Genomic DNA, 461373 nt, shown 5'->3' on the forward strand with positions numbered 1-461373 from the left:
GGTTGAGCACCGAAGGTATCTTTTTCTGTATAAGCAACCAGATAGGCAGCTGCAGCAACTTCATATTGCTCCATGCCAGGTTGATCACTGACATTTCGCACCTGAGCCAGCAGAAGCTTGATGTCCTCTCCAATCTCTGCTACTTCACCTACCTTCATGGGAAGGGTAAAATACTTGGGTTGCAGAGATTTCGGATCAGGTAAACTGGAAGCATATACGTAAATATCTCTGTCCCAAAAGATTTTTCTACTTGGGTGAGATATGATGCTTTGCATTTCTTCATTGATCTCAGCTTCTGGCCAGAGTTTGAAGGTACTGCTTGTGTCTGGTTCACGATTTTCATCCAGTGGCTTAAATTCTACGCCATACTGGGTTCTGTTATTGATTAGACCTGAATTGAAGGCCTTTAGGTTCTTGTTTAAGGTCTCCTCTACCAGGGCAAGGTCTATTACTCCTTGCATCAAAGGATCATTATTAGAAGCCTCCGTAGGATCTGAAGCGGGATGTATTACTCCATTCTCATCTCTTTTTAGGAAAGGATTTCTGGGTTGTACAGTTGCAAACCTTTCGCCCGTAGCATCATCAAAGCGCAATTTGAAATAGCCCTGCATCTCCTCTATGATCTGTAGATCAGAAACCGGAGCTATAGCTTCTTTCTTTCCTGTATAGGTAACATTGTAGCCCAGAATAGAAGTCTCCATAAATTTGGGAAGCAAAACATTGTCTCGCTTTTCATCCTCACTCATCGGTGCACCCGTAAGATCAGCTACCCGTAGATTTTTAGAAATCACAGAGTCATAACCGGAAGAAAATAGCATGCCCAGCAACATCAAGGCGAAACCTATGTGTACGATGGTTCCTCCCATGATCTTAAGGCCTTTTCTGTTTTTCCTGACGAGAGATAAGAGGATATCCAGATTAGCAAATAGGCCAAAGAGGGCTGTATATAGCATGAGTTCGTCTGCAATAGAAAAGAAGCCATATTTGATATAGCCCATCATCTTCCCAAAGAATCCCGTTCCGGTAACGGCTGGATCCTTATAAGCAGCGAATATTTTATCATAAGCAAATTCCCAGCTTCCGCTCTGACTTCTTGCAAACCAGATAGCGAGTATAACGGCACTACCTGTCAGAACCGCAATCAGAAAGGGCCTGAAAATAGCATCTGCGATGCTTTTCTTTCGACCAATTTTCCACCAAAGAAACTGACCCAATCCGGAGAAAACGCCAAACATAATCGCAAACCAAATGGTCCACTTATAGTAGAATAGCTGCACATTTGGAGGAGGCGCTATGTCGGTGCCGAAAATGGAATTGAATACCGGTATGGAAGTGGCAAGTGTTACCAGCAAGCCGGAGAAGGCGAATACCAGCACACCCATAAAGAGCATGAATTCTGCGGACCATACTTTGCTTTCATCTTCCCTTTGCGGAATCTTTTTCCAACGATAGGCCATCATAGCAGCAACAAAGCCAACATAGGCAAACATCAGGACCAGAAGTTGTCCGGAAAGGCCCAGATCGGTAAAGGTATGGACAGAAGTTTCTCCCAAAATACCACTACGTGTCAGGAAAGTCGAATATAAGACCAGCAGGAAAGTTCCGATGATCATCATCATGGTCAGCTTGAGATAAGCCTTTGACTTGCGATAGATGAGCATGGTATGAAGACCCGCTACCCCGCACAACCAGGGAACCAGGGATGAGTTTTCGACCGGATCCCAGTTCCAGTATCCACCAAAGTTGAGGGTTTCGTATGCCCAGTAGCCTCCCATGATGATACCAACTCCAAGGATCATCACTGCAAAAGTTGTCCAGGGCATAGCAGGCTTGATCCACTCATTGTATTTCCCTTTGATCAAACCAGCCATCACGTAGGCAAAAGGCACTACCGTTGAGGCAAAACCCAGGAAGAGGGTAGGAGGGTGAATAACCATCCAGTAATTCTGAAGCAGTGGATTGAGGCCATTACCATTGCTGGGGACGAAATCAGGACGCGTCAAATATATCTCTGCATCAGGGAAAGTTTCTTTGAGCAGGATAAAGGGACTTGAACCCAGCTTTATCCCGAAGAAATAAGCGCCCAACAACATAGAAACCAGAATCACTTCAACTGAAGCTATAATGGCAATCACAGAATTTCTCCATTCATTTTTCTTCCTCAGCAGGATTCCTCCCAAAATCGAATGCCAGAAGCACCATAGCAGGAAACTTCCCTCTTGTCCTTCCCAGAAACAGGAGATCATATAATAGACGGGAAGTTCATTGGAGGAATGCGACCACACATAGTGATATTCGTATCGGTGGTCATAAATGAGATAGAAAAGGGTGACTATGATGCCGACTATACTAAAGATATGCAGGGCAAAAGAGCCTACGCCCATGCGTTCCCAACTTGCTTTCTCCAATGCCAGTTGTCGGCGCTCCGCCATAAAAAAGCTGATCATGGACACCAATGCACTGGCAAACGCCATACTGGTGAACATTTCTCCAAGCTTACCTGCTGTAAAAAAATCCATAAAAAATCTTTGGCTAAGTAAAGTAGACGTATAATATCTACTTAATCAAAACGACTGTCATCCCGTCTAAAGGGAAGGGGGCGCTAATTCTCCTCATTTTGAGAAGGAGTGAAGTAAGCCCCTTCGACTGCGCTCAGGCTAACAGTACTCATTTTCTTAGAAACAATTCTGCCCAACAGCTTATGCTTGTTTATCGCTAAAAGCAATTCGGCCATTTCAAAGCAGAATCGATAAATTTGCTTAGAGATTCTTCTCTCCGGCAGTAATGTCCGTTTGTTCAAATTTAGAAGGACATTTCATGATGATCTTTTCCGCTACGAAATCCTCATTTTTATATCCTCCTACTACGACTACTTTTTCCGCCTGCTCAAAATTCTGAGGTTTGGGATCCTGGTAGTAGACCAATTCTATATTATCGGTCGTATCCTGCATATAAAATTGGAACATATCCGTGTTGGGATCATAAGAGGTTTGATCTCTGTTCACCCAGGAACCCACTACATGCACAGTCTCATTTGAGGCTTTTGCCGTAGGGAAATCTGAATAGGTACTCGCATTGCTGGAAAGGTTCACTCCCAGAGCGGTAATGAAAATAGCAAGTACGACCAGAATGACGATGGAACTTGTTTTCATAACTTAATTCTTTTCTAGTTCGTCCAGTTGTGCTTCCAATTCTTTTACTTTCTTTCCTGTGAAGTAAAGATAAGCAATTACGCCTCCGAAAATGGTGAGTAAAATCACCAGAAGGGAATTTACTTTATCGCTGACCATCAGCCATTCCTGCTGAATCTCGGTCTGAAGTAAAAAATTGAATATGAATGAAGTATTAAACATTATTTTGATTCTTTTGATAGGAACGTTCGGCCAGTATTTCTTCTATTCTCATGCTTAGGCTGCCTGTTCTATGGCGGAGGTTATACAACCAAATTCCCAGGCAAATGAAACCGATAAGTCCCGGATATAGAATAAGTCTTATTTCAGTAGTTATTCCTCCCTTGAATATAAATGACCCTTTTCCTGCAGTAGGATGCAATCCTTCCAGTACTCTGGGTACTACAAAGAATAAAGGAATCAAAGTGGAGGCGGCAAAAATATTATAAACAGCAGAAACTTTTGCTCTGGACTCATCTTCAGAAAAGGAAGAACGAAGCAAAAAATATGCGGCATAGATCAAGAGGGAAACCAGGGCACAAACCTGTATAGGATCCCATCCCCACCAGGCTGCGAATTCATTTCCGGGGATATTTTCATTCCAGGTTACGCGGGACCAAACGATGCCCGTAAGCAATCCCAGAATATTGAAAAAAACACCCACGCGGGCAGCTTCTTTTGCTTTTATATCCAGATAAAGAGGATTGAGATTCGTTTCGGCATCCGGATCAAGGGCCCGCAATAATCGAACGCTATGCCAGACAGATATACCCATCATGACCAGCATGGCAAACCACATGGGGACATGATAGAAAATAGCCCTTGAGCTTTGGCCCCAGATGGGATTGTAGGGCATTTCAACCAGCATACCGTATATGATCGCATACAATAACAAGCCTATTGCCAGGAACTTATAGCTATTTTTTATTATGGGGTTATTTTTCATACTGAGAAGTGGCAAATTTGCCGCTTTTGTTCTGTTTTATTGAATTAACAAAGGTAGCCATTTTTCTGTTTAGGTTGACTTTGTTTGAGCTTTCTTTTTAGTTGGTTTTTGGTCTTGTTTTCCATCTTTTTCTAAAAAAGATGGAGTCAAAAATCGCAGCGCCAAGAACCAGCCGCACTCGCCGCCCCATTTCCCGATTGGCGCTGCCGAGCCTGCGGACCAAGGAAGTAGTGGGATGGGTAGGTTCAGAATTCTAATCAACTCTAACACCCTAACACCCTAACACGCCAACACTTCCTCTCTATGTGCGCCGGGGCCCCGCTGCTGCATAGGGTGCGGGGGCCGGACTGTGTGTTGGCTTTGCAGCAGCTTGATTTTTGCTTCTTTTCATTTAAGGAAAAGAAGAAGAGATTAAAAGTTCAACTAAGGAAAAAGAAGAAGAACAAAAACAAAAATCATACAGCCTAAACCTAAGCTCGCAAAAGAACATATTAATCTCTCCAAACAAAAGGGAAGAGAATAACAGACAATACCCACAGCACCACACTCATTCCCCCAATCATAATCAATTGATCATAGCTATTTTCAATGAGCAGGCCTCCTTCTTTCCCCTCTACCGCATATCGACTCAATCTGATAAGTATGAGCAAAACGGGTACCAGCAAGGGAAAGCTGAGAACGGCTAAAAGCGTTGCTCGATTTTCTGCTTTGGCTGCTATAGCTGTAACCAGGGTGAGATTGGCGGATAAAGTCGCACATCCCAGGAGGACTATACTGAGCATCAAGGGCCAGTCCGCGATCTTTATTCCACTCAAAAATCCATAAGAATACAGACAGATCAGAGCAACCAGGCATAGCAGGATCATATTATAGACGAGCTTGGCTATGATAATCGCTGCAGGATTGGCAAGTGTATATTGATAAAGCAATTGACCCTGCCTTTCTCCCATGAAACTTTTGGCCACTGCATTGATGGCCACAAAGAGTATAATGATCCAGTAGACGATGTTCCAGGTCAAAGGATTTAGATTTCCTTTGAAGGCCAGAGAAATGACGACTACCATGCAAAGAACATAGAGCAAGAGACCATTGAAAGCATACTTTTGCTTCCATTCTATGAGCAATTCCTTGCGGATAAGATTCCTGATTTCTTGCAGCACGGGACAAAGCTAAGAAAAATCCCTAAGGCTAGCCTACCAATTGTTAAGTCAAAGCTGCCGATTATTCATTTAGCGAGGTTTTTCATCTCAAAATGCCTGAGTTTGGGGTATAACATAGATGTAAAAAGAATCTTATCCTGTTCCCGAGAGGATCTTTAAGCTTGTGTGTGGTCCCAGTGGGGACAGGGTTCTTTTTTATCCTACGGCATAATGCTAATTTTAAACACAATGAAAACTCCTGGAATAATTTTGATATTTCTGTTCGCCCTTCCCCTAGGGGCTTATTCTCAGGCGCTTCCTAATCTTGCTGAATTAAGATTGGGAGATAGTTTTGAGGTCGAAGTATTGATTGAAAATAAAAAGGAGCAACTGGGGAAGGGTATAGATATTTTATATACCCGAACTGAAAAAGAGATTTTCTATTATTTCTTGATGCTTGAAAAGGTCGAGGCTGGTAGTTATCATTTCAGTAGTCAAATCAGAAGATTTCGATCCCGATATGATCTGGTATACACCTCAGAGCGGGACAAAAAAAGGGACGAACACAGAAGTTTTGATTCAGATTTTGATATACCGGGATACCCAGATCGAAAAGAGCTCGATTTTTTAAATCAGTCTTTCACGCTAATCGTTACTCCAGAGAAATTTACCCACCGAATAGTCTTTAAGGAAGAAAATAGAGCTGGGAGAAGCTATGTTTCCACTGTACTCAATCCCATGGGAATCCCTAATCATGTAAATGCCTTATTCTTTGTCAACAGCCAACCGGTCAACGATGGAAATATTTCAGCTAGAATCATTCCTCCAAAGACTTTCCGGAAAGTTTACCTCTCAGGGCAGATTTCACAGCCCCTAAGTCAGAAGCTTCATTTTTCCGCTAATCAGGGCTTTGGAGCGCCGGCTAAACTTTCAGCTTTTGATAAAGAAGTTATGCTGAATGATGAGGGAAAATTTACCGTAGAATACGAGATCAATGAGGCGAGATTTATATACCTGTTTCATTTTGATCAGGAGAATAAAGGCTTTGGGAATGATAAACAAGTTTCCTTTCCAATATATATAGAGCCTGGGGATGAAGTAGAACTTTTCCTGAATACTGTTCAACCGGATAGTCTGTCCTTTAAGGGGCAAAATTCAGCCAAGTACAGGAGCTTTCACCAATTCGCAATGGCATTTTTGGGTACAAATGCGGATTCCTGGCAAAGAATTGTTCCGTTTACCTCTCCGAATTACCGCTTCGATAATATGGGAAGGATAAAAAGCTCTCCCATAGACCTGAATTATGAAACCAGGCGCTACAATGAAATCCTGAGATATCTTGAGGGAGAAAAATCGGCAATGGGAGAATCTTTGTACCAAAGATTAAAAGCAGAAACGGTGTTTTCTTTCGCCAGAAAAAAATTGGCTTCAAAAAACGGCTCTCTACCGGGATTAGAGCTTGATGATCTAAATATCGAAGGCTTAAGTCTTTCGGGAGAAAGGGATCATCACCTCGATAAGTTTGGGCTTGATTTGGCATCTGTGATCAGCTCTCAATCTTATTCAGATTTCTTGAAAGATCATTTATACGCCAATATGCAATTGTTGCATAGCAAAGACATTGTCCAACTTCCAGGAAGGATGCAGTCCTATCACTTTGTACGCTTTGCCTATCGGGACTTCGCTTTGCTTAGTTTAATGAAAAAGATCATTCTGGATGACCTAAAGGTCTATGAAAACTCCCTGGGCTTTTCCTTAAATTCTACCCATACCAATAAGCCTGAACTGGCCTTGATTATACAGGATTTTTTATCCATTTGTAATTATCAACCCTATGTGGATGAGGTGAAAAATGAACTAGGCCGAATTGAAGGATTGCAAAAAGGCAATGAAGCTCCAGATATGCATCTTGACAAGGATAAAAGGCTTTCAGATTATTTGGGAGAAAAAATCATCTTGATATTATTCCGGAAAATGGAGGATCCTGCGATTCAGGAATTTAAAGCTTTACAAAAGCAATATCCAGAATTGAAGTTCATCTTTGTAAATACCAATCCTTTTAAGAAGAAGTTTGAAGACGAAAGGAAGGACAAGGCTTTTCCGACTGAGCTTTATCATTCCCCTGGCTATGGTTATAGTGAGGAAAGGCCCTACCTATACTCGGGATTTAGGAATTTTGTGCACTATATGATTGATCAAGATGGGAAACTCTGGGGATCTGCCTCTTCTATTGTCAATTTTGATGTATTTGAACATGAAATAGGTGCTTTAGACCTTTATCAGCCCAATGGCTTAATTCAATTCTACGAAAGACGAAAAAAGACTCTTATCCAGGCATTCTGGTGGATATCTGGAATTTTCAACTTATACCTGATCTATTTTTTGTTTTACCTTAGGCCCAAACGAAAAAGAGAGATCATGCATAGAGAACGGATCGAAACGGAACTAAGAGCCATTCGATCTCAGATGAATCCCCATTTTCTTTTCAATTCACTCAGCTCTGTCCAAAACCTCATCAATCAGGCAGATCCCGAACGTGCCAATTATTATTTGAGTCGTTTTTCTCAATTGGTTCGGAAAGTACTCAATCATTCTGAGCAGGCCATGGTTCCTTTGGCAGATGAATTGAAAGTGGTGGATCTCTATTGCGAACTGGAAGCCCTACGGTTCAAGTTTGAATACCAAATTGAGACCGATCCCTCGATAGATGTCCAATTGACAGAAGTGCCGAGTATGTTGATCCAGCCTTATGTGGAAAATGCGGTGCGCCATGGAATCGCGATGCAGGGAGGATCCGGAATGATCCGCATTCTTGTGAAAGAGGAAGCTGGATTTATACGAGTTGAAATTGAGGACAATGGAATGGGTATACGCAAGCATATGCAGGAAGTGGCTGGAAAAAAAGAGAAATCTGGTTTTGGTTTACGTTTGTCGGAGGAAAGGATTGAAAAGATCAATGAGCGATATAAATTGAATATCGTAGTAGCCATCTATGACCGGAGAGATGATGCTGAGGTCAGTCATGGAACCCGAGTTGTTATAAAAATCCCTCAAGAAGTATGAGTGCGAGCATTCGATCCATTTTAATAGATGATGAGGCTGGAAATCGTGCCAATCTACGCAGCCTGCTTGAATCTTACTGCCCTCAGGTGGAGGTCATCGGAGAAGCTGATTCTGCCATTGCTGCCATGGATCTCATTCATCAGCTCAAACCTCAACTCATATTTCTGGATATAGAAATGCCCAATGGCAATGGTTTCGATCTCCTCAATAAACTGGATCGCATCGATTTTGAAGTCATATTTGTTACTGCATTTGACCAATATGCCCTCAAAGCCATCAAATTCTGTGCATTGGATTATATCCTGAAGCCCATCGATATCCTCGACCTGAAAGCAGCCGTTCAAAAGGCGGAAACTCGCCTCCTTGAGCATGAACATTCAGAAGCCTGGCAGGTTTTTCAGGAAAACCAGAAAAGCCAAAGTAATCCCAAGATTGCCTTACCTACAGGCAATCAGGTAGACTATGTTCCCATAGCCGAAATCATTCGATGCAGAGGAGAAGGGAATTACACCCATTTCTATATAAAAAATGGGAAGAACCTCATGGTTTCCAAAACCCTCAAAGAATTTGAGGATCTACTCAAAGAGCATCGCTTTCTCCGTGTCCATCAATCTCACCTGATCAATGTCCGATATGTGAAAAGCTATATCAAAAGTGAAGGAGGCTTTTTGAAAATGGAAGATCAATCGGAGATTCCGATATCGAGGCAGAGGAAGGAGTATGTCTTAGGGAAGCTGAAATGAGAGGTGTTCAAGTATTCTGGTATTCTCGTGTTCACGTTTCAACAATTTGAGACCAGAACACAAGAACACCTGAACACAAGAAAACTTGCAGTTAATTATTCTTCCCCCAAAAATGGATACTTATAATCCTTGGCAGGAACGAATGTTTCTTTGATCGTACGAGGAGATACCCAGCGAAGCAAGTTCATATAAGAACCGGCTTTATCATTGGTTCCAGAGGCACGGCCCCCACCGAAAGGCTGCTGTCCTACGACTGCGCCAGTCGGCTTGTCATTGATATAGAAGTTCCCGGCAGTATGTTGAAGCCTGCGGGCAGTTCTGTCAATGGCAATGCGATCTTGCGCAAATATGGCTCCGGTCAGGGCATAAGGACTGGTGGAGTCCAGGATGTCCAGGGTAGCTTCGAAATCAGCATCTTCATACTTATATACCGTAACTACCGGTCCGAAAATCTCCTCACACATGGTCAGGAATTTGGGTTCTTTAGCCAGTACAACTGTAGGTTGGATGAAGTATCCCTTGGATTTGTCATAGCCTCCTCCAATGACGACTTCAGCATCTGGAGAAGCTTTTACCTGATCGATGTATCCGGAGATTTTGTCAAAAGCTCTTTCATCGATAACCGCATTGATGAAGTTGCGGAAATCTTTGGGGTCCCCCATTTTGAAGCTGGACACTTCGGTTTCTACCTTATTGATAATTTGATCATATAAGGAAGCTGGGATATACACACGGGAAGCGGCAGAACATTTTTGTCCCTGGAATTCGAAAGCTCCACGAGAAATGGCAGTAGCAGCTGCTTCTGCATCCGCACTGGGATGGATCATGATATAATCCTTTCCACCGGTTTCTCCTACGATGCGAGGATAGCTTTTATAGGTAGCGATATTCGCACCAATGGTTTTCCAAAGATGCTGAAATACACCTGTGGAACCGGTAAAATGCAGACCTGCAAATTCAGGATGATTGAAAACAACCTCTCCAGCTTCCGGGCCATCGGTGTAGACAAGGTTGATCACTCCATCGGGCAATCCTGCTTCGCGAAACAATTGCATCAGCATGTCGGCAGAATAGATTTGGCTGTCAGCAGGCTTCCAGACACACACATTACCCATCAAAGCAGCAGCTGCGGGGAGGTTGGCGGCAATGGAAGTAAAGTTGAAAGGCGTAATACAGAATACAAAGCCTTCGAGGGCACGGTATTCAAGTCTGTTCCACATGCCAGGATTAGATCCGGGCTGATCAGCATAGATTTGCTGCATGTAGGCCACATTGAAACGGAAAAAATCCGCTAATTCGGCTACAGCATCAATTTCTGCCTGGTAGATATTTTTAGACTGCGCCAACATCGTGGCAGCATTCATTTTCGCTCTGAAAGGGCCACTGAGAAGGTCGGCAGCTTTGAGAAAAACAGAAGCTCTGTGTTCCCAACTGGTATTTTCCCAGTCCTTTTTCGCAGCCAAGGCAGCATCTATGGCTTGCTTTACATGGCTGGCATTTCCTCTCGAATAATGCCCGATAACTTTTTGATGATCATGAGGCGGGCTCAAAGGATGCTTATCATCCGTTCTGACCTCTTTACCTCCGATAAACATAGGGATATCTCTAACCTGTCCGGAAAGTTCTGCCAGGACTTTTTTAACCTCGGCTTTCTCAGGACTGCCTGGAGCATAGCTCAAAACGGGCTCATTCTTGGGAAGGGGGACGTTGAAAAATGCTTTTTGCATGTATTTGGTTTGTAGTCTATTTGAAGAAGTATAGGCTTGTTTCAGCCTGCAAATATACAGGGAAATTTGGGGAAAAACATGTCTTCCCGAAGACTACTTAAACACAGTAGGAATTGAAGCTTATTTAGTTCGAGCTAGCCTGAATCCCAGACCTTCTCCTACATAATCGGCTAAAAAGCCCCTTCTATAAGAGACCCTCGAAGTGGGGGTGCCACTAAAAAATCCTCCCCCTTTGATTACTACTGAACTGCTATCCGGATGTACCCAGACTGAGCCATCTGATGGCGCTCCTTTAAAAGAATAGTGAAAATTATCCTGACAATATTCAAAAACATTGCCGGTCATGTCATACAGCCCAAAACTGTTTGGATTAAATTTCCCCACAGGCGCCAGGCGAGAATAACCATCTTTGTAGCCATTAAAAAAATGCTGATCGGCAAATAGTTTCTCTGTATCTGTTCCGGAAACATTTCCACCATTTTTTCCTTTGGGACCCAGGGATCCCCAACTAAATAAAGTGTGTCTCCTCCCGTTGCCTGCAGCGTATTCCCACTCTGCCTCAGTAGGTAATCGATATTGATAGATTGAGTTTCTATTAAGAAGGGTGATAAATAACTGGACCTCTTCCCAGCTTATATTATCAATCGGGCAGGATAGACAATCCGCAGAAGTTTGGGGAGAGACCTCCATCACTCGCGTCCATAATGCTCGCGTTACCTCATATTTCCCTAAATAAAAATCGGGAACTTCTACCCGATGAGCCGGCAATTCAGCATGATAATAGGGAGTTGAACTGCCCATCATAAAACTACCTCCTTTGATAAAGGCCATTTCTAAGCCTAAAGGATCTGAATAAGAGAGTTCTGCCTCCGGGAGCTTATCGTCCAGGAAAAATGAATGAAACAGGAAATGAATTCCAATCAATAATAGGTGGATGAATTGTGTCAGCATGGAATTATTATAGGAATATTAGCCTCCCGGTCCGGTGATTTTTTGCTCTTCAGTTTTCTTTTTGTCTCGCTTCTCTTTCTTCTTCCTTTCGATTAGGTAAATCTTGAAATCATCGAAAAAATTACCAGGATTTCTTCTGACTTCTCTTAAAAGCGCGTTTACATTTTCGGTGGTGGCCGTAAGGCTATCGTAGAGTTGAGTATCATTGAGTAGCATCCCCAGGGTTCCTGAAGTTGTGTCCAGTTTGGCGATCATGTTTTCGACATGAGCAACTGCAGAACTGGCATCTGTCATCAGGTCCTTTACTTCGCTGGAAGCTGTTACCAGTGAATCTGTGGTACGGGTTACATTCGCGATGATGTTGTTGATATTGTCATTGTTATCTTCAACATTTCCGACAATACTTACCGCATCTCTTGCCACCCGATTGATCTCTTTCGCCAGGCTATCAACTTCATCTGTAATGCTGGTCAGGTTTTCAGAGGTTTCGCGTATGTTGCTGAGGGTGGCTCGTAATGTTGTCTGGCTACTTTTGTCGTCCAGCAATGCTTGCGTCTGAGCTACAATCTCATTGAGTTTTACGGAGAGTTTAGCAACTTCCACCAGAATCTCTGCACCCTGAGAGGTAACCAAATCTTCTGCTTCCGCAAAAATTCCTTTATCCAGAGTTCCTTTGATCAATTGACCATCCTGTACCAGTTCGCTGGTAGGTGCCAAAGAGTCCGGCACCCAGATTTTGATTGCCTTGGAGCCCAATAAGTCAGAACTATAGATCATGGCTTCTGAATTTGCAGGGATTTCAAAATCCTTGTCAAACTCCAGTTTTGCGGTAGCCATACCTGCCTTGACATTGAGATCAAGGGCCGTAATTCTGCCTACCTGAAAACCATTGATGGTTATGGGATTCCCTCTGCTCAAGCCTTCAACATTGGCGTATTTTGCATATAGGGTAAGAGGTGCTCCAAAGTATTTGGATCCGGAAATATACTGCAGGCCAAAAATAACCATGGCCAATGCTCCAACGACAAATATTCCGACCTTAGCCTCGTTACTGAGATTCATAAGCGTTTGCTTGTCTAAACAGGCGCTAAAAATACAGAAAATTATCGAGAAGCAAGGTCTGATAATGATCCGGATTATATCACGCGCTATTCGATGTTAGCTTAACATTCAATTCCGTGGACATAGACCTAAAATTCCAAAAGATCATTGGCCACCTCCTTTAAACGTTCTTTTGGCAAATATTGTATTTCCAGCTGTGGATGAAAAGGAACAGGGGTGTCCAAAGAGGCTACTCTTTTTACCGGACCGTCCAAATGCTCAAAGCAATTTTCGGAAATGCTGGCAGCAATTTCTCCTCCAAATCCACCGGTATAGCTGGCTTCGTACAATACGATGCACTTGCCGGTTTTACGGACGGAAACAAATACAGTTTCCTGATCCCAGGGGATCAATGAGCGAAGATCGACGATTTCGATGGAATCTTCGGAAGCTGCGCTGAACTCTTTGGCCCAGTGAACCCCCATACCATAAGTAATGATGCTTAAGTCTTCACCTTCTTCAACTACAGCAGCTTTTCCTATGGGAGTATGGAAGTATCCTTCCGGCACTTCCTCATTTTGGGAGCGATAGAGAAATTTATGTTCGAAATAGATAACAGGATTGGGTTCGTCTATGGCTGCTAGCAGGAGGCCTTTGGCATCCGTTGGATTGCTGGGATATAGTACTTTCAATCCGGGAACCTGTGTAAACCAGGCTTCATTTGTTTGAGAATGAAAAGGTCCGGCTCCTACACCTCCGCCGGCAGGCATACGAATCACAACATCAGCTGCATGTCCCCAACGGTAATGATTTTTGGCGAGGTTATTTACGATTTGATTAAAGGCACAAGAAACAAAGTCAGCAAACTGCATTTCGACTACACTCTTCTTCCCTTCAATAGACAAACCTAAACCGATGCCTACGATGGCGGATTCACAAATGGGCGTATTGCGTACCCGATGTTTTCCAAAGTGATCGATAAATCCATCTGTTATTTTAAATACCCCTCCATAATCCGCAATATCTTGTCCCATGATGACCATTTCATCATGTTTTTCCATGCCAAGTTTGAGGGCATTGCTGATCGCATCCACAAACCTCATTTCCCGACTGTTAGAAGGGTCGGGAGCTATCCAGTCTATTTTGGCAGGAGCAAATATTTCTTTGGTTTCTTTTTCGAGTTGTATGCTGATATTGCTTTCCTCCATCGCTACCTGCACAGTTTGATTGATCTCCTGCTTGATTTCCTTTTGGATTTCAACTATCTGTGCACCATCTAATACTTCTTGTGTGAGGAGAAAGTCCGCAAAATTGCTGACTGGATCCCGTTTTGCCCAGGCATCCATCATACTTTGGGGAACATATTTGGTACCCGAAGCTTCTTCATGCCCTCTCATGCGAAAGGTTTTGCATTCCAGAATCACAGGTTTTCTGTCTTCTCGCATTTCCTGGGCGATTTTGCGAACGGTGGAATAGACTTCCAGAACATTATTGCCATCAATGGTATATCCTTTTATACCATAGCCTTCTGCTCTTTGTGCCAGTCTTTCACATTTATATTGCTCCCAGGTAGGAGTAGAAAGGCCGTAGCCATTATTTTCGATTACAAAAATCACCGGCAAATCCCAGACAGAAGCGACATTGATAGCTTCGTGAAAATCCCCTTCACTGGTTCCTCCATCTCCTGAGAAAGCAACAGCAATTTGATTCTGTCTATTGAGGTTACTCGCCAATGCCAATCCATCTGCCACAGGAAGCATGGCTCCCAGATGAGAGATCATGCCGATTACTCTATGCTCTAAAGAAGCAAAATGGAAAGAGCGATCTCTGCCTTGTGTAAAGCCGGAAGCTTTTCCCAGCCATTGTCCCAGAAGTCGCTTTAAGGGAATTTTGCGGGTAGTAAAGACACCCAGATTTCTATGTAAAGGAAGAATATAATCTGAACTCTGAAGAGCCTTTGTCAAGCCTACTGCGATTCCTTCCTGTCCAATCCCGGAAAACCATTTGCTAATTTTTCCCTGTCTGAGAAGGATTAACATCTTTTCCTCTACCAAACGAGGATAAAGCAGGTCCCTGTACAGGTCCAGCAGTTGGGTGTTGGTAAGGTCTCCGCGCTGGAAATTCATGGGCTTATCGATATGGGTATTATTCTCATTGGCAAGGGTAGAATCCGGGGATTGAGTTTGCTCCATTTTCAGATGATCAACATTGAGTAAGGGAATGTAACCAAGAAACATTCCAGAATTCCCATTTACTAAAGTTTAGCAAATTAGCGAAAAATAAGCTGGAGAAAGCAAATTTTGCATTATTTGAGCTTTCCTTGTGCTTTGAGCAACATAAGCTTATAAATGGCTGCTACGGTTAGAGAATCAGTGATTTTTCCTGCTTCTACCTCTCCATACACATAGTCCAGACTCATTTTTTCTACGCGGATGTCCTCATCTTCTTCTGGATTAGCTTCCCCCTCCTTCAGTCCCTGCGCCAGATAAACTATGCCCCATTCATCAGTCACTGAATTTGAGATATGCATTTCCAGCAATTTTTCATAGCGATCTGCCCGAAGTCCGGTTTCTTCCTGTAATTCTCTTTTTGCGGTGTCCAGGGGATTCTCGTCCCAAAGTCCGCCTCCTTCGGGAATTTCCCAGCTGTAGATGTCAAGGGGATAGCGATATTGCCCCACCATCCAAATATATCCATCCTCATAAGGAACTACTCCTACAGCCTGATTCTTAAAATGTATCGTTCCATAAATCCCCGGTTTTCCTGAAGGATTGAGTACCTGATCTTCCTGAACTTTTATCCAGGGGTTGTCATAAATGATTTTGCTGGAAAGCGTTTTCCAGGGATTTTTCATAAAGGCTATACGTTAATGGGATGAAAGGGAGCGAGGAAATTACACATAGGCTTCCAGCAATTGCAGGAGATACTGGTCTTTGTGGGAACCGCTTTCTTTGAATCTTCTAAAAGCGATATCTAATGGGCTTTGGTCCTCATCATCTTTGTAAAGGGGATCAGCGTTATAATCCAGCAGAAGCCGGGCCATTTCCGGGCGACTGTTTGCTACTGCGAAATGAAGAGGGTTTCTACTTTGATAAAGGCCGGGTGCGGGTAGATTGGCATCGGCTCCTTTTTCCAATAAATAGGTGAGCAATTCCATATGACCATTATAAACGGCCCAATGCAAGGCACCTAATCCTCCTCCTTCCGGACGGAGGTTGATATCAACTCCTCTGCGGATCAGTTCGTCTATAACTTCAACAGTGCCGTAATAACTGACCAGATGAATGGCCGAACATCCACGGGCATCTCCACTTTTGACTTTGGCATCTACCTGCCCTCCTTGCTGAATCAATTTTATGCTCAATTCCTTCATGCCTTGATCACAGGCGACCAATAAGGGAGTCCAGCCTTGTTCCTGATCCACATGATTGGGATTTGCACCTTGCTTAATTAGCCATTCGGCCACTTCTTCATGGCTCTTATTTAGAGCAAGCATCAAAGGAGTCCAGGTACGAGTAGAAGAAGTGGAGTCAATTTTTGCTCCATACTCCAATAAGAGGTTAGCTACCTCTCTTCTACCGATCATACAAGCAACTTGCATGGGGGTATTTCCAAAATCATCTTCCTCCTCTACATTCGCTCCTGATCTGAGGAGTAAACGCAGGGAATCAATGAGTCCTTCATGTACAGCAAGGTGCAGCAAGGTATGTCCGTACGGATCCCGTGCGTCGGGGTCTCCGCCAGCTTCGAGGTAACGAACGAGCATTTCATAATCTCCGTTGGTTAAACCTTCAAATACCTCCAATAGTGATCTTTCCTGCATGTTTTTGCTTACAAAAGATATGGGAAGATATAAGAGTTGCTGACATTGTGCAAAAGAATCGAGGACTTTTCAGGCCAGATTATTACACAGGCAATTTTAGTATTTATTATTTACGAATATTACTGTGATAATGATGGTTTTTTATGAAAAATAATTCCTCTATCTCCTAATTCTTATCGTCTAAGCGACGAAATGCAAGATTTATGCCTGCTCCCATTTAGGTCTATGTTAAGCTTGTATTAAAACTTTCTGAAAATTCAGCCGAATTTTTTTCATATCTATTTTGCAGAAAAAGAAAATGACGTACATTTGTGCCGGAGGAATGGCAGAGTGGTCGAATGCGGTGGTCTTGAAAACCATTGTACCGCAAGGTACCGGGGGTTCGAATCCCTCTTCCTCCGCAAGGATACAAAAGTCCGAAATCGCAAGATTTCGGACTTTTTTCATTCGGTCCATCGAGCAAAATTTATTTAGGCGAGATGGGTCGAATGCAAAAGCATGAGCGAAGCGAGGGTCTTTCAAAGCTTTGTGTTGAAACTCCCCCTTGCGAATCCGCTTAACGAATCCTCATTCCGTGTTTGAAAAACGAGGATTTAAGCGGGAAAATTGTTGTTTGATTATTGATGGGATATCTGGAAAATTGTAGTTTTGCCTGGAATTTACCCATGATTTAATATTCTCTCTCCTAACTCAAACAGAAGCGGCACATGAACAGAAACATACACTATGGATGTGGGCTATCAGCGCCTGAAAGCTGGGAAAATTATGATGTCTCTCCTTCCCTTCGGCTAAAAAGTATTCCCATACTTGGCAGCCTGGTAAAAGTCGAATGGCAGCCTAATGTAAAGTATGGTAATATCATAAAGGGCATAGCCCCTGATAACTCCGCAGCTTTCGCCTATTGTTCCCATGTATTGGAGCACCTATCCTTAAATGATTGCAGAAAGGCAATTAAGAATACTTATATGATGCTGGGAGAAGCTGGAGTATTCCGATTGGTGGTTCCGGATCTGAAAAGATTGACAGAATTGTATTTAGAATCCGGAGATAGCGTCGCCTTTATTAAAGATACCTTGCTCGGCACAGAAAACCGAATGAGGGGCTTTAAGGGGGTTATTCATCATTTACTTTCCAACAGAAATCACTTGTGGATGTGGGATTATGAAAGCCTGGCAAAAGAGTTGGAATCGGTAGGATTTAAAGAAGTTAGAAGGGCGAGCTTCAATGATTCCAGCCATGAAATATTCAAAGAAGTCGAAGAGGCTTCAAGATTTGAAAATGCGCTTGCCATAGAGGCCATCAAATGATTTCCTGATTTATCCGTTTTCCAATCCGACTGTCAAGTATAAATTTTCCTGGAGCTTCCCTCCATTCCATAAGACCCTTGTCTATTTTTTGTTGAGTTCCGATGAGCAAAAGCTAAGCTGTTAAAGGCTATCTTAATGGGAGATGCATGTCTGAGGCTTGTTCTTGGAAGCTGGCATCGATGCTTTTGACTCTACTTACTCTTCAAGCTATATTTTTTCATGTCTGCGAGTAAAACTATCCTAACTACTATTGCTGTACTCTGCCTGTTTTTTTTGTTGGGGGTAGGGCAAGATTCCAAAGCAGCTAAAGATAGCAGGTCTTCAAAATCTCCCAATGTGATCCTGGTACTGACGGATGATCAGGGTATAGGAGATTTATCTGCTCATGGTAATCCCTGGTTGAAAAATTGGGAGATCACAAACCTGGGGACCTTTACGTGGAGGAAAATATAGCCTCTTTGAAGCCGGTACCCGCGTCCCATTTATCAGCTATTGGAAAGGCAAAATTGAAGCGGGCATCTTTGATGCCATGATTTCTCAATTGGATTTGTTCTTTTCGATTGCTGCTTTAGTGGGTAGTGAAAAAAGAACAGATGATAGCCAGGAATTATTGAAGGTATTGATGGGGGAAAGTAAAGAAGGCAGGGAAGAATTAATCCTGGAAGCCACTAGACGTACGGCTTACCGAAAAGGAAACTGGGCCTACATTCCCCCTTATGCCGGTCCTGCCATAAATAAATTTGTGAACATAGAACTGGGTAACTCCCAGGAGGAGCAGTTGTACGATCTTTCCCAGGATATCGGCCAGCAGAACAATCTCGCGAAAAGTCATCCCGAGAAATTGCAGGAGATGAAAGCCGGATTTGAAAAAATCAGAGGTAAAGGTTTTGGCGAAACCGAGCAATTGGAGTTGAAGTAAGTATTGTCCGACATACGTATTTAGGATAAAAGCAGGCCTTGTTTGAGAGATAAATCCGTATCCCTGATTTTATCCTTATCAAGCAATGCTTTCTCCTTAATATACTTTCTTCCCATCATATAAGCTTTGGGAGAATTGACGGCATCTACCGCTAACAATTGATCGCCTTTGAAATACCATAGGGAAAATTGATGCTCGCCTTCTTTTCGCATGATGGCTTCATCATAGCCATTGAGAAGGCCCGCGGTTTGAAATTTTAACTCATACTGATCAGACCAAAACCAGGGAACTTCTTCATAGGGGCTAGGATTGCCGCAGATTGTCTGAGCTGCGGTCCGTGCCTGAGCAACGGCATTGGGCACGGACTCAATTCTCACATAGCTTTGGTAGATGGGATTAAAGTGGAAACTGTTGTCTCCGATCGCATAGATATCAGGAACCGAAGTCTCCATGTATTCATTCACCTTGATTCCATGCTCAATCTCAATTCCTGCTTCTCTTGCCAATTCAGTATGAACCCTTATTCCTGTCCCAAGAATAATGAAATCTGCTTCGTAATTGCTTCCGTCGGTGCAGGAGATGATGTTTTTTCCTGATTGGGATTCTATATGGGAAACCCCTTTGGAACAAAAGATTTCTACCCCTTTTTCTGTATGGTAATTCTCATAGAAGGCAGAAATTTCCGGGGAACTCACACGAGCCAGGAGCCTTTGCTCTCTTTCCAGCAAAACGACCTCCAGTCCCATTTTTCGTAAAGATGCCGCAACTTCCAGCCCGATAAAACCCCCTCCGATGATGAGCACTTTAGGAGAAACTGCGGATTGAACCCTATTTCTGATATGCTTTACATCAGCCGCCGATCGAAGCACAAAGCAATTATTCGCCTCCGACAGTCCAGAGATTGGAGGTACCATAGCTGCTGCGCCTGTCGCCAATACCAATTTGTCGTAGCGGTATGTTTCTCCCTCCTCACAATGAACCTCTTTTTGGTCCGTATCAATTTTTATGATTTTTTTCCCAAGCTTCAAGTCGATTTGGCTTTTTGAGTAGCTATCTTTGGGCTTGAGAAAGTTGAGCTGCAATTCCTCCTCTACCAAACAGGATTTGGATAAAGGTGGACGATGATAGGGCAATTCCTTTGCTGCTTCAAAGAGCAGAATCTCACCTTCCCATCCTTCCCTTCTTAACTGAAACGCACAATTTACTCCTGCATGGCTAGCACCGATAATTATGCAAGAGGAATCTTTGGATAGATTTTCCGACATGGCTTTTATTTAGCTAGTTCTGATGAAATCTGACTTTCAATGCATGAAAGCCTACTTTTCGCTCAAATTCCCCCCACTCTTCAATATTATCTGTATGATCGAGGATCTCAATCGAAGAAAGCCTTTCCACCAAAACATCCAACAAAGCTAGTAAAATCTGTCTGGTATGTGTAGCTCCCAGGCATCTGTGATGACTGTATCCGAAAGCTAAATGTGGATTTTTCTTCCTGTCCAAAATCACTTCATTCGGATTTTCAAAAATGCTTTCATCCCGATTAGCAGAGGCCCAGCATAAAGAAATTCTACTATCATACTTTATGGCGTGCTCACATACTTCCGTTTCTTCTGTTACCACCCTGCCCATATGCGTCAGGGGAGCAAAATATCGAACCAATTCTTCTACTGCACGTCTTTTGATCTCAGGTTCTTCCTTTATTCTTGTTAAAGCTTCCGGATGCTCAGCAAAATAGGCAATGGTATTCGTAATGGCATTGATTACGGTATCCCGACCGCCTGCGAAGGTGAGGATCATGACTCCTTTGATCTCTTCTTTGGTCAATTTTCTGCCTTGAAATTCTGCAGCAAGGAGGAGGGAATATATATCATCCGTGGGATTTTCCTCTGCTTTGGCAACGGCCTCATCCAGGTAGTCATAAAGAAGATTGGCTTTTGATCCATCCAGCGGATCATCTTCACTCCTAAACACATGGGTTCCCCAGGATATCCAATGTTCGGCTTCTTCATAGGGACAATTCAATAAAAGGGTCAAAGCCCGTGATTGTATGGGGAGAGAAAAATCGTATATAATCTCCACCGAATCCTTCCCCTTCAGTTCGTCGAAACTTTGTCTAATGATTTCCCTGAGCCTTTTTTGATAATCTTCCTGTACGGGTCTTCGAAACCACTGTTCCACCAGGGCCCGATATTCTTTATGAAGCGGAGGATCAACCTCAAAAGGAATCTGTCGTGTATCCCGGATATACACCTCTGAAGGGACGACTATTCTGCCGGGTTTGGCAGCTGACTTAAAGGTTTGCCAATTCATCGCGCATTTCCGTACATCCTCATGCCTGAGGATCATGTTTACCGGATCGTTTTGGTCATCCATTTCCCCAATGCCTTTTTCCTGACGGGCTTGTTTAAAGGGATCTGGGAATTCACTCTTTTTCATCTGGGTATTTTTTATCGATTTCGATCTTTAGGAATGGGGGAGCAGTTGAGATCAAAAAAGCTGAGACTTTCCCATTCAAAAGGAGCATGGGATAGTTCTATGGTACGAAAGCAGCTCATCGCCTTTTTAATCAAAAACGACTACACCTTTAGCATTTTTCCCTTGCAGCAGATCTTCAAATCCCTGTGCCAGTTCCTCCAATTTATATTCTCTGCTGATCATTTCGTCGAGTTTCAAATCTCCTTTTTTATACAAGTTCATCAGTTTGGGGAAATCAATCTGTGGACGGCATTTTCCATATAAGGGATTGATATAAATTTTGTCCCATTCAAAAAGATTCATATCAATGGTCAGGTCTTCTTCTATCCCACTTACCTGAACAGCCGTCCCCGCATTTCTTATCATCTTCAGCGGAGCTGCTCCCAGTGCAGGAATGGCAGTACACTCAAAAGAATAATCTGCCCCTCTTCCTCCAAACATAGCTTTCACCTGATTGGCGACCTGATCTAAACCTGCATCTTCTTTATCAGCCAGGATTAACTCCGTGGCACCAAATTGCTTTGCCAGTTCCAGTTTATTGGGATTTATATCGACAGCGACGATAGAAGAAGCTCCCGAAATTTCAGCTGCCTGTATAACATTTAATCCTACTCCACCGCAACCCAAAACCACTACCGAACTACCCGCACTTACTTTAGCCGAATTCACCACAGAACCATATCCTGTCATTACCCCACAACTCACAATGCTTGCTGCAGAAAAATTCAATTTATCTTGCTCAATTTTTACTACTGCAGAAGATTTCACTAAAGCATATTCACTAAGGGTACCCAGGTTGAAAGATCTTTCAATTGCTTCCCCTTTCCACTTTGATCCTTCGAGATGTGCATGTCCGGGCGTAAATCCATTTCCTCCTGCCACAACCGGAGAATTGTTTTCGCAGATATGTTGATTGCCTTCCTGACATTGAAAACAAGTCATGCAGGGAGTTGCCCAATTCAGAATGACTTTATCTCCTTTGCTTAAGCCTCTGACATTAGCCCCGACTTCTGCTATCACTCCGGCTCCTTCATGTCCCATGATGATGGGTTTTCCCCAGGAAAGAGAATCATAATCGGTATGGCAGAGTCCGGCGGCTTTCATTTTAACGAGCACTTCATCCTCAGCTGGAGGAGCCAGAATAATGGTGTCAATCAAAAAATCACCGGAGCCTGTTGCAATGGCACTTTTGGCGGAAACATTCATGGATATCAATTATTGAGTAGTACAGCTTTCCTTCAAAGAAATTTAAAATTCGAAAGAATTTCTTCTAGGATTTAACCCAATTAGTTCAATATTTTAACATAGTTTCAGGATTTATCTCTTATTTGTATGTTAAATTATTGACTAAGTGAAAGCTGTATTCGAAAAAGTGCCCGAAGATCCGGCTAGCGAGATAACTGCCTTTTTACATGATGAAGTAGATTTTGGGGCTCCCTGGCATTTTCATCCCGAATGTGAACTTACCTATATACTGGAAGGCGAAGGATTGAGATATGTTGGGAATCACATTGCTCCTTTTGCCGCAGGGGAATTGGTTTTGCTGAGAGGTAATTTGCCGCATTGTTGGAAGAATATACAGAAAGCAGGAAGGTCTAAATCTTTGGTCATACAGTGGGAAGAAAGCCTTATTCCTTCGATCATTGATCTCCACAAGATTATGAAATGTCTGGATCAAGCCTCACAGGGCTTGATTTTCTCTCCTTCCATCACCGAGTCTGCATTAGTCCATATAAAAGCCTTGATCCTGGAGGGAGATAATCATTTTATCAAACTTCTTGAGATTCTTCATCTCTTGTCGAAAGATGAAGAGGCAAAGCAATTGAGCAGGGTAGATTATGGAAAGAAAATGTCTCTGGAATCCCAGGACAGAATGGGCTTGATTTTTAACTTTATTTCGGAAAATTTTGGGCGAAAAATCAGCTTGAAAGAAATCACCCATTTATGCCACTTGAGTGAACCCTCATTTTCTCGATTCTTTAGCAGCAATTTTCAGAAGCCCTTTTCCTCCTATCTGAATGAATACCGAATCAGTCAGGCGAGCCGAATGCTGATCGAATCTCATGATCCTATTGCACAAATTGCCTTTAGTTGCGGATACGAAAGTTTATCCCTTTTCTATACCCAATTTCGCAAATACAAAGCTCTTTCTCCCCGAAAGTATCGAAAAGCCTATAAGTTGGATTTCTCTTAAGTTACGTTCTATGCTTCCTTTTACTTTTCCAGATAAGGATTCAGCTTTTCCCAATTGAACTCAACACCTGTTCCAGGAATATCAGGCGCGACAGCTCTACAATTTTCCACTACTAAGGGTCTATGGGTATATTCATCAATAGGGAAACTGTGAACTTCCAGCCAGCCAGCATTTGATTGAGCAGATACCAGGCTTACATGAAGTTCCTGCATGCCATGAGAGCAAACGGGTATATTGTATTTCCGAGAAAGCTCCGCAGCTTGAAGCCAGCCTGTAATTCCACCACAGTTAGAGGCATCGGGCTGGATAAAAGAAAGTTTGGCTTCTTCGAAGGCATATCCAAACTCATGAATGGTATGTAGATTCTCTCCCATAGCCAAAGGCATTCCTGTTGCATCGACTATTTGAGCAAAACCCTTATAATCGTCCGGGATAGTAGGCTCCTCAAACCAGTAGATATTATATGGCCTGAATGCTTTTGCAGCTTCAATGGCCTCTGCTACTGACATAGAGTAGTTGGCATCAACCATAAAAGTAATTTCTGGCCCAATCAATTCCCGAACAGCAGCAATGCGTTCAATATCTTCCTCTAACTTATCTCTTCCTATTTTAATCTTGACCGCATTAAAGCCTTTATCCAAATAGGCCTGAATATTGGAAAGCAGCTTTTCCAGGGGAAAGAGTAGATCTATTCCCCCACAATAGGCTTTGCAACTATTATCGCTTCCACCTGCCATTTTCCAAAGGGGAAGGCCTTCGTGTTTAGCTCGTATATCCCAGAGTGCTATATCTATGGTCGAAGTAGCAAAAGACAGAATTCCCCCACGACCCACATAGTGCATATGCCATTCCAGGGCCTCATAGATTTCTTCTACTTTTGAGCCGTCTTTTCCTATCAAAAAAGGCGCAATATCATGCTCGATCATGGATTTGATCGCATGGCCTCCTCTTCCTCCCGTATAAGTATAACCTATTCCTTCGCTCCCATCTTTCAAGGCTATTGTAGTAGTTACCAATTCAAAATGGGTATGTTCTCCATGCTTGGCATCCGTCAATACCTCTGCGAGTGGAACATTAAACAATCGACAATCCACCGAAGATATGCGTGTATCCATCTTTAGCTAAATTTTACGTAAAAGCTTTTCTTCTCCAGGTATTGCTCGAAGCCGTACTTCCCATCTTCTCCACCGGTTCCACTCAATTTCAATCCATTATGGAATCCCTGATGTTGTTCTCCATGCCCGCGGTTGATATACACCTCTCCGAATTCCAATTCATCCGTAAACTTATAGAGAAATTCAGCCCTTTTACGCAGCGGTAATTTTCGCCAGCTTTTCTGTGAATTTTTTGAAGCTGTCAGGGCTTTCTCAGCTTCTGCTTTGGTTCCTTCCTGTACTTTGCCAATGATTTCTTCAGTGCTGGGATTAAGAATATCATCCAATTTGCCCGAATCGGAGGCTATCCATTGCCCATTGATGTATTGCAAATATGTTGGTATGCTCGTCATCTTATTTTGGTCTAAATTATCTGCCCATCCAGCCTCCGTCGACTAGTACAATCGAGCCATTCATATAATTGGAAGCAGCTGAAGCTAAGAATACGGTAGGTCCTTTGAAGTCATCGGGATCTCCCCATCTGCCTGCAGGAATTCTTGCCAGAATGGAATTGGCTCTTTCAGGATTATTCCTCAAAGCTTCTGTATTATCGGTTGCGATATATCCGGGAGCTATGGCGTTTACATTAATTCCATGCGGTGCCCATTCGTTGGCAAAGGCCATAGTCATTTGCCCTATGGCTCCTTTACTCGCAGCATAACCCGGCACAGTAATTCCTCCCTGAAAGGTCAGTAACGAAGCGGTGAAAATGATTTTACCTGATTTTCGAGCCACCATGTCTTTCCCAAATTCTCGGGTCAGGATGAATTGTGCACTCTGATTGACCTCTACTACTTTGTCCCAATAGTCATCAGGATGGTCCACAGCAGGCATACGAAGAATGGTACCTGCATTATTTACCAAAATATCAATTTCAAAGCCATCAGATTTTACCTTAGTGATAAAGCGATACAGGGCTTCCCGATCAGAAAAATCACATTGGTAGGCTTTGAAACTTCGCCCTTTGGCCAGGACTTCTTTTTCTACAGCACTGCCTGAAGGTTCCAGAGATGCAGAGACTCCAACAATATCTGCTCCTGCCTCTGCCAGACCTATGGCCATAGCTTTTCCTATCCCTCTTTTACAGCCAGTGACCAAAGCTGTCTTTCCATCTAGTTTGAATTGGTTTAAAATGCTCATGTTATTTGGGGCTTACTTCGATTAAATATTTCATGCCCGCCGGGTTTCTGTCGATTTCTTCAAAAACGGATTGAATATCTGTAAGCGGACTTATTTGGGTAATTAATGTATCAAATGGGATGGCTCCGGAAGCCGCAATTTGGATAGCTTCTTCATAGTCTTCCTCTTCATACAAACGCGCACCCAACATCTCAATTTCGGACCAGAAGAATTTGAATAAATCAACTTTCCGTGGGCCTCCTCCATGAATAGCAACCATTACAATTCGGGATCGGACATTGACAAGCTCTGTCATGCTCGCCACCGCAGCCTCAGAACCCGAAACCTCAAAAGCACAATCTATCATAGCTGCATTTGTCAGTTCGCTGATTCTTTCTACCAGATTTTCTTCACCAGGATTAAGGACTGTAAATCCCAACTCTCTCAGCATTTGGATTCGCGTCGCATTTACTTCTGAAATGATGACATTTGCCCCTTTTTCCTGTAGCACATAGGCAATCAGGGTCCCGATAGGTCCTCCTCCCATCACCAGGCAATTTTCGCCAACTTTAACCCGACCGACCTTTACATCATGGCAAGCAACTGATAGTGGCTCAATAAAAGCTCCATGTTTTAAGGAAAGTTGCTCGGGAAGTTTGTGCAAGGTGTAAGCAGGCAAGGTCCAGCTTTGTTGAAAAGCACCGGCACTGTCAATTCCAATAAATTTGAGGTTCTTACCTACATGTTTGTGCCCTTTGTCAAAGGGATGAGGATCTCCAAACCTCAGCGGACGAATAGCTACCCGGTCTCCTACCTTGACATTTTCGACTCCTTCCCCAATTTCCGCAACCACGGCAGAAGCTTCATGTCCTACGATTTGTGGAGGACCAATTCTTTGATCCATGACTCCATGAAATATGTGCACATCTGTCCCACATACCCCACAATAGGCAACTTCCAATCTTACTTCTCCCGCTGCGGGTTTTTTGATTGTACTTTCGCCTAGCTCAAACTTTCCTTTAGAAGAATAAAAGGCTGCTTGCATATGATATATCGATTAATGCTTATAAAGTTTCTTTCTTAAGACTCGGATTTCGATGCCTCCCCTTTAGCCACATGGGTAGTCACCCTATGGCAGTGAAAGCGGCGGATATACTGATAATCATCTGTCATATACTGCTGAGTTATTCCCAAGGCAAGATTGGCGATGGGATTATCTCCTCCTTCCAAGCTACGATTTAATCCGATAGCGTGAGGGGCTTCTTTTATCACGGATTGAATTTCAAAGTTGATTCCATCCGCGGCCCATTGGAGGGTGTTTTTTTCTGGTCCATCCGTAGTAATCAGAGAAACCACTCCTCCCTTGTAGTACAAGTAAAACCTCACATTATGAAACAGAATCGAGGGGTGGTGTCTATTGGGATTATCGCAATCTCCTTTCAAGTCAAATACCTCAAGCTCATAAAACCATTCATTCCCATTCCTCGGCCAGGCCAATGCTCTTTTTGATACGGCACTAAGAAAGTTTGCATGGGTTATCCCCAATCTATCTAAATCTTGATCTGTGAAGGAATTCATAGGAGTTGTTTCGAATTTGAGATCGGACTAAGACATTGCTAAGATTAGGCTTTTTGAATTAAGATGATATTTATTCCACTCAATAATAACTGAACAATCTGGATTTATTCACTTGAACAAAAATCGATCATTGAATTTTGTTGATTTTAACTTTTATGTCAAGTTTAATTGTTTGGCTTCCTCCCATTTTTTCACTTTCCCTTAGCACAATTCACCTCTGGGAAACTAAGTCTAGCACTTATTATACTTGCTAAAGCCATATCATTATGAAATCTACGCTGCGTGTAATTTTAGGTCTGTCTTCTTTCACACGCTTCTTATTCTTTTCATGTGAATCCTCACAGGATATGAACTTGGGTACCAGGTGGACCAAGGATCCCATATGGGATAAGCAAAAACAGGAACTTCTCCTGGATTTTGAAGGAGAGGCTATGCCCGAAATTCTGGAAAATTCCCGTAGCACTTCTGAATTAGTAGAAAGAAAGGGAGTAAATCAGGGAAGGAAGGCCTTAATAGCCACTTTTCAAGGAGATGAGAACGCTCCTTTTGTGCTTGTTAAGCCGGAGAGTCCTATAGATGCAAGTGGGTTTGACAATTTTAGTCTGGTATTCGATCTTACCAATATCACCCCCGAAAAATCTGCGCAATTGTATATAAGGCTTGCTATTGAGCAGGGGCATAATATTAGAAGAGCGGCGGTCATCCCTCAAGGACAGACCAAACCCATGTTCTTCAAACTATCATGGAAATATGTGAACATGGAAACGGCTTTGCGCGATGACCCTCAGCCCTGAAATTCCTCCTCTGTGCAGATGAAAATCCAGGGCCTCAAGAATCCCATTGATTTTTCAAAAATAGCCTCCCTCAACTTTCATATGGAGCATATTTTAGTAAATCGGGAAATCATAATTGATCATGTGCGTCTGGTAGAAAGTATTCCCTTTGATGATGAGTACCTGCTAGGAATTATTGATCAGTATGGACAGCATGCTAAAAAGGAGCCAATAGGGCCCGTGCAAAATCCAATAAGGAGTTTTCATCCAAACAATTATTGGCGGTATTGAAGGTAGCTCCATTTACTTCCAGGTATAAGGAATACTGACCTTTAATTGCATACATGATAACCATATCCAGGAATCCGTTTTCCATGTGTATGTTGGCGAAAGCTTCATCCCCGATATCATTGTATTCAACAAAGTCCGGGTCTGGGCGAGCCATGTCCAACTCACGATCGTATTCCTCTTTAGCATTATCAACACTAAAGTTGTTATAGATGCGGATCGAAATGCGGTCATCGAAGGTATAGCTGCTATTCTGGTCTGCATTGCAGATGTCAAAGAGCAGGTTATTGAAATCAAAATGACTGGTAGTCAAGCCACAAAAATCTGAAAAGGCAACTTCGGCCCAGTAATCAGCGCAATTGAGGCTATCGTCGGGACTTCCTATGGGAGATTCTTCACAGGAAGTGAACAGGATCAAAAGGGAGGTCAAAAGATAAAGATGATGTTTCATGACATATGATTTTGATCAGTGTATCATCAATCTATCTTTATAAGGTACATCTCGCCGAACTTTGTCAGGGAATGGCTGTTTTTTGTCAGGGAAATATCTCTGAAGGCCTTATTTCCCCAATATCTCCTCACTCACACGAACTCCTGTAGTAATGGCTCCATTCATGGTAGCAGTAAGGGTATGCTCCCCGGCAAAATGAACCACGCCCTCTTTCCTGGCTGCATAGGCCTGGAAATTCCTCGCCTGACCAACTCCCATAAAAGAATAACTCGCCTTCACCCAGGGATCCTCATTCCAGTATTTGATGGCAGCTCCTTCCCAGTATTTTCCCGCTCCGGGCCAGGCTTTTTCTACTTCCGCTAAAGCTGTTTTTTGTCGATCTGATTTGGACAAACTACCCAGCTTTTTCGCATCATCACCAGAGGTAAAGGACATCAGTATTCCTCTTGGACCGGCTTGATCAATAGACATATCGTAAACTCTTCTCAAAGCTGTATCCGTAAATACCCTTTGCCCAATACTTCCTTCCCTATTCCAAAAACGTTCTTTGAATTGCATGGCAACTTTCATCACCTGTCCGTAAGCCAACTCACGAATACATTTCATTTTTTCCTCTGAAAACAAAGGCTCAATTTCCAACTCCCGCAAAATAGAGAAGGGGAGAGCTATGACCAGTTTATTTGCTTTGAGGGATTGCAGTTGACCGTTTTCTTCAAACCAGACTTCGGCTCCTTCTTTTGAGTGAGAGATTTTTCTGACGGGCCGCCGATACATGATTTTTCCCGCTAGGGCTTTGGCGAAAGCTTTGGGCAGTTGGTCATTTCCTCCAAATATTCTCCCTTCATCTACTTCTTCATTAAAAAGACTTGCACTCGCATGTTGTTTGAGCAGGCTGAGGGCAGACATTTGATCCGTTCGGGCGGTTTCTTCAGTAGCATTCAGGTAGGTGAAAAGGTCGATGATATCTTGAGGTGTTCCTTGCTGGATCAGCATTTCCGTAATAGACAGATTATCGAACTTCAATATTTCAGGTGGAAGCTTTGCAGGGTCTTTTATTTTGTCCAAAAGGGCGGAAAGGTATTTCTTTTCCTGTCCAAACAAAGCACCGCCTACAGCTCCTTCATAGGGTAAACGCTCTTTGTTTTTCTGAAAGCTATCCATGCGGAAACGGCGATTTCTCACAAAAATCCCATCATACAACTTGGCCGTCATGATCTTTAGCCCAAAATCTTTACAATATTTTCTGGCAAAAGCATCATGACCATCTACATATTCAGCCCCCATTTCTGCATACAATCCATCTGCAAAAGGATCGCGATAGGTTCTCACTCGACCTCCGGGCCGGGACCGTGCTTCCAAAACCCTGACATCATATCCTTCCTTATCCAATTCATAAGCTGCTGCCAATCCTGCCAAACCCGCTCCCAAAACCAGAACGGTTTTCTCACTTCTTTCTTCAAGTGATGTGAAACTGTTTTGAGGGAAGGCTGAGGCTGCTCCTGCGTATAAAATTCCAGAACTGGCAGTTTTGATAAACTCGCGTCGAGGGAGAGAAAATTTTGATGACATATGGATAGATGCTGTAGTAGTAGGAAATGTTTTCTTGAAAAGGAAGATAGACAAATTATGGAGAAGGCCTGTGGCTATGTGAATCAATTTGGGATTAGGTGCTTATGCTTTTTTTGAGTAAAATCATCAGAAAGATGTTTGCCGGATGAAATTTGTAAGTCCCCTCCAGGAAGAAATTTTGATTGCTCAGGTTACTCCTGCAGAAACCTTCTGTTTTGAGCAGGAGCTGGAAGGGAGTATGACGGTCCTTTGGAACACCGGCCCGGATGCACGATTTATCCTCGACAATAAACCGATCGAAATCGAAAAGGATTGCATCAGTTTCTTTACCGAATTCCACAAAGTCAGGAACATAGAATTTAGCCAACTTAATATCATTCAGTTCAATCGGGCCTTCTATTGTGTAGAGTCCCAGGACCATGAAACCGGCTGCAGAGGCATTCTCTTTTACAGTCCCGCCACAGTTCCCAAATTGATCATACCGGAAGAAAGGAGAAAGCAATTTTATGCCCTTTGGGATACCATGCTATTTGAAATGGAGGAGCAGGATGAACTAAAGCTGGATATGCTTCAAAATTTACTCAAGCGCTTTCTCATTCTTTCTTTAAGGGTCTATCGGGCGCAAAGTCACGACTTGCCTGCTGATGATTCCAGCCTTTCTATTGTTCGGGAATTCAATTACCTGGCCTCTATCCATTTTCGGCAATTGAGTCAGGTGAAAGACTATGCGGAAATGCTAAATAAATCTCCTAAAACCCTTTCCAATATCTTCAAGAAGTTCACAGATAAGACTCCCCTTCAGATCATCAATGAATTTCGGTTGCGGGAAGCCAAGCATTTGCTTCGCTATACCGACAAACATATACAGGAAATCTCCGATGAACTCAATTTCAAGGATATCCAGGCCTTTAGCAATTTCTTCAAAAAGAGAGAAAATCAGGCTCCCACACTCTATCGTGCCAGCCTTACTCACTAAATCCTTCTAAATCGGGAATAATTTGCAAACAAGCGGGAAAAATGGATGAATAAATCATCTGCTTTAGGGTTTACCTTTAAGAACAGGTAAACAAGCAATATTATGACAGATCAACATATTAAATACGGAATCGAAGCTTCTCAGGCTCCCGAACTTGCCAAGGATATTGCGTGGATTGATGGGGAGGGAAAAGAACGGCAAGCTCTTCAACTTTCGGATTATAAAGGAAAGTTCAAAGTCCTCTATGGATTTCAGGCATGGTGTCCCGGATGCCATAGTCGAGGCCTACCTGCATTGAAGGAAATGGTAGATGCTTTGCAGGACAATGAGCAGGTAGAATTCTTTGCTATCCAGACGGTTTTTGAAGGAGAAGATGTCAACACCCAGGATAAACTGGCCGATATTCAGGAGAAGTACGATTTGAAGATTCCCTTTGGACATGATGTAGGAAATGCGGAAACCGGCAATCGATCCAGCACCATGTACAATTATCGTTCGGGAGGCACGCCCTGGTTTGTGTTTATTGACCAGCAGGATACAGTAGTTTTTAATGACTTCCACCTCAATGTGGAGAAGGCGATTGAGTATTTGAAAGAGGTGAAATAAATGTAGGTAGGGACAGATGATAATCTGCCCCTACCAGAAATCAAATAAGATTTGAATCATATGCTAAATCAAGTAAAAAGCGATATTACCCACGATACATCCCGAAACAGATTTGTCTTGAATCTGGGCGAGGACGAAGCCTTTATTACGTATAATATGCAGGGCGATACCCTTTATCTTCTGCATTCGGAGGTGCCAGCTCATCTTCGGGGTGGAGGAATTGGAAAACAATTGGTGGATAAAACTTTTATGTATATCCAGGAGCATCAGCTCAAAGCTGTGGCACTTTGTTCTTATATTCAATTGATCCGGGACAGAAATCCTGCCTGGCGAAACCTGATAGGATAAATGAAATTCGATATTCAAGATACTTTTAATAAAGAACTCCCTGCCGATCCAAATCGCAATAATACGAGAAGGCAGGTAAAGGAGGCTTCTTATTCTTTTGTGACTCCCCGAATTCCCGGAGAAGCAAAACTCCTGCATGTTTCTCAGGAGATGGCCAGGGAATTAGGATTAAGTCAGGAAGACATCGATTCAGAGGAGTTTCGAGATATTTTTAGCGGGGCGAAAGTCCTGGAAGGAACAGATCCTTATGCCATGTGTTATGGAGGGCATCAGTTTGGAAATTGGGCAGGGCAATTGGGAGATGGAAGAGCCATCAATTTGATGGAGGTTGTAGTCAACGACAAAAGATGGGCCTTGCAATTGAAAGGTGCTGGCGAAACCCCCTATTCCCGAACAGCAGATGGTTTGGCTGTTCTCAGGTCCTCAATTCGGGAACATTTGGCGAGCGAGGCCATGCATCATTTGGGAGTACCCACTACTCGTTCTCTTTCTTTGAGTTTGTCGGGCGACCAGGTGCTGAGAGATATGCTCTATGATGGAAATGCCGCCTATGAGAAAGGAGCTGTCGTTTGTAGACTTGCGCCTTCGTTCATTCGCTTTGGGAATTTCCAAATCTTCGCCAGTCGCAATGATCATGAAAATTTGAGGAAATTGACCGATTATACCATCCGTCATTTCTTTCCGGAAATAACTTCCACAGGAGCAGAAGCCTATGTGGAATTTTTCAATGCGGTACTGGATAGGACGATGGAGGTGATTGTTCACTGGCAAAGGGTGGGTTTTGTCCACGGAGTCATGAATACCGATAATATGTCCATTCTGGGTTTGAGTATCGACTATGGACCTTACGGCTTTTTGGATAATTATGACCATGACTGGACTCCCAACACAACTGATGCCCAGGGACGGAGGTATCGCTTTGTCAATCAGCCAGGAATAGCCCAGTGGAATCTCTATCAACTCGCCAATGCTTTATTTCCCTTGATTGGGGATCCTCAGCCATTGGAAGCCGCTTTAAAGCGCTATGCAGATGAGTATGCAGATAAATACCTAAGCATGATGCGGAGCAAGCTGGGTTTGCATGTAGAGCTCCAGGACGATATTTCATTAATAGAATCTCTGGAAAAAGCACTGGAATTGACGGAAACGGATATGACGATCTTTTTCCGTTTACTGGGAAAGATTGCCAAGAGCGATACAGCAACACAAGCCATAGAGAAAATCCTGCAAGCTTTTTACAAGCAGGAAGAACTGGAAGGCGAAATCCTGACTAGCTGGGAGACATGGTTTGAATTGTATCTAGAGAGGCTACAAAAAGAAGAGCTTTCGGAGGAAACTCGAAGAGAGAGCATGAATCAAGTCAATCCCAAATACATTCTCCGGAACTATATGGCGCAACTAGCCATAGATGCTGCAAATGATGGGGACTATTCGGTGATCGAGGAATTGTATCAGCTATTGAGAAATCCCTATGCCGAGCAGCCCGAATACCAGAAATGGTTCATCAAAAGACCCGATTGGGCAAGGCATAAAGTGGGCTGTTCGATGCTGTCTTGCAGCTCATGATGGCCCAGCTGTCTTGAGCGGGACAGCAAGCTAAGGAAAGGGCAAATAATTTGAGGGGTACATAATTAGCAAATACATGAAGATTTACGATCTCATTGTGATCGGCGCCGGTTCTGGAGGACTGGTCGCCGCTACCACTGCGCATAGAAAAGGCCTGAAAACTGCCTTGATTGAAAAGAATAAGATTGGAGGAGAATGCACGCATTATGGTTGTGTGCCGAGTAAAGCTTTGATCAATGCGGCGAAGGCTTATCACAGCCTCACACACATGTCCGCACTGGGAATAGAAACTGCTCCTTCAGCCATTGATTTTGGCCAAATCATGGATAAGGTGGATGAAATTGTACAGGGGATTTATGCACATGAAACTCCTGATATTTTTCAGGATATGGGAATAGATACCTATGTTCATACAAGTGGTGCCAAATTCCTCGACCCAAACAGCATTTCCATAGGAGAGGAGGTCTTGCAGGCCAAACATTTCATTATCTGCACAGGTTCAGGGCCACGCATAGCTGAGATTGCTGGAATCGAGAAGGTCCGGATTTTACACAATGAAAACTTCTGGGAGCTGAGAGAGCATCCCGGCAAAATCGTTTTTATCGGGGGAGGAGTAATTTCGGTTGAATTGGGGCAGGCATTGGCCCGCTTAGGATGTGAAGTAACTATTGTAGAAAGGAATCCCAGAGTATTGAAAGTTACGGATCCGGAAATCGGAGAATACCTTTCGAAGAAATTGGAAGCAGAAGGAGTGGAACTGATCCTGAATGCAAATATCCAGGAATTTAGGGAGTCAAATACGCTGCTATATGAGCAAAGGGGGAAACTAGAATCCCTACAGGCAAATTATTTCTTTTTGGCAACAGGCAGAATTCCACATGTAGAGGGCCTGGATTTGGAGAAAGCGGGAGTTGAATATTCCCCTCGCGGCATAAATACCAATGAATACCTGCATACTTCGAATCCCCATATTTATGCATGTGGAGATGTAAGTACCCTCTTTAAGTTTACCCATACAGCCTCCCATCAAGCCAATATTTGTGTCAGCAATATTTTGGAAGCAGAATCGACTCAGAATGATCTGAGCATTTTACCCTGGGCAATCTTCACTGAACCCGAAATAGGACATATAGGATTGAGTGAGAGAGAAGCTGAAATGAAATATGGCAAAGAAAATATTCAGGTATTCAAAGTGGAGGCGAAAATAGATCGATTCATTACGGATAGGAAAACAGGGGGTATGCTAAAGGTGATCTTTGATAAAAAGGATCAGGTCTTGGGAGCAGAAGGAATAGGGGCACATGCAGGAGAATGGATTCAATTGCTCACTTTGGTAATCAAAAACAAGATTTCTGCAGCACAAATGGCAGATACCATATTTGCTTATCCCAGCTATTCGGAAATTGTGAAAAAGCTGTTTAGTCGATATTTAAGGACCAAAGTGCATGCAAGTTCTGCCTAAGATCTCGGCAATTATTGTAGCCCTGAATGAGGAAGAATTGATCCGACAGATAATAAATGAGCTGAGACAACAGGATTATGAAGGAGAGCTTGAAATAATCCTGGCAGATGGAGGAAGTGAAGATAAAACGCTTGCTTTGGCTCAAAAAGAAGGAATCAAAGTTCTCCTTTCGCCTACAAAAGGAAGGGCCTGGCAAATGAATGCGGCAGCGGAAATAGCAAGTGGCGATATCCTTTTCTTTGTACATGCAGATATGCGTTTTCGTGAGAATACCTTATCAGCTTTAGCTAGGAGTATTGCCAAAGGATATGCAGGAGGAGGCTTTGCCAATGAATTTGACACGCACAATGGCCGAATCAAGCAATTAGGTCATTACTTGAATTTTAGGTTTGTAGATAAAAGAGAACAATCAGATAAGGGAATCTTTTATGGTGATAATGGGATTTTTGTATTGACACATGCTTTCAAAAAATTGGAGGGCTTCAGGGAAATTCCCATTATGGAGGATTATGATTTCTCAAGAAGATTGAGAAATGAGTTCAGGACGATAAAAATAAAAAGCCCTCGAATTATTGTTTCTTCCCGAAGACATCTGAAAGCTGGATTTTTACGAACCCGAATTCAATGGATCTTGATTCGAATCTTATTTAAATGGGGCATTTCTCCCCACTTTTTAAGCAAATGCTATAAAAACATCCGATAATCGTAGAGCTATGGACAAAAACAAAAAAGAAGAACTGGCGGCTTTATTTATGCAAGCCGGTAAAGCTCATCATCATGCATATATAGAAACAGATGGAGATGATCCTGAATGGCCCCTTTGGTATTCGGAGCATTTGAAGGAGTCCTTACCTGCCTTACTGGGAGTGGAAATGACCCGCAGTCGGATCATTTATGAACTTATGCATTTGGATGATACGGCAGATACAAGCAAGGAACACTGGACAGAGGTGTATGCCGAAACCCTCCTGGCAAAATATTCCGCTTGAGTCTCCTGGAATTCTTTTAAAACCTAAACATGGAATGGATTAAACATGCCTTTCTGCTGATAGCTGAAGTCATAGATCTTATAGGTATTGCTATTTTGATAGTGGGCTTTGGGAAGTTATTGATTAAATATGTCCGACTGGAATTTTCCAGTCACATTTTTAAACTACCACTGCTTGGACTTCAGAAGATTCGCTGCGAATTGGGGATCTATATACTGCTGGCCCTGGATTTTCTGATCTCTTCTGATATCATCCGGACCATCTTGGATATTTCTAGTGAACAACTCATAGCCCTGACAGCTATGGTGGTATTGAGAACGGGAATTGGATATTTTTTAGGGAATGAGATCGCACAGATACATGAAGAAGCTTAATATAAAGCGTGCCTTATGATTTTGCTTGGCTAGATTTTTTAGATTCTCTCTCAAAGTTTCAGGGGAAAGATTATATTGCTCTTTCTCCCAATTCTATTATTACTAAGCTACAAGAAGAGAGTATCCATGAAGAATCTCGATAGAAGAAATTTCCTCAAAAAGACCTCCATGTCCGGGGCCGCATTAGCGATAGGATCAATGCTTTCTGCCGCTACCGAAGCCTATCCCGAAAGAGAAAGTGGAGCCCAATACATGGGCGGTTTTTCCGCTCCAAAATTACCAACTATCCGTACTGCTTTTATTGGTGTTGGGGCTCGCGGTCCCAGCCATTTGCGCTTCCTTTCTCAGTTAGAAGGCGTAGAGATTGTTGCCATTTCTGATCTATATGAAGATAAAGTTCAGAAGCAGGTGGAGTTCTGTAAGAAAGTAGGTAAAGGGAAAAGACATCAAAATGTAGCGACCTATTTTGGGAGTGAGGATAAATGGAAGCAGATGTTGGATGAAGTAAAGCCCGATGCTGTGTTTATTTGCACCAATTGGTTCAATCATGCACCCATGGCCATAGAAGCTATGGAAAAAGGGGCACATGCATTTGTGGAGGTTCCGATAGCGGTAACGCTGGATGAAATGTGGGACATTGTGATTACTTCCGAGCGTACCCAAAAGCATTGTATGATGATGGAAAATGTCAACTATGACAGAGATGAGTTGATGTTTTTGAATATGTGCCGCCAGGGTGTAATCGGCGAACTATTGCATGCCGAAGCTTCCTATATCCACGAATTGCGTGGGCAGATGTATGAGGTAGAACGAGGGACCGGTTCCTGGCGAACCCATCATTATGCCAATAGAAATGGAAACCTTTATCCCACGCATGGATTAGGGCCAGTCGCGCAATACATGAACCTGGGGCGGGGAGATGATAATTTTAAAAGCATCGTTTCCTTTTCAACTCCTGCTTTTGGAAGGCAGGACTTTGCCAAGAAGAATTTCCCTCCAGACCATAAGTGGAATAAGCTTGACTTTAAAGGAGGAGACATGAATACCTCTATCATCAAAAGTATGATGGGAAGGACGGTGATGGTTCAGTGGGATGAAACCAGTCCAAGGCCTTATTCTCGTTTAAACCTCGTTCAGGGAACAAAAGGAACCCTGGCAGGATTTCCTACCCGGGTTGCCATAGAAGGGGGAGTCGAGGGAGCTACCGATAGCCACCACCAATGGGTACAGGGCGAAAAGCTCCAATTGCTGTATGAGAAATATGATCACCCCTTATATAAAAGGCTGAATCAGGCGACCAAAGATAGTGGGCATGGAGGCATGGATGGAATGATGGCTTATCGTATCGTCGAATGCTTACGAGAAGGTTTGCCTCTGGATCAAAATGTCTATGAGGGTTGTTTCTGGAGTGCCGTTGGTCCTTTGAGTGAACATTCTGTTGCTCAGGGTGGGGCTGTCCAGGCCTTTCCGGACTTCACCCGGGGAAATTGGAAAGAGACTGAAGCTTTAGGAATTATCAGTTAGTATAGAGAAATAGCTGAGACCAGGAGTAGTTTAACTGAAAATACCAGGCTGTAGGCTTTTAGCCTTCATTTTATTTAATTTCGAATCATCCTTCGTCAAGGTATCAGAGGAGTGCTTCACTATTTGTGATACACTATGCTTTCCTGTATATTATGGAAGCATAAACAATTAACAAGCCCCTGATACACAATGAGATGGATTAGTCGTGTTGTAATTTGCTTTTTGCTCTTTCTTCCACATTCCCTACTCGCTCAGCAGAATTTTACATCCGTAGCTAGCTGGCTTAAGGCCCTGGAAAAGGAAAGTAATGAAACCCGATATGGGCTGGTTTATGCCCTTACTGAAGTTCGTGGAAACAAAGTTAAAGCTGCAAAGAAGCTCTACCAGGCGCTCGAGCATTCTGATCCATTTGTTCGGAGATATGCAGCTCTTGCTTTGGGGGAGCATCAACTAGATCCCGAAAATGCCATTCCTCGTTTATGTGATTTGCTAAAAGATGAGGAGCTGGAGGTTCAGCATTATGCCCGAATTTCTCTTACGAAATATGGAAAGCCTGCTATTCCTTTTTTAGTTGAAGTCCTTGAAACAGCTGGCCCTCCTTTCCACATAGAAAATGCTCTGGATGATTTGACGTCAGATGTTAGGCATTCTCTTCCGGCAACTCATGCGACTATGGCTCTTTTGGATATAAAGGAAGGAGTTTTCGATCAAATGCTCCTACAATTAAAGAGGGAAAATGATTATGTAAAGCTGCTTTCGGATTCCTTGAGGAAAATTTTGTATCCAACCTTAAGTCCCTATTATGCTCATCCAGAAAGCTGGATAAAACTCCCACCAGACAGCAGTCATTCTTCCTCCCTTTTGCCCTATAAAAAAGCCTTTCTCTCTATAAAGAATGGAGACAAGGATGAAAAATATATAAGAGAATTGGAGAAGGGCCTTCAATCTTCGCAACTCGACATCGCCAAATATAGCCTCCAATTGTTATGGAATCTATTGGATCCTCAGGCAGATAGTATTATCGCCAGCAATCTAATTAGAAGAGAATTCGCTATTTCCCCCTACCTACTCGAAATACTCATCGACAGATATGACAAATACGGAGAGCCCTATCCCCCGCAAGATGAAGAATATGACTTTATCGGTGGAAAAAGCTGGAAGGAAGCCGAAAGCTTTGCCTTGAAAGATCGTATGAGACTGTCTCCTGTCTTTTTCTATTCTCTAAAAGAATTAGAAGAGGAAGCTGAGCCAAAGACCCGCCTTCAAATATCTCAGCTATTTAAAAAGTACTTTCCGCAGGAACAACACACTTACGATTACCTTTTGGCAAGTTTTTATCAGGAGTCAAACATCAAAAGAAAATGCGAGTATGTGAGCCTGATTTCTCGACTGGCTAATTTGAATAAGCTCAAACTTGATTGGCCTGCCTTGATTGAGCCCATATTGAAAGACGAAAATTTAAGAAAAAGCGATTGGGAAAAGCTCAATTTAGGCTCCGCCAGTATTTCTAATCCCGAGCTCTATTCATATCTCGAAGTTTATATGACCAGGGGAAGCAAACGAGAGCGCTTTTTAGTAAGCCAGACTCTGAGAAATAATCCTGCAAGGGACTCTTCTCAATTGGATAGTTTATTTATTGCCTTACAAAAAGAAAGTGATCCGGATATCTTGCTTGCTTACCTAAGTTCTGTTGAATCTAAAAGGAACCATCTTGACTTTGACAAGGCCTGGTTTGAACTATTTGAAAAACTCAGCCAAAACGAGCATGAAAGCGTTCGGAGAAAGACCTTTTACCTCTTGTACCAAAGATTCAGGTCTCAAGAAGGAGTCTCAGAACTTCTCCTGTCTGTCTATAATGACAAGTCCTTTAACATTCGGTATCAAGCCATTTATTGGCTTAACTCAATTATTCCGGATAAGGAAGAAAGGCTCGCTTTTATCCTACAACAAATTCTCAAGGAAGAAGATCCAAGACTTCAAAACAGATGGATACACAGCCGCCCCAAAGGACTTCAGCCTTTCGCTTTACTACAGCCCCGATTTTATGATCATTTCAAAAAGACACTTTCTGCAAAGGATTCGACCCTAAGAGCCAATTCTGTTGCAAACTGCCTCTCGGCTCATCCTGGAGGAGAAAAATTACAGCCGGAACTTTTGGGCTTTATACAGGATGATGCCTTTACGGTCAGATTAACACTTGTAAGTAATCTATTAACCTACTCCAAAGGAAAAGAACTCCGCTTTCAGAATCGAATTGATTTTGAGGATCCGAGCCTGGAAGAAGCTCTGCTGAACCTTATTCCTAATGAAAGAAAGAGCAGTATCCGAAAAGTAGGGATTGGGCTTCTGGCTGAAACAGGCGTTTGCAAGCATGTCAATTTTTTTCAGACGCAACTGCAAAAAGAAATCAGATGGGATATGGAGAGGAGAAAATCTGATACATATCAATCTCCTCGCCCTGAGGAAGCAGTTATACCAGTTTTGCTTGAAGCTCTGGCAAAATGTCAAAGAGATCCTTTAGCAGGAATTGAAGAAGAAGTACGGCTTCATTATCAGGAAAGTGCATACATTACTCAGGCTCAATACAACCTAAGAGGCATGAGTTTAGAAAGCCTTAAAGCAGCTCTCAGCTTTTCCCAGAAAAGTAAAGAAAGGGTCCTCACAAGGCTACCACAGTTATTAGCTGATGATTTAGAAATTCCCTCTGATACCTTCCTCCTGGAATTGACTCAATTTATCTTAAGTCAGCCCAATTCAACTTCCCCTTCAGAAGAGTCAGGATGGGGGCGACACTTTCTCCCATACTTTAAACAGCATATCTCTGATCAGTACGATGATTGGAAAAAACTTTTCGATACGAGCCAGAATCTGAACCTTAAATCTAATCTCATACCCATTTTGCTGCTTAGGTTTGATCGGTGGGAAGAGGAATTGGAAAGCTTATTTCTGGGTTTGCTCGAAGAGCCCGATCCAAAGGTGAAAAGAGAGGCAATTTATCAATTAACAAAGTGGCTAGAGAACAAAACGGAATTGGGTGAAACAGCTTCCTCAGATGCATTAAAAGCCAGATATTTCTCCCTTTTAGAAGAACCTGACTTTACAGAAAAAAGAGAAATTCTCGATATTCTTCATCTGAAAGGAGAGATTGCTGAGCTGGGTAAAGAACGGACCTTAAAGCTATTTGAAGACGAAGCCCTCTTTTTCAAAGATCAGCTCATAGTGAGAACTTTCGATCTATATGGAAGGGATAGTAGTTACTGGTTTATCCTGCTTTCTTTGCTGGGAAGTGAAGATGATCGGGTATTTTATGAAGCGAGAATCCATCTCAAAAGAGTGTTAGATAATAATCCTCATGCGGCCAAAAGCCTGATGAAAGCTGCATTGAGCATGGAAGAGAATGCCTCTCTGGAGTTTGTGAAACTTTTGTTGGAATCAGAGCCAAAGGATCAAGAACTGCTAGCATTACTGATGCCTTTATTACACAAAAATTATTTCGAAACTGATTTCCAGGAATCAATTGCGCAGCTAAAGAAGAAGTTTATCCTGCACCTTCATGAAGATCCTAGCTTTGAGGTTAAATCTGGAAATTCATCCTTTCTGGATGGGAATGATAAGTCTCCTCAGCTTCCCTGGCCTCCTCCGGCCTACACCAAAAGAAGTATGCTTCCATCCCATCTTTTGGGAAGTGATTCAGATACACTAGGAACTATCCTGAAGAATTTGACGGCTATTCTATATGAATCCGGATACCGGGAAAGACGAATTTATAGAACCAAGCAAGGATTTGCAGTATTGACTCAGCTAGAGCGGATACATGAGGATGTTCGACCCTGGGATGGCATCGATCGATGGACGCAGAAGGAACTTCCTCCATTGGATATTGGTGACTACCTAAGCAGGCTTTTCATGGGGAGTACGGGCCACTATCGGGTTTTACTATTTATTGTTACGGAGCTTGAAGATATTCATGGACCTGCAGGGCCGGAAGTTAATGCAAAGCAAATGTCATCCCTGATGAGTGGAGGAAGTCAGACCTTGTCAAAGTCTTATAGATCTCAGGTCTTTAAAGATATGTCAGTCCATTGTCTGATCTACCAATTTGAAAAAAGAAATGGCGGCGAAACTTTACTTATCCGTCAATCTCCCTTCGTAGTAGAGGACCATCTTCAAAAGGCTGGATTTATGGATAAACTCAATCAATTTGCCCGCAAAAGAGAATGAGCAAGGAAAGCACACAAATAAAAGCTGCAGATACCTACATGCTCCGCCTCTGGAAACTATGGGGAGCGGGCATGGGATTTTTACTTGTGCTCATCCTTTTTATGACCATAAGTGGAGCCGGACCTTTTGAGGGAAAGATCAGCTTGACCTGGATGATGACAGGTATTTTGGCTCTGCCGCTTCTCGGCTTGTTTTTCGGGCAAAAACTGTTGGCTGATGGCCGATTTACCTTCAATGAACAGGTCTTTAAGATAAGTTATATAGGTTCGTTGCTCTATATCGTACTTTGTTTGATTGTCTATCTGGGGACTCCATTTTTCAGTACGATGGGACAAATTCCTCCTATACAAGTGATTCAAAATGCCCTTTTAGGACTCCTGCCTTTACAATCCTTGATCTGGTTTTCATTTTGGTTGCTTTTCTATAAAAAGCGAGAGCTCCTCATTAATCAAAAAATTCTCTTTCTCAGTGCAAATCCCAAACAAACGGATCAGCTGCGCATAGGGGAGGAGGTACGAAAAATTAGTACTGGATTGAAGCAGGCCAAATACCGCGAGCAATTTGAGCTCAAACAGGAATGGGCGGTCACGGTAGATACTTTGCAGCAATCTTTATTGGACGAAAAACCGGAATTCGTACACTTTTCAGGGCATGGAGGCAGTCTCGATCAGCAATTGTCCGGAGGATTTCGCTCCCTGGATTTTGGGGATGAAGGAGCTCCTGAAGATGAATCCGGACTTGCCTTAGAGGAAGAGAATGGGAAACTAAAATTTGTAAAAACCCAGGCCCTTAGCAATCTCTTTAAACTATTTTCCGGCGAAGTGAAATGCGTCCTGCTCAATGCATGTTATTCGGAGGTTCAGGCAGAAGCCATCGTTGAACATATTCCTTATGTCATTGGTATGAAAAGTTCGATACCGGATTCTGCTGCTATTGCCTTTTCTGTAGGATTCTATAAAGCCCTGGGAGCAGGTGAATCTATTCCTTTTGCTTTTGACATGGGAAAGAATAGCATACAATTGCAAGACTTAAACGGAGCCGATTTGCCGGTTTTGCTTGAGAAAAATCCTGCCTCAAAATAGACAAATCGTTCTGCCATCCGGGCAAAACGATTTGAATGTGTAAGCGAGAGTTTGCTAGTCTTTCAAAATAAGCTCGATGGCCTTTTCCAGAAGCTCATCCCTGCCTTCTCTGACTCCTTTAATTGTAGGCTTTACTTCTACATCAGGAACGATACCGATCCGTTGAGTTTCAGTCCCATCCGGATAGTAAACCCCGATGCCGGAGATCATGGTACTCATGCCTCCAGGCAGGTTAATATTGGAAACATTACCGTCCGCTGCTGCTGTAGTGCTTCCCACAATGGTGGCATTAGGGGATGCGCGAAAAGCCATGGAGGTATACTCGGCCTGACTCTGACTGATTTCGTTTAGCAGCACTATGACTTTTCCTTTGAAATGCTTTTTACTTGGAGAAATTTTCAGATCCGTACCGAAGCTAAATTCGCCGGGCTTGTTGATGTTGCCGCTTGTAAATTTGACAAAAGGAGCAGATTTCTCCAGGAAATAGCTGCCCAATTTAAAGGGAACAAAAGTGCTGGGATAATTTCGAATATCAATGACGATTCCTTTGCAATCGATGAACTGCTTCTTGATTTCAGGGATGTCTTCATCTTTGATAATTCCGAGCGTGACATATCCGATATTATTATTCAGCATTTTGTAGGATTTCTCTCCTTTCCCCCGAAAGACCATCTGCAGACTCAAATCCTTGCCTTCATAGGTCGGCAGCTTTAGGGTAGTTTCCTTGGAATCACGCAGGTACGTAATTTCTATTTCTTCCTCATTAGAACGCAAAATATCGCGAGCAATATCTCTCAAGCGGGTAGGCTCATTGGAAGCAGGGAAATACTTCCGCATTTCTTCCACCTTTTCTTCTACCTTTTTTCCATTTACCTGTGTAATGATATCTCCCGGCTTAAGTTCGGTCTCTGATGCAAAGTCTGAGTTAAAGAAATCCGCGATCACCAATTTCCCTTCTATGAAACGGGTATAAAGCGGCGCATAACGTTCCCCTTTCCATTCGCGAATCTTATCAGAACCTCCCCAAAGGTTGGCATGTGTATCTTGTATGTCCCCAATGATCTGAACCATAGCGAATTCGTATTCCAATTCGTCCTCGGCCTCTAAAAATGCTGGCAAATAGGCTTTGAGTTGAGGACCCCAGTCTTTATCCATCAAGTGCTTATATGGGAAGAAATAGTGAATAGCATTCCAATACCGAAAAAGCGCCAATAAGCGAAATCCCTGATCAGGATAGGGCATGTCCGCATAGCCATCTTCGTGTCTGAATTGCGGATTTCCGACGCCGGGGGACATGCCGATGTAATAATGATTGCCCTGGTGCCTGTTTTGGAGGATGAATAATAGCTGTTCTTTGAGTTTTGGATTCATCTGGCCGTCCTTTAGCCAGGCATGATCGGCTTGTAGAAAGGCGTCTTCATCGTATTCTTTGCACCTTGCGCAGCTTTGTACTTCTCCCAAACTCTCAATCCATGCAAGCATGAGCACCTCTCTTGCTTCTCTTTGGTCTGCATCGAGGTATTTGGGTAAAAATCGGAAGAGTTCGAAATCCCAATTATAATCTCCCCTGCCAATGGCAGGGTGATGGTATTTCAGGAACCCCCATACTTTCCCCAAAAACTCCAGATCTGTCAAAAGCGCTTTGTCCAGCTTTTCAATGCTTATACCTGAGCCACTACTGAAAGCTGTATCTTTTTCGGCTGCAGACAAACTCTTTTCCGGTGCATCCTCCAGTTTTTTTCCATCGATTCTAATCTCCAGATCGTCCAGCCATACTTTTCCCTTCCCGACCAATAAAGCACCAAAGACAATTTGCCTGGTTTCCTCCTCATCGTATTTCAACTCTATCTCATATTCCTTCCAATCGGTAGTTCCCGTTACGCCTCTGTTGTTCATATTATCAAAAGCCACACGGGGATCCAGCCTCAACCAAAGTCCTGCATAGCCTTCGCTTACATTTTCCGTTTTCAGGAAGCCGGTCAGTTTAATCTTCTTCCCTTTAAATTTTGCCGGAACCGTATAGGCAAATGCTTGAAATCCGATATCATCATTTTTGTTCTCGATGGATGCTGAATACTTTCCTCCATGAAAAACCTCACTGTCGATGGCATTTTCATAGGAGCCATTTCCGAAATTATTCCATTTCAGGGCTTTGCCGTCTTTTACGTTTTCGAAATCCAGGTTATCCTGGGCAAAAATAGAAGTGCTAAAAAAGAGGATGAGTAGTAGGATTGAGGTTCTCATGTGATCGTGTTTTAGGTGAAAATGAGATGGGTGCTAATCTTAGGGCTTTCAAGTTAGGGATAAAGAAGACAAGATACTGCTTTTGCCTATTTGCGAAACATTCTTTCTCCATGAATATATACCACAACAATTGCCTTTTTCGTTCCGAATTAAAGTGCTAAGTTTCGACTCTTAGAAACAAACACAGAAGACGGAAATTACACCCTTGTACATGCGGCTGATCTTTCTCGCCAGGCACTTGCTCTTCTCCCCACGCTTCTTACTCCTAATTTTTGCTTTGGGATTCTTTTCTCAGAGTCAGGCACAAGTGGAGGTGAATGTAAAGCTGGCGCCTGGAAATACTTCTTTGCAGCAATTTTTTCGAAGCGATAAAGGCAATCAAAATCTTGCCAAATCCCTTCCGATTGCTTTGCAGCAAAATTATCCTTTTCTCCAAAATATCAGATCAGCACAAAGCCTCCAATCCTCTGTCGCCAAAAACTTGCAGGGAAATGCAGAAGTAGCTCGACTTTTTACCCTCGAATTTGATGGAAACAGTAGCCTAATCTCTCAACTGCAAGCCAGTGGCGCTTTTGAATTTGTGGAGGAAAACAGGACCATGCAATTGGATTTTGTGCCGGAAGAGATCATACCTACAGATGATTCCCTCAGCGTACAGTGGTACCACCCCTATATAAAATCATTTGCTGCCTGGGAATACACCAAAGGCAGTCCCAACATAAAAATCGGAGTCATTGATACCGGCCTGGATTACGAACATCCGGAATTCGTAGGCAAATACCTTGTCAATAGCCTGGAGGATGCAAATGGAAATGGGACATTTGAGCCCTGGTCTGTGAGTGAAACGAGAGATGGAAAGACCGGAGACTTCGATGGCCTTGACAATGATAATAATGGCTTTGTGGATGATGTGTCTGGCTATGATTTTACCGATCAGCCTCGCAATCCGGTAGGAGGCGATTACCTCTTTCCCGATCCCAATCCCACAGATGACAACAATCACGGAACCATGGTTTCCGGGGTCATCTTCGCCAGGCATGACAATACCTATGGAGGCGCAGGTCTGGCTCCGGATTGTAAACTTCTTCCCATACGTGCATTTGGGCCGACCGGAGCGGGAGAAGATGATGATATCGCACGATCTATTATTTATGCTGCTGATCAGGGTGTGCAAATCCTCAACTTCAGCTTTGGAGATATTTATCCTTCGCTGATGGTGCATGAAGCCATCAAATACGCCTACAGCAAAGGCATTGTTATGGTGAGTTCGGCAGGAAATGCCAGAGGGGACGATTTGCATTATCCCTCCGGTTTCAATGAGGTAATATCCGTTTCTGCTTCTACGGCTGATTTGGAAAGTGGAAGAGAATTTCTTTTTCCCCTGAGTAGCTATGGGGTTACAGTAGACATGACCGCACCAGGAGCCGGAATTTTTGTGCCTGTACCCCTCGATTCTACCAAAAGTATAGACGAGGCTTTTACCCGTACGCAAGGAACCAGCTTTTCAGCGCCAATGGTGGCTGCTGCGGTTGCCTTGCTTTTTGCCAAGGACGGGATAAGAAGCCCTCAGCAGATCCGGGGCATTCTGGCATCTTCTTCAGACGATCTTTCCGATCCGGGATGGGATCATTTTACCGGTGCGGGGAGGTTGAATCTGCTGCGTGCCTTACAAGTGGTAGGCGCTTCTCATGTAGAATTACTTTCGCCCGAAAATGACAGAGGAAGCGATCAGGATGTGGTGCATATTATTGGGACCGTACTGGATCCTGAATTCGAACGCTATCATGTGGAATATCAGGAGGGGACAGAAGATCAGAATCCCTGGGTATCGATTCTGGCAGATCAGATATATCAGACCGATCAGGATACCCTGGCGAGCTGGGATTTGACAGATTTGCCGGAAGGAGAATATACGCTTCGACTTAGGGTCGAAAAATCAAATGGATTCACCAATGAGGATCGCATCCGCTTTATCCGGGATAAAAGTGCCCCTGAAATTGAAATTAAGAGGGCTTCACAGGCCTGGGACAATGATGAAAGGAAAGCTTTGGTTCTCTTTCGCAGTTCTGATCAGGGCTTCCATACCCTCAATTATCGGCTTCAGGGAACGACTGTATACAAACAGGAAACCTTCGACCGAACTACCCGAAACGGAGATTTTTTATTAGGCAATAATGTCCTGACTCCCGGGACCTATGAATTTTTCATCGAGAGTCGTAACCTGGCCGGACTTAGTGGCCAAAGCGAAATGGGAACTTTTACTTTTCAGCCGGAATTCATCAAACAATCCGGCTTCAATGAGCTGGATTATAAATTGCCCAATGGACGCTTTCTCCCGAAAACCTATGATACCGACAATGACCAGCTCAAAGAAGTGGTCATGAATGTGTATGACGAAAGACTTTCCTTTGGGAAGTTGAAAATCTTTGAGTTTACCGGCAATGAATTCGTAGAAAAAGACTCTCTAAGTGATTTTCGGCGGATTCTGATCCCCAAAGGCCTGGAGGATACAGATGGAGATGGCTTATGGGAACTCTTGTGCTCGGTCAATGATTCGACCTATTTATTGGAGCAGGTTTCAGAGGGTGGAAGGTTTGAAACCCAGATGTGGTCCAATGAAGGCCAGCGGAAATTCTCGGCCAATTTTGGTGATACAGATGGGGACGGAAAGCTGGATATCCTCATGCGAAATGCTAAGGATTTCTTTGTATTCAAAGGGGTAGTCGGCAATTTCAATGAAGTAGCTACTCTGGAAAACATTACCCAGGATTTTGAGGGACCTGGATTTACGCAGGCATTGGTAGAGGATTTTGATAAGGATGGAAATACCGAAATACTGTTCGGCGACAATGATGCAGACTTTCTAATCTATGAGCATACGGGAGGGGATAATTATGTGAATGTCCTGGCAGATACCAGTTTGATTGCCAATGAAAATTCTGAAGTATATTTTGAAAAAGGCGATTTTGATAATGATGGTATCGTCGAATTCTTTGTTGGCATCCATACCTCCGATCTCGAAAACATCGACAAGGAATTTGATACCCCGCATTGGGTGCTACGCATCTTCAAAGCCACTGCGAATAATCAATATGATGTGGTTTGGGAGGATGTGATTTACGATATAGATTCCAAGACTTACAATGCACTTACTGTAGGGAATTTGGATACCGACCCTGAATTGGAAATCGTTTTTTCCACTTTCCCCAAAACCTACATCATGGATATCGTAGGAGGGGAGTATAAAATGGATGCCTTCATTTTTGGATCGGTAGGGACCCACCACATCATTGGAGATTTCAATGGAAATGGAATCAATGAATTGGGTATTGGCATTTCGGATTCGACCTTTTTCTTCGAAAAGGATTACCTCTATACAGGACCTGCACCGGTTTTCTCTTTGCAAGGAGAAGTGCTGGGGCCAGATCGAGTTCAGCTCAATTGGCAGGCAGTTCCCGGAGCCAATGCCTATGAATTATGGCGGGTTCCCAATTGGCCTAATAGTTCGGTGGCATCTGTTTTTAGCCCCATCAATACAAATGCAGTTCTGGATCAAAACCTCGATGCGGATGTGCCGGTACTATATGTCCTCCGAAGTATAGGGGCTACAGATACGAGTGGATTTGGTCGGGCCATTCTGTTGACTCCACATGAAAGACCTTTGGTAGATAGTCTGGCGGCTATTGGGGAAAATCAAGTGGCCATTTATTTTTCGCAGCCGGTTACAGATCGAAATGAAGATAAATCCAAATTTCTCCTTAATGGAGACATTGCCCCCATATCGATCACTCATTCCGGCGACAAGGCCAATCGCATCATATTGGGTTTTCGGGATGAATTCAATGAGGGTTTGAATACATTCACTATAGACTCTACCTTTAAAGATCGGGGACAGGCGCGTCTTCAAGGCAATCGAAACCTGAGCTTCCGCTACGAACGGAAAGTTGAGAAAAGCCTCTTTCTCAGCAATTGGGAATCTACCGGAGATAAAACCGCCCTTTTGACCTTTAATCTACCTCCAACAGAAGCATCTGCTCTGGATAGCAGCAATTATCGCATAGAACCTGTAGGAAGTATACAGTCAGTAGAGTGGGGGAATGAGGAGCGAACAGCTGTACTCGTAACCATCTCCGAAGCACGATTTGGAGCCCTGGGATATCCCATCTCTTTGGTGGTCTCTGATATTTGTACAGCCGAAGGCATTTGCAGCAATGAGGAAGGCAATACGGCTACCTTTTCCAGCAATAAGGAAGACCTATCCGAAGTTTTTGTCTACCCCAATCCCGCCCGAAATCATGAGTTTTTTGAAGGTGTCCGTTTCGCCAATCTTACCCAACAGGCCTATATCGAGATCTATACCGTCTCCGGTCGCTTTGTCAATAAACTGGAAGAAACCGATGGAGATGGCGGTATAGAATGGGACCTCCGGGACAAGGGCAAGCAAAGAATCAAGCCGGGCGTTTATGTCTATCGCGTATATACCGAGATTGATGGAGTAGAAGATTTTGTGGGGAAATTGTCGGTTGTGGAGTAAGACGTATTAGGGTGTTTGGGTGTTAGCGTATGCTTACTGAAAACTACTCTAACACCCTAACACCCTAACACCCTAAAACTCTAGAACGCTAACACATTCCCATGTTACATTTTTCTTGAACAAGTATACAAAGACTTGAAGGGCGGAAATTCTTCGCTCCATATTCTCAAGTCAAATATCAAGAATGATGAAACCTATTCAGTTAAGTATTACAATTCTCCTTTCAAGCTTATTCTTCTTTTCCTCTTTTTCTGCCAAAGCTCAGGTAGATCCTTCTGCCTATGCCAATGGATTTATGGCAGAACTGCTTATGGAAGGACCCAATAAAGTCGTAGATATCAGACCTGCACCCAGTGGGATTTTTAATGATACGATCCTGCTAAAGAAGCATTTTATTGTCGCGATGCAGATACGTGGGGAGGCGGTAATGATGAAGCCCGTTGGAAGAAAAGGGCCAAAACGTCTAATTTTTGGAAAAGGGGTGATGATTTCAAAGAAATCTTTGCGCATTCCTCCAAAATTCTGGAAATATTCACAGCCTACTTTCAAACTCAAAGCGGGTCCGGCAATTTATATGCCTCGGGTAAAGGGATATAAGGTTTTGCCAGCTGGATGAGCCAGAGATATATAAAAGAAAAGCCCGGATCTGCATTCAGACCCGGGCTTTTTGTATAAAGTCTTTGCTTAAAGATTGTCCAAAACTGCAACTACATTACGTACAGCTGCTTCAGATTGCTTCAAGAGTTCTTTTTCGGCTTCATTGAGATCAAGTTCGATGATCTTCTCGATTCCTTTTCTTCCCAGGACAACGGGTACACCCAGATAGAGATCATTTACTCCATACTCACCTGTGAGGTAAGAACAAACCGGGAAGATTCTTTTGGAGTCCTTCATGATGGCTTCTACCATTTGAGCAGCAGCAGCACCAGGAGCATACCAACCAGAAGTTCCGAGCAGTTTAACGATCTCTCCTCCTCCTTTTTTGGTTCTTTCGATGATCGCATTGATTCTTTCTTCAGAAACCAATTCAGTAACAGGGATACCAGCTACCGTAGTGTAGCGAGGTAGTGGAACCATGGTATCACCATGCCCACCCATGAGTACTGCCTGAATATCTTTAGGAGAAACGTTCAATTCCAGGGCGAGGAAAGAACGGTAACGAGCCGTATCAAGTACACCTGCCATACCCATCACACGATGAGAGGGGAAGTTGGCAGTCAGATAAGCCTGATATGTCATCACATCCAAAGGATTGGAAACAACGATGATGATACAATCAGGAGAATGCTTGATTACGTTTTCAGTAACTGTTTTTACAATTCCGGCATTGGTTGCAATCAGGTCATCGCGGCTCATACCGGGACGACGAGGGATACCAGAAGTGATCACGACTACATCAGAACCGGCTGTTTTGCTGTAATCATTGGTTGAGCCCGTAATGCGGGTATCGAAATAATTTACAGGAGAAGTCTCCCATTGGTCGAGGGCTTTACCTTCGGCAAAGTTCTCTTTGATGTCCAGCATGACAACTTCGTTGCATACTTCGGCTCTTGCGACGCATTCCGCGCAGGTTGCTCCTACGTTTCCAGCACCGACGACAGTAACTTTTGACATGAGATTATTGTTTTTCTGAGGATATCTAATGTTGAAATTTGGCCCGCAAGCTACAACATATCAGGGACATAGACCAATTACGCAGCAGCATTTTGCTTTGCAAAAAAGTTACAAGTTTGCCCAATTCCCTACATGGAGCAGATCGGAGCAAAATGTGTAGTCTCTTTTATACAATTCAGGCATGGGATTTGTGTAAGAATTGGGACAGCTATTGGGGAAACTATGCGCTTTCTGATTAATAATTTAACCTGAATCAGAATATTCTTACCCTCAATTTCGTTCTTTAGTCTAAGTGTAGTTTTCTAATAGAAAGCTTTTATTTAGATTTATTTATCGTCATACCCAAGATACATAGATGAGAATGAGGTATTTAATTCAATATATTCCTGTAATTGTTTTGCTCTTTTGCCTCCCTGCCTTAGCCACTGGTCAAATCTCTAAAGAAGAGAAAAAGTTTTGGGCCGAAAAGGCAAAGATGTACAAAAAGAACCCTATTGCCTTAAAAGCGGAGTTCGACAATTACCAGGAGCAGATCAAGGATCTGAAGAAAAGAAACAAAGAAATGCAAACCCAGATCTCCGATGGTGGAGGTTCTGAACTGGTTGACAGCCTTCGTTGGGCCCTGATCCAAATGGAAGGAGAAATGCAATCTTTGCGTAAAAGAAATGAGCAACTGCTCGCTGAGTACAAATCGCAGAAGACTGTGATCAGCGAAGGCATCACTACCGGTCTTGTCTATCGGGTTCAAATCGGAGCCTATGTTTTCCATGAGATGAAAGCGGCACCGGTAGATGGCAATGACTTTGTAGCGGAAAGAGCTGATGGATTCAACAAATACATGATCGGTATGTTCCGTACCTATGATGAGTGTAATGAATTCAAAGGTGAATTGGTAACCCTCGGGATAGAAAATCCCTGGATTGTGCCCTATATAGACGGAGTACGTGTTACCATCGACGAAGCCAATACCTACCTTCGCGAGCAAGGCTCAACAGCCAACTTTATGAATAACTGATCCGAATAGGATAAATCATATATAGGTTCGCGGTTTCATTAATTTGAAACCGCGATTTTTTTCGTTGGACAAGGAGTGGAATTTGCGTATATTTAAGTAAGGCTACAGAAAATACCCAGAAATTTGTATTCAAACTACAAAAAGCCCGATAGGGTAGCGTTTGAATCATTTGTAAAAAGAAAGCGATACATTATCTAATTATTTAGTACGTTAAGTTTTTCACTCATGCCATTCATTAAACTCGATAGCAATTTCCAGGGAGTAAGCCTGGGAGCTTGGAGGATTGAGGAGGACGAAATGTTCTTTCTTGAGCGGGTGAAGCTGTACGAAAATGAATGGAAACGTTTATCTGGGATTTCCCATGCTGAGAAGCGCCTTGAATGGCTCTCCAGCCGCTTGTGCATGAAGGAATTGTTGAAAATCGCGAACGATCAACGAATCGAATCCCTCAACAATCACTATGGCAAGCCCTATCTTTCCAATGATAAACACCACATTAGCTACAGCCACTCTTCCAAATATGCAGCTGCAATTGCATCCCTTGACTCTGAAGTAGGTATTGATATAGAGTACAGAAAGCGTAAAAAGCCCAGAAACTTACGTACACGTTTCCTTTTTATGAATGAGGCAGAATTGTCCTTTTACGAGGAGAATTCCAGTATGGAGCTTTTTTTGCTTATCTGGAGTACCAAGGAGACCATTTATAAGATGCACGGGCAAGGGGTTGCTTTTAAAGACAACATATTCCTCGATTTTGGCGATTTTTCCCAAAAAGATAACGGAATCCTACCAGTCATCGTAAAAAAGGACAACTGGACCAAAAGCTATGAGATTAGCTACGACATATATGATGAGTTTATCCTTACTTATACTCGCGAACGCCTGTACGAAGGAGTTCAGCCATGAGATAAGTTATTTAAACGGGGAAGAACTGAAAGAATTGGTAGAGGAATCGGATAAACCATATGTTTTGTTGAATTTCTACAATACCGCATGTAGACCCTGCGTTAAAGAGATTCCGGATTTGGCTCAATTGCTCAATCATCCTCACAAGCATCTGAATGTACATTTTGTCGCCTTAGATGAGGAAAATGATGCAAAGAAAGAATTGAAGCATTTCTGGCAACAATTGGCAATAGAAACCCCCATATATTGTGTAAACAACGAATCATTAAATCAGTTTTTACAAGAACACAGGCTTTCTTCCACAACAAGTACGCCCCCAATGAGCCTGATTCTGTCCCGCGACGGACGTCTTATCGAACGTATTAGTACAGTGACGGACGCCAAAGAAGTCAGTCTAATAATACATAAGGACGAAAGTTTCGGGAACTAATGTTCAACCAAACCATTTTTTTATGACTAAACTTGTTTATACTACCTTTCTGGCATTTTTGCTTAGCACAGTGCTGCTTTCAGTACCTGCGCTTGCTCAGAAGGTAGACTCCGTAACCGAGTTTGCGCTTACGGATGGAGAAAAGGTAGTCAAGCTCTCTGATTTTAGTAATCAGAAACTGGTCGCTGTTGTGTTTACCAGCTCTCATTGTAGCTGGGCCAAAAAATACGAGGAGCGCCTCAAAGAACTCCACAATAGCTATGCTGATAAGGGGCTGGCCATCATTGCTGTAAACAGCAATAATGCTGCAATGAACGAAATGGACGATCCCAGTGTGATGCGGACCGTTACCGTTTTCCCTTTTCCTTATTTGAAAGATGAGGATCAGTCCGTAGCAAAGATGTTTCAGGCGAAAAAGAACCCTGAGGTATTTCTGCTCAGACCTGTCGGATCGGGTTTTAAGGTTGTATATAGCGGGAAAATCGACGACAATCCCCTTGACGCCAAACTCGTAAAGCAGAACTTTCTAAATGACGCCATTGATAGTTTGCTACAAGGATCAAGTCCTGCGGTCAAGCACAGCCCGGCTAGTGGCTGCCTGATCAAGAGCATGGATGCGACTCCCAGCAGATAGATCATCTGACATATAAGCTCTTTTGAGCAACATTATACTGCGCCTGCAAAGATTCTTTGCAGGCGCTTTAGCTTTAGCACCACCCGCTTTGTCCTCCCGGGGCTAGATTTTAGAAGGGCTCCTGCGCGCCGAGGGACCTTGGATTAAAGCGTACTCAAAATACATGATCTCTCAGCCCACAAGCCAGCTCACAGTCAAACTTCGAGATGACGCAACTTTTAAGAAACAATACCCTTGTCATCCTGGAATCTATCAGATATCCGGGATCTCTAGCTAAGGATGAACAAGCAAGAGATCCCGGCTCTAGTATGTAGGCCGGGATGACAACTCCTCTAAATTATTCTCTGTCATCTCGAAGCTTGGATGAGAATAGGTTCCTGTGCGCTCAGGGACCTTTTACTTCGAAGAGTGAAAAAGAATCCACGGTCTCTCAGCCCTCCAAGTTATCCGCAAACCAAACTTCCCGCTAGCATAGCTTTATTACTCAATCATGAATTTTCCCCTGATTTGGCGTTTTGACTATCTTTTTATGTAATTTCAATCCGTGAAACCCACTAATTTTGAAAACAATTACACACGAATAAAATGAAAGTAACAATCTCAAGGCTGTTGATGGCAGCTTTACTCGTATTTTTCTATGCATGTGGTGGTAGCGACTCAGATAGTCACACACATGAAGATGGAACTACTCACGAAAACCATGCAGAAGGACATGATGAGGCAGGAGAAGAAGGAAAAGGCGAAGCCGGAGAAGAAGGAATGAGCGAGAGTAGGGCCATGGTAAAAGGGGATATCAAAGTTACTCCTTTGAGTGGTTCTCCTGATTTTCCCAAAGCCAAACTGAGCCTCAAAGGAAAGGTAGAAGCTGGAGATGATGGAACTCATACCTTCAATTTCGATGTTAAAGACTATGATCTGGGAGCGCAAACACAAAAGCCAGCTCCTTTAGCCAATTCTGGTAAAGGGCAGCATATCCATTTCATCGTTGACAATGGACCTTATTCTGCTCACTATGATCCCATGGTAACTACTGAGAAACTTCAGCAGCCCGGCAATCATGTAGTATTGGCTTTTCTTTCCCGCTCGTATCATGAGAGTGTGAAGAATAAAAAATCTTTTGTAGTAACTCAGGTTCAGACAGGAGATACAGAGGCGGCAGAAGCTGACCTTTCAGCTATGCACATGTTCTACAGCCGTCCTAAAGGAACGTATAAAGGAGAAGATACCAAGCAGCTTCTTTTGGACTTCTTCCTGCTAAACGTAGATGAAGGCCTCTCAGAAGAAGGCTATAAGGTGCATACCTTTATCAATGGAGAAGAATTCCTGCTTACTTCCTGGGAGCCATATATAATCGAAGGCTTGCCTATGGGAGAAGTTGAGATCAAAATGACCCTGGTTGATGGAAAGGGAGACATGGTTCCCGGACCTTTCAATACCGTTACCAGAAAAGTAACTCTGGCACCAGCTGATCCTTCGTAAACACGAAACATTTTATATAATCAACCGGATTTGTACCTTTGGTGCAAATCCGGATTTTTTATGTACAAATCTCTGCTGCGACCGATCTTTTTCTCTCTGGATGCTGAAAAAGCCCACCACCTTACTTTTAGCCTCTTAAAATTCTCTTTATCGCTTCCATTGGTTCGAGACCTTTTTCGAATCAATACCGAACTCAGTCTCAAAAGTCTGGAAGTCAAACAATTTGGCCTGACTTTTAAAAATCCGGTAGGATTGGCGGCGGGTTTTGATAAAGATGCCTATATCGGCGATAAATGGAAGTATATGGGCTTTGGCTTTGTAGAGTTTGGCACCGTTACCCCCAGATCCCAGGCGGGTAATCCCAAACCTCGCCTCTTTCGCTTGCTGAGGGATCGTGCGGTCATCAATCGTATGGGCTTCAATAATGCAGGAGCTGATGCCATGCTGAAAAAGCTCAAAAGGATGAAGAAAGGTGACATGGTCGTTGGTATGAACATTGGCAAAAACAAGGATACCCCCAATGAAAAAGCGGTCGATGATTATGTATACTGCTTCGAATTGCTCTTTGATTATGTGGACTACTTTGTTGTGAATGTGAGTTCGCCCAATACCCCCGGATTGAGAAGTTTGCAGGAGAAAGAACCCCTGACCCAGTTATTGCTGAGGCTTCAGGATCTTAACCAGAAAAAAGAGAGTCCCAAGCCTTTACTCCTGAAGATTGCTCCAGACCTCACAGAATCGCAATTGGACGATATCGTAGAAGTTGCAGAAAAGGCTCAGTTATCGGGTCTGATTGCCACCAATACTACTATATCACGAGCAGATCTTGACACTCCAGAGGCTGAGGTAGAGGCGCTGGGAGCCGGAGGTTTGAGTGGATTGCCCTTGACGCATACTTCCTGGGAGATCATGAATTATATCCACAAAAAGACGGATGGAAAATTGCCTCTGATCGGAGTGGGAGGAATTATGGAGCCTTTGGATGCTAAAATGCGCATGCAGGGCGGGGCTTCTTTGGTGCAGGTGTATAGTGGCTATGTATATGAAGGGCCTGGCTTTGTCAAGCGGATTTTAAAGGCGCTGGCATTTCCGAAGTAGGTTCCCTCCTGAAACTGGCGAAAGGAAGTATCTTTAATTCTCTCCTGGACTCGGCAGCACAAATGCTACTTCCTTACTTTGAGAAAGTATGGAGTGCCTGCAAGCCAAAGAATAGCTTTGCAGGCTGCTTTTTTTTTTCGATCTTGAGTAAGACCTGAAACGCAATACCTTCCTTGAAAAAAAACATCATTTATTTTCGTGTAAACGGCACCTGCTTGAGTTTCGGGTTAGCAGAATAAATCGGCTCTGAGAGCCTGGGAAAGCGGTATAATAAGAGATAAACGAAATAACTTCGTATACACTAATGTTATGCTCAAATAAAAAAGGGGAAATATACAAATGGTAAAAATCTTTCTTATAATAATTTCACTTCTTTTCAACAGCCAAGCTTTTGGGCAAAAAAATGAAACTCCCCAAGAGCTTGGAAAAATTGTTTTTGAAGCTTTAACAAAGAAAGATTCAGCTTTATTTGAGAAAGCTAAAACGAATGAGGCAGATTTAATATTTGCAATTCAAAGAATGATGAAGAAAGTGGACAAAGAGATTGAGGATGAAAAAATAAAAGAAACATATACAATGTATTCTACAAATTTTATGCTCAGTTTTTTAGAAACAATAAAGCAAGGAGAAAATGAAGGAATTGAATGGTCTAAAATAACTTACTCAAAAACATATTTTAATGAAAGGCCAGATTCTGATCCAGAACATATAGAAATTGGAAGAACATATTTGGAGTTCAAATACCAAGACAAATTTTATGTCATCAAGATTGGAGATAGCATCAAAATAAAAGGCAATTGGACGATTGAAGATAAGATTAACTGGATAGGGAAAAGGGATAAAGATGATTCGTGGAAATCAAACAATTGAATAAAAGAAAACTAAGAGCATAACAAAACCTATCCCCAATTCTCCGCTGACGCTACGAACTAGGGATAGCTAATCGTTGTACAAAATGAAAAAATAGATAATGAATTTTCTAGGATTCATAAGGCGGAAGAAATCTAAAATGGTTCATGTAATTAAATACCCAGACGAATTCCTTATAGAGACTGTTAATTCTTCTAATACAGGTACATGGTTACGTTCAAAATTCGTATCCCTTAAACCGGCAACTATTGGGATCATTGAATTAGGAAAAATCATTTCTTTTCATCTTGAGAAGTCTGAAAAAGTCGATTATGAGAAATATGATTTGAAGGAAACAAATGAGAATTATAAAAAAGTATCTAAAAGAAAAACAATTAAAGAGCAAATGATGAACGCTAAGCTTGTTTCAGTACATAGCGAGAATAATACTATAACATTAACTCCTCATATAAATGGAAGGATAAAAGGTAACTCAAGAGGGTATGAGGGTATTGAAGAAGATGAACTAATCCTTAAAAATACTGGAGATATGACTGAAATAACTAAAGCTGTAATTAGGCTACTAGAGAAGTGTAAATAAAAACCTGTACAACAGAACCTAAACTCCATACTCCGCTAACGCTTTGTACGAGAGTTTAGCTAGTCGTTATCGAGAATATATAAAATGAAGAAAACAAACAGGGCTTTATTGGTAATAGGCATAATTGTATTTGGAGCATGTAGTTCTGATACAGAGGCAGATGGCAAAATGAAAGAGCCAGGTGATCCCAAGTTTAATCAGGTCATATTTTCAGAGGAAACCCAATCATTTAGTTTTATGGCTCTAGGGCCGGATGCAAATGTGTTTCCTATAATGGATAAATTGGGACGCTTATGGGGAGAACCAAGTATATATCCAGCTCAGTTAAGAAGAAATAAATTTGCTGACTATTTTGTTGGCGATGATCATCTGAGTAATTCATCAAGTCGCTCAAAAATTGCTACTCAAGTTTACAGTTATCTATATTGTTGGTACGAAACCAAATTTCCTAATTACGCTGGAGCAAACAATTCCATTTCTGTTTATATAAACCCTGTCGTAATCTCAAGCCCACTTTGGGAAAATATGTATCCTGAAGAATGGGACTCTTTTTTGTCATTTAGGGCGCTTGAAATAACCAAAGTAGAAATTCGGATTTCTCCTGATAATATTTCTGGCCTAGAATTATACGAGAGTGAAATAGAGGTCATGAAAAAAGTTATTCAACCCTTGATAGATGAAGAACTTGGTCCTCCGATGGAGTTAATACCTCCTAAACAACATTTTGTCGATTTTCTGGAATTATACAAAAAAAAGGAAGATATAAAGAAACGTTTTCCTCCCGAAATGCAAGAAGGATATTTTCCCGTTGTAGGTATTCCAAGGGATAGAAATGAAATCGATTTAAGGTTGTCATATTCTTATCCAATATCTAAATCAGTAGAATACCAAATCAAAATAACTGACTCGTTAAACAACAGCTTAGATCATGTATTGTATGTATCAAATAAATGGGAGAAAAGGGAGTTAGATAAACTAATTATTCCTAAATCTGATGCAAGTAGATCTGCAATTGATACCTATATATATCATATTCGAATTAATCAGCCTGAACTTGTGAATAAAATCTCTTTGAAGAGAAATAATGATAAAGAGTACCTTATTTATAAAAAAGGGGATCAAACCTGTTCCGGGTTTTTAATGAAGGATGTAAGTTCAATAAGTCAGGAAAAATAAAAATCGATAACAAAAACTATGTCGCCAGTCTCCGGCTAAAGCCTCCGACCGTCGCATAGTTCGCCGTTGTGCTCCATCAAGAAAAAAACAAAAAATCGTAAAGAGATTAAGCTCCCTCAATCATAATGGCTTTACCGTCAAAAGAAGTATTGGTTAGACAATCCACAAAAAACTTAGCAACGTCAGAACGAGAAATGAATTTTGGAAAGAAAATAGTCGGTTTATCAATAATTTGATATTTTCCTTTCCCCATTTTATCAGTAAGTCCAGCAGGTCTGATAGCAATAAACGGAACACCTTTTTCTTCAAGTACTCTCTTTTCAGCTTTCTCAAAATCGTTAAATCCTTCTTTTCCACCTATGCGTTGAAGTAAAAATTTAACAAACCAAGACGAACCACCGACACCAATACTTGAAATCATTAAACAACGTGGAGGATTAGGTTGGTCGGATGCAGCCAACATAATATTGTCATAGGCTTCTTCCATTATGAAGATTTTCTTTTTTGGTGGATTGCCTAAACAACTAACAACAATATCAACTCCTGACACAGCCTTTTCTACATCATCATAATTTGTTGCATCTCCTTTAAATACTTCAACATTGGCATTATCTGAAAGACTATATTTTTCAGGGGTTCTTACAAAGGCTCTGATTTTATACCCAGCATCCAAAGCTTGATTGACAAAATGACTGCCTAAATTGCCATTTGCACCAAAAACTAAAACTATGTTACTCATTTTAAATACTTTGTCTTATGAAATAGAATGTAGCAACAAGTACAAGAACAACAATAGGTCCGACCATTGCAGCAAAAGGTTCACTTGCTTTATATTGCAGAATTAATTCAACTACTTTCAGAACAACAAGAACCAAACAAGCCCAAGGAACAAGTTTGTCATTGAAACCACCTTTGCTAAAAAGACTGAATAGAATAACACCAGCCGCTCCCACTTCTAATCCTCCGAATGCGCTCATTAATGGTTTGGAAATTTCCAATTTATTCATCCAATCCATAGCCATTTTACCACCCAATTGTTTTCCAATTCCCGCTGCCATTTCAAAGGCAACTAATCCAAGACTTACAATCCAAAATAATATTTTCATTTTTTTGCTTTTTGAAAATTAACGATGACGCAAAACTATGGAACATTTACTATACATTATATAGCACTATACCAAAGTATAGTGTATCTTTGCAAAAACGGATAGCAATGGATAAGGCATTAAAAGATAAAATTGAAGAGTTTAAGAGTTACAGAATAGACAAACCTCCTTTAGAAATAATCGAACATTATCGAAAGGAATTACAAGCTATTCAAGATACAATGGAGATTGTGCAAGGAAGGTGGAAAATGCCGATAATTGCATTACTCTGTAATGGAGAGTTTAGATATTCTGAATTGGAGAAAGGGATACCGAAAATTACTCCAAGAATGTTATCAAAAGAATTGAAAGATTTAGAGATAAATGAATTGGTAAAAAGAAAAGTGTACGATACCATTCCAGTAAAAGTAACTTATAAACTTACGGATTATGGATATACACTCGTACCTTTAATAATAGAATTGACAAATTGGGGAAAGCAACATCGAGAATATTTAATGAAAGAAAAAAGACGAGAGCACAACAAAGGCTAAAACGGCAATAGCTCCCATACGGTCGCTACTGCGTTTAGCCAGACCGTTATCAGCTATATTTTCACTTATGACTGACTGGAAAAAAGATACTGCCTGGGAAGAATTCACCGCAACAACGAATGAAATCGAAAAGATAGATACTTATGTAGATGCTTTAGATATGGAGGTCAGTTATAATCATTTTTCTGATGGTGGATATGCCTCTTTAGCTATCAAATTAAAAGATCATAAAAAAGCTGGAATAGATTTAAGCCCTTATCTAATTCCAATCGGAAATATCCTAACAATCAATTTAGAGAATAAATTTAAAGGTCCTAGATATTCAAAAAATCCCTATTGGTACGAAAGCCTTGGGGTAGAAAATGAAGAGATCCAGTTTGGATCAATTCTCCAGTTTATCGAATACCGAAAAGCAATAATGTTTTTTGATTTTTCTCTAGCAGAAAAGATTTTAAAGACAAATGAGCCCAATCAGATTCTTAACCTATCCCAAAGTATAGAAAGATTTTCGCCCAATACCTGGATGCATAAATGCATAGAAATTTGTTGGGAAGCCTTTGACTTAATAAGCAAACAGTCTAAGGCCTGGAGAAAGGAATTGTTATCGAAAAGAGGAAGGCTATTTGTTGAAAAGAATGAGATCCTATTTTGGGGGACTAAAGAAAATGAATATGATATTAACAATGCATTGAACCTATCATTATGGCCAAAACATAATGTATATGGAATCCTATTAGCATTATACTCAATTGAAAACGAAATTAGCTGATAACAATCTCTACGCCGCTACCTCTCCACTGACGGTTCGATGAGAGCGTGTAGAGCGGCGTTCTCAAGCATAATAAATATATCCCAATTAGGAGCACAAAAAGCTAATATTTTCGTAAATTGGAGTATGGAAAGAGTGGTAAAAATAGTTGGACTTCACGATGAGCAATCAGATTTAAAATTCTGGTTGAATAAAACTCCTGCAGAACGCCTTGCCGCCATTGAAATCCTTCGCCAGCAATATGTCAGATTCAAACGTATTCAGCCCAGACTTCAAAGAATTTGTCGAATTGCTAAATCGCCATGAAGTTAATTACATGGTAACGGGAGGATATGCAGTAGGTGTATACGGATATCCTCGCTATACAGGAGATATTGACTTTTGGGTAAGTGCCTCCTTAGAAAATGGGAATAGACTTGTCCAAGTATTTGAAGACTTTGGACTTAAATCTTTTGGTTTAACCCCAGAAGACTTTGCAAAGCCAGAACAGGTTATACAGATCGGCTATCCTCCTTTTAGAATAGATGTGTTAACAAGTATTGATGGAGTAGATTTTGTAGATGCCTATCCTAATAGGAGTACTTTTGAAATTGATGGAATCTCAGTGAATTTTATTGGATTGGAAGACTTGAAAATAAATAAAAAAGCATCAGGTAGAGGGAAAGATATAGAGGACTTGAAGAACTTGGGGGAATAAAAAATAACGTTTGAGAACAAAACCTAAACTCCATACTAGGCTGTTGCTGCGTACGACCTTTAGCTGTTTGTTGTAGTGCATTGTGGATATGAAAGGAAGAATAATGCGAAATATTACCCGATTAAGTCTTCACGATTCTCACATTGAAAAAATTGAGATCATTAAGAATAAGCTAATCTTGAATATAGATTGGGCTAAATTAGAGAACTATCTAGAAAAAGACATTGATGAAGGATTAATTCTTGGGAAATGTAAACTAGTTTTTGACGGAATCAATGAAGAGAGATTAAGGTTAGATTTTTCTGGAATACTGGGAAAGGAAAACATTGAACCGAAAGAAATTCAGTTTGATATTGATTTATTCAAGGATTGGTTGATTCTTGAAAACAAAGCCATCTCAAAAAACAAGTATTGTATAAGTGGTTTAATTGATCTTGATGATAGTTCTGCTTGGTTAGATTGGAGTTTTTCATTTTCTAACTTTATGTTGACATGGAGCAATTCAATTACTTGGATAGAATGGCGAAATGGAAAATTAGTAACGGAATAAAAACGACACTACAACACGGAGTATAATGCATACCCTTCGGGATACGCATCATACACAGACCGTTATGCTCAATATAATGAATACATGAAAAAATTAATCTTTCTCTTTATATCCTATCTATTGCTATTTAGTTGTGAAAAAAAGGAGTACTCTTTGGTGCCTAAAGTTTTTATTTTGTTAGATACGGCTAAACAGGACATAGAAATTAATAATGACAGATTATACCACGTGAATAATCTTATTGAAGCATGTAATAATGAAGGGATTTTTAGTAAAGTGGTATACGGCAGGAAACTCATGCCTGAGTTAAGTGGCTTTGAAAATGAAATTGATTTAGATGATCAAGGATCGTTTGCTATGATAGTTCAAAATAAGGAAGGAAGAATTTACATAGAAAAGACTTTTGGGACCGATATAGACCTAATGTTAATAATTAAGAATTTCTTTGAAGCAGGAATAAACCAGAACTTAAAAAACTAAATCAATAAAATAGGAATTAAATAAAGTTGAGACACCAAAAATAAAATAAGCACAACAAAACCTAAGCTCCATACTCCGCTGAGGCTGCCTAGGAAGCTTGGATAATCCTTCTCTGCTAGCATAAAAAATCAAGATCACATTAAACCTTCACATACTTTCATAGTCTGAATGAGAACAAATAAGCTGATATAACAATAAAACAGACTGATGGTGAATGTTAAATATTTCATACTCTCAATTGCGCTATTCCAATTCACATTAGTTTTTGGACAAACTGATGTCCAAAGCAAAGCGCCTTCTTCAAGTCCACTTGCTGAACAAAAGCAATCACTCTTGGAGGCTCATAGTAACCTTATCAGAAAAAACGATTCCTTTGTCACAGATAAGCGTGAAAAGATATTCAGTCAAGAGTTAGCGCACTTTACCTTAATAATTGATTCTTTGGAGCAAAGCGTGCAGAAGCTTGTCAGGAAATCCGAAGGAAATTTTGAAGAAATAGATGCTCAAATAATTGATAGCCTATTGACGGAAACAAAATTCAAGTATAGACGATATCGATTGTTGTATCCACAAAACTATCATCGCTTCTCGGGTTTTAATAAAAAAGCAAGCGTTTCCAGTGAGTATTTTGAAAAGGTAATGAAGGGAAGTTTTGATAAGCCATCCTTATTGCAGTTTAAAGAATATCGAAGATGTATGAATTTCTATTTTGATATTCTTTCTGCTGGAGAATACAAGTTTTCACACCTTGAATATGTTCCTGTAAAGCGTTTGGACAAGCGTTATGATGCCATAGCTGACTTGGACGCTCATCAGAGCCTGAAAGATTTTTTTATCAAGGAGCATTTTACTTCAAATATTTGGACCTATCGTGTCGAGGCTTTTGATTATGCTTTCGCGAAAGTTTTGAAAGATGTCAAAAATCAAGCGTATATAAAGGAGATTAAGGATACCTACAAAATGGGTAAAGACAGAAGGAATGATGCTAGTGAAATAAAAATGTACAGAACTGTAAATGGCATCACCCTTAATGCTCATATTTTTTATCCGGAAAATCACGATAAAAGTCAGGCAAAACCTGCACATTTGTTTTTTCATGGTGGCGGTTGGGCGATTGGATTACCTGAATGGAGTTATGGCGCATGTCAGGCTGCCTCAGAAGAAGGAAGAGTTGCTATCGCCTTCGATATTCGTCTTAGGAATATCCACGCTACAGATGTAAAAGCTTCGGTTAGTGATGCGCTAAGTGCAATAGCCTGGGTTAGGGAACATGCGAAGGAATTAGGCATTGACCCAAACAAGATTTTGGCAGATGGTTTTTCTTCAGGTGCACATTTAGCCTTGGTTTCGGCTATGATTGAAAAGCCTGAAGATTTTGGGGTGAAGTCAACATATAGTTCAAAACCTGACGCCATAATTTTGGGTTCCTGCCCATACGACATTGCAGGCAGAGATGTTTACAACATCAATTACGATACACGAACAATCTCACCCCTTTATCTTATTAAGGATAATCTCCCTCCCATACTCGCCTTCCACGGTGAGGACGATCGTATGGTCAAATTCTCTGAATTTGAAAAATTCAAGGACGCCATTCAAAAAACCAATAATAGTTTCACTTCACGTTCATATGCTGGTGCAGGACATTTTTATTTTAGAGGAAGTTCTCAAAAGGATTCGGATGAAAGAAGAAGACTTACTGAAGAATTTTTGCTAAAAAATGGTTTTAAAATAAAATAAGACCTGTAGAGAACAATGTGTATAAGTAATAGCGGTCTGAATGATAAAACGAAAGAGAAAATACAAAACAAAGCTTCGTGCATAGCCAAAAGATTGGGGAATAGAAATCCACTACTTCTCATACACTAGACCCTTGTGTCTCATCCTGAAAACATTTAAGTGTGAACTAATTAAATGAAAAGAAATATACAGGAACTCTTGTCTATAAAATTTGGAGATCTTTATGGCTCAGCCAAAGTAATTAGTGCTGAGAATAGGTCAATCAAAAAGAGTGATGAAATATTGTTATTGAATTTAGAATTGAGTGCCCCTTTTCAAGATATGTTTACAGAAATGAGAATTCGGTGTTTTAAAGGGGTTGCAACCCATTTAATGTTCAATTCTTATGTGGCTCCAAAAGCAAAATTATATCCACTGATTAACTGCTTTGTGGATGAATATGGCCCTGATCAAAATGGATTTACGACAGAAGACTGGAAAGGGAATAGCCATTATTCTTTAGGTTGGGGCTTTAGCAACGAATTGCATGAACCTGCATACGATAATTCAGACTATAAAGGAAATTGCTTCTATTCATTTTCGATATCAAAACCTGGGGATGGTACGATTGAATTGTCTATTTTAGATTACAAAAAATTAGATAGTTTGTTTGTGGGATTAAACGATGAAATCATTCAAAGAGCTAAAGCACATCTAAAGCAAATAATTTAAATAAGGAGAAACTTAACTATAAAGGCGCAAAAAATGACGAATACATGACAAAACCTAAACTCCATACTCCGCTGACGCTACGCATGAGAGTTTAGCAAGCAACTAACGAAAACCATAAAACGATAGCCTCTTGTATTAAAACAAATTAATATGTACAAATTATTAATATTAGCATTTACAATTCTAATTTGTTTTGGCTGTGATGAAGATCAACCAACAACCATAGATATACCCAATGATATAGAACTTGACTTAGACCAAGATGGGGTCTCTGATTTTGTTATCGCTTATTCACTGCGAACAGAGGGAGACCCAGTGGGAAACTACCAGGCAGTAAGGATGAATATTGAATCTTTGGATGAGGATCAAGTACTAAAGAATGAGGATCAATATCAGCTTATTTTTCTTAAGGAAACCAATGTAATAAAAACAGAAGCTGAATCTCCTTTTTTCTGGGAAACAACTAATCCATCCTCAAACATCAGCACTCCAATTGCAAGAATTAGAACTGACTACGATGAAACAACTTGGAATGATAAATGGAAAGTCTTTAGCTTGGAAGAGAATGAAACATACCTAATTGGGTTTAAACTACTCGATGATAACAACTCTCAAATAGGCTTCATTGAGTTTTCAGTAGATACTCAAACGGGCCAATTCAATCTTTTGAAAACAGAGTTTTTATAAGGTCAGAGTGAATTAAAAAAGCCTATGCCTAATAAAGCATAAAACGTCAATATGGCCTAAATGGCCATACTGTGTTTATGGAAAACGTCAGAGGAAGTGTATAAAATGGAAAAGGAGATAAAACTAGAACTATTTGCTGACTATTTTCAGTTTTATCTTCAAGACGAAGAAACTGCGGAAGAAATTGAAGATGCTTGGAACAAAGCAGACCTGGATCGAAAACTCGTAGTAGATAAGGATCAAGTAATTATTGGAACGGCCAGAAATATGACAGTCCAAGTTTTACTAAAAATCTATTATGATCCACCTCCAATGAGCATAAACAGTCAGCACTCTATAGATAAAATAAATGAATGCGATATCGAAACTGCTTCCGGAAATTTAGTAATAGCTGGATGTACTGACTATTATCCCGAAGCTAGAAGAATAAGATTAGAAAAAGATATTTACCGATTGAGGATATACTATTATAACCTGAGTAAGCTAAGTGAAGATGGATTAGAAGGAGAAGATTTTTACGAAATCCATTTATGGAGAACGAATAAAGCTTCAGGATTGAAAATCATTAAATAAGAAATCCTCTAACTCAGTTGAGCAGCAGCCAGCATCTATAGGAACTTTCAGAAGTCTAATTAACCCTTAGTGCTAATTAAACACTTAGCCAATTTTCAATTGTAACATCTTTAAATGGCTATCGTCTTGCAATAAATTATTCTTTGCAAATGAACTCTTTAAAGATTTTCTCATTCCTTGCTATACTCTTTTTCTGTAGCAATCCAATTTTTTGTCAGCTTGATAGTGACAATTTCGAATTCGAATACAACGATATTAAGTACAAGGGATCCATTGAATTGCCCAATCAAAAAGCCCGAGGACTGATAGTTCTTATCCCAGGCCATGGCCCTACGGATTTTGTGGAGGGAGCAGAATACAGTGAACTAAGGGACTTCTTTAACGAAAGTGGATTTACTGTTTGTTTTTGGGACAAAGCGGGTTGTGGGCAAAGCGAAGGAATTTATGATCATAATCAATCCATTGAAAGTAGTGCCGAAGAGGCCATTGCGGCCCTATCTAAACTCAAAAGTTTAAATGTTCCAGGTTCCAGGCAAATTGGTCTTTGGGGCATTAGTAGAGCTGGTTGGATATGTCCTTTAATAATAGAAAAAGACTCTTCCATCGCCTTTTGGATTTCGGTCAGCGGGACTGATCAGTTTGAGAACTCACGATATATGTTGGAAGCCAATCTAAGGGCGGAAGGTAGAAGTGAACCAGAAATTGATTTACTCATGAACGAATGGGATCACTATCAAAAAATTCTGGTCAGAGGTGGGGAATCACTCGAAAATTTCCTCAATGCTATACCCAACCTTATGAAAGATCCCTATTTTAATCCAAATAACTTTCAATTCTCAGAAGAAGTATTTAACTCTATACAATATGCCTACCAAAATAATGGTGTAAGCTATGATGATTCAACCAACCTGGCAATTATGGTTAAGGATTTTGAGAATAAGTTAAAAAGACTGGATATTCCGGTTCTGGCAATCTTTGGGGAAAGAGACACTCAGATTGACTGGAAAAAGACGCAAATCATTTACGAAAAAACAATAGGAAGTAATTCCAAAGCTGATTTAACGATAAGTACTTTTTCAAATTGTAATCATACCATCCAAAATTGCGAAAGTGGAGGGATAAATGAAAATTTGGAAAAATTCGGATATGCAGTTTGCGATGGCTACTACGATACTATGCTCATGTGGTTAAATAAACTAGCACTAACACAAAATAAACGCCATTAAAACGGGCGTTTATTCAAAAGCTTGTGTGCCATAAAAGATTATGATAATAAAACATCAACAATTCAAATTATTAGAAAAGATTGTGCTGGAACGAGTGGTTTTCAGACCACCGCTTAAAGGAAATATCAACATGCAGGAAGAAGCCTGTTTTCTGCATGTTTTAAGGGGAAAGTCAACTTTGTATTTTCCCAATAGCAAGAAAAGTGTGCAAGGTCTTGACAGTGTATTAATGAAATGTGGAAGTTATATACAGGATTGGCACAAAAATGAAGATGGTAGTGATAATGAAGCCGTTCTCATACATTTTTATCCCGATGTCGTTCAATTGGTTTTTGATAATAAAATACCCGATTTGCTTGCCAAAAAAGGTATTAAGAAAGCACCTGAGACGATGAGCGTCCAATACGAGCAGGTGATTAAGTCCTATATAAACAGTCTTTTGATTTACTTTGATACGCCCTCCCTGATTGATGAGGAAATTATTAAACTAAAAGTCAGGGAATTGATTATGCTTATCATTAGAAGCAGTCCGGGAGAAGAACTAGACAATATGCTTGGCGGTCTTTTTGACCAAAACAAGTATTCGTTTAACAAAATAATTGATACCCACCTCTATGAAGACCTGAGCTTACAGGATTTAGCCATATTGACCAACCTCAGCTTATCTTCTTTCAAACGAAAATTTACCTCTATTTATAGTGCCAGTCCTGCCAAGTACCTAAAAGAGAAAAAGCTGGAAAAAGCGAAAACACTTCTTGAAAACACTACTTTAAGAATGACTGAAATAGCCTTCGAGTGTGGGCTGCCCGATACAAAAAACTTCTCCAGATTGTTCTCCTCTGTCTATGGTCTTTCCCCTTCCGAATACAAAAAAAGCATCTTGACCCGAAAAGAGGAATAGTTGAGCTTTTTTGAACCCTTTTCATCCTTAAACCATCTTTTCTTTGCAGTAACATTTACTTCAAAATTAAATGAAGTATGATCAACAATTCAGTTACTAAAAAATTAGAAAAATGCAAGTAATTAAAAGAATAGAGATTAATAAACCAATAGACGAAGTTTGGAAAGTATGGGCTGAAGAATTTGATAAAGCAGGAGTCTGGATGGCTCAGGTAAACCACACCATTCAGAAGTCTACAGGAACCAAGTTGGAAGAGGCTCCCATGATTGGAAGGGTATGTAATTTTACCCCTAATCCGGATGGCGCAAAAGCCATAGAAGATATTGTCTTATACGATGATGTTAATTATCGATTGAATCTTGAAATAGTTCCCGAAAATGTACCGATACCCTTGGAAAGAAATATCTTTAAATCCTCCTTGAAGAAACTAGCTGACAATAAAACGGAACTTGTTGTAGAAGCCAATATAGAACTTAAATGGAAAGGATATTTTCTTTATCCAATTATTAAAAATGGCTTCAATAAAAGCTATGGCGAATTATTGGAGGAATTGAAATATTTTATTGAAGAAGGGGACGTACATCCTCGAAAACAACGGAAAAATAAAACTGCTCAAAAGGAAGTGCTGCACCTTCATAACTAACAATTATCTAATTATAAAATTATGATACGATTTGCTCAAATTCTTTCGGCACTTTTTGTGCTCGTTCTGGGGGCTTCTGCACTGACAACCATCTTTTCCCCCATGTCCATTAATGAGCCAAGTGGGTTTAATGCGGTAACAAATTACGGCATTACCAATTTACGAACCCTGGGAGCTCCTACCCTAAGTTTGGCTGTAATTACGGCTATAGGTGCTTTGAAAAAAGAATGGCTTTTAATCCTGCCTGCTTCACTTTATTTCCTCTTTAATGGTTCGGCAAGGCTTATTTCCGTTTTTGTTGAAGGGTATGAACCCATTATGTTACGTGGTTTGATTTTAACATTTACGCTTTTTGCCCTCTCGCAAGTAGCCTTACATATGTTCAAACGAAGAGACAAAATTGGAATTGCTTAGATTAGTTTTAGAGGAAGGATTGAAAAGTACTTTTGAACCCAAAACTTAAACGAAAGTGAAAGCTGAAAACTTTAGAACATTTGAAAGAAGTTACTGGAATTCTTGAAAACTTTGTAACTTAAAAACAGCACACAACAAAGTATAAAACGACAATAGCCCCTAAACGGGGCTACTGTGTTTATATGAAAACGTTTTGCGTCATTAAGGAAAAACAGTATGGAGACAAATTTTGAAATAGAAGAAAACTATGCAGTTCAATTAAACGGAATACATATCGACCTTCACAATAACTTTGAATTTAAAAATGTCTCATATGAATACTTTGAAGACGGAAAAGTAATTCGGATCGGTTGCGATAAGATTAAATTAGCTGCAGAAAAATAAGTAGAAAAATGGAAAAACAAGTTGGACAAACTAAAGATGTCGGTTTTCAATTTGGGTTGAGAAAAACCTTTTCCGTCTCAAAAGAAGAAATGTGGGAATTCCTTTTTTCCAAAAACGGATTAAGAATTTGGCTAGGGGAATTAAAAACGGAATTTGAGCTAAAAAAGCATTATGAAACTGAAAGTGGTATTACCGGATTTGTTCGGATTTTCAATCCATACTCACACATCCGAATTAATTGGAAAAAAAAGGATTGGAATAATCTATCAACTGTTCAAATCCGAGTAATAAGCAATAAAGAAAAATCCACTTTTATCATTCACCAGGAAAAATTATTGGACTCAGGACAAAGAGCAGAAATGAAAGAATACTGGAATGTCATTATGAACAATGTTTTCCATGAAATAAGTAAAGCCAGCAGCTAAGCATGTATATCAGGTTCATCGCTGCTAAAAGCAGCCAGGCCACATGACATAAGACCCTTGGCAGGAATTCGGTACGAAAAAGAGATTTGCAACTGCTAATTCAACAATTAACTTAAGGAGCAAATTTCGAGAAGTATGTTATTAGTTAAATTTTGGCTGAACTATAATTAAGAAAATGCAAACAACAACATTTCTGACATTTGTAGGTGATCAATGCGGAAAAGCAGAAGAAGCGATAAATTTCTACACTTCTATCTTTCCGAACTCGGAAATCAAAAGCATAACCAAATACTCAGAAGGTGAGGCTGGAGGAACACCAGAGCTTATCAAATATGGAGTATTTACAATAAATGGGGTAGAGTACCTGGTCTCCGAAAGTAATTATAATCACCCTTGGTCATTTACACCAGGAGTATCCCTCTTCATTTCCTCCAAATCTGAAGATGAGATACAAACTTTATTCGAAAAACTATCTTCAAATGGAGGCCAGATTATGGTTCCTCTGGACAACTACAAAGGTGTAGGTGATTACGGATTTGGTAAAAAATTCGGATGGTGTGAAGACAAGTATGGTATTTCATGGCAATTTAATCTTTCAGAATAACTTCAAATTGTAAGATAAGTGGCTCTATTTGATGGGATAGGTAAAATGGAAAAATAACAAGTGCCAGCATGGTGTTTTCCCAGGAGGTGGTACTGCAGACCGGTATCTTGAACAGGAAAATACTTAACAAGTATAATGAAATGAAAATTCTTGCCTCAATAATTATCTCTTTATCAATCCTGAATTCTCTGGATGCCAAATCCAAAATAATTTACGGGATTGTTTATAACGATTTAGGTGAAAAACTTCATGAGGTTAGCATATCCTTAAATGGTAATGAAACCTCTACTATTACAGACTGTAATGGAAAATTTCAAATTAGAGCAGAAAAAGGAGATACCTTAATTGTGTCAAAAGATGGATACCTAATCGAGAAAAGAAAAGTCAAGGTGCTTGGAAGAAATAAAATAAGACTTTGCTTTGATTATACAGGATTCAAAGAAAAAATGGAAGGATATTCATCCATTTTCCTTCCTGGAAGTCAACCCTTATTTATTCTTGATGGGAGTCCCCCTCAAAGTAGCTACTATTTGGCTGTAGCAGAGAATGCTCAGGAAGAAGATTTTTTGCCAGTAATAGTATTAAAAGGAAAAGCAGCTACTGATCTTTTTGGAGAATGTGCCCGAAATGGCGCTATTTGGTTAAGAACAAAATGTGGGCTATTTAATCAAAAGGGTGAAAGAGTGCATTTCATAGAGCCATAAAAACAAAAGGACTGGCTAAAAAACATTGATCAATACACCATCACCCTTCCAGCCAATAGCTAAAGTGGCTGTCTATGAGTATAGCTTACCCTTACAGCTAAAAAAAAAGAGATGAAAACTTTTACTACTCTCCTTTTACTGTTTTTAATAAGTATTCCATTAAAAGCTCAAGAAAAAGGAAAACCAATTATTGATATGCATCAGCATGCCAGATTTAAGGTATGGCTGGATGAAACTGGAAATCCCTATCCAAGATTATGTTTCCCTTATCCATGTGATGCCGAAGCAGCAAAAGCAATAAAAGATGAAGACATTCAACATCTTACGTTGGAGGAGATGGCTAAATACAATATTGTGAAAGCAGTAGTCTCGGATGAAAATTTAGATGATGTCTACAAATGGAAATCTTCTGATCCAGAAAAATTTATTGCAGGATGCGCCTTTTTTTCTATTAAAGCTGCCGACTCTTTAAGATTTAGACAGGAACTCGAAAATGGAAATCTTCAAATCATGGGAGAAATTGGTGTCCAATATGATGGAATGGCTCCCAATAATAAAGCACTTGAACCATATTTTTCTCTGGCTGAAGAATTTGACGTCCCCGTTCTAATTCACTGTGAAGGAATTGGCGGGGGAGATCATAGATTTAATTTGTCTTCTGGAAATCCCTTGCTTCTACAAGAAGTATTAGTTCGACATCCAAACTTGCGAATTTATATTGAAAATGCTGCCTGGCCATTTTTGGAAGAGATTACTTCATTAATGTATAGGTATCCAAATGTATATGTGGATTTTTCAACAATAGTATGGTTAGCCCCGGAGACAAGTGTATATAAATATTTAAAAGGCCTAATTGAAAATGGATTGGGGAAAAGGATAATGTATGGTTCAGATCAAATGGAATGGCCAGAATCTATTGGAATTGGAATCGAAAGGATAAGGAAAGCAGATTTTTTAACGGAAGAACAAAAAAGAGATATATTTTATAACAATGCTGCTCGATTTTTAAAATTAAGCGATGAAGAAATCAAGAAGCACCATGAATAAAAAAGCATCTGCCTGAAACAGGGGCCACTCGCTATCTCTCCCTTAGGCTTCGAGACTGTTGAGTAGACTTAGCTAGGGTGTCAGCAAAAAAATAAATAGATAGAATAAATGAAGAAGATATTTGTATTCTTATTTGAGGGATTTTCGGATTGGGAAATAGCTTTTCTGACACCTGAAGTAAAAAAAAGTGAAAAATTTGACTTGATTTACTTTTCAGAAAAAGGAAACCCGATTTCGTCAATGGGTGGTTTGCAAATAAGGCCAGATAGGGCTTTGAAAGAGATTACTCCTGAATCCATAGATCTATTAATTCTACCAGGTGGAACTGCTTGGGAAAAAGGAGAAAATGAAGGGATTCAACAGTTAACGAAAACTGTTTTCGAATCAGGTAAAACTGTTGCAGCAATTTGTGCAGCTACGACCTATCTTGGCCAATTAGGAATTCTGGATAATTCAAGGCACACAAGCAATGATTTGAACTATTTAAAGGCAATCGCTCCCAATTACCGTGGGGAAAAAAATTACGAGAACACATTAGCTACAAGGGATAAAAATCTTATTACAGCTAATGGAATTGCTCCCATTGAATTTGCCAAAGAGATATTTACGAACATAAAACTCTATGATTCAGATCATATTGAAAAGTGGTTTCAATTGTTTAAAAACGGAATTTGGGAAGAGTAAAGTCGAATTCATAAGAATACCGATCCGGCATCCTGTGCTTCACTACGGCCCTTCGGATAGTTAGTCAATGGATGCCATGAGAATGAAAAATTGAAGAAAGTTCGAATAATTGATAAGCTGAGAATTCAAAGCTGGCTATGACTTTATCAAATGATTTTTTTGAATTTGTTCAAGACCAATTATCTCCCTGGTGCAAGATCGATAAAAAACGAATGTTCGGTGTCTTAGGGCTTTATCGAGAGGGTTTAATGTTTGGCATTATTGCCAAGGATATTGTCTATCTGAAAGTAGATGATTCGAATAAAGATAAATACCTGGATGCGGGTTCGACCCCCCTAAAAGTCTTTAAAAATAATTCTGTAGTACCTTCTTATTATAAACTTCCTGTAGATGTCCTGGAGAATGCTGAAGAATTTATTGAATGGGCAAAAGAATCCTATGCAATTCAAGTAAACAAAAACTTCAATTAGTTCTTCTAACTTCTGATAGCGATGCCCTTAGCCACAATTATGAGAAGAAGGATTACATTCCTGGCTTTCATTTTCATGTGCAATTTGACCTCTTACGGGCAGATTACGCTCATTCGATAAAATCCGATGATAAAAGAACAGGAGCGAATGGGGCTTTATGAGGGCCATGTGCCCTCACCCTATTTTGAATCAGCTATGAGTTTTCTATATGCTGGATTTGGAGTGAGTGAATGTAGACTTTGTGGTAAAGCGAAAAAAAGCTGAAACCAGCTAGCCTCCAGCCAGCAGCTGAGCAAGACAAGTTTTATCAAAAGGCATGGATCCTAATTTATAAGCTAATGATACGAATCATATACAGTTGGAAAGTAGCACCAGAAAAACGGGATCTTTTCATTGAAACCTGGAAAAAGACCACCAACCACATCCATGAAGAGGTCAAAGGAGCGAGAGGCAGTTTTATGTTGCAAGGGGAAGAGGATAGGGGAGAAATAAAAACAATCGCCAGATGGGATTCTCTCCAGGACTGGGAGAAGTTCTGGAAGGATAGCAAGCCTGATCAAATGCAATCAATGCATGAGTTAGGGGAGCGAACCTCCGTTGAAATATTTCGGGAAGTTGAGGATTTTACCCGCTGAAAGGAAAGGGATTATAGATGTGAATTAGTTGTTTGGTAAGCTAAGGTGGGAACATAGATTTCACTAGATTGCAAATAAGCACTTGCAGCACTTTCCAAGATGAACAACAAAAACAAAAATTTCAACTTTTGGCAAAAATGCCTGACCTATGCGAATCTTATCACCATAGGAGTAGGCCTTTTGGTAGCCTTTGCCGGGGATTCCATCTTTTTTGAATTACACAATCAGTACACAAAAGAAGTCTTTTTTGCTGGGCAGGAATTTGGACCTGATGTATTGATCTTCAAGAAATGGCTATTCGGAATAATTGGGGGAACGATTGTAGGCTTTCATTTACTCATGGTGATGATTTCTGAGAATGCTTTCAAAAAGAAAGAAGTCTGGGCCTATAAAGCCATGTGGGGGGGACTCTTGTCCTGGTTTATGATTGATAGTGGACTTTCCCTGTATTATGGAGCCATTCACAATCTTGTACTCATAAATATTGTGGCTTTGGTTTTGATTGGGATTCCCTTAATAATGACACGAAAAGAATTTTCTGTGCAGGCCGCCAACTGATTTAAAGCCTGTACGTTTAAAAGACTCAAATTGCCTCCAAAAACAAATAATATTTAGCAAGCATTGAAGACAGCAGCTGAAAGTAAGTAAGCAAGGAAATTTTGATGGGATTGTCAGGTGAATACAAATGGAAGAAGCAAATAGATCTTTCCATCCAATATGATGATAGTAAGGGTCTAATTTCACTCTATTTCACGAATGGAGAGGAATACAAGCTTATTCCCATTCATGGTGATGAGATGGACTTTGTTAATCCAAATACCGGAGTGAAAGTTTCATTCATTAATAAGGATGACTTTCGTTCATTTACTCTTTATGGGCAAACGGCTGGCAAGTTGAAATCTCAGACGGAAATCTCGTTGCAGACCCGAGTATTCTGGCTCGAGCTTTAGGAGCCCCTGCTATAAAAAAGCAAGTCCTTCTTTATCTGAGTATGGATGCCCGCCTGAATCACCCTTCCATTGAAACCTATGGGAAAGGATATTTTTTGCCCCACCCCCTGATACAATGGTTGGCGGACCCGTATAAAAGAAAAGATGAAGATATTCTCGATCCTCTGATGTCTCCTTTATTTACAGAGGATGTATCACAGCTGCCTCCTGTTTTTGTTTGTATGGCAGAAAAGATCCGCAAAAGAGGACGGTGGGGCTTATGCGAAAAGGATGTAGGAAGCAGATAATCAGGTCAACTTTAAGGAATACCCGTAGGTTATACATGGCTTTTTCAATATGCCGAAAATCTCTAGGGTAACTTTGGTAGCGCATGCGGATGTTCGATCCTTTTTGAACCAGGATAACCTTAAGGTAAAAGTGAAAAAAGAGGCTAAGCTTTCACCTAGCCTCTTGAAATTTTTATAAGTTTGGTACTAATAAAAATCCCTGTCAGATCTTATTCGCTCGATTTGACAAACTTTTTCGCATGAACTACTTCTCCAAGACTAAACTTGAGGAAATAAATACCATCTGGTAATTTATCCATATTTAAACGAAGGCTTTGTGGGCCTTTGTTTACTTCAATTTTCTGAATCCTCACCAATTTGCCGGTAGCATCCAGGATATGAATATCTAGCATTTCATTCGATGAGGATACCAGGTCTACGATTAATTGCTTATTCGTCGGATTAGGATGGAGTTTTACTTCGGTTTCAGCAAAACTTCCTGCTCTTTCTGAAGTATTGATTACGGTAAAATTCAGTTTTACAGGATTACCCATTGCACCGCCTCTATTAATCTTTTCATAGGCTGTGACGCTGAGGGAGTACGCTCCTGGTTCGAGTACTAAGGCTTCGAGGTTTGTACCTGTGTTTCCTGCAATCGCGTAAATCGGGTCGTTTTCAGTATGTTCATAGAAGCCTTCATTCAGGTTGAAATGGAAACTTGCGACCTGATCGAATTCAGCTACATTTGCAACAATGCTGATTTTATCCGTTCCGATAGATGCGAGGTCAATCACATCTCCATCATTCAACTGACCAATGGCCTGGTTATTTGAGGCATTGAATAAGGTCAGGCTGTTAATTTTCGGGACAGAGTTGATAATTTCAAAAGCTACACTAGACGGACCCATAGCTGAACCTGATTTATTGTTGCCCGAATAAGGATAAGCCCGAACGATATGTTTGCCGGGCCCCAGATCATCTACTGAAGCATAGTTTCCTCCAGCATAGGCTCCCAGGGTAAATGGAGTTGAATTAGTGGCATGATTTTCCCCTGCTCCAACCATCAATACACTTCCAATAGCAGCATTACCTATAGATTCTGCTCGTATATTAAAGTTAGCAGTTCCTAAAGCATTCATGTCTAAAACATCTCCATCCGATAGAATGCCGATGTCCTGATTTGTTTTTGCATCGACCAGAACAAATTGCATGTTACTTTCACATCCGGGCGGCATATCAAAGGCTTCTACGCCATCAAGCCTATCAAATGAGCTTCCCTGGCTAGCACTATAACCCAAGCCACGGTCGGCAAAAGCTTTCCAGATCAGGCATTGATTTGCTCCATTATTATTGATCTGATCAGCTAGAAGGATTGCATCACGACCATCAACGAAGCCTGGATTACAGGCTTGCAATTTCATACCATCCATGACTAATTGCAAGGCTATGTTGTTTCCTCCATTGCCGTCGTAAAAATCTTTATCAAAGCCATATACATCCACAAAAGCCCATGTCATATCCCAGAGCATTTGGGCCCAAATGGAGCCTATTCCATGAGGCTGACTGTAAGTGGAAAAGTCAGCTACACCTCCATAAGTAGAAGGATTAATGTTGAAATCTGTAGAATAAGGGAAAGGGCGAATGCCATTTCCTTCAGGAGTTTGTCCCAAAGCGAAAGTCCCGATGCCTCTATGGTCTTCTCCTGCATCATTATTTTGCATGGTTAGAACCAGGCCTAAGTAATCACTCCACCCTTCACCCATCTGCTCAGCATTGAATAAACAGAAGGTATTCAAGGCCCCCCCCGTAAGTCGTATAGAAACTCCATGACCGTATTCGTGCACGATGATCCCATTGTCCAGATCGCCATCCAGGAATACTCTGTCCCCCTGAATCCTTACATTTACAGTACCATTTTGCATGGCGTTCTTAAGTTCCAATCCGGTTTCGTAGCTGACCATGATGGAGGGAATGTTAATTCCAAATCCAAAGCCTCCCATCGAAAAAGGCTCTGCTCCAGGAATATTATTTACCACGATTACAGCTTCTGCACCTGTAGCTTGAGCATTGAGTACTTTGGTTGAAAATCCACATCCACCCCGGTCTATCAGAACAATTTTATTGCTATAATCTGGAACATCGAAAACAGAAACATCGTCGATGACTAAAATATATTTATCAACTGATATATTTCTGAATGCAACATATACCGTCTGATTATTGAAGCCCAAAGCGCTCAGATCGAGCGACCTGTTTGTGAAAAAGGGATTTTCTCCGTTTACAGTCAACAAGGGCGGATTAGCCATGAAATCGGCTATGGTATTACCCGTGGTTGAAATCCTTACTTCGTAGTCGTCACTGAAGTTCTGGTCAAGTGATATAGCTCTCCAACTAAGCTGATTATTCCCTCCAAGATTTATGGCAGGTGTAATCATCCAGTCATCCGCTTGCCCGGGAGTATCAAACCAGGAAGTACTTGCGGATATGGGGTCCCCACTTAGAAAGGCACCTAGCCAAGGGGTTCCAGGAGGTGCCCATAAGCCTTGAAGCCCTAAGTTAGCATTGTTTCCATCAACATCTATATTGCCAAGTGAAGGCGGAAGATTGGGAAAGCTGAGCAAGTTGAAATTCTCAGAATATATTTGACCTAATGGGGAGCAAGCATCTGTAGTTGGAGCTACTCCGTCATCTACCAGGACCAGGTCTCCACTTACTCCTGCGCTAGGAGCAGGACCGAAAGAAGCCAATTTTGCAGGATAATTGCCAGCGATAGCCTTAGGATCATTCACGGTAAAAAGATCATCGGGCGCAGGGCCTGTCCAATTAAACATTTGCATGCGAGGGCGGGAACCATCGGGAGGAGTAAAGAAATTTGCATTGTTAAAGCCTCCTCCGTCTTGCCCTTCAGCTCGTACATCATCCCCTCCAATGCCTCCATTTCCGTAGTTATTTACCTGAAAGTTTCCAGCAGCTTCGTCAAAACCGTATTTGTAGAAAATGTCGTGTGAAACATTGTTCCAGTAAAACAGATTGGTAATTGAGGCATCTTCGTACACAGCCGGATCAACCTGAGCGGCAGGATCGAGCGGAAATCTGAAGTCTAGCTTCGAGCCTCCATCCGGACTATATCCAGGAGCATTAATTCCAGCTCTGTCTTCGTAAGCATGTACATTGTTACCCTGAGTTGTAGTGTATTCCGCTCCAGTCGCACCATCAATATCATGCCAGCCAAAAGGCGAAGCTACAGGATCAGCAGGATTTACTTCCAGCTTCCTCCCATCGAGGGGATAAGGGTTTGTCGCATGAATCGGGCTTTCGACCGGGACCTGATACACTTTGTATTTATTGGGATGAGGAGGAGGTGCAAAAATCATAGGTCTGGGAGAATGGTCGTAAAAGGAGACCGGCGTTTCCACATTTTCTTTATGCTCAGCTGTCCTACTTGGCGCTTCCCAGTGGTCGTGGGTAATGAGGTCTCGTTTTACCAGGCTTTCACCATTAGATGCATCTACCTGAATCAGCCAGTAATGTTGCTGATCTTTGCTCTCAAACATAAGTTCATAAGCAAGTTTCAGTTTCCCATTTTCTGTCAGATGATATACCAATTTGACAGGGAACGGTTGATTTGAAATATTTTCATCCACAATCATCTCTTCTACCCCTTTTTCTGCATCAAGTAATACAGCTTCCTTTTCTGCCGAAATCCCTCGTTTTTTCATAGGGATTTTTTGACCATTATTATCCAGGAAATACATTTCCTGAGCTTGGTAGGGCCGCTCGTCGCTATTCGAAATGGCAGGACTTTGTGAGCCCGGTTTCAAAGATTCCTGGTAGGCAAACTGAGCAGCAGTTCTTCTGCTCAAAGAAGGCTGATCTGCACTGATTCGGTTTTTTATATCTGTTACAAATCGATTCCCTAGGTTCAGAATTCTGCCGTGTTTATCAATATTTACGTTGATCACAGCTCCTGAAATGGGTATACCCTTATAAGTCTGATTAAGGTATACATGAGTAATCCCATTATGCTTGCTGCTGTATTCATTTGTAATAATAAGCCCTTCAATATCTGAATCGGTCAGATTGAGATCACTCATATGTGATTTTAGGTACTGTTGGACCAAGTCCAGATTAGATTGGGCTGAACTAATTGAGTAACTAAAAAGGCCTAAAAAAAGTAAAAGAAATAGAGCTTTGTGAGAAAAAAATAAAGGCGTGTGATTAGGACCTGAAAAAGAATCAGGCCACGAAGTAGTGGGTCTCATAAAAAATAAATTAATGAGAGAATTAGATAAATCTTTATTAAATACAATTGATGGAAAGAAAATGAACTTTCCTCCGGGGGCGTAATAAATGGCTAATTAGGCTTCAAGCCAACTGAATATTCAATGGCTTTGCACTAGTCGTGTGTGAAAAATTAGTATGTGTGGTTTTTAATAATTGAGGTACGGGCGTCTTATGTTATTTAGGTTATATAGAAATTCAAGAGGACTATTTCATTTTTCGTATTCTATATTAACTAAATATTTAATTAATTCAAATATGCATTAATGGAATATAAAATGAATTTGTGTCAGGAGGGCTTTTTGCCTCCAGCCCAAATTTCAAGTCTTTTCCTTTTAACAATTTATTATTGCAAAAAAATGCTGCTTTTTTTCTACGGCTTATTTATGGATATCGACATTTTAGCTAAAAATGGTGTCAATCCCACAAATCCCCGAAAAGCCTATCTTGAAGACTATGCCTTGAAGATTGGAACTCGTGCTTCATTGATTCCTGCTAAAGGAGAAAGGGCTTATGGTTTGTTGATGAGTTTGGAAAAGGAGGCGGTAACAAAGCTTTATGCCGAGGCCAGCGTATCTGACTACCTAGCTGAAGAGGTGGAGGTTGTAATAGAAAACCAGGAATCCCGGAATGCAATATGTTACAATCTCCCGCAGGAAGCTTTGAGCGGTACAAATGCGTCCTATGCAAAAGCCCTGTATGCATTAGCCCGGCAATTGGATTTTCCCGAAGATTACCTGGCAAAGATTAAAAAGATGACAAGCTCAGAGGCATAAGGCAAATTCTGGAGGCAAAAGAGGGATTCCTCTCAAAATATCCCCTATTTTACCAGGAATAAGAAACCTACTACGAATACACTACTGCTATGCAAGTCTCAAAAAAAAGCTTTGATGAAGGATTACAATCTTTTGTCTTCAGCGGTAATATGTTAGCTGCTTTGATCTCCCGAAAATGGGGGGTAAATCTCTTTCATTCGCTAACGAAAATGCTAAAAGGGAAAAATATAAAAGGGCTTCATTGTGAAGAACGTTACATCCCAAGTAGAAGTGGAGGCGATGATATCCGGGTGAGAATTTTTAAGCCTGAAAATTTTGAAGGAGAACTACCAGGCAAGCTTTACAATCATGGAGGAGGCTATATGCTCGGAGTGCCGGAAGTATCGCTGGAATTGCTTGAACAATATATCAAAACCAGAGCATGTGTAATTGTCGCACCCGATTATCGTAAATCTGTAAAACAACCCTTCCCCGCCGGTTTTAATGATTGCTATGATACCTTATTATGGATGAAGGAAAATGCAAGTTCTCTCGGAATTCGGCCCTCAAAATTTATCATAGCGGGGCATAGTGCAGGAGGTGGTTTGACCGCGGCTGTGAGCCTGAAAGCCAGAGATACGGGAGACGCGGATATTGCCTTTCAAATGCCTATATATCCTATGATTGACCATCGGCAGGAGACAGAATCGGCTAAAGCTTTTACTACTGTGCCTGTTTGGAATGGAATTACCAATAAACTGGCCTGGGATTTTTATTTGCAAGATCAGCAAGGCAAAGTGCCGGTATATGCTTCCCCTTCCTTAAATAAAGACTACAAAGATTTCCCACCGACCATCAGCTTTGTAGGAGATATGGAACCTTTCAAAGACGAAACCATCGAGTATATTGATATGCTCAAAAAATTTAATGTGCCGACCAAATTTGAATTGTATAAGGGCGCCTTCCATGGATTTGAGTCAGTGGTCAAAAATGCTCCGATCTCCAAACAGGCAAACAAATTTCAGTTCGAAGCATATGCTGAATTTTACGATAAATATGCTCCTTGATTTTTGATTTATATGGGAAAACCTTTTCCACACAAAAAAAGGCCTTATGCGCAGTAAGGGAAATAGGGTCTGTGGCGAAAGGCTTCCTTTAGCAAATTTATCCTAAAATTAAGGAGCAGTTATTAGACATCTGAATCTTAATCAATCAGCGAAAACGTGGTATTAATGTCCACCCTGAAATTCCTGCTCTGTATCATCGGGCTTGTCATAATGATGACGTATTTATTCAATGGGGTCTTTGGCAAAGATGAAAATGGAATTATCAAAGCGATAAAGGCCCTTTTTGTGACTGGAGGGCTACTCCTTGCGATCACAGGAATTGAGTTTTTGGTTGTGTTTTATGCTTGATATATGAGCTTTTTCTCCAAAATATTCAAAAACAAATCCAAAGGAGCGCCCCTGGTTCTGGATGCGAATGGACTCCATAGGCTAGGAGGTAAAGCCCCTAAAGAATTTACGATGCCAGAACTGGAAAGCAGTCCCATGATCTATCTGGGTTTTATCAGTAAGCATGACCCGGGACTGGAACTGGTTGATTTTGATTTGCACTTGGTCTTCCCCTATTCATTGACCGGCAAAATCCTGTGTTTTTCGACTATTCAAGCCCCAATCGTCCAACGCTGATCAGGGGAAATTTTGCCAAGTATGCGGGCTGTTAAAGAATTATACAAAAGCCTGGGATTTGTAGAAATAGAGGCCTATCGCTTTAATCCCATCCCTGGCACCATGTTTTTTGAGAAGAAGTTGAATGCTGAGCTGTGAATTCCTTCTTTTCGAAAAGCAAGAAATTACCATAATTGAAAATTGAATTCTATTTTATACCTTGATGGTAGATTTTTATCTATAAAACTGCCTTTCTCCAAAAGATCTATCTGTTTCCTGGATAAAAGGTAGTAACAGCTTCTATATGCTCGATATCAAGAACAGCCATCTTAGAAGGAGAAGGTCTATTCCTTATACATTCCGAAGTAATTACCTGCAATATTTGCTATCGGCTATCTTGCTCGTATGGCTAAGCAGTCTCCAAGGACAGAATAAGCTTGAGCAGCAAATTAAGAGGTTTACGGAAAGAGATGGATTGAATACGGTAATATTCACGGGGATTGTGCAAGACAGCTATGGTTTTATTTGGCTTTCGACTGATTTAGGGATTTATAGGTTTGACGGTCAAAATTTTGTTCAATACTCCGTTTTTCCCGCAAGTGATGGAACAAAAGGAGGCCTGATTCATTTAAATGCTGCCAGTCTCTTTTGTGATTCTCGTGACAGAATATGGACGAGTTTATTTTGGGGAGGAGTAAGTCGACTCGATAGAAATACGGATCGTTTCATTTCTTATGAATCCTATTGGGATGATGAAGTTGAATATCCCATTAAAACCTCCCACAGGTTTATGGAACTGCCTACAGGAGAAGTCCTTTTAGAATCAGCGGGAACCATATTATACTTTGAGGAGGAGGAGAATACATTTAGGAAATGGAATGCCGGAGATTTTGGTATAGATTCCAAACCACTAGTATTTGGCTTTGAAGGGAATGGTACCTCCTGGTGGCAAACAGAGCGGCATCTAACTACTTCCTTCGATCAAAAAAAATCCCAAATTCAGCTGGCTGAAAATATTCGCCGAATCAAGTATCTCACGATTTCCAAAAAGGGCATCTGGGTTCTTTCCTCCCAGGCTCAACTTCACTTTTATGATCTGCAGGCTAAAAGGTGGAAAAATGTGGAGAGCAGAAATGTGCAATTAAATCGTTACAAAATTTTTGATCTGCACCAGGACCGTTCCGGACGTATTTGGCTTACCCTCGAAAAGGGGATTGTATATGGGAAAATAATTAAAGAAAACGCGGAGCAGCTTGAGCTTACATTTGAGGAATTGGTTGTTGAAGAAAAGGCCCATACCTTGATCAACTTAAATCATACGCTGGAGGATAAAGAGGGGCGCTTATGGTTTGCAAGCCGGGGACTAGGATTAATGATGCTGGATGAGAACAAAATTCAATTTCTTTTGGGCGAAAAATCAGAAATAGAACTCGATAATCTGGGCTTTTCTTTAAGAAATAATGAAAGGGCGATCCCATTTGTTCCAGCACATAAAAAAGAAGCAGCATTGGCCCGGGTGCGAACCCTCTACGAAGATGAAGATTATTCTTTGTATGAACATGGTAGAGATGGAATGAGCTTTGTGGATCATACTGCAATTAATCCGGTTCAGTATTACTACGAGGAAAATATTCCCTTTGTCGGTCAGATTGTTCGAGACAGGAATGGGGATCTATGGTGGAGCATGGATAGAGGTATCTATAAAAGTTCAGGCAAAGTATTGAACCCTAAAGCAGAGAATCTGGAAGCTGTTTTTCCAAACTACGTAGGCCGGAAAATTGAAATTGACCTAAGGGAAAATGTATGGATAGGTAGTTGGGCTGATGGAATAGTACGAATAAACCCGCAGACAAATCATGTCGAGCATTACAATCCTGATAAGGGTACGGGAAAAGGATTAAGGGGAATAAACGCACATCGCGTCTTGAGTTTAGCGGATAGCAGCGTTTGGGTACAAACCTCAAAAGGCTTACATAAATACACCTATGCATCTGATTCCTTTGAATTTTTTGGCCCCCGGGAAAGTTTTCCGATTCATCAAGCCAGCCTTATGATCAAAGATTATGAGGATAAGCTTTGGTTTGTGATTCCACATGGCTTCATGCGTTGGGATCCTATTCGTTTTGAGGCTCAAATTTTTGATAAGAGTTATGGGCTTCCTGCTCTGGTGTATTGGGGGCTTAATATTTCTGAGAAAGGTATCCTCTCCGCAACAACTGGCGAAGGACCGTTTTCTATGGACTTGAATTCTTTCTCCCGTCCTTCTGCTCCCCCCAAATTAAAATTCGTTTCTGTGAAGGTACAGACTGATTCTGTGATTCGATACATCAATCTTTTGGGCAAAAAACAACTGGAATTATCCCATAATGATGAACAGGCAGAATTTGAATTTACCGGCTTTGAGTTTGGCCAAAACGGAGAAATTGAATACGAATATCGTATAGGCGAAAGAAGCAACTGGATTAAAATAGGCTCAACGGAAAAGCTAAGAATTATAGATCCTGAGTATGGGCGACAAGCATTGGAAATTCGAAGCAGGAATGCATCATCAAATCTCTACAGCACTCCTGCGATTATGGATTTATATGTCCAGGCACCCTGGTGGGCGAGAGATTGGGCCTTTCCTGTATACGCCTTGATTTTACTCAGCTTTATCTTTTTAAGCACAAGATGGCGAACACGTTCTCTTCTCAAAAACAAGGAAAAACTGGAAGCAACCGTTAAAGAACGAACGAAGCAAATTGCAAAGGAAAAAGACAGATCTGAGCAATTATTGCTAAATATTCTTCCAAAAGAAATCGCTGGAGAACTTAAAAAAGAAGGGCGATCACAAGCTCAATTCATGGAAGAAGTTACAGTAATCTTTACTGACTTTAGAGATTTTACCAAAATATCAGAGAAGCTGAGTCCGAAAGAATTAGTCGCTGATTTAAATGCGTATTTTTCCTCTTTCGACCTGATTATGGAAAAATACGGGATTGAAAAGATTAAAACCATCGGTGATTCCTACATGGCTGCCGGAGGCTTGCCTACGCCAAATTCCAGGCATGCTCAGGATGTCCTGCGAGCTGCTTTTGAAGTGCGTGATTACATCCGAGAAGAGAAAAGGAAGAAAAAGCTGGCAGAACATCCCTACTTTGAGATTCGAATCGGGATTCATAGTGGTCCGGTTGTCGCGGGAATTGTGGGTGTGAAAAAATTTCAATACGATATATGGGGAGATACCGTGAACACAGCCAGCAGAATGGAAAGCAGCGGAGAAATAGATCGAATAAATATCAGTGCCAGCACCTATGACCTTTTGAAAGAAGAAAAAGATTTCAACTTTCTGTCCAGAGGAAAAGTCTTTGCCAAGGGAAAAGGAGAAATGGAGATGTTTTTTGTTGAAAGAAGATCCTGAATCCGCCCTTTGCACTTTCACAGGTATTGATACTATCTTTCGGTAGAATAACTAACACAACATGAAGACACAAAGCACCTGCCTTTTTCTCATCTGTCCACTATTCATTTTGGTTTTTGCCTGTAACGATCCGGGACCTGATTACCGGGACAATGATCTATCATTTGTCTATACAGCCGAATACGTTGATAATTTCATTGGTCGGGCAAACCTCTTTCTGGAGGATTCCGTTTCCTACAAACAATGGTTCTCGGAGAAGCCGGAAATGTGGAGTTATTATATGCTTCTCAATCAGGAATGGCCCTCTCGCATTTTTGAAAACAGAATCGAGATTAAGCACGATAAAACAATTGAAGAGTTGACAGCCGGGGATATACAAAGGAAAATTGAGGCTGTAAGAAGTGGAAATCCGGAGGCTGGCCACTACCTTACCTACCTGGATACTTTCGATACGCAAAGCATTCATATACATACCAAAGTCAGAGAATGGAAAGACGGCAAATCCGAAGCGGTGGTAAAGTCCTCAGAGAGAATAGATTTTCAAAAAAGAAAAATCGGAGATGCATACGCCTGGATACCCATCCTGATAAATCAGAAACTCTTCAAAAGATCAGATTACTCCTGGGTTTCCTCTTATCCCAATCAGATGTACCTCAATCCAAACACACATCTACCGGAAGGGGAAATAAAGATATACTATGCAGTGGCTCAGTGCCTGAACATGAATTATTGTGAGATTAGCAGCAGGCTGAACATGTATCCCAATGGTGTCCAATATTTTTCTGGAGCAAAAATAGGAGGCCCGCTCACGATTGGAGACATTCGAATGAAAGCGGGTGAAATAGAATTTGGGCTTATGGGCTCAAGAGTGGCTACAACTGAAAATGAATTACTACAGGGGACAAATTGGAGGGGAGTGCTTTATTGGAACAATAGCGGAAATGGAATTGATAGCCTTACCTATGCATGGGAAATGCGTTTGGATACCGCAGCTAAGCCATTTACTACCGCTCCGATTTCTCCTCTCATTAAGGATGAAGAATAAAACTCTCTAAAGAAATAAGTTCCAAAAGCATATGAATCAAAACAAAATCACAGACATACCCTCGGAATTCCCCAAATTGGAAGCCAAATGCAAAGAGATCGGCTTTACGATGCCTTCGGACATCTATATAGGGACTCTGTTAAAAAGCCTGATTGCTTCAAAAACTCAGGCAAATATCCTCGAATTAGGAACGGGAATCGGCCTTTCCCTGGCCTGGATGATTGAGGGCCTGGATGAGTCTTCCAAACTGACCAGCATCGACAATGATCCGCAATTGACAGATATTGCCCTGGATTTTTTTGGAAAGGATGCCCGTGTGCAAATACTGTGTGAAGATGGCAGTCAATGGATCAAAAATTATAAAGGGGAAAAGTTTGACCTGATCTTTGCGGATGCCTGGCCGGGAAAATATAGCGAACTGGTAGAGGTCCTCGAATTGATCCAGCCTGGAGGATTCTATGTCATTGATGATATGAACCCTCAAGCCAATTGGCCGGATGGACATCAGGAGAAAGCAGAGGCTTTGGTCGCCTATTTAGAGACACGCAAAGATTTCAGCCTGACGAAAATGAACTGGTCAACAGGGGTAATCCTGATGACAAAAAAGGGATAGGGTTTTGCTTCCGAAAAAGGAATGATTCTTGGGTTAATTGAAAGGGATTTATTACCTGAAGGTAGGATAATACTCAAGTCATCCTAATGTCTCAGTACAAGAATCACAGCTCAAATGGAAGACAGACAAAAGATCGAACTCCTGCAAGCGGAGTACCTGCATATCCAGCGGACCCTGGAAGAATATGATAGTAAGGCCCTGAACCTAAAGATCTGGGCGACTTCTGTTACGATTGTCCTTTTAGGCTTCGCTTTCTTTGCTCAAAATGAAATTCTTTTTATTCTTCCCCCACTTACTGCGGCGATTTTCTGGCTTATCGAAATTCAGTGGAAAAACTTTCAATATGCCCACTATGAACGGGCTGGCAAGATTGAATCATATTTCGCAGGAAATCTAAGCGATATTCAAGCCATGCAAATCGGAGAAGATTGGTACAAAAGCTGGAAAAAGGGGGGAATCAGTCGCTTCCTGAAAACTGCCTTACGCTCTCATGTGATTTTGCCACATGCTTTGCTTTTGCTGATTGGAATTCTTCCTTTCATACTCGGACTGGAATTATAAACTTCAAGGCCAAGAGGAATTGAAAGTGAGTATACCTGAATTGATCTTCCTTAAGAGAATGATTTCTTAAGATCACAAACCTAAATTTAAAACATACAAGATCAGAAATGTCAAGCCTTAACATGCAGGAAGTCGGGCCGGAAGAACTGGATGATTTCCTTCGCTATTTAGACGAACACCTAAGAGAGAATGGAAGAGAGGGACCCTTATTTATGCCCCTTTCTGCTTCTCAACTTCAGGATGGAAGTATTCTGAGAAGTAAATTTGAAGGAAACCTGGGCAAGAAAGTAGGATTGAAAGGCTGGCGAAAGCTCTGGCTAGCCAGAAAGGATGGAGGAAGGATCGCAGGACATATAGATATCAGGGGTCGGATGGAGGTCAATGCAGAACATCGGGTCTTATTAGGCATGGGAGTAGATAAGGCTTATCGACGAATGAACATAGGCCAGGACATGCTACTCTTTGTCATTGACTATTGCCAGAAGCATCCGGATATCGCATGGCTGGATTTAGAAGTCTTAGCCGAAAATATTCCTGCAAAACGACTCTATCAAAAACTCAATTTTCAGGAAGTGGGAACAGTGGAGGATATGTTTAGGATAGGGGGGGAATCTTATGGATATACCTCCATGACTTTGAAGGTTGAATCAATCTGAAATTAGGAGAAAGCACTTTTTAAATTTCCCAATTGTAACAGTCTGCGTGCTTTTGTGTCTAAGTCGCAAAAATTATGATGAAACCATTCCCTTCAATTTTTGTGACACTCTGGCTGATGCTATTTACAAGCTTTATCCAGGCCCAACAATCCACAAACATGCAAATAGAGCAAGAACAAGCAGCTGTCCTGAAGGCAGTAAAACAAATGACCCATGCCTTTCACCAAAAGGACCTGAAAGCCGTGATGAATAGTTATGAGGACCAGGCCCTGGTGGTCTTTGAACCCGAATCGCCAATAACTGATAAAGCCCTTTTGGAACAAATGTTTCAGGGAGCTTTTAGCCTCAATCCAAAATTTACGTACAGTGGGCATGAAGTATTTGTCAATGGAGATATAGCTGTCCATATCGCTCCCTGGACCATGAAGGGTAAAGCTCCTGATGGAAGCAAGGTCGAGCAAAGCGGATTGTCAATTGCAGTCCTGCGAAAACAAAAAGATGGCAAATGGCTGATGGTCTTTGACGATCCCCATGGGCAATTCCTCATGACGCAATAAGGAAGTGTCTTTTGACATTCGCCTGATAGATGAATAAATTGTCTATCAGGCGATTCCATTTATATACCCTCAGAGAGATGAATAAACTTAGTGTTTCCATCGGTATCATCTTACTTTTATCCTTAAATTCTTGTGAAGAAACAGGAGCCGGAGAGATACAACCTGACTTTGGTGAAGTGAATGTTGAAGTCATGGCAAGTGGCTTTCAAATTCCCTGGAGCATTGAAGTCATTGGGGAAAATGAATTCCTTTTTACCGAGCGCCTGGGAAAATTATACCAGTACAAGGAGGGAACAACAAGTCTCATCAATTTACTCCCTATATCCGCTACGGTACGATTTGATGGATTGACTTATGGAGGTTTTATGGATGTGAGCTTGCATCCCCGTTATGCAGATAATGGATGGGTGTACCTCGCCTATGTAAATACGGATTATCGGCTTTCGGTAGTCAGGTTTCAGGTGGAAGAGGGTTCGGCCAAAGTGAAAGAATTCATTTTTGAATCCAATGCCTTTTCTATCGGATCACGTATCGTTTGGCAGGATGAGAGGCATTTCTTTTTGACCCAGGGATTAGGAGGAAACCCATTGCCTGAACCGGGACCTCAGGATCTGACAAATGATGGAGGGAAGATTCATCGCCTGTTGGAGGACGGACAGATTCCTCCAGACAATCCCATTTTTCCCAATGCCTCCGCGCCTACAACCGTATGGAGCTATGGACATAGAGATCCGCAAGGACTTTTTTATGATGAAAATGCCGAGATCCTCTATTCTCACGAACATGGACCTCTGGGCGGAGACGAACTAAATATCATTACCAAAGGCGACAATTTTGGTTGGCCCCTCTTTTCCTATGGCCTGAATTATGATGAGACTCCCGTTTCTAATCTTAGCGAACAGGATGCTGCAAGCAGTACCATTTTGCCTATCAAATACTGGGGAACGGATTTCCGTCTGGCACCTTCCGGCTTGCTAAAACTGGACAACAGCAATTTTACGGATTGGAATGGTTCTTTCCTGATCGGTTCGCTGGGATTGCAAGGGCTTTTCTCTTACAATGTGCTGAGAGATGAAAGTCGTATGTTACTTGAAGGCATTGGTAGGGTCAGAGATGTTGTTCAGCTACCCAGTGGGAATTTATTGATTTCGATAGATGCTGCTAGTCCCAGGGCTGCTGATGAAGGAAGAATCCTTAAACTTTCCCCGAAATAAAGCATTGAATATTTAGATTTCCTTATCCTATCTTTCGCAAAAATTAATTCTGCCGGAAGCAGACCTGATATCTGCTATATCCTGGCAAAACGATTACTATAATCTAGGGATTAACTGTTATAGAGATTTAAAGATTTTTGGGTAAATGACAAAGAGAATAGACTATCAGGCCATACTTGAAGACGTATTTGAAACGGTCAGTAAAGGAGAAAATCGAGGAAAAGTAGCACAATACATTCCGGACTTAGCGAAAATTGATCCAGGCAAATTTGGGGTGTGCTTGCTCAGCCTTGAGCAAAAAGCGTATGGAGTAGGGGATTGGCAGGAAAAATTCTCGATTCAGAGTATAGCCAAAGTACTTTCTTTGAGCCTGGCCTATAAAATGTTGGGAGATGATATTTGGGGAAGAGTAGGCGTAGAACCCTCTGGAAATCCCTTCAATTCTCTGGTTCAATTAGAGACAGATAATGGCATACCCAGAAATCCTTTTATCAATGCAGGAGCTATGGTGATTTGTGATCTGCTCATCAGTAATTTAAAGGACCCTCAAGCAGATTTTTTGGAATTTATCAGAAGCATCTGTTCAAGCCGAGAAATTAATTATTCACTAGATATCGCCAGCTCTGAGAAATCCATCGGTTACCGAAATATAGCTCTATGCAATTTCATCAAATCATTTGGCAACCTTAAAAATGACCCTGATGAAGTCCTGGATTTTTACTTTAAGATGTGTTCATTGGAAATGAATTGCCAGGAATTGAGCCGAACCTTCATGTTCCTGGCCGATGATAATTTCAGAACGATTGATAAGGAGCGAATCCTGAGTATCAGCCAGGCAAAAAGAATAAATGCGATCATGCAAACCTGTGGATTTTATGACGAATCCGGAGAATTCTCCTTTAAAGTTGGGCTCCCGGGAAAAAGTGGAGTAGGGGGAGGAATCCTGGCCCTTCATCCAGATAAATACTGTATTGCGGTTTGGAGCCCCAGACTAAATGAAAAAGGAAATTCCTATAGAGGAATGAAGTTGCTGGAACTATTTACGACAAAGACAGAGTCTTCTATTTTTTGAAAATTTTTGGAGGATATCAAGTCTTTTTATTTAAACTTTCTCCTGCAAAATGAGGTCTTTATGATAGAAGATAAATAAGATAGAAGTTGCTGAAATTGCAGCGGGAATCCGTGCATTGCCACAAGCACTTTTTTACACTTTATGACCATGGAAAACACAATTATCGTTCGAGGCGGTGCTTACAGAGAGGTAAAGAGAGCTTTGCAAGCATGGATCAATCTGTATGCAGATAATCTCCTGAAAGATATCTGTTTTGAAATGTACCGAAACGGAAGAGGGAATCATGTGATAAAAGCAGACAAGCGCCTGAGGAATCAAAACTTTTTCTTCCTGGTCAACTACCTGACTCATCCTATGAATATTGAGTACAAAGCTCAGGTCACAGGATATACCCGGGGAGATGATCAAAGCGATTGGACGGGACAGAATTTGATGGTCTATATCTCGGATACAGATAAGGAGGGGGATAATGTTTTTCTCCTAACCGAAGACAATAGAACTTATAAAGTTCCCTTTGGATTGGGAGCTGAAATAGAAGAAGTAACAGATAAGAGAAGTTATCGATCACCACAGCTTTCGAACCTTATCCTTCCGGATATACTGAGTATTCAGTCCGAGGAGATCCGTGAACTGGAAAGAGCAACTCCTGTAGAAATTGGGAAAAGAAGATTGGATATAGGGATGCAAATCTGTGCATTTGCCTTAAGTCTAGCTTTTCTTTTGGCCTATTTAATTCCTGATCCCAAACTCTATGAGCCTATAGCTGTTTTTCTGATTCTGGGCTCAGTTATTTTATTTTTCATTTTCCATGAATTGCTTCAACATAAGGAGATTTACTTGAGGTCTCTTGTTTTTGCAGGCGGAGTAGCTGCCTTTTCATATTTCCTGCACATCTGGTTTCGGCCAAAGCTTTCTGAATTTGTATTTGTTTGGGGCACATTTCCCTTACTCTTTTTATTGATCCAATGGCCATTACGAAGGTTATATTTACTCATTTTTAAAAAAGAGCCGAGTTTGGATAAAACAGGCAAGCTGGGCGATTTTCTCTATTCTATGCTCTTATACATTACTCTTATTTGGGTTTTGCTGCTTTTTGGTAAACTTGTGACTTGAATTTTGCAGAGATGAATGAGCATAGATATGTGATGAGCTTGCTTCCCTACCACCTGGCCCTCAAGGATTTCGATTATGATGCAGTAGTCGATTGGGCAACAGATGTAGTAGGGCAAGGGAAAGAATCTGAAAGTATCCTGATCCTGGCTACTTTTTCAAAACCGGTATCAAGCTATGATATAAAGCCTTACATCAGAACCTATCTCCAGGAACAGGGCCTTGAAGAAGCAGAAGGGGAGCCTGTATATTGGGCAGTGATTCGCTATTATATGCAGGAAATCATCGATGGGCGGGAAGTCCGAAAAGTGATCAAAGGTCTCTATAATTTGTATTTTGAGCAGGAGCGTTTTGGGCAGGGTAAAGATTTCGGTCTTAGCGATTTTTACCTCTTGCAGCATGCCTGGGATGACTTGAAGTATAATAATGTTACCTACTATTATGAAAATGCAACTTTAGGTAATATAAAGGATCTGTGTAAAGTAAAAGCACAGGAATGGTTGGGGAAATACGGGGAAAGGAGATAATTATACTTTTGCCCGCACCTATTGAAGGAAATCATGAAAAAAATACTATTTATGCTGAGTCTGCTAGTTGCCAGCAACGCACTGTTTTCTCAATCGGAGCTCTATCAGGTTATCGCGAAAAATGGACTGATTGTAAGAGAGGCACCAGAAAGAACTGCAAAGCAAATTGGCAAGCTTTCCTTTCAATCAATTGTGAACATAACGGAAAAAACAGATCGAGGTGCCGAGATTGAGGATGAGGGAGTCTTAAAAAAAGGGATCTGGGTCAAAGTGGCTCTTAAACTCTCGGGAGATGGTTCCTTGGAAGGTTATGTTTTTGATGCCTATTTGAAGCCCTATGATGCATTTATCTATGCATATCCAGATACAGCCAGTCTGAAACGAGCTGTTTTGGATGGGAATTATACGGAAAGTCTGGCTTATCTGTATTTAAAGGCAAATTACGAGCAATCTTCCAGAAAAGAGCCTCTGGAATATGCTGAATGGGATTCTGGATCAGTTTGTGCATTTCAACAGAAATTTAATCCAGATATTCAATACTATTATTGGGAATGTAAAGAGGCTAAAGGAAGCACAGAAAGTCTGGTTTTACCTAAAATGGAGCTTCCTAAAGCTCGGCAATTTGTAGAAACCTTGTTTTACAACAAGGATAATAGCTGGACCAGTGATTTTAATTATGAAGCAGATGGGGTAGGCTGCTATTATGAAATCGTACAAACTGCAACTGATACGCGTATAGAAATTTTCTGTGGGTGTTGATTCCGTATTTTTGGTAAAAACAAACTCCCATGAATGAGAAACTCTACACCTACAGCCTTCTGGCAGTCTGTCTGCTATTCACCGCTTTCTTTATCATTGTCGTCATCCCGCCTCTTATAGAAAACCCGGACATCATCGCTGCTTTCTCCGCCGGTTTTGTCAATCCCTATTCCAGTGGCTATTCTGCTGATGTACTCTCTTGCTGGTTGATCCTCCTCATTTGGGTGATCTATGAATCTCCTAAAATCAAATACGGCTGGATTTGTCTTATGCTGGGCATTGTGCCGGGAGTTGCCGTAGGTTTCGCTTTGTATTTAATATTGAGAAGTCGCCAGTTGGCTTCCGATTGAGAAAGTAGATCCGCTATTCAGAGATTAAAGCAGGATATTTGTTATTTCCCTTCTTTTTCCCATACTGTAGCTTGAATCTATTGAAACGATCGTATGAATGTTCCCGTGATTATTCTTTCCCTCCTGAATGCCCTTTGGTTTGCTATGGGTTTCAGGCTCTTTTTTCTCAATTCCAGACAAGCAGCCAAATTGCTTCTTGCACCAGACAAAAGAGAAGAACCCTATTTCTCGGTATTGGCCGAAGCCTGCAAATTTTTAGGCGGGATGAATTTGGCTCTTTCTATGCTGTCAATTTTTTGCATATACTTCCTGGATAGTCTGCTGAGTCTTCCGCTTGCTTCGGGGATTTTTATAGCATTAGGCCTGGCTCACTTCAGCCAGTTTTGGGTAAACCTGCCTCATGCCCTTAAAGAACGAAAAGGACAGCAAGCCATATGGCCTGTCCTTCGAAAAACGATGCGATTCATTTTTGTGGTGGATTTCCTATTGGCGATGGCCAATCTGTTGATGGCGCTTGTATTGGGACTGAGTATGCCCGGCTAGACTCATCCAGAACAAAGACAATCTATCCGAAAATTCCGGCTGGGATTTTTGAGAGAAGCAAGGATTTCGGAAATTGATGGACAGAAGAGGCATATGGATACAATGAAAGACTTACAACTTACAACAAACCCGGCCGTCGAAGCAGTCTTCGACAAATATCCCCAGGCAGTCCGCCCAAAAATTGAAAAACTCCGCCGCTTGATTCTTGAATCAGCCGAGGAATTAGAAAGTGTCAATAAACTGGAAGAAACCCTCAAATGGGGAGAACCGAGCTACCTGACCAAAACGGGCAGTACCATTCGCATTGATTGGAAAGAAAAAACCCCCGATCAATATGCGATCTATTTCAAATGCACCAGCAAATTGGTTCCCAGTTTCCGAACCGCCTATGAAGAAGTCTTTTCTTTCGAAGGCAATCGAGCCATCGTCTTTCAGATGGAAGAAAAACTGCCCGAAAAAGAGCTGAAGGATTGCATCAAGGCCGGCCTGATGTATCACAAAGTGAAGCATCTACCCTTACTCGGCCTTTAGCATATACAGAAAAGCATGAACCGAAAACACATCTTGCTGTTGGGCATCCTGATTGGGCTTTTCACACTGATTGCTGCCTTTAGTTTTCAATCCATCCAGGAGCGAAAAAAGGAGATTGATAAAGAGCAGACATTACTTAAGGAAAAGAAATCTGTGGAAGAACCCAAAAAACTCATGGACCAAGTTTTTGGTAAGAAGCTTTACAAAGATAATTGTGAATCATGTCATATTAGTAAGAGACATGGGCATTATAAGTTAGACCAGATGCATGAGAAATTGGGGAATGAGTATTTTAGTTTATTTGTTACGAAAGAAGATTCTTTACTGGCTGCATCGGATGAACAGACGATTCATATCAATGAATCATATGGTGGGAATATATACATTCATAGTTTTGCTTTTTCGGCTCTGGAAATGCAGCAACTTATGACTTACATTCGAGACACTTTTCGGTATAAATAAATTAGCCTTTATCCCTGCATCTAAATCTTCTCATGGTAAATTCAAAGGTCGAAATTCTTTGACTTCATTCGCCCAAAAACTACAAAGACTATCTCTTGGATTTTGGAAATATGACTATCAGTATCCTGTGAGAAAATCTGAATCGAAGGTTTAGAAAATTATTGCTGAAATAAAAGGGCTCTTAGCATCTGGTTTTCATCAGAGATTCTGGGAAGAATGCTAGAAATCATATCTAAATTTAAGTGAATTTTACTGCTACGAATCGCCTCTGGCTTTATGGAGTTAAGACGAGAATTAACCATCATCGACTCAGAACGCACGCTATTGTTCAAAAAGAAGATGGAAATGAGGTCTTGAGGCGAAGGGGCCGAAAGAAGTCAACAAAATACTATCTTTAGTATTCCAGCTTCACGATTATGAATGAACTACGTCAATACCTCAGCTGTTTATTCAGCTTCCTTTTTATGCTTATTTCAACTCCCCTGCTTGCCCAGGAAGCACTGGATGATCTGATTAGAGCCAATAGTTTCCCCCTGGAAATATCCGACACGGGCATAAGCGGTCCCGGATCTGACTCCTTACTCAAAGCAGCTAAAGAAACTGAACTTTTTCTTTTCGGGGAAAACCACGGAATTGTCCAAATTGCGAATTTCTCTCATATCCTGTATAAGGAGCTTTCTAAAGAGAATCCTCGATACTTTGTAACAGAAATCGGACCTGCTACAGCATCCAAAGTGGAGGAGCAAATCAGAAATGAGTCCTATGAAAGCTATATGGATGAAGGGGTAAATCTGCATGCAGTCCCATTTTTCTTTCTCAAAGAAGAAGTTCCCATACTCAAAACCCTCACCCAAAACTTTCCCAATACCTCTCCCGTCCTTTGGGGACTGGACCAGGAGTTTGTAGCTGGTGCGCCAGTCGTTTTTGATCAGTTGGAAAGTGTGCTTGAAACAGAAGCCGAAAAAGAAGCCCTGGAAGCAGCCAGACGTTCTGCTTTTTTCAATCCTTTCCTGATTGGTATGGGAGAAGGAAAAGCTTTGGAAGAACTTCATCAAACCATGCTTACTGCTGGGAATGAAAAAGCCAGCAAAATCACTGGCCAATTGGTCCTTTCCCACAAGATTTATATCGAACAAATGGGAGGGGATAGTAAATGGTCCAATACGCGTCGTGAAGACCTTATGATGGAAAATTTCCTGGACTATGTAGAGGCTTCAGACGATAGTTCGGCTACTTATTTTTTCAAATTTGGCGCCTATCATTTGCATAGGGGAAAGTCGCCGACCGTTGAAAGGGCTTTGGGATTGCAATTGGATGAATGGGCTCAAAATCAGGGGATGTCCACGAGCAATATTTTCGTTGATGCCATCAAAGGAGAGACCCTGGATGCCCTTTTGGGAGGAACGACTGAGATTTCGACTACAGCTTTATGGATGAAATCTCCTTTTGGTGCTTTTGTTGAAGATAAACCCATGCTTTTTTCATTGGCAGCCTTAAGAGGCCATCCAGAATTGGAAGAAACCAATTATAGAATGCGTCTATTGGTCGAAGGCTATGATTATCTCTTGCTCCTGCCAGAGGGCTCTGCCTCCGAATTTCTGGAAGGGACCCTGGTGACACATGCCTATGGAGCTGTGATATTGGTGTTGGGAATCCTTTTGCTGGTCGCCCTGATTTATGGAGTAGTTAAATTGATTAAGCGGATCAGAAAGAGGCGAAGGGCAGGTGTATAATATCGAATGCAGCAGGTCTTTACTTCTTTGCGTCATGCTGGTATATAGCTTAAAACCATAGCCATGAAAAAAATCATCTCTCTACTCAGCTTGCTTAGCTTTTTGCTCTTCTTCGCTTGCGAGCAAGAATTTCAGCCATCCGAAACTGAAAATTCGCTCATAGGTAGCTGGCAACTATCAGAAAGCTTTATGAGCATAGGAGGAGCGGGAAGTTGGCAGAAAGTAGAAGATGGCATGACTTATACATTTGAAAACAATGGGATTTTTCGTGTTACTAAATTCGAAGATTGCTCGAGCGGCAGCTATATCGTAGAAGGGAATAAGATCAGAATGAAATATGATTGTGTAAATCCCCTGGCAGACTTTGAAAATGCAGCAGGCGAATTAGTGGAGCAGTTTAAGTTTGTTGGCAAATACCTCTACATAAATCCTACTTACATATTCTGTACAGAGCCTTGTGATAATCGATACCTGAGGATCGAATAGCTTTCATCGCCCCCAAATCCCGATCAGGGAATTTGACTGAAGGAAAAGTCTCTTTTGAGGAAAATAATTTCGGTTATGCTCAATTCAATTTGAACGGCAAGATGTATCTTCGAATTTTAATTCTGCTACATGAAGCCTGTTTATTTACTCCTTCTTTGTTTTCTCCTCCTTTCAAGTTCCTCTTTTAGCCAAACAGATAGCATCCGTCTCTTTGTTTTTGGACATAGCCTGATTGATCACAGACCTCCGGCTATCCCGACTCCCAGCGACGAAACCAGCATTCTACATTGGATGCAGGAAATTGCAGAAGAAGCTGGCTATGGCTTTGCTGCAGGCGGACAATACGGCTTTCTACCTCAACACGACAATCTGCCTCCCATTTCTCAATGGGGCTATGATCAGGTGCCGGGCGTTTGGGATATGGATGTCGAAGCTTTTTCGGCAGCGGAAATCAATACGATTATGCTTACCGCCGCAAATTTCATCCAATACCAGCCAGCCCATCTTGCTCATCCCATAGACAATAGTACTAGCGTCCTCCAATCCACCGAGACCATTTTTGACTGGGTAGACCAGGAGGAAGACAGTGTCCGCTTCTATATTTATGCAAACTGGCCGGAAATGGACCTTCAAAATGCCTTTCCTCCCAATCTGCCTCAAACCTCCGAAATTCTGGATTTCCATAACCAGACCACGGGCAGCTTTTTGGATTGGTGGGTCGAATATCAGGACAGTATGCTGCTTTCACGTCCTCAATTTCAGGTTCGACTGATTCCGGTTGGTCCTATTATTTCTAAAATTTTAAGAGATCGCTTACCCGGACAAATCCCTTTTAACGAACTCTATGAGGATTCTGACCCACATGGAAGGGCAAGTTTGTATTTTCTGGCAGGCATGATCACCTATATGGCAATCTATGAAGAAGAAATTCCCGCTACTTATATGCCCGGAACCATCGTTCATCAGGTGATCCGAGATAGTCTGCTTAGTATTCGGGAATTTATGTGGAATGAGCTCAACGCTTTCCAGAATGCAAATGGAGAAAGTCGGGTCTTCTATGGAGAAACGGCTACCAGTGTTAAGAGAAATGCATTCCCTGAGAATCAGATTCGTATGTTTCCCAATCCGGCTTCTCACTCTCTTCGTCTGGAAGGGCTTTGGCAGGGCTTGGAACTAGAAATTCTGGATAATCGGGGGAGAAATATCAGGAAGCAAAAATTGGAAGCTGGAACGCTTGAATTAGATATTCAGGAAATTCCTTCTGGCATATATTTGATTCGTTTTTACGATCCTGTTAGCCAGACTTTTCTTAGCAAAAAGTGGGTGAAATATTAGGGGATAATCCCTATAGATGCCTTTTTGCTCCAAAGCTTTTATCTTAAGGTTCATAATCACAACATCATGGAGCAAAATGGAGCGAAACCCGGCCTGCTGACAAAGCTTATTCTCTTAGTTGTAATCATTTGGGGCCTTTCTGCCTTTGCCATTATGCTTGGGCTTGGTAATTGGTCAGATCGAGGAACTTTTGGAGATCTATTTGGAGCCGTAAATGCCCTCTTTTCGGGACTGGCCTTCGCAGGCTTGATTTATACCATCATTCAGCAAAAAGAAGATTTAGAGTTGCAAAGGAAGGAGATCGCTGAAAATAAGTCCGAGTTAAAGAAGTCTGCACGGGCACAGGAACGTTCCCAAAAAGCATTGAAAGAGCAGGTAGAGCAAATGAAAATCGCGGCTCGACTCAATTCCCTAAAAACCCTGATCGACTACTACAACATCCAAATTGCCAATCCCAATAATTCAGAAGAGATCGTTAGTAAGGCGAAAGAAAGGCGCAAGGAAACCATACGCGAAATTGATCAACTCATCAACCGCATCAGCGATGATGATTTGGAATAGAGTACCTCTATTTCTGTTTGAGAAAGCTGCAATCAGCCTAAATGTATCTGGAATTGGTAAATTAGGTAAAACCACGTTCACCCCTTTCTGATGAAAATATATTGTTACATCATTCTGGCTATCCTGCTGCTATCCTGTTCCACCAAAGTTCCTCAACTTCCGGATAAAACTTTGCCTAAGGTAGAGCGCATGAAAAAATACCTGCAGGATTTTGAGCAAGCGGGCTTTTCAGGAAGTGTTTTGGTGGCTGAAAAAGGAGAGATTCTTTTGCGGAAAGGATATGGAGAAAGTGATCGGGCGAAAGGTATCTCGAATAAACCAGAGACCATTTTTGATATGGGTTCGATAAGTAAACAGTATACTGCTGCTGCCATCCTTAAGTTGGAAATGCAGGGAAAATTGAAGGTAGAAGAAAAGGCTTCGAAATATTTGCCGGAATTGGAAGGGCAAAGAAAAGACATCAGCATTCATCAATTATTGACCCACACGGCGGGACTTCCTCAAGCAATCGGATCGGATGAAGAACTGATTCCTCGCTCAGATTATTTTCAACGGCTCAATAATCGCCCGCTTTTACAAGCCCCGGGAGTGAAGCATGTATATTCAAATGTGGGCTATACTTTATTGACCCTGATTATTGAAAAACAGAGTGGTCTGAGATACGAAGACTTTCTCCGAAAAGAGCTCTTTTTGCCTTCAAGAATGGAACAAACGGGTTATATCCTTCCTGAGTGGAAAGTAGATGAAATGGCGCATGGCTACCGTAATAATACCGATAAAGGCCTACCAACCGAACAGAATTGGGATGAAAATGGGCCCGGCTTACACCTTATGGGAAATGGGGGCTTATTATCGACTGTAGATGATATGTACAAATGGCATCAGGCCTTATTGGGGGAAAAAATCCTTTCAACAGAAGCAAAGGAAAAATATTATGCCCGACATACCCCAGAGGAAGGCGGACGAACATTCTATGGTTATGGTTGGGCCATTTTTCCTACCTCTTGGGAATCTACCCTCATCACCCACAATGGAGGCAATGGAATATTCTTCGCAGACTTCCTGAGATTTATCGAAGAAGATGTCTGCATCATGTTTTTTACAAATGCAGTCAATCGGGACGTAGAAAGAATTGCCTTTCGTCTGGCAAGGATAATGTTTGAAGAGAAATATTAGTCGGCTATGCCCAGGTCTGTAATCCGTAAAGCATTGTGGCCTTCATTGTCTTCCTTAATAGTTACGCTATGCCCACCTCCTTCTCCACGATAGTAATAGGAGATCTCGGTGATTTTACCCTTTTCTCTTTTTACAGATAGTTCATCGCTCCAGGCATATTCGGCTTTCTCCGGATTTTCAAACTTTTCCTCATCCTTATCGCTGGCAGGAGGAAAGTATAGTTTTTGTGGAATTCTGCACAATTGTTTGGCTACTAAAAATCCTTCTTGCCATGAGTAGTCGAAAAGGAGAATACTTTCCTCATACTGGAAATAGCCATCATAATCCCTCTCGGTTTTTTCATAATAAACTACATGCCCATCTTTCCGTAATTCATCCACGTATTTCCTGATTTCCATATTCAGGGAAGGAGCCTGATATTTGCTCATATATCCATCAAAAGCATAACCGGTAAAACCTCCATAGGAAACTTTCGCCATGCCCCCTTTTAAACCATCTACTACCAATTCTTTTTTGCCTGGAGGGCTGATTAATTCAACTTTTGCCCCATACGGGATTTTCGTCAATTTATTGTGGCTTACTTCAGGGCCTTCTCGCATGTTCAATCCATTGGGAGCAAACACATAGAGATGTATTGGGTCTTCGGAGATTACTATTTTTAGGGAACTTAGCTGATTATCAGGGCTAAAGCTGCACAAAAAAAGGAGCAAGAATAAGGAAATAGCCGGAAGTCTCATGAAAGAAAATTTTTACGGATTTATGCAAAGGGAAATAGCAGAATAAAAAGCGCATTTAAAAATACTCCTTCACTTTCTCGAAGTACAATAAAAAGGAATCGAAGAAGTTTAATAAAAAGCTGAAAAGATGCAGCTATCATGAACAAAACCGATCTTTTGTATATGAAACCAATTCTATTTTCGCGTATTCTACTAGCGGTAGTAGGCTTTTCCCTATCGATTTCCGCTCAAGCCCAATGTGTTATTGATTCTACCGTGCTTGACAGTTTGCCAGGCATTTATCCAGCCACTCCTCCAGAAGCAGTCGGCTGTAATTTTTATGACACGGATGTAACCTTCGTTTTTCCTTCAGATACCATTGTTGACGTATTTGGAGTACCTCAAAGATTACCTTTTCTATCTTTTGAAATACTTGATATCGCAGGCCTTCCCCAAGGCATAGACTGGAAATGTAACATTGATTCCTGTTTCTATGACTTCAGGCCCAGCAATCCCGATCCGGATACAGCCGGATGCGTTCGCTTATTTGGTACACCCACCATTCCCGGTGTTTATCCCCTAAGCGTATTGGTACGGGCAGAAGTTCTCTTCCTGGGAAGCTCTACTTTCCAAAATACCACCTTTGATTATACCCTGACAGTCGGAGCCTGCCAATTCAATGCTCCCTGTTACAACTATACCGTTAGTTCCAACTGTTTGCCCGCGAGCCTGGACATCAGCAATAACATTCCCTCAAATGGAAATGCGGGATATTCCTACCAGTGGGACCTTGAAGGCCCTAATGGACCGATTTACAGTACCACAGATGAAAATCCATTCAGTCAAATGCTTCCTGATCCGGGACAATATGTGCTTTCCTATCAGGCAGAGATTGATACCGTGGGATTCATACTGGACAGCGTGGTAGTGGATTCTTTGGTGTGCAGCGACTTGCTGGATGCTCCTGATTTATATTGGATTTTGTTTGCTCCTGACGGTTCGGAAGTAGTAAACACCAGCGCTAATCCTGCCAGTAATTCGGGCAATAACCTTCCCTACAACCTAAGCATCAATAACCTTAGGCTGGACACCGGCACCTATGAATTGCAGGTATGGGACCAGGATGATGTCCTGGGTGATCAGGGATGTGCAACCAATGATCGAGGTTCAGGTGCCTCTGTATTTTTCACAGTACCTACTTTCAATACCGGCCCACAACAGATTATTCAGGGAGGTCTTGCTGTAACGATAAGCATTAGAAATCCCGTTCAGCAGATTGCATGCAGCGATACCTTTGAGGTTTCTGCTTTACCCAATGTGCCGGATATTATAGGTGATACCAGCCGCATTTGCTCTGGAGATACCTTATTCCTGAGTACGGTCAGCACCGATTCCATTCAGTGGTTCCTGGACGGTTTTCCGATCCCCAATGCCAATGACTCGGTCTATGCAGCTACCCAGGAAGGAGATTATACTGTAGTAATCACCAATAGAAATACCCTCTGTAGCTCAGAATCGATCCCCTTCCCATTGGAACTATTCGAAGTGCAGGTGCCTAGCATTGCCTTTGATGGCAACCGAACCCTGACTGTGGCCTCCCCGAATCCGGCCTATCGCTACGATTGGGTAAGGCAAAACCATGGGGTAGTTGGTAGTGGAACCCCCTTCATGATCCCCAATTCAGGAGATTATACGGCCATAGCAGTTGATACGGTAACTGGCTGTCAATCGGGACCTTCTGCCACTATAGGTATCATTTTGACTTCTTTAGCAGATTTGGATGAGGTCGCCCGGGAGGTGAAACTCTATCCCAATCCCAATGAGGGACAATTTGTACTCTCATTAGAATTACTAAAAAATAAAGACATAAGCTTTGTGATCCGAGATGCCCTCGGAAGAGAAATCCTGGGCAGAGACCTTGGCAATCGCATTGGATATACGGAATCAGCTGTCAATCTATCTCACCTTCCTGCAGGCTTTTACACCCTGAGTCTGAAACTGGATGTGCTGGTTGTGCATAAAAAATTCCTCAAAAAATAAACCCACCATCAAAAGAAAGGGTCTATAGGTCAGATGGCTTATAGGCCCTTTTGCTTTTTTCTACATTCCATCCACATTTTCCCAAATACTTTTTGGGTATGAAAAAAAAGTTGTATCTTCGACTTAGGAATGTAACTATCTCTAGTTCAGTCTGTTTTAGGCTTTGAGTTAGAGTAATGCATTAAGTGAGACAGAAATAATCAGAAATTTCGTGGCGAAAAATACATCCACACGACGCAAACGAAGCAGTAGCCGCAAAAAGAAGACAACCGGACCCATCACTAGTATGAGTCAATGGTTGGGCTCTTTTCAAGACCCTGCCAGACGTCACCAAAACTGGTCCTTGTTTACCTGGATTGTAGTTCTTGTAAGTGCTGCCGCCCTGATCGCCTGTATTTCCTACTTTTTTACAGGCAATGCAGATCAATCTGAGACAGAAGTAGGAGTTGCCCAGGCCCATAAGGTCAATAATATTCTGGGCCCTATTGGTGCATGGATGGCTGATATGCTGATCCGTAAAGGATTCGGCCTATTTGGTATTCTTATTCCCATTTTTGGGCTATTCATGGGCTTGCTCATGTTTGAGGATGATCCTGAGTATTATGGTTGGGCACGCAAACTATTCAAATACGTCGCATTCATTCTTTTCTTTGGAACCGTATTTTTCTCCTATATAGAATTGCTAATTGATCCAGCCAAAGTCTTTTGGGGTGGAGGCATAGGAGTTGCCATCAATCTGTGGCTTTTTCAATATATAGCCAAAGTAGGAGTAGCCTTCCTCCTCATTTCTTTCATTATCGTATTCATAGTCCTCAATTTCAATGTGGAGGTTAGAACCTCTTCCTTGGTAGAAAGGCTGAAAGAAAGTATGCCGGGAGCTGAAGCAAGAGGAGGGAATCATCCTGTGCGCTATAAGAAGACATTTAAGGAACGTTTAGCTTCCATGCTGGGAGTTGAGGCGGTTCCTCAAAATAAACCCATTAAATCGACTGCGAAAAAGAAAAGCACCACAGTTAAAGCTGAAAAGACAAAAGAGCCTGAAGTCAAATCTGCGAATCCAGTAACTCTGGAACTAAGTCAGCCGGGAATAGAAGAGGCTAAAAAGCAGGCAGAAAGTAATCCGGATGGCCAATTGGAGTTGACGATCGTGGAAACGGCAGATGAGCCTACGATGGAAATTGTGACTCCTCCAGTAGAAACTCCCCTCGTTCACAAAGAACTGGAACAGATTGGGGAGGATAATATTGGACTGGTAAAAGGTGCAGAAGGAAAAGTCGAAAAGATCGTTCCTAAAGAAGATCAGGAATTGGAAAATGCAGAAGAGATTTTTGCGGATGAAGATTTCGATCCTACCCTGGAACTGAGTGATTATCAGAAACCTCACCTGGAATTATTGGAAGATCATGGTTCTGGTCAGGGGCGAGAAGTTAATCGTCAGGAATTGGAAGACAATAAGAACAAGATCCTGCAAACCCTGGGGGATTATGGTATTGAAATAAAATCCATTAAGGCCACGATTGGACCTACAGTTACCCTTTATGAGATTGTTCCAGCTGCAGGGGTACGTATTTCCAAGATCAGAAACCTGGAAGATGATATCGCACTTGGCTTGGCGGCTTTAGGGATTCGTATCATTGCTCCTATGCCGGGTAAAGGTACGATCGGGATAGAGGTGCCAAATTCCAAACCGGAAACTGTATCTCTCAGAGGGGTAATGTCCACGGAGAAATTTTTGGGCACAAAGGCAGAACTTCCCATTGCTATTGGTAGAACTATTTCCAATGAAGTTTTTGTAGGGGACCTCAATAAAATGCCTCACTTGCTGATTGCAGGTGCGACAGGCCAGGGTAAGTCGGTCGGATTGAATACAGTCATTGCTTCAATTCTGTATAAAAAGCATCCGGCAGAAGTAAAATTTATCCTGATTGACCCCAAAAAGGTCGAGATGACTCTCTATCAATCTCTTTCTCATCACTTTCTCGCTCAGCTTCCCAATCAGGGAGATGAGCCGATTGTTACGGATGTAAGGGATGCCGTCAATGTACTGAAGAGTCTATGTATTGAGATGGATAACCGCTATGACCTGCTGAAAAAAGCCAGAGTCCGTAACCTCAAAGAATACAACCTTAAATTTAAAAACCGCAAGCTCAATCCACGCAAAGGCCACAAATTCCTGCCTTACATTGTGCTTGTGATAGATGAATTGGCGGATATGATGATGGTAGCGGGCAAAGAAGTGGAAATGCCGATTGCTCGTTTGGCCCAGCTTGCCCGTGCAGTAGGTATCCATCTGGTTGTCGCTACGCAGCGTCCGTCGGTAAACGTTATTACCGGTATCATCAAAGCCAACTTCCCGGCTCGGATGTCCTATCGCGTTATCTCAAAAGTAGATAGCCGCACCATCCTTGACGCCAATGGAGCAGATCAACTTGTAGGTAGGGGAGACCTCCTGCTTTCGACTGGAAGTGATCTGATCCGTATTCAAAATGCCTTTATCGATACGCCTGAAGTAGAGCGTATTGTAGATCATATTCAGAAACAAAGAGGGTACCCAGAACCCTATTTCCTTCCTGAGATTCCGACCGAAGGAGAAGAAGACGGAGGCCTAGACGAACCCTTTGAAAGAGACAGCCGATTTGATGAAGCCGCACGCATGATTGTGCGCTACCAAATGGGCTCCGCCTCATTAATTCAAAGAAAAATGAAACTTGGATACAACAGAGCGGGTAGAATAATAGACCAGCTTGAGCGCGCAGGTATCGTCGGCCCACATTCCGGAAGTAAGGCGAGAGACGTTTTGATCCAGGATGATGCGGAGTTGGAACGGTATTTGAGCACCTTGCCGTAGTGTTAGAATCTATTTAAGAAAAAGGAATGAAAAATGTGATAAAACATGGCCTCCTGTGGAGTGTCGTGCTTATGCTTCTCTCTGGATTCCAGATTTTAGATGAAAAGTCCGAAAAGATTCTTAGTGAATCGAGAACAAAAATGGAGTCTCTCAAAGACTTTTCTGCAAACCTCAGATACGAAATTAAAAACAAGAGTACCCGTCTCGCACCAGTAGCTAGAACCGGCAAGGTAAAATATAAGAAAGGAAACAAGTATGTTTTATCAATGGCCGATCAGGAAATTTATTGCGATGGTGAGACCCTGTGGCTTTACCTTCCAGAAGATAAGGAAGTAACCATCCTGAACTATGACCCTAGTGAAGAGGGAATGTCCCTCGAATCCATTTTGGGAGTCTATCAGGCCAGTGCCAGTTCACGATATGAGGGCACTGAAGTAATACACGGAAAGAAATGTCATAAGATATATCTGGCAGTTAAGGACCAAAACCTTGAATATAATCAGGCCAATATCTGGATAAACATTTCAAGCAAGATGTTAGAAAAAGTAAGTTTGATCGACAGAAAGCAGACGGTTACGACTTATGAATTCTCTTCCATCTCAACGAATAAAGGTCTTTCAGATAAAGATTTTCAATTCGACATCAACAAGCATTCAGATGTTGATGTTTATGATGAACGGGAAGGCTAGAAAAAATATCATTAAAAGGCTCCCCTAGATGGGGAGCTTTTTTTTTGTCTGAACTTTTGCAAATTTGACCTCTTGCTCTAGGAGATTTATATTTATAGTAATGAACAAAAACACCATTCCGCTGATGCTATTAGTTTTTCTGATATCTTCAGGATTTTTAATTCATCAGGGAAGCCCCTCACTTCAGGACAAAAAAGCTGAAGAAATCATTCAGGCATCCCAGGATTTCTATTTTAATCTTGAGGATATGGAAATTGATTTTTCCTATCTGGTGAAGGGGATTTCTAGTAGGCAACGCATTCAAAGGGGGTCTATCCAGATCAAGCAGGCCAAGTACGTCATGAAAATGCGGGAACAAGAGACTTTTTGTGATGGTAAAAGGATTTGGGTATACCTGCCCGGTGTAAATGAATATATGGTATTTAGCATGGGGGAGTGGACCTATGGAAATATTATGCAATTGATTTACAGTATGTATTTCAGCCCCTCAAAGAAAGATTATCAAGGCATCGAATTGCTGGATGATGGGACCAGAACTCATAAGATCCGCTTCTTGATGAAATCTTCTGACCTCAATTATTCCACGGCTTACGCCTGGTATGATGAAGAGACAAAACTTCTGGCTAAGGTTACCTTCCTTGATAGACAAAGACGACAAAGGACTTTTTCTTTTTCAAATTTGAGATATAATATGGGGGTTCCGAATGAAACCTTTGTTTTCCGCCCGCAAAACTACCCGGGCATTGAATTGCGCAGATAGGATATGAGGAAAGGACTATCAATTTTCTTGTCGTACTTCTTACTCTTTGCCTGTACTACTCCTGAAACACAGGTACAGGAAGTTGTATGGTCACGAGAATTGATCGCTGAGGAAGTAGCAGAAAGAATCGCTCGCTCAGATACCCTCCCCCGGCTTCCACAAGACCTACAGGAGGTGCTGCCCGAAAAATGGGAACCCTTTATTTCCACAGAAGAAAAAACGAATATCCCTCTATCAGGTCATATGTCCTGGACTGAAGCCCGAAAAGTATATTTTCAGGCTGATAGAAGTTTTGTGGAGATATTTTTGATGGACTATGCCGCTGACCGAAGAGCCGTTATGCGACTTTATGAGAAATATGAAGATGCACAGCGATCTGAGGGTAATAAGCCTAAGGTCTGGCCAGAAGAGAAATCCAGCGTATTCGCCTGGAATTGGTTTGATCAGAGAAATGAGTTACACTATGTAGAAGCTGCTGTGTCTTCACGCTTCCATATTTTGATACGAACCAACCTCCCCGAATCTCGACAGGTCCTGGAAAGTACCTGGTCGAAATTGGCTTGGAAAAAGCTGGAGGAGATGGGAGCTTTGAACTAAAAGCCTGAGTCATCTCATTTTTATTAAATCTTTTTAACGGATGACTTAAACATTTTGGCTTTCTTTGCAGTCCAAATAGTATGCATGCATAATATATTTATATAGACTATGAATTTACACTTGACGGAAGAACATAATTTGATTCGCGATATGGCCCGTGAGTTTGCCGAAACTGTTTTAAAGCCAGGGGTGATTGAGCGCGACAATGAGCAGCACTTTCCTGCTGAACTGGTAAATCAAATGGCAGAACTGGGATTCATGGGAATGCAGGTTGACCCCAATTATGGTGGAGGAGGAATGGATACGATTTCTTATGTAATAGCGATTGAAGAATTGTCCAGATGGGATGCCTCTGCTTCAGTGATCATTTCTGTAAATAATTCGCTGGTTTGTTGGGGTCTAAATGAATTTGCAACCCATGAGCAAAAGGAAAAATACCTCAAACCTCTTGCTCTGGGAGAAACTGTGGGAGCCTTCTGCCTTTCAGAACCCGAAGCGGGAAGTGATGCAACACAACAAAGGACTACCGCTATAGATATGGGAGATCATTATTTGGTGAATGGAACCAAAAACTGGATCACAAATGGAGGGCGTGCCGATACTTATCTGGTCATGGCGCACACAGATAGAGAAAAGAAACACAAAGGGATCAACTGCCTGATTGTCGAAAAAGGTATGGAAGGCTTTGAGGTGGGGCCTAAAGAGGATAAACTTGGAATCAGAGGTTCTGATACCCATTCCTTGAACTTTAACGATGTGAAAGTCCCCAAGGAGAATCGGGTAGGAGAGGATGGCTTTGGTTTTAAATTCGCCATGAAGACCCTCAACGGAGGTCGAATCGGTATTGCTGCTCAAGCCCTAGGTATTGCAGCAGGCGCTTTTGATTTAGCTTTAGCGTATTCCAAAATCCGCAAGGCTTTTGGGACCGAGATATTCAATCACCAGGCGATACAGTTTAAATTAGCCGATATGAAGATGGAACTGGAAGCTTCCAGAGCACTTGTCTATCGTGCTGCCTGGGAAAAGGATCAGGGAATGGATTATGCAGCATCCGCAGCTATGGCAAAACTCCATGCTTCAAAGACGGCTATGTTTTGTGCCAATGAAGCCATCCAGATCCATGGTGGAAATGGATATGTGAAAGAGTATCATGTAGAAAGGTTTCTTCGTGATGCCAAAATCACTGAAATCTATGAAGGTACCAGTGAGATCCAAAGAATGACCATCGCAAGAGACTTGCGCTAAGGATATCATGTATAACATAAAAAACCTGCCTTTGTCGGAAGGCAGGTTTTTTTTCGCTCAAATTGATGCGTACGCACCAAAACATTATGAATCTCAGGGCTTAGTCTGAGAAAGTATAAGCGTATTTCCCATTGAGATAAATATGAAGTTTATCTTCTGTATCCCAAAGGGCCGTTAATTTACAGTTTTGTCCAATCTGCAGATATGCTCTTTCTGCCGCAAAGGCCCGTATAGGTAAAATAGCTTCAGCCCCGGAACCTTGGGAGAGATACAAACCCTTTGCATCAGGATAGTGCTCTCCTTCCAGCCACACATTGAAGCTGAAATCATTGCTAAGGCTCAGACTTGCATATTTTTTGCTTTTGGAAAGACCTCCTTCCCAGGGACTCATCAGAATTTCTTCCAATCCCATGATGTCTGGATTTCCATGAACTCTGGAAACAAAAGGTGCTTCATCTGCCATTCCTGCAAGCAGGATTTTATGGTTGTCCTGGATGGTGAAATCATAAAGTTTTTCACGTCCCAGTTTGAAATTCTCATTGGTTAATTGGCCATCAGTACCAAAAGATTTATCCAGTTTGCCGTGCTCATTGATACGAACTACGGTTACTTTGTGGTTACTGGTTCCCATCAGGAGGAGATTCCCATCTTGTTGGATATGCATACCTGTCGCATATTCAGTGCCTCCCAAATCGATATAGGAGATTCCACTCCCCTCGTCTCCATAGCCTCTGTCAAGCATGCCATTTGGGAAAAGCTTGATGACTACGAAATCAAATCCACGGGCATATTGGTTGCGACGGGTATGGCCCATGAGGAGAATATTTTGGTCTTTATCCAAAGCCATTCCTTCACAAAAGCCATTTTCAACACCAATATCCATGATCTTGATCCCATCCCCGTCAAATCGTGGATCAGGATTTCCATCTGTATCCAAACGGAAGATCGCAAACTTGGTAAATCTTTCTGGCTTGGTATATCCGCAGACGAGTATCTTTCCGTCTTCCTGTACAAGAAGATCCTGAAAAGAATCGTATTTGCCTACATCAATTCTTTTGATTCCTCCATTGCCAAATCCCCAGTCGATTGTACCATTGGGTTCAAGACGAACGATGGCAAAATCTCTTTGGATCCAGCTTTGAGCATAAGTATTACCTGCCAATAGCAGTTTCCCATCTTCCTGAAAGGTCAAGGAGCTTGCCTCGTCTGTACCGCCCAGGTTTAGAATCTTTCTTCCCTGACTGGCAAAGTCTTTATCAATGCTTCCGTCATTATTCAGTCGGATAAGGAGAAAATCTTTGTCTTTTTTACTGGTAGTGATATATCCGGTAAGATATATGTGGCTTAGATTTGGAGCCTGGATGTCACGAATCTCACCTTCGATACCAAGGTCTACCCGACCATTGTATCCAAACTCGAGATCAACAGATCCATCTTCAAATAGGCGACTGATGAAAAGGCTTTCCTTATCATCTTTGTAAGCCTTGCCGGCAATCAGAATTTTCCCATCTGCCTGTGTTCCCAGGCAATGGGGGTCTTCGGGAGAAGCATCCTCATTCAAGCTCACAAATCCTTTCTCTCCGAACGCATGATCTACATGACCGACCAACTGGCCGAACATATTAAAGGGACTCCAAAGGAGATAACAAGAGAAGGTCAGGCATAGGTATAAAAGCTTCACAAGGAATGGATTTTTGAAGACAACATTATGAACCCCATTTTGCTTTCTTGCCAAAAGGCGCGTTCCTCAGTACAAAAGTAATTTTTAAGACACCAAATTACCTTTTACTACGGCTGAACGGCAAGAATTGCTGTATTAATGGATTTCGTAAATTGTCAACAGTAAAATATTACCATATTTTGGCATTTTTTAGCGACTGATAGAAAGTCTCGAGGTCAATATTGGAACCACAAATTAGGACGCCAACCCGCTTCCCTGAAAGATCATTTTTCAATTTCTCTAACAAGGCCGCCATAGAGGCGGCGCCTGCAGGCTCAACGACCTGCTTCAATTCGCGAAATATCAACTCCATGCTGCTTTTTATCATGTCGTCATCAATCAAGACAACCTTTTCCAGATTTTGCATGCAAAGCTCCATACTATATGGCATAGTAAAGGGAGCTCCCAGACTATCTGCAATGGTTCTGACCTTATCCAATCGTTCCGTGTTGCCTGATTGAAAGCTTCTGTACATGGTATCAGCCCCTACTGGTTCAACCCCATAAATCTTGATATCCGGATTTGCCAGTTTCAAGCCTGTGGACATCCCCGCTGCCAAACCCCCACCGCCAATAGGAATGATACAGGCATCCAGTTTGGGGACTTGTTGCTGAAATTCATAACCCAGGGTCGCGGTTCCTGTAGCGGTAAGCTGCCCTTCGAAAGGATGAATAAACTTTCTGCCTTCTTTTTCCTGAATTTCCTCAACCATACGAAATGCCTCCGTAACATCCGGAACCAGAATTACCTCAGCTCCCAATTCTTTGCACTTTTTAATTCTTGCAGGATTAGCATTGTCAGGCATCACGACCTTTGCATGACTATTCATGAGACGGGCTGCGTAGGAAGTAGCTATTGCATGATTTCCCGCACTTACGGCAGTAACTCCTCGTTTTAATTCTTCTTCGGATAAATCTGCCATATTGATCAGAGCTCCCCGAGTCTTGAAACTCCCTCCATGTTGCAGGAGTTCCATTTTGACATAGACTTCTGTATCCTTGCCTGCCAATCGATCTTTCACCTGCCCTTCCCATTTATGAACAGGGGTTTTTACTGTCAGATTTTCCAGAAAGGAAATGGCTTTTTGTACGCTTTGGAGATCGGGAGCAATAGCAGTTGTCATATCTTAATGAATTTTGGTAGGAATCGTAAATATGGATAAGGAGAAAGATTAAAAAAAATAAATTTCTCTTCCGATTCAGAATTAATCGGGAGAATTATTTGATCCGTTTAGACATAAGATATCAGGGCTGAGTTGTAGGCCAAATTCAGCAAGACAGATCAGGAAAGGAAAATTTATTATAGGCCTGTATAAGCTCAGTTTAAGCAGTGATACGTGCCCATAAGTTTTTGGGCAGCGTCTTGAGTGCAAATAGAAGTTGTTTCCCCAGAGAAGCATAGCCTACCTCATCTATTAAATGCGCTGTCGCCTGATTGTAGGGGGGAGTAATGGCGTCAAAGGTGCCGCCTTTACCTTTTACAAAATATCCTCTGGGATTTGAGAATGCCCGGAAGGCTTCGACTCCATGATGATGTCCCATTCCACTTTCCCCAACTCCCCCAAAAGGCAGAGCGGGTTGTGCGGCTTGAAGGGCTGCGATATTGACCGCTACTCCACCTGATTGAGTGTGGGTACTGATGGTATCTATGAAAGTCTGATTTTTTGAGAAAATATATAATCCCAGAGGCTTATCTCCTGCATTGATATAGTCAATGGCGTCCTGTGTACTTTTGTAAGGAATGATGGGCAGGATAGGACCAAATATTTCTTCCTGCATTATCCGCAATTCCTGAGGAGGATTCACGATGATATAAAATGGCATATTTCTATTACTGCCATCCAAATCTGAACCTATCTGAACCACTTTGGCCCCTGAGGTTTTGGCTTCATCAACCAATTCCTGCAAACGCTTCAGATGTCTGTCGGTGATGATTCCGCAGGCATTGGCACTACAATTGTCTTCGGCAAAGTTCAGCTGGAAATGATGGATCATTCGCTGGGAGAAATCTTCCAACTGATTCTCAGGAACCAGGCAATAATCCGTTGTAACGCACATCTGACCTCGCTTGACAACCTTTACTCCGGCAATATCAGCTATGCTTTCCTCCGAAATCCCGCTTTCATCCAGTATTACCGGACTTTTCCCTCCAAGCTCCAGCGTAACCGGAACCAGGTTTTTTGCAGCAGCTTCCATCACTTTTCGGCCCACAACTCCACTCCCTGTATAAATGAGGTGGTCCCATTTCAGGCTGGGGAAATGAATGGCCAGATCAAGGCCTCCATTTACCACTGCTAGCTGATCCTCTTCAAATGTATCAGCAATGATTTCTTCCAAAACCTTTCCACAAGCCGGAGACAGATCAGAAGGTTTGATGATTATCCGGTTTCCTGCTGCCAATAAATCCAGGGTCGGACCCAGGCCAATGTCAAAAGGGAAATTCCAGGAAACCATATTGCCGACAACTCCTTTGGGATGATATTTCAGATAAGCTTTAGAGCTACCCAATGTAATCGGATTGACTTCCTTGCGAATGGGTTTCATCCATTTTTTTACCTGAGCGATATTGTATTTCGCCCGATCAAACATCCCCAGTATTTCGATCAAATCTCCTTGTTGTCGGGAGTGTCCCTGAAAATCTTCTTCCAGTGCATTTAAAATTTTCTCCCTATGCTTCTTCAACATTCGCGGGATTCTTTCCATGAGCTCGATACGTTCCTGAGCACTTGGATAGGGATTTTGCTGAAAGGCTTTTTGTTGAAGTTCAAAAATGCGATGGAGGCGTTCAATGACGGCCTGATCCTTGGTGGGATGGGAGGTAGTAGTGGGCATCTCAATTACATTTATTTACAAAAGATACATATGTATCTCCAATCAAGTATAAGTTAGGAATATTATCAGAAATTTTTTGTGAAGAGCTGTTTTGAAAAGAAAGAGAGGAATGGAAACTTTTATGTTCCATTCCTCTCTTTTTTAGATCAAATCTCTTTGCCTCATTTAATTTTCTGCTTTCAGCAAACGGATAACTTTATGCTTTCCAGGAGAAAATACTTTTATAAAGTATAAACCAGGACTCCATTCCTCTCCTGGTATTTTTACATATTTCTGCTTAGCAATTAGCTTATTCTGGTAAATGACATGGCCGAGCATATCATAAACTTGAATTTCTATAGGAGTAGGATCGTTTATCGGAAGTGATACTATAAATTCCTCCCTAAATGGATTTGGATAAGCTTTTATATCCTCCCATTCATCTGGATTAGCGAAACGGTTAGAACTGGAGGTTTGGCAGGAACTAATGGCCGATAAAGAGATACTTATATTGGGGGCATCACCGTCATAAATATCACGGAGATTAACAGTGATCTGACTTACGGCCCCATTTATATCTATATTGGCTGAATTTTGATTGCTTCCTGAAAAAGGCCCCAGGTTCACCAAAGTGCCTGTGCCATCTAGGTAGCTAATGGAAACCTCTTCAATATACCGACTGTCAGATTTCCCTTTTGTTTTGGAGCCAATACCTGAAATGCTAAAAGAAATATTTTCCTGATTTGCGAGATTAATGCTTGTACTGCTACTTCCTGTCCCACTATGCGATAAGTTCGAATTAGGAAAACTATTTGAGACATCCTGACAGTCATCACATCCATCCGGGATACCGTCTCCATCTGCATCTTGTAAATCATCTGATCCCGGACAAACATCATTGCCGTCGCATACTCCATCATTATCAGCATCTGAACAGGGTTCCCCATTCCCCTGGCAATAACTAACATTTGATAGGCTTATGCTCATTTGCGTGCTACCTGTATTACCGTCAAGTTCGTCTTCGAGGCTAAGGCTGATGGATTGTACCTGCCCTGGAATATCAATATTTACATCGGAAACATTGCTCGCACTATAACTTCCATAGGATATTGTAGAACCGGATCCATTCACATATGATACTTTGACTAATTCACTGTAATGCTTTGAGGAAGGCCCGTTTGTCCTACTGTTGATGCCAGTAATTGTAAAGTTGATATTCTCGCTATTTGCTGGCAAACTCACATGAGTTGAATTTGCTCCAGTCCCTGCATGGGTAAGAGGGTTAGGAGAAAATGAACTACTAAGACCACAATTATTGGATACAATCTCCTCAACTGAAAAATCGGCAAAGAGTACTACCTCATCTCTCAATTGTGCACTATTATTCAGGCTGCGGTAAATCCCCCATTTAGGTCGTTGAAATTCTGCTCCGGTTTTCCACATTCTAATCGCAGGATCCTGGTAATAAAACAAGCTTGCATTATCACTAATTCTATTGAGAGAAAGTTCATAAGAACCAGTTTCCCCATAGGTAATTGTCTCTGTGGCTTCCACCCATACTCCTTTGAAATCCGATAAAGGAGCTGTAGCAAGGGTAAGCTGAGTATTACTTTCTGCATACCTCAATTCGAGATTTTCAGGACTCCCTGCTCTTGCAGTTAGGGTGATTTGTGGCATGCTGGATTCTGAACCTCCAACTGCTTTGATCTGATGTAAGTGAGTGAAACTACTAGATGGTTGAAATCCTGCATCCAATTTGAATTTCCAGGAGTAAATTACCGTTTCACCTTCTATTCCAAGAAGATTGTCAGGGGATTGATCATAAGACTTGATCTCATTCCTTTGGCGGTCAAAATTTATGCAACGATCATCATCCTGGTCCCTATGAATAAAGAACCTGAATACATTGCTTTGGAGTTCATTGTCGAATACTTCGTCAATATGCCTTCCAAAAGTGCCATGTGAACAATCTGGAACTTCAATTGGATTATAACCAGGAGCTAAAACGCTTTCAATCAACTCATAGGTATTCCCCGGGCCATCAGCGGAAAGAAGGGTTTGGGAAATAAGCTCTTGAGTGAAAAGGGAGAAAGATACAAGTAATAGTACTTTGGAAAAGCATGATGCCAGTAGTCGCATAGTAGTGTGGTATGTTAATAAAGGGTAAATAAATAGGGAGTAGATAGATCTATATAAATAAGTCGCCCCCCAATGATTCTGCTAAAGGTAAAAAAGAATTTAAAAATAAGGGAATCTCAAAGCATGCGAAAATCCAATTACCTTATCTCTCTTTTCCTTATCTTCGTTCCTGTGTTTGGAAAGCCATCAGATAAAAGTTATTCGGTCAGTGAACTGACGCACTATCTCAAGCATTTGCTGGAAGAAGATAGTATTCTGCGCAATGTGCAGGTAAGTGGAGAGGTGAGCAATTTGACCTATCACCGATCGGGCCATGTGTACTTCAGCCTGAAAGATCGCGATTCTCAGCTCAATTGCGTGATGTTTAAGAGTTATGCTCAATTGGCTCCTCGAATAGCCGCAGGAGACAAAATACTGGCCAATGGAGGGATTTCTGTCTATGCTCCCAGGGGTAACTATCAGTTGATGGTGCGATCTGTGAGAAAGCAAGGCATGGGAGATCTGTATCAGCGATTTCTCCTTTTAAAGCAAAATTTACAGGAAGAAGGCCTTTTTAATCCTGCTATCAAAAGACCTATCCCTCAATTCCCGGAAGAGATTGCCCTTATTACTTCACCTACGGGAGCAGCTGTAAAAGATATGCTGAGAACGATTGCCCGACGATATGATCGGGTAAAAGTAGTTTTATATCCGACCGTAGTTCAGGGGGAAAGAGGAGTCTCATCCATCGTCAATAGTTTGAAATTGGCGCAGGAAAGCAAGGCAGATGTGATTCTACTGGCTCGAGGAGGAGGTTCGCTGGAAGACTTGTGGAATTTCAACGAAGAAGCTGTGGCCCGAGCCATCAGAAAGGGAGATATCCCCATTATCTGTGGGGTAGGACATGAGACTGATATTACCATTGCGGATTTTGCTTCAGACCTTCGCGCATCCACTCCTACAGCTGCTGCAGAGCATGCCGTTCCGGAAAAGGATGCATTTCTATATACCCTAGATCAATACGAACTCCAAATCCAGCGAGGCTTACAGTATTTCATAGACTTTAAGCGCCAGGTTCTGGATGATTATGAATATCGTTTACAGGAAAATCTCAATAAAAATCTGAGAGAAAAACGTCATGCCCTGGATTTGCTGGAAACTCAGCTCAAGGGTCTGGATATGACCAAATTGCTGGAAAGAGGCTATTCCCTGACCCTAAAAGATGGAGAAATTCAAAGATCTGCGGAAAATATCAAGGCTGGAGACCAAATAGAGACGATATTTACAGATGGGCGAAAAAAATCCCGTGTAGAAGAATCATAGAATATCATGGACACTTCTTATCAATTGGATCCGGAAGAATTCGGCGTTTTGGCTGACCGTGACTTTATGCCACTCAAACAAAAGGTTTGGGTTAAGCTGGAAGGAATTCTATCGATGTTAGCCGATCGTGAATTGCAGTTATTGGATGAATACCAGGGGCTCCTGGATATTGATCTCTCTATGCCTTTCCCCAAGACCTCCCGCGGAGAGAATTATAAGTCTTATTCTTATCGGGTGTTGGATTTCCCTCGCTTACTGGAAAAGGAAGATATTTTCCTTTTTCGCTGCATGATCCTTTGGGGACATCCGATTGGCTTTCATCTCATTTTGAGTGGGAAATACCAAAGAGCTTATTCCGAAAAATTATTGTCCGCCCGTAAGCATTTGCCTTTTCCGGCCTACTATGCTGCTCAGGAATCTCCCTGGATTTGGGAATCAGATGCAGAAGGTTTACTCGCCTTGAGTTCCAATTCGCACATTGATCATACACTCAGAGATTTTTGCAAACTTAGCAGTTTTATTCCTTTGGGGGATTATCGCAAAATTCCAGATAAAGGGGAAGACATCTTTCGGACCTGGCTCAGGTTGATTAGTTCTTGAGAGTGCAGAAATTTCAAGTAGGTCATCTCGAGGCTTGACTAAGCGATGGATGCTGCGCCGAGAGACCTTGTTTTTAAGGATTATAGATAATACATGATCTCTCAGCACGCAGGCCTTCCCGCTACCAAACTTCGAGATGACCTATGGAAATATTGAAAAACATGCTCCAGCTCAAAAATATCCATCACATAGCCATCATTTGTTCAGATTATCAGCGTTCCAAAAGCTTTTATACAGAAGTAATGGGTTTGCGGATTCTCAAAGAAACCTATAGAGAAACACGGGATTCCTACAAATTGGATTTGGCTATAGGAGAGAACTATGTAATAGAACTATTTTCTTTCCCTAATCCCCCGCCAAGAGTTTCCCGCCCCGAAGCCCAGGGACTCAGGCATTTGGCTTTTGCAGTAGAGGATGTAGCCAAAGAAAGAGACGCCTTGCTTGCCCAAGGGATTGAGGTGGAAGAGATTCGACCGGATGAGTTGACCGGCAAAAAGTTTACTTTCTTTGCTGATCCGGATGATTTGCCCCTGGAATTGTATGAAATTTGAGGAAGCACCCTTGCCAGAAGAAAAACCGTAAAAGGAAGGATACCTTAGAAATATGCAGAAATATACGCCTCGTCCGTATGCAAATTCAGACTACGACCGGGAATTTAACCTACTCTATATTTATGTAAGTCCCACCGAGAAACAAAAATCTGGAATTGTAAAATCCCGCGTAGATGAGAACACCTTGCTCACTACCAATTTAGGCATCTATGATATTGGCAAAGATCATTTGAGCCACTTCTTTGATATAGGAACTGATAAGCTCATACGGAACGTTTATTATGAAAATTCCTACGATACAGAAAAAAAGAGGATGGTATTCAATGTAGAAGATGGCAACATTTTCAACAACCACGAGATTGAAAAAAGAGAAAAATTTGACGTCCTTTTTGTGTTGGCCTGGGATCGAAAACAGGAAGTATTCGAATTCTGGCGATCCTCTCGTCTGGGGGAAGATAAAATTCTACTTCAAAGCTTTTCGGAAGATGAAAAAGTCATTTCCAAGATTGATGTCTTCAATAAGAAAGTCCTCTTTATCAAGAAGCTTGAGAATAAAGTAGAGGTGGAAGCATTTGATTGGAAATAAGCTTATTTATGGTAGGTAAGGACAAAATCTTCAATCCACTTTTGAACGCTATCTCTCTGTGCCGCAGTTGCCCCAATAAAACCATGATCGCTGCCTTCCAGTTTGTGAATCTCATTTACAATACCCAGTGAATCTGCTTTTGCTTGTAAAAGGACAGATTGTTGATAGGGAACTACGCGATCTATATCTCCATGTATTATGAGGAGTGGAGGCGCATCGGATTCAAAATAGCTAATGGGCGAATGTTTGCCAGCAAAGGCCCATGCTTTCGTCGTATCGCTTTGAGGATCAAAGCCAAACAGATATTGAGAAAGATCCAGGCCCTTTTTTATGGGAGCCGGAAAGTTTTCAATTCTGGCTGTTAATTCTTTTCTGATTTCGGAATCTACATACAAAGCTCTGAGATCAACAGGGCCATAAACATCAACCAGATAATTGATGGGATAGGAGTAGGAAATGCCAAATTCTTTTCCGTTTGCATAAGCTGCCATCATGGCTAAATGTGCACCTGCGGATTCCCCCATTAAGCCAACATTCTGTAAATCCAGGCTATATTCCTCTGCATGTTCTTCTACCCATTTCATCACATCCAGGGCATCTTCTACACATTTTGGGAAAGGCGATTTTCCACTTTCGGCCAGGGTATAGTTAGGGGAAATGACTACAAATCCTTTTGCTCTCAGGGCATTAATGGCTCCATGAAATCTGGCATTATTGATTGCTTCTTTCGTCCCCCCAATCCAGGCTCCTCCATGAAAATGAACGAGAACCGGCCTGAGCTCATATAGATTCTGGGTAGGTTCATAAAGGTCCAGGGCCAGGCCTTCTTTATAGCTCAATTGGTATTCGATTTCGCCCTGGGTAATGGGTGCCTCTCTACTGTAGAGGAAATAAATCAGAGAACTTCCAGCCAATAGCAGGAAGAGTCCAATGATCAGGAAAGTTTTCTTGAGCTTTTTCATCAAGGGCAAAAATACAACAGAGAAGAAAATCCTCAAAAAGCACAATCATCCGGCAAAGGAGCGGTACTTTCCAATCCTGCTGCATAGCTTTTCTCCAGACTATCCAGGACAAAGCCATCCTTCACGCTTCCCTTAAATATCTGTCTGCCATAACCCAGATTATTCATATGGCCTCGAATAAAGACAATTTCATCTTCTTGTATGTCGGCAGGGCCTCCGCTGCGACTAAAGGGTTGCTCATTGACGTGGCTATGGGCCAGAATTCGTCTATACACCAAACTACTATCTGCCCGAAAGACCTCCCACCAATCCGCATACTGATCGCAACCCGTATCCGGACTGGAAAGCGTAACGCTAAAGGTATAACTGCCGGGAGAACCTGCTGCTTCGACTTTGGTAACGGATACTTCTTCAGAGGAATTTCCGGGATCCATGGGGTTTTCATTGGGGCCGGTCGGATCTGATTCACAAGCGAAGAAAAAAAGGCTGAGGAAGATGAAGAGTATATTCATGTGCCCGTACATAATGAGTATGCTTAAAATGAATAAGGATTTCGATTTCTCAGCTGAAAAATAAAAAAATTCAGGCGAGATGTAACTTTCTGTAATTCCTTATGTCTACCTTCTTGTAAATCATTTCCAAGCATTGACTGACGAAAAACTCATCCAAAGAATCCAAAGCGGGCAAACAGAGGCCTGTGGAATTTTGTATGAGCGCTACAAGAAAGTCTTATGGAGCTTTTTCTACAATGCTTCGGGAGAAAGAGAGAAGAGTGAAGACCTGGTCCAACTTACCTTTGAGAAAGTCTTGAGGTATAGCAGAAATTTTTCGGCCAAAGGGAGTGTGAAATCCTGGCTCTTTAGTATCGCAAGGAATGTGTTGAAAGACGAATGGAAGCAAAAGGAAAAACACAAAGCCAGCTCTTTGGAACAAAAAGAAGTAGCAATACAATACCAGGCTCCAGTAGCGGAAGTATGGGTGGAGAAAAAAGAAAAAGAAGAATTGTTACAAAAAGCCCTTGATCAACTCGGTCCAGAAAAGCGTGAATTGCTGGCACTGGTCAAGATACATGGGAAAAAGTATAGAGAATTGGCAGAGATATACGGTCTTGGAGAATCTGCTTTGAAAGTAAAGGTCTTTCGCATTATGCAGGAACTCAAGTCATTTGTAGCAGAGGTTCAGGCGCGTTCGGATTATTAGCGGATCCATTTATGAAAGAGAAAGATAAACTCATACGATCCTATCAGACTTCACGCTTATCAGCTGAAGATCAAAAGCGGATGGAATATCTCATCGAATCAGGTGAAATCCAGTTGGATGAACTTGGCCCTTTTTCAGATATCATGGCTCATTTAAAATCTGAGTCTGATATGGGCGATAGTACAGAAATGGATAAAGCTTTTTATACGATGCTGGAAAATGAGCCAGAAAAGTCCGCCAGGAATGCTGTTATCTCTTTCAAGCTTTCTCCCCTTTATTCAGTAGCCGCTGCAATCCTCCTCTTTCTGATTGCTTTCTGGTTGGGGGGCTTGAATCGTGAAAATCAATCAAAAAGCAAGCCGGCCGACTTTCTGACAAGTTTGATAGAGACGGATGAAATCAGTGAACGAATTCACCTGATCGCCAATAGTCATTCAGAAGAGCAATGGGATGAGACTGGCATAGATGCCCTTTTATTTTTACTCATTCATGACGAAAGTAGCAATGTCAGATTGGCTTGTCTGGATGTGCTCGGTGAATATCATAGCAGAGAAAAGGTGCGCGAAGGTTTGATTCGGGCCATTCCTTATCAGGAATCCAGTATTGTATTGATCGAATTGGCGCAAAGCATAGCTACAAGTGGAAAGGCAATGGATGAGGATGAATTTCTGGATAGATTGAATAAGGATTTTCCGGAAGCTTTGAAAGGCCCTCTGAAGCAACAATTGATTCAATTATAATTCGAAAAAATGTATACAAAACATCTCATAAGCTTCTTACTTCTCCTTTCACTATGCTTTTCTGCAAAAGCACAGGAGAAAGAAGTCTTAATTCCTTTTGATGAACAAGGAGCTAAAAAGGAGATCAACATCTGGATTTATCAGGGGGATATCCAGGTTTTGGGCAAAGATCGCAAGGATGTACTGCTAAAATATGAAGCCAAAGAAAGTAAGCTCCATGGGGATTTTGAAAGCTTTGGAGATGAAAAAGCGAAAGGGCTGAAGAAGATTTCTCACAATAATGCAGACCTGGATATCAGTTCGTCTGGAAATGTCGTTCTGATCAAATCGAAAGAATGGAAGAAAGACCTGAAGTTTTATGTGGAGGTTCCCCGGGAAATAGATCTATTTATTCATTATGGATTTGGGGGTTTGGTTGAAGTCGAAGGCTTGCTGGGAAATGTAAATGTCGAAAGTAATTCAGGAGATATTTTTGCCAAAAACATCAAAGGGCTTGTAAATGCCAGTACCAATGATGGAGACATTACGGTAAGCTTTGCGGGAATTCCAGATGCCAAAAGTATGATCTTGAGCAATGTAAGTGGGGATATAGATGTGAGCCTTCCCGCAGAGTACAAAAGTTTGCTGAAGTTGAAAACGATTTTGGGCTCTATTTATAGTGGCTTTGATCTGAATTTTTACGAAAAAGAAGAAAGCAGCTCCGATGCGGGAAAGGTGGAAGAGCTGTTTCAACTTTCCCCAGCCAATAAATGGTCCTACGCAAAGTTGAATGGAGGAGGACCTGTATTAACTATTCAAACAAAAGGAGGCAATATTTATCTGAGAAAAGCAGACTAGTATTTCTTAAGACCTCTTTACCCTGACATTTCTGAACAAAACCTAAAGTCCCTTTGGGACCTGGGGAATCTATATCCTCTCTCAAAAGAGGAGCATCCATTACACCTAATTTTTACAAAACATGAAAGGCAAAATGCTTATTTACTTATTGTTGTTGAGCTTGAGTTTTGGGATACAGCAAAACCTTATTGCCCAAAAACAAAAATCGACAGCCGAAATAGACAACTACCTGGAGAAAGTTCTGAAGCGCTCCGAAATTCCCGGCCTTGCAGTTGCCATCCTGAAAAAAGACCAACTCATCTATGAGGGCTATTTCGGATATGCAAATTTGGAGCATAAAGTGAAGGTAGACAATCGGAGCATCTTTCGGGTGTATTCGCTGACGAAACCTATCGTTGCAACGGCGGCTTTTCATATGATGGAGAAAGGCAAATTTTCTCTGGAGGATCCGATAAGCAAATACCTGAAGGGCTTGCCGAATGCCTGGAAGAAAGTCAAAATCAAGCATTTGCTTAGCCATTCATCCGGACTGCCAGAATTAGGAGGGATAGAATCTCCGGATGAGGACGAAGTTTTGGCGACTACCTTCAAAAAAGAGATCTACTTTCCGGCAGGCAATCGTTTCCGCTATACCCAAACCAACTTTCTCCTGCTAAAACAGATCATGGAGAAGCAAAGCGATAAAAGCTTTGAGGAGATCATTTACGATCAACAATTTTTAGGGCAGCAGCCAAATGTACTCTTTTCTTCCAATTCACAGGAAGTGATACCTCATAGAGCCCAGCGCTATCAATTGAATTATCAGCGCAATACCTGGGAAAAAATCGATTATGTGAATCCACCTTTTGCCCATAGCGGCAATGGACTCAATCTTTCTCTGCCTGCGATGATTCGTTGGGATCGATTGTTGAATCAGGGCAAAGTTTTGAGTGAAAATGGCAAAGCAAAGATGTGGAGTGAATTTAGGTTCGATACGCCTGACCGCTTTGCGCATGGTTGGGGTTTTTATCAGGTAAATGGAAGAAATTCACTTGGCTTTACCGGTGGGGGAGTTGCTGGTTTTCGCAAGTTTCGGGAAGAGAATATCAGCATCATTTTTCTTAGCAATGGAGCGAAATACCGAGTCAGCATAGATGGAATTATCAATCACCTGGCAGGAATGGTCGATAAAGACCTGGAAGACAAAGGAGCTTTGGCAGAGGATGCTTTATGGGATGCTTTTGTTGGGGAAAATATACAGCAAGCTTTTGAGGAACATCAGCGATTGAAAAAAGAAAATCCGCAAAAGAGTTTCGAAGGAGTACTCAACTCAATTGGCTATGATTTGTTGGGCAGAAGCAGACATGAGGATGCCCTGGAAGTTTTTAAGCTAAATGTAAAGGAGCATCCGGATGCCTGGAATGTGTATGATAGCCTGGGAGAAGGCTACGAAGAAATAGGGGAAATCGATTTAGCCCTCAAATACTATCGAAAGTCTGTCCAACTCAATCCCGATAACCAACATGGAGTGGAAAAGATAAAAGAATTAACTACTCACTAATTTTTCTTAGTATGATTGTAAATCGATGGTTAACTCTCCTCCTTTTAATGGCATCTTACCAAATCGGTACTGCTCAGCAGAGTCAAATATCTCTGGAGGCCCGTGATAGCATAGTACAGAATACAGCGAGTTTATTCGAAAGGCATTATGTCTTTCCTGAGAAGGGAAGACTCATTTCCGAGCATTTACATCAGGAGTGGAAAAAGGGGCGTTTTGCTCAATATTCGAATCCCTTAAGGTTCAGAAAAGCTTTGCAGCTTTCTATCCGTGAAGTGGTGAACGATCCTCATATCATTCTTATTTATATCGGTGGGGAAAAAGAAAATCCGGAGCCGACTCCCGCTTCTTATTTGCAAAGAGAATATGAGAAAAGAAGAGCCATGAATTTTGGAATCCCTGAGGCCAGATTTCTGGAAGGAAATATTGCCTATCTGAAGATTACTAAGTTTACTTCCCCCGAACTTTTTGCTCCAGTAATTGAGTCTGCTTCAAATTTCCTGGCTGAATCTGACGCTATGATTTTAGATCTGCGAAGTCGGGGAGGAGGAAATTCCTATACCGTCCGTTTATTGCTGAGTTATTTTCTGCCTGCAAAAACTCATCTCTTCAATTGGTACTATCGGGAAGTTTCGGAGGAAATAGAGGAAACATGGACCTTGCCATTTGTAGCGGGTAAGCAATTTCTCGATATCCCACTTGTTGTTTTGACAAGTGAAAAGACTTTCTCAGGCAGTGAAGCCTTTGCCTTTGCCTTGCAAATGGAGAAGCGAGCGCAAATCATAGGAGAGACCAGCCGGGGAGGTGCACATACCTATAAAGAGATGTTCCCCGCGGAGGATTTTTTGCTACTTGTTCCCATAGGCCAAGCCCTACATCCCCAAAGCCAGGAAAACTGGGAAGGAAAAGGAGTAATCCCCGATATTTCCGTTCCGGCAGACCAGGCCCTGGAGTTTGCATTGAAGGAACTAAAAGAAGTTCTTAAGCTGCATGATTGATGAGCAAATTCGGACAGCTATTATTCTACGGGTTGTCCTTTTGCAAAATCGAATAGTGTGTCCGCTCGCAAGCGTGCAAGAGCTACCCAGAAATTGCGGAGATTGTTGACATGCTGAAGCCGTGCTCGATCTCTTTCGTCCTGAGCGATAAATAAATCCTGAATGCTGACCTTACCGATCAGGTATCGATTTTTGGTGATGGTATACCGCTTTCTGGCAATAGTATCAGAACGGGCAGAAATATCCAGTTGGGTGCGGAGTTGATCCAGGGTAAGGACTCGATAGCGGATATCATCTCCAAAATTGAGTTCTGCCTGCTCCTGACTCATGATGATTGCTTTTTGACGAGCAAGGCGGGCATCTACTTCAGCCTTTCCACTTCCCCACTGAAAAATGGGAAGATTCAGGCCTACACTAAAGCTTTGCTGATTGATGGGATTTTTGTAGGCTTCGGATAAATCGCTACCGGTTTGGTTCAATCCAAAACTGGCCGTGATATCTGCATTGAAGCGGTTATCTGCTCGGGCTTCTTTGACCTGTTGGGCTGCATTGAGTGCATTGACTTTGCCACTTTGTACCAAACGACTGTATTTCATAGCCTGGGCTACTGCGAAGTCCGGATCAACATTTACAGGCGGCAAATTCTCTGGCACAACCAATTCTAAAGCCTGATCTTCTCCCATTCCCAGCAGTCTCCGCAATTGCTGAAGAGATTGCTCATATTGGAGTTCTGCGCGCTGTTTATCTGCTCGGGCATTCATCAAACTGAGTTCACTCTGCAGTAATTCATTCTCGGCTATTTTCCCCACACTAAATCTTCCTTCGGATATTTTGAAAATGGTATCATTGTTCCGCACATTGATCTCCGCCTGTTGCAATTCACTGAGGGAGGTAATGGCATCGAAATAGATGAGGGTTAAATCCACAGCGGCCTGCTCGATGTCCTGCAGTTTGCTCACCTGGGCCAATTGATATTGAGCTTTGACATTATCCAGGCCAAATTTGATTCTATTGGGCTGAAAAAGAGGTTGGGAATAACTGATCGAAATAGGAGAGGTTCGCCATAAACTCAATTCATTATCCTCCAGCAATTGAAAGTTAGATAAGCCTGAGAAGAGGGTAATGCGTCCTCCTGTGAATGGCAAAGCCTGACTAAAACCAAGATTCGCACTTGAAAAAAGCTGACTTTGAGGTTGGAACAGGGTTGAACCATCATCCTGGGTAATCCCGGTGATCGATCTGGTAAGTCCCGGAAGATTAGCAAAGAGGGTTAGTTGAGGTAAAAGCCCATATTGATAGGCCTGGTAGTTGTTTTCTGCTTCTTCAAAATTGAACTGTGCAATTTCTGCATTCGGACTTTCGCTACGAATGATTAGCAGGCATTCTTCCAGGCTGAGGGTTCGTGTTTGTTGTGCGAAAAGCTGAGAGAGTGACAAGCTCAGCAAGAGTATGAAAATAAGACGCATAGCGTGTAGGTTTTTTTAGTGTTCTGGTGTTCTGGTGTTCGTGGAAAGAAGTGTTGTGGTGTTATAGGGTTGTGGTTTTTCTGTAGAAGGGATAAACAACAACACTATAACACTTCCGAACGACAACACTTTAGTTGGATCTCAATGAAACAACCGGATCCTGAATCGCTGCTTTCTGAGCTGGATAGATCCCAAAGATCAATCCGACAATGAGGGCTACGAAAAAGGATAAGAAAATGGACCAACCGGAAACGATGGCTTCTGTATCGGTAAATTGATTGATAATGAAGCTAAAGCTGACGCCGAGGAAGATGCCGAGGATTCCTCCGGTGATGCTAATAGCAACTGCTTCGCCCATAAATTGGTAGACGATGTCTTGTTTGGTCGCTCCCAGAGAGAGTCTCAATCCAATTTCCTTGATACGCTCAAGGACTGAGGCTAGCATAATGTTCATGATGCCGATTCCTCCAACTAGAAGGGAGATAGAAGCAATTGCTCCCAAAACGAAATTAAATCGTCGGGTTGTCTCTCGCTTTTGCTGGAGCAGGAGTTCCGGAACGATGATTTCATAGTCCACAACATTGTTGTGGCGACGATACAGCATTCGGTGGCTGATTTCAGCTATTTGGTGCATATAGCGGGTATCCTTTACCCGAATCACAAGCTTATCCAGTTGATGATAATTTTTAGGAGGAGCATCTTCGTCATCATCATTATTGTCCCACTGAGCGCGGGTCAGGGCTGTACGGGTCACCAGAGAGCGGTTCTTATAGCGGAGGAGCATGGTTTGGACAGGAATGTAGATATCGAGATCATAATTCCGGATGCCCAATTCATCTCGAATATTTTTGGAGATATTTCTTCCTCCCAAAACCCCCACAATGGTCAACCAGTTCTTTCCACATTTGATCTGCTTTCCTACGGCTTCTTCTGTGGGAAAGAATTTGACTTTGATATCATTTCCGATGATACAAACCGGATAGCCTCTTTTTAATTGTTCTTTGCTGAATTTGTTTCCGCTTTGCAATTCAAACCCAAGGTCTCCGAAATAACTGTTTCGGACGCCGACGAGTTTGGTACTTCTTTTCCTCCCTTCCCTGACTGCGAGTACATCCATAACAATTTCAGGACTGACATGATCTATATGTGGGAGTTCCTCCATACTGAGCACATCCATCATAGTCAGGCCGGGCGTAAAGCGAACAGGTTGTCGATCATCCTCTTCTTCCTCGACTTCTCCTTCTTCTTGTTCTACTACCGGATTGATAATGAGATTATTCACCCCAAGGGCTTCCATTTGTTCAAGGACTGCGAGTTCTGCCCCTCGCCCAATGGCAAGCATGGCGATTACTGAGGCAACCCCGAAAATGATTCCCAGAGAAGTGAGAATTGCACGTAGTTTATTCTGTGAAATGGCATCTATGCCAATCAGAAAGTTGTAGCTGAGTTTTCTAAGCATGCTGAAAGATTAGAGCGTGTGGAATAAATGTGGTCGAAAGCGAGCTTAGTTGCCTGCTATCTTATTTGGCTCTATCCTCAGCAAAGAAAGTCCGCTGGTATCTCCGGGCATGGAAAGATAAACTTTATGCTCTGTACTCAGGCCTTTCAGAATCTCTACATCATTTTCATTGATCAGGCCTGCTTGGATCTCTTGACGAGCAATATTGCCTCCCTGATCTACGAATACATAACTGATGCTGTCCTGGGCATGTAGGCATTCCAGGGGAATAAAGAGAGATTCCTCTTTGGCAGCAACCAATATTTCATTACTGGTGGTCATCGCAGGACGAAGGGTACTGTCTTTATCTGCGATTTCTATGATTACTTCAAATACTTTGGAGTCAGAATTGGGCCTTTGTTCTCCAATATTGGCCAGGCTGCTTACTTTACCTGTAAGAGATTTTTCAGCCATCGCATCCAATCTTACTGTTACTTCCTGGTCCTTTTTAATTTTTTGAATGTCGATCTCATTAATATAAGTGATGGATTGCATTTTGCTGAGATCGGGTAGGGTGGCAATAACAGGATTCCATCTTTCCCACATAGAACCGGCGGCAATCTTTTTGCCATTCCAGTGTCTTTTATAGATGATCATACCATCTTCTGGGGCCATGATGGTAAACTCAGCTTTGAGTGCGAGAAAATCATTGTATTTCCGTTGTTGCTTGATAAGTTCTGTTTCAGACTCTTTGACTTTGGCTACCGATTGGGCGATCCTTTTCTGGTAATTGTCAATTTCCTGATCATAGGCCAATTGTGCCCGCTCAAATTCCAGCTTTACTCGCTGTTTGGTTGCTGGCGCTTCATAAGCTGACTGTTCGATCTCAGCCAACTTTTCTTCCATGCTAAATTTGAGGTTGACAATCTTGTTTCTTGCCTCTGACAGACTGAGTGCTGTGTCGAGTTTGGCCTGCGTAAATTGGGATTCTGCTTTTTGTAAAGCTATCTGAGCATCCATGATCTTGGTAGTAAGATCACTATCGTCTACTCTTGCCACATATTCTCCCTTTTTAACTTTTGTTCCTTCTGGAAGCAGGTCGCTGATTTTTGCCTGGTAAATATTGGCTTTAGAAGCACTTTGCGGTCCAAAGATGCTGACAGAATTTGTGGCTTGAAGTTCTCCGGTAGCCGTTACTTTGACTTCGAATTTTCCAAGTCTGGGGCTAATCAGGATCTCTGTGCCTCCTTCTGATCCGCTATTACAGGAACTAAGTGCTAGAAAAAATGTGATAAGAATTAGTGAAATGGCCTTTAGGAAATGGTCCATGGTGTGGAATTGTTAGGTGTATAAGTGGCAAGAAAAAAAGCAATCCCGCTTAGCAGGGATTGCTTTAGAATACGTAGGTTTTGTGCCTTTAGTTAGGCAGTTCGTAGACTCTTTCCTTATACATATGGAAAAATAGATCCTGCATAGACCGCAGCATCTCCTAATTCTTCCTCTATTCTAAGGAGCTGATTGTATTTGGCAATTCTGTCACTTCGTGATGCAGATCCGGTTTTGATCTGCCCGGAGTTGAGTGCTACTGCCAGGTCAGCAATGGTCGTATCTTCTGTTTCTCCACTTCTGTGAGAAATGATATTTGTATAGCTGTTTTTGGTAGCCAATTGAACCGCTTCAATGGTTTCTGTCAGCGAACCGATTTGATTTACTTTAACCAAAATAGAATTGGCTACTCCCATATCAATTCCTTTGCTCAGGAAGTCAACATTTGTAACAAAGAGGTCATCTCCTACGAGCTGAACCTTATCGCCCAAAGCATCGGTGAGCTTTTTCCATCCGTCCCAGTCATTTTCATCCAATCCATCCTCAATAGATACGATCGGATATCGCTTGCACCAGTCAGCATAAAATTCTACCATTTCTTCAGAAGTCTTTTCAGATCCATCAGAATGGCTAAATACATATTTGTTTTTCTCTTTGTCGTAAAACTCAGAGCTGGCGCAGTCAAGTGCGAAATAGATATCCTCTCCCGGCTTATATCCTGCAGCTTCGATCGCCTGCATGATGGTTTGTAGCGCTTCTTCATTGGATGCCAGGTTAGGAGCAAATCCACCTTCATCACCTACATTGGTGCTCAGGCCTTTTTTCTTCAATACCTTTTTGAGGTTGTGAAATACTTCCGCACCCATTCTCAATGCTTCCTTGAAAGTAGGAGCTTTCAAAGGCATGATCATGAATTCCTGAATATCTACGGAATTGTCAGCATGACTTCCTCCATTGAGGATATTCATAAGAGGTACAGGAAGGTATCTTCCATTTACTCCTCCAACATATCTATATAGTGGCATGCCCGCAGATTCAGCAGCTGCTCTGGCACAAGCCAAAGAAGCACCAAGAATTGCATTGGCACCAAGTTTACTTTTGTTTGCAGTACCATCCAGCTCAATGAGCATTCTGTCGATATCAGCCTGATCTGAAACAAGCATCCCTTCCAATTCCGGAGCGATGATCTCATTTACATTGGCAACAGCTTTTTCTACGCCTTTGCCCATGTAACGATTTCCCCCATCTCTCAACTCAACAGCTTCGTGCATTCCGGTACTTGCACCGGAAGGAACAGCGGCTCTTCCAGTAAGTCCTTCTGCAGTTAAAACTTCTACTTCTACCGTAGGATTTCCGCGGGAATCGAGGATCTCTCTTCCATGTACAGCTATAATATGACTCATGACTTTTTTAGTATGGTTTGTTAAATGAGGCTGTGAAGTTAAAAATTAAATTGAGATATTAGCATATTTACGGAAGAAAGTACTTATATTTCCATTTGTCATAATATAGTCTTCATCCATTAAGAATATTGCAGCTGCATGGCCAACAAGACGCTGAAGGTTATCGGCCTACAACTTGATCTAATCTGGCAAAATCCTGAAGCTAACCGAAAGCACATTGATGGGATCCTCAATGGCTATCAGGAACACGCAGATATTATCGTCCTTCCGGAGATGTTTACTACCGGCTTTACCATGGATGCAGCCTCAAATTTTGAGGAACTGCAGGGAGCCACGCTTTTCTGGATGAAACAGCTTGCCGAAAGGAGAGATGCCCTTATTTGTGGAAGTGTGATCATCAGAGAAGATGGTGATTTTTTCAATCGTTTTCTGATGGTTAGTCCGGATGGATTGATTGGCGAATATAACAAGAGACATCTCTTTCGGATGGCTGACGAACATCACCATTATTTGTCAGGAGAAGAATGGGTTCGGGCAGAGTATAAAGGATGGCGAATTTTGCCTCAGGTTTGTTATGACTTGCGCTTCCCTGTATTTAGTAGAAACCGCCTGGATGCAGAAGGAAAACTCAGCTATGACTTGCTGATCTATGTGGCCAACTGGCCCAGACCTAGAGTCAATCACTGGGAAACCCTTTTACAGGCTAGAGCCATAGAGAATCAGGCCTTTGTGATCGGAGTAAATCGAGTAGGAGTAGATGGGGTAGATGTTCCTTATTCAGGATCTTCCATGATTCTGGATCCGAAAGGAAAGCGACTTGCCTTTGAAACGGAGAAGGAAGCTATACTCGAAGCCAGCCTCGATCCAGAGCCGATGAATGCTTATCGGGAGAAATTTCCTATCTGGAAAGATGCCGATGTGTTCGAACTTTATATGTAATCGGCTTTTTTTAACGTTATGAGTATAAGCTTATACTCTATCAGATTTTTTGAGACCTCTACTAAAGTTGATCTATCGTGCCTTTGCTGCTTTCGGGGACTTCTTCCTCGGAAAGACAAACGATATTCCCCAATTCAAAGAAAGAGGCCCCAGCAATATCTACAGGCGTATTGAATACCTCCAACAGGAACATCCCCTCGATCCGGATGTTCAGGATTTTTGCCTGGAAATCTCTGAAATTCTCAGTATTCTCGCTTCCCAAAATGAATTTGATGCAGGAGCTTTCCTGAATTTCTGCGACAGAATCTTTGACTGGCATATCGATATGTATGAGGTCGAAAGTATGCTTTGGGAGGTCAATCAGCGACATAGTCATCCAGATACAGTAAATCGCAAAGGCTATGAACGCACTCAATTCTTTAATCTCCTGGAAAAACGGGTAAATACCTTTAATCCTCTTGACCATGAGAGTAAAGTGGTCAGAAGTGTGATAGAGAAATTATCGAGATTGCAACTGAAAGATGAACATGAGCAGACCCAGTTTTTCTGTACAGATACCCTGGACCTTTTTCCCCGACTGAACAATAATGAAAAAATCCCGGCAGAAGCCTTGCGGGAGTTTATGCTGAAACATGCGCCTTTCTCCAGCTTTTATTATGAAATGGAGGTTTTGCTCAATGCACCTGATCCCAAAGCCTTGCGAGCTCTGGATGCTTTCCCGCGTATTTTCTTCGTCAGAAAACTCCTGGAGAGATTGTTGGCTGATTGGTACATAAAGGATCGGATAGAAATGAACGCCCTATTCCCCAAAAGTATGCCCGAGGTTGAAGAAGGGAAAGAGTTGCAGAAAGCAGATGTGGAGGAAATGCTCAATCAGATAAAAAAAGCCAATGACCAGAAAGCGATGAAATACATGATTGGCTTTTGTCATGATAGGCCTCATTTGCTCAAAGAAGCCCGCCTGATGTATGCCTGCAACCTCAAATTGAATCGGGAAGATTTATCTGGGGTAAGTTCCCGCTCTCGTATCAATAAACTTCGATGGCTTTGGTCTTCCTGGTATATAGACTTTCTCAGTAAAGTAGAAGAAGAATTTGGAGTCGAAAAACAGGATCAATGATCCTTGATTAAAGGAAGCCGCAAAATCACCCGCGTACCTGCTGAATCACCTGCCTGATCCTGCAGATCTACAATTTCAATTGACTTTCCCCAGTCCGCTCCTTTACTCAAAATATCCAGCCTCTCCTGTGTAACTAATAAGGCAGTAGACTTATGTTTGTGAGCACGCTGACTCTTGATTGCAGCAGCTTTCTTCCTCCCAACGCCATTGTCTGTAATGTAGCATTCTATTCGCTTGTGAATCTTGCGGAATTCAACTTCTATCCGTCCTTTTTCCTGTAAATGTGCCACTCCATGAATAATGGAATTTTCAATAAACGGCTGAATCATCATGGGAGGAATCAAAATTTCTTCGGGATCGATTTCCTCATCGCAATGGATGCTGTATTCAAATTTTTCTCCACTGCTAAATTTCTCCACGGTCAGATAATGTTCCAGGGTTTCTATTTCATCTTCCAATGGAATCATACTTTCCCTTGAATTTTCTAAGACGAGACGCATGAGTTTGGAAAACTTCGCCAAATAGTATCGGGCCTTTTTGCTGTCTTCTTTGGCAATAAGTCCCTGGATAGAGTTGAGGGCATTGAAAAGGAAGTGAGGATTCATCTGTAAACGGAGTGCTTTTTGTTCCAGCTGAATAAGGTCCTTTTCGATTTGAAGTTTTTCCTGATCTATGCGGGCTATTTTTCTGACTTGATTGAGTCTGATGCGAAAGATGAGGTAGATGAATAAAGCCAGTAGGCCTATTGAAGAAAGGATAAACCAGGGCCTCATATAAATCGGCGTGGCAATTTGGATCGGGATCTCCAGAATTTCACTTTCCTGTCCATCTCCATTTACGGCTTTCACCTGAAAACTATAGTTGCCGGATGGCAGATTGGGATAAGCTGCATCATTTCTCTCTTGCAGTGGAGACCATTTCTTTTCCAGCTTGTCCATGCGGTACTGGTAGCGAAGGGTGCCGCCTGAATTGAGATCTATGCCATTGAATTGAAAGCTGAGGTTGTTTTCATCTGGCTCAAATTGGAGTTCTCCCTGTACATTTCCCCAGGGACCCATTCTATGAGCATGTGCAGCGAGGCTTTGCAGGGGTTCGTAAAAGAGCCTCAGCTGTTCGAGATAAATGCGAGGACCTGAACTTTCTGTAGGAGAGGACTGTGCCTGGTAAATACTAAAGCCTGTATTCGCCCCCAACCATAAACGGCCTTCATGAAGAAAGGCAGCATGTTGATTGATCTCTACATCTTCCAGCCCTTCCTTTCGCCCAAAGTGTCTTTGCTCGGTGAAATTTCTTTCAAAATCGAGGTTTACCCGATCAAGGCCTGACTCAGTACCGATCCACAAGGCATCATTTCCATCTGCCAGAATGAAATTTATATCATCAGAACTCAGGGCTTTGCGGTTGTTCTTTAGGTTGAATTTCTTGTCATAGAGGTACATATGGTAAATGCCCTGATTAGCTGTTCCTAACCAGAGGTAGCCTTTATTATCCTCTGCCAGGACTTTTATGTGGGTATTGGCTAAAATCTCTTTCGGCAATTTTCCATACAAACTGTCTTTTTCGATAAAGCCTAATCCTTTATCCGCAGTTGCATACCAGATTCGTTTCCTATTATCGATGTGGAGGTCCTCAATGCGATTGCTCAATAAGCCCTCCTCTTGTTGAAAGGCTTTGATCTCCAATTGGATGCCCGTACTATCAGTATAGGGCCTGATTCGATAAATCCCATTGTATTTGGAAGCGATCCAGAGATTTCCTTTGCTATCCTGAGCAATGTCCTGGATGATATTTGCACGAAAACCATTTTTATTAGAGAAAAATCTAATCAGGCTATCTGAGTAAAGGGCCAGGCCCCGATTGAGGGTGCCGAGCCACATTCGATCCTCTTTATCTCGAAAAATCTTCTTTACTCCTACATTCTGAAATCCACTTTGGGCATCGAAATGGGTAAACCAGCGCTCATCCATGATGTAAAAGCCCCGCTCTGCGGAACCGAGCCAAATCCGATCCTTTGCATCCATTTCAAAGGAAATGATGTCGCTGGAACGCAGGCCATTTTCCTTGCCGTAATGAATGAATTTTCGGTTGCTGAATTTACTGATCCCTCCTCCCAGACTAGCTGCCCATATATTTCCCCAGGAGTCATCGATGACCTGGCTGATATGATTGGAGGCCAGTCCCTGTTTTCGGTCGTAAAATTCAAGACTTCCTTTTTGGATGTTGCAGCGAGCCATACCTTCATCCTGACTCGCTACCCAAAGATTTCCTTCCCGATCAAAATGAATATCCGTGATAAATCCTTCGTGAACAGGAGTCTCGATGAATTGTGGGACAAATTTTCGCCCATCAAATCTGTGAATACCCCCTAAAAAGCTTCCAATCCAGATATTGCCTTCGGGATCGGTATCAATGGCCCGTATATTTCTGCTATTTAATCCCTCTTTTGGAGTGTATTCCTTGATCTCATTTCCCAGGATTCGCAACAATCCTCGACTATGCCCCAGCCAGATCGCGCCATTTTTATCTTTTTGGAAGCTACTTACCTCCGCTATTCTATGCTTGTTTTCCGGATCTACTTTTTCCCATTCTCCTTCTGCATATAGGTATGCGCCCCGATCTGTTCCAATCCACATCCTCGATTTTTCATCCTGCCATATTTGGTGGATCTTCCTCTTTTCATCTCCTTTGATTTGTAAATTTTTGAATTCTCTCCCATCGTAAAGACTGATGCCCGCTATGGTTCCGATCCAGAGAATGCCTTCTTTATCTTCAAATAGATGGAGGATATGATTGTTGATCAGACCATCCTGGCTATTGTAGTTGATAAACTGCTTCCCATCGAAACGAGAGATTCCCCCACTCTGTGTACCGATCCATAAAGCTCCTCGGCTATCTTCCAGGACGGTATTGATCTTGGATTGGGGAAGGCCATCTTTAAGGGAATAGGAACTAAATCCTTTTTGCTGTGCAAAGAGGAAAGTGCTTAAAAACAGGCTGGAAATCAGAAAAAGAAGTATGCGTGAATAGCCCTGCATAAAACAAAGATAAAAAATGGCAGCAAGATCCTGCCATTTTAAGAAATCTTAAGAGAAAACGAAGCTACTGACTAGAAATTTGGATTATAAGAAGTATTTTTAAAAGAAGAGTAATGCTTGGACTATGAAACTTAGATGTACTCATAATAGTGTCAGGATTCGCTTGAAGAAATCAGACCTGGCCACACTTGCTGAAAAGGGCAGAGTAGAGGAGGTGATCCATTTTAGCCCTAAGTCCCGATTGGTGTTTGAATTGATAGTGGGTAAAAGTTATATGGAGGTTAAGGGGGAATTTATCAGTGGTCGCCTGACAGTCATCTTGCCGGAAGAGCAAGCTCATGCATGGATAAAATCAACTGCAGTGGGAATAGAAGCTAATCAAGCACTTAATGGTGAAGAAAAGCTACATATCCTGATTGAAAAAGACTTTCCCTGTAATGACAGGGAAGATGAAGATAAGTCCGATACTTTTTGGGAATTGGCGGAGGATAAGCCGGAGAGCTGTTGAGAAAATACAGTTTTGTAGTGTTATCGTGCGGGAGTTACAAAAAACCTCAAACGATAACACTACAATACCTTCCCTCCTAACTCGGATCCACGACTCCCCGAATATTCCAATTGATATTGGCCTCATTGTTTGAGCGGCGGAGCAATCTGTCCCAATTGCCATCGGCATTTTCGAAGAGCCAGTCTCCATTTTGATCTGCCGGACCCGGATCACAGCCTATGATCTGATCTTGCTGCCCCGTTTGAAAGCGGATGGCGATCCAGATGTCTTCCTGGGTGATGTCAATGGGGCTATCCAGAATATGGTGATTCCAACTATTGGTTTCCATACTGGAAGTAACTCCTTTAGAATAAATCAACTCAATAGGAAAACCCTGATCGGTCCCTCTGTAGATTTTTACCGTTGCAGAACTAGGCGTATTGAGCAGGTAAAAATAGACCTCTGTCAATTGGCCATTTTGCATATTGGCAGTTTCATCGCTGGTAAATATGGCCGCAGCTTCATAAGTACCCGCAGATAAATTGGGGGCAGTCAAATTGGAAGCATCATAGTTGAGAAAGACTAATGGGGCCTCTATAACCGGATCAGAATTATTATTGCCTTCTTCACATGCGAAAAGGAAAAAAAGGCTTAAAAAAATCGGGAAAATGTATCTCATGATTTTCTATATGAATTATTTCTAATGATTTTCAGTTTTTGAATCTATCAATCCTTTCTCAAAAGCCAAAGTAAGGCTTAATATTCGTGCCGCCTGAGTAAAGATTCGTATATTATACGCTTCGCAAAATTATCGCGATAAGAACCCCTACATAATAACCTAATATGCGCAGTTTATTAACTACTCTACTACTGAGCCTGTTTAGTTTGGGCTTGGCACAAAGTGAAAAGAAAGCTTTAAGTAATGACGTATTTGACAGTTGGAACGTCCTGAGGAGTTCAACGATTTCTCCGGATGGAAAATGGGTTTCCTATGAAATCAATCAACAATTGGGAGATGGAATTTTGCATGTCCAGGCCTCGGATGCGAGTGCTGATATGGCCATTCCCAGAGGAAGTGGAATCCGCTTTCATCCACAAAATTCCTTTGCAGCCTTCATGATCAAGGCTCATTACGATAGCACCCGCAAAGCAAAATTGAAGAAAACCAAAAAGGATAAGATGCCTAAAGATTCATTAGGTATTTGGATCAATGGGCAGTCTGAACTAGTGAAAGTGCCTCGTGTGAAATCCTTTAAGATGGCAAGTAGCCGCGAAGGTATATCAACTAACTGGATTGCTTATCAGCTAGAAAAGGCTTTACCCCCTCCTAAAGACACTACCCAAAAAGACAGCACGGAGAAAAAGGCAGAAAAGCCTAAGAAAGCGGCTAAAAAGGGGAAAAAAGGAGGCGATAAGAAAGCCACCATGCTGGTTTTACATAATGTACTGAGCGGTGACACCCTCCAGATTCCCAAAGTAAGTAGTTATACAAGTTCAGAGGATGGCAGATACTTTGCCATGACTCGGGTGTATGGAGATTCGATTGACTCGGTACGGATTGTTCTTTTTGACAGTGAAAGCAAGGAGTTTTCCGATCTCTATGATGATCAGGGCAAAGCTCAAGTGCCTGTATTTAGTAAAGACAGCAAGCAGCTGGCATTTTTGGCAAGTACAGATACAGCAAAAGTGAAAGTTTATCAGCTTTTCCATAGAAATATGGATCAGACAATGAATACTGTAGTAGTCAATCAATCAAGTGCGGCTATGCCTGACAATTGGGCACCAAGTGAGCATGGAAGATTGAGTTTCTCCGAAAAGGGAAATCGCTTGTTTTTGGGTACAGCTCAAATTCCAGAACCCGAAGCCAAGGATACCCTGATTGATGATGAGAAATACCATGTGGATGTATGGAACTGGAAGGATAAGCGACTTCAGCCTATGCAAAAGCTTAATGTACAAAGAGACAAGAAGCGCAGCTATCAGGCAATGTATGATATCGCAAATGCTACATTTATCCAATTAGCCAGTGAAGATTTGCAGCGGGTAAATATGACTTCCAAAGGGGAAGGGAAATGGGCATTGGGCTATGATGGATTGCCTTACCAAAGGGAATCTTCCTGGTCTTTTCCTCGCAAGCAGGATGTTTATCTGATAAATATGGAAAGCGGCGAAAAGGAACTCCTCATGGAAGGAAGTCAGTATACCTACAGCATTTCTCCCAATGGTACATACCTGCTTTGGTACAACTTGGAAGATAGAAACTGGTACGGGATGTCAGTGGCCGACAGAAAATCCATAAATCTGACGGAAGGACTTGAAGTGAATTTCTATGATGAAAAATTTGACATTCCTTCAGAGCCCTATCCTTATGGTATTGCTGGATGGTCGGAGAATGATGAATATGTATTCATTGAGGATCGATATGATTTATGGAAAATAGATCCGAGTGGAAAAAAGAAAGTGAAAAATTTCACCAAAGGATTTGGCAGAGAGAATAAGATCCGCTTTTCCGTCATGCGAATGGACAGAGATCAATTGCACCTGGATGAGTTTCCCCTTTTGAAAGGATTTAATGAAAAGACCAAAGAGGACGGATTCTATTTGTCTACGAAGAAAGGGACCCCTGAAGCTTTGTTGGTATCAGATCACAGATACGGCTTCCCGCAAAAAGCAACGATTGCTGATCAGCTGGTTTGGACTCGCCAAACCTTTGAAGAGTTTCCTGACCTTTGGACCAGCGGAACAGATTTTACAGCTGGGAAAAAACTTTCGAATGCCAACCCTCAGCAAGAAGAATACCTCTGGGGAAGTGTAGAACTGGTGTATTGGAAAGCCTATGATGGTAAAGAGTTGGAAGGGATGCTCTATAAGCCGGAGAATTTCGATCCTAACAAGAAATATCCCATGTTGGTGTATTTCTATGAGCGTTCTTCTGATCGCCTACATAGTTACTCCATGCCCATGCCGTCTCGCTCGATCATTTATCCCAGCTATTATGCGAGTAATGGATACCTCGTATTTATCCCTAATATTGAATACGAAACAGGGCAGCCGGGTCCTGACGCCTATAATGCGGTTGTCAGTGGTACAGAGCATTTGGTGAAAACGCATTCCTTTATAGACAAAGATCGCATGGGATTGCAGGGCCAAAGCTGGGGAGGGTATCAGACTGCTTACATCATTACCCAAACCGATATGTATACAGCTGCTATGGCTGGTGCACCGGTAAGTAATATGACCTCCGCATATGGAGGGATTCGCTGGGGAAGTGGAATGAGCCGGATGTTCCAGTATGAGCGTACCCAAAGCCGTTTGGGCGTAACTCTCTGGGAAGACCGAGAACGTTATTTAAAGAACTCTCCATTGTTCTATGCACCCAATATCACCACGCCTTTGCTCATGATGCACAATGACGCAGACGGGGCTGTACCCTGGTATCAAGGCATAGAATTCTTTGTTGCGCTACGGAGACTCAATAAGCCGGTTTGGCTGCTGGTCTATAACAATGAGGCGCACAACCTCAGACGTTGGGCCAATCGTAAGGACCTGGATATTCGGATGAAACAATTCTTCGATCATTATCTGCAGGGAGCTGCTGCTCCGGTTTGGATGGAAGAAGGAGTTCCTGCCGTTGATAAAGGAAAGAGAAGTGGCTATGAACTGATGGAGATGAGCAAAAGAAAATAAGGCCTCAAAGCCTAAAAAGAGTAGCAGGGTCTTTTTTGAAAGATCCTGCTATTTTTATATCTGTCAAAAATTTTACGGAATTGTACAAATTGCTAAAATGGACCTTGTTTGACCTTTACATTTTAATCAGAAAGGCTTTATTTACAGCAAGGCAAAAATTGCGACAATTATCTGAATATACATGAGAACCGTCCATATAAAGGGGGCTGAAATTCCTGTCATTGGTATGGGAACCTATACAATCAAGGGTTCAGGCGCAGCAGAGCTTATTGCACAAGCTTTGGAAATGGGCTATACCTATTTGGATAGTGCTCAGATGTATGGAAATGAATCAGACATTAGCAAGGGCATCAAATTGGCGGGTGCAGAGCGTGAAGATGTATTTGTCCTGACCAAGGTTCATCCCGAGAATACCTATCCCGACAAATTTCTTGAATCCGTTGAAGAAAGCTTGAGAAATCTGGACCTGGACTATGTGGACCTTTTGCTTATTCATTGGCCCAATCCCAAGGTGCCCGTACAACATGCCATCGCCGAATTGATGAAAGCTCAGGAAAAGGGCTATGCAAAATTTATCGGAGTCAGCAATTTCAATATCTCTATGATTAAAACGGCTTTGGAAATGGGGGCGGAAATCGTAACCAATCAGGTCGAATATCACTGTTTCCTTAATCAGGATAAACTCAAACACTTTTTGCAGGAAAAGGGGATTTCTCTCACTGCATATTCTCCTCTGGGGCAAGGTATGGTCATAGGAAATCCGGTCTTGAAGGAAATTGGTGAGAAGTACTCCAAAACCGAGGCACAGGTAGCTTTGCGTTGGTTGATTGAGCAGGATCAGGTACTGGCGATCCCGCGCAGTTCCAGCAAGGAACGTTTGGCGTCTAATCTGGAAGTATTTGATTTCTGGTTATCGGAAGAAGATCGAAAAGCCATAGATAAACTTCGCTTCACAAATCGCAGGATGGTTGACTGGCAATACTCACCGGATTGGGATTGAGTAGAACTCTTTTCCACAGGCCTTATTTCCCTTAATCTTTTTTAATGTAAATGCGCGTGCAGGCCATTCTGGACATCGAATGTTTTCTGTACTCAAAAGCTGTCATCACGGCCAAAAGTCGGGACCTCTGGCAAAAACCTATTAAAGCAAGAAATCCCGGACACCTGATAGGTTCCGGGATGTACTGTAGTAAAAGTCAAATAAAATTGGGATTAAATTGAGTTCTATTTTTAGCTACAGCAAAAGCCTGCCTTAAGAGTTTATGAGCAACGGCGACTCTAATGACTTTATGATGTTTACCCTTTTGTTTCATATTTTCTACCATAGATTGACAAAGAGGATTTACTTTCATCGCGGAAAAGGCTCCCATATAGAGATACTTTCTTGCCAAGGCCTGCCCCATTTTTACGATCCTCTCTTTTCCCTTTACAGAGCTACCCGATGTGAAAATACGAGGACATAATCCCAAATAAGCGACCAATTGTTTGGCAGACTCAAATCGGCTAAAGTCATGGGTAATACAGATCAACAAACAAGCGGTCTTAGGTCCTATACCTGGGATGCTCATAAGCGACTGATAGCTTTGTGAACAATGCTCTTTACTAAGGCTGAGCATCTGTTGCTCCAGCCGCTTGATCGAAGCTTGTAGTTGTTCAATCAGATAAAGCTGCTGACTTCTTACCAAAGGATCCACTATGGGAACTTGATCCATAGCCTCGAACTGATTACGAAGCATCTGGAGCTGTTTTTGAAATAGGTTAATGCTAGTCAAAAACTGCTGTAAGCGGAGAAAAATAGCCGCTGGAGGCTGCCAGGGCTTAATAAAGCTTCGGTGATCCCGTCCATATTGAGCAATTAAGCGCGCGTCTTGCTGATCGGTCTTGGTTCGCCTTAATTGCATCTGACTGTAGCGGCGAATGACCAGGGGATTAACTACACTTAGTTTAATCCCATGCTGATGTAAACTAAAGGCCAGGGATAAATAATAGGGACCACTTGCTTCCATGACACAGAGATCTCCTTGAGAGAGGACTTCGATAAATTTACAATGGCCCGAAGCAGTATTGGAATAGCTTTTTACCCAGCTTTTCCCACTATCATTAAGACAGACTACTTCAAAGCTTTTTTTGGCAATGTCGATTCCATATACGTTATTATCCATAATCCTATATTTGAGCAGCTCTGATTCGAACTTATCAATCCTACATTCTGGCTCTTAGCCTACTGTACTGTTCTAGTTTTGAATCAGAGGGAGAGGGAAACCAACATCCCGGACGGTTTTTTAAACCAATGACACTTAACGGATTTATCCCCTCTCCTTTTGCTGCTTATTCAAATACCACAAACTAAGAATTCTTTTCTTCCCTAGCTCTTAGGCAAGTATAGGATGACAAATTTTTTGTTGGTATCTCAATAATAAGACCAAAAGGCTTAGCCAATAAAAGAGACCTGATATCATGTCCTAAGACATGTATAAAAAGGAATTGGGATTTCTGCGGCAGACCTCTACTTCCCAAACATCTTTCCCCAGACACTATTAAGTCTGTCGTAAAGTTTCTCCGCATTTTCATGGTAAGGGTGTCCTTCTTCGGTTGCCAGGAGGCTCAATTCGTGCATGCATTGATCCTTTTCCTCCAGATCAAAGCAGGCCAGTATTTTGATCCATCTTCCCGCTTCGCCATGCTTAACCGAATCCGCAGAACGCTCAAGATAGGGGAGTGCTTCTTTTGAATTGCCAGAAGCATATAGGCTGATGCCGAGATAATGGATAGCGTCAATATTATCCGGACTTTCATTCAGGATTTCCTGAAGGCTTTTGCTTGCCCTTTCAAAATTCCCGGAATTATAAGCTTGCATAGCCTGGGAAAAAGGACTGTCCTCATTCCCTCTACTCGTAAATGGATCGGCCTGATATTCGGCAAAGGCCTGTTGGATCAATTGATCCTTGTTATAGCTATTGCTCATCCATAGGTAGCCTGTGCCGAGAAGGAGCAAGACTACAGCAGCAACTTGAAACCAGATCTCTCTCCAGAGCGGCTTTTTGAAAGAAACTACCTTCGCCTCGGATTCAATTTCCTGGTCTATACGCTTAAGTTTTTCTTTAACTGCCAGTTGAGCACTTAGCTTCAATAGGCTATGGGTATCCTTTTGCAGGATATATTCTTCCTTCAGCTCGGGGTTGGTCTGCAATTCATTCTCAAATTGCATACGCTCATCTTCTGGAAGTATGCCTTCCAAATAAGCCTCAATTCGTTCAAACATTTGTTCTGCCATGAATCCTTTCTTTATGTCAGCAATTCTCCAATTAAATTTCTCACTTCAGGATTTTTCCTGACGAGTTCCTTTAGTTCTTTCAGGCAGTGATTTTTTTTGTTTCTCACTACCTGTTCATTGCTGTATCCTAAAGCCGCCGCGATCTCCTTCATGCTATACTTCTGTGCCCACATGGTCAATACCTCTCTACATTTATCTTTCAGGCTGACCATCAGGCCTTGCAGTTGTGCCTCAGTGTCTTGATCTACCATAAGGTATTCAGGATCGCCCAGTTCAATCTCATCTTTATTTAAAGATGCTTTATACTCATCTGCAGTGATACTTCTTCTGAATCTTCTGTACCAGAGATTCTTGCTGATTGCGTGCAGATAGGTACTCAGGCTACTCTTCCCTTCAAACTTCCCTTCTTGTATACTCATCAAAAGACTGAGTACAGCATCCTGAAATATATCCTTCGCTTCTTCTCTGCTCCCATTTCTGGCCATGATAAAGGAAAGAACCGCATCCAGATGTTTCCGGTAAATCCAGGCGATTGCCTGGTCACATGCGTTTCCTCCTGCTTTAATGGAAGAAATGAGCTGAGCGTCTGTATAATTGCCCTTATTCAATTGCTTGGTTTCTTAAGTAAGACCAAATGTAACGTATTTCTATAAAAATAATTGTCGAGGGCCTAATCTTGAAATTTTTTCTCTGCCATTGTTACGTTTTTCAAAGTAGTCGATACCAAAGCATGAACACACACAGTCGTGGTGTTTTTCAAAAACACTTTAATCTTTAATACTCTTATGAAACGCAACATTCTCGTCAAATCCCTAATCCTGGGAATGATTTTTATCATGTCGTCTTTTTCTCTCAAAGCTCAAACTCCTAAATGTAGTTCCGCTGCCGCAGCTGTAGCTGAGATGTGGAATTCTTATGGTGTATGGAGCCCAAGTGTATCTGCACAAGTTTATGCTTCTCTGGTAAGGGATGCCGTTAGAAAGTGGAATCAGAGAGCAGGAAATAGTTGGGCTAGTATTGGACCGCGCCATATGACCTTGAACAATCGTCAGGCTACAGGAACAATTCTGGGACAAACCAATCGTACCTTTATTACGGAACCTGCTCATGGAAACAGCGTACGTATCACCCTTAAAAAAACAGATGGTAAAGCCAAAACAGGGGTTACCATTTGCACACAGACTAAAAATGGCACAAGAAGAACGGTGCATTCCTATACTTTCAATAATGGGAACTATACCAGAACCAAAACCTTTGTGGTTCCTAATGCCAGAGGGAAAGTCATCAGTGTAAACATGAGAAATTACTCTGTCGGAAATAAATTTAAATATACCATCAGAGCTAATGACTAAGTAAAGAGCCGATTTCCAGGAAATCGGTACGTATCACCCGCATTACTTTAAAGCAAGACCTTAATGGTAGTATTATTGGTAGTTGTTTCTAGTCGGGTGAATTCTCCTGGCTGGGGCAACTACTTTACTGCTTAAAATATCTGAAATAAAGTATCTTAATAATAATTCCTATATTCCATCCACATACCTAAGAAATCATTATGAGACAGTATTTTATCACAATCGGCCTCGTCCTGTGTATGGTCTTGAGTGTGCAGCACCTACAAGCGCAAAAGATCTTTGGGAAATCTCCCTCACAGGTAAGCATAACTACGGTTATGGAAAATGCCAATAAAGCCGTTTATCGTTTTAAAGCAGGCACTCAAAAGGCCCAACTTAGCTTGCAGAAGAGCGGAGCCAAGATTTCTATTAAAGTAGAAAATCAGGCGTGTACACTCGGTACCGGCACCGTTACCCATAGCAATGGAGGCTTTAATCTTGATGCCAAAAACCTGCATAAAGGAACCCTCGGAATTTGGGTTTTTGCAGCTGACCGGATAACAGAACAGGCAGGGCAAGTCGCCTTGTCACCCAGACAAAAAGCGGCACAAAAATGTAAGGACTATTGCAAGGATAAGTATAGCCAACCAGTAGTCGCAGCTTTGGCACTGATCGCTATAGGGCATGGTCGTGAAGATCCTCCCGTTTGTGTACCTATGATGCTTCAGGCGGAACCCGCTTTCGAAACGGACTGGGAGAAATACAAAAATTGCTATGACAGCTGTATGAAAAAAGCTGAAGAAGCTTACAAAAACAGAAAAAAGAAATAAATAGCTACATCGCTTTTCATCTCTACATCATGTTCAGGCCTTTCTCTAGAACAGTTGTTTTTAAAAAGGCATTTTTACTCGCCTTATTTACCCTGGAAATTCTATGGAGTTTTCAGGGTAAAGGGCTTTTTGGACAAAATGAGTTGGAAAGAGCTATTCAGCAAAAAGAAGACATTGCCTACGCCAAAGCCCTGGATAGTTTTCGAAAGTTGAGGCAATCCCCAACATATCAGGAATTTGACTTTGCCCTCCAGCTGGAGAATGAAATGCTGGAAATATTTCTGATGCTGGCTGAATTTGATTCTGCACAATTTCACCTAAACTATCCTAAAAACTGGGAGGCCAGGAAGGTGGAGGATGCAACAGAAGCTTTGTGCAATCGATATCATCTGCGCGCACAATTTTTCCTGCTGAAAAAAGAATATAAAAAAGGGCAGCTGTATCTTGAGGAAGTTGACTCCTTATTTCAGCTCTATAAACCAGAACAGATAGCAAAAATTCAACTCAGGAAAGTTCGACTAGATATCGCAACAGGAAAATTTGGATCTGCAGGGGAGCGATTGAAAGAACTTGAGTTAGGTCTCGAAACCTACCATCCCTTATTAAAGGCTGATTTTCACTTTGAAAAAGGCTTTTATCATCAGCTTTACAAACGCTTTGATATTTCGGTAAAGGAGTTAGGCAAAGCTTTGGATCTGTATGGAGAAAATTTATCCCCCCTACATCCGAAAATTGGATTAACCCATACTTTTTTATCCTACACCTACAGAGGGAAATATGAATTAAAAAAATCACTTCAAAGCATACGGGCAGCTTTAAAAATTCAGGAGCAGGTGCTGGGCTTTAAGCATCCTCATTTGGCAACTACCTATTATTATTATGCTACCAGCCTGAATATGATTGGAGATTATCCCAGTTCTGCCAAATACAATACAGAAGCTATCCGTGTGTATAAACAAGCGATGGGAGATGCGGGCAATTCTCTGGGCAATTATTATGCAAGCTTAGGATATGCCAAAAGAGGAATGAATCAAATGGAGGAAGCTGAAGATGCTTATCGTAGAGCCCTCGATTACTATCTCGCCCCTCCTGTTTTCAGGCAGATAGATATGCCTTATTATAACTATAGTATTACCCTCCTGAAGAATAAGAAATTTGCCCAGGCACTCGATTATCTAAATAAGGCCTTCGAAGTCAGAAAGGAAAGACATGGAGAAAACAGCCCTTTACTCCTCAATATTTATGAGGAATATGGAGCTGCCTATATGGGCTCAGATAAATGGGAAGAAGCGAGGCGCTACTATGAAAAGTGCCTGGAAATTGAAGAGGTCAATCCGCAAAAACTGGAAACGAGAATTGCAGCATATAAAAACTCTATCGGTGAAATTGAACGCATCCTGGAGCATCCACGTACTGCTTTGATCTATCAAGAGGAAGCACTCGCACATCTGGGATATGATATGAGTGCAGAATCTATGGACGAACTGGATATCATCGGAACGGGTCGACCGGATTTGGTCTCAGATATTTTCCTTGAGATTGCCCAGCTGCTCAGGGAGCTAGCTGAGAAAGATAAGGAGGAAGGCTTGAAAGAACAGGCATTGCAAATCTATAAGCAATGCGATTATTTTATCGACCAAAGAAGATTATCCTTTTTCTCCGAAGAGGCAAAATTGAGCCTGGCAGGGAAAGCTCGGGAGATTTTTGAAAAAGGTATTTCTCTCGCTTATGAGCTTTATGAAGAAACAGGAGAAAAAGAATACCTGGAAACAGCCTTGTATTTTTCGGGTAAAAGCAAGTCTCTCCTTCTTCTCCTGGGCTTAAAAGAATCATTTGCCCTTCAAAGTTCCGGGATACCAGAGCATCTAACCCAAAGAGAGTGGGAACTGGAATTGGAGTTGGCAAATTTGAAAACAGAACGCTATGAATTAAACCAGAGCAGGGACGAAAATCGAGAGAAGTTAGAGGAAATCGAACAAAAACTCTTTCAAGCAGAGCGAGCCAGAGATTCTCTTATCAACACCCTGGAAAAGAACTTCCCGGATTATCATGCACTAAAATATGAATTGGCTCTGCCATCGGTAGCAGAAATTCAGACTCGTATCCCAGCCAATATGAAGGTCCTGGATTATTTTTGGGGAGAGGGAGGCATGTATATTTTTTCTTTGGACCAGAAAGAACTCAATGGATACAAACTTGAAGTGAAGGATAGCAGCCTCCTGGATAAAATCAATGAATTTCGGATGCGGGTTTTCAATCCTTTTATGGGGGAACATGATGCTGACTTTATACGGGAGAGAAATGAATTTGCAGCTTTATCCTATGGATTAAGAAGGGAATTATTACCGGAGGAATTGATCAATGATCTGGCAGGATTTAATCGACTCAAAGTTATTCCGGATGGAGCCCTGGGGTATTTAAATTATGGTTTATTGCTGAAAGAGGATACGCGCAAAGGGACCAGTTATCGGGACATGCCCTATTTGTTCAATGATCAGGGCCTTTCTTATGCTTTTTCTATCGGACAGTGGTGGCATTTATTGCTGAAAGGACCGATCAAATTAAAAGGGAAGGATGATCTGCTTGCTTTTCGTCCCAGCTATCCGGAAACAGGAGAAACATTCGAACTGGAACTTGCCATGCGTAAAGGCTTTGGCCCTCTCTACTACAGCAAACAGGAAATCGAGCAAATCAGCCAGTACTTTGATACCCAAATATTTGAAGAGGAAGAGGCCACTGAAAAATCCTTCTATCAATGGGCCGCAGAATTTCCCCTGATACAAATTTCTGGTCATGCGATGATTCCAGATAGTGCTCCAAGTGCTGCCTTTATCGCTTTTACCGATGTCAATTCTTCTCAATATGATGATTCCCTGATGTTGGAGGAACTCTATGCACAAAGACTGCATGCAGAAATGGTTGTTTTGAGTGCCTGTGAAACCGGAATAGGGGAGTTGTACCGGGGAGAAGGAATCATGAGCCTTGGACGAGGATTTACCTATGCGGGCGCCAGAAGTCTGGTCTCAAGTCTGTGGGAAGTGAATGACCGATCTACGGCTATGATTATGAAGTCTTTCTATCAATACCTTTCTGAGGGTATGGAGAAAGACCTGGCACTCCGACAGGCAAAAAAAGATTATCTGAGTAAAAGTGATCAATTTCAGTCTCATCCCTATTTCTGGGCAGCTTTTGTCGCTAATGGAGATATGAAAGCCCTCGAAATGGAAGAAAAGACCTATGCGTGGGTGTGGGCCCTTGGCTTTATTATCGTAGCATTGCTTGGGCTTGCTGTCTTCAAATTCAAAAGAGAGCCAGTCTAAGACTCAATTACTCTTTCCCTTGATTTCTGAAAAACCTAGATATACAAACTAGCCCAAAAGATAAACAGGCCTTGTATCGGTAATCGAATGAGGGTCGGAATGACGTGTTTCCCTTTTTCTCTTGCTTTTTGATGGTGGTAGACGTTTGCAGGGAAAACAGCAACCAATAGAGCTATGATTCCCCAGGCAGCTAAAGATTGGGTGGCAGGAATCATAAGGGCTATTCCTAATAGAATTTCGACTAGCCCTACGAATATATTTACCTGCTCAGGATAAGGAACCCATTTTGGAGTGATTTTAAGAAAGAATTTTGGGACACGAAAATGGCTGATGCCAGCATAGATAAAGAATGCAGCGAAAAGCCCTTTAAAGATCGTTCCTAATGTAAAGTAGTCGGCAATAGATTCCATGCGGCAAGTTAAATTTTTTTTGAAAACATCTGGCTGCTGATGAAATTAGCGACTCAGTCTCAGATTATCTATTATAACCTACATTATGAAATACATTAGCGCTCTGCTAATACTGGGAGCTTTGCTTACCGGTTTTATCTTACCCAATTTCCCCACCCAAACGACAACTTCATTCATGGTCGGTGATATAGTCATCAACGAATTCATGGCCTCAAATGACTCTTCCGTTGCGGATACTGCCGGAGAGTATGATGATTGGATTGAGTTGTATAATAAAGGATCCGTTCCGGTAGACCTCACAGGCTTTTACCTCAGCGACAAATTTGACAACCAAAGCAAATGGCAGATTGATACCACTTTTGTTCTCCAGGCAGATAGCTATCTGATTATTTGGGCGGATGAAAATGGAAGCCAGGGACCTTTTCACGCCAACTTCAAATTGTCTGCTGCAGGAGAATCTATTTATTTATCGGATTCTACTGGCAGTTTGCTGGACTCTGTAAATTTTAGCCAGCAAACGACAGATATGAGCATGGCACGCAACCCCAATGGTACCGGCAATTTTTCTATAGGTGCCCCAACTTTCAATGCAAACAATGATGCTACCTCCCGCCAGCCGGATATCGCAGAAGAAGACTTTCTGGTTTTCCCAAATCCTGCCAGAGATCGACTTCGGATTGAAATCGAAGCTAGTGAATTAAGGGACGAATTGATCATCCTAAATATGCAGGGACAGGAAATCCTGAAAAGAAAAATGCTGCAAAGCAATATGGATATAAATACCGATGACTGGCCCCGGGGATTCTACTTTTTGCAGTACAAAGGTTTGACCCGAAAAATACAATTGATGCCTTAGTAGGCTAAATTATATTTTGAAAATCAAAATTTACGTTATTAATTAGCGCTCGCTTGTTGAGACAAGCTAATCACAAAAGATTTGAAACTGACAAAGAAATATATCAAGATTATGGCCAAGCGCACGAAGAAGACGCTTGCGATGAAACCTTGATGCATTCTTTTCGAATAAAAATATAAAGCAGGTGCATCTAATGTACCTGCTTTTTGTTTTTAGCTAAACAGAGAGCTAAGTATTTAATAATTCGAATTATTTTAATCATCTTTGTGTTTTGATAAGACTTTTTTAATTTTTTATACCTTTTAATGCAAATTTTATCATGAGAGTAGCAGTCGTAGGAGCCACTGGCCTGGTAGGTACTGAAATGCTCCGCAAATTGGAAGAAAGCAACTTCCCCATTTCTGAACTGATCCCTGTAGCATCTGCAAGATCTGTAGGTAAACAAGTGACCTATAAGGGTAAACAGTACACGGTAGTAGGAATGGAAGAGGGAATTGCCGCCAAAGCAGACATTGCACTTTTCTCAGCCGGAGGAAGTACGAGTAAAACCTTCGCACCGAAATTTGTAGAAGCAGGGACGATTGTTGTAGACAATTCTTCCGCATGGAGAATGGCTGAACATGTACCGTTGGTTGTGCCTGAGGTAAACATGGATGCCATCGGAGATGCCAAGCTGATCGCAAACCCCAACTGTTCAACTATCCAAATGGTAGTTGCCCTGGGACCACTTCATAGAAAATATGGGATCAAAAGACTGGTGATTTCCACCTATCAATCTGTAACAGGAACAGGAAAGGCAGCTGTTGATCAGTTGTTTGGAGAAAGGGAAAACAAAGACTTTGAGGCTGTTTATCCTACTCAAATCGACCTGAACTGTATCCCACATTGCGATATCTTCCTGGAAAATGACTACACCAAGGAAGAAATGAAGTTGGTACATGAAACCCGCAAGATCCTCAATGATCCCAGCATCCGCATTACAGCTACTGCTGTACGGGTTCCCGTTATCGGCGGACACTCTGAGGCGGTTAATATAGAATTTGAAAGAGCTTTCGAAGTCGAAGATATCAAGCAATTGATGGCAGAGACAGAAGGAGTAATTCTTCAGGATGATGTCGCTAATCTGGTTTATCCAACTCCGCAGGCCGCTCATGGAAGAGATGAGGTATTTGTGGGTCGAATTCGCAGAGACGATTCCATCGAAAACGGTCTCAATATGTGGATTGTATCAGACAACCTCCGCAAAGGAGCTGCTACCAATGCTGTGCAAATTGCACAGAGACTGGTAGAAAGCCAGGTGGTGGGAGCATAAGAATTGTGTTATAGTGTTTTAGTGTTGTAGGTTGCGTATCTGAAAATTCGAACTACAACTCTAAAACACCACAACACATCAAAACCTTCCTATGGAATTATACACCCTTTCCCAGCTAGCCTTGCGAAACGGAACGGACAGAGAAGAAATTTGGGTAGCCTTTAAAGGGACGATCTATGATGTAAGCGATAGCCGGCATTGGCCCAAAGGCATACATTATGGGCACTGGGCGGGACAGGACCTTACCGATGAACTGAAAGATGCCCCGCATGGGGATTATGTGTTTAAGAGAATGAAAGCGGTGGGGAAATTAACTTAGGACTGATTTTTCTCGCTGGCTGCTATCAGTCTTTGCGGATCGATGAAAACTACCCCTACTTCCTCACACACCAGCCCACCAGCCAGATTGGCAAAATAAACGGCATCTTCGAGAGGAAGACCGCAAGCAAGTCCCAAACTCACCACACTAATTACTGTATCTCCTGCGCCAGAAACATCGGCTATGGAACGCTCATGAGCAGGAAAGTGAGTAGTTTCTCCCTCTTCATCCATCAGAAACATACCATTACTTCCCAGGGTAATCAGGGTATTCCTATGTGGCATTTGTTCCCGCAATTGCTCTACTGCAGCTTTTATCCCGCCTAAGTCATCTCCTTTCAAGCGGAGATTCAATCCCTGATTCAATTCTTTGAGATTGGGTTTGAAAAGACTACTGTGTTTAAAAGAGAAAAAATGCTTGAATTTTGGATCTACCGCTACAGGTATGGCAAACTCCCTGGCTTTCGTAAGTATCCAGCTGATCAAGTTTGGTACCAATAGTCCTTTGTCATAATCCTGTAGAAGAATTACATCGCATTTGCCAATCTGATCATCCAGTTTTTGTTTGATACTATCCAGTTCCTTTTCACTCAAATCAAACTTATCCTCCTTATCTACCCGCAGGATTTGTTGCTGATTGCCGATGATCCGAACTTTTACGGTCGTTCTTCTTTCAGTAGAAAGCTGAATCAATTCAGTAGGGAATCCATGACGATGGACCAAACGGATCAATTCTGCTCCTCTTTCGTCTTCTCCTACATAACCCGCCAAAATAGGAATGGCTCCCATCGCATGTAGATTAAGGGCGACATTTGCAGCTCCTCCCAGCCGACTTTCTTCTTCATAAATGTCTGCAATAGGCACAGGAGCCTCAGGAGAAATGCGGTTCACTTTGCCCCATAAGTAGCGATCCAGCATAAGATCGCCGATTACAAGCACCCTTTTTCCTTGTGCTGCTTTGAGAAAATTATGGATAGAAGTTTCGATAAGGATGAATTTAGCGGCCCGAAAGGTATAATCTTTGAAGGAAATATTAAAACAAAGGTCAGCTATCAGCAGATTTTCCGGCAAGAGCGGTATAAATTAAGGCCGTAAGAGGGGATCACAATTTCTCTATCTCTGTTAGCTTCTTTATTTTATATTTGCACGAATGAATCGACGCTATAAAATTTTCAGCCTTGTCCTGCTATTTTTGTTAGGGATGGCCGAAAGCCTGTCTGCACAAAGCTCGACGGTAAGAGGAAAGGTGGTTGACCCTAATAATGAGGAGATCGCTGATGTGGCTATACGCGTACTGAATAGCGATGTTGAGAGCAGAACGGATGCTACAGGAGCCTATTTTCTGCGCCTTCCAGCGGGCAAAGTTTATAGAATTCAGTTTAAACATGTTGCTTTTCAGACTTCCATTTTAGAAATCAGACTTCAGGATGGGGTGAATTATGATCGGAAGATCAAGATGCTTCCCCTGCAAAGTGATGATGTAAATATTTATGGAGAAAAATCTGCAACCAGCATAGATGATAGAAATGCCATGCTGGTTTCGCCCCTTAAACTCGATAAGGTAATAGAAATGCCTATTGCAGCCCCGAGTTTGGAATATTATACCAAATTTCAGCCCGGAGTAGCTACGACCAGTGAGTTTTCATCTCAGTATCAGGTAAGGGGAGGGAATTTTGATGAAAATCTGGTTTATGTAAATGGGATCGAAATATATCGACCCTTTCTGGCCCGTTCAGGTCAACAGGAAGGACTGGGTTTTTCTAACTCGGCCATGGCCCAGGGGCTCAATTTCAGTACGGGAGGATTTGGTGCGCAGTATGGAGACAAACTTTCCTCTGTACTTGATATCACTTATCGCCAGCCTCGTGAATTCCGAGCTACTATAGAAGCAGGTATTCTTTCCACCAATCTGCATGTCGAAGGCGTAAGTAAGAATAAAGAAAATCCCAATCAAGCCGGTAAATTCACCTATCTCATGGGTGCCCGTCGCTTCGCTTTGTCCTACCTCTTAAATAGCCTGGATACGCGAGGCGATTATCAACCTTTGTTTCTCGACTATCAGGGGATGTTCACCTATACGCCCAAATCCCAAAATTATCCCGTCAAGATCAGAGAAAGAAAAGATGGGACGCAAGACACGGTTTATTATGCGAATGAAAAATTGAAGTTCACTTCTTTTGTGGCTCTTTCGCGAAACAGATACCTCCTGGAGCCCGAAGGCCGCGTAAGTACTTTTGGAACCATTCAACAAGCCTTTCGTGTAAGTGTAGCCTTTGAGGGAAGGGAAATCAGTTCTTATAACACAGGCCTTGGAGCCCTCATGCTTACCCATAAACCCAATACGCGTCTCCAATTTGATTACATCCTGACTGGTTTTAAAACCCAGGAAACCGAATTGTTTGATGTGGAGGGAGGATACCTGCTTGGTCAGGTAAATACCAATTTTGGGAGTGACGAATTCAATGAGTCTGATTTTGACCTGGGGATTGGTACCCAGTTTCAGCATGGACGAAACTACCTCAATGCTACAGTGGTTAGTGGTCAGGTGAAAGGTCGCTGGACCCTCGATAATGAGACCCGACATAAATTTCTCTTTGGGGTGAAGGCTCAAAGACAGGTCATCGATGACGATTTAAAAGAATATGCTGCCCTGGATTCTGCAGGATTCCTGGTTGATTCGATCGGGCGTTTTGGATTAGACGAATACATCAGAGGAAAAATTCAATTGAATGGAGATGTGTTCAAAGGCTATCTCCAGCATGAATGGCAGATCAATAATAATCTTCTTCTCTTTACAGGTGGTCGAGTCTTGTACTATGACTATCGAAATGATGGGCAGCAAAAAACCAATTTACTATTCTCGCCTCGTGTGCAGTTGTTGATTAAGGCAAAGGAAGGCTTTGATGGAGAAACCAGTTTGCGATTTAGACTGGCCGGAGGACTTTATCAGCAACCTCCTTTCTATCGCGAAATGAGGCGATTTAACGGAACCCTCAATCTGGATATCGAGGCACAGGAATCTTTACATTTGATAGCAGGTATGGATTATCGTTTCAGGGCCTGGGGAAGACCTTTTCGTCTTTTCAGCGAGGCTTATTACAAGAGACTCGATAATCTCATCCCCTATGAGGTGCAAAATGTACGTCTTCGATACTATCCGGATGAAGTGGCCAAAGGTTTTGCTTATGGAGTTGATGCCCGCATCAATGGAGAATTTATCAAGGGGATAGATTCATGGGTGAGTATGGGCTTCCTGAAAACTTCTGAGGACCTGCAGGGAGATGAAGAAGGCTACGTATCCCGTCCTACAGACCAGCGTTTTACCTTCGCTATGTTCTTTCAGGATGAGTTACCTGCCAATCCAACCTTCAAAGTGCATGTAACCTATGTCTATGGCAGTGGAATGCGCTTTGGCCCTCCGCGTGATTTGGAGGATCGTACGGCTTTTAATTTTCCTTCTTACCAAAGAGCTGATATAGGATTCAGTAAATTGATCTCTTTTCGTACACGGGCAGAGACCAATCTAAAGAGAGGAGTAGAAAGCCTCTGGGCCACCCTGGAAATCTTCAATTTATTCCAGCGACAAAATACAGTTTCCCACTACTGGATCAAGGATTTACAAAACAATCAATTCGCTGTCCCCAATTTCCTCTCTGCCCGTTTGCTGAATGTTAGACTGGTCATGAAGTTCAGATAAGGCGGAATTATTTTCTTCTTATAAACTAAATAGTCACTTTATTTAAAATTCGGAATAGGGTAGAATTTATTTTACCTTGGGAAAATATCCGAATTTATAGGGATAAGAAAGTGTTGCGCTACTTTTGTTGGAATTTTTTTTCCTGATCTTTTTAGATTGAAATAACAATAGCACAACAAGAAATGATGAATTCAATTAGCAGTATTAGGGAAAAGCTGAAAATGAATATTCTCCTCATAGAAGATCATCCCGGGGATATTATGCTCACCCAGGAAGCATTGAAAGATCCGCAGATTCCTCAATGTGATTTATTCATTGTAAGTGATGGAGAAGAAGCCCTGGATTATCTTAACCGTAGTGGAAGCTTCCAGGATGCAATCCTACCTGATTTGATTATCATGGACCTCAATATTCCTAAAAAGGATGGCCAGGAGGTTCTGACCTTTATCAAGACACATGAGAAATTGAAAACCATTCCCGTGGTGATATTTTCTACTTCCGATTCTGGTTCAGATGTAAATAAAAGTTATCAGCTTCGGGCCAATTGTTATGTGACAAAACCTGTGGATTATGATGAGTTCGTGACCGCCCTTTCGGGAATTGTCAATTTCTGGCAATTGGCAGAAAGACCTCCCAGACCCTAAAATGACCCTTTTGGGTGTAAGATTTTTCAACTTTCTGCACTTTTTTTAGAGATCGATTTCTCCTTCGATTGATTATTGTTCCCTCATGGACTAATTTGGGTTTTTGACCCAGTCAGATTTAAGTTATGCTCATCGTAAATGGAAAAGTAATAGAGGAAGGCTCTTCTGATAGTAGTCTCTTGAACCGTGCCTTCAAGTTTGGTGATGCCATTTTTATTGAGATGAGGGTTTATCGACGCAAAGTTTTGTTTCTAGAAGCTCAACTGAGTCTATTGATGGATGGGATGAAAGCTTTGAAATTGGAATTTCATCCTGAAGACTGGGAAAAGAAAATAAAAAAATCAATCAATAAAAGTCTGGAAATCAATGGGATAAAGGATAATGGCCGGCTTCGCCTTCAGGTTTTTAGGGCAGGGACGGGTGCTTTTGCTCCCCTAAGCCACAAACCCTCTTTTTTACTGGAGGCATATGCGCTAAAAGATAATTACTTTGAATCCAAGGTCTTTACCAGTCTCATCGACTATAAAGAAATGAGCCTGGCCCCCGGAAGTTTGTCTAGATTCAATTCGGGTAATAGCCTGACATTTACCCTCGCATCGATACATGCCCAGGCAGCCGGTTTTGAAGCAGCCCTCCTATATGGCCCCAAGGGCATTGCAATGGCTAGTAATGGTAACCTTTTTCTGGTCAAACAGAAGAAGCTTATAAGTCCTCCTCTGGATTCTGCCTGTACCGATTCTGTGATGCGCTCAAAGCTTATACAGTTAGCGAAAGGATTGAAGGTACCCTTTAGTGAGAAAAATCTTAGTCCTAAAGACCTGATGAAAGCAGATGAAATCTTTGTTTGTAATGATCTAAGGGGTATCCTGCCTGTCAGTCAATACAGAGAATTTGATTTGCAGCCCAAAACCTATGTATTGACTCCTTTTCTGAAACAGTGCCTACAGCAATATATAGACGAATTGTTTTAGGTTTAGTCTACAAAAAGAGGCGTAATATTTCCCATGCTAAATGTGAAAATGTCTGCGCTTTCGATCAAATAATTGTTGCTAATGTGGCAATACTATGGCATTTCGGGCGAAATGCAAGATTCGTAATTTGCCAAATCCCATGTAAGATTATGGGAGAAAAAGTTAGCTGAATTTGCAAGGAAAATACCCAATCTTGTTTCGAATATTCTAGAAAAATCCTTCTATTTGAGACAGACAAAAACATTTCTCTTGTTCAGGGCAACTTTGGGGTTAATCTGAGCGTTATTTTAAGAAAGATTGAAATATTATTATTCGATAAACATTTGTCAAAATCTATAACAAAAAACCAAGCAAATACAGGCACTTAAATGAACAAAATTCTTGTCCCTATCCACCCCCACGATAACTACACTCATACCTTAAGCTACGCGAATTTTATAGCGGCCAAATCAGGCGCTGGAATTCATGTATGTTTTCTGGGAAAGAGAAGGGAGCTGAAAAAGCAGACCAACTATAATTTCGGCAATGATGTCGAGGCTGTTTTGGAGGCCTGCAAACATGAAAACTTCAAAAAAGAAATCCTTTCTCTGAGTGAAGACGCACAAACCAAAAACCTTAGTTTACATTTCAATTTCCTTCCTGGACGTTCTGTCAATGAAGTTATTCGCGAGACTTTTCGCAATAGCTATGACATGATTGTGGTTGGAAATAGAGAGTACAGAGGTATTTGGACCCTTCTGAGTGAAGCCCGCGTCTCTAAAATCATCGGCCAGGTGAGCATCCCGGTTTTCGCAGTTCCTATGGAGCAGGACTTCCGCGGCATTGACCATATCACTTATGCAGTTGATTTGACAGACTACGATCCGAGTATCATTAAGCAGGTAAAATCAATCGCCAGAATCTTTGATGCGCGATTGAGCATTACCCATGTGAATCGAGAAACAGAGATCGAAAAAGAAAAATATATGCTGGCTTTGGAGAAGACGATCAGTGATACCCTGGATTATCCCAAGGTATACTACAAATTCTTCGACCATGCGGATCCCCTCAAAGGTATCCTCAACTTTATGAAGTTGAACAACAGTAGCATGCTAGCCATGATCAGCAGAACGAAATTTAGCTGGCGACAATTGCTTTCTCCCAAAAGCATGACCCGGCTCATGTCCAGAGAAGTATCGGTTCCGATACTCGCCTTTGGAAAAGCACGATCTTAGTTATTTATAGTGAGTAGTAAAAGGAGGACAGAATTTGTTCTCCTTTTGTTCTTTTAGGAGAGGAGCAAATTTTTAAGCTCGCTATCATCTTCCCGTATTGCTACATAATTACTGCCGAGGAAGTTCTCGTATTTAAATTCATATTTCCGGAACTCTACAGATTTGGGGAAAATCTTTCCGATGATGTAACCCCTTTGCTTGAAAAATCGATAGAAATCCAGCAAGAGAATCTTGGTGGTAATATTGATATAGCCATATTCAAACTGGATCATACGAATTTTTCCAGTATTGATCATTTCCTCAAATCCAATCATGGCCTCGTATTCTGCACCTTCTATGTCCATTTTGATAAAATCTATTTCCTCTATCTCATAGTTAGCTGTGAATTCTTCTCCTTTGATGAGTTGAATGTTCTCTTTATTCTCAAATTTTTGATTCAGGCCTTGTATATCGACCAGGGAGGAATGGGTATCAGAATTGAAAATATTGATCTCTTTCTTGCAGGATTCACTAAACAGACCTTGTTGAATGCATTCGACATGAGAATAGGCTGATAATCCTTCTTTCAGGATCTCAAAGGTGCTTTCCACAGGTTCGAAAGCGTAAATCTGTGCGTCCGGGCAATGCTCTGCAAGATATCTGGCGTACATGCCCTTATTGGCTCCTGCATCTATGATCACCTTCGGTTTTAGTTGGCCTAGTTTCTTGATGAGCTCCAACTCCCCATTATAATGCATATTATGCTCACTGTTTTCATACATGCGATTGATCGATCGACCAAATCCAGCCAGGTATTTAAACAGTAGATTGTGAGTATTTCTTTTGAATAGTCGCTTCAACATTATCGAAGGGCATTTTAGCCGGGACGCAAAATTTCCCAAAAGGGATGCCTTGAGTGATCGGGGATTTTCGTTTTGATAGATCTTTCTACAAGCTATGCAGATTGGATGCCCAAGATAAAACTAAATATATGGGAAGCAAGAAATAAGAGAATATTTGTGCGGAAAGCCGAAAAATCCTCTTTTTTGGAATTCTTTTTGGGCTTTTCTATAAAACTGGATACTATGTCAATGAATTTATTTTGCTAAAAAAATAAGTTTTAATTGTATAATTACTAATAATATTAGTATAATTGGATATGAATAGTAATTATAACATCAGAAAATCTGTCTTAATATGGGAAAGGATTCATGCTAAAAATGAATTCGACAAGTATAATGCTAGGTATGTTGAAATCGGCAAAATATTAACGGACCCCAATATTAAATTATCGAAAGAAGCCAGGAAAAAATTGAAGCATGAACAAACTTTAATGTCTGCATATGGCTTGTGCTCCAAAGGATTTCGAGGATTAAGCCTTGACAGTTGAGTATAATCTAGCGCCGGCTGGAAGTTCGGTCGAATTTCATAGCCGAAAAGGCATACATCTTTATACCTGAAAATTGTAAGATAAGGCTAGATCGATTATTTACTCCGGATAGCTAAAGCCTTCAGGAGGAGGCATGTTTTCTTTATAGTTCCAGGGCTCAATGATGTCATAAGGAGAGGACTCTGGCTCGTCTTCCCAGCTGTATTTCTTCTTGGGAGGTCCGGCTTTTCGGTAATAAAAAGCCAGCGCGATACCGGTAATAGCTCCAAATAAATGGCCTTCCCATGATATACCTTCTTTTCCGGGAAATACCCCCCAAATCATGCTGCCATACCAAAAAGCCACTAGCAAGCTCAGGGTCATGGAGCGTACATCCTTGCGAAATATCCCACTAAAAAAGACGAAAAAGGCGAGCGAATAAATAACCCCACTAATCCCAATATGAAAGGAAGGACGGGCTGCAATCCAGGTCGCGAAACCCGGACTGATCCAGGAGACAATTAATACTTGCCAGGAAATGTTTCGGAAAAAATAGAAGATACCGGCGCCTAAAATCAGAACAGGAAGTGAATTGTTGATCAAATGCTCCCAACTCCCATGAATCAGGGGCCCTGTAAGTATACCAATCAGGCCGGAGGTCTCTCTGGGGAAAACTCCCAGGAAACTCCATTGCCAGCCTCTAAGGGCCTGGACACTATGGATCAACCAGAGGAAGCCGAGCAGGTAAGCAGGAAAGCGGATGCTTTGAATTAATTGTTGTTTTTCCTTCGCCAATGTCTCATCTTTATTCCTTATACTAAACGAACAAAAGCAATTTACGTTATCCTTTCAGATGGAGCCACAGGAAATTTTAAAGATTAGTTCTCTTAGGACTGCATTTAAGGTGGACAAAGCCTGGAATCAGGTCGTAAAAGGACTGGACTTTAGCCTGAAAAAAGGAAAGACCCTGGGTATAGTAGGAGAGTCGGGAAGTGGAAAGTCCATTACATCCTTATCCATCATGGGACTTTTGCCGGCAGGAGGCAAGATAGAGGATGGCGAAATTTTCTTTAGGTCTGCTCAGCAAGGACAGGTCAATCTCCTGAATTTGAAAGGAGAAGATATGAGGAGGATCAGGGGCAAAGAAATCGCTATGATCTTTCAGGAACCTATGAGTTCCCTCAATCCGGTTATTAAATGCGGCAAGCAGATTGTAGAAGCGCTCAGGCTGCATTTACAGATGTCCAAAGAAGAAGCCAGAGCCAAAACCCTGGATCTTTTTCGACAAGTAGAATTGCCCCGTGTAGAGGATATGTTCGAGTCCTATCCCCACCAGCTATCCGGAGGACAGTTACAGCGGGTGATGATAGCGATGGCTATCAGTTGTGAACCGAAAGTCTTGATTGCAGACGAACCAACTACTGCGCTTGATGTAACCGTTCAGAAAAGCATCTTGAGTTTGTTGGAGGATTTGCAGGCGAAAAATCAGATGTCTATCATTTTCATTACCCATGACCTGGGAGTGGTAGCTGAAATTGCCGATGATGTGTTGGTAATGAAAGGAGGGAGGAAAATGGAGTATGGCTCAGTTACGCAAATTTTTGAAGATCCGCAGTCACCTTATACCAAAGGACTACTGGCTTGTCGCCCTCAGATGGATCAGTTGATGAAGCGTCTTCCAACTTTGGAAGAGTATGAAGCAGGGGATTTTGATCCTGCGACTTATGAGTCTACGAAGGAGGTTTTTTACGAAAGGCAGCAAGATTTGCAACAGGCTGATCCGATCCTGAAAGTTGAAGGCCTTAAGAAGTATTATGGAAAAAAGGCAAAATCCTGGTTTTCCAAAAGCAAAGAGGAAGTAAAAGCCGTTGATGAAGTGTCATTTGAGGTGTTTCCGGGAGAAACCCTGGGATTGGTAGGAGAGTCGGGTTGTGGAAAGACCAGCCTTGGCAGAACTATTTTGAAATTGCTGGAGCCTACAGCTGGTAAGATTCAGTATGACGGAAGAGAAATTCAGGACCTCACAGAGAAAGATCTTCGTCCCCTTCGCAAAGAAATACAAATCATTTTTCAGGATCCCTATAGCTCTCTAAACCCTCGTATTCCTATTGGTAGGGCTATTCAGGAACCTATGAAAGTTCATGGAATCGGTAGCAGTGATGCAGATAGGAAAGAAAGAGTCATGTTACTCCTGGAAAAAGTGGGTCTGAATCGAGAGCATTACAATCGATATCCACACGCTTTTTCCGGCGGACAAAGACAAAGAATTTGCATAGCGAGAACCCTGGCGGTCTCTCCTAAATTTGTGATTTGCGATGAATCTGTTTCAGCTTTGGATGTATCCATTCAAGCACAAGTATTGAATCTCCTTAAAGACTTGCAGGAAGAAATGGGCTTGACCTATATTTTCATTTCGCATGACCTGAGTGTGGTGAAGTTTATGAGTGATCGGATTTTGGTGATGAAAGAAGGGAAAATCGTAGAAGCAGAAGATGCTGAGAAACTGTATAGCGATCCTCAAACCGAATATACCCGAAGCTTGATTGAAGCCGTGCCCGAGGGGAGTATGGATAGTTTAAAGGCAGCCCTTCAAAGACGTGAGACAAAACGGGAGAAAATGGAAGCAAATTGATTTCCATTTTGCTAAATTTTCATTCATCTACTAAACTCTTTCTCAATATCTACCGTAAGAAAATTTGGAAATACTAAATCCTTAGCTATTTTTGTTTCCACTAAGACAAATACAAATCCATGGGATGTTGTAGGAGTCTATGAAGAAGAGGCGAGAGAACTGGCTCTATGACCCTCTGGCAACCTCGAAAGAGAAGGTGCCCCGTCCAGCCCATTTAGGGAAAGATACACTTAACAACAAAATGGATTACCTATGACTCATCAATCTGTATTTGTCCAAGACTCCACATCAATAGTGTCAATAAAGTTCTGTTGTTGTTGCTAAGGCAACTTCGCAGAGAAGCATTTTTATAATTCTGTAAACCTATCAGCAGGTCCTAAAGCCATGGATTTGCCAACAAACAACCTATATAATATTTGCTATGAGTAATTATCGTTTTGAAACTCTCCAATTGCATGCCGGACAGGAAGAAGTAGAAGCTACTACCCGATCCAGAGCTGTGCCCATTTACCAAACTACCTCTTATACCTTTAGAGATAGTGATCATGCCGCCAAACTCTTTGCATTGCAGGAATTTGGAAACATTTATACCCGTATCATGAACCCGACTACGGATGTATTTGAAAAAAGAATCGCTGCCCTTGAAGGAGGAGTCATGGCTGTAGCTACTGCGTCCGGCCAATCTGCCCAATTCCTTGCCCTGAATAATATCGTTGAAGCCGGTCAGAATTTTGTCAGCAGTTCTCACCTTTATGGTGGTTCATACAATCAATTCAAAGTTGCTTTCAAGAGACTCGGTATTGATGTTCGTTTCGCAGATGGGGTAAATGTAGCCAGCTACGAACCCCTGATTGATGAAAATACACGTGCTATCTATCTGGAAACAATCGGTAATCCCGAGTTTAGTGTGCCCGATTTCGAGGCTTTTGCTGCTTTGGGACAAAAGCATGGCATTCCGGTAGTAGTTGATAATACTTTTGGAGCAGGTGGCTACCTCTGCAATCCCATCAAACATGGAGTAAATGTCGTAACCCATTCTGCTACCAAGTGGATCGGAGGGCATGGAACCAGTATCGGTGGAGTTATCGTTGATGGAGGAAACTTTGATTATGGCAGTGGAAAATTCAAGCAATTTACCGAGCCCTCTGAAGGCTATCATGGCATGGTCTTCAATGATGTATTCGGTCCTGGCAATCCATTGGGACTTCCCAATGTCGCTTATGCGATCCGCGCCAGGGTAGAAGGTCTGAGAGACTTTGGTGCAGCCCTTTCACCCTTCAATTCTTTCTTGCTGCTTCAAGGATTAGAGACCCTTTCTTTGAGAGTGCAAAGAACGGTTGACAATGCCCTTGAACTGGCGAAATGGTTTGATGCGCATCCCAAAGTAAAATCTGTAAAATATGCGGGACTGGAATCTCATGGCAGTCATGCGGCAGCCCAAAAATACCTGAATAATGGTTTCGGAGGGGTGTTTTCTGTAGAACTGGAAGGTAACCGTGAAACAACCGTTGATTTTGTCAACAGCCTGAAACTGGTGAGCCATTTGGCCAATGTAGGGGACGCAAAAACCCTGATCATTCATCCAGCTTCAACTACGCACCAGCAATTGTCTGATGCCGAGCAATTGGCATCCGGAGTTTCTCCAACAGGATTGAGAATTTCAGCGGGGATTGAGCATGTAGAAGATCTGAAAGAAGACTTCCAGCAAGCTTTTGCTTCAATTGGAGCTCCTCAGGCAGTTTAAGATGGATTTCTAGGAAAAAATCCTGAGATTTATTGAATATTTATGGGCAGATGCTTGGCATCTGCCCAATTTAATGCCCCTGAACCTTGGAAGTATACCATTCCACAGAAAAACTAATCCTCGAGAGTGGCGAAAGCCTGGCTGAAATTGAGTTGACCTGGCAAAGCTGGGGTACGCTCAATGAAACCAAAGACAATGTGATTTGGATATGCCATGCCCTGACTGGCAATTCAGATGCGGAGGATTGGTGGCCCGATCTGATTGGCGAAGGCTTGATATTCGATCCTGCCAGGCATTTTATCATTTGTGCCAATATGCTGGGTTCCTGCTATGGATCTACGGGCCCACTTTCTACCAATCCTGAAAGCCAAAAGCCATATTTTCATACCTTCCCTGCCCTCAGCAATCGAGATATCGTTCAGGCATTCGATAGGCTGAGAAAACATTTGGGCATAGTGCAGATCGAGATGATCATCGGAGGATCATTGGGCGGGCAACAAGTGCTGGAGTGGGGCATATCACATCCTGATCTTTTTCGTCATCTGGTCCCCGTCGCTACCAATGCTTTTCATTCTCCCTGGGGCATAGCCTTCAATGAGTCACAACGGATGGCCATAGCTGCTGATCCTTCGTGGAAAGAGGAAGATCCGGCTGCCGGTTCGGAAGGCTTACGCGCTGCCCGGGCCATTGCTTTGCTTTCTTATAGAAGTTATGAAATCTACAATCGTTCGCAGGAAGAAAGCGATCTCTCTTTGACAGATAATTATAAAGCCTCCAGCTATCAGCAATACCAGGGAACCAAGCTTCTCAATCGTTTCAATGCATTTAGTTACTGGACCCTGAGTAAAGCCATGGATTCCCAGCAATTGGGGCGGGGCAGGGGAGGCCTGGAAAAAGCCCTTTCCCGCATACAAGCCAAAACTCTTTGCATAGGCATCAGCTCAGATGTCCTGTTCCCACCACAAGAACAAAGATTCATTGCTGAAAATATTCCCACTGCCGAATTCAGGGAGATCAATTCCCCTTATGGGCATGATGGCTTTTTGGTAGAGACCGCCCAACTTGCTACTATCCTAAAAGACTGGTGGTAGGATTAATTTTGAGAAAGCTGGGCACTTGAATTGAGAAAAAATTATTTCTCTTTTGATTAGAATTTTAGAAAATCCACGTCCTATCTGGTTGTATTGGATCGAGCAAGCCAAAATGGTTTTTGCTCCTACCTTATCTTATTAACCATTCAACACAATCAACATGAAAAATCTCATTTCATTCCTACTCCTTTCCTTTCTATTTAGCTGTACTTCGATAACGGAAGAAGAAAGAATTATTCCCATTGAAAATTCTGTAAAGGAAGCTGCCGAAAGTCAAACTGAACTTGATCCCAATGAGTTTGAAAAAACTAACAAATCTTGTCGCTGCACTTTTAGAACAGAAGTTAGTCCAAACTTGCTGGGAGAAGAATGGGATGTGACTTTTAGGGTAGTAGAAAATGGGCAGACTGAGCTAATCGAGATTGATGGAGATGGTGTTCCCATGCCTTCCAATTCTACTATCTTTAGTCGTCATAGCCTGACTAAGTTTCAGGTGATTCCTGTTTTTATGCGTATGCTATATGGTGATCCGGAAGAGGCCTTAGAAGAAGAAGGCTGGATAAAAGTCAGAATTTCTTGCCAGGAAAAACCATCTGTGAGTTATACCTTGACTGTACCCACCTATGATGTATCTGGTTCAGTTTATACAGAAAAATTTACTCAGCTAACTTCTGGTTGCGGCACAGTAGAAGTTACCAAAGAATAGATATTCCTTTCGTTTATAAATGGGTTTTATCCTTCGGGATGAAACCCATTTATCTTTATACTAAGCCCCCAATTCCTGAGAAGCGAATTTGATTGAGCTTGCAATTTTTTGGCTGACTTATATTTTCCTTCTCCATAAGGATCGGATAAAATTCAGCATAAATAATCCACAAAGCTGTCACGCAGACTGGAGGGGAAGGCATTTATTCTTTCTTCCCCAAATCAATGCGTTTGCTGCCGGAAATAGGTTTGCCATCTGCGGACATCCCTTCTGCTTTTATCGAAATGCTCTGGGTATTTTCATGTAGTGGGACCTTGATTTTGGCTTTACCTTCCGCATCAAATTTTACCTCTGCTTCCCAGTGAATGGCATGTGATCTTTTTGTAGGAGAAGTGGAGTTTTTGGCCAATGGGGAGAATTGCTTTTCTCCTTCATGAAATCCCGGATGGAAAAAGGATTTTATCCCTTGTTTTAGCAATTTTTCCATGCTACGCGGTCCGTTACGCCTACTCTGTACCACAATAACAGGCCCATAGATACCTATATAATCTATGAGGTCCGCGCTCAAGGCCTGAAAACTTAGGAACTTAGTTACCATTCCATTAATGAGGAAAGTTACCTTCATCCTTTGAGGTAAGCCTCGATCCCAGTATAGGTAATACATTTCATTCTCGATGCGATCTACCTCATATCGGCTGCCCGGTTTCAGCATAGAAAGCAGACTTAGTCCCCTCATATCCTGCGGCACAAAATCCAGCTCATTCAGGTTGAAGGCATCATATAGTCGTGAATCAGGCCCTCTTCTTGCCTCAATTTCTACCGTGTCCAGCAACAAGTCCATTGCTGCTTGTGCTGCAAGGGCATTTTCTCTCGCATATTCTTCCCATAAACTATTTCTCTGCTTCAGCTTTTTTGTTTGGGGCAACTTGATTTCCGGCCTGGCCTCAGAAAGGAATTCGATTTCTACATCTCTTCTTCCATCAAGTTTCACTTTATCTGATTCTGTTTTTTGATTGCCTTTTCTTGCCTGAACAATAAAAAGGGTGGAGTCCAGAAATAAAGGAGCTTCAAACTCAAAGTAGCCGGATTCATCAGATTGAGATTCTTCCAGGAAAAGAGATTCACTCAGGGTATTGACCATAAGGGAACTTGCGATCTTCTTTTTAGGATTGGCTCCATCCAGGGTATAGCCCTTAATCTTGATTCCCGTTTCTGGTGAATAGGCCAAGGATTCTTTTTCTGATAGGATTTCATTCCAATCATATAACTTCCCTTGCCAACTCATCAGAAAGAGATCCAGGGATTTTCGATTCGCTTTATTCAGGGGAAAAAAATGAGCCATACTACCCGGCATCATACCCAGATCTGATTCTAATAATAGATAGGGAGCAATGGAACTTCCCTCTTGTAAATCAAATAGCGTCTCAGTAACTGAAAGAGACAATTGGGTTTCTCCTGGAGTTTTTAAGCTATCACTCAGATTCAATCCTATCTCAATCTCACCACCCGAAAGAGATTGCCCTTCATTGCTTATCTCCAGTATTTCTTGTGCAAGACCTGACTCATTGAAAGCGAGTCTTTGAGCTTTTAATTCACCATCAGCATCGAAAAGACTGAATTCTACCAAACCTGTGATGAGGGTGTTTTTGGGAATGTTGATGATTTGGCCTGGCTCTATATCATCTATAAATAAACTCAAGGCTCCCCTTACATGAGCCAGTAGGAAAGCATCCTCCAGCGCATCCTCTTCACTATGTGCAATTTTTATCCGAAAGAAATCTTCATCATTGTTTATCACCCGCAACCTGAAACCAGCTTCCTGAATGGGAGGAAGATCGGAGTAGGTGCCTCTCCCATTTTCTTTGAGGTAGGCTTTATAAGACTTGCCTTTCTCTGGTAAGAATGAGAAGCTGCCAAAACCCTTGTGATCAAGGCTGGCCGAACTGATGAAGTTTCTGTTTTCATCTTCTACAACTACTTCTGTACTTCTGGAATTGGTAGATAATCCTGTCAGGCTAAAGGCCAGAATATTTTCCTGCCCCTCAATTAATTTCCCTCCTTCCGGGAAAAAACTGAGCCGACTTCGGCCTGCATCCATGGTCTGTTTTTCTGTCAGGCTGGAAGGCAAAGTTATACTTTCCTCTTCCTCCTCTTTGCCCCAGATATCAATATATTCCTGGAAAAAATAAGACTGAGGTCGATTTTTCATGTAATGGGTGTAGGCCCGGATCAGGTATTGACCGGAAGCAATACCTGGTTTGAGAGAAAATTTCCCCCAATTTGCCTTAACGCTATGAAAACTCAGAGAGTCGATCAGTTTACCTTTTGGATCTATGAGTTCGACATGATAGACCTGGCTGGGACTCTGAAGGCTATGATTCATCGCATCCATGAGATAGGCCCGAAACCAAATCTCTTCTCCACTGAAGAAATTGTATTTATTGAGATGTACGAATAACTTTTCCCTGGGCCTTATTTCCTGATAGGCCTTAAGACTATCAATCAATCTATAAGAAGGTTCCAAGCTCTTGGGACCGGGATTGTAATCCAGAGGAAGAAGTTCTGCTACCCTGAGTTTTGTCCAGGAACCGTATTCTTCGATATCTTCCGGATTCAGGAGATTTCCACTCTTGGAGACCAGATAATAACCGCTCAGGGATCGGATGATAGATATGGGATGTTTGTTCTCACCCCTAAAGGCCGACCAGGAATTTTTTTCTCCTTTATCAACAATGCCGAGCTGACCATCCAAAAATAAGGTGTCTACATCTCTTCCTCTGCGGATATCTAATTCAGAAAAGCTAATGGGCTGGAAATAGGCACTTTCCCCCTCTGCTCTTGGAGGATTGTATTTAACCTCATACTCACTGTTTTTCAATTCATCCAGAAAAAGAGTTGAGAAAAAATGTTTGGGGGAAATTCTAAAGGATTTCTTTCTCTTTTTGAGGGCTTTTTTTAGATTTTTATCCTCCAATAACAGCTCTTCAAAGAAAACTTCTCCTTTATAGCTCAGGTCTTGATTTTTATTTAGTTGAAAGTCTTTAAGAAAGAATTGAATTTGATAGCCAAGGGCTTCATTTCGAACCTCTAGAGCAGCAAGGCTTTCAGCAAAAATGGTATCCTTTTGTTCTCGAAGAACGAGGACTTCCGGATTCAGGATTTTCGTCTTTTTTTGATTGGGGGATTGACCTAGAAATGCCCGTTTAAATTTCCTGAGCAATCTTTTTCTGTTTGCAGCATATTTTTCAGTGATCTCTACTTCTTTGAGCTTCTTTTCTATTCGGTTGAGGTAAATTACTGCTGGAAGATCAGCGGGAGATTTCAGTTTCAGACTAAGCAATTCATATCCCAGGTGTGAAACGACCAGATCCACCTCTCGCAATCCCGACATATTTAAGCTGAAATTTCCACGGGTATCAGAGGTCGTTCCTATAGAAGTTTTAGAAAAGAAAACAGATGCGTATGCGATCGGCTCTGAACTTTCCCGATCAATCAGCTGGGAGGATAAGCTTTGAGCGGAAACTTTTAGCTTGAAGCATAGAGATAGTAATAGGAAGAAGTAGAGGATTCTTTTCATGATGTTATGCTAGTAGATACTTAAGTAACTGCCTTTTCCTTACTATGTTTTGCAATGATTCCTGCTGCGATTTGCCTCTTTATCAGCCAACTAAGGCTCATAAGTAAAATAATGAATATCCAAAAAGCATCATAGCCAAATTCATCTATAAAACTCAATCCCACGCCCGGCCCAATAATGCTACAGGCAGACCAGGACATCCAATACCAGGACATATATTCTCCTCTTCGACTTTCAGGACTCATATTTATGGGAAGCGAATTGTTGAAAGGGAAGAAAAATATTTCTCCGAAGGTAAAGAACAAGGTTGCCAGACAGAAGAAGTAAAGAGAAGCAGGCAATAGAAATGGGAGAAAGGATATTCCCAATAAAACCAGTCCGCCTAATAGGGAGACTTTTAGCTTCCCTGCCTTTTCTATCTGGTCAACAAAAGGCATTTCTAATAGAACGATCAAAATCCCATTGAGGGTCATCATCATCCCTATATATCTTTCATCGAAGCCCCACTCTGTTTTTATAAAAACAGGAATAGAATGGAACCACTGGATAAATCCCAGGCCCACCAGGAAAGAGGAGAGCAAGAACAGGAGAAAACTTTTGTCCTTATAAGGGGGAGGAGTGTTGACCGAAGAAATGTTTTCCTTTTCGAGATTTTCAGCCCTATGTTTATGGGTTTGTTTCCAGCTGCTAGAGACAATAAAGAAATAGATAGCTGAGAGCATGCAGGTACTTCCATCAATCCAGAATAGCCAATTGTAGCCGAGGGTTGCAGCTATGAATCCACCTACACCTGAGGCCGCACTCCAGCCTAAATTGATCGCGATCCTGATAAAAGACATACTTCTTCCTGTCTCATTTTTGGGAACGTGTAGCCCAACGGCTGTTGACATAGCGGGTCGATAGGCATCTCCAATTAAAGCTGTGAGGAGAATAAGGAAGAAGAATTGGTTGAAGGTCTCCGCGAACTGTAAAATTATAAGGCAAATACCACTGAAAAAGAGGCTGCCAGTCATAACCGGATTCGGACCTATCTTGTCACTGAGTTTCCCTCCGAGAAAAGTGCCTCCCAAAGAACCGATGCCAAAAGCAGTAATAAGAAAACCCGCTTCTTTAAGGGAAAATCCTTTGACGGTGTTGAGATAGACGGTCAGAAAAGGGACTACCATAGTCCCGAGGCGATTGATAAAGGTAAATATACCAATGGCCCAGATTTCTTTCGGGTGGCCGGAATAGGAATCTATGTAAATCCGTAGCGTTTTGCGTAGCAAGGTTTTCATGTGTGTGTGAAGTAAGCCTTATTCTACGAAAGCTTATTTAGAAAGTTGGGAGGTATTTTCGGTAGAAAAATAAGGCATGTGTACCCCTGTTTTCGATGGAGTCCTTCGCTATTTTAAGGTAGGAAGTATAGTGGCCACTCGTGTATAATTGATTTCCGGAATGCTTCATGATTCGGATATCAGTATTTGGACCGTGGGAAGGGAGAATTCGCTTAGAGCTTCTTCTATCTTGATCCAGGCCAATAAGAAAAGCCTGATAACCCGGACTTCGTATGGTATCTCCCAGCAAGCTGAAATTACCCATACCTTTACCCGATATCCAAAGTTCCCCATTGTCTGACTGACTCATCCGAAAAATTTGTCCTTTCACCTGGCTGGTACTGATGACTTCTTCCTGGCGTATTTCTCCTGTATCAGATATAGAGAAAAGGCCAATATCACTTAGAAATCGATCCCCCATTTTGTCCTGGGTATCTGGATTGTCCTCCTTTATGAGTGCCAGCATCTTATTATTAGCTCCCAAAGTCAAATCGCTAATGCCTTCATTGCTGCGATATCCATATCTAAGGAATCCTTTATATCCGATCTGTTTGGACCAAATTTCCTCTTCGCTGATTTTCGTTAGGAAAGCATCCTGATCGAAAGGACTGCTGGTTTGGAATCTATCCTTCTCGAAGGAAAATTCTTCTGTGAAATCTCCTCCGACCCAAAAGCTTCCATTTTCATCGCTACTCATGCATTGCACATTTCCTTGTATGGGTTTGCCCCATTTTGAGTTTCCTTCCCGATCCAGAAGAAGTAGCATATTTTGCCTTTCTCCTTGTCCGCTAAATTCCATCCCACCTAAACGGGCTCTCTTTCCTATTTGTGCTGCCATTAACATTTCTCCCTGCAAATTTGTATGAAGGTTGAAAGCAGTGATTTCTCCTCTTGGTTTTTCCAGGTATTCGGTCTTACCGTTTTGGTCTATCCTGGCCCAAAACATGGCTGATGTTGTACTTTCGATCTTATGACCGTCCCAGTTTAAGCTTCCTTGAAAAAATCCACAAACCCAGAGCTTCCCTTCTGGGTTTTTGTTTATGGCTAATGCCCTGCCAGTACTCATTTGCCCTTTCTCCCAAATGATTTTACCCAGTGGAGATATTTTTAAGATTAAGATGCGATCCAGTGCCCCTTCTTTTTGCTGAAAAGAGGCCAAATACATATTGCCTTCCTCGTCTGTTACAAAGTCGGAAAATAAGTTGCTACTGATCCGGGAAGTAGTCCTGAGGTGATATAGGCCATCTTTTTTGAGAGGATCTGGGGGGAGGGAATCTGTAGCTTTTCGTTTGCCTTCACAAGAAAACAGCAAAAATAAAACGATCAGTACATCCAGTCTTAACTTCATATTAATGAATCTACTCAAAAAATAGAGGAGGAGAAAAAATGAAAACAAGGAAGAAGAAAGAGAGAGCTATAAAGGTTTCTCCTTTGCATAGTCCACTTGTTCTTTCAATTTTCCGGAACACAAGAACTCCTTCAATCTTTCGCTTCCTCATAGGGAAACTTTACTCCGTGAAACCAGCACAAGGGTCCCAACATGGCATATACGATACCAGGCAATGCATAGAACAGGCCTATTTTAAAGGAAGCCAGTAGCATCGAGACTATTCCCATAAAGACAAAAATCCCAAAATGCCGCATGTAAAACAGAAGCTTTTTTCTAGGAACAGCTTCCTGTGTTTTGAGACCCGCCCTTCCATACATGAGCGTGATACATAGAAACATCAGGGAGAATCCCAGGCTGTATAATTGGAAAAGGGTGGAGAAGTCATCTATGCTTATGGCTTTTCCCATGAAAGGTAAATTTGCCAGAAACTTGAGGGGATAAACAAAATAAAGGACCACAAATAGCAAGAACATATTGAAGGCGATCACCCAATTGTCCACATAGTCAGTTCGGCGAAAGAAATTGTAATGCACTTTCCAAATCAGAATGAGGGCAAAAAAACTGATTCCAAAACTCAGAAATCCACTCAATTGCGCCTTGAGTAATTTAAAACTGGAAGGCACTTCCAGCGAAACCACGAGTAGCGTAGCAGCGAATGCGAATACGGCATCGCTTATGCCTTCAAGACGGCTTTTGGAATGCAGGAAAGTCATAGGATGTGTTTTAGTGTTGTCTTTCGGTAGTTCAGTTTTCAATATAAGTGCAAATTAGATACTTCAACACTTTAACAGCAGAACAGCTCCCAATTCCTACCCCAAAATGCTTACCTTCGCGCATGGAATTATTTGTAGATATAGTTGGGTGGATCGGATCAATAGCACTGACTATTGCTTATGTCATGATCAGCAGGGGCAAACTTACGGCTCAAACCTATTTGTACCAGGGATTGAATCTCCTGGGGAGCATTTGCCTGATAATTAATTCAACCTATTATGGAGCATATCCTTCTACCGCACTCAATATTGTGTGGGTAGGCATTGGTGTTTTTGCCCTGTATAATATCGCCAAAATAAGCAGAAAAGAAGCGGAGGCTCTGGAACAGGTTTCAACTATTGGAAAGGATGAAGAAGTACCAGGATCTAAGTCATAATATTCGGGATGGGCTTATCTCCTACAAAGGTTTGCCTGCTCCTTTGGTTTGTGATTTTCTGAGTCGGGAAGAAAGCCGAAAAACGTATCAGCATGGAGAGACTTTCCATATTGCAAAAATCGAGATGGTCGCCAATACCGGAACCTATATCGATTGCCCCTTTCATCGATACGAAGAAGGAGAAGGTTTTGGAAGTATTGAAATAGCCAGGATGTCAGACCTGGAGGGGATCATGATTTCCGTTTCGCATAAAGATCGCCTGGCTATAGAGAAATCAGATTTTGAAGGACTGGACCTAAAAGGCAAAGCCGTTTTGGTGCATACCGATTGGGATCAGTATTGGGAACAGGATCAATACTTTGAAAATCACCCTTTTCTAACAGAAGCTGCAGCAGTATACCTCAAAGAACAAGAGATTTCCTTGTTGGGAATAGATGCGTTAAACGTAGATGATACAAGTGAAAATGCCAGGTCAGTTCACAGTATCTTATTGGGAGCGGGAATTTTGATCGTTGAACATCTCTGTGAATTGAGCAAAATCAAAGACAAAGAATTTCTCTTTTCAGCTTTACCTCCCAAGTTTGAAGGTGTCGGCAGTTTTCCTGTCCGAGCCTATGCTGAAATTCTTAGCTAAAATAAATAGGCAATTGCTGATCTTTTTGGGTAGCTTTGCGTAAATTATTGGCAAATGTACCCCAATTTCCAAATTTATTGGAGGCTTAGCTAAAAATGGAAGAATTTCCCGATTATTTAAAAGGAAGAGGAGCACAGATCAATACGCCAAATCCCTACCTTAAGCAGGAGTATGAAACTCAGGCTGAGGATGGATTAGATGAGGCTTTGGTACCAAATGCAAAGACCCAGATTTTTTACGAGCATCCCAAGAAAATTCTCAATAAAGTTACGAGTCCGGATGTGCCAGCGGATTATTCCATCAATCCTTATCAGGGATGTGAGCATGGTTGTGTATACTGCTATGCGAGAAATGCCCATCAATATTGGGGCTTCTCAGCGGGGCTGGACTTCGAGCAAAAGATCATTGTAAAAGAAAATGCAGCTGAGCTCCTCAGAAAGGAACTCAATCACAAAAAATGGAAGCCCAGTCCGGTAATGTTTTCTGGTAATACAGATTGCTATCAGCCACTTGAACGAAAAACTAAAATTACCCGCGCTTGTCTGGAAGTTTTTCGGGAGTTTCATCATCCAGTGGGATTGATAAGTAAGAATAGTTTGGTACTCCGGGATTTAGATATCCTCAAGGATATGGCCCGGGAAAATCTCGTTCATGTTTTTATTACAGTTACTACTTTGGACGAAAATCTTCGGCGTGCGATGGAACCTCGTACCGCATCTGCAAAACGAAGATTGGAAACCATCCGACAGCTTAATGAAAATGGCATCCCTGCCGGAGCTATGTTGGGACCAATTATCCCAGGTTTAAATAGCCATGAAGTTCCCGAACTGGTGAAGGCGGTGGCGGATGCAGGAGCCCAGGCTGTAGGCTATACCTTTGTGCGATTGAATGGGGCGATCGGCTTGATCTTCGAGGATTGGATCCGAAAAAACTATCCAGATCGTGCAGATAAGGTATTGCATCAGATCAGCGAAGCCCATGGAGGAAAATTGAATGATTCGCGCTTTGGCAAACGCATGAGTGGAGAAGGGCCTATAGCAAAAGGAATCTCGGATTTGTTTAAGCTAGCCAAAAAGCAACATATGGAAGGTCGGGAATTACCCAAGTATAATCTGGATGCTTATAGAAGGCCTGGAGATGGGCAGCTAAGTTTGTTTTAAAGAGAAGGGATCGACAAGGGTGAACAAGGGATCGCAGATGGACCCTTTTGCTGCAAGCCCCATTTCCCTTAATCGATGATTAATGGAAATGCGCACACAAGGCCTAAGACTATATGAGGATGTAAGGAAGGGATCATCCAGATCTGAGTAAAGCTTTGATTCCTACTATACAGCTAGCGTGGATCATGTTTTTGGAGCTTTTCAAACCCTTTCGCTGCAAGCCCCATTTCCCTTTATCGATGATTAATGGAAATGCGCGCGCAAGGCCTAAGACTATATGGGAGGGTGGGTTGTTTCCATTATTTATTAAATAAGGGAAACGGGGTCTGCGGGGAAGGGTTCTCTAATTGTAGAGCGGGATCTCCGCATGCTCAACAGAGTCTATAGGAAACACCTGGGGATTGATCGCTGCCGAGCTCCTGGCGTTCAGAATTTCATAACCAAACGTAAAGTCAATCCACAGGATCAATAAAAATCCGATTAGGAGAAGAAAGGTCAATCGGATGGCGATTGCCTTTGGAGAAAGGGCCCATGTGTTTGTGTTGTAAAGCATGTGCGATTCTTTTAATCGTAACGGTTCATTTTAGGTTTTTACACTGCTTTTTTATGGATTATCAATAGCAATTTTTTGTATCTCATAAGCGGTTGGAAACATTTTCTTCATTCGTATATCTATATCCAACACACTCACGATTCCATCTTTATTCATATCCAATCCCGAGTTTTGTCTGTATCTGCGGGAAGGTTTACTAAATAATTTATAGTCTAAACTTCTACCGATCGCTTTGGGGTAAAGTACTGCCAGGTATAAATCTGTCAGGCTGTTAAACTCTCCCCGCCTTTTGCGAACGGTTTCTAAGTAATTTTCTACCAGTTCCAGTTGCTCTACCGCAGACATATTTTGGATGTCTTTCATATAGAGCCTTTTCCCCATCCTCATATTGATCTCTCTTACAGTTGGAACCATAAACTGGATCAATCCCACTGCTCCACTTCCTCTATGATTTTCAACAGCTGGATTGAAACGCGACTCCATATACATGACAGCCATGAGCCATTCGGGCGCTATGTCCAGCTTCCTGGCTACGTCCTTTACCCCAGCTTCGAAAAGCTCTTTATTTTCTACATATGCCGAAGCCTCTTCAATCAGATATAATTCTTCGACGACTTCCGGCTCCGGTAAGGTATAAGCCAAATATACCTCATGCAGGAAATTCGCCGAAATCAGAAATGCCACAAATCCAACAGCTATGAGAAGCCATTTCTTCGAGAAACTAAAAGAACTTTTGGGACGAAGTACATACTTCTCCAATTGCTTTTTTCGGTCAAAGGATTTGGCTTTTGGACTGCTTTTTTTCAAGACAGCCAATTGAGATTCCTTCTTTCCTGTACGAAACGGAATTTGAATCCAATATACTAAAAAAAATAGTAAAATGGAAGGGATCCAGAGGATTTTGCGAAAAATTTTACTAAAAAAATCTTTCATTCTAATATTTTTGGCTAATGTAGCTCTTTTTCTCCTTTAATGACACCATGAGATGTCCTTAAGACGGGAAATTCATGAAAAGTGCACGAAAATTATTCCAATTTTTTTTAGCCTTAGCGATCCACAAAACTCTTGAAGCTTGATTTTGTCTCTTTTCCCCAAACCTTGATATTGTCGACCCTGCCTGTATCATCAAAAGAACCAAAGCCGATCTTGCCGAAATCAAAGTGGCGATCTTCGGCTTCCATGATAGGAGCGCTCATATCATCAAAATAGACCTTGATCATACCATCAGCCAGGGTACGTTCAATACGGATCTTGTGGGGCTCATTTGTTTCTCCCCAATTGATCCCTGGACTGGTCTTGCTGGAAATCTTGGTGCGGGGTTCATCATTGACAATAAATATATTGTGCGCATTATCATCTGTCTTGCTGGCAAAGTGGACATAGTAGAAATTGCTCGGATCTTTTACCCCAAAAAATACACACATATCACGATGCCCATACTCCTTTCCAGTCTGAACCAGTTCGGCTTCCAGAATAAAGTCTCCGACTATGAGATCATCAATCAAGGCAATATTGAAGGGTGATCTTACACGGGTCTTATATTTACTTTGCTGAAAAAGTTCGAGGCTGTTGTTTTTGCGAGTCTCATGTAGTCGCCAGGCATTGGCATCTGTCATGGAAAAAGCAGCCGTATTGTCGGTATGTTCAAAATCTTCGGAATAGAGAAGCTTATATCCTTCAGGTAATGTTTGGGCCTGTGAAAATGAAAACAGACCTATAAGCAGGAAAAAATAGTAGTAGCGTAGCATAAGATTGAGTTTGTGTTTCCTAAATATACAAAAGCTCTAAAATTCTTCGCCCTTTTTTCTATAGCCTAAGGGATTTCCTATTTTGTATAAAATTATTTCTGACGCATGAAGCCATCTATTCCTACTACACTGAAAGTCTTTCTATTCATTTTTCTTTTCAGTCTCAACGATCTCTCTGCTCAGGTAGATGAAAGTATCTATTCGGCAATGGAGTATCGATTTGCTGGCCCATATCGGGGAGGCCGAGTAACAGCAGTTACGGGCATCCCGGATCAGAAGCATACTTTCTTTATGGGAACGACAGGAGGAGGAGTCTGGAAAACAGAAGATGGGGGAGGAAGTTGGCAAAATATTTCTGACAAATACATCAAATGTGGCTCTATCGGTTCCGTAGAAGTCGCTCCATCTGATCCTCAAATCATGTATGTGGGAACAGGTTCTGCCAGTCCTCGTGGAAATATCTCTGCAGGTATCGGCATGTTTCGTTCGGAAGATGGGGGCGAAAGTTGGCGATCTATTGGTTTGAAAGATGCAGGCCAGATCGGAAAGATACAGGTTCATCCTAAAGATCCGGAATTGGTTTATGCGGCTGTATTGGGAAATATCTTTGGGAAGAATGAGATGCGGGGAGTGTATCGGTCTAAAGATGGCGGAGCCTTCTGGGAACAAATACTTTTCCATAGTGATAGTGTAGGTGCTATCGATTTAGTGATGGATCCCAACAATCCCAGGATTCTTTATGCAGGAATGTGGAGGGCTGAAAGGAAACCCTGGACCATGATCGATGGATCGGAAGAAGGGGGCTTGTATAAATCTATCGACGGAGGAGATAATTGGGCCAAGTTGAAGGGTGGATTGCCTGAAGGAGTCGGAGGTCGGATTGGAGTTGCTGTTTCGCCTGCCAATGCTAAACGGGTCTGGATGATCCGCGAAATGAAGGAAGAAAGTAAGGGAGGGGTTTTCCGCTCAGATAATGGAGGTAGAAGCTGGACCAAAATAAACCGTGAACATAAACTTAGACAAAGAGCCTGGTACTACTCACGAATTTTCGCTGATCCCAAAGATGAGAATACGGTTTATGTGCTCAATACCAGCATGTACAAATCCATTGATGGCGGCAAGACATTCTCTCGCATCTCTACTCCTCATGGCGACAATCATTGCCTTTGGATCAACCCCTACGACACAGACATCATGATAGAATCCAATGATGGAGGGGCAAATGTGAGCTATAATGGAGGAAAGAGCTGGTCCAGCCAATACAATCAACCCACTTCGGAATTTTACCGACTGACCATTGACAATCAATTCCCTTATCGACTTTATGCCGCTCAGCAAGATAATTCGACCATTTCTGTTCCTTCTAACAGTCCCGGGGGCATCACACCTCTTCAGCATTGGAAAGGAGTAGGGGGCGGAGAAAGTGGACATATAGCCGTCGATCCTCGAGATCCCAATCTTATTTATGCTGGAAACTATATCGGAAGGATTGACCGGACGGATTTAAGTAAAGGCTTTAGTCGCAACATTACTCATTATCCACAAATGCATGATGGACAAGCAGGACGGGATATCAAATACCGATTTCAATGGAATGCTCCTATTCGCCTTTCTCCGCATAATCCTGACAAACTTTATCACTGCTCTCAGTATGTGCATGTATCTACTGATGGAGGAAAAAGTTGGAAAGTGATCAGCCCGGATTTAACAAGCAATAAAGATGAGTGGCAAAATATCCCCGGAGGTCCTGTTCAGCATGACCATACAGGCGTAGAACTATATACCACCATTTTTGCTTTCGAAGAATCTCCCCAGAATGAAGGGGAGCTCTGGGCAGGAACAGATGATGGGCGGGTACATTTAAGTGTGGATGCAGGCGAAAGTTGGGAAGAGATCACGCCCGACAATATGCCGGCTTTTGCTACAGTTAATATGATTGATCTTTCCCCTCATGAGAATGGAAGGGCTTTTATGGCTGTTTATCGATATAGAGACAATGATTTCATGCCCTATATATATAAGACTGAGGATTATGGCGAAAGCTGGGACTTGCTGACCGATGGAAGTAATGGGATTCCTGAAACTCATTTTGTGCGTGTGGTAAGAGAGGATCCTATTAGAAAAGGCTTGCTCTATGCCGGTACGGAATATGGCATGTATATATCCTTTGATGAGGGTATGAACTGGCAGCCCTTTCAACTAAACCTGCCTACAACGCCCATCACGGATATGCAGATCAAAAACAATGATCTGGTGCTCGCTACACAGGGACGAGCCTTTTGGATCATGGATGATCTGAGTCCTTTGCAGCAATTTGATTCTTCGGTTGAAGATAAAATTGCTCATCTCTATGTTCCTCGTGCGGCATACAGGAGTCAAATCAGAGGATTTCGTGGAGGAAATGCTCCCAAATCCGCTCCCAATGGTGCTGTTTTTTACCTCAATCTTATCAGCAAGCCCGGAAAGAAAGATACAGTGGCTTTATCAGTGCTGAATAAATTTGGCGAAGTCATGAGCAGGATGTCCACCCATCCGAAAAAAGGAGAAAGCCGATTGAATTTGAAGAAGGGACTGAATCGCATCGTCTATAATTTGAGGGGGGAAAGACCTGATTTGATCAAAGGCTCTTTTATGTCTCTGGCCGATACCCGTGGACCTAAATTGCCTCCGGATACCTATCAGGTAGTGCTAAAGGCAATGGGAGAAAGTGAAAGTCAAAGTTTTCAGATTAAAAAGGACCCGAGATGGGAGTCTTCAGATAGCGATTTGAAAGAGCAATATGATTTGGCGCTCGAAGTTCGCTCCCTCTTGAATTCGGCGCATCATGCTATCCGCAAGATTCGAAGTATCCGTGAGCAAAGCATGGAATTGGCAGTGAGGGCTGAAACGGCAGGCTTTAGTTCGGAATTGATGAGCGATGCAAAATATATGGGAGAGAAATTGACCACTTTAGAAAATAAGCTCATTCAAACCAAAAATGAGAGCGGGCAGGACCCCATCAATTATCCTTCTCAGATTGATGACCAGATCGCTTATCTATACAGTGTGGTAAATGCTCAGGATGCCTCTCCGACTCTGGGTTGCTATGAGCGCTTTGAAGATTTGAAAAAAGATCTGCAGCCCTATTTAGATGAGCTTCAGGAAATCATCGATAATGAGTTGAAGTTCTTTACCGAAAAAGTAGATCGCATGGATTTGCCCTGGATTGTATTGCCGAAGGAGTAGGGGGAATCCTATTCTCATTGGAATCTGCAGGATACTCAGCACAAGCTACCGTTTCCTCAAAGGCCGAGCATCTATTATTGAGCTCTGCTAGCTTGAGGGAAAGTTTATAATCATGAAAAGAACAATTTTATTCCTCATCTCCCTGATTCTTTTGTCCAGTGAAATCCTGGCAACCCAAATACCTGAGAATATGCAGGGCTTTTGGCAAACGGAAGACGTAAAGATATTTTTCTATCCGAATGGGCTTAAGGTTAATGCAACTGATCCCACAAGTGTGGCTTTCGATATAAAGACCATTCCCGATGGCAATTATTGGCAGTTGGAAAGTATGAGGACAAAAGGGGACACGGTAACGATAAGGTTCCTTCGAAAAAGCAGTTGGTCTAAGTTACATGTGAAATATGTGTACCAATCTGAGCAAGAAGCCATGTTTCGATTCGACGATTCTAAATGGATTCGATTTGAAAAAGTGCTTGGCCAGCCAGTAAATTATTCTTCTTTATTCAATTTTGAAATAACCTTGGATAAAGAGATCTGGACTGAAGATTTTTTTAATGAAAACTATTCGGAGGGCTTTAAACTGATCCATTCACTTCCAAAAGAATTACAAGGGTATTGGGCTGATCATAAGCATATGCAAGCCATTTATCCTACTCAAATTAATCATTGGTTTCATATCTATAAATTAACAAAGATCTACCAAAAGGGGGACTTTTTCCAAATAGAAGCAGATGAGGAAGGAAGTAGCAATAAGATGCTGATCATAATGAAAAAGGATGGGGAACAATTGCACATACAAAAATATTCTTTCGCCATAATGAACAGGCAACTTTCTTTCATTTCTTCCCTAAAAAAGCTGAATAGTGAAGGAATGCGGATGGGAGAAGTAGAAAGAAATTTCTTTAAGACCTATTACCTCCCTGTCCTTTATGATCGCTTACATAATTTTAATAAAACTGCTCGTCTCAGCCCAGAGGGTAGCTTCGAAATTTTTGGTAAGAGCTGGAAAGTTACGGACATGTATGAAAGTCCTGAGGAGCTGACCCAAAATAAATACTACAGCCTCTTTGTAGAAATTGAAGAACCGGTAAATCATAGCCGGAAGATCGTAATGATCCAAACATTCAATGAGGAGACCACTATTGATATAGAGCTTGGTCGAGAGTCTTATCGCTTTGAATCATTTTGGTCCGTATTTGGATTAATGATCGGCCAGGCTGCTGTTTTTCTGCTCATTTTTCTCTTAGCCCTCATTGTTTTTTACCGACTATTTCTCCTCCCCCGCAAACTCAAACAGCGACTTTCTCAGGTACAATTAGAAGGCATCAAATCACAACTCAATCCCCATTTTCTATTTAACAGCATTTCCTCCATTCAAAGCCTGATGAATCAAGGGAAAACCGATGAGGCCAATACCTATTTAAATGATTTCTCGGATTTATTGAGGTATCATTTGGATGAAGGGGCCGAGGATTTGGTATTGCTTTCGGAAGAATTGGCCGCCCTGCAGCACTACTGTCAATTGGAGCAGTTACGAAGCCCTTTTCAATTATCCCTTGAAGTGGATACACAATTGAATGCGGAGCAAATAGAATTGCCCAATCAAATTCTACAAATAATAGTTGAAAATGCCATTAAGCATGGCTTGAGACTGGTGGGTAATCCTGTATTAAACATCCGTCTTCAGAAAATTAATCATCACCTGAGAATTAGCATTGTCGATAATGGTCCCGGGATTCATGCTCAGGAAGTTGAGAATAGGTCCTTAATTAGCCGGAGGAAAACCCATAAAGGCCTGGAACTGATTCGCGAGAAGATTAAACTTCTCAAAAAGAAAGGGATCAACTTAAAACTGGAGATCAAGGATCGACAGCTTGAATTGGGGGAAGATGAGAGTGGTACCCGAGTAAATTTGGATGTGCCCCTAACTTATTAAGCGCTTATGAGCATTCGTGCCCTTTTAATTGATGACGAGCAGCCCAATTTGGAAAACCTGCGGATATTGTTGGAAAAACACTGTCCGCAGGTAGAGATTTTGGGGACGGCCATGAATAAAGCTTCAGCCCTTGAAGCCTTTGCCATGCATCAACCCAATGTGCTGTTTCTGGATGTTGAAATGCCCGCTCATAATGGCTTCGAAATATTGGAGGCAATGGGTGCTGAACGGGATTTTGAAGTAATTTTCGTTACGGCCTTTCATCAATATGCCATTGATGCCATTCGCTTTTCGGCCCTGGATTATTTGCTTAAGCCTATTCGCGTGGAGGAGTTGGTCAAAGCCATTGAAAAATTGAGTGAGAAGCAGGAGGAAAGCCAGCGAAAAGAGCAGATGGAAAATATGATCGCCAATCTAAAGCGTGATCATCAGGAGAAGAAGATCGCTATCACCAGTTCAGACAGAATTGATTTTATAAAACTATCGGAAATACTGTATTGTAAGAGTGATAATAATTACACCATTTTTTTTCTGAAGAATGAACGGAAAATCATCGCTTCTCAGACCCTGAAAACCTACGAACGACTGCTTAGGGAGCTGGATTTCTTTCGCGTGCATCAATCCTATCTTATCAATACCCAATACATCCAATCTATCCTCAGAAAAGAAGGAGGGCAGGTACTTATGCAAAATGGAGCGGCGCTGCCTATAAGTCGCATGAAGAAAGACTCGCTGATGGAATTGCTCAGTTGATGTTTATGACAATCCCCATTTGAGCTGGTAATAATAATTTAGCTATTGTAGCAATGATTTTTTTGTCCGGTTTACTTTCCATTTTCTTCTTTGGACCTCTTTCAATAATTCGAGTCTTTAGAATGTCCCTTCAAAGGATTACCTTTGCCGGAACGTTTTCTTAAGATCGGTCCTTAAAAACGCACAACAGATACATAACCTCCATGCTTAAGCGTCTCAGTCACTTTTTTACGGATGATAAGATCGTTTTTGTTGTCATCTTACTAAATGCTGTCCTCCTTTGTGCTCTGGCCTTTGATCTGGACATCCAAACCGTGCACACCCTCGAATGGTTGGACTTCGGATTCATTATCTATTTCTTATTAGAGGCTTTATTTAAAATACGGGAAAGTGGCTGGAAGGACTACATCAAAATGGGCTGGAACCGCTTTGATTTTGTGATCCTGGTACTAAGTATGCCAACTATCTTTGCCCTACTGTATGGCAATATTCAGGAATCAGACTTTTCTCTCATTTTCCTTTTCCGTATCGTCAGGGTAGTTCGCTTCTTTAAGTTCCTCAAATTCATCCCTAATATGGAGGAATTGTTAGCAGGGATAAGAAGAGCTTTTAAAGCCTCAGTATTTGTCGTGCTTGCTTTCGTAATCTTTGGCTTTGTGATTTCGATGATCAGCAATAAGATATTTGGGGAGGTAGCCCCGGAAATGTTTGGCGATCCGGTAATCTCTTTCTATAATATTTTTAAGGTCTTTACCATAGAGGGATGGTTTGATGTACCAGAGAAGATTATCGAAAGTGGAGGTTGGACAGGACAGGAAGCCTTTTGGACAAAAGTTTACTTTATCATCATAGTTGTCACAGGGGGATTATTCGGTTTGTCTATTGTAAATGCAATCTTCGTTGAGGAAATGGTACGGGATAATAATGATGACCTGATCCTGAAAATTGAAGAGATGGATAAAAAGCTGGATACGCTACTTCAGAGGGATTCTTCTTCGCAGTAAGATCAAATCATCAAGCTTGTGTTAAGGCAGTATTAAAATCATAAAATCTCCTAAAAATTGTTTGCTTAAAACTTCCATCCCTCTATCTTTGCAGCGGGTTTTAGGGAGTACTCCTTTTACATGAAATCCTATACAGATAAAGCAGTTTTGAATGCTGCTTAGAGGTTTATGAAAGGTTCGAATCCTTTCTCTGTAACTACGCGAGTAGTAGTAGTCCTTTATAATCGGTCCCCGGAATATCCGGGGATTTTTTTTATTTCGCTGTAACCTCTTTTTAAAATATTCGTTGATATATTCGTAATTATTCAATGTTATTTTGAATATTTTAAAAAATATCAGATTTATTTTAATAATATTTGAATTATCAATATAAAATCCTATCTTTACTAAAGAATCAAGGAGATATTTGAAAAACATTACAGAATGTAAAGGCAATTGCCACAGATTGCCAGGGAAAGTCTAAAAAATTCAGATGCTTTGTTGAAGGGCTTTGAATTGAAAGACTGAAGGTTCGAATCCTTCTTCTGTAACACACGAGTAGTAGTAGTCCTTTTTAATTGGTCCCCGACATCCCTTGTCGGGGTTTTTCCTTTTTACAGGTGTGGTATTTAGATTATTGTAAAATTTGAGCTTTTTTTTATAAAAAGTTAAATAAATGCAATATTTTTTAGAAATATTTGAATCGTAAATAAAATATACTACCTTTGATATAAGAAAGTCATCGAGGCTTTCAGTTCTCTGCAGGATGATGAAAATGGAAGACATACCCCTTTGTCTCGGGGGCGAGGGTTAGGGACAAAGCCCCCCTTAATTGGGGGGCCTAACCGCCTCAAGAAGGTTCGATTCCTTCTCCTGCAGCACGCGAGTAGTAGTAGTCTATTAAAATCGGTCCCCGGTCTAGCCGGGGATTTTTTTTTGGACCCTTCCGCTGCAAGCCGAGTTTCCCTTCAGTAGAAAGGAAGCAGCGCGCATATGGCAGGTAGGATTTAGGTTTATAAGCTATCTTTAAAATGGATCTGTACGCACTCCATAGTTTGCAAAACAAGGGAGTGAGGCTAGTGGCGGTGGGTCTGGAAGGCCTCCGCTGCAATCCGCAGCAGTATAGATTTAATCAGTAAGCTTTCTATACACAAAACACACTACACAAAATGGATCTGCGCGCACTCCTTTAGTTTGCAAAACAAGGGAATGAGGCTAGTGGCGGTGGGTCCCCCTGACTTCTTTTAAAAAAAGATGATTCATCGGATTCCCAAGCATGCCTGTTATTCCTTTTTGAAGGATGCGGAAACTTTTATCATAATAGAGGGGAATGATCGGAGCATCCTTCATGGCAATCTGATCCATTTGCTGATAGAGTTCAAATCTCAGAGAGTCATTGGGAATCTCCAGGGCTTCGCTATATAGGCGGTCAAAGTCCTCATTTTTATAATGAGTTCGGTTTGGTCCGTTGGGAGCAAAGTTTTTCCCATACAGCAATCCTAAATAATTTTCAGGATCGGGATAATCGGCAATCCAACTTGCCCGCCAGAAGTTCAAGCGCGAAGAAATCGACTCTGAACGCAAAGCACCGCCTTCCATATTCTGCACATCGAGTGTGATTCCGATATTTTCACAAGCTTTCTGAACAAACTCTGAGATATGGGCATACTTGGACGTTGAGTTCAATGTGATAGGGCTCAATCCCTTGCCATTGGGATAACCTGCTTCCGCTAAAAGAGCTTTTGCCTTCCCTAAGTCATACGAATATCCGATTACCTTTTCGCTAAAACCCGGCATTCCTCGGGGAACTATGCCTGCATGAGCAGGATAGCCCATACCATTCAGGAGATATTTTACCAGTTTCTCTCGATCAATCGCATAGTTGATCGCCTGCCGTATTTTTGGATTTGCCAGTGGATGGCCCTGATAAGCTTCGGCTTCCGGATCAACGAGAAAGCATAGAAATTCGATGTTTAGTTGTGGGGCAAGGATCAATTGATATTTTTCTCCATACTCCTCTTTCACCCTGCCATCCGGATATAATACCTCATCTTTGTAGGAATTGTCCAGATCTCCAATGAAATCCAGATTTCCTTGTACAAATTCAATAAAAGCAGAAAGGCGACTATTGATAAAACTGACATCAACTGCATCGAGGTAGGGAAGTTTTGTTCCCTGGGCTGAATATTCGAAGTAGTTAGGATTTTTGTGAAGAATGAGTCTTTGTCCTTCTTGCCAACGATAAAATTGGAAAGCTCCGGTACCTATAGGATGGGAGGAGAAGTCTTTGCCATAATGCTCGGCGACTTCTTTAGGAACTACATACGCAAAAGGCATTGCCAGGAGGCTGAGAAAAGCAGGGAAAGCTTTGCTCAATCGTATTTCAAGGGTGTGTGCATCCAATGCTCGAAAGCCTTCTATATGATCGGCTTTTCCATCTCTAAATGCTTCAACTCCTAAAATTTTGTCGCGGAATATCCAGGAACCTGAGGAGCCCAGTTCCGGATCGCAGATTCGACTGAAACTGTACACAAAGTCATCGGCTACTACCCTTCTGCTACTGTCCTTTCCAAAGAGGGGATCTTTATGAAAAAACACCTCTTTTTTCAGGTAGAAGGTATAAGTCTTTTTATCCTCTGAAATACTTAGAGAATCGGAAATGGCAGGCTGGATATTTAATACAGAATCTAATGTTACGAGTCCGTTGAATATCTGGGAGGTCATCCATATTTTGGTCCTGGCGCTGGCAAAAGCTGGATCGAGGGAATTGAGCGTTTCCGAAAGATTCATCCGAAAAACGTCTTTATCCACAGGCTTATCCACCGTCTGTCCACAACTTATCCACAAGAGTGGAAAAAATAAGAGACTTATGCACATTAAGTTTTGAAATCTGTGGCACAGCATGTCTTTCAAAATCGTATATTTGTGCAAACAAAGATAACAGAATATGGGTAAGATCATTTGTCTCGCCAATCAAAAAGGAGGTGTGGGAAAAACCACAACAGCTATAAACCTGGCTGCGAGTTTGGCAGCTTTGGAATACAAAACCCTCCTGGTAGATACAGATCCACAAGGAAATGCGACTGTGGGCTTGGGTGTAGAGCTTGAAACTGCTGAGTACAGCATTTATTCCGCCATGATTGATGAAGATTTAAGTGTGGAGAAGGTAGTCATGGAGACAGAATTTCCGAATCTTCATGTAATAGCCTCCCACGATAATCTGGCAGGTGCTGAAGTTGAGATTGTCGAAGAGGAAAACCGCGAGTTTATGATGAAAGAAGCACTCGAGCGCTTTCGTGATCATTATGATTTCATCATCCTGGACTGCTCGCCTTCCCTTGGCTTGATTACAATCAATGCCCTTACAGCTACGGATTCTGTCCTGATTCCTGTTCAGTGTGAATATTTTGCATTGGAAGGATTGGCAAAACTTCTAAATACGATTAGAATCGTTCAAAGCGGATTGAATAAAAATCTGGCCATTGAGGGGATTCTCCTGACTATGTATGATCAACGATTGAAAATCGGTTCTCAGGTCATAGATGAAGTTAGAAAGCATTTTCAACATCTTGTTTTCCAAACAATAGTTCATCGAAACACTCGTCTTAGTGAAGCTCCTTCCTATGGACAACCGGTGCTGGCCTTTGATGCCAAATGTAAAGGAGCCTTGAACTATATGAATCTGGCAAAAGAAATACTTGTCAAGAATGAACTGTCTTTAAATAAACAGGCGGCTATGGCCCGATAATTCTTGATATAGATAATATACACTCCCTCTGTCTTCGGACAGGGGGATTTTTTTTGCCCATACCTTACCTTCCTGCTTTCATGTAATATATCTTTTCAAGGAACTTTTTTTGTCCGGCATAGAATATATTATTTTAAATCGTAAAATATTCATAGTGTAAATTATTGGAGGGCTGCTTTCGGGTATTAGGGCAGATTTACTCTTCATGCTGAGCAAGAAGAATTTCCATGAAAAATTCTCGGAAAGGAAAAATCCAACTTAGTCAGAAACAGAAACTCCAGTGGGCTGGGGCAGGTCTCCTTATACTTGCTGCGGTCTTGATGACAACGACCAATAGCAATTATGTGAACAATGACCTCATGAAGATCAATGAGAATGAGATTTTCTTTATGGGCAGTGATTTTGAAAACCAGGAAGCCGGGGATTTTATAAATGAAGGAACGCTTGTCTTCACAGGACATATCAATACGATTGGAAAATTCAGTTGTGGAACCTGCCTCTCTGGGAGCAACTATGTGAGGAGTGATTGGGGGAATTTCCAGACCATATCTGGAGAAGGCATTGTACAGATGCAGGATGTGATCATCGAAAATGAAGGCGGAATCGATCTGGAGATCGAATGGCAGGTCACAAACAGTATGGATTTTGTAAAGGGTATCATTCGTACCGACAGGGATCAGGGAGGAACAGCTTTTGTGCATTTTCAGCCCGGATCTATTGTAGTAAGTGCAAATGATGAAGAACACATTGACGGCTATGTCGCAAAAACGGGTAAGGGAGATTTTATCCTCCCGACAGGAGATGGGAGCAGACTCATGCCCGTGATGATTACGGGTAGTGGACAAAGCTCATTTTTCAAAGCGGCATATTACCATTCCAATCCTAATGATGGTTCGATATATGCGGGGGGACCTTTTTATACCAAAGACTATGAAGTTACAGAGGTCTCCTATGTTCATGATGAAGAGTTCTGGCATATCGAGGGAAATAGTCCCACTCAAATCGTTTTACCCTGGGACCAGGTGAGCAATATCCAATCCTGGGCTGGCTCAAGGGATTCAGTCATAATAGTAGGATGGAAGGATAATAAATGGATGAATCTGGGGAATCTGTATAAGGAGGGAAATCTGATGGAAGGAAAGCTTACTTCTCGTTCGGTTGTCCCGAATGACTATGAAGCTTTTGCTTTGGGGAAAATGAATCCTGCATATAAACCGGTAGTTTATCTGAGTTTTGATGCTGTACAGAAGGGAGATGATGGCTATCTGACCTGGTCCACCACAAAAGAAATCAATAGCTTTTATTTTGATGTAGAAAGATCCATCGATGCAGTAATTTTTGAAAAGTTTGGTCAGGTACAGGCTGGAGGAAATACAGCTACTATTCAGAATTATGATTTTTGGGACGAAGAGATTGCCCTAAAGGATTTGAAACGGGTTTTCTATCGAATCAGACAAGTGGACCTGGACGGTCGCTTTGTTTATTCTCATGTAGAGGAACTTGTTTTTGGGGCAGTTGAAGAAGAAATCGATCTCGTCATTTATCCCAATCCCGTGATCGACTTATTACGGGTACGGTATACGGGCCGTGCTGCTCTCAACGCCCGTTTGAAAATAGTCAATATGTTGGGGCAGAGCGTCCATGAAGAAGCGCTCCGGGGATCTTCCGATTTAGAAATAAATGTTACCAATCTGGCCGTTGGGCACTATGTAGTGATTGCCGGAAATCAGGATGTTCAGGTCAGCAAGCGACTCATTATTGCTCGTTAACCTTATTGTCCTCTCATTATAAGTCCCTGGGGAAATGATACTACACTTTCATTTCCATCTTTTCCTACCGTAGCGACCCCAAAGAAGTAATTGTCAATCACAATATTTTTTAAGGTATGCCGAGTCTTATTTCCTACAAAAACAGAATGGGTCCACTGGGCATCTGTGGTAAGTCTCCAGTAAACCTTATATCCCAGAATATTGGGGTCATCCTGCTCTTCCCAACTTAAGACAGTAGAAGCCTTTACAATCCCTCCAATTCTTACCCTTTTGGGTTGAGGTGGAGCCCATGCAAGTCCAGCAAGTACAATGGCATTTACGGCCGTCAGTTTTGCACAATAAGGGAAATTAACTCCTTCTATAACATCTCCGTATTTGATTCCATTTTCAGTCCGTAAATCCTGATGCTGTCGATTGTAGTTCTCATGTGTTTCCATAATCCTCACACCGGGAAACCCCTGCTCATTGAAAGGACGATGGTGGCCACCCCTTCCAAATCGATCCAAACGATAGATCATCATGGCATCCAGGTTGGGAATGTATTGATCCGTCATCCGATCCACATAGCGAGCCAGTTGGCGAGAAAGGCCATCTACTTCTCCACCATAAAATCGAGTTCTCCAGGCCCTGTTTTCATTTTCCTGAGGAGAACGAATCTCCGAGAAAACCCGAAAGGAATTATTCTGAATCACTCCATCAATTCCTTCTATATTTCCGATCATATCATTATTGAGAACCCCAACGATATTCCAGCCTTTATCTTTGGCCACTTGCGCCATATGCTTTCCACCAAACAATCCCTGCTCTTCCCCGGACAAACCTACGAATATGACAGAGGTAGGGAATTTGTATTGGGAAAGGACGCGAGCCGCTTCCAACACTCCTGCCATGCCTGTTGCATTGTCATTGGCTCCGGGAGATTCATCTGTGGCATTCAAGGGGTCAGAAACCCGTGAGTCGATGTCTCCACTCATGATTACATAGCGATTGGGATAACGACTGCCTGTGAGGGTAGCCAATACATTTACTACTACTGCATCTTCTTTAATTCTGCTTTTGGGATTCCCTTCGACATGGTAAAACTGATAAGAGACCTTTAAACAGCCCCCGCAATCCGCAGAAATTTTCTCAAACTCAGATTTTATCCATCGTCTTGCTGCTCCAATTCCTCGGGTTGTGGAAACCGTATCCGAAAGCGTATGACGAGTCCCAAAGCTTACCAACTTACGGATATCCTGTTCGATTCTTTCTTCCGAAACTGCATCCACGATATCGAAAATTCGGGAATCACTATTTGGCGGAGCACTCTCTTGTGCATGTAGTTGAAAAGAAAAAAATATCAACAGAAAGAAGAAGTAGTAATTTCTCATGTCAGATGTATTTATTGAGGAATAAATTTAAGGCAAATTTTCCTAGCATGTACTAACTTGCGCATCTATTTGATTGTTTGAATTATGTCTGCAGATCCAGGGCGTGTTATCGGCTCATATGAAGAGGGAAAATCAGGAAGCCTATTGGTCTTTCTGGCTGGCATCCATGGGAATGAACCCGCCGGTGTGAAGGCCCTTGAAAGAGTCTTTAGTAAACTGGATACACTCACTCCTGAGTTTAAGGGAAAAATACTGGGCCTTTGCGGTAATTGTAGAGCTATGGCAGAGGGACGCCGGTATATCGATCAGGACCTCAATAGGTTGTGGGGACATATGGATATTGCCCGGATTCGCCTGAAAGATGAGGCCCAATTGAACAATGAAGAACGAGAATTGCTTGATCTACTGGCTCATTTTGAATTAGCGATAAGCAGCCAGGCAGAAAGGATCATCTTTATTGACTTGCATACTACCTCTGGAGTTGGGGGATTTTTTACCATCATTACGCAGAAAAAGGAGAATCGGGTATTGGCTGAGTATCTACAGGCACCGATTATTTTCAACCTGGTTGATGAATTGCAGGTTACGACCAGCAACTATTTCGACCGTAAAGGGATCACCAATCTCACCTTTGAGGCAGGGCAGCACAATGATCCCCAATCCATAGACCTTCATGAAGCAGCTATTTGGGTATTGCTTGAGGCATGCGGATGTCTAAGCAAGGAGGAGATTCCTGGTCAATATGAAACGTATATGTCCATCCTTAAAGCCAATGCATCCAAATTACCGACCTATCTCGATTTCAGGTATAGGCATAATATAGGAGCCAAGGATGAGTTCATAATGAATCCCGGTTATCGCAACTTTTCTCGTATAGAAGAAGGAGAAGCACTTGCCCATGATAAAAACGGTACTATATATGCACCTTTGGGAGGGATCATGTTGATGCCTTTATACCAGCAACAGGGAGCCGATGGCTTTTTCATTACACAAGAACTAACTCAAGCACCCATATAATCATGTTTTCACAAATTCATCAAAGAGAGATCATCCTAAGTCAGCAAGGAAAATCCATGCAAAGGATCTCTGACTTTGCCCCAATAGAAGAAGCTCTGCTCAATTTGGATGGAGATCTGCATGCGCGTGTTCTTCTTTCTGATGATGATGGAAATTATGTAAGAGTGCTTGGAAGAAAAGATTTATTGGCTATTTGTCATGGAAGAAGTATTGATAACCAGCTCAGTCATTATATGCTAAGTCTTTCAAAACGAGACGAAGAGGAAATGACTTTTAGTTTTGGGACAGTAACTACGCAAATCCAGAAAAATGACCTTATGGCCCTGGAAGATGCTCTTCTGCTGGCTCAATATTTTTTTGAGCAAAAGGATTTCCCCCCTGCATATAATATGAGAGAAATCGAGAAGCCTCTTTTCTAAATGACAAAAGCCCTACACAAATGGCAGGGCTTTTTTTGATAGAAATTCTTTCTTACTCTTCCTCCGCTTTATCTACTACGATTCGATCTTGGCGGTTGGCCAGCTCCCATGCAGTATGGTACACCAGCTTCGTGATCTTAGCTGTTTTGTCGTAGCGAATTTTGTGGGCGTCATCTCCGGGTTTGTGGTAGTCTACATGAACTCCGGTAAAGTAGAAGATGACGGGAATATTGTTTTTGGCGAAATTGTAGTGATCACTTCTATAGTAAAAGCGATTCGGATCATTTTCGTCATTATAGGTGTAATCTAGGGTAAGGCCGGAATGGCTTGTATTGGCTTCTTCACCGATATTGTGAAGATCCGTGCTCAATTTATCCGAGCCGATGATATAAACATAATTGGTCGAATCTTCTCTCTCCTCATATTTCTTGTCGATTCTTCCGATCATATCTATGTTGAGATTTGCAACCGTATTAGCCAATGGATACAAAGGATAATCTGTATAAAAACGAGAACCCAGGAGGCCCTTTTCTTCTCCGGATACAGTCATGAAAATCATACTCCTACGAGGGGGATTTCCATTTTTAGCAGCCATGGCAAAGGCTTCTGCGAGTTCGAGGATCGCTGAGGTTCCAGAACCGTCATCATCAGCTCCATTGTTAATTTCTCCATTTCTGCTAATGCCGATATGGTCATAGTGAGCGGTCAAAATAACTACTTCGTCTTTCTTATCTGTTCCTTCCAGGTAGCCCAAAACATTGGAGGCAGCTGTGGAGGTGAAATCAACATCAGAGCTTAGACTGAAATCGCTTACTTTATCCAGTTTTAACTTGGGAGGAGTTGCATTTTCTGCCAAAGCCTCTTGCAGCTTATTCAATTTCCCTTTCGCCAACTTCAAAAGATCTGAACCCATAGCTGAACCCATAAAGATTTCCGGCATTCCAGTTTCTGAGGAAGCGGAAATTTCAAAACTACGTTTGCGGGCATATCTGCGAATGGTTTTGTCCATGTCTGAGGGCAAGATCATGATCATAGCTTTTGCGCCTTTTGCTTCGATAGCTTTCTGGCGAGTCGCCCAACTTCTTACTCTTTCAATTCTGCTTTGCTCTTTTTCGGCTTCATTATTAGGCGATCCCCCTAGAACTACAGCAATCTTTCCTTCCAAATCCAGCCCTTCCAAATTGTCATATTCATCATTGCTGATACCATATCCGGCAAATACAAGCTCTCCTGCGAGGCTGTCTGGAAATCCTCTTCTATAGTTGAAGAACTCCTTGGTGTATTCATAAGATTTTCCTCCGAAACTGATAGAGGCTGATTTGATTTCAGAACGATTGAGGTAATAGTATTGGAAATAGGTACCATCGGGATTGCCCGGTGCGAGGCCTATTCTTTGGAAATGAGTTTTGATGTAGGCTGCAGCCAGTCTTTGGCCACGAGTTCCGGTTTCTCTTCCCTCCAGAAGATCATCTGCCAGGAAACCGATATGTGCCTTAAGATCGTGAGCACTAATGGTTTCTGCATAAACCTTCTCCACATCTTCTACACTATTCTGGGCGAAACTAAAACTGCTAACGAAAAGAAATATGAAAAAACTGATATATTTTCTCATTGGACTTGAGTATAATATGTATGGTTATAGGTAAGTATTGAATAGGACGCAAGTTATTTAAAAATCAAGTTTCCCAAAAGCAACAAAACACCCGTATGCAGGATTTCTATAAGGGTTTGTCTAAAGATGGGTCTAATTGTAAATGGATAGGCGATGCATTGAGACAGAAGAGAAGGATTTGTATCCCTGTTCAACTCATATTTCAGAGCTGAAGGCTTTGTTGGAAATGCGTCTAATTTATTTGAAATTAGTATTATATGTATTTTGAATAGGGGTAAACTCGAATCCCAGGCTTGCAAATACCTGAATCGCATTATGTTCAGAATCATCTCCTGTTTTATTTCTCTGTTTGTTTGTGCGGCAGCCATAGGACAGGGACACGAATCCCTGATGAATTTTGATCACCTGACGATTGAAGATAGACTTTCACACAATTCTGTTTATTGCCTGATACAGGACCAAAACGGATACATTTGGGCAGGTACACAAGATGGCTTAAATAAATATGATGGCTATACTTTTGAAATCTATCGAACCAATCAGTCTGCCAAAGTAAATAAAGGGTTTGTTGGAAAAACGATCAGCTCTTTGCTGGAAGATCGGGCCGGTAATATTTGGGTAGGAACCCGTAAGCATGGAATCAATTTTCTCCCTTCTCATCATGATCAATTTGTCAACTTAAGTGCTGATCCAGCATTTGAGTCAATAGCGGGTTTTGCTATTTCTGCTCTTTATGAAGATCAGAAAGGGAATATCTGGATTGCTACTGTTGGTGCTGGTTTGTTGAGCTTCGACCCGCAAAGCCGTACCTCAACTTTATATAATGTCGAAAATAGTGGCCTTTCCAGCAATTTGGTATTTGATATTGTTGAGGATGCTAAAGGAAATATATGGGTAGCCGCAAGTGGACTTAGCTTAAATTTTTTAGAAAAAAGGGGGCAATTTTCCCAACTACCTCAGGAGACCTGGGATCAAGCCAATATGGCGGGTTATCGGAAGACATTATTGCTCGATGGAGACGAACTTTGGTTTGGGACCGAAGGAAGCGGTTTGTACAAAGTAAATATCGAAGATAAAAGCTATGTGCATTTTGCTCATGAGTCAGGACGCCACAAATTGAGTTCCAATGGAATCCGCGACCTGCAACTTTCGAAAGATGGTCTCCTATTGATAGCTACAGATGGTGGCGGTTTGAATGTCTATGATGAAAAGGCAGATACGCTATATTCCTATACCTCTCAACCTAGAGAAGTCAATTCTCTGAACAGCAATGCCTTGCAATGTATCATCGAAGATCGGGCAGGCAATATCTGGCTAGGGACTTTCAATGGAGGTATCAACCTGTATAAAGCTGATAAAACCTGGTTTGAATTCTTATTTCCTGAATTTCCTCAGCAAGAGGAGATTAAAAGACGTTCGGTCCTGGGCTTGACTCAGGGGACGGATGGACAAATCTGGGTCGGAACAGATGGAGGAGGATTGTTTTTACTCAATCCACAGGATAATCACTTTTCTCGTTTGAGGCTAAAAAACAATTCCGAATTAGAACAAAAGTTGCAGGAATTAGTGGTAAAAACCATTTTCGAAGATAGTCAGGGAAGGTTTTGGTTCGGAACCTTTAGAGAAGGCTTATTGCGCTACGATCCTAAAAGGCAAACGACCCATTGGTATAGGCACGAATATGGAAATCCTCATAGCCTTGGAGGCAACAACGTTTGGTCAATCGCAGAAGGAAAAGACGGACGACTTTGGATAGGAACCATAGGAGGAGGACTTAGCATTTATGATCCTGGAAGAGATGATTTTCGGGTTTTTATGCCGAATGAAGATCAAGAGGGAAGCATTGCCGACAATCATATTATGATGGTTTTTATTGATAAAGAGGAACAAATATGGGTAGGAACCGGAGATCATGGACTGGATCGATGGAATGAAGAAAGGGAAGAGTTTGAACACTTTGTCTTTAATCCTGAAGATTCACTTTCTATAAGCAACGATGAAATCAGAACCATTTTTCAAGATAGTAGGGGAGAATTATGGATAGGTACAGAAGGTGGCGGCTTGAATCGCTGGCTGGGAGATGGACAGTTTGAGCGCTTGAATAAACAAAGCGGACTGATCGGTGATAATGTAATGGACATTAGCGAAGACCTTGAAGCTAATCTCTGGATCTCAGCTTTTGAGGGCATTAGCGTGTTTAATCCTGAAAACAGAGCAATTCGAAATTTTGACTTCAGAGGAGGAGTAAATAGCAATCAGTTCAACCAGCTTGCTAGTATTTGTGCCTCTGATGGCCGTCTATACTTCGGTGGGATTCGAGGGATTAACACCATTTTGCCCGAACAGGTGAAAAGCCTTGAGACAGATCTGGAAATTATTTTTACTGATTTCAAGGTTTTTAACCAAAGTGTGGCTGTTGGAAGATTATCTGATGGAAGAATCATCCTGGAGAACCCCATTGAGCAAGTAGAAGAGATTCACCTCGACTATACGGATAACTCTTTCTCACTCTTTTTTGCCACCACGGATTTTGTACATCCGGCGGAGAATCAGTTTCAATATAAAATGGATGGATTTGACCCAAATTGGCAAAATACTTCTTTGGGGCAAAACAGTGTAACCTATACCAATCTGACTCCTGGTACCTATACCTTCTTTCTGCGTTATCATGACAAAGAACTCAGCAAGAAGATTCGAATTCAACCTCCTTTCTGGCAAACAATCTGGTTTAGGGCCTTGCTATTCTTTACAATCATTGCCTTGATTGCTGGAGTATTTATATTCATCATCCAAAGGCGAGAGGCCCTTTTGAAGCAACAAATGCTGGAAGCAAATAGTGAAATCCTTCAACTCCGTAATGAAAAACTCGCGAGTGATCTGGAAGGCAAGAACGCTAAACTGATGTTTTCGGCTGTGCAGATGGCTCACAAAAATGAAATTCTCTCAAAAGTTAAAAAGGAAATCAAGGCCCTGGATGTTACCACTCAGTCCCAAGTACGCCAAATGCTTAGGCGACTGGATCGGGAATTAAAAAGTGAAGATTATTGGAGTGAGTTCAATCTCTACTTCAATGAGGTTGATAAAGATTTTCTTCAAGCCTTGAAAGCCGCTCATCCTGAGCTTACTCAAAATGACCTCCGGGTTTGCTCACTTATACGGATTAACCTGACTACAAAAGAAATCGCCTCACTCCTGAATATTACGGTCCGAGGGGTAGAACAAAGCCGCTATCGCTTGAAAAAACGTTTGGGTTTGGAAAGCGAGGATAATCTGGCCGACTACATAACCCATTTTAAAGGAAAAGAGTAAGTCCTGAAGGTAATTCCCATTCTGAATACTTGAGATGTAGGGGATTGATTTGGAAATTCTTGGCAATCCTGTTCACAAATCCTGTTTTATACAGCTGGTTCTAAATCAGCTCACTTACTGGGGTTGTACTCGCTGAATGATAGTTGTAGTACAATTGTCGTAGTGTTTATATATAAGGAATTCCCTATGTTTGCTAGTCAAAACATAGATTTATAAACCGAGTCACCTGTTCTTTACGGTCAATCATGACCTCGTTCAAATTGCTGAAAAAGTTACAGTTGAAAGGTCGACATTTCTGTTTGCAAGTTTTCTTTGCTTAGCTGCATTTCAGGCAAAGGCTCAGCTTAGGATGCTGCAAAGCTCTGGGAATGACAAATCCCTGAACCCATATGAGAGAAATGCTTCTATAACTGAACTTTCGTTAGATAAGCTCAATAATCAAATAATTACTACTCAATGCATTATTTTATTTACCTGATTTTTAGTCTGGTGCTACTCATACCTACCCATTCTATTATTGCCCAGGACTATCTTCACGTTCAAGGTTTGGAGATTGTTGATGGAAACGATAATCCGGTACTGCTTCGGGGCATGGGCCTGGGAGGTTGGATGCTACAGGAAGGCTATATGATGCAAACCGCATCCTTTGCAAATGCACAATACCAGATCAGGGAAAAGATTGAAGAAGTAATAGGGGTTTCTGCCACAAATACTTTTTATGATGCCTGGCTGGAGAATTATGTCCAGAAGCGAGATGTAGATTCTATGAAGGCCTGGGGCTTTAATTCAATCAGACTCCCCATGCACTACAATCTGTACACCCTTCCCATAGAAGATGAGCCCGTGGCAGGCGAACAAACTTGGTTGACCAAAGGCTTTGAACTTACAGATAGTCTGCTGGCCTGGTGCTCAGCTAATCAGATGTACCTTATTTTGGATCTGCACGCAGCTCCTGGAGGACAAGGAATGGAAGCAGGAATTTCTGATTATGATCCTACTAAACCTTCTCTCTGGGAATCGGTGGAAAACCGAAATAAAACTGTCGCTTTGTGGAAAAAACTAGCAGAACGTTATGCCAATGAACCCTGGATGGGTGGTTATGACCTCATCAACGAAACCAATTGGCAGTTGCCCAATAATGCCATGCTACGAAATATCTATGTTGAGATTACCGATAGCATTCGTACTGTCGATACCAATCACATCATTTTCATAGAAGGAAACTGGTTTGCCAATGATTTCACTAACCTGGACAATCCCTGGGATTCTAATATGGTTTACAGTCCGCATAAATACTGGAATTTCAATGATGATGAGGGGGTTCAGTGGATGCGTGACATAGGAAATAGAAACAATCGCCCGGTTTGGATGGGAGAGTCTGGAGAAAATTCCAATACCTGGTTTACAGATGCTATTAAAAAGATGGAAGGAATCAATATTGGTTGGGCATGGTGGCCCTGGAAAAAGATTGATGCAATCGCCGGTACGATCTCTGTCCCTAAGAATCAAGGCTATCAGGACTTGCTGGATTATTGGAGTGGAAATGGACCGAAACCTTCAGCAGGTGCTGCTACAGCCGCTTTGATGCAGATGGCTGATTGGCTAAAAATCGAGAATGCGGATATCCGGAGAGATGTGGTTGATGCCATGTTCCGTCAAATCAATTCCAGTGATACGAAACCTTATGTAAATAATGTCGCACCGGGAGTAGTCTATGGGGTTGATTATGATCTGGGACCCAATGGAAGTGCGTATTTTGATCTGGATGTAGCAACTTATCATGTATCTACAGGCGCTTATACGGCATGGAATGCAGGTTGGAACTATAGAAATGATGGGGTAGACATCGAAATCTGTGAAGACAATATCAATACCAATGGATATAATATAGGCTTTATCGGTAGTGGGGAATGGCTTCAATATGAAGTGGATGTTCAAACAGGAGGAGTATATGATGTCATGCTCAGGGTAGCTTCTCTCAATGGAGGTGGGCCTTTGCATTTGATGATTGAGGATGCTGACTTAAGTAGTAGAAAGACCGTTCCGGGAACAGGAAGCTGGCAAGGATGGACGAGCATTACTTTCAATGATGTAGTGCTGGATCAGGGACCACAGAAAGTCCGGGTATTTGCAGACAGTGAAGGTTTTAACTTTAGCAGTTTAGAATTTCTCTATCAGGGAGCAAGTACGAGCGTTTCCACTCGCTACCTTACCGCCAAAACCCTTGACAAATCTGAAATAGTCCTCACCCTGAATAAAGAATTGCAAAGTTCTTCAGCTTCTTTGAATTCCTTATTTACCTTAACTGCAAATGGAAATCCCCTGTCGATTACCAACGTCAGCCAGGATCCCAATAATCCGCGCAACTTATTCTTTACGATCAATGAAGAATTGATCTTCTCTGATCTGGTGAAAATATCCTATTCCGGCTCAGCTTTGACAGCTACGGATGGGACAAATCTGCAGAATTTCAGCAATCAAGAGGTGCAAAATCAGATTCCCCAGATTCACGAACTTCCGGGAAAAATTCAAGCGGAGGCTTATTTCAATCAGGTAGGTATCCAGACAGAATCAACCACAGATACGGGTGGCGGTCTGAACATTGGATATACCGATGTAGGAGACTACATGGATTATAGTATTGACATCACAACAGCAGGAGAATACCTGGTTGATTATCGGGTGGCTGCTGAAAGTGAGAACGGAGGAGTTGAATTGCACTTGAGAGATGATTCCGGTTGGGATAGCGTACTCCATAGAGCAGATTTTCAAGCAACTGGAGGTTGGCAGACCTGGCAGACCTTTAGTCAGCCGGTTGATTTGCCCAAAGGGAAATATACCTTGCGGGTGGTAATAACCAGGTCTTTATTCAACATGAACTGGTTTGAGTTTACTTTGGTAAATGCGACTTCCATTGAGGATGAATTGGCCATTGACCTCAATTTGTATCCGAATCCTAATCAGGGAGTATTTACCCTTAAGGGTGAAATGGAGAGAGTAGGAGCCTTACGACTAGAGGTATTTGATATGATGGGCCAAAGCATCTACGAAAAAGAATTAGCTCTTTCTACTTTGGTAGATGAAAAGATCGATATACAAAATGCGCCCCGTGGGACCTATTTCCTTCGATTGATAGATGGAAGTGGAAAGAGTATCAGCAGAAAAATCTGGAAGGAGTAATTAGTCTTCAAAGACATCTTCTAGCTCAATAATACAATCAGAGAAAATCCCTACGGGGATTTTCTCGCTTTTGGAGAAAGGTTTAGCTCGGTTTGCCTGGTATTTTCCGTTTTTATCCAGGTAATAGGTGTGCACCGTGTGATCTTTAGGAGAAACAATCCAGTATTCTTTTACCCCAGCATGTTGATAAAGCTCAAATTTCTCATTGAGATCTTTGTCTGCAGTAGCTTTAGAGAGAATTTCGATGATCCAATCCGGTGAGCCTTTACAGCCTTTTTCATCTAATTTCTCCAAATCGCAAATCACACAAATATCAGGTTGAACTACCGTATCAATCTTGTTTTCACTTTGATGTTCGGGGGGAAGCGGTAATCTGACATCAAAAGGGGCAGCAAAGGCCTTACAAGATTTGCCTTTTAGATAATTGAAAATCTGATTGAATAAACTCCCGGAAATCCATTGATGTGAGGTGCCGGGAGCCGGAGACATCCGAAATACCTTTCCTTTAATCAGTTCCACCATTTCCTCAAACTGCCAATTGAGGTAATCGGCATAGGTGTATTTTTTCCCAAAATCGAGATCGTTGATATCTGTTATCACTTTCTTCACATATTAAAGATACAAAAATAGCATCAGAGCCTCCTTGATTAACTCAAAAAGGCTCTGCTATTATATTAGTCCCCAAAAAGAGGAGCTATGTCAACATGTGAATGGGAAATCTACAAAGCTTTGAGAATTTCCGTGAAATCGCGGGATTTCAAACTTGCACCTCCAACGAGTCCTCCATCAATATCTGCTTGAGCAAAGAGGTCATTGGCATTGGCAGGCTTTACACTTCCACCATAAAGGATCGTAGTTCCGTCTGCTACCTCTGCTCCATATTTATCCGTAATCAGCTTCCTGATAAAGGCATGGACTTCTTGCGCTTGCTCGGGGCTGGCAGTTTTACCCGTACCAATCGCCCAAACCGGCTCATAAGCCAGAATACATTTTGAGAAACTCGCCGCATCAAGGTGAAAAGAACCTTCACTTACTTGTTCCTCGATAACTCGAAGGGTATTTCCTCCCTCTCTTTCTTCCAGTTTTTCTCCAAAGCAGTAAATAGGTACTAATCCATTCTCTAGTGCTTTGTCAATTTTATCAGCCAGGAGGTCGTTGTTTTCTCCCTGGTACTCTCTTCTTTCAGAGTGGCCAATAATCACATGAGTAACTCCGATAGAAGTCAACATGGTCGCAGAAACTTCTCCCGTATAGGCACCTTTGTCTGCCTGGTGGAGGTTCTGCGCTGCAAGGTGCATATTCGGATGATCCTTGGTAATATGATGAACGAGGGATAGGTAAGGATGTGGAACGCCGAAGATCACTTCTGCATCTCCTTTATACTCATCTTTCGCCATATTTACGACCTCGCTGGCCAGGCTTTGAGCTTCCTGAGCGCTAAGGTTCATTTTCCAGTTGCCGGCAGCAATTTGTTTACGCATTGTATGTGATGTATTGGTTAATAATGGGCGTAGCAGTATCCTCGCAATCGAAGCGCCTAACTTAATACGAATTATTTATCTCTGAAAATATTGAGGGAATTTTTCAAACCTTTTCCATTTCCCACCTTCTGTAGGGAGCACTTAGTTCAAAAACCTTGTTAAGAATCTGCTTGTCCGTATCTCCAAAGTTTAATTTTCGGCGCGCCATTACCTTTTCCGCAACTTCGAAAGCCTTACGGGTTTGATAGGTACTAAAACCATGCGCACCTCCCCAGGAAAAAGAGGGGATAAAATTGCGAGGGAAACCAGAACCAAAAATATTGGCAAATACTCCTACAACAGTACCGGTATTGAACATGGTATTGATGGCTGTTTTGCTGTGGTCTCCCATGATGAGGCCACAAAATTGCAAACCGGTATCTGCGAATCTCTCCTCCTGGTAGTTCCAGATTCTGACATTCGCATAATTGTTCTTGAGATTTGAGCTATTGGTATCGGCTCCTATGTTGCACCAGAAACCCATCACCGAATTGCCCAGATATCCTTCATGGGCTTTGCTGGAATATCCCATGATGACCGAATTGCCTATTTCTCCGCCTGCCTTACTATATGGCCCAACCGTCGTATCTCCCCTTAATTTGGCTCCTACGCTGATTTGGGCATAATCACAGATAGCATGTGAACGTCTGATAATACAGCCTTCCTGAAGATTTGCCCCTTTTCCGATGTACATGGGACCATCTTCTGCATTGATGATGGCTGCTTTAACACTGACACCTTCTTCTACAAATAGATTATCAGCCCCATAGATGCGCGTATAGGGATCCCTGATCTTTTGAGAAGTTCTGCTTCGGGTGATCAATTCGAAGTCATAAGCGATCAATTTTTCATTGTTGAGAAACATATCAGGAGCCTGCCTGATCGCTAAAGAATCATTAGATGTATTGATTTCCTTGAGTCCCAGGGCATCCAGAAGTTCTTTGCCTAAGATGCCTGAAAACTCTCCGGGAAGCATACTCAGAGGGAATTGAGCGGCGATTACTTCTCCTTTTTCATTGCTTAGGAAGCTGGATGGGCCCAGATCCTCAATTTCCTTCAATAGCTCTTCGTCTGGAATAAATTTCCCATTGATCCATATGCAGGGCTCATTATGTGTGGGGAATTTATTGAAGGCCGCTCCCAGATAATCGTAGGCATAGGCATACATTTCCTCACCATAGATATGGCTCCATCTTTCTTTACATGTAAATATACCGGCTCTCAATTCAAATAATGGCCGGGTGAAGGTAAGAGGAAGGAGATTGAAATGACTATTGTCTTCGAAAAGAATCTTTTCCATATAAAAGCCTGAGATGCTATTAAATAGAGGTAGAATTCAATAGATAAAGGAAACTTTATCTTTTTTAATTAACTCCCACAAAAAAAGCAGTTCCAAAGAACTGCTCCAATTGTTTTTTTATGTAATTCAGACAAGGATAGTCTGACTATTTTCCTTTGTTTCCGTAGCGCTTGTAGAATCTGTCGACACGTCCGGCAGTATCCACAAGTTTCTGCTTACCTGTGAAGAAAGGGTGAGAATCACTAGAAATCTCTAGTTTCACCAACGGATAATCATTTCCATCTTCCCAAGTAATCGTGTCTTTAGTCTGGATCGTAGAACGCGTTTTGAATGCGTAATCAGTTGAAATGTCTTTGAAGATTACTTCTCTATATTCCGGATGAATTCCTTCTTTCATGATTTTAATATTTTGGAGTGCAAATATACAGCAAAATATCCTTTTCGCAAACAAGTCTTTAAGGAATTTATCAGGAAGTTAAATTGTCTTCCTCAAAATTAAACATAAAGCTAAAGTTAAGGTTAAGCAGGCTGTGGGTAATTTAGATTACCTTTGGACTTAATATAGATTTTGATATTTTTGTTCTCACCTGGAATTTATATGTTAAAGCGCATCCTGACATATCTTATTTTTGCTGCCGCACTCAGCATAGTTCCTCAAAAGATCCAGGCTCAAACGGTTCTTTTGAACTATTTCAATCTGAAAGTAGATGGAGCTCAAATCCTGCTGGAGTGGGAACTGCAATCTGAGATTGGGGTAAAAGAATTTCGGGTGTTTCGGAGATTTAATGATGAACCTAGTCTGGCCCATCTGGTGACCATGCCGGTAAAAGGCCTTATGAAGTACAATTACCTGGATGATGATATGTTCAAAACCCAGGGAAGAGTCGTTCATTATGAGTTGCATATAGTTACAGATAAGAAAACTTTCAAGTTTTTCGCCAGCCAATCTCACAATCCTACCTCCATACAGCGAACCTGGGGAAGCATAAAATCGATGTTTCGTTAGGGCAATTTTTTAGCATTTCTCGCATTTGGATTACATCGTAAGGAACTCCCCCTAAGTTCCTGAATTTTCTTTTTTCGGTCTTATAAATTCATGCCATGATCCTCTAAGGATCCATTAGGCTAAGTGCCTATAGCCAGATTTAGAGCTTTATGGCGAAACAACACAGACCGAATACGTCCACCAATCAGACTTCCCGTTTATCAAATCGAAGAATGGGAATTGCTGCTGCCCTGCTTGCCTCTTGCCTCCTCATTATAGGAACTTTTAGTTTGAAAGATCAATCTCCTGCATTAAACCAAAAGGAGAAAGAGCCCATAGCTGAAGGCGAAATAAAAAAGGAAGAAAAGAAAGCAGCGCCAACAGAAAGCAATCAGGAGGAGAAATCAACACGTGTAATTCCTTCCAGCCCCCCGAAAAGAGAGAATAAGGAAACTCCCCCCGCAGCCAAAAAGGTCTCAAAAGCCCGGAAAGCAGAAAGTCCTGCCCCTTCTTCCATTAGTTGGGCGAATATGAGTCTTGAAATTGAAGCCAATCAGCCTGTATTGAACTGGTCTACCTTTGCAGAAAGTAATACCGCCTATTTTGAAATTGAACGCTCAATTGACCGGGAGAAGTTTAAGCGAATTGGAAAATTGCCGGGAGGAGGGGCAGGAGATTTCCAGCATCAGGAGTACAATTTTGTAGATCCGGGTTTAGCCATGATTGGATTTCCCCGGATTTACTATCGGATCAAACAGATTGGATTGGATAAAAAGGTGTCCCAAAGTCAGATTTATGAACATAGTTTTGATTTGAATCTGGGATTATACATCAAAGTTGATACCATCGAAGGAGGGATTATTACCCTGGCCTATGTGGCTGATGAAGCCTGTGAAGCTTTGTTTCAGGTCCTGACCAAGGAGGGGAAAGTTCTCTATGAAGAAAAGATAGATGTAGGCTTTAAGGCAAGGCGAAGAAAACTGGATGCAAGTATATGGGGAGAAGGAGACTATTTGATGGTGCTTTCTAATGATAATACCCGCGTAAGCGAATGGTTGCAGATTAGAAATGATAAAGAAGAAGAGGTAGAAGAATAGACCGAATTCTTATAGCTAATAAATATTTAAGCTGGATTTAGTCCAAAAATTGGAAAGAATTCAGGTAGATGCGTTTTCTAGGGAATTTTGTGTAATTTTATGCGGGGAACGCATCATGAAGAACCTACTGAACTACGCAACTATTCTCCTATTTTTCCTGGGCTACCTATGGTCCGGCTTATTTGCGCAGACTAAATTAGAGGCGCTTGAACAGCAACTCGAACAAAATCTCTCCTCCGAAGAACGCATCAGCGTCTTAAATGAGTTGGCTGAAAACCTTAAGCGTAATTACCCCAAATCAGCTTTTCGATATAGTAAACAAGCCTATGAGCTTGCACAAATCAAAAAGGTCCCGGAAGGGATTGCATCTTCCCTTCTTATTATGGGAGATAGCAAATGGAACCAGGGGTATTATAAAGAAGCATATACCTTTTATGAGGAAGGAAAGACTGCTTATGAAGCACTTGGGGACAGCATGGGAATTGCTTCTGTCCGACATGGTTTTGCGATTGTTGACTGGAGGTTTGGAAACTTTCCCAAAGCTTTGGAACATGAATTCAAAGCCCTGATGATCCGTGAGAGAAATGGGGATAGCCTCTTGATGGCAGATTCTTATTATTGGTTAGGCATTTTCCATACAGACCTGATTCATTTTGAAGAAGCCATTGATTTCCTCAATCGCTCATTAAGAATAGCCAAGTCTTATGAGGATAAGCAAAGGACCGCTAATTCGCTCAACTTTATTGGGAGAGCCTGGCGCAAGCAGGAAGAATATGGAAGGGCGCTGGAAGCCCACAACGAATCTCTGGGCTATTACCGGGATCTGGGGGATAGTCTGGGGGTCTCTGATTATTTCAATAATGTAGGAAGCATTTACAGGCGTGAAGAAAACTACGAAGAGGCCTTGAAGTATTTTTTCCGGGCACTGGAAATACAGGAGAAACTCAATGATCAGGAAGGAATTGCGGATGGGTATAATGACATAGGCACAACCTATATGCAGAAAGGTGCTTTCAATGAGTCCATTACTTATTTGAACAAGGCCCTGGATATTTCCAGAAGGACGGGATTGAAGGATGATGTGAGATATGCCTATGCCAGTTTGTCGGCTGTATATGATTCGGTAGGAGACTATGAAAATGCTTATTTCTACCATCGAAAGTTGATGGAAGTTAAGGATTCCATTCTGGATCAAAAGAAAAACCAAACCATCGCCGAACTGGTAAAAGATCATGAAGAGGAAACCCGTGCACAGAAATTGAAATTGCTGGAACTGGATTCTTCCCGCAATCAATTATTGGGTTTTTTACTTCTCGCTGCCTTATTGCTTTCCCTGGTTTTTTTGATTTGGATGATTAGCCGTTCGCGCTTGCAATCAAAGTTGAATAAGGAGCTTTCGCGGAAAAATCGAATCATCGAAATAGAAAAACATCGCTCCGAAGAACTCCTGCTCAATATCCTTCCGAAAGAAACGGCGGATGAATTGATGATGCATGGAAAAGCCAAAGCAAGGAGCCATGAAGAAGTATCTGTACTTTTCTCCGATTTTGTAGGCTTTACCAAGCTTAGTGAACAATTAACTCCCCATGAGCTTGTGACAGAGCTTCACCACTGTTTTGAGGCCTTTGATAGGATTATAGAGAAATATGGCATAGAAAAGATAAAAACCATCGGAGATGCCTATATGTGTGTATCGGGCCTTCCAGCGGACAGTACCCAGCATGCAGTTAATATGGTCAAAGCAGGTCTGGAAATGCAGGAATTCCTGACGATTTATAAGAAGCAGCGAAAAGAGCAAGGCATTCCTTTCTTTGAAGCGCGCATAGGTATACATTCTGGTCCTGTGGTTGCCGGCATTGTTGGTATCCGAAAATTCTCCTACGATGTTTGGGGGGATACGGTAAATATGGCTTCTCGTATGGAAGACCATGGCGCAGTAGGTAAGGTCAATATTTCACAAGCCACCTATGAGATCGTTCAAAACGATTTTCTCTGCAAACATCGTGGACAACTTGATGTCAAGCACAAAGGGAAAATGGATATGTACTTTGTGGAGTGGGAGATTTAGGCAAGTATTGAGGTGAAATTGTTCGATAGATGACTAAATGCTCCTCGAAAGGAAGGCTTGAAAAAATTCCCCATCAATTACTCTACTCAAACTACAACACTACAACACCTCCTCCTAGTATTCCACAAGTGAATGAATCTGCTCCGCATAAGGCTTCAATTTCTCCTGCCCATTGAGAAACGTCAGATCGATAATAAAACTAAAGCCTAATACTTCTGCTCCTAACTTTTTGGCCAGTTCGGCAGTTGCTGCCGCTGTACCTCCTGTAGCCAGCAAGTCATCATGTATGACAATTTTATCGCCGGGTTGCAGGGCTTCCTTTACAGCTTCAAGCGTAGCTTCTCCATATTCAAGGGCATAGCTCATTTCAATTGTCTCTGGAGGCAGTTTCCCTTTTTTGCGGATCATTACAAAACCTGCATCCAGTTCCTCAGCCATTTGAGGTCCAAAGAGAAAGCCACGGCTGTCTATTCCCAGGATTTTATTCACACCCGAATCCCTCCAGCGGTTTGCCAATTCCATTTTACATTCCCGCATTAGCTCGGGAGAGAGGAAAATAGGGGAGATGTCTTTGAAAAGTACACCGGGTATCGGAAAGTCAGGTACCTCTCGGATGTGCGCATGGATTTTCTCTGCTAAACTCATGCAGTGAAGGTATGAAAATGTAGATGATATTGCGAGTGGATAGCGAGGAGAAGTAAGAACAAGAAATAAGAACTAAAGAAGTAAGAATTTTTGTTTGAGGCCAATACGCTAAGCCATCCTTTGCATTTCCCTAAATCTCAAAATAGATGCGAAGCTTTTTCAGTATTTCCGAACTCAATCCCGGAACCGCCAATACTTCTTCCCAGTTTTTGAAATGCCCTAAAGCCTTGCGTTCATTAATGATGGCTTCTGCTATTACTTTATCTATAAAGGGATAGAAAGCCAGATTCCTTGCAAAAACAATATTGAGGTCTTTCCTCGGATATTTGTCTACACCTTCCACTTTCAGATAAGGAGAAATACGTGCAAAGGTAGCGGGTGATAAGCCGTAAACCTGTTTGAGTTGATCTACGGAATAGAAGAATCCCAGCAATTTTCTGTATTTCAAAATCCGTAAGACCAATTTGCTTTCTAACTCAGGTAATAGGGAAAGACTGGAAGAGTCTGCTTTATTCAGGTCTATGATGGGGAGTTGGCTTGCTGCAGCAGGCGCTTTGATGGCAGGAGCTATTTTCTTGGGTTTCTCTGCTCCCCGACTTGGACCACTGAGGGACTGAGGCTTGACTTCATTTGCTTCTGCAAAGAACTTTTTCAACTCCTCTTCCTCTTTACTTTCTTCTTCCGCAAAAATAGAAGCCGGTACATCCAAAAATAGATAAGGCTTTATCTGACTAAAAGTCTCTGGTTCCAGATAATAAACACGCTTGAGTTGATCTATGTTGGAAAAGCCTCCCAGGGTATTTCTGTACTTTACTATCCGCTTGGACAAAGTTTTGCCAATACCTGGTAAAGTTTCAAATTCTTCAGCCGTAGCTGTATTGATATCCAGCTTTGGATAAGATTTCTTCTGTGTTCTCGTGATGGTCTTTCTGGGAGAAGGAGGCGCACTAAAGCGATTGTAGTAAAGGTTAGACTCTATGGCAGAAAAAAGCTCAGGGCTAATCCCATAGACTTTAGACACTTGCTCAACATTCCTAAATCCGCCTATAGAATTTCTGTATCGGATAATACGTTGGCTAAGCCCTGGACCTATCCCTTTAAGCTGGGTCCATTGCAAACTGTCCGCGAGATTTATATCAAGTCGGAGGGTTGAGTCTTGTACAGTAACAGGTTGGGCGAAGTTTTGGGCCATCACCGGCTGGTCATAGGGGCGTTGAGCAATGAAGTGTTTAAAGACAAATAGGGCGCTCATAGCCACCAGCAGTATCAGAACCAAAAGTAGAATGCCCTTTTTTTGAGAATGAGTAAAGGTGAATTCTGCTTTATCTAGCATATAGCTGGTTTAGCAATCCAAAGATCGACTGAAACAAGTTCTTCGAAAATAACCTTTTTTGGATTTTAACGCAAGATTCCGTCAATTAGTACAAAAATGCTGGATAATGTAGCCTCATTTCTTTCAGCCTGCATGGTGCTGTGGGAGACTAAAAGAAATGGTCGTTCCTTCCCCTAATTCAGAATTTAACTCACAACTTCCCTCCAATCTAGAGATCGAATTCTTCACAATGTATAGCCCTAAACCTGAGCCTTTAGATTGGGTATTGCCTCGATAAAACATCTCGAATACCTTCTTCTGCAAACGCTCTGGTATGCCTTGGCCATTATCTTCTACTTTGAACTGAACTTTTTCAGCCTGTTCCTGAACCGAAACTTTCACAAAGGGTTGCTGGTGATCCAGGTTGTGGTAGTTGATGCTGTTAACGATGAGGTTTTGGAGAATGGAACTCAGGAGTTTTCTATCTGATATAAAACCATTGCTGAGCTTGATTTCTGTCTGAAATTCTATATTTCGGGATTTCGGTAAATGCTTTAAACTTCCGATAATATCTTCCAGTAAGTTGTTGACATTGAGCGGTTCAAGCTTTACTGTAGCATTATTTACCCGTGTTGCCTCTATCAATTCAGAGAGGGTCAAATCCAGCCTTTCGGTACTTTTGGAGATCATGTCGAAATACCGCAGGGCTCCGGGATCATTTACCTCGTCTCGAGCTATATTGGTTACTCCTATGATACTGGTCAGCGGCCCTTTCAGGTCATGAGAAGCCCGATAAACAAAGGCATCCAGTTCGTCATTTTTCTCCTGCAGTTTGATTTCAGCAATTTTACGGGTAGTAATGTCGGTCAGGATGGCGATGGTGCCAATCGTATCTCCATTGCTATCTACATAGGGCGAACCCGCAACCAGCAACCAAAGGTCATCTCCATTTTTATGTTGGAGATACAGCTCATATTGATCCGATATTCCCTTTCTCCGTAATGCTGACTTTTCTTTGATAATCTTACTGCTATCCTCACCCCCCAAAGCTTCATAGGAACGCTTGCCGATAAGTTCTGTCTTATCTCTTCTCAGGATGCTACAGGCGGAACCATTGACAAACAGGATAGTTTCCTCATTGTCGGTCATGAGCAGGCCTTCATTCATTTTCTCGACCAGCGTTCGATACTTCTGTTCGCTTTGGTGAAGGGCATTTTGTTGATAAAGGCGCTCAGTGATATCCCGCGCAACTCCTACCAAATAGGCATGTGAATCGGATTTTATATAGCCCAGATTCACCTCAACCGGAAGATAGTTTCCTGAACGACCCGGATATTTATCAGTATAAATGGCAGAGCCTGTTCTCTTGACTTCTTCCATGACAGGAGAAGGAATATTATCGAAAAGCAGGTGTTTTCCTCCTTCCTGGGTTGACTTCTGAGCCAATTTAGAATCATTTTGCAGAATCTGATAGGTCTGGCTGTTTGCGTCAACCAATTCACCGCTTTCTGAATCCAAAAGGAAAATGGCATCGCCGGACTGATTGATGAGTCGGTTGAATAAACCCAGCCTTTGCTCAGATACTTTTCTTTGACTTACATCCGAAATGTGGAGGATCATCCGCTTCTCTCCATCCAGTTCAAATGAACTGGATCGAATTTCTACAGGTATTTCCAGCCCATCTCCACTGAGTATTGCACTTTCAGAGTAAGTCAATTGACCCATCGTCATAGCTGCATAAACTCCTTCGGTCATTTCTCTTTGCTTTGAAGGGATTAGCTGATGAAAGCCGGTACCGATCAAAGCTTTTCTTTCCTTTTTAAATAATTCGCAGGCAGCTGGATTGGCATCCAATACCTCTCCCTTAAGGTTGTGGACCAATATAGGTTCCGGAGAACTATTGAAAAGGTCTTTAAATTTTTGCTCACTGCGTTTCAGTTCAGTGATTCTGTCCTGTTCTGCACTGATGTCTCGATTCAGGAGAACGATTCGGGGGGATTCATCTTTTATGGGAGGAATAAGGGTAAAAGAGGAACGTACCCGGACGGCCTTATTATTTTTATGTTGCTGCTCAAGTTCTCCTTTCCAGGATCCTTGTTCAAATAATTCTTTGTGTGCTCTTTCTTGTGAAGAACCTAAGACCTTGGTAGGAAGCAAGTCGAAGAGTTTCTTTCCAATGCTCTCTTTATTATTCCAGCCATAAATTTTTTCAGCAGCAGGATTCCAGCTAAGAATGCGAAAGTCAGTATCGGTAGAAATAATAGCTTCAGAAACGGTATTGACGAGAAGAGCCTGGGACTGAACCTCTCGCAGAAATTTGGTCCTCTCTTCAATATCAATAAGGCTGATCAATAAACGGAATTCTCCCCCCAATATCACCAGCTTTCCAGCAATTTCAACCAGGACTTCATTTCCATCTTTGGCGATCAGGATACATTCCAATCTGTTCTGTACACCCTGGGTAGCCGCTTTGAGAAAACGCATGAAGTCTTCAGGATCAGGATCCTTACTCATCGACTCAAGCGGTAGGCCTGCTTTATCCTGCTTGGAATAGCCCAAAAGTTTGCTGGCAGCTTCATTGAGATCAATGAGTTCCAGATTTTCAGGATGAAGGATGAGAATCCCTTCTCCAACACTATCAAATATCTCTCGGTAATTTCTTTCTGATTGCTCGAGGTGTAAGGCGGTTTCTCTTTCTTCTGATATGTCGCGAATGATGGCCAGTATTTCACCTGAATTGGATAAGGGAGTAAAGCGAAGGTCAAAGTGCCGACTTTCATTTGCCATAGCAGACAAAAACTCCAATTGCAAGACCTTGCCTGATTCACGTGTCTTTTGAAGGAGTAAAGAGGCTTCATCCTGCTTACTGGCTGTCATAATCTGTGAAGCCATAACTTCAAAGGTTTCGCCAATATATTGTTCCAAACTGGGCAAATTAGCATTCCGCTTATCCATTCTTACGGATCTGATTTCGCCAGCTGCGTCTATGACTACCAAAGAATCCGGAAAAGCTTGCATCAGGGAATCATTGAGTGCAACACTTCTTTCCAGACTTCTTTCCTGCTGCTTATTGATGCTGATATCTCGCGCCTTTATGAAAAAAGCATCTCCCAGATTGCTGTGAACTTTCCCCATTTTTAGTTCCAACTCCATGGGTTTCCCAGGATTGTCTTTTATCGTATAAGTTGAAGGAAGGAGCTCATTGTAGGAAAGTTTATCATACATGCCCTGAGCTACTTTTTTATCTACTCCAAAGAAGGATAAAATCTCTTCTACATTTTTGTTGGAACCCCCACCTAATCCCATGAGCATTTGCTTTGCCTGCTGATTGGTATAAATCAATTCGTCTTTGGGAAGATCGATCAGGAAGATCGAATAAGAAGAATTGTCCAGCATATTGGCCAGCATTTCGCCCCCTTCCATCATATCTACATCTCTATGCTCTCTCAGCCAGACATAAATGCCGGCCAGAAGACTGATTGCACAAATGATAGATAAAAATAAGAGGGGAGAGATGGCGAGATTCGGGCGAAAGAAGGTACAAATAGAAAAGAAGATCAGGCTGGCCACTGCAAAAATGGTGTATTCGGTCATGGTTCTAAAAGAGACCGAAAACAGGATGTGGACAGCGACAAGCGCCAGGGAAAAGCCAATATGGAGATTGTTGGAATAGGCGAGGAATATCACAAAGAGGTACATCCCTACATAAATCCAGAATGCATATTCGTAGAGGTATTTACGAATATGAGGCAATACTCCTTCAAGTACGCCCAGCCAAATAGATGCTATCCCCAGAGAAAAATAAATTCCTTTGGGACAGACAAAAGTTGGAAACAAGACATTGAGCAAGAGTCCTATTCCGATAAAACTGGCACCTCCCAGGATTAATAACCATTTCAGCACACCTGGATCGCTGGAAATGAAAAACTGAGAGAATATGCCTTTCGAGGCTGAACTCATTCCTGCTTAGCTTGGCGAATTAAGATCCTCATTTCCCCGAAACTAACAAACCGGGGAAAATATTAAAAGAATTGGATTATTTTTTCAAGCAAAGCTTAAGCTTGAAAGAACATTAATTACAAGATTTGAGGAAGTATTCTACTTCTTAAACGCTTCTATAGTCCTTTGAATTATATTACAGCATTCATCCAATTGTTCTTCCGTCATAACGAGGGGAGGAGCAAAGCGAATGATGTTGCCATGCGTAGGCTTGGCAAGCAATCCATTGTCGCGCAATTTCAGGCAAATCTCCCAGGCTGTACTGCTATCCTCGGTATCATTGATCACAATCGCATTCAATAATCCTTTTCCGCGAACCAATACCAGAAGATCAGGATTGGCATCAACCACTTCTTGCATACGTGCACGGAAAATATTTCCCAGCTTCTCAGCTCTTTCGGAGAGATTTTCATCTACCAGTACCTGTAATGCTGCCATCGCAACAGCACAAGCTACCGGATTTCCTCCATAAGTAGACCCATGTTCACCGGGTTTAATGCTCAACATAATTTCATCATCACATAGGATCGCTGATACTGGCATTACTCCACCAGAAAGCGCTTTCCCAAGAATGAGGATATCCGGACGTACATTTTCATGATCACAGGCCAGCATTTTACCTGTCCTTGCCAGACCGGTTTGCACCTCGTCTGCAATGAAAAGTACCTGTTTCTCTTTACACATGGCCGCAGCTTTTGCCAAATATCCTTCATCGGGCACAACTACTCCTGCTTCTCCCTGAATCGGCTCAACCATGAAACCGGCGACATTGGGATCTTCCAATGCTTTAGCCAAAGCATCAAGGTCATTGTATTCGATCAATTCAAAGCCGGGCATATAGGGCCCAAAACCTGCATAACTGCTTGGATCTGTAGAACTAGAAACGGCAGCCAGGGTTCTTCCCCAGAAGTTTCCATTGGCAAATAGAATCTTTGCCTGATTTTCGGGAACTCCTTTTACAGAATAGGCCCATTTACGACAGAGCTTCAAGGCAGTTTCTCCACCTTCCACTCCTGTATTCATAGGAAGTACCTTATCATAGCCTAAGAGCTCTGTGATATACTTCTCATATGGTCCAAGGACATCATTATAAAAGGCACGGGAAGTCAGGGTGAGTTTCGCGGCCTGATCATACAGTGCCTGAAGAATTTTTGGATGACAATGTCCCTGATTCACTGCACTATAAGCAGACAAGAAATCATAATAGCGATTTCCTTCAGGATCGTATAGAAATACGCCTTCTCCTTTGGATAGTACAACTGGAAGGGGATGGTAATTGTGGGCCCCATGACGATCTTCCAACTGCATGGCCTGCTCAGAGCTGATTTGTGAATGGGTTTTGATCATATGCTTTTCTTCTATTTAGTTAGTTGAGAATACATTAGCACTTACAAAGATAAGAAATTTATGCCTGCTAATCAGGCTTTCTTCAAGGTTCGAAAGGTGTAGGCATATTCATGCTTATCATCTGCCTGTCTCGCATCTACTTCAACAATCTTCCACTCCCGCGGATTGGCAAGTTTGAAATAGGTGTCTCCTTCTATTTCAGCATGCACCAGGGTTTCGTAAATCAGGTTGACGTAGCCCTCATTGATGGCTTTTTCATAAACTCCGGCTCCTCCTGTAATGCATACTTCTGCTTCTTCTTTACAGGCTGCTAGCGCTTCCTCCAGGCTTTGGTAAACTTCTATTCCCTTTGCATGAAAGTCTTTATTGCGAGTCAGAACTATATTTCTTCTTTTGGGCAAAGCTTTTCCGATAGACTCGAAAGACTTCCTCCCCATGATTATGGGTTTGCCGATGGTTTTCGATTTGAAGAATTTCAGGTCATTGGGCAAACGCCAGGGGAGATCATTATCGACTCCAATAACCCCATTTTCAGAAACTGCGTATATGGCAGATATGATTTGATCCATAGAAAGATTTCCTGATCTGTAAGCTATACATGAATTCCGGCAAAATTAAGGCGGAAGGAGCAAGGCTCCAACATATTTGTATACAACCCTTCGGACTTTTGATGTATCTTTGCATAAATAAGCGTTTAAGCTGATATGAAAGCTTTTTTCCGACATATGATTCTTTTTTGTCTGCTGGCTACACTCGTCCTGCCTGCCTGCAAGAAAAAGGAAGCACCTTATCTTTCTGAGGAGAGGATGCTGGAAATCCTGCGAGAATTGCATATGGCAGATGTTCTGGCGGAGGCACATGGAAAAAGCCTGGGATATCGAAAGGAGTTGAGAAATGAAAGTTATGATGAAATCCTGGAGGTGTTTGATATAAGCCGAGCAGATTTTTTCCGCAGCTATACCTATTACCTCAATGAGCCGGAAATCATGGATTCTATTTATATCCGGATGATCAAGGATATAGAGAAAAGAATGGAAGTCGCCAGAGACATTGACTACGAGACCAAGAAAGACAAAGACAAGTGGGATAAGAATAAGAAGGAGAATAAAAAGAAAGAAGTAGAAAAGAAATTACAGCAGAAAGAGGAAGCCGTACGCACGGTAGGAACGGGATCATGAAATGCAAGCATCCAAATACGTATGAAAAGCTGGGATTTGATCAGGTCCTCGAAGATCTGAAATCTCGCATATTGCACCCGGAGGCAAAAGAACGGGTGGATAAACTGAGTCCTATCTCAGATTTTGAGCAACTTTTACCTGAATTGAAAAAGGTAGAGGAGTATGTGGCCCTGGAAGAAGGTGATTCCAGATTTCCCAATGGAGGTCATGTCCGCATAAAACCTCTGATGGAAAAATTGAGGGTGAAGGGAAACTGGTTGAGCCTGGAAGAAATCTGGAATCTCCATAACTGGATGAGTTTTGTAGATGAGGCCAGGAAGTTTATCAAGAAAAAAGAAGAAGAAGCCCCTTTATTATATGCTCTCCTCCATGAGGAAGATTTTGATACCCGCCTGATCAAGGATATTGAGAAGGTCGTGAATGAAAGGGGACAATTGAAGGATGATGCCTCGCCGGAACTGGCGCGTATTCGAAGAGAGATGAAGAAAGCTTCCTCCGGTTTGAGAAATGCACTTTATCGTATTCTCAAGACAGCCAAAGAACAAAAATGGAATGGGGGAGAGGAGATTACCATGCGAAATGATCGTTTGGTGATTCCAGTGAAAACAGATTTTAAAGGGAAAGTCCCGGGCTTTGTTCAGGATATTTCTCAAAGTGGAGGGACGGTCTTTGTCGAACCAGCAGAGGTGCTTCCCTTGAATAATAAAGTACGGGAACTGCAGATCTCGGAACACAATGAGATCGTACGGATATTGCAGAACCTGAGTTTGAAGATAAGAGAGGCGATACCCAGCTTAACAGGATTCAGAAGTCGGATCATTGACCTGGCCCTTATCAAGGCTAAAGCTATGCAAGCCATTAGCCTGGAAGCTGTTTTGCCTTCAATTGAAAAGGAAGGGCGAAGCATGAAGATCATGCAAGGATATTATCCTCCCCTTCAACTCAAATCTAAACAGGAAGAAATAGAGGTCGTGCCTTTGGACATCTCTCTCAATAAGAATAAACGGATCATCATCATTTCCGGTCCCAATGCTGGAGGAAAGTCTGTCGCCTTAAAAGCCGTAGGTTTACTTCAGCTGATGTTGCAGTCCGGGATGTTAATTCCTGTCCATCCGGATTCGCGCTTCATTCTCTTTAAAGAGTTATACCTCGATATCGGAGATGAGCAGTCCGTGGACAATGACCTGAGTACCTATACCTCTCATTTGTATCAGTGGAGGCGCATGGGGGATCAGATGAAACATACTTCTCTCTTTTTGGTAGATGAGTTTGGCAGTGGAACAGATCCCCGCCAGGGAGCAGCCATCGCAGAATCCTTTTTGGAAAGATTTGTGAGGGTAGGGGCTTATGGAATAATTACCACCCATTATGGCAATTTGAAGGACTTCGCAGAGGTAAATCCCGGCACAGCCAATGCAGCCATGCAATTCGATACCCGCGAATTGAAACCTACCTATCGATTGATAGAGGGAATGCCAGGACGTAGCTATGCTTTTGAGATGGCCAATAGAGTAGGGGTTCATAAGGTCATTATCCGCAATGCCAAGGAGAAGATGGGTGGCGATGAAATGGATTCTGAGAAATTGCTCAAGGAGCTGGAACGCAAGAATACCCGTCTCAATCGCCTCTTGCAGGAAAACGAAAAGAAGGAAAAGAACCTCAATCGATTGCTCAAAGAGAATGACATTCTTCAAAGCGGCCTTAGCAAGAACAAGAAGCAAATCATTCGAGATGCAAAGCGGGAAGCAGAAGCCATTATAGATCGAGCAAATAAAGATATAGAGCGAACCATACGGGAGATCCAGGAAGCCAAGGCCGATAAGCAGAAGACCAAAAAATTGCGCAAGGCACTTGAGGAATCGAAGCCGAAATTGGCAAAAAAGGAGTTGATAGAGGAAGAAGAGGCCAAATTAGCCGAAAAAATCTCTAAAGAAGATCAGGTGAAAGTCCTGCATGGGGAAGAAGCCAAGCCCGGAGATTGGGTGATCATTAAAAGTTCCCAAACGAAAGGCATACTGGCTGAGAAAAAAGGCAAACATGCCGTGGTTGAGGTTGGAGAGCTGAGGATGACTTTGAAAAGCGATCAGATAACGAAGTTATTCGTTCCCAAAAGCAAGAAAAAGAAGCAGATAAAAAGCTCCCTGCTCACCAGTGGGAGTAAGCATGCCAAAACCGAGATAGACATGATGGGTATGCGGGTGGAGGAAGCCCTTCCGCTATTGGATAAGGTGGTGGATGATGCTCGTTATGCAGGATTGAATCAGATCCGGATATTGCATGGGAAAGGAACAGGGGTTCTTCGTGAGGTAATCAGAAAACGCCTGCTTGATCTCAATTTTGTAGCCAGTGTAAAGGATGCACCCATAGAATTTGGAGGCTCCGGCTGGACCATTTGTGAGTTCAAGTCCTAAAAAACAAAAGCCCCGGCAGATGCCGGGACCTTCTCATATGAACATAAAAATCCATTAGTCTATTTACTGAGGATCACTTTGCTAAGCTCGCGCTGATTGGCGCCTTGAGCTTCCAGCATATAAATACCATTAGGCAATCCTCCTATATTGAATCCCATTTTATGGCTACCTGCATGCATACTTCCTGCGTGTAGGCTTTTTATCAGTTTCCCATTCACATCCAGTAGCTTGACATTGACATTTTGTTCCTTATTGGTAGTCAAAACTATGTTTAGCATGCCTTTGCTGGGATTGGGATAGGTATACAGTCCCATACCATCAGATAAAATATGTGTATTGATACGGGGACCGTACGTATAGTTTCCATTTTTTTCGAGCTTTTTGATCCTGAACACATAATTGTCAGGGACAAGTTCTTCTAATTGGTAAACATAAGCTTGCTCATGGCCAGCAATGCCACTTTCAGCAATAAAAGCTATATCCTGAAAGAGGGCAGCACTCCCATCACGAGCTTGCATCATCTGAATAACAAAACCCTGCGACTCTTCTGTAAAAGCACTGTTCCAGCTCAGTTGAACATCTTTATTTTGAACCTCTGCCCGAAAAGCATTGATCGGAACACTGAGGCCTCTGGTTTTTTCTTCGGTAGCCCTGATCTCAAGTGCATTGAGTTTAGGACTTTCAGTACCATCATAAAAAACGATGTCAAGATTTCCATCTCCATTCAACTGAATGGGATAGCAAAGGGTAATGGCTTTTTGAGCAGCTCCTTTTTCCAACTGAGTAAAAGAGGTGTTTACCTTTTCGCCTTCCACCCAAATTTCGAAAGCTTCCTGATCAGTTGGATTCAGTAGATACAGACAGAGCTGGTACAATCCATTTCCGCTTTTACTCAGGGGAAAAGACCATTTCATTTCTTTCCCTGTACTTTTTCTCCCTCTCTCAAATAATTCGGGAGGAGTCAGACCGGGAACGGAAGGATCATAGGATAGATTGGCAACAGCACTTCCTCCTGTGATCGTCTCACCCCCTCTTTTGAGGTAGGGCATATCCACCTGGCCTTCATCTGCCATCCAGTCCAGAGCACCATCCGTAGCGGGAATTTCAGTTCCTCCTACATTTACCCGATACAAAACTTCGGAGAAGGTTGCCCCGATTCCCTTAAGGGGAATTTCAATGGCTTTGGAGGAGCAGCTGGTAAAGATCTCCAATACTGCCTCTTTTGCTCCACTACTGCTGGGTTGAAAATTGATCTGTAAGTTTGCCTCTTTTTGGGTGTTTAAGTCGGCGAAACTTCTCTTGTCAATGCTAAAAACCTCTGCATCTTTTCCTGTGATTTGTACATGGCTTACATCCATGTCAAACATCAGCGGGTTACGTAAATTGAGGGTGTAGCTTTTGTTTGTGTTCTCTGAAATTGCCTGAAAATTTATTTCTGTTTCCCGGATGCTCAGGGCGCAACTTTGGCGATCCCCATAAATCTCGAGAAAATCATACTGTGCAGAAAATGCGGGTGCCGATCCGCTCTCCGTCATCAAACCAACCGCCATAGAAGAAGGAACTCCTTCAATTTTGTAGCTGCAATTCATTGCTGATAACAACTTTCCACTAACTCTGATACTAGGACCAATTGGAATGAGTTCTGTTGAGGGTCCAGCAGAGAAATAAGCCTGTGCTGTATTTTCAAAGGGATCTATTTCCCAAAAAAGATCAATTTGTGTTTCGGCCAAAATGAGATCAACCGGATAGAAAGTTGCTACTCCTTCTCCTTCTGATTCTTCCAGTATACTGAATCCACCGCCTCCCTGTCCATCACCATTCAAACCGAGGAAGAGAAAATTGTCCTGATCTCCCGTTCCGAGGTACATGCCCTGAAGGTAGTCTTTTGCACTTCCCCCATTAAAGAAAGGCCCTTGAATACGACTTCTTACCCATACGATCTCATTAGCTCCACATAAATTGAGACCTGTCTGATAGGAATTTTGGTCGCTATTGTTTTGGCCTAAAGCACTTCCCTGATTGGATTCGATGATGAATGCATTGCTTCTCCCTTTTCCATCCAACAATTGAGCTTCAGCCTTAATGCTCTGATAATCGAGTTTTCCATTTGACATGATACCTGTCAGGCCCGACTGAAAAGGATCTTTTGCGCGATTTCCTTCTTTAAAAGAAAGATGCAAAGGGAATTTATTATTAACCTGGCCATTTGAGGCATCCCAGGCAAAAGCATCCTGTGTATCTGGAATTCCATCATCGTCATCATCAGGATCGTTCCAGTCAGAAACTTTAAAGCCATTGATAAGGCTGCCATCGCTGTCTATAGGCATACTTTCTGCCGAACAGGGATCTGTATCATTTCTCGGATCCATCTCATCGGCATTGGAATAGCCATCCCCGTCATCGTCGAGATCGAAGGCATTTTTTCCGCTACATCCAGAAGTGCTCCTTCCAACTTTCTTATAGTCTGCCGGTTCCAGGATGGTGATTTTATTTTCGTGGTAAATGAGTGCCCAGATGGTTCCGGGAAATACTTCCTCATCTCCCAGAGCTACCAAGTCAATGGCTCCATTACCCAGGCCAGAAATCAGGGTAGTACCCGGATATCCTTTTCCATCATTTGGAGATGGACTTATTTTCTGAATTTTTCCGGCCTGATCAAAAGTACTAACCAGGATATCTCCCTGTAATGCTTTCTGGAAGTTGCTGGCCGTATATTCCGTAATGCCTTTCAATTCGACAGGCATTTGAAACAGTACGCCACTTTCCTTGCTTTCTCCTCTTCGGTAATTAGCCTCTGAAGGATTGGCCAAGGATAGATCTACAGGTGGCCATCCTTTAGGTTTACTATCTTCTGACATGCGTCTAAAGGAGCCTTCAAGATATAGGCCGGCCCCAGAGGGATTGGCTCTAATAGGATTGGGATGTCCACCGAAATAACCTGGACTGACCAGGTGTAAACTATTTTCTGTATCGAGGATATCATTTGTTGATACCCTTGCAGTATTTGATGCATTATTATCTGTAACAGATGCAGGAGCCAATTGATTGCTGATATTGGAGCTCAGTCTGTGTCCATCGAAATCAGGTTTGCCAGCGCCTATCGGATATCCCCCTTGATTGAGTTTCGCTCCATTGTCAGTGGTGTACATAAATCCTTTTGAACTGATAAGGATATCATAAGGATCTCTGAATCCGGGGGCATACACCTGAACGGGCCCACCCAATATCAGGCGCGATTGATTCAGTCCGTCTAAGCCTCCCCAGGGAGCTTTGCTGCTACTGATATCTCCACCTCCCATCAAATCGATATGTTTTACAGTAGGGAGGTCGTATTTATAACGTTGGCCTTCCTCATCCCTTTTGGTAGGAAGGTTTTCTATCATTCTAAGATCCAGGGAGAGGATACCTGCTGATAAGGCATATTCAGAGCTGAGAGCAAATGCTTGTGAAGGAGCGCCTGCATTGGTATGACCGGCCTGTGCTACATAGAGGTATTTGCCATCGAGAGAAAGAGAAAGTCCATTGCTCCCGTGTTTTTCTTTTCCGCGGGGTAGTCCCCGAACGAGATGGAGAATTTCCCATTTCTCTCCGGTCCAGCTAAGTTTGGAGATGATACCTGAATTGGTATCCAGGTTCATGTCTCCATTTCCGCTTACTCCGTCTCTTGGATCATAAGAACTCACATAGATTACTGGCTTTTCAGGACTGCCAGAGAGGATGAGTCCATTGACTTTTCTATTGTTGATCTCTGGTGCAGGACTTCCATCTTCATGATGATTGGGAATCTCCTGAACCAGGTGGATATTGGTAATATGTTTTACTGAATAATCATTGGCTGATGATCGTTCGATCTCAAGTGCATAGATTTGGCCGTCCTCTACTGCTACGTATAGCTTGCCGTCGGGCCCAAAATCAAGACTGGTGGGATGCGTTAAGGATGCACCTTTCAGATCCAGCCTGCTCAGTCCAAAACTTTGTCCTTGAACCCTCTGAATAGACAAAAGGCCGGTAAAGGATATAAGTAAGGAAAGAATTGTTCTCGTCGCTATATAGGACAAATGCTTACTCATGTGCATATAGATTCTCTTTAGGATAGTGCACTATCCGTTGCTGGTATGCGAAAAATGATTGTAAAGCAGATTCTCATGGTATTCTGATAGCCTTAGCTAATCAGAATTGGTAACCTTGTTTGAGTCTTGTGCAAAAGCAAAGGCAAATTGTATGCCTGAATGGAGTATTTTGAAAGGAAATCTTTTAGGGCTATTGTAAGAATCGGTAGATTAGACCTGTATTTAAGGATGGGATTTTCTGCTAAAAGCCTGTCAATGAATCCTTTTCCCCTTTTTGACGAATCCCGGCAGGCATTTATTGCGTCTATGGTAAAATGAATGGCTGAAAGTTTTTGAGAAATAATTACCCAAAAGCAGTAGCGGACGATTCAAGAGGTTATTTTATCCGTTCACTTTTTAAATTCTACATAAGCAAGGAATTTATTTACTTTGCGTGCGAATAATGATACCTCTTTGGTATTTTTCAGCCGCCTGAATTGAGCAATACAATCATATGCATACAATCCTAAGGGAGGTGCATTTGTACTAATTAGGCTAAATTTCGTTCTTTACCGGCTGATTTTATTTGCCACCCTAAGCTTTCACCCTCGTAAGATTTATTTATAAACGGAATTCTCCATAATGGTAGAAAACATACATCCAATTTTTGACCAGATCATTTCACGGGAAGAAAAGGAAAGTTTCCTTAAACAAAAATCCGTAGTGTTGTGGTTAACCGGCCTTTCTGGTTCGGGGAAATCTACCCTTGCTAAAGCACTGGAACGCAAATTGCAGGATGCTGGTTTCTTCAGCAAACTTCTCGACGGAGATAATATCCGCAGCGGGCTAAACAACAATCTGGGATTTTCCCTGGAAGATAGAAAAGAAAACATCCGAAGAATATCGGAGGCGGCTAAGCTTTTTTTGGACGGAGGAATGGTGACGATTTGTTCCTTTGTAAGTCCGACCAGAGAGATCCGCGATATGGCTCGAGAGATTATTGGAGATCAGGATTTTCTGGAGGTTTATGTGAATGCACCTCTTGAGGTTTGTGAAGCAAGAGATGTAAAGGGCCTATATAAAAAGGCGAGGGCTGGAGAAATCAAAGGTTTTACGGGGATAGACTCTCCTTTCGAAGCACCTGAAAATCCTTTTGCGGAGATCAGGACGCATGAAGAAGAATTGGAAATCTCAGCCGAGAAACTATTTACACTCGTTAAGGAAAAAGTCAACTTTCAATAAGGATATAAAAATACATCCGAAAATTTTTTTGTAATGGATTATAGACTTAGTCATCTAAAACAGCTTGAATCCGAAGCAATTTACATCATCAGGGAAACGGCTGCTCAGTTTGAGCGACCTTGTTTGTTGTTTTCCGGGGGTAAGGACTCTATCACCATGGCCTGGCTTGCTCGAAAGGCATTTTTTCCGGGAAAACTTCCTTTCCCCATGATGCATGTCGACACCGGTCATAATTTCGATGAAACAATTTCATTCAGAGATAAATTCATTTCTGATATGGGCGCACGTCTGATCGTGGCTTCTGTTCAGGAATCTATAGATAAAGGAAGAGCGGTAGAGGAAAAAGGCCCCAATCCAAGTAGGAACTCCTTGCAGAGTATCACGCTTTTGGATGCCATCGAAGAGAATAAATTTGATGCATGTCTGGGCGGAGCGAGAAGAGATGAGGAAAAGGCTCGTGCAAAAGAGCGTTTCTTTTCTCATAGAGACGAATTTGGGCAATGGGAGCCAAAAAATCAGCGTCCTGAATTGTGGGACCTTTTTAATGGATATAAGCATCCGGGAGAAAACTTCCGCGTTTTCCCAATTTCGAACTGGACAGAACTGGACGTTTGGATGTACCTGCAGGAAGAAAAAGTTCCTCTTCCAAATCTTTACTTTGCCCACAAACGCAAAGTGGTTAAAAGAGATGGAGTTTATCTGGCTGATACTCCTTTTATCACCCTGATGGATGGAGAGCAGTTTGAAGAGAAAATGGTAAGATTCCGTACCATCGGAGATGCTACCTGTACAGGAGCTGTTTTGTCTGATGCGGATTCCATCCCAGCTATAATTGATGAAATTGCCACTACCCGTACCACCGAACGTGGAGGTAGATCCGATGACAAACGCTCTGACAGTGCTATGGAAGACCGCAAAAAGCAGGGTTATTTCTAGCAAACATCTTTTTAATACTTCTAAATCAATTTCATAAGATATACATGGACTTATTAAGATTTTCCACAGCCGGTAGCGTAGATGACGGGAAAAGTACCTTGATCGGAAGGCTGTTGTACGATACAAAATCCATTTTTCAGGACCAGCTTGAGTCTATCGAAAGGACAAGTGAGCAAAGAGGGGATGATTATCTGGACCTGGCCTTGTTAACAGATGGTTTGAAAGCGGAGCGTGAGCAGGGCATCACCATTGATGTAGCTTATCGCTACTTCGCAACTCCCAGAAGGAAGTTTATCCTGGCAGATACGCCCGGACATATCCAGTATACCCGTAATATGGTGACAGGAGCTTCTACTGTAAACCTCGCGATCATCCTGGTAGATGCTCGTCATGGGGTAGTGGAGCAAACTCGTCGTCATTCTTTCATTGCTTCTCTCCTTCAGATCAAACACGTCATTGTGGCCATCAATAAGATGGACCTGGTTGACTATTCTGAAGAAGCTTATAATAAAGTGAGAGAACAGTATGAAAAATTCTCTTCCAAGCTGAACATCCCGGATATCCGTTATATTCCTCTCAGTGCTTTGAAAGGAGATAATGTGGTGGATAGAGGAGAAAATATGCCCTGGTACAAGGGATCTCCACTGTTGTATACCCTGGAGACAGTACATGTCGGTAATGACCACAATCATGTAGACAGCCGATTCCCGGTGCAATACGTAATCCGCCCTCATTCTGATGAATATCCAGACTATAGAGGATATGCAGGTAGAGTTGCAGGAGGCGTATTTAAGCCCGGCGACGATGTTGTCGTTTTACCCTCCGGTTTTACGTCAAAAGTTAAATCAATCGATACCTACGATGGTCCGGTTGAAGAAGCTTTTGCACCGATGTCTGTGACCATTACCCTCGAAGATGATATTGATATCAGCCGGGGAGATATGATTGCAAAACCTGAAAATCAGGCAGACGTGAGCCAGGATATTGAGCTGATGCTTTGCTGGATGAATGAAAAACCTCTTCAGGAAAGAGGAAAATATAAACTTAGACATACCTCGCGTGATGCAAGATGCATCGTGAAAGACGTTAAGTATAAAGTTGATGTAAATAGCCTTCACAGAGTGGAAGATGATAAATCTTTAGGATTGAACGATATCGGACGGGTGCTAATTCGTACCACCGTGCCGCTCATGAAGGATGCTTACAACAGAAATCGTAATACAGGAAGTGTGATTCTCATCGATGAGTTCACCAATGAAACTGTAGCTGCAGGTATGATCCTGTAGAGAAAGAATTTGAACAAAAAGGGGCTAAATCCCCCTTTTTGTTCGTTAAATTCTTAACAAACAAAATTCCAAACATCTCACACCCGGTTCTTCGAAGAATAGTTCTTTCGCGTTTCAGATATTTCCAGGCTCCGTTAAGGAGATAATATTTACGGTTCGGCGCATTGCAAAATCTCAGGTAAGGTTTTTGCCTAAATTGCTTCGATAAAGGGGTTTGGTACATCACTTTTTATTGCACCAAATTATTCAAACCATGCACTGTAATTCTTTGTCACAAAAGAAAAGATCGACCTTGTTGAACATGTCAAAACAAGTATTAACAATGTTGTTAGGCGTTTTATGCCTGACATTCACCTCTTGCATCTCAAACAAGAAAACACTTCTGCTTCAAGGAGGCGGTTTTAGTAAATCCGAGGTTACCTCAGTACCTAATAAGGCACCTGAGTATAAACTCCAACCAAATGATGTTCTTTCAGTTAAAATCAAAACGCTGAATGCTGATCAAGCCAAGTATTTGGAGCTTTCGGATAATACTTTTAATGTAAACCAGCTTAGTACATTCCTGGGAGGATATTCAGTCTCGGATTCTGGTTACATTAATATCCCAGCTATTGGAGAGGTGAAAGTTGGAGGGTTGACAGTCAACAAAGCGCGCGAGCGTGTCCAAACAATGATCCGTGCATCTGCACTTAAAGATGCTTCGGTCTTTGTAAACCTGGTAAGTTTCCGGGTATCTGTACTGGGTGAAGTAGCAGCTCCCAGCCAGTTTTTTGTCTACAACAATCAGGTAACTATCATGGAAGCCATTGCTCGTGTAGGAGGCTTCGATGAATTCGCTGATCGAAGCGAGGTTCACTTGATCCGTCAGACTCCCAGGGGAGAAGATGTCATCAAGATTGATATGATGAACTCTGATTTTCTTACTTCCCCCTATTATTATCTGTTACCCAATGACGTTTTATATGTCCCAACTCTAGAAGAGAAGAACCAACGTTCTAATCTCTCTACTTTGGTGATCGTAAATACGGTCGTTAGTACAGTGAGTGCAACTATTGCCATCCTGACGCTTATAGACCGTAGGAGAGCAGCTGAAGAAGAATAAGGAATTTTAACGAAGAACCATTACAACAAATAGGATAGATGTTTCAGACAAATAGAGGCCTTAGCAACCATTACGGGGACGACACGATTGATGTGAAAAGTATCTTGCGCCGGTTTACCAGCCGCTGGTACTATTTCCTGATTGGTGTTTTCCTTTTTGGATCTCTGGGCTATCTTTTTCTGCAGTTTTCCCCGAATATTTATCGGGTGCAGTCCAAGGTAATCCTGGACAACCAAAATGCAAAAGACCTTGCTTCTGAACAGTTCATGAAAGAACTGGGCATGCTATACGACAAGTCAACGGTTGAAGACAAAGCACAGGTTTTGTCTTCTTTCAACCTCATCCGTTCAACCATAAAGCAACTTCCTTTAGAGGTTTTCTATTACTCAAAAGATGGACTCAAGGTAAGGCAGGCATATAAAGATGCTCCTTTCTATGTCCAGTTAGATACTACCCACAACCAATTGGTTAATCTGGAAATCTATATCGAAAAACTGAGTGATAGTGAGTATGGAATAAAGGCGGAAGGGACCAAAATCCAGTTATACAGCAGAAGAGGGAATGAGATCGTCCGTGAATTGGATGAGATCAATATTGATGAGAAAATAGCAATTGGGACAGGCTATGAGAGTAGCTTGCTTAAGTTTGATGTCTTCTTCAGAGAAGATTATGATACTTATACCAAGGATGCTTATTTCTTCAAAGTCAATACCCTGGATGGATTAGCAGAAAATTTTCAGGGAGGTCTTGAAATCGCCGCGAGCGGTACCTCCAATATCCTGGATATCACTTCTGAAGGACCGGTAGTTGAGATCGAAAAAAGTTTCATCAACAAACTACTCGAAACCTATAAGAGGAAGGAATTGAGAGAAATGCGGGATTTGGGATATACAACAGTAAGTTATCTTGATTCTATGCTAGCCGATGTTACAAATCGTCTTGAAAGAGGAAGGAATAAACTTCAGGCATCCAGAGTTAAAGGAGGTGCTATTGATGTAAACCTTAAAGAAACTACTGTTCAGAGAGAAATTGGAGAGCTGGAAAGAGAAAGGCTAAGGGCCAATAATGCTTTTGAGTATTATAAAGGTGCTGCTGACAATCTCAACAAAACGCCTCCCGATATTCGCTTGGAATTGCCCGCACCTGCTGCCCTGGGAATACAGGATCAGGTATTGACAAATGCAATCACCAAATTGTCCGAGTTATATGATGAGCGTGAAAAGATGTCTTATACTGTGCTGGAAGGTGCTCCTGAAATGGAAGTAAACCGCCTGGCCATTGAGAACAATCGCCGTGATATAATTATGAATGTCAATAGTAGCCTGAAAGCTACCGAGACAGAGTTGAGGGGAATTGAAACCAGATTGAAGGGCTTGAAGGCTGATGCGAAAAATTTGCCTCTTGCATCCGCAAGGAATGAGCGCTATTCAAACGAGATTGAACTTACTCAGGAAGAGTATACCAAACTCACCCAGAAACGTACAGAGGCCATGATCGCTGTTACTTCTGTGAATAGTGTAGATATCGAGGTGATTGAAAGTGCTCGTTTGGAGGATAATAAACCGATTTCTCCGAAAAAACCTTTGATCATGTTGGTAGCCCTATTCCTCGGAATGGCATTGCCCGTTGGATTGATCCTCGTTCAGGACTTCTTCCATGACAAAATTGTCGGAAGAGCCGATATCGAAAGCAGTACCAATATTCCGGTACTTGGTTTTGTAGCACGTCATGACAGAAATAGTAATTACATCGTTCCGAAAGATTCCCGGACCGCTCTTGCAGAGTCTTTCCGCTCTATTCGGATCAAGATGCAATACCTCAATGATAATGTGCATCAGCAGGTAGTAGGTTTGACTTCCTCCTCTTCTGGAGAAGGTAAGACCTTCTGTTCTACCAACCTGGCAGCCATCATGGCCCAGGCCGGGAAGAGAACCCTCCTGATCGACGTGGACCTGAGACGTCCTCGTGTAACTCGTTACTTTGAGAATGGAGACGGTAGTGGATTATCCTCATACCTCGCAGGAGATATTGATGATTATCGCTATATCGTTCACCAGACGCATATCGAAAATCTGGATGTTATACACTCTGGTCCGGTTTGTACAAACCCGCTGGACTTGATCTCTACGGATAAAATGACAGCTCTGATGGAAACCTTCCGTCAGGAGTATGACCATATCGTACTGGATACGCCTCCAGTAGGGCTGGTATCTGACTACCTCATCATTATGAAGTTGACAGATTTCAATGTCTATGTCGTGAGAGATAGTACAACCAGCATTGACTCCCTCAAGTGGATCAATGAGTTGTATGACAATGATAAAATCAAGAATATCGCCATGGTCATCAATGATGTTAAGTCAGTTGCGGCCTATGGATATATCAATAATCACTATGGATATGGTGATTAGTCTTTGGAAATAGATAACTTGCGGCAAGAAAGAATGATCCTTTTCTTTCTTGTCGCAATACATCCTTCTGTTTCACCTCCCTTGTTTCTTTTTATAGCTTTGTAAGCTATCCCTAGTAATTTATGTTCTTCTTTTTAAGAAAGAACATAATTTAAATGAAGCGTTTATTTACTTATTAATTCACATATGAAAACAGCATTTATTACAGGAATCACTGGTCAGGATGGCTCTTTTCTGGCAGAGTTCCTTATAGAGAAAGGCTATGAGGTTCATGGGATCATCCGTCGTGCTAGTACGTTTAATACCAGCCGCATTGATCACCTTATGGGACATGAGCATTTGAATTTGCATCATGGAGACCTTTCTGACAGTGCCAACCTGAATAAACTTCTCCGTCAGATCAAGCCTGACGAAATTTATAACCTGGGTGCCCAATCTCATGTTAAAGTATCTTTCGATGTACCTGAATATACTGCTCAGGTTGATGCCGTAGGTACCTTGAGGATTTTGGATGCGATGATCAATCAGTGTCCGGAAGCACGTTTTTACCAGGCTTCTACTTCAGAGCTTTATGGAAAAGTACAGGAGATTCCACAAACGGAAACCACTCCTTTCTACCCAAGAAGTCCTTATGGAGTAGCTAAACTGTATGGATTCTGGATCACCAAAAACTTCCGTGAGTCTTATGGACTTTATGCTTGTAACGGTATCCTGTTCAACCATGAGTCTGAAAGAAGAGGTAAAACCTTCGTTACCCGCAAGATCACAACCAATTTGGCAGAAATCGCTGTTGGATTGAGAGATGTATTGAGACTGGGTAATATGGATGCTCAGCGTGACTGGGGATATGCAAAAGAATATGTGGAAATGATGTGGCTTATGCTGCAGCAGGAAGAAGCAGAGGACTTTGTAGTAGCAACTGGTAAAATGTATACAGTACGTGAATTCGTTGAAAAAGCAGCTACCCATGCTGGTTTTGAGATCGTATGGAAAGGAGAAGGAGTAGACGAAAAAGGTTATGATGCCAAAACAGGCAAATTGATCGTTGAAGTTGATCCTAAATACTTCCGTCCGGCAGAAGTAGAATTGCTGATAGGTGATCCTACCAAAGCCAAAGAAAAACTCGGCTGGGTTCCTAAAGTCGAAATCGACGAACTGGTTGAGATCATGATGAATAACGATTTAAAAGAAGCTAAAGCAAAAGTTTTGCATGGACAAAACAGCTAAAATTTACATAGCCGGCCATCGAGGAATGGTTGGATCTGCTATAGTTCGTAAGCTGATTAAAGAAGGCTACGAAAACCTTGTTACGCGTACCTCAAAAGAGCTTGATTTGAGAGATCAGGCTGCTGTAGCAGATTTTTTTGCTACTGAAAAACCAGAATATGTATACCTCGCTGCTGCTAAAGTAGGAGGGATCGTTGCCAATAATACCTATCGCGCCGAATTTCTGCACGATAACCTGGCAATAGAATTGAATATCATCCATCAATCCTATGTCCACGGAGTAAAAAAATTGCTGTTTCTGGGTAGCTCATGTATCTATCCAAAATTTGCTCCGCAACCTATGACAGAGGATGATTTGCTGACCGGTAGCCTGGAGCCCACCAATGAGCCCTATGCGATTGCAAAAATTGCCGGCATCAAATTGTGTGAAGCCTATCGCGATCAGTACGGATGTAATTTTATTTCTGGTATGCCTACCAATTTGTATGGCCCTAATGACAATTATGACCTGCAAAAATCTCACGTATTGCCCGCTTTGATCCGCAAATTTCACGAAGCCAAAGTAGAAGGGAAGCCAAGTGTACCCATCTGGGGAGACGGAAGTCCCAAAAGAGAATTCATGCATGTGGATGATCTCGCCGAGGCTTGCCTCTATCTGATGGAAAGCTATGACGGAAAGCAGTTCGTCAACATCGGAGTAGGAAATGACATCAGCATCAAAGATTTGGCTTTACTAGTCAAAGATGTGGTGGGCTTTGAAGGAGAATTGGAGTTTGATACTTCCAAGCCTTCAGGAACTCCCCGCAAGCTCATGAATGTCGGTCGTTTGAACGAAGCAGGATTTACTGCAAAGATCGAATTGAGAGACGGAATCGAGCACGTGTATCAGGATTTCCTCGATAATCAGGATAAGTATGTCGCGGGTATTCGCGTGGTTCATACTTAGTCTGTGTATAAGCTTATGCTATACATGTACCACGGGTGAAGCCGGGGTACTCAACCATATATACCCACCGGGTTCAGACAATATTCGTCTGAATCAGGTGGGTTTTTATCCTTCCGGCCCCAAGCATGCAGTTGTATTGGATAGCCTGGGGGATAATTTTGTGGTATTCAATGCTGACAATGATAAAGAGGTCTTTAGCGGGAGCCTGGGAGAAGCTCAGTATTGGGAGTATTCGGGCGAAAGGCTTCGGCTGGCCGATTTTTCTCCCCTGAAAAAGAAAGGTACCTACTATTTGAAAGTGGGCGAAACAGAACGCTCCCATTATTTCGAAATCAAAGATAAGGTACTCGAAGGGGTACACAGCTCCAGCCTGAAATCCTTTTACTACCAGAGAGCCTCTCTGGAACTCGATAAATCCATAGCTGGTATTTGGGCAAGAGATCTGGGACATCCGGATAAACAGGTGAAAATTCATAATTCCGTCGAAAGTCCTGGCCGTAAAGCGGGAAGTATCGTTTCTGCTCCCGGAGGATGGTATGATGCCGGAGATTATGGAAAGTATACAGCCAATGCAGCCTATGCCAGCTGGATCATGCTGCATTTCTACGAACAATTTCCCCAGCAACTCAAAAAACTCAATTATCAGATACCAGAGTCTTCCAATAAAATTCCGGATATCCTGGATGAGGCTTTGTACAGCCTTCGCTGGATCATGAGTATGCAAGATCCTGAAACAGGCAAGGTGTATCATAAACTCACTGGTCTTAAACATCCCCCGAATAAGATGCCGGAAGATGATCTGGATGAGCGCTATATGATAGGCGAAAGTACAGGCACGACTTATGCCTTCGCTGCGGTAATGGCTAAGGCGCATAGAGTATTCAAAAACTTTGAGCAAGAATTGCCCGGACTGGCTGATTCCTGTTTGACTGCTTCTCAGGCTGCCTGGGAGTGGGCGGAGGCAAATCCTGAGATCTATTACCAAAATCCCCCGGACATCCATACAGGACAGTACAAGGATGGGAATTATGGAGATGAGTATGTGTGGGCGAAAACAGAATTATATCTTTCTCAAGAGGATGTTAAGTTTGAGCCCGCTAAGAAAGAAATTCTCAAATACCAGGATAAAGCGCCGGGTTGGAATTCAACCCTTCCACTGGCCTGGATGAGCATAGGTCTGGCTCAGAACCCCAAAGGACTCATTGTTACAGATATTAATGAGCATTTCCTCCGGATTGCAGATGCCTATATAAAAGAAAGAAAAGGCAATCCTTATCAATTCATTCTCGGACGGGATAAATATGATTTCATTTGGGGCAGCAATGGTATCGCTGCCAGTGCGGGCATGTGTTTGATCCATGCCTATACAATTACAAAAAAAGAGAGCTACAAAGATGCCGCTCAGGATGTCATAGATTACTTACTGGGCAGGAATGCTACGGCTTACTCTTTTCTAACAGGAGTCGGGACTATTCGTCCTATGAATATTCACCATCGCCCCTCAAATGCGGATGGAATTGCCGAGCCGGTACCCGGATTCCTGGTGGGCGGACCTCAGGGAGAGAAAAATTACGACGGCTGTAGCTATCCCAGCAGCTTCCCGGCTGCCTTTTATGTGGATGAATGGTGCTCTTACTCTACAAATGAGGTGTGTTTGAACTGGAATGCACCTTTTGTCTACCTCTCCGGAGCCCTCGAATTTCTTCAATAGGGCCTTTTCAAGCTATTTAGATTAAATTTTCAGTAGAAAAACTGTGCTTCCTATGTAAAAAATAGGGATGTTTTTCGCATTTATTAAACTTTTGCTAATCCTTTCCCCTAAAATAGACATACAATCTCTTACACTTTGGCCTTATTTCTATCATTCGGGAAAAGTAAATAGGAAGAATTATTGTCAAAAAATAATACCAAAAATCGTAACAAATGCCTAAATTGCGCAAAATTGAGTGTGAAATGCTATAAAATGCGCGGGTTTTGATCAAAAACGAAACAAATTGTTTTCGAATATTTGTTACAATTTGTCGGAAAAACTTACACAAATTGAGGCTGCTTATATTTTGGGAATTTGAAAATGTAAATGTGAATCCCATATATTTGAAACATCAAAAGTTCAGAAATGGAAATAAACCACTCAAATACTTTTGATTCCCTCACTCTTGTAAATTCATTGATTAACACCCTTGTTCTAAAGCGAATATGCGTTGGACACATTTTTAGTGGATAACACATAAAGCATTGAAAAAGGTTTGGGGTTAAAAATCATATTGATTCCTTTTTCATTTTTTTAATAATCCGAACAAACTGATTGGTAGACCCAAACAGTGGTAAGAAATTTTGACCCAAGCGGTTGATTAAAGTGAATCGATCATTCTTTACAAAACCTGGTGTCTAAACTGTTAGAAAGCAACACCATCAAGATCGACACTTTACCAAGCCTTGAACTCTTGTAATCAAAATTAATTACCGTTCGAATTCAGCATTTTTTTTTTGGGGTATCAATACTTCATGGTAAAGGTTATAACAATGCTAATGCAGACGACACATTTGCTCACTAAGCGGATTTCCCTATTACTTGTTCTTTTATCATTTGTCCTTACGGGATGGTCGCAAACACAACTTGCAAAGACCAGTTTTCCCGCCAGTGCCACATTGAACAGTAAGGATGAATGGCGTCATTTTTGGGACGATTACGGTCTCGGACGCCTAAACAACAGTGGCGCACAATACACCAGCAAACCCATCACCTCTAATAATGGTATTCTTACCATTCCTTTCTCAGTAGGAGACTGGGGGGGAGCGGGATGGCAAAACTCAGGTGCTATTATTTATTCCTCACAACCACGTCATACGGGATCATCGATCTACGTTGAATTTGAGATTAAATTCAGCAGCAATTTTGACTGGGGATATGAGGGAGAACAATACAGAGGAGGTAAGTTTGGAGGGGGCTTTAAATCAGGAAGCATTCCCGTAGGTGCCAAGCCTGCACCTGGAAATTTTTCAATAACTACGATGTGGAGAAGTGGAGGTACATTGGATGCCTACATATATCATGCGGGTCAGACTTCAAACTGGCCTGATCGACAAATTTATGCTACGATTGAAAAAGGTCGCTGGTATAAATTTGGCGTGCAAATTACCCTCAATGATCCTGGCCAGAATAATGGGAAGGTACAGATTTGGATTGATGAGCAATTATCATACAATCGCCAGGACTTCCGATTCTCAGATACAGGATCCTCTACCTTTGAGACAACTTTTGGTAACTTTTTCGGGGGGAACTCTGATGCCTGGAGATCCAGAACCAATGGTGATATCCAGTACAAATATGTTGAGGTCTGGGATCGTAAACCAGGAGGAGGAGCTCCTTCAAACTCAAGCCCTATAGCCAGAGGTTCCTCAAATGTAACTTCGGGTCAGGCTCCTTTGGCAGTTGAGTTCAATGGTGCAGATTCTTATGACCCGGACGGAACAATTGCTTCTTATAGCTGGGATTTCGGAGACGGAAACCAGTCAACGGCTGTTAATCCCGTACATACTTATACAACTCCCGGTAACTACACAGCCAGTCTGACAGTTATAGATAATGAGGGAGCTAGTACCACCGACAACATGGTGATCCAGGTGAATGGAAACGATCCTGGAAATGCGTGTGGGGATTTGGAGAGCGGATGGTTCAGTACCGATATCGGTAATGTTGGATATGTAGGCGAAGCTTGCTTTGATGATGTAACCAACACTTATTCTGTAACTGCCTCCGGAGAAGATATTTGGGGAACGGCTGATGCATTTCACTATCTCTATCAACCTTTGACAGGAGATGCAGAGATCGTTACCCGTGTACTTAATATAGAGAATACAGATACCTATGCTAAAGGTGGGCTCATGATCCGCGAGGATCTGGGAGAATCAAGCAGATACGCAATGATCGCGGTAAATCAAAACAACTATGCCTTTGAATACCGAACTGATCCCAATGTATTTGCTCAATCAACTACCGGTAGCTGGATCTATGACAATATCGATCATCCAACCTATTTGAAACTGAGTCGTTCAGGTAGCAGATTGACCGGATACATTTCTGAGGATGGAACCAACTGGACCGAAGTAGATGGAATTGATCTGTCTCTGCAAGCCAGTGTATATATCGGAGTAGCTCTGACAGCACACGATAATATCCAGTCCAATACTTCCAGTTTTGACAACCTGGCCGTAACATCTGGCAACACCGGCGGTGGTGGTGGCGGAGGAGGGGGGGGAAATCCCGGATTCTGTAGCCTTCCTAATGGATGGAATAGCCAGGACATTGGAAATGTTGGTTTGCCTGGAGCCTCCTGCTACGATGATTCAACTGAAACTTTTGCGATTGCGGCTTCTGGAGAAGACATCTGGGGAAATGAAGACAGTTTCCACTACCTATATCAGGAATTGGATGGAAATGGAGTAATCATTGCCAAAATCGACGATATCGAGCAAACCCATCAATTTGCCAAAGGAGGAGTGATGATCCGCGAAAAACTCGATGCCGGTTCACGCCACGCTATGCTGGTTCTGAACCAAAATCAGAGAGCCTTCCAGTATCGTATGGAAGAAAACGGAATCACCGGTCCCGAATCAGGCAGTTGGTTAGGAGAAAACATTGATCATCCCTACTGGGTAAAGCTGGAGCGTACCGGCAATGACTTTGCAGGATATATTTCTCCAGACGGTAATGACTGGACTTTAGTTGGGGCAGTTACCATGGAGCTGGCAGATATAATCTATGTAGGATTGGCGCTAACCAGCCACGATAATTCTGCCTTGAATATCGGAGCCTTCAAGGAAATTGATATCACAGCAGCTTCTAATACCAATTTCCCGGTTGAATTGCTGGATTTCAAAGGAGTGCTTACGGGTAGAGGAACTAATCTCGAATGGAGTACTGCCAGAGAAAGCAATAATCATATGTACACCATCGAACGTTCAATAGATGGAAGCGCTTTCCAGAAGATCGGTGAAATGATGGGTGCAGGTACTACCACGAGGAGAAGCGATTATGCATTCCTGGATACTGATCCTGTATTGGGTACCATGACCTACCGCTTGAAGCAAACAGACTTTGACGGTACGTATGAATACCTCGGTCAGATAGAAATCCTCAATAAAGGAAACTTTACAGCGGAGATGGAGATTTATCCTAATCCCCTGAAAGATGGAAATCTTAGTATAGAAATTAGTGGACTTCCGGTTGAGGAAGTAGATGAAATCTCTATCATAGATATGACCGGAAAGCTGGTATATGCTTACAAGCCTACGGAGACGGTGAGTACGATAAGCATACCAAATAATCTCAACAGCGGTTTATACTTTGTTCAGCTCAAATCTTTTGACGCAACACTGGGCAAAAGATTGCTGATCCAATAATAGAAGTCAAGGCTACTTATTGAAATAGATCATCCCTCACCGCAAGGTGGGGGATTTTGATTTTGGCAAGGATTGTATACTAAATCTTCTCAAAGAGAGAAACAGAATAAATTTCAAGTGCAAGTCTCAAGTGCAAATTCAATGAAGGTTTCCTATACCCTTGAACTTGACACCTGGATTTGAACTTATCTTTTCCCTGACTAAAAGACTTAAAATTCAAAGCACAAAAAAAGCCTTTCATTTAGGATGAAAGGCTTTCTCTTATATCTTTTCTTGCTTATTGTCTTACTGTGAGGACTGTATCATATAGTTCCCGATAGCGTTTTGCTTGCAGGTCCTCATGGTAGCGAGTATGCGCATCTTTTACGATCCAATCTCTGTCAAATCTATCCCCCAGGCTTAGAAACTCATCCATCGCATCAGCAAGACAGGCTCCTGAAACATCTGAACAGATCAGGCCATTTTGTTCATGCTGGATCATATCAGGTACCCCTCCTATCTCATATCCAATTACTGGCGTTCCGGTACAAATACTTTCCAAAACCGTATTAGGAAGATTATCCTCGATAGATGGGATCACAAACACATCGGCTGCAGCATAGGCCATAGCCATTTTTTCCTGGTCCTTGATCGTACCCAGGTGGTAGAAATTAGGGATATCATGCAAAGCATGCCCTTCTTCCACTTTCCCCACCGCACAAAGATAGAAGTCATCTCTTTTTAGAATCTCCAAAGCTTCCAGGAGTAAGTGAAATCCCTTCCTACGATTGGTGATTACTTCTGAAACAAAGAGAATGGCTTTTTTATCACTAGGTATTCCAAAAGCCTGCTTGGCTTCCAGGGGATCGTATTTCTTGAAAATTTGGGTGTCTAGTCCGTAAGGAATATTATGATGGGGAAATTGTCCCAGCACCTCACTGTTTTTGGAGCATTCCATCAACCATTTCGAGGGCCCAACAATATGCATGTTTTGTCCCTGTACAGCTTTTTTCTTGAGGGCTAATTGATCTTTGAGGAGATCAGCATAAGAATCAAAAAGAAATTCTTTTTCATAGTGATTTCCTCCTCCGAAGGGCTCCATATCATGAAGCGTCCAAACAATAGGCTTTTTATTCTTTTTGAAGAAGCTGCTATAGTCTAGAAAACGAGCCACCCAATGGAAATTGATGAGGTCGGCTTCTTTATACAAACGGCTATTGCTTATATCGCAGAATTGTCTGGAAAAATTGAAGGGTTGGAAATTACTCGCTCGCCCTTTAAGCTTGAGTTGATTTCTCTTATTGTGCGCCCGTTCCATCACATCGATGGTTTTTCGCTTCAATCCTGTCCCATAGGTATCCGCATAGAACTCATAGCTCTCGGGAATTTGCGGATTTTGCTGCCGCATGACAAGGAGCTTGGAGTCTACCTTTTGTTTGAGCAATCCCATATGGAGACGGATACCGGCATTGGCGGCCCCTCCCCAGTCAAGGGTGGATACGTGAAGAATTTTCATACAGTGAAAACTTGTCTTTCTGATAATAATCTTTTAGAAAAAGTACGCGCTGCTTTAGCCAACGCAAATTTGATCGAATGACATTTTTGGTAGAAAAGTCATTCTGGTACTTGTAAAAATGGGCGAGCGCTTTACGAGCACCTTCATGTTCCTCAATCGATTTGGGAACCTCTATTTTCAGGCTGTTTGCCAGTTCTTCAACCAGCATGGGATCTTTTTTATTGTTTTCTGAGTTGTAATGTGTACCACTTCCATCAAATCCTATATTTTGGATAAGGGACTGTCTGGGCGAAAGGCAGAGTCCCTGATTGAAGTAGATGCTGCTAAACCATTTGATGGCCCAGGAATTATGAGTTCCATTCAGGTTGCCTTTTAAATAGTTGTGAAATTTGATCGAGCCTCCCAGATTGAAATCTTCGAGGGCTTTTTCATCCAGCAATTTCTGCAGCAGATATAAAGAGTCCGAGACATATTTTTCCCAGGAAGATTTCCAGGTGCCCCATCCCCAACAGCTCATGAACTTCAGGAAAAAAGTATCCGGAAGTCCCTGGCGATCTATGTCTGGCATGTAGGCCGAAATATGCATGACCTTTTCTATTGATTCATATTTATTGAGCGCTTCGTTCATATAGGCTAAAAATCCTGGGGAAGCTACAATGTCATCTTCTAATACGATGATTTTTCCATGTACATCCAAAACCTCTCCAACTCCTTTAACTATAGATTTTGCCAGTCCCCGATTCGCATCGGATTCTCTGATGACAACTTCTTTACACCACTGCTCTGAACGTATCGCTTCCCGCAACTCCCGAATCTTCTCCAACTCTTTTTGTGACGCACTTTCTCTTGGGCCGTCAGCATATATATAAAGCACAGATGAACTAGCTTCAGGATTCTCTTTGAGTGCCCGTAGCGTCGCCAAACTGTGTTCGGGTCTATTGTAGACAAATAAAACAATTGGTGCGAATTCTTCCATAAGAAATTGCCTTAGCAGCTTAAAAATGCGGCTAAACAGGATGATACGATAGATAGAGGAGCTTGGGGAAATAGATGTTGTAGACGAATATCTTAAGCATTAAGTCAGGGAACAAGATTAAAATAGCAAATATTCTGCCGAATTTAAAGGAGACTGAAATGAAGCAGAGGAAAGAAAAATTCAGGCATATGCAAAGTTTTCAATTCTTATAGATAAAGGGCTTGATTATTTTCATCACCTAAAATAAAGGCATTCTGAACAAAAGACTGAATACGCACTGTATGACCTATTCAGGATGTATTTTTGTCCGTTCAACTGTCATATATTAAGCCTGTTAGCTTTTTGAATAATTTGCGAATGGAAAAAGTAGATTTAGCTCTACTTTTTGGATAAGAAACAATCGGTCTTTTGGACCGAAAATTGATATTAGGTAGGAATTAGAAGTAATCCTTTTAGAAAAATTCAAATAACAGAGATTTTCATCCTTTATGTGTGGAATACTAGGCGCAATCCCTAAACAAGACGAAACCACTTTTCTTCATGCTCTGAATTTAATGGAACACAGGGGACCAGATGGTTTTGGGACCTGGCACGATGAATCCAATCAGGTAAGTTTGGGCCATAGACGTCTGTCCATCCTTGACCTCTCGGAAAATGGGAAACAACCCATGTTTTATGATCGCTTTGTGATCACCTTCAATGGAGAGGTATTCAACTTTACAGAAATAAAGATCGAACTGGAAAGCAAAGGCTACCAGTTTCGCTCTGATTCAGATACAGAGGTAATTCTGGCTGCCTACATGGAGTGGGGAGCAGATTGTCAGCAAAAGTTCAACGGTATGTGGGCTTTTGCGATCTGGGATAGAGAAAGAAGAGAACTTTTCCTTTCCAGAGACAGATTCGGGATCAAACCTCTTTATTATGCAATTATAGGACAGCAATTGGTATTTGCTTCCGAAATGAAATCGATTTTTCCTTTTCTTCCTCAATTGCGGGTATCAAAGGACTTTGAATTCTGTAAGAGCAATATGTTTGATTATGAAACCACGGATAAATGCCTGGTAGAAGGAATCAAACGCTTCCCTGCAGGACACTTTGCAAAAGTTTCTTTGGACAATGTGAGTTCATTGGAGCCGGTGCGTTGGTGGAATACCCTGGATAGTATTTATGAAGTAGGGGATAATTATGAAGAGCACGTAGAGCGCTTTAGAGAACTTTTCTTTGACGCGATAAAAATACGGATGCGTTCTGATGTACGTATTGGTACAGCTTTGAGTGGAGGAGTAGATTCCAGCGCTGTGATCTGTGCGATGGCCAATATCAATCGTGCCGGAGATAGCCGGGTTGCCAATGATTGGCAGAATGCATTTTGCGCCACTTTCCCCAATACCATGCTGGATGAAAGTCGCTATGCCAAAATGGTAACCGATCACCTGGGGATCAATGCCGTTTTCAAGGAAATCAATCCAGTGAAAGGTCTCGACAATCTGGAAGAATATCTATGGTTGTTTGAAGAAATGTACCTCACCAGCCCGATTCCCATGATCGAGATCTATAAGACGATCAAGGAAAATGGCGTAACGGTAAGTATCGATGGACATGGGGCGGATGAATTGATCGCTGGATATGGAGGAAATATGTTTGATGCGGTGATGGATTCGCCTTTCAATTTCTCCAAGATCCAGAATCTGGTCAATACCTTTGTGGATTACATGGATTTCGAAGAAGAAGGAACCCTGTCCAAAAAAATGGAATTGTATCAGCGAGGCTATAAGCAAGTCGCTGTAAGATATAGAAACCTCTTCCTGAGAGATGGAAATAAAAGTGGAGATCCTCAAAGAGATAAGTTGGGTCATTTCAACAAGTATCTCTATGCTGAATTTCACGAAAAAGTATTACCTACTCTCCTGAGAAACTATGACCGCTACTCTATGGCGGCAAGTGTTGAGATTCGTATGCCATTTATGGATCACAGACTCGTTAGCTACTGTTTCTCATTGCCCTGGCATAGCAAGCTAAAAGGAGGATATACGAAATCTGTTCTTCGTCAGGCCATGGATCCATATGTGCCTCAGGAGGTCATTTGGAGAAAGAGCAAGATTGGTTTCAATACACCTTTCGCCGAATGGATGAAAGGATCATGGAAGGAATATCTGCTCGATATGGTTGCTTCTTCAGATTTTAGCAATTCTGATGTTGTGGATTCTGCAGCTGTAAGAAAGCAAATCGAAGGAGTTATCCTCGGAAATGCAGTACAATATAATGCAGGCAAGGACGCTTGGGTCTCCTTGATGCCTTACCTCTGGGAAAAATCGGTATTGAAAGCATATCGTAAGCCAGCCGTTCTTTAGCAACATACCTACCTGTTTTTGGGGTATAAAGGTAATGATGCTACATCATTTGAATTTGTGTGGATTGTATGAATAAGCGGAAAATGTCTTGGCTAAGTTAATCGGAGAATTAAACAAGTTTGTAAGCTCAGAAGGCTTCAAACGGTATTTTAGGAACACTTCCTGGCTCTTTTGGGGAAAGATCATCCAAATGGGAATGACCTTTCTCATAACAGCCTATGTGGCCAGATATCTGGAGGATGATGGCTTTGGTCTACTCAATTATGCTGAGAGACTGGGGACTTTCTTTGTCATGTTTGCGGCACTAGGTATGCAAAGTATTCTTGTCCGTAATCTGGTCAAGGATAAGGAGAAAAAAGGGAAAATTATCGGAACGGCTATCATCATGCGGATGATAGCTTCTTCGGTAGGCATAGTGGGGTATTTCCTCGCATTACCCTGGATTCCCCACGATTACCAAACCAATGTACTGGTCATCCTCGTCATAACTGGAACGATCTTCCAGTCATTTGATGTCTTTGACTATTATTATCAAAGTGAAGTAAAATCTCAGTATACCGTTCAGGTTCGAATCGCCTCTGTCCTTTGTATGGCGGCCTTTCAATTGGTCCTGATTTATATGGAAGCTCCCCTCTTATGGTTTGGAGTTGCGATTTTGCTGAGAACTACCTTGATGGGTATTGGGCTTGCAGGTATCTACTTCGCACAATTTGGTAGCCTCAAGGATTTGAGTGTTGATCCCAAATATGCCCTCGGTTTATTGAAAGATTCCTGGCCACTGATCTTCTCGGATTTGGTAGTGATCTTGTATATGACCGTGGATACCATCATGTTGAAATTCATGTTGGGAGATTCTGCAGTAGGGCAATATTCTGCTGCGCTGCGCTTTTCCTCTGTATGGTACTTCATTGGTCCCATTTTGACGGGTTCCTTATTCCCTGCCATCATCAATGCGCAGAAGAAGGATCCGGAATTATATAAGAATCGACTTCAAAACTATTATAATCTGATGGTTTGGGCCGCTTTGGCCATCACCATCCCGATGGTGATTTTTGGACCCTGGGTACTTACCCTTCCCTTCTTATTTGGGGAGAAGTATGCTGAGGCAGGACCCGTTCTGGTGATTCATATCTGGACCCTGGTATTTGTATTTCTGGGAACGGCCAGTAGCCGACACCTGGTAGCAGAGAACCAGCAAAGAATGGAACTTAATCGTACCTTGGTAGGGGCTGGGTTTAATGTCATTGCCAACTATTTTTTAATACCCAGATACGGGATCATAGGAGCTGCTTATGCAACTCTGGCTTCACAAGCAGTGGCCTCTTATCTGGCGTATATGTTCTTTCCAAAATTTTGGTATGTGTTCCGTATGCAAACTCGGGCCATATTATTAGTTGATATTTTTAAGAAGCTCAAAAGATAGACCCGAACAACATGCAGGAAACTGCGTCATATACACCTGCTTTGGTGATTGTAGCTTATGATCGCCCCAGATCCCTGGAAAGACTTCTGGGATCCGTTAGTCGTGCTTTCTATGAAGGAGAAGTACCGATGGTGATAAGTATTGACAATGGAGGAGATCCGGAGGTACTGGCTATCGCTGAGCAATTTCAGTGGGAACATGGTCCCAAAGAAGTCATTTATCGCGAGGAAAACCTTGGACTGAAAAATCACATACGTACCTGTGGAGATTTGAGTGAAAAATTCGGTTCCATCATCATGTTGGAGGACGATCTATTTGTTTCTCCCTGGTATTATGAATTTAGTCGTAAGGCCTTAAATTTTTACGGAGAAAGTGAGCATGTTGCAGGTATAGCCCTGTACAAAGCTCGTTTGAATAATAATGCACAGAAACTTCCCTTCTTCAGTCTGCAAGATGGAAATGATGTGTATTTCAGCCGCATGGTTTGCTCCTGGGGACAGGCGTGGACTGCGGAGATGTGGAAGGGTTTCAGAGCCTGGGATAAGCATTATACAGGTGTCCGGACAGACCTTCCTTTGCCCCAGAGCATCATCAATTGGAAAGATTCTTCCTGGGTGAAAATCTTTACCCAATACCTCATTGAGACCAATAAGTTCTTTGTATATCCTCAGCTTTCCTATACAACCAATTTTGGAGAAGCCGGGGAAAACTTCACGCAACTAGAGACCTATTTTCAGGTGAATATGCAAATGGGCCGCATTGAGCCCAGATTCTGCACATTTGAAGACTCTCTGAGCGTGTACGATATATTTTATGATATTCTACCCGACCGATTGAAGCGCATGGCGCCCCAATTGGATCAATATGATTTTGTGGTGGATCTGTATGGAATCAAACCTTTGGAACAATACTCCTCGGACTATGTCCTCACACAGGTTCCTGTAGAAAATCCCATCATGAGTTTTGGCAGGAGCCTGGTCCCCTTTGAAATGAATGTGGTGCATCAGGTAGCAGGTAGAGATATCCACTTGGCTAAGAGAACAGATGTCATGCAAATGGCAGGGAGCTGGGATCCTATTTACAATTTCTATTATTCCCATATTCCCCTGAAACCTCTTACCAAACTTGCCAGTCAAAAGCTGAAAGAGAAAAAACCTTTTAATCTGATTTTCGACTAAGATTATCCAATAGGCCCTATGGTTTATGTTTTAATATATTTCTTTCTGATCAATCTGAGGCCTCTTGTAGGTGCCAGTGGGACAGGGGTAATACTGAAATTCCTGCCCAATGCCATCCTGCTGTATGGTGCTTTAAGGTATTTTGTGATCGGGAAAGGAAAACTCTTTTTCCCTAAAGTATTCAAAGAATCGCATTTTCATTCCTGGATGCTGTTCCTTACCATTTTTGTGATAAGCTTACTCCGAACAGCTTATCCCTCAGCAACGGCTATAGGAACCTTCAATGACTTCGTATCCATCTTTCTGATCAACCTGTTGGTCTTTGGATATGTGGGGAGTCAGGTGCGGAAAACGGGAGATTTTGAGAAAGTATTGAATTCAACGGCCATATGGATCATTGCGATACCTGCTTCGGTCATATTATGGTATGTAATCATCTATGCCATAGGCTACAATCATCCTTCTGCCATGCTGCAAAGAGGGGGTGAATTGGCAGTAGTATTAAAGTTGGTAGGAATAAAATTTATCAAAAAGGCGGTTCCCTATACCTGGGGGATGCACCCCAATACCATAGGTATTTTTGCCGGAGCCACCTTTACTATGGGAGCGGTACTCTTTTATCTGACCAAACAGAAAGGGAAAACTCGTACCCTGGTTATTGCAATTATTCTTGTTTGTTTGGCTTTTATGCTGGTCGCTGACTCACGGGGTACCTTTCTGATGGTTTTCTTTGGGGGAGCGTTTTCGGTCATGGCCTATCATTTCAAAATGACAGGATTCCTGCGAGCTTTCGTCTTAACCGTTCCCTTATTACCCTTCGCTTTTGTTAGCTTGATGGGAGTAGTAGGAACTTCGGATGCTGCTGCCGAAATGTCCCGTACTGGTAATGCGGATAATGTGGCAACTATGTCTGCACGGACCCTTATCTGGGATGAATGTATGAAAGAGGTTGCAAAGCCTAAACCGGTACACCTGGTAGGTTGGGGTGAACATGGGGAATCTCCCTCAGGGGTTGCAGCGCGTTACGCACCTATTTTTGGATCGGGATATCCGGAAGGCTATACCCTGATCGTTACCCATAATCTATTTTTCCAGTGTTTCTTTGATATTGGATATCTGGGGATTATTATTTTCCTGGGCTCCCTTTTATTAGCTATGAACAATGGTTTATTCCTCTATAAACGAGGCTATAAGGTAGGCCTGGTCTTTGTCTCCCTCATCCTCTATTACGTATTGTCGGGGATTCTGGAATCCAATTTCGGCAACCACAACCGATCCTATAATGAGGTCATGATGATAACGGTAATGGCTGTTATTGCATTGAAAAACGAATACATCAGGCTTCAAAGAATCTATGAAATAGAACAGGAAGAATTCTTCTTGTAAAAATAGTTCAAATGAAAAGCCGGGGCTTGATTCAATCAGGTCCCGGCTTTTTGTATGAACAAAGGTCGGCCAGATGGCCGACCCTCTATGCGAAATTCAGATGTTTATATACTTATTTCATGAATTTGCGGTACTGAAGCATGCCATTTGTACTGTTCAATCTGATCAAATACATGCCCGCAGACAAATGACTAAGCGAGATTTGTAAATTTTCGCTTGCTAAGCCTGGAGTTCCTGCCTGAAAGAAAAGCTGCTGACCATTGAGAGACAGAATTTCCATACTATAGGCTGTGTTCTCAGGGTTTGAGATTGATATCCTCAGCTGATCTTCCCGGGGAAAATACTGACTGCTGAATGTCAACATGCCATCAGCTTCAAAACTGATCTCTACGGTTTGGAAGATTTCAAAAGCTCCATTAAAATCGACCTGACGAAGTCGGTAAAAGTTGCTCCCTTCCAGAGGATTTTCGTCAATAAACTGATAATCGAGCCTATTGCTGCTATTTCCTGCTCCGGATATCTGACCGATGGGTAGAAATGATAAGTCAGACCCGGCTCTTTCGATCTGGAAATAGTCATTGTTTATTTCCGTGTCAGTAGTCCAATCCAGGATTGCATTTCCTCCCTGGAGGCTCACGCTGAAATGACTCAACTCAACGGGAAATACAGTTACTGAAAAAGAGGAAATACTGGCAGTATACCTGGGGTTGTTTCTCCCAGTCCAATTTGCTTGATTTCCAATGGCCGCCAATATCGTAGATTTCGCTCCAGAAGTGGTAGAGAAATCAAAGCTAATGTTGTCGTATTCATCCTCATTTCCACTTCCTGAGCCAAAGGCAATGGCATGTGTGCCATTGGTTAGACCCGAAGGCAGTCCTGAACGATTGGGATCATTTGCTGCCCCACCCGTCTGCCAGACCGTACTGTTTGTTTGTGCAGCATAAATGAAGTCAGGATTGGTATCGAGTCCCTGATATACAAGTACCTGATCACCATTTCCAGCAAGAGCCATGCCCGTATCAAATACACTTATGCTACCTGGACTTCCTGATCCATCACCCAAGGTTACAACCCAAGTGTCTGTGCCCGTTCTGGTAAAACTTAAAACAGTTCCAGCTGCATATGGCCCATCATCTGCTGTCCAGGAGAAAGAACCTTCTCCAGACCGCAACATTGAAGTGTTGGGTAACCAACCTCGATCAGTAAAATTTATTATCGTATTGAGTTCAATTGCCGTCAGCAAGACAATCGTGAATTCGTCATTATTGTCCGTGTTGATTCTGACTACAGCAACATCTCCGGCAGTAAGCGCGGTTTGGGCAAAAATAGAATTGCTAAGGTTTGAAAGTAAGCTAAAGATGAGCAATAAAAATACTAGGTAAAGTTTTTTCATGCGTTAGATAAGTAAGTAAAGTGTTTCTAAATATAGTAAATTATTTTATTTGTATAATAATGTTTATGTATTAAATGTGCTTATTTTAGTAATAATCCAGCGAAAACAGGCCTATACTTATTTAAAGGACTAATTTTTCCCTGATATTTTGTATGTTAGTCAAGCGAACCATAAGACCTTAGATTTTTACGCTTTAATACTGACACCACATGTCTACTAATTCTCGCAGAGCTTTCCTGAAAAAAGCAGGAACAGGTTTAGCTGCGGCTACCTTTATTCCATCTACATTTACCATCCTCAAAGCCAAACCTCAATTGTCAGAGGAGATCATCGGCCATGGTAAATACCGATACCGGGTTCACAAAGCCTGGGGAGATCTGAATCCCTCCAATACTCCGGTAAATAATTGCCACGAAATGGTCATGGACTCCAAGGGAAGGTTGATCATGGTTACGGATGAAACCAAGAACAATATTTTGGTCTATGATAAATCCGGAAAACTTCTGGATTCCTGGGGACATGAATATCCGGGAGGACATGGATTGACTCTTTGGGATGAAGGAGGCGAAGATCGTCTCTTTATTTGTGATCCGGGTCTGGACAAGGTGTTTAAGACCAGCATCGATGGAAAAGTGCTCCTGACCATTGAACATCCCAAAACCATCGGAGAGTACGAAGATGATTGGGCCTTCAGCCCGACAGAGACAGCGATTGGTCCCAATGGAGATATATATGTTGCTGATGGATATGGCTCCCAGTACATCCTTCAATACAACAGCAAGGGAGAATTTATCCGCAAGTTTGGGGGTAGGGGAGATAAGGATGAGCAATTTGCCACGGCCCATGGCGTTACCCTGGATACCCGCGATTCTAATAATCCGACCCTTCTGTGCACCTCACGGGCTCATAATGCATTCAAAAGATTTAGCCTGGATGGAAAATATCTCAGCACAATCTTCCTGCCCGGAGCTTTTGTATGTCGCGCCGTGATCGACGATGACAATCTCTATGCAGGAGTTTGCTGGTCGAGAAAGAGATATTATAACCGGACACCTGATAGTGGATTTGTCACCATCCTGAATGGGGAGAATAAAGTAATTTCAAATCCCGGAGGTAGCAAGCCCAAGTATCGTAAAGGTGAGCTACAGATGATGGTTCAGGAACAAAATATTTTCAATCACTGCCATGATGTTTGTATCGATGAGGATAAAAACATTTATGTATGTCAGTGGAATGCAAATAAGACCTATCCCATCAAATTGGAAAGAGTATAAGGTGATTGTAAAGAGTTTGAGTACCCTAAGCTCAGCTCCCTGTTTATATGGATAGAACTATAGCAATAAGTGAGTTCCCGGAATTGATGCAATTCGGGGATACCGGCCCTTTTGAATTATCAATCAATAAAAGGGAAGAAGAAAAGGACCTTCTCATTTACAGCATTTCTTTAAAAACGGATAGGAAAAGTTCCCCACAGCCCATTACACTCAGGTGGAAATTGCCCTCCAGGCACGTAAATGGTGTTTGGAAACCCGGGGGATTGCATGATAAACGTTTGCAATATGACTGGGAGTTGGAGCATGTCAAATCCCGTATTTCGGTAAATGCGCCGGTAGTATCTGTTTTTGGGCATGATGATCGCAATGTGATCACATTCGCTTGCTCGGATGCTATCAATCTTTTGGAAATGAATGCGCTGCTGAGAGAAGAAGATCAGCATTTATATTGTCATCTGGCTTTGTTTACAGAAAGGCATCCCGAGATATTCGAGTATTCTGCAGAGTTGCGAATAGATGTCAGGGAGCAAAGCTTCCATCAGAGTTTGAAAGATTGCTCACAATGGTGGGAAAGTTTTGAAGCTTCACGACCTGCTCCTGTACCTCCTCTTGCTAAACTTCCTCTTTATTCTACCTGGTATAACTTTCATCAGGATTTGGAAGAAGAGATTTTGTTGGAAGAGTGCCGGATCGCCAAAGAGATGGGCTATGATTTGATCATCCTGGACGATGGATGGCAAACCATGGATACCAATCGTGGATATGACTATACCGGAGACTGGCAGCCAGATCGTTTTCCGGATATGGCAAGTTTTGTGGAAAAGGTCCATGAAACAGGCATGAAAATCGGGATTTGGTATTCGGTTCCTTTTTGTGGAAAGAAGTCAAAAGCTTATCAAAAGTTCAAAGGTAAATTTCTAACTGAAAATCACCGCTGGGCTCCCGTTTTTGATCCTCGCTATCCCGAGGTCCGGGAGCACCTGATCGGCTTATATACCCATGCGGTAAAACATTGGAAGCTGGATGCATTGAAACTGGATTTTATTGATGATTTCCAGGTATATCCGGAAACCGTATTGACTTCAGAGGATGGTAGGGATTATGCCAATGTAAATGAAGGAGTGGATCGCCTGCTGGAAGATGCCATAAAAGCCCTTACAGAAATACGGCCGGATATAGCCATAGAATTTCGTCAGCAATATATAGGGCCTGTTATGCGAAAGTTTGGCAATATGTTTCGCGCATTTGATTGTCCCATAGATCCAGTCTCCAATCGGATCAGAATCACAGATGTCAAACTGCTTTGTGGAGATTCTGCTGTTCATTCAGATATGCTTATCTGGCATCCGGAGGAGGAAGTTGAAGTAGCAGCCCTTCAGTTGCTCAATGCTTTTTTTGGAGTACCTCAAATGTCTGTTCATCTCAGGAATACCTCTGAGCAGTATTTACAAATGATCCGTCACTACACTTCATTTTGGAAACAGCATGCTGATCTGATTATGCATGGGAATTTTATCCCACACAATCCTCTGGGTAACTATCCTTTGCTGGAAGTTGAGAAAGACGGCCATCGCATCATTGGGGTATATGATGAAATGCTTGCCCCTATAGGCGATGCTAGGATCAATGATCTGCTCAATGCAAAGAGCTCAGCGAATCTTGCCATCCGATATGATGGACCGGAAAGTATATTTTTAGTCCGAAGCTGGGATTGTAAAGGGCATCTAAAGTTGAGTAAGGAATTGAATTTGGGGAAAGGCCTCTTCGAATTGAGTGTTCCGCCAGCCGGAAGGCTTCGTCTGGAGAAAGTACAACAAAGCATGTAATCATATGATTTATAGGAGCTTTTCTGGAGATTAGGATTTGTCAATACTTATTGTCATTTTTACCATTAGTCTCTTGAAATCTTTTTTTGATGAAAGCTCAAACTACCCTACTACTAATGGTTCTGCTATCAGCATGGATAGCAGGATGTTCCCCCAAAGTCACTGAATCCCGAGAGGTCCTTCCCCAAGGAATGGATGATTTCTATGCCGAGGACTTCCATATTGGTGCGGCAATCAATCGTGCCCAGATCTTGCAGACTGATAGCATGGCTGCTCAATTATTGAAGCAGGAGTTTAACAGCATTACACCGGAGAATATCATGAAATGGATGTATATCCATCCCGGTCCCGATAGTTTCAATTTCGACATGGCAGATCGCTTTATCAACTTAGGGGAGTCCCAGGATAAGTTTATAGTGGGACACACCCTTGTCTGGCACAGTCAATTGGCTCCCTGGGTCGAAAGTATTATAGATGATAAAATATTCGAAGCTTCTTTCGACACACATATCCAGGAAATTGCGGGTCGATATGCCGGGAAGATTGATGCCTGGGATGTTGTGAATGAGGCTTTGAATGAAGACGGAAGTCTACGGAAGTCGATCTTTCTGGAAAAGATGGGAGAGGATTATTTAAGCCGGGCTTTTAAGCAGGCTGCAGGAGCAGACCCCAATGCGGAACTTTATTACAATGACTATAATCTTTGTCAGGAGAAGAAGCGGGCTGGAGCGATAGCCTTGATTAAGCAATTGCAGGAAGATGGCTGTAAAGTTGATGGAGTTGGCATTCAGGCTCATTGGAGCCTTTTAGGACCTTCTATTGAGGAGATAGAGGAAAGTATTCTTGAATATTCTGCCCTGGGAATAAAAGTTATGTTTACTGAACTGGATGTTACGGTGCTTCCGAATCCCTGGGATTTGCAGGGAGCGGAGGTCAGTCAGAATTATGAAGGCAGCCCTTTTATGAATCCCTATCCGGAAGCATTGCCGGATTCTGTTCAGGAAGCATTGGCAAAGAGATATGAAGATATCTTTATGTTATTCCTGAAACATAAGGATAAAATAAGCCGGGTGACTTTCTGGGGCGTACATGATGGCCAATCCTGGCTCAATGGATGGCCGATAAAAGGTCGTACAAATTATCCCTTGATCTTTGATCGGAATTATCAGCCCAAAAAAGCGTATGAAATTCTCAGAATATTAAAAATACCCTCCTGATCAGTATATAATCTTATTACTTCTACTATGGAAGCGACTACTTCTATCTCGCACAAACTTTCAGTTAAGGAGAAGATTGGATATGCGCTGGGCGATCTCTCAGCCAATTTGATTTTCCAAACCCTGATGACTTTCCTGGCATTCTTTTATACAGATGTATATAAGATTCCCTCTGAAACGGCAGGTGTTATCATCTTTCTGGGTGGATTTGTAGGAGCCTTTTTCAATGTGATTATGGGAGCGATTGCCGATCGAACCCATACGCGTTGGGGGAAATTCCGACCCTGGATTTTATGGACAGCTGTACCCTTTGGGGTGATCGCTATGTTGGCCTTTAGTACACCTGATTTTGGTCCAAATGGAAAGGTGGTTTATGCTCTCATCACGTATTTCTTATTGGTTATTGTTTATTCCGCCAATAATCTTCCTTACTCTGCCTTGAGTGGTGTACTGACAGGAGATATGGCTGAACGAAATAGTCTTTCCTCCTACCGCTTTGTTGCGGTAATGGTTGCACAATTTATTATTCAGGTGCTCCTGCTTCCTCTGGTATTGATCCTTGGAGATGGAGATCAGGCCGCAGGTTTTAAAGATACCATGACCATTTTTGCAGTTGTCGGAGTTATCTTTCTTCTCATCACTTTCCTTACTACCAAAGAACGGATCATTCCTGCACCCGAGCAAAAGTCCAGCATTTTGCAAGACCTGAAAGACCTCAGCAAAAATAAACCCTGGGTAGCCATGCTGGTAATGACCATATTGATATTCATTACCCTGGCACTCAAAGGGGGAATGTACATTTATTATTTTCAGAACTACCTAAGCGAAGCTCACATGCTCAGTTTTCTGGCTGACATCGGCTTTAACGGCTTCATCGATAGTTTAAACGGACTGCTAAACAGCATGGGTCTGAGCAACTTTCAATGGCCAGAAGATGCTCCTACTTCCGCCTTCAGTTTATTCAATGCTGGTGGGATCATTTTTATGATTGTTGGAATCATGTTTTCCAAGCCTTTGGCAGATAAATATGGAAAAAGGGACGTTTTTGGGATCGGCCTTTTATTTTCCGCACTTTTTCTCATTCTCTTTTATTTCTACTCACCTAGCTCTATTGGACTGGTTTTTATAACGCAAATTCTGCACGGATTTGCCTATGGAATCACGATCCCTTTACTCTGGGCTATGATAGCAGATGTAGCAGACTACTCTGAATGGAAGAATGATCGCCGCGCCACAGCGATCATCTTTTCTGCCATGATCTTCGGACTGAAAGCAGGTTTAAGTATTGGGGGAAGTTTGGTCGCCTGGTTATTGGCAGGATATGGATATGAAGTAGAAGCAGCCACTCAAAGTGCCAGTGCCATAAATGGGATAAACCTTTCTATCAGCATTTATCCAGGCCTCATCTTTATCATGGCGGTAGCTTGCCTTTTCTTTTATGAAATCAACAAAAAGATGGAACTCCAGATAGAGGAAGAACTGAAAAAACGTAGAACGTAATTTCTTTTTATATGCCAGAAGATAGCATAGACCATATTGATTTTGATGAACTGGATCGCAAAGCGATATCAGCCCCTTTGGTTGACCACCTTTTTACAGCCGATCCCTCTGCCCATGTATTTCAGGGGCGGATTTATATTTATCCTTCTCATGATATAGATGCGGGAATCCCATTCAATGATAATGGAGATCACTTTGGGATGCGGGACTATCACGTATTTTCTATGGATAGCCCAGGCTCCGGTCTTATTGATCATGGAGTTGCCCTGGATGTACAAGATGTTCCCTGGGCAGAAAGACAAATGTGGGCGCCGGATGCAGCTGAGAAGGGCGGCAAGTACTATCTCTATTTCCCTGCAAAAAGAGCCGATGGCATTTTTCAAATTGGAGTGGCCATAGCTGATCACCCGGCTGGTCCTTTTATAGCAGAAGCAGAGGCTATAAAGGGTAGTTATTCGATAGATCCTGCGGTTTTTGAGGATGAAGGGAGTTACTACCTTTATTTTGGCGGAATTTGGGGAGGACAGCTTCAAAAATATCGGAACAATCGCTATGAGGAGGATAATGAGGAGCCTAAGCCCCATGAAGCTGCTTTAGGACCTATTATGGCCCGACTAAGGGCTGATATGAAAGAAATGGTAGAAGAGCCTCGAGAGTTGCAAATTCTGGATGAAGATGGAGAGCCTTTATTAGCCGGAGACAATGATCGGAGATTCTTTGAAGCTCCCTGGGTCCATAAATATAAAGGGAAGTACTATTTTTCCTATTCTACGGGAGATACCCATTTTATTTGTTATGCCATTGGAGATAATCCTTATGGACCCTTTACCTATGCTGGCAGGATTTTAAACCCGGTAGTCGGATGGACCAGTCATCATTCAATTTGCGAAGTGGAAGGCAAATGGTACCTCTTTTATCACGACTCCAGTCTGTCGAAAGGAATAACTCATTTACGCTCCATGAAGATGACTGAGATTCACTATGATGATCAGGGCTATATCCAGACGATTGATCCCTATGTAGAGTAATTAAAGGTAGAAGGAGGAATAAGAAATGTAGAAATGAGGAATCCTCCTCGACCCCCAATATCTAAAACCCAAATTTCCCAATACTTTACTCCTGAACCCATAATTTTTTGAACTCCTGTCCGTCAAACTGTAACAGATAAATGCCCGCTTCTTCTGGACCAGGGAAGGTTCTGACTGTTGTCAGACTTTCATAAATCAATTTTGCCCGTAGATCATAGATGCGGACATAAGCTTCTTTATTTATGCGAATTTGCTGATTTATCTGAACAGGATTAGGGCCAAATAAGATGCGATCCGATGGCTGACTTCTCATAGTCCTGCTACCGCTATAGGTGATTTGTCCATTTTGATCTATCATCTTTAGGCGAAAGAAGAGTTCCTCCGCTGGCCATTCTTTTTCTTCGTAGACATCCAAAGCTTTTTTATCAAAAAAATATATCTCCTGTACTTCTTCGAATGCCTGATTGTCTAGAGAGCGTTCGAGGAAAGCCCGTTCATTGTCAAATTCAGAGATGAGGTTCCAATAGATCTTATTTCCCCTCACTTCAAAATTCAGAATTTCGATAGGAAAGATTAGATCCAAGCCCTCCCACCAGCTCACAGCCAGACTTCTCCCATTGCCATACACATTGGCGATGGGGTAGTAAGGAGTCCCATTGGTTTTAAAAACCTGCTGACCAACAAAAATGATGTCATCCGGCCTAGAGTTAAAGTTAAGGCGGATTTCATTTCCATTATGCAAGCTTACCTGGTTGGCAACGATGATCGTACCATTACTGGTTCTCCCATAAAAAGCTCGATTGGGTGTACCTTTTCTAAATACAACAACATCGCTGAGGGTGAGCCTTGCCTGACTTTGGATGGCATCCCAACTGATAGATTGAATTCGGATGGGTTCAAGTAAAGTTGACTGCCCAAGATAATGGGCGCGGAGGCTTTGGCCTAGTCTGGGAGCAAAATCCAGAATAGCTTCACTTTCCCAATGCCTGAGGTCATCCTGCATTTTTCCCAATTGTGTAGAACTGATGTATTTAGCCTTTGGACCTTTTTGAGCAGGGAGTTCTTCGATGATTTTGGCATTGAGGGCCACCCAATCAATATTCTGCATACCCAGCTCCTGTTCTCCAGCTGGAAAATTATCTGCAAAGTAGAGCTGATCGGCTTCCGGAAAAGCCGAAAGAATATGATCATACAACATACTGTAATCGCTACTCATTTCAGTCTCCAATTGTGCCCGGGTCTTATTGCCAATCGCTACAGCTATATCATTCCCTCCTGTCCATACCATGATCCAGCTTGGAGAAAAATTGGGGATAGCTGCTAATTGATTGATTTGTCCTACGCAATCTTGTATTAAACTAGAGGAAACTGCCTTATTATTAAGCAGGATATTGGCATTTAGCGAATCGGCCGCTGCTATAGCCAGAAGAAGACCCGTCCCTCCAATGTAACCGGGAGCAGAAGAATTATTCGCTTGAGCAGGAACATAAGTCCAATTACCCAGATTATTTAAATGAGAGACCCATACTTTATCCTGAACTATGCTGGTATCATTTCCTGCACCTGCCATCAGAGAGTGTCCCACTGCTCCCAGATGAATACCAACACTCAGATTGTCTATTTCAATTTCCTCTGTAGGAGTTTTTACCTTGAGTGAATAAGTCGCATAGGGATTTGCCATAAACTGGGGAATCTCCACTTCCAAATCATGAATACCTGTGGAAATACTATGAAAAGTAGTATCCTGATAGCCATTACCCGATATAATCATCTCAATGCTGACGAGATTGCTGGTCTGATTGTCTATCCTGCTTTCGCCTACTCCATAGCGAACACTTCCCAAATCTGAATCAATAGGAAAAATGTAACCTTCCGTAGGTGCACTCAGGATATTTACCTGATTTTGGGCAAAAAGTTGAGGAGATGATAAACAGAGAAAAAGACCTAGGTAAAGGCGTATCATAGAGGTCTGAGCAAGCATGAGCGGTTTGTGTTAAGTCTGAGCTAAATTTTGTTACTCTGTCCGGAAACGGCAAAAATCAAAACTCGATCTGGATAGAATTTATAGACTTCTATCCTTGCTATTCGATGTGTTGGAATTAGTATTCTTAAGTAGAGAAATGAGTTCCGAAGGAAACCTGAACAAAGCTAAAATTGAAAGAATACCTGAATAAAAGCAAAGCTTGAATTAAAATCAATTTTTGTCTGCTTGATTTTACCAAAAGCTGAAATTTTACCATTTGCGAAGGAGATATTGCGGAACAATTGCTTATTTCTACCAAATATGCCTTGACTATTTCTATCTATTGATTTACTTCCTAATTTCGTATTACTATTGCCTCCCAATATTGCTATCCTCTACTAATTCATAGACATTTTTTAAGGGTCTGAGTGAATCGAGTATTTATCCTTAGGGCTCGAATTCAATTTCAGACTGATGAGACACAGTATACAGTAAAATATTTTATCAGCAATCTCATTATTGATTCAGGAGGGGAGTCTTTCGGGGCTCAACTCCTGGATTTTTTGCACGACAATTTCTGAATCTGTAAAAATGGTTCCCAGGATTCCGCCCAATTTGTAGTTGTCAAAACCAACGAAATACAATCCTTGATGAAAGCTATCTGAAATGGCTTGTTTCGGGCAGCCATATTTATCCAGAAGCTCAGCCCCTTTTTCTACAAAATCTTCCACATTCGCCGAATAGCCTGTAGCGAGAATGACAGCATCAAAATCATGATACTCCCCCTTTTTGAACTGAAGGCCTGTTGATGTAAAATGATCAATTTCTCCTAAGACCTTGATTTTTCCCTCCTTGATAGCCTGAATCGTCCCGATATCTACTACCGGAGTTTTACCTGTTTCACGTAGCTGGACAGCCGGATGCATTTTGGAGGATTCCAGATTGTATTTACTGAGATTGCCGAAATAGATTTTTCTAATCTGGGTTCCCAACCAATCACCAAAGCCAAAAGGCAACTTGGCCAATTGCTTGGAGGTAACTTGTACGGGCCGGCCGTTGAGGTCGCGAGGAACTACCGAAATAGGACTGCGAACTGATATATAGGTTTCTACTTCATGTTCAGCGAGATCCAGGGCAATTTCGGCTCCTGTATTTCCCATACCAACCACCAAAACCTTTTTTCCCAGAAATGGCTGAGGATTTTTATAAACTTTGCTATGGCTAATCTCTCCCTGGAATGATTCCTGTCCTTCCCATTTCGGTACATTGGGTACGCGATTGACACCTGTAGCGACGATCACATGTTTGGTCTGAAAACTTTGACCACTTTGAGTCTGTACTTCCCATAGCCCTTCGCCAGCTTTATTGATGGATCGTACTTCCTGCCCGAACTGAGGCTTGATCTCAAACTTTCGGGCATATTGTTCAAAATAATCCAGCAGTTTTTGTCGGGAAACATATCGAGGATAGTCCTCCGGAAATTCCAAATGGGGTAAATGAGAAAGTTCCTTTACGGTATGCAGATGCAGTCTGTCATAGTGATTGTGCCAGGCATGGCCGAGTTGATCACTTTTCTCCAGGAGGGTATAAGGGATTCCAGCCTTCGAAAGCCTTCCTGCACAGGCCAGTCCTGCCGGACCTGCTCCAATGATGATAGTACTAGTAGTCAAAATCTTAATTTTTCTGAGCTTAATTTAAGGAAAAACTTTGCCCTTTAGCTTATCCAGGTTTAAGGAACGTGTCTGTCAATGAAATTATCGGAAGTCTGGTTCCAGCGTTTGATCAGGATGCTCCTTTCTTTATTCAGAAAATCATTGGTAGAGTTGAATTCGTTGACCGCCGCATTGTATTCTGCTACAGCTTTATTGTAGGTGTTCACATCTTCTTCGGTCCGTTCTCCCTGCTTTTTCCCATCGATCACCTTTTTTATGCGCTGAAAACTGTCTTTTTTTAAGTAAAAATCCGTCACGACAGGAAGTTTCTCTTTTGCTTCTATCACATAGAACTGAAGCATTTGTCTTGAGATTTCGATCATGCTTTTATCTGCATTATACAGGCGAAAAGTATCCAGCTTGTTCAGGCCTTCTTCAGAATACTTCAGAAGGGCATTTTGGCTTTGAACGAGAGCATTGAGGTCATTGCTTTTAATAGCCTCCATGACATAACTCTCCTGAATATTGCTTTTAAAGAAAATCAGATAGATTTCATTATAGTATTGATAGACTTCTCCAGCGGTAGCCAGGTTTTGATCCGTTTTCGCATTCTTTCCCCTGACCAGATTTACCCGATGATTCTGGGCAAATACATCCTGTTGTTCGGAAAGCATTTTTGAAGCAATGTCCATTTTGTTATTTGCAGCCTCTTTGGTCAAAATATAAGCTTCCATAAGGTCATAGGACTGTTCGGCAATTTCTTCCATGTCCACGATTTTGGCATAATCATCATTGAGTACATGATAAATCAGACTTAAGTAAGAAGAGGCAGAATCTCGCAAACTGGCATCTCCCTCAAAATCTGGCATAGTCTGGATTCTTTTCTGGACAATGCGGGTGGTTCCCAGAAGTGTCTTTCTTTTGCTTTCAATTACTTTGGCATTTCTTCCATGGGCACTGGCTTTTATATAGTTCCAAAGTTCTTTATTGAAAGAAGCATATTGTTCTGAGATATGGGTCATATAAGCCCCGGCATGCTCGAAGGTTTGTGCTTCGACTGAGGGGGGATTCATGAAAAAAAGGGTGAAGCTTATTAGCGCATACAGGTAGTAGATTTTCTTCATGGTAAAGATGATTAAGGTTTTTCTTTTTGAATCAGATCACTGAGGATGAAATAGGCTTCTTCGATGTACATATCCCGGTGGATCTTATCTTTTTGTTCCTTGTTTAAGTTGATTTTATCCGGCTCCAATTTAAGCAAGGATTCAACAAATCGATTATTCCGGACAACAAAGGCCTCTGTTTTTTTCTGGGGACTGTTACTTAGCAATTGAAAGACCTCCATTTGTTGGGTCCATGCTTTTTTAAATTCTTGGGGAGCGAGGATGAAAGACAGGCCTTTATCCTGATAGGCGCGTAGTTTGTCCAGTAAGTTATTGAGTGATCGGAACCCTTCATGGTCGTCAATCCGACTTTCACTTTGTCCTTCAAGATAGGCGTAGGGGAGGGAACCTGATTTTTCGTAGAAGGTTTTTTTCTCGATTTTTTTATGGGTTAATGGACTGAGATAGTCGCGCTCCTTTTGTCCCAATACCTGATCGATAGTAGGTAATACTACATCCGGGGCTACTCCATTTAGTTGATAGCTCTCCCCATTGATTCGGTAGTATTTCTGAATACTCACTTTGGCCATGCCCAAACCTGAACCTACTACAGGAAGCATGATTTGTCCGGAAGATTTACCAAAACTCTGACTGCCGACTATGACAGCTCGTTCGTAATCCTGCAGAGCTGAGGCCAGAATTTCAGAAGCAGAAGCACTATGCCCATTGATCAAAACCACCAGGGGACCTTCATAAAAACTTCCCCGATTCATGTCTCTGAGTAAGGTGGCATCCTCCTCTCTGGACTCAAAAATTGCCATAGGCCCTCGATCGATAAAAATTCCGGCCAGGTCTATGGCCTCTTTCATCGAACCCCCTCCATTGAATCTCAGGTCCAGAATCAGGCCGGAAATTCCTTCCGCCTGAAGTCGCAGGAGCTCTCGGGCAACATCCTCCGCGCAGCCTTTGGAAATCTCATCTTCGGAATCCATATAAAAGGCTGGTAAATAAATATAGCCTAGCTTCTTATCGCCATCCAGCAAAAAGCTGTTGATGATATTTTCCTCCAGTTGGAGTATTTCTTTCTGTAAGCTCAATTTTCTGATCTCTCCGTTTTGCTTCTTGATCTTCAAGGCCATCGAGCGAGAACGAGAGTCTTTGAGTTGTTTGGCAATCTGAGATATGCTCAGGCAATTCAGGTCTAATGGACTGCCTTTGGGATATTCCAATTCGAGAATCTCATCTCCTTTATGTAGGAGTTGGGATTTCCAGGCTGGTCCCCCAGGGTTTAGTTTGGATACCTGGAGTTGCCCTTGCCGACTTTTCTCGAACTCCAACCCAAAACTGAAGGATTCGGTAGAAAGGGCAAGGTCCCAAAGTTCTTTTTCGCTTAGAGAAAAATAGGCACTATGAGGATCATAAGAAGCACTTATGGCATCCATAAATTTCCCCAGAAAATAGGCCTCAAATCCATTCTCACTTTCCTGAATCTGTTCTATTTCACAACGGGCTCTGCGGATTTCTCTGACCTGGAGTTCAAAATGGTCTTGTCTGAAATCCAGGGAGCGACTTCCCATTTCTGATTCCGCGATACTAAAGAGGACCAGGTATTTGAGCCGGTTTTGCCAGGCCAATTTGAGGGAAGTAAAATCAAAGGGGCGATAAGCTTTTTCTCCGGGCACCCAACTGATGGTATCTTTTGAGCTGTATACAAAGGCTTTCTTTTCCCATTCCTGCATACTCTCATTCAATGCTGTGAGCCGTTGATTGAAGAGTCCTTTAAGTTCCTCCAGATAATTGCAGCTATTGTTCTCAATGTCCAGGATCAGAACCTTATTTAGCTTCCTGATTTTCTGTTCATCTTTCTGGCTCAGGTAAAGGGATCTCGGATCAAGGCCTTCGATAAGGAGCGCACTCAATCTATCCGCCCAGGCCAAATTTTTTTCCGGGGGATCGACGTGATTTTTATCCAGAATTTCCAGGAACTCATAGACGATCTGGCAATCACTTTCTGAAACAGGTTCAGGTAAAGGGGAAGCAGAAAGGCTGATATTCAATAAGAATACCTGCCAGATTAAGAATAAGCAACGCATAGAGAATTATGTGTTGTGGAGCAGCTATTTACAAAATACGGATTTTCGCTACTCTACACAATTGCTGGGGATGCCATTTAGCAATTGGGACCACCATTGTGAATAGGACTTGCTGAGTAATTTCCCTACTTCAGATCTATCAGCGTAAAGGTCGAAATATTTGGCATTGGTGGTGGATTTTTGCGCATCGAAGCAAACTTCTGTCTGGGTCATTTTTCCCTCATTTTCCAGATCGATCACTCCGATATTGAAAGAAAGCATCATGATGGGGATGTATTCGGTATACATCTTATTGCTGCGGATATAGACCGAACGGTGTTTCCGCATGTCGATGTCAAAGGAATTCAGAACGTAAATCTTTTTCAGTCCATCCAGATCAGGAGAGGCATTTGAATATCTCAGGCTCTCAAAATTATAGGAATCGAGGAAGGCGCGTCCCAATGCAGGTTCCGCATTGAGGAAAAATAAAGTGTCAGCCTTTTGAAGTTTCTGTATTTGTTCCTGTAGCATCCATCCCATGCGAATGATGAATTCCTGTTTCATTTGACCTACCCAGGATCTATCATCATCTATGGTAAGAAATTGGCTGATCTCTTTATAGAATTCCTCCGAATAGCTGAAATTCTTACTACTGATAAATAAGCCATAATTACTTTTGCTTTTGTCTATTTCCTGGGCATTGACTTTTGAAATACCTATGCTCAAAAAGACTACTAGCAAACATAGTATAGATCGGTACATACAGAAGGGATTAAATGATAGCGAACAATATTCACATTATGCTTTCCTGTAAAGAAACGTCAATTGTGAGGGAAAAGGAACCCTTCCAGGAAAAAAAATTAATTATGCTCGACAATCTCTTCCAGGTAAACACGGCTTTCATCCGGATTGAATTCCTCTCCCGGAGGGCCATCATTTACAATGGTATTGATGTATTTTTTGATCAGGCCGACATTGGGAGCATAAATCTCATACTTGAGAGACTTTCGAATTAGGCCATCCACATTTTCCTGCATGACCATTACACAATTTTCGAAGGTTTTTCCCTGAACACTTACTGTGGTATCCACATTGGCATAATAATATTCCTCTGTGCCTTCAGTATTGAACTGGTTTCCATTCCAACTTATATTGGTGAAGACGGGAAATTTCAGTACAAGGATGCGTTGGTTCTCTTCTATTCTTTCTGCAAAAAAACTGTCTTCTTCTTCGGCAGGAGTATATTGGAACCAAACCCTGGTAGGTGCAAAATCAAAATCGGTTCCTCTATCGAAATCCGATCTTTCCACCTGCAAAAGGGTTACTTCCCGTCCAAGTAGATCCTCCTCTTTCTTGCCATTGATTTCCTTTTTATAATAAGCCTCTGTTGAAGGATTGTTGATCCCTGCCGTGGTAAAAGTTGTATCATAGATCACACTGATCCTGAATTTTCCTTCTTCCAGGGGGAAAATAAGTTCTGTATGAGGCAGTATATTTTCTTTGACCCTTTCACATTGAAGGAAAAAGAGCGCAGAAAAGATTAAGAGCAGGTAAGAAAAACGGATTGATTTCAAATCAGCACAATTAAAAGAATTGTGATTACAAGTTTGGGACATTCCTCTGAAATCACAAATCAAAAACCACAATTATTCTATGTGGTAAGTCGGGACAGAAAAAGAATTATTTTCATTTTCCCAAACTCAATATATAAACGTAAAAGAAGGGAAATTCGTGCCTAAGAGGCCATGATAAATAAGGGTAAAAATTTAGGGACAATACAAACCCCTTTTTCGCAGCTGCCATTGCGAGTCCTTATTAAGGACGAAGCAATCTCCTTCGCTCCAGAAACTATTTGAATCAAGGGGATTGCTTCGGTTCCCTCGCAATGACAAGGGACTCTTGGATATACAAACCGTGTCATTGCGTGCCCTAACTTCGGTTGAAGAAATGACTACGATTTGAATGATTTAATTTTACAGGCAAAAAGCATTGCTGAAAAGGGGGAGATGCTTCCTATATTTGCAGGCATGATCCAGCCCATTGGAAGACATTTGATCGTGGAGTATTATGCCTGTCCGGGAGAAATTCTTGATGATACCCAACTGATAGAAGAATTGATGAAGCAGGCCGCCCTTGCATCCGGAGCTCACATCCGTTCCAGTAATTTTCACAAATTTGATCCTATCGGCGTTTCCGGAGTGATCATCATACAGGAAAGCCATTTGACCATCCATACCTGGCCGGATCAGGGCTATGCTGCGGTAGATATCTTTACCTGTGGAGATGGGGTAGACCCCTGGAAGGCCTATGAATCCTTAAAGCTAAGTCTGAAGTGTACAGATTCCCGTACGAAGGAAATGTTTAGAGGGGCAGAAATTCAACAATGAATTACCGGAAGACCGTTATAAAATCTGTGTAAATGGAATTATCCGGATTGTCGGTAATTGGGGTTGCCAAATTTCCTTCACGGTCCCACATTTTGATCTGAAAACGGATGTCTTCTTCCTGGGCGAGAGGATCCACTACAATGGTAAACGGAATATTTACAGTGATTTCTCCCTGAATAGAAGGTTTTCTAGCATCGGGAGTAAGGTTGGGAATGCTATATCTTGAAATGGCCTTGTCAGGTGTAAGGCTACTATTTATTCTGGAATCAATGATTTCGAGATTGATATCTGTTGAGTCGAGGGCACCCAGATTACCATCTCCGTCCTGAAATCGGAACGTAATTTGTATAGGTTGGTCTAAATCAAGAGATTGTACTCGTTTGGGTGTGATGTCAACAAACTCGATTTGAGGCTCAATAGGAAAAACCGGTTCATTATCGCATCCTGCAAAACTGATCAGGATCAATGCGGAGAGCAGGTATGTGAAAATCTTAGACATCGCCATATTCTTCTATTAACATAAATTACTCACATCTGTTTTAAATCACAACCCAATCTCAAACAAATCCCTCTGTAGGTAAGGAATTGATAAAAGCTACAATTCTTTTTCGTCGGCATATTCGGAAATTAGAAAAACAGACTGATACAGACGTTTTTTGGTCAATTTGCACCCTATGACCCTTACTAAGTATATATTACTAATATTTCTTGTTTTAGTTTATTCCCTAAGGGCAATTGCACAAATAAAGCCTCCAGGTAATACTACTAATTCGGAAAAGCTGGGTATGTCAGAAAGGGTACAAATTGATAAAATTAAGGCGCAAAGGCCATTCCTAAAGAGAAAAGGTAGCCGTCCTATGCCTCCAAATCCAGAACTTTTTAAAAGAGGAGAAATCGATTTGGACTTAAATGAAGTAGCAGTGCAAAGTCCGGAAGCAGTAGAAGAAGCCAGAAATCTGGTATCCAGTTGGCGAGTGTTGACCCTGGGATTTACGGCTACGGGATATGTTGGCGATCTTAATTTTGACCGTACATCTGGAGGAAGCGTCACCCAATTCGCTTTACACCCCGGATTTGACCTGAGTTTTCGAAAGGATGCTTCTAAACCTCTTTTGCCGGTCTTTCGATTGGGCTATGGGAAATATTCTGCCCAGAGTGATGGCATTGATCCGGTGTCCTATGAATACGAGGGGAATCTGAGTGTCATTACCCCAAATTCTTATGCAGAAAGCGTACTGATATATGGAGAGATTGGATTGCGATTTTCTCCTTTTCCTAAAAGTTTACGGCTAAAACCTTTTCTGGAAGCCGGAATCGGAGGCCAAAGTTTTTTCCCGCGCGCTCAGGACGGAATACTCCTTTTTAGAAAAAGATCTACCCGAGCGCCAGATGAACTGGAGTACGGTTCTTTTATGCTATACTTTCCCTTGTCGGGAGGGATTGATTTCCAATTGAGTACCTCCATCAATCTGCAAATAAGCTATACCCTCAAAACCCTGGGTACGGATTATCTCGATAATATTGGAAATCTGGGTACCAAAATTGGTAATGACCAGCTGCATGTATTCCGAATTGGCCTTGGTTTTCGCTTCGAAGATTACAAAAAGGGACGTAAGGCTTATCAATAATCCTCTTGCAAGCTTTTCAAGATATTTGCGAACTTGGTTTTTACCTTGATCGACGAATTATTACATTCGCGGCTGAACCAACCTAACATATGCAATCATGCCCGCTCAAATCAGAAAATTCACCAAGATTTTAGTAGCTAACCGAGGAGAGATTGCTATTCGCGTACTAAGAGCTCTCTCAGAGCTGAGAATTCAGACTGTTGCGATTTACTCCTATGAGGATCGCTATTCACTACACCGTTATAAGGCGGATGAAGCCTATATGATCGGCGGCAAGGATGAACCCTTGAAGCCTTATCTGGATATTGATGTTATCATCAATATTGCAAAACGAAAGGGAGTGGAGGCTATTCACCCCGGCTATGGCTTTTTATCGGAAAACGTAGAGTTTGCCCGTAAATGTGCAGAAAATGGGATTGTTTTTATTGGTCCCAGACCTGAGGCTATGGATGCTCTCGGTGATAAGGTAGCTGCAAAAGAAGTTGCCGATGCTGTAGATGTACCCCTTATTCCAGACAGCGATGTAAATCTGGACAAACTTTCTCAGGCTGTTACAGAAGCGGATCGGATCGGATACCCCATCATGCTCAAAGCTGCTTTTGGAGGTGGAGGAAGAGGGATGCGTGTAGTAAGATCTGAAGAAGAACTCAGCAAAGCCTTTTTCGAAGCAAAAAATGAAGCCCTGACAGCATTTGGCAATGATACGGTCTTCATTGAGAAGTTTATTGCCAATCCCAAGCACATCGAAGTACAGATTCTTGGGGACAATTATGGCAATATCGTTCACTTGTATGAGCGAGATTGTTCGGTCCAAAGGCGCTTCCAGAAGGTGGTCGAAATGGCACCTTCCACTTTGCCACAGGAAACCCGGGAAAAACTCTACAAATATGCCCTGGCGATAGCCAGGCATGTCAACTACAACAATGCTGGTACTGTAGAGTTCCTGGTGGATGACGATGGCTCAATCTATTTCATAGAGGTCAACCCTCGTGTGCAGGTTGAGCATACGGTTACGGAGGAGGTTACGGGCATTGATATTGTCCGTTCGCAAATCCTGATCGCCGCCGGAGCGAAACTGACAGATCCGCAAATCTATATCCACAAACAGGAAGATGTAAAAGTCAATGGATTTGCAGTGCAGTGTCGAATTACGACAGAAGATCCGGAAGCAGGATTTAAACCGGATTATGGAGAGATTATTGCCTATCGTAGTGCTTCTGGCTTTGGGATAAGGCTGGATGCAGGTAATGCCTATGTCGGCTCTCAAATTTCGCCATTTTTCGACTCCATGCTGGTAAAGATTACCGGTTGGGGCAGGACTTTGAAAGGAGCAACCCAGCGGATAGACAGGGCTTTGCGGGAATTTCGGGTTAGAGGAGTGAAGACAAATATTGCCTTTCTCCAAAATGTAGTCAGACACCCCAGTTTCCAGGCAGGAGAAGTTACGGTCAACTTTATCAAAGACAATCCTGACCTTCTGCAAACCTCAACCGGGCTGGACCGGGGTACCAAAACAGTCAAATACCTCGCAAACGTCCTGGTAAATGGAAATCCGGATGTCAAGTATATAGACAAGCGTAAACTTTTCCGCGAGCCGATAGTCCCTTCCTTTGACCGGAGAGTGCCTTATCCTAAAGGGAGTAAGGACCTTCTGAACGAAATGGGCAGGGAAAAATTCACTACCTGGCTGAAAGGACAGAAAAGTATACAATACACAGATACGACTTTCCGCGATGCCCATCAATCTTTGATGGCCACTCGTATGCGGACCATCGATATGTTTGCGGTAGCAGAATCTTTCGCCCGCAATCATCCCAATCTCTTTTCTATGGAAGTATGGGGAGGAGCAACTTTTGATGTGTGCATGCGCTTCCTCAAAGAAAGTCCCTGGGAAAGACTCAGACTTTTTCGCCAGAAAATCCCCAATATTCTGCTTCAAATGCTATTGAGGGGATCAAATGCCGTAGGCTATAAAGCTTATCCGGACAATCTGGTAGAGAAATTTATTGAGAAAGCCTGGGAAACGGGTATCGATGTATTTCGAATTTTCGACTCCCTCAATTGGCTGGAAGCCATGAAGGTGAGTATCAATACGGTAAGAGAAAGAACCGAAGCTTTGGCTGAGGTATGTATATGCTATACCGGTGATATCAGCAATCCGAACCTCAAGAAGTATGATCTCCAATATTATCTGGACCTCGCAAGGAGTCTGGAGGACGCTGGAGCCCATATCCTGGCCATCAAGGATATGGCAGGCCTTCTCAAACCGAGAGCAGCTGAAATCTTGATTACGGAGCTTAAAAAGGCGGTGGATATTCCCATTCATCTGCATACACATGATACTTCTTCCAACCAGTTGACCACTTATTTCAAAGCTGTAGAAGCGGGAATAGATGTAATTGATCTGGCTATGGCTTCTATGTCGGGACTGACCTCGCAGCCCAATTTCAATTCTTTCGTCGCAATGATGGAAGGACATAAGCGAGAATTACCGATTGATCTTGAAAGCCTGAATTCCTACTCAACCTATTGGGAGATCATGAGGGAGTATTACTATCCGTTCGAATCCGAATTGCGCGCAGGTACCGCTGAGGTATATAAGCACGAAATTCCCGGAGGGCAGTATTCAAATCTTCTGCCGCAAGCCAGATCTTTGGGACTGGAAGATAAATTTGAATTGATCAAAGACAATTATACCAAGGTCAATCATATGTTTGGAAATATTGTCAAGGTTACGCCTTCTTCCAAAGTTGTGGGAGATATGGCCTTGTTCATGACCTCCAATGATTTGAGTCCAGAGGATGTATTGGAAAGAGGAGAAGACCTTGCTTTCCCTGAATCGGTAAAAAGCTTTTTCAGAGGAGATTTGGGACAGCCATATAAAGGTTTCCCTGAGCGTCTTCAAAAAATTATTCTGGGAGCAGAAGTCCCTTATACCGATAGACCTAATGCTCATTTAGCACCCGTGGACTTTGAGCGGGAGTTTGAGCAGTTTAAAAAGGAGTATCCGGATGAACGCATGGACTTCCTGGATTTCATTTCTTCCAAACTTTATCCCAAAGTTTTTGACTCTTATTATACCCATTTGCAGACCTACGATGAGGTCATGAAGATTCCGACATCGGCATTCTTCTATCCGATGGAGTCTAATGAGGAAATCCTGGTTCGAATTGCACCCGGAAAGAAACTGCTGATTCAGTATATGTACAAATCAGAGGCAGATGAGGATGGAAATCGACTGGTTTATTTCAAGATCAACGGTCAAACTCGATCGATTCTGATCCGAGATAAATCCATAAAAGTGGATAAAGTCGTTCACCAAAAAGCGGAGTCCGAAAATGAGATTGGATGTCCACTTCAGGGTCGTCTTACCAAAATCAAAGTGGCAGAGGGAGATGAGATCAAAAAGAATCAGCCTCTATTTGTGATTGAAGCGATGAAGATGGAATCAACCGTTACCTCACCTGTAGAAGGAAAGGTAAAACGCATCCACCTCAAGGAAGGCGTGATGGTTGAACAGGATGATTTGGTAGTGGAGATGGAATAAGCCGAAAGCTTAACATGGTGTTCAGGTGTTCTAGTATTCTGGCTTATTTTTCCAGAACACTAGAACACGTGAACACCTGAACACCTGAACACGTCTTTTCTACTCAAAATTCACAATCAGCGTCAATACCTGACTATGCAAAGTTGAAATGGCATTGGCATGTGAGGTGTAGAGGGGCTCATACACATTGAAAAAGCCAGCGGTGTATTTGAGCTCAGGAGAGAGTTTTACCCTTTCTCCATAAATATTCAGGCCTACCCCAAGCACAAGACTTACGTCCTGAGAAGTAATCTTGAGGAGGTTTTTATCATCTCTTACTTTTTTACTGGGATTCAGGTTGATTCCTGCTTGTACACCCGTAAGAATATACAAACGGGTTCGCTTCCAATATTTGGTTTTCCACTGCAGCATGAGCGGGACATTGAAATAGGAAGATTCAATTTTCCGCTGAACGAGGGAATCCCCTTCCAGACCTGCAAAATTGTAGTTGAAATCTCTTTGTTCCAATGATACGCCAGGTACGGCTCGCAAACTCAGAAAATCTGCCAAACGAAGATTGGCGATCATGCCCAATCTTAAGCCCAGTTTGGGGATCACCTCAATATTATTCACACAGGAACCATCTTCACAGATGTTTATCTGTTCCTTGAGATTATACATATTGTAGTTTAGTCCGATTTGGAAACCGAGATTGAATGGTTTCTTTTTCGAATCAAATGGATGTATGCCGTACTTTTGAGCAAAGACGGAACTCATACAAAAAGAGGAGATCAAACAAAATAAAGCGAAAACTTTGAATTGATTCAGAGACATAGATCGATCCTACCTTAGATAATTTAATTAACCCTAGATTTTTGGATAAGCTATTTAATAAAGTAATTCGAATTAAATAACTCAATATCTTTCAATTCTAAACATAAATAGATTTTCCCTATTCAGGAGAGAAAAATACATCTCCTGGGTCGGCATGATCATTACGTAAAGAGGTAGAATTTTTTCAGAGTATATTATTTTTCTAAAAGGTATAAGGAACAAATTCCAAATGTCAGTGGCTTATATAATACTTTCTTGAAGCCAACTTCCCTACAAATATCAGTAAATTCTTTTCCATTTGGAAAGGCTTTTACACTTTCGGGCAAATAGGTATAGGCAGCATTGTCTCCAGAGATCAGTTTGCCTATAAAAGGAGTTATATAACGAAAATGAATATGGAATAATTGCTTGAGGGGGAAACGAGTGGGGTAGGAGGGTTCAAGAATGGCTACGGCTCCTCCTGGGCGAAGAATTCTCAGGATTTCTCCCAGACCTTTTTTGAGGTTTTCAAAGTTTCTGACCCCAAATCCCACTGTAACAGCATCTATACAGCCTGTGTCGATGTCAAGCGCTTCAGAATCGCCTACACGCATCTCAATTAGTTCGTCCAGGCCTTTCTTTTTCATCTTTTCCCTACCGACTTCCAGCATTTTCGGCGAAATATCGATTCCGATGATTTTATTGGGCTCGAGTTTTGAAGCTTCAACCGCAAAGTCACCTGTCCCGGTAGCAATATCAACTACGGTTTTAGGATTGTACTCTCCGAGCATTTTGACGGCCTTTCTCCTCCAAAGGATATCAATACCCAGAGAGAGCGAATGGTTTAGCAGATCATACTTTGGAGCGATGTTGTCAAACATCTCCGTAACCTGTGCCTTTTTTGAGGCTTCTTTGTCCTGATAAGGAGTTATGTGATCGTGCAATGAATCGGTTTTAAGTGAGAATTCCGTAATTTCGCCCTCAAACTTACATTTTTCTTTTCTTACCTATGCAAATTAATACGGCTGAATTTGTCAAAAGCAGTCATACAATGGCTCAACTACCTCCTGATAACTATCCGGAGTATGCTTTTGTTGGACGGTCCAATGTAGGTAAGTCCTCTTTGATCAATAAACTCTGTGGGAGAAAGAGTTTGGCCAAAACCAGTTCCACTCCCGGAAAAACACAATTGATCAATCATTTTCTAATAAATGAGTCCTGGTATTTGGTAGACCTTCCCGGTTATGGCTATGCTTCTGTTTCCAAAAAGAAAAGAGCCAATTTCGGAGATATGATCTTTGATTATCTCATGACCCGTCGGAATATGATGTGCGTCTTTGTACTTATCGATAGTCGGATCAAACCTCAGGCCAATGATTTAGAGTTTCTGGAGTTTCTCGGAGTAAAGGGTATCCCATTTAGCATCCTCTTTACCAAAATCGATAAACTCAATCAAAAGGAGTTTTCCCGTAACCTCAAAAACTACAAGCATGTTTTGTTGGAGACCTGGGAAGAATTGCCCCACACTATCTATACCTCAGCAGTAAATGGTAGAGGGATGAAAGAACTGGGAAACTACATCGAAGGAATCAATCCTCTATTTAAGCAGCCGACTTAAGTAGGTTGCCTGATCCTAATCCGATAGCTTGTCACCCTGACCAGAGTTGCCTGTATTCTTCTAAGATTAATAATTGAGGTCCCTCGGCAGAGCTCGGGATGACAATTATTTTAGCCCGAATGTCAGCTTTTTTTAGCCTTCTTTCCCCTAGTCCAAATTCATCCCAATGCTAAAGCCGGGTTGGAAACCAAAGGCGATGTTACTTAACTCCAGTCCTCTGGGGGTAGGATCCAAACGTCCAAAAGGATAGAGCCCAAAAGTAACAAAATAGGAGCCTCTGTAAGGTTGGTAGCGGTAGGCAAGCCCTGTGTTGATTTTGATGGTAATGTCTGAACGGCTTCTGTCCCAAAAACGGATTCCATCCGAGCGGAGGGTAATGCCTGTACTCAGTTCAAAGAAATGAGAACGGCTTCCTTTGAGGAAAATAATACCGGCAGGAACGATCAATCGATTTTCCTCTATTGCTGCTCCAATCCTGAGATAGGATTTGGAATTGTGATTATCTGAGAGTTGAAGCCCCAGGTTTGCAGAATAGGATTTACTAAATCCTCCCAACTCCAGAAAGAGTTGATGCTGGGCAGATAAACTATTTACGAATAAAGAGGACAACAAAAACAAGCCAAGATACAGGAGGGTTCTAAGAACGCTTGCTTGAAACATGTACCGAAATTAGAGAAAATTCGATTTTTGAAAGAGTTTTTTTGCCTCAGCTGTCAGATAATAAGACTGACCAGTCACCTTTCAAGCTTGGTTCTTTTAGCCCCTCTTCCAATTGCTTGAGGAATAGCTCGCGGGGGATATGTTGAGCTCCCAGGCTTTCCAAATGTGGAGTATGAACCTGACAATCGATCAATTCAAAGCCCTTTTCCTCCAATTTCCTGATTAGACTTATAAATCCTGTTTTGGAGGCATTGCTGGCTTTACTAAACATGGATTCTCCGAAAAAACACCGTCCCAGGGAAATTCCATAGAGTCCTCCAACCAGCTGATCTTCCTGCCAGACTTCTACTGAATGAGCAAGTCCCAATTCATGTAAGTGACAATATGCATCCATCATCTCTCCGGTGATCCAGGTTCCATCCTGACCGGGCCTGAAGATCTTTTGACAGTTTGATACCACTTCAGAGAATGCCTCATCAAAACTGACCCGAAAACGCTTGCCATTTACATAAGGCCGCATGCTTTTTGAAACACGGAGGTCAGAAGGGTAGAGAACAAAGCGGGGATCCGGGGACCACCAGATAATAGGTTCATCAGGAGAATACCAGGGGAAAATACCCATCTCATATGCCAGCAGAAGTCTTTCAGGGCGAAGATCGCCTCCTACAGCCAATATCCCATCCGGATTTGCCAGATAAGGAGGCGGAAAAAAAATCTCTTCATTTAAGGCAAAAATAGGCATGTCCCAGCGGATACGGGAAATAGAATGTTGCCTGAAATAGGCAATAATTATAAAGGATTAGTTTAAACCTTCTCTTCAACAGTTGCTCCAATCCCTCTGTCTACCAGGGCCTGACGCATATGGTTGATTTTTTTCTTGGGACCATGCTTGACCGCATACTTCCCTTTGGTGTGGATGATCCAGGCACATTGCTCGGCCTGGTCATGTTTATGCTCGCAAATCTCAACCAGAGATTGAATGACCCACTCGAAGGTGTTTACATTATCATTCCAGACAACTAGTACGGATGGTTTGTCTGTGTCTATGTTTTCTTTGACAAGCTCGGCTTCCTTGATTAGAATATTATTCCAAATCAACTCTTTCATGAGTCTTTTACTTGTTTGTATTATTGAGTGCAAATATAAGAAAATCTCGGGAGAGCTGTATTAAGAATGTTTAATCGTCATAATTATTGCCTGTTTGGAGAAAAACTTGCGAGTCGTTTAAAGCTGAAATTTATGCTGCAGAATTGCTTTTGGCCAATCGATGAACTCCTACAACGCTTAGCAAATATAGCCCGCATAAATAGCCGAATGTTGCATTCGTGTTCAAAACAGCTGCCCCAATGAGCCCTGCTATAATCCAGATAACCAATGCGGTGGGGGATTTTCCGTAGAGGAAAAAGCTGAAAACCCCCGTAAAAAATGCGATACAAAAAATGATGGTGGAAAGTGCTTCGCTTTTATCCAGCGGACTTGCATGGTATAAGGGATCTGCGGCCAGGATTCCCAACACAAAAATGCCGATCAGGAATAGAAGGGTGAAGAGTAGTTTGTTTCTCATGTTTCTTTTATTGAAAATATAAGGTATAACAGCATGCTGCCTACTTGAAGAAGAACTTCACTATCATGGGACGCAATTGTTTCGCTAATCTAAATTTTTTAGAATTGGGTGGGGAAAGGATACTCAAATTTGATTTTCTCCGTTAAAAAAATGAAGCAATTTTCTGCCGTAATTCTGAAGATACATGAAAAGGTTCTTACCACTTTTCCTCCTCCTGATCTTTCTCCCGCAAACCTTTGTTTTTTCCTGGGGCTTTTGGGCACATCAGCGGATCAATCGATTGGCTGTTTTTACCTTGCCCGAAGAAATGTTGGTTTTATATAAAACCCATTTAGACTTCATCACAGAGCATGCGGTTGACCCGGATAAGCGGAGATATGCGGTAGATGGAGAAGCTGCCAGGCATTTCATTGATATCGATCATTTTGGGGAATTGCCTTTTTCTAATGTACCCCGCAGATGGCAAACAGCAGTAGAAAAATTTGGGAAGGATACCTTGATGGCTTATGGCAATCTGCCCTATCATCTTCCGGAGGATATTTTTCGACTGAAAAAGGCATTTGAAGATCAAAACCTCCTCCAAATTCTGAAAATCTCTTCTGATATCGGGCATTATGTGGGAGACGCACATGTACCTCTACATACAACAGAGAATTACAATGGCCAGATGACGGGGCAAAAGGGCATACATGGATTTTGGGAATCGCGTTTGCCGGAACTTTTTGCCAGGGAGTATGATTTTCTGGTGGGAAGGGCCTATTTCATTGAGGATATTTTGCAAGAGGGCTGGGATGCCGTTCTGGAAAGTCATACAGCTCTTGATTCCGTCTTGAATTTTGAAGCCTCTTTAAATGACAAATTTCCCAGCGATAAAAAATATGGCTACGAAAGCAGGAACGATATCGTAATCCGGGCATATTCCCGTGAATATTCAAAAGCTTATCATCTGATGTTGGATGGTATGGTGGAAAGGCGGATGAAAAAATCCATTTTACGGACAGGAGCCTATTGGTATACTGCCTGGAAACTGGCGGGCTCTCCTGATCTGAGTCCCCTTTTGAAACAGAGCCTTAAGTACAAACGCCCAAAATCCTATGAGAAGCTGTTGAAGATAATCGATCGGGAAGCGGGAGGTTTGGGCTTCCTATTACCAGTTCAGGAGGATCATTCGGACAAAATGTGTTTGCACCATTCCGGGCAGCCTGAGTGGATCCCCTTTTTAAGTTTGCCCTCGAAAAATGACTCGGAAGATTATCTCCCAAAAATCTTTTCAAGCTTTGGAAGCTAGATAATCAGCCTGTTTCCTGACTAATGGGACGTAAAAGGACTATCTATGCATTTTTAATGGCAGCTAGAGAAAGCTTCCTGCTGAGATAAGTTTGTTTTCATATTTAGGAAATAGTCTTAAATTTGCCCTCTGGTGAATGAAGATGCATGAGTACCAGAGCGTAAAAGCAAAAAGTTCTTTATCATATTTGTCTATATCCTTTTTCACTCTGGATAATCTACTCTGCCTCAAACCACTACTTACAACTAAAAACTAAGAGTTTGGATATTTTTGACAAAATCGACCGCAACATGCAGACTGACCTTGGACAGTTTGCTGCAATTGGCCACGGATATGTAGCTTTCCCTAAATTGGAAGGAGACGTTGGCCCATGGATGAAGTATCGTGGAAAAGACGTACTCGTGTGGTCCCTGAATTCCTACCTTGGACTCGCTAATCATCCGGAGATTAGAGAAATTGATCGTCAGGCAGCTGGCGATTATGGACTGGCCTATCCTATGGGCTCCCGGATGCTCACCGGTAACTCTGATAATCACGAACATTTTGAAGCTCAAGCGGCTGAATTCATGCAAAAGGAGGATTCCTTCTTGATGAATTTCGGTTACCAGGGCTGTGTATCTATTGTGCAAACCCTCACGGACAGGAGAGATGTGATCGTTTATGATCAATTGTCTCATGCCTGTATCATGGATGGTATGAACCTGAGTCTTGCAAAAAGATTGGTTTACAAGCACAATGATATGGAGCAGCTCGAAGCTCGTTTGAAGAGAGCTAAGAAAATGGTTGAGAAAAGCGGAGGAGGAATCCTGATCATCACAGAAGGAGTATTCGGTATGACCGGAACCCTTGGAAAACTGGATGAAGTCTGTGCTTTGAAAGAAAAGTATGGTGCAAGATTGTTTGTTGATGATGCGCATGGCTTCGGTGTTATGGGAGCTACGGGTATCGGAACCGGCGAACATTTTGGTGTACAGGATAAAATTGATGTACTCTTCAATACCTTTGCCAAGTCAATGGCTGGATTTGGAGCTTTTGTATGTGGAGATGAAAAGGTGATTACCTATCTCAAGTATAATATGAGAAGCCAGATCTATGCAAAATCTCTTTGCATGCCGATGACAGTTGGTGCAATCAAGCGTCTTGAGATGCTGCGTACAATGCCTGAACTTAGGAGCAATTTGTGGAAGATTGTCAATGCGCTGCAAAACGGCTTGAAAGAAAGAGGATTTAGTATCGGAAATACCCAATCTCCCGTTACGCCTGTATATCTTTCAGGAGAACCTCAGGAAGCTATCGGAATCATGGTAGACCTTCGCGAGAATCATAAGATTTTTGCATCAGGAGTTGCCTATCCGGTTGTGGAAAGAGGAGTCGTTTTATTGCGCCTGATCCCAACAGCAGCTCACCGTATGGAAGATGTTGAGTATACCCTGGAGGCTTTCGAAAAAATCCGTGAAAATTTGGATAGAGGAGCCTACAGAGACGTGACTCCTTATGCTGCGCAGATGCGATAAAATGCTTTTGAATGCGTTAAAATGGGCTTTCTTGTTGACAATGAACGTTTTTTGTTGTAACATTGCCTCTATATTCAAAAAGTAAACAAAATGGATAAATACGCAAAACTAAAAAGCCTTGTCATCGGAATCGAAGATGATTTCTCAAAGTTTTATGACAAAGGCAACAAGGCTGCCGGAACCCGCGCTCGCAAAGCAATGCAGGAACTGAAAGTTCTCGCGCAGGAGATTCGGAAGGATATTCAGGCTTCTAAGACCTGATAAACCCAGACCAAGAAATAATTAAAGCCGATACCTTAGGGTGTCGGCTTTAATTTTTTGTATACATTTCTGTGCTTTAGCTAAGGGGAATTCAGACCTAATAGAAAAGATTCACAAATTACTTATGATTATTTTTTGGTAAATATTCCCCCTATCTGTTTGTAATTCAAGTAGATACAAACCATTTGCTAATTTAGGAAGTGATAAATAATTCAATCCTCTGTCTGGTTTTTGCCTAAGAACTAAGCTTCCTCTTGCATTGCGCAAGCTCAAAAACCAGCTTTCCTCCCCTGGAAAAGTCATTCCTGTCAGATCGACAAAGAAGTAACTATCCGCTGGATTTGGATAAACTTTGAAATCGGAGGCCCAGGCTGGCATTTCTCTTAAATTTGTCAAACACGAAAGAGGGCCACCGCTGCTGTCAAGTTGGACCTTCAATTCATACCTCAGTTGAGGGTTTTCTTCTAACGCATAGACCCTGACATAATAAATTCCTCTCTCACAAACTTCCGTGTCCATCTGAAGGTCCTGTCCGAACAGACCATTTTTGAAGTTTATTTCAGAGAAGCTTGAATCATATAATTTTAGGCGAATCAGTACATCTTCAGGGACATTATTTACCTGGATGCTAACTAAGCCTTTTTGGGTTAGTGGGATTTGGTAATAATCATCATCATTATTGGGAAAGAGCAGGCCCTGTATAGTACTGTCAAGCGACAAAGAATCTGCCGACGAAAAGGAATTATTTGGCTCAGATTCTAGTAATACCTGTGCGTTAAGAGAAAAAGGATAAAAGAGGCATAGGAATACCAAAGGCTTCAATTGAATATACTGCATAAAACATTAATCTAATTGAGCTAATTTCCTTTATTCTCAGGGTATTCGATTAGAATATCAGGCCAAATATTGGGAATATTTGGCCAATGTTAAGCTGGAATCTGGAAGTAAATGCTATTATGCAGGACTTAGTTCAGCCTGCATCTTGTTGACTAGATCTTGCGTAGCTTTAACCAGAGGCAATCTCACATCAGACTTACAAACGCCCAGTAAATTCATCAGAGATTTGACTCCTACAGGGTTTCCTTCGGCAAAATTTAGTTTGGTCAGGGGCAGCATTTCAAAATGAAGCTTTCTCGCAAAATCCCAATTTCCCGAAAGAGACGCTCTTACCATTTCACTAAATTTAGCAGGGAAAGCATTAGCGGTAACCGAGATAATTCCATCGCCTCCCAATGAAACATAGGGTAGGACCAAATGGTCATCTCCGGAGAGTAGGCTGAAACCTTCCGGTCTTCCGGCTATGATTTTCATTACCTGATCAATGTCTCCCGAGGCTTCTTTCATCGCTACCACATTTTCAATATCATGAGCCAATCTCAGACAAGTTTCGGCACTGACATTGGAGGCTGTTCTTCCCGGTACATTATAAAGAATAATGGATGCATCTGTTGAGGATGCGAGGGCTTTATAGTGCTGGTATATTCCTTCTTGTGAGGGTTTATTATAGTAAGGGCTGACCGAAAGGACAGCCGAGGGTTTATATTGTTTACTCCATGCTTCTGCCTTTTTACAGACAGCAGCAGTATTGTTTCCTCCTATACCTAAAACGATGGGCAATTCGCCATCATTTTCTTCCAGGATTGTTTCAATAACGAGCTTTTGTTCTTCTGCGGTCAAGGTGGCAGACTCACCGGTTGTACCCAAAATAACCAGGGAATCTATATTCCCTTGAATCATATTTCGGGTAATGCGACGAAGAGCAGGTATATCTACCTGTAAATCTTCTGTAAAAGGAGTTATAAGGGCAACTCCCGTACCACTAAAAGGATTCATGATGCTTAGAGCTTGGTTTTATGCCTTAACTTTTTGGCCATTATCGATCATATTCAAGAAGTAATCAAACTCCTTGATAAGTCCCTTCATGCCGGATTCTTCATCGTGATAGATCATAAGTTCATAACAACTTTCATAACCTTCATGATGTACACCGGTACGTGTTTTTGCTTTGGCCATGCTACACACATATTTGGAAGTCATTCTACTGGAATAGTCAAAGTCCATCAGAATATCCAATTCGTGTTGGCGGATCTCATTTTCGATCGCGGGGGTAGGGTAGTCCAACCAGTTGAGTTTGGTGGGACTGATAAAAATATGATTGGTATAAGAAGTAAAATGCGGAACTTCCTTTTTGTTAAAGTTAAGTTCGATGATAAGAATCTTCTTATTTCTTCTTTTCAGTGTTTCAAGGTATTCGGTAACAAGAGCAAGATCTTTCCCCTCCAGGTGATTCATATTGACGATCACCCCGATTTTATTCGCACTTTCTATATCGACAAAGTCACGGATGTACTCTTTGCTACGATCCAGATTGCGAATACGGCGCTTACTAAATTTTTCTTTTAGGTCGTTAAGCCACTCCATTAATCATTTGCATAAATTCAGCTTCTGAAATGATTGACACGTTGAGCTTTTCTGCTTTTGTCAATTTTGAGGGTCCTGCGTTGTCTCCAGCCAACAAAAATGTGGTTTTGCTTGACACCGAGCTTTTTACGTCTCCGCCGCAGTCCTCGATCAATTGTTTCAATTCATCTCGGCTCATGTTAGAAAACACCCCTGAAATTACGAAACTTTTTCCATTAAGTATATCCAGACGGGTGCTTTTTTCTGCTACTTCAAGCTGTAATCCTGACTGTTTGAGGCTATCAACCAGCTCCTGATTGTCCGAATTTCTGAAAAATTCATGAACAGACTCAGCAATTCTGGTTCCAATATCCGGAACATTTACCAGGCTTTCTTCATCAGCTTCTGATAGTGCATCAATGCTTTCAAAGTGTCTGGCCAGTTTCTTCGCTACTGTCGCTCCTACAAATCTGATCCCTAAACCGAACAAAACCCGCTCAAATGGGATCTCTTTGCTGTTTTCTATTCCCTGAAGTAAATTTTGTACAGATAAATCTGCGAATCTCTCCAGCTTTATCAAAGCTCCATAGGTCAATTTGTAAAGATCGGCATAGGTCCGAATCAAGCCTTCATCTACCAATTGGTTTACAATTTCCGTTCCTAATCCGTCGATGTCCATTGCCTTTCTTGAAGCAAAGTGGATGATTCGGCCTTTTACCTGCGGAGGGCAGGATATTTCATTGGGACAATAATGGTTTGCATCCCCTTCGGTTCTGACCAAAGGCGTATCACAAGCCGGACAATTATGTAAGAAATGTATAGCTTCTGCCTCTTTTGCCCGCTCATCCATCACAACCGAAGTGATTTTGGGTATGATTTCACCACCTTTTTCGATCGTAACCGTATCTCCTTCATGCAAATCCAGTCGTTCTATTTCGTCTGCATTGTGGATTGATGCCCTTTTTACAGTGGTTCCCGCCAATAATACAGGCGTCAGATTAGCTACCGGTGTGATTTTTCCTGTTCTGCCGACCTGGAAAGATACCGATTCCAATGTGGTGCGAGTTTCTTCTGCTTTGTATTTATAGGCAATGGCCCAACGGGGAGCTTTAGAGGTAAATCCTATCTCTTCCCGCAATTGCAACTCATTTACTTTGATTACAATCCCGTCGATTTCATAATTCAGGGCCTTACGTTTCGCTTCCCATTCATCGAGATAATTGAATAATTCGCTTTTATCGGGTACAACCCGATGGGTTCCACTTACTTTAAATCCATGTTTTATGAGCCAATCCATGTTTTCTCCCTCGGTTTGGAAGTTGAAACCATCACCGGCCAGATAAAAAGCAAAAAATACCAATCCTCGTTCCGCTACTATAGCTGAGTCCTGATTCTTTAAGGTCCCGGAAGTAGTATTTCTGGGATTTGCCCGTAATTCCAGGCCTTCGGCAGCTCTCTTTTCATTGAGTCGCTGAAAAGCATCCAGGGGCATTATTACTTCACCTCTAACTTCCAATTGTGGAGGGAAATCATCTCCTCTGAGCCTCAAAGGAATAGATCGAATGGTTTTTACATTGGCAGTAATATCATCTCCACTTACCCCATCTCCCCGGGTTACCCCTCGCACAAGCAGTCCATTTTCATAATGAAGACTGAGGGAAACACCATCAAATTTATGTTCGAGTAAATAGGTATAAGCTTTTCCTCCTGCCAATTTATCTACCTGTTCATCGAAGTCTCCGATTTCCTCCTGCGAATAGCTATTATTTAAGCTCAACATAGGACGGATATGCTGAAAACTCTCAAAATTTTTGGTGATTTCTCCTCCTACACGTAAAGTAGGAGAGTCTGCTTGTTGAAATTGAGGAAATTTCTCCTCCAGCTCTTCCAACTCCTTGAGTTTCATGTCAAACTCATAGTCGGAGATACTCGGTTTGTCGAGAACGTAGTAATTGTAATTATGGAGGGCAAGTTCTTTACTCAGGGCCTTTATCCTTTCCTCGGGGCTCATATATTTTTTCTATCGTGTTAATCTCTCTTGTATATCCCTATCTTTTGATCAGGTCTGAAACAAATATGAATTCTTCCAATGCTTTATTTTTGGAATAAAGAATCTCTTTATTGGTTCCTTCCCATTCTTTCTTTCCATGGTACAAGAACATAATCTTATCGCCAATATTCATGACAGAATTCATGTCATGCGATACAACGATGGTCGTCATTTCAAATTCTACCGTCAACTCCTGGATCAATTTATCAACGACAGATGCTGTCAGAGGATCCAAACCGGAATTGGGTTCATCCACAAAAAGATATTTAGGATTCAGCGCGATGGCTCTTGCAATACCTACCCTTTTTTGCATCCCGCCCGAAAGTTCTGAAGGATAAAGTTGGTTGGAATCTACCAGATTGACCCTTTCCAGGCAAAAATTTACGCGCTCTTTGATCTCTTCAGGAGATTGGGAGGTAAACATTTTCAGGGGAAAGCTTACGTTTTCCTCTACATTCATGGAGTCAAATAAGGCTGAGCTTTGGAAGAGCATGCCGATATTTTTCCGGATATCTTTTTGGTCTTTGGGATTTTTGCTGTGGAAATCCTGGTCGTCATAGAGTACCAGGCCTTCATCAGGTTTGTGGAGTCCTACGATGGATTTGAGCATGACACTCTTCCCACTTCCACTCGCTCCTATGATCATATTAACTTTCCCCTGCTCAAACTCAAAGCTGACCCCTTTCAATACTTGCTTCTCTCCGAAAGCCTTCTTGATATCGCGTATTTCTATACCCATTTCTCTGCCTGATTAAGAGGAAATCTTAGGTTCGTCCTGAAATATAACTCTTGTAAAAGCGGGAATATTATACAGGATTTTTGAATGCACCTGAAAATACGGAAATGAATCTATCCAACAAAACAGAGCTTGTTGAGCTTCATTTTTTTCTCAATGATGCCCGCATTGAGCAAAGCTTCCTGGGTCTTTAATAAAGACTGAGTCGGGATGGAAAGATCTGTACTCCATTTGGTCAAGTCAAACCAGATAGCTACCTGTTCTGGCTCGAGATCATAGCGACTTGCAATAGTTTTTACGGCATCAGGATCTCTCATCAATTCTTTACATTTTCGATTGATGACATCCAGCAATTTTTGCAAGTCTTTCGACCGTTTTTCATAAACTTCTTCTCGTACAGCGATCATAAATGACGGCCAGGGAGTGGGGATTTCCCCTATCCTGCGAAAGATTCCATCATCCACAAAGGGCTGGGTAGAAAATCTTTCCCATAGGAAAACATCAGCTTTATTGTCGGGGAGGGCTTCTATCGCACCCTCAAGGTTACCTACTTTTTCGAAAAGTAGATGCTCATAATCCCATCCTCTTTGCATGGCATCAACGATTGCCATAAGGTGAGAACCCGATCCAAAGCGACTGATAGCAAAGCGTTTGCCTTCCATATCCTCTTCTTCCTGAAGCTTTCCATTGGCTGCTACATGAATGCCCCAGATCAAGGGAGAGTCTATATAACTTTTGATGATGCGAGATGGATTTCCCTGATGGATGGCAGAAATTATTCCTTCTGTAAGCACTATGGCCAGATCAAGCTCTCCGGATGCCAGGGCCCTCGACATCGCTCCGGTGCCTCCCGGGTAGTCCTTGTATTCTACGGATACTCCTGCCTGTTCAAAGTCCCCGTCTTCTCCTGCCAAATGCCAGGGAAGATTAAAATGCTCAGGAACTCCTCCAACCTTAAAAACCGATCTGCTTTCCATAAGGACTTTTGTTAATGACACAGGGATAAGGAGTGATGAGTCCTTATCCCTGTTATAATAGATCTGATTTATCTACTTATTCTGCGTATTTCTTGAAAATAGCAATTGCATTATGTCCTCCAAAGCCAAAAGTATTTGACATGGCAATATTTACTTCGGCTTTGATACTCTTATTTGGGGTAAGATTCAGCCTTTTACTGATTCTCTCATCCCTGTCTTCGAGATTGATGGTTGGAGGAATAATTCCTTTGTTAATCGCAAGTAAAGCTGCGATAGATTCAATGGCTCCAGCAGCACCCAGGAGGTGTCCGGTCATGGATTTAGTAGCACTGATATGGAGATTGTCCACATGCTCTCCGAAAAACTCCTCAATAGCTTTGGCTTCACTTATATCTCCTACCGGAGTGGATGTCGCATGAACATTGAGGTAGTCAATGTCTTCTTTATTTAAACCGGCATCTTCCAGCGCATTTTGCATCGCCAGCATAGCTCCCAATCCTTCAGGATGAGTAGCTGTGATATGGTGAGCATCAGCAGCCAGACCAGATCCTACCACTTCTCCATAGATTTTGGCGCCTCTTGCTTTTGCATGCTCCAATTCTTCCAACATCAAAGCTCCTGCTCCTTCTCCTAATACAAATCCATCACGATTTGCATCAAAAGGCCTAGAAGCCCCACTTGCATTCTCATTATTTTGAGATAAGGCTTTCATGGCATTGAATCCTCCAACACCTGAATGCGTGATACTTGCTTCAGAGCCACCGGTCAGGATCATATTGGCTTTACCCAGTCTGAGGTAGTTGAAAGCATCAGCGATTGCATTGGTTGAAGAAGCACAGGCAGATACGGTTGCAAAGTTAGGACCTCTGAAACCATATTTTATAGAGATGTGCCCTGCAGCGATATCTGCAATCATTTTGGGAATGAAAAAGGGATTGAATCTGGGAACCTGATTATTTTCGGAGAAATTAATCACCTCGGCCTCAAGGCTACCAAGGCCCCCTATACCGGATGCCCAGATAACTCCAATGCGATTTTTATCTACAGATTCTAAATCAATACCCGTATCTCCAATACATTCTTCTACACAAGACATTGCCATTTGTGCAAAGCGGTCCATCTTACGGGCTTCTTTTCTGCCGAAGATCTCCTGAGCATCAAAACCTTTTACTTCACAGGCAAACTGCGTTTTATGATGAGTAGCATCGAATAAAGAAATGGGACCTGCTCCACTTTTTCCCTCTTCCAGACCTTTCCAGTACTCTTCGAGGGTATTTCCAATGGGGGTAAGGGCTCCCAATCCAGTGATAACAACACGTTTTAGTTCTTTCATAGGATGAAATTTGGGCACAAGATTACGAAAAAAATCTGGCGTGAAAAAAAATTGTGGGGAAAGCTGGACATGCTTTCCCCACAAGGATTCTTATAAGCTTATTTTTCTAGGAAAAATAGAACATTACATATGCAACGATTGTAACTACAAAGAGAGAGGCTGCAACGTCCCACATGTTGAAGCTCTGGCGATTCAATATTTTTTGTTCTTCTGATACGGTATCAAGGGTAAGGCCTTGAATATCTTCCTCTGCCTGGGCAGGAGTAAGTAAAGAAACTACTACGGTGATAAGTACTGCAAAGACGAAAAACCAGGTGGAGAAAATGAGGAAGTTGGTGTCTCCCAGCATATGCAAAAAGCTTCCGGTTTCAAAGCTGTCTTTCGTAAGCTCTAAAATTATTCTGATAGCGGCGATAACTATACCTGAAGCCAAAGCAGCCATTGCTCCTCTTGAATTGATGCGCTTGGAGAAAATTCCGAGCAAGAATATTGCAGTAATTGGAGGGGCAATATATGACTGGACAGATTGGAGGTATTCATATAATACGGTAGAGATGTTCTGCATGATCGGAATCCAGGCGATACCGGCTAATACAATGATTCCTGTGGCAAATCTTCCGATTCGCAGCAATTCTGCTTCACTTTTATTTGGATTCAGCTTTTGATAGATGTCAACGGTGAAGAGGGTTGAACAGGAATTAAAGACGGAGGCTAAAGAGGACATCAAAGCAGCCAGCAGACCTGCAGCTACCAGACCTCTCAGTCCAGGAGGTAATACATGGCTCAACAAAGCCGGGAAGGCCTGATCCGGACTATCCCATTCCAATTGACCCTTCATTTTCAGCGCCAAAGCTATTACGCCTGGGATCAGGAAGATAAATACAGGAAGCAGTTTGAGGAATCCCCCCCAAATAGCTCCTCTACGTCCTTCCTGGACGTTCTTAGCGGTCAATACCCTTTGAACGATATATTGATCCGTACACCAATACCATATCCCTACAATCGTACTGGAAATGACAAGGAAGGTCCAGGGGAAATCGGGATCTGAATTGGGACGCCACATATTCATATACTCCGGACCTACAGTGCTTTGAAGTTCAGTCCATCCTCCCACTGCATCCAGTCCAAAAACGGTGAGAAAAATTGCTCCAAGGATGAGGACAACCGTTTGCAAGGCTTCTGTATAAACTACTGCTCGCATGCCTCCCAAAATTGTGTAGACACCAGTTAATATGACTGTGGCAAGGGCGCCCGTCCAGAATTCTATATTCAGGAGGGTTGAAATTACTATTCCCCCCGCATAAACTGTCACAGAAACTTTCGTCAGAACATAGGCAATCAGAGAAAAAATAGATAAAAACCAACGAGCACTTGGACTAAACCTTTTTTCCAAAAACTCTGGAGTGGTAAAGACCCCGGCTCTATGGTAGAAAGGAAGAAATAACCAACCCAACATCAAGACAATCCAGGCATGCAATTCATAAATCAAGAGCGGAAATTTGTCTGAAGCTCCTGAACCCGCCAGGCCCACTACATGTTCGGAACCGATATTTGAGGCAAAAATGGAGGCACCTACGATAAACCAGCCCATATTTCGTCCGGCCAAAAAGTAGTCTTCCGTATTTTTTTGTTTTTGTCGGATCACCCATCCAGCGATTCCTGCTAAAATCAGGAAATATATGCTGACTATGACCCAATCGAGGGTAGCAAATTCGTTCATAGTAGTTTCGTTTCAATTGTAGTCCGTATCTCTGTTTTGCCCGTTTGGATAGCTTTTTTGGTCAGAGATAAAGTTTTTGGCTAAATTCCCCCGCATGTTAGCAAATAATCTTTCAATGAAAAAATTACTACTACCTATAATTATGGTTTTTTTGACCATAAGTGCTTGCCAGGAAGAAAAAAAGGAGCAAAAAGCAGATTCTTCTTCTGCTCTCGATAAAATAAGCTTACCGGCAAAGGCTGATTTTCAGGCAGAAATGGATGGGAAAAAGGTCGAACTCTATCATCTACGCTCAGCTGGAATACGAGCTGCTATCACCAATTACGGAGGAAGGCTCGTCAGCCTTTGGGTAGAAGATTCTACGGCTAAGCCTGTTGATATTGTATTGGGATTTAATACACTGACGGAGTACAGCGATGGTAGCAATGAGAAATATCATGGAGCTACGATCGGAAGATATGCCAATAGAATCGCCAAAGGGAAATTTAGCCTGAATGGAGAAGACTATACCCTGGCTGTCAATAATGATCCTAACCATTTGCATGGGGGAGATAAGGGATTTGAATCTGTGGTTTGGGATGCTGTGCAGGAAAATGATTCAACCCTAAAACTGAGTTATTTATCCAAAGATGGAGAAGAGGGTTATCCGGGAAATTTGGAGGTAGTCCAATATTATAAGATGAGCGGGAATCAAATGGAAATCAGCTTCGAAGCGAAAACTGACAAAGCTACTCCCGTAAATCTCTGCAATCACGCTTTCTTTAACCTAAATGGAGAGGGGAGTGGTACTGTTCACAAACATTGGATTACGATAGCGGCAGATAATTTTACGCCCGTTGATGAGAGCCTGATTCCGACGGGCGAAATAAAAGCGGTGGACGAAAGCGTATTTGATTTTCGTGAGCCTGCTCGTATTCATGACAGGATTGAAGCACTGGATGAGCAATTGCTGACCGGAAATGGATACGACCACAACTTCGTGCTGGCCATGGAACCCAAAGCATCTCCGGAATTTATGGCAAGAGTAAAAGGAGATCGAAGTGGAATCATTATGGAAATGCATTCTACCGAGCCAGGGGTACAGTTTTATGGCGGAAACTTTATGAATGGATCAAATATCGGGAAAACAGGCAATGCCTATCATTATCGAACGGCCTTCTGCCTCGAACCCCAGCATTTCCCGGATTCACCCAATAAAGACAATTTCCCCAGCAGTATTCTTCAGCCTGAGGATATCTATCAAACCAAGACCCTCTACTCCTTTTCGAAGGCTAAATAAGCACCCGGGAATTTCACAGCAGATCATTAGCGTAAACCAATATGTTGAACTCAAAGGAAGCAATTATACAGGGAGCGAAGGCCGGTTTGATTCAGGTGGAGGAGTGGATATATGCCCAGGATGATGAAAAGTTTAATATGGGACCCAAAGGCAAGTGGACCACTGCCCAACATCTCGATCATTTGATCATTGTAAATAAGCAGCTGAAAAAAGGATTGGGGATTCCTAAAGTATTTCTCCGATACAAATTTGGTAAGCCAAATAGACCAGCAAGGGCTTATGATACGATTGTAAGTAAGTATAAGGAAAAACTCGCCGCACTGCCAGCAGACTTTACAAATCCGAGCACTGAACTCAGCAATCTGGCCGCAAATAAACAGGAATACTTGCAATCTTATAAGAAATCATCTGAAACTTTCCTGAAAAAACTGTCGAAGTGGAAAGACAAAGATTTGGATCGCTACCTCTTGCCCCATCCTTTAATGGGTAGAATGTTGGTTCGTGAATTTATGCTTTGGTCTGTATACCATACCCAGCATCATCTTAAGAATCTGAAAGAGAATTATTGAAATTTGTTAGCTTTTTGAGCTGCATTTACCCTTGGAATTGGGTTAAGATAAGTTCAAGTGCAAGTACAGATTTAGGGTTTGTATTTGCTTTTGAGTGTTAGGAAACTGCGACACCAAGCGTGTCATTGCGAGCCTGTATGACAGGCGAAGCAATCTCCTTGATACTAAATAGCAATCAGAAGCCCAGGAGATTGCTGCGCTCAACATTTGAGCTCGCAATGACAGTCTGCCTGGCTTATCTCTTCACCGAAAAAATAAAGCCCTTTCCATGCACATTTTCGATTTTGATGGAAGCATCTGCGGAAAGGTATTTTCTGAGATGAGAAACGAAAACATCCATACTCTTTCGACTAAACTCATCCGTCTCTCCCCAAATTTCCTGTAGGGCTTTTTTTCTGTCTAAAAGCCGGCCTTCATGCTCGCAAAACATCTGCAAGAGCTCATTCTCTCTTTGCGTGAGTTTTTGGACATGATCTTCTCGTTTCAATTGAAAAAGATCCGGATGAAAGCTATAGCTGCCCAATTCGTAGCTCGAAGGCGTATTTAACTTTGAGGTCTGTCCGATCAGGGCCCGTATTTTGGCCACTAGCAATTCTTCATCTACCGGCTTTGTGATATAATCATAAGCGCCCAGTTTAAAGCCTTTCAACTGATCTATGCGGAGAGATTTGGCACTGAGGAAAATGAAAGGAATGTCTTTGTGTTGCTTTTTGATATGACCTGCGATCTCAAAGCCATCGATTCCGGGAAGCATGATATCCAGAATAACAAGCTGATAGCTGTTTCGCTGCAACTTTTCCAGGGCTTCTTCCCCTGACTTTACCCACTCCACCTGAAAATCATGCATAGTCAGATACTCGGAAAGTATGTAGCCGAAACTCTGGTCATCTTCTGTCAGGAGGATTCTGTTCATGCTCATAGTTTGATGATAAATTCGCAGCCCTCTTTGTAGGCTTTGTTTAAGCGAATATTGCCTTTATGGGCTTCAATGATACTCTTTACATAACTTAGCCCTATCCCAAAGCCTTGTCCTTTATATTGATTATTATTTTGGGCGCGGAAAAAGCGATCAAAAATCTGATCCTGATACTCGTCTTTTATCCCCGGACCATTGTCTTTCACCCGGATAAAGACTTGCTTGCCATCTTGCAAGGTGGAAATTTCTACTTCGACTCCTTGTTGTGAATATTTTAGACTATTCTCCACCAAATTACAGAAGCTATTAGAAAGGTGGGTCGCATCTCCTTTTACGAAAGCCAGACTTTCATCCAGATTTACTTTCAAATGGGCCTTTTTCTCCTCTATCAGAACTTTGAGTCGTGCAGGTATTTCCCGAATCAATTGGTTTAGATCGATTTCCTGGTATTCAAATTCCAGTTCTTTATTATCCAGAAGGGAGAATTCCAGAAGTTTATCGATTTGCTGTTCCAAAAGCAGGCTTTCCTTTTCGATCAACTGGTGATAGGTCTTGTTTTTTTCCGGATCTTTGCTTTGCTGCAATACTTTCGAAGCCAAACGAATAGAACTAAGGGGTGTTTTGAATTCATGTGAGACATTGTTGAAAAAGTCATTCTTTACCTGGCTCAATTTTTTGTGTCGGGAAAGGGAGCGAAGTACATAGAAGAAGAGTCCCAGAAGGCAAAGCAGGAGCAGTAGGCTGAGGAGGAATATGTAAATCAGGGATTTTATTGCGGCGGAAAACTCATGGGGAGCATATAAGGCAAGCCAGAGTACATCATCCTCCGCCGATTTCAGGGAATTGATCGGGCTGTAATATTGAAATTCGGATCGATCAAATAGCTGCTCTCGATACTCTTCTTCCTCTAGACTTCCCAAACCATTGGTGTCTTTCACCACAGAAAAGGATACAATGCAGGACATACAGGAGCGAATATCAGAATCCACTAAGTCTGCCTGTTTCGCCGGCATATTGCTCAAAAATATCCCATCTGGGGTTTCCTGGTAAAAGGCGAAATGAATATCCTGATCAATGTCATTCTCTTCCAATATCTTATCGATTCGATACTCTACTTCCAATAAATCCAGTCCTGTCAGATCAAGGAGGGTATCGTGGAAAAGGGAATGATCTATACGATTTATGTCGAGTGCTATATCAGGGATCAGTTTTTGCAATCGGGCATGGGTTTGCTCTCGCTGAAGATTTACCGCCCTACTCAACCAACTTATTTGAATGAGTATAAGCAGGATCAGCAGGAGAAAAGCCAAGATGCTCAGCCGCTGATAAAAGCTCGAAGATGCATTTGTCGAATTTTTCACAAGTCCAAGATAAGGCGGATTTGGCGATGGATAAGGCTTTTTAAGTTTTCCTTAAGCTTTTTCGTTTTTGCTTAGGGCTTATTCGTTTTTGGATGGATAAATGGATGAAAATAAGGCTGCTACTTGTGATCAAAACAAATAATCAATCTTTAATTCGAAAATTATGAAGACTTTTGATCACCTCTACCATAGCCTCATTGCCTACCTGATTGGCCAGTTTTTTATCCTGGGTTCGCTCATCGGTCAGGATTTTCAATTGAAAAAAGAAGTGAGTGAAGATGAAATTGCCTACTTGCAGGAAGTTATCCAGGAGATGTCTGAAACTGATCAGCAGTATCGAAACTACATCGCTAATGAAACCATGGACGATAAGATCATTGAACAAATGAATGCGGTCTATGATAAGGACGGGATCGAGGCTTACATGAAATACACCAAATCCCTGAATCTTTCCATGGATAAAGACTTAAAGGATTCCCTTTGGGTTCTCCAACACCAAATCGATATCAAAAATCATCTGACCTTAAGGGGGATATTCGATACCTATGGATTTTTGCCGGAAGCGCTTTTGGGGAAAAATACCTACGTCCAATTACTTTTGCTTATGCATCCTCCCAAAGATTGGGACCCTGCGGAATATCTGGAGGAGTATACCGTCATTTTTAAAGAGGAAGTTAAGGCCGAAAGAATGCCTCCCGAGACTTTCGCCAAATTTTACGACAACATCAAAGCCAAGATTCTCCGCGAACCCCAACTCTACGGCACCAATCAGCAGTTTGATATGAAAACCAATAAAGTGCTGCCTCCCATCATTGAGGATGTGAATAAGAGTAACAAAGCCAGAAAAGCCATTGGATTACCCTTGTTGGCAGAAGGTGAATACCGACTTTGGGGAGATCAATAAAGAAATTGTTTAGATGGGATTTTGTAGGGGCAGCTCATGAGCTGCCCCTACTGCAATTTCGTCCAAATCGTTACCACCGGATCGGTGATGAAACTGTACTGAGGATCTTCCTCGATTTCTTTCAAGCCTGCGATAAAGGCTTCTGTTTTATCTGGAGAAATTAGCTCTTTTTCGACCATATTATCCAAAATCCCTTCTGCAGTCATCCTTGTCAGCTTTTTGGATACTCCTTCTTGATGCCTGTGCATGAGAAAGGTGTCGCAGCGAACCTTAGGGATGGGCAATTCGCAAGCTTCAAAAAGGTGCGGCAATTTTCGTCCCATCTGAGGCTCTTCATAAAGTCGATGATAAGCATCAACCAGAAGATCGTATGCCCAGTGGGTGGGATATAGCCCTCCGCTTGTCGCCATATCTGGTTCCTGTGCTAAAATGATCCCTCCTTTTTTGCAGACCCTTTTCATTTCCTTCAATACGGCTAGAGGATCTGGAACATGCATGAGTAGAAATCGCGTGAAGACCAAATCAAAGTAATCATCTGGAAAGGGGAGGGCAGTAGCATCGGCTTGTTGAAAGGCTATTCCTTGATCTCCGAGTTCTTTGGCATAATTCAGGAGTTTTTCATCCATATCCACTCCGACTATTTCAGCCTGTGGGAAAAGCCCTTTGTGCATCCGACTGGTTTCGCCTAAACCACAAGCTAGGTCTAATACCTTATGAATATTTTCCTGAGGGAATTTCTTGAGGTATTTTTTTGAAATGCCGTTGAGGGCTACGGAAAGGAGTTGTTGCCTTTCGAGGTTTTTTTCACTGATTTGATAGGACATGGCAATATGCGATGAGTGAGGGGAAGATGGGGAAAAAGTGGATCAATGTAAAACCCCAAATAGAAAAAGCCTATCCCTAAGGACAGGCTTTCTATTTATGCGTTTGATAATAATATCCGAGATCCTAGTAACGATAGTGTTCAGGCTTATATGGGCCTTCAACCGTTACGCCGATATAGTCAGCCTGATCAGGACGAAGCTCTTCAAGTACCACTCCAATTTTGGCGAGGTGTAAGCGAGCAACTTTTTCATCCAGATGCTTAGGCAATGTGTATACCTGATTTTCGTAGTTATCACCATTGGTGTACAACTCGATTTGAGCCAATACCTGGTTAGTGAAAGAGTTTGACATTACGAAGGATGGGTGTCCGGTAGCACAGCCGAGGTTCACCAAACGGCCTTCAGCTAAGATGATTACATCTTTGCCATCAATGGTGTAAAGGTCAACTTGTGGTTTGATGGTAACTTTGGTATCTCCATAGTTATTGTTCAACCAGGCAATGTCGATCTCATTGTCAAAGTGGCCAATGTTACAAACGATGGCCTTGTCCTTCATATTTTTGAAGTGCTCACCCTGGATGATGTCTTTGTTACCAGTAGCAGTTACTACAATATCTGCTTCTTTAACGGCATCAGCCATTTTCTTCACTTCAAATCCGTCCATAGCTGCCTGAAGGGCACAGATCGGATCAATTTCTGTAACGATCACTCTCGCTCCAGCTCCTCTCAAAGAAGCAACAGAACCTTTACCTACGTCTCCGTATCCGGCTACTACTGCTACTTTACCAGCGATCATCACATCCGTTGCACGACGAATAGCATCAACCAAAGACTCTTTACATCCATATTTGTTATCAAATTTAGATTTGGTAACGGAGTCATTTACATTGATGGCCGGCATAGGAAGGGTACCGTTTTTCATACGCTCGTACAAGCGGTGAACACCGGTAGTTGTTTCTTCACTTAGCCCTCCAATGGCTTCTACTAACTCAGGGTATTTATCCAATACCATATTGGTGAGGTCTCCTCCATCATCGAGGATCATGTTCAGCGGTTGGCGATCTTCACCGAAGAAAAGGGTCTGCTCGATACACCAATCAAATTCTTCTTCATTCATTCCCTTCCATGCATAAACAGGAATACCAGCCTCAGCAATCGCTGCAGCTGCATGATCCTGTGTAGAGAAAATGTTACAGGAAGACCAGGTCACTTCAGCTCCTAATTCAACGAGAGTTTCGATCAGTACTGCCGTTTGAATAGTCATATGCAGACATCCGGCGATACGGGAACCTTTCAATGGCTTTTCTTTTCCGTACTCTTCACGAATTGACATAAGACCTGGCATTTCTGCCTCGGCAAGCTCTATCTCTTTTCTTCCCCATGCAGCAAGAGAGATGTCCTTTACTTTGTAAGGAAGGTATTGAGTTGTTACTTCTGACATGAATTATTTTTGGTTAAATATATATTGCCCACAAAAATAGGCATATTGACAAAATATTGGAAACGGTAAATACAAGGGATTTAACCGACCGGGACGCAATTTGGTTTAGATATCCCGAATTTTCACAACATTCTCGCAAGATTTCTTATTTCAGCTTACGAATTAAGTCGGGCAGCTTACGAATAGCCGCAATTTCTCTCAATTTTTGTCGAGCTTCTACGGCGACCATTCCCAAATAGGTTTTTCCGCCTTCCAGGTCTGACATTACGCCGGTTTTTCCATACAATTGAGCACCCTTTCCGATGGTCAGGTCCTTGTTTACCCCCACTTGTCCCCAAAGAACCACCTCATCTTCAACTGTAACCACTCCTGCTATCCCTACCTGGGAGGCGATCAGACATTTTTTCCCTACCTGGGTGTCATGTCCGATTTGGATTAAATTGTCCAGCTTGGTCCATGCGCCTATACGTGTATCTCCGCTTACTCCCCGATCTATAGTACAATTAGCACCTATGTCTACATGGTCCTCAATAACGACCCTTCCTTTGGTCAACATTTTATCCCGGCCATAAGGACGAGCTTTAAAATAAAAAGCTTCCCCCCCAATGACAGTGCCCGAATTGATGCATACCTCTTTTCCTATTTCACAATTATCGTAGATGGTAACATTGGCATGGATCAGGCTGCCCGCACCGATCCTGACATGAGAGCCTATTACGCAATTGTGTCCGATCTCTACTCCTTCCTCAAGGATGACCCCTTCTCCAAAAACGACATGGGTGCCGATTTTGACACCTGCTCCTTTTTGCGGTTCCCCTTTCGTGTCCAATGGTTTTCTGGCTTGAAAATGTTCGGTCAGGATATTGTAATCTCTGAAGGGATCTTCACTGATCAAGAGGCCTTTACCGGCGGGTGCTTCTACTTTCTTATTGATCAGGATAGTAGTCGCAGCGCTATTCAAGGCCTTATCGTAGTATTTTTCTACATCAACAAAAGTAAGATCACCGGTTTCAACCATGTGAATCTCATTTATACCCAGAACTTTATGATTTTCGGGACCTACAAATTCGATTCCGAGGAGTTCTGCTAAAGATTTAAGGCTTTTTGCCTCTTTAAGTTTCATGCTTTGGTTTGTATTTACAGTCTTAAAGGCTAAATTTGCACACTTTATCAATAAATAGAGTTATAGACTCAATCGCAACTTTACAAAAATTACATGGAATCATTAGTTTATTTCTTGCCAATTGCGGGTGTCCTGGGCCTGCTCTATACGTTTATACGTTCATCCTGGGTCTCCAAACAAGAAGTAGGTGATGAAAAGATGGCTACTATTGCAAAAAACATTGCCGATGGAGCAATGGCTTTCCTCAAAGCAGAGTACAGGGTTTTGGCCTTCTTTGTGGCAGGGGTAGCTGTGTTGCTGGCTATAAAAGGATCCAATGAAGCGGGTTCTAACTGGTGGGTAGCAGTTTCTTTCATCATCGGTGCTATTTGTTCAGCATTGGCTGGTTTTATCGGTATGCGTGTAGCTACCAAAGCCAACGTTCGTACTACAAACGCTGCCAGAAGCTCACTGGGCAAAGCACTTGAAGTTGCTTTCGCTGGTGGATCTGTAATGGGATTAGGTGTTGTAGGACTGGGGGTTCTTGGTCTCAGCATACTGTTTATTGCTTATCAGAGCATGGGTTTCCAGGCTGCTGATAACTCTGTTAATTCAATCACGATTGTACTGAATGTACTTTCCGGTTTCTCTCTGGGTGCTTCTTCTATTGCACTTTTCGCTCGTGTGGGTGGAGGTATTTATACCAAAGCTGCTGACGTAGGTGCTGACCTTGTAGGTAAAGTAGAAGCGGGTATTCCTGAAGACCATCCCCTGAACCCTGCTACTATCGCAGATAATGTTGGAGACAATGTGGGTGATGTTGCTGGTATGGGTGCTGACCTTTTTGAGTCTTATGTAGGTTCAATCATAGGTACAATGGTTTTAGGTAGTGCCTTTATCGCAGTACCAGAATTTGCCAGTCAGTTCGGCGGATTAGGAGCTATCTTGCTTCCTTTGACTCTGGCTGCTGTAGGGATCGTAGTATCTATCATCGGTACTTTCTTTGTTAGAGTAAGTGAAGGAGGAAGTCCTCATAAAGCCCTCAACACGGGTGAGTTTCTTTCTGGTGGTTTGATGCTTTTAGCTTCTTACATCATCATTGTTAATATGCTTCCTGAGAGTTGGTCTCACAATGGAACCGAGTATTCGGCTATGGGAGTATTCATTGCAGTTATTACCGGACTTCTTTCTGGATTGGCTGTAGGAAAAGTTACTGAGTATTATACAGGAACCGGTACCAAGCCGGTTAATAGCATTGTTAAACAATCTCTGACGGGATCTGCAACCAATATCATTGCTGGATTAGGAGTAGGGATGATGTCCACAGCTATTCCGATCTTATTGATCGCAGCTGCCATCATGATCTCTCACCACTTTGCAGGCTTGTACGGAATTGCAATTGCTGCTGTAGGAATGTTGGCCAATACAGGTATCCAACTTGCAGTTGATGCATACGGACCTATTTCTGATAATGCCGGAGGTATCGCGGAAATGGCTGAGCTTCCAAAAGAAGTTCGTCAACGCACAGACAAACTGGATGCAGTAGGAAATACCACTGCGGCTATCGGAAAAGGATTTGCGATTGCTTCTGCAGCATTGACTGCTCTCGCACTTTTCGCTGCCTTTATGCAACAAGCAGGAATTACCACTATCGATATCGCTCAGCCTAAAGTAATGTCCGGTCTTTTGATTGGTGCTATGCTTCCTTTTGTTTTCTCTGCTTTGGCAATGAATGCAGTAGGTCGCGCAGCTATGGCCATGATTCAGGAAGTAAGACGTCAGTTTGACGCGATCCCTGAATTGAGAGCAGCATTGGATATTATGAAGAAATATGATTCCGACCTTACGAATGCTACTCCAGAAGACAGAGCTATTTTTGATGCTGCTGATGGAAAAGCTGAATATTCTAAGTGTGTGGAAATCTCAACTGCTGCTTCTATTAAAGAAATGGTTGTTCCTGGTGTATTGGCGATCGTAGTACCAGTACTTGTTGGATTTGCAGGTGGAGCTGAAATGTTAGGGGGTCTTCTGGCAGGGGTAACTTCTGCCGGGGTATTGATGGCGATCTTCCAGTCAAATGCTGGTGGTGCCTGGGACAATGCTAAAAAGATGTTTGAAGAAGGAGTTGATATCAATGGTGAAAAATACTACAAAGGTTCTGAGCCACATAAGGCTGCTGTTGTAGGTGATACCGTTGGTGATCCTTTCAAAGATACTTCTGGTCCTTCTCTCAATATCCTGCTAAAACTTATGTCTGTAGTTGCATTGGTAATTGCACCTACCCTAGCAAGTATGAATGGAGATGCAGAAGCTGAATTGATTCCTGCTAATAAAGTAGAAATTGTATTGCCAGCTGAAGCTGAGGAAGTGAGTGAAGAGGTGGTTTTAGAGAGCACTGAAGAAGGAAGAACTTTTGAAATTACTCAAGCTGTTCTTTCTAATCTCAATCTTATCGAAGAAAAGAATCTGAATACCAGCGACTGCTAGTATAGGATTTTAGAAATATTGAAAAGGGCCTTCCAATTTGGAAGGCCCTTTTTGCTTAAGTAAGCAGAAAGGGGAAAATAGACTGGAAAAAGAGGATCTTTCTTTTATTTCAAGCAAAAAGGGGAAGATTATTTATCCATTGCGCAATACTTGTTTATTGACGCATGTAAGAGAAATTCAGGAGCAAGTAAGCAGTGAAAAAGGGGACTACGTACTTTTAATGGCCTGCAATTTGGGGTAAGTCAGGAACATCTGCGAATGCAATTTTATCTAAAAGGCTTAGGAGAGGCTTTGCTTCTATTCCTATTTTTTTTACACGAACAAAACATTAAACAGTAGTCCTATGCTTCGTTTCAGCATTACCTTCTCTCTCCTTATCTCTGCCCATTTTCTCCTGGCTCAAGGGATTGAAGGAGAAGCTAATGACGGTCCTGCCCTGAGGGTTTTTACCAATCTTATTTCACGCTATGCTCCCCCATTGATTCTTGCACATAATGAATCTTCCGATACCTTGGATTTCGTCCTGAGAAATGAGAATAAAAGTACCTATGCTATTTATTTGCCCAATGGAGGAAGTACGCAATTGGAGGAGATTCGGGGATTCAATAATACGATCCGCTGGTACAATCCCCGAAACAGGGAAATGGGAGAAGAGGGCCTCTTAAAAGAAAATACCCTGCACGCACCAGACAAGAATGACTGGCTGGCAATAGTGAAAGTAGGAGTTAGCATTTTCCATATTGAATGGTTGGAGCTGGGACTTGAGCAAACGGGTCGGCATAAGGTTCGCCTGGATTGGGCAACTACTTTTGAATTGAACAATGCATATTTCGAAATAGAACGGAGTACTGATGGATTGACTTTTGAAAAAATTGCCCAAATACCTGGAGCTGGTAATAGCGATAATCCGAGGCATTATACCTATATCGATGCCGGAGCTCGAGAAGAATTTTTCTATTACAGGCTCAGTCAAAAAGATTTGAAGGGAAATTATGTCCATTCTGACTTATTGTCACTTAATCTGGATAAAAGCCTCTCCCCAGAAATTCAATTATATCCCAGCCCTGTCCGAGACCTTGTGCATATCAGCCTGGATGAAGAAAAGGGGAAGATGTTTCAACTTACAGTCATGGATTTGCAAGGCAGTACGATATTTAGTCAGGAGTTTGAAATAAAAGCCCAGGATACTACCCTATATACGGGCAGTTTAACTCCCGGACAATATATGATGACCTTAAAAGACCAAAATAGAGAATACCAGATTTCTAAGGCCTTTCAAAAGGAATAGTATTCCCAAATGGGCTTTTTCGCCGACCTTTCTCTATATTCAAGCATGAAAAGCCGGCACATACAAACAGGGATCAGTCTCCTGATCCTTTTGTTTATCCTCATGCTGGCGTATAACTTTTTCCTAAAGCCCAGATCAGCAGCTGAGGAGGATTACTCAAGCATTGACACCCTTCTTCCAGATAAAGAATTCCTGAAACAAATCCCTGAATCTCTGGTTTTTGTCCAGGGAGGTCGCTATAAAATGGGGGGTATGGGAAGAGAAACTGAATACGATGAATTTCCCATACATCCGGTGATCCTCAATAATTTCCTTATGGGGAAACAAGAAGTAACATTTGAGGAATACGACCAATTTTGTGAGGAGAACTCCCTTCCAAAAGTAAGAGATGCAGGATGGGGGAGGGGCAAGCATCCTGTGATTAATGTGAGCTGGTTTGATGCTATTCGCTACTGCAATTGGTTTAGTAAGAAAGAAGGTCTGGAAAGCGTTTATATAATGGGAGAAGGATATGGAGGAACCAATTTTCAGGCAAATGGATACCGACTTCCTACTGAGGCAGAATGGGAGTATGCGGCGAGTGAAGGTAAATTGGGGAAAAAGCAATTGTATTCCGGCTCTAAGCTTATGGCAGAAGTGGGATGGTATGATATCAATTCAGGTAATACTACCAAAGAAGTCGCTCAGCTGAAGCCCAATAAGTTGGGAATCTACGATATGTCAGGAAATGTGCGTGAATGGTGTCATGATTGGTACAAAGTCGATTATTATAAAGAATCTTCGCTCATAAACCCCAAAGGCAGCGATCTTTATAACAGTCGGATAATGCGAGGAGGTTCATGGATGGATAAAGAAAGCGATTGTCGCCTGACCAATAGAGACTATATGGATCCCAAGGTCGGGACTATAGTTGCGGGCTTTAGAATCCTAAGGAGATTATGAGCAGGATCACTAACATGACTTTTTCCCCATGTTTTCGTCTCAAAAGAAATGCCTAGAAAATCTGTTTGCTTTGAGTATTTTTAGGCTTCATTAACAGAACAGCGCCCATACTATGGATAATTTTCGTGCACTGACTACTCGGGAAAAAGCACTCAAGATCAATTTGAACCCTCATTGGTATGGTTCATTTGCCGAGATAGGTGCAGGACAGGAGACCGCTGCCCACTTTTTTAAAGCTGGCGGGGCTTCTGGAACCATCGCAAAAACCATGTCTGCCTATGATATGAAGTTTAGCGATGCCATTTATGGGAAATCCAAGAGATATGTCAGTCGTACCCGTATGGAAAGCATGCTGGAGCATGAGTTCAGTTTGTTGGAAGAACGCCTGACAGAAATTGGAGATACCACCTGTTTCTTTGCCATGGCCAATACCATCGAAGCCCTGAATTATAAAAAGACCAATCAGGGCCATGGTTGGATTGGTGTTCGCTTTCAGTTGAGTCCCGAGACGCCTCCCAATAATGTGATCATGCATGTGGTGATGCGGGATAGCGAGACCCTTTGGCAGCAGGAAGCCGTTGGTATCATTGGAGTCAATCTTATCTACGCCTGCTACCATTATCCCCATGATACGGATGCTTTCCTGAGATGCCTGATGGAAGGCCTTTCTCCAGATCGTATTGATGTCGATATGTTCAGTCTGACTGGTCCTAATTTTGACTGGGTGGATAATCGTCTTCTTAGCCTGAAACTGGTGAAGAATAATATGACCAGAGCAGCGATGTTTGGAGCTGATGGGAACGTACTGCATGTGGCAGATGTCCTCTACAAAAAGAATATTCTTGTGCTGCGCGGGCGATTCAGACCGGCTACTCTGGTCAATCTGGATATGCTAAAATCTGCCAAGGCCCAGTTTCTAGAGGAAGAGGACGTAAAAGAAGAAGATACCCTTATCATCGCAGAACTAACCCTCAATAATCTCACGGCAGAAGGGAAAATCGATGATGATGATTTCCTGGATCGAGTAGATATGCTGCGTTCTATGGGCATAATGGTCATGGTTTCCAGTTATCATGCGTATTACAAACTGGTTTCCTATTTCACCCAATATACCCGCAAGAAGAAGATTGGAATTGCACTCGGTGTCTACAATCTCGAGCAGGTATTTGATGAGCATTACTACAGCAATCTGAAAGGGGGAATCCTCGAATCATTTGGAACCCTATTCGGAGCAAATATCAAAATGTATGTCTATCCAGCACTGGCCGATTACTCACAGGAGCTTTATACCTGTAAGAATTTTAAGTTGCCGAAAGAGGAATTGCATTACCTTTTCCAGTACATTTTCTCCAGCAATAAAGTAGAAGACATACGGGGAGTTGATCCCGACCTGCTACACATCACTTCTGATGCCGTCCTTTCCATGATCAAACAAGGAGAAGAAGGCTGGGAAAAAATGGTTCCTCCTGAAGTAGAAAGAGCCATTAAGGCAGAAGGACTATTCGGATACCAAAGCCCCGCAGGAGCCAAAAGCAGAGCCTTAAAATAAAGTCTATACTTCTCTTCGCAATACCTCCAGCGGAGACTTACTCATGATTCCCTGGATATTCAGCATGCCTATACCTACGGTTAGGACAATGATGCCTATCAGGATACCCACTGCTGGACCCAAATCGGGTGCATATTCGATCTCAAAACTGAACTTCGCCAATGCCCAACTAGCAGCCAAAGCCAACAAGATACCGGTAAGGGCAGCCAGAAATCCCAAAAAGATATATTCCCAGGCATTGATCATGAGAATTTTCCGCCGGCTTCCTCCCAGTGTCCTCAATAGCACAGACTCTCTGATCCGCTGGTATTTACTATTGATCACCGATCCTATCAGGACCAGCAAGCCAATGCTGATACTAAAGAATCCCATAAACTGAATTACGAAGGAAACTTTCTCCAATATCTCTTTCCCCACTTTCAGAATCAGGGCCAAATCAATAACTGATACATCCGGATAATTCTCGGCTAGTGCACGTTGAAATTTAGCCGAATTTTCATTCGAATTGGTTTTGGTAATAAGGACCCTGAATTGAGGGGCTTCCTCCAAAACTCCCTTTGGAAAGAGAACTATGAAATTGGTTTGTACTCGTTGGAAATCAACTTTGCGGAAACTTCCTATATAAGTCTTTAATTTTAGACCACTGACATCAAATACTACCTCATCTCCTATATCGACTTTGAGGGATCTTTGAGCAAAACCTTCCTCAACCGAGATAAATATGCTGTCCCCGGGATTTTTTATTTCGCCTATCCATTTGCCTTTAACTACTTCCTCCGAGTCAATGATGCTATCTCTGAAGGTTACGCGATATTCTCTATTCAGGGTTCCACCTCTGGGAACTGTACGCGTAGTATCTTTCAATAATTCTCTCCTGCTTCTCCCTTTCCACTCTGCCAGCTGCATCGTCACTAAAGGAACATCCTGTACCACAGGAAAATCATAGGTCTCCATCAGCTTTGTAATCTCGGCTACATCTTCCGGACCTACATCATAAACAACCATATCCGGTCTTTGTCCCTGATCACTTAAGGCAATATTTTTGACCAGCATTCCCTGCATGAAAAAGAGGGTGGTGATCAAGGCAGTACCCATTCCGATAGCCACTACCATGATGAGGGTTTGGTTATTGGGGCGGAAAAGATTGGCAATACTTTGGCGGAAAACAAAACTCCAGTTTCTGGGGAAGAATCGCTTGAGCAAGAACATCACTGCATAAGCTGCTCCCGCGAGAATAAGAAAGCCCAAAGCCATAGCACCGACAAAAACCAGGGATTCCTGAATTTCGCCGATCTGCAAATATGCAAATCCCCAAATGAAAAGACCGATTCCCAAAATTACCAACCAGTTCCAAATATCTCTTTTTCCAGAGCCGGAATCGCTGGAAGCTCGCAATGTCATCAAGGGAGAAACCCTTCTGATTGCTAGCAGAGGTAGCAGAGCAAAAAGTACCGCAATGCCCATACCCACGGCAATTCCTTCTCCCATAGCCGGAAGGGAAATATTACTGCTGGCACTAATAGGCAGGAATTCTCGCAGAATCATAGGGAGAATTACCTGCAAGGCACTTCCCAGTAAGGCTCCAAGTACAGAACCCACCAATCCCATAAAGAGTATTTGAATGAGGTACATGCTAAAAGTAGAGCCTCCTTCTGCACCCAAACATCTGAGGATAGCAACCGTGGAAAGTTTATCTTTTATATATACATGTACAGAATTCGCGACGCCAACACATCCCAAAAGCAGAGCTGCAAAGGCAACCAGATTTAAGAATCGAGTCAGACCTTCGAATGCATCTCCAAAGTCCTCCCTTCTTTCTTCGACCGTATCATATCGTAATCGCAGTTCCCGAAATCTGGGACGCATCTCATTCAGGGCTTCTTCGCTCGGGGTATTTCCCCCTAAAGAAAAATAGCGCTTATAGGTAACTCTACTTCCTTTTTTGATCAAAGAAGTCTTGTCGAGGTATTGCATAGGGATGTAGACAGGAGCATATACCATGCTCATCATCTGCACCTGCCCCGGCACCTGCAACAGTTTGCCTGCGATTTCGAAGACTACATTTCCAATCTTGATCGAATCCCCGACTTTGGCATTGTATTGCATCATCAGGGTTTGATCTACCAGGGCTTTCTTTTCCTCTCGGAACTCCTGACCTGCAGACTCTGGTACCGTTTCAAATTTTCCGAAAAAGGGGAAACCGTCTTCTATGGCTCTGACCTGAACGGCACGTGTATCTCCGGTTTTGGGAAAGAGTACCATCGAACTGAAGGCGTATTCATCAGAACTCGGTCCTTCAAAATCCTCTAGGAGAATATTGGCGGAATCCGTAAAGGCCTGATTGCTTTGAATTACCAGATCAGCTCCAAGAAGTTCTTTGGATTGCTCATTGATATCTTTTCGAAGATTATCTCCAAAAGTATTGATGGCAACCAGAGCTGCTACTCCGAGAATAATCGAACCGGTAAAAAGAATAAGTCGGGACCGACTTCTGCGGCTGTCCCGATAGGCCATCTTGAAGGCCCATGCGAGGCTATTTCTTTTGTTTTGTTGAGGAGAAAGATCGCTCATGTTTTGGGATAAAATTTGGGGCCGGATTTAAGCTACACTATCTGAAACGATCTCTCCGCCTTTCAAACGGATGATGCGGTCGGTTTTTTCTGCTAATTCGGGATCATGGGTAACAATGATGAGGGTTGTACCGGCTTCCTGATTGAGTTCAAACATCAGGGCTTCTACCTGTGCAGAGGTTTCATCATCGAGATTTCCTGTAGGTTCATCTGCAAAAAGGATGCGGGGCCGATTGGAAAAAGCTCTGGCAAGAGCTACTCTTTGTTGCTCACCACCCGAAAGCTGGCTGGGATAATGATGGTATCGATCCCCCAGACCTACCCGGGTCAATAATTCTCTTGCGACTTCTTCTGCTCCACTCTTCCCTTGCAATTCAAGTGGGACCATCACATTTTCCAAAGCAGTCAGGGTAGGAATTAGCTGAAAATTTTGGAAAATGAAGCCTACATATTCATTCCGGATAGCTGCTCGCTGATCCTCATTCAAACTTGCCAAAGAGGAGCCGTGCAATTGAATGTCGCCGGTACTTGCCTTATCGAGACCGGCACAGAGACCCAATAAAGTCGTTTTACCACTTCCAGAGGGCCCAACAATAGCCATTTTGCTACCGGGAGCTACGTCAAAATGAATGTTTTTTAGAACGGTTAGGAGTGAATCACCACTGGGATAGGATTTACTTAGGTTTTCTACGCGTAAAATTGAATCCATGAAACGATCGGATTATGTCTTTTAAATGGGATTAGTGTGAAGCATTAGAAGATAGACATCGGTATGAGGAAATTTATTCCAAATTAGTTCTATTTCTCTGATACTTAAACTGAAGGAATTCTTATAAGTTTCGTTTACCTTTGAAAAAAAGCAGATAAGATGAAAAAATACGTCTTTTTTCCCATTTTAGTCCTAATCATGTGGGCTTGTGCCGGAAGTACAGACAATTCTCAAGCAAAAGAAGAGGAAACAGAAGATCAGACGATACGCATGAAGGAATCTCAATCTACTCAAGAGGCTTCCGAGCAGGATGCAAAAAAGAAAATCCTCATTTTTGGCAATAGTTTGACCGCTGGATATGGCCTGGACAATCCTATGGACGGATTCGCTGGCCTGATCCAGAGGAAGTTGGAAGAATTAGAATTGCCCTATGAGGTGATCAATGGAGGAATCAGTGGAGAAACCAGTTCAGATGGAAAAGGCCGGATAAAATGGATGATGCGGCAACCCGTGGATATATTTGTGCTCGAACTGGGGGCAAATGATGGTTTGCGGGGGATCAATCCTGGAGCTACTCACGATAACCTTCAAATCATTCTTGAGACTGTAAGAGAGAGCTATCCGGATGTGAAATTGTTGGTGACGGGCATGGAAGCACCTCCTAATATGGGAGAAGCCTATACCGAGGATTTTCGTTCGATCTATCCCAAATTGGCTGAGGATAATGATGCGGTTCTTATGCCATTTTTACTTGAGGGAGTTGCCGGCGAAGCAGAATTGAATCAGTCTGATGCCATTCATCCAACAGAAGAAGGCCACCAAATTGTTGCAGAAAATCTTTGGGCAATTTTGAAGGATATGATAGAGGAAGTAAATTAGGCCTTCCAAGCCAATACCTGAGAATACAGACAATGGAGGATTTATGAAGGGTGCTTTTACCAAATCGACTCATAAATCACTATTATTGCATCATAAACACATCTAACATGAAACCCTTCAAGACTTTACTAATTTTTACCCTTTCCAGCTGCTTGTTTTTTCTTGCCTGTGATGATAAAGCGTCCACTTCCAGTGCAGAAGCCGGGACGGAATCAACAGTCGGTTCTACTGAAACCAGCACAGAAAGTAGCAGGGAGGTTCCGGCAGCTAATGAAATTCAATTGGGAATTTGTTTGTGGCCACAAGCGGGTTTGCGTTCTATGCCAGGTAGGGGAAAGGATGCCAAATGGTTGGCAGGTATGAGTTTTGGAGAGGTAGTAACTTTGACAGGAAAGGCTGAGGAAGCAGGAGACAGGAATTATCTCGAGATGGAACTTTCAGATGGGAAAGTTGGATGGTCTTATGACTATCTCTTTGCGGTAAATGCACAAAGAGCAGCTGCAACGGGTACGGTAGATGTTTATTCTCGTCCAGACCTTACGACATTCGATGGAAAGCAGTTTGAGCGCGGAGAGATTTTCGCTGTTGTTAATGATTCCGAAACGGAAGGTTGGATGGAAGTTTTTGGACAGGAAAAGAAGAAGAAAGGCTGGATTAAAGAAAATACGAATTTCAGTACAGATGAGGTGGATGTAAATGTTGCGATCATGTTTTCGCGTGCCTTATTAGAAAAGAATCCTATCACTCAGGCAGAAAAACTGGAAAACCTGAGCAAGAATACCCTTTTTGGAGAATCTCCTTTGATGAGTATTGTCAACAATAAACTAGAAGAAGTAAAGCAGATGACGGCTTTACCTGCTAATCAGTTGATGGTTACAACGGACAACCTCAATGTCCGCAGTGAGGCAGATTCTGAAGCTGACAATATTCTATTTAAACTTCAGTCCGGGGATATTTGCAATATCCTTGAGAGAGGGGCGCGTACCGAAATCAGAAATATGAATGATTACTGGTACCTGGTGGAGAAGGATGGACAAGAAGGTTGGATCTATGGCTATTTCACTTCCAAGAAGTTGGAAGAAGCAGTACAATAATTGAAAGAATTACGAATGAAAAAGGCGGCGATATTTTCGTCGCCTTTTTTGTTTTTGGACTGGAGCCTTAACAGCAACTAGCTGTCATTGTGAGCCGGAATCTCCGGCGAAGCAATCTCCTTGAGTCAGCGTAAACAATTTAGTGTAAGGAGATTGACTCAGTTTGTTCGCAATGCCAAGGCTGTTTAGGTTGAACTATTGGAGTCAGCCTGAGTCCCGTCGAAGGGTCTAAGCCTTTCCCCTCCGTCTTTCCTCAACGCTCATGAAGGCCATGGAAAAGAAGTGTCTGAATAGAATTAGGCGTTTCGCTTTTGCTCAGGGGATACGTCTTCCTTTCACCCTACTACAAAAAAAAGACCCCACCAAAGGCAGGGCCAGTCTATCTTTATCTTAAGGGATTTTACTTCCCCGTAAAGTTCGCTTTTCTTTTTTCGAGGAAAGCAGCTACTCCTTCCTTTCCATCATCCGAAACCATGGCTTTGCCAAAACTTTCGGCTTCTACCTCATATCCATTTTTGCTGCTGTAGCCATTTCTCGCATTATAGCCTGCGTTTAGGGCTCCCATCGCTAACTCTATGGCCTTTGGAGATTGTTTATAGGCTTTTTCCAGGATCTCTTCACATTTTTCCCTCAGCTCGCCACGTGTCGTAACATAATTGACCAGGCCTAATCTGTAGGCAGTATCTGCGGAGATCATATCGCCAGTGATCATAAGCTCAATGGCTTTTCCTTTGCCGATAAGTTGTGCCAAGCGTTGCGTACCTCCATATCCGGGTAGAAGTCCCAGCTTTACCTCAGGAAGACCGAATTTAGCATTCCTGGATCCTACACGCATATGACAGGCCATTGCCAACTCACAACCACCTCCCAGGGCAAATCCATTCACCGCTGCGATGATAGGTTTGGGGCATTGCTCTATGTCAAAAAAGATTTTCTGTCCTCGGCGGGAGAGTTCAGATGCCTCTTCGCTACTAAGGGTCGTAAATTCTCCTATATCTGCACCTGCAACAAAGGCTTTGTCACCTTCTCCAGTGATATAGGCCCCTTTCAATTCGGGATCGTTTTTTAAGGTTGAAATGGCATCAGAAAGCTCGGTAAAGACTTCTGAGTTTAAAGAATTGAGCACCTTAGGCCGATTTATTGTAATAATAAAGGTATGGCCTTTTTTTTCAGTGTGGAGGGTGTTGTACATAGGGTTTGCTAGACCTTAAAATGCTAGAAATAACGTTGAGTCAATAGGCTAGCAAGATACTAAGAAATAAAAGGAAAGGCCTAGCTTGTGGGTAATTATTCTGTAAGGGAATCTCCAAATTCCTTATTACTGCTTCCCAGATCAAAATCATCTACAACACCCGGATAGAATTCTGATTGCATCAGGTTTTCTATTTCCTCCATGGTCTGTTGGGTTTGCTCAGTTTCGAAGAGGAGATTTTCGATCATTACATCCTCTCGCTCTGTATTCTGAACGGAGATGGGCTGATCTTTGATGTACTCAACCATTTCTTCAATGGTCTGTAATTGCTCTTCGATTACCTCTTTGTTTTCCTGGAGTTTGTAATAGTTGTCCATACGTTTTTCCAGAATCTTGAGGCGCTGCTCTTTGATTTTTCTCAGGCGGCTACCTGCATTTTTAAGTTCCTGATTGAGCTTGTCAATCTCAGTAACCGTTTCATGCATGGCATCTTCATTGGAGATTTCAGGAAATCGATCCTTGAAATACAGAAGACGAGCATATGAAAGCTCGATCGCATTGAGTTTGCGAATAAAATTCTCTATAACGGAAGGGATGGTGGTGTTCATTTTCTTGAAACCTTTTCTCACTTCCTTCACACGATTTCTCAGTTTGTCAAACCTTTGTTGAGATTCGCGGCTTAGTTCATTGTAATAATCAACCAGGGTTTTTGTTTTCTTAAAGGCATCGATATCCTTTTGGTACTTCGCATTGATCGCCCGGATGAAACGGGGATTGCGGCTAATTGCACTCAGGATACTCAATTCCAGTCCTCCAGCCATCAATATGATAGAAGAAACTGCGAGCCCCTCATTGAATGGAAATAACTGTGGTACCAGAAATATGCCCAGTGCAGCAAGTGTAGTAATTACTGCCAACGAGGCGAGGTGCGCGGGAAAGAAAAACGCTTCCCGTGTATAGTTGATAAATTTTTGAATCCTAGACTTCTTCTTTGCCAAAGCGTTATAAATGTTTTTGCATGTATAAACCTCTCAATATTCCTACTCAATCTGCTGCACGGAAGTTACAAAATACAGATAAATATTATAAAATTATGCACCCAGCTTTTCAATTGCAGCATCTATTCTGCTGAAAGTTTCAGCTTTTCCTAATAAAGCTGCAATTTCAAATGCATCTGGACCTCCGGGCACTCCGGTGAGTGCCAGTCTCAGTGGAGCAAGAATCCTGCCTTTTCCCAGTTCCTTTTCCTCCGCCAAAGATTCAAAGCCCTCATAGAGTGCATCTCTGTTCCAACTTGCGGCCGCATCAAATTTCTCTTTCAAAGCCTGCATGATTTCCGGCGTATTCTCTTTCCATTGTTTTCGCGCCATTTTCTCATTGTACTCAATTGGCGCATGGAAAAAATAGCTCCCTTCTGTTGCAAATGCTGAAATCTTGGAAACCCTTTCTTTCATCAATCCAATAAAACGCTGCAAATACACATCATCTTTTTGTGGGAGATCTCTGTGGGAAAGGTCTTCTTTGAGTAATTTGAGTAGCTTTTCTTCACTAAAGACTTCCCGGATATAGCTTTGGTTGAACCAATTCAGTTTATTTAAGTCAAAATTACTGGCGCTGCGGTTGATTCTTTCCAGGCTGAAGAGCTCGATCAAACGATCTTTGGACATGATCTCTTCATCATTTCCCGGATTCCAGCCTTGTAGTGCCAGAAAATTTATCATTGCTTCAGGCAAATAGCCGTCTTCACGGAAACCGGAAGCATGTTGTCCTGTTTCCGGATTTGTCCATTCAATAGGAAATACAGAAAAGCCGAGTTTGTCTCCTTGCCTTTTACTCATCTTCCCTTTTCCATTGGGATTGAGTATGAGTGGAGGGTGGACGAAAACCGGAATTTTATCTTCCCAACCCAGGGCTTTATAAAGACAGATGTGTAGAGGAGTTGAGGAAACCCATTCTTCTCCCCGTATGATATGACTGACGCCCATATGGTAGTCGTCTACCACAACTGCCAGGTGATAAGTTGGCATGCCGTCTCCTTTCAGCAGGATCTTGTCATCCAGTTGGCTGCTGTTGAAGCTAACTTCCCCTCTGACCATATCGGTAAACCTAATGTCCCGATTCTCGGGCATTTTCATCCGAACTACATAGCGTTCACCAGCCTCCAGCCTTCTCTCAACTTCTTCCTTAGATAAAGTCAGGCTATTTTTCATCTCGCCACGGGTAGCTGCATTGTATTGTTGCACACTGCTTCCGGCTTCTTTTAGCCTGGCACGCATAGCATCCAGTTCTTCCGAAGTATCAAAAGCATAATATGCATTTCCCTCAGCCAGGAGTTTGTCTGCAAACTTTTTATATAAACCGGATGCTGCACGTTCACTTTGTCTGTAAGGCCCAAATTCTCCTCCGATGCCTGGTCCTTCGTCCGGTTCTACTCCTATCCAGGAAAGTCCTCCTTTGATATGCTCTTCTGCTCCGGGCACAAAACGTGTACGATCCGTGTCCTCAATACGAAGGATAAACCTTCCGCCTTGCTGTTTGGCGAGCAAATAACAATAGAGAGCCGTTCTGACTCCTCCAATATGTAAAGGTCCGGTTGGACTAGGTGCAAATCTTACTACTACACTCATGGTCTAATGATTTATGGGGCGCAAGTTAGCAATTCGGGGCAAAGGCTTCAAAAGCAATAGCTGATTATTTCGCACTCGACAAAAATCCTGTAACTTGGATGAAAAAGAAGATGAAAAAATATACTCTTTTCGCCCTTTTTTTGCTGTTCTTCCAATTCTCAGCCTTAGGACAAAAGCTTTCTGCAAAAGATGAAGCGGCTATCCGTTCGGTTTTCAAAGCCCAGGAAGATTGCTGGAACAAAGGAGATATCGATTGTTTTATGGAAGGCTATGTGAAATCGGAGGAATTACTCTTTATCGGCAGTTCCGGAGTTCAGAATGGCTGGCAGGAAACCATTGAGCGATATAGACGCTCCTATCCAAATAAGGAAGCCATGGGTTTTCTGACTTTTACGATGATAGAATTTAGGAAACTGGGGCCAAAGTCAGCCTGGGTGCTGGGCAAATTTCACCTCAAAAGAGATATCGGAGATCTCAGCGGCCATTTTACCCTGGTTTGGAGAAAAGAAAAAGGAAAATGGTTGATTTTGAGTGACCATACGAGTGGATAGCTTCTTCCTATCTTTGGGGGAAAATTAATAAGGCATGCCTATTTAGTTTTCTAAACTGAAGATCATCGAGGGCCTCAACTCCCTTGATATTTACTACAAAAGGGAAAATCCCCACAATCGCTGAAATGATGGGAATAGTAACTGAGAGTGGGAGATCGGAAAAAATAGGTATTCGAGGGCCTTCGTCATTTGGGACCACATTGTAAGGATCAAAACCACTATTGCCATTGATGGATGGGTTGATAATGAGATCTCCCAGCAATCCCACACCCACTCCTATGCCCAGACTTAGGAGAAAACGATCTTGTTTCTTTAAAGAAATTCTTTCAATCTGATTTACAGAAATCTCTTTGAATTCACGATTCTCCCAATCAATGTCTGATTTTCTGTTAAGGTCCGGTAAGTAAAGAATGCTTTCCCTGCTTACAGAAAACAGAATGCCTCGTTTGATCTCACCATTCTTGAGGACAATCTTAGCTTTGCTGGCTCTTTTTCGGAATTTCTGTTCTGAATCCTGAGCGTTAATACTTCCAAACAGGAACAGACATATCAGGAGGAGAGAAAAGTGTTTCATGATACCTGCTTTAATTCATATTAGGAATAAATATACAAAGCAGATGATGAAATTCAATTGCTGGATAGACTTATCACAGGAACTGATTGATTTGTATCCTCTTTATTTATGGGCGAAATGAGTTGTTGTTTTTGAAGCTTTTTGAGATGTCGATCTCTAAAATAAGGAGTTCCTTTTTGTTTGATATCATTGGGGACGAGGGCAATGATAAGCCCTGTTAAACCTCCTAAAAAGCCAAAAGGGACGGAGCTAAATACACCATAGCCGTTTTCCTCTCCATAGATCGTTCCTCCAACTGCCCCTATCGCAATACCACTAAACAATAAAACTTCCATCTCCTGCCTGGATATCAACTTGATTTTATGGATGTTTCTGGCTGGAATTTCAATCAAGTTTTTTTCTTCCAGTTTCAATGCTTTTACTTTCTTCAATCCTTCCCAAACCCAGATACTGCTATCATTTGCAGCATAGAGGATACCCTCGACTTTTACTCCCTCTACCATTTTGACTATGATCCTTGAAGCATGTTTACGGAATATAGGTTCCTGGGCGAAAGAGGAGGCAAGGAGAGAAATAGAGAATAGAAATAATACGATAGAGGTACGCATGATGGAAGCTGTTGGAATGTTTTTTCAAGTATAACTTCAGATGCAGCTTCTCCACATGAGATTTATCAGTTCGTATTATGACTTTATGCCTAATAAAGGAATTTCAAGACTTTCTGTAGCCTCGGCCCAATCTTTCCAATCACATGCTCCAGAAAAGCGGCCTTTGCGTCATTGGTGGCTGTAGGGTAGGGGTGAATAGTTCCCATGATATTGAGAAAGCCTTTCCCTTGATTTTGGGTCATGATAAATTCCTGGACCATTTCACCTGCATGAGGGGCTACAATAGTTCCTCCCAGGAGTTTTTCGCCCAGGATGGTTTTTCCTTTCTCCAAATAGATCAAGATTTTCCCATATCGAAAATCGCTCACGGTTGCCCGATCTCCGTGCATATCGTGTTCAATGATTTGGTATTTCTTTCCCATCTTCTTCAATTCATCCTCCCTATATCCAAATGTCGCAACTTCAGGCTCGGTATAGGTTACTGCCGGAATTGGTTTACGTCCGCTTTTCGCTTTTTTGAAAGGAATGAAAAAATTGGAAAGGATGATAGAGGCTTGTTCGGCGGCCAAATGAGAAAATTGACCTTTGCCGGCTACATCCCCACAAGCATAGATATGTTTGACATTTGTTTGTAAAGTATCACTAAGGACCAAGCGCTCTTTTTCACCCAGCAATATCCCTGCTTTTTCTACGGATAAAGATGAAATGCTGGCTATTCTACCAATCCCGACCATCAAGGCATCAAAATCAAGTTCTCTTACTTCTCCATTCTTTTTTTTGATTAATGCCCGTGTATTACTGACAAACGCTGAGACTTCCGCCTCATTTATGATCTCTATTCCTTCCAACCGAAGCCTTTCCTCCATCAGTGAACTTACTTTTGGATGTTCCCTGCCTAATATTCGATCTCCGCGGTTTACAATGATTACCTCAGATCCCAATCGATGAAAGGCCTGACCCAGTTCGCAATTGATCGGTCCTGCACCTACGAAAAGAAATCGTTTGGGTAGGAAGTCGATTTTGAAGATGTTCTCATTTGTAAAGGAATGTTCGACTTGCTCGATCCCTTTAGTATTGAGTTTTCGGGGAACAGAGCCTGTTGCAATAACGATGCGCTTTGCTCTATACCGTTCTCCGGACACTTCGACTGTATGCGAATCCACAAACTTTGCCCATCCTAAAGCAAGTTCGACTCCTTCCTTTTCCAAATATTCCGGGCTTTCATGCTCCCGAACCAATTCCTGTTTTTCAAAAATGTAGTCCGTTACTTTTTTGATATCTACCTTTCCGCTTGTCTTGATTCCAAAGGACTCAGTCTTTTTCGATGCATGCACCAAACGACTCACATGAATCAGGGCTTTACTTGGCACACATCCATAATTAAGGCAATCCCCTCCAATGCTCCTTGCATCCTTGTCGATCCCCAAAACCTTGAAGCCTGCTTTGGCCATAGAGATGCTGAGTGTGAGACCGGCAGAACCCAGGCCGATGATGATGAGGTCGTAGTTTTTCATAAGGAATGATGTGTTCTAGTGTTCTGGTGTCCACCTGTTCTTGAATGAAGCCGTCTCACACAAATATGCACAAGAATACGAGAACAGCTGAACACAAGAACACCCAAACAGCTGCTTTCAGCTGTCCTACCTATGACATTCGCCTGAATTTTTCTCTGATTTGTCTGAAATAGAAACTTCCTAGCAGAAACAGCAGATTTAGAATAATCTTTATTTCTATTTTAGCTCTCCTAAACTAATTCAACAGAATCACTATGAAGCGACTTAGCGCTATTTTCCTGATACTTGCATGGGTGACTTCCGCCTTTGCACAGGAAGTGCCCAATACCAATCAAAATAAATTCCGCCAGATGGGGCAGGATCTCCCTACTCCCAACTCTTACCGCACAGCTTCCGGAGCACCGGGAAATGAGTACTGGCAAAATGAGGCCGATTATGTTATGGATATCGCCCTCGACGATGCAAAGCAAACCATTTCTGGTACAGAGACGATAACCTACCATAACTATTCCCCGGATCGCCTGTCTTACCTTTGGGTCCAGCTGGATCAAAATATGCGGGCCAAGGATTCTGATTCTTATAAGATCAGAACAGGTGAGATGAATAGCCGCATGTCTTTTGGTGGCTACAATCGGATGGAGAATAATTTCGACGGAGGTTTTAAACTGGAATATGTGCAGGATATCAATGGAAAGCCGCTAAAGCATGTGGTAAATAAGACCATGATGCGCATTGACCTTCCTCAAGCGCTCGAATCAGGAGCTTCCGTTTCTTTCAAAATCAAGTGGTGGTACAACATCAATGACCGCATGAAGATCGGAGGACGTTCTGGAATGGAGTACTTCGAAGAAGATGATAACTACCTATATACGATTGCACAGTTCTTCCCACGTATGTGTGTTTACAATGAAGTGGAAGGATGGCAAAACAAGCAATTTCTAGGAAGAGGAGAGTTTACCCTTCCATTTGGAGATTATAAAGTAAAACTGACTGTTCCTGCTGATCATGTCGTGGGAGCAACCGGAGTATTACAGAATCCTAAATCTGTGATGAATTCAGCGGAGAGAAGCCGCTGGAAGAAAGCTCAGAGTTCTGATGAGCCTATCATCATTGTCACAGAGGAGGAAGCACGTGAAAAAGAGAAAAGCAAAGTCCTGGATAAGACCAAGACCTGGGAATTCCATGCTGAGAATGTACGCGACTTTGCTTTCTGTTCTTCCCGTAAGTTTATCTGGGATGCCATGAGCGTGAAGTTTGGCGATAGAAATGTCATGGCGATGTCTTACTATCCAAAAGAAGGAAATCCTCTTTGGGAAAAGTATTCGACTCGTGTGGTAGCTCATACGCTTAAAACCTATTCTAAATTCACTTTCGACTATCCATATCCTGCTGCGATCTCCGTACATGCTGCTCGTATTGGTATGGAGTATCCGATGATCTGTTTCAATTTTGGTCGTCCGGAGAAAGATGGAACTTATTCAGAGCGCACCAAATATGGAATGATCGGTGTTATTATTCATGAGGTTGGACACAACTTCTTCCCCATGATTGTAAATTCTGATGAGAGACAGTGGACCTGGATGGATGAAGGCCTCAATACTTTCCTCCAGTACCTGACCGAGCAAGAGTGGGAAAGGGATTATCCTTCCCGAAGAGGACCTGCGTATAAGATTACGGATTACATGAAAGGAGACAAACGTTTCATTTCTCCGATCATGACCAATTCTGAGTCAATCTATCAGTTCGGAAATAATGCCTATGCTAAACCTGCTACGGCCCTGAATATTCTGAGAGAAACCGTTTTGGGAAGAGAACTATTTGATTATGCTTTCAAAGAGTATTCTCAAAGATGGAAGTTCAAGCATCCTAGTCCTGCCGATTTCTTCCGTACCATGGAAGATGCTTCAGCGGTTGATTTGGACTGGTTCTGGAGAGGATGGTTCTATACAAATGACCATGTAGATATTTCCCTGGATGAAGTACAGTGGTTCCAATTGGATACCAAAAATCCGGATATCGAAAAACCCATTGCAAAATCCGGTGCTGAAAATCGTTTCATTGGAGATACCCGCAATAAAGAAGACATCAAGGAGACCGTTACTGAGCGTCTGCCGAATATGAATGACTTCTATAATGAATATGATCCCTATGAGGTAACTATTCTGGATCGCCAGGAATATGAGCGTTATATGGCGGGCTTGAGTGATGAGGAAAAGAAAGTGCTGGAATCCGGCCAAAACTTCTATCAACTCAAATTCAGCAATAAAGGTGGATTGGTTACTCCAGTAATCATGGAGTTTACTTATACAGATGGAACTACAGAAGTAATCCGCATTCCTGCCGAGCTTTGGAAACTAAACTCTGGTGGAGTTACCAAAGTATTCAAAACTGAAAAAGAGATAGCCTCTATCGAATTGGATCCCTTCCTGGAGACAGCCGATACGGATCTTTCCAATAACCACTGGCCTCCAAAGCCACAACCTACCCGCTTCGAACTCTTCAAACAACGTCAGCGTAGAGGGGGACAAAACCCTATGCAACGTGATCGTATGATCAAGAAAATGGAAGACGAGAAGTCGAAGAGTGGGAAGAAATAGTTGAGGTCTTAAAGTATTAGGGTGTTAATGTGTTAGAGAGATTTATTTCATCGCTAACACATTAACACCCTAACACCCTAACACCCTTGCACTTAAAACGTTCTTAACGTTTTAATACCTTCCTATTCACACTCCTCCCTTCAATCTCCATCCGAAGGATATACATCCCCGCAGGATGCTCCCGAGCTTTCCATTCAAATCTATGCTCTCCAGGATTTAGCAAGCCCCTGTGGAGGATTTCCAGTTTTTGTCCCTGTAAATTGTAAATACTGATCTCTGCTTCGAAAGCCTTTTGCAATTGGAAGCTGATCTCTGTTCGTGACTCAAAGGGGTTCGGGACAGTTTTGAGCTCGGCCAAAATACCGGACAATTCGTCTCGGGATATACTGGTAGGATTGATGACTTCAGTAAGTGCTGCATAGGCATCCACTTTTCCATATCCCCAGGTCGGATTGGGAACGGCTCCGGTGAAATTATCAGCTCGGGCGGTGCGTTGCAGGATGTCCTTTATCTGAGAAGCATCCAGGCTGGAATCAGCTTCCAGCATCAAGGCAATTATGCCTGTAAGTACTGGCGCTGCTCCACTTACTGCGCCCAGGGTTCCATAGGGATCATTCCCGCCCTGAATGACATTGAAGCGAAGGGTATTGAAATAGGAGCGTACTCCATAGGCCCCAATATTGGTGTTGCCAGGAACGCTTACTGTGGTACCTAATCGGCCATCATAGGTAGGACCTATGCTGCTGCCAGTCCACAGGCTTCCAAAGCCCCCTTGATTTCCAGGAAAAGTTCTGCTGAATCCATCGATATCTGTCCAGTTTTGACGGACTACATAGGAATTGGGGGCGATGTTGTATTGAGCTGTAGCCCCATACCAGATAGAAGAACCCGCTTCTACGAAAGTGGTGAATTTATTAGGACTGGCGCCAAATATATTGGCGGGATTGAGGGATGCATCGAAAGAACCATCATTAATGGTAGCTCCCGTAACTCTTATGGTATAATTAGCAGCAGGCCCTGTAAAGTCTATGAGTATTTCTCTTTTTGCACTGGTGGCTCTGAAGAAGTCTACATCTCTACCATTATGGTAATAGGTAAAATTAGTACCCGTTCGAGTATCACGGCTTGAATTATTAGGGGCCGTATAGCTTCCCAGGCTGCCATTGGGACCGATAATTTCGATATCAAAAAGATCCTGATCCGAGTACCAAAGACTAAAACGAAGAAAACCTGCAGCTGCCTTTGTAATATCGAGATCGATGCTTTGCCCTTGTGTGATCGTACTAGCTGCATGATTATCTGCTCCTCCATCATCACCGGTTCCATTTACAAAAACAACTCCCGGTTTACCTGGCCCAAAACGAGCATCTATGGCTCTGGCAAAATCACTGCTCCCATCCGTCGGTCCACCTATACTTCCAAAATTGGCCAGTAAGACTACAGGCTTGTTTTCCTCCCCGGCTTTATCCAATACAAAATCCATGGCTTTTGCAATGTCTGCTACGGGCTGCCCAGCTTCTGCGGCTTCATTGCCATGCGCAGGAGCCCCTTCTGTTACCATTTTCACGATGATAAATTGGGCATTGGGAGCTACTCCCTGATAAAGTCCATTGCTGGCCCGGCCATTTCCTCCTGCTATACCTGCAGTTGGGGTTCCATGGCCTACTGCATCGCGTGTGGGAAGCCTGTTTCCTGAAGTGAGGGCTGTATTAATATCTGCCTCAGAGAAGATAGTTCCGACACCATAGATGTTTCCGGCTGCGTTTGCTCCTGTTGGGTCATACATATCATAGATGTATAGGATACGGGTACTCCCATCCGGATTTCGAAAATCCATGTGTTCGTAGTCTATCCCACGATCCAAAATGGCGATTATAACCCCGTCTCCACTGAGGCCATATTCATCCCAGACCTGATCCACACGTGTTTCCTGCATAACCAGTGTATCGGCATAGGAGGAAGAGAGAATCAAGGGAAAGGAGAGTATTAATAATAGGACTTTGGATAGTCCGGACAAATCAATTCGAGTAAATAGATAATTCATAGGTCTCCTGCATTAAATTTTTGGCTTTATACCTAGATCGGGTTTATTAGGTAAATGTCATCAAGAAAAATTGATGTAAATTGAAATTGTAAGCAACATAAAGTGGAAATTGTGATTATATGTTATAAATACCTGCGTCTTATCCACTTAGAAGAATACTATTGAAATGAAGGAAGCACAAGAAGATAAACAAGCAGAAATTCTCCCGCCTTCCGGGATCTCGGGCTGGTTGAGAAAATTGGCGGATGAAAGCTGGCAAGCAGAACTGATCATCTCCGGTATCGCTATTGTAGGCTCTCTGAGTTTACCCCAACTCATCACCCAGCTCAGCAATTGGTGCCTTACGACCTTTGCAGAAGATAAATTTTTCCTAATAGGCATGATCCTGATGTATCTCTATATCATGGCCGGAGGACTGATTGTCGCATTTCTCGGACATTTCTTTATCCGGGTTCTGTGGATAGGGATGCTGGGATTGAGCTCTGTATATCCTGAAGGGATCAAGCCCATAGAATCATACAGTGATACTTTCAATGAAAATATGCTCAAGGAGTTTCCCGATATTGAAGCTTTCAGCCATAAGCTGGATCAGCGGGGGAGTCTGATCTTTAGCATTGCTTCGGCCATGTGCATGGTGGTTTTCGCTTCCATTATGCTATTGGTAGTGATCATTGCAGTGGCTAGTGGAATACATTTTATCCTGCCTGATATTCCCTTTGGATGGGCAGCTGGAGTTCTATTTCTATTTGTACTGATTCCTTCTCTGGCTGGAGGGATTTTTCATCTCAAACAATTGAGGGATAAAGAATGGGTGAAGAAGAATCACTTCCGTATTTTTTTATTTTCTAGCAAAGCGATTTATACCATCTTTTTCAAACCTTTCAGCTACATCATTTACACCCTGATCTCCAATGGAAAAAATCAGCAAAATATGGGGCAAATGTTGGTCGCAGCCATCTTTATGGGCTTTTTTGCAGCTGCAGCAACTTCCCAAAGTGATGTAAAATACTTTCTGGCAGCAGATGCTTTTCGTCGGCATGGGCATCCCTATTATGGCATGCAAGAATCTTTTTACGAGGACCAACGATCGAAGGGACAATTGATCCTCTATGCGAATATGGAATCTGATATAATCTCCGGAAAGTTCGTAAAGGTGTTTGTACCTATCATGGGAAGAGAATCGGAAGTCAGAGATAAGCTTTGTGGAGAATTTGGGGATGCAAAATCAGACGGTAAAAAGATCGCCAAGCAAGCATTCGAGAATGAATGTCTCAAGAGCTACCTGAGCGTCTATATAAATGAAAGCAAACTGGACGACTTTAGTCTTTTTAAATACGACCATCCGGAAACCGGACAATTTGGGGTGAATCTGTATTTGTCCTGTGAAACTTGTACAATCGGAGAAAATGAAATTCGCATTTCCCGACCTTTTCCTATGGGTGCTGACAAACCTTTTGATGTGTTTTTGCCTTTTATGTATGAGGGAGAATGATTGAGTGCTTCATTTAAAAAAGCTGATGCTACTTTCAGAAACCTACATCTATGAACACAAATCCAAATCCTGACCCAGGCAGTTGGCAAAGTTGGCTGAATCAATTAAGAAACAATAGTTGGAACCTTGAGCTTCTTGTGTCCGGTTTCTCTATCATACTCATTGCAAGAGGGCAAGAAAGCCTGGAAGAAAATATTAATTTCTTTGATTTAAACAGATTTGACAGTACCTGGGCTGAGCTCTTGTACAATATAAACTCCATCATCTACCTGATCCTGGAAATTATGTTGGTGAGTCTGGTAATCAATGTACTCTTGCGAGGTTTGTGGATTGGGGCGGTAGGATTAAGTTCGGTAAAGGATAAGGAGCTTAACATTTACGATAAATTTGCCCCCCGTTTTCAGTTCCTGAAATATTCTATCGATCATTGGGATGACTATATCGAGCGACTGGATAAACTTTGTAGTGCGATTTTCTCCTTTACCTTCCTATCTGTATTCATATTTATCTCCTTTTCGCTGGTAAGTCTGGTTTATTTTCCTTTACTGAATAAGTTGTTTTTTGAATATTTGGTGGAGGCTGTTGGGGAATGGATAGAGCCTGTAGGAACTGTGCTGCTTTATGGATTTCTCCTGATTTCTTTTATCTATTTTATTGACTTTCTCAGCTTGGGCTGGGTAAAGCGATTGAAGGGCTTTGATAAGATCTACTATCCCCTCTATCGCTTCATGGGCTACATTACTTTTGCTTTTCTTTACCGGGATTTATACTACCACCTGATCATCAAGAAGTACACCCGTAGATTTGGTCTGTTATTATTTCCCTTTGTCTTTTTTTGTACCTATTCCATCAACTTTTACCTGGAATTTTCCCCCTACCATACGGGTGTTACAACCTTGTACCACGCTTTGGATAAAGAGAAACCTGCGCTTATTTCTAATAATTTTTATGATGATGAGCGAGATGAAGATACCTTTGTCTACCGGGCGAGTATCCCTTCTAAAATCATAAAGGAAGATTATCTGGAGCTCTTTATTTCCTACCGCAGCCGATTTAATGATGATTTTGAGGAATTGTGTAAAGATTTGAAAATTTCACGTTCTGAGGGTTTGAATAATAACACCATTCAACTTTTTGAAAGTCCAGAAGCAGATATTCCGGAAAAGTTTGTAGAGTGTGTGGAAGCTTATTTTCAATTGAGCCTAAATGATAGCCTGGAGGTAAGTAGTCCCTTTATGTTCTACATCCATCCCAGAAAAAAAGAAGAAGGTTATCTGAATATAATTGATATCAAGGATCTTCCCAGAGGAAAGCATCATTTGACGATCATGCGCAACAGAGCTGAAAAAGAAGAGCCTTCGCATTACGCAGATATTTATTTTTGGAAGTAAGGGAAGTAGAAGCTCCTGAACGGAATTCTCCCTATCAGTCTTTTTGTAACCAAGGGAGAAAGCTGTATTATGATCTAAAACACAATATGTCCAGATCTATACTCACAATCATCCTCTCTTTTGTATTCACACTATCTTTTGGTCAGGAGCTAAAAATTTCCAATGGAAAACGGGAGAAGGCTTTCCCTAGCTCTACGGTATTTAAGATGATTATATCGGCGGGGGAAAATTATGAGGCCCAAAAATGTTGCAATTACCAGGAAATCGTAGGGCAGATTCAGTCAATAGGCAAAGACAGCATCAGGATGAAGCTCGATGAAGTATGGAGTCAACGAAATGTAGAGAAATTTGACTATGGAGAATTCCTGGAATCTCCTTCAGGAAATATTGATTTCAGCTTTCACCGTGATAGCATACGATTTCTATATGGATATCGGAGTCTAAAGGCAAAAAATAGAAAATCCATTCCCGAGGCGATAGGGGGCGTACTGATAGTTACAGGACTGGTTAGTGGATTAAATTCACTGATGGTCCTTGATCAGGAAAGTAAAAACAGACTTCGCATATCTGGCGCTTTTGAAGTGGGATTGGGATTGCTAACTATCTTTTTGTTCCAAAAGAAATCCTATAGTTTTATTCATCCTTCTAAACCCTGGAAGGTCATAAACTAAAGTAGGTGCCGATCAAGATCGACACCTACGATAATTGGAATACCAGATTCCGTTTGACTATACAACAATATTCACGATCCGTCCGGGAACTACAATCACCTTTTTGGGTGATTTCCCTTCCAACCATTGCTGTACGGTCTCATTTCCTAAGGCGATCTCCTCAACTGCTGCCTTGTCAGCATCGGCAGCTGCATCAATTTTTGTCCGTACTTTTCCATTGATCTGAACGGGATAATTGATGGTGGATTCTACCAAATATTTTTCTTCCCACTGAGGATAAGTGGAAAATAAGATACTCTCTTTGTGTCCGATTTTCTCCCACAATTCTTCGCAGAAGTGAGGAGCAAATGGAGATAATACCCTCAAGAAAGGCTCTAAAATCTCACGCTTGTGGCACTTCAAACGTCCCATTTCCTTTACAAAGACCATAAAGGCAGGAACACAGGTATTGAAAGCCAAACGTTCAATGTCTTCTTCTACTTTCTTGATACATTGGTGCAAGTATTTCAATTCTTCATCACTAGCTTTATCATCTGTTAAAATGACTTCTTCTTGCTCATTGATGAATAAATTGAAGGCACGCTTCAAGAAGTTATGTACTCCTGAAATTCCATCTGTATTCCAGGGTTTAGCCATTTCCAAAGGCCCCAAAAACATCTCATACAAGCGCAAGGTATCCGCTCCATAGTCTCTACAGATGTCTACCGGGTCTACCGTATTATAGTAGGACTTGGACATCTTCTCGGCTCTGGGAACCGTTTTGAACTCTCCATCGGCATTGGTGATGAATTCATACTTCCCCTCCAACATCGGATCCTTCTTGAATTCCTCCAAATCCAATGTCTGGGCCTGTACCATATTTACCTCGACATGTATCTCGGCATAGTCTGCTCTTTCGGCATCAGCAACCATGTCCGCAGAAACGAATTTCTGAACCCCATCTTCCACTTTCCGCAAGACCAATTGAGACGTACCCTGTATTTTACCCTGATTGACCAATTTGGTGAAAGGCTCTTCTACAGAAACCTCTCCCATATCATGCAAAAACATAGTCCAGAAGCGAGAGTACATCAAGTGCCCTACGGCATGCTCTGTTCCTCCTACATATAAATCAACCGGCATCCAGTAATCCACGATCTTTCTATCCGCAAATACTTTGTCATTCTTTGCATCCGGATAGCGCATGAAATACCAACTGGAGCCTGCCAAGCCGGGCATGGTATTCAAATCTACCAAGCCTCCATCCGGACGTTCTTTCCAGTTTTTGGCTCGACTCAAAGGAGGTTCACCACTTTCGGAAGGCTTATATTGATCTACTTCTGGCAAAGTCAAAGGCAATTCAGATTCATCCATGGGGTAGGCGATGCCATTCTTGAAATAGATAGGCGTTGGCTCTCCCCAATAGCGTTGTCTGGACCAAATCACATCACGTTGACGATAGGTAACTTCTTTGTCACCTATGCCCATCTCCACCAATTTGTCGATCATGACTCCGATGGCATCTTTGGCCACCATTCCATTCAAAAAGTCAGAATTGATGATAATTCCGTCTTTAGGTTGGTAAGGCTCATCCTCATTATCTCCTCCTTCGACTACCTTGACGATATCCAAGCCATATTTTTTGGCGAAATCCCAGTCGCGCTGGTCTCCACTAGGTACGGCCATGATGGCTCCGGTACCATACGTTATGACTACATAGTCCGCAATCCAGATTGGCAATTTCTCGCCTGTCAAAGGATGGATGGCATGACCTCCGGTAAATACTCCTGTTTTGGTCGTGTCAGCAATTCTGTCTTTCTCCGAACGGTTTCCTGCCCAGCTTACATATTCTTCTACCTCTTTCTGCTGTTCGGGAGTAGTGATTTTTGCAACCAAATCATGTTCAGGTGCTAAAACCATGAATGTATTTCCATATAAGGTGTCAGGACGGGTCGTAAATACAGTAATTGTATCTTCCACCCCATCTACATCATAGGTGATATTGGCACCTTCCGAGCGACCGATCCAGTGGCTCTGCATATTTTTCATGGAATCCGACCAATCCAAGTTGTCCAAATTGTACAACAAACGATCGGCATAGGCCGTGATCCGCAACATCCACTGACGCATTTGCTTGCGCTCTACGGGATGACCTCCTCTTTCGGATTTCCCATCCTTGATTTCCTCATTGGCCAATACCGTTCCCAAAGCCGGGCACCAGTTTACATTGGCAAAGGCATTATAGGCCAAACGATAATTCATCAAAATGTCTGCCTGGGCCTTTTCATCCATCGCCTTCCAATCCTCTGCACTAAAGCGCTCTTTTTGAGAAGTCGCTGCAGTTATGTTTGCATTTCCTTCCTTTTCAAAAATCGCAATCAAGTCTTCGATAGGTTGGGCTTTTTCGCTTTCCTTGTTGTACCAATGCTTGAACAACTTCAAAAAGATCCACTGAGTCCATCTGTAATAATCCTCATCAGAGGTAGACAAGACAGCATCTGGATCATAATGAAAACCCAAAGCTTCCATTTGTTCCAAATAGCGGGAGATATTCTTTTCGGTGGTTTCTGCAGGGTGGATACCTGTGCGGATTGCATATTGCTCGGCGGGCAAACCAAAAGAGTCAAAACCCATCGGGTGCAATACATTGAATCCCTTCAATCTTTTAAAGCGAGTGATGATATCAGTCGCGATATATCCCAGTGGGTGCCCTACATGGAGACCTTTTCCGGAAGGATAAGGAAACATGTCAAGAGCATAGTATTTTGGCTTCTCAGATAATTTCTCGGCTACGAAGGTTCGATTATCCTTCCAGTAGCTTTGCCATTTTTTTTCAATTTTTTGAAAGTCGTAACTTCCCATGGGTTAAGAATGAAATTTAAGTAAAAGTGAAAGCAGCAGGGGCCTGATCTCGATCTATAGCATAGCAAAAATGCCTCCCTTCTCATGCCTTTTGCTTTCGGCTTGCGAAGTTAATTCAAATTGCTGGCTTTCGCCAATTTAGACTAAGGGGATCAGGTCAGAAAAGATTCGTTAAACAAATCCTTTCCTGTGCTGTTTAGAAAAATATAAAAGAGGTGTGCTTACATCTTACGGCAAAAGGTCCATTTGGTTAAATGCACAATTTTTTTCCTTATAAAAGCCCTCTTGCTATCTATCAGAAGCTGGCCTGAGCTGTGGACAAAATATCCCATTCCTCCTGATCTATGGCATAAGGTTTGACTAAGTAACAATAGCTGTTAAAAGTGGTAAGTAATATTTAGAGAAAAATGTAACTTGGCCGCTACAATAAACGGGTATAATGATTCCTAAAGAAGTTTCGTCTTTGCTAAGACCTGTCGTCTTGAGCTTGCTATATATAATTAGTATCTCAGTAGCTCAAGCTGTACCCGTCCAATCCAGTATCAATATTGATTTTTTGGTCCCTCAAGCCGGGCAGGAAGAAATAAATATCCTGCAAACTTCTAATGGATTGATTTCTCACAGGAGAAACCTTGAGGCCGTTTATATTTCCCAGAAGTACGATATTCCTATTCAAAATGCTTATCCATTCCTGACCTTTACACCGGTCGGAGAGGTAGACAATTATCGCAAAGAAGGCTTTCATTTTAATGTCCGCTTTTCTTCGGATGGTAATAACTGGTCTAACTGGGAAGAAATTGGTCTCTTTCATGAAATTGATCCGGATGATACCCGCTATATCGGAGAGATGCTCTACCTCGATGGCAGTCAGCGCTTTTTCGAGTTTATGATTGTTTTGAGTAATGATGCGATTACGCTTCCTCCTATAAGGCTTCGAAGTCTTAAGCTTGATTTTTTCAATCCAAATGTGGGAAGTGCTCCGGGCGATTTTCAAAAGCCGGATGATGCGGGAAATCCATTGGCGAAGTTTAATGAAAGTGAGTGTGATTGTGCGCAGCCAGATTTTTCTGATAGGGTCGCCTGGAATTGCCCGGATGGGAATACCTTTTCAGGATCAGGTTCTCCGGTTATGACGGATGTAACGCATATGATCGTTCATCACTCTGCCGGACCTAATAATAGCAGTGATTGGGGAGCGGCAGTATTGGCCATCTGGAATTTGCATAAAAATACCAATGGCTGGGATGATATCGGTTATAACTGGCTGATCGATCCGAATGGAGTGATCTATGAAGGAAGAGGAGGTGGAAATAATGTCCGAGGGGCACATTTTTGTGGAAAAAATACGGGTACGATGGGCATTTGCTTCCTGGGAAATTTTGAAACAGCTACGCCAAGTCCTGAAGCTTTGGCAAGTTTGGAAGCTTTATTAGCCTGGAAAAGTTGTGATTCAGGCCTCGATCCTAAAGGCTCAGCTTTGCATGCTTCCAGTGGACTTACCTTACAAACGATATCTGGTCATAGAGATGGATGCAATACCCTTTGTCCGGGTGCCAATCTTTACCCTATGTTGGCCGCTCAGGTTCGAGATAATGCAGACTCTATTTTGACAGCCTGCACCATGGTTACTTCTGTAAATGACTTGGACCAAATTTCCGAACTAAACGTTTATCCCAATCCTAGCGAAGGAGACATCAATGTCAGCTGGACAGCTATACAAGCTGGTGAAGTCATGATGGAGGTTCTTAATTACCAGGGACAGGTATTCCTTCAGCGCGAATTGGATTTATTTCTCGGCAGCCAAAGTCTTCAACTGGATCTGCCCGAGCTGAGTTCAGGCATTTACCTTCTGCGATTCCGCAATAAAAAAGGAACGCTTACGCGCAAAATACTATTGCTGTAAGCGTCCGAGATTCTCTGTTTTAATTTTTGGAAGTCAGATAGAGGGATTACTCCTTCTTATCAGTATCTGTTTTCTTTTTAGGAGCAGCTTTTTTCCGGGCAGTTGTTTTCTTGGCTGCTGGTTTTTTTGCTGCCGGCTTTTTAGGAGCTGCTTTTTGGGGCTCCTTTGCTGCTTCTTTAAATTCTCCTTTGATCTGCTTTTTCATCGCAGCGAATTCCTGTGCGGAGATTACGCCTTTTTCCTTTAACTCACCCAATTCCTTGAGTTTTTGTAAAGCTACGGATTGATCATCCTTAGGAGCTGTAGCTGCTTCAGCAGCTTGTTTTATCTCAATCTCTACTTCTTTAACCTCATTTTCCATTTCCTCTTTCCACTCACTGGCTTTTTTCTTGCCCTCTTCATATCGCTCTTCATAGTATTTTTTCAAAACTTCCATATCGAGGTCCTGGAAATTGCCTCCTTCTGTGGCATGGCGATGGAAAACATCTCCCAATGCATAGGTTGCTGCACCAGAAAGAACTACCTGGCTGATGCCTCCTAAAATGGTACCGATGCCTGGAATGGCTTTAAAGAGCGATGAACCGATTCTGATCATCATATTTCCAGTCAAAGCTCCAACAAGAGCTTTACCTGAGCTTTCTGAATAATCTAGTTCATGAAGGTTTGCCAACTGCTTGAGCATATCTAATTGGATAGCGGTTACAGCAGCAAGGTCTAGTAGAGGAATAGGAATCACACTTCCTCCCATGGCATATAGCACGTGATTGCGGATGATTTCCTCAGCAAGTACGCTTTGAGGTATTTCTTCTTTAGTCGATTTATCGCTCATAATGTTCTTTTATAATTCTGATTGTTTAGAACCCATAGTATTCTTTCGATAAACAAAGGGCTTGGGTTACATTTTTGTCTGTTTAATGACACAATGTTTAGCAGGAGAGTTGGAAGAAAGGGACGATAAATCTTAAAAATAAATCCTGTTTATTTTCTGTAAAGGAGTTTTTTAAAAACACTGACATTGAAATAAAAGCCTTCTGCATCTATGTCATTAGGGGCTACATATAAATAATCAAAAGGCTGATCCTGGCTATTTTTTTTCCCTGTCACCCTCAGACCCATTAGGCGCATGAAATCATATTCATGAGGAACTGAAATTACGTGGATCGCATTTTCTTTACTCTGCCCATTTCCACTACTCATCAATACTTCCTGAATGAGCTTAATCCGAAATCCACATATGTATGACTTCCGAGGTCTATGGAGTTGTCGATAGATTTTTTCCTGATAAAGGAGCGCAGTTAAATCAAATGGATCTTTTGCCAAAGCAGAATCCGCATAGAGGAGAATTTTATTAAGCATCTTTTTGCTATAGTTCTGTTGTTTGGGAAGTTTATACAGGCTGTCAAGGTATTTTGATTGTTTATAAGGAGCATAGTTCTTATGCAGGGTATACCCATAGTAAAGGCATCTTTTCTCTTCCAGGCTCATTTTATTATCCGCATACTCATAGCGATCCATAAGTCTTGGATAATAAAATTTGCTAGCAGTATCAGCAATTTGTGCTTCGATTTTTTTATAGTCAGGAGAATTGAACATGCTTTCCTGGCCCTGAGCTACATAATCGGAAAGAAGAAGAGTGAGTAACAGGATAGTTGTTGATAATCTTTTGAGCAATATCATAGTCTTTGGGTTTAGTTCTTGAGTAGGAGTAAATGAAATGGCTAAATCCGAAAACTGATAATTGATTTCCCGCTAGTGAAGGAGGGAAATGGGACAAATCCGTAAATGTTTCTTTTTCAGAATTTTGATTGGTGTTCTGTGCAAATACTCCTTTAAAAACTTCATACTTGATCTCGAAAGTTTTTCTTAAACCCTTTTCCCTTTGTAGCGTTTTCCTAATTATGAAGTCCTTTATTCTTTCTATTGCCTTATTACTATTACTTCCAGCTTCTCATGAAATAGTTCCAGAGGATCGTATCAATGGAGTCAATTTTGTCGCTCCTTCCCGGGTGGTACATACAAATCCTATGGAACCTGTAGTTGATCTGGGAGCAGGTTGGATTTCCGTTATGCCCTATGCTTATAGCAACCGAAGGTCTCCGGGTGTCAGGCACAATACGCCTTGGCAATGGTGGGGAGAAAAAACAAGCGGAACGATTGCCACTATCAAGTTTGCTCAGGAGAAGGGTTTGAAGGTGATGCTCAAACCTCATATATGGGTAAGTGGTGAAGGTTGGGCCGGAGATTTTTACCTGGAAAGTGAAGCTGAATGGCAGGAATGGGAAAAGGAATATGAGGAGTACATTCTGCCCTTAGCAATCGAAGCAGAAAAGTTGGGTGTCGAAATGATCTGTATTGCTACAGAGTATCGCCAGATCGTGAGAAAACGTCCAACGTATTTCCCAAAACTCATTAAAAAGATCAGAAAGGTATATTCTGGTGAACTGACTTATGCAGCTAATTGGGATAATTTTGATCGGGTTACATTTTGGGATCAACTCGACTACATCGGGATCGATGCTTACTTCCCCCTTTCTGAGACAAAGAATGCCAGCCAGGATGTCCTCTGTCAGTCCTGGGCACCTCATAAAAAGCAAATTAAGGATGTGCAGAAAAAATATAAAAAGCCTGTGCTGTTTACTGAATATGGATACTGCTCAGTAGCCTATGGAGCCCGTCGTCCCTGGGAAGAAGGAGATTTGGGAGGACTAAGTATGGAAGCTCAATCAGAGGCCTATAAAGCGATTTATGAAACCTTCTGGCATGAAAGCTGGTTTGCGGGAGGATTTCTCTGGAAATGGTATGATTACCATGATAGAGTAGGAGGGGAGGGGAACCGAGACTTTACTCCTCAGAATAAACCGGTGATGGAGGTGATTAAGAAGTGGTTTAAGTAAAAGAGTGAAAGTGCAGACCTTAAGATCAGGGAGCAAGAATAAAAAAATGTCATCCTGGAATCTTTTAGATATCCGGGATGACATGTCTTTGTGAAGAAATTTACTCAGCTACTTTCGCTCCTTCAGGCATCTCAAACCTACTGTCCAAATGAGGCTCTTTGCTCAACTTCAAGTCTGTAAAATTGACCGTATTTCTTGGCTCCATTAGTTTTCCTTCTTCAACTTTAAACCAGCTGATGCTTTGGGGAAGCAGGATATCGCCTACTTTCGTCCAATTGTGGTAGCGGATTTTATTAAAATTTTTCTTACGCGCTTTTGAATAATAAGTAGCCGTATATCCCAACCAGGCCATTTGATAGGTCTCCGGATCATAGTATAAAATATATTCATCCAGATCACTTGCTCCAACTCCCTGATTATAGCTGATCTTTACGCCCGGATAAGACTTTCCTTCATACTCGAGGGCCTCGGCTTCTGAATAATTGATCCCTTCATCCCCCAATACAAAGGGCATGGCATAAAAGTAAAACATGAGATTATGGTAGAAGGTGGCATTTCCTTTATAATCTTCTCCGGCTTTCAACCAAATCTGCTCTCCGTCATAACCCATACTGAAATTCTTGCCATCTATACGGTCCTTTCTGTCCCAGAGATTGACATAATTCATTTCAATTTCATCTTCTTTTTCTATCCCAAAAGTCAGGGCTCCGTAGGACTTCCATGCGTCTATGCCTCCGTGTGCATCAAAAACCATTTGTAGTGCTTTTGGATACTCAGCCTGCCGGCTGTTTGTTTGCTTCATGGCCACACCTGTGAATAATAAGATAATCAGGCTGGCTAAAGAGATCTCTTTCATTGTCTAATGTTTTCTAAGTAAGTATTTATACTAGCTAAAATTCCTGTCCAAATCTCGGATAAAATTTGTTCTGCTCTCAAGGTTTCGGACAAATTCTGAAAATTCTTCGGCAAATTTCTTTGGGAAGCTTATCTTGAAATGACAGCAGGCAGACATTCCTGCTTTTACCTAAGCTCAATACATGGAAAGGAAAATCGCACTCATTACCGGATCAAATAGAGGGATCGGCCTGGAAATTCTCCGACAATTATGTGAAAAAGGCTACCATTGTATGCTGACAAGTCGTAAAGAAGAAGATGGGCGAAAGGCATTAGAAAGTCTGGGAGCCCTTGTCGAACACATTTCCTTTCAGCTTTTGGATGTAAATCAGGATGCAAGTGTGGCTAAAATGAAAGCTTTTGTCGAGGAAAAATTTGGGCGACTCGATGTCCTGGTCAACAATGCCGGCTGGAACTATGATGAAGGAAAGCTCGCCTCAACAGTGGACTTGCAATCTGTAATCGATACCCTCAATACCAATTTGATGGGACCCTGGCGCATGTGTCAGGCTTTTATTCCTCTTATGAAAAAAATGGGATACGGAAGGATTGTCAATGTTTCCAGTGGTTCTGGTTCCATCGATGAAATGAACAGCAATACGCCGGCATATGGAGTTTCGAAAACGGCCTTAAATGTGCTCACAATCAAACTGGCAGATGAGCTGAAGGGAAGTGGGATACTTGTCAATTCAGTTTGTCCGGGCTGGGTAAGAACAGAAATGGGCGGCATGAATGCTCCCAGAAGTGTAACCGAGGGTGCTGAAGGGATTGTATGGCTCGCAACTTTAGCTAAAGATGGTCCTAATGGGGGATTTTTCAGAGACAGACAACCGATTGCCTGGTAATACAGTCTTATTCTTTTAGCTTCTAATCTAATTCTCCATGAAATACCTGCTACTCATTACCATCCTCTTTTCTTTTGCCCTCTCTCAGGCCCAACAGAAGGTCGAAATCCTGACCGATGATCTGGATAATTTTTGGGTGGCTTATGATAAACTTCCGGATTGTGAGACGAAGGCAGATAGTATCAAAGCCTTTCAGGAACACTACATAGATAAAGGAACCGAAGGCCTGGTGGCTTTTATAAAAGTTCGTGATTTTACAGCTTCTGAATACTATCAGGTTGTAAAGAAGTTCCCAAAGTTTTGGGCGAGTGTGAGACCTCGTACAGAGGAGGTCAAAAAAATGAGGCCAGAGATCGAAAGGATTTACCAACAATATGCAGAGACCTATCCGGGCCATAAGGCACCAAAGATTTGTTTTGCGATAGGAACTCTTCGTACAGGAGGAACTACCTCCAAAGAATTTATGTTGATCGGAACGGAGATAGTCGCTTCGGATAAATATGTCGATAAATCAGAGCTGAACAATTGGCTACAGTCTGTGATGAAAGAAGAATCGGAAATCCTCGGCATCGTTTCCCATGAGTATGTCCACACCCAACAGCGCATCAATTTTGGCACCATCTGGGCAGGTTTAAACCACCGACTTCTTCTCATGTCTCTCATGGAAGGCAGCTGTGATTTTCTGGCTAAACACATTACCGGGGTCAGTATCAATCAGCATATCATAGATTATGGTGAGGCGCATGAGGCAGAGCTTTGGGAGGAATTTCAAAAGGAGATGTACACCAATAAGTTCGACAATTGGCTGTATCAGGGAAATAAAACTCCTAAAGGAGTGCCTGCAGATTTGGGCTATTATATGGGTTATAAAATTGCCCAGGCTTATTATGAACAGGCTGATAATAAAGAAAAGGCCCTCAAGGATATTTTACGTATCAAAGGCTATAAACGCCTCTTGAAAAAGAGTGGGTATGCAGATAAGGCGAAAAATTCTGGTTAATTGCCTCCTTTCATTTTAGGCACAGAGCTATCTGCTTTGTAATTTAGTGCGCAAATTTTTGTGCATGAATAGATACCTGCTTATCCTGAGTTTTTTACTGTTGCTGGCTTGTAAAAGTAGTGGCGACGCCAAGCCTACAACAATGAATAGCCGGGGCATGGAAGCTGCGGCCAAAGAGTTTGTTGTGGCTTATTATAATGTCGAAAATCTTTTCGATACAGATGATAATCCTGACAAGATTGATGAAGATTTTACGCCCGGAGGTAAATATGAGTGGGACCAAAAGAAATATGATCGCAAACTCTTCCAGATTGCAAAAGCCATTAGAAGCATCGGACCCAATGGACCCGATCTTTTGGGACTGGGAGAAGTAGAGAATGCGAAAGTGATTGAAGATTTGTTAAAGCAGGAACAACTTGCTGGCCGAAACTATAAATATGTTCATTATGAATCTCCGGACATGCGGGGAATAGATGTAGCTTTTGTATATGACAGCAAGTTATTTAAACTGTCAGATGATGAGGCCTATGAGATCTATTTCAAGCAAGAGCCAGATTATACTTCTCGAAAAGTCCTGCATGTTGAAGGCAAACTTAAAAACCAAAAGCTTCATGTAATAGTTAATCATTGGCCGTCAAGAAGAGGCGGACAGGAAGAATCGGAGTTCAGACGTCTGGCAGTGGCGGAGGAAGTACGAGGAGTGATTGACGATATTTATGCAAAGGACGAAGATTCACATGTGATTGTTATGGGAGATATGAATGATGATCCCTTCAATAAAAGCATTATAGAAACTTTGGGAGCAGTTGGGGAAATGGGTGAATTGGCAGAAAACGGCCTCTTTAATCCCATGAAAAATCTACACAATGCAGATAGCTATGGTAGCCTGACCTATAGAGGAAAATGGAACCTTTTCGACCAGATCATAATGAGTGAAGACTTATTGGATGAAAAAGGAAAATTGAAGTATGTGGAGGGATCGGCTAAGGTACATAATGTAGAATTGCTACAAGTAGGATTTGGAAGAGGCGCAAAATATCCCAGAAGAGCGATCTTCAGAGGAAAATTTGAGGGGGAAGGATATAGCGATCACTTCCCGGTTTACGTTAAATTGAAAATGAATTAAAGATTCGATAGATATGATCCTGATTATTTCTCCAGCCAAAAAGCTGGATTTCTCAGAGGAAACCCGATATACGCAAAACTATTCCATGCCTGCTCATTTAGAGGAGAGCCAGAAGCTTATCAACTCCCTGTCTCGAATGAGTAGGAAGAAGATCGGCCAACTCATGGATATCAGTCCGGCATTATCCGAACTGAACTTTGACCGCTATCAGAATTATCATACTCCCTTTACCCCAGACAATGCAAAGCAGGCATTGCTCAGTTTTAAGGGAGAAGTATACCTGAATATGGAGGTGGATAGCTACGAGGAGGCAGAATACGAGTATGCTCAAAAACATCTGCGAATCTTGAGTGGACTCTATGGTTTACTCAAGCCATTGGATTTGATTCAGCCTTACCGTTTGGAAATGGGCACCAAATTGAAAATCCGCAGGAAGAATAATCTTTATGAGTTCTGGGGAGAGAAGATTTTGGATGCGGTAAAAGAAGCTTTGGAAGAATCTGGCTCAAATATCCTCATCAATCTTGCCTCCAATGAATACTTCAAATCTGTAAAGGCAAAAGACCTGGATGCCCACATCATTACGCCTGTCTTCAAGGATAATAAAAACGGCCAATACAAAACCCTCTTCCTTTACGCCAAGCAAGCTCGCGGACAGATGAGCGACTTCGCCATCAAAGAAAAGGTGAGTGATCCCGAAGCTTTGAAAGACTTCAAAAGCATGGGCTATTCCTACAATGAGGAATTGACAGAGGGAGATACCTGGGTGTTTACGCGCTAGAGAAGTGTTCTCGTATTCTGGTGTCCTCGTGTTCTGGAGATAGTTAGGATGTGTTTTAGTGTTGTAGTACGGTAATTCTTTCAACCACAACACTAAAACACGATAACACCTCTTTTACCTTCCCATCAAGTAAAAGGAGTAGCCTAACTGTAACTGGCGAAAGCCTGTATTCCAATAGCCTTGTTGCCAGTTCCAGCGGTAACGGAAGAAAAGACGGCCATTTCCAGAAGAAGGAGGTTCATAGAAAGCGAGAAACTCAATTCTATGAAAAGGAATAGCTGCACGTTTACTTTGTCCATCAAGTGCAAATATTTCAAGATTCTGTACTTGTTGGAAAGCATTAGTACGTGCAAAAATACTTGTTGGCTGATAGCTCGTAATCAGTCTTAAACGTTCATCTACTCGTACTTCCCAGCTAAAACGCAGGAATGTTTCAAAAGTGTTAATACTAATATCATTGAATCGATCGCTGGCGACCGGAATTCCATTTGCTAATGTATAAATAGAATCTCGTACTGGGGTGATTCCGTAACGAAATCCTGCGTCTGTATAAACCGTGGATTTGAACGCTGGTGCATCAAAAACGAATAGATTAAGGTTTAATCCAGTTTCAAATATTTGGTATTGCTTTATATTTAAGGTGGACTGGTAAAGGAGGGGCCTATATTCTCCATTAACAATTCGGTCCCGACGGGCCAATTGTAAAAACCTCTCAGTTTCTTCAAATTTGGCAATAACAGCACTAGGCTCAACATATTGGAAAAGCCCAAAATTATGCTCTCTTCGAACCCCTTGATTTTCTTTGTCGTATTTTGGGAGTGGTTTTCTATAGGTAACTAATGGAAGTCTGCGAGCAAATTCTAACTGAATCAGGCCATTAGGTTCGCCTGCACTTAAGCCCGCGAAATCACTGAATGCATTTGCTTCGAATAGCTTATAAGTTGCACTTTTCTTCAACTCATAGCAGTTATCGTCCTTGAATGTTATTACCTGGTTTGCAGGACTATAATCTCTTCTATCCACTTCCAGTTTGGGTCGATACAGATTTAAGAAATCTTTAATGTAAATTTCATAATTCGGCACATCAAAATTCTGAGACCTTGAATACAGTTTCCTGCTTTTGAGATGATTGTAGTCTATTTTCCGAGAAAATCCGATAGGAGAAAGATTCTCTAATTTTAATTCCTTTGGATCTTTTGTACCGTTCTTGTCAACGATATGTCCATACACCTGAATGTTTTCGATATAGCCATCATTAAATTCAATTTCTGCATAGTCTATTTTTAAGCGCTGGTTTACCAAGTTTTTTTGAGCTTTTTTGACCCGATCATCCGCTTTTTCTATAGAGAGCGCTATTTTTTGCAAATTGAGTCTTAAGTTATCACACTTTCTCCTTAGAGATTCTGAATCCTCTATTTCGGCATTTTCCGAGTTTTCCAAACTCTCTTTTCTAATATTTGGATGCTCTCGATCTATTTGGAGTTCTAATCCACCTAGTGTGTCATCTAAATCATTCCATCTTTGATTTATTATATGATATTTATCGTATATAGATTTTGCTTTTCCTAGTAGATCAATTTGCGATTTAAGGTCTTTAAGCAAGTTCTCAGATGAGTCTTTCTTTTGTTGAACTTTGATTTGGTTACTTGTTATTTCTTCTTTTACACTTTCATCCTCCTCAGCTTTAAGCAAAGCATTGATTTTATCTAATTCTGTTTTCAGGGAATCATTTACAAATTCAGCTTGGGATTCTTTTTTTTCAAGAGAATCCTCGGTATCATTTATTTTTTCCTCTAAATCACTATCATCAAGCGGGAATTTATCTCCTCCTGTTGTATAGCTTATATTTAATAAATCAAACCTTATTTCTTTTCCTGGATTTTTTCCCTGGGTTGGCGATTTTTCGTCATTTTTTTTAACCAATAAGAAAAATTGATATGTCAAATATTCAAGACTATCTAAGCGTTGATCATTTTTCGAAGCTAATGCCTGAAATTGTTCTTTCTTTCTTGCATATTCAATGGCCTCTTCTAACTCATCAATTTTCCTTTGTTGTTTAATTTGCTTCTGTCTGAAGAAGGCTAGCTTCGATTTTTCATCAATTAAGATTCTATCTGCATCAGCCTCTTCTTTATTCTGCCTTTTTTCTTCCAAGCCTTTCATTATAGCACCCTTTCCGGATAAAGATCTTCCGTCTAGGGTATAAATCATGTTGTTTTTATTTATCCAGACTCCCTTTTTGAAGCTTGACTCTTTTGAAAGGTAGACCTTCAATACGGAATCCTTTAAAACCGCTGAGTCAATACTCTTGCCTTGGTTTTGGTCTAAAATTTCTTTTTCCAACAGTAACATGATTTGTTTCTTACCAATTGCTTTTTCATCCCTATATTCGTAGCGGAGTTTCCAATCCTTCTTTAAATCCTTGAATTCTCTTTTTAAGCTTCGTTTTACCAATTTTGATTTTGAAGAAGCAATGGTTCTCTGAATATCTATTTCTGATGTAAAGCATAAATCTCCTGCTTTAGGCTCCAGGGAAATAAATTGTACGGTACGTATGCTGCCAATAAAATAATTGTAAATCCTGTTTGCCTCTTGGAAAAATCTGTTCTCTATTTCTTGCTTTTGGGTGTCAAGGTTTTGTGCATCTTGAAAGTTCTTCTTTGTATCCAATTTGTCGCCTTTATAATTATCCAGGCGATCGTCTGAAATATCCTTAATCAATTCCTTGAAATTATGCTTGAAAGCAGAATAAAAACTCTCATGGGTTAGGGGTCTGAGTATAAATTTTTTCTCTTTTGTCTGATTATTTTGGGTGTTGTACAATTTAAATTCGTACGTGTTCCCACCTGATCCTGATTGAATAGCATCTATATATAGATATTCGATATCAAAAATATTCGTTGGAGGAAGTCGCTTTTGTGTTAATTTCTGTTTTTGACCTTCTGCCAGACTAATGCTTGCATTGTTATCCTGCGACCAAAGTGATAATGGCAGTATCATTAAGCATATATAAATAAATGATTTCATGAGTTTCGATTTAGGGCTGTGTGGGAATAAGGTGGAAAGACAGACGTATGGTAGAATCAAGGTTGCTGAGAATTTCTTTCGGGATGAAGAACAGTTCCAGACTGTCTTGTCTTTTAATGACTTTGTTTTTGGGAATATTATCAAAGCTCAGGCTGTCTCCTAAATTCTCTACTTTGGCCTTGGCACTAAGTTGACCACCTTCATTTATAAAGCCTGAAATGTGATTAAGGGGACTTCCGGAAATAGCGTTGAACGAAAATCTGCCTGCCCAATTTATGTATCCTTTTACAGTTCCAAAGCCGACTTTACTGGTATCACCTTTTGAAATCCCTTCCAGAAAATATTCTCCCCGGTAGGTACCTCCAAGTGAAATACTAGAGATTCCCTCAGCCTTCAATAGCTGTACTTCTATCTGATTCTTTCTCAACACCTCAAATATGTTTTGTGTCAGAAACAATGAGTCTGAAACGGCTCCCTTGTCTAAATTTGGTAGTGTTTCCCTATTTTCTATTAGTAGATTTGAGGGCTTGAAATTGGAATCTGAGTAAATGTTGATGAAGAATTGAATATTTGCTAAATCTGCACCACTAAGATTGCTGAGTTTTACTGAGCTGGTTGCTTCATCGGCACTTAATGTATTGTTAGGGATGATGCTTTGCCTGAAAATAAATTCAAGCTTTCCGGGTATACTCTTCCGGATTTCAATCGGGGAAGGATCAGATACTTCATATAGGTTTTCCGCACCATCCGTACATGCGAAGAGGATTACACCCAATAAAATTGGGAGAACCAAAAAGCGTTTCATAGACGTTTTTTAATGTTTGTGAAAAATTACATCCAAATAGTGGGAAGGAGGACGGATTGTCCTGAGCTTTTGTGGAGAGTAATTCGAATCTATATAAAAGAGAATAAAATTGCTAACATATCCTGGATTTTATTCGTCTTTCTATTTTTTTTTAGATGTGCTAACATTACCATTTTTGAAAAGTTTCCATAAATAAGTTCATTGTCATTCGCACCTTTACCACATGAAAACACAATTACACGCTCCTCTTTTGGGTCTGGGGATCTTTTTTGTCATAGGCATAGCCCTGGAGCATTCCTTTCCTCAACTGACATTCTCTCTACTTATCATATGTAGCCTTCTTATTTGTTGCGCCTATTTATTAAAGCGTGATAAGCTGGGACCTACAGTAGAACGCTATAAAAGTGTACTCATCCTGGGAGTATTTGTACTGTTGGGATACGGGCGTGGGAAAGTAGAAAGAATCAATTATTATGAGAAAAATGTAGCAGAAGTAGAATGTCGGGAATCCTGGATTAGGGGTGCCTTGGTGGCAGATATCAGGAAAACTAAATTTGCTTATCAATCTGAGCTTCAATTGGAGGCGCTTCAATTCGATTCTGTCTGGCATAGAGTAGGGGAGAAGGTCCAATTACAATTTAATGAAGCGCCTGATGCAAGGATTCAGAAAGGGGATGAAGTTTTGTTGCGTGTGTATATCAAGCCCTTATTGGACACCGATAATGGATATTATCAATTCCTCGCAAAAAAAGGCATTCTTCATAAGGCCTATGTAAAGGAGTGTGAACTAACAAAGACTTCCAATTCAATCTTTGCGATTGTAGGGAATTTTAGAAAAAGCCTGGAGGGCAGAATTGAGGAATTATTGGAGGATAAAACATTGGTGCCATTAGCCAAAGCTATGTTTCTGGGAAATAAAGCAGACTTGTCGAAAGAAGTTCGAGCTTCTTTTTCTCAAGCCGGTCTGAGCCATATTCTTGCTATTTCGGGTCTGCATGTGGGAATTGTCTTCCTTTGTTTTAACCTGATCTTATATCCCTTGAACCTGATTTTGTATGGTCGGAAAATCAGATTGTGCATTTTACTGCTATTCCTTCTTTTTTATATGCTACTGACTGGAGCTTCTCCAGCAGTGGTGAGAGCCGTTTGTATGTTGGCTACGGTCCTCGGTTTAAGACTTTTCAATCTCAGATATTCTGCCATAAATGTCATGTCCTTTTCAGCCTGGATTCAATTGATTTATGATCCTGCTATTCTTTTTCAGCCCGGCTTTCAATTATCCTATGCGGCTGTGTTTGGGCTTTTACTTTTCTACCCCCTCAGTCAGGCTTTAATGAAAGGCCCCTTTCTTTTGCTCAATACCCTGAACGGCTGGATTGTGATCAGTTTGCTCGCCTCGATTTTTACGGCTCCTTTTATTCTATATTATTTTGGTGAATTCCCGGTTTATTTTCTGTTGGCGAATGTATTGGCGAGTGCCTTGAGTTTTTTCTTGGTCTTAGGTGGTTGCCTCTGGATGCTTTTATCAGAAGTTTCCCTCATAAGTGAACTTCTGGCAAATGTATGCGAAAGTATGCTTTCTCTTTTGCAGTTGATTGCGGTGGAAATAGCTAGGCTTCCTTATGCCATACTTAAGATTCCAAACCTCCAAACAGAAGCTATTCTGATTCTTTTGATTCAAGTATTGATAGCAGCGAGTCTTTTTCTCCTTCCTCCTGTTCTTTTTAAAGAGCAATACAAAACTTATAAGCAATTATCATGAAGCACTCCCTTTATTTACCTGAAGCCAGAAGCCGAACCTGGATACATGTGATCTGGACTACCCTGGATGCCATGCCAAGAATCCCTGTCCGCAAAAGGCAAAAATTCCTTCTATTCCTCCTTAAGTATTGTCAGGATGAAGAAATCTATCTGGATGTAGCCAATGCGCTTGAGGATCATGTCCATCTTTTATTGATGTTGAACCCCAAACAGAGTTTGTCAGCTGTGGTTCGGAATATAAAAGAAGCTGCGGAACAGTATTTGAGGGAGGAGATGCTATGGGAAAAGGATTATCGGGCCTATTCATTGAGTCCCGCTAAGATTCCTTACCTAAGGCGGCGAATAAGAAGGCAGGAAAAAATCCATCGGCTCATAAGTCTGAAGCAAGAACTCTGGGAACTGGAACCTTTGGGAAGAGGAAATGAATGTTTGCCGATTGCCTGGGTGAAAGGGATAGGGTAATCCTTTCAAAGGGAAACAAGTAGATGTAAGATTCCATAAAATTCCTGCTTACACACGGCTTGTCGCTCATTTAAAATTAACCTAGCTTCGGGAAACGATTGCATGAAACTTTACCAGCACTTAGAATACCTCGTTCAGGATCGCGTTGCCTATATCAGTTTGAACCGACCGGAGGAAGGGAACGTCCTCAGTGATATCACAGCCGTCGAGCTCAAGGACGCTATCCTCAAAGCCGAGCAAGACGGAAGTGCCAAACTCATCGTTTTACGAGCAAATGGGGAGGACTTTTGCCGTGGATATGATAATGAGTATCTGCGAAAAATTGCAGGATATTCTCTGGATCAAAATCGCGCTGATGCACAAGGTTTGGCCGAGATGTATTTCAGCCTCTATCGTGCGACCAAGGTGATCATTGCGGAAGTTAAAGGTCAGGCCATCGGATGTGGATGCGCCTTGCTGGCAGTGGTAGATTTTATTTTTGCTTCCGAAGATGCCAGCTTCGCTTTTCCCGAAGTGAAGATGGGATTGTCTCCGGCCATGTCAATGGCCTATTTGATCCGTCGATTGGGAGAAACTCGCACCCGCTCTCTTTTATTGAGTGGTAGAACGATAAATGCAGAAAAAGCTGCTGAATATCGACTCATCACAGAGGCTATGCCCCGAGACGAACTTTCGCCCTTCATCAATAAGTTTGCACAAGAGCTTTGTCAAAACACTTCTCCAGCGGCATTACAACTCGCTAAAAAGATGATCTCCGACATGCAGGACTTTCCCCTGGAAAATGCCCTCAAATTCGGAATCCGCATGGATGCATTCGCTCGGGTTACCGAGGATGCTCGTCGAGGAATTGCCCTGATGCTTGAGTCAAAGGATTTGGAGTGGTAGGGACGTGTTCACGGATTCTGGTGTTCTGGAAATTGTAACAAGAACACGAGAATATATGAGCGTATGAGTGCTTCCCTAAATCAACAAAACTTTTAATAGAAACACATATTCCATGGCTACTTCCCGATAGGGCTCAAATCGCCCTGAAGCCCCACTGTGGCCCGCTTCCATATTGGTGTGGAGCAGCAATAGATTAGTATCGGTTTTGTATTCTCGTAGCTTAGCGACCCATTTGGTGGGCTCCCAATACTGAACCTGCGAATCATGAAGACCACTGATGACCAAAATATGGGGATATGCTTTGGCTTCTACATTATCATAGGGAGAATAGGAAAGGATATAGTCGTAATACTCTTTCTCATTGGGATTGCCCCATTCGTCGTACTCGCCTGTGGTAAGCGGTATATCCGGATCGAGCATAGTGGTAACTACATCTACGAAAGGTACATTGGCAATGACGCCTTTGAAGAGTTCCGGACGCATATTGAGGATAGCTCCCATCAAAAGACCTCCCGCACTACCTCCAGAAGCAAATAGCTTTTCTTTTGTCGTATATCCTTCTTTCACCAAATGATCCCCACAAGCGATAAAGTCTGTAAAGGTATTTTTCTTCTTGAGCATTTTACCCGTATCATACCAGTACCTTCCCATTTCTGATCCGCCTCGTATATGGGCTATAGCAAAGACAAATCCCCGATTGAGCAAACTTAGTCGAGCCAGACTAAAACTTGGGTCCATGCTGTAGCCATAAGAACCATAAGCATACAACAATAGAGGCCTTTCGTTTTTGCCGAATTCCCTTTTGTATACCAGAGAAATGGGAACCTGCGTACCATCAGAGGCAGTAGCAAAGAGCCTTTCTGAAGCATATTGATCAGAAGAAAAATCGCCCAGTACAGGAGTTTGCTTTATAAGTTTTTGCGCTTTGCTGTCCATATCCATTTCATAGACAGAAGCTGGAGTCGTCATGGATTGATAGCCGTATCTCAGTGTCTGGGAGTTTGCTTCCGGATTGAAACCCAGATAGGAAGTATAAGTGGGGTCATTGAATTCAAGGTAATAGGCTTTTTCTTCCTCATGAGCTGGCATAACTCTGATTTGGGTAAGTCCCCCCTTCCTTTCTTCCAGGACTAGATATTCATTAAATACCTCAATATCCTCCAGCAAAACATCGCTTCGGTGCGGAATCAATTCCACCCAATTCTCTTTCCCCAACTGATCTTCTTTGCAAGTCAACAAGCGAAAATTCTCTGCCTGATCATTGCTAAGGATATAAAAAGTATCATCAACATGATCAATGCTGTATTCGTGTTTGGCTTCTCTCGGATGAAAACAGCGAAATTCGCCTAAAGGATCTTTGGACTCCAGGATGTGTGTTTCAGTTACAAGGGTGCTGTTTGAGCTAATTTGAAGAAATTTCTTTGACTTACTTTTGCTGATATAGCAATTGAAGGTGTCGTCTTTTTCTTCATAGATCAGTGCATCTTCTGCTGGATCTGTATGGAGTTTATGACGAAAAATGCGATCAGAACGCAGGGTTTCTTTGTCCTGTAAGCTATAAAACAAATACTCATTATCATCGGCCCAAACCATATTGCCGGTTGTCCCTTCTATCTCATCTTCGAAATACTCCCGAGTCTCAAGATTGAGGATGCGGATTTTATATATGCGCCTTCCTTGTGTGTCAATTCCATAAGCCAAAAGATTGTGATCTTTGCTCAGCGCCATTCCCCCAATCTGGCAATAGGATTCCCCTTCTGCCAATTCATTGACATTCAAAAGGATCTCTTCCTCAGATTCCATGCTCCCTCTTCTTCTACAGAAGAAAGGATATTCTTTGCCTTTTTCAAATCGATGGTAATAGTAAAAGCCTTTTAACAAATAAGGTGCGGATTGATCGTCAGGCTTGAAGCGGGCTTTTATTTCTTCAAAAATCTCTTCCTTCAATGCGTCCTGATCTTCAAGCGCTTTTTCTTTAAAGGTATTTTCGGCTTCCAAATGAGCCAGTAAGTCGGGATTTTCCCGATCTCTCATCCAATAATAATTGTCAATTCTATCATGACCATGGATGCTATGTGTATGAGAAATTTTCTTTGCTTTGGGTGGCTGCATATGTTCGTTTCGCGATTTGATTTCCTTGAATTGTGAAGCTAGGAAAGAAGGGGGAGAAGTCAGAGAAAACAGCCGAAATTATTCTTTAAAATAGAGAAAGGACAATTCTCTTATGAATCATCCTTTCTACTTTACTTAGGTCAATCTTCTATTTTTTTAGGATCGCAATCGCTCTTTCCAACATGATATCTCTACCTGCCTCAATATCTGCCTGACTATTTTCAATCTGAATGTCGGCTTCAACCCCTACCTCAATAGAATTCCCTGCTTTATCCAGAAAATCACTCACGGAAACTGCCAATAGCCAGGAATTGGAGAGTTGATGGCCGTAATTTCCTCCTCCGCCCCCTCCGGTAACTTGCCCCAGGAGCTGGACATTGTCTATGCCTTTAAACATAGCTGCCATATAGGAACTTGCACTATAAGATTTCCTGTTGATCATAAGAACAGTAGGTTTGTCGAAATGGAAATCTGCCGAAGGATGGGCATAAACCGGAATGGGATCGGTTTTGTTCTGATGGCCCGGCCCACTTTTCTCCTGATAGCTTCCCAGGTAGGTTCTTTCCGTAACAAAATCCCCTAACAGATCAGGGATACCATTGCTATCTCCTCCGCCATTGTGTCTGATGTCTATGATCAATCCTTCGACACCCTCTTCATGCATCTTGCGGATGGTTTTTTGAAGCGCATTGTTATGACGCATTTGCCGGATATAGATGTAGCCTATATTGTCTACGATTTCATGGTAAAGGGCATCATAGGTCTCGAGATTGCCTCCCATGTAATTGTCATTTACTACTTTGATAGAGAAGTGAACCTCATAATCCTCCCAGAATTTGTAGATGTCTGCGGTATCAAAATCAGAGACCAGTCGATTGTGGGTGTCTTTCAATTCGAGTAGAGAAGCTTCCATGGCATCGAATAGGCCTTGCTCTGTAGATAGTTTGTCAGGATCAGCCAGGTATCTGGATTTTACCTCCTCCCAATCGACTCCTTTTTCCTCGAAGTACATATAGTGCTCATCTACATAGGTCCAGAATTCCTTATAGACTTCCTCTCCTCGCATAGAAACTTCTATTTGGGGGCTGCAAGCATTTAAGAGAAAGAGAGATAGGAGGAGGATATTGAAATATTTCATTGTTATTGAGTTTTGTTGATTAGTAGAGATAGGTGGCTGAAAGGCCGAGGTCATGATTCATGGTATGAGAACTATGTATACCTTCATCCCTTTGGAAATAGAATTCGTAGTTCAGGCCTATTTTATATCGGCTTTGGATTTGGTAGAAAAGGCCTAAAGAGAATCGAATCATCTGGTATTTATGGGGTAATTTTAGTTTGCCACTTTTGAGTAAAGGGCCAGCCATTCCTCTTCGTGTGGGACTGAAATGCTCTTCTGTGAGGTATTCATCCGGATAGGGATGTCCATAGGCCGGGCGAATGACATAATTGAGTAAACCCATTTGGAGACTTGGAATGGTGTATAATTTATTGTCATCCGTCTCATTGAGTACAAATTCTGAGCTGATCATGGGGCCTATGCTCTTGCTTATGGTATAGCTGATGGGATTGTTGTTGAAAATTCCGGCAGCTGCCTGAGGAAATTTTAACAAGGAGTAAGAATCGATAAATCCTCCTACCCATAGATTGCCTACTTTTCTTTGGTGGCTGTACTGAACCTGAGGACTGATGAGTTTTATTCTCAAGAGTCCTTTAGGGTCTTCAGTTACTGCACTGGAGTAGGTGAAAATGAGGGCTTCCCTTTTCTTATCAGTTTCTTTTCTATAGATGGTACCGAAACTCCAGGTACCTGCCTGAAATTTCCTGGCTGATAGGCGGGTATCTTTAAACTGTGTAATGCGCCAGTTAAGGTGAAGGCCAATTTCCTCTTGTTTGAAATTGGCAGCATCTTGTGCACTCAGCTCCTGAGTACAAAAACTGAGGCTTATTATGCAAATGATTGTTGTGAAGATTTTCATAATTCCTGCGATTGATTGGATCAAAACTGCAAGGAATTATGATGCGAAACCGAAAGGAGTGGTTAGGGGAAGGCTTTTGGGGTGAATGACAAATATCCATTGCCCCCTAAATGCTTGCATGTTGCCCCTATAGTACTGTATATCAGGCGACTATGCGGATTTTTTGATACTGTCGTAAAAACTTCTGCTCAGGGGTATCGGCTTGTCAATACCCGAGATTTTGAGCTTTGCTTTACTTTTATTACCCTTGATCTCTTCAATTTTTGAACGGTTGACTACATAGGAACGGTGTACTTTGGGAAAAGCATCATTGCCTAATTGTTGTTGGAGATCTTTGAGGGTGCTTCGGAGAATATGACGCTGCACTTTATCCTCATGCTTCAAATAGAGCATCACATAATTGTCATGCGCCTGGAGGTAGAGGATATCTTGAAGGTCCGTTTCAACTCTATCATCCTTATTTTCCCCTGTCAACAGGATCTGCCTGCTTTGATTTTTCTGTGGGCTTGTTTTCTCCAAAATGGATCTGTAGCTATCCTTCCAGTTGAAGTAGAGAAATACCAGGTAAATCAAAACCGGGAGCAGCGCCACACTAGCTGCCCGGGATAAAAATCCCCCCATACTTAGAAAAGAAATTGGCCAGGAAAAGACCCAGGATGCGTAGAAATAACAGGCCAATAAGGAGAAGAGAATAGCAATGAAAATATCCAGCACCTCTTTTAGAATCGTCCAGTTTGCAAGCCTCCGTTTATTAAAAAATCGAAGACTCAGGAAATAATAAGCTCCGAGACTCAGGAAAATCACGATGGGATAGCCACTGAGGATGAGGTTCTTATTGGGGTGAGTAAAGCTACTCGTACCAAAGGGTTGAAAGACAAAAAGGATGAAAAAGACGCTGAGTGCTATTGAAAGAGAAATCAATAGATAGGTCCTCAAATGGGGCCTGGGAAAAGGGATGTTGATAAGTGAATTCAAGTTCTGCTCAACGAGATTAAAAAGGTAAAATCAGGAGAAATTTGCGGCTTTGCAAATAGACAGAACTTCCTGCTAGCGATTTAACCATTCCTTAAACAGGCGGGTTTTTTCCATACTTACGATGGCTTCGATATCGCCCGGAGGATCCAATTCAACTTTGATCCGACTTTTAGAATGTGCGTACATGGCCTTTATCGCATCGTATTTGATGAGGTATTGGCGATTGATGCGGAAAAACTGTTTGGGATCTACTACATTCTCGAGTTTGCCCAGGGTAGTGTCAATGATATGTCGACGCTTATCTTCGGTGATGAGGAAAGCATATTTTTGCTGCCCAAAGAAATATGAAACCTCCTCAACCGGTACGGATTTAATTTTATCCCCGCTACTGACCAGGAAGCGTTTTTGAAATTCTGGTTCCTGTTTTTGCTGAAAGGCCTGGGTAAGAGCCGCCAGATCAATAGGGGCAGCTTTCGATTGCTGCTCTTTAAACTTTTTTAAGGCATGCTCAAGTTCTTCTTTTTCTATAGGCTTGAGTAAATAATGGATGCTATTTAGTCGAAATGCCTGCAAAGCATACTGATCATAAGCTGTGCAAAAGATGATGGGGCTTTTCGGTTGGACCTCATCAAAAATGGAAAAGCTATTGCCATCGGCCAGATGGATATCGAGAAAAATAAGCTCTGCTTCCTGTTTAGATAGCCATTCTACTGAAGCTTTTACAGAATCCAGTACGTCCAGAATTTCTATACTATTATCAAGCTGCCCTAACAGGCGAGTCAATCTTTTTGCTGCTAATGGTTCGTCTTCTATAATGAGGACTTTTGGCATATTGAGTAAATGTGTTGTTGTGTTGTAGTGTTAAAATTTTGGAGTTGTACATGGATAACTACAAAACTGCAGAACTAAAACACTTCCTATATATATACTTCCCCCTCAAAAACAAAAGTGGCCGGTCCGGAAAGAATCACTTTTTCCTGCCCATCTTTTTCTAGTATCCTAACGGATAAATTTCCCCCCTCAGTTTGTATATCGATCTTCTGCAAATCAGGTGCCTGTTCCAATTTATAGATATATGCACAGGCAGTAACTCCTGTTCCGCAGCTCAAAGTTTCATCTTCCACCCCACGCTCATAGGTACGGACTCGTAGTCGGCCAGGTTCGAGTACATTGACGAAGTTTACATTGGTACCACCTCCTTCAACATAGGCCTCATCATATCTGATGGCTTTCCCCTGAGCATAGACATCCAGCTCCGAAAGGGAATTTTCTTCAAAGCCTACATAATGGGGCGAACCGGTATTGATCCAGCTACTCTTGCCATTGAGTTTTCGGTAGGAGTGAGGGGCAATCATTTCTAGGTCAACGATTCCTTCTTTCAGACTGGCATGATGCAAACCATCTATAGCTTCAAATTCGTAAGTTTCTTTCACGATTCCTCTAAAATGAGCAAAAGCTACCAGGCATCTTCCACCATTTCCACACATAGTACTTTCTCCTCCATCAGCATTATAATAGATCATCTTGAAATCATTTTCCTGTGAATCACTCAACAAAATTAATCCATCCGCTCCTATACCCATGCGACGATCACAAAGGAAGGCTACTTGCTTATTGCTTAGTTGATCTTCGAGCTTTTGACCTCGATTGTCGATCATGACAAAATCATTTCCTGTGCCCTGATATTTCCAGAATCTTAGATTCATTCTAAATTGATCAATGTTTAAACATTATTTTGGTGCTGCAATTATATTTATAGCGTTTCTGATTTAAACAAAAAAATATAACTCATCATGGCAGAACCAAAAATTCCTCAAAAAGCTCCTTTCGCAGTAGATTGTGAAGCCGGTACCTATTACTGGTGTTCTTGCGGTCAAAGTTCCAAACAACCCTTTTGCGATGGCTCGCACAAAGGTACGGAGTTTACGCCAATCAAAACGGAAATAGCAGAAGCAAAAAAAGTCTATTTCTGTGGATGTAAAAATAGTGCAAATGGAGCTTTCTGTGATGGATCACATAAAGCGCTTTAAGATTCTCCCCAAGAATCAACATCTATTTATAAGACGGCCTGTGGACTTATTCCTGAAAACAGGCCGTCATTTTTTTGTCCAAATTAGAAGTATCAAAAAACGATTTGAGACGTCTCAATCATCTTTGAGGCGATCCTGAAGCTGTTTCTCCTGAATTTGAGCTCATCATTCAATCATCAAATTCATATACAATGAGACAGTTTAGTTTATTTATCCTCCTTTTTATCCCCCATCTTTTTTTCGGCCAAAGTTTTACAACTGCTGAATTTGAACTCATCGGAATTGAAGAAGTTGAGGTTCACCTGGATGCGCCTATTGAAATTGAGTGCTCAGGGAAAGAGCTTCTAAGGATTGAAGCTAGCCAGCCTATGCAGGAGCAAATCGAAGTCCATATAAGAAACAATCGATTGATACTTTCTGCTCGGGGGAATATACGTAAAGAGCAGATTTTAGCTATCAAACTGAATGCTCCCAATCTTCGCTTCATTCAAGTAAATGCAGCAACTGATATTGAGGTTAAGCAAATCCAAAGGGAAGAATTTTCTGCTATGGCTCTCAACGGCAACATCCAGCTTTCCGGCCAAACCCCATTGCTGAATGCCAATGGAGAGCTAGGAAGCATAGACGCTCGCCAACTGGATGTGAAAGAAGTGAAGTTTAATCTTTGGGGAGAAACAAGGGTTTATCTCGCATCTCCGGAGAAAGTAAGAGGCAAGACCCATAAATCTGCAAAAGTGTTTTATGAGAAAGAACCCCTGGCGAAGCTTGATACTTATAAAGATGCTGAGCTTCGATCTTCCAAAGAAAGAGGCCATAGTGGCAAAGTCCGTAATCCTGATGCTCGCTTTATCAAATTTGCCATCAAGAATAATTCTTTAAAAAGAATACAGTGCTATGTAAAAGGCCCCAAACCTGATGGAAGCTCTTTTAGTTATGGTTTCCCTATGAATCCTGGCCAGATGAGGGATAAGGATTGGAGTGTGGGTAGCAGGGTATATCAGGTAAATAAAATGGGCCTGAAAAAACTCCTGGTCGAGATTAAGGCGGATGATGAAGGTCAGATGGTAAAAATGTTTGAATAAGGGAACTTCCAGAATCAGAACTCATGGACAATATTTTGAAAATATCCCGATTCATCAGCCAACCTGTATTACAGGCAAGCTGGATAGCTGATCTTTTTCTCGCCCTCCCTCGTTTTATCTGCGGATTTCTTCTGGCTAGTAGTTTTGGAGCCGATAAATTTGGGATGCCCTGGTCTCCAGTACATAAAAATCTGGGCCTTTTTGAAGTTGCTTACTGGTTTCCCCAGGATGTAGCTGAATATGGAGGCATTTTCTCCCTCTTTCCTGTCTTCTTTGCCTGGATGGGAGCCTTTAGTGAGGCGGTAGGGGGCATCTTCCTCGCTCTGGGTTTCAAAACCCGTATTGCAGCTTTTCTGATCATTTGTACAATGCTGACGGCCATCTTTATGCAGAAGATGGGGCAGGGCATGTGGGGCATGTTACCTGCAGCTGGTTTTCTTTGGGTCGGCATGTACAGCCTTATCCTCGGTTCGGGTCGTTTCGGACTGGACAATTACTATATCAAACTCATTTCACAAAAAGACCCTTCCTAAACCTATGAAAACGATCCATATTTACTGCGGGCTTTTTCTCTTATGCTTTGCCTGCGTTCAGCCTACTATCGAGCATAAAATCGAAGTAGAATTAGATATGAGAAAGCTAGGGGATATTCAAGCTGTAGGTATCCGCGGAGAATACCCTCCTTTGAGTTGGAATACAGATTTGCCATTAACTGATCCGGATGGAGATGGCATTTATACCGGGAACTTCATCATGGACATACCGTATGATTCTTTTCAGTACAAATTTGTACTTAATGGAAGTGAGTTTGAACTACCGGGACAAGACAATCGGGTGCTGAATTTTGAGGGAAAAACAAGCCTTAAGTTGCAAGCGGCATTCGACCAACCCTGATTTTCATCTTTTGTGGGAAAGTGTATCTTTGAGCACCTATCGATGAGGAATTCATCAGGGCACCTGCTTACAATTGAAAACCATTAATAATTGTAATCTATGCCTAGAACTATTCTCTTTCTTTCCCTCAATTTTTCCCTTGTTTTCTCAATCGCTCAAAGTCTTAGTCCCCAAGAGTTGGGTTGGGATGTCCATAAGATTTTACATGAAGAATTAGGTGAATTGAACTACTATTTGAGTTCTGATAAGTCGCTTAAGCCCAAGCCTTTGCTCATTTACCTCGATGGATCGGGTCCCGACCCATTATTCATGGAGACTGAGCGAGGGCTTTCTTCTTCAATAGCTTTTGACTACCAAAGTTTGAGCAAAAATTATCGAATTTTGCTGATAAGTAAGCCGGGCGTAGCTTTTATGGGAAAGCGAATAAAAAATGAGCCCAAAGTAAAACCGATCATTTATACTAAAACCTTATCCCTTGAATGGCGGGTGAATTCGGCAGATGTGATTTTGCGAAAACTAATTGAGGAGGAGCGCATTGATCCCAAAAGGGTAGTGGTGGTAGGATTTTCTGAAGGGGCACAGGTCGGACCCTTTTTAGCAGAAAAAAATCCTGCAGTAAGTCATTTGGTATTGTTTGGGGGAAATGGGCTCAATCAGTTTTTTGATCCAATGATTTCTGCGCGGATGCAAGCCTTTAGTGGGAAGATTTCAGAAGAAGAAGCTCAACGGCAAGTCGATTCGCTATTTCAGGTTGCGGAAAAGATTTATGCAGAACCCCAATCGACAGATAAAAAATGGTGGGGCCATAGCTATAAACGCTGGGCATCTTTTACCGCGAGAGATCCCTTAACTGTAATGGGGGATCTTGATATTCCCATCTATTTTGCCAATGGAAGCAAGGATAAATATTCTGTATTGAGTGCCGATTATATCAAATTAGAATTTATCAGGCGGGGAAAGCAAAATCTTTTTTATAAGACCTACCCCAATTATGATCATCAATTTTTTGAACTGATTTTTGAGAAAGGGGAATTTACAGATGCTATTCCCAGAATAGATCAGGCAATGAAGGATGCGATGAAGTGGTTGGAAAGAAACTAATTCCTCAACTTAAAGCGAAAGCGAACATTAGCATTGGCATTAGAGGGATTGCCATAGGTGCTGTTATCTCCAATGTCTAACCAGAGGCCCAGAGGCAGGTCTTTTTCTATTTGGAGTTCAAGACGGCAGAGGTAGGTATATCCGGTAGGGTTCTTTCGGGCAAACTCAGGAATGAAGGCAGAACTAACCCCAATGACGTTTTTCTTAGGCCTTTTCTCATAAAGGATATCTTGATACTTGTCTTTCTGGATATCCAGGGCTTCTGTCAATTTGGAAAAGTCTTCTTCCAGATAGCTTTCCAGGCGAAGATCCTGCGCAGAGAGGGAAGCAAAAGCTCCCAGAAAAAGCATACATATGAATCCTTTCAGTTTCATACCCTAAATATACAAAAAAAGAAAAGCTGCCAGGTGTCAAAAACCTGACAGCTTTTAATTTTATCAAAATCGCTTACTGCCAACCAGCAATAAGGTCTTTGTTGATTTTTACGTAATCGCCATTGTTTGCTTCTTCAGCTAGTTTCATAGCTTTTTTAGAAGTAGCGATTGCATCTTCTTTTTTACCCATTTTTCCGAGGATACGAGCTTTCCAGGTAACAATCCAGAATCTGTCACCCCCTTCGAGAGCTTTGTTGATCCAGGTAAGGGCTTTGTCCATGTCTTTGTCAGCATTGTAATAATATACAGCTGCTGCATAATAATCATTTCCAGAAGGTCCGGCCATCACACGATCGATACTAGCCAATACTTTCGACTCAACTTCTGCTTTGATAGGCATGCTGATCATTTGATCTTCCCAAATCAAGCTCATATTTGCTTGGTCGTCAGTTAGATCGCCAAACATAATGGTCAAAGTTTCAACTTTGAAAGGCATAGTTACAGGTTCAACCATGAAGCGAGTCAATTCGTCAGCTTCATTGTAGCGTCCTACAGCACCGCCCAATTTAGTATCCTTGTAGATCATAACTGTCCAGCTTGACTTGCCAGGCTTTGTGTAAAGGGTATAAGTTCCCGCAGGTACTTCTTTACCACCAACAGTTACATTTTCAGAAAAGCTTACCTGAGTTCCAGAGTTAGCACCAGTACGCCAGATTTTGTCAAAAGGTACAAGTCCGCCGTAGATATCACGTCCTTTCATGCTGGGACGGAAGTATTCTACAGTTACAGTTCCCAAACCTACAGCCTGTTCGATTTTTGAATAAGGACTGGGAGCGGGGGTATTGATCTGAGCCTGAAGGCTAGTGAGGCCAAAAGCCAAAACCATCAGGATTGAGAGGGATAGAGATTTCATTAGTTTCATTGTTTTTTTGGTAATCACTGTTAAATGATGTGCGAACATAGAAAATCGTGAAGAATTCAACAAATGACAATTTCTGTATATGCAGAACATTTTTATGGGTTGGCATAAAAAAAGAGACAGATAATTATCTGTCTCTCACCTATCTATTGATTTTTTTAACTCCCTGATAATTAGGGAGAAATATCTTCATTATTTACTAAAATGCTGAAATTCTCTTAGCTTTTCTCCATATTTTTGAATCATTTCAGCAACTTCCGTTTGTTTAAATGGCTTTCTCACATAATCATCCATTCCCGCTTCCAGGCACATTTCCCGGTCTCCTTTCATGGCATTGGCTGTCATTGCAATGATGATAGGTTGATCTTTGGGTGCTAATTCGTTTCGGATATTTCTACTTGCATCCAGACCATTCATAACAGGCATTTGGACATCCATAAAGATCAGGTCGAAAGAACTTTCCTGGCTTCTTTGGAGAGCGAGTTCCCCATTTTCTACAATCTCAATCTCATAGCCCATTTTCTTTAAAACTTTACGAATGAGTTTTTGATTGACCAAATTATCCTCTGCCACCATGATCTTGAATGGATATTGGCTAGCTAATAAAGATTTTTCCTCTTTGCTCAGAACTACTGCCTTATTTTGCTTTTCAGTAGCCAATTGTTTGCAAATTTCTCGCAACAAAACCTGTTGTCTCACCGGCTTATTTAAAATAGCTGCAAACAAGTCTTTATCCTCTATTTCTTTTTCGATGAATGCTTGAGAACTCAAGAGAATAATAGGGATTCCTTTAGCCTTTGCTTGCTGTTTGATTTCCAGCGCAAACATTAAACCGTCTATTTCCGGCATCATATAATCGGTGAGGATTAAATCCGGCCATCCATCAGAAGCCAGACGAGCGATGGCGTCTTTGGCAGAATCTTCTGAGGTGCACACCATGCCTTTCTTTGTAAGTTGGAGACTTAAAATTTCTCTATTGGTGAAATTGTCATCCACGATCAGGACTTTTTTCCCTTTCAGGCTCTCCAGATCAAAAAGGACGCCTTCTTCTTCTTTATAGTTTAAGGCTTCCTGAACTTTTATGCTAAAGGTAAAAGTTGCTCCTTCTCCGGGAATGCTATGGACAGAAATATCTCCTCCCATGAGTTGGCTTAACTTTTGGGAGATGGCTAATCCCAATCCTGTTCCGCCAAATTTGCGTGTGGTAGATGCATCAGCCTGAGTGAATGCTTCAAATAATTTCTCCTGCTTTTCAGGCGGAATACCAATACCTGTATCTTTTACAGAAAAGGCCAGATCAAAAAATGTTTGATCCTCCGCGGCATCCTCCTGCTTGTTTATTTGTATCAAAATTTCTCCTTTTTGGGTAAACTTGATCGCATTGCTCACAAGATTGACCAGGATTTGCCGCACACGAATTTTATCACCTTCTATATATCTGGGAACTCCATCTGCTATCAGGTAAACGAGTTCCAGTTCTTTCTGATTAGCTTTTGTCCCCAACATTTCCAAAACTTCTTCTACACAAAGCCTCAGATTAAAGGGATGCATCTCTATATCCAATTTACCAGATTCTATTTTGGAGAAATCCAGGATGTCGTTGATTATGGATAATAGACTATCGCTGCTCGACCTGATGGTATCTACATAATCGTTCTGCTCATCTGTTAGGCGTGTGTCTGATAGCAAATCTGCCATCCCCATAACTCCATTCATAGGTGTTCTGATTTCATGGCTCATATTTGCCAGAAATCTGGATTTAGCTTTATTCGCTGCTTCTGCACGCAGGCTTTCATGTTTGAGTTTATCGGTCCTTTCTTTCACCAGAGATTCCAGGTACAACTGATTTTTCCTGCTCCTTTGTGAACTTATTCTAATTGCAACAAATACGAGTAAACCTAAAAGGAAGGCATACAAAATCCCTGCTGAAGGCCTTGCATACCACATCGGAATTACGCTGAATTCCATATTCCTTATATCGCTCCATTCATAGCCCCCTGGTTTTCTTGCCCTAAGCTGCAGGGTATAATTCCCGGTATGAAGTTTCCTGATATTAAGGCCGGCTTTCATACTGGGGATAGACCATTCTTCATGGTGGCCAATGATACGGTGTTGATATTCTACTTCATATGCAGGATAGCTTGTAGAGTGAAAAGTCAGCGTTAGAGAATCCTTCAAATTGATTTCAAAAGCTTCTTTCAGAAGCTCTGCAAAAGACTGCTGTCCGGAATTTTCTATGGTAATATAAGGGATGGGGCTTTTTTGTGGATGAGGATGTGGAGACTGGGAGGGATTCAGACCTTCATTATTTGCGGCCCATAGGTAGCCATTCGGTCCGAATATCAACCCTCGGTATTGCATGATCTCATCGGGTAATCCACTACTTTCATCAAAAAAGCTCAATCTATCCTGATCATAATGGATTACTCCATATTTTTCGCTTGACAGCCATAGATCTTCATTAGGTCCCAGCGCAATAGCCCGAATTTCATACTTCTCCGGGAGATCCTTCATAGGAAGCTTTTCAATTTTTCCTTTCTCCTGTTTTAGCAAACCATAGGTACTCGCCATCCAAATGGTGCCCGACTTAGTGATAGCGAGATCATGGATTTCGAAATCGTAGTCAGCGCGAAAGTTTAGTGGCAAACTTAAATTCTCAAAACGATCTTCCGCCTCTATATATTTATAGAGATAGGATTCTCGACCAATTCCCGCCAAATAAATATTTCCATCATTGCCTTCCCGGGTAACAAGAATCCGATTCGTAAATCCATGTTTTGGTCCATATTCTGTAACCCGCATATTGGTGTCAACCCGGGTAATCCCTATCAAGGGTTTCACATTTGGGGCCTGACTGACCCAAAGCCGATCTTTCTTATCTGAGAAAAGGTAGTAAATGGTTCCGCCTTTATTCCCTAAATCAAGCACCTTTAATGAATCTTTATAAGGTTTATAGAATAGATTTCCATTGTGATTGCCTGCCCAGATTCCTTTCGTTCCGACTCCTACTGTGCTTACCTGCCCTTTGATCCCCAGGTCCAACTCTGTTGCCAAAAATTCTTTGGAGGAGGGCTGAATCTTATAAATAGATCCAGCACTGCAATAGATATTTCCCATAGAATCACTATCCAGCCCATTGATATTGAACCTCGGCAAATTTGAAATAGAAGAGAAAAAGGCCTTTTCCATTAAGCCTAAACCTGACTCATCCAATACCCAGATAGATTGATGAGGGCCGGGATATAAATTTTTGATATTTGTAAAGGGAAAGCCTTCTACTTTATGGGGATCAAGGAAGTTGAATATCTCACGGATGCTCCAAAGTGAATCCTGGCTTGCACTAAATATTCTCCCGCCTTCTGTAGCTAGCAATAGCTTGGCATCCTCTGTATAATACATGGCTTGAATTGCCGGACCTTTCCACGGAAGTTTATTGACCTTGATTCCATCAGATTCGGTACTATCCAGTTTTATTTCAAAAAGGCTTCTTTTTCCCACAAGAACACCTCCGGATGGGTTTGCAATCATACGTGATTGCTTGGCAAAGCGTAAAGCCAGTTTCCTAAACTCTTTGCCTTCGGAGTCTAAGAGATACAAGCCCTTTTCCTCACTTAGTGCCCAACTGTTTCCTTCTATGTCTTCATGGAGATCTTTAAGTTTTTCTCCTTTGAATGAAAATGCCTCTGCTTGCTGAGATTCTATCCGGATAAGTTCTGACTGATTATTTACCCATATTTTGTCTTTGATACCTATTATTCTTCCCTTTTCTGCTTGTTGAGAAGTGGGAAGTATTTGATTTTTTTGAAAACTTATGGGCCTGTTTTTTCCTGAAGAGTGAAGAATTGTATCAGCCTGCCTAAGATATATCCCATTATTCCCGGCACTTATTCCACTGATTAATCCCAGTTCAGGGAAGGAGGTAAAACTATGACCGTCGTATTGGTACAAAATTCCCTCGAGCTGCATCCAAAGTCTTCCTTCAGCATCAATTGCGAGATTTTGCAGCTCTTTTTGCTGTATTTCCGATTCCTGCCCAAAAACTTTGACCCGATATTGTTGAGAGAAAAGTAAACAGGGAATGAAAAAGAGTGATAGAATAGAAAATTTCCTCATAGTAAAGATCAATAAGGCTATTCTAAACAGATTGGAAGCAGAGATGAACCCAATCAGACTTCTTTGGTTACACATGTAAGGCAGGAAATAAAAATCAGCCCTTGTGGAGAGCTGAAAATGCCTTAGATTTGAAGAAAAATTGCCATGGCAGAAGACTTTTCACACCTGGATGCATCTGGAAATCCCTCAATGGTTGACGTAAGTCCCAAGCAAATTAGTTTTCGGGAAGCCCATGCACGTACTACTGTATGGCTGGGTGAGGAAATCATGTCCCATTTTTCTGGAGGCGAAATTCAGACAAAAAAAGGGCCTGTTTTTCAAACTGCAATTATTGCAGGGACCATGGCCGCCAAGAAGACGCATGATCTCATTCCTTTATGCCATCCCCTCCAACTGGAAAAGATCAAAGTTCTCATCGAAGTGCTGGATGGAGAGTCTCTGCAAATCGATTGCAAGGTCGGTTTAAGTGGAAAGACAGGAGTAGAAATGGAAGCCCTGACCGGAGCCTCTGTCGCAGCACTGACTATCTATGATATGTGCAAAGCCTTTTCGCATGATATCCGTATCCTCGAAACTCAGCTGATTGCTAAGAGTGGGGGGAAGAGGGATTTCCAAAGGAATTAAAGAGTGTTCAGGTCTTCTCGAAAACTATAACACCAAAACACTACAACACTTTTCCATACATCATTTTTTACATGAGCACAAGAACACAAGAGCACAAGAGCACCAGAACACGTTTTCGTCTTCCTACAAATTCAACCAATAATTCAACTTCAGCACCAGTGCCCGGTTTTTAGGCCCCCAGAACTCCACCGCATAATTGTCAGTATAGACGATGAACAGATCGGACATCGGCTGGAATCTCCATTGGAGACGGCTGTTGATGTTGAAGTTGTCATTTTGGGTGTTGAACTGGAAAAAGGTTGTCCAGAATACATTGCGAGAGAAATTGATCTCGATTCGCGGACTGATCAGCCATAATTGGGTATTTCCATACGGGTCTGGAAAAACGAGATCATTTCTTGCAAGGGTAAGGTCAAAGTTGCCCCAGGGTTGAACTCTGTATCGGGCGGTAAGTGCAAATCCCGTTCTTGTTCCATTGTAAAAGCCACCGTAGTTAACAGCCGCTTCATAGGAGAGGACCTTGCGGTTGTCAGAGGAATAACTCGCCTCAAAACTATTGGCGCTGTAAGTACCTACTGGAAGGGGAGTGTTTTCACTTCCGGTAAATGAGAAAGGATAAAGCAGGGCAATGTTTTCATTGCTGTATTCGACTTGAAAGCTGCTACTATTGGTCCAGCGTAAATTATAACTTAGAGAGGGATTGGCTTGAATAAAGCGTCCATCTGTAGCGATATCTCCTACAAAATCGGTCGCAAAAGTTTGGGAGATGATATTGGGGTTCTCTTCAAAATAATGGGTATATGATGCTCGGGTATAGTTATGGTGAAAACCTACCCGTAAGGTAGTATCTCTCTCAGCATCATAATGAGTGAGAAGGGGAATAAATCCCATATCCACAAAGTAATTGGTACCCGCTCCCGCGAAATTGATGTAATAACTAAAGTTTCGTCCATCATAGCCTGAACCGATGTTATAAAACAAATTTTCATCGGAATGACCTTCACTAAGTCCTACTCCCCCACCTCCAAAAGCTCTGAACTTACCATCCTGGGAGGAATAGTTGAACTCAAGTCCTACATTTCTGTTAAAATCCCCTTTTAAGGTCTCTCCTTCATAGGTAGCCTGACGATTGAGGAAATAGCCTTTTATGGTGGATCGTTTCAGGACCCGCTGATTAAAGGCAGCAGCTGTATAATTCTGTGCGGCAAATTCTTCTGTAGCGCCTGTTTGCAGATTCATGATACCTATCCGGAAATCCTTATTGATATTTCCACTCAATCTGGCTCCATAATTTATCGGAATAGGTTGGGCATCTTCGTCCAATCCTATTCGACGTGAAAAGAAAGGCCGCATGGGAGGAATGCCGAAATCACTGAAGATGTCGCTATTTTCCAGGAAAAATAACCTTCTCTCTGGAAAGCGAATGTTGAAACGGGTAAGGTTGGTTACCTGTTGGTCTACTTCTACTTGTGAGAAATCCGGATTTACCGTTAGATCAAGATTCAGGGAAGAGGTAACGGCAATTTTTGCATCCATCCCAATTTTTCTTTTATAAACTGCATCCTCATTTTCTTCCAGGTTTTGGTTATAAGAACCCAGCATATAGGGAATCAAAGAGATATTATTGTTCGTCTTTTTGGGGGCTTTATCCCAAATCAGTGCACCTGTATATCCCAAATCAACACTCCTGAATTGCACCGGTACCGGGGACCAGGTATGGTAACTATTATTCCTTCGTTCAGATCGAACGAAATTGATACCCCAGACTCTGTTCTTATCTTTAAATCTCAGGGTTTTAAAAGGAATGGCAATTTCTATGGTATATCTATCAGGATAGGTCTTTACGTTGGAAAACCATTTATTGTCCCAGGCGGCATTTATTCCACTTCTTCCCTGCGAACCTCTACGGCCGGTATCGCCACTCAATAAGGATTCTGTTTGCACACCTGCCGGATTCACCCCAAAGGTAAAGCCCGTAGCCTTTTGATTAAGTGGATCGATGATAACTGCAAATCCATCTCCCCGCCAAAAGGTTCGGCTGTCTCTTTTTAGGGTTTGGATCACATAATCATCCGTATCATAGCAAGTAGCTGCAATGTAAATGTATTGATCATTATAGGTGAGTCTTACTTCGGTTCGGGTGTCTTCCGAGGCACGTCTGTCATCTGTAGGGAAACTCCACCAAAAATCTGTCGCTACATCTGCGTCTTCCCAGACAGCTTCAGTTAGATCCCCATCTATGGTGATTTTTTCCTTTGTCTTCTTAATCCGTACCTGATACTCCTCTTGCAGCGGAGAGCCTAGATTTTGTCCTGTTAGATCAAAGCAAAAGAAGGAAATAACAGTTAGGAGCGATAGAATAGATTTCGTGTGCATATAGGATAGATTGTAGAGCCTGATCATTAAGGCGGCAAATTCGCAAATAGAAACATCCCGAGTATATTTAAATCTGCGAAAAGCCTAATTTTATGGACTTTCGATTCTATTAGACAACAAATCAACTTTTTTTATTCTCTCTGGTTCAATTTTTCATGCAGACTGAGTGTAAATATCCCGGATTGATCGGCCTTGTATTGGCGGGGGGAAAGAGTAAACGTATGCAGGAAGATAAAGGATTGATCAAATATCATGGCAAAGCGCAGCGAGAGCATTGCTTTGAATTGTTGATGAAACTTGGGCTGGAAAAGGTGCTGACCTCTTGTAGAAAGGATCAGATGGAAGAGTTGAAGGATTATTTCCCCATAGCAGATAAAGAGGGTAGGGCAGGACCTATGTTTATATTGGATCATGTTATGGAATTGTATCCCGCAAAGGGATTTTTAGTGTTTCCCTGTGATGTTCCTTTGATGGATATAGCAAGTTTTGAGTACCTCCTGGAGCAAAGGGATTCTTCAAAAATTGCAACGGCTTTTCTGTCTCCATTCGATGGGAAACCGGAACCTTTACTTGCCATTTGGGAAGCCGAAAGTCATGCCCTTATCCGGGAGCATATAGCCCATGATAATATCAGTCCCAGGAGATTGTTGATGGTAGAGGATGCAAGACTCGTAGAGGCCCCTTCGCCCGAAAAATTACAGAATGCGAATACCCCGGAGGAGCAGGCTCGCATACGGGCTTATATTCAACAAAGGAAAAACTAGGCCTTCATCTCGGGATAGCAGAGGTAATATTTCACAACCGGAGTCGAAAGGGTATGGATATTCTGTATATCTGAAGCGCTGGCCAAATCTTTCAATCCACTCTTTTTAAACCAAATCAGAATGGGCTCGCGATTGTTTTCCAGATAGGCTTGATTGGCTACTGTGCCTGTGAATACATAATATTTGAGGGCTTCTTCAGGAAGTTTGTTTTGTTCCAGAAAGGCTTGCTGCTTTGCTTCGAGGTCTGCTTTACTTACTTCCTCATCCTGTATGTGGATCTTGAGGAGTCTTCGGGTTAAAATTCGGGTGCAAAGATCAGACAATATCGGATCGGAATGATGTTGCCATTGCTTGATGGCGTATTCTATATCTGAATCATCCAATTGAATAAAACGCTCCAGTACTTCCTCATTCAGATCGGAACTTGTGATCTGATGTTTGAAAAAGAAATTCAGATTCTCGCCCAGTCCTAAATCACTCCCCTCCTGATAAAGGTCCCTTGCCCGTTTCAGAATATTGACCATGGTGACTTCTGCGGAAAGAGCTGCTTTATGTAAGTACACCTGCCAATACATCAGACGACGGGCCACAATAAATTTCTCGATAGAGTAAATCCCTTTATCCTCAACTACCAATTGATTGTCCAGTACATTGAGCACTTTGATGATCCGATCCGTTCCGATAACCCCCTCAACGACTCCGGTAAAAAAACTATCCCGAGTCAGGTAATCCAGGCGATCCATATCCAGCTGACTGGATACCAACTGATGCAGGAAATGGCGCTCATATTTTCCCTCAAAAATCTCGATAGCCAGGCTGAGCTTTCCTTTCATTTTTTTGTTGAGGTAGTGCATGAGGGCCAGACTCATTTCCTCATGATGCATACCGGGGATAATCACATGCTCCAGGGCATGAGAAAAGGGACCATGACCGATATCGTGCATAAGGATGGCTATGAGGGCCGCCCGATATTCCTGCTTATCTATTTTTACTTTTTTTCGCTTTAATACATCCAGCGCCATGCGCATCAGATGCATGGCTCCCAGGGCATGATTGAAGCGAGTATGCTGGGCTCCGGGGTAAACAAGGGCACTCATTCCCAACTGTTTTATGCGGCGGAGTCTCTGAAAGGCTGCGGTATCGATCAGACTCAGAATCGTCCCTCTTGGGATTTCAATAAATCCATGTACTGGATCATTGATGATTTTGGAAAGTTTTAGGCTATTTTCCAAGGATAATGTATTTTGGGGGATCAAGTTAAGAAAATAAGCTCAACCTTAAGTTTTAGATTATTGAAAGCTTACCTCCGTCGGCTGGACAACCCATTGATTCTCTCTTTCTTGCTTCTTTTTACGATCTCTGTTTCCGCTCAGGAGCTGGAGATACGGGAGCTGGATGCCGATAATTATCCGGAGGTAAAGCTCATAATTTCAGGCCCTTCAGATCTTAGGATGATGATGGAAGAACAAAGCCTGATTATCCTGGAAAATAAGGTTGAAGCACAGGCTCACTACATCCGTCACGGCCATCCCCTGGCTTTCGGTTTACGGATTTTCTCCAGCCCTAAATTTATTGGAAATACCCTGGGCGACTCGACCGTAGAAGATCTTCTGATCAATTATCTCAACTCCAATTTCGCGGATATAGATTATTTCTTTCGAAAAGACATTCCTCAGCATGGCCTCTATGATGCTCTGCAGGTAAATCTAGAACGTTTTGGGCGGAGAAAATATCGCAAAAGGTGGTTTACGCTTTTGGTACTGGATGAAGGCGATACAGGTTCCAGTACTCCTTTCGAAACCATTATGGGAACCATAGATTTTATGCATTCTCCCATTTACATTCTATTTCAGGGGAAAGAAGCTGACAAGGAACTAAGCCAATTGGCAGAAAAAAGTGGAGGGGGGTTATTCTTGTTTGACGGCTCTGAAGAAATGTTGGATAAGCTTAAAGAACTGAATCGTTTGTGGCGGTGGGGAACTGAAATTAGATACAATTCTCCACAGAAGAGTAAGACGGATTTGAGGACAGTAAGCATGAGCTTGAAGGACAAACCGGAATTAGGACAAATTCTGGTAGAATCTTACGAGCAAAAAAGCGACCTCAAAGGCGGGATTGATTGGGACAATTGGCCGACCATGGTATTGGCAGTTTTGTTGAGCATAGGGGCAGTTGTACTCTTTTTTGTCTGGAGAAGCAGGCGGGCTGATGCCAATCATATTTATCCGGCTATTACCTATGTTGCCCCACAACCGAAAAAAGGCAAACTGAAAGTGCGCTTTAACTCACCCAATAAAGAAATGGGCTCTCGAATAACGATTGCTACAGCTGGAGGGAAACCTGTAAAGGATTTTCAATTTAGCGGTACTCGTAGGCGGGCCAGGATACAGGTAGGCGAACTCTCGGAGGGCTTTTATACCTGTATGTTATCCAATGCAGGCCTTAATTCGGAGAAAGTAGAATTTGAAATAAAAGGGACCTAAAGAGGAAATTCTGAAGGAAAGTCCGGAAGCTTACATTGATGCTCAGCAAAGCATGGCTTTTTGCTCTCCTTTTCTGAACCAATGCATACTGAATACGTAGGTATGAGTTCACGCCTTTTCAAGATCATCAATCAATTTATAGCGAAGCAACTCTACCCGATCCATCCTAAATCACTCGAATTCGAACGGCAAGCTTTTTGCCGCTACTGAGTGTAGTTTGGATTTGAATCTTGAGTTTTATAAATACATACCTATCGGGCTTTAAATTTATATAATATGACCAATGCAAAAATACTCTGGGTAGATGATGAAATCGACCACCTGAAAGGACATATGATGTTCTTGCGGCAGAAAAACTTTGATGTAGATTCTGCCAGTAATGGGATCGATGCCTTAGAGATGATACAGGAAGCTACCTATGATATAGTATTTTTGGACGAACAAATGCCCGGAATGGATGGCCTCGCGGTTTTAGCCGAGATCCAGCAGATCAAACCCAATCTGCCGGTGATTATGGTGACCAAGTCGGAAGAGGAACATATCATGGAAGATGCTCTCGGCGCTCAGATTACAGATTATCTGATCAAGCCGGTCAAGCCTACCCAGATTTGGTTGGCCTGCAAGAAAGTACTGGAAAATAAAAAACTGATCACTGCCAAGGTAAATTCTGGCTATCAGCAGGATTTTAGAAATATCGCCATGCAGTTTTTCGAAGATAATGACTTTGAAGACTGGAAAGATATCTATAAGAAATTGATGTACTGGGAAGGGAAGATGGAAGAAAATGAGGACAAAAGTATGGAAGAGGTCCTCTCAACCCAGTTAAATGAAGCAAATGCCAACTTTGGGCGTTTTGTTGCTCGCAATTACCTGGATTGGTTGCATACTTCTGATCCCAATCAAAAGCCCCTGCTTTCTCCGGATGTAATCCCTCAATCAGTATTTCCACATTTAGATGGGAATTATGAAAGCGTATTCTTCCTTCTGGTAGATTGTTTGCGTTTTGACCAGTGGAAAGCTTTTGAAAGCCTCGTTTCGGAATTGTTCTATGTAGAAAATGAGCAATCCTATTACGGGATTTTGCCTACCGCGACTCAATATTCAAGAAATTCGATTTTCTCCGGTCTTATGCCCCTGGAGATTTCCAAAAGATATCCCAAATACTGGTTGAATGATGATCAGGAAGGGGGGAAGAATAAATTCGAAGGAGAATTTTTGCAAGAATTAATTTCCCGTCATAAGCTGAATATCAAACACAGCTATACCAAAGTCATTAGAAATGAAGATGGGAAAAATCTGGCAGACAATATTCTCAATCTGATGAACAATGACCTCAATGTCATTGTCTACAACTTTATTGATCTGCTGTCACATTCGCGTACCGAAATGAATATCATACGCGAATTGGCCCCGAATGAAGCTGCTTACCGCTCCATCTCTCGTTCCTGGCTGGAATTCTCTCCTCTTTTGAGCGTGTTGAAAACCCTCAGCCAGCGCAATGTCAAAGTGATCCTTACTACGGATCACGGAACCGTCAGGGTTAAGAGGCCTAGCCGGATCATCGGGGATAAAAAGACGACCACCAATCTCAGATATAAGCAGGGAAGAAACCTCAATTATGATGAGAAATCGCGTTATCTGTTTACCGTTCGTAAACCTTCAGATGCCTTTCTCCCTCAATCCAATGTAAGTTCGACCTATGTCTTTGCCATGGAGGACTATTTCTTCGCTTATCCCAACAATTATAATTACTATGTGAATTATTATCGGGATACCTTTCAGCATGGAGGAATAAGCCTGGAAGAAATGATCATTCCATTGATAGAACTTTCTCCCAAGAATAGATAAGCTTTTAGGAGCGATAAAAAATACAAAGTGCGGGTCTGGATTTCCAGGCCCGCATCTCTTTATGCCAGTATTTGGAAAATCCTTTTGCAAGTGGCTTATTTGCGATGCAAACTTTACACCGTGCTGCAAAAAAGCTTTCTAAGTCAATCAGAATCAGACAACCCGGCGATCGCTGAAAAGATTCTGCATGCTTGTAAAAATGTGAGAGTTTTTGCATTTTACGGAGAGCTGGGAGCCGGGAAAACCACCATTATCAAGGCTTTTTGTAGGTTCCTGGGCGTTAAAGAAGCGGTAAGCAGTCCTACCTTTAGTCTGATCCATGAGTATTGGACCGAAGATTCAGCCGTTTATCATTTGGATCTTTATCGGATTAAATCTGAGCAAGAAGCATTTGATATAGGTTGTGAGGAATACTTTTATTCAGGTTCTTACGTCTTTATCGAATGGCCCCAAAGAATACCAAATTTACTCCCTTCAGAAGCTGCTCTACTGGAGATTAGCATTATTTCAGAAAACAAGAGAAAGATTGATTTAAGTTATCAGGCAAATGGGGAAGATTGATATGTCCATAGATCGCGGCTTTTTTTCGGGTGTGTATTCCGGATACAGGGCAGTTCCTGAAGAACTGGCAGTAAGGAAGCACCAAAGCAAAAAGAGTTTGCGTATAGGGGTCCCTAAAGAGCTTCTATTTCAGGAAAATCGTGTAGCAATTACCCCCATGACAGTGGGAGTTCTGGTTGCCAATGGACATCAAGTCTATATTGAGCAAGGTGCAGGCGAAGGTGCCAGATATACTGATAAAGACTATTCGGAAGCTGGAGCAGTTGTTTGTTATAAAGTGGAGGATGTTTTTAAGCAGGCCGATTTTATCCTGAAGGTTTCTCCTTTGTCCTCTGATGAGGCATTACTGCTGCGCGATAATCAAACCCTCATATCTGCTGTCAATCTGGGCAGTTTTTCTCCGGAAATCTTAAATGAACTTATAAAAAAGAATATCACAGCCCTGGGCTTTGAATTCTACAGGAGTGGCGATGGCTCTTTGCCTTTGGTACAGATGATGTCCGAAATTGCCGGTGTTTCCTCTATACATATTGCATCTGAACTATTGACAGGCAATAATGATGGGCAGGGGATGTTGTTAGGAGGTATTACAGGCATCCCTCCCGCAGAGGTCTCTATTATTGGCGCAGGTACCGTGGGATTCAATGCTGCCCAAACGGCTATGGGCATGGGAGCAAGGGTGCGGATTATCGATGAAGAGATCTACAAACTCCGACGGATTGAAAAAGAACTAGGAATCAATATCTACACCTCTGTAGCCCAGGGTAATTATATTCGAGAAGCTGTGGTTTCTTCAGATGTGGTAATTGGTGCCGCATTCAAAGAAGGAGGACGTGCCCCTCTGGTGGTGACCGAGGATATGGTGCAGGAAATGAAAGAAGGCTCTGTGATCATTGATGTTTCCATCGACCAGGGCGGCTGTGTCGAAACCAGTCGGCCTACTACCCATGATCAACCCACCTTCATCAAACATGGAGTAATACATTATTGTGTGCCTAATATTGCTTCCCGGGTAGCCAGAACAGCTTCCATAGCGATTAGCAATATAATTGGACCTCTCATCGTCAACATCGGCGAAAGCGGAGGAATAGATAACCTCGTTAAATACAATGAAGGCCTCAAGCGAGGAATCTACATCTATCGTAGACATCTCACCAAAAAGAGCATGGCCAGTATTTTCGGGATGAATATGAATTATCGAGACATAGATTTGCTCATTGCATCTATGTAATTTTATATTACGGAATTGGGGAATAATTTTTTATCTTTCCTTCTGTAAACCCATCCCGGATCCACCATCGTTGTAAACTGCTGTACCTGTACAAAATCCATCTTTCTGTAATGAAAAGATGTGACCCCTATATTCGCAAAGGGTCTAAAAGGTATCATACTAATTTGATTGATTATGAAAATGCTTAAATCCCTTACACTTATCAGTGCCCTGCTGATTCTTACTACTGCCTTGATGGCTCAGGTATCAGAAGGCGTACAGGCTTATGCCAAAAAAGAATCTGGTAATGCCCTTACCATCACCCTGGAAGGCCAGCCAAAAAATGTAGCAGAAGTACTCAATAGAAAATTTAAAGCAGAAACGAATAGCAAAGGTAAGGCTATGCGAGGCATTAAAAGCCTGAGTGGTGGGATGAAAACCTTTACGGGAGTGCGCTATAGTGCGATTTCAGGCTCCACCATGGATTATACATATAGAGTAGAGAAAGCCAAAGGAACCAAAGATCATTCTGTTGTCCATATTTGGATGTCTACTGGTAATAATAACTTCATTGATTCCGGATCTTATCCTGATGAAATTGATTATGCAATGGACATGATGGAAGGTCTACAGCATGAAGTATCGGTTTATGAATTCGAATTGATGATTGAGGAGCAGGAAAAAGTAGCGAGTAATGCAGTTAAGACTCATGATAGACTGGTAAAAGATTCTATCAAACTGGAAGATCAGCTGGCAAAGCTGTTGGATCAGATTGAACAAAATAAAGCAGACCGCGCTGCACAGCTGATTGCCATTTCTCAGGAAGAGCAGAAGCTGGCTGATTTCAGGGTAGATTTTGAAGAATTGAGAACGGGTATCAGACCTGAAGAGTCGATCAATATTGATGAAGTAGCGAGAAAGGATGAGATGGAGCGTACCACAGATGAGGTAGAAGAGATGAAAGAGGAGAAAACAAAGAAAGTTGAATCCAATAAAGAGAAGAATAAAGAAGATAATTCCAGAGAGCTTTACAGAAGCCAGGAGAGTTTCGAAGTCATGTTGTTGGACGCTGGAGATTCTAAATTTAATGTGATAAAAGAAATAAAATCGATTACGGGCATGAGTATGGGAGAAGCCAAGAAAATGGTAGATGGATTGGAAGATGGACCTGTAACGATAAAGAAAGGTATTAGCGCTGATGAGGCCGAAGTTCTGAAAGAAATTTTGGAAGAGGCTGGTGCCAAGGTAGAAATAAATTAATCAGGGAAAATCAGAGCTCTAAACCTTCAGAGCTTGAGGTAATGAACCGCCAGTAGAAGCCTATGCTTCTGCTGGCTTTTTTTATAGGTTATCTAGTAATTCGGCCGGATCTTCAAAAGGCCCCTTACAATTTCTCCCTTTGCATATATAATAGCCCTCTCTGCCTCCGTCTCTCTCATAACGATAGCCATCAGGAAAGTCCTCCCTGAATAGAAGGTTGGGCACATAATAGTGTTCCAGCTCTTTCCGCAATTGCTGCTTATCTTCCGAACGCAATACGATGAGATGGTTCGATTCTTCCATGAGGATATAAGGCTTCAACCAGCTTTGATACTGAAGTGGGTTTTCGAGTAAGAGAGGGGCGGCATGCATCAACATATCTTCAGCCGTACGCAAGTAAACCGCTTTATCCATGATCAGTCCCAATTTGTAAAGGGCTTCGCACATGAGGGCATTACCATTGCGCATGATTCCATCTTCCATTTCCACAAAAGGAACCCGACTTAGATCTTCTCCGCCATAGGAATAATAGAACAATTGGCGGGTGGAAGAATAAAAGCGACTCAGGGAATGGGTACTCAATTCTACTGCCTTCCTCAAATAGCGTTCGTCAAAGCTGACTTGATGAAGGTCGATATAAGCCAGAATCATTTGGGCATAATCCTCCAGAAATTCCTCGTTCTGCTCTTGCTTATTGATGTGATTCAAGCGAGGAAATTCAGCATAGTTCTGCTCTTCCAAAGCCCCGATCATGCGTTTGGCATAGGATAATATCTTTTCATCACCAGTGCTCTTGTAGGCCTTTATATAGGCTTGTATGAGTCTGGCATTCCAACTACAAATTTGTTTAGGGTCCCGATCCGGTTTTACCCGCTTTTGACGAGCATCCAGCATCTTCTCCCTCAGGGTCTCAAGTTCAGATTGAAATTCAAGGGTCCTGATTCGATACCCATAGGCCAGTTGAGCATCCTTAAGTTTGCGGAAGAGCACATTTTCCCGTTCCTTCCAATTGCCTTGCCGACTCACATTATAGGTCCTTTTGAAAAGCTCAGTTTCTACTCCCAATTCGGCGTCTATCTCGATATGAGACCACAAATAATAACGTCCCTCTTCCCCTTCACTATATGAATCCCAACTGCTGAGATAGGAACCATTGTCCATTTTAAAATCCCGCTCTATGCTTTCGATACTTTCATACATGATTTGCTCATAATGGCGCTTGCGGGTCAGATGAAAAGCATTGGCATATAGTTCAAGTTTGCGGGCATTATCTATCAGGAGTTTCTCAAAATCAGGAAAATAGGAATTGGGATCTTTGCTCCTGAGAAAAAATCCTCCGCCGAGATGATCATAGGTTCCGCCCATGGCCCATTTATCCAATTGTTCTTCCAACAAACGAGCAGGTTCCAGACGTGTATCCAAAGTCGTATAGGTCGCCAGGAAGTTTAATAAATCGGGGTTTACATTGACGGCCTTGGCGTCATTGAGGAATCTTTGTTGATATATCTCATTCCGGAGACTTTGGAAAGTCTCATAGAGGGAGATGCGAGGCATACGGGCATTTGCTCGATAATTTTCCGGATGATAGAAGTCAAACATCTTATCATCGAGGGTTCTTCCCAGTTCCAGGGCTTCTTCTCTTTCCAAGTCATACAAACTACTGTATCGGGATGCTATGTCCGTCCAGATTTCCGGCCGCAGGGATGAGGCTGCAAATAAAGGTTTTCTATCCGGTAGGAGGATTATATTCAGGGGGAAAGAACAGCTCTTTTCATTAAAAAATTCGCAAAATCTGCTGAAATATGCAGCAATGTCAGGCCGTTCATCGCGATCCACTAGAATGGGGATCATATTGTCATTGAGGGTTTGCACAAATACAGAGTCGCGGAAGGTCTCTTTCTCCATATTATGAGAAAGTTGGCTGCCAAAGTATCCGATGCTCAGGAAGATCAATTTATTCGATGAGCGTGCATCCTCAAGGATTTCATCTGACCAGGGATTCCAGTTTACAGGATTTTGCGCATATTGCCGGAGAAAATGGCTATTTTCTTGTATGAGGGAGTTAAAATTATCCTCTTCCGCAACATTCTTGTTTCGAAGTTGCTGGGCTGTGCAGGACAGGAGGCTAATTAATATGATCCACGAAACTTTCTTTTTAAGAAAGGAAGCATTGATCAGATTTGATTTTCCCCCCAAACGTGCATTCCAATGCTGATTATTTCTCCTTGAAAAATGAAACATGAATAAGCGCACAGAAATGTATCAGATATAAAAGTACAGAAAAAGTGACATCCTGCCCTTATTTTTCGTCTATGAAATATTAACAATGGTCGCTAATCCTAAATTCCTTATGAAAAGAATCATCATATTAAGTCTAAGTTTAAGCCTTTTCGTCTTCACTTCCTGTAAAGAATTATTGCAAGTGGTTGAGACAGTGGCTGCCTCTACTGAACCAAGTTTGGGAGAAATGAGTTCCGGTTTGAAAGAAGCCCTCACCAAAGGTGCTGGTTTCGCCGTTCAAACCCTCAATAAAGATGGCGGATATTTCAATGATCCCCTGGTAAAAATCCCTTTTCCTCAGGAAGCCCAATTTGCTGCCAATGCCCTGAGAGATATTGGTCTGGGAAATGTCGTGGACAACTTCGAAAAGAAGCTCAATGAAGGAGCTGAAAAAGGAGCCGCTTTAGCTCTTCCCATTTTCAAAAATGCCATACGGGAGATGAGCTTTGCTGATGTGAAGAACATTCTGCTAGGGGGAGAAAATGCAGCTACTAATTATTTCCGGGATAAAACGCTTACGCAATTGTCAAGTGCTTTCTCTCCACATGTAAAAAAGTCATTGGATGAGGTAAATGCCACCCAGTTGTGGACGGATCTCACGACCCGCTACAATCGGATTCCTTTGGTGCGTAAGAAAGTTGAAACCGATATTGTAAAGTATGCTACAGGTAAAGCCCTGGATGGACTTTTCCTCAAATTGGCTGATGAGGAGAAAAAGATCAGAGAAAATCCCATTGCCAGAACTTCTGATTTGTTGAAAAAGGTATTTGGATATGCCGAGCAGCAGAAAAGTGGAAATGGATGATAAAAGGTTTGAAAATTAGGAGTTCAGTAACACTGATTATCTCCAAATAACCTAAAGACGGGAAGGTGCTTTTGAACCTTCCCGTTTTTGTTTTCTTAAGGTGTCTGAGAACAAATATGCCTCCTTCATTTGTATCTCTATTTTTCCATATGCTCAAAATATTCCCCAATCTAATGGAATTTGAAATATTACATATGACACTTTTGTGTTAGTGTAAATATTTTCTGGTTTGTAGATTGGAATTAAAATATCTGTCCTAAGTGCCTCTTTATTAGGCCTATATGCTTGTTTTGGAATTGGTAAAAACGTAATCCCTAAAATTGAGGTTCTGATTCTAAAGAATGTTCTGCATGCCCGTCCTATAGCGATATCTTAATTTCGCGATTCAAGCGAAAGTTTGTCAATAAGACAGTTTCAACTGTAATTATTACTGGTAATTAGCCTTTCCTGCTTAGTCCCTTAGTATGATTTCAATCCTGATGATTGAAATGAGGGATTCCTTTTTTCCATTTTTTATTTCAATCAACATTTAACACATGTCAAAGAAATCAGATCAGAAACCGAATTCTCCGAATTGGCCATCAAATGCTCTGGCTATTCATGGAATCGAACGTCAAATCCAATTAGGAGAATTGGGGGAAATTAAACTTCCGGAATTGTTCCCGATAGCATCCCCCAGGTATTTGGTGACTTACATGAACTCTCAAACCGGAGGAAGGATTCGTTCATCTACCGTTGTTTCTGTAACCAATCAATCTGCTTTTAGAAATTTTGTTCGAGTCGCTTTCTATTGGGGACTTGGAAATCAGGTGGCAGGTTCTTGTAACTACTTGATCCCTTCGGGTTATACAATTGACTTCGGCTCTCGCCAAATTCCTGGTGAAATCACAAGTTTGAATTGTGTTTCCAGCCCTGAGCTCCACTTTCATGAGGGCCGTGTGGTTGTAAGTTCTAGCTACCCTCAAATTGCTGTTAGTAGCCGAGTAATTTATACAGAAGGGGAAAAGGACTCACAAATGCTTTCGATTACCGACTCGAAGATCGTTACCTATGGTAAGGGTAATAATCAGGCTCCTGGTGCAGAAGTATAATGAGTGGGTAGTGGTATCTGGATGGCAAAAGCAAGAAAAGAGCATAAGCATTTAAATTATGTGCCGTAGAAATGCTCTTTTGATTGTTCCTTTCCAGAGAAGCGAAATATGCTAAAAATAGGCTGCCTCAATATCAGAGGCAGCCTTTTGTATAGTTTCAAAAATGATTCAGATCCAGGGGGTTCTCATCTTTGGTCTGATGGGATGACTCAAGTTGTTTTTAGGGGATATAGTCTACCGAAAAATAATCTATTGTGATTTCTCTGCTACCCTCCCCATCAAAAGGAAGAAAAGCAATGCGATCCCCACTAAAGGGATAGTAATCATTTACATAAAAGAATTCTTCATTTAGGAAATAGTATAATCGGTCTCCTTCTCTACGAATAGTCATTAGGACAAATTCCTTTATATCAAAAGCCCGCAAAGGCTTGAGTACATATTGATGGAGATATGGACTTATTTCAGGATCAGCTCGGAAAATATAGCCGTAATTATTGCCATCTGTTAAATACTGTCCATTGGCAAAGCCATAATTGTCCTGAAAACTGAAAAATTGGGAACTGCTGTTTTCATTTGAGCCAAACAACAGAAATGCTCCCAGCCGGGAAGCTTTGATGCGGATTTCAATTTGAAAATTTCTGGCTGGATCTATTGATAGCTGACGAGAGGGGAAAAATGAATTGGATTTGCTGGTGAAAGTGTAAAGCCCATTCTCGATTTTCCCCTGATGTTGGTCAGTGGAATCTACATACCATTCATTGTCGTTATTGTCGAAATCCTCAAAAAAGAGATTGTCTTTGTCCATGCTGTCCAGGTCAGCATATGCCAGGCGAGTATCTGCCCAGAACGGACGGGATGTATTTCCATCGAATAACTCATCCAGATAATAATCCTTGCGGAAGCCAGAATAGTTAATAAAGCGATTTCTGACAGAAAAAAATTGTGATTGACTTCCACTTCCCTGCATGATGCTGAGAAATTCTCTATCATCTGTCAGGCCATTTTTGTGACTACGATTCAGGATACAGTGCCCCAATTCGTGGAAGAGAAGTCTTTCTCTATCCCTTTCAGTAACATTATCCCAAAAGTTTCGCTGAATGGTAATTTGATGAGTAGTCTGATCTTTATCACAGTATCCTGCATAGAGATATGTTGTAGAATCCACCAGGAGTATTTCTATTCCTTCTTCAGAGAAATCGATATTGATTCCTCTCGCAGCTGCCTCTTCTTCAAAGCGATCCACATAGTCAGTAAATAGGGATTCAATATTTACGATTGGCGCTTCGCATGAGCAGAGAAAAATGACAAATAAGAAGAGACTAACTTTTTGAATAGTAGTGTTTTTCATAAGCTATAGGCTTTTGTATTTCCCGAATATGCAAAAGCCAAAGATCTCTTTACAAAACTTCTTAGCAAGAGTGTCAATAAATTGAAAATTCGTAAAAGAAGTAGGGGCAGACCATATTGAAGCTGCCCCTTTATTCTTTATTCCCATATTTCTTCCAGCAAATCATCTCGGAGCAAATTCCCTCGATCATCTACCTCCAGCCGCCAGATGTATTTGTGGCAATTATCAAATTGATGGTTATCGCAGATCTGTTTAGTTGCCAGGACCTCATAGGCTCCATTTTCTAATTGTTTGGCTGTAAGGCCGTATTCATTGTATTCGTCTCCGAAATACCTTTCCCATTTCTTCTTACCCTCTGAATCAGTCTTGATAAGGTAAACTTCATAATTTCCCTTGCCATAGGAAGAGGTAGAGCCTACGATCAAATACCCATTGTCTTTCGTTCTGATAAATGAACTCGCTTGCTCATAACTTGTCCCTCCAAAAGTTTTGAACCAATCTTCATTTCCATCTGCTCCACTTTTGCTGAGTAAAATGTCTCCTTTGCCTTTTCCATATGATTCGGAAGTGGTTGCTATGATAATTTCTCCGCCATCATCTGTCTTTAGTGTTCGGGGAAATTTAGCTTTATGCTTTCTGGTATAGCGGATGTTTTTATTACGGCCATAATCCAGCAGGATTTCTGTTACCCGTCCAAATCTATCATATCCCGGACTAAAACGATAACTGTTTGCTGCCAAATGATCTTTGAAAAGTATGGATGCGGAGATGGTATCTCCATCAATGATCAGGCTAAAGCCTTCTTCCGCACTTAGCTGTATTGTTAGATCAGTTTTGAGCTCTTTACTGACATATCTTCCTTCAAGAGCTGCAACATAAGTCTCAGGAATACTTTCCTCTTCTATCATGCTGTAGGTTACTACATCGTTTCCGGGATAATAGATATCCAAATAGCTGTTTTGCTGGTCTTTTCTGAAATGAATTTTATTTCGAATATCTCTTTCCCAATCATACAAATCTCCCCCTACAGAAAGGAGCCTTACAGGATTAGAATTATAACGCTTCCACATAAGATCATTTCCTTCCATGCGGACTTCCACATAGGAACCACTTTCAGAAGTATATTTTCCTTGAATTTCTTGTGCCTTAAGTACAGATTCCTTTTCTGTATCGGGATAAAAATCCTGTGTAGCCGCGGTTTCACTTTCCAGATCCAACATAATGTCAGCTACTTCTCTGGCCACTCCATAGCTCCAGAAATTACCATTATTGCTCATCATAAATACACTGATCTTCTGCTCAGGAAAGCGGAGGACCTGAGAATTGTAAGAGCCGGTAGCTCCTTCGTGTGCGCGCATTTTTAAGCCTTTATAGCTTTCCAGTTCCAATCCGTATCCATAGCTCTTTATCTCACTGGAAGGGACGGTTTCCTGGCTTAAGCTGGCCAGGGGATTTTCAGCCTCTGTTTGCAGGAATGTTTCCCAGGCTAATTGATCTTTTAAGGTTGTGAAAAGGAAACCATCACCATTTAGATCAACCACCATAGGATATTGTTGCCATTTCCCATTTCCCCAATCATTGTATGGGAGGCTCTTATGTGGAATTACTGCCATATAATTATCACAATATTGGCTATGGGGCATGCCGAGTTTCTCGAAAAGCTCACTGGAGTATTCAAGGAAACTTTTGCCACTTAACTTTGCTACTATTTCACTCAGTAGGGTATAATTGGAATTGCTGTAAGAGTAATCCTTACCCGGCTCAAAGTTTAGCTCTTTTTGAGCCTTCAAGAGCTGAAGCACTTCTTTATTCCCGTATCCAACTCGCTTCCACCAGGGATCACCTTCTACACTCAGCAGGTCAGAATAATCTCTGATTCCACTACTATGGGTAAGCATAGAGGCAATGGTGATCGGATGCTCTATATCTTCATAAAATCCAGGTAAATATTTGCGGAAATCATCTTCCAGGTCCAGTTTCCCATCCAATTTAAGTTGGAGGATACAAAGGGCTGTGAATTGCTTTGCTGTAGAAGCAATATTAAATCGTGTGTTTGCGTCTACTGGAATTTGATGCTCCAAATTGGCATATCCCAGGTATCTCTCATAGATGATCTTGCCATCTTTGACGATTCCCAAAGCAGCTCCGGGAACTTCTCCCTGGATCTTGTTCTTAAATACTTCTTCGATTTTATCCAGCTTCTCACTCTGTGCGGAGAGGAAGAAAGGCAGGAGGAAAATAAGTAAAAAGATGTTTAGCGGTCTTGACATGTTTGTAAGTATCAGAATTAATTTTGGGTGAAATTCAGCCATTTATGGCCTTTTTTCGCTTCAAATCCTGATTTGGCACTTATTTGTCCTCTAATTTTTGCAAAAATTCGCGAGGAGTAAGTCCGCTATGCTTTTTAAAGGCCCGATTGAAGGTAGACTTTGAATTAAACCCAACCTCTAAAGCCAAACTAAGCAGGGTTTGTTTTTGATGATCGCCATTTTGGAGCTTTTGAATCAATGCTTCTGTTCGAAATTGATTCACGAAGTCATTGAAATTTTTTTGGAAGCCCTGATTTACAATCTGAGAAACTTGCTTGGGAGTCGTATCGAGTTTGGCGGAAATGTCAATGAGGGATAAGCGCGGATTTTCATAGAGGTTTCCTCTTATCATCAAGTCTTCAAGCTTTTGCTTCCATTCCCTTAAATCCTCTATCCCCGATTTAGCGTCTTCGGTTGCGGGCAGAGACTTGATCTCATGCTTTTCTTTTTCATCCAGGAGCATTACTTTCTCATTATGCAGAAAGGAGGTTTGGAAAGAAAGGGAACTCTTGATGGTACTGGAATAGCCGTTGATGGCTATATAATAGAATAGGAGAGAGAAGCAGATGTAGTACCAATACTTATTCCCAAACTGTCCCCACTCAGGATTTAGAATGAAGAACAGAATACGGAGGATCAAAATGAGGAGAAAGGCCAGGAGAAACCTTTGTAGCCATTGGAAAAGGATGGCATCTGCATAACTGGTTACCTGATAGGCGAGATTTCTATAAGTCCTGTAATACCTGAGGGAAAGGATCAGATAAAAGAGCATGGAAAAAAGTCCTGCCCATTGGTACCAGGGATCCAGGTCCATATCTCGCCCATCCGCGTAGAAATAATATTCATCCAGAATCAATTTATCCGTAACGAATACAATGAGACTGAAAATCAGGTAAAGGATAGCTGGAAGGAAATGGAGAAAATCCTTTCCTGCAGGTTTGAATGATTTATTTAAGAGGCTTTGGGTATAGAAATAAAAAATAGGTCCGATCAGAAAGAGCTGCTGAAAAGGAACGAAAAACATAATATCAGGATGCCCTCTCGTCGAATACCAACCCGCATATCCCAACATAAAGGGACATATGTAGAGTACACACAACAATAAAAAGGTTCCCAGGTACTTACTGGGCGTATTCTGATCATCAAAACCTTTCTTTAGCAAGAGAAAAGCATAGACCAGTCCATGAACAAAGAAGATCAGGAGGGTTGAACTTTTCGGGCTGAAACTAAAGAGCATAAATGAAGCGTGTATGCATGAGTTGATTAGGGAATATAGTCCACACGAAGATAATCTACCCAGATCTCCTTCACAAAATCAGCATCACCTCTTCGAGAGGCCGCCAGAAATCCGAGCATACTTCCTCTGAATGTTTCATAATCATTTACGTACAAAAATTCTTCATTGGCAAAGAAGTAGAGCAAGTCTCCCTGCCTTCTAACCGTAAGGGTATGAAATTCATCGGCCTCCAAATCAAGGCCAGGAACGGGCTGGGTGGCAAAGCCTTTATTTTCAAAATCGGGAGCCGTATTCAATCCTTCTTGAAAGAGGGAGAAATAGGTGAAGTTGTCGCTAAGGTAAAAGCCTCCTGCAGTTCCATAAAAATCAGAGAGAATAAAATTGTAGGCATCCAGGCGCCTTTCTCCTCCAAAAACCAAATTCACTCCCCTTTGGATATTCTTGATCCGAATTTCTATTTCAAAATTTCTACTTTGATCAATGTTTTGATCTATTTCCGGGAAAAAGGAATCGTCCAGAGCTCTGAAGTAGTAAATCCCATTTTCAATTTTGCCTTCATAAAACTCCGTAGAATCAACAAACCATCCATTTTGGTTGTCATCAAACTCCTCCAGAAAAAGGGATTCTTTTTGAGCGGCTTCAACATCTTCGTAGCTGATTTCAGTTTGATTCCAAAAGGGCAGGGGAGTATCTGGATCAAAAAGCTCATCGAGGTAATACTCCCAACGAAATCCCCAGATATTGAAAACCCGATTAACCAGGTTTATATCTGAAGCGGGAATTCCTTGTCCATGGATGATACTCAAAAATTCATGATCTTGGCTCAATGTTTCCCGATCGCTACGATTGAGCACGCACCTTCCCAATTGCTCAAAAATCAGTCGATGCCGTTCTCGCTCCCCACTTGCATTCCAATATGCTTCCTGAATTCGGATCAATGCGGGTTTTTCATTAGGCTCACAACTGGCGATAAGATTCCCACTTATAGCAGTAACCAATCTTAGTTCTACTCCTTCCTCTTCCAGGTCAATAGTTACCCCCCTTTCTGCACCCGCTTCCACAAAAGCAGTGACATAGGTATCAAATTCTGCGGGGATTATAGTTATGGGTTCGCAGGAAAGAAAAAATAGGCTTAATAGCAGTAAAAAATGAATTGATTTCATAGAGATAATTGTATTCGAGGGTTCTCGGAAGAATGGTGGGTATCTCTATAACGATATTTTGAGGGAGGACGTTCGAAAGAATTAAAAGCAATTTTTTTGGATTGAATTCCAACTATTCATAAAAAATTACGTCATTTATGAATAACAGCCTCATGATCACACATTTGATATCACACTTACACAAAAAACAAGTTAATACAAGCTAATGAACAACTCCTCACCTCTTAAGTCACTTCTGGCCTATCTTGCTGTAATCGGAATCATCGGATACGGTGTTTACAGCTTTGCCAGCGATACCATCCTTAAGGACCATGACGAAGATCATGTAGTCGTTCATGTTGACTCTGATCATCATGAGGATGTAGAAGTAAAGATTGAATACAGCAATAGCAATGACCCTACTTTTGTAGAGACTTTTAATATGAGCTCAGGTGATCTGGATGTACTTACTTCCGGTGGGGGTATCACTGTAGAGGGGTACGATGGAAACAAAGTTGAAGTACAGGCTTTTGTTAAAAAGAATGGAAAAGTAATGGCTGCTTCTGATGATGCTATGAAGTCTCTCGAAGATGGTTTCGATATGCGCATAGAAAAAAGCGGTTCTACTGTCTATGCTCATGCAAAGAGAAAAGGAAATACAATGCCCTGGAAAAGAATGAGCATTTCTTTTCATGTGAAAGCTCCCCACGATATAGCAAGTAAACTCAGAACCAGTGGTGGAAGTATCAAAATTTCTGACCTCAATGGAGACCAAAGCTTGCACACCAGTGGAGGAAGCATACACATAGATGATATTGACGGAGACGTTGAAGCCAAAACTTCTGGTGGTAGCATCAATGTGGAAGACGTAGATGGAGAATTGCAGGCACATACCAGTGGAGGAAGCATCAATATCGAAGGAGCAGTAGGAAATGTAGAGGGACGTACCTCTGGTGGACGGATCAATCTTGAGAATGTAGAAGGTCAAAGAATAGATGTAAAAACCAGTGGAGGAAGCATTCACATTGATGGTTCTGCTAAATTCCTCAAAGCCAGCACCAGCGGAGGTTCTATCGAAGCTGATGTAAATGGTTTAAGCGAAGAGCTTCACCTTTCTACCAGCGGTGGAAGCATTCGTGCGAAAGTACCTTCAAATATGGGTATGGATCTGGATTTGAAAGCCAATCGTGTAAATGCTGAATTGAAAAATTTCTCTGGTACAGCCAAGAAGGATTATGTGCAGGGAGAAATGAATGGAGGAGGTATGCCAGTAGTAATGCGTACTTCTGGTGGAAGTATCAATATCGATTTCGAATAAGATTCGCTAAGAAATATACAATCGCCCTTAAAGTTTCAACTTTAAGGGCATTTTTTTTAGACCCATAAGCAATGGAAATTATACTATTTTTTGTCCTTATTCTCTTCCTGATTGCACTCGAGCGGGATATAATAAGAGCCCGAAGATCGACGATTAGACCTATTTTTGTCTTGAGAACAGAAAATGAGTCAAGGAGCTATATCAATGATGGGAATGGACCGGCTTTTAGGTTTAAGCTATATAGAGAAGAGGGACAGGAAAAAGAGATCATGATGCAAGCAGAATCGGTCTTGAAAAAAGAAACTCTTGACTTCTCCAAACTTGAAAAGGGTACTTACATGATCCGCTATGAAGACGCAAACACCTATGTTTATCGGGATGAAATTTTAATTGAATAGACGCAACCTTTATAGGGGTTTTTGCAGTCTATTCTTCCAAAAACACCACATGACAAGAATCCTACTATTTAGCCTTTTGTTTGCCCTCATGGGCTGCTCCACTTCCAAAAAACTTTCCACTTTCCAGCATAAAAGTCACAACTTTAGCTACCTGGTCGATTTAAAGAACATTAAGAATGATCAGGTGAAAGTAGTATTCCTGGTACAAGGAATTTCTGAGGATAAAATGGAGTTCTGCCTTCCTAAAATTGTCCCTGGTATTTATGGTGCTATGGACTTTGGTCAGTATATCTCGAATCTTAAGGCCTATGATGCATCGGGGAAAGAGATCAGGAGTTCCAAAGAAGGGACAAACTGTTGGAGTCTGGAAGGAGCCCGAAATCTGGCAAAGATTGAATACTGGGTAGATGACACCTGGGATGTATTTGATATGACGATGGAGGAAAATTTCTATCGCTCTGCGGGTAGCTCCTTTAGCCCGGATCATTATGTCCTCAACAACAATTGCCTGTTAGGATACCTGAAAGGCCACGAAAACAAAGCGGCTCAACTCAGCATCCAACGTCCTGCCGAAATGTATGGTGCAACTAGTCTGCAAGCTAGGTCCGGCAACAAATTAGTTGATGTCTTTGAAGCCAAATCCTATCACGAACTGGTTGATAGTCCTATTCTTTATGCAAAAGCAGATACCAGCATATTGAAATTCCCGGATATAGAAGTCGAAATTGCTGTTTATTCCAGTTCTGGTACTAAGCTGGCGAAAGAACTGGCAGAGCATATCCGTCCCTTGATTGAAAATCAAAGAAAATACCTGGGAGGAAAATTGCCGGTAAAGAATTACTCCTTCCTTCTTTTCCACAACCTCAATCCTGACAAATACAGCTACCTGGGAGATGGCCTGGAACATCAGCAATCTACTTTGATCCTCTTGTATATGCCTTTGGATCTAAACGTTATCAAAGGCAATGTATATGGGATCGCCAGCCATGAATTTATCCATACCATTATGCCGCTGGGGATACATTCCGAAGAGATTGCCAATTACAATTACAATGATCCTAAATTCTCCCGGCATATCTGGCTATATGAGGGCATGACCGAATACTTCACCATCCACATGCCGATCAAAAATAAAGTTCAGCAGCTGCCAGATTTCTTTCGGGTATTACAGCGAAAAATCAAAGAGAGCAAGCAGTTTGATAAAGACCTTTCCCTGACGGAACTCAGCCTGAGTCCAATGGACAAACAAGACCAGTATTACAACGTCTACCTGAAAGGGACCCTTACCAATATGTGCCTGGACATAGAATTGAGGGATTATTCTAAGGGAGAGTATGGCGTACAGGATATGGTCGCTCAATTATTGGCAAAATATGGCCCTGATCGAGCCTTTAAGGATGATGAATTCTTTGAGGAAATCATTGCTTTGACCAAATGGCCGGGTATGAGAAATTTCATTGAGCAATACATCGAGGGGACAACTCCTTTGCCCCTTAAAGATTATTTCGAAAGAGTAGGCTTCAAGTATAATGAAGGGACCTTGATTTTGTCAGAGAATGAAGCGGCAAGCGCTGAGCAGCTTCAATTGAGGAAGTATTGGATCGATCAATAAGACTTTCAAATACTCTTTGTCATCCTATACTTGCCTAAGAGCTAGGGAAGAAAAGAATTCTTAGTTTGTGGTATTTGAATAAGCAGCAAAAGGAGAGGGGATAAATCCGTTAAGTGTCATTGGTTTAAAAAACCGTCCGGGATGTTGGTTTCCCTCTCCCTCTGATTCAAAACTAGAACAGTACAGTAGGCTAAGAGCCAGAATGTAGGATTGATAAGTTCGAATCAGAGCTGCTCAAATATAGGATTATGGATAATAACGTATATGGAATCGACATTGCCAAAAAAAGCTTTGAAGTAGTCTGTCTTAATGATAGTGGGAAAAGCTGGGTAAAAAGCTATTCCAATACTGCTTCGGGCCATTGTAAATTTATCGAAGTCCTCTCTCAAGGAGATCTCTGTGTCATGGAAGCAAGTGGTCCCTATTATTTATCCCTGGCCTTTAGTTTACATCAGCATGGGATTAAACTAAGTGTAGTTAATCCCCTGGTCATTCGCCGCTACAGTCAGATGCAATTAAGGCGAACCAAGACCGATCAGCAAGACGCGCGCTTAATTGCTCAATATGGACGGGATCACCGAAGCTTTATTAAGCCCTGGCAGCCTCCAGCGGCTATTTTTCTCCGCTTACAGCAGTTTTTGACTAGCATTAACCTATTTCAAAAACAGCTCCAGATGCTTCGTAATCAGTTCGAGGCTATGGATCAAGTTCCCATAGTGGATCCTTTGGTAAGAAGTCAGCAGCTTTATCTGATTGAACAACTACAAGCTTCGATCAAGCGGCTGGAGCAACAGATGCTCAGCCTTAGTAAAGAGCATTGTTCACAAAGCTATCAGTCGCTTATGAGCATCCCAGGTATAGGACCTAAGACCGCTTGTTTGTTGATCTGTATTACCCATGACTTTAGCCGATTTGAGTCTGCCAAACAATTGGTCGCTTATTTGGGATTATGTCCTCGTATTTTCACATCGGGTAGCTCTGTAAAGGGAAAAGAGAGGATCGTAAAAATGGGGCAGGCCTTGGCAAGAAAGTATCTCTATATGGGAGCCTTTTCCGCGATGAAAGTAAATCCTCTTTGTCAATCTATGGTAGAAAATATGAAACAAAAGGGTAAACATCATAAAGTCATTAGAGTCGCCGTTGCTCATAAACTCTTAAGGCAGGCTTTTGCTGTAGCTAAAAATAGAACTCAATTTAATCCCAATTTTATTTGACTTTTACTACAGTACATCCCGGCCTAAATACTAGAGTTGGGGTGACAGGAAGTTTGTAGGAAGGTGAAAAAGGGGGGCCTAAGAATTTAGGTCCTTCGCCTTAGCTCAGGAAGATACCTTTTGGTTTGCCTTTCCAAATCTTACCCGCCGCATAAAAAAACAAAAAGGCAGGCCTATGGCCTGCCTTACACACATATAGCGATTCCTTAGGCTGAAGGAATATGTATTTTGGGATTCCAAATCCCTGTCGCAGCTGTTTCTGTAACGTAGGTCGAAAAATCTTTGGGCTTTCGTCCCAATACCTTTTCAATATCATGGCTAATCTCTGAAACAGCAGGATCACCGATCACCTCTGCAAAGAGGTAGTTGACCAGCCAAACATAATCTGCTGGTACTCCTGCTTCCTCTAACATCTTTCGATAGGCTTCCAGACTGACAGGGGTAAAAGCAATTTCTCTTCCAGTCACCTCCGCAATTTCTGCTACAACTTCTTTAAAGCTCAAGCTGCGAGCGCCAGTTAATTCATAAAGTTGTCCGTCATGTGCTGAACTGAGCAGAACTTCCAAAGCCACATCAGAAATATCATCTGTATCCACAAAAGGTATCTGAGCATCAGCCTGGGCAGTTGCTACATGACCTGCCTGGATGGGTTCAAGAAAAAAGCTCTCGCTGAAATTCTGGCTAAACCAGCTCGCTCGAATGATGGTATAGGCTATGCCTGAGTTGATCACAATCTGTTCGCAAAGTTCTGCTTCTCTCTCGCCTTTCCCGGAAAGTAAAACAAGCTTTTTGATTCCAGCTTTCTGTGATTCCTTTACCAATTGTTCTATTGCTTCTTTCGCACCGGGAACTGCCAGGTCAGGTTGAAAAGTGATATATACTTTATCCATTTCTGCCAGTGCTGCCGCCCATCCTTGCGGTTTTTGCCAATCAAAAGAAGGACTTGCACTTCTCGAACCGATTCGGACTTCGATTCCCTTATTTTGTAGTTTTTTAACTACTTTTCTTCCGGTTTTACCCGTTCCGCCGATGACTAATATCTTGTCTTTCATAATCTTATGGTTTGAATGTTATAGGTGAATCTTGAATGTTTTATAGTTGAAGACTGTGTTCTTTGTCCGTGAAAGCAGCCAATAGGCTTAAGAGTAGGGCCAGGAGAGAAAAATAGGTGCGGATGCTGTGCAAACGGTTCCATTGTAGCTCGTAGGAATGCCTGATCTCATGAAGCGCTTCTTTGCTCAATTCTTCTATCTGTAGGATATCCAGTCCATCGTTTAGGGGAACATTACCAAAAGCGGTTACGCCAAAGGTTCCGATAAGGTAGGATAATGTTGCGCCCAGGATCAGGTAAAATGCCAGGCCCATACCGGATTGAAGTTGTGCATAGGTGTTGAGCAGGAGGAAAATCAGGCTACCAAAAAAGATGGCATAAAAGGCCGGGTTCAGGATTGCTCGATTGATGGATTGCATGCTTTCAACATAGGCATGGTCATCAATGCGTTTGGTTCCAGGGATCACTGAGACTTCCCATGCATAGAATAGACCTGCAGAAAGTCCCGTCAGGAGGATGGCAACAAACAGAGAGCTGCCTTTTAAGGTGAATTCCATTTTATTTCTGTATAAATGATTGTGAATTGATCCAGTTTTGGAGGGTATCGTATTCGGCTTGAGTCAGCTTGATTTTTCTGCCTCTGGGCATGCGCTTTTTGACGAAGACCTGTTTGTAAATCCTGGGAGCCAGTTCTTCCATATTCTCCAGGCTAAAAACCCTTCTAGGATTCTGCTTTTGATGGCAGACATTGCATTTTGCCTTAAGAATTTCGAATGCAGCTTGTTTGAGTTCTTCCGGAGGCAGGCTTTCGGAACCCGGTCCCCAAACGATAAAGGAAGGAAGCATAAATAGTCCCCAGATTAGGACCAGACTTCGACTTAGATTTTGTGTTATTTGTTTCATCTTTCTGTGTACTAATTGTTTGATGAAACAAAGTTGGGGCCTTCACAAAGAAGTCATTGGTCCCAAAAGGAGTATGATTTGTTCGAAAAGGATAATTGGGGTGGGAAGTGCAAATAAGAGACTGGAAATGAAAAACTCAGCAGCTATTTCTAAGCTTTTACCTTCTCCGTTTCTTAATATTCATTTATTTCTTATATCCGGATTTCACTAGGCCTATATCCATACTTCTTAGCAAAAGCATTGGAAAAGGAGCTGAGACTATCGTAGCCTACCTGCCAGGCCGCTTCTTGCACACTGAATTCCTGCTTTCTCAATAAGTCATGAGCTTTTGAGAGTCGTTCGTTTTGCAAGTATTTGAAAACCGGAACTCCGAATACTTCTTTAAAGTTCTTTTTTAACTTGAAACTGTTCAGGCCAATCAGTCGAGATAGTTCAGATAGAGAGGGAGGAGTTTCCAGATTATTGGCGAGAATTTCTTTGGCTTCGAAAATCTTTTGCCTTTCATCCGACTTGATTCTCTTTTCTTTCAACACTGCCAATTCTCCAAAAAAATGAGAAAGTAAGGCAGTTATCTGACTTCGAAAGAACATCATTCTCGTCTTTCCCTCAAAGCGACAATTAAAAAGCTGATCTAGAATATTATGCATCTCAGGACTCATGAAAAAAACAGGTCCCTCTACATAATGATCTGTGGGATGTGTCAATTGATAGAGGAATTCGGAAAATAATTCGCCCTCCTGATTGGGGAGTTTTTCCAGATTTTTCAGAGAGGTAACGATAACAATGGAATTCAGGACTTTCTCTGCTGAAACCGTATGCACAAATTCAACCTGATCATCGGCATAAAAGGAAAGAGCCATACCTTTGGTATGTGTAAAATCTTTATGCTTATCGCCATACTTTACCCGAAGGTCTACATTTCCTTCTCCATAAAAAGCTACAGCAACAACTTCTTCATCAAAGGTACAGGCATCGGTGGTAACCTCAATTGCCTGAGATTCTTCGACAAGAATGGTGAAATCATTGATATCGATTATATCTCGGGTCATAAACAATGATACATAAAATCAGGAATATTTACTTTCTGTATACGGAAATTAAAAAATCGGTTTGGAGGCAGGAAAAATAATCAGCTTCTTATTTGAAAAATCGCGGGATGCTTCGCTTGCTAGAAAATATTGGGAGACATATTGAGTTGGATGAAAGAGAAGAAGCTTTTGTCCTTTCCTTGCTCAAAAAAAAGCGTCTGAAAAGAAAAGACTTCCTTCAAAGACAGGGAGAACTATGCAGGTCTATCTATTTTGTGAACAAAGGGAGTCTGCGCTGCTATTATGAGGGGCCTGATCAAAAGGAAAGCACTATTATGTTTGCTTTTGCAGATTGGTGGATCACAGATATGCGCTGCTTCATCCATCAACTTCCTGCTGATACCCATATTCAAGCCCTGGAGGAAAGCGAGGTAGGGGAGATTTCAAAAGCCAGTTTTGATCAACTTTTTGAAGAGATTCCAAAATTTGAACGCCTTTTTCGCATCCTCATGCAAAATGCCTACATCCGTGAACAGACGCGTATGCTTGAACATTTGACCTGTTCAGCTGAAGCGCGCTACCAAAAATACATTAGCAAATATCCCCGCATAGAACAATTGGTCTCTCAAAAACATATCGCTTCTTATCTGGGTATCACGCCCGAATTCCTCAGCTTTACCAAAAAGAAGGCCCAGCAAAAGAATTCTTAAGTTAGCTTAAGATTTTTCTCCTACTCATCAACCATCTTTATAAAAAAAGACCTATGATGATTATGATTTCTGGTCCCTATCGTAGTGGGACCAATGATGAACCTTCGCTCATTAAAGCAAACCTCGACAAATTGGAAGCTCCTGCTTTGGCAATTTTTGAAAAAGGGCATGTACCTGTAATTGGTGAATGGTTTGCATTGCCGTTAATGAAATTGGCGGGATCAAAAGAAGTGGGAGATGAAATTTATGACAAGATCTCTTATCCTATTGCACACCGCATTTTGAGGAGTTGTGATGCTATTTTACGGATTGAAGGTGCTTCAAATGGTGCGGATATGGATGTAGAAGTCGGAAAGAAACTCGGTTTGCAGATTTTCTATAACTTAGCTGATATACCTGATGAATCTGATCAATAGAATCGGTTCATGATCATTTCAGCACACATTTTATGTCAGCCGGATATTCTCAAACTCCCCTTGCAAAGAAGCTGGGTATCAAGCCTGGATTTAGTATGCTGCTTCATCAGGCCCCTGATCACTATTTTGAACTTTTTGCAGATTTGCCTCAAGATCTACAAATCTTGGAAGTAGGCCTGGAAGAAGGAGTAGATTTTATTCACCTTTTTTGTACAGAGATGAGCGATTTGGAGGCGAAAGCAGAACTACATAAATCTTACTTGAAAAAGACAGGATTGATGTGGGTGAGTTGGCCGAAAGGGAAGTCTAAAATACCGACTGATCTCAAGCGCGAACCTATTAGGGATCACCTTCTGAGTATAGGTCTGGTAGATGTGAAAGTTGCAGCTATTGATGAGGATTGGAGTGGACTGAAGTTTGTGTATCGGGTGAAAGACCGCTAATCCCGGATCCTAAAATTCGTGTCAAAAATTCTTATTGGTATATTAGGGTAATATAAACGCTACTATTACCCTACAAATGAAATTCTTTACTTTTCTCGGAATTGCATTATGCATCCTGGGCTGCTCTGCAACAGGAGAAAATTCCACTAGTGATTCGCAGGAATCAGCCTCCCAAGAACTCCCCAATATCATATATATTCTGGCTGATGATTTGGGTTATGGAGATTTGAGCGTCTATGGACAGACAAATTTCTCTACCCCTAATATTGATAAACTGGCTGCCGAGGGTATGTTGTTTACGCAGCATTATTCGGGAAGTACGGTTTGTGCACCTTCTCGTTCTGCCCTCATGACCGGCTTACATACGGGGCATACTTTTATTCGGGGAAATAAGGAAGTTCGTCCGGAAGGACAGCATCCATTGCCCGATAGCATTTTAACGATGGCAGAAGTGCTAAAAGATGCGGGATATGCAACTGGAGCTTTTGGGAAATGGGGGCTGGGATTTCCCGCATCTGAAGGAGATCCCAATAATCAAGGATTTGATACTTTTTATGGCTATAACTGCCAACGTCTAGGCCACCATTATTATCCCTACTATTTATGGGACAATCAGACAAAAGTGGATTTGCCTAATAATGCAGGCAAGGCGAAAGGAAGCTATGGGCCTGAACTCATCCATGAACAAACGCTGGCATTTATAGAAGATCACCAGAAAGATCCCTTTTTCCTTTTCGTCCCCAACATCATCCCCCATGCAGAATTGATTGCTCCAGAAAAATACATGGAAAAGTATAGAGGAAAATTTCCTCCTGAAAAAGAGTATAAAGGAACGGATGATGGGGAAAATTATCGACAAGGCCCTTATGAATCCCAGCAAGAATCTCATGCGGCTTTTGTAGCCATGATTGACCTACTCGATCAACAAGTAGGGGAGATCATCTCCAAGGTCGATGAATTAGGATTGCGAGAAAATACCCTCATCATTTTTACCTCTGATAATGGTCCCCATAGAGAAGGAGGAGCCGATCCCGAGTATTTTGATAGCAATGGAAAACTTAAAGGATTTAAAAGGGATTTGTATGAAGGAGGTATCCGCGTGCCCATGATCGCGAGTTGGCCGGGCAAAATTGCTGCAGGAACTTCCAGTGATCATATCTCTGCCTTCTGGGATGTTTTTCCGACGGTAGCCGAACTTGCAGGACTGGAAATCCCAGTAGCAGTCGATGGCTTATCATTCGTTCCTACTTTGTTGGGGGAGAAGGAGAAACAGCAATCTCATGAATATCTCTACTGGGAATTTCACGAAAGAGGAGGAAGGCAGGCAGTTAGAAAAGGAAATTGGAAAGGCGTTCGATACAATGTGCTGAAAAATCCTGATGGTCCGTTGGAGTTATATGATCTTTCTGTAGATATAGGCGAAGAAAATAATCTGGCTGAGCAGCATCCCGATATCGTCCAGGAAATGGAGGAGATATTGAAGTCTGCAAGGACACCTTCAGAGGTTTTTACCTTTGGGCAGGGGACGTATTTAGGGAAGAATTAAGGTGCTCTTGTGTTCATATGTTCTGGAAAATTTAACCCGAGGACAAGAACACCAGAACACGCCCCTGTGAACCTTCGGTGCAATCGTTGAGACAGCAGGATTCGAACCTGCACTTGGAGTGTCAAAGACTCCTGTACTACCCTTATACCATGTCTCAATGTGAAGGCTTGGAACGATTCGAACGCTCATCTCCTGATTCGTACTCAGGGGTTCTTTCCAATTGAACTACAAGCCCTTTTGGGTGCTGGCGGGGATTCGAACCCCATCACCTGATTCACAGTCAGGCTGCTTACCATTAGCATAACCACACCATATGCAGTGCGCATGTGTTCAAGTGTTCTTGTGTTCCCGTTTCGTACTGGCACTTGATACTTGAATTTGCGCTTGCACTTTCTCTTTTCTTGTTTTTCATGCCAGCTCCCCCAGAAGGGGAGCCAGCAGATTTGTCTCGTACTCCGTAGGGGAATCGAACCCCTATTTCCTGGTAGAAAGCCAGGTGTACTAAGCCATTATACGAACGGAGCTTAGGTGCTTCTTTCCTTATGGAAAGGTGCTGGTCAGGGAAACAGGATTCGAACCTGCGACCTCCCGCGTCCAAGGCGGGCAAACAACCAACCGTTCTCTTCCCTGATAGATGCAGTACGCGAGTATTCTCCTTTCGCACTACTGCTAGATTCTTTCGCAACGCCGACGGGACTTGAACCCGCATCCTCCCGGGAGACAGCCGGGCGCTCTAGCCAATTGAGCCACGGCGCTGTGAAGGGGGAAGTGTTAGCGTGTTTGGGTGTAAGAGTATTAGGGTTAAATTATGTGTTCTCACTAACACCCTAAAACTCAAATACACTAACACTTCCCTTCGTGGAGCAGACAGGATTCGAACCTGTGTCTTCAGGATTTCACCCTGATGTATTTAACCGCTTTACCACTGCTCCTAAAAATTTGAGCACAAAAAAAGCATCTCTTGGAAAGGAGATGCCGGCATATCAATCTATGGATGTGATAGACTAATCCGGATAATTATCCTCCTCTCTTTTTGCAATTTGAAAGCCGGGTCGATCCTGAAACTGTTCATGTACAGTCTGCGGATGCATAGAACCTTCATATATGTGATCAAAATTTATCATGAGATTTAAAATGTTTGTCTGATTAGACGATGCAAAGCACAGGAATGTTTCACAAAAATGCAAGAAAAATTTAAATTAAATTATTGATAATCAATGTTTTATGTAATGTTTTGGGCAAGGGGTATCCCTTCGTTTTTCAACGTTTTCGTCATGATTGTACAATTGTCTGTCTCTCAATTGTTTGTCGGTTCATGCGCTAAGTCTATCTATTTTTCGGGTCGAAACATTTTTTTTGAATTTTTTGCATAAAAAAAGCGTCCAAATTTCTTTGGACGCTAAATATCTTTAGTAGAAAGAGAGGTTTATCATATATAACAAACAGATATAAGGCGTCCTTTTCGGTCTTTCGGTTCATGGCGAAAGTCGATAAAGTCGCTAGACTGCTTGTTCAAATATGAATTTATCTTTTTCATTTTTTTAGATTCACTATTTTCTATACGATTAGATAATGCGCAAAGGTTGCTTTTGCACTTTATTTATACAAAAACAAGTAGCGCAAATCTTATCTTTTTCTTTCTATAATCGTCTATCCTGCCATCGATAGTCCCGAAATCTTTAAAAAAGAAACTAAGCTCTATGCATATTTATAATTCAAATGTACTGCCAGGAAATCCCTTTCACCTAATTAGAATAGGTAAAAAAGCAGGAAAATCTAGCTGAAATCTTAGCTTAATTTTCATTTTCCTGTGACTCCCGCTAAAGAATACTCTCCATATAAAAGAGGAAGTCAATTTTATTGTCGATACAATCTGCTTACTTTAAATGCCTTTTCATATGAGTTAAAGATCTATCTACCTCTTGTATAACAAAAGCCTCCTAAGAATGTAACATTATCCGGACACTTGGATATTAATTTTGATAGAAAATATTGAAATTGATGAATTAGGTCGAAAAACTGATAAGAAAAGCATAATGGCCTTATAGCATGAGAATATTTATCGTTGAGGATGATCCATTTTTCGCAAATCTGATTGAATTCGTTCTGGAACAGAATCCTGATAATGAAGTCAGGAAATTTGAAACAGGGCAAGCGGTTCTGGATCAATTGCACCTCCATCCTGATGTGATTTCCCTTGATTATTCTTTACCGGATATGAATGGTAGAGATTTATTGGCGAAAGTTAAAGCAAGAAGCCCGGAAAGCAGGGTAGTAATTATTTCTTCCCAGCAAGATGTTGGGACTGCCATTGCTATGCTGAAAGAAGGAGCCTATGATTATATCGTAAAGGACGATGACATCAAGGACCGAATATGGAACACCTTTCGCCATCTGAAGGGGGAGAACAAGCTAAAGAAAGAAGTCGAGGTACTAAGGGAAAAAGTTCAGGAGAAATATGATTTTTCTCAGAGCATAATTGGAGAAAGTGAGGCGATAAAAAAATCTTTCCGCAAAATATCCAAAGCCGCCAAAACCAGTATCAATGTCACAATAAGTGGGGAAACGGGTACAGGTAAAGAAGTAGTGGCAAATGCCATACATTTCAATTCTGCGAGAAAGAAGGAAAAATTTGTAGCCGTTAACATGGCTGCCATTCCACGTGAGCTTATAGAATCAGAACTTTTCGGACATGAAAAAGGAGCCTTTACCGGCGCCATGAATACGCGAATAGGAAGATTTGAAGAAGCCCATGGAGGAAGCATTTTTTTGGATGAGATAGGAGAGCTGGATTTGAATGTGCAGGCTAAACTCCTACGCGTTCTGCAGGAAAGAAAGGTGATAAGGGTTGGGGGAAATAAAGCAATCGAAGTAGATGTCCGAATTATCTCTGCTACTCATAAAAATCTTGCAGAGGAAGTAAAAAATGGAAGTTTTCGACAAGACTTGTATTATCGATTACTGGGACTACCAGTTGAGCTTCCTCCATTAAGGGATCGAGGGAAAGATATATTACTCTTGGCCAAAGTATTTTTAGAAAGCTTTTCCAAAGGAAATCAAACCCCCATTTTGCTTAGCCGAGAGGCTAAAAATAAATTGATGAGTTATCACTATCCCGGTAATGTTCGGGAATTGAAATCTGTAGTTGAGTTGGCAGCTGTAATGGCAGAAGGAGAGCAAATAGAGGTCGAAGACATCACCTTCAATCAATTGGATGGGATGGGTGATTTATTGATGGAAGCAGATACCCTAAGAGGATATACCCGCAAGATCATCCAGCATTACCTGGATAAATATGAGTACAATGTGATGAAGGTTGCCGATAAACTGGAAATTGGCAAATCGAAAATTTATCAAATGATAAAAGACGAGGAATTAAGCATTAAATAAGGATCCGAATTATGAAAGGAATAGTATTTACCGAGTTTCTTGATTTTGTAGAAGAACATCATGGAATACTTACGGTCGATAAAATCATTGAGAATAGTAATCTTGATTCTGGAGGTATCTACACAACAGTGGGTACCTATAGCCATTTTGAAATGGTTTCTCTGGTAACCCAATTGAGCAAAGAGCTTGAGGTAGAAATAACAGATTTACTAAGAATTTACGGAGAGCATTTTTTCTCTGTACTGCTAAAATCCTATCCTGCCTTCTTTGAGAATCAGAACGATTGTTTTGAATTTCTCAGCAGCCTGGATTCTTATATTCATCCTGAGGTGTTGAAACTATATCCAGATGCAGAATTACCAAGTTTCGATACCATTTCTCGAAGCGAGGATCATCTCCGGATGCTTTATACCAGCAATCGAGCCCTTTACAGCTTTGCAGAAGGATTGATAAAAGGAACCTTCAATTTCTTCCAATTTCAGGGAGAACTAAAAGTGGAATCTGTGATAGAAGATGGCAAAAAGGTCCAATTTGTCATAAATAAAAACTGATGAAAGAAGAGCTAGAGGCTTTAAGGCGGGCGCTTAACCGAGAGAGGCAAGCGAGAAAGATTGCAGAAAAGATTCTGGAAGAGAAGGCTGCCCAATTGTATGAGGTCAATCAAAGATTGATCGAGAGCAATGAGTCTCTGGAAGAAATTGTACTAGAAAGAACCCGGGAGATCGAGCGTATTGCAAGGATTCCCGAAGAAAGTCCTTCTCCATTTTTACGGATTAATAACTCTGGAGAGATTTCTTATAGCAATAGAAAAAGTAAAGAGCTTTTTGGGGAAAAGCTGGAAAGGATCGATCCACATTTCTCTGAAATGGCAAAACTGGCACTTGAGCATGCAGAGCAGATCGAAGAAGATTATGAGTTGGATGAACGAGTGTATGCTGTCTGGGCGGTTCCTGTATTAGAAGCTGAATACGCTAATATTTACTTTAAAGATGAAACCCTGGAGAAAAAAGCCAAACAGCGGCTATTGGAAAGCGAAGAGAAGTACCGAAAAACCGTTGAAGAATCCATTGATGGCATTATTAAATTGAATATGGATGGCATAGTTACCTATGTCAATCCCGCAGGAGAAAATTTCTTTAGTACCAGGAAGGAAGAATTAATCGGCAGGTCATATACAGAATTTATTTCTGGGGATAGCGAGGAAAAGTTCACAGAACTTTTCAAGATCGTCTCAGAGCAAGGGATTTTGCCTCAAAGACGACAAGAACTGACCGTGGCAACTTCTCAAATGGACCTCAGATTTATCAGCGCAAATTTTAATCTGAATGTAGAGAACAATGTTCCATCTCTAACTGTCGTCGCGAGAGACATTACCGCGCGTAAAAAATCAGAAGCTGAATTGATCAAGGCTCGATTGAAAGCGGAAGAATCTGCGAATGCAAAAGAACAGTTTTTGAAAAATATGAGCCATGAGATACGAACACCTATGAATGCCATTATCGGCATGAGTGATCTCCTTCTCAAGACCCGGCTCACACCCAAGCAGCAGGAAATGTTGGAGGTAGTTTCTGTTTCATCCCGAAATCTCCTGGTTGTCATCAATGATGTCCTGGACCTTTCGAAGGTAAATGCAGATAAAATAGTTCTCGAAAAAATAGGATTCAAACCTCGGGAAATCATTAAACATATTCTTGACACGAATCGAATCAAGGCTGATAACCGAAATGTCCTTCTGGACTTTCAAATAGCTAAGGAAGTCAAAGAGATATACATCGGTGATCCCTTTCGGCTAAATCAAATTCTCTTAAATCTCGTCAGCAATTCCATAAAATTTACTGAGAGTGGATCCGTGAAAATTTGCCTTCATGCCGAGGAAATAGATTCAGATTCTCAGCGCCTGATATTTGCAATAAAGGATACAGGTAAAGGTATACATCCGGATAAACTGCTTAAGATTTTTGAGGCTTTCGAGCAAGAAGACAGCAGCATTTCTCGCAATTATGGAGGTACAGGCCTGGGATTGTCCATTTCTCAAAAACTGCTTGAGCTTCATGGTGGAGAGATGCAAATCAAGAGTGTCCTGGGAGAGGGCAGTACTTTTTCCTTTGGTATCGTTTATAAAAAAGGATCAGAAGAGGATATCCCGAACCTTGAGCTGCCAGAAAATGATTTGAGCTTGCTGGAAGGCCTGAGGGTTCTCCTAGCAGAAGATAATCGCTATAATCAGACCCTGATTGAGACACTTTTCCAGGACCTCAAGATTAAGCTCAAAATCTGCAACAATGGGGAAGAAGCCCTGGAAGCTTTAGAGAAAGAAAGTTTTGATCTGGTGCTCATGGATATACTAATGCCTAAAATGGATGGTGTCAGAGCTACATCCATCATCAGATCCAGAGAATTATGGCAAGAGCTTCCTATTCTCGCGCTCACCGCCAATGCCTTCGAAGATGAGGTACAGCGATATTTGGAATTGGGAATGAATGATGTCATGTCGAAACCCTTCGAGCCCGAAGTACTTTTTGCAAAAATGATCCGATTGACCAACAGAAGGAATTTATTGGATGAATACTCGCAGGAAAAAACGGTCTCTATTCCCCCCTCAAAAGATGCCTTTCCTCTTTATTCCCTGGAGAAATTGGAAAAGATGTTTTCAAATAACCAGGATTTCGTCCGGAAAATGGTAAATACTTTCCTGGAAACCACACCGGAAATTTTGGAAGATCTTCAGGAGGCATCAGAAGCAAAAGATTGGAAAAGGGTGTCGGACATTTGCCATAGATTGAAAAGTTCCCTCAATACCCTGGCAGTCGACAGCCTGAAAGGGGATCTCCTGATTCTTGAAAAAGAATACCAGGACCACTCTGATCAGGAAAGATTGGATATGGTAAAAGGAATCCTGTCTATCAGTAAGAAAGTACTGGATGCGCTTGCTTGCCATTGATTCCAAAATCTGGAAAGCCTTCCACATTTCAATCCCTTTCATTTCTAAAATAAGGCACTAAAAGCCCGAATAGCTGTTTTTTCGCTTGGCATGACTATGGAATACCCATAGAAAGCCTCAGATTATGGAAAACAGCAAAAAGATATTCATCATTGAAGATGACCCCTTCTACAGCGCCTTATTGCACTCCTTCCTAAAGCTTAAGGGCTATCGGGACATTCATGTATTCTCGAAAGGGACCGAAGCTCTGCAACAACTGGAAGAGCAGCCTGACCTTATATTGATTGATTTTGATTTGGGTGACTCTGCCTATCCAGGCAAGAGAGTCCTGCAGGAAATTAGGAGGATCAATGAGCAAATCCCTGTCATTTTTATTTCCGGGCAGAAATCCATCCATGAAGCCATCCAAACCCTCAAATTCGGAGCCATGGACTATATCCAGAAAAGCGACCACACCCTGGAAAGACTGGATCGAAAAATAAATGAGTTATTCCATCCAACTTCAGTCTTGACAAGTATGGACATACAAAAGAAAAATAAACGACACAAATTCTTCATGGGTGGAATATTTTTCATTCTGGCCCTGGGCATTTCAATTTCCTATATGTAAAGCAATCCTATGTACCAAATTAGCTATCTGTATCTATTGGGAATGCTGGTCCTGACATCCTGCGCACGTCAGAACTTTTATAGCATGAGCAGTCCAAATTCTTATCAGTCCTTATTGTTAAGCGTAGAAGAACAAACTCCCAGGATAAGGCCTCACGACAAAATCAGTGTGAGTATTTGGGGGCATGAAGATCTGAGCATAGGCTCAGTCTATGGCATCTACAACTCAAACGAAGTCTTTGGTAAATGGATTCTGGTAGACAAGCAGGGCCATGTACAATTACCCAAATTAGGTGCGACCAGACTCGGGGGACTAAGTATTCAGGAAGCAAGGGAAAAACTGGAACGTCAGTATGAAGCTTTCGTTGTAGAACCTATTATAGATGTCAAGGTCCATAGCCACGAAGTTTCAATTATCGGTCAGGTAATCTCTCCAGGAAATTACCCGCTTTATGAGGGGAAAAATACCATTTCTTATTTCATAGCTGCTGCCGGTGGAACTGATTTTCACGCCAAACTAACGGAAGTCAAACTCAGCAGGCAAAATACTACCTATGAACTAGACCTTACCCGACTTAGCCCTGATGTTCTGAACAACATTGCCCTCTTACCGGGAGATGTTATCTACATTCCTACCCGACAGGCAAAACTGCTGGAAAAAAAATCTCCGGTATTGCTTGCGCTGGCCAGTGTGGCAACTACTGTTTTTTTATTTCTAAGCCGATAAGATGATGGAGCAAAGAGATTTGCTTGGGCTCATCCGTCCTTTGAAAAAGGGATGGCTGTTTATTGTGAGTATGGTATTGATAGCTGTATTCATCGCCCATAATATATATATCTATCAATTGCCCGTTTATGAGTCGCAATGCCTGATAAAACTGGATGATACCTATTCGGGTTTTTCCGATAATAACCTCTATCAGGATCTTGATATTTTTGCTGAGAACAATGATATCGCAACGGAGGTAGAAGTCCTCAAATCAGACACCATTCTGAAAAAAGCAGTGGACAAACTGGATCCGATCGAATACCATCGCATTGGCAGTCTGATAAAGCAGGATATTTACAAGGATCATCCTTTTTCTCTTCGCTTTGATTCCCTTTCTTTTAGGGATTACGACCAGCTCTTTTTTGTAGACGTGCTGGATGCAAAAAGTTTTAGACTGGAAAGAAAAGGCAAATTCCAATCAGGTAATTTTGGGCAAGCCCTAGTATTTGAGGGGAATGAATTGACATTGGAGCTATCCGAAGATTGGGTAAAAGAACATAGCAGCATCCATCTTCCCGGGCGCTATTCTTTCAGGCTCTGTAGTCCTGAGTACCTTTTGCAAAATTTTGTAAAAGGAAATTTGCTGGTGAAAGAGGTTAAGGAACATGTGCGTGTGATCCGTATTTATTTTGAAGGACGAAATGCCGAACGTGTCGCAGATTTTACCAATGCCATAGCCAACTCCTACCTCGAAGATCATATTGCCCACAAAATGACAGCAGCGAATCTGACGGAGGACTTTTTAGATAATCGGATTCGGGAGAGTTTGGATAAACTCAATAGGGCAGAAAGGGCACTTGAAAGCTTTCGCCTAAACAATAAAGTCCTGAACCTGGGGCAGGAAACGGAAACAGATCTGAGAAAAATCGCTCAATTGGAAATTCAGGAAACCAACCTCAATATGAAATTGGTGGTTCTGGATAGCCTGAACAAATATGTCCAGCTGGATTTGGAGAAATTTTTACAATTGGCACCTAGTTATGAAAGCTATGGAGGCCTGCTCTTTACGGAACTGGTAAAGCAGTTGAAAAGCCTGGAGGAAGAAAAAATCGAATTGGAGAGAAAGTATGCAAAAGGCAGTGATGAACTTTTGTCAGTGGATCAGAAGATTCGCAATCTGGTTAGCTATATCAAAGAAAATATCCACAATCATAGAAAAAATAGCTATGCCCAATTAGACAAAATTGAAAAGGATATCAATGGAGAAAAGAAAGCTCTAGAGTCTATCCCGACTGTAGAAAAGAATCTCAAGCGACTCGAGCGGGACTTCAACAATTATCAGGAGCTATATAATTTCCTGACGAAAAAACAGCTGGAAGCCGGAATTGCAAAACGAGCAAAACTATACTTTCACCGAATTCTAAACCGGGCGAAAGTAGCTGTAGCTCCAACAAATCCAGGTAAATGGTTTCTCAGGCTATTGGCGATCTTCATAGCATTGCTGCTTTCGGTGTTTGTCCTTTACCTCCATGATTTTCTATCAGGGAAAATATGGGAAGTTGAGCTGCTGAAAGAGAATTCCCCCCCCTCAACTTTTATCCTGGAAGAAAGCAGAAGCAAAAAATTAAAAGAAGATTTTGGACTAACACTGATCAGCCAGCTCAAACGTCAAGAGAATTCTTCTGCTTTCCTCGCCTTTTGTCCTTCCAATCCTCAGGTTCAATATGCAATACAACTTAAACAAAGCCTGGAGGCTTTATCCCTTTCCGGAGAAAAAATTCTGTGTTTGCACTGGGAAGAAGGAAGGGTAGGACCTGAATCAGCAAAAAGCAGCTTGATACGGTCTTATCTGGATGCTGAGATTGATAGCAATAAGTTGAAATCTTCCTTGAATACGCGGGAAACTCTATATGAAGAAATGGATATTAGGTCTGACTTGAGCCGACTGCTGGACGAAAATTTCAACAAGCGCTTCAAAAGTCTGGACAAATATTTTGATAGGATCGTGCTGGTATTGCCAGCTCCCGAGGAGGCTTCACTGGTTGAAATGCTGGAACCTCTCTATGATCGATTGTTCATTGTATTTCAGAAAGGAGTATCCAGAAAAAAAGAACTCGCATATTTCTCAGATTCTGCCACTGATTCATTGGCAAAGAAGGCTGCAATTCTCCTGGATGAAAGAAGTAGAACCTTTTTCCCCTTTAGTAGCTGGATAAAAAAACAGCGACCCTTAGTTCGTAAATGGAATCTCCAGAAAAGTTTAAGTGCTTAATTAAAATCATGAGACCGATCATTCATATCGTTTTGGGGAGGGCCAATCCCAACAGGCTTAATGGCGTAAATCGGGTAGTTCACAATCTGGCAGAAGAACAACATGCGCTGGGCTGGGAGGTTTCCGTATGGGGGATTACCGCTTCCTACCAAAAAACAGAAACCCAAAAGCGAAACTATCATAGCTGTTGGTTTCCGGACAAGGGCTATATGCGGATTTCTACAGAACTGAAAGCAGCACTTAGCGCATCTTCTGCAGATACCGTATTTCATTTTCATGGAGGCTTTATCCCACATTTTATCCTCATTTCTCGGTATCTCAGGAAAATAAATAGAAACTATGTCCTGACTCCTCATGGGACCTTCACCCAAGGGGCTATGGAGAAGAACAAATGGCTGAAAAAACTCTACTTCAGATGTTTAGAAAATCTTTTGATAAAAGGGGCAAAAGCAGTTCAGTGTTTAGGCCATGCAGAGCAAAGTGATTTACAGGCTTTGAGTGGATGTCCCTCCATAATATTGATCCCTAACGGGCAGAACTTCGCTGAACTAAGATATGATCATTCAATTCCTCCTTCTACAGAATTTATAATAGGCTATTGCGGGAGAGTTGAGGAACGGCAGAAAGGACTTGATGTATTGTTAAAAAGTTTTCGGTTTTACAGGGAACAGTTGGAAGGCAAAGGGAGCCTGCATTTGGTAGGCGATGGGCCATATTTAGAGGAAATGAAAAGGCTCTCTTCAGAATTGGAGCTTGATAGCTATATCCATTTTTGGGGAAGGAGGTTCGGACAGGAGAAAGTGCAAATCCTATCACAAATGAAACTCTTTGTCCATAGCTCACGAAACGAGGGTCTCCCTACAGCAGTCATCGAGGCTTTATCTCTGGGCATTCCCTGTCTGGTCAGTAAAGCTACCAGTATGGATACTTATGTAAAAATGGCAGAGGCAGGTTGGACCTATGAGGAAATAGATATTCCCAGGATCGCTCGATTGCTAAGAGAAGCAGAAAAAGAATACGAAGAGGGAAGACTTAAGGAACGTGCAGAAAGAGCTGCAGAAATGGCTCGCCGAGAATTTTCCTGGAAAAAAGTAGCCGAACAAACGCAATTGCTTTATCAATGAGTTTCCGGAAAATACATCTCCCTGGGATTCTCTTTTGGATCAGACTCATCCTCTTTTTCAAGATCTTTGGTTTCCTGGCACTTTTTGAAAGTGGGGCCTTGAATAAAATCATCAAGATTGGTCTGGGTACTTCTATGACCATTGCGATCCTGCTGCTGAGCAACTTTTTACTAAGACGGGGAATTTCCTTAAGAATACAGCTTAGAAACAGTCTGGCTTTCTGGGCCTACTGTGCGTATTTCGTACTGGCTGCTATTTCTATTTCCTGGGCTTTTGATCAAAGCTTTGCCTTGATCCAGCTGTTTCGGGATTTAGATTTATTGATCTTCTCCTTTCTTCTGATCAGATTGTTGAAATCTTTGGAATCTGCCTTCCCGGACCAAAGTTTCGGGCTTGCTCGCATCCTGTATATTCCCGTGAGTTTAAATGCAGCTTATTTTTTGATGGGCTATTTTCTGGCACCGGAAAGCTTCATTCGGCTGACCCACGGGGGGGATATTGCACGTTTGGGAGGACTTATTATGAATCCAAATGAACTTGGGATGCTCTGTAGTTTTGGAGCCGCCTGCATCCTCCTCCAATTCTCTTCCAATAAGAGATACATTCTCCCGACTCTCCTGCTACTTATTTGTCTCTCTGTGATGTACCTCACGGGTTCCCGATCCAGCCTGATAGGATTTTCTCTCTTACTGGGTCTTTTGCTCTTGAGATCCAGAGGATGGTGGCCCAAAATACTTTTGATAGGATCGATCTTATTTCTGCTACCCTTTGCTGCGCAAAAGATCATTTTCAATGAGGAGAAAGGAGGGGCAGAAGAAGTTTTAAGTATGACCGGCCGGATTCCCTTTTGGCATGCCTTGCTGACGGAGGCTTTACCTCAGGAACCTTTGCTGGGCTTTGGCTTCATGAATATCTATTATACCAAGTACTTTCAAGGGAAAAATACTTATCCAGCCACCATGACTCACAATACCTTTGTGCAGGTATTGCTGAATTTGGGTTTTCTGGGTGCTAGTATTGTCCTGATTCAAATGGGGACCAGCATTCGAGCAGTTATTAGGGAAAGCCTTAGCCGGAAAAGGAGGGAGTTTTGGATTCTATTCATTCCCCTTTTCATCAACAGCCTGACTGAATTTGGGATATGGGGTGAAACAAATTATGGCATTCTCTTTTATCAACTTCTTTTCCTGTCTTTTGTGCTTCATGCCAAGCCCTCCAAGCAAGAACAACTTTTCCAAATACCGCAGTCTTTTCCAAAAAATGGAAAAGCTTCAACTGAGAATAGGCTTGTATGTTGATCCTGGCCCTTTTTTTCTCCTGGCACATGATTAGGATTGTCTTCTGTGTGCGCAATAAATTCTCCAGGCAAGAATCTTTAAGCAATGCCTTCTAACAGCTACCAAGTAATTAAAAATCCTGATGGAAGTCCTCGTTGGATTGTTCCGGAAGAAGACCGAGAGGCTCTCTTTCTGAAATTCTATCCGGCCTTTAACAAAAGAAATAGAAGACTTAGAAAAATCCTTCGCTTAGCATTTAAATATGGACTACAGAATGTATGCTCAAAGCGATTATCAGACAAAGATCTATCAAAATTATTGGGCTATTCGCCTTCGGAACTAAGCCATGAAAAACAATTCGCGCTCTTTACAGGAACTCCGGGCCCTAACCGAAAGATCCTGCTGTATGAGCGAACAAAAAACGATAAGGCCTATTTCTCCAAAATTGCCTATGGTGAAAACGCTCCAAAGCTGATTGAAAATGAGTTTCGGGTTTTAGAGATGTTAAATCAAAAATGCCCCAAACATTTTTGGTTTCCGAAACTCTTTTCTTTCACCCACAAAATCTTAAAAACCCATGAGCTTAAGATCACAGAAAGCAGCCATCAATGGAGCCCAGCGCATAGTCGTTTTCTTCAGGAAATCTATTCCTGGGGAATTGAAGAAGTTGAATCGCAATCCCTTATACCTGAAAAGATATTGAATGTTGATTGTGAAGACCCTGAGGCCCAAAAGCCTCTGGAACAACTACACAATACCCTTGCTGTCAGTCATGAGCTAATTGAAAAACAAGCGTTCATGCTTAAAACAGCCTTTGGTCATGGAGACTTTTGCCCCTGGAATACAGCCGTGAAGGGGGCAAAACTCCAGGTTCTGGACTGGGAACTGGCAGGAGATTATCCAATGCTGTATGATTTATTCCATTTTGTTGTGCAGCATGAAATATTGAATACAGGTAGCTCAGCCCGGGCGATCTTCCAGAAAGTGCGAGAATTAGTGAGGAGTGAAGACGTCCGGGTTCTTTTATCTGCCTATAAACTGGATTGGAAGCATCAGTTTATGGCCTATCTCATAAAACTTAGCAGCTATTATTCCCAGATATATGCCCGTCAATCTCAGCTTCATTCCCAGGCTTTCAAACTCATGGAAATTTGGACACAGCTGCTAGAATTGGGAAATGCATATTTGAAGAAGGATAGCTTTCGCAAGCAATTTATTCGATTGATTTTTGAGGAAATTAAAGAAACTGACTATGCATTGATGAAGTTTTTCGAGGGAGATATAGAATTATTGAAAGAAGAAAGTGATCTGGATATTTTTATACAAAAAGCAGACTACTCTAAGATCAATAAACTGATTTCAAGCTCCCCTCTGGTTTCTCATAGTCGAATCAGAAGATACTCCTACATGCAAAGCCTGGAGCTCTTCTTTCTGGACGGCAGTTTTCTTTCGATAGATCTCATTTCTCAACTCAAAAGGCGATCACTTGAATATTTTCGCATCGAGAAGGTTTTGGAAGATGCTGAGATCAATGATTGTGGTATCAAACTTCCGCGTGCCGAAGATAATTTTGCCTACATAGCTTATTTCTATACCCTGAATGGAGCTGATATTCCGGAACACTATAAAGTGAATTACTGGCATTATGCTAATGCATTTTCATCTGAAAAAGTCAGCAAAAAATTATGGCAGGCCAATTTCTCTGAAGGGCTGTCGGCGAAAAAGCAGGAAGAATTGTTGGAGAACGTTCAAAAGCGACCAGAGAATCAGGGGTTTTCCTCGCTTAAAAATCAGCTATCGTACCTGGCTGATAGCATACGGAAAGTAATCCGGAGAGATTCTTTGACCCTTACGCTTAGTGGAGTCGATGGAGCTGGAAAATCGACATTAATTGCCCGCTTAAAGCAAAGATTGGAAAAGAAATACCGCAAAGAAGTAGTTATCCTTAGGCATCGTCCTTCTCTTCTGCCAATCTTGAGTTCATTCATTTTGGGGAAAGCAAAGGCGGAACAAAAAGCATCTGAGACCTTGCCAAGGCAAGGGAAAAACAGGAGCTATCTATTCTCCTATCTGCGTTTTTTCTACTACCTCCTTGATTACTTTCTGGGAGAAATTTTTATCTGGTATCGGCATAAAAGCAGGGGGAAAGTGATCCTTTACGATCGCTATTATTTTGATTTCATCAGTGATCCAAGAAGGAGCAACCTGAGCTTACATAAGGGCTTTACTAAACGTATGTACAGATGGATTAATAAAGCTGAAGTAAACATCTTTTTATATGCTCCTGTAGAAGAAATCCTTTCCCGAAAACAGGAATTACCAGCTAAAGAGATTGAAAGTTTATGCCATTCCTACAAGGAACTCTTCGAGGAATTTGAGCGAAAATATGCGCAGAGTTATGTCAACCTGAACAATCTCGATTTGGAAGAAAGTCTGGATTTCATCGAAACTTTATTTGCGAAGGCTGCCTGATATGATTAGAAAATTACTGGAACGCTTAATTCGCAAACGCAATCCCGCTTTTGCATTCGATTCTCAGATAGGGAGTTCTTTGCTCCTGTCCCTGATTTTAAAAAAGGGGATAATGTTTTTGCGATCAATAATTTATCAGTCTCTACATATTCGGAAACCCGGCTTGCAGTTTTTCGGTAAGAGGGTTTCCATTTTTAATATTGCTCAGGTCAAATTAGGTAAGTGGGTCGTGATTCATGAGGGCGTTTATTTGTCTGCTTTAGGAAAAGGGACACTTTCTATTGGAAATAATTCTGGTATCGGAGCCTATAGCCGAGTAGAGATTTCTCAATCTTTTCATGATTTGGGGGAATTTATCCGGATTGGGAAGAATGTAGGAATTGGCCCATTTGCTTCCTTGGGTGGAGCCGGATCGCTTGAAATAGGGGATGATTGCATTGTCGGACCTTATTTCAGTTGTCATCCGGAAAATCATGTTTTCGACCATATTCAGATGCCGATTAGGCTTCAGGGGGTAGAAAGAAAAGGAATAAAGATCGGAGCCAATTGTTGGATAGGGGCAAAGGTTGCTATCCTGGATGGAGTCGAAGTAGGGGAAGGTTCAGTGATTGCAGCCGGTGCGATCCTAACCCAATCTTTTCCTCCCTATAGCATAATTGGAGGAGTCCCGGCAAGAGTCCTGCGGTCTCGATTAGGAGATAATGAAGCAACTGAAATCTTAAGTAAAATATGAGAATTTGGGCCTTTCATCTGTTTAATGACTACTCAGGTAGCCCCTTGATGCTGAAAAATGCACTCAAGGCGATGGAGTCTGCCGCAGAAATTCATCTTTGGACCTCGAAAAGCGAGGGTTTCCTTTCGGACGCCAAAGTCCATCAATTTCATCCGAACTCTTATCGTTGGAAATCTGGGAAATTGGGTTTACTGTTCAATTTGATTAGGGCCCAGTGGGAGGCATTTATGCTGGTTTATAAGAACAGGAAAAGTATAGATGCTCTTTACCTCAATACCCTCTTGCCAGCAGGTGCAGCTTTAGCAGGTAAATTCTGCGGCATCCCTGTCATTTACCATCTCCATGAACCTCAACTTAATAATAGGCTACTGTTTCATCTCCTTAAAGCCACTGCAATTTGGACTGCGGATAAAGCCATTTTCGTTTCCAGCTATTTGCAAAGTTGTTTTCCAGAGCTCGCGGATAAAGGAGAAGTGATCCCTAATGTCTTGAGTGAGAGTTTTCTGCAGGCGATCAAGCATTCAGAAAAAAGGCAAAGAGAAGGTACCCTCATGCTTTGCTCATATAAGGCCTATAAAGGAATCGAAAACTTTGCAAGTCTGGCAGAAAATGACGGGGAGCGTTCTTATACCCTGATCCTAAACTCCTCCGAGGACCAAATTGCTGAGTTCCGAGAAAAACATAAAGCGCTGAAAAATCTATATATCCAGAGTTCTCCTGCTGATTTGCATCCATATTACCAAAAGGCTGCGCTTCTCCTCAATCTGTCTCATCCTGATAAATGGATCGAAAGTTTTGGGATGACGGCCTTGGAAGCTATGTCTTATGGGCTTCCCTGCATCGTACCGGAGGTCGGCGGCATCGCGGACCTGGTTACAGAAGAATGTGGATTTAAAACCTCTGTGTATAAGCCTGAGAAAATTTCCAGGCAAATTGATTTCCTCTTTTCGGATGAAAGGATTTATGCTGAATATTCCCTTTCAGCTTTGCAAAGAAGTAGGGACTATAGTTTTCAAGCATTTAAAGAAAAGCTATGCGCTTTCCTTGGCCTTCCTCAATCCCAGGCAATTCTCTCTTAAGAGATAGGCTTTTCCAATTTTTGGAATTCTCTCCTTCCTTCGAACTTTTCCAAAATCAAAATCTAGTCTGATTGCCTGTTTTCGCCCATTTTTATACTGGCACAAGCTTTAGATATACATAAGTAGACAAAGCTATCTTGTATGAAAAAACTGGCTATAATCGGAACCGTAGGCTTGCCTGCCAAGTACGGAGGATTTGAAACCCTTACTCATCACCTAATCCTGAACTGGAAAAATTGTTTTAGTACTAGGGTTTACTGTTCCTCCTGTTCCTATCCTGAAAAAGTTAAACCCAAAAGTTGGAAGGGAGCTCAATTGATTTACCTTCCCTTTAAAGCAAATGGTTGGCAAAGCATTATTTACGATATGATTGCCATTTTCCATGCGCTCCTTTATGCGGAGGTAATATTGATTCTCGGGGTTTCTGGTGCCGCTGTTTTGCCGCTGGTCCGGGTTTTTAGTAAAAAACGAATCATCATCAATATTGATGGCCAGGAGTGGAAGAGGCCCAAGTGGAATCGTTTGGCAAAAGCCTTTCTGAAGTTCAGTGAAAAACTCGCTGTCAGATATAGTGATGAAGTCATCACTGACAATACTGCTTTACAGCGATATGTAATCGAGGAATATGGCAAGGAAAGCATGCTGATAACTTATGGAGGGGACCATGTGATCCATCAGGCATGGGGGAAAGAGGAGAAAGATGCCTACCCCTTTCAAGCAAAAGAATATGCCTTTAAAGTTGCTCGGATAGAGCCTGAGAACAATATCCATTTGATTCTGGAAGCTTTTTCCCGCATTCCTGACTTCCAGTTGGTCATAGTAGGCAACTGGGAACATAGCAAATACGGGCTGGATCTTAGAAAAGAGTATAAGCATTTCAGTCATTTATTTCTGCTGGATCCTATTTACGATCAGAAAGCCCTGGATGCCTTACGGTCAAATTGTAAGCTTTACCTTCATGGACACCAAGCTGGAGGAACGAATCCTTCCCTGGTAGAGGCGATGAATCTGGGCCTTCCTATTCTCGCCTATGATGTGTCTTTTAATCGGGAAAGTATGAAACATCAGGGCATGTATTTTTCAAATGAACATGAATTGCTGGTCAGGGTGCTGAATCTGGAAGAGGCCAATCTCAGGCTGCATGCTGCAAGGATGCGTGAGCTTGCTTTGACACATTACAATTGGCGTTTGATTGCAAAGCAATATGAGGAGCTGATTTTTGGAGAAGAAAGCACAGCTCTCACTGAAAGGAATAAGATAATTTCGAAGAAGAATAAACAAAGACCCAATAGCTCAATTTCCCTTCCCCATTATCATAATTAAGCTACCGAAACAAACAATATGGATTTTACATTGCTCTCAACAGATTCCGTGATCATTCTTTTGCCTTATGGCTTCCTATCTTTTCTCATTTGCTATTTTTGTATACCGCTCATTATTCGCCATGCAGAAAAGCATCACCTCATTGATTCTCCCAATCATCGGAGTTCTCATAGCATTCCTACTCCTTCTATGGGAGGAATTGCTATTGTGATTGCAATCATGCTCTCTCTCTTAAGTGCCTATTTTATATCGAATTTCCAGGTAGAAATAATTGTACCATTTGCTCTACTGGCTTTCATGTTGCTCGGCTACTTTGATGACCGACTTGATCTGAGTGCCATGCTGAAACTTGCTTTTCAGATCACTTTTGCCCTGGGACTGTATATATCCGGAATTCGACTGGATCCGGTCTTCCTCCTTCTGGGCTGGTCAAATGTTCCTCTTTTGCTGGCTTTGCCTTTGCATCTGGGGCTTGTGGTTCTTTTAATCAATGCTTATAACCTCATCGATGGGATAGATGGATTATCCGGAGGGATATTGGCCATCAATTTCGCATTCTTTGGACTTGTTTTCTGGGATGCAGGCCAAATGTCATTTGCGTTCATTTGCGCAACTGCTTTTACTGCTGTGATTGCCTTTCTGATTTTCAATATTCATCCCGCACGTATTTTTATGGGAGATACTGGCACATTACCATTAGGGGCACTCATGGCCATTTTGAGCCTCCAGCTGCTCTCTCTTATTCCGGCGGACAGCACAGCTATTCAGGGATGGTATTGGATAGTAGGAGCCGTTTTTGCATTAAACGCGATACCTGTTTTAGATACACTTCGGGTCTTTGGCTTGAGAATTTCGAAACGACAATCTCCTTTTCATCCGGATAAAAATCATCTCCATCACTTATATCTAAAAAATCAGTTTGACCATGGGAAAAGTGCCTTATTGATCCATGTTTCTCATGTTCTCTTGATTTTACTTGCTGTATATCTTTCTTTTTTCCTGGAGTTATCGCTTTTGCTACCTCTATTGATTCTAGCCTCTCTTATATTTTTTGAGCTCAATACCTATTTCAGGATCAGGCTACAGAAAAAGAGAGAAGAAGAATTGGCTATCAATGAGCATGCATTGTTGAAAGAAAATCAGTTTCTACAGATGACGAGCCAGAGATTGCCTGAGGAAGGAAAGAACTATAAAATTGCCCTGGTTGATGATGACCCTATGGTCCATCATATGCTTGCCTACCAGCTGAGTCATGAAGAAAATGCACAGCTCCGCTGCTTCGAAACAGGAGAAGCCCTGATTGATCAGATCCATACCTATCAGCCGGATTTACTCATCCTGGACTATCATTTGAACTCCCGTGATCCTGAGGCTATCAGTGGAGGCGAACTTGTATCTCGTCTGCATATGCAAGGCTTTCAATTACCTACCATTTTCGCTTCTGCTCAGGAAGACATGGACAAGGCCCTCGAATTATTGGGAAATAAAGCCCTGGATTATATAGAAAAAGGAGAGGGGTTCACTAGCCGAATAGCAGAATCTGTAAGTAGGATTCGTGAGATGACCGAGCTAAAAACGGATAAAGATCAGGCTAGTCTGATCTTGCGGAAAGATAATAGTCATCTGCGAAATATTGCTCTGTTCAGCCTGGTGGGGATGGGCCTGATTTTTTTATTCCATTATCTCTTTATTTAAGCTTGCGAGTCGCTAAATCAATGCCCAGGTATTTTCGATTGCATATGGATATCCCTATTTTCATAGAAATACGGAGACCATGGAAAAGCGACACATACTTTGGCTGACAATAGGAATACTCATAGCAGTTGTCAATTATTATTCGGTAAGAGGAGAACGCCCGGGAGAAGATAATGAACGAATTTTGAGTTATGTGCTGGATCCTGCTCAGCAGGATCTGGACTTCTACTGGAAAGATAGCCAGGGAGAGATTTACGGGAATTTTGAAAACCTAAAAAAAGAACTTGAGAAGGAAGGGAAGAAACTGACTTTTGCTATGAATGGAGGCATGTACCTCAAAGACCAAACACCCCAGGGGCTTTTCATAGAAAAAGGCTTAGTCCAAAAGAAACTGGATGACAAACAAGAAGGATACGGCAACTTCTATCTACAGCCGAATGGGGTTTTTTACCTGGACCAAGACAATAAGGCCGGGATTGTTAGATCCTCTTCATTTAAGCATAAGCATCCTGTCAAGTATGCTACTCAATCCGGGCCGATGCTTGTGATTGAAGGGGCCCTTCATCCCGCTTTTCGAGAAGGCTCCGAAAATCTCCATATCAGAAATGGGGTAGGCCTACTTGAAGATGGGAAGCTTTTATTTGCCATATCGAAAAATCGGATCAATTTTTTTGATTTCGCCAGCTTCTTCAAAGAGCAAGGCTGTAGGCAAGCCCTTTATCTAGATGGATTTGTTTCACGAATGTATTTGCCCGAAAAAGGATATGAACAAATGGATGGCGCCTTTGGGGTAATAATAGCCGAAAGCCAGCCTGCTCGTCAATAATCAATCCGAATCGAAAATTGACCATTCAACACTTGATTATTCCTACATAACCAGCGCTTTTAGGTTTTCGTAATATTTTTGATATTTTTAAAAAAGTGAATAGCACAATAAAGGAATAAATAAATTTTGGGCTACAAATAATTGAGATCGAGATACCCTCGGCTTAGAATCTGTACGTCCGGAAACAGGATACTATAACAGCTAACATTGAAACGGCCGGGCGATTTACGTCCTAAATATCGATCTATCTAAATGCCCCATTCAAAGCAACTCAATTTTTGCCTGGTACTACTTATGTCCTTTTTTTTCAGTACCTCTTCCCAGGCACAATCTACTGCCAGCTTCCAGCTGATGAGTCCCAGTCACAAGTCCTGTGACCATATTTCTGTTGCCGTAGGTGATTTTTTTGCACGAAATGCCCTAAACAGCATTGAGGCAAATCTATTTGTGGAAAAATTTCTTCCCATTGCACGTGAACAAGCCTGTCCTTCCTTAGCCGACATTCTCAACTTAAAAGGCTTTCAGCTCTACCAAAAGAATGAATTGGGTATGGCTAAAGAAGTGCTATTCGAAGCTGAAAAAATCCTGCTGAAGAAAGAACGTGTAACAGATGCATTTACAGTTAACCAACGTTTTCTGGGACTCATCTATATCCTGGAGCACAACTATGATATGGCCATTTTGCATCTAAAACACAGCAAATTTGAGGCTCAGGCCTTAAAAGATCATCCGGGAATGGTACATGCAGGTTTGAATATTGGTTTGGCCTACATGAAAAAAAAGGATTTGTCCAAAGCTTTTGAAAGCCTAAAATCTGTTCTCAAAGAAGCCCGCTTGATTTGTGATCTGGAAAGTGAATCTTATGCCTTGCAGAATCTTGCAAGGGTTCAGCTGGACAGAGGGGAATATAAGGATGCCCTAATATTGGCAGAGAATGCGGAAGAATTATGGAAGGCTCAAAACCATCAACAAGGTCAAGTCTATATCAATTATACGCTCTCGGATATCCATAGAGAATTGAATGATTTAGACAAACAAATCGACCATCTAGAGGAAGCGATCAGGATTAGCCGTGAAATAGATTTGAAGATCAATCTTCATCAGGGATACTATAGCCTGGGATTGGCCTTTCAAAAAACAAATAGGTTGGACGAGGCAGAGAAAATGTATGTACAGGCTTTGAAAATGGGAGATGGATTTGATGAAGCAGGAATTAAAAATGTAATCAATCAGCTCATAGAACTCTACCAGGAAACGCGACAGGAGCAAAAAATCAAGAATTTATACAAAGACCTCCTTGAGATATATAAGATTCAGAAGGGAAAGCAAGAGGTAGAGATTCGCAATAAGCTTGATAAAGAACTGGCCCTGTACAAACAGAAATTTGCCAACCAAAAGCTACAGGAAGAAAATAATGAGAAGCAAAGAGAGTTACAGGCGCAATATCAGGTTTTTGGTATCCTGTCTTTCCTCATTTTATTGATCCTGATAGTAGCCTTTCTGTACTATCGGGCAAATAAAATCAGGGCGGGATTGATTGATAAAATTAAAGCCCAAAACAAGCGACTGGAGCAAAAGAATGAGGACTTGAAAAATTTTGCCTATGTAGCCTCCCACGACCTTAAATCACCCGCAAGGAGTATTTTAAATTCCGCTCAGATACTTGAAAAGCAAATGGGCAAGGAGTTGAGCGAGAAGTATAAACTGTATCTGGATTTTATCAAAAAGAGCAGTAGGGAAATGCATGCCCTGACTTCTGATTTACTGGATTATGCTAAACTAGAGAGCCTGGGTTTGAATCTACAGCTTCTGGATATGAATAGCTTATTGGGGGATATTGTAGCTAATTCTCGGGAAAAAATAGAGGAAGATGGAGGGGAAATTGAAATAGAGGAGATTCCGGGGAAAATACTCGCTGACGAGAGCAAGATCAGGCAAGTATTCACCAACCTTATCAATAACGCCTGCAAATTTAGAAAGGAGGAAGAGGCGATCAATATTAAAATCTCTTATCGCGCTGACGAAAATTTTCATTTTTTTACCGTCCGAGACAATGGGATTGGCATTGATCCGGAATTTCATGAGCGTGTCTTTCAAATGTTTGAAAGGCTACATGCTCAGGAAAGTGTCGAAGGGACAGGAATTGGTTTGGCCATTTGTAGTAAGGTCGCTAAACTTCATGGGGGAGATATAAAACTGATCTCAGAAGAAGGAGAGGGAGCCTCATTCATTTTAAAACTACCTAAAAACCCTGCGATGTATTCCTGATTTACTACGAAACATATTTTTTCTTGTTAATAAGATCGGGGCCTTTAAGAAGAGAAATACGAATTGATGAAAAATTCGAACATAATTTCTTTATCTTGATTGCATGCATCCCGAAGATATAATAGGACTGAAAATTAAGGATATGCGTTTCCATTACCTTCGGGAAAATGCACAAGGCCTGCAAGAATTCTTTTGCTATCTCAAACTTTCAAATGATAAAATTATAGATATTCCCGTTTGGCCAGGCGGTCCCCAATTGGAACAGGAAAGCCTGAAGGTGTTGACTTTTGATACAGCCCTTGAGTTCCAGGCAAGCATTCTCAGGAAAGTACTGGATGCGGAAATAGAGGATCTTCTTTTCCGGGATACTGCTGATTTTTTCTCCAATCCGGCAATTTTGAAATTGAGTAGTGGCTTTTATTTATCGGAACAAAATTATGCCTCAGAGGGTCAGATAGCCGGACTTTGTTTGTGGAGCCAACAAAATCTGGATCATGAAAAACAGAAATGGAAAGGCATAAAGTCTTATTTAAAAGATATCCGTAAATAAAAAGCCCGACCATTTGGCCGGGCTATTTATTATATGATCTAAATGGTGCTTTTAGAAGTATCCTGTTTAAATCTTTGGAGTTTTTGATGGAGAACTGCGGGCTCGAAAGGTTTGCCGACCCAATCATCCATTCCTGCTTCGAGTATCCTGGATACTTCATCCGGTATTACCCCTGCAGTAAAGCCAATAATGGGAATATGAACTCCTGTCTTGGTTTCCATTTTGCGGATCAATTGTGAGGCTTCCGTTCCCTTCATGATAGGCATCTGGATATCCATAAGGATTAGATCGAAAGATTTATTTTGCCAGGCATCGATGGCTTCTTTTCCATTTTCTGCTATATCTACCTCAATCTCCCATTTTTCAAGAAACTTCTGGGCAACTATTTGATTGGTTTTGTTATCCTCGGCCAGGAGAATTTTCATACCTTTTAAGCTACCAAAGTTGAGTTTGCTATCTCCCTTTTTCAGCCTTTGTGATTTGTTGAGTTGTGCCTCCGCTAGATTTACTTCAAAAAAGAACATGCTCCCTTCCCCTTCTGTACTTACCAATTGGAGTTTCGATCCCATTAGACTGACCAGTTTTTTGGAAATACTGAGTCCTAAACCAGTTCCTCCAAATTTGCGTGTGGTATCTTCTGAAGATTGGGTAAAGGGTTCGAAAATGCTCTTTTGACGGTCATCGGGAATTCCGATACCGCTATCAATTACACTAAAACAAATCCTTCCATGGCTGGCAGGAGTTACCCGTAGCTCGACAAAGCCTTGCTGTGTGAATTTGATGGCATTGCTCATCAAATTACTCAGAACTTGTGCGATGCGTACAGAATCTCCAACGAAAAATTCAGGTAGATTGGGATCATAGGTACATCTCGCTTCCAGACCTTTATCAATGGCTCTTCCTTTCAGGCTAGAGCAGAGACTGTTGACAAGGTCTTTCAGGTCGAAGCTGATTTTTTCCAATTGCAATTTCCCAGCTTCAATTTTGCTGAAGTCAAGGATATCGTTTACAATGGCTAACAGGTTATTTCCAGAAAACTGCAAGGTTTTGAGGTGCTCCTCCTGATCTTTGCGAGGAGTCTCATCCAATAATAAATGGGTCATACCTAATACAGCATTAATGGGTGTTCTAATTTCATGACTCATGACGGATAGGAAGTCTGCCTTGGCCTGAGCAGCCTTTTCAGCAATAGATTTTGCCCGCATCAGCTTATCCGACTGAATGAGTAATTGTTTATTTTTTGTACGGAGGGTTTTTAAGAGTCTGAATACATAAAAAAGAAGTCCTGCACTCCCTAAGAGGAAAATAATGATCCAGAAAAAAGTGAATTTTTGTTGCTTAACCACATCTTTCATGAGTTCCAATTCCTTTAGTTGAGCATCTGCTTCCAGGGCCAAACGTTTGTTTTCCTCGTCTTTCTCGAGTAACTCAATTTTGGACTCGAATTGGTCAAGAGCTGCGAGACTCTTTTCCGAATACAAACTATCTGTAATCCGGAGTTCTGTCTCCTTCATAGTCAGAGCCTCTTCATAATTCCCCAGGTTTTTGTGGGCATCACTGAGGATTGAGTAGATGTCCGGTAAGGAAGCTTTCCTATTATTTTTTGTTGCGATGGCGAGGGCTTTTTGCCCATTGCGGAGGGCAAGGTCGAAATCTCCCAATTTTATGTTCAAATCAGATAGATAGGCAAAATTATGGCCCATCATTTTTTCCCCCAGCTTTTTCTTGACTGCCAGGGCATATTGATATGCTTCCATGGCTGCTTTATATTCTTCCTTTTCAAAAAGGATAAAGGAAAGGCAGGCGCGAGCCTGGCGTTGTACCAGCAAATCTTCTTGTAACTTCCCTACTGAATCTGCCTGTAAATAAAATTTTTCAGCTAACTCCAGTTTACCTGCGCTCCAATGTATCTCCGCAATATCCAGAAGCATATTGCTTTTGATTTCCGGTTTTGAAGAATTTTTAGCAGCCTCTATGGCTTCTTTTAGATAATACTCTCCCTCTTCTTTATTACCAATCTGAAAGTAAAGATTTGAAAGATTACTATAGGTATAGGCGATGTATTCAAAATCATCTTTTACTTGCAGCGCTTTTTTATAGTAGCTGATGGACTTTGGAAAGTCTCCAAGATTGGAGTAACTAATCCCAAGATCATTACTCGCTCCTCCAATGAGTTCTTTATCCTGAATTTTCTCCGCCAACTCCAAAGCTTCCAAATTGAATAAAATCGATTCCTCACTTTTACCCACTTCTGCAAGAGCTATAGCTTTGAGATTTTTTGCCCTTGACAGTCCCTGAAAATAATGCAGCTTCTCACTCAAATCTAACGCGAGTTCTGAAAGAGAATCCAGTTTGTTTACATCTGTTTTATATAATTCCCAGGCGAGATTATTCAATAAATTTACTTTTGCTGTATCATCGGGATGGCCTTGTAGAAGGGATATAAGGCTATCTGCATGCTTTGTTTGGGCATGAAGCGTGCTTGAAAAGGATATAAACAGGTATAAAAGAAAAGAAAGTGCCTTGCAAGTGAATCTAGGTATAGCAGGGACCATTAGTATCAGTATTCTTATACAATATCTTTTTTGCTATCTGAGGAAAAAAGCAAAAATCGAATCATTCATAACAGGGAGATTTGGTATAAATTGAATATTTCGGAAATGGATAAAACTGGCAGAAGGAGAATTTGTGCTTTTTTCAATATCTTGATGTCATCTAATAAAGCGTATAAGAAGAAATGCCAATAATCGACAAAATAGCCTGGATAGAATTGAAAGAGGGCAAAGTTTTAAGTGCTCGTTCTAAAGGAAAAGATCGATTTTTTTTACCAGGGGGAAAAAGAGAAGCAGGAGAATCTGATGAAGAAACGCTGATTAGAGAGATACGAGAAGAACTCAGTGTAGAGATAGATACCGCAAGTATTGAATGGGTAGGGGAGTTTTCGGATCAGGCTTATGGGCATGCCGAAGGAATAGAGGTAGTGATGCGATGCTATAAGGCCACTTTTAGTGGAGAACTTAAAGAAAGTCATGAAATTGAAGAAATTGCCTGGCTAAACAGTTGGGATACCGACAAAATTTCGCACGTAGATAAAAAAATCTTCAAATTTCTACATGAAAGAGGAGAACTCGAATAACTTAGATTCGTACCTAACATTAAGTTTGTTTACTGGGGTACGAATAAGGTATGAAAAAGAAAAGCCGTAAGATGATCCTCCTGCTCTTGCTGCTTCCCATATTTTTATTTGGGGTAGCCAATCTCTGGATAGAGCAATATGCTTCCGGCAAGACCTTTAACAGTACCTCTAAAATCACTAAGAATAAAGTCGGCTTGGTTCTGGGTACCTCTCCCTGGCGGGTGGATGGTAGCAAAAATCTGTTTTTTCAATACCGCATTCAGGCTGCTGCCAATCTTTATTTCAGCAATAAAGTAGAATACCTCCTGGTCAGTGGAGACAATGGGAGTAAATACTATGACGAGCCTACAGCTATCAAGAAAGCCCTGATGGAAAAAGGAGTTCCCGAAGATCGGATTTATATGGACTATGCCGGATTCCGCACCCTGGACTCTGTGGTCAGGGCCAAAGAGGTTTTTGGTCAAAGCAGTTTTACGGTTGTCTCTCAACAATTTCACAACGAAAGAGCCATATTTCTCGCAAAGAGCAAAGGCATAGAGGCTATTGGCTTCAATGCAAAGGACGTAAAAGGTAAGAATGGACTGAAAGTAAAGCTTCGCGAATCCCTCGCCAGAGCCAAAGTCTTTTTCGACATCATCTTTCAGGTTCAGCCTAAATTCCTGGGAGATGAAATCAGCATTCCTTAAGTAGCGCGCACCTAAATAATCCCCAATAGTTTTCCAACCTTCAGGACTGTTAGGAGTCCTTATAATAAATAAGATCAGAAAAATGACCATGAAAAATTATGAGCCTCATTTGGCTCCCTGAATTGTAATATTCACAGCGAAACTCCGAATGATAGCACAGGCTGGATGACGCTTTTTGTTCACGCTTTTAATTATTCGATCATGAAAACACAAAGAAATGGGAACGCACGTATCCTTGAGACCATCAATGGTTTGCACATCAGTATTCCATCCAAAAAAGTAGGCTTTGTCATCATAGCTGCCAGTATCTGGCTCATAGGGTGGATTTTGGGCCTGAACTTTGCCCTGGAAATCAGTCAGTGGCAAAATGGTATAGCTGAAATAGACAGTTTTATTTTGATCTGGATCCTGTTTTGGATCGTAGGTGGGGGAGGAGTTTTTGTAAGCGTTTTATGGGGATTGTTTGGGAAAGAGGAATTATTTCTTCCAAAGAGTGGTAGTGATGCTTATTTCAAAAAAAGCATCCTGGGTCTGGGAATAAAAAGACGCCTTGACAAAAGCCAAATTCTGAATTTTCGCTTCAATGAAGTGCCCGCGAACCTTGAATTTACGGCAAGAAGGGGCCTATCTGTCTGGGGTTGGGGACCGGGTAAAATCAAATTTGATTACGGAATGAAAATCTATTCGCTCGGATTAGGCCTTGATGATGCAGAAGCCAATTATCTGGTATACCTGCTAGGAGAAAAAACAAACTAAGGCGGAGTATGCAAGGAAAGGTTCACTCCAGGTGGCCTTTCCTTTATTTTTTGCTTTCTTTGGTAAAAATAGTCCTTCATGGAACAAGAAGATCCTAAACAAGAAATTCAGGAAGAATTAGATAAGCTTAAAGCGCTGGAATTTTTCGATGCAAACTATAAGCGTAAAAAACTCATTACCTACGCAATTAGGACTCTGGTTGCAATCCTGCTCTTTGGGTCCTTTTGGGACTCTGAGTGGGTTCGCTGGATTGCTATTGCATATATCCCGGTAAACCTGATCGGTTTAGGTATGATCCTTTTTCCTCAAGTCTTTATGGCAAGGTCCTTGAACAAGCTTTCTCAAAAAATGGAAGAGCTGGAAAACGAAAATGAGGACATATCAGAAAGCGAATGATCCTGGAGTCAAGATTCAATTATCTCAACTTGCATCTAACTATTCTCGCCAGTTTTCTTGCGCTTAACTTTATCCCTTTTTTACTTTTTACCCTCTCATCTTCTATCTACCAGGCTGAGGGATTTGCCCTAAAAGTAATTGTCATGATTATAGTTGCGAGCCTGCTAATGGGGCTGGCTTTCTATACGTGCATCCAGTGGATTGGGAAAGTTCCTAAGATAGAGATAACAGATGGCAAGATTCGTTTTAAAGTTTTTATGCTGGAAAAGACCTATTATCTACGAGATTTAGAAGATATCTGGCCGGATGGGAAAGTCCCTTTGAAAATTCTGGTCACGAAGAAAAAAGAAGGTGCGAAACTTCAATTTAGAAATGGAGATGTCTGGTACATTTATGATGAATATTACCGCAATGGCTGGCAAATAAAATGCTGGATTGAGGATGTTTTGATAAAGCAAGGTCGGCTAAGAGAGTTTTCGGATTCCCAGGCCGAATCCCTGCCGGAAATGAATAAGCTCATTAAGGTTTCGAATCTGGGCCTGCTTAATAATTGGTCAATCTTAATTCTGGGACTTGCTGTTTTTCTATTGTTCATTCTTTTTTCCAGTCTAAGTGTTAGCTTCGGAAAGCTGATTTTCGCTTCGGGTGCATTGCTGATGCTTTTATTCCTCCATCGATTTTTTTATACCAGCTTTCATATAGGGGAAAAGCATTTATTCATAAAAAGACATCCACAGCTTTCTCGACCAGATTTCATCCCCTACAAACAAATCAAGGAGGCAAAGCTTGAATTATTTCAGCATCGGCAAATAGGAAGTCAGGCTGCTGTCCATAGACCTGCAGCTTTGAGGATCATCGATCAGAATCATAAAAATTATTTCTATTTCAGTTCTGCCATGAAAGAAAAACATTGGAAAGAATTGCGGCAGAAGCTGCAAAGAAAAGGGGTGAAAGTTCGTTGGCACGATAAGCTTTGAGTTTTATTAAAATAAATTTCTTTAGATCAAGAGTCAGCTACCTAAATTCATCCCGGATATTTTGCCACAATTCCAACCTTTTAGGAAACTCCTTATCTTTAAAGTATGAAGATCAGAGAAGCACAGGGTTTTTTTCGCGGACTCCTGATTGAGACAGAGAAAAAATCCCATCGAAAGACCTACAATATTTTTCTGGGAGTATTACGTTCTCTTGAAGAAAAGGATTTGCCTGAGGCAGATCAATTTTTGATTGAGGATGAATTGTATAGACTAAACATTACAGCCATCCCGGAAGGAAACCAGCATTCCTACCTCAAACAGAGGCTCAAAGAATTTAAAAAGTTTCTCAATGAGCGCTTTGGTTTTATAGCAGAAGGGCATTATCAGGAAGAATATATGTCTAAAGGTATGGTCTTTGGAATGCTAGGCGGGATTGTTCTGGGCGTTGTCAGTATGCCCGTTGGCCTTGCGATCGGATTAGCGATAGGCGTAGGTCTTGGACAAAAGAAGGACAAAGAAGTGGAAGCAGAAGGCTTGGTACTAAAAACCAAAACAACCAAAGGTGCAGATTTCCAAACCAATTAAGTTAGAAACACACACATATACTATTAAATAGATTCTAAAAGGGGCAGCCGAATTGAGCTGCCCCCTTTTTTTTAGATTCTGATGAAAAAGCACAGTCTATGACTGTGTTCTTGTTTGAAAGCTGCGTCCTAAAGAAGGCTTATTAGAGCATATGAAAGAAATTACCTTTCGACTTCTCATAAGTTCAAGTTCAAGGAAATAATTTTTTGAGTATGAACTGGATACTTGCATTTGAACTTTTACTTCAGCCTTATAAAAATGAATTTCCTCTTTTAGAGGCGATTCTATTTTATTTGGAGTATCGAGCGATTGGCTAAGCCTCCCATTTGTCATTGAATGCTATTTTTGCATCATATGTGTTTTGATTAAAGTTGTCTGGGTAATTAATTTTATTATATTAAAATATTTTAGCATTAGTTGTAAATAGTAAATAAAATAACCATGAGCTTCTCCAGTGTTTGGAAAAAGATTAAGCAAAGCAAGTCTTTTAAGCCATCTAGGATAATCATTCCGCCTGAAAACATTTCTCCTGAACTAACGAACAATAATCCATTTCAGAGGCACCAGCAATACTTTAGTATAAGTATAAATGAGTTATACTTGGTTAATGGACGAGAATGGTTTACAACTTGGGAACCTTTTGTTTTTATAGCTTCACAATTTCTGTATAAAAATAAAATGCATACTGTTCCATATTTTGTTGGACGCAAAATGTTGGAAGGTAAAGTCGAATCTGTGCCTGAGGGAATGATATTTGAAAATACTAAAGTTGCAGGCTTGCACCCTTATCGTGGTGGAGACTTTTCAGTCTCAGTTGTTTTGGGTAGAGCAAAAAATAATGATTACTTAAAGAAAACACTTAAAATAATGGAAAATGCAGCTAAGACGTATATAGATGGATTCGGAACAGCTGTCCTTCCTTATTTGAAAGTAGCCAATATTGTGGTAGATGCATATGAAGAATTGCTGGATTCTAATGATATTGAACCCCTCATTGGACATAGTATGATGTTCCAGCCAGATACACAAGGGGGCTTGCATCCGGGTTACTTTGCATTGATCAATGAAGCAGAAGATAAAATTGATCCCTCAAGATTTTTTATCATTGATGGGAAACTATACAAAGGCAAGACCAAGGAAAAGGCAAAATTATATAGAGAAAAGGATTTTGTTCTATACAGCATTCTGGCAAGTAAGCATAGAAGCGATGTGGAATTATTACCTTATTACGAAGAATTTATCAAAATTCAGGAATTTATTGCCGGGATGGGATTCAGCATTGAAAATGAGAACATGAAAAAGATAAATGCAAAGTTATTTGCTTTATTAGATAGGGTTTATATGAGCCCAGATTTAATTAGAAGTCAAGTAGAAGAACAGATGCAGGAGTTCAGATCATCCTTAAAGAAGATGATAGACCAAAGAAGGCCGCTTGCTGGAAGAAACCCAACCGAAACCAAGCCAGATGAACGCGATGAATGGGAAAAGAAAATGGATGCTGAACTTATGGATATTCTGAATTTTTAATGTACTAAGATGAACTATGCCATTGAAAGAGCCCCGGAAACTAAGAATAAGATTCTCGAGTGATAAGATTTCCTTTACTAAATCTGATACCTCGAGTGATACCGCGGAGTTTGATAGTGATAAAAGCTATATTGAGCTCACAGTCAGTCGTATTTTCCACAAAGCTTTAAATAAGTCTCGGGTAGAAGGCTTATTTGAAAAAGATGATTTTGAGGTATTAGGAAAGATCCTTTTCAAACTCCTTTGTCCGAACGACCAATCAGAAGCCAGAACATTTGTGTACAATGAATTGAAATATATTCTACGTGCGGAAGAAGAAAGGGGACGGATATTCCTACAGTTTGATAAATATGCTAACGATCGTGCATATTTGCCCTGGGAGTATTTGAAAATAGATGAGAATCTGCATGAAAATGTCCATTCTTTTTATTTAGGAGCAAATGCGAAACAAAAGTTTGACCTGATCCGACTGGTAGATAAAAAAGCCATAAATGTAAACCCGACAAGTAAAATCCAGAGAAAGTTGGTGATTGCGGTTATGGTTTGCACCCCCGATGGACATTCATCATTCGAATTGAATGAATTTGGAAATATTTTTGACAAACTTAAAGATAAATATAATCAAGACGATAAAAATCCCCGATTTATAATTTGGGAAATAAAGAAAACCAGTCTGGATATGCTGGAGGATGAATTTCGGGAACTCGATGGCTTGGTAGGTGAGCAGGAAGATTATATTTTACATATCTACGGACATGCTCGAATGAGGCAGGACGAAAGGCAAGAGATAGCTGAAATAGGTTTGGCCCAGGATGGTGAAACGCAATGGGTTGGCAAGGATTTTTTTGCGAGTTTCTTTAATGCGGACAAAAACTATAAAAGGCCGCTAATTTGTGTCTTTCAGGCCTGTGAAAGTGGACAACTTACCCGTAATGGGGAAGGCTTTGCCCTGAGTTTAATTGAGAACCAGATCCCTCATGTCCTGGCGATGCAAAACGAAATAACCACGAGGAGTTCAAACGCCTTTTTTTACAAATTTTATGAATCTCTTTTGAACGGAGAGGATTTCTTTACAGCTGTTACGATTGGAAGGATATTTTTAGGTTGTGAATTTGAAAAGGAGTCTCCTCAAAATCCCAAAGAGCATTTTAATAATAACACTTTCGGAAGTCCTGTAGTTTTTAGCTCAACGATGATTCCTGCAAGATTTTTTGATAAGGAAATACAGCAGAAAGAGGAACATGATCAAAGAATACTTATTTGCCCTGAATGCAATGTGGAGTATGCATATAGTCCTAATAGGGATAGTTGTAGTACGTTCAGATGTAGTGGCATACCGATCTTAAAATTAACAGAAGTGAGATACCAGGAAAACCTGAAAGAAATAGATGAACCACAAGGGATTCCTTCTACGAGAAGTAGTCAAGCTAGTTCCGGGGGGAATTTGACTACTTCTAAAAGTCCAAATAATCCCAAATAATTTTTCAGGGATGTTTGATTGATTTAATCGATTGTTAGAAAGATATATCTATGAATCTCAAAGACAAACAGATTAGACCATTATTGGCATCTATTTACTCAAAAGCTTGCTTTGATATAGAAATCAATATGGTTGATTTGGCAAAATTATTAGAATATTTTGCCGAATGCTTTAGGTCTGGCAATCCTCATGCTGTCTGGAAGCAGATCCGAATTGACCGGAGTATATACGACAAAAAGGTATATATAAAATATCTGGTTGAATTATATAAAAACTATTTTATAGTCCTCGGAGATTATATATGTCAAGAATTAACAAAATCTTTTGAATCAAAGGATTTGGATACTGCATTTAATGACTGGTGGATTCAATATGTCGAGGCTTTGTCAAATTGGGATAGTTTGGTTTATTCAAAACTTTGCAATTATGATTTCCCATTTGGTAAATACCAGGAACAGGTAGATAAATATATAACCCTAAATAAACATATACTTCAAGCGCGTTGGCCACAGGTAGTAGATGATTTCCTGACTTTTGCAAAAGACAAGAATCTTTCAGATGAAATTCGTAGCTCTTTTTGGGCATATAGTGCTCAAATTGAATTTTACCATATTTTACCAGACTTTGATAAGTCTCAGGAATACTTGCAAAAAAGTAAAGAGCTAAATAATAGCGCACTTGTACAACGAACCATAGGGGAATACCATTTTTGTAAAAAAGAATTCAAAGAGTCCCGGGACTATTTTTTAAAGGCTATTGAAATGGCTCCTAATGAACTCGATAGCTATCTTTACATGGGGGATAGTTATAGAGAAGAATTTAAAGAAGTACCTGCGGAACAATGGTATAATGACGCTTTCAATATCAACTTTTTTCAATCTGATAGTTATAGAAGAAAGATTATTCTCTATCAATCTTTTGAGGAAGATGAAAAAGAAAAAAAGGACTTGGATAGCCTTATCCAGAAAATATGTGATCTATGTCCTGATAACCCCGACATGAACCTCCTTTACAATGCATTCAGGGACATAGCATATAGTTATGTTGTGGTCAAGAACTATGGAGAAGCGGCGACTTATTATGAAAAAGCTATTGAAAATAAACCCCAACTTATTTTGGCTCATGTGGACATGGCTTATATTTATACCTACGAAAAGAAATACAAAGAAGCTGAAGATAAATTCCACCACATATTAAGCCTGGCACTGGATAATATAGAGACTTACTGGGGCTTAGCCTATCTGTATAAACAAAGTAAGCAAACCGAAAAAGTCATCCCGGCATATGAAAAATGTTTGGAACTCAGGCCTTCCCAAAAAGCAAAAATTCATTATTTCATAGCCTTGCACTATGAAGATCTGAAAAAGCCTGAAGAGACTATCGCTCATTTTCAAGAGGCAATTACAGCAAATCCGAAAAACAGAACCTATGTAAATGGCTTAAGGAAAATTTGGGAATCGGAAGGTGAGACTGAAAAAATCAGACAATTACTGGAAAAGGTTATCAAGGAGGTACCTGATGAGCCCCTTTATTACAATGACCTGGGTTTGTTAGAATTAAATCTCAAGGAGTATGATGCTGCGAAAGAGAATTTTAGCAAATCTTGCGAACTCAATCCTGATGAACCAGTTTATTTCGAAAACCTTGGACTTGCCTACAAAGGTAAATCTGCCTTCGAAATGGCTGAAAAAATGTACAGAAAAGCCATAGAAGTACAACCAAACAGAGCTGCGAGTTATAATACGATTGGAGTTTTTCTAAATGAACAGGACCGAGATGATGAATCTCTCGAATTCTACCAGCAAGCAGTTGAAAAAGATCCCAAAAAAGCATTATATCATACAAATCTGGGAATTGCTTACAGTAAAATCAATGAATGGGTAGAATCAGGAAAGGCTTTTCAGGAATCCTTAAAGTTAAAGCCGGATGAATTTACTCCCAATTGTGAACTTGGATTGGCTTTAATCTGGCAAAAAAGATATGACGAAGCAGAAAAATATCTTAAAAAGGCAGTTGAATTGAAACCAGATTCTGTCCGAGCCTTGGAATTTCTAGGGTATGTATATCAATCTCTTGGAAATTATAGTGAGGCAGGTAAACATTACCTGAAAGGACTCTCTGTTGAGCCCAATCACGAAATTTTGACATCCCGTTTGGGAAATTTGTTTTTCTTGCAAAAAGACTATGAAAATGCATTGAAGTACTTGACCGAGGTAAAGGAAAGACATCCTGAAAATCCTATCTATTACGATGACCTATCAAAGGTTTATTTGGAGATGGGAGACTACGAAATGACTGAACAAGTGCTTATAGATGGATTAAAAATTGCACCGGAAGATCATGCCCTGAATAATAAATTGGGGGTTATCAGGTATAAGCAGAGAAACTATTCAGAAGCAATATCATCCTATAAAAAAGCCATTGAAAATTATCCACAGAGTTCTATTTATTATGAGAATATTGGCTTAGCATACCGGGATTCATTTCAAACTGAGGAAGCAAAAACCGCCTTTCAAAAAGGCATAGAAATAGATCCTTCAAATGCTTTGATACACAATAACCTGGGGGTGCTTATGTATCAGCAAGCAATTTTTGATAAAGCAATTGAACATTATCAAATTGCAATAGAGAATAAACCTTATGACCCTGTACTACACGAAAATTTGGGCTTAGCCTATTACAGACTTAATGATTTCTCAAATGCCACTCCTGCATTTGAGAAAAGTGTGGAATTAAACCCACTTTCAGATGGAGCCTATAATGGTCTTGGGTTAGTAAATTATGGGCAAGGGAAGGATGAAGCTGCTATCAAATATTATAAGAAAGCTATAGAAATTAATCCTCTGAATCCCGTATATCATGAAAACATTACCCTGGTTTATCAGGCTATATTTGATCTGCCTGAAGCGGAAAAACATATTTCCAAAGCAATAGAACTAAGTCCCCATAATGAATATTATCATAACACAATGGGCCTGATTCAATTTGATAATAAAAATTATATAGAAGCAATAAAATACTATTCTAAAGCGATTGAATTGAATTCAACTGTTTCAACATTTTTTAGAAATTTAGGGCTTGCATACAATGATATCAATGAAACGGAACTGGCAAATGAAGCATTTGAAGAAGCACTTCGTTTATCTTAGAAATTCTTATTCTTCTCGTCATTCCTATTGTCAAGACTATCGGGTTTATTATTAGGAGAACCTAAATCTAAATATCCCTAATCGCTTCCATTCATGGATTCCCTCCTCATTCTCAAAATGTAATTTTGGAATGATTCGGAAATCCCCAATGTCCTCGCTTCTGCTCGGATTTTGTTTTGCGGAGGAGGTAGGATTCGAACCCACACCTCTTGCGAGCGAACGGTTTTCAAGACCGTGTCCGGTACCCAGCAATCTTTCGGAGAACTCCTCCAGGTATAGATGAAGTAAGAACAAGGAACAAGGAATGGAAAAGGGAGAAGGAGTTATTTGAGCAAGTCCAAACTTCTCAAATCTTTGTTCCTTGTTCTGCATGCTTACTTCTTCTGTGGGGATGGCAGGATTCGAACCTGCTAGGTCCCGAAGGACTCCAGATTTACAGTCTGGCCCGACCCTCCAACTTCGGCGCAGCCCCAATTTTCCGCGGGGGAAGCTTATATGCTCCCCTCTCTTTGAGAACAGGACGGGATTCGAACCCGCAAATAATAGATTTGCAGTCTATCGCCTGTCCAATTTGGCTTCCTGTTCTTATGCGGAGAGCAAAGGAATCGAACCTTCAGTTCCTTGCGGAACGCTTGCTTAGCAGGCAAGTGCAGCTAACCAGTATCTGCCTACTCTCCGGATGTATGTATGCCCACCGGGATTCGAACCCGGAAAACCCAAATTTTAAGTTTGGTGCGTATGCCTGTTCCGCCATGGGCATAAGTCTTCCATAAGCTGAGATTTTCAGCTTTGTACGGAAGGAAGGATTCGAACCTTCAAACTCCTGGGTCTAAACCAGGTGGCTTTGCCATTTTGCCCACTTCCGCTTGATAGATATTCGAGAGGGATTGATTGTGTTTTCTGGTGTAAACAAAAAAAGCCTCCCGAAATTCGAGAGGCTTACATATATCTAATAAATTAATCTTCTATCTAAGATCATCATATAGAGAGCCTCTCAGTATTCCGATGGAATAACTCGATAAACAGAGACTCAATATGTTGTTCTTGATGATCATTTTATCTAAATGTTTCTTATCCGTTTTAAAGGATAGTAGCTATACGCCTTTCGTCAGTTTAGGGTTTTGAAAAATGTAAAATTTCTTGTTTGACGACTTCTCAATTTAGTCGTAAATTTATCCTATGCAGTTCAAATCAAGTATAAAAAACTCCTTGTCCCATATTCAGAAAAGCCTTTCCAATCTTTCTGAATCTTTGACGGGCTTTGTATTTGTCATCATTCTTGCCTGCACAGAAGTAGATACTGCTCGAGCTCGAATCATAGGAGGATGCATAAGAAATGCACCCAGAGAAGTCAGGCATAGAAAGCTTGGTTATATGGAAGACCTGATCCTGAAGCCCGCTCCCGAAGACCTGCCCCTTAGCCCTCGGAAAAGATTTGACATCCCACATTTGAATGCGGCCTTTTTACCGAAAGGAGAGGAAAGAGTGATCGTGTTGAATTAGCTCGTTTTGAGGGAAATTTGCTGGCGAAATCTTACCCATAATTGAAAGAAATTCAGTATTTTAGAGATTGAATTTCTTGGGGAAATATATTGATGGTAAAGCCTCCATGCTGCATATAAATAAACTCACCTTCCTGCTCCTATTCTTCACCATAGTTTGCAATCTGAATAGCCATGCTCAGACACCTAAAAAGTTTCTGGTTTGTGGCCTTGATCCCATTACCGGTACCAAAACAGCAGCCCTGAAAATACCGGGTTTATATAAGGGAAGATTCTTTTATGAAAAAGAAAAAGCACCCATAAATGAAAAACATAGCTGGCTCCTTTATTTAGAAGATGATAAAGGCAAATTCATGGAGGGAGCTCAAATCCATGTTGATGGAATAAATTATGATGCGGGAAGAGGTTTTGCTTCTCCGCCTACCATTACCGAATATCTGGGCAATGGTCATTATAGAGTAGATGGCATCAATTTCTCAGTTGACGGAATCTGGACCATGCGTTTCCAGGTTATATTTGGAGGCATAGCAGATGTCTTATCCTTCGAAATAGAAGTCTAATTGTCCCACCGCATAAAATGAGAATTCCCTTGTGGCTTAAGGAAGTTGTGCCACAAGGGAATTATTTCGTCTCCAGAATAGATTCAAATCCAGGGCATTGATATTGCCGTCCAGATTGAAATCTGATTTCGTTGTGCCGTATTGATAAACGCCTCCATTTTCAGGCAACCAAAACAGATTCCTGTCTATCGCATCTACTCTTCCGCTTCCATTGGCATCTCCTGCCCAACAAAGCATCGTCCCTCCTATATCTCTTCTCGCAACTCCTCCGAAGCTATATACGACAGTCGAACTTTCCGCAAAATCAATAAAGGGATCTGTAGAAAGGTCCACGCTGGCAGCAGTCATTATTCCCAAATGATTGCTATGAACAATGGCGATATGGTATTCTGAAGTGCTCAAACTGGCAAAGGAAAGGCTCTCTGCGCCTTGTGGATCTACCACAGTCCCATCTTTCAATAGGAGAGCAGCTTCTTCTAACACAATTGTGACAGGATCATCTTTATCCCTGAACTGAATTTTTATCCAGTCAACAGGGGCATCATTTCCCGTACGATTTAACAGGCTGGCATCCATACTTGCTCCCAATCCATATGGATCAGTCGTGCCCAAAAGACCTTTGGATCGAAGTTCATCCAGCATAAGTCCACTTCCCGAATCAAAAGGGCCTTCCAGCATGACTTCCATTGTAAAGCTATTCAAATCATTGATCTGGATTCTTTGGACCATTTGCTGGCTACTGTGTAATGCGCCTGTAGGGCTGCTATCTTCCAGTTTCAAGACGACATCATATGATCCCGGAGAATTGTAGGTATGGCTGGGAGAAATACCAGTGCCACTATTACCATCTCCAAAATCCCAATCATAGCTGACTGCATTTCCCGTAGGATTGTAACTCTCTGAAGCATCGAAGGTGAAATTGGCTGGAATAGCATCGGGTTGTTGACGACTATAGCTAAAAGAAGCTATGATTCTTTCTTCTTTATCAAATATCCCATTGCTATTTCGGTCAATTCCCAATCGCTCATCAGCTTGTTTATGAACCAGCATCCAGGTCAGTGGCCCTTCTGCCTGTGCTTCGGCAAGTAATTGAGCATGAGTTAGGCTTTGTCCACTGCTATCAGATTGGTAGCTATTGCTTCCTGTATATTTAAACCCCCTCATTTCTCCTTGATACCATCCTTTGACAATCAAGCCCAATTCTGAAGCCTGCTGGACACCTGTCATGGTAATCGGATTGTCTGCAAGGCTTTGCAAACTATCAACGGCAGCAAGTGTACCGACACTATTGCTTAAGGTCGCCTGAAGTCCTATAGAAAAATGAGCATCCTGGCTTTCGTGAGGAGTAGAGGTAAATCCTAAATTGCTAAAGGTCGGCCCTCCTCCTGCGAATCCCAGAACTATAGCATGATAATCAACAAAGTAGCCATCTTTGGTGCCGGCTGCCTTGAAAAACTCTGTATCTACTACTCCGTCAGACATCATTCCAAAACCGACGGTGCTCTGATCAGAGTCATAATAGAAGCCTAATTTTTTATAGGTCGATCTGAGGTCTGCTGACATATTTTCATTTCCTCCATACTGAACGGCTCCAAATGAACTTCCCGAAAGTCCTCTTCCTGTATGATTTACATGACAGCCGCCACAGTCCTCATGCCATTCTCCGATGGCATTTGTTCCCGTCTGATTGCTCATTGTAAAACTTTGGAATGTCGTTCCTGCTCCCCTGATTTTTCCATTGAGGTCCAGAGGATTGTTGAGGGTAGTGGCACGATAAGGATTAGGGGAATGATAGGTCGTTTTCAAGAAATCCTCAAATTCATCCATACCTGGAGTATCTAATGGAGCTCCCAATCCTTGAAGTACATTGAAAGCAGAAGCAAAATCGATAAAAGCTTCTCGATCTCCTCGCCAATGAAGCAAACCTTCTCCCTTTTCGATAATGTCAATAAGTGATTGGGTTACTTTTAAGCCTTTAAGCGGATGAAAGTCAATACCATCTATCGTCTCTATATTCCCGGAAGGATCACCGAGATCCCAGGCAAGTCGATCCCATTTTCCGTCTACATGACAGGATGCACAGGCAATCGTCCCATTTCCCGAGCCCAAATGTGTATCGTACAAATGCTTTCTTCCCGTTTTGATGACGCTGGGAGTTGGATCAAAGAAAGGAGTACGAGACGTTTCCAGATCCGTAGCTATAGATACGGTTGAAATGCTGGCTTCAAATTTATTTAAAACATACACCTGGCCTCGGTTCTCATCAATGACTACTCCCGTAGGTCCTTCTCCAACAGGAATTGGGTCAGGCGTAGCCCTGCTACCATTTTGCTCGATGATGATTACATTATTAGAGCCCATACCCGTTACATAGGCAAAATTACCATCTTCTGTCCAGGCAATTCCCCGGGGATCTCCGATAGATTTATCTCTATCTGTAGCAGGTACCGAGGGACTGGCATAGCCCAAATGCGCATTTAGGTCAATGATGTCCGAATTTGTATTTCCTGCAATAAACTGAGAAACATTTACACGCAAAAAGGTGCCATTGATATTGGGGGTAAAGCGGATGTGATTCATGGCATCCGTTCCCACGACATGGATTTTAGCAGAAACGGGATTGACTGCCATGGCCATCAGGATATTTCCCAGGCTGGAGTGATAACTCAAGCTCAGGCTATTTGCGTTGAGGATAGCTACGTCTCGATCCTGGAGATCCCATCCATTGATTCTTTCACCTGCACCACCAGTGACTATATTGGTCCAGTCTCCTCCATTGTCATCCAACCATTGACCGGAAGCATTCTTTTTGACGACCAGACTTTGTGTATTGGTTTTGGGGGGTAAGACAGGGTTTAAGGCAGGATTAAAACCCGTACCATTATTGGGTACAGGGATTGCACCTCCATAGGGTCCCAGGGGATTAATTACGTCATTGGGTACAGTTGTCGAACCAGAACCCGCAGCTTCGAGACCTCCTGCAGCTATAAATTCGTTGCCATTGATAACAGTCGTTTGATTTCCAGATTCAAAAAATGCAGTATAGACTGTATTTCCATCGGGACTTACTGCCATTGCTCTTGGTTGTTCACCTATGAGGACAACTTCATTGGGACTGGCATCTAGATCAGAGAGGTCATAAATGAGAATACTCTCCCGTTCTGCACAACTCACAAAGGCTTTCAGAGGACTTCCTGCAAAAACGATGTCTGAGGGCTCATTTTCAGTATTCAAAGTTCGGACAACCACCTCTTTATCAAGATCGACGATGCTGACATTATCAGAAATGACATTTGCCACCCAGGCTTCGCTATTATTTCTCACACGCACGGAAACTGGATCAGTACCTACCGGAATGCTTGCCGTATTTACAGGCCCATTTTCAGTTAGGCTAAAGACCTCAAGGGTATTCGCGGCTGTATTGACTGCCAGGAGCTTTGTCCCATCTGGCGTCATATCGAGGGGATGAACATGAGCGGACTCGAAATTGATGAAATCACTCACGGGAACAGGTTCATGTCCGGCTAAAGTTTTGGCAATTTCAAGGGTCTTAAATGCCGTTATGAAAAGAAAAGCAAGGATAGGGGTTATATACCACCGTAGTTTCCGAAAACTAAAAAGTTGAGAACTCATAAATCCTAAGCTGTTTTTCTATGTTCTTTTTCCCCAATTCCATTCGTTTTTGTGATTTTAGATGGGGAGATATTCTCGTCAATAATTGAGTTGTGTTTTTGCGTGTTAAAATTGATCGTTTACTCTTTAACAGTCCTGTCATTGCGAGCTCAAATGTTGTGCGAAGCAATCTCCTTGAATGCGAATAATATTTTTTGGGTCAAGGGGATTGCTTCGCCTGTTGTACAGGCTCGCAATGACAGCTTTGCTGGTTTTTATATTTTTTTCTGTTGCATTTTCTAGAAATTCATTTTTTCTAAAAAGCCTAATCCAGCAGACATTTTGCCGCTGGATTAAGCCCATCTTTTATTCGATCAGCACCCGGACAATTTTATTTTTGTCCTTGTCTGAAAGTCTGATGAAGTAGATTCCCTGCGCATATTCAGAGACATCCATTCTGATCATTCCATCGGTCTGATCAGCATCTATCTGATTTGTATAAATGCTTTGTCCCAAACTATTCATCATCGTCAGCTTGAGTGCCTGTCCGGAAGCATTGTCAAATTCCAGATTCAATTTGTCTGTGGCTGGATTTGGATAGACGGTGAAATTGAAGAGTAATTCATCGCTTCCAACTTTCAAGACTCCTCTTCGAGTTTCTCTTGTTACTCCATCTTGATCTTTAATTCGGAGTCGATAGAAGACTGCATTAACACCAAATTGTCTAATCTGAGGATCTGTATGACTGTTTAGCAATTGATCTACGATGATCTCATCACTTTCCAATGCCTCATAGCTAACCCCATCGATTGATCTTTCCAGGACATAAGTGTCTTTGAACTCTTCAAAGAAGTTACCCCAATTGATCTCGCCATTTCCTCCACTCTCTTTTATAGAAAAACTCTTATTGTTGCTTGCGAAGCCATTGCTAGTCGTGCACTCCACCTGGCTACTTGCTGCAGGTCCTTGTCCAGAAGGAACACCTGGCTGGATTTTCATGACGATTTTATCAATTTCCACTCCATCTTCCCGCATCCAGATATTGAAGGTATGTTCTCCTGTACTTGGAACAAGGATTTCTACGAAATTGTCCTCATTGGCAAAGTCCGCCCATCCCCAACTTCCGGTCCATCCCATGCCGTATCCGTTTGTGGTAGAAACAGAAGAACCATTCAAGCCAATGTGATAAGAATCATCCTGATTTGTCGGGCCCTGAGTTCGGATGTATACCCGATAGGTGCCGGCTGTTTGAAAGCGCACTTTGTAATCCAGTCTTGGACCATTGAGGTTAAGGCCTGTCCAGGTTCCATTATTGGGTACAGCTCTTACTCCTTCGCTGTTAGAGGCATTGATATCGGTAAATTTCTGCCAGTTATTGGAAGAGGCATTTCCTGATCCTGCAGTGGTAGAGCTAAAATTCTCTGCTTCGATTACCACAGATCCATTTTTCTCTTCGAAACACAGCGGACCATTTGCAGGCGGGGTAGCTCTGATGGTTCGGCTACTTGAATTACTGAGTCCCTGATCGTCGGTTACTGTCAGGCGTAGGGTATAGGTGCCAACTGAAGTATAAGTATGACTAGTTGTTTGACCGGAAGCCTGAGTGCCATCTCCAAAGTCCCAGGCATAGCTTGAAATACTGCCATCTGGATCAGTAGAAGTGCTTGCATCTACATTCACTTGCAGAGGAGCTGTTCCAGAACTCGGGCTAGCAGTAAAACTCGCCAAAGGTGCCTGATTTGCAGTTCCTCCACAAGGACTTTTTGGACTGGCATTTGGCCCCTTGCCGGAAGGAGCTCCATTGGCTTTTTTAATAACAATTTTATCAATTTGCACCCCATCTTCTCTCACCCAGATATTCAGGGTATGTTTTCCGGCAGATTGGATGTTAAGCTGCATTTGCTCATCATCATTGGCGAGGTTTTGCCAGGCCCAGGGACCTGAGCCTCCCATTCCGTAGGCACTTATGTTGGATAAACCACCACCATTCAATCCAATGTGGTAAGAATCATCATTGGCAGTTGGCCCTTGAGAACGAACGTAGACAAAATAAAGACCTGTTTTTGTAAAATCAATGTCGTATTCAACACTTGGTCCATTGAGATTGAGTCCTGTCCAAAGTCCTTGATTTGGCCCTGCCTGAATAGCTTTCCCTGCAGATGCATTTGTCTCCGCAATTTCTGTCCAGCTGGTAGAAGCAGCATTTCCTGTTCCGGGATTTGCACGGCTAAAGTCCTCGGCTTCTATTGAAACCTCATCAGCATTATTTAGCACGAAACATTCTCCATTGGGAGGAGGATTATTACAATCTTCAAGGATCGTTTTGCTCCCCAGCTCTACGGGACATTGATTATTACCCCATCTTACAAATAGGGGATAGGTGCCAGCATCAACTTCATAAGTGACTGAGCCGCTGTTGTCATTTACCTGCGCCTTATAAGTATTTCCTCCATCCAGGCTAAATTCTATCCCTGTTCGTGAAGCTACGTCATCAAATTCGAAAGTAATTTTACCTTTGCCTGTAGCACAGTTTACTTCTTCAGTCAGAATATTCGTCACTATTGGTGCGGGTGCGGCTTCTACTGTTTTTTGTCCCAGGCTGCTTGGGCAGCTATTGTCTCCCCAACGTACGAATACATCATAAGTTCCGGGAGCAAGGGTATAACTAATACTACCACTATTATCAGCTACCTGAGCTTTGTAGGTGTTCCCTCCATCCAGACTGAATTCAAGATGAGTCCGTCCGGGCTGATCATTGAAAGTAAAAGTCATTTTTCCCTGATCATCCCCACAATTTTCTGGCTCCGTTGTGATATTTGTTACTGCAGAAGCTACTGTACATTTATTTCCATAAGCCCTTACTTCAGCAATAGAAAGTATTTTATTATTTCCTGGCAGGTACAACATTATATATCGACCCATAGCTGACAGATTTGTCAATCTTTGGGTTTTCGCTGCTGTCAGAACTCCTACCTCCGTATAATCTGCCGGATTATTACTGGGAGTATCTCCAACTAATACTTTTGTGCCTGCCAACCTATCCTCACAACAATCTGTACGATTAGAAATCTCTATTTTGTTGAGTTGATAACTGTCCTCCAAATCAACCCTCCACCAGGGATTGGCTGTAGTTGCTGTATGGGTGACAGATCCTGCTGTATAGAGACCATTAGAAAAACCATCGACGGCCCGTGAAGCCTCTCCACTATAAGCTGTTGAAGATTGACTTGCAGGACGGAGATACGCCAGGTTTTCCACTGGATCATCGCATACACCTTCTTCTGATACTTTTACATTCCTGAAGTAAGCATTCCCATTTTTAGCTCCTCCATCATGATCCATAATAAAGAATATCCGGTTCATATCTCCCTGGTAGTACTGGCCAATAGGAATCGTATAAGTTTGAAAGGCATTGGGAGTATAGTCTTCAAAATCAGTATTGATGGCTGCATCTGCCTGTGTACCATATAATTTAAAAGCCCTTTCCGGCGACCAGTTATTGTCATTATCCATACCTATAGCTGAGATTTCTCCTTCTACCGTACTTTTGAATTCAAAAGAAAGGACGGTATTTGCGGTGATCTTATAGGAGAAATCCATGTATTTCCAGGCATTATTTCTCAATAGGACATCCTTGCCTCCATTTTGTACAGTTGCAGTCCCGAAATCCTGATTGCTACTATAGCTTTTGAAAGCAGCTTGAGTAAGGCTTTGAGGGCTACAATCGGATTGAGAATGAACCCGAACAAGTTTGGCAACGCTAGGCGTTCCGTTTGCATTGACTGCAAAGAGCATGTATTGCCCGGGGATAGCTACGTTATGATCTGGTAATTGAACTTCGTATCGATTGTTGCCCAGAGCGGTTGCATCAAGCTTGATTCTTCTTTGTTCGTTATTTGTACTGTGGGTTACCGAACTGTAGCGAATGAGGCTGAAATAAGATACCGCAGAATTTGTGGTGATAAGCTCCTGGCTCTCCGTGAGCATATTATCGCTATTTCCAGAAATAACAGGTCTGCTAGCCAGGCTGCCATCTGCATTAAACAAATATGGAGGACTAAAGATTTCTGCATCCGGATGATTGACGGTACAAGTGTTACAGAGTCCACCTCCACCGGCGAAGATCCGTCCATCCATCATGAGTAGGGCAATGCTGTGATAGTTCCTGGGAACTGTCATAGGAGCAAGGCTTCTCCAGCTTTCTGTTTGTGGATCCCAAAGTTCAGGTATCAATTTAGAATCCTCATCACTGAATGATTTGTTTACTCCTAAGCCACCTACAGCTAATACTTCTCCCGTAGGTAAGACTACTGAATTGTGCCTGGTTCTTTTGTGTCGCAAGCTTTGGACTTGCTTTACTACTGCCTGATTGGTATTTATATCAATGATGTAAGTACTTCCGACTACGGTTGTTCCACTACTGGTGATTGAAGCTCCTCCGACTTTCAGGATCTTTCCTTCTTCATACATGACGGTAGTACCACTATTGATAAAACCATCTGTCCCTCTTAGTCCTGCAGAAGTAAAACTGCCATTACCATTTACATCCAGCCAATGCATATTATTATTGGGACCGGCATGGAATATTTTACCGTTTGGAGCCGGCCATAACCAGGTATGGCTATCCTTCAGCCAATGGGAATTGATGGCAACTGCATCTTTGTAGAGGAGATTTCCGGGTAGGCCATTATAGAGGCTCCATGAATTATTCTTGTATACTTCTGCTTGCTTAATGCCCCTTTGGCTCGCATTTCCACTCCAGGAACCTCCGATAGTGAAAACGCCTCCATCTGCCATTGTTACCATCGCATGATAACCTCTGGGAATATTCATGGGGGCAGCTGCAGTCCATTGATTACTTGCAGGGTCGTAAATACTTGTTTTGTTGCTGGAGCTTCCTCCGGTTACGATCACTCTTCCGTCTGGCAAATTACTTGTGCCCGGACAAAACATATCATGCTGTGTATTTGAGATCAGCATTTCCTGGGAGGAATTGGTAGCAGGGTCAAATATGATCGTATAGGTTTTCCCGCGATTGCCTCCAAAGCGAAATCTATCAAAGGCGGACCAGGCAACAATCTTTCCATCGGGCAGGTTTGCAGCTGCTACCGGTACAATAGAGAGGGGAATGACATTACTCCATTGGCCACTCCCATTAGCGCCTCCTATCTGCGATTTAGCAGTAGGAACTAGTCCAATTAAAAGAAATGGCAAGAGCCAAAAAGTAGAAAATTTCATTTATCCTTGAGTTCAAATGTAGGTTAAAAATGGGGTGAAAATCGGGCTTTCAAGCTGAATTCTAGGTTTTGCTATTTACAGGATAAGTATCCTCTATTTCTTATATAAATAAGTGGGAATTCCAGGCATTACGATTCTTCGTAAAACCCGGAATTCCTTATGGTCATTACTTATTCGACCAGTACCCGTACGATCTGACTCTTATCATTATCAGAGAGTCTCACAAAGTAGATCCCTTGTGCATAGTCAGATACATCGAGTTTGATCATGCCATCGGTTTGATCCCCTTCAATCTGATCCGTATAAATACTTTGTCCCAAACTGTTCATCACAGTTAAGTTGAGTGCTTTTCCAGAAGTATTGTCAAATTCCAGATTCAACTTATCAGTTGCGGGGTTTGGATAAAGCTTGAAATTGAAGAGTAATTCTTCGCTTCCGACTTTCAATACCCCTCTTCTGGTTTCACGGGTTATCCCTCTATGATCTCTAATTCTGAGTCTGTAGAATACTGCACCCACTCCAAATTGTCTGATCTGAGGATCTGTATGGCTGTTTTGCAATTGATCCACAATGATTTCGTCGCTTTCCAGAGATTCATACGTAACTCCATCAATGGATCTTTCGAGTATATAATTGTCTTTAAATTCTTCAAAGAAATTGCCCCAGTTGATCTGGCCATTTCCACCACTTTCCTTCATGGAGAAGCTCTTATTATTGCTGGCGAAACCATTGCTACTGGCACATGCTAGCTGGCCACTGGCTACAGGGCCCTGTCCAGAGGGAGTTCCCGGCTGAATTTTCAGCACGATTTTATCAATCTCAACTCCATCTTCTCGCATCCAGATATTGAAGGTGTGCTCCCCGGTATTAGGAACCACTACTTCAACAAAGTTGTCATCATTCGCAAAATCTGCCCATCCCCAATTTCCAGTCCAGCCCATGCCGTATCCCGAAGTCGTTGAAACAGCCGATCCATTTAATCCAATGTGGTAGGAGTCGTCCTGATTGCTGGGCCCTTGTGTACGAATATATACTCTATAGGTACCTGCAGTTTGGAAGAGGATTTTGTAGTCCAATCTGGGCCCATTGATATTCAGGCCTGTCCAGGTCCCATTATTGGGTATAGCTTTAACGCCTTCGCTATTAGAAGCATTGATATCAGTAAACTTCTGCCAGCTATTGGAAGAGGCATTGCCAGATCCGGGACTGGTAGAACTGAAGTTCTCCGCTTCAATAACTACTGAGCCATTTTTCTCTTCAAAACAAAGAGGCCCATTTGCGGGAGGTGTCGCATTGATGGTACGTGTACTTGAATTGGTCAGGCCTTCATTGTCAGTTACTGTCAAACGGAGTGTATAAGTTCCCACGGAAGTATAAGTATGACTGGCTGTTTGACCAGAAGCCTGACTACCATCTCCAAAGTCCCAGGCATAGCTGGAAATGCTACCATCTGGATCAGTTGAAGTTGTTGCATCTGCATTGACTTGCAAAGGAGCTGCTCCTGTACTTGGAGTAGCTGTGAAGCTGGCTACAGGAGCCTGGTTTGCATTGCCTCCACAAGGACTTTGCTGACTAGCTGCTGGTCCCTGACCCAATGGATTGCCACTGACTTTCTTGATGACTATTTTATCGATTTGAACCCCATCTTCTCTTACCCAGATATTGAACGTTTGCTTACCAACGGATTGGATGTTAAGCTGCATGACTTCATCATCATTGGCGATGCTTTGCCATGCCCAGGGGCCGGAACCTCCCATGCCAAAAGCACTGAGATTACTAATGCCACTTCCATTGAGTCCGATATGGTAGGAATCATCATTTCCTGTGGGTCCTTTAGAGCGTATGTAGACGAAATAAATCCCGGTTTCTGAGAACTCAATGTCATAGTCCAATCTGGGACCATTTAAGTTAAGGCCTGTCCAGAGTCCAGTATTAGGTCCTGCTTCAACTGCAGATGCACCAGAAGCATCACTCTCACCTATAACAGCCCAGCTGGTTCCAGCAGCATTGCCACTTCCGGGATTAACTCTGCTGAAGTCTTCGGCTTCAATTACTACCTGTCCATTTAGCTCCGCAAAACAATTTCCATTATTCGCGCTTTGTACAAGAATATTTTGGGTAGTGCTATTAGTCAGCCCTTCCTGATCAGAAACAGTCAAAGCGGCTACATATTGGCCGGGATTGGTATAGCTGTGGCTGGTATTTACTCCATTGCCGAGACTCCCATCTCCAAAATCCCAACTGTAAGAAGTGATGCCATTATCATCCGTCGATGCTGAAGCATCAAAGTTAACGGCTAATGGAGCTGTGCCAGAAGTTGGGCTTGCACTAAAGCTGGCGGTCGGAGCGGAGTTGACAGGACTTACATTATCGCAATCAGCTGTGCTACTTTCCGAAGCACCTGCACCGGCCGGAGCAGCTCCACCTGAAGGCAGAATATGAATTTTATCCATAGCCACTCCATCTTCCCTCATCCAAAGATTGAGGGTATATTTTCCTGCAGAAGGGATATTCAACACTATCGCCTGCGCATCATTGGCTTCATTTGTCCAGGTCCAGGCAGTCGGGACAATCATTCCCCATCCAGCTGTATTGGTTAGCGGACTTCCATTTAGTCCGGCATGGAAGCTATCATCACTTCCACTAAGTCCCTGTCCGCGCACATATACGGTATAGGAACCAGGCTGAGAGAAATAGACATGATAATCGACCCTGGGTCCGTTGACATCGAGGCCGGTATAAACTCCACTATTAGGCTCAGCTCTAAGCGCTTTAGCCCTGGAAACGGCCGGATCATTAAAAACAACCCAATTGCTGGCGGCAGCATTCCCACTACCAGCTACTTGTGCATGGAAGTTTTCAGCTTCTATCCATACTTCCTGGCTTCCACTGACGACAAAACATTCATCCCCACTTGGTGGATCAACCACTTCAGTTACTACGATATTTACACTGGCATTATCAGTTAAACCGCCTTGATCTGTAACTGTCAAAGTAGCTGTATAGGTGCCGGCTAAGGCATAGGTATGGGAAGTTGAAACTCCTGTCCCGGTATTTCCATCTCCGAAATCCCAGCTATAACTTTGGATTCCGGTATTATCTGTAGATGCACTTGCATCAAAAGCTACAGGCAAAGGGGCTTCTCCATTAGTTGGAGTTGCCGTGAAAGAAGCATTGGGAGGAATAGGCGCCTCACTTACGACTATGTTAATGCTTTCATCATCCGTATTTCCCCCCTGATCAGTAACCGTCAAATTAACAGTAAAAGTACCTGCCTGGGTGAAGGTATGAGAAGCCGTAGCCCCGCTTGCTGTTGTTCCATCTCCGAAATCCCATGCATAGGATGCAATTGTGCCATCAGGATCAGCAGAGGCAGAAGCATCAAAACTGACCACCAAAGGAGCTGTTCCACTTGTAGGATTTGCTGTTAAACTCGCTACAGGAGTTTGGGGAGTATATAAGGAACCATCAGGGAACAAATAGTCTTTAGCTATGATTTGTTTATTGATAAAAGGACCTGACCAACGGAGAAGAGCTACAGCAGCGCCTCCATTTTCAAAGTATTCCATTTTGATACTTACTTGCTCTCCTTCATTCAGATTGATAGAAGCAGAATGCTCAGTACTTCCCTGATTGACCCATTTGTCTATTATGATTTGTCCATTTACCCATAAGCGAACTCCATCATCTGTTTCAGTAAAGAAGGTATAGCTACCCGTGTAAGGCGCTACAATTCCCCCTTCCCATCTTACTGAGAAGGTGTTGGCGTCCATAGACGGATCAGGAGAAGCCGTTCCCCAATTGAAATTGATTATCGGATCGACTCTGCTTAGAGCAGGAGCGGTAAAATTCATTGTATTAAAGTAGTTGGCCGTCAGGCCGCTTCCTCCGGGATTTAAGGGTGGAGTGCCTACTTCTATATTTTGAGTAGCAGTGTCTTTATTCCCGCCCTGATCTGTAACAATGAGTTGTGAAATAAAGCTTCCTGTTTGTGTATAGGTATGAGAAACAGTTACTCCTGTTGCTGTATTACCATCTCCAAAATCCCATGCATAGGATGCGATTGATCCATCCGGGTCAGAAGATGTGCTGGCATCAAAAGCTACAGCTAAGGGCTGTACTCCTGAGGTAGGAGTTGCTGTGAAATTTGCAGAAGGCTTTTGAGGAGTATATACGCTACCTCTAGGTAGCAAATAATCTTTAGGAATGATTTGCTTAGTCGTATTTGGACCCGCCCAGCGGAGTCTTGCTACAGCCCCACCTCCTTCTTCATAGTATTCCATTTTTATGCTGGTCTGTTGACCGGCAACAAGATTTATACTTCCTGACCACTCTGTAGGCCCCTGTGGAATCCATTTATCAATAATAAGTTGTCCATTTACCCAAAGTCTGACTCCATCATCTGTTTCTGTAAAGAAATTGAAAGTGCCTGTATAGGGAGCTACTACACTTCCTTCCCATCTTACAGAATAGGTGTCGGCACCCATAGAAGAAGCCGGAGAACCCGTCCCCCAATTGAAGTTGATCACCTGATCTACCCGATTGAAAACAGGAGCGGTGAAGTCTTTATTGTTGAAATAATTAGCTGTCAGTCCACTGCCTCCCGGATTGACCGGTGGGGCAGGAGCATTGAATACCTGAATAACCTTTGCTACACTCGGTGTACCATTTGCATTCATAGCAAAGAGCATATAATAGCCGGGAGGGAGGGTATTCACATCTGGAATATTTAACTCATAACGGTTATTCCCTAAAGCAGTAGAGGAAATACCTACTCTTCTTTGATCATTGTTGGTACTATGAGTAGCAACATTATATCTGATCAATGAGAAAGAGCTCACCGCAGAATTGGTCGTTACGATCTCTGTATTGCTATTGGCAAATTGAGAAGGATTATTGGTGATTGTCGGACGGCTAGCTAGAGTTCCATTTGCGTTGAACAAATAGGGAGGGCTGAAAATCTCTACATCCGGGTGATTAACGGTGCATCCTCCGCAAAGTCCACCTCCACCGGCCATGACACGACCGTCAGGAAGCAATAAGGCTATACTATGGTAATTTCTGGGAACCTGCATAGGAGCAAGGCTTCTCCAACTCTTGGTCGAAGGATTGAAAATCTCTGGAATCAGACGCGACTGTTGATCAGAAAACTCTCTGGCTACGCCCAAACCTCCAATTGCTAATATCTCACCATTCGGCAATACAACTGTATTATGCTTATTTCTGGGATAAGCAAGGTTTTGAACTTTCTCAACCTGAGCTTGATTGCCTGTAATATCAATGATATAGGTAGTTCCCGAGGCAGCTCTTCCATCTCCATAACTGGCTGCACCTCCTGTTTTTAGGATTTTTCCAGCGTCATACATGACCGTTGTACCTGCATAGGCGAATGCATCATCTCCACGAGCTCCAGCATTGCTATAAGAACCATTTCCTTTTGCATCTATCCAGTGCATCTTTTCACTAGGACCTGCATGGAAGATTTTTCCATTCGGAGCAGGCCATAGCCAGGGGAAATTGTCGTTTTTTACTACGCCGGCAGGATCTGTAGCTCCATCCAGAATCACATTTACAGGTACTCCATTAAGCAATCTCCAGGAACCATTTTCATAAATTTCCCCATGCTTATTTCCCGCACCTCCACTCCATGATCCACCAATCGTAAAGACGCTTCCATTACTCAAAGTAACCATAGAGTGATAACCTCTGGGTTTTACCATGGCCGCTCCGGATACCCATTGCTGGGTAAAGGGATCGTAAATACTGGTTTTATTGCTGGAACTACCACCGGTTACGATAATCTTGCCATCAGGAAGGGTACTAGTTCCCGGACAAAACATATCATGTTGAGTATTGGAAACCAGCAACTCTTGAGAAGTATTTGTTGCCGGATCAAATATGGCTGTATATGTTTTTCCTCGATTACCACCAAAGGCAAAACGGTCGTAGGCTGACCAGGTCAATACTTTTCCATCTGGTAAGTTGGCTGCAGCAACTGGGACAATGGGCATCTGTATGATACCACTCCACTGTCCACTTCCATTGGGACCTCCAATTTGCGCAGAGGCCTTTGACATATAGCCAAATAGCAATAGTGAGAAAATGAACAAGTGAGTCACTTTCATTTTCAAAATGAAATTCATGAATAGATTCTGATAGGGGGTTAGAGAATGTATGATCGGAGAAGACATAGGCTTTCCCTTCCAGGGAATTTTCCTGCTTCTTATTCCTTGAGTAGCAAGTTTAAAGGAGAATGGGAGATTCGACAAAACGTAAAAAAGACCTATAGTAAAAAATCATTATTCTGTGATAGCTTGAATTCTTGTCAACTAACAATCATCAATAGTACACAGAGGTTATAGCTTAATGAGAATATTTCATACCTATCATGAGAAGCCATTCGTAATATTTCCTTGATTACATAGGCCTATAATACACATGTCTTCAGCGACAAAAATTTTGCAGCTGAATAAATCAAAGCGGTCCGTACAGGTGATGGGTTAATTATTCACAAGTATCACCAAAGACCCTGAGTCTTTTGCACGGTATCAATAAATTTGTTGGGTTTGACAGAATTTTTAGTAGAAAAAATCGAAATGTATTACGATCTATTTAATTCTGATTTTCGAATTTAAAGCTTTCTCTTTGGTTTTACAAATTGTGCAAGGAGAGTATTTCTACATAACAAATCTAGAGGCCTAATAATCAGCCTCCTAATTTTGATAAATTCTGAAAAAAAAAGTAGTTATTGAGAGTAGGCTAAATCAACTAAGTCTTTTTTTTACCGTAAAATCAGAGAAATATTTCCCATGAAAAAAATTCTTAGCCAGCATATTCAGGAACAAAAAGAAGGTGGAAGTCGAAAGAAAGCAGGATTCTTTTCAAGCTTATTTTTTCTCCTTGCAATGTCTTGTGCCAGTTTAGATAATTATCGTTGGGATTGTTGTCCGGGATTTTGTGGCCTTTACTATTGGAGTATGACTTATGATTCTACCTTTAGCACAGACTTTATCCATACTTCTGATATTCGAGATTTACTTCAGGAATTTAATCAGCCGGATACTGCTCATTCCAGAAATGAACCGTATGGATGGGATAATTATTCCTATTTCATAAACCGGCATTTACAATTTGATCCTTCCCCCAAAAAAGAAAAAAAGCAGAAAAATCATTTTCCCTTCAACTGTTATCCGGATACTTCTGGCTTAAAAGAAGAAGAAATCGTCCTGGATAAATTTCACCCATTGAGAGTAGCCTAGCTCAACTGAGCTAAATCAAAAGATTCTCTTTTTCTCTTAAACATCTGCTTTTCTCCAGGGTTATTAATTCATCTACAGAATTAAAACTAAGCAGAGAGAATTGACAGCTCCGGCACTCGATAAACAATCCTTTAGCACAAAACTGGATGATATTCTTGATCAGGTAGAAAGCATCGATCCTGTAAAGTATGGTAAGAGCCGCAATTTTGAGGATGGATCTGTAACACGCCTTTCGCCCTATATTTCCAGGGGTGTCATTTCCACCAAATATGTCTTTGATAGCCTGATGCAAAGGGGCTATAATCCCTGGGACATTGAGAAAATGGTCCAGGAGTTGGCCTGGAGGGATTATTGGCAGCAGGTATGGATAGAAAGAGGGGAGGAGATCAATGATGATCTTAGGCACGCACAGACAGAAGTAGAGAATTATCAAATTCCAGTAGCTCTCCTAAAAGCAAGTACAGGAATCCAGGCAGTCGATATGGCCATAGAGGACTTTTATCATAAAGGCTATCTCCACAACCATATGCGCATGTATATAGCTGCTATCAGCTGTAATATGGGACATAGCCACTGGAAAGTACCGGCTCAGTGGATGTACTATCATTTATTGGATGGAGATTGGGCGAGCAATGCTTTAAGTTGGCAATGGGTCGCCGGCTCGAATAGCAATAAGAAATACCTAGCCAATCAGGAAAACATCAATAAATACTGGAAGAGCAATCAAAAGGGAACTTTTCTGGATATCGCTTATGAGGAGTTTCAGTTTATGGAAACGCCTGAGGTATTAGCGGATACCTTGATTCCAGAATTGATCACTCCTTTACCCCATCAAAAGAAAATCGATATTGATCCCTCACTCCCCAACCTGATTTATAATTGGTATAACCTGGACCCTTTCTGGAAAAAGGACCTGGCAACCAATCGTATTTTGTTGTTGGAGCCCTCCCATTTCGAAAGCTATCCCATATCGACCAAAAGCATAGACTTTATGTTGAAATTGGGAGAAAATATTCCCGCTCTGCAAATCTATGTCGGAGAGTTCGGGGAATTGCTGAGAGACTATGGATTAGCCAATATCTACTATAAAGAGCATCCCCTTAATTGCCATTATAAGGGGACAGAAGAAAGTAGAGACTGGATGTTTGAAGTAAAAGGCTACTACCGCTCTTTCTTTGGATTTTGGAAGCGATGCAAGAAAGAATTAAAGCATCGATGAAGCAAACCCTCAACATAGTCTGGCTCAAACGGGACCTTCGTACGCAGGACCATGCTCCATTATTGGCTGCAGAAAAAGCTCTGGAAGATTATGTGATTCTCTTTTTATTTGAACCTCATTTGCTTGACTATCCTGATACTTCTCTGAGGCATGTTCAATTCACCTACCATTCCATTGAAGAGATGAATAAGTCTTTGGCTGCCAAAGGGAGAAAAGTCATTCGTTTGTATGCTGAAGCCATAGAGGTATTTGAAGTATTGTGTGCGGCCTTTGAGATAAAAAAGGTTTTTAGTTATCAGGAATCGGGAATAAAATTGAGCTGGGAGCGAGATAAAGCGGTGAAAAAACTGCTTGATGGGCAGGGAGTAATTTGGGAAGAATGTGAGAAAGATGGGGTACAGCGGGGAATCAAAAATCGCAAAGGCTGGGATAGGAATTGGGTTGTAAATATGCTGAGCAAACCCATCGAAAATACCTTCAATAAGCCTGTATCTATTCATTGGGAGAATCCCTTCCCTCTTCCTTCACAATTTGAAGAAGAGATGAACCCCTATCCGGACTCCTTTCAGCAAGCAGGGGAGAGCTATGCTTGGAAGTATCTGAATTCTTTTATGAAAGGGCGGGGGAAAAACTATATGCGCTATATTTCCAAACCCGCTGATAGCCGGATGTCTTGTGGCCGGATTTCCCCTTATCTGGCCTGGGGAAATATCAGTGTAAAGCAAGCCTGGCATTTCACCATCAGCCATCCCCATTTCAAACAACACAATAAAGCCTACAGTTCCTTTTTGGAACGCATGAAATGGAGGAGCCACTTTATGCAGAAGTTTGAGGTGGAGTGTGAGTACGAAACCCATTGCATCAATCGAGGCTATGAATCGCTGGAACATGAGAAAAATGAGACGCTTATCGATGCCTGGAAATCCGGACAGACAGGATTTCCTATGGTGGACGCTTGTATGAGATGTGTGAATGAAACTGGCTGGATAAACTTTCGAATGAGGGCCATGTTGGTTTCTGTTTTCTGCCATCACTTTGATCAGGATTGGCGTGCGGGTGTTTATCATTTATCTCAACAGTTTCTCGACTATGAACCGGGCATTCATTATCCGCAATTTCAAATGCAGGCAGGAACTACCGGAGTGAATACGGTGAGAATGTACAATCCCATCAAGCAATCTAAGGATCACGATCCGGAGGGGGTGTTTATCAAAAAATGGGTACCTGAACTCAGCAAACTTCCCAAAGAGCATATTCATGAGCCCTGGAAAATGACTGCCATGGAGCAAGATTTCTATCAGTTTTATCTGGGGAAAGACTATCCCATTCCCTTGATTGATTTAGAAGAAAGTGGAAAGAAAGCTAGGGAAAAAATCTGGGGACATAGAGACAATCCTTTGGTACAAAAGGAAATGAATAGAATCCTTCTGACCCATACCCGAAATGACGCAAGCCGGAAAGCATGAAGAAACGAGACTTACCCACCAAAATATGTCCCATTTGTGGCCGCCCTTTTAGCTGGCGAAAGAAATGGGAAAAAGTATGGGATGAAGTAAAGTATTGCAGCAAAAGATGTCGGGGCAATAAACACAAGGCAATTACAAGATAGTGAAGCCAGAACGTAAGAAATGAAAGAAGTAAACCTAATATTTCCCCACCAGCTTTTTGAAGAGAGTCCCTTACCGCTCAATCAGCATCCCGTTTATATAGTAGAGGAATACCTCTTTTTTAAGCAGTATGCATTCCATAAGCAAAAAATTGCCTTCCATCGGGCAAGTATGAAAAAATATGCAGCCTTTTTGGAAGCAAAAGGAGTGAAGCTGCACTATATCCATGCGCAGGAAGAAATCTCAGATGTTCGGGAGTTGATTCCCGCCCTGGCTGAGTTAGGTATATCTCATATACATTTCATCGATCCTACGGATAATTGGCTGGAGAAGCATATAAAAACGGCTGCTGCGGCAAGCGGGACTACATATAGTATATATACCAATCCACTTTTTCTCAATAGCTCTGAAGAACTACAGGACTTTTTTAAGCCGGGTAAAAAGAAATATTTCCAAACAAAATTCTACATAGCGCAAAGAAAAAAAGGGGGCATACTTCTTACAGAAGAGAGAGGACCAGAAGGAGGGAAATGGAGCTATGATGCGGATAATCGAAAAAAGTATCCCAAAAAGAAGGTGGCACCGGAGATAGCGTTTCCGCCTATTGATACCTACTATGAAGAGGCTGTAAATTATGTGGAAAGGCAGTTTGCGGAGAATCCAGGTGAACTGGCAGAGGTGCCCCTTTATCCTACAGACTTTGCATCCTCCCAAAAATGGCTGAGAGACTTTTTAGAGCAAAGATTTGAGGAATTTGGGCCTTATGAAGATGCCATTGTTGCTACAGAAAGTATCCTTCACCATAGTGTGCTGACTCCTATGCTGAATGTGGGTTTGCTAAAGCCGGGAGAAATCGTAGAGGCAGTTTTAGAATATGCTGAAAAGAAGGACATTCCCCTCAATACTACAGAAGGATTTATTCGCCAGATAATTGGCTGGCGTGAGTTTATTCGAGGAGTATATGAAGCCAGGGGTTCGGATGAAAGGACCAGGAATTTTTGGGGCTTTAAGCGGAAGATTCCTCTCTCCTTTTATGAGGGGACAACAGGGATTGCTCCCATTGATATCACGATCAAAAAAGTACTGAAAACGGCTTATTGCCATCACATTGAGAGATTGATGGTCTTAGGGAACTTTATGGTGCTCTGCGAATTTGATCCGGATGAAGTCTATCGCTGGTTTATGGAACTTTTTATCGATGCTTATGATTGGGTAATGGTGCCCAATGTATATGGCATGAGTCAGTTTGCCGATGGGGGACTTATGTCAACCAAACCCTATATCTCCGGTAGCAATTACCTGAAGAAAATGAGTGATTATGGCAAAGGTGATTGGCAACAAATCTGGGATGCCCTTTTCTGGCGTTTTATGCATGTGCATCGGGATTTTTTTGCGAAGAATCCGCGGCTGGGGATGTTGATCCGGAATTTGGATAAGATGGAAGACGAAAAGCGTCAGAACTTGATTATACAGGCAGAGGATTTTCTCAGCAAATTGGAGGGTAAAAAGAGGACTTAGATTTTCGCCCGGATCATTGCAACTTTAGGCAGATTCTTATCTCTTTGGAATAAGCTATCACTTCTACCAATACTGGCATGATCCGAAAACTCAGCAAAGGAGAGTATTATGGCGAGCATGAACAAGTACATTCACTTGGGCCGCTCAATCTCTCTGATACCACCTATACCCATGAAAAAGTAGATTGGCATTATCATGAGCAGGCCTATTTCACTTTTTTGCTGAAAGGAAAACTTTTCGAAGCCAATAAAAAAGAGTCTTATGTCCTGGATGCGGGATCGCTGGTCTTTCACAATAGCCAGGACAGCCACTATAATTTAAAGGATGCAAGTCATACACGAGGATTTCATGTAGAATTAAGTGCGAAGTGGTTTCATACCTACGAACTCTCAGCTTGCTCCTCAGAAGGAAGTAAACAGCTCCATGATCCCCGGATTCGTCAGCTGTTTTATCGCATGTACCTCGAATCCAAAATCCAGGATACCTATAGTTCCCTGAGTATCGATCAACATTTAGTAGAGGTTTTTGGTCGAATGCAACTAAAAGAAGAGAATAAAGGCAAGGCTAAAGAATGGCTCAAAAAGTTGGAGGAGATAATAGAAGATGAGGAATCTTTACCTGGCGACCTGAGTACCTTGGCCAGGAGTCTTAATGTCCACCCTGTGCATCTTTCCCGAACCTTTTCTAAGTATTATCAAATGAGTTTGGGGGAATATTTTCGGATTAAAAAACTCAACCAGGCGAGTCAGCTTCTATTTTCGTCCTCGAGTTCCCTGACTGAGATCGCATACAGTTGTGGATTTTATGATCAAAGCCATTTCATCAGCCAATTTAAACGATACTATTCCCTGACTCCTTCTGCCTATCGGAAAAAAATGCGAGAATGTTAACTGCTTACAATTTTCCTCAGATTCCAGCTTTTAGTTTTGATAAAAAAACATGAAATACCTTTTTAGCATTTTGCTGATTTTCACAGCACTCCTACAAATCAGCTCAGCACAATCAGAGTTCTCTGTCAATTGGCAAGGAGAAGTCAAAGAGGCAGATGCCTTTAGCTTTAAGCTAAAACTCAGCCTTTCCTCAGAAGCTCAGCTACACATCTCCAATGCCTACTGGAGCAAAGTTGCCCGGCTGAAAGAAATAGAGCATGGCCGTTTAAAAGCAGATTTTGGAGAGGGACTATATGCTGAAGTAAAGAAATCAAAACAGGGCTATCGTCTTTTTATCAAGTCAGGTGTCCTTTTTTATCACATTCCCCTGAAAAAAGAGGAAAAAGACCGCTATTCCGGAAAATGGGATATCTGGATGACTTCACTTTTAAGTCCCATGCAAACTTATTTGGTGTATGAGCAAGGAGAAAATGATAAAGCTCTTTATCCCTTTTTCCAGGATGGAAGATTTACGGGAACCTGGGCTGCAAACTATCGCTGGGAAGGGAACAAGGTTTCCTTTCAGGATATGAAGACTGGCCTCTCCTTTCGCGGAGAAATTCAAAAAGAGAACATCCATCTTGAATTTCATCTTGCAGGAGAGAAACTCACGGAGATTGATTACCGTCCGATGGCAGAATCCTTTACAACAGGCAATAGAGCAGATCAAAAGCCTGGCAAGCCGCTATATAAAGATCATTGGGGAGAGAAGGAAAGCGCAATTTCTTCGGGACATCTGGACAAAATGGAAAATGAAATATATGCGGGGGAGTTGCCGAATACACATGCGGTTCTCATGGCGCAAGAGGGAAAGCTGTTGTATGAAAACTATTTCTACGGCCACAATGCCGATATCTTTCACGACCAGCGTTCGGCTTCCAAAAGTTTGACTTCTGCTATGATCGGGATAGCGATTAAAGAGGGCTTGCTACAAGGAGTTGAACAAAAACTCTATGATTTTGTCCCTGAGGAGTATCAATATACCCGCACAGATGCAAAAGGTGAGATTGATATCCACGCCCTTCTCTCTATGGCCTCCGGGCTTGATGCCATTGATTTTGGGATAGATCGTAATTCAGCTGCTTCTGAAGGGACTTATCAGAATTCTCCCAATTGGATAAAAACGGTATTAGAAGCGCCTATGATCAATGCGTCCGGAGCCAAAGCATATTATGGAACCGCAAATCCTTATTTGTTGGGAATCATTTTAGAACAGCTTGTGGACTTGCCGCTGGAATGGTATATGGACGAAAAACTCTTCGAGCCTTTAGGAATCTCTCAGTACGTCATTCAATCAGATGAAAGAGGTATTCCCTATTTTGGGGGTGGGGTATATTTGCGGCCCAGGGATATGCTGAGTTTTGGCCAACTCTATTTGAATGAGGGAAAATGGGGCAATACGGAAATCCTGCCAGAAGGATGGACTGAGCGCTCCTTTCAAAAATATGGCCCACTCTTGAATGCCAATAACAAAAATCAATATGGCTATCTCTTTTGGCATCGGGAATATGAGGTAGGGGGAAAGTCTTATGCTTCTATTGAAGCCCGGGGAGCTGGAGGGCAATACATAGCGGTTATTCCTCAATTAGAAGTGGTGATTGCTATCGCTTCCGGAAATTATAGAAACGGCCGTTTTATGTTGCCAGAACAAATCATTGAGGACTATCTTTTACCAGCCGTTTTGGAGCAAATGAAGGACTGAAAATCTGATCATTTGGAGGAGGGAAGGTTTCACCAACTTAAATAAGTGACAAAATTTAGAGATTTTATTTTAGATAAAAATTAGGAGGCTCTCTCAAAATAGGGGGTGCAAATCCTATTGCTGAAATAGGGAAAAGATCCTGACTAAGTAACTCAGTATGAGGCGCTTTCTCAGGATCTTTTTTGTTTTGTTGTGATATAATCAATTGAAAATCAATATATTATGATTTTCGTTCTATCCTGTTTTCCAATTTTCCCAAATCAAAATCGGGTGACTCTGCTTCCTGGCCGGGCTCAAAAGTATACCATGACGTCCTGATTCGACTCAAATCTACCAAATCAAAAAACTAGAAAATGGACGTTACAAAAACCATGACGAACTTTATGGAGCAGATCGGTGAACTCCTTCCCGGAGTTCTGGGTGCTCTGATCGTACTTCTCATTGGCTGGTTCATCGCCAGAGGAGTTAGAAAATTGACCCATAGACTGATAAGTCGCTCGGGCCTGGATGAACGAATCAATCGAAACAACAGCAAGGAATTCAAAGCTGCTGGCATGATTTCCAAATTGGTGTACTATGTACTACTTACCGTAGTTTTGATGGTGGTTCTGGAAATGCTGGGAGTCAGCCAGGTCCTGGATCCCCTCAAGCAAATGGTAGCTGAATTTGTGGGTTTTATTCCCAATCTGGTTGCTGCCCTTATTATCGGTTTTGCTGGTTATGTAATTGCTAGCATTGCTTCAGAGCTGGTAAATTTGGCAGCTAACTTTCTGGAAAATCTTTCTGCCAAAGCCGGTTTCTCTGCTAGTATTGACTTATCTACTATTGCTAAAAGAATTGTATTTCTGCTGGTCTTCATCCCGGTTTTGATTGTATCTCTGGATGCTCTTCAAATTAAGACCATTTCGGAACCAGCCAAAGAGATGCTCTCTACTTTCATCAATGCTATCCCCAATATCCTGGCAGCAGCCCTTACAATTGGAGTCTTTTACATCGGTGGCAGGTTCGTGACCGGCTGGCTCCGGGATTTGTTATCCAGCTTAGGGGCTAATCAGTTGCCGGAAAGATTGGGCTTAACTACGCTTATAGGAGAAAAACAGAAAATGTCCGGCCTAATCTCACAGGCAGTATTTTTCTTCCTCATGTTTGGAGGAATCATTGCCGCGGTCAACCACCTTGAAATGCCTGAATTTGCAGCTATGCTGGAAAATCTACTTGCCATGGTCAGTAAGATATTCTTCGGACTGCTGGTATTGGTCATAGGAAACTTTGTAAGTAAGCTAGCTGCCAAATCCCTGGATAATGGGGGAGACAATTTTCTGGCTTCTATAGCAAGAATTGCCATTCTCGGTCTCTTTTTAGCCATTTCACTGCGTACGATGGGCATAGCCAATGAAATAGTTACCCTTGCTTTTGGTCTTACTTTAGGTTCTGTAGCGGTAGCCATTGCCCTGGCCTTTGGTTTGGGAGGACGGGAAGCTGGGGGCCGTCAGATGGAATATATCCTCAGCAAATTTCGGGATGGAAAATCCTCTTCAAATGGAAAGAGCAAACAGTTTACTGTAGATAGTAAAGTGGAAACCCGATAAATGCTTAATCAGGAGTATTCTATTTCGCCTAAACGCTTGTAAAGATAAAGTCATCCTTTTGGGGTGGCTTTATTTTTTATAATTTCCTTTAGCTAATAAACAAGACCTATGCTGAAGAAAATCATCTTTCTCCTTCTCCTAAGTTTACCCTATATATTGATGGCCCAAAAACTGAAAGTAAGTGAAAACAAGCGCTTTCTGGTGACAGAGGACGGCAAGCCTTTTTTCTGGTTAGCGGATACCGCCTGGGAATTATTTCACAGATGTTCGAAAGAGGAGGCTGAAATGTATTTGAGGAAAAGAGCTGAGCAGGGTTTCAATGTGATTCAGGCAGTAGCACTCGCAGAACTAGATGGTTTGAATGTCCCCAATACCGAGGGAGAACTCCCTTTGTTTAATAATGATCCTACTACTCCCAATTCTGCTTATTTCAATCATGTTGATGATATTATTAAACTGGCGGATGAATTAGGAATGTATATCGCATTGTTACCGAGCTGGGGAGATAAAGTCTTTACAAACAATTGGGGAAAAGGTCCTGAAGTTTTTAATCCAAAAAATGCTGAAGTCTTTGGAACATGGATCGGGAAGCGATATAAGGATTACGACAATATCATTTGGGTCATAGGAGGAGACCGAAATCCCAGAGAAGGCTCCCAGGATGTAGCGATTTGGAATGCTATGGCAGAAGCCATAGCGGAGGCAGCTGGAGGATATGAGGAAACCCTCATGAGTTTTCATCCACAACCCAATAAATATGGAGGTTCCTCCACCTGGTTTCATCAGGAGAAGTGGCTGGATTTCAATATGCATCAAAGCGGGCATTGTGCCAATCAGGGGACCTATAAAAATATCGATCATGATTATCAGCTGGAACTCGTCAAACCTGTGTTGGATGCTGAACCCTTGTATGAAGAGCATCCCAATTGCTTTCAGGCAAAGAAACTAGGGTATAGTGTAGCTGGAGATATACGTCGGATCATGTACTGGAATGTTTTTGCAGGGGGATTTGGTCAAAGCTATGGCTGTCATGATGTGTGGCAAATGTATAAAGAGGGTAGGGAAGGGATAAACGGTCCTTTACGGCCCTGGCCACTGGCTTTGGATCTTCCCATGGCTCATCAGGTAAAGCATTTGAAAAACCTGATGCTTTCTCGTCCTTTTTTATCTCGAATTCCTGATAAACTTATGGTCGCAATAGGCCAACCGGAAACCGATGATTATGTGATCGCCAGCCGGGATACAGATTGTACCTATGCCATGATCTACATTCCTACCGGCAAGGAAACTGCAATTGATCTTCGGGCATTTGGCGCAAAGCCTTTGAAAAGCTGGTGGTATGATACACGAACGGGTATATCCTTTGAAGGACCGACCATTACAGAAGCGCGGAGATTTTCGGTCCAGCCTCCCAGCAGTGGCAAAGGACAGGACTGGGTATTGGTTATAGATGAAATTGCCAAAAACTACCCTCGGCCTGGAATGCCTTTATAAGCTGCCAGCTTGGCATTGAAAGCGACGAATGGTTTTGTAGCACGGGCTTACTTTCGTAATTTCGTCCAAAATACATGAGTGGCTGCATATGCGCATTCTCCTAAATATCTATCAATCTATTGACGCCATTCGTGCGAATCTCTTTCGCACGGGCTTAACCATCTTCATCATTGCACTGGGCATCACTGCCCTGGTGGTAGTAATGACGACTATCGAAGGGATCAAATCCGGGATGTCTGATAGCTTCGCCTCTCTGGGAAGTAATACTTTTCAAATCGCCAATCGATCCAAGAGTATTCAGTTTGGGAGAAGGGGAGCCCGTAAAAGGGATTACCATCCCAATATTACCTTTCGGCAGGCTGCGGCCTTTCAGGAAGACTTCAGCAATGTTGGCATTGTCAGCATGAGTGTACGTGCCAGCCGTGGGACGACAGCGAAATACAGAAATGAAAAAACCAATGGCAATGTAGTGGTTGTAGGCACAGATCAGAATTATCTGCTGACTTCTCAATACGAATTGGAGGAAGGAAGAAATCTTTCGGAGGAAGATTTTCTGATGGGTAGAAATGTGGTGGTTATAGGTAATGAGGTAAAGGAACGCTTATATCCCTTTTCTACTCCGGTAGGCAAAATGATCAATCTTAACAATAACCTCTACAAGGTGATAGGTTATTTCAAGAAACAGGGAACCATGGGCATGATGGGAGGAGACCGTACTTGTATAGCGCCCCTTACCGCCATTCGTAAACATTACCCCAATCATGGCTCCATTGTATTGAGCGTATTTGCTGATAATGCCAGAGATATGGATGCACTCAAATCTGAGGCCACCGGTATATTCCGGACTGTCAGGAAATTGAAAGTGCGGGAAAAAAATGATTTCGATTTATCCAGTAGTGATGAGTTTATCAATCAATTATTTCAACAACTCTCTACCATAACCATCACAGCACAAATAATCGCCTTGATTACCCTGCTTGGAGCAGCCGTTGCCCTCTTGAATGTAATGTTGGTGTCAGTGACGGAAAGGACGCGGGAAATTGGTCTGCGGAAATCCCTTGGGGCGACTCGAATGAATATAAAATTGCAATTTCTTTTTGAAGCTGTGATGATCTGCCAAATCGGAGCAATACTCGGAATCCTGCTAGGGATACTCGGGGGAAATTTTGTGAGTAGCTTCCTTTTTGAAGGAACCTTTGTGATTCCCTGGACCTGGGTATTTATTGGTCTGACGGCATGTTTTGTGGTTGGGATAGCGTCTGGTTACTATCCGGCTGCGAAAGCGGCTCAGGTTGATCCGATTGAATCCCTTCGTTTTGAATAGGGTTTTCCATTTCTTCGAAAGAATGGATAATGCGCATGATGTCGGCCTGGTAAACAGGGCGTTCTTCTGCTGAGGTCCAAAGAACCAATTGGTAGAGATAGCTTTCACCAGCGATGATGCCAATATCAAAAATCAATCTGTCTCCTTTAAAATTTCCAGTAAGTGTGCCCAGGAAAGCAGGCAATCCATTGATGCTGATAGAATCTGGTCCTGGAGCATCGATCTTTTCCAGATCGGCTTTCAACTGCTCAATGCTCACATCATAATAATCTTCCAGAACAAAATCTGCTCTCCTCTTCCTAAGCTCATTCCAATCATTTTTTCTTACAATGAGGCAAAGGTCTTTTCCTGAGTTTTGGAGTTGGAGCTCGGCCTCTTGATTGAGGACATCTGTAGCATCAAAATAATCGGGCAAATCGAGTTTAAAGAGTTCGGAAACCTCTCTTTCTCTAAACTCCACTTTCGTCCAGCTATTGCAGGCAGAAAAGCACAATCCGCATAGAGCCATCAGGGGAAAAACAAGCCGTAATCTGCGCATGGCGACAAATTACGGCTTAGATATATGGGGATCAAGTAGGATAGGTTAAGCGACTGAATTTTCCCCTCAAGGGTTTTCCTATCGGATCAAACTGACACTCCCATTATTTTGGACAAATTTTCCTCTTTTTCCATAACCTGTAACTGAATAGAGGTAGACACCTTCTGGAGCTAATTGTCCACTCTGAAGTCGACCGTCCCAGGATACTTGTGGATTATCAGTTCTGAAGACCACTTTTCCCCAACGGTTGTAGATGGTCAATTGATATGAATCCACGAAGGAGACCGTGACTTTAAAGACATCATTGATCCCGTCTCCATTAGGGGTAAAGCCGGTAGCAGTGAACATGATAGGATCTAGTCCTACACAATTGCTATTTGAAACAGAAACCATACGATTCCCTTCAAGTTCTATTGCGATGACTCTATAACAATTGAGGCTATTCCCCCCCAAAGGACTAAGATCTTCAAACTCCGTAATACCTCCCATGATTTCCTGAATCTCTATATAAGATTGGCTAGCATCATCAAATCTTTGGACCTTATAGGATTCTACGCCATTTTCCCATCCTTCATATGCATTCCAACTGAGGCGAATGCTGTTTCCTGCCTGGCTGGCACTGGCATGTACACTTTTTGCTGTCTGACCGACTGCAGTCTTTGTCCCACAAGAGTCTGCAGTAAATGCCCGATAGGTATAAGGCTTATTGTGCACATCAGCCTTTTGATCCTGGAACTTTCCTGTTTGCCCTGTTATGGGTTCTGAAGCGATTTCCGTAAACCCATTCCCTTCATCTCTTTCAATGATAAATGATGAGGCATTCTTTATGTCTGCCACGCTAAACTCGAGACTGATGAATTCATCATTTTCAACTGTGGCATTAATTACCTTAGATACATCTGTCAAAGCTCCAGGACTAGCGAAAGCTATTGTTGTGTCTGAATAAGAGATATAACCTCCTGGTCCAATGGCTTCTATGCGATAACTGAAAGCTCCTTCACAGAGATTGCTACTGTCTATATAAGCTGTATCACTACTCGATAGGGAGGCGATTAATTGAGCGTCATTCATGCCGTATCCGGAAACCCGGTACAGATTATAGCTATCCAGTAAAGGCCAGCCTTGATAAGGATTCCAACTAATGTTGATTTGATCTCCTGCGCTTTGACTCTTTATATCTATCGAACAGTGCTGCTCCGCATCTGAGAGGAGGCTGGTATTGAGGCACTGATTCTTGATTACTACTTTATAACAATAGACATTCTGAAGGGTATTCAATCCCTGATCGGTAAAATCGAGCTGATTGAGGTTTTCTACCGAGTCAATCAGGCTAAAGTTACCAATCGCATCTTCTCTATAAATCAGGTAAGCTTTGAAATCCTTTTTGGTATTATTATACAATTCGTACTTGATTTCCACTTCTGAATCTGAACTTACGCTGACATGAGTTATAGCTACCCCTTCTGGTAAAGAATCGCTTATTACCGTAACTGCATTGGGGATGGACAAGCTATCCGAACATCCATTTATATCAGTGATGATCAGGCTAATGTCATATACGCCGCTCTGACTATAGGTATGCAAAGGATCACTCAGGCTACTGCTATTGCCATCTCCAAAGTCCCATTGCCAGGAATTGATGGTGAAATTGCCGTAACTCTCATCTTCAAAATAAACACTTCCTCCTGTACATATGGCCGTTTCACTCATATTGAAATCTGAGATGGGATGACTTAGCATGATCAGCTCATCTTTCGTCAAAATACTTTGACATCCATATATGTTCGTTGCCGTAAGGCTGACGGTATACACACCATCTACGGCATAGGTATGCACAGGATTGGCAGAGGTATCAGTAGTTCCATCACCAAAATCCCATAACCAGGCCTGGATCGGATCGCTACTAATGAAATTGAAACTGCTCACAAATGGCGCACAACCTTCAAATGCATCCACCGTGAAATCAAAGCTGGGATAGCCATATACATTTACAGTGTCCTGAGTAGTAGCTACACAGCCATTATTATCAACTACATCCAGATTTATGATAAAGCTACCCGTATCATTGAAGGTATGGCTTCCTATTTGTCCCAGAAACTGATTTCCATCTCCCAAATCCCAGCTCCAGTCATTGATCTGACCAGGATAGGGTTTAAAGTTCCCTTCAAAATTAACTATCAAGGGTGCACAACCTTCCACTTTATCAAGCACAATCCCAGGAGAAGGACTGGAAACAACCTGGATGAAATTGCTCATGGTCAGGCTATCAATACATCCTTCATTGCTTTCGACAATCAAGGTGACATCATAGCTTCCCAATCCCTGATAAAGGTGAAGCGGATCTTTTTGATCAGAGCTGTCTCCATCTCCGAAATACCATTTCCAGCTTCGAATAATAGAATTAGGAACTGAACTCAAATCCTGGAATTGGACACTTCCTGCATCACACAAAATTTGATTATCTGCATTGAAATTGATGGAAGGGGGGCTGTAAATTTCTATGGGATCGCTATTAGCTGTGAATACTTCGCAGCCCAGGGTGTCTTTTGCTACCAGTATCGGGAAATACATCCCTGGAGTAGCATAGGTATACCTTACTGTATCAAGGGTAGATTGATTCCCATCCCCAAAGAGCCATTCATAGGAGATGTCCTGTTTTACGGTATCGACGGTAAACAAAATTTCAGTGCCCAAACAACCATCGAGGGGGGTGTAGGAGAAGGAACTAACAGGTCCCTGTATATTGACCATGTTCTCGAGGATCATGGTATCTATACATCCTTCCGGACTTTCGAGGATCAAAGAAACATCATAAGATCCGGGGCTATTATATATATGGGTAGGAAATACCTCAGAAGAGGTCGCCCCATCTCCAAAATCCCAACGCCACTTTACTCCAATATGAGGAAAGCTATTATCTGCGCGGAAGTTTACGGTTAGGGGAGGACAAGGGGCAGCTAAGGTATCTGCCCAGAAATTGGCTACCAATTCTCTAATTTCAACAAAATTGGGTTTCGTAATAGAGCTATCACAGCCGTTTACATCAACCACGTGTAAGGTAATATCATAGAATCCAGTATCTGCATAGTTGTGGAAGGTGTTTGCCAAATGAGAAGTATTCCCATCTCCAAAATCCCAGGTGTAAAACAAGCCAGAGCCTGATGCAATGCTAATGAACGTACTATTTACATCCAGGCAATTGGTAGGAGGGTTTACCGCAAAATTGGGAATGGGTTGGGTAATAAAAGCTACATCCGATTTGCGAACAGAATCCTGACAGCCATCGGCATCCGTTACTATAAGAGATATCGTAAAGAGGTCTGGGGAAGCATACGTATGTATCGGATTTTGCAGATTAGAATTCATCCCATCTCCAAAGTCCCAATCCCAGCCCGTAATCGTATTGGTTCCCGTAGACATATCCTCTACGCTTAGATCAAAAGGAACGCAGCCAGTTGTTCCGCTCGTAATCTGGAAGTCCGCATCCGGCCCCAAAGCTTGAATATTGGGATATATTAAGGTGTCCCTACAGAGGAAACTGTTTTTTACAACCAGCATGACATTATAGTTGCCAGCTTCAGTATAGGTATACGTCGGATTTTGTAGGCTGGAGGAATCCCCATTGCCAAAGTACCATTTCCATTCTATAGCATTAATGGAGCTATCAGAAAAACTTACGGTAAAGGGAACACAGCCAGCCGTGAGATCGGGAATAAAGCGTGATTTAATATCATTGGCGACTACGGAATCCTGGGCTGTAACGACACATCCCGTAGAGTCATTCCCTGCGGTTAGGTAGAAATATTGTTTACCGTCTTCATAAAAGGTATATCTGCTAATGAGATCGGTGGAGGTTGAACTATCAGGGAAGGTCCAGTAGGACCAGTCTGCTTGCTCAGATAGATTATAAAGGGTCACACTATCCGGAAGAAAACATAGCCTAGCGGCATTCTTTGCAATTACAGGTAACGGAGCCTTTACATGTACAAAGGCAGTTTTTGTAAGGGTGTCTGCACAACCCCGATCACTTGCGACCAGGGTAACGTCCATATCTCCCAATGCGAGAAATCCATGCATAGGATTTTCTGCTTGTGAGGTATCTCCATCACCGAAGAACCAGACAAAGTCCTGAGCACCCTGTGTCAGGTTTGTAAACTGAATCTCTGTCAGGGCACAGGTTGAATCTGTCGTGACAGTGAAGTCCATATTAGGGAAAGATCCTGCCTTTATATATTCATCTACGAGGAGGGTGTCTTTACAGCCTTTTGTATTTGTAGTTATGAGGCTTACGTTAAATTCGCCGGTATTCGGATAGGTGTTATTTGTTGTATATCCATTGCCTGTATTTCCATTTCCAAAATCCCATTGCCAGTCAATAATAGGGTAGGGAGAATGGGTAGTATCCTGAAAGACTACATCCAGTGGAGCACATCCTTGTCTGGGTTCAGCAAAAAAACCAGCCTCTACTTCCTGTATTTTAATAAAGTCTTTGGGATGGATCTGAGCCCTGCAACCCGTAGGCCCCGTTGCTATTAAAGTTACGGTGAAACTATCTACTTCTGTATAAGTATGACTGGGATTCTCGAGGGTTGACAGGTTCCCATCTCCAAAGGTCCAGAAGTAGTCTACAGCTCCAACGGTATTATTTACGAAGTCTACCTGGAATGGAACACTACAACCAAGGGTAGTATCAGCTACTGTAAAGGAGACATTAGGATAAGCAGAAACTTCAACCACAACAGCGAAATTATAATTACATCCACTGGCATCTGAAACTACCGCGGTGACATTATAGGTGCCGGGAGAAGTATATCTTACGGCAGGATTAGCAACAGAATCAAGCTGTCCATTTCCAAAATCCCATAAGATGTTACTATTGCTGGGGGCATTCGAAACAAAGAATGCTGTATCATTTACACAGATAGAAGAATCTACAACAGATGCCATAAGGGTATTCACTCCTATACCGACATAATTGTCTTTTCTAAGCGTGTCAACACAAGCATCCAAATCTGTGATGATATGGCTGACTGAAAAACTTCCATCTGAGGTATATGTATGGATGGGATTAACATCCGTACTCGTATTCCCATCTCCAAACAACCACAAATGGCTACCCGTAGTATCGCCTTCTGAATAGAATTCTACAGTATGAGGGGCTCCACATGCCAATAAGTTACTACCAGAAAAACTTACATCTGGTGCATTGACATTGATCAGGGAAGGTCGGATAACATTATCAGTACAACCGTATTCATTACTCACCAATAAAGAAACCGGAAAACTGCCGGCCTCCGGATAGGAAACCGAAGGATTTTGATCGTTGCTTGTTTTTCCATTTCCAAAATCCCAGGTCCAGGATGTCAATTGGCCAGAGTTTGCATTTGAGAGATCTGTGAACTGGACAATATCATTGGCACATATGGTCGATTGATCCACACTAAAATCTGCTGTGGGGAATTCATAGACCGAAATATAATTTTCCTTAATGAGGGTATCTGTGTTTCCATTGATG

Annotated in this window: 369 protein-coding genes, 14 tRNA genes, 2 pseudogenes and 1 riboswitch (2 of these 386 cut by a window edge); of the genes and pseudogenes, 236 read left to right on the forward strand and 149 right to left on the reverse strand. The window is 42.0% G+C overall.

What is annotated here, in order from left to right; translation table 11 throughout:
* The 5 genes from ccsA (R8P61_02875) to R8P61_02895 form a co-directional block, all read right to left on the reverse strand.
* Window positions 1–2519 carry the 5' portion of a cytochrome c biogenesis protein CcsA gene (ccsA, locus tag R8P61_02875; GenBank protein ID MDW3645982.1) on the reverse strand. It extends 259 nt beyond the left edge of the window, so 2519 of the gene's 2778 nt are visible here — the first part of the coding sequence; the start codon lies at window positions 2517–2519; the stop codon falls past the left edge of the window.
* A 240-nt stretch (window positions 2520–2759) separates the two neighbouring features.
* Complete coding sequence (locus R8P61_02880; protein MDW3645983.1) at window positions 2760–3152, reverse strand: cytochrome c maturation protein CcmE; 393 nt, start codon at window positions 3150–3152, stop codon at window positions 2760–2762.
* A gap of 3 nt (window positions 3153–3155) precedes the next feature.
* Window positions 3156–3353 (reverse strand): hypothetical protein, encoded by a 198-nt coding sequence (locus R8P61_02885; GenBank protein MDW3645984.1) that lies wholly within the window; start codon window positions 3351–3353, stop codon window positions 3156–3158.
* Window positions 3346–4116, reverse strand: a complete 771-nt coding sequence (gene ccsA / locus R8P61_02890; protein MDW3645985.1) for a cytochrome c biogenesis protein CcsA — start codon at window positions 4114–4116, stop codon at window positions 3346–3348. The genes R8P61_02885 and ccsA (R8P61_02890) overlap by 8 nt, the downstream gene beginning before the upstream one ends.
* 491 nt (window positions 4117–4607) lie before the next feature.
* The gene (locus R8P61_02895) at window positions 4608–5276 is read right to left on the reverse strand and encodes a heme exporter protein CcmB (GenBank protein MDW3645986.1); all 669 of its coding nucleotides are present in this window, start codon (window positions 5274–5276) and stop codon (window positions 4608–4610) included.
* A 228-nt stretch (window positions 5277–5504) separates the two neighbouring features.
* Between R8P61_02895 and R8P61_02900 the strand changes: the two genes are divergently transcribed.
* Both R8P61_02900 and R8P61_02905 read left to right on the forward strand, forming a co-directional pair.
* A complete protein-coding gene (locus R8P61_02900; GenBank protein ID MDW3645987.1) occupies window positions 5505–8318 on the forward strand; it encodes a histidine kinase in 2814 nt (937 codons plus the stop codon).
* On the forward strand, window positions 8315–9061 hold the full coding sequence (locus R8P61_02905; protein ID MDW3645988.1) for a LytTR family DNA-binding domain-containing protein: 747 nt from the start codon (window positions 8315–8317) through the stop codon (window positions 9059–9061). Before R8P61_02900 ends, R8P61_02905 begins: the two co-directional genes overlap by 4 nt.
* 95 nt (window positions 9062–9156) lie before the next feature.
* Here the strand turns inward: R8P61_02905 and pruA are convergent, their stop codons facing one another.
* The 6 genes from pruA to R8P61_02935 form a co-directional block, all read right to left on the reverse strand.
* Window positions 9157–10788 carry an L-glutamate gamma-semialdehyde dehydrogenase gene (gene pruA, locus R8P61_02910; protein ID MDW3645989.1) on the reverse strand — a complete coding sequence of 544 codons (1632 nt, stop codon included), beginning with the start codon at window positions 10786–10788 and terminating at the stop codon, window positions 9157–9159.
* Window positions 10789–10908: 120 nt separating this feature from the next.
* The gene (locus R8P61_02915) at window positions 10909–11739 is read right to left on the reverse strand and encodes an SUMF1/EgtB/PvdO family nonheme iron enzyme (GenBank protein ID MDW3645990.1); all 831 of its coding nucleotides are present in this window, start codon (window positions 11737–11739) and stop codon (window positions 10909–10911) included.
* An 18-nt stretch (window positions 11740–11757) separates the two neighbouring features.
* On the reverse strand, window positions 11758–12801 hold the full coding sequence (locus R8P61_02920; GenBank protein ID MDW3645991.1) for an MlaD family protein: 1044 nt from the start codon (window positions 12799–12801) through the stop codon (window positions 11758–11760).
* Between the two features lie 128 nt (window positions 12802–12929).
* Window positions 12930–14906 carry a dehydrogenase E1 component subunit alpha/beta gene (locus R8P61_02925; protein MDW3645992.1) on the reverse strand — a complete coding sequence of 659 codons (1977 nt, stop codon included), beginning with the start codon at window positions 14904–14906 and terminating at the stop codon, window positions 12930–12932.
* A gap of 179 nt (window positions 14907–15085) precedes the next feature.
* Complete coding sequence (locus R8P61_02930) at window positions 15086–15634, reverse strand: NUDIX hydrolase (GenBank protein ID MDW3645993.1); 549 nt, start codon at window positions 15632–15634, stop codon at window positions 15086–15088.
* Window positions 15635–15673: 39 nt separating this feature from the next.
* Window positions 15674–16603 (reverse strand): ankyrin repeat domain-containing protein, encoded by a 930-nt coding sequence (locus tag R8P61_02935; protein MDW3645994.1) that lies wholly within the window; start codon window positions 16601–16603, stop codon window positions 15674–15676.
* A gap of 316 nt (window positions 16604–16919) precedes the next feature.
* Between R8P61_02935 and R8P61_02940 the strand changes: the two genes are divergently transcribed.
* From R8P61_02940 to R8P61_02955, 4 genes are all read left to right on the forward strand, one after another.
* Window positions 16920–17004 (forward strand) — tRNA-Ser (locus R8P61_02940).
* 306 nt (window positions 17005–17310) lie between these two features.
* Window positions 17311–17910, forward strand: a complete 600-nt coding sequence (locus tag R8P61_02945; GenBank protein ID MDW3645995.1) for a methyltransferase type 11 — start codon at window positions 17311–17313, stop codon at window positions 17908–17910.
* Between the two features lie 219 nt (window positions 17911–18129).
* A complete protein-coding gene (locus R8P61_02950; protein MDW3645996.1) occupies window positions 18130–18363 on the forward strand; it encodes a hypothetical protein in 234 nt (77 codons plus the stop codon).
* 76 nt (window positions 18364–18439) lie between these two features.
* Window positions 18440–18829 (forward strand): hypothetical protein, encoded by a 390-nt coding sequence (locus R8P61_02955; protein ID MDW3645997.1) that lies wholly within the window; start codon window positions 18440–18442, stop codon window positions 18827–18829.
* 20 nt (window positions 18830–18849) lie between these two features.
* Here the strand turns inward: R8P61_02955 and R8P61_02960 are convergent, their stop codons facing one another.
* From R8P61_02960 to R8P61_02970, 3 genes are all read right to left on the reverse strand, one after another.
* Entirely contained in the window at window positions 18850–20094 is a 1245-nt protein-coding gene (locus tag R8P61_02960; protein ID MDW3645998.1) for an FAD-dependent oxidoreductase, read from the reverse strand.
* Between the two features lie 13 nt (window positions 20095–20107).
* On the reverse strand, window positions 20108–21265 hold the full coding sequence (locus tag R8P61_02965) for a cytochrome P450 (protein MDW3645999.1): 1158 nt from the start codon (window positions 21263–21265) through the stop codon (window positions 20108–20110).
* Window positions 21266–21391: 126 nt separating this feature from the next.
* The gene (locus R8P61_02970; GenBank protein ID MDW3646000.1) at window positions 21392–22510 is read right to left on the reverse strand and encodes an alcohol dehydrogenase catalytic domain-containing protein; all 1119 of its coding nucleotides are present in this window, start codon (window positions 22508–22510) and stop codon (window positions 21392–21394) included.
* 145 nt (window positions 22511–22655) lie between these two features.
* Here R8P61_02970 and R8P61_02975 point away from each other — a divergent pair, with 145 nt between their 5' ends.
* Window positions 22656–23498, forward strand: a complete 843-nt coding sequence (locus R8P61_02975; protein MDW3646001.1) for an AraC family transcriptional regulator — start codon at window positions 22656–22658, stop codon at window positions 23496–23498.
* Between the two features lie 20 nt (window positions 23499–23518).
* Here R8P61_02975 and R8P61_02980 read toward each other — a convergent pair whose 3' ends face one another.
* The 5 genes and pseudogenes from R8P61_02980 to R8P61_03000 form a co-directional block, all read right to left on the reverse strand.
* Window positions 23519–24613, reverse strand: coding sequence for a mandelate racemase/muconate lactonizing enzyme family protein (locus R8P61_02980; GenBank protein ID MDW3646002.1), 1095 nt, complete (start codon window positions 24611–24613; stop codon window positions 23519–23521).
* 2 nt (window positions 24614–24615) lie between these two features.
* Window positions 24616–25005, reverse strand: coding sequence for an aldehyde dehydrogenase family protein (locus tag R8P61_02985; GenBank protein ID MDW3646003.1), 390 nt, complete (start codon window positions 25003–25005; stop codon window positions 24616–24618).
* A 16-nt stretch (window positions 25006–25021) separates the two neighbouring features.
* Window positions 25022–25786 carry an SDR family oxidoreductase gene (locus R8P61_02990; GenBank protein MDW3646004.1) on the reverse strand — a complete coding sequence of 255 codons (765 nt, stop codon included), beginning with the start codon at window positions 25784–25786 and terminating at the stop codon, window positions 25022–25024.
* Window positions 25787–25793: 7 nt separating this feature from the next.
* Window positions 25794–26816, reverse strand: a complete 1023-nt coding sequence (locus R8P61_02995; protein ID MDW3646005.1) for an alcohol dehydrogenase catalytic domain-containing protein — start codon at window positions 26814–26816, stop codon at window positions 25794–25796.
* Window positions 26817–26851: 35 nt separating this feature from the next.
* Window positions 26852–27139: pseudogene (locus R8P61_03000) on the reverse strand (glycosyl hydrolase).
* 557 nt (window positions 27140–27696) lie between these two features.
* Between R8P61_03000 and R8P61_03005 the strand changes: the two are divergent.
* Window positions 27697–28413, forward strand: a pseudogene (locus R8P61_03005) (hypothetical protein).
* Here the strand turns inward: R8P61_03005 and R8P61_03010 are convergent.
* Window positions 28340–28861, reverse strand: coding sequence for a hypothetical protein (locus R8P61_03010; protein MDW3646006.1), 522 nt, complete (start codon window positions 28859–28861; stop codon window positions 28340–28342). The pseudogene R8P61_03005 and the gene R8P61_03010 sit on opposite strands and share 74 nt — an antisense overlap.
* Window positions 28862–28969: 108 nt before the next feature.
* A complete protein-coding gene (locus tag R8P61_03015) occupies window positions 28970–30430 on the reverse strand; it encodes an NAD(P)/FAD-dependent oxidoreductase (GenBank protein MDW3646007.1) in 1461 nt (486 codons plus the stop codon).
* A 145-nt stretch (window positions 30431–30575) separates the two neighbouring features.
* Here R8P61_03015 and R8P61_03020 point away from each other — a divergent pair, with 145 nt between their 5' ends.
* The 11 genes from R8P61_03020 (at window position 30576) to R8P61_03070 (ending at window position 43578) form a co-directional block, all read left to right on the forward strand.
* A complete protein-coding gene (locus R8P61_03020) occupies window positions 30576–31406 on the forward strand; it encodes a helix-turn-helix transcriptional regulator (GenBank protein ID MDW3646008.1) in 831 nt (276 codons plus the stop codon).
* Window positions 31407–31508: 102 nt separating this feature from the next.
* A complete protein-coding gene (locus R8P61_03025; GenBank protein ID MDW3646009.1) occupies window positions 31509–32012 on the forward strand; it encodes a redoxin family protein in 504 nt (167 codons plus the stop codon).
* A 60-nt stretch (window positions 32013–32072) separates the two neighbouring features.
* Window positions 32073–32360 (forward strand): GNAT family N-acetyltransferase, encoded by a 288-nt coding sequence (locus tag R8P61_03030; GenBank protein ID MDW3646010.1) that lies wholly within the window; start codon window positions 32073–32075, stop codon window positions 32358–32360.
* Window positions 32361–33926, forward strand: coding sequence for a YdiU family protein (locus tag R8P61_03035; GenBank protein ID MDW3646011.1), 1566 nt, complete (start codon window positions 32361–32363; stop codon window positions 33924–33926).
* 76 nt (window positions 33927–34002) lie between these two features.
* Window positions 34003–35388: an NAD(P)/FAD-dependent oxidoreductase gene (locus R8P61_03040; protein ID MDW3646012.1), complete on the forward strand. Its 1386-nt coding sequence runs from the start codon at window positions 34003–34005 to the stop codon at window positions 35386–35388.
* On the forward strand, window positions 35372–36091 hold the full coding sequence (locus tag R8P61_03045; GenBank protein MDW3646013.1) for a TIGR04283 family arsenosugar biosynthesis glycosyltransferase: 720 nt from the start codon (window positions 35372–35374) through the stop codon (window positions 36089–36091). The genes R8P61_03040 and R8P61_03045 overlap by 17 nt, the downstream gene beginning before the upstream one ends.
* Window positions 36092–36101: 10 nt before the next feature.
* Window positions 36102–36377 carry a hypothetical protein gene (locus R8P61_03050; protein ID MDW3646014.1) on the forward strand — a complete coding sequence of 92 codons (276 nt, stop codon included), beginning with the start codon at window positions 36102–36104 and terminating at the stop codon, window positions 36375–36377.
* Window positions 36378–36406: 29 nt separating this feature from the next.
* The gene (locus R8P61_03055) at window positions 36407–36751 is read left to right on the forward strand and encodes a DUF1622 domain-containing protein (GenBank protein ID MDW3646015.1); all 345 of its coding nucleotides are present in this window, start codon (window positions 36407–36409) and stop codon (window positions 36749–36751) included.
* A 126-nt stretch (window positions 36752–36877) separates the two neighbouring features.
* Window positions 36878–38275, forward strand: a complete 1398-nt coding sequence (locus R8P61_03060; GenBank protein MDW3646016.1) for a Gfo/Idh/MocA family oxidoreductase — start codon at window positions 36878–36880, stop codon at window positions 38273–38275.
* Window positions 38276–38464: 189 nt separating this feature from the next.
* Window positions 38465–42496 (forward strand): HEAT repeat domain-containing protein, encoded by a 4032-nt coding sequence (locus tag R8P61_03065; protein ID MDW3646017.1) that lies wholly within the window; start codon window positions 38465–38467, stop codon window positions 42494–42496.
* A complete protein-coding gene (locus R8P61_03070) occupies window positions 42493–43578 on the forward strand; it encodes a CHAT domain-containing protein (GenBank protein ID MDW3646018.1) in 1086 nt (361 codons plus the stop codon). Before R8P61_03065 ends, R8P61_03070 begins: the two co-directional genes overlap by 4 nt.
* A 54-nt stretch (window positions 43579–43632) precedes the next feature.
* On the opposite strand, the gene R8P61_03075 is transcribed toward R8P61_03070, so the two are convergent.
* The gene (locus R8P61_03075) at window positions 43633–45822 is read right to left on the reverse strand and encodes a S41 family peptidase (protein MDW3646019.1); all 2190 of its coding nucleotides are present in this window, start codon (window positions 45820–45822) and stop codon (window positions 43633–43635) included.
* Window positions 45823–46033: 211 nt separating this feature from the next.
* Between R8P61_03075 and R8P61_03080 the strand changes: the two genes are divergently transcribed.
* Entirely contained in the window at window positions 46034–50356 is a 4323-nt protein-coding gene (locus R8P61_03080) for a S8 family serine peptidase (protein ID MDW3646020.1), read from the forward strand.
* A 184-nt stretch (window positions 50357–50540) separates the two neighbouring features.
* Complete coding sequence (locus R8P61_03085) at window positions 50541–50972, forward strand: hypothetical protein (GenBank protein MDW3646021.1); 432 nt, start codon at window positions 50541–50543, stop codon at window positions 50970–50972.
* Window positions 50973–51040: 68 nt separating this feature from the next.
* Here the strand turns inward: R8P61_03085 and mdh are convergent, their stop codons facing one another.
* Window positions 51041–51970 (reverse strand): malate dehydrogenase, encoded by a 930-nt coding sequence (mdh, locus tag R8P61_03090; GenBank protein MDW3646022.1) that lies wholly within the window; start codon window positions 51968–51970, stop codon window positions 51041–51043.
* Window positions 51971–52445: 475 nt separating this feature from the next.
* On the opposite strand from mdh, the gene R8P61_03095 reads away from it, so the two are divergent.
* The 9 genes from R8P61_03095 to R8P61_03135 all read left to right on the forward strand — a co-directional run bounded on the left by R8P61_03095 (window position 52446) and on the right by R8P61_03135 (window position 60158).
* Window positions 52446–52985, forward strand: a complete 540-nt coding sequence (locus tag R8P61_03095) for a hypothetical protein (protein MDW3646023.1) — start codon at window positions 52446–52448, stop codon at window positions 52983–52985.
* 225 nt (window positions 52986–53210) lie between these two features.
* Window positions 53211–53891 (forward strand): 4'-phosphopantetheinyl transferase superfamily protein, encoded by a 681-nt coding sequence (locus R8P61_03100; protein ID MDW3646024.1) that lies wholly within the window; start codon window positions 53211–53213, stop codon window positions 53889–53891.
* Window positions 53812–54321 carry a TlpA disulfide reductase family protein gene (locus R8P61_03105; protein ID MDW3646025.1) on the forward strand — a complete coding sequence of 170 codons (510 nt, stop codon included), beginning with the start codon at window positions 53812–53814 and terminating at the stop codon, window positions 54319–54321. The genes R8P61_03100 and R8P61_03105 overlap by 80 nt, the downstream gene beginning before the upstream one ends.
* Before the next feature lie 22 nt (window positions 54322–54343).
* A complete protein-coding gene (locus R8P61_03110) occupies window positions 54344–54955 on the forward strand; it encodes a redoxin domain-containing protein (protein MDW3646026.1) in 612 nt (203 codons plus the stop codon).
* A 585-nt stretch (window positions 54956–55540) separates the two neighbouring features.
* Complete coding sequence (locus tag R8P61_03115; protein ID MDW3646027.1) at window positions 55541–56434, forward strand: hypothetical protein; 894 nt, start codon at window positions 55541–55543, stop codon at window positions 56432–56434.
* 60 nt (window positions 56435–56494) lie between these two features.
* Complete coding sequence (locus R8P61_03120) at window positions 56495–57532, forward strand: quinone-dependent dihydroorotate dehydrogenase (protein MDW3646028.1); 1038 nt, start codon at window positions 56495–56497, stop codon at window positions 57530–57532.
* Window positions 57533–57871: 339 nt separating this feature from the next.
* Window positions 57872–58402 carry a hypothetical protein gene (locus R8P61_03125; protein MDW3646029.1) on the forward strand — a complete coding sequence of 177 codons (531 nt, stop codon included), beginning with the start codon at window positions 57872–57874 and terminating at the stop codon, window positions 58400–58402.
* Between the two features lie 100 nt (window positions 58403–58502).
* Window positions 58503–58982 (forward strand): hypothetical protein, encoded by a 480-nt coding sequence (locus R8P61_03130; GenBank protein MDW3646030.1) that lies wholly within the window; start codon window positions 58503–58505, stop codon window positions 58980–58982.
* Window positions 58983–59066: 84 nt separating this feature from the next.
* Window positions 59067–60158, forward strand: a complete 1092-nt coding sequence (locus tag R8P61_03135; protein MDW3646031.1) for a hypothetical protein — start codon at window positions 59067–59069, stop codon at window positions 60156–60158.
* A gap of 106 nt (window positions 60159–60264) precedes the next feature.
* Here R8P61_03135 and R8P61_03140 read toward each other — a convergent pair whose 3' ends face one another.
* Both R8P61_03140 and R8P61_03145 read right to left on the reverse strand, forming a co-directional pair.
* Window positions 60265–60897 (reverse strand): NAD(P)-binding oxidoreductase, encoded by a 633-nt coding sequence (locus R8P61_03140; protein MDW3646032.1) that lies wholly within the window; start codon window positions 60895–60897, stop codon window positions 60265–60267.
* A gap of 1 nt (window position 60898) precedes the next feature.
* Window positions 60899–61264, reverse strand: coding sequence for a DoxX family protein (locus tag R8P61_03145; GenBank protein ID MDW3646033.1), 366 nt, complete (start codon window positions 61262–61264; stop codon window positions 60899–60901).
* A gap of 107 nt (window positions 61265–61371) precedes the next feature.
* On the opposite strand from R8P61_03145, the gene R8P61_03150 reads away from it, so the two are divergent.
* The 23 genes from R8P61_03150 to R8P61_03260 all read left to right on the forward strand — a co-directional run bounded on the left by R8P61_03150 (window position 61372) and on the right by R8P61_03260 (window position 77378).
* Complete coding sequence (locus R8P61_03150) at window positions 61372–61797, forward strand: helix-turn-helix domain-containing protein (GenBank protein MDW3646034.1); 426 nt, start codon at window positions 61372–61374, stop codon at window positions 61795–61797.
* Window positions 61798–61864: 67 nt separating this feature from the next.
* Window positions 61865–62566, forward strand: coding sequence for an NADAR family protein (locus R8P61_03155; protein ID MDW3646035.1), 702 nt, complete (start codon window positions 61865–61867; stop codon window positions 62564–62566).
* 241 nt (window positions 62567–62807) lie between these two features.
* Complete coding sequence (locus tag R8P61_03160; protein ID MDW3646036.1) at window positions 62808–63263, forward strand: nucleotidyltransferase; 456 nt, start codon at window positions 62808–62810, stop codon at window positions 63261–63263.
* Window positions 63264–63351: 88 nt separating this feature from the next.
* Window positions 63352–63813: a hypothetical protein gene (locus R8P61_03165; GenBank protein MDW3646037.1), complete on the forward strand. Its 462-nt coding sequence runs from the start codon at window positions 63352–63354 to the stop codon at window positions 63811–63813.
* A gap of 84 nt (window positions 63814–63897) precedes the next feature.
* On the forward strand, window positions 63898–64293 hold the full coding sequence (locus tag R8P61_03170) for a hypothetical protein (GenBank protein MDW3646038.1): 396 nt from the start codon (window positions 63898–63900) through the stop codon (window positions 64291–64293).
* A gap of 207 nt (window positions 64294–64500) precedes the next feature.
* Window positions 64501–66033 (forward strand): alpha/beta hydrolase, encoded by a 1533-nt coding sequence (locus R8P61_03175; protein ID MDW3646039.1) that lies wholly within the window; start codon window positions 64501–64503, stop codon window positions 66031–66033.
* 174 nt (window positions 66034–66207) lie between these two features.
* Complete coding sequence (locus R8P61_03180) at window positions 66208–66744, forward strand: hypothetical protein (GenBank protein MDW3646040.1); 537 nt, start codon at window positions 66208–66210, stop codon at window positions 66742–66744.
* Window positions 66745–66894: 150 nt separating this feature from the next.
* Window positions 66895–67431 carry a hypothetical protein gene (locus R8P61_03185; protein ID MDW3646041.1) on the forward strand — a complete coding sequence of 179 codons (537 nt, stop codon included), beginning with the start codon at window positions 66895–66897 and terminating at the stop codon, window positions 67429–67431.
* Window positions 67432–67536: 105 nt separating this feature from the next.
* Window positions 67537–68004 (forward strand): hypothetical protein, encoded by a 468-nt coding sequence (locus R8P61_03190; GenBank protein MDW3646042.1) that lies wholly within the window; start codon window positions 67537–67539, stop codon window positions 68002–68004.
* 149 nt (window positions 68005–68153) lie between these two features.
* On the forward strand, window positions 68154–69230 hold the full coding sequence (locus R8P61_03195; GenBank protein MDW3646043.1) for a hypothetical protein: 1077 nt from the start codon (window positions 68154–68156) through the stop codon (window positions 69228–69230).
* A 40-nt stretch (window positions 69231–69270) separates the two neighbouring features.
* Window positions 69271–70131, forward strand: a complete 861-nt coding sequence (locus tag R8P61_03200; GenBank protein MDW3646044.1) for an AraC family transcriptional regulator — start codon at window positions 69271–69273, stop codon at window positions 70129–70131.
* 112 nt (window positions 70132–70243) lie between these two features.
* Window positions 70244–70774 (forward strand): hypothetical protein, encoded by a 531-nt coding sequence (locus R8P61_03205; protein MDW3646045.1) that lies wholly within the window; start codon window positions 70244–70246, stop codon window positions 70772–70774.
* A gap of 21 nt (window positions 70775–70795) precedes the next feature.
* A complete protein-coding gene (locus R8P61_03210; protein MDW3646046.1) occupies window positions 70796–71188 on the forward strand; it encodes a hypothetical protein in 393 nt (130 codons plus the stop codon).
* 392 nt (window positions 71189–71580) lie between these two features.
* On the forward strand, window positions 71581–71997 hold the full coding sequence (locus R8P61_03215) for an ATPase (GenBank protein ID MDW3646047.1): 417 nt from the start codon (window positions 71581–71583) through the stop codon (window positions 71995–71997).
* A 175-nt stretch (window positions 71998–72172) separates the two neighbouring features.
* The gene (locus tag R8P61_03220; protein MDW3646048.1) at window positions 72173–72601 is read left to right on the forward strand and encodes a VOC family protein; all 429 of its coding nucleotides are present in this window, start codon (window positions 72173–72175) and stop codon (window positions 72599–72601) included.
* Window positions 72602–72741: 140 nt separating this feature from the next.
* Window positions 72742–73305 (forward strand): carboxypeptidase-like regulatory domain-containing protein, encoded by a 564-nt coding sequence (locus R8P61_03225; protein ID MDW3646049.1) that lies wholly within the window; start codon window positions 72742–72744, stop codon window positions 73303–73305.
* A gap of 111 nt (window positions 73306–73416) precedes the next feature.
* Window positions 73417–74352 carry an amidohydrolase family protein gene (locus R8P61_03230; GenBank protein MDW3646050.1) on the forward strand — a complete coding sequence of 312 codons (936 nt, stop codon included), beginning with the start codon at window positions 73417–73419 and terminating at the stop codon, window positions 74350–74352.
* Window positions 74353–74460: 108 nt separating this feature from the next.
* Window positions 74461–75036 carry a type 1 glutamine amidotransferase family protein gene (locus tag R8P61_03235; GenBank protein ID MDW3646051.1) on the forward strand — a complete coding sequence of 192 codons (576 nt, stop codon included), beginning with the start codon at window positions 74461–74463 and terminating at the stop codon, window positions 75034–75036.
* Between the two features lie 137 nt (window positions 75037–75173).
* Window positions 75174–75506, forward strand: coding sequence for a TfoX/Sxy family protein (locus R8P61_03240; GenBank protein MDW3646052.1), 333 nt, complete (start codon window positions 75174–75176; stop codon window positions 75504–75506).
* Between the two features lie 338 nt (window positions 75507–75844).
* A complete protein-coding gene (locus tag R8P61_03245; protein ID MDW3646053.1) occupies window positions 75845–76141 on the forward strand; it encodes an antibiotic biosynthesis monooxygenase in 297 nt (98 codons plus the stop codon).
* A gap of 99 nt (window positions 76142–76240) precedes the next feature.
* A complete protein-coding gene (locus R8P61_03250; GenBank protein ID MDW3646054.1) occupies window positions 76241–76699 on the forward strand; it encodes a hypothetical protein in 459 nt (152 codons plus the stop codon).
* Window positions 76700–76803: 104 nt separating this feature from the next.
* Window positions 76804–77091 carry a hypothetical protein gene (locus tag R8P61_03255; protein MDW3646055.1) on the forward strand — a complete coding sequence of 96 codons (288 nt, stop codon included), beginning with the start codon at window positions 76804–76806 and terminating at the stop codon, window positions 77089–77091.
* A gap of 11 nt (window positions 77092–77102) precedes the next feature.
* Complete coding sequence (locus tag R8P61_03260; GenBank protein ID MDW3646056.1) at window positions 77103–77378, forward strand: alpha/beta hydrolase fold domain-containing protein; 276 nt, start codon at window positions 77103–77105, stop codon at window positions 77376–77378.
* 209 nt (window positions 77379–77587) lie between these two features.
* Here the strand turns inward: R8P61_03260 and R8P61_03265 are convergent, their stop codons facing one another.
* Window positions 77588–81451 carry a M36 family metallopeptidase gene (locus tag R8P61_03265; protein MDW3646057.1) on the reverse strand — a complete coding sequence of 1288 codons (3864 nt, stop codon included), beginning with the start codon at window positions 81449–81451 and terminating at the stop codon, window positions 77588–77590.
* 546 nt (window positions 81452–81997) lie between these two features.
* On the opposite strand from R8P61_03265, the gene R8P61_03270 reads away from it, so the two are divergent.
* From R8P61_03270 to R8P61_03385, 24 genes are all read left to right on the forward strand, one after another.
* Window positions 81998–82414 carry a gamma-glutamylcyclotransferase family protein gene (locus tag R8P61_03270; protein MDW3646058.1) on the forward strand — a complete coding sequence of 139 codons (417 nt, stop codon included), beginning with the start codon at window positions 81998–82000 and terminating at the stop codon, window positions 82412–82414.
* 89 nt (window positions 82415–82503) lie between these two features.
* Window positions 82504–83460 carry an alpha/beta hydrolase gene (locus R8P61_03275; GenBank protein MDW3646059.1) on the forward strand — a complete coding sequence of 319 codons (957 nt, stop codon included), beginning with the start codon at window positions 82504–82506 and terminating at the stop codon, window positions 83458–83460.
* A gap of 165 nt (window positions 83461–83625) precedes the next feature.
* Window positions 83626–83808: a hypothetical protein gene (locus tag R8P61_03280; protein MDW3646060.1), complete on the forward strand. Its 183-nt coding sequence runs from the start codon at window positions 83626–83628 to the stop codon at window positions 83806–83808.
* 3 nt (window positions 83809–83811) lie between these two features.
* Complete coding sequence (locus tag R8P61_03285; protein MDW3646061.1) at window positions 83812–84084, forward strand: hypothetical protein; 273 nt, start codon at window positions 83812–83814, stop codon at window positions 84082–84084.
* A 283-nt stretch (window positions 84085–84367) separates the two neighbouring features.
* On the forward strand, window positions 84368–87463 hold the full coding sequence (locus tag R8P61_03290; GenBank protein MDW3646062.1) for an adenylate/guanylate cyclase domain-containing protein: 3096 nt from the start codon (window positions 84368–84370) through the stop codon (window positions 87461–87463).
* Between the two features lie 61 nt (window positions 87464–87524).
* Entirely contained in the window at window positions 87525–88508 is a 984-nt protein-coding gene (locus tag R8P61_03295; GenBank protein MDW3646063.1) for a hypothetical protein, read from the forward strand.
* Between the two features lie 31 nt (window positions 88509–88539).
* Window positions 88540–89121, forward strand: coding sequence for a class I SAM-dependent methyltransferase (locus R8P61_03300; protein ID MDW3646064.1), 582 nt, complete (start codon window positions 88540–88542; stop codon window positions 89119–89121).
* A gap of 114 nt (window positions 89122–89235) precedes the next feature.
* Window positions 89236–89682: a hypothetical protein gene (locus R8P61_03305; protein ID MDW3646065.1), complete on the forward strand. Its 447-nt coding sequence runs from the start codon at window positions 89236–89238 to the stop codon at window positions 89680–89682.
* 107 nt (window positions 89683–89789) lie between these two features.
* Complete coding sequence (locus tag R8P61_03310) at window positions 89790–90338, forward strand: GNAT family N-acetyltransferase (GenBank protein MDW3646066.1); 549 nt, start codon at window positions 89790–89792, stop codon at window positions 90336–90338.
* Between the two features lie 158 nt (window positions 90339–90496).
* Window positions 90497–90895 carry a DUF4440 domain-containing protein gene (locus tag R8P61_03315; protein MDW3646067.1) on the forward strand — a complete coding sequence of 133 codons (399 nt, stop codon included), beginning with the start codon at window positions 90497–90499 and terminating at the stop codon, window positions 90893–90895.
* A 77-nt stretch (window positions 90896–90972) separates the two neighbouring features.
* Window positions 90973–92109, forward strand: a complete 1137-nt coding sequence (locus R8P61_03320) for a PQQ-dependent sugar dehydrogenase (GenBank protein MDW3646068.1) — start codon at window positions 90973–90975, stop codon at window positions 92107–92109.
* A gap of 157 nt (window positions 92110–92266) precedes the next feature.
* Window positions 92267–93181, forward strand: a complete 915-nt coding sequence (locus R8P61_03325; GenBank protein MDW3646069.1) for a glutaminase — start codon at window positions 92267–92269, stop codon at window positions 93179–93181.
* 147 nt (window positions 93182–93328) lie between these two features.
* The gene (locus tag R8P61_03330; GenBank protein MDW3646070.1) at window positions 93329–94294 is read left to right on the forward strand and encodes a hypothetical protein; all 966 of its coding nucleotides are present in this window, start codon (window positions 93329–93331) and stop codon (window positions 94292–94294) included.
* A gap of 11 nt (window positions 94295–94305) precedes the next feature.
* Complete coding sequence (locus tag R8P61_03335; protein ID MDW3646071.1) at window positions 94306–94818, forward strand: hypothetical protein; 513 nt, start codon at window positions 94306–94308, stop codon at window positions 94816–94818.
* 33 nt (window positions 94819–94851) lie between these two features.
* Window positions 94852–95577, forward strand: coding sequence for an SH3 domain-containing protein (locus tag R8P61_03340; GenBank protein ID MDW3646072.1), 726 nt, complete (start codon window positions 94852–94854; stop codon window positions 95575–95577).
* A 29-nt stretch (window positions 95578–95606) separates the two neighbouring features.
* Window positions 95607–95927 carry a DUF2834 domain-containing protein gene (locus R8P61_03345; GenBank protein MDW3646073.1) on the forward strand — a complete coding sequence of 107 codons (321 nt, stop codon included), beginning with the start codon at window positions 95607–95609 and terminating at the stop codon, window positions 95925–95927.
* Window positions 95928–96020: 93 nt separating this feature from the next.
* Complete coding sequence (locus R8P61_03350; protein ID MDW3646074.1) at window positions 96021–96470, forward strand: hypothetical protein; 450 nt, start codon at window positions 96021–96023, stop codon at window positions 96468–96470.
* Between the two features lie 102 nt (window positions 96471–96572).
* Entirely contained in the window at window positions 96573–97001 is a 429-nt protein-coding gene (locus R8P61_03355) for a DUF1801 domain-containing protein (protein ID MDW3646075.1), read from the forward strand.
* Window positions 97002–97016: 15 nt separating this feature from the next.
* Window positions 97017–97463 (forward strand): c-type cytochrome, encoded by a 447-nt coding sequence (locus R8P61_03360; protein ID MDW3646076.1) that lies wholly within the window; start codon window positions 97017–97019, stop codon window positions 97461–97463.
* Window positions 97464–97879: 416 nt separating this feature from the next.
* A complete protein-coding gene (locus R8P61_03365; protein ID MDW3646077.1) occupies window positions 97880–99196 on the forward strand; it encodes a hypothetical protein in 1317 nt (438 codons plus the stop codon).
* A 63-nt stretch (window positions 99197–99259) separates the two neighbouring features.
* Window positions 99260–99682, forward strand: a complete 423-nt coding sequence (locus R8P61_03370; protein MDW3646078.1) for a lipocalin family protein — start codon at window positions 99260–99262, stop codon at window positions 99680–99682.
* Window positions 99683–99811: 129 nt separating this feature from the next.
* A complete protein-coding gene (locus tag R8P61_03375) occupies window positions 99812–101017 on the forward strand; it encodes a T9SS type A sorting domain-containing protein (protein MDW3646079.1) in 1206 nt (401 codons plus the stop codon).
* Window positions 101018–101083: 66 nt separating this feature from the next.
* Window positions 101084–101578: a hypothetical protein gene (locus tag R8P61_03380; protein MDW3646080.1), complete on the forward strand. Its 495-nt coding sequence runs from the start codon at window positions 101084–101086 to the stop codon at window positions 101576–101578.
* A gap of 90 nt (window positions 101579–101668) precedes the next feature.
* Window positions 101669–102754 (forward strand): serine hydrolase domain-containing protein, encoded by a 1086-nt coding sequence (locus R8P61_03385; protein ID MDW3646081.1) that lies wholly within the window; start codon window positions 101669–101671, stop codon window positions 102752–102754.
* Here the strand turns inward: R8P61_03385 and R8P61_03390 are convergent.
* Window positions 102751–103491, reverse strand: a complete 741-nt coding sequence (locus R8P61_03390) for an SH3 domain-containing protein (protein ID MDW3646082.1) — start codon at window positions 103489–103491, stop codon at window positions 102751–102753. The genes R8P61_03385 and R8P61_03390 overlap by 4 nt on opposite strands.
* Window positions 103492–103653: 162 nt before the next feature.
* Between R8P61_03390 and R8P61_03395 the strand changes: the two genes are divergently transcribed.
* The 6 genes from R8P61_03395 to R8P61_03420 all read left to right on the forward strand — a co-directional run bounded on the left by R8P61_03395 (window position 103654) and on the right by R8P61_03420 (window position 111649).
* Window positions 103654–105510 carry a T9SS type A sorting domain-containing protein gene (locus R8P61_03395; protein MDW3646083.1) on the forward strand — a complete coding sequence of 619 codons (1857 nt, stop codon included), beginning with the start codon at window positions 103654–103656 and terminating at the stop codon, window positions 105508–105510.
* Window positions 105511–105721: 211 nt separating this feature from the next.
* The gene (locus tag R8P61_03400) at window positions 105722–108358 is read left to right on the forward strand and encodes a DNA translocase FtsK (GenBank protein MDW3646084.1); all 2637 of its coding nucleotides are present in this window, start codon (window positions 105722–105724) and stop codon (window positions 108356–108358) included.
* Between the two features lie 26 nt (window positions 108359–108384).
* Window positions 108385–109047, forward strand: a complete 663-nt coding sequence (locus R8P61_03405) for an outer membrane lipoprotein carrier protein LolA (protein ID MDW3646085.1) — start codon at window positions 108385–108387, stop codon at window positions 109045–109047.
* Between the two features lie 100 nt (window positions 109048–109147).
* On the forward strand, window positions 109148–109807 hold the full coding sequence (locus R8P61_03410; GenBank protein ID MDW3646086.1) for an outer-membrane lipoprotein carrier protein LolA: 660 nt from the start codon (window positions 109148–109150) through the stop codon (window positions 109805–109807).
* A 27-nt stretch (window positions 109808–109834) separates the two neighbouring features.
* Window positions 109835–110404, forward strand: a complete 570-nt coding sequence (locus R8P61_03415) for a hypothetical protein (protein MDW3646087.1) — start codon at window positions 109835–109837, stop codon at window positions 110402–110404.
* A 108-nt stretch (window positions 110405–110512) separates the two neighbouring features.
* Window positions 110513–111649 (forward strand): acyl-CoA dehydrogenase, encoded by a 1137-nt coding sequence (locus R8P61_03420; protein ID MDW3646088.1) that lies wholly within the window; start codon window positions 110513–110515, stop codon window positions 111647–111649.
* Between the two features lie 100 nt (window positions 111650–111749).
* Here R8P61_03420 and R8P61_03425 read toward each other — a convergent pair whose 3' ends face one another.
* The 4 genes from R8P61_03425 to R8P61_03440 all read right to left on the reverse strand — a co-directional run bounded on the left by R8P61_03425 (window position 111750) and on the right by R8P61_03440 (window position 118318).
* On the reverse strand, window positions 111750–113330 hold the full coding sequence (locus tag R8P61_03425) for a hypothetical protein (protein MDW3646089.1): 1581 nt from the start codon (window positions 113328–113330) through the stop codon (window positions 111750–111752).
* Between the two features lie 169 nt (window positions 113331–113499).
* Window positions 113500–114492: a threonine/serine dehydratase gene (locus tag R8P61_03430; protein ID MDW3646090.1), complete on the reverse strand. Its 993-nt coding sequence runs from the start codon at window positions 114490–114492 to the stop codon at window positions 113500–113502.
* Window positions 114493–114691: 199 nt separating this feature from the next.
* Window positions 114692–116200 carry an aldehyde dehydrogenase family protein gene (locus tag R8P61_03435; protein ID MDW3646091.1) on the reverse strand — a complete coding sequence of 503 codons (1509 nt, stop codon included), beginning with the start codon at window positions 116198–116200 and terminating at the stop codon, window positions 114692–114694.
* Between the two features lie 165 nt (window positions 116201–116365).
* Entirely contained in the window at window positions 116366–118318 is a 1953-nt protein-coding gene (locus R8P61_03440) for a T9SS type A sorting domain-containing protein (GenBank protein ID MDW3646092.1), read from the reverse strand.
* A 123-nt stretch (window positions 118319–118441) separates the two neighbouring features.
* On the opposite strand from R8P61_03440, the gene xseA reads away from it, so the two are divergent.
* The 4 genes from xseA to R8P61_03460 all read left to right on the forward strand — a co-directional run bounded on the left by xseA (window position 118442) and on the right by R8P61_03460 (window position 121357).
* Window positions 118442–119620 carry an exodeoxyribonuclease VII large subunit gene (gene xseA, locus R8P61_03445; protein MDW3646093.1) on the forward strand — a complete coding sequence of 393 codons (1179 nt, stop codon included), beginning with the start codon at window positions 118442–118444 and terminating at the stop codon, window positions 119618–119620.
* Between the two features lie 6 nt (window positions 119621–119626).
* Window positions 119627–120220: a hypothetical protein gene (locus R8P61_03450; GenBank protein ID MDW3646094.1), complete on the forward strand. Its 594-nt coding sequence runs from the start codon at window positions 119627–119629 to the stop codon at window positions 120218–120220.
* Window positions 120221–120381: 161 nt separating this feature from the next.
* A complete protein-coding gene (locus tag R8P61_03455; protein ID MDW3646095.1) occupies window positions 120382–120771 on the forward strand; it encodes a VOC family protein in 390 nt (129 codons plus the stop codon).
* Between the two features lie 52 nt (window positions 120772–120823).
* Complete coding sequence (locus R8P61_03460; protein ID MDW3646096.1) at window positions 120824–121357, forward strand: hypothetical protein; 534 nt, start codon at window positions 120824–120826, stop codon at window positions 121355–121357.
* Between the two features lie 2 nt (window positions 121358–121359).
* Here R8P61_03460 and R8P61_03465 read toward each other — a convergent pair whose 3' ends face one another.
* Together R8P61_03465 and R8P61_03470 are read right to left on the reverse strand one after the other, a co-directional pair.
* Complete coding sequence (locus tag R8P61_03465) at window positions 121360–122319, reverse strand: alpha/beta hydrolase (protein ID MDW3646097.1); 960 nt, start codon at window positions 122317–122319, stop codon at window positions 121360–121362.
* A gap of 32 nt (window positions 122320–122351) precedes the next feature.
* Complete coding sequence (locus R8P61_03470) at window positions 122352–122831, reverse strand: hypothetical protein (protein MDW3646098.1); 480 nt, start codon at window positions 122829–122831, stop codon at window positions 122352–122354.
* A gap of 133 nt (window positions 122832–122964) precedes the next feature.
* Between R8P61_03470 and R8P61_03475 the strand changes: the two genes are divergently transcribed.
* The 5 genes from R8P61_03475 to R8P61_03495 all read left to right on the forward strand — a co-directional run bounded on the left by R8P61_03475 (window position 122965) and on the right by R8P61_03495 (window position 127631).
* A complete protein-coding gene (locus R8P61_03475) occupies window positions 122965–123519 on the forward strand; it encodes an RNA polymerase sigma factor (GenBank protein ID MDW3646099.1) in 555 nt (184 codons plus the stop codon).
* Between the two features lie 11 nt (window positions 123520–123530).
* Window positions 123531–124259, forward strand: a complete 729-nt coding sequence (locus tag R8P61_03480; GenBank protein MDW3646100.1) for a hypothetical protein — start codon at window positions 123531–123533, stop codon at window positions 124257–124259.
* 9 nt (window positions 124260–124268) lie between these two features.
* The gene (locus R8P61_03485; protein MDW3646101.1) at window positions 124269–125096 is read left to right on the forward strand and encodes a DUF4097 family beta strand repeat-containing protein; all 828 of its coding nucleotides are present in this window, start codon (window positions 124269–124271) and stop codon (window positions 125094–125096) included.
* Between the two features lie 121 nt (window positions 125097–125217).
* Entirely contained in the window at window positions 125218–126636 is a 1419-nt protein-coding gene (locus R8P61_03490) for a serine hydrolase (protein ID MDW3646102.1), read from the forward strand.
* Between the two features lie 47 nt (window positions 126637–126683).
* Complete coding sequence (locus tag R8P61_03495; GenBank protein MDW3646103.1) at window positions 126684–127631, forward strand: S41 family peptidase; 948 nt, start codon at window positions 126684–126686, stop codon at window positions 127629–127631.
* A 20-nt stretch (window positions 127632–127651) separates the two neighbouring features.
* Here the strand turns inward: R8P61_03495 and R8P61_03500 are convergent, their stop codons facing one another.
* The 4 genes from R8P61_03500 to eno all read right to left on the reverse strand — a co-directional run bounded on the left by R8P61_03500 (window position 127652) and on the right by eno (window position 133264).
* Window positions 127652–129097 carry a TolC family protein gene (locus R8P61_03500; GenBank protein MDW3646104.1) on the reverse strand — a complete coding sequence of 482 codons (1446 nt, stop codon included), beginning with the start codon at window positions 129095–129097 and terminating at the stop codon, window positions 127652–127654.
* Between the two features lie 130 nt (window positions 129098–129227).
* On the reverse strand, window positions 129228–130556 hold the full coding sequence (locus R8P61_03505; protein MDW3646105.1) for an ABC transporter permease: 1329 nt from the start codon (window positions 130554–130556) through the stop codon (window positions 129228–129230).
* 45 nt (window positions 130557–130601) lie between these two features.
* Window positions 130602–131864, reverse strand: coding sequence for an efflux RND transporter periplasmic adaptor subunit (locus R8P61_03510; protein ID MDW3646106.1), 1263 nt, complete (start codon window positions 131862–131864; stop codon window positions 130602–130604).
* A gap of 116 nt (window positions 131865–131980) precedes the next feature.
* Window positions 131981–133264, reverse strand: coding sequence for a phosphopyruvate hydratase (gene eno / locus R8P61_03515; protein MDW3646107.1), 1284 nt, complete (start codon window positions 133262–133264; stop codon window positions 131981–131983).
* Window positions 133265–133402: 138 nt separating this feature from the next.
* On the opposite strand from eno, the gene R8P61_03520 reads away from it, so the two are divergent.
* Window positions 133403–134203, forward strand: coding sequence for an amidohydrolase (locus R8P61_03520; GenBank protein ID MDW3646108.1), 801 nt, complete (start codon window positions 133403–133405; stop codon window positions 134201–134203).
* Window positions 134204–134252: 49 nt separating this feature from the next.
* Window positions 134253–135323: a hypothetical protein gene (locus tag R8P61_03525; GenBank protein MDW3646109.1), complete on the forward strand. Its 1071-nt coding sequence runs from the start codon at window positions 134253–134255 to the stop codon at window positions 135321–135323.
* Here the strand turns inward: R8P61_03525 and R8P61_03530 are convergent.
* The gene (locus tag R8P61_03530) at window positions 135317–138358 is read right to left on the reverse strand and encodes a two-component regulator propeller domain-containing protein (protein ID MDW3646110.1); all 3042 of its coding nucleotides are present in this window, start codon (window positions 138356–138358) and stop codon (window positions 135317–135319) included. The genes R8P61_03525 and R8P61_03530 overlap by 7 nt on opposite strands.
* A gap of 124 nt (window positions 138359–138482) precedes the next feature.
* Between R8P61_03530 and R8P61_03535 the strand changes: the two genes are divergently transcribed.
* Entirely contained in the window at window positions 138483–138866 is a 384-nt protein-coding gene (locus R8P61_03535; GenBank protein ID MDW3646111.1) for a hypothetical protein, read from the forward strand.
* Window positions 138867–138942: 76 nt separating this feature from the next.
* On the opposite strand, the gene R8P61_03540 is transcribed toward R8P61_03535, so the two are convergent.
* Complete coding sequence (locus R8P61_03540) at window positions 138943–139524, reverse strand: hypothetical protein (protein MDW3646112.1); 582 nt, start codon at window positions 139522–139524, stop codon at window positions 138943–138945.
* 164 nt (window positions 139525–139688) lie between these two features.
* Here R8P61_03540 and R8P61_03545 point away from each other — a divergent pair, with 164 nt between their 5' ends.
* Together R8P61_03545 and R8P61_03550 are read left to right on the forward strand one after the other, a co-directional pair.
* Window positions 139689–142532 (forward strand): prolyl oligopeptidase family serine peptidase, encoded by a 2844-nt coding sequence (locus R8P61_03545; protein MDW3646113.1) that lies wholly within the window; start codon window positions 139689–139691, stop codon window positions 142530–142532.
* 181 nt (window positions 142533–142713) lie between these two features.
* Window positions 142714–143532, forward strand: coding sequence for an aldo/keto reductase (locus R8P61_03550; GenBank protein ID MDW3646114.1), 819 nt, complete (start codon window positions 142714–142716; stop codon window positions 143530–143532).
* A 196-nt stretch (window positions 143533–143728) separates the two neighbouring features.
* Here R8P61_03550 and R8P61_03555 read toward each other — a convergent pair whose 3' ends face one another.
* From R8P61_03555 to R8P61_03565, 3 genes are all read right to left on the reverse strand, one after another.
* Entirely contained in the window at window positions 143729–144694 is a 966-nt protein-coding gene (locus tag R8P61_03555) for an IS110 family transposase (GenBank protein ID MDW3646115.1), read from the reverse strand.
* Window positions 144695–145038: 344 nt separating this feature from the next.
* A complete protein-coding gene (locus R8P61_03560; GenBank protein MDW3646116.1) occupies window positions 145039–145806 on the reverse strand; it encodes a hypothetical protein in 768 nt (255 codons plus the stop codon).
* Between the two features lie 11 nt (window positions 145807–145817).
* Window positions 145818–146414, reverse strand: coding sequence for a sigma-70 family RNA polymerase sigma factor (locus R8P61_03565; GenBank protein ID MDW3646117.1), 597 nt, complete (start codon window positions 146412–146414; stop codon window positions 145818–145820).
* Between the two features lie 177 nt (window positions 146415–146591).
* Between R8P61_03565 and R8P61_03570 the strand changes: the two genes are divergently transcribed.
* From R8P61_03570 to R8P61_03580, 3 genes are all read left to right on the forward strand, one after another.
* Window positions 146592–147158, forward strand: a complete 567-nt coding sequence (locus R8P61_03570; protein ID MDW3646118.1) for a hypothetical protein — start codon at window positions 146592–146594, stop codon at window positions 147156–147158.
* A gap of 200 nt (window positions 147159–147358) precedes the next feature.
* Window positions 147359–147967 (forward strand): hypothetical protein, encoded by a 609-nt coding sequence (locus R8P61_03575; GenBank protein MDW3646119.1) that lies wholly within the window; start codon window positions 147359–147361, stop codon window positions 147965–147967.
* Window positions 147968–147996: 29 nt separating this feature from the next.
* A complete protein-coding gene (locus tag R8P61_03580; GenBank protein MDW3646120.1) occupies window positions 147997–151287 on the forward strand; it encodes a CHAT domain-containing tetratricopeptide repeat protein in 3291 nt (1096 codons plus the stop codon).
* Window positions 151288–151322: 35 nt separating this feature from the next.
* Here the strand turns inward: R8P61_03580 and R8P61_03585 are convergent, their stop codons facing one another.
* Window positions 151323–151697 (reverse strand): DoxX family protein, encoded by a 375-nt coding sequence (locus tag R8P61_03585; GenBank protein ID MDW3646121.1) that lies wholly within the window; start codon window positions 151695–151697, stop codon window positions 151323–151325.
* 85 nt (window positions 151698–151782) lie between these two features.
* Between R8P61_03585 and R8P61_03590 the strand changes: the two genes are divergently transcribed.
* The 3 genes from R8P61_03590 (at window position 151783) to R8P61_03600 (ending at window position 154184) form a co-directional block, all read left to right on the forward strand.
* Window positions 151783–152553 carry a lamin tail domain-containing protein gene (locus R8P61_03590; GenBank protein MDW3646122.1) on the forward strand — a complete coding sequence of 257 codons (771 nt, stop codon included), beginning with the start codon at window positions 151783–151785 and terminating at the stop codon, window positions 152551–152553.
* Between the two features lie 319 nt (window positions 152554–152872).
* Window positions 152873–153865: an aspartate-semialdehyde dehydrogenase gene (locus R8P61_03595; protein MDW3646123.1), complete on the forward strand. Its 993-nt coding sequence runs from the start codon at window positions 152873–152875 to the stop codon at window positions 153863–153865.
* Between the two features lie 91 nt (window positions 153866–153956).
* Window positions 153957–154184, forward strand: coding sequence for a cytochrome b5 domain-containing protein (locus tag R8P61_03600; protein MDW3646124.1), 228 nt, complete (start codon window positions 153957–153959; stop codon window positions 154182–154184).
* Here the strand turns inward: R8P61_03600 and R8P61_03605 are convergent.
* The gene (locus R8P61_03605; GenBank protein ID MDW3646125.1) at window positions 154181–155254 is read right to left on the reverse strand and encodes a bifunctional ADP-heptose synthase; all 1074 of its coding nucleotides are present in this window, start codon (window positions 155252–155254) and stop codon (window positions 154181–154183) included. The genes R8P61_03600 and R8P61_03605 overlap by 4 nt on opposite strands.
* 79 nt (window positions 155255–155333) lie before the next feature.
* Between R8P61_03605 and R8P61_03610 the strand changes: the two genes are divergently transcribed.
* The 4 genes from R8P61_03610 (at window position 155334) to R8P61_03625 (ending at window position 160709) form a co-directional block, all read left to right on the forward strand.
* Window positions 155334–157880 carry a TonB-dependent receptor gene (locus R8P61_03610; protein ID MDW3646126.1) on the forward strand — a complete coding sequence of 849 codons (2547 nt, stop codon included), beginning with the start codon at window positions 155334–155336 and terminating at the stop codon, window positions 157878–157880.
* Window positions 157881–158101: 221 nt separating this feature from the next.
* On the forward strand, window positions 158102–158524 hold the full coding sequence (locus R8P61_03615) for a response regulator (GenBank protein MDW3646127.1): 423 nt from the start codon (window positions 158102–158104) through the stop codon (window positions 158522–158524).
* Between the two features lie 125 nt (window positions 158525–158649).
* Window positions 158650–159495 carry an aminotransferase class IV gene (locus tag R8P61_03620; protein MDW3646128.1) on the forward strand — a complete coding sequence of 282 codons (846 nt, stop codon included), beginning with the start codon at window positions 158650–158652 and terminating at the stop codon, window positions 159493–159495.
* A gap of 368 nt (window positions 159496–159863) precedes the next feature.
* Complete coding sequence (locus R8P61_03625; GenBank protein MDW3646129.1) at window positions 159864–160709, forward strand: universal stress protein; 846 nt, start codon at window positions 159864–159866, stop codon at window positions 160707–160709.
* Window positions 160710–160762: 53 nt separating this feature from the next.
* Here R8P61_03625 and R8P61_03630 read toward each other — a convergent pair whose 3' ends face one another.
* A complete protein-coding gene (locus R8P61_03630) occupies window positions 160763–161551 on the reverse strand; it encodes an FkbM family methyltransferase (protein ID MDW3646130.1) in 789 nt (262 codons plus the stop codon).
* A gap of 626 nt (window positions 161552–162177) precedes the next feature.
* Window positions 162178–162852 (reverse strand): rhomboid family intramembrane serine protease, encoded by a 675-nt coding sequence (locus tag R8P61_03635; GenBank protein MDW3646131.1) that lies wholly within the window; start codon window positions 162850–162852, stop codon window positions 162178–162180.
* Between the two features lie 58 nt (window positions 162853–162910).
* Between R8P61_03635 and R8P61_03640 the strand changes: the two genes are divergently transcribed.
* The 4 genes from R8P61_03640 (at window position 162911) to R8P61_03655 (ending at window position 168230) form a co-directional block, all read left to right on the forward strand.
* The gene (locus R8P61_03640; protein MDW3646132.1) at window positions 162911–164689 is read left to right on the forward strand and encodes an ABC transporter ATP-binding protein; all 1779 of its coding nucleotides are present in this window, start codon (window positions 162911–162913) and stop codon (window positions 164687–164689) included.
* Window positions 164690–164823: 134 nt separating this feature from the next.
* Window positions 164824–164920, forward strand: a riboswitch (SAM riboswitch).
* A 190-nt stretch (window positions 164921–165110) separates the two neighbouring features.
* Window positions 165111–166433, forward strand: coding sequence for an O-acetylhomoserine aminocarboxypropyltransferase/cysteine synthase (locus R8P61_03645; protein ID MDW3646133.1), 1323 nt, complete (start codon window positions 165111–165113; stop codon window positions 166431–166433).
* Window positions 166434–166519: 86 nt separating this feature from the next.
* Window positions 166520–167524, forward strand: a complete 1005-nt coding sequence (gene metX, locus R8P61_03650; protein ID MDW3646134.1) for a homoserine O-acetyltransferase — start codon at window positions 166520–166522, stop codon at window positions 167522–167524.
* A 160-nt stretch (window positions 167525–167684) separates the two neighbouring features.
* Window positions 167685–168230 (forward strand): hypothetical protein, encoded by a 546-nt coding sequence (locus tag R8P61_03655; GenBank protein ID MDW3646135.1) that lies wholly within the window; start codon window positions 167685–167687, stop codon window positions 168228–168230.
* 202 nt (window positions 168231–168432) lie between these two features.
* Here the strand turns inward: R8P61_03655 and R8P61_03660 are convergent, their stop codons facing one another.
* The 4 genes from R8P61_03660 to R8P61_03675 form a co-directional block, all read right to left on the reverse strand.
* Window positions 168433–171807, reverse strand: a complete 3375-nt coding sequence (locus tag R8P61_03660) for a carboxypeptidase-like regulatory domain-containing protein (protein MDW3646136.1) — start codon at window positions 171805–171807, stop codon at window positions 168433–168435.
* Between the two features lie 20 nt (window positions 171808–171827).
* Window positions 171828–173084 (reverse strand): MFS transporter, encoded by a 1257-nt coding sequence (locus tag R8P61_03665; protein MDW3646137.1) that lies wholly within the window; start codon window positions 173082–173084, stop codon window positions 171828–171830.
* A gap of 37 nt (window positions 173085–173121) precedes the next feature.
* Window positions 173122–174471 carry a hypothetical protein gene (locus tag R8P61_03670; protein MDW3646138.1) on the reverse strand — a complete coding sequence of 450 codons (1350 nt, stop codon included), beginning with the start codon at window positions 174469–174471 and terminating at the stop codon, window positions 173122–173124.
* 131 nt (window positions 174472–174602) lie between these two features.
* Complete coding sequence (locus R8P61_03675; GenBank protein ID MDW3646139.1) at window positions 174603–175226, reverse strand: TMEM175 family protein; 624 nt, start codon at window positions 175224–175226, stop codon at window positions 174603–174605.
* A 122-nt stretch (window positions 175227–175348) separates the two neighbouring features.
* On the opposite strand from R8P61_03675, the gene R8P61_03680 reads away from it, so the two are divergent.
* The 3 genes from R8P61_03680 to R8P61_03690 all read left to right on the forward strand — a co-directional run bounded on the left by R8P61_03680 (window position 175349) and on the right by R8P61_03690 (window position 177457).
* Window positions 175349–175663 (forward strand): hypothetical protein, encoded by a 315-nt coding sequence (locus tag R8P61_03680; GenBank protein ID MDW3646140.1) that lies wholly within the window; start codon window positions 175349–175351, stop codon window positions 175661–175663.
* Window positions 175635–176297, forward strand: coding sequence for a cyclase family protein (locus tag R8P61_03685; GenBank protein MDW3646141.1), 663 nt, complete (start codon window positions 175635–175637; stop codon window positions 176295–176297). The genes R8P61_03680 and R8P61_03685 overlap by 29 nt, the downstream gene beginning before the upstream one ends.
* Window positions 176298–176392: 95 nt before the next feature.
* Entirely contained in the window at window positions 176393–177457 is a 1065-nt protein-coding gene (locus R8P61_03690) for a PA0069 family radical SAM protein (GenBank protein MDW3646142.1), read from the forward strand.
* A 343-nt stretch (window positions 177458–177800) separates the two neighbouring features.
* Here the strand turns inward: R8P61_03690 and R8P61_03695 are convergent, their stop codons facing one another.
* The 3 genes from R8P61_03695 to R8P61_03705 all read right to left on the reverse strand — a co-directional run bounded on the left by R8P61_03695 (window position 177801) and on the right by R8P61_03705 (window position 179758).
* Window positions 177801–178010 (reverse strand): hypothetical protein, encoded by a 210-nt coding sequence (locus tag R8P61_03695; GenBank protein MDW3646143.1) that lies wholly within the window; start codon window positions 178008–178010, stop codon window positions 177801–177803.
* Window positions 178011–178061: 51 nt separating this feature from the next.
* Window positions 178062–178817 carry a transglycosylase SLT domain-containing protein gene (locus R8P61_03700; GenBank protein ID MDW3646144.1) on the reverse strand — a complete coding sequence of 252 codons (756 nt, stop codon included), beginning with the start codon at window positions 178815–178817 and terminating at the stop codon, window positions 178062–178064.
* A 239-nt stretch (window positions 178818–179056) separates the two neighbouring features.
* On the reverse strand, window positions 179057–179758 hold the full coding sequence (locus R8P61_03705) for a hypothetical protein (protein ID MDW3646145.1): 702 nt from the start codon (window positions 179756–179758) through the stop codon (window positions 179057–179059).
* Between the two features lie 105 nt (window positions 179759–179863).
* Here R8P61_03705 and R8P61_03710 point away from each other — a divergent pair, with 105 nt between their 5' ends.
* From R8P61_03710 to R8P61_03725, 4 genes are all read left to right on the forward strand, one after another.
* Complete coding sequence (locus R8P61_03710; protein ID MDW3646146.1) at window positions 179864–182983, forward strand: glycosyl hydrolase; 3120 nt, start codon at window positions 179864–179866, stop codon at window positions 182981–182983.
* Window positions 182984–183095: 112 nt separating this feature from the next.
* A complete protein-coding gene (locus R8P61_03715; GenBank protein MDW3646147.1) occupies window positions 183096–184919 on the forward strand; it encodes a histidine kinase in 1824 nt (607 codons plus the stop codon).
* Window positions 184920–184925: 6 nt separating this feature from the next.
* A complete protein-coding gene (locus R8P61_03720) occupies window positions 184926–185672 on the forward strand; it encodes a response regulator (GenBank protein MDW3646148.1) in 747 nt (248 codons plus the stop codon).
* A 203-nt stretch (window positions 185673–185875) separates the two neighbouring features.
* Complete coding sequence (locus R8P61_03725; GenBank protein ID MDW3646149.1) at window positions 185876–186676, forward strand: ion transporter; 801 nt, start codon at window positions 185876–185878, stop codon at window positions 186674–186676.
* A 1194-nt stretch (window positions 186677–187870) separates the two neighbouring features.
* Here R8P61_03725 and R8P61_03730 read toward each other — a convergent pair.
* The gene (locus R8P61_03730) at window positions 187871–189445 is read right to left on the reverse strand and encodes an ABC transporter substrate-binding protein (protein ID MDW3646150.1); all 1575 of its coding nucleotides are present in this window, start codon (window positions 189443–189445) and stop codon (window positions 187871–187873) included.
* 157 nt (window positions 189446–189602) lie between these two features.
* Here R8P61_03730 and R8P61_03735 point away from each other — a divergent pair, with 157 nt between their 5' ends.
* Together R8P61_03735 and R8P61_03740 are read left to right on the forward strand one after the other, a co-directional pair.
* Complete coding sequence (locus R8P61_03735; protein ID MDW3646151.1) at window positions 189603–190403, forward strand: AAA family ATPase; 801 nt, start codon at window positions 189603–189605, stop codon at window positions 190401–190403.
* A 227-nt stretch (window positions 190404–190630) separates the two neighbouring features.
* Window positions 190631–192172, forward strand: coding sequence for a T9SS type A sorting domain-containing protein (locus R8P61_03740; GenBank protein MDW3646152.1), 1542 nt, complete (start codon window positions 190631–190633; stop codon window positions 192170–192172).
* A 2-nt stretch (window positions 192173–192174) separates the two neighbouring features.
* On the opposite strand, the gene R8P61_03745 is transcribed toward R8P61_03740, so the two are convergent.
* Window positions 192175–193542 (reverse strand): M28 family peptidase, encoded by a 1368-nt coding sequence (locus tag R8P61_03745; protein ID MDW3646153.1) that lies wholly within the window; start codon window positions 193540–193542, stop codon window positions 192175–192177.
* Between the two features lie 84 nt (window positions 193543–193626).
* On the opposite strand from R8P61_03745, the gene R8P61_03750 reads away from it, so the two are divergent.
* Both R8P61_03750 and R8P61_03755 read left to right on the forward strand, forming a co-directional pair.
* On the forward strand, window positions 193627–194559 hold the full coding sequence (locus R8P61_03750; GenBank protein ID MDW3646154.1) for a succinylglutamate desuccinylase/aspartoacylase family protein: 933 nt from the start codon (window positions 193627–193629) through the stop codon (window positions 194557–194559).
* Window positions 194560–194561: 2 nt separating this feature from the next.
* Complete coding sequence (locus tag R8P61_03755; protein MDW3646155.1) at window positions 194562–194978, forward strand: hypothetical protein; 417 nt, start codon at window positions 194562–194564, stop codon at window positions 194976–194978.
* A gap of 52 nt (window positions 194979–195030) precedes the next feature.
* Here the strand turns inward: R8P61_03755 and R8P61_03760 are convergent, their stop codons facing one another.
* Window positions 195031–196590, reverse strand: coding sequence for a M28 family peptidase (locus R8P61_03760; GenBank protein MDW3646156.1), 1560 nt, complete (start codon window positions 196588–196590; stop codon window positions 195031–195033).
* A gap of 315 nt (window positions 196591–196905) precedes the next feature.
* Here R8P61_03760 and R8P61_03765 point away from each other — a divergent pair, with 315 nt between their 5' ends.
* A complete protein-coding gene (locus R8P61_03765) occupies window positions 196906–199899 on the forward strand; it encodes a two-component regulator propeller domain-containing protein (GenBank protein ID MDW3646157.1) in 2994 nt (997 codons plus the stop codon).
* Window positions 199900–200355: 456 nt separating this feature from the next.
* Window positions 200356–203079, forward strand: a complete 2724-nt coding sequence (locus R8P61_03770; protein ID MDW3646158.1) for a carbohydrate-binding protein — start codon at window positions 200356–200358, stop codon at window positions 203077–203079.
* Here the strand turns inward: R8P61_03770 and R8P61_03775 are convergent, their stop codons facing one another.
* The 4 genes from R8P61_03775 to R8P61_03790 all read right to left on the reverse strand — a co-directional run bounded on the left by R8P61_03775 (window position 203080) and on the right by R8P61_03790 (window position 206296).
* Window positions 203080–203688: a Uma2 family endonuclease gene (locus tag R8P61_03775; GenBank protein MDW3646159.1), complete on the reverse strand. Its 609-nt coding sequence runs from the start codon at window positions 203686–203688 to the stop codon at window positions 203080–203082.
* A 110-nt stretch (window positions 203689–203798) separates the two neighbouring features.
* Window positions 203799–204560 (reverse strand): triose-phosphate isomerase, encoded by a 762-nt coding sequence (gene tpiA, locus R8P61_03780; protein ID MDW3646160.1) that lies wholly within the window; start codon window positions 204558–204560, stop codon window positions 203799–203801.
* Between the two features lie 103 nt (window positions 204561–204663).
* Window positions 204664–205899 (reverse strand): putative sugar nucleotidyl transferase, encoded by a 1236-nt coding sequence (locus tag R8P61_03785; GenBank protein ID MDW3646161.1) that lies wholly within the window; start codon window positions 205897–205899, stop codon window positions 204664–204666.
* 145 nt (window positions 205900–206044) lie between these two features.
* Complete coding sequence (locus R8P61_03790; protein MDW3646162.1) at window positions 206045–206296, reverse strand: type B 50S ribosomal protein L31; 252 nt, start codon at window positions 206294–206296, stop codon at window positions 206045–206047.
* Window positions 206297–206497: 201 nt separating this feature from the next.
* Here R8P61_03790 and R8P61_03795 point away from each other — a divergent pair, with 201 nt between their 5' ends.
* From R8P61_03795 to R8P61_03805, 3 genes are all read left to right on the forward strand, one after another.
* Window positions 206498–206905, forward strand: coding sequence for a hypothetical protein (locus tag R8P61_03795; GenBank protein ID MDW3646163.1), 408 nt, complete (start codon window positions 206498–206500; stop codon window positions 206903–206905).
* A gap of 149 nt (window positions 206906–207054) precedes the next feature.
* Window positions 207055–207981: a hypothetical protein gene (locus tag R8P61_03800; protein ID MDW3646164.1), complete on the forward strand. Its 927-nt coding sequence runs from the start codon at window positions 207055–207057 to the stop codon at window positions 207979–207981.
* A 115-nt stretch (window positions 207982–208096) separates the two neighbouring features.
* The gene (locus tag R8P61_03805; GenBank protein MDW3646165.1) at window positions 208097–210049 is read left to right on the forward strand and encodes an adenylate/guanylate cyclase domain-containing protein; all 1953 of its coding nucleotides are present in this window, start codon (window positions 208097–208099) and stop codon (window positions 210047–210049) included.
* Between the two features lie 114 nt (window positions 210050–210163).
* Here R8P61_03805 and R8P61_03810 read toward each other — a convergent pair whose 3' ends face one another.
* The 5 genes from R8P61_03810 to R8P61_03830 all read right to left on the reverse strand — a co-directional run bounded on the left by R8P61_03810 (window position 210164) and on the right by R8P61_03830 (window position 217921).
* Window positions 210164–210694 carry an adenine phosphoribosyltransferase gene (locus R8P61_03810; GenBank protein MDW3646166.1) on the reverse strand — a complete coding sequence of 177 codons (531 nt, stop codon included), beginning with the start codon at window positions 210692–210694 and terminating at the stop codon, window positions 210164–210166.
* Between the two features lie 130 nt (window positions 210695–210824).
* The gene (locus R8P61_03815; protein ID MDW3646167.1) at window positions 210825–212027 is read right to left on the reverse strand and encodes a helix-hairpin-helix domain-containing protein; all 1203 of its coding nucleotides are present in this window, start codon (window positions 212025–212027) and stop codon (window positions 210825–210827) included.
* A 123-nt stretch (window positions 212028–212150) separates the two neighbouring features.
* Entirely contained in the window at window positions 212151–215966 is a 3816-nt protein-coding gene (locus R8P61_03820) for a PAS domain S-box protein (GenBank protein ID MDW3646168.1), read from the reverse strand.
* Window positions 215967–216104: 138 nt separating this feature from the next.
* Window positions 216105–217352 (reverse strand): ornithine--oxo-acid transaminase, encoded by a 1248-nt coding sequence (gene rocD / locus R8P61_03825; protein MDW3646169.1) that lies wholly within the window; start codon window positions 217350–217352, stop codon window positions 216105–216107.
* 71 nt (window positions 217353–217423) lie between these two features.
* The gene (locus R8P61_03830) at window positions 217424–217921 is read right to left on the reverse strand and encodes a dihydrofolate reductase (GenBank protein ID MDW3646170.1); all 498 of its coding nucleotides are present in this window, start codon (window positions 217919–217921) and stop codon (window positions 217424–217426) included.
* Window positions 217922–218056: 135 nt separating this feature from the next.
* Between R8P61_03830 and R8P61_03835 the strand changes: the two genes are divergently transcribed.
* Window positions 218057–218530: a DUF4296 domain-containing protein gene (locus R8P61_03835; protein ID MDW3646171.1), complete on the forward strand. Its 474-nt coding sequence runs from the start codon at window positions 218057–218059 to the stop codon at window positions 218528–218530.
* Window positions 218527–220941 (forward strand): Smr/MutS family protein, encoded by a 2415-nt coding sequence (locus tag R8P61_03840; protein MDW3646172.1) that lies wholly within the window; start codon window positions 218527–218529, stop codon window positions 220939–220941. Before R8P61_03835 ends, R8P61_03840 begins: the two co-directional genes overlap by 4 nt.
* A gap of 59 nt (window positions 220942–221000) precedes the next feature.
* On the opposite strand, the gene R8P61_03845 is transcribed toward R8P61_03840, so the two are convergent.
* Window positions 221001–225011 (reverse strand): T9SS type A sorting domain-containing protein, encoded by a 4011-nt coding sequence (locus R8P61_03845; protein MDW3646173.1) that lies wholly within the window; start codon window positions 225009–225011, stop codon window positions 221001–221003.
* A 621-nt stretch (window positions 225012–225632) separates the two neighbouring features.
* On the opposite strand from R8P61_03845, the gene cysC reads away from it, so the two are divergent.
* From cysC to R8P61_03890, 9 genes are all read left to right on the forward strand, one after another.
* Window positions 225633–226232, forward strand: coding sequence for an adenylyl-sulfate kinase (gene cysC, locus R8P61_03850; GenBank protein MDW3646174.1), 600 nt, complete (start codon window positions 225633–225635; stop codon window positions 226230–226232).
* 33 nt (window positions 226233–226265) lie between these two features.
* Complete coding sequence (cysD, locus tag R8P61_03855; GenBank protein ID MDW3646175.1) at window positions 226266–227168, forward strand: sulfate adenylyltransferase subunit CysD; 903 nt, start codon at window positions 226266–226268, stop codon at window positions 227166–227168.
* Window positions 227169–227212: 44 nt separating this feature from the next.
* Complete coding sequence (cysN, locus tag R8P61_03860) at window positions 227213–228454, forward strand: sulfate adenylyltransferase subunit CysN (GenBank protein ID MDW3646176.1); 1242 nt, start codon at window positions 227213–227215, stop codon at window positions 228452–228454.
* Window positions 228455–228755: 301 nt separating this feature from the next.
* Window positions 228756–229556 (forward strand): polysaccharide biosynthesis/export family protein, encoded by an 801-nt coding sequence (locus R8P61_03865; protein ID MDW3646177.1) that lies wholly within the window; start codon window positions 228756–228758, stop codon window positions 229554–229556.
* A 38-nt stretch (window positions 229557–229594) separates the two neighbouring features.
* Window positions 229595–231967 carry a polysaccharide biosynthesis tyrosine autokinase gene (locus R8P61_03870; GenBank protein ID MDW3646178.1) on the forward strand — a complete coding sequence of 791 codons (2373 nt, stop codon included), beginning with the start codon at window positions 229595–229597 and terminating at the stop codon, window positions 231965–231967.
* A gap of 186 nt (window positions 231968–232153) precedes the next feature.
* Window positions 232154–233194: a GDP-mannose 4,6-dehydratase gene (gene gmd, locus R8P61_03875; protein ID MDW3646179.1), complete on the forward strand. Its 1041-nt coding sequence runs from the start codon at window positions 232154–232156 to the stop codon at window positions 233192–233194.
* Window positions 233178–234140 carry a GDP-L-fucose synthase gene (locus R8P61_03880; GenBank protein ID MDW3646180.1) on the forward strand — a complete coding sequence of 321 codons (963 nt, stop codon included), beginning with the start codon at window positions 233178–233180 and terminating at the stop codon, window positions 234138–234140. Before gmd ends, R8P61_03880 begins: the two co-directional genes overlap by 17 nt.
* A complete protein-coding gene (locus R8P61_03885) occupies window positions 234109–235851 on the forward strand; it encodes a glycoside hydrolase family 9 protein (protein ID MDW3646181.1) in 1743 nt (580 codons plus the stop codon). The genes R8P61_03880 and R8P61_03885 overlap by 32 nt, the downstream gene beginning before the upstream one ends.
* A gap of 818 nt (window positions 235852–236669) precedes the next feature.
* Window positions 236670–239543 carry a PKD domain-containing protein gene (locus R8P61_03890; GenBank protein MDW3646182.1) on the forward strand — a complete coding sequence of 958 codons (2874 nt, stop codon included), beginning with the start codon at window positions 236670–236672 and terminating at the stop codon, window positions 239541–239543.
* Between the two features lie 277 nt (window positions 239544–239820).
* On the opposite strand, the gene R8P61_03895 is transcribed toward R8P61_03890, so the two are convergent.
* Both R8P61_03895 and R8P61_03900 read right to left on the reverse strand, forming a co-directional pair.
* Window positions 239821–241038 carry a glycosyltransferase gene (locus tag R8P61_03895; GenBank protein MDW3646183.1) on the reverse strand — a complete coding sequence of 406 codons (1218 nt, stop codon included), beginning with the start codon at window positions 241036–241038 and terminating at the stop codon, window positions 239821–239823.
* Entirely contained in the window at window positions 241010–242014 is a 1005-nt protein-coding gene (locus tag R8P61_03900; GenBank protein ID MDW3646184.1) for a hypothetical protein, read from the reverse strand. Before R8P61_03900 ends, R8P61_03895 begins: the two co-directional genes overlap by 29 nt.
* Before the next feature lie 488 nt (window positions 242015–242502).
* Between R8P61_03900 and asnB the strand changes: the two genes are divergently transcribed.
* From asnB to R8P61_03920, 4 genes are all read left to right on the forward strand, one after another.
* The gene (gene asnB, locus R8P61_03905; protein ID MDW3646185.1) at window positions 242503–244365 is read left to right on the forward strand and encodes an asparagine synthase (glutamine-hydrolyzing); all 1863 of its coding nucleotides are present in this window, start codon (window positions 242503–242505) and stop codon (window positions 244363–244365) included.
* 88 nt (window positions 244366–244453) lie between these two features.
* Entirely contained in the window at window positions 244454–245788 is a 1335-nt protein-coding gene (locus tag R8P61_03910; GenBank protein ID MDW3646186.1) for a flippase, read from the forward strand.
* Between the two features lie 11 nt (window positions 245789–245799).
* A complete protein-coding gene (locus tag R8P61_03915) occupies window positions 245800–246966 on the forward strand; it encodes a hypothetical protein (protein ID MDW3646187.1) in 1167 nt (388 codons plus the stop codon).
* 18 nt (window positions 246967–246984) lie between these two features.
* Window positions 246985–248352: a hypothetical protein gene (locus tag R8P61_03920; GenBank protein MDW3646188.1), complete on the forward strand. Its 1368-nt coding sequence runs from the start codon at window positions 246985–246987 to the stop codon at window positions 248350–248352.
* A gap of 112 nt (window positions 248353–248464) precedes the next feature.
* On the opposite strand, the gene R8P61_03925 is transcribed toward R8P61_03920, so the two are convergent.
* Window positions 248465–249745: a T9SS type A sorting domain-containing protein gene (locus tag R8P61_03925; protein MDW3646189.1), complete on the reverse strand. Its 1281-nt coding sequence runs from the start codon at window positions 249743–249745 to the stop codon at window positions 248465–248467.
* Window positions 249746–249954: 209 nt separating this feature from the next.
* Between R8P61_03925 and R8P61_03930 the strand changes: the two genes are divergently transcribed.
* From R8P61_03930 to R8P61_03950, 5 genes are all read left to right on the forward strand, one after another.
* The gene (locus R8P61_03930; GenBank protein ID MDW3646190.1) at window positions 249955–251019 is read left to right on the forward strand and encodes a 6-bladed beta-propeller; all 1065 of its coding nucleotides are present in this window, start codon (window positions 249955–249957) and stop codon (window positions 251017–251019) included.
* A gap of 47 nt (window positions 251020–251066) precedes the next feature.
* A complete protein-coding gene (locus tag R8P61_03935) occupies window positions 251067–252845 on the forward strand; it encodes an alpha-galactosidase (protein ID MDW3646191.1) in 1779 nt (592 codons plus the stop codon).
* Window positions 252846–252934: 89 nt separating this feature from the next.
* Window positions 252935–254062 (forward strand): endo-1,4-beta-xylanase, encoded by a 1128-nt coding sequence (locus tag R8P61_03940; protein MDW3646192.1) that lies wholly within the window; start codon window positions 252935–252937, stop codon window positions 254060–254062.
* Window positions 254063–254089: 27 nt separating this feature from the next.
* Window positions 254090–255562, forward strand: a complete 1473-nt coding sequence (locus R8P61_03945; protein ID MDW3646193.1) for an MFS transporter — start codon at window positions 254090–254092, stop codon at window positions 255560–255562.
* Between the two features lie 11 nt (window positions 255563–255573).
* The gene (locus tag R8P61_03950) at window positions 255574–256590 is read left to right on the forward strand and encodes a glycoside hydrolase family 43 protein (GenBank protein ID MDW3646194.1); all 1017 of its coding nucleotides are present in this window, start codon (window positions 255574–255576) and stop codon (window positions 256588–256590) included.
* Window positions 256591–256675: 85 nt separating this feature from the next.
* On the opposite strand, the gene R8P61_03955 is transcribed toward R8P61_03950, so the two are convergent.
* The 6 genes from R8P61_03955 to R8P61_03980 form a co-directional block, all read right to left on the reverse strand.
* Entirely contained in the window at window positions 256676–258553 is a 1878-nt protein-coding gene (locus tag R8P61_03955; protein ID MDW3646195.1) for a hypothetical protein, read from the reverse strand.
* 524 nt (window positions 258554–259077) lie between these two features.
* Window positions 259078–260223: an NAD(P)/FAD-dependent oxidoreductase gene (locus R8P61_03960; GenBank protein ID MDW3646196.1), complete on the reverse strand. Its 1146-nt coding sequence runs from the start codon at window positions 260221–260223 to the stop codon at window positions 259078–259080.
* 59 nt (window positions 260224–260282) lie between these two features.
* A complete protein-coding gene (locus R8P61_03965) occupies window positions 260283–261329 on the reverse strand; it encodes a hypothetical protein (GenBank protein MDW3646197.1) in 1047 nt (348 codons plus the stop codon).
* A gap of 11 nt (window positions 261330–261340) precedes the next feature.
* Complete coding sequence (locus R8P61_03970; protein ID MDW3646198.1) at window positions 261341–263401, reverse strand: carboxy terminal-processing peptidase; 2061 nt, start codon at window positions 263399–263401, stop codon at window positions 261341–261343.
* Between the two features lie 48 nt (window positions 263402–263449).
* Window positions 263450–264142: a hypothetical protein gene (locus R8P61_03975; GenBank protein ID MDW3646199.1), complete on the reverse strand. Its 693-nt coding sequence runs from the start codon at window positions 264140–264142 to the stop codon at window positions 263450–263452.
* Window positions 264143–264240: 98 nt separating this feature from the next.
* Window positions 264241–264954, reverse strand: coding sequence for a hypothetical protein (locus tag R8P61_03980; GenBank protein ID MDW3646200.1), 714 nt, complete (start codon window positions 264952–264954; stop codon window positions 264241–264243).
* A 456-nt stretch (window positions 264955–265410) separates the two neighbouring features.
* Here R8P61_03980 and speD point away from each other — a divergent pair, with 456 nt between their 5' ends.
* Complete coding sequence (speD, locus tag R8P61_03985) at window positions 265411–265767, forward strand: adenosylmethionine decarboxylase (GenBank protein ID MDW3646201.1); 357 nt, start codon at window positions 265411–265413, stop codon at window positions 265765–265767.
* Window position 265768: 1 nt separating this feature from the next.
* Here the strand turns inward: speD and R8P61_03990 are convergent, their stop codons facing one another.
* Complete coding sequence (locus R8P61_03990; GenBank protein ID MDW3646202.1) at window positions 265769–266266, reverse strand: hypothetical protein; 498 nt, start codon at window positions 266264–266266, stop codon at window positions 265769–265771.
* 358 nt (window positions 266267–266624) lie between these two features.
* Here R8P61_03990 and R8P61_03995 point away from each other — a divergent pair, with 358 nt between their 5' ends.
* Together R8P61_03995 and R8P61_04000 are read left to right on the forward strand one after the other, a co-directional pair.
* Window positions 266625–267395 (forward strand): hypothetical protein, encoded by a 771-nt coding sequence (locus R8P61_03995; GenBank protein ID MDW3646203.1) that lies wholly within the window; start codon window positions 266625–266627, stop codon window positions 267393–267395.
* 97 nt (window positions 267396–267492) lie between these two features.
* Window positions 267493–270942, forward strand: coding sequence for a pyruvate carboxylase (locus R8P61_04000; GenBank protein ID MDW3646204.1), 3450 nt, complete (start codon window positions 267493–267495; stop codon window positions 270940–270942).
* A 99-nt stretch (window positions 270943–271041) separates the two neighbouring features.
* Here the strand turns inward: R8P61_04000 and R8P61_04005 are convergent, their stop codons facing one another.
* Together R8P61_04005 and ubiE are read right to left on the reverse strand one after the other, a co-directional pair.
* Window positions 271042–271698, reverse strand: coding sequence for a porin family protein (locus R8P61_04005; protein MDW3646205.1), 657 nt, complete (start codon window positions 271696–271698; stop codon window positions 271042–271044).
* Window positions 271699–271949: 251 nt separating this feature from the next.
* Window positions 271950–272678, reverse strand: a complete 729-nt coding sequence (ubiE, locus tag R8P61_04010; protein MDW3646206.1) for a bifunctional demethylmenaquinone methyltransferase/2-methoxy-6-polyprenyl-1,4-benzoquinol methylase UbiE — start codon at window positions 272676–272678, stop codon at window positions 271950–271952.
* Window positions 272679–272743: 65 nt separating this feature from the next.
* Here ubiE and yihA point away from each other — a divergent pair, with 65 nt between their 5' ends.
* Window positions 272744–273352 (forward strand): ribosome biogenesis GTP-binding protein YihA/YsxC, encoded by a 609-nt coding sequence (yihA, locus tag R8P61_04015; GenBank protein MDW3646207.1) that lies wholly within the window; start codon window positions 272744–272746, stop codon window positions 273350–273352.
* A 147-nt stretch (window positions 273353–273499) separates the two neighbouring features.
* On the opposite strand, the gene R8P61_04020 is transcribed toward yihA, so the two are convergent.
* From R8P61_04020 to R8P61_04035, 4 genes are all read right to left on the reverse strand, one after another.
* Window positions 273500–274012: a hypothetical protein gene (locus tag R8P61_04020; protein ID MDW3646208.1), complete on the reverse strand. Its 513-nt coding sequence runs from the start codon at window positions 274010–274012 to the stop codon at window positions 273500–273502.
* Window positions 274013–274058: 46 nt separating this feature from the next.
* Window positions 274059–274754, reverse strand: coding sequence for a leucyl/phenylalanyl-tRNA--protein transferase (gene aat / locus R8P61_04025; GenBank protein MDW3646209.1), 696 nt, complete (start codon window positions 274752–274754; stop codon window positions 274059–274061).
* A 62-nt stretch (window positions 274755–274816) separates the two neighbouring features.
* On the reverse strand, window positions 274817–275119 hold the full coding sequence (locus tag R8P61_04030) for an ATP-dependent Clp protease adaptor ClpS (GenBank protein MDW3646210.1): 303 nt from the start codon (window positions 275117–275119) through the stop codon (window positions 274817–274819).
* 130 nt (window positions 275120–275249) lie between these two features.
* Window positions 275250–275576, reverse strand: coding sequence for a hypothetical protein (locus tag R8P61_04035; protein MDW3646211.1), 327 nt, complete (start codon window positions 275574–275576; stop codon window positions 275250–275252).
* A 184-nt stretch (window positions 275577–275760) separates the two neighbouring features.
* Here R8P61_04035 and R8P61_04040 point away from each other — a divergent pair, with 184 nt between their 5' ends.
* The 3 genes from R8P61_04040 to R8P61_04050 all read left to right on the forward strand — a co-directional run bounded on the left by R8P61_04040 (window position 275761) and on the right by R8P61_04050 (window position 278639).
* Window positions 275761–276864 carry a zinc dependent phospholipase C family protein gene (locus R8P61_04040; protein MDW3646212.1) on the forward strand — a complete coding sequence of 368 codons (1104 nt, stop codon included), beginning with the start codon at window positions 275761–275763 and terminating at the stop codon, window positions 276862–276864.
* Window positions 276865–277154: 290 nt separating this feature from the next.
* Complete coding sequence (locus R8P61_04045; protein MDW3646213.1) at window positions 277155–278378, forward strand: aminotransferase class I/II-fold pyridoxal phosphate-dependent enzyme; 1224 nt, start codon at window positions 277155–277157, stop codon at window positions 278376–278378.
* A gap of 90 nt (window positions 278379–278468) precedes the next feature.
* Window positions 278469–278639 carry a histone H1 gene (locus R8P61_04050; GenBank protein ID MDW3646214.1) on the forward strand — a complete coding sequence of 57 codons (171 nt, stop codon included), beginning with the start codon at window positions 278469–278471 and terminating at the stop codon, window positions 278637–278639.
* 111 nt (window positions 278640–278750) lie between these two features.
* On the opposite strand, the gene R8P61_04055 is transcribed toward R8P61_04050, so the two are convergent.
* The 8 genes from R8P61_04055 to R8P61_04090 form a co-directional block, all read right to left on the reverse strand.
* Window positions 278751–279476, reverse strand: coding sequence for a T9SS type A sorting domain-containing protein (locus R8P61_04055; GenBank protein MDW3646215.1), 726 nt, complete (start codon window positions 279474–279476; stop codon window positions 278751–278753).
* Between the two features lie 117 nt (window positions 279477–279593).
* Entirely contained in the window at window positions 279594–280472 is an 879-nt protein-coding gene (dapA, locus tag R8P61_04060) for a 4-hydroxy-tetrahydrodipicolinate synthase (protein ID MDW3646216.1), read from the reverse strand.
* Window positions 280473–280490: 18 nt separating this feature from the next.
* Complete coding sequence (locus R8P61_04065) at window positions 280491–281060, reverse strand: hypothetical protein (GenBank protein ID MDW3646217.1); 570 nt, start codon at window positions 281058–281060, stop codon at window positions 280491–280493.
* The gene (ligA, locus tag R8P61_04070) at window positions 281047–283050 is read right to left on the reverse strand and encodes an NAD-dependent DNA ligase LigA (GenBank protein ID MDW3646218.1); all 2004 of its coding nucleotides are present in this window, start codon (window positions 283048–283050) and stop codon (window positions 281047–281049) included. The genes R8P61_04065 and ligA overlap by 14 nt, the downstream gene beginning before the upstream one ends.
* Before the next feature lie 37 nt (window positions 283051–283087).
* On the reverse strand, window positions 283088–283828 hold the full coding sequence (locus tag R8P61_04075) for an ATP-binding cassette domain-containing protein (protein ID MDW3646219.1): 741 nt from the start codon (window positions 283826–283828) through the stop codon (window positions 283088–283090).
* Between the two features lie 110 nt (window positions 283829–283938).
* Window positions 283939–284802 carry a substrate-binding domain-containing protein gene (locus tag R8P61_04080; protein ID MDW3646220.1) on the reverse strand — a complete coding sequence of 288 codons (864 nt, stop codon included), beginning with the start codon at window positions 284800–284802 and terminating at the stop codon, window positions 283939–283941.
* 76 nt (window positions 284803–284878) lie between these two features.
* Window positions 284879–286135 (reverse strand): beta-ketoacyl-ACP synthase II, encoded by a 1257-nt coding sequence (gene fabF / locus R8P61_04085; GenBank protein MDW3646221.1) that lies wholly within the window; start codon window positions 286133–286135, stop codon window positions 284879–284881.
* 106 nt (window positions 286136–286241) lie between these two features.
* Complete coding sequence (locus R8P61_04090) at window positions 286242–287855, reverse strand: sodium:solute symporter (protein MDW3646222.1); 1614 nt, start codon at window positions 287853–287855, stop codon at window positions 286242–286244.
* 115 nt (window positions 287856–287970) lie between these two features.
* Here R8P61_04090 and R8P61_04095 point away from each other — a divergent pair, with 115 nt between their 5' ends.
* Both R8P61_04095 and R8P61_04100 read left to right on the forward strand, forming a co-directional pair.
* Window positions 287971–289134: an aldose epimerase family protein gene (locus tag R8P61_04095; protein ID MDW3646223.1), complete on the forward strand. Its 1164-nt coding sequence runs from the start codon at window positions 287971–287973 to the stop codon at window positions 289132–289134.
* A gap of 41 nt (window positions 289135–289175) precedes the next feature.
* Window positions 289176–289703 carry a DinB family protein gene (locus R8P61_04100; protein ID MDW3646224.1) on the forward strand — a complete coding sequence of 176 codons (528 nt, stop codon included), beginning with the start codon at window positions 289176–289178 and terminating at the stop codon, window positions 289701–289703.
* Window positions 289704–289938: 235 nt separating this feature from the next.
* Here the strand turns inward: R8P61_04100 and R8P61_04105 are convergent, their stop codons facing one another.
* Both R8P61_04105 and R8P61_04110 read right to left on the reverse strand, forming a co-directional pair.
* Window positions 289939–290616, reverse strand: coding sequence for a response regulator transcription factor (locus R8P61_04105; GenBank protein ID MDW3646225.1), 678 nt, complete (start codon window positions 290614–290616; stop codon window positions 289939–289941).
* A gap of 2 nt (window positions 290617–290618) precedes the next feature.
* Complete coding sequence (locus R8P61_04110) at window positions 290619–291980, reverse strand: HAMP domain-containing sensor histidine kinase (GenBank protein MDW3646226.1); 1362 nt, start codon at window positions 291978–291980, stop codon at window positions 290619–290621.
* A 163-nt stretch (window positions 291981–292143) separates the two neighbouring features.
* Between R8P61_04110 and R8P61_04115 the strand changes: the two genes are divergently transcribed.
* On the forward strand, window positions 292144–292884 hold the full coding sequence (locus tag R8P61_04115) for a hypothetical protein (protein ID MDW3646227.1): 741 nt from the start codon (window positions 292144–292146) through the stop codon (window positions 292882–292884).
* A 47-nt stretch (window positions 292885–292931) separates the two neighbouring features.
* Here the strand turns inward: R8P61_04115 and R8P61_04120 are convergent, their stop codons facing one another.
* From R8P61_04120 to lpxD, 3 genes are all read right to left on the reverse strand, one after another.
* Window positions 292932–293708, reverse strand: a complete 777-nt coding sequence (locus R8P61_04120; protein ID MDW3646228.1) for a methyltransferase domain-containing protein — start codon at window positions 293706–293708, stop codon at window positions 292932–292934.
* Between the two features lie 124 nt (window positions 293709–293832).
* The gene (gene ahcY / locus R8P61_04125; GenBank protein MDW3646229.1) at window positions 293833–295149 is read right to left on the reverse strand and encodes an adenosylhomocysteinase; all 1317 of its coding nucleotides are present in this window, start codon (window positions 295147–295149) and stop codon (window positions 293833–293835) included.
* Between the two features lie 145 nt (window positions 295150–295294).
* Complete coding sequence (gene lpxD / locus R8P61_04130; protein ID MDW3646230.1) at window positions 295295–296272, reverse strand: UDP-3-O-(3-hydroxymyristoyl)glucosamine N-acyltransferase; 978 nt, start codon at window positions 296270–296272, stop codon at window positions 295295–295297.
* A gap of 93 nt (window positions 296273–296365) precedes the next feature.
* Here lpxD and R8P61_04135 point away from each other — a divergent pair, with 93 nt between their 5' ends.
* The 4 genes from R8P61_04135 to R8P61_04150 all read left to right on the forward strand — a co-directional run bounded on the left by R8P61_04135 (window position 296366) and on the right by R8P61_04150 (window position 302517).
* On the forward strand, window positions 296366–298738 hold the full coding sequence (locus R8P61_04135; protein MDW3646231.1) for a sodium-translocating pyrophosphatase: 2373 nt from the start codon (window positions 296366–296368) through the stop codon (window positions 298736–298738).
* A 343-nt stretch (window positions 298739–299081) separates the two neighbouring features.
* Window positions 299082–300026, forward strand: a complete 945-nt coding sequence (locus R8P61_04140) for a T9SS type A sorting domain-containing protein (protein ID MDW3646232.1) — start codon at window positions 299082–299084, stop codon at window positions 300024–300026.
* 45 nt (window positions 300027–300071) lie between these two features.
* Complete coding sequence (locus R8P61_04145) at window positions 300072–300968, forward strand: SUMF1/EgtB/PvdO family nonheme iron enzyme (GenBank protein ID MDW3646233.1); 897 nt, start codon at window positions 300072–300074, stop codon at window positions 300966–300968.
* Window positions 300969–301080: 112 nt separating this feature from the next.
* Window positions 301081–302517, forward strand: coding sequence for a TonB-dependent receptor (locus R8P61_04150; GenBank protein ID MDW3646234.1), 1437 nt, complete (start codon window positions 301081–301083; stop codon window positions 302515–302517).
* Between the two features lie 3 nt (window positions 302518–302520).
* On the opposite strand, the gene R8P61_04155 is transcribed toward R8P61_04150, so the two are convergent.
* A complete protein-coding gene (locus tag R8P61_04155) occupies window positions 302521–305088 on the reverse strand; it encodes an FtsX-like permease family protein (GenBank protein MDW3646235.1) in 2568 nt (855 codons plus the stop codon).
* A 27-nt stretch (window positions 305089–305115) separates the two neighbouring features.
* Complete coding sequence (locus tag R8P61_04160; protein ID MDW3646236.1) at window positions 305116–305796, reverse strand: ABC transporter ATP-binding protein; 681 nt, start codon at window positions 305794–305796, stop codon at window positions 305116–305118.
* 159 nt (window positions 305797–305955) lie between these two features.
* Here R8P61_04160 and R8P61_04165 point away from each other — a divergent pair, with 159 nt between their 5' ends.
* Both R8P61_04165 and R8P61_04170 read left to right on the forward strand, forming a co-directional pair.
* The gene (locus tag R8P61_04165) at window positions 305956–306675 is read left to right on the forward strand and encodes an arylesterase (GenBank protein MDW3646237.1); all 720 of its coding nucleotides are present in this window, start codon (window positions 305956–305958) and stop codon (window positions 306673–306675) included.
* Window positions 306676–306782: 107 nt separating this feature from the next.
* Window positions 306783–307769, forward strand: coding sequence for an SH3 domain-containing protein (locus R8P61_04170; GenBank protein ID MDW3646238.1), 987 nt, complete (start codon window positions 306783–306785; stop codon window positions 307767–307769).
* Window positions 307770–308169: 400 nt separating this feature from the next.
* Here R8P61_04170 and R8P61_04175 read toward each other — a convergent pair whose 3' ends face one another.
* The 3 genes from R8P61_04175 to gltX form a co-directional block, all read right to left on the reverse strand.
* The gene (locus R8P61_04175; GenBank protein ID MDW3646239.1) at window positions 308170–308961 is read right to left on the reverse strand and encodes an enoyl-CoA hydratase-related protein; all 792 of its coding nucleotides are present in this window, start codon (window positions 308959–308961) and stop codon (window positions 308170–308172) included.
* A 95-nt stretch (window positions 308962–309056) separates the two neighbouring features.
* Window positions 309057–309878, reverse strand: coding sequence for a hypothetical protein (locus tag R8P61_04180; GenBank protein MDW3646240.1), 822 nt, complete (start codon window positions 309876–309878; stop codon window positions 309057–309059).
* Window positions 309879–310052: 174 nt separating this feature from the next.
* Window positions 310053–311588: a glutamate--tRNA ligase gene (gene gltX, locus R8P61_04185; protein ID MDW3646241.1), complete on the reverse strand. Its 1536-nt coding sequence runs from the start codon at window positions 311586–311588 to the stop codon at window positions 310053–310055.
* 110 nt (window positions 311589–311698) lie between these two features.
* On the opposite strand from gltX, the gene R8P61_04190 reads away from it, so the two are divergent.
* Entirely contained in the window at window positions 311699–312139 is a 441-nt protein-coding gene (locus tag R8P61_04190; protein ID MDW3646242.1) for a nuclear transport factor 2 family protein, read from the forward strand.
* 7 nt (window positions 312140–312146) lie between these two features.
* Here R8P61_04190 and R8P61_04195 read toward each other — a convergent pair whose 3' ends face one another.
* From R8P61_04195 to R8P61_04205, 3 genes are all read right to left on the reverse strand, one after another.
* Window positions 312147–312713, reverse strand: coding sequence for a hypothetical protein (locus R8P61_04195; GenBank protein ID MDW3646243.1), 567 nt, complete (start codon window positions 312711–312713; stop codon window positions 312147–312149).
* A gap of 53 nt (window positions 312714–312766) precedes the next feature.
* Window positions 312767–313321, reverse strand: a complete 555-nt coding sequence (locus R8P61_04200) for a hypothetical protein (GenBank protein ID MDW3646244.1) — start codon at window positions 313319–313321, stop codon at window positions 312767–312769.
* Window positions 313322–313410: 89 nt separating this feature from the next.
* On the reverse strand, window positions 313411–314835 hold the full coding sequence (locus R8P61_04205; protein MDW3646245.1) for an NAD(P)/FAD-dependent oxidoreductase: 1425 nt from the start codon (window positions 314833–314835) through the stop codon (window positions 313411–313413).
* A gap of 254 nt (window positions 314836–315089) precedes the next feature.
* Here R8P61_04205 and R8P61_04210 point away from each other — a divergent pair, with 254 nt between their 5' ends.
* Window positions 315090–317432: a M1 family metallopeptidase gene (locus R8P61_04210; GenBank protein ID MDW3646246.1), complete on the forward strand. Its 2343-nt coding sequence runs from the start codon at window positions 315090–315092 to the stop codon at window positions 317430–317432.
* Window positions 317433–317535: 103 nt separating this feature from the next.
* Here R8P61_04210 and R8P61_04215 read toward each other — a convergent pair whose 3' ends face one another.
* Window positions 317536–319476: a S8 family peptidase gene (locus tag R8P61_04215; protein ID MDW3646247.1), complete on the reverse strand. Its 1941-nt coding sequence runs from the start codon at window positions 319474–319476 to the stop codon at window positions 317536–317538.
* Window positions 319477–319642: 166 nt separating this feature from the next.
* Between R8P61_04215 and R8P61_04220 the strand changes: the two genes are divergently transcribed.
* The 3 genes from R8P61_04220 (at window position 319643) to R8P61_04230 (ending at window position 323030) form a co-directional block, all read left to right on the forward strand.
* Window positions 319643–320968, forward strand: coding sequence for a hypothetical protein (locus R8P61_04220; protein MDW3646248.1), 1326 nt, complete (start codon window positions 319643–319645; stop codon window positions 320966–320968).
* A gap of 50 nt (window positions 320969–321018) precedes the next feature.
* Complete coding sequence (locus tag R8P61_04225) at window positions 321019–322359, forward strand: hypothetical protein (protein ID MDW3646249.1); 1341 nt, start codon at window positions 321019–321021, stop codon at window positions 322357–322359.
* A gap of 86 nt (window positions 322360–322445) precedes the next feature.
* Window positions 322446–323030 carry a hypothetical protein gene (locus R8P61_04230; GenBank protein MDW3646250.1) on the forward strand — a complete coding sequence of 195 codons (585 nt, stop codon included), beginning with the start codon at window positions 322446–322448 and terminating at the stop codon, window positions 323028–323030.
* 57 nt (window positions 323031–323087) lie between these two features.
* On the opposite strand, the gene leuS is transcribed toward R8P61_04230, so the two are convergent.
* Window positions 323088–325871, reverse strand: coding sequence for a leucine--tRNA ligase (gene leuS / locus R8P61_04235; protein MDW3646251.1), 2784 nt, complete (start codon window positions 325869–325871; stop codon window positions 323088–323090).
* 439 nt (window positions 325872–326310) lie between these two features.
* Between leuS and R8P61_04240 the strand changes: the two genes are divergently transcribed.
* Entirely contained in the window at window positions 326311–327774 is a 1464-nt protein-coding gene (locus R8P61_04240) for an N-acetylmuramoyl-L-alanine amidase (protein MDW3646252.1), read from the forward strand.
* A gap of 46 nt (window positions 327775–327820) precedes the next feature.
* Here R8P61_04240 and R8P61_04245 read toward each other — a convergent pair whose 3' ends face one another.
* Window positions 327821–328603 carry a DUF697 domain-containing protein gene (locus R8P61_04245; protein ID MDW3646253.1) on the reverse strand — a complete coding sequence of 261 codons (783 nt, stop codon included), beginning with the start codon at window positions 328601–328603 and terminating at the stop codon, window positions 327821–327823.
* Window positions 328604–328752: 149 nt separating this feature from the next.
* Complete coding sequence (locus R8P61_04250) at window positions 328753–329451, reverse strand: DUF4919 domain-containing protein (protein MDW3646254.1); 699 nt, start codon at window positions 329449–329451, stop codon at window positions 328753–328755.
* Window positions 329452–329672: 221 nt separating this feature from the next.
* Between R8P61_04250 and R8P61_04255 the strand changes: the two genes are divergently transcribed.
* Entirely contained in the window at window positions 329673–330668 is a 996-nt protein-coding gene (locus R8P61_04255) for a hypothetical protein (protein MDW3646255.1), read from the forward strand.
* A 100-nt stretch (window positions 330669–330768) separates the two neighbouring features.
* Here R8P61_04255 and R8P61_04260 read toward each other — a convergent pair whose 3' ends face one another.
* Window positions 330769–331524 (reverse strand): DUF6503 family protein, encoded by a 756-nt coding sequence (locus tag R8P61_04260; protein MDW3646256.1) that lies wholly within the window; start codon window positions 331522–331524, stop codon window positions 330769–330771.
* A gap of 181 nt (window positions 331525–331705) precedes the next feature.
* Here R8P61_04260 and R8P61_04265 point away from each other — a divergent pair, with 181 nt between their 5' ends.
* From R8P61_04265 to yaaA, 4 genes are all read left to right on the forward strand, one after another.
* Window positions 331706–332407 (forward strand): SDR family oxidoreductase, encoded by a 702-nt coding sequence (locus R8P61_04265; protein MDW3646257.1) that lies wholly within the window; start codon window positions 331706–331708, stop codon window positions 332405–332407.
* A gap of 37 nt (window positions 332408–332444) precedes the next feature.
* Entirely contained in the window at window positions 332445–333407 is a 963-nt protein-coding gene (locus R8P61_04270) for a DUF2268 domain-containing putative Zn-dependent protease (GenBank protein ID MDW3646258.1), read from the forward strand.
* A gap of 64 nt (window positions 333408–333471) precedes the next feature.
* Window positions 333472–334533: a hypothetical protein gene (locus tag R8P61_04275; protein ID MDW3646259.1), complete on the forward strand. Its 1062-nt coding sequence runs from the start codon at window positions 333472–333474 to the stop codon at window positions 334531–334533.
* Window positions 334534–334546: 13 nt separating this feature from the next.
* Window positions 334547–335314, forward strand: coding sequence for a peroxide stress protein YaaA (gene yaaA / locus R8P61_04280; protein MDW3646260.1), 768 nt, complete (start codon window positions 334547–334549; stop codon window positions 335312–335314).
* Window positions 335315–335428: 114 nt separating this feature from the next.
* Here yaaA and R8P61_04285 read toward each other — a convergent pair whose 3' ends face one another.
* Both R8P61_04285 and R8P61_04290 read right to left on the reverse strand, forming a co-directional pair.
* The gene (locus R8P61_04285; protein ID MDW3646261.1) at window positions 335429–338341 is read right to left on the reverse strand and encodes a hypothetical protein; all 2913 of its coding nucleotides are present in this window, start codon (window positions 338339–338341) and stop codon (window positions 335429–335431) included.
* Window positions 338342–338351: 10 nt separating this feature from the next.
* Complete coding sequence (locus R8P61_04290) at window positions 338352–339146, reverse strand: hypothetical protein (GenBank protein MDW3646262.1); 795 nt, start codon at window positions 339144–339146, stop codon at window positions 338352–338354.
* Window positions 339147–339369: 223 nt separating this feature from the next.
* On the opposite strand from R8P61_04290, the gene R8P61_04295 reads away from it, so the two are divergent.
* The 3 genes from R8P61_04295 to R8P61_04305 all read left to right on the forward strand — a co-directional run bounded on the left by R8P61_04295 (window position 339370) and on the right by R8P61_04305 (window position 342254).
* Entirely contained in the window at window positions 339370–340908 is a 1539-nt protein-coding gene (locus tag R8P61_04295; GenBank protein MDW3646263.1) for a ComEC/Rec2 family competence protein, read from the forward strand.
* Entirely contained in the window at window positions 340905–341369 is a 465-nt protein-coding gene (locus tag R8P61_04300; GenBank protein ID MDW3646264.1) for a transposase, read from the forward strand. Before R8P61_04295 ends, R8P61_04300 begins: the two co-directional genes overlap by 4 nt.
* 102 nt (window positions 341370–341471) lie before the next feature.
* A complete protein-coding gene (locus R8P61_04305) occupies window positions 341472–342254 on the forward strand; it encodes an enoyl-CoA hydratase-related protein (GenBank protein ID MDW3646265.1) in 783 nt (260 codons plus the stop codon).
* Window positions 342255–342329: 75 nt separating this feature from the next.
* Here the strand turns inward: R8P61_04305 and R8P61_04310 are convergent, their stop codons facing one another.
* From R8P61_04310 to dapF, 6 genes are all read right to left on the reverse strand, one after another.
* Window positions 342330–344366 carry a S9 family peptidase gene (locus tag R8P61_04310; protein ID MDW3646266.1) on the reverse strand — a complete coding sequence of 679 codons (2037 nt, stop codon included), beginning with the start codon at window positions 344364–344366 and terminating at the stop codon, window positions 342330–342332.
* Window positions 344367–344514: 148 nt separating this feature from the next.
* Window positions 344515–345504 carry a S41 family peptidase gene (locus R8P61_04315; GenBank protein ID MDW3646267.1) on the reverse strand — a complete coding sequence of 330 codons (990 nt, stop codon included), beginning with the start codon at window positions 345502–345504 and terminating at the stop codon, window positions 344515–344517.
* 19 nt (window positions 345505–345523) lie between these two features.
* Entirely contained in the window at window positions 345524–346342 is an 819-nt protein-coding gene (locus R8P61_04320; protein MDW3646268.1) for a hypothetical protein, read from the reverse strand.
* A 150-nt stretch (window positions 346343–346492) separates the two neighbouring features.
* Complete coding sequence (locus tag R8P61_04325; GenBank protein MDW3646269.1) at window positions 346493–347317, reverse strand: LytTR family DNA-binding domain-containing protein; 825 nt, start codon at window positions 347315–347317, stop codon at window positions 346493–346495.
* Window positions 347318–347389: 72 nt separating this feature from the next.
* Complete coding sequence (locus tag R8P61_04330) at window positions 347390–348148, reverse strand: LytTR family DNA-binding domain-containing protein (protein MDW3646270.1); 759 nt, start codon at window positions 348146–348148, stop codon at window positions 347390–347392.
* Window positions 348149–348234: 86 nt separating this feature from the next.
* Window positions 348235–349023: a diaminopimelate epimerase gene (gene dapF / locus R8P61_04335; protein ID MDW3646271.1), complete on the reverse strand. Its 789-nt coding sequence runs from the start codon at window positions 349021–349023 to the stop codon at window positions 348235–348237.
* Between the two features lie 87 nt (window positions 349024–349110).
* Here dapF and R8P61_04340 point away from each other — a divergent pair, with 87 nt between their 5' ends.
* The 5 genes from R8P61_04340 (at window position 349111) to R8P61_04360 (ending at window position 352424) form a co-directional block, all read left to right on the forward strand.
* Window positions 349111–349347 (forward strand): CDGSH iron-sulfur domain-containing protein, encoded by a 237-nt coding sequence (locus R8P61_04340; protein ID MDW3646272.1) that lies wholly within the window; start codon window positions 349111–349113, stop codon window positions 349345–349347.
* A gap of 191 nt (window positions 349348–349538) precedes the next feature.
* Window positions 349539–350429 (forward strand): DUF2807 domain-containing protein, encoded by an 891-nt coding sequence (locus R8P61_04345; protein ID MDW3646273.1) that lies wholly within the window; start codon window positions 349539–349541, stop codon window positions 350427–350429.
* Window positions 350430–350452: 23 nt separating this feature from the next.
* Window positions 350453–350962: a DoxX family protein gene (locus R8P61_04350; protein MDW3646274.1), complete on the forward strand. Its 510-nt coding sequence runs from the start codon at window positions 350453–350455 to the stop codon at window positions 350960–350962.
* Between the two features lie 4 nt (window positions 350963–350966).
* The gene (locus tag R8P61_04355; GenBank protein ID MDW3646275.1) at window positions 350967–351323 is read left to right on the forward strand and encodes a hypothetical protein; all 357 of its coding nucleotides are present in this window, start codon (window positions 350967–350969) and stop codon (window positions 351321–351323) included.
* A 99-nt stretch (window positions 351324–351422) separates the two neighbouring features.
* The gene (locus tag R8P61_04360) at window positions 351423–352424 is read left to right on the forward strand and encodes a hypothetical protein (GenBank protein MDW3646276.1); all 1002 of its coding nucleotides are present in this window, start codon (window positions 351423–351425) and stop codon (window positions 352422–352424) included.
* Here R8P61_04360 and R8P61_04365 read toward each other — a convergent pair.
* The 3 genes from R8P61_04365 to R8P61_04375 all read right to left on the reverse strand — a co-directional run bounded on the left by R8P61_04365 (window position 352421) and on the right by R8P61_04375 (window position 357830).
* Window positions 352421–352798 (reverse strand): hypothetical protein, encoded by a 378-nt coding sequence (locus tag R8P61_04365; protein ID MDW3646277.1) that lies wholly within the window; start codon window positions 352796–352798, stop codon window positions 352421–352423. The two genes, R8P61_04360 and R8P61_04365, sit on opposite strands and share 4 nt — an antisense overlap.
* Window positions 352799–352871: 73 nt before the next feature.
* The gene (locus tag R8P61_04370; GenBank protein ID MDW3646278.1) at window positions 352872–353711 is read right to left on the reverse strand and encodes a DUF2911 domain-containing protein; all 840 of its coding nucleotides are present in this window, start codon (window positions 353709–353711) and stop codon (window positions 352872–352874) included.
* 198 nt (window positions 353712–353909) lie between these two features.
* Window positions 353910–357830, reverse strand: coding sequence for a response regulator (locus tag R8P61_04375; GenBank protein MDW3646279.1), 3921 nt, complete (start codon window positions 357828–357830; stop codon window positions 353910–353912).
* Between the two features lie 144 nt (window positions 357831–357974).
* On the opposite strand from R8P61_04375, the gene moaC reads away from it, so the two are divergent.
* The gene (gene moaC, locus R8P61_04380; GenBank protein MDW3646280.1) at window positions 357975–358454 is read left to right on the forward strand and encodes a cyclic pyranopterin monophosphate synthase MoaC; all 480 of its coding nucleotides are present in this window, start codon (window positions 357975–357977) and stop codon (window positions 358452–358454) included.
* A 123-nt stretch (window positions 358455–358577) separates the two neighbouring features.
* Here moaC and R8P61_04385 read toward each other — a convergent pair whose 3' ends face one another.
* On the reverse strand, window positions 358578–360830 hold the full coding sequence (locus R8P61_04385) for a DUF5916 domain-containing protein (protein ID MDW3646281.1): 2253 nt from the start codon (window positions 360828–360830) through the stop codon (window positions 358578–358580).
* A 155-nt stretch (window positions 360831–360985) separates the two neighbouring features.
* On the opposite strand from R8P61_04385, the gene R8P61_04390 reads away from it, so the two are divergent.
* Complete coding sequence (locus R8P61_04390; protein ID MDW3646282.1) at window positions 360986–361594, forward strand: NTP transferase domain-containing protein; 609 nt, start codon at window positions 360986–360988, stop codon at window positions 361592–361594.
* Here the strand turns inward: R8P61_04390 and R8P61_04395 are convergent.
* Window positions 361591–362826, reverse strand: a complete 1236-nt coding sequence (locus tag R8P61_04395) for an HD domain-containing protein (GenBank protein ID MDW3646283.1) — start codon at window positions 362824–362826, stop codon at window positions 361591–361593. The two genes, R8P61_04390 and R8P61_04395, sit on opposite strands and share 4 nt — an antisense overlap.
* Before the next feature lie 60 nt (window positions 362827–362886).
* Between R8P61_04395 and R8P61_04400 the strand changes: the two genes are divergently transcribed.
* The 5 genes from R8P61_04400 (at window position 362887) to R8P61_04420 (ending at window position 368956) form a co-directional block, all read left to right on the forward strand.
* Window positions 362887–364077: a hypothetical protein gene (locus tag R8P61_04400; GenBank protein MDW3646284.1), complete on the forward strand. Its 1191-nt coding sequence runs from the start codon at window positions 362887–362889 to the stop codon at window positions 364075–364077.
* Window positions 364078–364353: 276 nt separating this feature from the next.
* Window positions 364354–365925, forward strand: a complete 1572-nt coding sequence (locus R8P61_04405; protein MDW3646285.1) for a PglZ domain-containing protein — start codon at window positions 364354–364356, stop codon at window positions 365923–365925.
* Between the two features lie 120 nt (window positions 365926–366045).
* On the forward strand, window positions 366046–366486 hold the full coding sequence (gene tsaE, locus R8P61_04410; protein MDW3646286.1) for a tRNA (adenosine(37)-N6)-threonylcarbamoyltransferase complex ATPase subunit type 1 TsaE: 441 nt from the start codon (window positions 366046–366048) through the stop codon (window positions 366484–366486).
* Window positions 366473–367717: an alanine dehydrogenase gene (locus R8P61_04415; protein ID MDW3646287.1), complete on the forward strand. Its 1245-nt coding sequence runs from the start codon at window positions 366473–366475 to the stop codon at window positions 367715–367717. Before tsaE ends, R8P61_04415 begins: the two co-directional genes overlap by 14 nt.
* 174 nt (window positions 367718–367891) lie before the next feature.
* Window positions 367892–368956, forward strand: a complete 1065-nt coding sequence (locus R8P61_04420; GenBank protein MDW3646288.1) for a ribosomal protein L7/L12 — start codon at window positions 367892–367894, stop codon at window positions 368954–368956.
* A gap of 81 nt (window positions 368957–369037) precedes the next feature.
* Here R8P61_04420 and R8P61_04425 read toward each other — a convergent pair whose 3' ends face one another.
* Complete coding sequence (locus R8P61_04425; GenBank protein MDW3646289.1) at window positions 369038–371197, reverse strand: DUF255 domain-containing protein; 2160 nt, start codon at window positions 371195–371197, stop codon at window positions 369038–369040.
* Between the two features lie 109 nt (window positions 371198–371306).
* Here R8P61_04425 and R8P61_04430 point away from each other — a divergent pair, with 109 nt between their 5' ends.
* Window positions 371307–372041, forward strand: coding sequence for a DUF4197 domain-containing protein (locus R8P61_04430; protein MDW3646290.1), 735 nt, complete (start codon window positions 371307–371309; stop codon window positions 372039–372041).
* Between the two features lie 536 nt (window positions 372042–372577).
* Window positions 372578–373132: a hypothetical protein gene (locus tag R8P61_04435; protein ID MDW3646291.1), complete on the forward strand. Its 555-nt coding sequence runs from the start codon at window positions 372578–372580 to the stop codon at window positions 373130–373132.
* Window positions 373133–373352: 220 nt separating this feature from the next.
* Here R8P61_04435 and R8P61_04440 read toward each other — a convergent pair whose 3' ends face one another.
* From R8P61_04440 to R8P61_04455, 4 genes are all read right to left on the reverse strand, one after another.
* A complete protein-coding gene (locus R8P61_04440) occupies window positions 373353–374480 on the reverse strand; it encodes a hypothetical protein (protein ID MDW3646292.1) in 1128 nt (375 codons plus the stop codon).
* Window positions 374481–374617: 137 nt separating this feature from the next.
* Window positions 374618–376750 (reverse strand): serine hydrolase domain-containing protein, encoded by a 2133-nt coding sequence (locus R8P61_04445; protein MDW3646293.1) that lies wholly within the window; start codon window positions 376748–376750, stop codon window positions 374618–374620.
* A gap of 79 nt (window positions 376751–376829) precedes the next feature.
* On the reverse strand, window positions 376830–378026 hold the full coding sequence (locus R8P61_04450; GenBank protein MDW3646294.1) for a helix-turn-helix domain-containing protein: 1197 nt from the start codon (window positions 378024–378026) through the stop codon (window positions 376830–376832).
* A 26-nt stretch (window positions 378027–378052) separates the two neighbouring features.
* Complete coding sequence (locus R8P61_04455) at window positions 378053–379189, reverse strand: hypothetical protein (GenBank protein ID MDW3646295.1); 1137 nt, start codon at window positions 379187–379189, stop codon at window positions 378053–378055.
* Window positions 379190–379394: 205 nt separating this feature from the next.
* Between R8P61_04455 and R8P61_04460 the strand changes: the two genes are divergently transcribed.
* From R8P61_04460 to R8P61_04475, 4 genes are all read left to right on the forward strand, one after another.
* Window positions 379395–380486 carry a DUF4097 family beta strand repeat-containing protein gene (locus R8P61_04460; GenBank protein MDW3646296.1) on the forward strand — a complete coding sequence of 364 codons (1092 nt, stop codon included), beginning with the start codon at window positions 379395–379397 and terminating at the stop codon, window positions 380484–380486.
* Window positions 380487–380557: 71 nt separating this feature from the next.
* Entirely contained in the window at window positions 380558–380884 is a 327-nt protein-coding gene (locus R8P61_04465) for a hypothetical protein (protein ID MDW3646297.1), read from the forward strand.
* Between the two features lie 49 nt (window positions 380885–380933).
* Window positions 380934–382496: a hypothetical protein gene (locus R8P61_04470; GenBank protein ID MDW3646298.1), complete on the forward strand. Its 1563-nt coding sequence runs from the start codon at window positions 380934–380936 to the stop codon at window positions 382494–382496.
* 248 nt (window positions 382497–382744) lie between these two features.
* A complete protein-coding gene (locus R8P61_04475) occupies window positions 382745–383710 on the forward strand; it encodes an IS110 family transposase (protein ID MDW3646299.1) in 966 nt (321 codons plus the stop codon).
* A 206-nt stretch (window positions 383711–383916) separates the two neighbouring features.
* Here R8P61_04475 and R8P61_04480 read toward each other — a convergent pair whose 3' ends face one another.
* From R8P61_04480 to R8P61_04495, 4 genes are all read right to left on the reverse strand, one after another.
* Window positions 383917–384762: an NAD(P)H-binding protein gene (locus R8P61_04480; GenBank protein ID MDW3646300.1), complete on the reverse strand. Its 846-nt coding sequence runs from the start codon at window positions 384760–384762 to the stop codon at window positions 383917–383919.
* A 40-nt stretch (window positions 384763–384802) separates the two neighbouring features.
* Window positions 384803–385318, reverse strand: a complete 516-nt coding sequence (locus tag R8P61_04485; protein MDW3646301.1) for an anthrone oxygenase family protein — start codon at window positions 385316–385318, stop codon at window positions 384803–384805.
* A 1-nt stretch (window position 385319) separates the two neighbouring features.
* The gene (locus R8P61_04490) at window positions 385320–385664 is read right to left on the reverse strand and encodes a hypothetical protein (GenBank protein ID MDW3646302.1); all 345 of its coding nucleotides are present in this window, start codon (window positions 385662–385664) and stop codon (window positions 385320–385322) included.
* A gap of 191 nt (window positions 385665–385855) precedes the next feature.
* A complete protein-coding gene (locus R8P61_04495; protein ID MDW3646303.1) occupies window positions 385856–386713 on the reverse strand; it encodes an AraC family transcriptional regulator in 858 nt (285 codons plus the stop codon).
* 107 nt (window positions 386714–386820) lie between these two features.
* On the opposite strand from R8P61_04495, the gene R8P61_04500 reads away from it, so the two are divergent.
* The 4 genes from R8P61_04500 (at window position 386821) to R8P61_04515 (ending at window position 389807) form a co-directional block, all read left to right on the forward strand.
* Window positions 386821–387402, forward strand: coding sequence for a Crp/Fnr family transcriptional regulator (locus R8P61_04500; GenBank protein MDW3646304.1), 582 nt, complete (start codon window positions 386821–386823; stop codon window positions 387400–387402).
* Window positions 387403–387455: 53 nt separating this feature from the next.
* Window positions 387456–387818, forward strand: coding sequence for a DUF4406 domain-containing protein (locus R8P61_04505; protein MDW3646305.1), 363 nt, complete (start codon window positions 387456–387458; stop codon window positions 387816–387818).
* A 32-nt stretch (window positions 387819–387850) separates the two neighbouring features.
* Complete coding sequence (locus R8P61_04510; protein MDW3646306.1) at window positions 387851–388261, forward strand: DUF3052 domain-containing protein; 411 nt, start codon at window positions 387851–387853, stop codon at window positions 388259–388261.
* 76 nt (window positions 388262–388337) lie between these two features.
* On the forward strand, window positions 388338–389807 hold the full coding sequence (locus tag R8P61_04515; protein MDW3646307.1) for an arylsulfatase: 1470 nt from the start codon (window positions 388338–388340) through the stop codon (window positions 389805–389807).
* Between the two features lie 86 nt (window positions 389808–389893).
* Here the strand turns inward: R8P61_04515 and R8P61_04520 are convergent.
* The 7 genes from R8P61_04520 to R8P61_04550 all read right to left on the reverse strand — a co-directional run bounded on the left by R8P61_04520 (window position 389894) and on the right by R8P61_04550 (window position 390739).
* Window positions 389894–389964, reverse strand: a tRNA-Gln gene (locus tag R8P61_04520).
* Window positions 389965–389969: 5 nt separating this feature from the next.
* Window positions 389970–390042, reverse strand: a tRNA-Arg gene (locus tag R8P61_04525).
* 3 nt (window positions 390043–390045) lie between these two features.
* Window positions 390046–390117, reverse strand: a tRNA-His gene (locus tag R8P61_04530).
* A 141-nt stretch (window positions 390118–390258) separates the two neighbouring features.
* Window positions 390259–390331 (reverse strand) — tRNA-Glu (locus R8P61_04535).
* Between the two features lie 30 nt (window positions 390332–390361).
* Window positions 390362–390437: transfer RNA gene (locus R8P61_04540), tRNA-Pro, on the reverse strand.
* A gap of 52 nt (window positions 390438–390489) precedes the next feature.
* Window positions 390490–390563 (reverse strand) — tRNA-Asp (locus R8P61_04545).
* Between the two features lie 103 nt (window positions 390564–390666).
* Window positions 390667–390739: transfer RNA gene (locus R8P61_04550), tRNA-Phe, on the reverse strand.
* Window positions 390740–391856: 1117 nt separating this feature from the next.
* Here R8P61_04550 and R8P61_04555 point away from each other — a divergent pair.
* The 16 genes from R8P61_04555 to R8P61_04630 all read left to right on the forward strand — a co-directional run bounded on the left by R8P61_04555 (window position 391857) and on the right by R8P61_04630 (window position 413075).
* Window positions 391857–393197, forward strand: coding sequence for a sigma-54 dependent transcriptional regulator (locus tag R8P61_04555; GenBank protein ID MDW3646308.1), 1341 nt, complete (start codon window positions 391857–391859; stop codon window positions 393195–393197).
* A gap of 11 nt (window positions 393198–393208) precedes the next feature.
* On the forward strand, window positions 393209–393748 hold the full coding sequence (locus R8P61_04560) for a heme NO-binding domain-containing protein (protein ID MDW3646309.1): 540 nt from the start codon (window positions 393209–393211) through the stop codon (window positions 393746–393748).
* Window positions 393748–396138, forward strand: coding sequence for an ATP-binding protein (locus R8P61_04565; protein ID MDW3646310.1), 2391 nt, complete (start codon window positions 393748–393750; stop codon window positions 396136–396138). The genes R8P61_04560 and R8P61_04565 overlap by 1 nt, the downstream gene beginning before the upstream one ends.
* 124 nt (window positions 396139–396262) lie before the next feature.
* A complete protein-coding gene (locus tag R8P61_04570; protein ID MDW3646311.1) occupies window positions 396263–396748 on the forward strand; it encodes a response regulator in 486 nt (161 codons plus the stop codon).
* A gap of 9 nt (window positions 396749–396757) precedes the next feature.
* Window positions 396758–397474, forward strand: a complete 717-nt coding sequence (locus tag R8P61_04575; GenBank protein MDW3646312.1) for a polysaccharide biosynthesis/export family protein — start codon at window positions 396758–396760, stop codon at window positions 397472–397474.
* Between the two features lies 1 nt (window position 397475).
* Complete coding sequence (locus tag R8P61_04580; GenBank protein ID MDW3646313.1) at window positions 397476–399728, forward strand: Wzz/FepE/Etk N-terminal domain-containing protein; 2253 nt, start codon at window positions 397476–397478, stop codon at window positions 399726–399728.
* A gap of 8 nt (window positions 399729–399736) precedes the next feature.
* On the forward strand, window positions 399737–400852 hold the full coding sequence (locus tag R8P61_04585; GenBank protein ID MDW3646314.1) for a glycosyltransferase family 4 protein: 1116 nt from the start codon (window positions 399737–399739) through the stop codon (window positions 400850–400852).
* Complete coding sequence (locus tag R8P61_04590; GenBank protein MDW3646315.1) at window positions 400849–402150, forward strand: O-antigen ligase family protein; 1302 nt, start codon at window positions 400849–400851, stop codon at window positions 402148–402150. The genes R8P61_04585 and R8P61_04590 overlap by 4 nt, the downstream gene beginning before the upstream one ends.
* Window positions 402151–402234: 84 nt before the next feature.
* The gene (locus R8P61_04595) at window positions 402235–404601 is read left to right on the forward strand and encodes a phosphotransferase (GenBank protein MDW3646316.1); all 2367 of its coding nucleotides are present in this window, start codon (window positions 402235–402237) and stop codon (window positions 404599–404601) included.
* A gap of 1 nt (window position 404602) precedes the next feature.
* Window positions 404603–405334 (forward strand): acyltransferase, encoded by a 732-nt coding sequence (locus R8P61_04600; protein MDW3646317.1) that lies wholly within the window; start codon window positions 404603–404605, stop codon window positions 405332–405334.
* Window positions 405331–406413, forward strand: a complete 1083-nt coding sequence (locus tag R8P61_04605; protein MDW3646318.1) for a glycosyltransferase family 4 protein — start codon at window positions 405331–405333, stop codon at window positions 406411–406413. The genes R8P61_04600 and R8P61_04605 overlap by 4 nt, the downstream gene beginning before the upstream one ends.
* Before the next feature lie 141 nt (window positions 406414–406554).
* Window positions 406555–407736: a DUF1972 domain-containing protein gene (locus tag R8P61_04610; GenBank protein ID MDW3646319.1), complete on the forward strand. Its 1182-nt coding sequence runs from the start codon at window positions 406555–406557 to the stop codon at window positions 407734–407736.
* 18 nt (window positions 407737–407754) lie between these two features.
* A complete protein-coding gene (locus tag R8P61_04615; protein ID MDW3646320.1) occupies window positions 407755–409431 on the forward strand; it encodes a response regulator in 1677 nt (558 codons plus the stop codon).
* A 79-nt stretch (window positions 409432–409510) separates the two neighbouring features.
* The gene (locus tag R8P61_04620) at window positions 409511–410257 is read left to right on the forward strand and encodes a phosphodiester glycosidase family protein (protein ID MDW3646321.1); all 747 of its coding nucleotides are present in this window, start codon (window positions 409511–409513) and stop codon (window positions 410255–410257) included.
* A 252-nt stretch (window positions 410258–410509) separates the two neighbouring features.
* On the forward strand, window positions 410510–412525 hold the full coding sequence (locus R8P61_04625) for an ATP-binding protein (protein MDW3646322.1): 2016 nt from the start codon (window positions 410510–410512) through the stop codon (window positions 412523–412525).
* Between the two features lie 142 nt (window positions 412526–412667).
* Window positions 412668–413075, forward strand: a complete 408-nt coding sequence (locus R8P61_04630) for a hypothetical protein (GenBank protein ID MDW3646323.1) — start codon at window positions 412668–412670, stop codon at window positions 413073–413075.
* 38 nt (window positions 413076–413113) lie between these two features.
* Here the strand turns inward: R8P61_04630 and R8P61_04635 are convergent, their stop codons facing one another.
* Entirely contained in the window at window positions 413114–415471 is a 2358-nt protein-coding gene (locus tag R8P61_04635) for an ATP-binding protein (GenBank protein ID MDW3646324.1), read from the reverse strand.
* A 341-nt stretch (window positions 415472–415812) separates the two neighbouring features.
* Here R8P61_04635 and R8P61_04640 point away from each other — a divergent pair, with 341 nt between their 5' ends.
* From R8P61_04640 to R8P61_04680, 9 genes are all read left to right on the forward strand, one after another.
* A complete protein-coding gene (locus R8P61_04640; GenBank protein MDW3646325.1) occupies window positions 415813–416211 on the forward strand; it encodes an NUDIX domain-containing protein in 399 nt (132 codons plus the stop codon).
* Window positions 416212–416261: 50 nt separating this feature from the next.
* Window positions 416262–416897: an ElyC/SanA/YdcF family protein gene (locus R8P61_04645; GenBank protein MDW3646326.1), complete on the forward strand. Its 636-nt coding sequence runs from the start codon at window positions 416262–416264 to the stop codon at window positions 416895–416897.
* A 201-nt stretch (window positions 416898–417098) separates the two neighbouring features.
* Window positions 417099–417653 carry a hypothetical protein gene (locus R8P61_04650; protein ID MDW3646327.1) on the forward strand — a complete coding sequence of 185 codons (555 nt, stop codon included), beginning with the start codon at window positions 417099–417101 and terminating at the stop codon, window positions 417651–417653.
* A gap of 78 nt (window positions 417654–417731) precedes the next feature.
* Window positions 417732–418049 carry a hypothetical protein gene (locus R8P61_04655; GenBank protein MDW3646328.1) on the forward strand — a complete coding sequence of 106 codons (318 nt, stop codon included), beginning with the start codon at window positions 417732–417734 and terminating at the stop codon, window positions 418047–418049.
* Window positions 418046–419026, forward strand: coding sequence for a hypothetical protein (locus R8P61_04660; protein ID MDW3646329.1), 981 nt, complete (start codon window positions 418046–418048; stop codon window positions 419024–419026). Before R8P61_04655 ends, R8P61_04660 begins: the two co-directional genes overlap by 4 nt.
* A 105-nt stretch (window positions 419027–419131) precedes the next feature.
* On the forward strand, window positions 419132–419611 hold the full coding sequence (locus R8P61_04665; GenBank protein MDW3646330.1) for a hypothetical protein: 480 nt from the start codon (window positions 419132–419134) through the stop codon (window positions 419609–419611).
* A gap of 441 nt (window positions 419612–420052) precedes the next feature.
* On the forward strand, window positions 420053–421138 hold the full coding sequence (locus R8P61_04670) for a hypothetical protein (GenBank protein ID MDW3646331.1): 1086 nt from the start codon (window positions 420053–420055) through the stop codon (window positions 421136–421138).
* A gap of 16 nt (window positions 421139–421154) precedes the next feature.
* Entirely contained in the window at window positions 421155–422618 is a 1464-nt protein-coding gene (locus R8P61_04675) for a CHAT domain-containing protein (GenBank protein ID MDW3646332.1), read from the forward strand.
* Between the two features lie 50 nt (window positions 422619–422668).
* Window positions 422669–425767, forward strand: coding sequence for a tetratricopeptide repeat protein (locus R8P61_04680; protein ID MDW3646333.1), 3099 nt, complete (start codon window positions 422669–422671; stop codon window positions 425765–425767).
* A 179-nt stretch (window positions 425768–425946) separates the two neighbouring features.
* On the opposite strand, the gene R8P61_04685 is transcribed toward R8P61_04680, so the two are convergent.
* The 6 genes from R8P61_04685 to R8P61_04710 all read right to left on the reverse strand — a co-directional run bounded on the left by R8P61_04685 (window position 425947) and on the right by R8P61_04710 (window position 426633).
* Window positions 425947–426038 (reverse strand) — tRNA-OTHER (locus tag R8P61_04685).
* A gap of 115 nt (window positions 426039–426153) precedes the next feature.
* Window positions 426154–426239 (reverse strand) — tRNA-Tyr (locus tag R8P61_04690).
* Window positions 426240–426279: 40 nt separating this feature from the next.
* A tRNA-Cys gene (locus R8P61_04695) sits at window positions 426280–426352 on the reverse strand.
* A gap of 5 nt (window positions 426353–426357) precedes the next feature.
* Window positions 426358–426444, reverse strand: a tRNA-Ser gene (locus R8P61_04700).
* A 9-nt stretch (window positions 426445–426453) separates the two neighbouring features.
* Window positions 426454–426527 (reverse strand) — tRNA-Leu (locus R8P61_04705).
* A gap of 32 nt (window positions 426528–426559) precedes the next feature.
* Window positions 426560–426633, reverse strand: a tRNA-Leu gene (locus R8P61_04710).
* A 313-nt stretch (window positions 426634–426946) separates the two neighbouring features.
* Here R8P61_04710 and R8P61_04715 point away from each other — a divergent pair.
* The gene (locus R8P61_04715) at window positions 426947–427270 is read left to right on the forward strand and encodes a hypothetical protein (GenBank protein ID MDW3646334.1); all 324 of its coding nucleotides are present in this window, start codon (window positions 426947–426949) and stop codon (window positions 427268–427270) included.
* Between the two features lie 106 nt (window positions 427271–427376).
* Complete coding sequence (locus R8P61_04720) at window positions 427377–427829, forward strand: hypothetical protein (GenBank protein MDW3646335.1); 453 nt, start codon at window positions 427377–427379, stop codon at window positions 427827–427829.
* 36 nt (window positions 427830–427865) lie between these two features.
* Here the strand turns inward: R8P61_04720 and R8P61_04725 are convergent, their stop codons facing one another.
* The 3 genes from R8P61_04725 to R8P61_04735 form a co-directional block, all read right to left on the reverse strand.
* Window positions 427866–431462 (reverse strand): PKD domain-containing protein, encoded by a 3597-nt coding sequence (locus tag R8P61_04725; GenBank protein ID MDW3646336.1) that lies wholly within the window; start codon window positions 431460–431462, stop codon window positions 427866–427868.
* Window positions 431463–431807: 345 nt separating this feature from the next.
* Window positions 431808–436679, reverse strand: coding sequence for a PKD domain-containing protein (locus tag R8P61_04730; GenBank protein ID MDW3646337.1), 4872 nt, complete (start codon window positions 436677–436679; stop codon window positions 431808–431810).
* A 170-nt stretch (window positions 436680–436849) separates the two neighbouring features.
* Window positions 436850–442756, reverse strand: coding sequence for a PKD domain-containing protein (locus tag R8P61_04735; protein ID MDW3646338.1), 5907 nt, complete (start codon window positions 442754–442756; stop codon window positions 436850–436852).
* Window positions 442757–443488: 732 nt separating this feature from the next.
* Between R8P61_04735 and R8P61_04740 the strand changes: the two genes are divergently transcribed.
* From R8P61_04740 to R8P61_04785, 10 genes are all read left to right on the forward strand, one after another.
* The gene (locus R8P61_04740) at window positions 443489–443938 is read left to right on the forward strand and encodes a hypothetical protein (protein ID MDW3646339.1); all 450 of its coding nucleotides are present in this window, start codon (window positions 443489–443491) and stop codon (window positions 443936–443938) included.
* A gap of 100 nt (window positions 443939–444038) precedes the next feature.
* The gene (locus R8P61_04745; protein ID MDW3646340.1) at window positions 444039–445157 is read left to right on the forward strand and encodes an FAD-binding domain-containing protein; all 1119 of its coding nucleotides are present in this window, start codon (window positions 444039–444041) and stop codon (window positions 445155–445157) included.
* Window positions 445154–446623, forward strand: a complete 1470-nt coding sequence (locus tag R8P61_04750; GenBank protein ID MDW3646341.1) for a deoxyribodipyrimidine photo-lyase — start codon at window positions 445154–445156, stop codon at window positions 446621–446623. The genes R8P61_04745 and R8P61_04750 overlap by 4 nt, the downstream gene beginning before the upstream one ends.
* Complete coding sequence (locus R8P61_04755; protein MDW3646342.1) at window positions 446620–446766, forward strand: DUF2256 domain-containing protein; 147 nt, start codon at window positions 446620–446622, stop codon at window positions 446764–446766. Before R8P61_04750 ends, R8P61_04755 begins: the two co-directional genes overlap by 4 nt.
* A 19-nt stretch (window positions 446767–446785) precedes the next feature.
* Window positions 446786–448282, forward strand: a complete 1497-nt coding sequence (locus R8P61_04760; protein MDW3646343.1) for a cryptochrome/photolyase family protein — start codon at window positions 446786–446788, stop codon at window positions 448280–448282.
* Window positions 448283–448359: 77 nt separating this feature from the next.
* On the forward strand, window positions 448360–449172 hold the full coding sequence (locus tag R8P61_04765) for an AraC family transcriptional regulator (GenBank protein MDW3646344.1): 813 nt from the start codon (window positions 448360–448362) through the stop codon (window positions 449170–449172).
* Between the two features lie 49 nt (window positions 449173–449221).
* Window positions 449222–450913, forward strand: a complete 1692-nt coding sequence (locus R8P61_04770; GenBank protein MDW3646345.1) for a serine hydrolase — start codon at window positions 449222–449224, stop codon at window positions 450911–450913.
* 353 nt (window positions 450914–451266) lie between these two features.
* The gene (locus R8P61_04775) at window positions 451267–452502 is read left to right on the forward strand and encodes a mechanosensitive ion channel (GenBank protein ID MDW3646346.1); all 1236 of its coding nucleotides are present in this window, start codon (window positions 451267–451269) and stop codon (window positions 452500–452502) included.
* Between the two features lie 108 nt (window positions 452503–452610).
* Entirely contained in the window at window positions 452611–453996 is a 1386-nt protein-coding gene (locus R8P61_04780; GenBank protein ID MDW3646347.1) for a glycoside hydrolase family 140 protein, read from the forward strand.
* Window positions 453997–454084: 88 nt separating this feature from the next.
* Window positions 454085–455320, forward strand: a complete 1236-nt coding sequence (locus tag R8P61_04785) for an ABC transporter permease (GenBank protein ID MDW3646348.1) — start codon at window positions 454085–454087, stop codon at window positions 455318–455320.
* Here R8P61_04785 and R8P61_04790 read toward each other — a convergent pair.
* Entirely contained in the window at window positions 455217–455858 is a 642-nt protein-coding gene (locus R8P61_04790; GenBank protein MDW3646349.1) for a hypothetical protein, read from the reverse strand. The genes R8P61_04785 and R8P61_04790 overlap by 104 nt on opposite strands.
* A 78-nt stretch (window positions 455859–455936) precedes the next feature.
* Window positions 455937–461373 carry the 3' portion of a PKD domain-containing protein gene (locus R8P61_04795; GenBank protein ID MDW3646350.1) on the reverse strand. Its footprint extends 260 nt past the window's final position, so the window shows 5437 of its 5697 coding nt (coding positions 261–5697); its start codon lies beyond the right edge, outside the window — the gene reads right to left on this strand; the stop codon is at window positions 455937–455939.

Source organism: Bacteroidia bacterium, from assembly GCA_033391075.1.
Lineage (GTDB): Bacteria > Bacteroidota > Bacteroidia > J057 > J057 > JAWPMV01.

Coding starts and splice junctions, on each gene's coding strand:
- R8P61_02880 (MDW3645983.1), bottom strand. CDS start 3,152: ATGAAAACAAGTTCCATCGTCATTCTGGTCGTACTTGCTATTTTCATT.
- R8P61_02885 (MDW3645984.1), bottom strand. CDS start 3,353: ATGTTTAATACTTCATTCATATTCAATTTTTTACTTCAGACCGAGATT.
- ccsA (MDW3645985.1), bottom strand. CDS start 4,116: ATGAAAAATAACCCCATAATAAAAAATAGCTATAAGTTCCTGGCAATA.
- R8P61_02900 (MDW3645987.1), top strand. CDS start 5,505: ATGAAAACTCCTGGAATAATTTTGATATTTCTGTTCGCCCTTCCCCTA.
- R8P61_02905 (MDW3645988.1), top strand. CDS start 8,315: ATGAGTGCGAGCATTCGATCCATTTTAATAGATGATGAGGCTGGAAAT.
- pruA (MDW3645989.1), bottom strand. CDS start 10,788: ATGCAAAAAGCATTTTTCAACGTCCCCCTTCCCAAGAATGAGCCCGTT.
- R8P61_02915 (MDW3645990.1), bottom strand. CDS start 11,739: ATGCTGACACAATTCATCCACCTATTATTGATTGGAATTCATTTCCTG.
- R8P61_02920 (MDW3645991.1), bottom strand. CDS start 12,801: ATGAATCTCAGTAACGAGGCTAAGGTCGGAATATTTGTCGTTGGAGCA.
- R8P61_02925 (MDW3645992.1), bottom strand. CDS start 14,906: ATGAATTTCCAGCGCGGAGACCTTACCAACACCCAACTGCTGGACCTG.
- R8P61_02930 (MDW3645993.1), bottom strand. CDS start 15,634: ATGAAAAATCCCTGGAAAACGCTTTCCAGCAAAATCATTTATGACAAC.
- R8P61_02935 (MDW3645994.1), bottom strand. CDS start 16,603: ATGCAGGAAAGATCACTATTGGAGGTATTTGAAGGTTTAACCAACGGA.
- R8P61_02945 (MDW3645995.1), top strand. CDS start 17,311: ATGAACAGAAACATACACTATGGATGTGGGCTATCAGCGCCTGAAAGC.
- R8P61_02950 (MDW3645996.1), top strand. CDS start 18,130: ATGTCTGCGAGTAAAACTATCCTAACTACTATTGCTGTACTCTGCCTG.
- R8P61_02955 (MDW3645997.1), top strand. CDS start 18,440: ATGATTTCTCAATTGGATTTGTTCTTTTCGATTGCTGCTTTAGTGGGT.
- R8P61_02960 (MDW3645998.1), bottom strand. CDS start 20,094: ATGTCGGAAAATCTATCCAAAGATTCCTCTTGCATAATTATCGGTGCT.
- R8P61_02965 (MDW3645999.1), bottom strand. CDS start 21,265: ATGAAAAAGAGTGAATTCCCAGATCCCTTTAAACAAGCCCGTCAGGAA.
- R8P61_02970 (MDW3646000.1), bottom strand. CDS start 22,510: ATGAATGTTTCCGCCAAAAGTGCCATTGCAACAGGCTCCGGTGATTTT.
- R8P61_02980 (MDW3646002.1), bottom strand. CDS start 24,613: ATGGATACACGCATATCTTCGGTGGATTGTCGATTGTTTAATGTTCCA.
- R8P61_02985 (MDW3646003.1), bottom strand. CDS start 25,005: ATGACGAGCATACCAACATATTTGCAATACATCAATGGGCAATGGATA.
- R8P61_02995 (MDW3646005.1), bottom strand. CDS start 26,816: ATGCAAGCAGCCTTTTATTCTTCTAAAGGAAAGTTTGAGCTAGGCGAA.
- R8P61_03010 (MDW3646006.1), bottom strand. CDS start 28,861: ATGAAACATCATCTTTATCTTTTGACCTCCCTTTTGATCCTGTTCACT.
- R8P61_03015 (MDW3646007.1), bottom strand. CDS start 30,430: ATGTCATCAAAATTTTCTCTCCCTCGACGCGAGTTTATCAAAACTGCC.
- R8P61_03020 (MDW3646008.1), top strand. CDS start 30,576: ATGAAATTTGTAAGTCCCCTCCAGGAAGAAATTTTGATTGCTCAGGTT.
- R8P61_03025 (MDW3646009.1), top strand. CDS start 31,509: ATGACAGATCAACATATTAAATACGGAATCGAAGCTTCTCAGGCTCCC.
- R8P61_03030 (MDW3646010.1), top strand. CDS start 32,073: ATGCTAAATCAAGTAAAAAGCGATATTACCCACGATACATCCCGAAAC.
- R8P61_03035 (MDW3646011.1), top strand. CDS start 32,361: ATGAAATTCGATATTCAAGATACTTTTAATAAAGAACTCCCTGCCGAT.
- R8P61_03040 (MDW3646012.1), top strand. CDS start 34,003: ATGAAGATTTACGATCTCATTGTGATCGGCGCCGGTTCTGGAGGACTG.
- R8P61_03045 (MDW3646013.1), top strand. CDS start 35,372: ATGCAAGTTCTGCCTAAGATCTCGGCAATTATTGTAGCCCTGAATGAG.
- R8P61_03050 (MDW3646014.1), top strand. CDS start 36,102: ATGGACAAAAACAAAAAAGAAGAACTGGCGGCTTTATTTATGCAAGCC.
- R8P61_03055 (MDW3646015.1), top strand. CDS start 36,407: ATGGAATGGATTAAACATGCCTTTCTGCTGATAGCTGAAGTCATAGAT.
- R8P61_03060 (MDW3646016.1), top strand. CDS start 36,878: ATGAAGAATCTCGATAGAAGAAATTTCCTCAAAAAGACCTCCATGTCC.
- R8P61_03065 (MDW3646017.1), top strand. CDS start 38,465: ATGAGATGGATTAGTCGTGTTGTAATTTGCTTTTTGCTCTTTCTTCCA.
- R8P61_03070 (MDW3646018.1), top strand. CDS start 42,493: ATGAGCAAGGAAAGCACACAAATAAAAGCTGCAGATACCTACATGCTC.
- R8P61_03075 (MDW3646019.1), bottom strand. CDS start 45,822: ATGAGAACCTCAATCCTACTACTCATCCTCTTTTTTAGCACTTCTATT.
- R8P61_03080 (MDW3646020.1), top strand. CDS start 46,034: ATGCGGCTGATCTTTCTCGCCAGGCACTTGCTCTTCTCCCCACGCTTC.
- R8P61_03085 (MDW3646021.1), top strand. CDS start 50,541: ATGATGAAACCTATTCAGTTAAGTATTACAATTCTCCTTTCAAGCTTA.
- mdh (MDW3646022.1), bottom strand. CDS start 51,970: ATGTCAAAAGTTACTGTCGTCGGTGCTGGAAACGTAGGAGCAACCTGC.
- R8P61_03095 (MDW3646023.1), top strand. CDS start 52,446: ATGTACAAAAAGAACCCTATTGCCTTAAAAGCGGAGTTCGACAATTAC.
- R8P61_03100 (MDW3646024.1), top strand. CDS start 53,211: ATGCCATTCATTAAACTCGATAGCAATTTCCAGGGAGTAAGCCTGGGA.
- R8P61_03105 (MDW3646025.1), top strand. CDS start 53,812: ATGAGATTAGCTACGACATATATGATGAGTTTATCCTTACTTATACTC.
- R8P61_03110 (MDW3646026.1), top strand. CDS start 54,344: ATGACTAAACTTGTTTATACTACCTTTCTGGCATTTTTGCTTAGCACA.
- R8P61_03115 (MDW3646027.1), top strand. CDS start 55,541: ATGAAAGTAACAATCTCAAGGCTGTTGATGGCAGCTTTACTCGTATTT.
- R8P61_03120 (MDW3646028.1), top strand. CDS start 56,495: ATGTACAAATCTCTGCTGCGACCGATCTTTTTCTCTCTGGATGCTGAA.
- R8P61_03125 (MDW3646029.1), top strand. CDS start 57,872: ATGGTAAAAATCTTTCTTATAATAATTTCACTTCTTTTCAACAGCCAA.
- R8P61_03130 (MDW3646030.1), top strand. CDS start 58,503: ATGAATTTTCTAGGATTCATAAGGCGGAAGAAATCTAAAATGGTTCAT.
- R8P61_03135 (MDW3646031.1), top strand. CDS start 59,067: ATGAAGAAAACAAACAGGGCTTTATTGGTAATAGGCATAATTGTATTT.
- R8P61_03140 (MDW3646032.1), bottom strand. CDS start 60,897: ATGAGTAACATAGTTTTAGTTTTTGGTGCAAATGGCAATTTAGGCAGT.
- R8P61_03145 (MDW3646033.1), bottom strand. CDS start 61,264: ATGAAAATATTATTTTGGATTGTAAGTCTTGGATTAGTTGCCTTTGAA.
- R8P61_03150 (MDW3646034.1), top strand. CDS start 61,372: ATGGATAAGGCATTAAAAGATAAAATTGAAGAGTTTAAGAGTTACAGA.
- R8P61_03155 (MDW3646035.1), top strand. CDS start 61,865: ATGACTGACTGGAAAAAAGATACTGCCTGGGAAGAATTCACCGCAACA.
- R8P61_03160 (MDW3646036.1), top strand. CDS start 62,808: ATGTCAGATTCAAACGTATTCAGCCCAGACTTCAAAGAATTTGTCGAA.
- R8P61_03165 (MDW3646037.1), top strand. CDS start 63,352: ATGAAAGGAAGAATAATGCGAAATATTACCCGATTAAGTCTTCACGAT.
- R8P61_03170 (MDW3646038.1), top strand. CDS start 63,898: ATGAAAAAATTAATCTTTCTCTTTATATCCTATCTATTGCTATTTAGT.
- R8P61_03175 (MDW3646039.1), top strand. CDS start 64,501: ATGGTGAATGTTAAATATTTCATACTCTCAATTGCGCTATTCCAATTC.
- R8P61_03180 (MDW3646040.1), top strand. CDS start 66,208: ATGAAAAGAAATATACAGGAACTCTTGTCTATAAAATTTGGAGATCTT.
- R8P61_03185 (MDW3646041.1), top strand. CDS start 66,895: ATGTACAAATTATTAATATTAGCATTTACAATTCTAATTTGTTTTGGC.
- R8P61_03190 (MDW3646042.1), top strand. CDS start 67,537: ATGGAAAAGGAGATAAAACTAGAACTATTTGCTGACTATTTTCAGTTT.
- R8P61_03195 (MDW3646043.1), top strand. CDS start 68,154: ATGAACTCTTTAAAGATTTTCTCATTCCTTGCTATACTCTTTTTCTGT.
- R8P61_03200 (MDW3646044.1), top strand. CDS start 69,271: ATGATAATAAAACATCAACAATTCAAATTATTAGAAAAGATTGTGCTG.
- R8P61_03205 (MDW3646045.1), top strand. CDS start 70,244: ATGCAAGTAATTAAAAGAATAGAGATTAATAAACCAATAGACGAAGTT.
- R8P61_03210 (MDW3646046.1), top strand. CDS start 70,796: ATGATACGATTTGCTCAAATTCTTTCGGCACTTTTTGTGCTCGTTCTG.
- R8P61_03215 (MDW3646047.1), top strand. CDS start 71,581: ATGGAAAAACAAGTTGGACAAACTAAAGATGTCGGTTTTCAATTTGGG.
- R8P61_03220 (MDW3646048.1), top strand. CDS start 72,173: ATGCAAACAACAACATTTCTGACATTTGTAGGTGATCAATGCGGAAAA.
- R8P61_03225 (MDW3646049.1), top strand. CDS start 72,742: ATGAAAATTCTTGCCTCAATAATTATCTCTTTATCAATCCTGAATTCT.
- R8P61_03230 (MDW3646050.1), top strand. CDS start 73,417: ATGAAAACTTTTACTACTCTCCTTTTACTGTTTTTAATAAGTATTCCA.
- R8P61_03235 (MDW3646051.1), top strand. CDS start 74,461: ATGAAGAAGATATTTGTATTCTTATTTGAGGGATTTTCGGATTGGGAA.
- R8P61_03240 (MDW3646052.1), top strand. CDS start 75,174: ATGACTTTATCAAATGATTTTTTTGAATTTGTTCAAGACCAATTATCT.
- R8P61_03245 (MDW3646053.1), top strand. CDS start 75,845: ATGATACGAATCATATACAGTTGGAAAGTAGCACCAGAAAAACGGGAT.
- R8P61_03250 (MDW3646054.1), top strand. CDS start 76,241: ATGAACAACAAAAACAAAAATTTCAACTTTTGGCAAAAATGCCTGACC.
- R8P61_03255 (MDW3646055.1), top strand. CDS start 76,804: ATGGGATTGTCAGGTGAATACAAATGGAAGAAGCAAATAGATCTTTCC.
- R8P61_03265 (MDW3646057.1), bottom strand. CDS start 81,451: ATGAGTGATCTCAATCTGACCGATTCAGATATTGAAGGGCTTATTATT.
- R8P61_03270 (MDW3646058.1), top strand. CDS start 81,998: ATGCTGCTTTTTTTCTACGGCTTATTTATGGATATCGACATTTTAGCT.
- R8P61_03275 (MDW3646059.1), top strand. CDS start 82,504: ATGCAAGTCTCAAAAAAAAGCTTTGATGAAGGATTACAATCTTTTGTC.
- R8P61_03280 (MDW3646060.1), top strand. CDS start 83,626: ATGTCCACCCTGAAATTCCTGCTCTGTATCATCGGGCTTGTCATAATG.
- R8P61_03285 (MDW3646061.1), top strand. CDS start 83,812: ATGAGCTTTTTCTCCAAAATATTCAAAAACAAATCCAAAGGAGCGCCC.
- R8P61_03290 (MDW3646062.1), top strand. CDS start 84,368: ATGCTCGATATCAAGAACAGCCATCTTAGAAGGAGAAGGTCTATTCCT.
- R8P61_03295 (MDW3646063.1), top strand. CDS start 87,525: ATGAAGACACAAAGCACCTGCCTTTTTCTCATCTGTCCACTATTCATT.
- R8P61_03300 (MDW3646064.1), top strand. CDS start 88,540: ATGAATCAAAACAAAATCACAGACATACCCTCGGAATTCCCCAAATTG.
- R8P61_03305 (MDW3646065.1), top strand. CDS start 89,236: ATGGAAGACAGACAAAAGATCGAACTCCTGCAAGCGGAGTACCTGCAT.
- R8P61_03310 (MDW3646066.1), top strand. CDS start 89,790: ATGTCAAGCCTTAACATGCAGGAAGTCGGGCCGGAAGAACTGGATGAT.
- R8P61_03315 (MDW3646067.1), top strand. CDS start 90,497: ATGCAAATAGAGCAAGAACAAGCAGCTGTCCTGAAGGCAGTAAAACAA.
- R8P61_03320 (MDW3646068.1), top strand. CDS start 90,973: ATGAATAAACTTAGTGTTTCCATCGGTATCATCTTACTTTTATCCTTA.
- R8P61_03330 (MDW3646070.1), top strand. CDS start 93,329: ATGGAAAACACAATTATCGTTCGAGGCGGTGCTTACAGAGAGGTAAAG.
- R8P61_03335 (MDW3646071.1), top strand. CDS start 94,306: ATGAATGAGCATAGATATGTGATGAGCTTGCTTCCCTACCACCTGGCC.
- R8P61_03340 (MDW3646072.1), top strand. CDS start 94,852: ATGAAAAAAATACTATTTATGCTGAGTCTGCTAGTTGCCAGCAACGCA.
- R8P61_03345 (MDW3646073.1), top strand. CDS start 95,607: ATGAATGAGAAACTCTACACCTACAGCCTTCTGGCAGTCTGTCTGCTA.
- R8P61_03350 (MDW3646074.1), top strand. CDS start 96,021: ATGAATGTTCCCGTGATTATTCTTTCCCTCCTGAATGCCCTTTGGTTT.
- R8P61_03355 (MDW3646075.1), top strand. CDS start 96,573: ATGAAAGACTTACAACTTACAACAAACCCGGCCGTCGAAGCAGTCTTC.
- R8P61_03360 (MDW3646076.1), top strand. CDS start 97,017: ATGAACCGAAAACACATCTTGCTGTTGGGCATCCTGATTGGGCTTTTC.
- R8P61_03365 (MDW3646077.1), top strand. CDS start 97,880: ATGAATGAACTACGTCAATACCTCAGCTGTTTATTCAGCTTCCTTTTT.
- R8P61_03370 (MDW3646078.1), top strand. CDS start 99,260: ATGAAAAAAATCATCTCTCTACTCAGCTTGCTTAGCTTTTTGCTCTTC.
- R8P61_03375 (MDW3646079.1), top strand. CDS start 99,812: ATGAAGCCTGTTTATTTACTCCTTCTTTGTTTTCTCCTCCTTTCAAGT.
- R8P61_03380 (MDW3646080.1), top strand. CDS start 101,084: ATGGAGCAAAATGGAGCGAAACCCGGCCTGCTGACAAAGCTTATTCTC.
- R8P61_03385 (MDW3646081.1), top strand. CDS start 101,669: ATGAAAATATATTGTTACATCATTCTGGCTATCCTGCTGCTATCCTGT.
- R8P61_03390 (MDW3646082.1), bottom strand. CDS start 103,491: ATGAGACTTCCGGCTATTTCCTTATTCTTGCTCCTTTTTTTGTGCAGC.
- R8P61_03395 (MDW3646083.1), top strand. CDS start 103,654: ATGAAACCAATTCTATTTTCGCGTATTCTACTAGCGGTAGTAGGCTTT.
- R8P61_03405 (MDW3646085.1), top strand. CDS start 108,385: ATGAAAAATGTGATAAAACATGGCCTCCTGTGGAGTGTCGTGCTTATG.
- R8P61_03410 (MDW3646086.1), top strand. CDS start 109,148: ATGAACAAAAACACCATTCCGCTGATGCTATTAGTTTTTCTGATATCT.
- R8P61_03420 (MDW3646088.1), top strand. CDS start 110,513: ATGAATTTACACTTGACGGAAGAACATAATTTGATTCGCGATATGGCC.
- R8P61_03430 (MDW3646090.1), bottom strand. CDS start 114,492: ATGACAACTGCTATTGCTCCCGATCTCCAAAGCGTACAAAAAGCCATT.
- R8P61_03435 (MDW3646091.1), bottom strand. CDS start 116,200: ATGCCCACTACTACCTCCCATCCCACCAAGGATCAGGCCGTCATTGAA.
- R8P61_03440 (MDW3646092.1), bottom strand. CDS start 118,318: ATGCGACTACTGGCATCATGCTTTTCCAAAGTACTATTACTTGTATCT.
- xseA (MDW3646093.1), top strand. CDS start 118,442: ATGCGAAAATCCAATTACCTTATCTCTCTTTTCCTTATCTTCGTTCCT.
- R8P61_03450 (MDW3646094.1), top strand. CDS start 119,627: ATGGACACTTCTTATCAATTGGATCCGGAAGAATTCGGCGTTTTGGCT.
- R8P61_03455 (MDW3646095.1), top strand. CDS start 120,382: ATGCTCCAGCTCAAAAATATCCATCACATAGCCATCATTTGTTCAGAT.
- R8P61_03460 (MDW3646096.1), top strand. CDS start 120,824: ATGCAGAAATATACGCCTCGTCCGTATGCAAATTCAGACTACGACCGG.
- R8P61_03465 (MDW3646097.1), bottom strand. CDS start 122,319: ATGAAAAAGCTCAAGAAAACTTTCCTGATCATTGGACTCTTCCTGCTA.
- R8P61_03470 (MDW3646098.1), bottom strand. CDS start 122,831: ATGAATATACTCTTCATCTTCCTCAGCCTTTTTTTCTTCGCTTGTGAA.
- R8P61_03480 (MDW3646100.1), top strand. CDS start 123,531: ATGAAAGAGAAAGATAAACTCATACGATCCTATCAGACTTCACGCTTA.
- R8P61_03485 (MDW3646101.1), top strand. CDS start 124,269: ATGTATACAAAACATCTCATAAGCTTCTTACTTCTCCTTTCACTATGC.
- R8P61_03490 (MDW3646102.1), top strand. CDS start 125,218: ATGAAAGGCAAAATGCTTATTTACTTATTGTTGTTGAGCTTGAGTTTT.
- R8P61_03495 (MDW3646103.1), top strand. CDS start 126,684: ATGGCATCTTACCAAATCGGTACTGCTCAGCAGAGTCAAATATCTCTG.
- R8P61_03500 (MDW3646104.1), bottom strand. CDS start 129,097: ATGCGTCTTATTTTCATACTCTTGCTGAGCTTGTCACTCTCTCAGCTT.
- R8P61_03505 (MDW3646105.1), bottom strand. CDS start 130,556: ATGCTTAGAAAACTCAGCTACAACTTTCTGATTGGCATAGATGCCATT.
- R8P61_03510 (MDW3646106.1), bottom strand. CDS start 131,864: ATGGACCATTTCCTAAAGGCCATTTCACTAATTCTTATCACATTTTTT.
- eno (MDW3646107.1), bottom strand. CDS start 133,264: ATGAGTCATATTATAGCTGTACATGGAAGAGAGATCCTCGATTCCCGC.
- R8P61_03520 (MDW3646108.1), top strand. CDS start 133,403: ATGGCCAACAAGACGCTGAAGGTTATCGGCCTACAACTTGATCTAATC.
- R8P61_03530 (MDW3646110.1), bottom strand. CDS start 138,358: ATGCAGGGCTATTCACGCATACTTCTTTTTCTGATTTCCAGCCTGTTT.
- R8P61_03535 (MDW3646111.1), top strand. CDS start 138,483: ATGAAACTTAGATGTACTCATAATAGTGTCAGGATTCGCTTGAAGAAA.
- R8P61_03540 (MDW3646112.1), bottom strand. CDS start 139,524: ATGAGATACATTTTCCCGATTTTTTTAAGCCTTTTTTTCCTTTTCGCA.
- R8P61_03545 (MDW3646113.1), top strand. CDS start 139,689: ATGCGCAGTTTATTAACTACTCTACTACTGAGCCTGTTTAGTTTGGGC.
- R8P61_03550 (MDW3646114.1), top strand. CDS start 142,714: ATGAGAACCGTCCATATAAAGGGGGCTGAAATTCCTGTCATTGGTATG.
- R8P61_03555 (MDW3646115.1), bottom strand. CDS start 144,694: ATGGATAATAACGTATATGGAATCGACATTGCCAAAAAAAGCTTTGAA.
- R8P61_03560 (MDW3646116.1), bottom strand. CDS start 145,806: ATGGCAGAACAAATGTTTGAACGAATTGAGGCTTATTTGGAAGGCATA.
- R8P61_03570 (MDW3646118.1), top strand. CDS start 146,592: ATGAAACGCAACATTCTCGTCAAATCCCTAATCCTGGGAATGATTTTT.
- R8P61_03575 (MDW3646119.1), top strand. CDS start 147,359: ATGAGACAGTATTTTATCACAATCGGCCTCGTCCTGTGTATGGTCTTG.
- R8P61_03580 (MDW3646120.1), top strand. CDS start 147,997: ATGTTCAGGCCTTTCTCTAGAACAGTTGTTTTTAAAAAGGCATTTTTA.
- R8P61_03585 (MDW3646121.1), bottom strand. CDS start 151,697: ATGGAATCTATTGCCGACTACTTTACATTAGGAACGATCTTTAAAGGG.
- R8P61_03590 (MDW3646122.1), top strand. CDS start 151,783: ATGAAATACATTAGCGCTCTGCTAATACTGGGAGCTTTGCTTACCGGT.
- R8P61_03595 (MDW3646123.1), top strand. CDS start 152,873: ATGAGAGTAGCAGTCGTAGGAGCCACTGGCCTGGTAGGTACTGAAATG.
- R8P61_03600 (MDW3646124.1), top strand. CDS start 153,957: ATGGAATTATACACCCTTTCCCAGCTAGCCTTGCGAAACGGAACGGAC.
- R8P61_03610 (MDW3646126.1), top strand. CDS start 155,334: ATGAATCGACGCTATAAAATTTTCAGCCTTGTCCTGCTATTTTTGTTA.
- R8P61_03615 (MDW3646127.1), top strand. CDS start 158,102: ATGAATATTCTCCTCATAGAAGATCATCCCGGGGATATTATGCTCACC.
- R8P61_03620 (MDW3646128.1), top strand. CDS start 158,650: ATGCTCATCGTAAATGGAAAAGTAATAGAGGAAGGCTCTTCTGATAGT.
- R8P61_03625 (MDW3646129.1), top strand. CDS start 159,864: ATGAACAAAATTCTTGTCCCTATCCACCCCCACGATAACTACACTCAT.
- R8P61_03630 (MDW3646130.1), bottom strand. CDS start 161,551: ATGTTGAAGCGACTATTCAAAAGAAATACTCACAATCTACTGTTTAAA.
- R8P61_03640 (MDW3646132.1), top strand. CDS start 162,911: ATGGAGCCACAGGAAATTTTAAAGATTAGTTCTCTTAGGACTGCATTT.
- R8P61_03645 (MDW3646133.1), top strand. CDS start 165,111: ATGAGTAATTATCGTTTTGAAACTCTCCAATTGCATGCCGGACAGGAA.
- R8P61_03655 (MDW3646135.1), top strand. CDS start 167,685: ATGAAAAATCTCATTTCATTCCTACTCCTTTCCTTTCTATTTAGCTGT.
- R8P61_03660 (MDW3646136.1), bottom strand. CDS start 171,807: ATGAAAAGAATCCTCTACTTCTTCCTATTACTATCTCTATGCTTCAAG.
- R8P61_03665 (MDW3646137.1), bottom strand. CDS start 173,084: ATGAAAACCTTGCTACGCAAAACGCTACGGATTTACATAGATTCCTAT.
- R8P61_03670 (MDW3646138.1), bottom strand. CDS start 174,471: ATGAAGTTAAGACTGGATGTACTGATCGTTTTATTTTTGCTGTTTTCT.
- R8P61_03675 (MDW3646139.1), bottom strand. CDS start 175,226: ATGACTTTCCTGCATTCCAAAAGCCGTCTTGAAGGCATAAGCGATGCC.
- R8P61_03680 (MDW3646140.1), top strand. CDS start 175,349: ATGGAATTATTTGTAGATATAGTTGGGTGGATCGGATCAATAGCACTG.
- R8P61_03685 (MDW3646141.1), top strand. CDS start 175,635: ATGAAGAAGTACCAGGATCTAAGTCATAATATTCGGGATGGGCTTATC.
- R8P61_03690 (MDW3646142.1), top strand. CDS start 176,393: ATGGAAGAATTTCCCGATTATTTAAAAGGAAGAGGAGCACAGATCAAT.
- R8P61_03695 (MDW3646143.1), bottom strand. CDS start 178,010: ATGCTTTACAACACAAACACATGGGCCCTTTCTCCAAAGGCAATCGCC.
- R8P61_03705 (MDW3646145.1), bottom strand. CDS start 179,758: ATGCTACGCTACTACTATTTTTTCCTGCTTATAGGTCTGTTTTCATTT.
- R8P61_03710 (MDW3646146.1), top strand. CDS start 179,864: ATGAAGCCATCTATTCCTACTACACTGAAAGTCTTTCTATTCATTTTT.
- R8P61_03715 (MDW3646147.1), top strand. CDS start 183,096: ATGAAAAGAACAATTTTATTCCTCATCTCCCTGATTCTTTTGTCCAGT.
- R8P61_03720 (MDW3646148.1), top strand. CDS start 184,926: ATGAGCATTCGTGCCCTTTTAATTGATGACGAGCAGCCCAATTTGGAA.
- R8P61_03725 (MDW3646149.1), top strand. CDS start 185,876: ATGCTTAAGCGTCTCAGTCACTTTTTTACGGATGATAAGATCGTTTTT.
- R8P61_03730 (MDW3646150.1), bottom strand. CDS start 189,445: ATGAATCTTTCGGAAACGCTCAATTCCCTCGATCCAGCTTTTGCCAGC.
- R8P61_03735 (MDW3646151.1), top strand. CDS start 189,603: ATGGGTAAGATCATTTGTCTCGCCAATCAAAAAGGAGGTGTGGGAAAA.
- R8P61_03740 (MDW3646152.1), top strand. CDS start 190,631: ATGAAAAATTCTCGGAAAGGAAAAATCCAACTTAGTCAGAAACAGAAA.
- R8P61_03745 (MDW3646153.1), bottom strand. CDS start 193,542: ATGAGAAATTACTACTTCTTCTTTCTGTTGATATTTTTTTCTTTTCAA.
- R8P61_03750 (MDW3646154.1), top strand. CDS start 193,627: ATGTCTGCAGATCCAGGGCGTGTTATCGGCTCATATGAAGAGGGAAAA.
- R8P61_03755 (MDW3646155.1), top strand. CDS start 194,562: ATGTTTTCACAAATTCATCAAAGAGAGATCATCCTAAGTCAGCAAGGA.
- R8P61_03760 (MDW3646156.1), bottom strand. CDS start 196,590: ATGAGAAAATATATCAGTTTTTTCATATTTCTTTTCGTTAGCAGTTTT.
- R8P61_03765 (MDW3646157.1), top strand. CDS start 196,906: ATGTTCAGAATCATCTCCTGTTTTATTTCTCTGTTTGTTTGTGCGGCA.
- R8P61_03770 (MDW3646158.1), top strand. CDS start 200,356: ATGCATTATTTTATTTACCTGATTTTTAGTCTGGTGCTACTCATACCT.
- tpiA (MDW3646160.1), bottom strand. CDS start 204,560: ATGCGTAAACAAATTGCTGCCGGCAACTGGAAAATGAACCTTAGCGCT.
- R8P61_03785 (MDW3646161.1), bottom strand. CDS start 205,899: ATGGAAAAGATTCTTTTCGAAGACAATAGTCATTTCAATCTCCTTCCT.
- R8P61_03790 (MDW3646162.1), bottom strand. CDS start 206,296: ATGAAAGAAGGAATTCATCCGGAATATAGAGAAGTAATCTTCAAAGAC.
- R8P61_03795 (MDW3646163.1), top strand. CDS start 206,498: ATGTTAAAGCGCATCCTGACATATCTTATTTTTGCTGCCGCACTCAGC.
- R8P61_03800 (MDW3646164.1), top strand. CDS start 207,055: ATGGCGAAACAACACAGACCGAATACGTCCACCAATCAGACTTCCCGT.
- R8P61_03805 (MDW3646165.1), top strand. CDS start 208,097: ATGAAGAACCTACTGAACTACGCAACTATTCTCCTATTTTTCCTGGGC.
- R8P61_03810 (MDW3646166.1), bottom strand. CDS start 210,694: ATGAGTTTAGCAGAGAAAATCCATGCGCACATCCGAGAGGTACCTGAC.
- R8P61_03815 (MDW3646167.1), bottom strand. CDS start 212,027: ATGCTAGATAAAGCAGAATTCACCTTTACTCATTCTCAAAAAAAGGGC.
- R8P61_03820 (MDW3646168.1), bottom strand. CDS start 215,966: ATGAGTTCAGCCTCGAAAGGCATATTCTCTCAGTTTTTCATTTCCAGC.
- rocD (MDW3646169.1), bottom strand. CDS start 217,352: ATGATCAAAACCCATTCACAAATCAGCTCTGAGCAGGCCATGCAGTTG.
- R8P61_03830 (MDW3646170.1), bottom strand. CDS start 217,921: ATGGATCAAATCATATCTGCCATATACGCAGTTTCTGAAAATGGGGTT.
- R8P61_03835 (MDW3646171.1), top strand. CDS start 218,057: ATGAAAGCTTTTTTCCGACATATGATTCTTTTTTGTCTGCTGGCTACA.
- R8P61_03840 (MDW3646172.1), top strand. CDS start 218,527: ATGAAATGCAAGCATCCAAATACGTATGAAAAGCTGGGATTTGATCAG.
- R8P61_03845 (MDW3646173.1), bottom strand. CDS start 225,011: ATGAGTAAGCATTTGTCCTATATAGCGACGAGAACAATTCTTTCCTTA.
- cysC (MDW3646174.1), top strand. CDS start 225,633: ATGGTAGAAAACATACATCCAATTTTTGACCAGATCATTTCACGGGAA.
- cysD (MDW3646175.1), top strand. CDS start 226,266: ATGGATTATAGACTTAGTCATCTAAAACAGCTTGAATCCGAAGCAATT.
- cysN (MDW3646176.1), top strand. CDS start 227,213: ATGGACTTATTAAGATTTTCCACAGCCGGTAGCGTAGATGACGGGAAA.
- R8P61_03865 (MDW3646177.1), top strand. CDS start 228,756: ATGTCAAAACAAGTATTAACAATGTTGTTAGGCGTTTTATGCCTGACA.
- R8P61_03870 (MDW3646178.1), top strand. CDS start 229,595: ATGTTTCAGACAAATAGAGGCCTTAGCAACCATTACGGGGACGACACG.
- gmd (MDW3646179.1), top strand. CDS start 232,154: ATGAAAACAGCATTTATTACAGGAATCACTGGTCAGGATGGCTCTTTT.
- R8P61_03880 (MDW3646180.1), top strand. CDS start 233,178: ATGGACAAAACAGCTAAAATTTACATAGCCGGCCATCGAGGAATGGTT.
- R8P61_03885 (MDW3646181.1), top strand. CDS start 234,109: ATGTCGCGGGTATTCGCGTGGTTCATACTTAGTCTGTGTATAAGCTTA.
- R8P61_03890 (MDW3646182.1), top strand. CDS start 236,670: ATGCAGACGACACATTTGCTCACTAAGCGGATTTCCCTATTACTTGTT.
- R8P61_03895 (MDW3646183.1), bottom strand. CDS start 241,038: ATGAAAATTCTTCACGTATCCACCCTTGACTGGGGAGGGGCCGCCAAT.
- R8P61_03900 (MDW3646184.1), bottom strand. CDS start 242,014: ATGGAAGAATTCGCACCAATTGTTTTATTTGTCTACAATAGACCCGAA.
- asnB (MDW3646185.1), top strand. CDS start 242,503: ATGTGTGGAATACTAGGCGCAATCCCTAAACAAGACGAAACCACTTTT.
- R8P61_03915 (MDW3646187.1), top strand. CDS start 245,800: ATGCAGGAAACTGCGTCATATACACCTGCTTTGGTGATTGTAGCTTAT.
- R8P61_03920 (MDW3646188.1), top strand. CDS start 246,985: ATGGTTTATGTTTTAATATATTTCTTTCTGATCAATCTGAGGCCTCTT.
- R8P61_03925 (MDW3646189.1), bottom strand. CDS start 249,745: ATGAAAAAACTTTACCTAGTATTTTTATTGCTCATCTTTAGCTTACTT.
- R8P61_03930 (MDW3646190.1), top strand. CDS start 249,955: ATGTCTACTAATTCTCGCAGAGCTTTCCTGAAAAAAGCAGGAACAGGT.
- R8P61_03935 (MDW3646191.1), top strand. CDS start 251,067: ATGGATAGAACTATAGCAATAAGTGAGTTCCCGGAATTGATGCAATTC.
- R8P61_03940 (MDW3646192.1), top strand. CDS start 252,935: ATGAAAGCTCAAACTACCCTACTACTAATGGTTCTGCTATCAGCATGG.
- R8P61_03945 (MDW3646193.1), top strand. CDS start 254,090: ATGGAAGCGACTACTTCTATCTCGCACAAACTTTCAGTTAAGGAGAAG.
- R8P61_03950 (MDW3646194.1), top strand. CDS start 255,574: ATGCCAGAAGATAGCATAGACCATATTGATTTTGATGAACTGGATCGC.
- R8P61_03955 (MDW3646195.1), bottom strand. CDS start 258,553: ATGATACGCCTTTACCTAGGTCTTTTTCTCTGTTTATCATCTCCTCAA.
- R8P61_03965 (MDW3646197.1), bottom strand. CDS start 261,329: ATGAAGAAAATCTACTACCTGTATGCGCTAATAAGCTTCACCCTTTTT.
- R8P61_03970 (MDW3646198.1), bottom strand. CDS start 263,401: ATGCGTTGCTTATTCTTAATCTGGCAGGTATTCTTATTGAATATCAGC.
- R8P61_03975 (MDW3646199.1), bottom strand. CDS start 264,142: ATGTACCGATCTATACTATGTTTGCTAGTAGTCTTTTTGAGCATAGGT.
- R8P61_03990 (MDW3646202.1), bottom strand. CDS start 266,266: ATGTCTAAGATTTTCACATACCTGCTCTCCGCATTGATCCTGATCAGT.
- R8P61_03995 (MDW3646203.1), top strand. CDS start 266,625: ATGCCTCCAAATCCAGAACTTTTTAAAAGAGGAGAAATCGATTTGGAC.
- R8P61_04000 (MDW3646204.1), top strand. CDS start 267,493: ATGCCCGCTCAAATCAGAAAATTCACCAAGATTTTAGTAGCTAACCGA.
- R8P61_04005 (MDW3646205.1), bottom strand. CDS start 271,698: ATGAGTTCCGTCTTTGCTCAAAAGTACGGCATACATCCATTTGATTCG.
- yihA (MDW3646207.1), top strand. CDS start 272,744: ATGCAAATTAATACGGCTGAATTTGTCAAAAGCAGTCATACAATGGCT.
- R8P61_04020 (MDW3646208.1), bottom strand. CDS start 274,012: ATGTTTCAAGCAAGCGTTCTTAGAACCCTCCTGTATCTTGGCTTGTTT.
- aat (MDW3646209.1), bottom strand. CDS start 274,754: ATGCCTATTTTTGCCTTAAATGAAGAGATTTTTTTTCCGCCTCCTTAT.
- R8P61_04030 (MDW3646210.1), bottom strand. CDS start 275,119: ATGAAAGAGTTGATTTGGAATAATATTCTAATCAAGGAAGCCGAGCTT.
- R8P61_04035 (MDW3646211.1), bottom strand. CDS start 275,576: ATGAGAAACAAACTACTCTTCACCCTTCTATTCCTGATCGGCATTTTT.
- R8P61_04040 (MDW3646212.1), top strand. CDS start 275,761: ATGAAAAGGTTCTTACCACTTTTCCTCCTCCTGATCTTTCTCCCGCAA.
- R8P61_04045 (MDW3646213.1), top strand. CDS start 277,155: ATGCAGACTGACCTTGGACAGTTTGCTGCAATTGGCCACGGATATGTA.
- R8P61_04050 (MDW3646214.1), top strand. CDS start 278,469: ATGGATAAATACGCAAAACTAAAAAGCCTTGTCATCGGAATCGAAGAT.
- R8P61_04055 (MDW3646215.1), bottom strand. CDS start 279,476: ATGCAGTATATTCAATTGAAGCCTTTGGTATTCCTATGCCTCTTTTAT.
- dapA (MDW3646216.1), bottom strand. CDS start 280,472: ATGAATCCTTTTAGTGGTACGGGAGTTGCCCTTATAACTCCTTTTACA.
- R8P61_04065 (MDW3646217.1), bottom strand. CDS start 281,060: ATGGAGTGGCTTAACGACCTAAAAGAAAAATTTAGTAAGCGCCGTATT.
- ligA (MDW3646218.1), bottom strand. CDS start 283,050: ATGAGCCCCGAGGAAAGGATAAAGGCCCTGAGTAAAGAACTTGCCCTC.
- R8P61_04075 (MDW3646219.1), bottom strand. CDS start 283,828: ATGGGTATAGAAATACGCGATATCAAGAAGGCTTTCGGAGAGAAGCAA.
- R8P61_04080 (MDW3646220.1), bottom strand. CDS start 284,802: ATGGAAAGCAGATCGGTTTTTAAGGTTGGAGGAGTTCCTGAGCATTTT.
- fabF (MDW3646221.1), bottom strand. CDS start 286,135: ATGAAAGAACTAAAACGTGTTGTTATCACTGGATTGGGAGCCCTTACC.
- R8P61_04090 (MDW3646222.1), bottom strand. CDS start 287,855: ATGAACGAATTTGCTACCCTCGATTGGGTCATAGTCAGCATATATTTC.
- R8P61_04095 (MDW3646223.1), top strand. CDS start 287,971: ATGAAAAAATTACTACTACCTATAATTATGGTTTTTTTGACCATAAGT.
- R8P61_04100 (MDW3646224.1), top strand. CDS start 289,176: ATGTTGAACTCAAAGGAAGCAATTATACAGGGAGCGAAGGCCGGTTTG.
- R8P61_04105 (MDW3646225.1), bottom strand. CDS start 290,616: ATGAACAGAATCCTCCTGACAGAAGATGACCAGAGTTTCGGCTACATA.
- R8P61_04115 (MDW3646227.1), top strand. CDS start 292,144: ATGAAGACTTTTGATCACCTCTACCATAGCCTCATTGCCTACCTGATT.
- R8P61_04120 (MDW3646228.1), bottom strand. CDS start 293,708: ATGTCCTATCAAATCAGTGAAAAAAACCTCGAAAGGCAACAACTCCTT.
- ahcY (MDW3646229.1), bottom strand. CDS start 295,149: ATGTCAGAAGTAACAACTCAATACCTTCCTTACAAAGTAAAGGACATC.
- lpxD (MDW3646230.1), bottom strand. CDS start 296,272: ATGAAACTTAAAGAGGCAAAAAGCCTTAAATCTTTAGCAGAACTCCTC.
- R8P61_04135 (MDW3646231.1), top strand. CDS start 296,366: ATGGAATCATTAGTTTATTTCTTGCCAATTGCGGGTGTCCTGGGCCTG.
- R8P61_04140 (MDW3646232.1), top strand. CDS start 299,082: ATGCTTCGTTTCAGCATTACCTTCTCTCTCCTTATCTCTGCCCATTTT.
- R8P61_04145 (MDW3646233.1), top strand. CDS start 300,072: ATGAAAAGCCGGCACATACAAACAGGGATCAGTCTCCTGATCCTTTTG.
- R8P61_04150 (MDW3646234.1), top strand. CDS start 301,081: ATGGATAATTTTCGTGCACTGACTACTCGGGAAAAAGCACTCAAGATC.
- R8P61_04155 (MDW3646235.1), bottom strand. CDS start 305,088: ATGAGCGATCTTTCTCCTCAACAAAACAAAAGAAATAGCCTCGCATGG.
- R8P61_04160 (MDW3646236.1), bottom strand. CDS start 305,796: ATGGATTCAATTTTACGCGTAGAAAACCTAAGTAAATCCTATCCCAGT.
- R8P61_04165 (MDW3646237.1), top strand. CDS start 305,956: ATGAAAAAATACGTCTTTTTTCCCATTTTAGTCCTAATCATGTGGGCT.
- R8P61_04170 (MDW3646238.1), top strand. CDS start 306,783: ATGAAACCCTTCAAGACTTTACTAATTTTTACCCTTTCCAGCTGCTTG.
- R8P61_04175 (MDW3646239.1), bottom strand. CDS start 308,961: ATGTACAACACCCTCCACACTGAAAAAAAAGGCCATACCTTTATTATT.
- gltX (MDW3646241.1), bottom strand. CDS start 311,588: ATGAGTGTAGTAGTAAGATTTGCACCTAGTCCAACCGGACCTTTACAT.
- R8P61_04190 (MDW3646242.1), top strand. CDS start 311,699: ATGAAAAAATATACTCTTTTCGCCCTTTTTTTGCTGTTCTTCCAATTC.
- R8P61_04195 (MDW3646243.1), bottom strand. CDS start 312,713: ATGAAACACTTTTCTCTCCTCCTGATATGTCTGTTCCTGTTTGGAAGT.
- R8P61_04200 (MDW3646244.1), bottom strand. CDS start 313,321: ATGCGTACCTCTATCGTATTATTTCTATTCTCTATTTCTCTCCTTGCC.
- R8P61_04205 (MDW3646245.1), bottom strand. CDS start 314,835: ATGAAAAACTACGACCTCATCATCATCGGCCTGGGTTCTGCCGGTCTC.
- R8P61_04210 (MDW3646246.1), top strand. CDS start 315,090: ATGAAGCGACTTAGCGCTATTTTCCTGATACTTGCATGGGTGACTTCC.
- R8P61_04215 (MDW3646247.1), bottom strand. CDS start 319,476: ATGAATTATCTATTTACTCGAATTGATTTGTCCGGACTATCCAAAGTC.
- R8P61_04220 (MDW3646248.1), top strand. CDS start 319,643: ATGAAGGAAGCACAAGAAGATAAACAAGCAGAAATTCTCCCGCCTTCC.
- R8P61_04225 (MDW3646249.1), top strand. CDS start 321,019: ATGAACACAAATCCAAATCCTGACCCAGGCAGTTGGCAAAGTTGGCTG.
- R8P61_04230 (MDW3646250.1), top strand. CDS start 322,446: ATGTCCAGATCTATACTCACAATCATCCTCTCTTTTGTATTCACACTA.
- leuS (MDW3646251.1), bottom strand. CDS start 325,871: ATGGGAAGTTACGACTTTCAAAAAATTGAAAAAAAATGGCAAAGCTAC.
- R8P61_04240 (MDW3646252.1), top strand. CDS start 326,311: ATGATTCCTAAAGAAGTTTCGTCTTTGCTAAGACCTGTCGTCTTGAGC.
- R8P61_04245 (MDW3646253.1), bottom strand. CDS start 328,603: ATGAGCGATAAATCGACTAAAGAAGAAATACCTCAAAGCGTACTTGCT.
- R8P61_04250 (MDW3646254.1), bottom strand. CDS start 329,451: ATGATATTGCTCAAAAGATTATCAACAACTATCCTGTTACTCACTCTT.
- R8P61_04255 (MDW3646255.1), top strand. CDS start 329,673: ATGAAGTCCTTTATTCTTTCTATTGCCTTATTACTATTACTTCCAGCT.
- R8P61_04260 (MDW3646256.1), bottom strand. CDS start 331,524: ATGAAAGAGATCTCTTTAGCCAGCCTGATTATCTTATTATTCACAGGT.
- R8P61_04265 (MDW3646257.1), top strand. CDS start 331,706: ATGGAAAGGAAAATCGCACTCATTACCGGATCAAATAGAGGGATCGGC.
- R8P61_04270 (MDW3646258.1), top strand. CDS start 332,445: ATGAAATACCTGCTACTCATTACCATCCTCTTTTCTTTTGCCCTCTCT.
- R8P61_04275 (MDW3646259.1), top strand. CDS start 333,472: ATGAATAGATACCTGCTTATCCTGAGTTTTTTACTGTTGCTGGCTTGT.
- yaaA (MDW3646260.1), top strand. CDS start 334,547: ATGATCCTGATTATTTCTCCAGCCAAAAAGCTGGATTTCTCAGAGGAA.
- R8P61_04285 (MDW3646261.1), bottom strand. CDS start 338,341: ATGAAATCATTTATTTATATATGCTTAATGATACTGCCATTATCACTT.
- R8P61_04290 (MDW3646262.1), bottom strand. CDS start 339,146: ATGAAACGCTTTTTGGTTCTCCCAATTTTATTGGGTGTAATCCTCTTC.
- R8P61_04295 (MDW3646263.1), top strand. CDS start 339,370: ATGAAAACACAATTACACGCTCCTCTTTTGGGTCTGGGGATCTTTTTT.
- R8P61_04300 (MDW3646264.1), top strand. CDS start 340,905: ATGAAGCACTCCCTTTATTTACCTGAAGCCAGAAGCCGAACCTGGATA.
- R8P61_04305 (MDW3646265.1), top strand. CDS start 341,472: ATGAAACTTTACCAGCACTTAGAATACCTCGTTCAGGATCGCGTTGCC.
- R8P61_04310 (MDW3646266.1), bottom strand. CDS start 344,366: ATGCAGCCACCCAAAGCAAAGAAAATTTCTCATACACATAGCATCCAT.
- R8P61_04315 (MDW3646267.1), bottom strand. CDS start 345,504: ATGAAATATTTCAATATCCTCCTCCTATCTCTCTTTCTCTTAAATGCT.
- R8P61_04320 (MDW3646268.1), bottom strand. CDS start 346,342: ATGAAAATCTTCACAACAATCATTTGCATAATAAGCCTCAGTTTTTGT.
- R8P61_04330 (MDW3646270.1), bottom strand. CDS start 348,148: ATGCCAAAAGTCCTCATTATAGAAGACGAACCATTAGCAGCAAAAAGA.
- dapF (MDW3646271.1), bottom strand. CDS start 349,023: ATGAATCTAAGATTCTGGAAATATCAGGGCACAGGAAATGATTTTGTC.
- R8P61_04340 (MDW3646272.1), top strand. CDS start 349,111: ATGGCAGAACCAAAAATTCCTCAAAAAGCTCCTTTCGCAGTAGATTGT.
- R8P61_04345 (MDW3646273.1), top strand. CDS start 349,539: ATGAGACAGTTTAGTTTATTTATCCTCCTTTTTATCCCCCATCTTTTT.
- R8P61_04350 (MDW3646274.1), top strand. CDS start 350,453: ATGGACAATATTTTGAAAATATCCCGATTCATCAGCCAACCTGTATTA.
- R8P61_04355 (MDW3646275.1), top strand. CDS start 350,967: ATGAAAACGATCCATATTTACTGCGGGCTTTTTCTCTTATGCTTTGCC.
- R8P61_04360 (MDW3646276.1), top strand. CDS start 351,423: ATGCCTAGAACTATTCTCTTTCTTTCCCTCAATTTTTCCCTTGTTTTC.
- R8P61_04365 (MDW3646277.1), bottom strand. CDS start 352,798: ATGAAACTGAAAGGATTCATATGTATGCTTTTTCTGGGAGCTTTTGCT.
- R8P61_04370 (MDW3646278.1), bottom strand. CDS start 353,711: ATGAAATCTCTATCCCTCTCAATCCTGATGGTTTTGGCTTTTGGCCTC.
- R8P61_04375 (MDW3646279.1), bottom strand. CDS start 357,830: ATGAGGAAATTTTCTATTCTATCACTCTTTTTCATTCCCTGTTTACTT.
- moaC (MDW3646280.1), top strand. CDS start 357,975: ATGGCAGAAGACTTTTCACACCTGGATGCATCTGGAAATCCCTCAATG.
- R8P61_04385 (MDW3646281.1), bottom strand. CDS start 360,830: ATGCACACGAAATCTATTCTATCGCTCCTAACTGTTATTTCCTTCTTT.
- R8P61_04390 (MDW3646282.1), top strand. CDS start 360,986: ATGCAGACTGAGTGTAAATATCCCGGATTGATCGGCCTTGTATTGGCG.
- R8P61_04405 (MDW3646285.1), top strand. CDS start 364,354: ATGACCAATGCAAAAATACTCTGGGTAGATGATGAAATCGACCACCTG.
- R8P61_04415 (MDW3646287.1), top strand. CDS start 366,473: ATGGGGAAGATTGATATGTCCATAGATCGCGGCTTTTTTTCGGGTGTG.
- R8P61_04420 (MDW3646288.1), top strand. CDS start 367,892: ATGAAAATGCTTAAATCCCTTACACTTATCAGTGCCCTGCTGATTCTT.
- R8P61_04425 (MDW3646289.1), bottom strand. CDS start 371,197: ATGTTTCATTTTTCAAGGAGAAATAATCAGCATTGGAATGCACGTTTG.
- R8P61_04430 (MDW3646290.1), top strand. CDS start 371,307: ATGAAAAGAATCATCATATTAAGTCTAAGTTTAAGCCTTTTCGTCTTC.
- R8P61_04435 (MDW3646291.1), top strand. CDS start 372,578: ATGTCAAAGAAATCAGATCAGAAACCGAATTCTCCGAATTGGCCATCA.
- R8P61_04440 (MDW3646292.1), bottom strand. CDS start 374,480: ATGAAAAACACTACTATTCAAAAAGTTAGTCTCTTCTTATTTGTCATT.
- R8P61_04445 (MDW3646293.1), bottom strand. CDS start 376,750: ATGTCAAGACCGCTAAACATCTTTTTACTTATTTTCCTCCTGCCTTTC.
- R8P61_04450 (MDW3646294.1), bottom strand. CDS start 378,026: ATGCTCTTTAGTTTCAGCCCGAAAAGTTCAACCCTCCTGATCTTCTTT.
- R8P61_04455 (MDW3646295.1), bottom strand. CDS start 379,189: ATGAAATCAATTCATTTTTTACTGCTATTAAGCCTATTTTTTCTTTCC.
- R8P61_04460 (MDW3646296.1), top strand. CDS start 379,395: ATGAACAACTCCTCACCTCTTAAGTCACTTCTGGCCTATCTTGCTGTA.
- R8P61_04465 (MDW3646297.1), top strand. CDS start 380,558: ATGGAAATTATACTATTTTTTGTCCTTATTCTCTTCCTGATTGCACTC.
- R8P61_04470 (MDW3646298.1), top strand. CDS start 380,934: ATGACAAGAATCCTACTATTTAGCCTTTTGTTTGCCCTCATGGGCTGC.
- R8P61_04475 (MDW3646299.1), top strand. CDS start 382,745: ATGGATAATAACGTATATGGAATCGACATTGCCAAAAAAAGCTTTGAA.
- R8P61_04480 (MDW3646300.1), bottom strand. CDS start 384,762: ATGAAAGACAAGATATTAGTCATCGGCGGAACGGGTAAAACCGGAAGA.
- R8P61_04485 (MDW3646301.1), bottom strand. CDS start 385,318: ATGGAATTCACCTTAAAAGGCAGCTCTCTGTTTGTTGCCATCCTCCTG.
- R8P61_04490 (MDW3646302.1), bottom strand. CDS start 385,664: ATGAAACAAATAACACAAAATCTAAGTCGAAGTCTGGTCCTAATCTGG.
- R8P61_04495 (MDW3646303.1), bottom strand. CDS start 386,713: ATGACCCGAGATATAATCGATATCAATGATTTCACCATTCTTGTCGAA.
- R8P61_04500 (MDW3646304.1), top strand. CDS start 386,821: ATGCTTCGCTTGCTAGAAAATATTGGGAGACATATTGAGTTGGATGAA.
- R8P61_04505 (MDW3646305.1), top strand. CDS start 387,456: ATGATGATTATGATTTCTGGTCCCTATCGTAGTGGGACCAATGATGAA.
- R8P61_04510 (MDW3646306.1), top strand. CDS start 387,851: ATGTCAGCCGGATATTCTCAAACTCCCCTTGCAAAGAAGCTGGGTATC.
- R8P61_04515 (MDW3646307.1), top strand. CDS start 388,338: ATGAAATTCTTTACTTTTCTCGGAATTGCATTATGCATCCTGGGCTGC.
- R8P61_04555 (MDW3646308.1), top strand. CDS start 391,857: ATGAGAATATTTATCGTTGAGGATGATCCATTTTTCGCAAATCTGATT.
- R8P61_04560 (MDW3646309.1), top strand. CDS start 393,209: ATGAAAGGAATAGTATTTACCGAGTTTCTTGATTTTGTAGAAGAACAT.
- R8P61_04565 (MDW3646310.1), top strand. CDS start 393,748: ATGAAAGAAGAGCTAGAGGCTTTAAGGCGGGCGCTTAACCGAGAGAGG.
- R8P61_04570 (MDW3646311.1), top strand. CDS start 396,263: ATGGAAAACAGCAAAAAGATATTCATCATTGAAGATGACCCCTTCTAC.
- R8P61_04575 (MDW3646312.1), top strand. CDS start 396,758: ATGTACCAAATTAGCTATCTGTATCTATTGGGAATGCTGGTCCTGACA.
- R8P61_04580 (MDW3646313.1), top strand. CDS start 397,476: ATGATGGAGCAAAGAGATTTGCTTGGGCTCATCCGTCCTTTGAAAAAG.
- R8P61_04585 (MDW3646314.1), top strand. CDS start 399,737: ATGAGACCGATCATTCATATCGTTTTGGGGAGGGCCAATCCCAACAGG.
- R8P61_04590 (MDW3646315.1), top strand. CDS start 400,849: ATGAGTTTCCGGAAAATACATCTCCCTGGGATTCTCTTTTGGATCAGA.
- R8P61_04595 (MDW3646316.1), top strand. CDS start 402,235: ATGCCTTCTAACAGCTACCAAGTAATTAAAAATCCTGATGGAAGTCCT.
- R8P61_04600 (MDW3646317.1), top strand. CDS start 404,603: ATGATTAGAAAATTACTGGAACGCTTAATTCGCAAACGCAATCCCGCT.
- R8P61_04605 (MDW3646318.1), top strand. CDS start 405,331: ATGAGAATTTGGGCCTTTCATCTGTTTAATGACTACTCAGGTAGCCCC.
- R8P61_04610 (MDW3646319.1), top strand. CDS start 406,555: ATGAAAAAACTGGCTATAATCGGAACCGTAGGCTTGCCTGCCAAGTAC.
- R8P61_04615 (MDW3646320.1), top strand. CDS start 407,755: ATGGATTTTACATTGCTCTCAACAGATTCCGTGATCATTCTTTTGCCT.
- R8P61_04620 (MDW3646321.1), top strand. CDS start 409,511: ATGGAAAAGCGACACATACTTTGGCTGACAATAGGAATACTCATAGCA.
- R8P61_04625 (MDW3646322.1), top strand. CDS start 410,510: ATGCCCCATTCAAAGCAACTCAATTTTTGCCTGGTACTACTTATGTCC.
- R8P61_04630 (MDW3646323.1), top strand. CDS start 412,668: ATGCGTTTCCATTACCTTCGGGAAAATGCACAAGGCCTGCAAGAATTC.
- R8P61_04640 (MDW3646325.1), top strand. CDS start 415,813: ATGCCAATAATCGACAAAATAGCCTGGATAGAATTGAAAGAGGGCAAA.
- R8P61_04645 (MDW3646326.1), top strand. CDS start 416,262: ATGAAAAAGAAAAGCCGTAAGATGATCCTCCTGCTCTTGCTGCTTCCC.
- R8P61_04650 (MDW3646327.1), top strand. CDS start 417,099: ATGAAAACACAAAGAAATGGGAACGCACGTATCCTTGAGACCATCAAT.
- R8P61_04655 (MDW3646328.1), top strand. CDS start 417,732: ATGGAACAAGAAGATCCTAAACAAGAAATTCAGGAAGAATTAGATAAG.
- R8P61_04660 (MDW3646329.1), top strand. CDS start 418,046: ATGATCCTGGAGTCAAGATTCAATTATCTCAACTTGCATCTAACTATT.
- R8P61_04665 (MDW3646330.1), top strand. CDS start 419,132: ATGAAGATCAGAGAAGCACAGGGTTTTTTTCGCGGACTCCTGATTGAG.
- R8P61_04670 (MDW3646331.1), top strand. CDS start 420,053: ATGAGCTTCTCCAGTGTTTGGAAAAAGATTAAGCAAAGCAAGTCTTTT.
- R8P61_04675 (MDW3646332.1), top strand. CDS start 421,155: ATGCCATTGAAAGAGCCCCGGAAACTAAGAATAAGATTCTCGAGTGAT.
- R8P61_04680 (MDW3646333.1), top strand. CDS start 422,669: ATGAATCTCAAAGACAAACAGATTAGACCATTATTGGCATCTATTTAC.
- R8P61_04715 (MDW3646334.1), top strand. CDS start 426,947: ATGCAGTTCAAATCAAGTATAAAAAACTCCTTGTCCCATATTCAGAAA.
- R8P61_04720 (MDW3646335.1), top strand. CDS start 427,377: ATGCTGCATATAAATAAACTCACCTTCCTGCTCCTATTCTTCACCATA.
- R8P61_04725 (MDW3646336.1), bottom strand. CDS start 431,462: ATGAGTTCTCAACTTTTTAGTTTTCGGAAACTACGGTGGTATATAACC.
- R8P61_04730 (MDW3646337.1), bottom strand. CDS start 436,679: ATGAAATTTTCTACTTTTTGGCTCTTGCCATTTCTTTTAATTGGACTA.
- R8P61_04735 (MDW3646338.1), bottom strand. CDS start 442,756: ATGTCAAAGGCCTCTGCGCAAATTGGAGGTCCCAATGGAAGTGGACAG.
- R8P61_04740 (MDW3646339.1), top strand. CDS start 443,489: ATGAAAAAAATTCTTAGCCAGCATATTCAGGAACAAAAAGAAGGTGGA.
- R8P61_04750 (MDW3646341.1), top strand. CDS start 445,154: ATGAAGCAAACCCTCAACATAGTCTGGCTCAAACGGGACCTTCGTACG.
- R8P61_04755 (MDW3646342.1), top strand. CDS start 446,620: ATGAAGAAACGAGACTTACCCACCAAAATATGTCCCATTTGTGGCCGC.
- R8P61_04760 (MDW3646343.1), top strand. CDS start 446,786: ATGAAAGAAGTAAACCTAATATTTCCCCACCAGCTTTTTGAAGAGAGT.
- R8P61_04765 (MDW3646344.1), top strand. CDS start 448,360: ATGATCCGAAAACTCAGCAAAGGAGAGTATTATGGCGAGCATGAACAA.
- R8P61_04770 (MDW3646345.1), top strand. CDS start 449,222: ATGAAATACCTTTTTAGCATTTTGCTGATTTTCACAGCACTCCTACAA.
- R8P61_04775 (MDW3646346.1), top strand. CDS start 451,267: ATGGACGTTACAAAAACCATGACGAACTTTATGGAGCAGATCGGTGAA.
- R8P61_04780 (MDW3646347.1), top strand. CDS start 452,611: ATGCTGAAGAAAATCATCTTTCTCCTTCTCCTAAGTTTACCCTATATA.
- R8P61_04785 (MDW3646348.1), top strand. CDS start 454,085: ATGCGCATTCTCCTAAATATCTATCAATCTATTGACGCCATTCGTGCG.
- R8P61_04790 (MDW3646349.1), bottom strand. CDS start 455,858: ATGCGCAGATTACGGCTTGTTTTTCCCCTGATGGCTCTATGCGGATTG.